This window comes from Flavobacterium glucosi (genome assembly GCF_048286535.1).
Taxonomy (GTDB): domain Bacteria; phylum Bacteroidota; class Bacteroidia; order Flavobacteriales; family Flavobacteriaceae; genus Flavobacterium.
This window is the reverse complement of sequence record NZ_JBLVPK010000001.1, coordinates 54,467-515,839: the sequence shown is the minus strand read 5'-3', so window position 1 is coordinate 515,839 and position 461,373 is coordinate 54,467. Positions and strand designations below refer to the sequence as shown.

Genomic DNA, 461,373 nt, shown 5'->3' with positions numbered 1-461,373 from the left:
TTTAAAGTTAGAAAGAATTGGGTTTTCAATAATTTCACCACCACCAGCAGTAGATTTTTTTGGCTTAGCCATCAAACCACGCATACCGGTTAACTGACGAATTTGTTCTTTGGAACCCCTTGCTCCAGAATCAAGCATCATATACACTGAGTTGAAACCTTGTTGGTCTTCTCTAATGTTTTTCATTGCTAACTCTGTCAATTGAGCATTTGCTGAAGTCCATACATCAATAACTTGGTTGTAACGTTCGTTATTAGTAATAAGACCCATATTATAATTAACAGAAATACCTTGAACTTGTTCTCTGGCGTCTGCAATTAATTTAGGTTTTTGATCTGGAATTCTAATATCACCAAGAGAGAATGACAATCCACCTTTGAAGGCAAATTTGTAACCCATATCTTTCATATTATCTAAGAACGCTGCTGTTGTAGGTACATCAGTAGAGCTCAAAACGTGTCCGATAATATCTCTAAGGTTTTTCTTAGTCAATACATCATTGATATATCCAGCTGCTTCCGGTACTACTTCATTAAATAATACACGACCAGCAGTAGTTTTAATGATTTGGTAAACTAAGTCACCAGCTTCATTAAAATGTTTTGCTCTAATTTTCACAGAAGCATTCAATTCTAATCTACCTTCATTCAAAGCAATATTTACTTCTTCAGCAGAATAAAAAGTGATTCCTTCTCCTAAAATTTTAAGCTCAGGAGTCGATAAACGTTCTTTGGTCATATAGTATAGACCCAAAACCATATCCTGAGAAGGTACCGTGATTGGAGCACCATTTGCAGGATTCAGAATATTGTGAGAACCCAACATTAATAGTTGTGCTTCCAAAATAGCTTCTGGTCCTAATGGCAAGTGAACTGCCATTTGATCCCCATCAAAATCCGCATTAAATGCAGTACACACTAAAGGGTGCAATTGGATTGCTTTTCCTTCAATTAATTTTGGTTGGAATGCTTGGATACCTAATCTGTGCAAAGTAGGAGCACGATTCAGTAATATTGGGTGACCTTTGATTACATTTTCAAGGATATCCCAAACTACAGGCTCTTTCTTATCTATTATTTTCTTAGCTGATTTAACCGTTTTTACAATTCCTCTTTCTATCAATTTACGGATAACGAAAGGTTTGTATAATTCAGCTGCCATATCTTTAGGGATACCACATTCAGATAATTTCAATTCAGGTCCAACAACAATTACCGAACGAGCAGAATAATCCACACGTTTTCCAAGTAAATTTTGACGGAAACGTCCTTGTTTACCTTTAAGGGAATCAGATAATGATTTTAATGGTCTGTTTGACTCTGTTTTTACTGCAGATGCTTTACGAGTATTATCGAAAAGTGAATCTACAGATTCCTGCAACATACGTTTTTCGTTTCTTAAGATAACTTCTGGAGCTTTAATCTCCATTAATCTTTTCAAACGGTTGTTACGTATAATTACACGACGGTATAAGTCATTTAAATCTGAAGTTGCAAAACGACCTCCATCAAGTGGCACAAGCGGACGTAATTCTGGTGGAATAACGGGTACCACTTTCATGATCATCCATTCCGGACGGTTCTCACGGTTCAAGTTAGACTCACGGAAAGATTCAACAACTTGCAATCTTTTTAATGCTTCAGTTTTACGTTGTTTAGACGTTTCATTGTTAGCATTATGTCTCAATTGATAAGACAATTGATCTAAATCAATTCTTGCCAATAAATCCATAATACACTCTGCTCCCATTTTGGCAACAAATTTATTTGGATCAAAATCATCAAGGTACTGATTGTCAGCAGGAAGCGTATCTAAAATATTTAAATATTCTTCTTCTGTCAAAAAGTCTAATCTTTGTACAGATTCCCCTTCTGCATTTTTAGCAATACCTGCTTGGATTACTACGTATCTTTCGTAGTAAATTATCATATCTAATTTCTTAGATGGAAGACCAAGGATATAACCGATTTTGTTTGGAAGAGAACGGAAATACCAGATATGAGCAATTGGCACAACAAGATTGATGTGACCAACTCTGTCTCTACGTACTTTTTTCTCAGTAACTTCTACACCACAACGGTCACAGATAATTCCTTTGTAACGTATTCTTTTATACTTACCACAAGCACATTCAAAATCTTTTACTGGTCCAAAAATACGTTCACAGAAAAGACCATCACGCTCGGGTTTGTGCGTTCTATAGTTGATAGTTTCAGGTTTCAATACTTCACCTCTTGACTCTTTCAAGATCGATTCAGGAGAAGCAAGTCCTATGGAGATTTTATTAAACCTTTTTACAGGGTTTTTATCTTTATTGTTATTATTTCTATTATTCATCATAGTTTTTACTATTGATTTATTTGCAATTAAAAAATTAATTTTATTTTAGTCTTAAAGTCAAATGTCATAAAGTTTTAAAGCCACGGATGACTTTTGACTTTAGACTTTCAAACTTTTGACTTAAACACTACCTCGAATTACTTCTCTAAACTTCAATAAAAATTTTGAAGTGCTATTTATAAAAACCTATAAGCTTTTCATAAAAAATCGGAACGGGTTACGGGTATAAATCCTAAAAACTCTTTTAAAAAAGTGTTCAGTATTCAGAATTTAGTGTTCAGTTTATCACTGGTTACTAAATACTGAACACTGAATACTAAACTTCTATTCTTCTAAACGAATGTCAAGTCCAAGACCTTTCAATTCATGCATTAATACATTGAATGATTCCGGCAATCCTGGTTCTGGCATAGATTCACCTTTAACGATTGCTTCGTAAGTTTTAGCTCTACCGATAACATCATCAGACTTCACAGTCAAGATTTCTCTAAGTGTACTTGATGCTCCATAAGCTTCAAGTGCCCAAACCTCCATCTCTCCAAAACGTTGACCTCCAAATTGAGCTTTACCTCCTAGTGGTTGTTGTGTAATCAGCGAGTATGGACCTATAGAACGTGCGTGCATTTTATCGTCAACCATGTGCCCAAGTTTCAACATGTAGATAACTCCTACTGTTGCCGCTTGATGGAAACGCTCTCCTGTACCACCATCATATAAATGTGTATGTCCAAAACGTGGTATTCCAGCTTCGTCAGTCAATTCATTGATTTGATCAAGAGTTGCTCCATCAAAAATTGGTGTAGCAAATTTTCTACCCAAGTTTTGTCCCGCCCAACCAAGAACCGTTTCATAAATTTGACCAATGTTCATACGTGAAGGTACACCTAATGGGTTCAACACGATATCAACTGGCGTTCCGTCTTCAAGGAAAGGCATATCTTCATGACGAACGATACGAGCAACAATACCCTTGTTACCGTGACGTCCAGCCATTTTATCCCCAACTTTCAGTTTACGTTTTTTGGCAATATATACTTTCGCTAATTTCAAGATTCCTGCTGGCAATTCATCTCCAACAGTGATAGTGAATTTCTCTCTACGTAAAGCCCCTTGTAAATCGTTCAATTTAATTTTATAGTTATGAATTAAATCATTAACCATTTTATTAGTTGCATCATCAGCAACCCATTGACCTTTACTTAAGTGAGCAAAATCTTCAACAGCATAAAGCATTTTTTGCGTGTATTTTTTACCTTTTGGTAAAACTTCTTCACCCAAATCATTCATTACACCTTGAGATGTTTTTCCGTTTACGATCAAGAAAAGTTTTTCCACTAATTTGTCTTTTAATTCAACAAATTTAACTTCAAACTCCATTTCAAGTGCTCCTAGAGCATCTTTATCCTGCGTACGTTTACGTTTATCTTTTACTGCTCTTGCGAACAATTTTTTGTCTAAAACAACACCATGTAAAGAAGGAGACGCTTTTAATGAAGCATCTTTTACATCACCTGCTTTATCCCCGAAGATTGCACGAAGCAATTTCTCTTCCGGAGTAGGATCTGATTCCCCTTTTGGAGTAATTTTTCCGATAAGAATGTCACCAGGCTTAACCTCGGCTCCAATTCTAATCATACCATTTTCATCTAAATCTTTAGTAGCTTCCTCAGAAACGTTCGGTATGTCGTTCGTTAATTCTTCGTTACCTAATTTAGTATCTCTAACTTCTAATGAATAATCATCAACGTGAATAGAGGTAAAAATATCGTCACGAACTACTTTTTCAGAAATTACAATCGCATCCTCGAAGTTGTACCCTTTCCATGGCATAAATGCAACTTTTAGGTTTCTACCTAAAGCTAATTCACCATTTTGAGTCGCATATCCTTCAGATAATACTTGTCCAGGAACCACTCTATCCCCTTTTCTTACGATAGGTTTTAGATTGATACTTGTACCTTGATTGGTTTTTCTAAATTTAATTAGATTGTATGTTTTTTCATCTGGCTCAAAACTTACCATTCTTTCTTCCTCAGAACGGTCGTATTTGATAGTGATGATATTTGCATCTACATATTCAATAACTCCATCTCCTTCAGCGTTAATTAAAACTCTAGAATCAGAAGCAACTTGACGCTCTAAACCAGTTCCAACAATTGGAGCTTCAGGACGAATTAATGGTACGGCCTGACGCATCATGTTAGATCCCATCAAGGCTCTATTCGCATCATCATGTTCTAAGAAAGGAATTAAAGAAGCAGAGATAGAAGCAATTTGATTTGGAGCTACATCAGTGTAATCAACTTTTGTTGGTTCAATTACTGGGAAATCACCTTCTTGACGTGCAATTACGTCTTCGGCAGTAATTTTTCCTGTAGCATCCATTTGAATATTTGCCTGAGCAATCATCATTCCTTCTTCTTCTTCTGCGCTCAAGTACACTGGAGTAGACACTAAATCTACAGTTCCATTAGTTACTTTACGGTACGGTGTTTCGATGAAACCCATTCCGTTTACTTTAGCATAAACACCAAGAGATGAAATCAAACCAATGTTTGGTCCCTCAGGAGTTTCAATTGGACATAAACGTCCGTAATGCGTATAGTGAACGTCACGTACCTCAAAACCTGCTCTTTCTCTCGAAAGTCCACCTGGTCCTAGTGCAGATAATCTTCTCTTGTGCGTAATCTCGGCAAGTGGATTCGTTTGATCCATAAACTGAGACAACTGGTTTGTTCCAAAGAAAGAGTTGATAACAGAGGATAATGTTTTAGCATTAATCAAATCTATTGGTGTAAACACCTCGTTATCTCTAACGTTCATTCTCTCACGAATAGTTCTCGCCATACGCGCTAAACCAACACCGAATTGTTGAGACAATTGTTCTCCAACTGTTCTAACACGACGGTTTGATAAGTGATCAATATCATCAATCTCTGCTTTAGAGTTGATCAATTCGATCAAATATTTCACGATAGTTATGATATCTTCTTTGGTCAAGACTTGCTTTTCCATTGGAGTATCCAACCCTAATTTTTTATTTATTCTGTAACGACCTACTTCACCTAAGTTGTAACGTTGATCAGAGAAAAATAATTTATCAATGATCCCACGAGCCGTTTCTTCATCAGGCGGTTCAGCGTTACGCAGTTGTCTGTAGATGTGCTCAACAGCCTCTTTTTCAGAGTTTGTTGGATCTTTTTGTAGCGTATTGTGAATGATTGCATAATCACCTTGATTCGCATCTTCTTTATGCAACAAAATAGATTTAACGTTAGAATCAATGATTTCTTCCACATTATCTTTGTCGATAATAGTATCTCTGTCAAGGATTATTTCGTTACGTTCGATAGAAACTACTTCACCAGTATCTTCATCTACGAAATCTTCATGCCATGTATTCAATACACGGGCAGCTAATTTTCTACCAATATATTTTTTAAGTCCTGTTTTAGAAACTTTAATTTCTTCAGCAAGATCAAAAATTTCTAGAATATCTTTATCTCTTTCAAAACCAATTGCTCTAAAAAGAGTGGTAACTGGTAATTTTTTCTTTCTGTCGATATAAGCATACATTACGCTGTTAATATCTGTAGAAAATTCTATCCAAGAACCTTTAAAAGGAATAACTCTCGCAGAATATAATTTTGTTCCATTTGCATGGAATGATTGACCAAAGAAAACACCAGGAGATCTATGCAATTGAGAAACAACTACACGCTCAGCACCATTAATAACAAAGGTACCGCTTGGTGTCATATAAGGAATTGTACCAAGATAAACGTCTTGAACAATAGTTTCAAAATCTTCATGTTCTGGATCTGTACAGTATAGTTTTAACCTTGCTTTTAAAGGCACACTATAAGTAAGACCTCTTTCTATACATTCTTGAATTGTATAACGTGGTGGATCTACAAAATAATCAAGAAATTCCAATACAAAGTTATTTCTTGTATCAGTAATTGGGAAGTTTTCCATGAAGGTATTGTAAAGCCCTTCGTCGCCTCTTTCGTCAGATTTAGTTTCTAATTGAAAAAAATCTTTAAACGATTTAACCTGAACATCTAGAAAATCTGGATAATCAGGAATATTTTTTGTTGAGGCAAAATTCAATCTTTCAGTCTGATTTGTTATCATCAATGGACAAAATTTTGATTAAAAAAGTAATTTTTGTGTACAAATATTGATCTATTTATACTTTTCTTTTACAACCATTACATCTTTAAAAACCAATTTAAGATAACTACTTTCTTATTATCTGTTAATTTTTTTTCCTCGTAATGGGTAAAATGAATTTGTTTTTAAAGACTATTCTGTAATTATACAAGGTAGACTTTTGTTATACGAAAAATGGTTTAGGTCTTTGGATGTGCATCCAAGACCTAAACCTAATTCTCAAAACCGAGTTTAACTATTTAAGCTCAACAACAGCTCCAGCTTCTTCTAAAGATTTTTTAAGACCTTCAGCCTCTTCTTTAGTTACACCTTCTTTAACGTTACTTGGAGCGCTATCAACTACATCTTTAGCTTCTTTCAAACCTAAACCTGTAAGTTCTTTAACTAATTTTACAACTGCTAATTTAGAAGAACCAGCTTCTTTTAATACAACTGTAAATTCCGTTTGAACTTCTTCAGCAGCAGCTTCACCACCACCTGAAACTACTACAGCTGCAGCAGCTGGTTCGATTCCGTACTCATCTTTTAATATTGTTGCTAATTCGTTAACTTCTTTTACCGTTAGGTTAACTAATTGTTCTGCGAATTGTTTCAAATCTGCCATTTTTTCTATCGTTTTAAAATGATTTGTAAAATATAATTTATTTATTGTGCGCTAATTAAAATAAAGCCAAGACCCTAGAGTCGGTTTTATTATGCTTCCACTTCTTCTGTAACCTCTTCGCTTTTTGCAAATTGGTTTTGAAGAGCTGAAATGACTCTTTGTGCTGGTGACTGCAATAATCCAATAAGTTCGCCGATAAGCTCTTCTTTAGATTTAATAGTTGCTAATGCATCTAATTGATCGTCTCCAATATAAACTTCAGCATTAATATAAGCTCCCTTTAATACAGGTTTAGCTGATTTTTTTCTGAAATCTTTGATTATTTTACCAGGAGCGTTTGCTATCTCAGAAATGAATATAGCACTATTACCTGTCAAAACTGAAGGCAATTCCCCATAATCATTAGCTGAAGCTTCCATTGCTTTTGCAAGCAAAGTATTTTTAACAACTTCTAATTTTATACCTGCTTTAAAGCAAGCTCTTCTCAAGCTTGAAGTTGCTTCTGCATTCATTCCAGAAATATCAGATACATAAACAATGTTTGTACCAGCTAACTGTGCAGTTAAAACTTCAATCGCGATTGATTTTTCTTCTCTAGTCATACTAAAAATTTTTAACTACCAATTATACTGCTTTAGGGTCCAAAGCAATTGCAGGACTCATAGTGCTAGTTAGGTAAATACTTTTAATGTAAGTCCCTTTAGCCGCAGTTGGTTTAAGTTTGATTAATGTTTGAATAATTTCGTGAGCATTGTCAACAATTTGTTCCATTCCAAAAGAAACTTTACCAATTCCTGCATGCACTATACCAGTTTTATCAACTTTAAAGTCAATTTTACCAGCTTTTACCTCTTGAACAGCTTTTGCAACATCCATAGTTACAGTACCTGTTTTAGGGTTAGGCATTAAACCTCTAGGTCCTAAAATACGACCTAATGGACCTAATTTACCCATAACAGAAGGCATAGTGATAATTACATCAACATCTGTCCAACCGTCTTTAATTTTTTGTAAGTAATCGTCAAGACCTACATAGTCAGCACCAGCTGCCAAAGCTTCCGCCTCTTTATCTGGAGTAACTAATGCTAATACTTTAACATCTTTACCAGTTCCATGAGGTAATGTTACCACACCTCTAACCATTTGATTCGCTTTTCTTGGATCTACACCCAATCGAACTGCGATATCAACAGACTCATCAAATTTTGCAGAAGCAATTACTTTTATCAATGCAGCTGCATCTTTTAAAGAGTATAATTTGTTCTTTTCAATTTTTGAAGCAGCCTCTTTTTGCTTTTTTGTCAATTTTGCCATGTCTTTCTCTTAATTAAAAAGGAGAATCTCCTGATACAGTTATACCCATAGATCTAGCTGTTCCAGCAATCATACTCATAGCAGAATTGATTGTGAATGCATTTAAATCTACCATTTTATCTTCAGCAATTGCTTTGATAACATCCCAAGTAACGCTAGCTACTTTTTTACGATTTGGTTCACCAGATCCTGACTTTAGCTTTGCAGCTTCCAATAACTGGACTGCCGCCGGAGGAGTTTTTACAACAAAATCAAATGATTTGTCTTTATACACAGTAATTTGTACTGGGCATATTTTGCCGGGTTTATCTTGAGTTCTAGCATTAAATTGCTTACAGAATTCCATGATGTTTACCCCAGCAGCTCCTAAAGCAGGTCCAACCGGTGGCGACGGGTTCGCAGCACCTCCCTTAACTTGTAGTTTAACTACCTTACTAATTTCTTTAGCCATTTTTTAAAAAATTTAACACTACAATCATTGGAAGCGATTGTAATGGATATTATAGATGTAACAAAAAATTATACTTTTTCAACTTGCATAAAACTCAATTCCAACGGTGTTTTTCTTCCGAAAATCTTAACCATCACCTCCAGCTTACGTTTTTCTTCATTAATTTTTTCAACCGTACCGTTAAAACCATTGAAAGGTCCATCAACAACCTTAATAGTCTCACCAATATTGAAAGGAATAGAACGAGTATCTGTATTCACAGCCAACTCATCTACTTTACCTAACATTCTGTTAACTTCAGAAATTCTCAATGGGACAGGTTCTCCACCTTTGATTTCACCTAAAAAACCAATAACACTTGTTATAGACTTAATAATATGAGGTATCTCTCCAATAAGATTAGCTTCAATCATAACATAACCAGGAAAATAAACTTTGTCTTTGATTATTTTTTTTCCCTCTTTTACTGTAACTACTTTTTCAGTAGGCACTAAAACTTGCGAAACATAATCTCCCATTCCTAGTCGCGCGATTTCGGTTTCAATATAAGCTTTCACTTTATTTTCTTGCCCACTTACCGCTCTAACGACATACCACTTCTTAATATTATTATCTGCCATAACAAAAAAAATTATGCTTTTATCCAGTTAAAAAATCCAGCCAAAGCTTTTGCGAAAATTTCATCTACTCCCCAAGTTGCCAAAGCGAATAATACTGAAAAAACAGCAACAACAATCGTTAGACGTTGCACCTCAGGCCAAGCTGGCCAAGTTACATTTGACTTTAATTCCTCAAATGCTTCTGATATGTAATTAACAACTTTTGTCATTATGATTTATTTTTTGCACGGGCGGAGGGATTCGAACCCCCATCAACGGTTTTGGAGACCGCTATTCTACCCTTGAACTACGCCCGTAGAATAAAAAATAGCGTCATCGTTAAACGACACTATTTTTTGAATTTATCTTAGTAGACTATCCTACAATTTCAGTTACTTGACCAGCACCTACTGTTCTACCACCTTCACGGATAGCGAAACGTAAACCAACGCTCATTGCGATTGGGCTCAACAAAGCAACATTAATAGTTAAGTTATCTCCTGGCATTACCATCTCTACACCTTCTGGTAAAGTAATAACTCCTGTTACGTCAGTTGTACGTACATAGAACTGTGGACGGTAGTTATTATGAAATGGTGTATGACGACCACCTTCTTCTTTTTTCAAGATATAAACCTCTGCTTTAAAAGTAGCATGTGGTTTAACCGAACCCGGCTTAATGATAACCATTCCTCTTTTGATAGATTCTTTATCAACACCACGCAACAATAAACCTACGTTATCTCCTGCTTCACCTCTATCAAGGATTTTACGGAACATCTCAACTCCTGTAATAGTAGAAGTCAATTTTTCAGCTCCCATTCCAATGATTTCAACAGCATCCCCTGTATTAGCAATACCAGTTTCGATACGACCTGTAGCAACAGTTCCACGACCAGTAATTGTAAATACATCTTCAACCGGCATCAAAAATGGTTTTGCCGTATCACGAATTGGTTCTTCAATCCATGAATCACAAGCAGCCATTAATTCAATGATTTTTGGTACCCAAGCTGGATCATTATTCAATCCTCCAAGAGCAGACCCTTGAATAACTGGACAATTGTCTCCATCATATTCATAGAAAGACAATAAGTCTCTAATTTCCATTTCAACAAGTTCCAATAGTTCCTCATCATCAACCATATCCACTTTATTCATGAATACTACCATTCTAGGAATACCTACTTGGCGACCTAAAAGGATATGCTCACGTGTTTGTGGCATTGGTCCGTCTGTAGCGGCTACAACAAGGATAGCACCGTCCATTTGAGCAGCACCAGTAACCATGTTCTTTACGTAATCCGCGTGACCTGGACAGTCAACGTGTGCGTAATGACGATTAGCAGTTTCGTACTCAACGTGAGATGTATTAATTGTAATACCTCTTTCTTTTTCTTCAGGAGCATTATCAATTTGATCAAATGATTTTGCTTGACAGTAACCTGCATCAGATAACACTTTTGTGATTGCTGCAGTTAATGTAGTTTTTCCGTGATCCACGTGCCCAATTGTACCAATGTTTAAGTGGGGCTTGTTACGGTTAAAGGTTTCTTTTGCCATTTTACTTAATTTTTAATCTAGTTTATATATTTATTTCAATTTCTTACTAACTTGAGCCAACTACGGGAATTGAACCCGTGACCTCTTCCTTACCAAGGAAGCACTCTACCTCTGAGCTAAGTCGGCAAAACCCTTGATTTTAGCCCCGATAGCTCTATCAGGATAGACTTCTAATTTTAGACTCTTCAAATCTAAAATCTGAAATTCACAATCTAAAATTCATCCTAGTGGGGAGAGCAGGATTCGAACCTGCGAAGTTCACACAGCAGATTTACAGTCTGCCCTCGTTGGCCGCTTGAGTATCTCCCCTACTTTTTCTATCGTCAAACCTTTACAGTCTTGAGCCGGCGGAGGGACTCGAACCCACGACCTGCTGATTACAAATCAGCTGCTCTAGCCAACTGAGCTACGCTGGCGAATCAATAAAAAAAGTCCGCTATTTCTAACGGACTGCAAATGTAGAGATTTTATCTCTCAATCAAAACATTTTTTAAAAAAAATTCATATTAAATGTGTGAACTTATTTTTTCTTTCCTTTTTACCAACATTCTCTCTAAGGATTCTGCTGAAAGCTCTACCGCCTCTTCAAAAGTTTTGCATTGCTTTTTTACCAAAAAATCATCTCCAGGAACATTGATCTTTATCTCCGCAATTTTATTTTCTTTATCACTTGTCTTTTCAACCTTCAAAAAAACATCTGCTGATACTACTTTGTCATAATACTTTTCCAATTTGTCCATTCTTTCTTGAACAAAATCCACTAGCTTTTTGTCAACAGCAAAGTTAACCGCATGAACACTTACCATCATAATCATTTTTTTTTAATAGTTAAACATTTCTCAAAACTACTTCCTGCCTCGTGGATGCGCCTCTTTATACACACTTTTTAATTCTGACAAACTACTGTGCGTATATATTTGCGTCGATGCCAGACTAGAATGACCCAATAATTCTTTGACAGAATTTAAATCCGCTCCATTATTTAACAAATGCGTTGCAAAAGTATGTCTCAATATATGGGGGCTCTTTTTTACTTTTTCAGATATACCACTAAAGTAAGAATTTATTAATCGATACACAAAGGAATCATTTAATTTTAACCCTTTTTTTGTTAGAAAAAAATAATCACAATCCTCAATAGACAATAAACACACTCGTTCTTCTAAGTACAAAATGAGCTGCTTTTTTATTATTGGCAAAACAGGAAGGATCCGCTCTTTATTTCGCTTTCCCAACACCTTGATTGTACCGCCGGACAAATCAACATTCGCTGTTTTTAAAAGTATCAATTCCGCCCTTCTCATCCCTGTAGTATAAAACAAATCGACTATAAGTTTATTTCTTATTTCCTCAAAACCCACTGGATTTTGCACATGACTCAATGCATCCTCAAGTTCTTTTTCAGAAAACGGAATTTGTAATATCTTAGGTGTTTTTAACGCTTTGTGCTTCAACAACGGACTTACTTCTATTTGCTTTGTTTTTAATAGAAATTTATAAAATGCTTTTAAGGAAGCAATTTTTCTATTAACCGAGGTGTTTGAAATATCATTATCAACAAGAGACACAATCCAAGTTCTAATTTGACTATAATTGACTTGTTCTATATTCTCTTGATCAAAATGAATCGCATTGAATGATTCGAAAGAAGTAATATCATTGCAATACGCCGTAACGGTATGTGAAGAATATTTTTTCTCCAACTGCAGATAATCCCGAAATGCATCTTTATTAATAGCCATAAAAAAACCGTTAGCATCAAAGTTATAAAACTTTTAATGACTAACGGCATTTTATTCTAATAGATATTGACTAACTCTCTAAGTTATCTCTCATATTTTGGATATAAGCCGCTTTTTGAATTTTGATTCTATTGGTAACTGAAGGCTTAATAAAAGCAGTACGTGCTCTTAATTGACGAACAGTTCCTGTTTTATCAAATTTTCTTTTGTAGCGTTTTAACGCTCTATCGATATTTTCTCCGTCTTTAATTGGTATAATTAACATAATATAGACACCCCCTTTCTTTAAGTGTGCAAAAGTAAACATTATTTTGAATTACGAGTCATGAATTATGGATTATTTTTGGGCGTGCCAGCGGATACCACTTTTACCATTCACAAAACACATCTCAATCCGCCGTCAGGCTGTCCGTTGCAAGTCCTCATTGCATTCCGGGCTTTCCGCTTCCATCCTTCACGCAAAAAAAGAGCCAAGCTGCAATTGAATACATCTTGACTATTTATACTATATTCAATTTTCAAAAACTATCCTTTCAACAAATTTCTGGAAATCACTATTTTTTGAATTTCAGTAGTCCCTTCTCCAATGGTACATAATTTAGAATCTCTGTAGAATTTCTCTACCGGATAATCTTTAATATATCCATAACCACCGTGAATTTGCACTGCTTCATTCGCTACTTTCACACAAACTTCAGAAGAATACATTTTAGCCATAGCGCCCATCGTGGTAACCGGCCTGTGTTGTTGCTTTAAGAAAGCCGCTTTGTGCAACAACAGTTCCGAAGCTTCAATCTCAGTTGCCATATCGGCTAACTTGAATGAAATTCCTTGAAACTCACAAATGGGTTGCCCAAACTGATGCCTTTCTTTTGAATATTTCAACGCTGCTTCATACGCTCCTTTGGCAATTCCTAACGATAATGCTCCAATGGATATTCTTCCTCCATCCAAGATTTTCATCGCTTGAATAAAACCTTGTCCTACTTCCCCTAATCTGTTTGCATCAGGAATACGACAATTATCAAAAATTAATTCAGCAGTTTCACTGGCACGCATGCCTAATTTATTTTCTTTTTTTCCAGAAGTAAAACCCTGCATTCCTTTTTCAAATACAAAAGCAGTCATTCCTTTCGAATCTCCTTTTTCACCCGTACGAACAATTACCACAGCGATATCTCCAGAAATAGCATGGGTAATGAAATTCTTAGCTCCATTTACAATCCAGAAATCTCCCTCTTTTTTTGCAGTGGTATTCATGCCGCCTGCATCTGATCCGGTATTATGCTCCGTCAAACCCCAAGCACCTATATGCTCCGCAGTGGCTAGTTTAGGAATCCATCTTTTCTTTTGTTCTTCGTTTCCAAAAGTCAAAATATGATTGGTACATAAAGAATTATGTGCCGCAACAGACAATCCTATGGATGGATCTACTTTTGATATTTCTTCTACAATAGTAATGTACTCATGGTATCCTAATCCAGAACCTCCAAGTTCTTCTGGCACTAAAACCCCCATAAAACCCATTTCGCCTAATTTTTTAAATAATGGCACAGGAAATGTTTGCGCTTCATCCCACTCCATTATGTTTGGTCGAATTTCTTTTTCAGCAAAATCTCTTATAGATTGCGCAATCATAGCTTGCGTTTCGTTGTAGTCAAAGTTCATTGTAATAGTGTTTTATTTTAAAAGTCCAAATATAAGTCAATTATTTTTGCTTTATCAACAGGAAATCCCTTAATTTTTGTTAAATCCTCAATGTTGTTAATATTTCCTTTCATGCTTCGATAAGTGACAATTTCTTTTGCCAATGCATATCTAAAATAATAAAACTGGGAAAGTTCTTTTAAAGAAGCATTATTAATATCTATTTTCTTAAAATTTGGAAGCACCAAAACTTTAAAATGAGTGTTTAAATTCTCCATAACTTCAGGAGACAATCCCCAAACATCTTTCATTTGCTCCATGGAAACAAACCCTCCTAAGTTTTCTTTTTGTTTTAAAATTCGTAAAGAAATAGCCTCCCCTATTCCATAAATTCTTATTAAATCTTCCTTTGTTGCCTGATTGATATCAATTAAAACAATTTTTTCTTTTTTGGCGAAAGCCTGATTTGGATATTTTTTAAATTCTTTATACTCTTTCTTATTATTTACCCAATCCGGAAATTTAAAATACGGAGCTATCGCATTTAACAATGAATCCGAAATTTTGGTTATGTTTTGAAACTCCTTTGAGGAATTAACGTATTTATTTTCTTTTCTAAAAACCAACAAACGATCGATTTCCTCCACTGACATTCCTAACTTGTATCCTTTATAATCCGTTATAAAATTAGGATTGAAAGGATATATTTTAGGGAAAGCTTTCGAATTATCAGTTTTCATAGAGTCAACTTTGGACTGAAGAGAAAGCCATTTTTGTTTATCAGGATATTCTTTTGCTTCAAAACTAAAGTCAGCAAAAAAATAAATCATTTGTAAAAGAATTATTATTGCGAACAACACAAAAATACCCGTGCGTTGCTCTCGAGTAAAATTGAAAAATGTTCGCACTAGTTTAAAATTCATTTATAATCAAGAATTAGTAGAGTAAATTAAGATTTCTAAATTTATAAATTAAATCAAGACCTATCACTTTCTAATGAAAAATATTCGAAAGAGTTAAAACTTATTTCAAAAACTAAGTAACATACAGTACAACTAGATTCAAAAAAAGTTTTTCTCAGACTAAACCCCAAATAAAGACAGTTAAATTACTTTTTTTATAACTTAAAATTCAATTATTGTTTTTATTTTTTATAAAAAACTATACATTTGGAGCTTAATAACAAACAAAACCATATAACCCATGTCAATTTGGAAAACTAAACCATTATCGGTACTGCTAAATGAAGCATCAGAATCTGAAAAAGGATTAAAAAGGACTTTGTCTTCACGTTCATTAGTAGCACTTGGAGTTGGAGCAATTATTGGAGCAGGATTATTTTCTTTAACAGGAATCGCAGCCGCAGATAATGCAGGACCTGCAGTAACTCTATCTTTCATCTTAGCAGGGGTAGGTTGTGCCTTTGCTGGATTGTGCTACGCTGAATTTGCATCTATGATCCCAGTAGCAGGAAGCGCCTACACATACTCTTATGCCACAATGGGAGAATTTGTTGCGTGGATTATTGGATGGGATTTAGTTCTTGAGTATGCTCTTGGAGCCGCAACAGTAGCAGTGAGCTGGTCTCAATACGTAGATAAATTCCTCGGCAATTATGGACTCCATATTCCCCAAGAGATACTCCATGGACCATGGGATGAGAAACCTGGATTCATTAATTTACCCGCCATATTAATTATTTCTGCCCTCTCTCTACTATTAATTAGAGGTACAAAAGAATCTGCTTTATTAAATAATATTTTGGTTATCCTAAAAGTAACTGTTGTTATTGTATTCATTGGTATAGGATGGGGTTTTATTGATGGAGCGAATCACACTCCATTTATTCCTGTAAATGAAGGTGAAGCTCTTTTGAGTTCAGGAAAAATGACATTTTTAAATTTCTTTAGTAGCGATTACTTTGGTCATTATGGTTGGAGTGGCATTCTAAGGGGTGCAGGAGTTGTGTTTTTTGCATTTATAGGATTTGACGCTGTTTCTACAGCTGCACAAGAGGCAAAAGATCCACAGAAAGGTATGCCAATTGGTATATTAGGGTCGCTGATAATTTGTACCGTTTTATATGTTCTTTTTGCTTTTGTTTTAACTGGTTTAGAAAACTACCTTAACTTTAAAGGTGACGCAAGCCCTGTAACTACAGCATTTGCTAAGACAGGTTACACATTCTTAAACTCAGCATTAACAATTGCGATTATTGCAGGATATACCTCTGTGATGTTAGTGATGTTGATGGGGCAAAGTAGGGTATTCTACAGTATGAGTATTGATGGATTATTACCTAAATTTTTCAGTACATTACATGCAACAAATAGAACACCATACAAAACAAACCTACTTTTCATGGTTTTTGTTAGTATATTTGCAGGATTTGTTCCTGTGTCAGACCTAGGTCACATGGTAAGTATAGGAACATTATTTGCGTTTGCTCTTGTATGTATTGGAGTTGTTGTAATGAGAAAAACTAATCCCGATGCAGTGAGAGGTTTTAGAGTACCATTTGTACCAGTATTTCCTATTCTAGGAGTTATCATCTGTCTAATCTTGATGGCTGGCTTACCGATTGAAAGTTGGGAAAGACTTGCAATTTGGATGATTATTGGAGTTGTTATATATTTTGCCTACGGAAAGAAAAAAAGCAAATTAAACAATCCAGACAAATAAAATTTCATTACAAATAAAAAAGGGATTATAAAGTGCTTCAATACTTTATAATCCCTTTTCTTATTTACATCATTTTACAAATCAAAAACCGAGGTACGTTTAGCACGAATTAAATCCTTCAAACGCATCCAAAAAGCTAACGTGAGATATACCGCAAACCACAATCCAGCGGTAGCAAAAGACAAATAGATAAAAAAAAGTCGCACACTACTGGCGCGCATTCCTAAAGTATCAGCTAAACGAGATGAAACGTGAAAACCGTGTTTCTCGAAAAAAAACTTAAGTTGAATTACTACTGACATCTTTTCATCATATTTGTTGAACTGATTATTCGTTTATTTGAAATAACAAATTTACAACATTAGAGCATGCCTAGTTAAAAAATCAAAAATAACTGAATTAATTTTTTTTCAACAATTCCATCCCTACAGCACATTCTAAGCACTTACTTTTATTACAATACGCATTCTTAAGTTGCAACAAAGACTGTGTTATAAAAGCAGTTTTTGATTGTATTCCAAAAGAAGTGAATTTTTCTATAATGGCATTTTTCTCAGGGGCAACTTCATTTAACAAACTAATTAAATCCTCTGATATTTCTTTTCCTTGACTTTTTGCAAAAGCAAATTGAATGGGAATTATAGTGTTTATAACAATCAAATCAATAAAAGATTTAGAAAGCCCCTTGTTTTTCTTCGGGCTTACTTTATCAAACTGATAATGGGTTTGCCAATACTCCGAAGCCGTAATTTGAAACAATTCATAAGTACTTTTCAATGAATTTAAGCTACTTATTTTCGAAAACAAATTGTGCTGACTGTGGTATAAATTAGCTAATTGCGAAAGTCGTATTGTTGGAAAATTATCAGGACGATGCTTGAAAAACTGGACTGGTTCCATACCAATTTTCTCTATCTGATATTTATGCAACAAGTAGAAATACCTAAATTTTAAATCTTTAAAATAATTATCTTCTTTTTCTGAATCCAATAATCCCGACGCTCCAAAAATCAAAGCTTCAAGGTTCTCCACTTCAAAACTTTCTTTTCTAATTATTGAAAAAGAAACAGACTGCGCCATTTTATAAAATATTTCACCGTTTGTATTTAACCCAAAATTTTTAGCTAACAAACAGAACAAAACTCCTTCCCAATCTTGATTGGTTTGTTCCAATAAATCAAATATAGGTTGAGATTTTCTTTCCAAACGTTCAAAAAACAAACGCTCTTGCCAGTTTTGCAGCACAAACTCATCAATATCTTTTAGCTGTTTTTCGCAAAAAATCCATGATTTTGGAGCCATTAAGGTCTGATAATTTACAACAGTCTCTTTTTCAACGTATTTTTTTAATTCTAAGACTGGAATTTCAGAATTGTCACCTCTAAAAACTGCACCATCGTGTTCCCAAACTACATGCAAAATAACATTTTCATACCCCACATCTTTTTCGTGATGATGCACATACCAATCGGAAGATTTAAGATGAATTTCAACATTTCCAGCCCATTTTTGAGTACCAATAACTATTTGAGCATTAAAAAAATCAGGACCTGCTAATTCAAGATATTGGCCCACATTGACAATTGTGACTTCCTCTTTGCTAACCGTTTTTAAATTCAGAATATCAAACTTCTTGAATTTCCAGAGGTAATGGAGAAAATCTTCTTTCATTTTTTTTAGATAATAGAGTATATACTTGGAGATAACAGACTTCTAAAATAAGAAAAAAACTAAAATGAAAGAAATTTATTTCAACATATATAATTTGGCACAAGCACGAGCATCAGATAATGCTTCATGGTGATTTAAAGCTATGTTCATTTCTCGGCAACAATCACTTAATTTTGTTGGTTTTAATCCTCTGGCTTTGTAGATTTTTACCGTGCATTCCCAACGCGATGCAATATTCAAATCCGCATAATCTAAACCATAAAGCGCCATTGATTTCGCAAGGACATTTCTATCAAAACTCTCATTATGAGCTACGACCACTCTATTTTGTAGTCGTTTTTGAATTTCAGGATACACTTGTGCAAATGATTTTGCATTCACCGTATCTCGTGGATATATCCCATGAACTTGAATTGTAAAGGGAGAATATAAATTATTAGGCGGTTTAATTAAACTAACAAACTCATCTACAATAATTCCGTTTTCTACAGTAACAATACCTACAGAACACGGATGGAATGCAGTTGCGGTTTCAAAATCTATGGCAGTAAAAGTCATATTACAGGTTTGTTTTAAATCTAAAAAGCCACAAATTTAACGAAAAAAAATGCGTCAAATTCATGGCTTTAAAAATTTTAATGTTTTGAATTATAAAATTTTACTTTATAGATCCAATGATATCATATTTGGTAATAATATGATGACTTCCATTTTCCAATTCAATCAAAACGGCTTCATTTTCTTTAGTAAACAATCGAGAAACTTCTTCTATTGAAGTTCCAAATTTTACTATTGGAAATGGTTTTCCCATAACTTCTTTAATCGGTTTATCAGCCACATCTTTATCGGCAACATAACTTTGGAACAAATCGGATTCATCGACGGAACCTACAAAACCTGTGACGTCAATTACCGGAATCTGGGATATCTTATATTTACGCATCCTTTCGATAGCATGCGAAACCAATTCTTCGGTACGAACAACAATCAATGGTTTATCGATATGATCCTTAATAACATCCTCGGCTTTTGTAATTTCTTCGTCCAGAAAACCACGTTCTCGCATCCAGTCATCATTGAACATTTTACCTACATAGCGGCTTCCTGAATCATGAAAAAGAACCACAACAACATCTTCAGGTTTGAAATGTTCTTTGAGTTGTAACAATCCTTTTATCGCTGCACCAGCAGAATTACCAACAAATATTCCTTCTTCAAGTGCAATTTTACGGGTATAAACCGCTGCGTCTTTATCCGTCACTTTTGTAAATCCGTCAATCAAAGAGAAATCAACATTTTTGGGAAGAATATCTTCTCCAATTCCTTCTGTGATGTACGAATAGATTTCATTTTCGTCAAAAATTCCTGTTTCGTGGTATTTTTTAAATACAGAACCATACGTATCAATTCCCCAAATTTTAATGTTTGGATTTTTCTCTTTCAAATATTTAGCCACACCAGAAATAGTTCCGCCAGTCCCTACACCAACTACAAAATGAGTGATTTTACCGCCAGTTTGCTCCCAAATTTCAGGACCCGTTTGTTCGTAATGCGCAATAGCATTTGAAGGATTATCGTATTGATTCACATACCAAGAGTTAGGTGTTTCCTCCGCTAATCGTCTAGAAACTGAATAATACGACCGTGGATCAGTCGGCTCGACATCCGTAGGACAAACTACTACTTTAGCGCCAACTGCACGAAGAATATCCATTTTTTCTTTAGACTGTTTATCTGAAATCACACAAATCAGTTTGTATCCTTTAATGATCGCTACTAATGCCAATCCCATTCCAGTATTTCCTGAAGTTCCTTCTATAATAGTACCTCCTGGTTTTAATCTTCCATCAGCTTCGGCATCTTCAATCATTTTTACTGCCATTCTATCCTTTACAGAATTTCCTGGGTTGAAAGTCTCTACCTTAGCAAGTACCAACGCATCTACTTCCGCAGTTACTCTATTCAGCTTTACTAATGGTGTATTGCCTATTGTACCTAATATATTTTCTGCGTAGCGCATTTTATTTTGAATTTAAGATTGTGATTTGTTGTAAATATTATTACAAAGATAGTATTTTGTTATAAAAATATTCTCGTTTACAAAATTTTGCGTTCGTGATAAAAGCGGCATCCTTTACTTGCTTCCTTTAAGCAAGGAAAGATATAGCGAATAGCACGGCAAACGCCCAAAAAAAGTGCATCAAAAGGCGAGACTATTTGACTTAAATTAATTAAAGAAGTTCCAAATTAATCCGAATCGAATCGTAAAATCACGCGATGGATTGTTAGGTGAAGAATAAAAATTATTACCGGTAAGTGAAGAGTTAAAATGCTCTGCTTTGAAATATATCCGAGTTCTCTGAATTTTTGCGTTTATAAAAAAATCAAAGTTTGGATGATTTCCAATTTGTTTATCGTTTTGCACAAAAAACTCTCCAATAACCGGATTGTAGTCACTTGCATAATATTTCGTAAAATAATTCAGCACAATTCCTGTTTGTAAAAACAAAGCATGTTTGAATAAATAATTGGAGTAATAAAACGTATTTCTTGTTACAATTTCAGGAACATTTAAAATTGCATCTTGCTGATCTACTTTTTGATATAAAATGGTATTGTCTAAGGCAAAATTTCCAAATTTCAATTCTCTACTTGCTTTTACTGACAAATAATTTATAGTCCCATCATATTGTGACGGAGCCACTATTTGTGTGTTTGCTAAGGCTTGCTCAGAACTTGAAACATCGTTAAAATACAAATGATCTTTTAAAACTGAAAATTGTAGTTCTGCATTTACCCATGGCGTACTTGCCTTAGTGCTAAATGAATTTATTTTTTCGTTTTTAAAATCATTTGACCAGTTGTACTCAACGTAACTACTTTGATGCAGATTGTAATTACTGTTTGGCAGTTTATTTATGTTCTGGTATTGAAATGAGAATTGGGTTTGATCATTAAAATCATAATCTAATTTAGCATCAAGATTTGATAAAGACTGTGCCGTTACTGATCTTGAGTATAAAAATTTACCATTCCATTTATTTTTACGATATTCATATTGACCGCCAACACTATTTATTTCCTGGCTAAATGAACTTGGAATCACATTTTGATTGTCAAAAATCAATATCTGATCGTAATAATAATTCGATCTAAAATCATCCGCAAAAAACTGGAATTTGCCCAGAGTAGTGTTCTCATAAACCAGTCCTACTCTATTGTACATTTTGTTATAACGCGTTTGATCATTTATATCACTATTTTTGAAAGACTCCCCAAATCTATATACAATTGTGCCTCCTACTGTTGACGGAACGGTAGCTTGATTGTATTCAAAAAATTTATTTTCATAATTAAACTGGTGGGTTAAATACAAATTATTATCTCCCTTTTCTGAATTTATTCTGAAGTTATGATCTAAGAATATTCTTTTTCCTTTAAGAAAGGACTTTGCATCTGAAAAATAAACTTCAAATCGTTGGCGATTATTATAGTTTGGATCTTCACTTTCGAAATCATTTATTGTGGTTATTCCTCCATTTTCCTCATTCAGAATATCTTGAAAAGTATAATGCGCTTTAGCAAAATAGCGCTTATTTTTGGTGTTAAAATTTGTCGTAAATCTAAAATTACCTGTGCTGGATAACTGATTAATATACTCCCCTTCTGAACGCAATCCTTTGTATGCAATAGAAAAATTAAGATTCTCAGAAGTATTCAAGGTGATAAATGCATCTACAGATTGCCCTTTTCTTACGGTAGTTTTAAAATACAACTCGGTTACCGGAGTAGCTACTGAGCTGTATTTTATTTGATTCGCTTCTAAAAAATTAAAATGTTTTGCTTTAAAACCAAATTCTGGATACGGTGAAAAATCAGTTAAACTATACTGCAATGTATTGTATGTTTGTCCATCATTTGCAAAAGGTAAAAGTCCAAAAATATCTTTTCGCAAATAGTTGTGACTGTATTCTTTTTGAATTGTTAAAGAAGTATCGATGTACGTTGTATCGTTATCGATTGTGATAAACCGATACATGTCAATGGTGGCGATTTTTTCGGTTTTCTTTTTAATAGAATCGGAACTGTTGTATTTACTATCATCTCTCATGTTTCCAATCTTTTTTTCTTGAGAACATAATAAAATTGGTAATGCTAAAAAATAAAACAAAAATAATATTCTCATTTGAAAGGAATCTAATTAGTCGATTTTTAAAAATAATCAAACAAAGATATAGTAAATAAATAAAAAAAAGAGCTAGAGTTACGGCGAGGGCACTGAAAAACTTCACTTATTTTGATTAGAGTCGTTTTTTAAACAATAAAAAAACGCTTATAACATGATTTTAAAGATCCGTTATGAGCGTTTTAATTTTTATAACTGTTTTTAATTATAGGTTATATGAGTCGATTTTTGACTTTTATAGGCCCATTCTGTGTACTGCGCATGTAGCTTTGATTTCCTACATTAATTTGAGTATTCTTTTTAAGTTGACTGCGAAAATTGCTATTGCACCTTGCATTTGCATATTGGTAATGCCATATGATATTGCTCTATCATAACCATGTACATTTTTCAACTCACTATTTTTCGCTTCTATTTTATATCGGTGTTTTGCTTTTTCTTTGTAATAGTCAGTTTATTGAAAGCTGATTTGTTCTTGATGTAAGTCCGATTTTATCGACACCGAATATGTTTTTGTCTTGGCTCCTTTTTTATAACAACCCTCTTTTAAAGAGCAGTTCTTACATTTTTCCACATCAAAATAGTAGGTTTGTATTTGATTGGTTCCAACATTTTTTTTGCCTTGGCGAGCCTTTCGTATAGCCATGTGACCAGCAGGACAAACAAATCTATCGGCATCTTTATTGTAATCAAATTTATCTTCGTCTTTTCTAGCCCCTTGTGCTATTGTAACATTTAGCCTTGCTACCACTTTGATATTTTGCTCACTTGTGAGTTTGAGATTTTTTTTTCCTGTATAGGCTCCATCGCCAATAATTGTATCAACATCGATTCCGTTTTCCTGACTAATTTCTAAAAGTTTAGGCAACTCCGGGCCATCTCCTTTTTCGCCTGATGTGACTACAGCAGCTGTAATGATGCGCTCTTCGGTCATCGCTAAATGAGTCTTATAGCCGAAGAAGGAACTATCAGCGGATTTATACCCCATTTTAGCATCTGTATCTTTTGATAACGTAAAATTTTCCTGAGTGTCTTCTATCGTTTCTTTAAGCAAGTTTAATTTTTCTTTCACCGCAGGTATAGAACTTAAAGATTGTTCTTTTTCTAGCCGTCTCTCCAACTCTTTACAATAGGCCAATTCCTTTTCTAATTCATTGGTGTTGTTCTTCTCTGGCATACGTTCTTTCCATTGGTCATCAAATAAATAAACCGTTTTTCGCAGTAGTTTTGAACGCTCACGCAATACTTCAATTGCCGAAAATGGATTTGATCTCGATAAAGTATGTGTGGCATCAACTATAATAGACTTAGAACGGATAATGCCCTTTTCAACGGCTATAGTCACCGTTTTACTAATCAATAGATTTAATAAGTCGGTGTCCTTCAAACGTAGTTTTCTATATTTTGTTAACGTACTAGAATTGATAACATCTTCTTCTGGTGCCATTTCCAAAAAATACTTAAAGGACATATCAAAACGGGAACGCTCCACTACATCAACATCTGAAACGGTATAAATTGTTTTCAGAAGTAAATACTTGAACATACGCACAGGACTTTCTGCCGTGCGACCATTATCTGTACAGTATTTATTTAGCAACTCATCGTAGATAAATGAAAAATCGATTAAATCATTGATTTTTCTTAGCATATTATCCTTGGGAACGATTAAATTATATAACGAAGAATATGGACTGAATTGAATTTTTTGTTGTTGAACTAACATCTAAAAGGCCTTATGATTACAATTAAAAATACGAAAAAAAGAGTAGAAAAATTTGATTTTCTACTCCTTTTTATTAATAATTAATTCTTAAAAAGACTTTTTCAGTGCCCTCGTTACGGCAAACTCGTTTTTAAAACTTAGGTATAACTTAATTATCTATTTGAATACAAAATTCATCAATATTATTATCAAATGTTAATCTTAATTTTTTATTAAAATAATACTAAAATAAAAGAGTATAGTCTCTTTAACATCCATACTTGACCTCAATTTAATGAGCTAATAATGAATTTAACAACATAAAAAAAGTTGCAAGAAATAAATCTTGCAACTTTTATAAAATATTCTGATCAAATAATCAGTGTTGTCTATTAGGACATTAACTTATGATTAGTAACCTTGGTTTTGCTGAATATCAGCATTACCATTTACCTCAACTTGTGGGATTGGTAAAGCAAATTTAAAACTACTTAATGGCAAGTTAGATGGATTACCCGCTGGAAAACTCCAAGCACTTGATGCGTACTCAGCAGCATCTCTATCTAAACCAGCACCTGCTAGAGTACCAATACGTTTTAAATCAATAAATCTAAAACCTTCAAAAGATAATTCCTTTCTTCTTTCGTCCAAGATACCTTTCCATGCAGCTTGCGGATTAGCAAATACAGGAGCAACTTGAGCCGTAGGGAAACGAGCAGCTAATATTGCTTTCAAATTCGTACCAACACCAACTAAATCACCAGCCGCCGCTCTAGCCTCAGCTTTAATAAAATACATTTCTGATAGTCTAGACACCATGAAATCAGGATTGAAACCATTTGCAGCTGTAACTGCAGATTGACCACCGTGTTTTTGTAAAACAATAATATCACTGTTTCTAACATCCGTTGCAGTAGCATAGTTAGGATCAATCAATGATGGACTAGTACCTGATAAATGAACGGTAGTATTCAACCTATAATCACCTGGAACTGCAGCAAGCTTGTTATATAAAGCTCTACTCACTTCATAAAATGGAGAACCATTTCTTCTATTGGCAACAGATACCCAACCATTATTTAGGTTAGTAGTTTGAACATTTTGCTGCACGGTTCTTCTCAATCTGAAAATAACTTCTGTATTTGCAGGCTCATTGTGCGTATGGAAAACATTGTTATATAAAGCCTGAGTATTAGCCAATGTAATTCCTGACGTATTAATCACGGTATTAGCAAAAATTTCTGCATTAGGATAATCTCCTTTTAGTGCGTAAGCACGAGCTTTAAGCGCTTGAGCTAAAACTTTAGAAGGATAATACGTTTTGTTTGGATAAGCTGCAGCTGTATTAGCATTAAAAATAACTATTGCAGCATCTAAATCAGCATGAATTAAAGCATAGAACTCAGCATTTGTAGTTCTTTGTGGTTTCTCGGTAGTAAGTATAATTCTGTCCGCTAAAACTCCAGCTAACGCAGCATCATCCTTAGGGTTAGGAGAAAAATAAGACAATATCTTAATGTGTCCTAATGCTCTTAAAACTAAAGCTTCCGCTATAGACCTATTAATAAGTTGCTGATCAGCAGGACTAGTAGCAACCACTTTATCAGCAAAAGTAAGAACACGATTAGCTCTTGCTAATCCAAAGTATTGAGATTGCCAAATTAATCGAGCAGACTCATTATCAACATTCATTAAAAAAACATAATCTTCAGTAATTCCCTGACCACCATTATTAAATCCAGGCGCAGCTTCATCAGTAAAAATAGAACTAAAAACATATTCCGCTCTATTGGTCATTAAATTCATTGATGAATTTACTAAATTGACTAAATCACTACTCTTAGTTACAGCCACTTCTTCGGTAAGAGAACCGGGCGTGAAAGGCTCCAATAATTCATCTGAACACGAAACAAAAAGTGTCAATGATACTATTAATATTCCAAATATTTTCTTCATAATTTCTTTTAATTAAAATTTAACATCTACCCCAAAAGTGTACAATCTTGGTGTTGGATACTGATAAACATCTGCAGTTCTGCTACTTTCAACATCAAAACCTTTCCATTTAGAGAAAGTTAATAAGTTTTCTCCTTGTAAGGAGAATGACACAGCAGTCATAAAAGTACCTTTCAAGAATTTTTGAGGAACGTTGTAACCCACTTGCACGTTTCTCATACGAATATAAGAAGCATCTCTAAGAAAACGATCAGAAGTATCACCTAAACCAAGGTTGGCTGCATTTAATCTTGGAACATCAGTATTTGTATTTGTTGGAGTCCAAGCATTTAACAAATCATCCGTAACAGTAAACTGTCCAATATTACCTACAGAATACAAGTTACCTAAATCATTATCAAATCGAGCCACATCATACGCGAAAGTGAATAACGTGGAAGCATAAAATCCTTTGATACTGAAGTCAAAACCAAAACCACCTTGATATTTTGGTAAATTATTCACACCGGCTCTTCTTTTATCAGCTTGAATTGGCTTTTCTGTTGGATTTCCTGCTGCATCCTCAAATAGTAAGTTTCCATTTACTGGATTTACTCCTAAATATTTATATACAAAAGGTTCGTTAATACTTCCACCATTCTCACTAACATAAAGTCCTGCTCCTGCAAATATTCGTCCAGCACCCGGAATATTAGATACAAGATTTGTGTTACGTGCACCGTTAGCTTTAACTGTTAAAGATATTTCTTTTTCGTTATTCCTAATGATATCATAAGCCAAATTCAACTCTAAACCTTTGTTAGTAACAGTTACATCAGCATTTTGAGTTAAGGTTGCTGTACCCGAAGTTGAAGTAACAGGATTATCTAAAAACAATTGAGATGTTTCTCTATTGTAATAATCAAAAGCCCCTCTAAGTCTTCCTTTAAAAAATTCAAAATCTAAACCAGCATTCCATTGCGTAGTTGTTTCCCATTGTAATTCAGGAAATCCAAAAGTAATTCCATAACCTGTTCCACCATTGTAGGTGTTATTAGTAATACTGTATACGTCAGTAAAACGAGGGGGATTAATACCTTGAAAAACATCTCCTCCTACAATTCTTTGATTCCCTACGGTACCATAAGAACCTCTTAATTTCAGTACGTCTATAAAAGAAACATTATCCATAAAAGCTTCCTCGTCTATATTCCATCTACCTCCTACAGAATAAAACGTACCCCATTGTTTATCCTCAATAAATCTTGAAGAACCGTCTCTTCTTACGGAACCAACAATACCATATTTATTCTTGAAGTCATAATCAAACGAACCGAAATAAGATATTAAATCATTTCTAAGGTTACGCGCTGAAATTAGAGGTACATAAAAATCATTCGTACCAGTATCCGCAGCATAACCAGCTCCTGTATTAGGAACGAAAATACCTTCTATTAAACCTCTTTGTCTAATGTTATTAGTATACAAACGAGAGTGATTGTATTCCATGTTGGCATTCAAATTAAAGGTATGATCTCCAAGAGTTTTACCATAATTGATTTGCCATAAATTGTTAAAATACCACTCTCTTCTTGAATTTATGTCCTCAAAACCGGTAAAAGTTTGACCTGCAGCCTGGAACAACAATGCATTGAAAGAGTTTGGATACTCAGATTGAAAAAATCTAGTATCTAATAATTGACCATTTAATCTACTGCGTATCACTAAATCCTTAGTGATATCATAAGAAAAATCTGTAGCAACATCAACACGCACCTCATCCGTTTGGTTTTTGTATTGTTGTAGTTTATCTACTAACATAATAGGAGTAGCCAATAAACCCGGAGTATTATTATAATAATCTAATGCTGATCGAGGTCCAGTATAAATACTTGGAGAAACATAAGGAGCTGATATAAAAGCACCTAAAACATAATTCCTATTGATCGCACCATCACCTAAACTTGTCGCTTCATTGTTTTTACTGAAACCAAATGAAGTATTAACTTGGTATTTAAACCTTTCATTTGAAGATCTACCATTGACATTATTTCTTAATGTAAATCTTTTTAAACCTGTTGTAGCTAAAATACCTTGCTGCTCAAAATAACCCAAAGAGGTATAAGAACTAATATTTTGACTACTGTTTTCAACAGCTATGGTATGTGAAGTTGTGTTTGATTGATTAAAGAAATAATCAACCCAGTCCGTATTGATATTATACGCTGCAATTTGTGCATCTGTTAACGTAGCTCCCATACCAGAACCGAAATTCTTTTCAATCTTCAATAACTGATTAGAGTTAGCATAACTGTATTTTGGTTTTTGCAATTCTCCAACACCATACTGAGAGCTTGCTCTAAATGTAGTTTTTGACTCACCAAACTTAGCTCTTTTAGTTTTAATAACAATAACACCATTTGACCCCCTGTTACCATACTCAGCAATTGCCGCAGCATCTTTAAGTACAGAAGTAGACTCAATGTCATTAGGGTTGATAGAACGAAAGTTGTCACTGTTTGACGGAAAACCATCAATCACATACAAAGGATCTGAGTTACCTGTAATAGTACCTACCCCTCTAATAACAACTGATGATTTTGCTCCTGGCTGACCAGTAGTAGCTGTAATGTTAACCCCAGCTAACTGACCTTGAAGCGTATTAATCGCGTTTGCGTTTGGTCTATTTTCAATAGTTTTACTGGATACTGTAGCATCTGAAACAACAGCTGTCTTTTTAGTTACTGTTCTGTACCCTTGAATTACTACCTCAGCTAAGACCTTAGCATCACTCTGCATTAATACGTTGATGGAATTCGAAGCACCAACTGTTTTTGACGATTGAGTCATCCCCACGAAAGAGAAAACCAAAACATCGCCTGTTTTTGCTTTAATGGCATACTTACCATCAAAGTCAGTTTGTACTCCTGTCTTAATACCTTTAATTAAAACGTTTACACCAGGAATAGGACCTGAAGCATCAGAAACGACACCTGTAATAGTTCTTTCTTGTGCAAATGCAAATTGCATTGACAATGCTAGTAGCAACGAAAAAATCCATTTGAATTTTGATCTCATATTAAATTTTGTTTTGAATTAGTTATTTCACAAACTTCTTAATAATTTCTTAAAGAAACAACTATTTATGAAATTTAACACATTATATTTTTTTACCATTCCTGATAAAAAAAATTGAACATGTCAACATAATTATTACATTATATTTAAATATCATTAGACATTTATGATTAAAGTAATGTTTTTACCAAAAAAAAATTAAATGAAAAACTAATTCTTTTAACAGCAAATTTAGAAAATGGAATCAAGTGAATTTTATTTTGGTCACAATACTTCAAAACCAATTGTATAGATATAAATAATTTTTTATAATTTAACTGTGATTACAATCATTAAATATCTATTTTAATTTCATTAAATTAAACCCAATGAAAAAATCCAAAATAAGATTTTTTACGTATCCCCTTTTATTAGAACATTGAATCTCTGATTATAGTTTTCCAAAGATCAAACTAAATTTTATGCAAAATCCTAAAGTCAAATTAATATTTGTTTCTACCAGCTTACATTATGAATTACATTAATACAATGATGCTTTTATATAGAGAATAATTTAAAATATATTAGAAATTTTAAAATTAACAAACTGTTTTAATGATTAGTAAATGAGTTAGGAATATAAATCAAAACATTCTGAATGTTGACAAAAAACTAAACATCTTGTAATAAGATCAATGAATTTTATTGAAGAATCCAAAAATTAATTATAAGAAGATAAATAATTAAGCACATTGTAAATACTAAAAAAAATAGGCAATCTGGATTTAAATCCTAAAACAATACACTGATTTAATTTATCAGTATAAAATCTTATCTTCTTATTTTTAAAGAAATGAGATTTCCAAAATGAAAATTCAATATATAAAAAAAGCAGTAGTGAGAAAAACTTCTTACTACTGCTAAAATAACAGGTATTATTAAGCTTATAATTATCTTTTTTTGAAAAGTAAATTATCTAAATTAATTATTAATACCCTGGGTTTTGTTGTGCTCTTAAAGTTCGATTAGAATCCAATTCTAATTGTGGTATAGTTCCTAAAAACTTAAAGCCCATCGACACCTAAACAGTGAAGAAAACATAGAACAACAAAAACAGTTTTACCACATAGTAAAACACCTTTCTGCAAATATAAAGCAAAAAAAAGATTCCGACGCTTCGTGGTAAAACGTAAACATACAATAGCATTAAAAGGTGGTCTATTGGCAGTCAAAGAAAATATTTAAAAAAAGTGGCCTAATATCGGGTTTTTCTTATTTTCCAAAAATCAACTCTCTTAGAATTAAATAGTATCTAAAATTCATTAAAAAAATGAGAATCATCTAAAAACAAAAAGGCTATCTCAAATTTAATTTGAGACAGCCTAATTTAACTATTTTTGTTTACTCTTTTTTCAATCCTAAATGTATTTTTGGAATTAAAAAAAAACTACACTTTCTATGGTCTAGTATCCCAAAAAACTTTTACATTCATACCTGCTTTTTGCTTAACATTTTCAGGATTTAAATCAATCTCTGATTGAGGATAAAAAAGTGATCTTGGAAAATATGGTACAACTGCATTTGACGGTAAAGTTAAAACAGGATACCCTGTTCTACGAAAATCTGACCATGGTTCTATAGCAACACCATAATTAGCGATAAATTTTTCGTTTATTATTTGCTGCAGTTTTTGAGCATCAGTTCCTGTTAATACACCATTTGCAGCTAAATAAGTAACAATGTCCCCTGGTGTAACACCTGCACTTTGCATTGAAGCCCGAATACCTTCTTGAAAAAATATTAGAGCGTTACCAGGAGAGCTAAACCTTAGTGCTGCCTCAGCTCTAATAAAATTATATTCAGCATAGGTCAACATTCTAATAGGCGCCGCTCCAGTATACACTGAACCAGTAAGTGATCCTCTTAGATAAGTGTGGAATTTAGAATAGCTACCTGGTCCTGCCGGAGCTCCCGCAACTGCACCAACATATAAACCAGAACCTGCGGGCAATTGAGTAAAATAAAATTGTCTTCTAGGGTCTGTCTTAGAATTCATCATATTCACCAATTTTGCATTAACCACTAAATTACCAAGTCTATTAGTTTCAAATTGGTCAATTGGGTTTCTCGCATTAGCAGCATCAACAAAATTCATCTGAAAGCTATCTGAGTTACTGATCATTAGAAGAGCTCCTGAATTAATCAATGCATCAATTTTACTCTTAGCAAAAGTAGCGTCTTTTTCACTATAGTGTAAAAAGATACGCAACTTTAATGTGTTAGCAAATCTTATCCAGTTGGTTTTAGTAGTTGAAAATGCCCCTGGATATATTGTACTATTAGTACCTGGAGAAATTGCCGAAGTTGGCACATTTACCTCAGCTATACCTTGATCTAATAAAGTAATTAAATCAGCATAAATACTTTCATCCGTATCATACTTAGGCTTAACATTTGCAGCTAACTTTTGAGTATCTGAATAAGGAATACTACCCCAAGTATCTACAGCAATTTGATAAGTATATGCCTTTAAAATTTTGGCAACACCTGAATAATGTGGACTATTAGAAGCTGTTGCTTCAACTATTATATTCTCTGCATCATTTAAGATAGTTGCATAAATAGTAGACCATACATTGTTTAAATCCGAACCAACAATCTGAAACTGTTCGAAGAATTGAGTCTGGGTAGTTGCACCAACAGTTTGTCCTGAATACTGCTGCATTATCAAAGAAGAATATCGATTTAAATCGCTACCAGCTAAAAAACCAACATTAACGGTCAATGAAGTTAACTGCTGATTAATTGGAGCAGCTACTACACTGCTTGGATCCTCATTGACATCACCAAATTCACAGCCAGTCACTACGAAAGCAACTAAGAATAGAACTGATACTATTTTATTTTTTATGTTTTTCATATGTAAAATTATTATTAAAGTACTACTTTAAGATTAAATCCAATTGTTCTTGTATTTGGTAAAGAGTTAAACTCTAAACCTTGTGCGTTACTAACCCCTAAAGCATTTTGTTCTGGGTCAAAATGTGGATAATTAGGTGCGTGCAAGAATAAATTTCTTCCAAATACTCCAACCTCAAATTGTTTAATTCCGGTATTCGCTAATAAACTAGAGCCTAGTTTATATGAAAAGGACATCTCTCTAACTCTAAACCAAGAGGTGTCATATATAAATCCTTCAGCAGCAATATACTTCCCTTGATTACCATAATAAGATTGAGCATTTACCTGTATGGTGTTCGGCTGACCTGCATTTACGCCTGAGGCATAGACACCTTCATAAAGATATGGTGTGTTAGCAGTAACATTATCGGCTGCAAATCTAGGAAATTCAGCTGTCTCTACGGCCACACCATTTCTTTGTACGTCAGCTATATTTCTTGAATATTGATCTCCTCCTTCACGAATGTCTAACAAAACATATAAACTAAAGTTTTTGTACGTAAAAGTATTGGTAATACCCATTGTAAAATCAGGGTTTGGATTTCCAATTTTCTCTACGCTTGTAGTTTGCAATGGCAAACCAGTTGCAGGATTAATTAACATTTGTCCATTAGCGTTACGCTGATATTTAGAACCATAAATTTGACCATATTCATCACCTGCAACTAAGCGAATATTAGGAGTTGTAAAGCCACCTAAAAATATATTAGTTACACCTGGAGCCAATTCATCAACTGTAGATACATACTGAGTATAATTTGCTCCTAAATCCCATGAAAAATTTCGAGTTTTGATTGGTGTTCCAGATATTGCAATTTCAAGCCCTTTAGTAGAAAGCTTTCCTGCATTCTTCAAAACGTTTGTAACTCCTGATCCTGCTGATACTGGTACACTTAAAATTACATTACGAGTATTACGTTCGTAATAGGTAGCATCAATATTTAATCGATTATTAAAAAATGCCATTTCAGTTCCAAAAGCAATCTCTTTAGTAAACTCTGGCGTAAGATCTGCATTACCAGCTGTATTAGAAAGAGAAAAACCAGCATTCCCATTGAAAGGGAAAACAATTTGTGGACCAAAACCATCAGAAGCATTAGCTTGAGCAAAGTAAGTATTCGTTGCATAAGCAGGAGCACCTTTTCCTACTTCACCTGCACTTGCTCTAAACTTTATTAAATTGATTTTATCGCCAAACTTAATTGCAGGAAATGCCTCAGTCAAAACAAAACTTCCTGACACTGCCGAATAGAAAATAGAATTGTTTTCTGGAGCTAATGTAGAGGACCAGTCATTTCTAGCCTTAACATTTACGGACAAGAAATTTTTATACTCTAGAACAACATCTGCAAAAACTCCAAACAATTTTGTATTTACAATAGAGGAAGCAGGAGCATACGTCACAGCATTAGATAAATTGGCAAATCCAGGAATCACTAAATTTAGACCTGTAACTTGAGAAGCAAAGCTATAATTATTATTAAATTCATTTCCAAGTGATCCAGACAAAGTAAAATCATTGAACTTTTTAGAGGCATTCAATGTAAAATATTGGTTCAAATTGTGAACGTTTGTAGCGCTCTCTATTAAACCTCCAATATTAGTTGAACCTTGCACAAAACCAGCACCTCTGTTTCCAATCTCGTCAAAACCAGCACTATTCAAATTATAGAAATCTGTACCGATTTTAAAGTCAGCACTCAACCATGAAGCAAAATCGTATTTAGCATTAAAATTAGCCAATATTCTATTTACTTTATCATTGTAAAGATTGTTTTTAATAGTCCAATAAGGGTTGTCCTCACCACCTGCATACAACTGCTGACCTTGTGCATTTTCAAACGGCAAACCACTTAAATTATAGGATCTTGGCGTAAAATATCCTCTAAACAATGGGTTAGACAAGTTGTTTCCTTGTAAAGTTCTTTGTGAAGTTGTATTGGTGTAGGTAATATTAGCTCCTATGTTCAACTTTTCAGACATTTGAGTGTTTCCTGAAAAAGTTAGATTAGTTCGAGATAAATTGTTATTGTCAATAACATACGTTTCTTTTGTATTTCCAATAGCAAGTCTAAAACTAGACTTTTCAGAACCTCCAGCAAAACTTAAGTTATTTTGAGCGTTATAAGAAGTTTTAAAAAAATCTTTAACATTATTTTTATAAGCTTGCAATACTTCAGGTTGACCATATGAATTTGTAATTGTTTGCCCCATAATCTTAGGCCCCCATGAAGATGCGACCATAAGGCCTGCGGAATTTGATCTATTAGGCACTAAAGCAGAACCAATTTGAGCAGGTGTTAACGTACCGTTTAAACCTTGCGCATATTCATTTTGATAATCCGGTAAACGATTTACATTTCCTATGTTAAAACTTGAGTCAAAAGTAATTGATGATTTCTCTCCTTTTCTACCTTTTTTAGTAGTAATTACAATGACACCAGATGCACCTCTAGATCCATAAAGAACAGTTGAAGCAGCATCTTTTAAAACAACTACGCTTTCAATGTCTTCAGGATTAATATCGACAGCACGATTTGATGGCGATGCACCTCTTTGTAACGAAGCACCTCCACCACTGTTATCGATAGGCACCCCATCCACAACATACAACGGTTGGTTACTTCCGGTAAAAGTTGTAAGCCCTCTTATTATTATACTAGAACCCGTAAAAGCTCCTCCTGATCCGGTTACGCGTACACCAGCAACCTTACCTACAAGTTGATTGGTTACGTTAGTAGCCTTTGCGGCAGTAAGTTCTTTTGCTTGGATTTTTGGTGTAGAATAACCCAGAGATTTTTTATCTCTTTTTATTCCAAATGATGTCACTACAACCTCTTCTAAGGTATTATCATCTTGCTTCATTTTAATACTAAGTATAGAAGAAGCTCCAACATTTGCTGTAATCTCTTTCATACCTACAAAAGAAAATACTAAAACTTCACCTGCACTGGCTTTGATGGAATACTTTCCGTCAAAATCAGTTTGTACACTTCTATTTGTACCCTTAACAATAACATTCGCTCCTGGAATCGGTCCAGTAGCATCTGTAACTACACCAGTAACAGTCTTTTCTTGTGCAAACGCAAATTGCATTGACAATGCCATTAGCAACGAAAAAATCCATTTGAATTTTGATCTCATATTAAATATGTTTTGAATTAGTTATTTCACAAAAATCACAATAATTTCTTAAAATAACAACTATTTTTAAAATTAAATATTTTGTTTTTGTTAAAATTCTATAACTATAAGAATATATAATATCAAAATTTCATTTATGCATACTTTTCTTTACGAATAATTACGTATAAAACTGTATTTTTGCTAAAATCACTTTTAATGCTAAATCTATTTTTTTTAACACCAAATTTAGAAACAGGAACAGATGAAGCAGGTCGTGGATGCCTTGCCGGACCTGTTACTGCCGCTGCTGTAATACTACCTACTGATTTTCAAAACGATACATTAAATGACAGCAAGCAATTATCAGAAAAAGCCAGGGAAAAATTAAGACCTATTATTGAGCAACAAGCCATATCATTTGCGGTAACACACTTAGAACCTTCAATAATTGACCAAATAAATATTCTGAATGCCGCTATAAAAGCAATGCAGGAAAGTATTCTAAAATTGGATCCAAGACCTGTATCAATTATTGTAGACGGAAATAGTCCTTTAATTCCTAAAGGAGGAATTAAAAATCGAGGAGGGAAAATTTTTACTGCTGCTGAACTCGAAATCCTAAATTCGATTCCAAATGCCAGTATTGTAAAAGGAGATTCCAAATACATGAGTATTGCTGCTGCCTCAGTATTGGCAAAAACGTATCGAGATGAATATATGAATCGGATTCATGAAGAATTTCCGATGTACAATTGGAAACAGAATAAAGGCTATCCTACCAAAGAACATAGGGAAGCCATTCGGATTTATGGAGTTACAAAATACCACCGAATGACATTTCGATTGTTACCGGAACAGTTGAAATTGGATATTTAGATTCTTAGACCTATTTGAAGCCCAACAATCTCGTTATCTAATAATCGAACATTCAAACAAATGGGAAAAATGTTTCAGGATTTTTTCTTTTACTTCTTCTTCATTGACTTTTTCTACGCCAAGTTCTATATTTAATGAAGTCACCGCTTTACCGCGAATCCCACACGGAATAATATTGTCGAAATAACCCAAATTAGCATTTACGTTTAAAGCAAATCCGTGCATGGTCACCCAACGGGAAGCGCGCACGCCCATCGCACAAATTTTCCTTGCAAATGGAGTTCCTGCGCCTAACCAAACACCGGTTTCACCTTCGCTTCTCCCACAAGCAATTCCATATTCTTGAAGGGTAAGAATAATGGCTTCTTCCAGAAAACGCAAGTATTTATGAATATCAGTAAAGAAATTTTCTAAGTCTATAATGGGATAACCCACAATTTGTCCAGGTCCATGATACGTAATATCGCCACCACGATTTATTTTATAGAAAGTCGCTCCCTTGGCTTCGAGTTGTTTTTCAGATAAAAGCAAATTACTCAAGTCTCCACTTTTCCCTAAAGTATAAACATGTGGATGTTCCACAAAAAGAAAGTAATTAGGCGTTTCTAAGTCGAGTTCTTCCCTGCGATTTCGAATTTTCAAGTCAACAATTCCTTTGAACAATTCTTCTTGGTATTCCCAAGTTTCTTTGTAATCTTTAGCCCCTAAATCTTGAAGTTGGATGGTTTTATTCATTTATAATTGAGAGGAACACTGTAATCTTACCTCATTCCCTATTTTTAGATTTACAAAGGTACAAAGGTTTGAAATAAAAATGTAAAACACGGCAGTATGAATAATAAAATTTTAAAAGATAACAATAAGTGCAGAAACAATGGATGATACTATTGCTTACTTTAAAAAAGTATTAGAAAATAATCACCCATTTTTATTCCGCACCACTCCCGCTCCAATTGCCACAGATAAATCTCTGTAGATTTAAGTTAAAAACTTCAAATTATTTTATGCTTTATAATTTTCAACTCTAATCATCTCCGGTTTCAATATCACTTTGGTCCAGCCATTGTCACGGGCATCAAAATGCGCATAAGCCTCTGGAGCCTCGTCTAGTGAGAGTTCATGCGAAACTATTAATGATGGTCTTGCTTTACCCGCAGAAATCAATGTAGAAAGTTGGCGGTTATACGATTTCACATTCGCCTGTCCCGTGGCAATTCGCTGCCCTTTCATCCAAAATTGACCAAAGTCAAAATCCATGTGCCCTTCTTTTTGTAGCTCTTCTTTTGATTTTGGATCTTTTGGCACAAAAACCCCGACAACCCCTATAGACCCTGTTGCTTTGACAGCTTGCACCAGTTCGTTCATCGTTATATTAGAATGCTCCGCACCATGTTTATCACAACATTGGTAACCTACACATTCGCAACCTTTATCAGCTCCTTTACCTTTGGTTAGTTCCAGCACCTGTTCCACAGCGGATCCCTTTGAAAAATCGACAGCTATGGCACCCAATTCCTCAGCAAGCTTCAACCGGTCGGGATGATTATCAACCACCATTATTTGGCTAGCGCCTTTAATACTTGCTGAATGTGCTGCCATGAGTCCCACTGGCCCTGCTCCATAAATCACTACTGAATCGCCTGGTTTTACATCAGCCAATTCTGTAGCATGATATCCTGTAGGAAAAATATCAGATAACATCACATAGTCATTTTCTTTTTCAACAGCGTCTTCTGGTAATTTGAGACAATTAAAATCGCCATGAGGAACGCGCAAGTATTCGGCTTGTCCACCACTAAAAGGTCCCATCCCTGCAAAACCATAAGCGGCACCAGCCATTCCCGGATTCATTGTAAGACAAAAACCGGTTAATCCATTTTCACAATTGCGACAGTGACCGCAACCAATGTTGAATGGAAGGCAAACCATATCCCCAATTTTAATTTGAGTTACTGCTTTACCTACTTCCACTACTCTACCCATATTTTCATGTCCAAATATTCTTCCGGATTCCATATCGGTCCGGCCTTGATACATATGCAAGTCCGATCCACAAATATTAGTGGCGGTTATTTTAACCAATACATCTGTGGATTGCTCAATTTTGGCATCCGGCATTTCCGTGACCCTCACATCGCGGGGGCCATAATAAACAAGTGCTTTCATAATGTCTTTATTTAATTGTTTTACTTATTGATTAAGGTATTCATCCTTGTGCTTTCAGTATGTCTTTAAATTTTAAATAAAGGTTTAAAGTTATGGTTGTTTATTTAAATTATTAATTGTCAAATAGTTAATATAATGTTATTGTTTATATTAAGTTACATCATGCTTGAAAATAAGTTGAAATCTTAAAACTGTTTCGTTTTAAAAAAAAATTATTGAAATAAAACTACTCCAAAATCACTTCTAAATTCGTGCTTTCTGGATTTACCAAACAATCTGCAATTAGAAATTGCAATTCCAATGATTTTCTGTCTTTACTGATTTTCGCATTCGAATTTGACACCGTCTTTATTTTTCTGGGAAAATGATACTTTAAGATATAAGGCTGCGTGATTTTAAATTTAGAAACTTGCGTTTTATATCCTTCAATTTTATCCTGCTGTTTTTTTAGCTCAACTGCATCTGTAATTTTTACTATTCTTTTAAAAAGACTTCCGTCAAAAGTGTATTTTACACTGTAATAATGTTCTTCTGCAACCAATGCATAATTATTTTCTATATCATCCGCATATTCTTCGGTTTTGTATAAATCCGCAACTTCCTCTATTGTATTAAAATTTTGACTGATTGTTGTTCGAAATTCTTTCTCGTAAGAACTTTTCTTGATGTGAACGTTAACGGTTGCATATTTTTGAAAAATAGCCTTTTCGGATGCTGGAAGTTTCGAAAATGTTTCCGAATATTTCGTTATAAAATCTTTGAAGACGTAAGTTGTATCCTCGAATTTTTCTTCTTTCGAATAATTTTCACCCGCTAATTGCATGTAACTGTGTTCGTCTCGAAGTGATTCGGTTTCTATTCTTCCCGTTCCGTCTTGGTTTAAATGGATGGTTTCGGTGATTTGACAACTTGTAGCGAGTAGTACTAAAAGTAACAAAGCGTAAATTTTATTTTTCAATTTTTATGATTTTGAATCGTTATTTTCTATCAAATGTAAATTAATAACTACAATCCCTAGCCCAGATTACAGTGGAAATCCTTTTTATTTTTCCTTTAAAAATAAAAAGATTAAAACGGAAAGCTGGAAATAGCTCCAAAAAACGGTTAGCACTTTGCTACTTTGCTACTTATACAGTATCTTTGCGCTCTTAAAAACAGCATAAAATGGCATTATCCGAACAAGAAATATTACGTAGAGAAGCACTTACCGAATTACGCAATTTAGGCATTGAGCCTTATCCAGCAGCCGAATTTATTACAACCGCTTATTCCAGCGAAATCCTAGCCGATTTCGAGAAGTACGAAGGAAAAGAAGTTGTTTTAGCAGGACGTTTGATGGGTAAGCGTATCATGGGAAAAGCGTCATTTGCTGAATTGAAAGATGCTGAAGGACGCATTCAAGTATATGTTTCTAGAGATGATATTTCGACTGATGAGGAGAAAACGATGTACAATGTAGTTTTCAAAAAACTATTGGATATTGGCGATTTTATCGGAGTTCGCGGAACGGTTTTCAAAACACAAGTGGGAGAAATCTCGGTTCATGTTTATGGATTGACGGTTTTGGCAAAAGCCTTGAAACCACTTCCTGTTGTAAAAACGGATGCCGATGGTAAAACACATGATGCTTTTGCTGATCCGGAACAAAGATACCGTCGTCGGTACGTGGATTTGACCGTGAACGATCATGTCAAAGAAACGTTTATCAAAAGAACTAAATTGTTCAATGCGATGCGTTCTTTCTTTAATGACAAAGGGTATCTTGAAGTAGAAACTCCCGTTTTACAACCAATTCCTGGTGGAGCTGCTGCGCGTCCTTTTATCACGCACCACAATTCTCTTGACATGCCTTTATACATGCGTATTGCAAACGAATTGTACTTAAAAAGATTAATTGTTGGTGGTTTTGAAGGAGTGTATGAGTTTTCAAAAAACTTTCGTAACGAAGGAATGGACCGTACGCACAATCCTGAATTTACTGCCATGGAAATATATGTAGCCTACAAAGACTACAACTGGATGATGAAATTTGCCGAAGACCTTTTGGAACATTGTGCAATTGCCGTAAATGGAAGTTCAGAAGTGACTTTTGGAGAACATACTATCAATTTCAAAGCGCCTTATGCTAGAGTTACGATGACGGACTCTATCAAACATTTTACAGGATTTGATATTTCAGGAAAAAGTGAAACAGAGTTATTTGACGCTGCTAGAGGAATGGGAATTGACGTGGATAAAACCATGGGTAAAGGAAAACTGATTGATGAGATTTTTGGCGCTAAATGCGAAGGAAATTATATTCAACCCACTTACATCACCGATTATCCTAAAGAAATGTCACCATTGTGTAAGCAACACCGTGACAATCCGGAATTGACAGAACGTTTTGAATTAATGGTTTGCGGTAAAGAAGTGGCCAATGCCTATTCAGAATTGAATGACCCGATTGACCAAAGAGAACGTTTTGAAGACCAAATGAGATTATCTGAAAAAGGTGATGATGAAGCTACCGGAACTATTGATGAAGATTTCTTGAGAGCGTTAGAATACGGAATGCCTCCAACATCCGGAATGGGAATTGGAATGGACCGTTTGATTATGTATTTGACAAATAATGCTTCTATTCAAGAAGTATTGTTGTTCCCTCAAATGCGACCAGAGAAAAAACAGGTTAAAATTGAATTAGAAGACGATGAGAAATTGATTGTCTCCTTATTGCAAGGAAATGAAAACCAAATGGATTTTGGTCTTTTAAAAATCAAATCGGAATTGAGCGGTAAAAAATGGGACAAAGCCATGAAGAATTTATCTTCTTTAGGCTTGACTGAAGTTGTCGTGAATGGTGACACTAAAGCGTGCCGATTGAAAGAGTAAGCTTATTCAAAAATATATTTATAAAAAAGGAACTTCGTTATGGAGTTCCTTTTTTTATAGAATAAACTAAAAAATTATAGGCGATACTGAATACGATGTAATCACATAAAAAAGCCGGCTCTACAATAGTAGTGTGTGTTTTTTCATATTTGTTGTTTTTAGCCCTGATGGAAACGGAAAGCCCGGAGCGCAAAAAGCTTGTTTTTCTTGTCCTGAAAAAGCGACCAAGGGAAGCTCTTTTCAGGACTTAGAAAAACGGCTTTTTTAGTGAGGACTTATAGTGTACAGCAGGAAATAGCTTCTGAAATTAATATTCGGAAAAGCGTTCGTCCGTTAGGTATTGCATGTCAGTCAATGTTTTTAGAAACGCAATTATTTTTGATTTTTTGGTTGCGGTCATAGGAATTCCAAGCGACCCGTTTTTATTTAAAATTGGGTCTAAAGTAACTGATCCGTGGCGTGACAACTGGAACATTTCTGGTTGAAAATTGCATAACCGTCCTGCTCGTCTTGAGTGAGCGTTCCTCCGGATTCATTGCGGCGATACTTATCAAAACTAGAATTCGAGGACGTGATCATAACCATGAATTGCCCCAAGGCTTTGAGCATGTTTTCGGAATTGATTAGTCCATCGGAAAAAGCAACTTTGAAGAGCTTTTGGTACTCTGAATCACTTTTCATCATCGTGATGGTTTTGGCAAAATCGCCATTCATTTCAATGGGACTCGTAAACGGAATAATAGGTTGCAAATCCAAATGTGACACTAAAATAATTTAATAAATAAACCCCAAAAGTCAAGAAATAAAACTGGAAAAAAGCTGATAAATATCATGCTTTAGCATCCACGAAAGTTATTTTTTGATGTCTTTTACACCAACAACAGCAATTATAAATGTTCCCATACCATTACAACCAAACGATAAACTTTTGTTAAGGATTAAACTTTTCAAACCTATCCTTGTCCTACAACCATTAACTTAAAACAATACAAATGAAAAAATTATTTATCGTTGCATTATTAATTGTCGGAATGACAAGCTTTGCACAAGAAAGAAAAGCAAGATCCGAGAGAGCCAAGATGGAACAAATGACTCCAGAACAAAGAAACCAGTTGCACCTGAAAAAGATGACTTTGGAATTAGATTTGAATGCTTCACAACAAAAAGAGATGAGTAAAATCATTGCGGAACAAAGTGCCAAAAGAGAAGCTAAAATGGCGGAACGAAAAGCAACTAAAGATTCCGGCAAAAAACTTACTGCTGACGAACTTTTTGCTAAAAAAAGCCAAATGTTAGACGAGCAAATTGTGATGAAAGAGAGAATGAAAAAAATTCTTTCAGCAGACCAATACAAAAAATGGAATGACATGAAAGGGAAAAGACATCACGCAATGAAAAAAAGAATGATGCACCATAAAGACAGAAAACCAGTAGAAACGGCTAATAAAAAATAATCCATTCACTTGAAATATTTCACCTTATTTCATAAGAAAGCCCCAAATTTGGGGCTTTTTTGTATTTAAAATGTTTTCGAAACTTTATCTATTGCCCGAATGGTAAAATCTAAATCCTCATACGTTAATGCATCGGTAATAAACCATGTTTCATAAGCCGATGGCGCAATATAAATTCCTTCCTGCAATAATCCGTGAAAGAATTTCTTGAACGTCTCGTTATCGCCGTTTGCAGCGGTTTTAAAATCAACAACCGGAGTAGCATCAAAATGAACCGAAATCATCGACCCAATGCTATTGATTGTAAATGTTACGTTATTTGCTTTCAGCACTTTATCAATTCCTGCCGCCAAATACGCTGTTTTCTCTTCTAATCTTTGAAAAATAGCACGGTCATTATCTAAAGATTGCAACATTGCTAATCCCGCAGCCATTGCCAACGGATTTCCAGACAATGTTCCTGCCTGATAAACGGGCCCTAACGGAGCCAGATAATTCATAATTTCTGCACGGGCGGCAAAAGCACCAACAGGCAATCCTCCCCCGATTACTTTCCCGAAGCAAACAATATCAGCTGTTATATTGAATAATTCCTGAACACCACCTCTGGCGAGTCTGAATCCAGTCATCACCTCATCAAAAATCAATAGAATTCCATTATCGGTACACAATTGGCATAAGCCTTCTAGAAAGCCTTTATTTGGCGGAATACAGCCCATATTCCCTGCAACAGGCTCCACGATTATGGCTGCGACTTCATTTTTATTTGATTCAATTAAGGTGGCTACATTTTCTAAATCATTGTATTTTGCAAGCAAAGTATCCTTGGCTGTTCCTGCAGTAACTCCGGGACTGTTTGGCGAACCAAAAGTAATTGCTCCACTTCCGGCTTGGATTAAAAACGAATCGGAATGACCGTGATAACAACCTGCAAATTTTATTATTTTATCTCTTTTGGTAAAACCGCGAGCCAATCTTACAGCACTCATGCAGGCTTCGGTGCCAGAGTTTACAAATCTGATCTTATCAATATTTGGAACCATAGCAACGGCCAAAGCGGCAATTTGCGTTTCTAGCTCTGTTGGCATCCCAAACGAGGTTCCTAATTTAGCCTTCTCAATCACGGCTTGCACTACCGGCTCGAATGCGTGTCCTAAAATCATTGGTCCCCAAGAATTGATATAGTCAATCAAACGGTTTCCATCTTCATCATACAAATAAGCACCTTTGGCACTTTTGACAAAAATTGGAGTTCCACCCACTGCTTTAAAAGCTCTTACTGGCGAATTTACACCTCCTGGAATTACTTTTTCTGCTTCAGCAAAAAGCTGACTGCTTCTTTTATATAACATTTATGAATTATGAATTATAGTTATTTTTCAATTATTTTACCATCAATCGCTGTCCAATAGAGAGTGTATTGTCAGAAAGATTATTATTATTTTTTAAATCCTCAATCCTTAAATCGAATTTTTTTGAAATGGAATAAAGCGTATCTCCTTTTTGAACTACATAAGAAGCCAGACTATTATGGACTATATTTCTGGATTCTATTGTTAATTCCTCCACCATTTGTTTTTCATTAGACACATAATTGACATCCAGAACCTGACTGTCATACTGATCTAAATGGTAACGCTCAATGTACGAGATTAATTTATCCGGATATTTTGGATCTGTGGCATAACCCGCAGATCTAAGTCCTCTGGCCCAAGCTTTGTAATCATCTTTTGAAAACCCAAAAAGTTTAGCATACCTACTTCTTCCTGTCAAAAACAAGGCGTGATCTTTAAAGGATTCTGAAGGATTATCATATTTTCTAAAACATTCTTGCGAGGAGTCATCATCATGTTTTACTGTTTCACCTGCCCAACCTTCATGGCATTTTATTCCAAAATGATTATTGGCAGTTAAAGCTAAATCGCCTCTTCCTGCACCCGATTCCAGGATTCCCTGAGCTAATATAATACTTGCGGGAATTCCGTAATTCCTCATATTTCCCATTGCAGCATCTTTATATTTAGAAATATATAGGCTAACAATATCATTCGTAACCACAGTTTTTGAAGTTGAAACAATTATTTCCGTTTCGTTCTTTTTCTGTTCTGGTTTTACTGGTTTTGAAGCTATGAATTTTGTTGTCTTGGAGCCTGTAGGATTCGTTTTTTTTGTGGTTCTGACTATTACAGTTTTTGATCGTACAGGCGCTTTTTTTGTAGTTACAATAACTGGCTTTGCGGCATTACACCCTATCAAAGTAATTATGGTAAGAAGCAGTAGCATTTTTTTAAACATTGATGTCGATTGTTGGTAATTGTTTATTTCTTAATTTCATATTCATCCCTTGAATTCCCTGAATTCCTCCCGTATGAATTAGTAAAATTTTTGATTCAGCAGGAAAATAGTTTTTTTGAATTAAATCTATAACGCCAAAAACCATCTTTCCCGTATAAATGGGATCCAAAGGAATTTTATTTTTGATGTAAAACTGGTTGATGAACCCGATTAAGGCTTCATTAACTTTCCCGTAACCTCCAAAATGATACTCCGTAATTAGCTCCCAATTTTGATTTTGAACAAAATTACAAATTTCCTCTTCTAAAAAATCACCTTTTAAAGCTGGAAATCCTAAAACTCTTTGGTGCGGTAAAGCACTGTTAATAATTCCCGAAATCGTACCGCCAGTTCCTATTGAGCAACAAATATAATCAAATTCAGCATCTTCCGGAGTTAGAATTTCTTGACACCCTTTGATAGCTAACGCATTTGTGCCGCCTTCAGGTAGTAGATAAAAATCGCCAAATTGCTCTTTTAAATTCGCTAAAAAAGAAAGTTCACTTTTTAACCGATAGTCCTCCCTTGAAACAAATTCCAGTTGCATTCCGCAATTTTGAGCGAATGATAACGTAGGATTCTCCGAGATTTTACTGCCTAACTCCTCACCACGAATAATTCCGATGGTTTTAAATCCTTTTTCTTTTCCTGCAAAAGCCACTGCCGCGATATGATTTGAAAAAGCGCCTCCAAAAGTAAGCAGCGTTTCATAATGCTCCGTTTTCGCTTGCAGCAAATTGTATTTCAGCTTTCTGAATTTATTTCCCGAAACAAAAGGATGAATCAGGTCTTCCCGTTTGATGGTTACTGAAATGGCGTTTAGAAACGGAGATGTTAACTGTTGATTCAAGCTAAGTGATTTTGGCACAAAGGTAAAATTATATCTAATAAAAATGCAACCCCTTTCAGACTGCATTTTGTTTCATTAATATTGGCTCTTATCTTCTGATGATTATTTTTTGACCAACTTCAATTTTATTTTTAGTTGCTATTTTAACAATATAAATTCCATCACTAAGTCCCGAAGTAGAAAAGGTATATACAGAGTTCGATCCTAAATCTTTTTTATTAAAAATTAATTTTCCGGCAACATCATATAAATTACAAGTAGTAAGATCTAGTGATAATGGATTACTAATGGTTAAGTTCTTAGTAGAATTATTTTGATACACCACAAAACTTTGACGTGCTGCTTCGTCAACTCCTAAAGTAACATTGTTTTTAAAAGTAATTTCAAACTGTGTATTGTTGACTCCTCCCGGCAATGTCAACTCATAGAAATCGTTTTTGATATCGTGGTATAAATCGGTTATCTTATCATGTAAATAAACGGAATTCGTACTTGTAAAATTCAATATTTCTTTTACTGTAATCTTAAAATTAGCTTGATTTGTATTTTTAAAACCAATTGAAATCTTTTTATCCATATCAAAACTCACTGCGTTTATAAGATATTCTTCGTCATTTATGACAAAGTAAACATCTGCCGGACTTTCATCACTAGAAGACATTGCATCCATTGCACGGTCAACCCCGTCAGTAGCTTCTGGAACAAATGCCAAAACAATTTGGCGAACGCCTTGATTATTCAACAAAGTATTAAATCGTATTTGTGGCGTTGGCGCAGTAGTAACCGTTTTATAATCAAACCCGGATACTGATGGAATATCTGACAGGTTAGCTGAAGTAGTTTTTACTTTATTTGAATTTATATTTTTTTCAAATTGAGAAAAATTTAACACATCTTCTTTAACAAAAACCCTGTAACTGTTTTTCATCTCTACGATGCCATTAACTAATCCATCAATCATGAAACCTTGTCCAATAGGAGAAAAACGTCTTTCATAATTTCCTCCTGCACCAGAAGTTGGGCCTTCATTCCCAGAACCATCGTACGAAAAAAAAGTAGCTGGCACATATATACCTGATCCTCTTCTAGAAACAGGAGAAAAAGTTCCATATCCGCCTTTATAGTCAGCTATATAATGGGAATCAGCTGTTTTATCCTGTTCCCAGAAATAAGCAATTCCGGTGCAATTTGTTTGTTCAAACAAAAAAGCAGATAAATCTATGGCAGATGGATAGGGATTCCCAGTCAATGTAAATTGCTCAAATGCAACTGGAATAGAAATAGTTCCATCATTAGGTTTTCCTCTAAAATCATATCGCTGTTTACCGCCTGGATTATTTTGAACTCCATTTATAGTTATTGAATTAGTCCCAGAACTCCCCTTCATCGTAAATCCTTCTCCGGCATTTATATTCGAATTTACTCCCACCTGATTCCAATCTGAATAACTGGAGGAAGCAGTTAACTTAAAAATCCAATAGGGTGCAATTTTAAATGGACTGGCAGTTCCATCGTAATTATTCATTGCCAAAGGAGTCGAATTATTACTATTTGTCAAGTCTAAAATATCTTTTAATTGTGTAATTCCAAAAGCAGAATTTCCAGCAGTTGCATTACTCCCTCCCACAGGGGAACACCAGTAATTAAATTGAAAATTGTTTGTAGTTCCTTCTTGAAAAACGGACAAGCTGCCAAGACCTTTATTAGAACTGGTCGATGTAGAACCTTGTACTAACTGAGCATCTTTCCTTAGATAGAAATTACTGTTGGTGGCATTTAACTCTAATTGCTGTTTTACAAAAACCACTTCGTTATTGGCAAAAACGTAACTATTCGGACTTACATACATCTGGGCATTTACATTGTTGTGCAAAAACAATCCAATAACAACCAACAGTGTTCGTTTAAGTAATTTTGAGTTCATAAGTCCTTAAATTAATTTGTATGAAATAAATTATATTCTTTATTATGACATTACATTTTAAGACAATGCCTCTTTCAAAAAAATGAAATTTTCTTTAGCCTTAAAAAGATCTAAAAACACATTCCTAATCAAGTATTTTAGGAAAAAAAATCTGTTTTGAGCTATTTTTATTTAAAGTTACAAAAAAAATAGAATAGGAATCAGCATAAATACCGATAAAAAGCACAAACAATCGATTACAAACATTTTTTTAATTTTAAATATATAATTTCTTACAATTTAAAAATCAAACAATAGCGTTTATTCATTTAAGTATTTCAAATAAAAAAAATCCTAAAACCCTGTAAGTTAATACTGTGTAATTGCTTTAACTCCACAAACAGGAAGGGATAAATTACAATCAAATTTAAGAAAAAGATTTTCCAAAGACTATTACTCCTTTAGGTCCACATATTTTAAAAAGAGACAAAAAGACCTATTTTTTAAGTACTCTAAATTTGATTCATTCTCATAAGCCTCTCTCTCAAAACTAATGTTTCTGTAGGCCAAATTTGCATTTTTATACTGAATCAATCGAATACAATATTCTAACAAATACCAAATAAAAAAAGGAAATATTAATAATTCTGCCTGCTGGCGCAGATGGATTTTTTCGTGATTAACAAAAACAGCATTTTCCTTATCTATCGGATATTTCACCAACACAAAAGGAAATACAGCCAATCCACGATACCCTTTCGGGATTAAAAATTTAGCAACAATCAGCAACATTCGCTATAAAATTTATAAATTTGTAATGCTAAAATGTTTTTATTTAATGAAAAACGCAATCGTTTGAGTAGTTTTTATTAAATAAAGCAAATCAAATGACTTATACAATCGAATAATCTCAAATATGATTGACCAAAGTAATGAAAATAAATTGATAGAAGGAGAAGATTTCTATTACACACCTGAAGGCTATAAATGTTTCACTGTAAAGTTCCATTTAAAAAGAGGATTTTGTTGCAAAAGCGGTTGTCGTCATTGTCCGTATGGTTTCGATAAAAAAACAGGCACAAATAAAAAGTAAACAGATTCAAAAAAAGCAATAACAAAATTATCCAATGACTTTTCAAGAACAAATACAACTAGGAATTCCATCGGTTTTACCGAAGAGAAAACCATACGAAACAGATATCAATCACGCACCAAAGCGCAAAGAAATCCTTTCGGTTGAAGAAAAAAAACTGGCGTTACGTAATGCGTTACGGTATTTTGAACCGCAACATCACGCTGAATTAATCAAAGAATTTTCACAAGAACTGGAAACCTATGGTCGTATTTATATGTACCGTTTGCGTCCGGATTATAAAATGTATGCGCGACCTATTGCGGAATATCCCGGAAAAAGCGAACAGGCCAAAGCAATTATGCTGATGATTCAAAACAATTTGGATTATGCCGTAGCACAACATCCCCATGAGTTGATTACTTACGGTGGGAATGGAGCCGTTTTTCAAAATTGGGCACAATATCTTTTGACGATGCAATACTTGTCAGAGATGACGGATGAGCAAACATTGACGATGTATTCCGGTCATCCAATGGGATTGTTCCCTTCGCATAAAGAAGCTCCACGAGTTGTTGTTACAAACGGTATGGTAATTCCTAATTATTCTAAACCGGACGATTGGGAAAAAATGAATGCATTAGGCGTTTCACAATACGGACAAATGACCGCAGGAAGTTACATGTACATTGGTCCGCAGGGAATTGTACACGGAACAACTATTACTGTTTTGAATGGTTTTCGTAAAATAAAACGCAGTCCAAAAGGCGGCTTATTTGTCACTTCAGGATTGGGCGGAATGTCAGGCGCACAACCTAAAGCCGGAAATATTGCCGGTTGCATCACTGTTTGTGCCGAAGTCAATTCAAAAATAACGCACATTCGCCACAGTCAAGGATGGATTAATGAAGTGATAGAAAACGTGGATGAACTCGTAAAAAGAGTCGCTTTGGCGCAAGCCAATAATGAAATTGTTTCCATCGGGTATCTTGGAAATGTCGTTACTGTTTGGGAAAAATTTGATCAAGAAAATATTCATATCGATTTAGGATCTGATCAAACTTCCTTACATAATCCATGGGCTGGTGGTTATTATCCTGCTGACGTTTCTTTTGAAGAAGCAAACGAAATGATGGCTACGAATCCTGATTTATTCAAAATAAAAGTACAAGAAACATTACGCCGTCACACAGCTGCAATCAATAAACACACTGCGAGAGGAACCTATTTCTTTGATTATGGAAATGCTTTCTTGCTAGAAGCTTCCCGCGCTGGTGCGGATGTAATGGCCGAAAACCATATTGATTTCAGATATCCGAGTTACGTACAAGATATAATGGGACCCATGTGTTTTGATTTCGGTTTCGGCCCTTTCCGATGGGTTTGTGCTTCGGGGAAACCAGATGATTTAGCCAAAACAGATGTAATTGCCTGTCAGATTTTGGAAGAAATGGCAAAAACAGCACCAGTAGAAATTCAGCAACAAATGCAGGATAATATCCAGTGGATAAAAGGCGCTCAGGAAAACAAACTGGTTGTAGGTTCCCAAGCCAGAATCTTGTATGCTGATGTCGAAGGCCGTGTAAAAATTGCCGAAGCTTTTAATCAGGCTATTGCGAAAGGCGAAATAGGAACTATCGTTTTAGGTCGCGATCATCATGATGTTTCCGGCACCGATTCTCCCTACAGAGAAACGTCTAATATCTATGACGGCTCCCGTTTTACGGCCGATATGGCAATACAAAACGTCATTGGAGATAGCTTTCGAGGCGCCACTTGGGTATCCATTCATAATGGCGGCGGTGTGGGCTGGGGAGAGGTAATTAACGGTGGATTTGGTATGGTTCTTGATGGTTCAAAAGAAGCTTCAAGACGTTTAGCATCAATGCTTTTCTGGGATGTCAACAACGGAATTTCCAGAAGAAGCTGGGCCAGGAATGACGGAGCATTATTTGCTATAAAAAGAGCGATGGAGACGCAACCTTTATTGAAAGTGACCATCCCTAATATAGTAGCCAACAATTTGTTGGATTTTTAAAAATTGAACGTATCTTTAGTAAACAGTGTAGTAATCAAATAATCACATCATGAAAGCAATTAAACTCCTTCCCGTATTTCTACTTTTGGTAATTGCCTCATGCAGTTCCGTAAAAGTATATTCCGATTATGACAACAAAGTAGATTTTAGTCAATATAAAACCTACGCTTTTCATAAAAAAGGAATTGACAAAGTTGAAATCTCAGAATTAGACAAGAAAAGAATCCTTAATGCCATAGACCGTGAATTGAGCAAAAAAGGAATGACCAAAAGCGAAAATCCAGATTTACTTATTAATATACTAACCAAAGAAAGAGAAAAAATAGACGTGAACCAATACAACGCCGGTTGGGGATATGGATGGGGATGGGGATGGAATCCATATTTATGGGGAGGACGCAGCACTTATGTTTCCTCTTCAACCGAAGGAACATTGTATATTGATTTAATTGATGCCAAGAAAAAAGAATTGGTTTGGCAAGGTGAAGGTGTTGGTTATCTGACTGAAAACCGCAACGAAAAAGAAAAACGAATCAATGAATTTGTCGCAAAAATCTTAGAGCAATTTCCGCCTAATGCAAAATAGTTTACCATTACATTTCAACATAAAAGCCTACCTTTGCGAAGGCTTTTTTTATACCCAATTATGACGCAATTTAACGACATTACCACATTCGAGGACATCAAATTATTGGTTGATGTTTTTTATTCTAAAGTTCAAAAAGACGAATTTATCGGACCCATATTCAACGAAAAAATAGGCAACCGCTGGCCCGAACATCTGGAAAAAATGTACCGCTTTTGGCAAACTATTTTACTCGAAGTCCATTCGTATTCCGGAAGTCCATTTCCACCGCACAAACAACTGCCGGTTGCCAAAGAACATTTTGATCGCTGGATGCAAATTTTTACGGAAACTACCGATAGTTTATTTGCAGGTCCATTGGCCGAAGAAGCTAAAATACGTGCTAAAAACATGGCTGAAATGTTCAACTACAAAATTGACTATTTCCGCAATCTCGAAAAAAACCAAACGAACAATTCATAGTTTCTAAAGTGTTTCTTTTTAATCCAAAATCTGTTTCTTTTTGCAAATAGCAATACATTTCTTTATGCGTAAATTATTATTATTTTTAGTATTTCCAGCTTTTTTATTTTCTTGTTCGAATTTAAAACAAACCGCTGAAAACAAACCAGCACCCCGTTTAAACCTGATCCGTTCGATTGAAATTCCTTTTGGTGAAACCTTTCAGAATACAAAAGTGGGCGGATTATCCGGAATCGATTATGATGCAAAAAACGATTTGTATTATTTGATAAGTGATGACAGATCGATGTTTAACGATTCTAGATTTTATACTGCAAAAATTCGTTTGCTCGAAAATAAAGTAGAAGGGATCGATTTCCAAAGCGTCGGCATTTTAAAAAATGAAACCGGAAAAGTGTATGGCAATTGGAACACCACACCAACTACTTCAGCAGATCCCGAAGACATCCGATTCAATCCAAAAACAAATACTTTGGCTTGGAGCAGCGAAGGTGCGCGAGTGATTACTGCAGATAAAGAAGTTTTACAAAATCCTTCCCTAAATTTTATGGATTTGAAAGGTGACTTTCTGGGCAACATCACATTACCTGAAAATTTAAAAATGCAGCAACTGGAAAAAGGTCCGAGAAATAATGGCACTTTAGAAGGGATAACTTTTGACAAAAACTATAAAAATATTTATACCAACATTGAAGAACCTTTATTTGAAGACGGCGACCAAGCCAACACCAGCAAAGGCGGTTTGATTCGGTTGTATCAATTTAATGCCAAAACAAAAAAGAACACTGCTCAATATGGCTACCAACTGGAGCCTATTGCTCGTGAACCCAATCCAAAAGATGCTTTTGGTGTAAATGGCGTTTCGGCGATTCAATATTATGGTAAAAATCAATTGTTGGTTGTGGAACGTTCCTATTCTAACGGAACACAAGCCTGCACCGTAAAAGTATTTTTGTGTGATTTGAAAAAAGCAACTAACGTCAAAAATTACCCTTCAATACAAAACCAAAAATTGGAATTAGCTTCTAAAAAACTAATCCTAAACATGGATGATTTGGGAATTTTTATTGATAATATCGAAGGACTTACTTTTGGACCAAAATTGGCAAATGGTAATCCATCTATCATTTTTGTTTCGGATAATAATTTTTCTGACAAACAAAAAACACAGATTTTGGTGTTTGAGTTGGTGAAGTAGCTATTTACTTAAAGACAACTTTAAAATGCATCTATAAAAAAACCCTAATAGTGATATTACGATTTTTAATATTTTTTTAATTTATCAGGATTTTGTTTTCCGTTAAAAATATCCAAAATTAAGACTTCTTTTTTTGTTCGCTCATATATGATTTTGTAAGACCAAATACTTACATGACGGAATTTTTCTTTATTAATGATGGGGTCAATTGCAAATTCATACCGTTCATCGCGCAACGAATCAACCAATTCAATTATTTTATCCAAAACCATTTCTGCATTTTGTGGACTATCCTCAAAAATATAATTATAAATTTCAGAAAGCGATTTTCTAGCTTCCTGTGACCAAATTACATTCATTTCTTTTGGGATAAAATATGACTTCGAACTTGTTTAGAAGTATACGTTTCTGCTCCATCTGCAACTGATTCACTAATGGATTCAATGCGTTCTATGTACTGGGCTTTAGTCAAAGCTTTGCCTTCAAGAGTATGGGCAACAATAGGATTCCCTTTCAAAACAGCATCTATTTGTTCCAATATTTTTTTGTCTTGAATCTCTATTAGTTTTTTGATAATCTGATTTTTATATGCCTCGATGTTCATAATACTTTCGTTTAATAGAGTAAAGATACGAATTTTACAACGCATTGCTGAACAGAAATTCTTCTTTAATTGGAATCAAATATGCTAAGAAATAACAAACCTAAACAGTTATAAAAACCTTTTAAAATTTGAAGGGTACTATTTTATGAATCCACAACTCCCCAAGCCCAGATTGCAATGGAAAGCTTTTTGCGAAAGCCGTTTTGGTTTTTCTTATTGCTGCAGAGCGACTCCTCTCCCCAACCCTCTCCAAAGGAAAGGGGGAAAAGAGGAATACCACTTTTTATTGCTCCTGCAGGAACACTAGAAAACAAACGGGTTTGCAAAAACTTGCAATGAAAAGCGGGAAATCGCTCCTGAAATTCGTACTTTTGCAGCAGAACTACAACGTTTTAGATATGAACTCAACTATAGAAAGCAATCCGTTATTAGACCGATTGCCAAAGCACTTAAAGCAATTTATTAAACCTCAGGATTATAGCGATTACACGCCCATAAATCAAGCGGTTTGGCGTTATGTGATGCGCAAAAATGTAGATTACTTATCAAAAGTGGCGCATAGTTCCTACTTGGAAGGATTGAAAAAGACAGGAATCGAGATTGACAACATTCCTAGTATGTATGGCATGAACCGTATTTTGACTGAAATAGGTTGGGCTGCTGTTGCCGTGGATGGATTTATTCCGCCCAATGCTTTTATGGAATTTCAGGCGTATAATGTACTGGTAATTGCTTCTGACATTCGCCAACTCGAACATATAGAATACACGCCTGCACCTGATATTATTCACGAAGGTGCTGGTCATGCTCCCATTATTGCCAATCCAGAATACGCAGAATATTTGAGACGTTTTGGAGAAATAGGTTGCAAAGCGATTTCTTCGGATAAGGATTATCAAATGTATGAAGCCATTCGATTGCTTTCGATCGTGAAAGAAGCCGAAGATACTCCCCAAGCCACTATTGATGCTGCTGAAAAAGCGGTGGAAGATTTGCAGAATAATATGGGGGAATTATCTGAAATGGCACAAATCAGAAACCTGCATTGGTGGACTGTCGAGTACGGATTGATTGGCATGGTAGAAAACCCGAAAATATACGGGGCCGGCTTGTTGTCATCAATTGGCGAAAGTGCGCATTGTATGACCAATGAGGTAAAAAAAATCCCTTATGATATATCGGCAGCCAACCAGAGTTTTGACATTACAAAACTGCAACCACAACTTTACGTAACTCCAGATTTTGCTTATTTAAGCTTGGTTTTAGAAGAATTTGCGAATAAAATGGCCCTTAGAACAGGCGGTTTATCGGGAATAGAAAAACTAATTGATTCGAATGCTCTAGGAACTATCGAAATGAGCACTGGTTTACAAATTTCGGGTGTTTTCAGTTCCGTAATTGAACATGAAGGCAAGCCAATTTACATACAAACTACTGGAAAAACGGCATTGGCATACAGAGAAAAAGAATTAGTAGGACATGGAACTTTGACACATCCTGATGGCTTTGGAAGTCCAATAGGAAAACTAGAAGGCATCAATCTGGCTATTGAAGACATGAGTCCAAAAGATTTAAATGCTTACGATATTCTGGAATCTAAAACGGTAAAACTAGAATTTGAAGGCGGCATAACCGTAGAAGGCGAAATCATAACAGGTTCCAGAAACTTGCAGGGAGAAATTATTCTAATTCGTTTTAAAAACTGTACTGTTACGCATAAAGAAACTACTTTGTTTCAACCGGAATGGGGAATTTACGATATGGCTGTTGGTAAAAAAGTGATTTCGGCATTTTCAGGCCCTGCTGATGTGAATAGTTTTGATTTGATTTCGCATGTACCAACAAGCAAAACCATCAAAGCGAAACATACCGCAGAACGGGATGATTTAGAGGTTTTATACCAAACGATTCGAAACATAAGAGAAACTAAGGATACAGAAACTTCTTTGGTACCAATTTTTGAAAAATTACGTACTAATCATCCAAACGATTGGTTATTAGCTGTTGAAATTACAGAACTTTTGAAAGACACAAACGAACCTCAATTACTTCAGGAAATAATAATTTATCTTGATCAATTAAAAGAAAAAAGACCTGGAGTAGCACATTTGATAGCTGGCGGTTTGGACTTGATTTTCGACAAAGAGAAAGCTTAGTTTTCCAATTTAGGTTTGTCAAATCGAGCGCAGTCGAGATTTTTAATAGGCTTAAACAGCTATAAAAATGGTTTCGACTGTGCTCAACCTGACAAAAAAGCTATTACAATTTTATTTTTTGTCCAAAATCTTTCTCGCTTTCGATTACTTTTCCTTCGTATTGCAATTTCCAACCCATGGTATTGGTCAGAATCAATATTTTAGATAATTCACTTATCAAGCGATTTTGAGCATTTGTTTTCAAGGACGATTTTTCTATTTTTTTGGCCAGATTCGCTTTTACCGATTTGTTGATTTTATTGTAATCATCACCCGTAAAAGGATTCAATTTGCTTTGCTCCACATCATAAAACTGAATATCTGGACTTATTTTTATTTCTTCTTTTGGAATACTTACAATGGTGATGGTCTTATTCTTTTCATCGATGTCGTACTTCATTTTGTGCAAATCGTACGCTACAGTCACATCGGCATTGACAACAACCAACGCTTTTTTCTCGAAAGAAAGCATATCCAGCAAGTATTTTTGTTGGTTTTTATAAGTGATGACTTCAGAGAAATGACCTTCAGTAACGACTAATTTTCCGACGTTCAGAATTTGTTGCTGAATAAGGTTTGTGTTGTAAGTGATATCCTCATCATCTTTTTTCTTAAAATCACAGTATTTGAACAATAAAAAGATTCCACCGATAATTGCTATTCCAATAAGTAGTCTTCTAAGCATAATTAAAATTTCATGAATGAATATTGATTCTCCAATTTAGTGATTTTTTCTCTGACTTTGGACTCAAATTTTAAATGACTTTCAGAATTCGGGTTAAAAGGCTTATGCAGAAGACTTTTTTGAATACCCTCCACTTCATCCATAACAGCAAAAGCAGTTTCGGAAAGCGTAGTTTCCTTGAAAAGTTTCCAAATATAATCAATTGCCACTGGATTGGGATGCAACATATCTTCGGTATAAAAACGGTAATCCCGAAGTTCATCCATCATGATTTCGTAGCTAGGAAAATATTCAGTGTTCAGCTTGCATTGTTCAGAATTCAGAATACTGTGAACAGCCGAAATCAAATGTGCTTTACTCAACTGATTTTCAACAAAACCGTCTTTGATGTGACGCACCGGCGAAACCGTAAAGATAATATTGCAATCCGGATTTACCGAATGAATTAATTTGATTGTGTTTGTAATACTTTTTTTTATTTCTTCAACAGAAAGTAATTCTTTCTTGAACTGTTTTTGAGGTACTTTATGGCAATTCGCCACAATTGAATCGCTTTCTATATTTCGATAAACCCATGAGGTTCCATACGTGATGACGAAATGTGTTGATTCGGTTATTTGTTGATTTTTTGATTTGATTATTGCGCTTAATGATGCTAATAATCCCTCTTTACTTGAATTACTCAAATCCGAATGCACGTCAAAACAATGCCAACGTTCATTATGAAAAAAAATATCGTTTTCTGTAAATTGCTTTCCGGAAACAACAAGATCAATTAACTTTTCAATAGAAACCGGATTGAAAATTATCCCAAAAGGGTTTATGGTGTTTTGAAATTTAAAATACTGAAATTTATCTCCCATATTTTCAGCAAAGCAAGAACCTAAAGACACAATCTTTGAATTGTAATCTATTGGATGATTACTTTTAGGAATGGGAATTTGGGTTCTGAAGTTCATGTTTATTTATGGCAAAGCCGCAGAGACGGATCGGTTAAAGGTTATTTACAATTCTTGTAATTCCTGTTTTAATTAGTGGTTCGTTGAAATTAATTAACAAGCCCAATTTCATTTCTGTAATTTTCAGATACGTTAAAAGTTGCTTTGGATGCACATTAGCAATTTGTTCAACTGATTTTATTTCTAAAATAACTTTATTTTCTACGAGTAAGTCAGTTCTGAATCCAATATCTAATTTTACTTCATCCCAGACAACGGGAAGTGGTTTTTGACTTTCAACCGTAAGTCCTCTTTTCGTTAACTCATAAAACAAAATAGCTTCATAAACTGACTCTAATAGTCCTGAACCAAGCCTAGTGTGTATTTTGTAACAAACATCAACAACAATCTTTGAAATATCGTTTTCAGTCATTTTTTATTTCTTGCTAATATATTAAAAATCTCGCAAAGTCGCAGAGACGCAAAGCTATTGTTACTGGATATTTTAAACATTTATCCACAAACACTTTGCGTCTCTGCGACTTTGCGAGACAAAAAAATTTACGAGATAATTACTTTACAAAGTCAATCGCTTTTTCCAATGCTTGTTGAATTCCAGCTACATTCTTTCCTCCTGCTGTAGCAAAAAACGGTTGTCCACCGCCTCCACCTTGGATAAACTTACCCAATTCACGAACTACTTGTCCGGCATTTAGGTTTTTCTCCGCCACTAATTCTTTAGAAATATAGCAAGTCAACATAGGTTTTTCTTCGTCGGCTGTAGCCAAAACAAGAAATAAATTTTTTCCTAAATTTCCTAATTCATAAGCCAAATCTTTGGCTCCTTCCGGATTTAAATCCACTTGTTTAGCTAAGAATTGTATGCCGTTTATTTCCTGTAATTCAGCAATTAAACTCGCTTTCAAATTTTTGACTTTATCTTTCATCAAAGCCTCGATTTGTTTAGCCAATTTTGCATTTTCGTCTTGCATCGAATGAACGGCTTTCAGAATATCCTGAGGATTTTTTAAGGCTGTTTTCACTTCATTCAATGTGCTTTCATACGAAGCAAAATGTGCTTTAACCGCATCACTTGTAATCGCTTCGATACGACGAATTCCCGCAGCAACCGCTCCTTCAGAAACAATTTTGAAATGCCAGATTTCCGCCGTGTTTTTCACGTGGATTCCACCACATAATTCCATGCTTTCGCCAAATTTAATCGCACGAACCTCATCTCCGTATTTTTCTCCAAACAATGCCATTGCTCCTTCTTGAACTGCCTGCGTAAAAGGAATATTTCTTCTTTCGATAAGTGGTAATTGTTCCTGTATTCTTGCGTTTACAAAATCCTCTACTTGTTGTAATTCCGATTCTGTCATTTTAGCAAAGTGCGAAAAGTCAAAACGCAAATAAGTTGGATTAACCAAAGATCCCTTTTGTTCTACGTGTGTTCCCAAAACACTTCTCAACGCCTGGTGCATCAAGTGTGTCGCCGAGTGATTTCTGGAAGACAAACTTCTTAAATCCTGATTTACTTTGGCTGTAAAAACTGCGTTTACATTTTCCGGTAATTTTTTTGCAAAATGCAAAATCAGGTTATTTTCTTTTTTAGTATCGATGATTTCGATAGTTTCATTTGCAGAAACCAACGTTCCTTTATCACCAACTTGCCCTCCACCTTCTGGATAGAAAGGCGTGTTATCTAAAACGATTTGGTATAAAACTCCGTCTTTTTTACTGTCAATTTTACGGATGCGAGTGATTTTTACGTCACTTTCAGATTGATCGTAACCCACGAATGTTTCTACATTTCCAGGAATCAACACCGACCAATCTTCGGTAGAAACTTCTGATGCGGCGCGTGAACGGGCTTTTTGAGCTTGCATGGCTGTGTTAAAACCAGCTTCATCCAGTTCCAATCCTTTTTCTCTAAGAATCAATGCGGTTAAGTCAATTGGGAATCCGAAAGTATCGTATAATTCAAAAGCCTTAACTCCTGAAACTGTTGATCCTTTAGTTTCGGTAACTACATTTTCCAATAATTGTAATCCTTGGTCTAACGTTCTCAAGAAAGAAGCTTCTTCTTCCCGAATCACATTCGTAACCAATTGTTGTTGTGATTTGATTTCCGGAAAAAACTCCCCCATCTGATTGGCCAAAACGGCTACCAATTGATTGATAAACGGTTCTTTGGTATTCAAAAAAGTAAATCCGTAACGAATTGCACGACGCAAAATTCTGCGAATTACATAACCAGCGCCAGTGTTTGATGGCAGTTGTCCGTCAGCTATAGCAAAAGCCACCGCACGAACGTGATCGACCACTACTCGAATAGCGATATTAGTTTTGTTTTGCTCTTCGCTCTCTTCGACTCCGCTCAGAGTGACATCATTTGAAGTGTATTTTAATCCTGTAATTTGCTCTACTTTTTCAATAAGTGGCGTAAAAACATCGGTATCATAGTTGGAAGTTTTTCCTTGCAACGCCATACACAAACGCTCAAATCCCATTCCGGTATCAACGTGTTGCGCGGGAAGTTTCTCTAAAGAACCGTCCGCTTTACGGTTGAATTCCATGAATACGTTATTCCAAATTTCCACTACTTGCGGATGGTCATTATTCACTAAACTTTTTCCGGAAACTAATGCTTTTTCTGCTGCAGAACGTAAGTCAACATGAATTTCGGAACACGGTCCACAAGGGCCTTGATCTCCCATTTCCCAGAAATTGTCTTTCTTGTTTCCAAGAATGATTCGGTTTTCGTCAATCAATTCCTTCCAAATATCCCAAGCTTCCTGATCGAACGGTACGTTTTCTTCCGGGTTTCCTTCAAATACGGAAACGTATAAATTTTCTTTTGGAATTTTATAGACTTCTGTCAAAAGTTCCCAAGCCCAGTTGATGGCTTCTTTTTTGAAATAATCTCCAAAAGACCAGTTTCCCAGCATTTCAAACATGGTGTGGTGGTACGTATCAAAACCGACGTCTTCTAAGTCATTATGTTTTCCTGAAACCCGAAGACATTTTTGTGTATCGGCAATTCTATTGCTTTTTGGCGTAGCGTTCCCAAGGAAATATTCTTTGAACTGCGCCATTCCTGAGTTGTTGAACATCAGGGTTGGATCGTCTTTTAGAACTATGGGAGCCGATGGAACGATTAAGTGTCCTTTTGATGCGAAAAAATCCAGAAATTGTTTACGTACGTCTTGTGATGTCATTTTTATTGTTTGTTCGGTTATTTGTTAATTTGGTTAATCGGCTGTATCGCATAAACGAAAGACCAAATGATCGAATCAACATTTTATGCCCCAGATAACAGTGAAAAGCTTCGAGATATATACCTCTATTTTTTCTTGAGGTGGCAGAGCGCCCGGAGGAAGCTCCTGCTGGCTCATTAGAAAAAAAGATTTATAAACGAGAACTTGCAACGAATAGCTGGAATAGGCACATTATTTTATTTATTATTGAAAAAAGGGTGTAACAAATGAAACATTTATTAAATTTGTTCGTCTAACCTTCTACTGTGTGCAAAAATAGGGTATTTTAAAATATGTCGAAAGTAAAATATTATTACGATTCCGAAAATCTAGCCTATAGAAAAATAAAAACACGAAAAAGAAGAAAATTTGGTGTTATTATTCTGTTCTTATTGGCATCGGGATTGTTTGGTTTTTTAAGTTTTGTTGTTTTATTGAACACTCCTTATTTTGAAACACCAAAAGACCGTTTGCAAGCGCGTGAAATTGAAAATTTGAGATTGAATTATGCGTTGCTGAACAAAAAAATGGATCAGGTAAATGGCGTTATTGAAGCTATTGAAGATCGGGATAATAATTTGTATCGTGTGTATTTTAATAAAGCCGCGATTCCGGATTCTATTCGAAAAGCGGGATTCCCCGGGAAAAATAGATATAAAATATTAGAAGGGTATGACAATTCCCAGTTGGTAATCAATACCACAAAAAGGATTGATGTCCTTAGCAAGGAATTAGCGATTCAGTCGAAATCATTGGATGCGATTTTGAAATTGGCAGAAGCGAAAAGTGATTTTTTGTCAGCCATTCCTGCCATTCAGCCAGTACGAAATGAAAATTTAAAACGACTGGCCTCTGGTTTTGGTTATCGAACGGATCCATTTACAAAAGCGAGAAAAATGCATGAAGGAATGGACTTTACGTCCAAAACTGGAACTCCCATTTATGCTACCGGCGACGGAGTTGTAGCAAAAGCAGACAATACCGCCTCCGGATATGGAAATCATATTGTTATTCGGCATGGATTTGGATACGAAACTTTATACGCACATTTGAGCAAATATAAAGCGAGAGCTGGACAACGCGTAAAACGAGGCGATGTTATAGGATATGTGGGAAGCACTGGAAGATCCGAAGCGCCTCACCTACATTATGAAGTTCATAAGAACAATAAAGTGGTAAACCCACTTAATTTTTATTACGGAAATATTTCGGCAGTGGAATATGTTGTCATCGCACAATTAGCGAATCAAGAGAATCAATCATTAGACTAATACAAAAATAGTGTTCGGTTGGCATTATACAGTAAGAAGATAAAAAATAGTATTCAGTGACTCATTCAACTGGACAAAAAATAAAAATTGATATGCATATTGAATTATCTAAAGACAAAAGATATTACAGCATTGGAGAAGTAGCTAAAGCATTTGACGTGAATGCATCGCTAATTCGTTTTTGGGACAATGAATTTGATATTCTGAAACCAAAAAAGAATGCTAAAGGCAATCGAATGTTTACTCCGGAGGATATCACTAATCTACAACTGATCTATCATTTGGTCAAAGAAAGAGGTTTTACGCTGGAAGGTGCCAAAACCCATTTGAAAGAAGGACAGAAAAAAACGTTGGATAAGTTTGATATCATTCGAAAATTAGAAACGATACGCACACAATTAACAAATATAAAAAACGAATTGTAGTCATCAGGACTACTTATCGATTCAAATTTTTAAACAATAAACTTAAATTAAATAAACATGAAAAGATTTTTGCCTTGGATTATCGGAGCGGTTGTGATTTTTGTAATTTACAGCTGGGTTAAAGGAATTAATAATACTGCAGTGACTTTAAACCAAAATGTAGAACAATCTTGGGGTGATGTTCAAACAGCATATCAAAGAAGAAATGACCTTATTGGGAATTTAGTAAATACGGTAAAAGGTGCCGCTGATTTTGAAAAAAGTACGTTGACAGCAGTTATCGAAGCGCGTTCTAAAGCTACTTCTGTAAAAATTGATCCTGCAAATATTACTCCGGAACAATTAGCGGAATTCAACAAAGCACAAAGTGGCGTGAGCAGTTCATTGTCTCGATTATTAGTAACTGTTGAAGCGTATCCTGAGTTGAAAGCCAATCAAAATTTCTTAAAATTACAAGATGAATTAGCCAGTACTGAAAATCAAATTTTAACGGCTAGAACTCGTTTCAACGAAGCGGTTAAACCTTACAATTCTCATATTAAAACGTTCCCAAACAGCTTATTTGCTGGCTTGTTTGGATTTAGAGACAAAGCATATTTTAACGCTGTTGAAGGTGCAGATAAACCAGTTGAAGTAAAATTCTAAAGTTAGATTATTAGACTTCTTAGGTTTTTAGAAGTCAAAATAAATCCAATTTAAATTAAAAAAATAACCTTTAAAAATTAACGCTTTTTGATTGCAGATTTAAAAGTTCTGAAATCAAAAAGCGTTAATCTTAAATCAAAAATAGTTCAATGTCAAAAGTAGAAGATTTTTTAACCAAAGAAGATGAACAAGAAATTGTTGAAGCTATTCGCATGGCTGAAAAAAACACTTCTGGCGAGATTAGAGTTCATATAGAAAAAACAACTTCCATGGATGCGTATGATCGTGCGATGGAAGTTTTTCATGAACTGAAAATGGATGAAACCGAACTTCAAAATGGTGTTTTGATTTACTTAGCTGTAGAAGATCGACATTTTGTAATTTGTGGCGACAAAGGCATTAATGATGTTGTTCAAGATGATTTTTGGAATTGTACCCGAGATATCATGGTGGCTGAGTTCAAAAAAGGAAATTTCAAGCAAGGTCTTGTTGATGGAATTGCCAGAGCCGGTGAACAATTACAGAAATATTTCCCTTGGCTGGAAGGCGATACAAATGAATTATCAAACGAAATATCTAGAGGATAATGCTATTACAAAAAAAGAGTACCCTAATTTCCCTAAAGCTGTTTGTATGTTTGTTATTCACACAAATTGGTTTTGCACAATTTACCATTCCTGAAAAACCAACTTCACAGACTTCTGTTTACGATTATGCGAATGTTTTAAGCGCGACAGAAAAAACACAGTTGGAAGAAAAGCTGATTAAATATTCTGATTCTACCACCACTCAAATTGTGATAGTAACCGTAGAAAGCCTCAAAGGAGAAGATGTAAGTCAATTAGCAACAAAATGGGCGCAAACTTGGGGCATAGGTCAGGCAAAAGAAGACAACGGTGTCATTATTTTATTGGCTAAAGGCGAAACTAAAATTGCAATAAATCCAGGTTACGGATTAGAAGATCGACTGACAGCCGGTATTGGGGGAGAAATAATCCGAAACATTATTATTCCTGAATTTAAAGCAGGAAGTTATTACAACGGGCTTGATAAGGGAACGGATGCTTTATTTGATGTTTTCAAAGGAAAATACAAAGGAGAACGAGTTAAACAAACCAAAGATAAAGGATTTCCCATCTTACCATTAATTGTTATTGTCATTATTATACTGGTGTTGATATCTCGAAACAAAGGTAGTGGTGGAAATTCTGGTAACAGCGGCAGTGGTGTAGGCTCAAGTCTACTTGATATCATTATTCTAAGCAGCCTTGGACGAAACATTGGCGGAGGTGGTTTCGGCGGAGGTTCCTCTGGTGGCGGATTTGGAGGAGGCGGTTTCGGCGGTGGATTTGGTGGCGGAGGTTTCTCTGGCGGTGGATCAAGTGGAGATTGGTAACATTCAATTTCCATCTTGAGAAAACAAATTACGAAAGTAAAAATATTAAAAACCCTTTTTAATATTTAGAGCGTCTTAAATTTATTCAAAAAACATAAATCAATTATAGTAAATGCTCTCACAAAAAGCCAAATATGCTCTAAAAGCACTCTTATACTTAGCCCAACAAGAGGAAACCCATGTATCTCGAACTATCGAAATTGCCGAGGCAGCCTCTATACCAAAAAAGTTTTTGGAACAGATTCTGTTGGATTTAAAACGTGGCCATTTCGTAGGAAGTAAACAAGGGAAATTTGGCGGTTATTATATTTTAAAATCTAAAAACGACATTACTTTAGCCGATATTCACAGACTTTTTGATGGCGCAATTGCGTTACTTCCTTGTGCCTCATTGAATTTTTACGAACGCTGTTCTGATTGCGTCGATGAATCGGAATGCCTATTACGACACGGATTGATTACTATTAGAGAGGAAACTTTAAAAGCCATGGAAGTCATTACTATTGCATCATTGGTAAAAAAATAAAAAAATATTTTTAAACTCTACTAATCTTATAGAATTAATTATATATTTGCCTAAGATTTAATACATAATTAACAATCCAAAATTAAACGTATGAAAACGTACCTAAGTAAGTTTGCTTTATTGAATAGGCAACCCCGAAGAAATCAACTAAATGCAATTGAAAAAAAGAGTTCTCAAATGATGTACATGTGTTAGTAAAAAAATTTAAATTAAATTCTACTAATTACATATACTTAATAAATGAAAAATTCTATAAAAAACATACTTCCCCTATTATTCGTTTTAACATTCTCAATATCATTTGCACAAAACATTGACGGTTTGGTCACAACAAACCAAAACATTCCTTTAGAAGCCGCAAATGTTGTAATAAAAGGAACAACATCTAACACAATTTCAGATTCTAGCGGGAAATTTATCATAGACACAAAAGGAAAACTCCCTTTAACTCTTTTAGTTCAATATGTAGGATATAAAACTGCAGAAATAGAAATTACTTCTTTTGCAATACCTTCATTGCAAATAACGCTTACTGAAGAAAATACTTTGGTCGAGGTTATCGTTTCTTCAAGGCGCCGAATAGAAAAAGTACAAGATGTGCCAATCGCAATATCAGTAATAACAGGAAAACAGGCAGAACAAACTGGAGCTTTTAACGTTAATCGCATAAAAGAACTTGTTCCCTCAGTTCAATTATATTCGTCAAACCCTAGAAATACAGGTATTAATATTCGAAGCCTAGGTTCTCCTTTTGGACTTACAAATGATGGAATCGATCCTGGTGTTGGTTTCTATGTTGATGGCGTTTATTATGCACGTCCAGCGGCAACCACTTTAGATTTTATCGATATCGAACAAATTGAGATATTGCGTGGACCGCAAGGATCATTATTTGGTAAAAACACAACTTCAGGAGCCTTTAACATCACTACTCGCAAACCAAGTTTCACTTCAGGTGCTAACTTTGAAGTGAGTTACGGAAATTATGCATTCCTACAAGCCAAAGCCTCTGTTACAGGAGCATTAGGCAAAAAAATTGCAGGTCGTATCTCTTTTTCCGGTACGCAACGTAATGGACTAATTGATAATGTTGCAACGGGAAAACCTACAAATACCCTCAATAATCAGGGAATCAGGGGACAATTACTTTATACACCCTCTGAAAGAACCAGTATTGTAGTAGCTGCAGATATTACGACCCAACGTCCAGATGGATATGCTCAGGTAGTTGCTGGTGTTGCACCTACACAAAGAGCGGCTTACCGTCAATTTGATGCTATTATTGCTGATTTGAATTATCAATTACCAAGTTTAAATGGGTTTGACCGTAAAATTGACCACGATACGCCATGGCGTTCCGGACAAGATATGGGAGGTATATCTCTTAATGCAGATACAAAAATTGGAAACGGAACTCTTACGGCAACGACCGCTTGGCGTTTTTGGAATTGGGATCCATCAAACGATAGGGATTTTACAGGATTACAAGTATTAGCAAAATCGCAAAACCCAAGCAGACAAACACAAATAACACAAGAAGTACGATACGCAGGTCATCTTACCTCTAAATTAAGTGGTGTTGCAGGTGTCTTTTTTATTGACCAGACATCACAAACTGATGGTACAGAAGAATCCGGTAATGCACAATGGAGATTTGCACAAAGCACGACTAGTAATTTATGGAAAACACCAAATCTATTTGAAGGTTATGGTATCAAAACCGATGCCCGCATTAGAGCTTCCAGTGCGGCAGTATTTGGCCAATTAGACTGGGCTATAACAGAACGTTTACATGTGTTACCAGGTTTACGCCATAATTTTGACAAAAAAGATGCTGATTACAAACGTACTACATACGGAGGGCTTCAAACGAATGACCCAGCCTTAATTGCCTTGAAAAAATTAGTTTATACGGATCAGTCTTTTTCATCTAATACTGCTAACACTGACTTTTCTGGAAACATAACCGTTTCTTTTAAAGCTACTGACAAGATTAATGCGTATGCAACTTTTGCAAAAAGCTACAAACCCGTTGGAGTAAACGTAGCAGGATTACCTACTCTTGCCGGACAACCAATTCTAGAACTTGCAGTAATTAAACCAGAAGAAGTAAATCATTATGAAATTGGAGTAAAAACATCACCGTTTAAAAACTCAATATTTAATTTAACATTCTTTAATACGGATATCAAAGATTTTCAAACCAATGTACAGGCAGCTGAATTAGGTGTAAACCGTGGCTATCTTGCCAATGCAGATAAAGTACAGGTAAAAGGGGTAGAATTGGATGCAAGTTTTATAATCAGCAAACATTTAACCATCAATGGAGCAGCGACCTATACAGACGGTAAATATGTCAAATTTACAAATGCACCTCTTCCCTTAGAAGAAACAGGAGCAGCAGTATCCTTCAAAGATGTTTCCGGAACTGCTTTACCGGGTGCTTCAAAATGGGCAGGATCTTTAGGAGGTGAACTTTCAAACAATGCTAAATTTTTTGGAAATACAGGAAAAATATTCCTTGGAATTGATTCTTATGCACGTTCTGAATTCTCTTCAAGTCCATCTGCTTCAAAATATTTAGTAGTTCAGGGTTATGCTCTATTTAATGCTCGTTTGGGTTTTCGTGCAACAGATGGTTTGTCTGTACAATTCTGGGGACGTAATCTGCTAAATAAAGATTATTACGAACAACTATTGCCCGCTGGTGGAAATTCAGGACAATATGCTGGTGTATTAGGCGACCAAAGAACGTATGGAGTTACATTGAAATACTCATTATAATAATTTACTCATTAAAAACCATAAAATTAAAAACAGCATTACTAAAACTTAGGTCTTAATAATGCTGTTTTTTTTTATTCAATATTCTATTATTCAGTAGTTTAATACTGAGGAATATTTTTAAAATAAATACACCCCCTAAATTTTATAGAGTTTATGTAAATTTGCCAAAATTGAAATAAAACTCCGTGAAAAATATTAGAATCATTTTCTTTTTATTAGTATCTGTTCTCTGTCAAGCACAAACGGAGAAAAATATAGATCATCAAAGCATTCTTTGGACACGCTACTACAATCAATTGGCATTAAGTGAAAAATGGTCTTTGCATAACGAGTTTGACAATAGAATCTTTTTGAAACCATTGAAAGAAAATTTATATGTCATACGAATTCAAGGCCGTTACAAGATCAATGAACATTTAGAAGCAGGAATTGGCTTTGCACATTTCTCTGTTGCAACACAAGTACCCGAAGTATCCTATACTTTTAATACTCCGGAATACCGAGGACAACAAGATCTTACTTGGAAACTAAACATTAATAAAGTAACACTGCTTCAACGATTTCAAGCAGAAGAACGATTTATTCATAATGCCAATAAAGAATCATTATTATCCGGCACTACATTTTTCTGGAGATTCAGATACAGACTTCAAGCCGATTACGTTTTTTGGAAAAAAGAAAATCAGTATTTAAAAACTATTCTTTCAGATGAAATAATGTTAAATGCAGGGAAATCGATCATTAAAAATACATTTGATCAAAATAGAGTTTATGCTGCATTACAGTATGGCATGAATAAAAATATTGCATTAGAATTGGGTTATCTAAACAGTTTTCAACGCCGGGCTAGCGGAGTAGATTATTTTAATAGAGACATCATCCGATTTAGTATTTTCCATAAACTCAAACTCCAAAAAAAGGTCAAAACAATATAGACTACATTTAAGTGGACGAAAAACAAAAAAAATTTAATCCGCTTAAATAAAAATTTAAACCTTGACTATTAATTATTTAGCTAAATGTATCTGACTTAACTTTAGAAAAAGAAGAAAACTCAATTATTCCATTTCTGTTAAATAACAATTTAAACCAAAAAAAATCCCGATTGCTCGGGATTTCTCTTATTTTTCTCTGATATAAATATCGATTGGTACTCCTGAAAAGTCCCAGTTTTCTCTAATTTTATTTTCCAGATAACGCTTGTAAGGTTCTTTTACATATTGTGGCATATTGGCAAAAAACACAAATTGTGGTGTTGGTGTTGGTAACTGCATGCAATATTTAATTTTTACATATTTTCCTTTTGTCGCTGGCGGTGGGTACGCTTCAATCACTTTCAACATAAATTCGTTGAATTTTGAAGTTGCAATACGTTGTTGTCTGTTCTCGAAAACTTTTACGGTTGCTTCTAATGCTTTTAACAAACGTTGTTTCGTTAATGCCGAAACAAAAAGAATAGGCACATCCGTAAATGGCATTAATTCTTCTCTGATTTTGGCTTCATAATCACGAGTTGACATCGTTTCTTTTTCGACCAAATCCCATTTGTTCACTAAGATTACAACTCCTTTACGGTTTTTCTCCGCCAACCAAAAAATACTTTGATCCTGACCTTCAAATCCACGAGTGGCATCTATAATCAAAATACAAATATCAGCATGCTCAATCGCACGGACCGAACGCATTACCGAGTAAAACTCTAGATCTTCCTTCACTTTCGCTTTACGACGGATTCCCGCAGTGTCCACTAAATTAAATTCGAATCCAAAACGGTCAAATTTTGTATCAATAGCATCACGGGTTGTTCCCGCAATATCAGTAACAATATATCTGTCTTTACCAATCAAGGCATTGATAAAGCTTGATTTTCCTGCATTAGGACGCCCTACAACTGCAAAACGAGGCAATGCAACTTCTTCTTGCGTTGGCTCTGGTTTCACTGGAAATGCATCAATCAATGCATCCAATAAATCCCCCGTTCCACTTCCAGAAATACTGGCAAACGTGTAATATTCTCCTAAACCAAGGTTGTAAAACTCAATGGCATCTTTTTCACGCATCGCATTATCCACCTTATTTACTGCAAGCAAAACCGGTTTCGTCACTTTACGCAACAATCGCGCAACAGCATCATCCATTGGCGTAATCCCTTCCTCAACATCTACCACAAAAATGATAACATCAGCCTCATCTATAGCCAGTTCTACTTGTTTACGGATTTCGCCTTCAAAAACGTCATCCGACCCACGTACGTAACCGCCCGTATCAATCACAGAAAATTCCTTTCCGTTCCATTCGCTTTTTCCGTAGTTTCTATCACGGGTAACACCCGAAACTGAATCTACAATAGCTTCTCTTCTTTGTATCAGCCTATTAAAAAGGGTTGATTTCCCTACATTAGGTCTTCCTACTATCGCAACAATGTTATTCATAATCCTATTTTCAAATATTTTGCAAAGGTATGCTTTTTTTAGTTTGTAGTGGTCCCTTTTAAGTATTCAGCTAAAAAGCACGCTAACTGCGACTTCAATCTAAATTTTTAATGCTTTTTTTAGGAGCTCTTTCCAGCTGTCCACTCTATCTTTTATGTTTTAAAGAAAAACATAAAAGGATGCCGTTCCCATCTGGGCTAGGGCATTTCGAATTCTAATATCATTTATCGTAAAGTTTTTAGAGCGGAGCACTAAAAAATGGACACTTCTCTTATTGGTTATAACCAAAACGCTTCAACATATTCGCGTTGCTTCTCCAGTTTTTATTCACTTTCACCACCAACTCAATATGAATTTGTTTTCCAAAGAATTTTTCTAAATCAACACGAGACTCCATCCCTACTTTTTTCAAAGCAGCACCCTTATGACCTATAATGATTCCTTTTTGGGTTTCACGTTCCACCATAATCAAAGAACGGATTCTGATGATGTTTTCATCTTCAAAAAACTCTTCGGTTACAATTTCTACTGCATAAGGAATTTCTTTACTGTAATTCAATAAGATTTTCTCACGGATCGTTTCATTGACAAAGAAACGTTCCGGTTTATCGGTCAATTGATCTTTCGGGTAATACGCAGGAGATTCTGGTAATAAGGAAATAATTCGTCCAAAAACTTCTGGCACATTAAAATTCTGTAAGGCCGAAATTGGGAAAATTTCTGCATTAGGAACTTTTGCTGTCCAGAAAGCCACTTGTTCTTCCAGTTGCGCCTGATTTGAATTGTCAATTTTATTCAATAACAATAAAACAGGGATTTTGGCATGGATAATTTTATTGAAAAATGCTTCGTCTTTCAACTCTTGCTCTCCAATTTCCACCATATAAATCAGGATATCAGCATCTTCAAAAGCGGACTTAACGAAATTCATCATTGATTCCTGCATTTCGTATGCTGGTTTGATGATTCCTGGCGTATCCGATAAGATCATTTGAAAATCTTCCCCGTTTACAATTCCCAGAATTCTATGACGTGTTGTTTGTGCTTTTGATGTGATTATTGATAATCTTTCTCCAACAAAGGCATTCATTAATGTTGATTTCCCAACATTTGGATTTCCTATGATGTTTACAAAACCTGCTTTGTGTGACATTTCTATTATATTTATTTTGCAAAGGTAGACATATCAAGTCAATAGACGAAATAAAACATTTTTTAAAATTTTCATTGGAAATACAGAAATTCGTCGTACATTTGCACCCGAAACAACGCGGGATAGAGCAGTAGGCAGCTCGTCGGGCTCATAACCCGAAGGTCACAGGTTCGAGTCCTGTTCCCGCTACTAAGGAATTTATTGAAATTACAAACGCACATCGCGGGATAGAGCAGTAGGCAGCTCGTCGGGCTCATAACCCGAAGGTCACTGGTTCGAGTCCAGTTCCCGCTACTGAGAAAAACCCATCAATATTTTGATGGGTTTTTTCATTTTCACTACCTTTCTCAACCCTTACAAATAGTGAGATTAAGCCAAAAACACCATTCCCTTTTTGGTTAGATACTCTCTATTTTTCGCCCTAATGGACAAGCCTTGTGGAAACACTAAATTTTGGATTCTTATTTTGTTCTCGACATCTCCTCTACCTCAGCAATCACTGATATTTTTAGCTTTCTCAACCATTTACTCTTTAAATACCTCTAATTCAGATCCAAATTGCAATACCTATTTGTTATATTTTTCATCACTAAAATTTGGGTTGTCAAAATATCATTTATCTAAATTTCTTTGCTTTACAAGTAAACTTATCATTTCATTTTTTCCTTCCGTATTTATCGTATTATTGGACGCTGATAATGAAGAATAATATTTTTGCCTTTTTCTATATTGAAAGCAAAAATCTCTTTTCGAATACAATTTACCATTTCAATAGTATCATATTTTAACTCCGAAGGAAATTGCTTCTTAAAATAGTTTCCATTTTTTAAGCATATTTTTAATCCATAACTTTTATACTCCCTGAGTTTTATGCCCGCAGCAATAATTAGTAGAGAAGGAGCTATTAGAATCATATCAAATGGCAGATACCATAAAGAAAATAGAATAAACGCTATGGATAATAGAATATAACTGAAGGTGTAAATAGGTGCTATTTTGTCAACTGTGATGTAAACCCTATCTAATTCCGAAATAGAAATTTCTTTTTTATCTTTTGTAGTAATTATAATTAGTCCATTACTACCCATTGTTACTTTAGTAAATCTATTTTTAGAAATCATATTTATTCTTTTTACTTGGTCCTTTAAATACACATGTTTAGCTCTTCAAAAAATGTATTTACTACAAATCATCCGATAATAAGCATCCGTTCAATTTTGTTTCTCCATAAATCACCTCTAATTTACATCAAATGAATTTTTAAAAAAATAAGAATTAGTTTACGTAAACCTTTTCTGTTTTATCGTAATGATTCAGCTTGTGTGGAGTTTTAAAACAACTGTTGTTCCTCCATTAGGCGAAGAGGAAATAGTCACAGCTTCAACGGTGTCAAATTGAAATAATGTGATACGTTCTTTAGCCAATTTAATACCTTTTGAGGTGTTAAGTTTATTTAGGTTTTCAGCAGCCATTCCTTTACCATTATCTTCAATTTCACAAAAAAGGAAGTCCTCGATTTGTTTGAAAGAAACCTTTAGCGTAGGTTTTTTTGAATTGGAATCAAAAGCATGTACAAACACATTTTCTATGAATGGTTGTATGAGCATTGGTGGAATTTCGGTTTCAAAAAAATCTAAATCATCATCAAGTGATAGTTCAAAGTTTACTCTGTTTTTAAAACGCATATTTTCAAGCGTAATATACGATTGCAAATACTGGATTTCATCTGTCAAGTTAATGCGAAGTTTAGAAGAATTATTAAGTGTTTGCCGAATCAGTTTAGAGAATTCACCCATATACATCAACGCATCATCTGTATTGTTATCGATAATAAAATTCTGAATCGAATTCATCGCATTAAAGATAAAATGGGGATTCATCTGGCTTTGGAGAGCTTCCATTTTTGTTTCTGCTAAACGCTTTTGAATATCAGATTTCGATCGTTCTTGTATTTTAATAAAGTGAATTCTTTTTTTATAGATTACAAAACCAATAATGGAAAATAAAAGAACGCTACTTAAAACGAACCACCAAGTTTTCCAAAACGGTGGAGTAATAATTAAATCAATTAATTTCGAATGAAACATGAAACCAGTTCCTGTATTTTTACCCTCTAAAATTAATTTATATCTGCCATTTGGAATCCCTAGCAATTGTATTCTACCGTTGGATTCAAAGTCACTCCAAGTATCCGACAGTCCAATAATTTTATAGCGAAATACATTTTTATCCGCATTAAAAGTATTATTAGATGAAAAGACAATCTCAACATCATTTTGATTATAATCGAGTTTTATTTTATTATTTTCATAAACACCCCAACGAATGAAGGAGTCCGTTTTTGCAAAAGCTGTACCATTGACCTGAATTGAATTTATTCGTATTGGAGTATTTTGAGCTTTTTCATTTTTAAAAAATTCTGCAACATTTAACTGAATCAATCCGTTATTAGTTGCTATTAATAAATTACCGCTTTTGTCCTTTATGCAATCATTAAACTGAACGTCTGTTAACCCTTCGGATTTGTTGATGAGTTTTATAAATTTATTATTTCTTACTACATTGATTCCTTTATTTGTACCAATGAAATAAGTACCGTTTGATTGTTCTACAAATGAAATAGACGTGCCATGTAACTCTTTATACGGTTTATAAACATGTAAAATATCAAGCTTTTTTCCGTTCCATTTTGTGATATAAACTTTTCCACTGTTTGTTCCAATAACCAGCTGACCTTTGTCATTAATAAGTAAATCTTTGATATTATGTTCTTTGAACATGCCATTAGCTTTCAGGGAATAAAACTGACTGTTCTTGTTTATAAACAATCCTTTAGAAGATGAAGCAAACCAAAGCGTATTCCCCTCTTTTACTATTTTTGTTATATCGGTTGGAGTAGAAGATTTCTGAAGTGAAAATGACGAGAAATGAGTCCAATCAAATTTATTTTGATATAAATAGGTGTCCGAATACATCCGACAGAAATAAGCTTGGTCTTTATTATCAAAAATTAGATTCCCACCGTCAAAAAAAGCAAAAAATATAATTTCATATTTCTTATCAAAACAAAACACACCCAAAGTAGTATTTACCCATGTATTACCTTCATTATCTGACACTATATTGAATGAGTTGAAGCCTTCTTTACTTTTAAAGCTTTTAAATTCTGTGGCGGTATATGAATTCCATCCCTTTTCTTTAAAATAAACCGAAAGTTTCTTCAATATAGTAGCTTTATCAAAGATGGTATATCTTAAATCCTTATCAACAAGAATAATATTATCTTTAGCTCCAATCCAAGTAGTATTGTTTATATCATTATACATTCTTTGTATTTGTAGGTCTTTCAAACCAAAACAAGAAGACTCTAAAAATTGAATTTTTCTACTCAAATCCACCCGGTAAATTCCTTTATCATTAGAACCAACCCAAAGCTGTTGGGTTTCTTTATCATAAAACAAACACCATAAGGAAGTAGATGTAATATTTGCTTGACGTGTAATGTCGGTAATTTTATTGTTAGCATACTTAAACAACCCCCCTTTAGGATCTATTACATTACTGGTGGCAAAGTACAGATTGTTCAGCTGGTCTTTGGCATAATCCCAAATAATAGGACAAGCCAAAATTGTTTCTTTTTTGGTAGTCAGATTTTTGGTAAACAAAAAATGGTCTGGTCCTCCACTAAAATAGGTATTCCGGTCAACAAAAGAAGAATAGGATAGTATGGGCTTAAATATCTTTTCTAAACTTGATTTTTTAATATCCCCACTGACTATTAGATTAAATACTTGGCTTCGATTATATTTATCACTGTAAGAAGCCGTGATGAAAATTTCTTTCTTCGTTTCTTCTATCCCAACAATTTGAAACTTATTTGATACGTTTTTTTGTATGAAAGATTTAAAATTTTTTCCATTAAATAAACTGAGTCCATTTTCAGTTGCTAGTATCAAACATTTGTACTTTTTAGAATAATGAATTTTACGAATAGAATTATTCACTAGACCATCTTTTACACTATAATAGGTGAACTTTTCACCATCGTATTTAGCTAATCCGTTGCCATATAACGACAACCAAATGTTTTTGTTTTCATCTTCTACTACAGACCAAACCTTATCATATTTTAATCCATTTGTTTCATTGAACACTTTATAAGTAGAACCATCATAACAACACAATCCAGCATCTGTCCCAATCCATAATAAACCCCTACTATCCTTAAAAAAACATTTTATACCATTGCTTGGTAAACCATCGTTTACAGTAATATTTTTACTAGGAATCGTTTGTGAGACTGCTACTTCAAAAAGAAGAAGAAAAACAACCAGATAATTATTTCTTTTGAAGAATAGCATTGATAAAATCTTCTTTTTTTCTAATTGATACGGGTAGAGTTTGTCCATTACTAAGTTCAACAAGTAGTTCATTGGTTTTATTAAATCGAGTAACATAGTTGAGATTCACTAAATACGATTTATGAATCCTTTGAAAAACAGTAGTAGGTAGAAGTTCTTCAATAAATTTTAAAGTTTTAGATATAACAATTTTTTTACCGTCCAAACAAACAATTTTACAATAATTACTATCCGCTTCACAGTAAAGGATGGCATTAGTTTTTACTAGTTCAAATCCAGTTTCTGTGGGTAAGGCGATTTTATTAAAAGCTGAATTTCCAGAATCCAAATTTTCGATAAGTAACATCAAGTTTTCTTGCTGTGAAGCTTTATGCAACTTACTTTCATATTTCTTTACGGTTTCCAACAAATCAATATAATTAATTGGTTTTAACAAATAATCCAAAGCACTGCATTTTATGGCTTCAATAGCAAATTCAGAATGAGCGGTTGTAAAAATAACTTCAAAATTTATTTTGTTCAATTCTTTAAAAAGCTGAAAACCATTTTTGTTTGGCATTTGAACATCTAGAAAAACTAATTCGGGATTAAATTTTTCAATTGCAAGAATTGCTTCATCAACACTTTCACACAAAGCTAAGACTAGAAATTTATCTGGAAAATATCGCTGTAAAAGTTTTTCTAGAAATTCTCTAGCATTAAACTCATCATCAACTATTATCGTTTTTATCATTTTATAAATGTAGGAAGTTTTTGTTTAATATAAAGAAATCAATTAGTAACCGTTAAGTAAATAGTAGTTATCGATTCCAAAACCACAAATTTTATCAGTTACTAATTAAATCAAGAAGCCTTAAAATACTTTTGTAATATTGGCACATGCAACAATTCTATAGTAATCATCCAAAAACTCGTTAGGCTTTTTTAATAGCGTGTAATTATGGATGAATTTGTTGTCTACATTTTATATTCTGAAAAATTCGAAAAGAATTATACAGGTTTTACTTCTAATTTAATAGAACGATTCAAATCACATAATCTTTTAGGGACAAAAGGGTAAACTTTAAAATTTAAACCTTGGATGGCTATTCATGTTAAGTTTTTCAATTCAAAATCAGCAGCAATGAAAAGAGAAAAATATTTAAAATCCGGAATTGGGAGAGAGTTTATTCAAAATCTTAATCCAAACTTATAATTTGGAAGACTCACACTTACCACTTGAATGGCTTGAAAGCTGCAGAGAAATCTGGAGTTTTTTTTAGTACAACTAAACCAAAACGATTTAAACAAAAAAAAACCTGCGAGCAAGCTCACAGGTTCATACAAACTAAGCGTATTAAAACAACTAAACATATAATATCAAAGAGTGGTGCAAACTCTTTTCTATTTCTAAATTAATCTTCAGAAGCAATCGCTGTATTCTTACCAGTATTCAATTCTAATAAAACCGCTACTCCTTTATCATTTATCATCGTCATGTTCAACGTATCCATAACAGCTAATTCCCTAGATACCAAACCATTAAACATGTTGTAAGAAATATTCATTTCTTTCAATTTATCTAATTTCTCAAGCTCTAAAGGTACCTGACCATTCATTTTATTATCAAACAAACTAAGATTTTCAAGTGATGTCATGTTTACTACCTCAGTACTTAATGCTCCCGAAAGTTTATTACTGTTTAAAAGCAATGTTTTTAGGGTTTTTATATCGTATAATGAAGTCGGGATTTGCCCTGCTATTTCATTATTGAATAACGAAAGTGTTTCTAATTGATTCAAAGCTCCAATTTGCATTGGTAATTCTCCTGAAATTGCATTCATATACAATTCTAAATCTTTCAAATTACTCATTTCGCAAATAGAAGCAGGAATTGTTCCTGATAGTCTATTGAAAGAAAGATTCAATACTTTCATTTCTTTTAACTTTCCAATAGAAGAAGGAATCATGCCTGAAATTTGGTTTTTGTGTAAATCCAATTGTTGTAAACTTACTAAGTTTACAATTTCTTCTGGAATTTCACCTACCAAATTGTTATTGTCTAAAGTTATAGAAATTACTTTATCGTCTTGCAACGTAACACCATGCCAAGTAGAAACTGGTGATCCTAAATCCCATTTTACTTTCCACTGATCGCCATTCGTGGATTGATACAGTTTTACCAACGCATCTTTCTCTAATTGAGATACATCAGCAAACATTGGAAATGAAAACAAAAGGGTTAAAAATAGAGTAGTTATATTTTTCATAACGTAGAATTTATTTCTTTTACACATATAAAACTACATACAACGAAGTTAATCAGCAAACAAAATCGACGAAATACACTATTTTTATTTTTTATTGAGTTATATCTTACAAGAATACTTAATTTTCTTAATTAAATATTAATTTATTAGATTTGATTACTAATCTTTAAACCCAATTATATGGAAATCAATTTTCTAGCACTTTTTGTTGCTGCTTTATCTACACTTATTATAGGATTTGTTTGGTACAATCCAAAAGTTTTTGGAACAATTTGGATGAAAGAATCCGGGATGACGGAAGAAAAAATGAAAGGAGGAAATATGCTCCTGATATTTGGAGTATCATTACTGTACGCTTTTTTCATAAGCTTTATTCTTCAAATGCTAACAATACATCAATTTGGAGCACTAGGAATGGTTGGCGGAGATCCTAGTATCGCAAAACCTTCATACGAAGCTTTTATGGCAGATTACGGAATGGCATTTAGAACTTTCAAGCACGGAGCTTTACATGGTTTTATGACTGGATTATTTTTAGCATTACCAATTGTAGGCACAAATGCAATATACGAAAGACGAAGCTTCAAATATACTCTGGTAACAGGTGGTTTTTGGATCGTATGCTTTATGATTATGGGAGGAATTATTTGTGCTTGGAAATAATTTCTAATAAAAAAAATTCGTCTTGCTATTCTACAAGACGAATTTTTTTTATTGAATTTCCTCAATAGCTTTGGCTAAATCTAAATCCTTATCGGTAACTCCGTTTGCATCGTGTGTTGTCAGCCTAATTGTGACTTTATTATACACATTGAATAATTCCGGATGGTGATTTCTTTTCTCGGCCATCACTCCTACTTGCACTATAAAACCTAATGCTTGAGTAAAATTTGAAAAGACAAACTTTTTCTCAATTCCATCATTGACAAATTGCCATTCTTTAAGTACTTTTAACTCGGATTGAATTGTCTCAGCTGAATAGGTTTTCATAATCTACTTTTTAATTTATATAAAGTTAGTTAATTTTGAGACATTGAGAAATAATTTAACTTTATTAACTAATTTTGAAAAAAAATTTCTCTTCAAGTTGAATACACCTTATTCTTTTAAAATTTACAATACTACAACGCAACTTCCTTCAAACTGGGATGATTTCGCTGATTCAACCATTTTTTTATCTAAAAAATACCTAGAGATTTTAGAAAAATCATCTCCGGAAAATATGGTGTGCCATTTCATTGGATTATTCGAAAATGAAACTTTAGTTGGCATTGCACTATCTCAATTTTTAGATTTAAACCAACTGGAATCTTTTGGAGATCGGGATAAATGTATTAAAACTACTGTTCGGAATTTAGTTTTCAGAAATTTCGGCTCTCACGTTCTTGTAATTGGAAACAATATGTTGACCGGGCAAAATTCTTTTGCATTATCGGAATCTATTGATAAAAAGAAAGCGCTGCAAACCTTAAGATCAGCAACATCAGCATTAGAAAAAATATTTAAATCCAAAGGAAAAAAGATTCATATTACCACTTATAAAGATTTCCACAAAGAAGACATTACGAACTTTGCCATTCCTGAATTTAAGAATGACTATCAATTTTCGACACAACCTAATATGGTTTTTCACATCAATGAAAACTGGAAATCCGAACAAGATTACATCGACTCACTTTCAAAAAAATACAGAGACCAGTATAAAAGGGCCCGAAAAAAGGGAGCCGTTATTGAGAAAAGGAAAATGCATTTGGAGGACATCATAACTCTAGAAGATACCATTTATGACTTGTATCTTTATGTAGCCAAAAATGCACCTTTCAATACTTTTTTTCTGCCTAAAAATCATTTTAGGGTTTTTAAAGAAATCTTTAAAGACAAATTTCTTTTTTATGGCTATTTCATAGATGAAAAATTAATTGGATTTAATACTTTGATAAAAAATGGTTCCGTGATGGACACTTATTTTCTGGGGTATGATGAAAGCATTCAACGTGAAAAAATGCTATATTTAAACATGCTGTATGATATGATAGCGTATTCTATAAATAAAGGTTTCAAGGAAATTGTTTTCGCTAGAACGGCATTGGAAATCAAAAGTTCAGTTGGTGCAAAACCTATAAAAATGTATGGATTCATTGCGCACAGCAATCAAATAGTCAATTCGTACATGCCAAAAATATTTAGATATTTAGAACCCGAAACCAATTGGCAGGAACGAAACCCTTTTAAATAACGTCACTATTCAAATTTGGAATAGCAACTTTCATTTGTTTGGGTAAAATTTTAATATCCAGTTTTGTTTTGGTACCGCAATATTCGCCATCAATTTGAAAACTAACCGGAACATTAGTGGTTACCACAGCTTTATCCGTAGAAATTATCTCAACATCCTCTGAATCTATAGGCATATTCCCAGAAATGATTTTTCCAAGGACTATCAAATCCAAATTTTTCAAAATAACCAATTCAAACTTTCCATCATCCATAACACCGTTTGGGTTGATAGAAATTCCTGTGCCGTATTTTTTAGCATTTGCAATAACGATCATTCTAGCCGTACACTCAATTGTTTCAAAATCGCCTGTAATTGTTGCTGTAAAAGGATCATCTAGATCAATTAAAGTAGTGAATGTTTGTATTGCGTACCCCCATTTTCCTCGAACACTACTACTTTCATAGTTTTTAATCATTTCCGCATTTACACCAATGTCACTTAAATGAATGCTTTTTTTACCATTGATAGCGATCATATCTATTTCCATATAATCATTACAAAAAGCAATTTTTAAGTTTTCTTCGATTGTAGATGGCAAGTTTAGATCTACCGCTAGACCATTGGCAGAACCGGCCGGTAAAATCCCAATAATAACATCTTGGTCTTCCATCGCCTCAGCAACCATTTTTATTGTTCCATCACCACCGGCAACAATAATTCGTTCTGGATTATAGGTTTTATAGAGTGCTTTTATATTCTCGATATCTGAGGCACCGGAGGTATTATAGATCACAAGATTCAAATCCTCTATTCCAGCAAAATTTGTTGCTGCATCGATCAATTCTGATTTGTCAACATCTCCAGAGATAGGATTTACAACCAGCATAATATTATTTTTCAAACTTTTTCTTCTTTTATTGATTAAAAATAATTAAATTAATCGACACTCAAAAGTACTACAATAAATGAAACCAATTTTAAAATTATATCGCGGCTATGCTAATGAACAAGAATTGATTGTGATGGGGCATGTTTTTAAACCAACAACAATTCAGGAATATAATTTTCAAAAAAAGAATTTAAAAAATGCTACTTCGGTAATTAAAATGTTTCAAATAAAAACGCAAGCAAATGCCGATGTCTATTTAGAACACAACAATTCCAAAATCCATACCAAAACATTAATCGATGGTTATTTTAAATTCTGTGTTCCATTAGACCAAAACACTAATTATGGCTGGATTGATTATGAAGTAAGCATCGTTTACAAAAACGAATCCATAAAAACGCAAGACAGCTACATTAGACCTCACAAGGGAAATTTAGGAATCATATCTGATATTGACGACACTTTTTTAGTTTCTCATACGTTAAATCCTTTGAAAAAATTATATGTTTTGTTATTTAAAAACGTAAACAAAAGAAAAATCTATGAAGATGTTGTCACGCATTATCAGGCTTTAAGTATCGCCGGAAGGGAAAACAAAGGGGAGTTTAATGCTTTCTTCTATGTATCCAGCAGCGAATGGAACCTGTATCGCTTTATTACAAAATTTACCGAAATTCATAAGCTTCCAAAAGCAGTTTTATTATTAAAGGATATTAAAACAAGTCTTACTGATTTTTTCTTGACTGGCAGAGGCAATCACAATCATAAGTTTGACAAAATAAAACATATTTTAGAATTCTACCCAAACTTAGAATATGTGCTTCTTGGGGATGATTCGCAACACGATCCGTTCTTATATGAGGCCATTTGTAAAATTTTTCCAGTAACCGTAAAAGCGGTTTACATAAGACAAACTGGAACAAGCAAAAAAAAGAAAGTAACCACGGTTTTGAAAAATTTAGAAACCTTGAACGTTTCTGTTTGTTATTTTCAAAACAGCATTGAAGCCATTGCTCACTCAAAATTGATTGGAATTATTGTATAAAAAAGAGTTCCAAAAATCTGGAACTCTCTTACTTTTATAAATTATCAATTTCTTGTTGAACCGTTTCCCAATCCAACAGCAATTTGTCTAACTCTGCTTTTTTCTTGTTGTATGCTGTGAAAAATTTAGCATCCTCAATGTGCTTGTCATAATTAGAAGCGAGCATTTTGTCATCTTGTTGAATGTCTTTTTCTAATTGTTTGATTTGACTCTCTACTTTGCTTAATTTATTTTGCAAGGCTTTGCCTTTCTTTTGATCTTCGTAAGAAGCTTTGTTGCTTTCTTTAGGCGCTGCTGCTTTTTCGGCATCTTTTTTCTCCACTTCACGCATATTTTCCATATTGCGTTGCTCCAAGAAATAGTTGATATCCCCTAAATATTCTTTTATTTTTTGGTCTTTAAATTCATACACTAAATTTGACATTCCCTGCAAGAAATCCCTATCGTGAGAAACCAGCAATAAAGTTCCACCAAATTTTTGAAGTGCTGCTTTCAAAACATTCTTGGATTTGATGTCCAAGTGATTCGTAGGCTCATCCATCAATAAAACATTAATGGGTTGCAACAATAATTTACACAACGCCAAACGGTTTCTTTCGCCCCCTGAAAGGACTTTCACCTTTTTTTCTACATCATCGCCACGAAATAAGAAAGAACCTAGCATATCGCGTACTTTCATTCGGTTGGTATCTGCAGCCGCATCTTCCATGGTTTGCAACAAAGTAATTTCACCATCCAGATATTCGGCTTGATTTTGTGCAAAATAACCCAATTGCACATTATGGCCTAACTTGATATTTCCTTTATATTCGAATTCATCAACTATAGCTTTAATGAAAGTTGATTTTCCTTGACCGTTTTGTCCAACAAAAGCAATTTTACTTCCGCGCTCTACTAACAAATTAATGTCTTTCAAAATCGTTTTGTCTCCGTAGCTCTTAGTTACATTTTCGGCTTCAATTACGACTCTTCCCGGTTCTTTTGAAACAGGAAAAGTAATGTTCATCACCGAGTTGTCATCTTCATCCACTTCGATACGTTCTACTTTATCTAGCTTTTTAATTAATGACTGCGCCATCGAAGCTTTAGAAGCTTTAGCTCTAAATTTCTCGATTAATTTTTCGGTTTCTTCAATCTTTTTGGCTTGGTTTTTTTGTGTTGCCAATTGCTTTTCACGAATTTCATGACGCAATTCTAAATATTGAGAATACGGTTTATTAAAATCATACGCTTTACCAAGAGAGATTTCGATAGTTCTGTTCGTCACATTATCCAAAAACATTTTATCGTGCGAAACAATCACAACAACACCAGGATAATTACGAAGGAAACTTTCTAACCAAATGATACTTTCTATATCCAAGTGATTCGTAGGCTCATCCAGTAACAAAACATCATTAGCTTGTAATAATAATTTGGCTAATTCAATACGCATTCTCCATCCACCGGAAAAAGTTTCGGTTTGATTATCAAATACGTCTCTTTTAAAACCTAAACCAAGTAGAATTTTCTCTGTATCCCCAACATAGTTATAACCACCCAATAATTCAAAACGGTGCGTATAGTCAGATAAGTCTTCGATAATTTGACTGTATTCATCACTTTCATAATCGGTTCTGGTAACCAACAAGTGATTGATTTCTTCGAGCTTTTTCTCAACAATTTTAATCTCCGTAAAAGCTTCATAGGCTTCCTCAAGAACTGTTCTTCCTTGTTCAAAATCGATGTCCTGACGTAAGAATCCCATTCGAACATCTTTCTCCTGAGAAATAACACCTGAATCTGGTGCAAAATCTCTGGCCAACATTTTAAGCATGGTTGATTTTCCCGCTCCGTTCTTCCCAACTAGACCCACACGGTCTCCGGCACCCAATCGAAAGGTAACTTCTTCAAATAAATAAGTACCACCAAACGAAACGGATAAATTGTGTATATTAAGCATGTATTGTTATTTTATTCCTTTTCGAATTTGTAAATTTGTAACCCGAATTGTCGGGATTAAAAAAGGAAAAATTAAATTTTTTGCAAATGTTAAAAAAAGGATCCAAATTATATAGCATTTTAACAGGAACTTGTCCTAAATGTCAGAATGAGAGTATGTATTTCGATAAAAATCCGTTACACTTCAATAAAATCTTGAAAATGCACGAAAACTGCAGCCATTGTGGTTTAAAATATCAAATTGAACCTTCCTTCTTTTATGGTGCAATGTATGTTAGTTATGGATTGAATGTTGCCGTTGGGATTGCAGCGTTTATTATCGCTTTTGTATTATTTGGCGCCAGCCTTAAAGTAGCATTTATTTCTATAATTGTGTCACTTATTGTGTTATTTCCATTTGTTTTGCGTTGGTCCAGAAACATATACATCAACATGTTTGTTTCGTATGATCCAAAAACGAAACAAAAATAACACTATTGTTGCCCTTTAGGCAGAAATCTGCTAATGTCAATTTCCTTACTTAAAGGCACCTCATTTTCTATATTATCAAATAATACTTTTGCCATTGCCGGTCCAAGCATAACACCTCTGGTTCCCAGACCATTCAGGATGTGAATCGATTCATATTTTTGGTGCGTACCCACTAATGGTCTTCTGTCCTTAACCGTTGGTCGAACGCCAGCAAAATGCTCGACAATTTCAAAATCACAAGTGATAATTTCTTTTATTCTATCTACTAACTCTGTTTTTCCTTCCTCAGTAGGCAAATCTGTTTTATCTTTCCAATTATACGTTGCTCCAACTTTGAATAAATCATTCCCAAGTGGCAAAATAAACACACTCGTATTTACAATTACATCTAGATCTAACTCAGGCGCTTTAATAATAAAAAGCTCCCCTTTTGTTCCGTCCAAAGGCAAATAATTGAAATAGGGATTGGCATGCATCCCAAAACCTTCTGCAAAAATGATATGTTTAGCGTGAATATTTTTATATTGAATACTATCCGATTCAATTTTTAGAGCATCATAATCAAATGCTACTTCTTGAAATAGATTATATTTTTTCAAGTATTCCCTATATTTATTCAAGAGCAAAGCGGTGTCCACATAACCCGTTTGTAAAACTTCGCCATACCCGTAAGGAGAATCGATTCCGATATACTTTTTAGAAATCAATTGTGTCGATAAAAAAGGAGCCAGTGCTATTTTATCCGAAGCAGCAAACCAATTATTCTGCTCTTCAATGGAAAAGAATTTCCTTAAAATAGGGCTTTTGAAATCAACTTTGCAATTTAGTTTTTTTTCTAAAAAAGTATAAAATTCGTTCATCAAGACCAATTGCTCTTGTGCCTGCCACACCTCGCTAAAACGTTTTAAAATAACCGGATTATACAAACCTCCTGCAATTTTGGATGAATTTTGAGAATTATTATCGAATACAAAAATAGATTTGTCATTACGCAAAGCAACCTCTGCAAATGAAATACCTGCTAAACCAGAACCAACAATTAAATAATCAATCATGTGAAATAATACCTTTTAAATAAGTGCAAAGTAAACATATTAAAAACAAAAAACTCTTACCGTTACAGTAAGAGTTTCTATATTGTATTTTAAAATCGGTATTAATAATTCCACATGTCGGATTCGAAATTACGGATTTTTTCTTTTACTCTTTCCGACTCTAATAATTGATTTTGAGCATTATCTTTCATGTATTCTTCAATACTTCTATCTCCGTATACATTTTCTTCTTTGTAAATAACACTATTAAAACGCCTCGAGTTCAATATTTGATCAAATGAAACTGGCATCGCTGAATTTTTATCATTGAAAGCTTTTGCTTCATGTAAAACATCTCTTGCAGCTGGGAAAAATACCCAGAACAATTCGATATAATCTTTTTCATCACTGTTCATGGTATAAACATCTGGTGTCACAGGACAAATTCCCAATAAACGATACTTCAATTCACTCTGACGTTTGTCAAAATACCAGTACCCTTTAATTTTATATTGGGTTACATCTTGAGCTGCTAAATCTTGTCTTAAAATATACTCATCGGATATCTGATTTCCTGCATTAATTTGTTCTCTACCTGCATCAGTAGTGTCAATACGAGTCAAAGAAGTTTGAATATCTTGCATCGATTTTTTGGTATTAAAATAACTATCGGTATACACCTCAGTAATTTTACCATTTTTCAAAGCTTTCGTAAGCACATCATATAGCGATCTTCTGTCGGATCCAATATTTGCAGTATCAATAGGAAAATACAAAGCGAAATTAATTTTTTCACTTAAGTCAATAATTTCCCATGTCGTCTTACCCATCAAAACATCTCTATCATGCACATAGCCATAAGCTAATGGTTTATCATTATCTGAAATGAGTTGTGCTGCAGTTTTGAGCCCTATTTGGTCAGGAGTTTTTGCATTAAGCAAATTAGACTGTCCAAAAGAGGCGAAACTTCCCGTAATAGAGACAATAGCGATTAAAAAATTTCTTACATTCATCATGGTATCATAATAAGATATTGAAGTAGGTCAAATATAAACGTACTTATTATTTATTGTATTTCAAAAATTACTGGAGCAGTTCTTGGCAATAAATAGCTACCTGCACCTACAAGTTTTGTTTTTATTTCAGAGATAGTAACTTGATCACCTCTAACTGCTTTTGAAAGAACAGCATTACACTGTGCATTCAATTTATTTCCTGTAACAACTACAGTAGGTTGACCTGTAACTTTTAAATTAAATCCAATTACGTTTAATCCAACTTCAAAGTCAAAATCAACTAATTTAGCTCCAATTGTAGCAATTTGTAAATTTGATTTAGGTCCTTTTACCACACCCATTTCTCCTCTAATCGTTCCTGTAGGACCAGGAATACCTTTTATTCTAAAGGTTTTCTTATCCGAAACTTTAGAACCGTCAGGAAGTGCACCTGTTACGTTAATAACTACTTCAGATCCTGAACCTGGACTCATATTGTATTTACCACCACCCGCAGAACTTAATCCTGGAGCACTCGCTGAAACTTTATCTGCAGTAACTCCTGCAAAAGAAATTGTCATTGGGTTTACAACACCTCTATACACTACATTCATTTTATCAGCAGAAATTGTAGCCGATTTTGGTCTAGCCACAACAACGTATTTATCTTTAATAGGTAAACTAACTACTTTCCCGTTTTCATCAAAATTAAATGAACCGCCAATAGCATGTTCTCCGATATTACCTGCTCCGAAAGAGAATTTAGCTTGACCTGCCTGCGCTTGTACACTAGATCCATTTACAATAACAGATTTAGCTTTCAAAGATGGATCAAATTTTCCTAAAATAATTTTTCCCGTTACCGCTTCTCCTTGAAAGAAAACAGATTTATCAAGAACTACAATCGGTTGGTAAGCAGTAAGTGATGCTGCTGCAACTAAATCCGACTGAAACATTCCTGTCATCACATCGCTTTCTGTTGTTTTAATATCCGCTTGTAATTGCGATAATTTAGTAATTGTAGCAATTAGTGGATATCCTTTATAATTGTAATCGATCCAATCTAATTTGGCACCAGCTTTTTCAGAATAAACCGGCTTGGTAGCGAATCTGGCTTCGATTTTTTTCATTTCAGAATCAGCAATTGAACTTCCGCCAATGGCTTTTATTTGAGTTGAAAAATTATTAATTTTACCTAAAAACTCTTTACCTTCTTTAGAAACTCTATCTCCAGTAAAGAACATTCTGTCAATCAAATCTCCTTTATCCATTTGCTCGTATGGCAAATTTCCTTCAGCATCTCTTTTAAATTTCGCAGTAACCGTTGTTTTGATATTTTCTATATAGTCGTTAAACTCTTTAGACAAAGCTCTAATTTTTTCAACTTTAACTTTTTTATCTCCAAATTGCCCTGGTTGATCCACTGCTTTTTGAGCTAACTGTAGAAATGAACTTTCATTTCTTGTATCAGTTATAGAGTTCGACTCTACTATTTTATTATTTAAAATCCCAAAAGCTGACAACACCTCTTTGGACATATTTAAAGCTAACATTGCGATAAAAACCAAGTACATTAGGTTAATCATCTTCTGTCTAGGGGTTAGTTTTCCTCCTGCCATATTTTCTACTAATTAGTTTGTTGTTGTTTTCTAGTTTGAAACTAATTACCCTTTATTACCCATTGCAGAAAGCATACCGCCATAAACATTGTTCAATGAAGCAATATTTGCAGTCATAGATTGCATTTGTTCTTTTAATTTTCCAGCATTTTCAGCAATTTCTTTATTTGCTTCAGCATTTCTTGAAGCACTTTCTAATTGTACTTTGTATAAGCTGTTTAAAGATTCCATCTGTGCCGCAGCCATCGATAATTCTTCACTGTATTTTTTAGTTGCAGAAATAGAATCTACAGTTGGAGCAATTCCTTTTGCTGCTGATTCAAAGTTTTTAATACTGTTTCCTAAGCTTGCCATTAATTCTCCGTCAATTTTAGCGTCTTTCAACATTGCGTCTAATTTCTGAGATAACAATCCTTGAGCATCAGCCGGAGCTTCTACTTTTAATTTTCTTTCTCCAGCAGGCTTACCATTAGCAAGTTCTGGATAAACCAATGTCCAATCTAATTCATCATCAACTGGTTCAAAAGCAGAAAGAGCAAAAATTAAAGCTTCTACGACTAAACCTATTGTTAACATTAAATTTCCGGTTATGATTCCAAATTCAATGTGAGTTATTTTAAATAATGCGCCAATAATTACAACCGCAGCTCCCATACCGTATGCGAAATTCATTTGTTTTTTGCTTAGTAGTGCCATAATAGTTTGTTTTTTAATTTAATAGATATAGACTTGGTTTTTTTTATTTTGTTTATTTCTTTGTCCCGTTTCCAGTGGATTGAACTCCCATATAATCTTGAACAGTCCTAAAACCAATGTAACTTCTAGCAGAATCAGCATATTCATGATCACGAGTACTTACTTGAAGGAAATAAGCAACATCTTTCCATGAACCGCCTCGTACTACTTTTCTTTGATTATTATAATCCTGAACATTTGGGTTCATTGAAGAAACGTATTCATAAGCATTTGGGTCGTAAGACGAATCCGTCCATTCAGATACGTTTCCTGCCATATTGTAAAGATTATAACCATTTGGCTCATACGATTTTGCTTCTACAGTATATAACGCTTCATCAGCTGCATAATCACCTCTATTCGGTTTAAAGTTAGCAAGAAAACAACCTCTGTCATTTTTAGTGTAAGGACCACCCCAAGGATAAGTAGCTGATTCTAAACCACCTCTTGCTGAATACTCCCATTCTGCTTCTGTTGGCAATCTGAAAGAGTTTATTAAATCGTGCCCTTTCTTTTTGGATTTTATGTAGGTGTTTTTATTTAAAGTTCTCCAAGCACAAAAAGCTTTGGCCTGAGTCCATTTAACTCCTACAACTGGATAATCTCCATACGCTTTATGCCAAAAATAATCATTGTGCATAGGCTCATTATAAGAATAAGCATAATCCTTAATCCAAACTGTTGTATCAGGATAAACTTTTACTTCTTCTGTTCTGATGAAATTTTTTCTATTTCCTACTTTAGCTTTCGCAGCTGCCTGAATATCCATCCAAGAGTAACGGAATTTTAATTTATTGACATCTATCGTTCGCAATCCATTGTAGGAAGCCTCTATTGGCAAATACATGGAATCCATCACTTCAGCATAATACGCATCCGGATACAACTTAGTATCTTTGATTAATTTCACTTTTTTGTTCAATTTTCTGCCTGCGTAAGGATCGTCAGCTGTACCTACACTATAATAATTATCATACATGTATTTATCATAAGCGGTCATCTTTTCAGGATCTGAATCATTAAAAGCAAAATCAGCGATACTTCCTGTATTCTTCCCTTTGCCTTGAGCGTCTCCTGCACCAGCGGTTTGTCCACTTTCATCTGCAAGAATAGCCAATCGAACTCTCATCGTAGAATCTTTAACCCATTCTACAAATTGTCGGTATTCACTATTGGTAATTTCTGTTTCATCCATATAAAAGGAACGAACAGTAACTGTTTTAGTCGGAGCATCTTCCACATTAGCTAAATCAGCGTCTGATTTACCCATAATAAAAGCACCACCAGGAATTAAAGCCATTCCATAAGGCTTTTCAGGATGCCACTTACCTCCATTAATACCAACTAATTCTCCTTTATCGCTTGATTTACCACAGCCGATTAAAAGGGCCAAAATTGACGTATATGCAATGAACTTCTTCATATAAATTTTGTTATCTATTCATTATTTTTAAGTGTGTAAACCTATTTATTATTTATTAATAAAACAATATTTTTGCTGTGAAATTAATTCGATATCAAAAATAATGTTAAATAAAATACAAAAAAAATATTTTATCGATAAAATACCAAAATAACCGACAAAACACATAGATATCGGTTTTTTCATGCGTTTTTAAAATTTCAAACTTATAAAATCCATTAATTTACAAACAATTTTCAACGATTGAATTGTGAATCTTACGCAATTAATTACACAATATTCTTACGTTGTGCTTTCCACCATCTTTCAGGCAATTCTTGGTTGCAAGCCAATAAATATTCGTCATACGAACATGGTAATAACGTATTTCTTTTTAGTTTATTATTAACATTTGAAATAAAAGGAATTTCTATCCACCAGCGATCCGTTTTATCACTTTTATAAAAAATCAATTCCTCCTCTTCTAGTGGAACTATATATTTTAAATAATTTTCCTTGCTTCCAAAAGGATACTCATTCGAACGATAATGAAACCCTTCTATGAAATACCAAATTATCTGTGCTATGATAACAGATTCTTGTGCCGAACTATTGTGGTTAAATATCCCAAAAGAAGATACTTTATCACTTATTCCTGCATATCGCGACAATGAACAAATCTCTTTTCCATTAAAACCATTCGGTGTAAATGAAATAAAATTCCCAGAATCAGATGATTTAACCGAATTTAAATCAATACTGACCAAATCAGCATCTCTAAAAACAGGCTCTGAAATAGAGATATTATTCGAAACTTCTCCCAGTCTATAGGCGTCGAAAAACAGTTTTTCGATCAAATCTATTTCTTCCTGTGAATTAAAATACGTCTGATACCCAATATTACAATAGTTGAAAAGATTATTCGGTTCGTCTACAATTATTTTTGTCAGATAAGAAGAAGCTGAAACGGCCTCTTCATCCTTACCAAAATCAAATTTATTATCAATCGAAACCAAGTTGACCATTTGCTCCAAATCATCATAAGCTCTATAAAGCGCGTACGTTAAATCTTGGGAACCACCAATAACTACAGGAGTAATTTTTTTCTTGATCAAACTTGCAACAACTTTTTTTAATGCAAAATAAGTATCCTCAGTAGAATTCCCCGCAAGAATATCCCCTAAGTCAGCTATAGAAGCATCCCAGTTTCCGGGAAACAATCCATACAACTCTTTTCGTAGAGGAATCAAATCAACATCCGAAACCGCTTTTTTATCTCCTCGATTTTCTAAAACGCCTATTACAGCAATTTTAATCTTATTTAAATCCGGAAATTGTTTTTCTGTATGCAACACAATTTTACTTCCTAATTGCTGAGAAGTCAATCCGTTTATATAACTAAGGATTTCATTATCTACGGGTTTCAGAAAATCAAATTCCATTTATTTCTTTTTTGCTACTGGTTTCTTTACTACTGCTTTCTTTGCCGGTGCTTTTTTTGCTGCTACTTTTTTTACTGGTGTTTTCTTGGCAATCATTTCCTGAACTTCAGCCAATGTCAATTTTGTGGCATCTACATCTTTACTTAATTCAATTTTGATTTTACCTTTAGTAATAACAGAACGTCCCCAACGGGCTTTTTCAACTAAAATCCCTTCCTCTTCCCAATTATGCAAAACCTTATCAATATTTTTTTGCAATTTATCTTCAATTAAGGCTTCAATATCCGCTTGAGACAAATCATCAAAATTATATTTCTTGCTTACATTTATAAACAAGCCGTCCCATTTGATGAAAGGACCAAAACGACCCGTTCCTTTTTGAACTCCTTCGCCTTTATAAACGGCTATTGGCGCATCGGCAAGTGCTTTTTCATCAATTAATTCTTGAGCTCTTTCAAAATCTACGTCTAGCGGATTTTCGCCTTTTGGCAAAGAAACAAAAGCAGCACCGTGGCGAATATAAGGACCATAACGACCATTACTTACCTCAACTTCCTCTCCTTTATATTCTCCAAGATTTTTTGGCAGCAAAAATAAATTCAACGTTTCCTCTAAAGTAATATTTCCAATATTTTGATCTGTCATTAAACTGGCGAATTTTTTCTCTTCATCATCGGCAGCGCCAATTTGAGCCATTGGTCCAAATTTCCCTAAACGCACCGAAACTGGTTTCCCTGTTTTAGGATCGGTTCCCAGAATTCTTTCACCACTTTCTCTATCTGCATTCGCTTCAACATCTTTTACTATTGGGTGAAATGTATCGTAGAATTCTTGCATCATTTTTGTCCAAACAATATTTCCTTCTGCTATTTCATCAAAATCCTGTTCCACTTTTGCAGTGAAATTATAATCAAGAATATTTCCGAAATTCTTAACCAAGAAATCCGTAACAATCGTTCCAATATCCGTTGGAACTAATTTTCCTTTATCAGAACCCGTATTTTCTTTTAATAACTTCTCTCCAACTTTTCCGGATTGCAAAGTCAATTGCGTATAATTACGTTCCTGACCGTCTAGATTTCCTTTCTCCACATAATTTCTGTTGATAATTGTAGAAATTGTTGGCGCATAAGTAGAAGGACGACCAATCCCTAACTCTTCTAATTTTTTTACTAAAGAAGCTTCGGTATATCTTGCAGCAGCACGAGAATATCTTTCGGTTGCAGTAATATAATTGTTTTGTAATTTTTCGTTGACTTTCATCGCCGGCAACATTCCTTCTTGCTCTTCATCATCGTCATCATGACCTTCAAGATACACTTTCAAGAAACCTTCAAAAAGCAAAACTTCACCGGATGCCGTGAACATTTCACCGTGATTATTCGCTTCAATTTTCACGTTAGTACGTTCTAATTGTGCATCACTCATTTGCGAAGCCAACGTCCTTTTCCAAATCAAATCGTACAAACGCGCTTGATCTCTATCGATGTCTACCGTGTGACGCGACATATCCGTAGGACGAATTGCCTCGTGCGCTTCCTGTGCCCCTTTACTTTTATTGACAAAAGTTCGCGGTTTAGAAAACTCTTTTCCGTAGGATTTGATGATTTCAGCCTGAGCAGCTTCCATCGCATCTTTGGATAAATTCACACTATCCGTTCTCATATAGGTAATCAATCCGGCTTCATATAAACGTTGTGCGAGTTGCATCGTAATTCCAACAGGCAAATACAATTTACGAGCCGCTTCTTGTTGCAAAGTCGAAGTCGTAAACGGACCAGTTGGTGATTTTTTGGTAGGCTTCGTTTCTAAATCTGAAACTTTATAAGTAGAACCGATATTTTTATTCAAAAAATCTTCAGCTTCTTTTTTAGTATTGAAATTTTTAGGTAGTTTGGCTTTGAATGACTTTCCGGCTTCGTTAGTGAATTCTGCTACAATAGAATACGTTGCAACGGCTTTGAAATTCTGAATTTCTCTTTCACGTTCTACAATCAAACGAACAGAAACCGATTGTACACGACCGGCAGAAAGTCCACCTTTTATTTTTCTCCAAAGTACAGGCGACAATTCATAACCAACCAATCGATCCAAAACACGACGTGCTTGTTGTGCGTTGACTAAATTATAATCGATTTCACGTGGATTATCAATTGCTTTTAAAATTGCGGTTTTTGTAATTTCGTGAAAAACAATACGCTTGGTTTTGGTTTTGTCTAATTTTAATTCTTCGGCTAAATGCCAAGAAATAGCTTCTCCCTCTCGATCCTCATCACTTGCTAACCAAACCATTTCAGCTTTTTTGGCAAGTCCTTTTAGTTTAGTTACCAAAGCTTTTTTATCGGCAGAAACTTCATATTTGGGTTTGAAACCATTTTCCACATCTACACCAATTTCTTTGGAAGGTAAGTCCGCAATGTGCCCATAACTGGACTCTACTTGAAAATCGCTTCCTAGAAATTTTTCGATTGTTTTTGCCTTCGCAGGTGATTCCACTATAACTAAATTCTTTGCCATATCCCGATTGTTTATGTCGGCAAAAGTATATGATTTTTTTAAGTTTTGGGTTTTTTAAATTTTAAAAGTCAATTTTCTCGTTGAAATGCGAGTTTACATTGATTGCAAAAAGACTTGCAACAGCAGTAAATTGACACTCCAATTGTAAGTCTTAACAGATCGAAACCGTTCTTCAAGCACATATTTTACAAATTCATTTTTAATATTTCATCTGCCTTAACCTTTCTCAAGAATTTTATTTTGAATTAAAGAAACCTGTAAAAGTTAGCTATTATAATGATCTATAATACTAATGAAGATTCCCAACATTAATTGAGGAATAAAATATTACGGATAGGTTTTGAATGATAATCTTTTATATTTGTAGGAGATGAGGTTCGTTTTCGTTTACGAAGAATTGATTGTCTAGGATCGTGTCGATAAAAAAATGTTTTTTTTTTAAGTCATTGCCATTTTTTAAAATACCAACTTATATTTTTTGTTAATATTTCATACTTATGATTAACTCAACTAATAAAATAAATCTCTTTATTTCCTATTCGCACGATGACGAACCTTATTTTAAAGTTTTCTGTGAAGGCTTAAAAAAAGTAATAAAGAATGCTGAACATTTTGAATGGAGTATTTGGGATGACACAAAAATTCATGTTGGTGATTTTTGGGATGATACTATTCAAAACAACATACAAGAATGCAATGTAGCATTACTTTTAGTCAGCATTGGATTTATGTCATCAAAATACATTAGAGAAAAAGAATTTAATGAATTCACTAAGCGTTATTCAGCGAAAGGCATTTTAATTGTTCCCATAATGTTCAAACCTTGTGATTTTAATCGTTGGGAAGATTTAGCAAAACTTCAATTCTTCAAACCAAAAGGTTCAATTTATGGAAAAGCAGAAATTGAAAACTTCACTTATGCAGATTTAATAAATTTTAGACAAACAGACGGAACTTTAATTCCGAATCCAAACACGGACCGATATATTCTAGATTTAGTAAAAAAAATTGAAGATTCTTTTACTGCTTTTTTAATTCGAACGGAAACTAGAGAAATTATTATCCAACCAATAATTTTAAATTCTAATTTAAATAAACTATCCGATTATCCTAAACCAAGTATCTTATTTACCGGAAGGAAAACAGAAATTGAAGAATTCAAAAAAACATTTACTTCATTTAGAATTTTTGCAATTGAAGGACTTGGAGGAACTGGTAAAACACAATTTACCGCCCAAATAATTGAGAAAACAATTCTTAATAAAGATAAAATCATCTGGCTTGATGGCTCCGCCCAATCAAACTTTGATGTATTCGTTGAAAATGCTGGTTATGGAGATGTTTTAAAAGGTGAAAAGAAAACTGATCTTGCTTTGTACAGTGGCTTGAAAGATTTGATAGAAAAAGATGAAAGGGTTATTTTTTGGGATAATTATAATGATTATGAAGACCCTGCGTTTTCCAAATTTTTAAGTTTTGCAAACCAATACCTTCAGAAAGCAACAATTATTTTAATTACGAAAACAGAACCTTCAATTGAACGGATTACTAATTTACATCTTTTTAGACTTGAAGGTCTAAATAAAGATGCTTTAGAATACGCCAGAAAGCTAAAAACATCAAATGCACAATATAGTTCAATTATCGATTCTGATTTAGAAATTATATGTGAGGGTGTTGATGGCCATCCCTTAGCAATTGAATTTTCTATGTGGCTTATGAGTCGTGGAAAATCCGCAGATGACATTTTGCTTCATATGCCTGAAATTACGGGTTTAAGAAAAGTTGAAGAGTTTAGCAAAAGATTATTTTTAGATATTTTTAATCATCCTAAAACAACGGATGCAGAAAGAGAATGCTTTTTAAAATGCTCAATTTTCAAAGAAAGAATTTCAATACAAGAAATTAACCATTTATACGACAATGAAGAAGTCTTCTATCTGTTAGATGGTTTAATGGAAAAACTACTTATTACTTTCAAAGAAGGCTTCTACGAAATGCATCCATTAGTTCGATCTTTCAGTTATGAAAAACTTGTAGACAAAAAATCTGTTCATAAGAAAGCCGCAGATTATCTTATTTTACAAAGACGTGAAATATTAAATGCATCATTAGAAGAGAAAATATTTTATCATTTATCAGAAGCTGAAGAATGGGAAACTATTGCCAATTTTATTGAAATTTCAGGACGTAAATTTATTCTACAAGGACAGTTAGGATTATTGAATGAATTATTTAATAAGCTTAATCATTTAAATATTTTTCGTCCAATTTTTGAAATCTTATATGGAGATATTGCACAAATTAAAGGTAAATGGTATGAGGCAATAATTCATTTTGAAAAGGCAAGTCATGATGAGGATATTAAAATTAAAGCCGAAGGAATAATAAAACATGGAGAAATACTTTTCCGAAGAGGCGACATTAAGGAAGCATTAAGACATTTTGAAAATGCTCATCTATTTACAAAAACACATTCTTTACTTAAAGAAGAAGCCAGAGCGTTGAATGATATCGGATTAGTAAATTTCGAGTTTGACAAGAGAGATATGGCTCTCACCAATCTTAATATGTCCTTAAAAATTAGAAATGAAATAAACGATATCGAAGGAATTGCTGATTCTTATAATAATTTGGCTAACATATTTCTGCGAAAATTTCAATTTAATAAAGCTTCCGAATTCTATAACAAAAGTAAAATGATAGCAGAAGAAATGGGAAATAAAATTTCTTTAACACTTTACACGATTAATCACGCATGTGTTTTAAGAGAACAAAATATTTTAGACGAAGCATTAATAGAAACTTATTTAGCATTGGAAATGTGCGAAAAAACTGGAGACAAAGCAAACATTGCATTATGCTACAACAATTTAGGGATAATTTTTCAAAAACAAGGAAAATTAGAAGAAGGTATTTCAAAATTTAATCAAGCTCTTAAAGTAAGTGAGGAAATAGGAGACAAAAAGGCAATCGCCTCTACTTTCAATAATATTGGAGCATTTTATTTTACTACCAGAGATTATCCAAATTCATTGTGTTATTTTTTCAAATCGATAGATATAAATAGACTTAATGGCCATTTATCTGATGAAAAAATAGCTCTTAATTGGATAAATTCAATAACTAAAGAAGTAGGCAAAGAAAAATTCAAAATATATGCTGAAGAGAGCTTCAGTAAATTAGGAAATGAAATTCAAAAATACATTCAACTTAAAGAGTTTTCAAAAGAACCTCAAATTAGAGAAACGCCGAAAGTTGGAAACAATCACCGTTGTCCTTGTGGTAGTAACAAAAAATACAAAAAATGTTGTAAGGTAAATTAGGTCCATATCGACATTCTTAAAAAAAATAATTAAGTTCTCCAATACTGCCGATTGGATTTCCTAAAAATTTATAATCCTTCACTGCTGATAAGAATTCTAAAACAATGTTAATTCTTCGTCTGACATCTTGTCATATTTATTTGAATTGCGTTATCTTTGTGCTTTGAAAACATAGGATGGAAAAGATTATTGAAGAAAGTAAACAAGGCGAAAGTCTTGTTCTAGAACATAAACCCGAGAATACCAAAAAATTATTTATAGAAAGTTATGGCTGTGCGATGAATTTTTCGGATAGTGAAATCGTAGCTTCTATTTTATCTGGAAACGGATATAATACCACACAAGTGCTGGAGGAAGCCGATTTGGTTTTGGTAAATACCTGTTCTATTCGGGACAAAGCGGAGCAGACGATTCGCAAACGTTTGGAAAAATACAATGCCGTGAAACGCATTAATCCAAAAATGAAAGTAGGCGTTTTAGGCTGTATGGCCGAGCGTTTGAAAAGTCAATTCCTCGAAGAAGAGAAAATTGTAGACCTCGTTGTGGGTCCTGATGCGTATAAAGATTTACCTAACCTTTTGCAAGAAGTGGAAGAAGGACGCGATGCGATTAACGTGATTTTGTCGAAAGATGAGACTTATGGTGATATTTCACCTGTGCGATTGATGAGCAACGGAATTACGGCTTTGGTTTCTATTACCCGTGGCTGTGATAATATGTGTACGTTTTGCGTAGTTCCTTTTACCCGCGGACGCGAACGCAGCCGTGAACCACAAAGTATCATGAAAGAAATTCAGGATTTGTGGGACAAAGGTTTTAAGGAAATTACACTTTTAGGACAAAACGTGGATAGTTTCCTTTGGTACGGCGGCGGATTGAAAAAAGATTTTGAGAATGCGACCGAAATGCAAAAAGCAACAGCAGTTGATTTTGACCAATTACTAGAAATGGTAGCCGTTGGTTTTCCTAAAATGCGCATTCGATTTTCGACATCAAATCCGCAAGATATGCATGAAAGTGTTTTACATGTAATTGCAAAACATCCTAATATTTGCAAACACATTCACTTGCCGGTTCAATCTGGAAGCAATAGAATTTTGAAAGAAATGAACCGTTTGCACACGCGTGAAGAATACATGACTTTGATTGACAAAATCAGAACTATTATTCCGAATGGCTCCATTTCGCAAGATATGATTGCTGGTTTTCCAACAGAAACCGAACAAGATCATCAAGACACGATGAGCTTGATGGAATATGTGAAGTATAATTTTGGTTATATGTATTCGTATTCCGAACGTCCGGGAACTTTGGCAGGAAGAAAAATGGAAGATGATGTAACCGAAGATATCAAGGCAAAAAGATTGCAGGAAATTGTCGATTTACAACAAAAACACGCTTGGTTCCGCAGTGAAGAATTCATTGGTCAAACCGTAGAGGTTTTGGTAGAAAAAATTTCAAAAAAATCAACGGAAGAATTTTCTGGAAGAAACTCACAAAGTATCACCGTGGTTTTCCCGAAAGAGAATTACAAAGTTGGAGATTTTGTGAATGTGAGAATTACTTCTTGCACCAGCGGAACTTTGAAAGGAGAAGCAGTGGGCTTGAGTGAAATGAATTAAAAAAAGTTTAAAATTTAAGATTTAAAGTTGCCTAAATAACTTTAAATCTCAAACAAAGAAAACTTTAAAAAAAATAAAGTATGGAATCAGTTCAAGCTATAAAACAACGATTTGAGATTATCGGGAATGATCCGAAGCTTAATCGTGCCATAGAAAAAGCCATTCAGGTAGCTCCTACTGACATTACCGTTTTAGTAGCGGGAGAAAGCGGTGTGGGAAAAGAAAATATTCCAAGAATCATTCATTCGCTTTCGCATAGAAAACACGGAAAATACATTGCCGTAAACTGTGGAGCCATTCCAGAAGGAACGATTGACAGTGAACTTTTTGGACATGAAAAAGGGGCTTTTACTGGCGCAACCAATACCCGTGAAGGTTATTTTGAAGTCGCTGACGGAGGAACTATTTTTCTGGATGAAGTAGGTGAATTACCGCTTACCACTCAAGTGCGTTTGTTACGTGTTCTTGAAAATGGTGAGTTTATAAAAGTAGGTTCTTCCCACGTACAGAAAACAGACGTACGTATCGTTGCGGCTACGAATGTCAATTTATTTGATGCTATAGAAAAAGGGAAATTCCGCGAGGATTTATATTATCGGTTAAGTACGGTGGACATAACTTTGCCCCCTTTACGCGATCGAAAAGATGACATTCATTTGTTATTCAGAAAATTCGTTGCCGATTTTGCCCATAAATATAAAATGCCCCCTTTAAAACTGGATGAAAACGCTATCCAATTATTACAGAAATTTCGTTGGAGCGGTAATATTCGACAATTGCGAAATGTAGCCGAACAAATCTCTGTTTTAGAAACGAATCGGGATATATCTGCGGTCACTTTACAATCGTATCTGCCAGTTCTGGGAAACAATTTACCATCTGTTATAAAGGATAAGAAAAGCGAAAGTGATTTTAGTACCGAAAGGGAAATTTTATACAAAGTACTTTTTGACATGAAAAGTGACTTAAACGATTTAAAAAAACTAACGTTAGAATTGATTCAAAATGGCGTGTCCAAAGTACAGGAAACCAATCAGCATTTGATAAAAAAAATATATGGTTCGAAAGAAAATGACAGTGAAATCGATTTTGAAGAAGAACCAAGATCAGCCTTAATCACATCTAAAAACAATGAAGAGTTGTATCAAGAGCATGATGATAATTATCTTTTTGCAGAAACAATCGAAGAAGAAGAAACGTTGCGTTTAGAACAAAAAGAAATCGAAATGATTAAGAAATCATTAGAGAAAAATAAAGGAAAACGAAAAGCAGCAGCAGATGAACTAGGCATTTCTGAAAGGACTTTATATAGAAAAATTAAGCAATTTGACTTGTAGTTTTTACCCAAAAAATACGAAGACACCAATGCTTAAATTCAAAATGAATATCTTTGCCCCAAGCTTTAGCGAACTCGGAAGCAATTTTTTAAAATAGAAAATGAAACATATAAAACTAATTCTTCTTTCAATAATTATAGTGAGCATCAATAGTTGCTCGGTTTACAACTTTACTGGAACGGGTAAAATTGATGCCGAAACATTTCAAGTTGGATTTTTTCAGAATAATGCTGAATTGATTGAGCCTGGTATTGATAGAACATTCACATTAGAACTTCAGGATTTAATCCAGAATCAAACCAATTTAAACTTGGTCAAAACTGGTGCTGATTTGACTTACGAAGGAGAAATTGTGGATTATAGGATAAGTCCAATGACAGCAACTGCAGATCAGCGAGCAGCTCAGAACCGATTAACTATTCGAGTGAATGTTCGGTTTACCAATAAAAATAAAGAAACTGATGATTTTGAAAAACCATTTACTTTTTTCTACGATTATCCTGCGGAACAACAATTGACAGGGGCAACTTTAAATAGCGCTTTAGAGGAAATTTTTGAAAGAATAACACAAGACATCTTTAATGAGTCTCTTGCAAAATGGTAATAAAAAAGTATTTAGTTTGCCGTTTTTAGTATTCAGTTAGCTACACCAAAAACTGCACACTGATTATTAAACACTGATTACTGAACATTGAACACTCAAAAAATGAACGTAACCGATTATACTTATTTGATTAATAAACCTGATGCTATCCATGAGAAGCAAACGGAAGCTTTGGAAAAAGTACTCGTTGAGTTTCCTTATTTTCAAAGTGCCAGAGCGATTCAATTAAAAGGTCTTTACAATCAAAACAGTTTTAAATACAATTCTGCTTTAAAAATTACTGCAGCACATTCAACCGATCGATCTATTTTATTTGATTTCATTACTTCGGATACGTTCACTTCGATTCAAAAAGGTCTTTACGATAAAAAAGCATTAGAAATTCTGGATATAAAAGTAATTGACAGTGAAATTATTGGTGCTGAAGAAAAAACAGACTCCAAAATAAATCCTTTAGAAAGATCCATACTCACATCCATAAAAAAAGCATCAATAATTGAGGTTGAAGATCCTTCAAAAACCACCGAGGAGAAACTGGCAATTGGGGAACCTTTAGATTTCTCTAAAAGCGAACAACATTCCTTTCAAGAATGGCTTCAACTTTCCCGTACTGAGCCTATCGAAAGAGAAAAAGAGAATGCTATTACACTATCAATTCCTGTAATAGATGACGATAAAAGAAAAAAATTAGAATTAATAAATAAATTTATCGAAGCGAGTCCAAAGATTTCTCCGGTAAAACATGGAGTTGCTTCCACCGCTACTTTTGACTTAAATGCAACTGACAATTCTTTCTTGATGACAGAAACTTTAGCCAGGGTCTATTTGGAACAAAAAAAATATCAAAAAGCGATTCAAGCTTATGAAATATTAATTTTGAAATATCCAGAAAAAAGTAGTTTCTTTGCAGACCGCATATCGGATATTAAGATTTTACAACATAATAATAATTAAACAATGAGCACATTTTCAATTTTTTTAGTTTTAATAACTATAGTTTGTTTTCTGTTAATCGTGGTTATCATGGTTCAAAACCCTAAAGGGGGCGGATTATCATCTACAATAGGAGGTTCTCAAATGTTAGGTGGAGTACAAAAAACAACTGATTTTTTAGACAAAAGTACTTGGACATTGGCAACTATATTAATTGCACTTATATTGCTTTCTAGCTTAAGCTTTACGGGAACGTTAAGTGATACTGATTCTAAAATCATTGAAAACACAGGAAGTGCAGCACCTGCTACAAACATGCCAGTTGCTCCTGCTCAAAACACACCTGCTGCAACAAATCCAGCAGAATAAATTATTACACCATATTCTAAATGCCAGCCTGTCAAAGCTGGCATTTTTTATAAGAAATTATGTCAGTTTCAATAGGCTGGCACAATTTCTGAAATCTTCATAACCGTAATAATAATAATAATATAAAAATAAAATCATGGCTTTAAACATTAAACCACTTTCAGACAGAGTTCTTATCGAACCCGTTGCAGCTGAAACAAAAACTGCTTCAGGTATTTTTATTCCAGATACAGCAAAAGAGAAACCACAAAAAGGAACTGTTGTTGCTGTTGGAAACGGAACAAAAGATCACACAATGACTGTGAAAATTGGCGATTCTGTACTTTATGGAAAATACGCTGGTACAGAATTAAAACTGGAAGGAAAAGATTATTTAATCATGCGTGAAGACGATATTTTAGCAATAATATAATCGAATTAACAAATAAACGAATTAATAAATAAATTAAAATGGCAAAAGATATAAAATTTGATATTGAAGCACGTGACGGATTAAAACGTGGTGTTGATGCTTTGGCAAATGCAGTAAAAGTAACTCTTGGGCCAAAAGGTCGTAATGTAATTATTGGAAAAGCTTTTGGCGGACCAACAGTTACAAAAGATGGTGTTACTGTTGCAAAAGAAATTGAATTAAAAGACCCTTTGGAAAATATGGGTGCGCAAATGGTAAAAGAAGTAGCGTCTAAAACTAATGATTTAGCTGGAGACGGAACTACAACTGCAACTGTTTTGGCACAAGCTATCGTAAAAGAAGGATTGAAAAATGTTGCTGCGGGAGCAAATCCAATGGATTTGAAACGTGGTATCGACAAAGCAGTTGAAGCTATTGTAGCTGACTTAGCAAAACAAGCTAAAGTTGTTGGAAGTGATTCTGAAAAAATCAAACAAATTGCTTCCATTTCTGCTAATAATGACGAAGTAATTGGTGAGTTAATCGCTGCTGCTTTCGCAAAAGTTGGAAAAGAAGGTGTGATCACTGTTGAAGAGGCTAAAGGAACAGATACTTACGTTGATGTTGTGGAAGGGATGCAATTTGATAGAGGCTATCTTTCGCCTTATTTTGTTACCAATTCAGAAAAAATGGAAGTAGAATTGGAAAATCCTTACATCCTTTTATATGACAAAAAAGTTTCTTCATTAAAAGAATTATTACCAGTTTTGGAGCCAGTTGCTCAATCTGGAAAACCTTTATTGATTATTGCTGAAGATGTTGATGGTGAAGCATTATCTACATTGGTAGTAAATAAATTACGCGGAGCCTTGAAAATCGCTGCAGTAAAAGCACCTGGTTTTGGCGACAGAAGAAAAGCAATGCTTGAAGATATTGCTATCTTAACTGGAGGGACTGTAATTTCAGAAGAAAGAGGGTACACTCTAGAGAACACAACTATCGAAATGTTAGGAACTGCTAAAAAAGTGACTATCGATAAAGACAATACAACAATTGTAAGTGGTGCTGGCGAAGCTGATATCATCAAAAATCGTGTTAACCAAATCAAAGGTCAAATGGAAGCGACAACTTCTGATTATGACAAAGAAAAACTGCAAGAACGTTTGGCTAAATTAGCTGGTGGAGTTGCTGTACTTTATGTAGGTGCTGCTTCTGAAGTAGAAATGAAAGAGAAAAAAGACAGAGTTGATGATGCCCTTCACGCAACACGTGCTGCTGTTGAAGAAGGAATTGTTGCCGGTGGTGGTGTTGCTTTATTGAGAGCTAAAAATGCACTTAGTGCTATTAAAGCTGATAATGCTGATGAAGCTACAGGTATTCAAATTGTATCTCGTGCAGTAGAATCTCCATTGAGAACTATTGTTGAAAACGCAGGTCTTGAAGGTTCAGTTGTTGTTGCAAAAGTTGCCGAAGGTTCAGGTGATTTTGGTTACAATGCTAAAACTGACGAATACGTTGACATGCTTAAGGCAGGTATTATTGACCCAAAGAAAGTAACGCGTGTGGCATTAGAAAACGCAGCTTCGGTTGCCGGAATGATATTGACTACTGAATGTGCTTTGATTGATATTAAAGAAGATAATGGTGGCGGAAACCCAATGGGTGGAGGTATGCCAGGAATGATGTAATATCAATCCAAGTCTAGTCCTAAAAAAAACCGTCCCGATATAAATCGGGACGGTTTTTTTGTGAATTACTGTAAGGAGGTTTATTTTACTCTTGATTTTTTGGTTTTCTGCTGAACTTATAAATTACAGGTAAAACAGTAATTCCAACTAAAATCAAAACAATTAATTCGATGTGCTTTTTCAAATCGATCTGATAATTTTCAAGTAAAAAACCATATAAATAATGTCCTGCAAAAATTAATGTGAAAGACCAGATAAATGAACTTAGAACATTATAAAACATGAATTTTTGTTTATCCATCGATACAATTCCAGCTACAATAGGAGCAAATGTTCTTAATATTGGCAGGAATCGTGCAAAGATGATTGCTTTTCCCCCGTATTTTTCAAAAAAATCTTTTGACTGAACCAAGTACTTTTTCTTAAACCAAAAACTATCTTCCTTGTTGTACAAATAGTATCCACTTTTTGAACCGAACCAGTATCCTACAACATTTCCTAAAATCCCTGACAAAGCAACCAGTGTTGATAGAAGTACAACATTTATAAAATCATTATCAATGAATAAAATATTCTCGATTAATTCCCGACTGTAAATTCCCGCCAAAAACAACAAACTATCTCCTGGTAAAAAGAACCCAGCAAAGAGACCCGTTTCTGCAAAAACTATAAATAAAACTATATAAATCCCCAGTTTAATCCCATTAACATCAAAATGAATATAAAAAAGTGGGTCAATTAAATTCTTCCAATCAAAATCGTTCATTCTTAGGTTTTTTATGCTAAAATTATTCGTGCGTGAAAGTACGGATAATATATCTTAACCACAATTTATGATACTATTTTAAAGTTTAATTAACTATTTAAATTAACCAAATTAACTTTACAATGCTTACCATCAAGAGTTGTTTTTAACAAACCTGATTTTAGTCCTATATGAAACCGATTTTTCACTATTAACAACCACAACATCACTTTAACAATCTTTAAAATCTAGCATATAAAAAACCAACACTTTCACGTTGGTTTTCTTTAAAATTATTTTCGCTCATATTGACAACAAGTATGCAAACTATCATAACTTTCCTTTAATGCCTTGACTTCATCAGTATCGTGACCTACTTTTGCAATCGCTTTTTGAATGGTAGGCACATCCGTTTTCTGCTCGTTTATAATTAAATATAAAGTACCGCAATCCATGTGCCAATCGGCAGATTTCACCCCCGAAACACTCAATGCCGCTTTTTCAATTCGCTTTTCACACATTTCACAATTCCCGCTCACATTAAATTCAACCTTAGCGTTCTTATTTTTCGCTTCTTGAGCCTGAACTGTAAATCCAACAAATGTCAATAACACTACTACTATTATATTTTTCATCCTTTTAATTTTTTAAGACTATTTAATTTTAAAACGTAAACCTGCATAATACATCTGTCCAAAAACTGGACCATAAACTATTGACGCATCAAAAGTAGGTCCAAAAGGGTTTTCATTGCCCAGGATAACATTATCTTGCTTATAATTTCCAATATTTTCCCCGCCAATATACATTTCAAAAGTAGGAGAAAAAGTTCGTGTAACCTGTATATTCATCACAGAAAATGAAGGCGAAAATTCAGGCAGTCTATCTTCTTCTGGATTTGTTGATGTATTGGGTAATTGTTGTTTTCCAAGCCAGTTGAAAGTGTAATCAAACTTCCATTGTTTTCCCTTGTCTAAAATATGAGTTTCATATCCTAAATTTCCAAAGAAACGATGTTTTGCCTGCAATGGCCTTTGATAAGTTCCTGATAAATAATCCGTTTGGATATCATAGTATTTATAGGCTGTTCTTAAATTAAAATGTTTAGCTAATTCATAATTAAACTCTACTTGCAAACTATTCGCATAGGATTTCCCATTTAAGTTGTAAAACAAAACCTGTTGCGGACTCTGCATCACATCAACAACTGCCTGATTTTGAAAATCGGTTCTGTAGAAATCAAAACCAACGTCAGCACTTTTACCAAAAAGCAAAAAACCCTGCATAAAACTCAGCCCATAATTCCATGCAATTTCAGGATTCAAACCGTATATTTTTCCATTGGTATCTAAAAATTCAAAAGTTCTTGAACTTGCCAAAAGCTGTTGATTTTCGGCAAAAACATTGGCGCTTCGCTTCCCTCTTCCAGCTGAAAATCGCAAAACACCTTTCTCCCAAGGATTGTACCGCACATGCAATCTTGGTGTAGCAAAAGTCCCCAAACGATTATGATTGTCTATTCTACCGCCAAGAACTACGCTAAAGTTATCCGTGTTATCATAGGTATATTCGAAAAAAGCGCCTACCGAATTATCAATTCTGCTGTAATCATTCACATTGACAAACTCACCGTATTTATCATAGGTAAAGTTCAGACCCGTTGAAAATTTATGTTTCGTGTTATTGATAATCGAATTGAAAATCAGGTTCGAATAATAACTTTTTTGTTTAATATTATATTGATTTAATCCAAAATAAGAGTTTTGATTATGGCTGTTGAAAGCATTTTGAAAACCAATACTCTGATACGGCATATCTGGAAAAACATACCCTAATTTAGTGGAAACATCAAAACGTTCCGTATTGATTTCGGAGCCCCAATAATTCGTCGTTCCCTTATCTCTATCTGGGTCAAAATTTAATTCTCCAGTCTGTTTTTTATCATTCATATACCGAAAATTGATAAAACTCACCCACCCTTTTTCAGCATTGGTATATTGCCAACGGTTTAAAACATTGATTTGCTTTGCCAATGGATTGTCCAGAAAACCATCGTCATTCATGTCGTTTTTTGAAACTCTGGTATTTCCGTGAACAAACAAACTACTGCTCCATTTCTCGGAAATTTTCGTATTGAAATGCGTGTTTAATTCAAATCGAGAATCTGTAGAACCATAGACATTAAGAAAAAATGGAATATCGCTGATGGGCTTTATTAGTTCGGTATTGATTTGTCCCGAAATACTTTCGAAACCATTAACTACACTTCCGGCACCTTTAGTAATTTGAATACTTTCGACCCAAGTTCCCGGCGTGAATGACAATCCATAGGCTTGAGAAGCACCACGTACTGAAGGGATATTTTCCTCAGTAATCATCAAATAAGGACTCGTTAATCCTAGCATTTTTATTTGTTTCGTTCCCGTCAAAGCATCCGAAAAATTGACGTCGATTGAAGGATTGGTTTCAAAACTTTCTGCCAGATTACAACAAGCAGCTTTGAGTAATTCTTTGCTTGTCAGCGTTGTAGTATTAGCCGTCAGGCTATATGATTTTTTTAAACTTTTACTGTTGCCTTTTACTTTTATCTCCTGCAAAGTATCTTGCGAATAAGAATTAAAAGCGCAAAAGAAGAACACTAAAAGTATTGAAATTTGTTTTTGCATGATTGATTTTTAATGTTAGAAAAATATAAAATCACAAAGGTGTGATTCAAGTTTTATTAAACATTAAAACTATGCGTAGAGAATATATTGGTGGTATAATTTAAAAAAAGGCGGTGCATTTGCATCGCAATAATAGGAAGTAAACGGGATGTTTTTAAAATTTGAATTGATTACAAAAACAACAGGATTCCATTCCTCTATTGAAAATATAAAATCGGGATGAAAAGAAACTGTTTTTTGAATTAAATCATCTGTTTTCTTTTGAAATTTAACCTCTTTGTCTTTGCAACAATGTGATTTTTTTTCAACAACCCCACAACAATCTTTTTCTAATTTTTGGTCCTCAACAGGCGTTTTAAGAGTAACCGAAGTAATCTCATTACCACAATAACGAACATTAAATGCTAATCCCACATTGGAAACCAATATGAAAAAAGCCAGAAGTAAACTTATATGTTTGTTAAATTTCACAGTACAAAATTAGTGATTTTATCATTTCAAAAAGTCAAAGTCCTGAAGAATTTACAATTCAAATTCTTGTCCCATTAAAGGAATTTTACAATTAAAACCATATTCCTCCTGAATTTTTATCCGAAGTTCATCCATCGGCTGATTTTCTCCATGAACGAGAAAAACTCTCGTTGGTTTATGTTCCAATTCTGACAACCAGTTAAGTAAATCTTTTTGATCGCCATGCGCTGACAAACCTTGAATTTCCAGAATATTTGCTTTTACAGCATAATAGCGACCGTGAATTTTAATTTCTTTTGCGCCTTCCAGTAATTTTCTTCCGCGTGTTCCTTCGGCTTGATATCCTACAATGATAACTGTAGTTTCCGGAAGACCAATATAATGTTCAAGATAGCTCAACACTCTTCCTCCGGTTACCATTCCGCTTGCCGCAATCACCACTTTAGGCTGTTCATCAAAAATCACTTCAATTGTTTCCTGATAATCAGAAACCAATGAAAACATTTTACTCATTTCAGCACATTCTTCCAGCGATAACTTATGCCATTTTTTATTATTCGAAAAAATAGTCAGTGCATTAATTCCCATTGGAGTATCAATAATATAGGGAATATTAGGGATTCTCTCTTCTTTCCTGAGTTGCCACAACAAGTACATGATGGTTTGCGCACGCTCTACGGCAAAACTCGGAATAATAATCGTTCCGCCTTTCTCAACGGTATTGTTAATGTACGTTTCGAGTTCTAATTTGGTATCCGTATGAGGATGCAGTCGATCACCATAAGTACTTTCAAGAAAAACATAATCGGCCTTTTTGGGTTTAGTTGGCGGATACATCAACACATCGTCATCACGACCAATGTCTCCAGAAAAAACTAAGGTTTTATTTTCAAGTGTCACTGCAATACTGCACGCACCCAGAATATGTCCCGCATTCGTATAAACCGCTTCAATCTGGGCATCTAAGGGAACAGGTTCATTGGTTTTAATTACTCTAAAAAACGGAAAAACTTTTTCAGCCTGTTCTACCGTATAAAGTGGTTCGGCATTTTTATGTTTCGAATATTTTCCTTCATTTGCATTTTTAGCTTCTTCCTCCTGAATTTTAGCGCTATCTAAAAGAATGAGTTTAGTAATCTCTTTTGTGGGACTGGTGCAATAAATTTTGCCTTTGAAGCCCTGGTTCACCAATCTTGGCAACCAACCGCAATGGTCTAAATGACCATGAGTCAGCAAAACAAAGTCTATCGTGGAAGGCAAAACAGGCAAAGGCTCCCAATTGAGTTCCCGCAAAGGTTTTATCCCTTGAAATAATCCACAGTCTATCAAAATCTGAATCCCATTGCTATCAATCAATGTTTTAGAACCAGTCACTGTACCTGCTGCTCCAATAAATTTAACTTTCATTTGTTATGAATTTAAATTAAATAATCCAATATTATTCAAAATATAACTGCATAATTCCGTTGCTTCTTTTAATACATTTTTTATCCGGTTTGGACTTAATCCTATTTTCTTCAAGCAATCAGAATGGTTTATAATTTCTTTTACCAAAATCACGTCTAATATCAATAACTTATCTTTTTCGGCTATTGACAACGTGGTTAAGCAAGTTACTGGATAAAGATAATGCGTGTCATTTTTCGTCTTCAGATTATTATCTTCAGGATAATTCCAACTTAACAAACTCAAACCGGAGCATTTTGCAAAATCGACAGCATCTGTTGTAAACCTGTTATTTGTGACGATCCAACAATTTGAAATGACATCTTTTTTTTCAAAAATAGCATGTTGTCTTTCCTTCAAATCATTGAAACGAGACAAAATATACATGGGAACTTTCACATCCGAAGCAGCGTCTCTACCCACATGGTATTTACATTCAACCATGGAAATTTGCTCATTCTTCTTTACTAAAACATCAATTTCATGCAGCACACATTTGCCTTGCAAGGTCATATTTGTTACCGTTTGATACTGTTCCGAAGCAAATAGACGGGCAATGTATTTTTCAAAAAAGAAACCTGCAGGACCTAACAATCGTATCGCTTCTCTTAAATTATAACGCGCTGCATGAGAATTGGCCGTTTTTTTCAATAATGAAAAAGCCATTTTGTAAATTTGCTTCGTAGAAATACCCTCATACATTTGTTTTTTTATAGTATAAAGTATGTTGTCTACCGCAATAACAGTTGCTCCCGATTTTAAAAGTGATTTTTTGAGTTTATCAGAATTAAATTCGACAATATCCCCAGAATGCTTAATGATATTCATACCTTATTAATTTGATAAACAAACACTTAAATCAACATTAAAGATAAATAAAAAAGACTATTTATTTTGTTTTTGATAATAAAATCCTGGTACAAATAGCAAGACAAAAATAGGCTGAATCAAAAATCTGCGAACATAAAACAGAATCCAATTACTGTGCTCCTGTGCGAAGTAGACAATGTAGAAAAAAGCAACAATTAAAATCATAAAGAAAAAATAATACAGGACGAAAGCAAATTTAACCATTGCAACATCCTTGAAAATGACATAAATAATACCCAATGAAATAGCAGTATTTATGGTGTAACGGAACAATAATCCTAAAAACAATTGGGTTGAATTAAAACTTGGCAACGGTAACCTAGTAAAATCTTTTTTGAAAAAATCCAGAAAAGGATCGTAAAACAACTGATTTTCAAAAGCGCGAACAAGTGCTAATAATACAACCAAAAAAAGGAACTGTATAAATCTTAGTTTGTTATTTACTATCTTTTGAAGCATATCTTGAAAATTTACGAACCCAAATTAACCACAAAATAAAAACTACACCATAAATATACAGAGGAAAAAGGACTCCGTGTAAAAATAGTTCTTGTTTTGGAAAATAAAAAATAAGTGCACTTAGAGCCGCAATCCTCAAAATATTCAACACATAAATAAGCAGGCTTCCGCCAAAAATAAAAAGCAGCGTCGCTTGTAGTTTCCCTGAAAAAGCGACTACAAATGAAATAAATAAAATAATTACACTAATTGCATTACAGCCTTCCACAATTCTGGCAACGTATTTCTGATTATAAAACAACTTTATATAAGGATGCGCAGGACTTTCTTCAATTGAAGATCCATCATCAAACAATCGCAACACTTGCTCCGTATTTTTACTCACCATTCTGGTAATCGAATCTATTTTATTTTCTTCAAAACCATTAAGATAGCGCTGATACAAAAAAGTCAGCACTATATAACTCAAAAAAAAGGTCGCTAGAAAAAGCAAAAACGGTTTGTAGAGAATAAAATATTTTTTCAAAATCTATTTTTTAACAAATTTATGTAATTTTTAAAACTGGCTTTAAATACTTTTGCATAAATAAAAAATAAAAACATGACATTTCAAGAATTACAACCAAAAGTAACCGAAATCACTTTAAATACAACGCAGTCAAGAGACGAAAAGCTCTTGTCTATTTGTGAGCTTCTTAGTAACTCCGTTGACTATTATAATTGGGTTGGATTTTATTTTGCTAACCACGAATCCAAAACATTACACTTAGGGCCTTATGTAGGAGCAGAAACAGATCATACGGTAATCCCTTTTGGAAAAGGAATTTGCGGACAAGTGGCCGTTTCTAATGAAAACTTTGTAGTTCCTGACGTTGCAGCGCAAGATAATTATATTGCTTGTAGTTTTACTGTAAAATCAGAGATCGTAGTGCCGCTTTTTGTAAACGGAGAAAACATAGGACAAATTGATATTGACAGCCATGTCATAGATCCATTCACTAAAGAGGATGAAAAGTTCCTCGAGTTTGTGAATGAAGAAATTGCGAAATTGTACTAAGATTTAAAATATTTTACAATTCATAATTAATAATTGATAATTATTTTCTACTTTTGCACCCGTCTTACAATAGCTGTATGACATACATAAAAATCATTAAACAAATATTGGAATGTATTTAACTAAAGAGATTAAAGAAGAAATCTTCGCTAAACACGGAGAAAAAACAAACACTGGAAAATCAGAAGCTCAAATTGCTTTGTTCACTTTCAGAATTAGCCATTTAACAGAGCACTTGAAAAAAAATCGTCATGATTATAACACAGAGCGCTCATTAGTATTGCTAGTAGGGAAAAGAAGATCTTTGTTGGATTACTTGAAGAAAACAGAAATCAACAGATACCGTGAAATTATCAAAGTATTGAATATCAGAAAATAATCAATATAAAAGAGGTGCGAAAGTGCCTCTTTTTGTTTTTATATACAATAATAAAAAAGTTTGGTTTTTCATTGGGTTTTAGGCATTAACTACGCAAAACAACAACTACAACACAACTAAAACCCATTGTTTAATCTAAAGAGAATTAAAATTATGATTCCACAATTATTTGTAGAAAACATCGATTTAGGAGATGGCAGAAGCATCTCAATCGAGACAGGACGTTTAGCCAAACAAGCTGACGGTGCTGTAGTAGTAAGAATAGGCAAAACTGTTATTTTAGGAACAGTAGTATCTTCAAGAAAAGCAACTCCAGGCATCGACTTTTTACCACTTACGGTAGATTATCGTGAAAAATTTGCTGCAGCAGGACGTTTTCCTGGTGGTTTTTTCAAAAGAGAAGCTCGTCCAAGCGATAACGAAGTTTTAACAATGAGATTAGTTGACCGTGTATTGCGTCCACTTTTCCCAGATGATTATCATGCTGAAGTACAAGTAATGATTCAATTAATGTCTCATGATGACGACGTTATGCCTGACGCATTAGCAGGATTAGCCGCTTCGGCAGCATTAGCATTATCTGACATTCCTTTCGAAACTTTAATTTCTGAAGCTCGTGTAGGTCGTATTGACGGTAAATTTATTATCAATCCAAGTCGTGCACAATTAGAGTTATCTGATATCGACATGATGATTGGTGCTTCAACAGATTCTATCGCAATGGTAGAAGGTGAAATGAAAGAAATTTCAGAAGCAGAAATGGTTGAAGCCATTAAATTTGCTCACGAACACATCAAAGTTCAAATTGCAGCCCAAGAAAGATTGGTAGCAGCATTTGGAAAAAAAGAAGTTCGTACCTACGAAACTGAAAAATCTGACGATGCTATTTACACTAGAGTAAAAGCAGCTGCTTATGATAAAATTTATGATATTGCAAAAATCGGATCTTCTAAACAAGAGCGAACTGCTGCATTTGCAGAAGTAAAAGAAGAAGTAAAAGCTTCCTTTACAGAAGAAGAATTGGCAGAAAACGGAGACTTAGTAGGGAAATATTTCTACAAAGTCAACAAAGAAGCCGTTCGTAATGTAACACTAGATTTAGGAACACGTCTTGACGGAAGAAAAACTACTGAGATCAGACCTATCTGGTGTGAAATAGATTATTTACCATCAGTTCACGGTTCGGCATTGTTTACACGCGGAGAAACTCAAGCTTTGGCAACAGCTACTTTGGGAACTTCCAGAGAAGCAAACCAAATTGATTCACCATCTCAACAAGGAGAAGAAAAATTCTATTTGCATTATAATTTCCCCCCATTTTCTACAGGAGAAGCTCGTCCTTTAAGAGGAACTTCCAGAAGAGAAGTTGGTCACGGAAACTTAGCACAACGTGCTTTGAAAAACATGATTCCTTCAGATTGTCCTTATACAATTCGTGTCGTTTCTGAAGTATTAGAATCTAACGGTTCTTCTTCTATGGCAACGGTTTGTGCTGCAACATTATCATTAATGGATGCTGGAATTCAAATGATACGTCCCGTTTCTGGAATTGCAATGGGATTGATTACTGACGGTGATCGTTTTGCTGTTTTATCAGACATTCTTGGTGACGAAGATCACTTGGGAGATATGGACTTTAAAGTAACTGGAACTACTGAAGGTATTACAGCTTGTCAAATGGACATCAAAATTGATGGATTGAAATACGAGATTATGGAAGCTGCTTTGGCTCAAGCCAGAGATGGTCGTTTGCACATTCTTGGAATTCTAACAGATACGTTAGCAACTCCAAAAGCAGATGTTAAAACGTATGCTCCAAAAATTATCACAAGAACAATTCCTGGTAACTTTATTGGTGCGTTGATCGGACCTGGTGGAAAAGTAATTCAAGAATTACAAAAAGCTACAGGAACAACTATCGTAATTAACGAAGTTAACGAACAAGGAGTTATCGAAATTCTTGGAACAGATCCTGCCGGAATTGAAGCAGTATTGGCTAAAATCCAATCCATTACCTTCAAACCGCTAATGGGAGAAGCGTATGAAGTGAAAGTAATCAAAATGCTAGATTTTGGTGCAGTTGTAGAATACCTTGATGCTCCAGGAAACGAAGTTTTACTTCACGTTTCTGAATTAGCTTGGGAAAGAACAGAAAATGTTGCCGATGTAGTAAACATGGGTGATGTATTCATGATTAAGTATCTTGGTTTGGATCCTAAAACTCGTAAAGAGAAAGTATCTAGAAAAGCATTAATGGCAAGACCTCCACGTGAGGAGAAAAAAGAGTAATCAGATCTTAGTTTACTAAAGGTTTATTTATAGAAAATCCCGTTTCATGTATTTGAAACGGGATTTTCGTTTTTATTTAAATTATTTTAGAAACTATTGTAACTTTTTTGATACTACACACGTATAACCATTTGTACACTTAAAAATTGAGGAGACAAAAAAAACATGAGACAACTAAAAATCACCAAGCAGGTAACCAATCGTGAAACTGCTTCATTAGACAAGTATTTACAAGAAATTGGAAAAGTTGACCTTATTACCGCTGACGAAGAGGTAGAATTAGCACAAAAGATTAAAGCCGGTGACCAGAAAGCATTAGAGAAATTGACAAAAGCCAATTTACGTTTCGTGGTTTCGGTAGCAAAACAATATCAAAATCAAGGGTTAACACTTCCCGATTTGATTAACGAAGGAAATTTAGGATTGATAAAAGCAGCACAACGTTTTGATGAAACACGTGGTTTCAAATTCATTTCGTATGCCGTTTGGTGGATTCGTCAATCAATCTTACAAGCATTGGCAGAACAATCCCGTATCGTTCGTTTGCCTTTGAACAAAATTGGTTCTATCAATAAAATCAACAAAATGTATGCCTTATTAGAGCAATCTAACGAGCGTCCACCATCTGCTGAGGAAATTGCAAAAGAACTTGACATGACTGTGAATGACGTAAAAGAGAGCATGAAAAACTCTGGTCGTCACTTATCAATGGATGCGCCTCTTGTAGAAGGAGAAGATTCTAACCTTTATGACGTTTTACGTTCAGGTGAATCACCAAATCCAGACAGAGAATTAATCCACGAATCATTGCGTACTGAAATCGAGCGTTCCTTAGAAACATTGACTCCAAGAGAAGCTGATGTAGTTCGTCTATACTTTGGTCTTGGCGATCAACACCCAATGACATTAGAGGAAATCGGAGAAACTTTCGACCTGACTCGTGAGCGTGTGCGTCAAATCAAGGAAAAAGCAATCCGAAGATTAAAACACACTTCAAGAAGCAAAATACTAAAAACCTATTTAGGATAAAACAGTCAAATGCCATAAAGTCAAAAATCATAACGTTCCACAACAGTATGATTTTTGACTTTCGGCTTTCGACTAATAAGTAACGACGGTCTGATTAACTGTTCGTTTTTTGATTGATGATTGAAACTCCGGCTGATTACCGGAGTTTTGCTTTTTCAGCAAACTCCGGTCAGTTCGAACTACGCCCTTGGGTTTCCGGAGTTTTATTTTTTAATCTGAAATTTTTCACTTTTCACTTTTCACTTTTCACTTTTCACTAATAAGGCGTAACCCTCCGTAAAAACTTCGGGTCGGGCTTTCGGCTTTATCTCTCCGTTACACTTCGAGGATATCGCCTCTATCCCTTACGCACTGTACGAACAACTCGCGAGTTATCCCTTCTCTAAAAAACTTTCTGCAATTGCTCTAAAAAAACTACTTTTACACAAACAATACAAACTGTAAAGACGCACTGCAATGCACTTCTACACAACAACTACACAATGAAGAATACACTTATTGCACCATCAGTGCTAGCTGCCGATTTTGGCAATCTGCAACGCGATATCGAAATGATCAACAACAGTGAAGCCGATTGGTTTCATATTGATATCATGGATGGCGTTTTTGTTCCAAATATTTCTTATGGTATGCCAGTTCTGGAAGCCATCAACCGACATGCAAAAAAAACAATTGACGTACACTTGATGATTGTAGATCCGGATCGTTACATTAAAACTTTTGCCGAGTTAGGCGCTAATATTCTAAGTGTACACTATGAAGCTTGCACGCACCTTCATAGAACGCTACAAGCCATCAAAGCCGAAGGGATGAAGGCTGGAGTTGCCATTAATCCGCATACTAATATTGACTTACTGGAAGATGTAATCAACGACATTGATTTAGTGTGTATCATGAGTGTGAATCCAGGTTTTGGAGGACAATCTTTTATAGAAAACACCTATGCTAAAATTGAAAAGCTAAAAGCTTTAATCACTAAAAAAGGAGCAACTACAATCATTGAAATTGACGGTGGTGTAACCAATAAAAATGCAAAACAATTAGTAGAAGCCGGAGCCGATGTTCTTGTAGCTGGAAGTTTTGTTTTCAAAGCCGAAAATCCAACCCAAACAATACAAGATTTAAAGAAACTAACAAACTTCTAGAAAACAAAAAATGGCGCATAAAGCGCCATTTTTATTTTAAATATTCTTCTTTGAAATTAATCATTCTTGAAATGTGTGCGTATAGTTCCGGATGCTCCATTTTAAAAACATGGGGTGTCTCATAAAAATGCTCCAAGATAACCGATAAAAATTCAAATTGATTTTCATAAGCATACAATCTAAAATAATCTGTTCGAGTTAACTCGTTATTCAAAGCAGGATCGCTGTAATATTTTATGACTTCATTAAATTCATCAAAAAAGATAATGGCACTTGGATCATTACTCCTTAAGCAATGAAAATGCAACACATGAGAAAACTCATGTAAACCTAGATTAATATTGTCATTTGAGGTTAAATGTCCCAACAAAAAATCATCCCACGAAAAAACTACCGCTTTCATTCTGGGATTAAATTCTCCTTTATGATACGCTTGATTCACTGTAGAAAAATAACTGGAAGGATAAATTATTATTTTATTGAATAGCGTAACCAGATAATTTCTCATCCCAAAAGTCAGCATCACATACGTTCCCGCAATCAGCATTTTCATTTGTTCCGTAATGAGGGTTTCTTTTCCTATAAACTCATATTTAGCAATAAACGCATTTACCCGATGTTCAAAATATATTTTCCTTTTAGAAGAAAGTCTTTTATAAAACAAAAACTCGTTGACTAAAATTTGGCGTTGACTTGGTTTTAATTTTTTAGAGAAAGGATACCAATGGATATAAAGTGGTTTATTAAATAGCAAAATATAAGCTGGTTCAACTACTCTAAAAATTAAAAGCAGGAGAAATAATGTTCCAAAAAGTATTGAAATAAAAATTTTCAATGACATATTTTACAACTGTTTTAAAATGAAAAATGCCCCAAAAGATTCAAGTAAACTTGATTTTTTGAAACATTTTCATTGGTTTTTGTGGCCGCGACAGGGTTCGAACCTGCAACCCTCAGAGTCGAAATCTGATATTCTATCCAGTTGAACTACGCAGCCATTTTATTTTAGATTTTTAGATTTATTCTAATTATCTAAAAGTCTAAGTAGTCTAAACTAATAGTTTTTTAACTAGTGTAGAAATTGTTTTTCCTTCGGCAGTTCCACCTAATTGTGCAGCAGCTAATCCCATCACTTTTCCCATTGAAGCAATTCCTGATGCACCCGTTTCTGCAATAATTTTTGCAATCACAGCTTCTACTTCTGCTTCGCTTAATTGTGCCGGTAAGAATTTTTCAATTACTGCAATTTGAGCCAATTCTGGTTCCGCTAAATCCAAACGGTTTTGTTCCGTAAAAATTCGAGCACTTTCTTTACGAGTTTTCACTAATCTTTGAAGCAATTTAACTTCATCGTCTTCCGTTATTTCTTCTTTAGATCCTGTAGCCGTTTGTGCTAATAAGATTTCAGATTTGATAGCTCTTAAAGCTTCTAAGGCAACGGTATCTTTGGCTCTCATGGCGGTTTTTATTTCGTCCATGATTTGTACTGATAAACTCATATTCTTTATAGTTAATTTGGTTAATCGATTATTCGTTTAATCGATTGTTGAAATATTATTTTTGAAAGCGATTCTTTTTAAATGCCCTAGATGGTAGTGTAAAGCCTTTGTAGGAGAAAATGAATTTTTTCATGTCCTTAAAAAGCGACTTTAGAAGCTCTTTTAAGGGAGTAGAAAAAAACATTTTTGACAAAAAGCTTGCAACGACAGCTGGATTAAGGCCCTGCAAATTTAAAGAAATTTACTGTAATTAACAACAAGAGATTGCTTCGTCGTTCTAATAGTTGCACCAACTCCTCGCAATAACAAAAAAATAACCCGAAAATTAATTTAATTTTCGGGCTACCTCATTTTGGTTTGAGTTAGTTAATCTACGTTGTCATGTAAATACGAGTTGTTAGAACGCAATTGTAAATCGTTATTGCTGTCTGTTCCTACAGAAATTCTCGAGTTTGTATTATTGGCTTGATTGTTTGAAATATCTATTCCCAATCTTTTATAAGCTGGCTCTTTTTCATATTCATCAATTTTAGAAACATTGTTATGAAACTTATAATTGAATTCTTTTAATTTTTTTCTTCTTTCATCGGCTCTCATACGCAATGATTCTTCGATTGTCATTTCTGTTGGAGAAATAGCGTCAAAGTCAACAGGTGTATGTACTGACTTGTCCACTTGCTTCATTGTGATGTTTAATTCTGCTGGAATAACAACTTCTGGAGTTTTAGCAACTGGCTTAGCCATGAAATCATGCTCCGGTTCCATATACTCTTCAAGCGAATATTTAATAATTCCGTTATCAGTCAATTCTGTTACGGGAACAAATTGAACTGCTTCATTTACTTTGATATCGCGAGTTTCACTCGTTAATTCAAACATAACTTTGCTTTCTTCAACTTTCGCTACCGGTTCTGCTTTGAAAAGTGGCAAATCAAAGGAGAACGTTGTTTGTTTTTGTCTTTCGATAACTTTTGGCTGTACAGCCTTTACTTCTGCTACTGGAGATGTGATTGTGAAATCAATATCAGTGATAGGAGAAACGATTTCGAAAGTAACATCTAAATTTTTAATAAATTCAGACATAACCATCAATTCCTCTTTATTTATTGTTGGTGCTGTAACCACTGGCTCTGGAGCAACAACTGTATCTTCTAATAAATCGAAAACTACTCTTTCATTTGAATTAGAAGCTGAAGATTCTGTATTTAAATCAAAGGCTGTAACCGTTTTATTACTTAGATTATGAACACTTCTTTGCTCATCTTCTAACGTGTGTATAATTTTTTTAGGCTCTGTATTTACGATTTCATTTTGTTGTTCAATATCAAAACCTGTCGCAATAATGGTTACTGCAATAGCATCTCCAAGTGATTCGTCTTCACCAACCCCCATAATAATATTTGCATTATGACCTGCTTCAACTTGAATATGATCATTGATTTCTCCAATTTCGTCAATTGTAATTTCATTAGTTCCAGAAACGATAAGCAACAATACGTTTTTGGCACCAGTAATTTTATTATCATTTAACAAAGGAGAATCTAAAGCCGCAACAATGGCTTCCTTAGCTCTATTTTCACCAGAAGAAACAGAAGATCCCATAATAGCAGTTCCACTATTAAACAATACTGTTTTGGCATCTCTTAAATCGATATTTTGAGTATAGTGATGTGTGATTACTTCGGCAATACCTCTTGAGGCTGTTGCTAAAACTTCATCCGCTTTTGAAAATCCAGCTTTGAAACCAAGATTTCCATACACTTCTCTTAATTTATTGTTATTGATAACAATTAAAGAGTCGACTTGTTTGCGTAATTTTTCAATACCAATTAACGCTTGTTCCTGACGCACTTTCCCTTCAAACAAGAAAGGTAATGTCACAATCCCTACAGTAAGAATGTCTCTTTCTTTAGCCAATTGTGCGATAACCGGTGCAGCTCCAGTTCCAGTACCACCGCCCATTCCGGCAGTGATGAATACCATTTTAGTATTTCTATCCAACATTTTTTCAATCTCAGAAATACTTTCAATAGCGGATTGCTGTCCTACATCTGGGTTTGCTCCAGCACCCAGTCCTTCTGTTAAATGCACTCCTAACTGAATTTTATTAGGCACCGAACTACTTTGTAAGGCCTGAGAATCCGTATTACATACGATGAAATCTACACCTTTTATTCCTTGTTTAAACATGTGATTTATGGCGTTACTTCCGCCTCCACCTACACCAATAACTTTGATTACATTTGATTGGTTCTTTGGTAAATCAAATGAAATACTTCCAAATTCTGAGTTGCTCATCATTTTATTTGGTTTTTGATATTTATTATTAATTATTGTGTTTTTCTGGGCACTGCCCTATTCTGCATTATCTAAGAAATCCTTAATCTTATCCACATAACGGTCAAAGAAATTTCTTTGTATCCTGTTTACGGTAGAATTATGTTTCTCATTTGAGTTTTGATCCTCTTCGTCTTCCTCTTTCTCAAAAACTTCATTGATCACCGGACTTTGAACAACTGCTTGTCTGTATGCCGGAGGAGCTTTCGGTTGTTCAATGGCATCCATTCTTACCGCGCTCTGTGTTTTATTTTCAATGCTTTTCATTACTAATCCAACTGCTGTTGCATACAAAGGACTTGAAATTTCCTCATCTGAATTCCCGGCTAAATGTTCGTTTGGATATCCTATTCTCGTATCCATTCCTGTAATATATTCCACTAACTGTTTGATGTGTTTCAATTGCGCACCACCACCAGTAAGTACAATTCCTGCAATCAGTTTTTTACGTGGATCTTCGTGTCCGTAAGCTTTCACTTCAGTGAACACCTGATCTACTATTTCCACAACACGAGCATGGATTATTTTAGATAGATTTTTCAAAGAAATCTCTTTTGGCTCTCTACCTCTTAATCCTGGAATAGAAACAATCTCGTTGTCTTTATTTTCTCCTGGCCAAGCTGATCCAAATTTCACTTTCAATAATTCAGCCTGCTTTTCAATGATCGAACATCCTTCTTTGATATCATCTGTAATCACATTTCCTCCAAAAGGAATTACCGCTGTGTGACGAATAATACCATCTTTGAAAATAGCCAAATCTGTTGTTCCGCCACCTATATCGATAAGCGCAACTCCAGCTTCTTTTTCTTCCTGACTCAATACCGCATCAGCTGAGGCCAATGGCTCCAAGGTCAATCCTGACAATTCGATTCCAGAACTTTGAATACATCTGCCTACATTACGGATGGATGAGGCTTGTCCTACTACAACATGAAAACTTGACTCTAATCTTCCGCCATACATCCCTATGGGCTCTTTGATTTCGGATTGTCCGTCAATTTTAAATTCCTGTGGCAAAACATGTATAATTTCTTCGCCAGGTAACATTGCCAATTTATTTACTTGGTCAATCAAAAGCTGAATGTCATTCCCGCCAATTACTTCTTCGGGATTGCTTCTGCTAATGTAATCTGTATGTTGTATACTACGGATGTGTTGTCCCGCAATTCCTACCACTACATCTTTTATTTTATAGCCTGAATTATTTTCGGCTTCTTGAATCGCTTGCTGTATTGATTGTATGGTTTGAGTGATGTTATTTACCACACCTCTAGCCACACCTAAACTTTTAGATTTACCTACACCTAAAATTTCTAGTTTCCCATATTCATTCTTCTTGCCTATCATGGCAACTATTTTAGTTGTCCCAATATCTAGACCTACTGCAATATTCTCTTTTTCCATTATCTATTATTTAGTGCAAACTACTTGTTCCGTAAATCGGAGGTCAATTTTTTTATATTTATACAACGAACTATCTAAAGCCGCTTTTTGAAAAAAAGCTTTATAATTCTTGAATTTACGCTCGACATTTATAATTCTACCAAAATCAATTTGATAATCAAAATTTCTGTTTAGCATTTTTAAGCTTCCATTAGGCATAATTTGAATTCCGATGATATTTTTTTTCAAAAACGCATCGTCATAGATTAAGCGAAATAAATCGGATAAATCTTCGTTATTTTTTTTATTTATTCCCCCTGAAACAAGTGGAACTCTCGCTGTAAAATTAGTTGACAATGGCATTCTATCTCCTTCGTAATCAATATAAAAAGAACCATTATTGTCAAAAACTCTAGCAATAGGAGTTTTTTGTTTCACCACTGCTTTTAACACACCATCAATACTTACAAATACATCTGATTTTTCAATCATTTCTTGTGCATTTAGAGTTGTTTCTAGCTTATTCAAATCTAAATTAACTTTTTGAATGCTGGATGCCTCTCTTTTATTTTCTATTAACAATTTATTAACCGTTTCTTGCCTTACAAAAGGAGCGTTATCTCCTACAAAAACAACAACAGATTTAGTCAATTTTCTATTTGCATTACGATTTGACGTAAATGAAAACAGAAAAATCACCAATACAAACATCAGTAATAATCGAATATTTGTCCAATTAAAGAGTTTCATTTATTGCTTTTTTAATTGATGGTACTAATTCTCCAATATCTCCAGCTCCAATTGTAACAATAATCGATGCGTCACTTGCTAAAATTGACGCAATCAAATCGCCTTTATTTACAATTTTTCTATGACTATTCGTCATTTTATCCATCAGCCACTGTGAGTTTATCCCTTCCATCGGCAATTCACGGGCCGGATAAATATCCAATAAAATAACATCATCAAAAGCCGATAAACTTTTGGCAAAATCATCTGCAAAATCTCTCGTTCTACTAAACAAATGGGGTTGGAAAACTGCCAAAACTTTTTGGTTTGGATACAATTCAGTAACCGCCTGATGCACTGCGTTTATTTCTGTTGGATGATGCGCATAATCATCAATATAAACCTTACTTTCTGTTTTTATTTGGTATGAAAACCTTCTTTTTATTCCCTTAAATGATGCAATGGCCTTTGCAATGGCATCGGTTGGGGTGCCGAATAATTTTGCCATTGCGATAGCCATTAATGCATTCATTAAATTATGTCTTCCCGGCAAACCAAAATGCAAATCCTTGATGACTTCTGTAGGAGTTTGTACATCAAAAACATAGCTGCCATTTCTTATTCTAACGTTAAAAGCATTGTAAACCGCATCTTCGTTTACCCCACAGGTTACGCCTTCTATCGATAGTTCTTTTGTTATAAAAAGATTACTCTTATCTTCTACTTTCGAAGCAAATTCAAGAAAAGATTCTTCTATTGCCTCACTGGTTCCATAAATATCCAAATGATCGGCATCCATAGAAGTTATACAGGCAATATTTGGATGCAAATGCAGGAATGATCGATCAAATTCATCGGCTTCAACAACAGTTACTGTTTTTCCGCTTCCTATTAAATTCGAATTATAGTTTTCTACTATTCCACCAATGAAAGCAGTAACATCAGCACCGCTCTCTTGCAAAATATGTCCCAAAATTCCTGAAGTTGTTGTTTTCCCATGTGTTCCGGCAACTGCAAAACAAAAGGTATCTTTGGTGATTATTCCTAAAACCTCTGCTCTTTTTTTTACTTGAAAGTCTCTCTCCACGAAATAATTCCACTCTGAATGCGTCTTAGGAACAGCCGGTGTAATAATGACCAAGGTATTTTCTATGTAAAAATCTTTCGGAATCGCATCAATACTGTCTTCAAAGTGAATTGGAATTCCACTTTTTATTAATTCATTGGTAAGAGCGGATGGTGTTTTATCATAACCTGAGACATTTTTGCCCAGATTCTTGAAATACCGAGCCAAATTACTCATCCCAATCCCTCCGATTCCGATAAAATAGACGTTATGTATTTGATTTAAGTTCATTTTATTTTGAGTCTTTGGTATATTATCTTTTTTTATTTCTATCTAATTAACTTTACTATTTCATCAACAATTTTCTTTGTTGCTTCTGGCATAGCCAATATTTTTATGTTTTCACTCAGCTGACTTTGTTTTCCCGGATCTTTTAGTAAGAGTTCAAAAACAAGACTGAATTGTGAATCAAGCTCGGATTCTTTCAGCATTAAAGCGCCTTTTTTATCGACTATCGCTTGTGCGTTTTTAGTTTGATGGTCTTCGGCAACATTTGGGGAGGGAATAAAAATTACGGGTTTCCCCACAATGCACAATTCCGAAACGGATGATGCACCCGCGCGCGAAATAACAATATCTGCAGCAGCATACACAAAATCCATCCTTTCAATAAAAGCGACAACCTGAACATTAGCCGAATTGTATTTTTCATAATCTTCTAAATACAACTTTCCGCACTGCCAAATCACCTGAACATTTTGAGAAAGCATATTGGCTAACTCTTTTTCGATTAATTGGTTTACTCTTCTTGCTCCAAGGCTGCCTCCAAGAACCAATACTGTTTTTTTATTTGGATCTAAATTAAAATATTGAATAGCCTCTCCTCGTTTACTTTCGATAGCTATTAAATCCTGTCGCACTGGATTTCCAGTCAAAATCATTTTCTCTTTTGGAAAAAAGCGCTCTAAATTTTCATAAGCAACACAAATTTTATTTGCTTTTTTACTCAATAGTTTATTGGTAATTCCCGGAAAGGAATTTTGCTCTTGAATCACTGTTGGAATTCCTGCAATAGCGGCTACTTGTAATAAAGGTCCACTCGCAAAACCACCTGTTCCAATAACTACATCCGGCTTGAACTGTTTGATTATTGTTTGTGATTTTAATAAGCTTGAAAGCAACTTCACTGGAAAAAGAGCATTATCAAATGTCAGTCTACGCTGCAAACCTGATATCCAAAGTCCTTTAATATTGTAACCTGCCTGAGGTACTTTTTGCATTTCCATTTTGTCTTTGGCACCTACAAAAAGAAATTCGGCATCAGGAAAACGAGCTTTTAATTCATTTGCAATAGCAATTGCAGGATAGATATGTCCTCCCGTTCCGCCACCACTTAATATGAATTTATACTGTTTCATTTTTATTAATTTCTAATTTTCTAAAAAAGACCTATTTGTTCAAGACCGCATGCATAGGATTCTTCGCTTTATCTTCTATCGAATAATTCTCAGCTACAACCTCTTCTTCTAATTCCCTGTCAATTAATTTTTGTAACGCTTCTTCTCTTTTGGCAGTATCTTTCAATTCCTGCGCAATTTCTTCTTCTTTTTTTGTAACGCTAATGATGATTCCAAGTGCAAAACAAGTCATCCAGATGGAACTTCCTCCACTACTGATCAAGGGCAATGTTTGTCCCGTAACTGGCAATAATTCAACTGCAACAGCCATATTAACCATTGCCTGAAATATCATGGGAAAACCCAATCCTACAACTACTAATTTCCCGAACAATGAATTGGCTTTATGTGATGCTATTACAAATCGAAACAACAATAATAAATACAACATCAATACTCCTAAACCTCCTATTAGTCCATATTCTTCGACGATTATGGCAAAAATAAAATCGGAAGAAGATTGAGGTAAAAAGTTCTTTTGAACACTTTTCCCAGGGCCGAGTCCATATATTTTACCCGAAGCGATGGCAATTTTAGCTTTCTCTATTTGATAATCATCTTCATCCGGTTTATCACTGGTAAAATTATCAATACGACTGATCCAAGTATCCACACGGTTAGGAAAAGCATCCGGAAAAGCTTTAGCAATCAAAATAAAAAATGCCAGAAACACAATTCCTGACCCTACTACAATCCCAATATAACGCAACGGATATTTTCCAATAAAAACCAACATCAGCACCATAGAAAAAATTAATGCTGTAGTAGAGAAATTAGCCGGAAGAATAAATATTAATGTAATAAATACCGGCAACCAAAGCTCCCAAATAGAGGATTTAAAAGAAATAGGAACTTCTCTGGTTTTAGACAAATAACGGGCTACAAAAATAAACAACACCATTGCTGCCAATGTTGACGTTTGAAACGTAACCCCTATAAACGGCACTTGAATCCATCGACTGGCATTAGCACCAGCGATAACGGTTCCTTTGATTAATGTGTAGGCCAATAATAGCCAAACAACATACAAAGCTCCTTTAGAAATTGCCTTAAAATAATGGTAAGGCACTTTATGCACCATAAAAATAATGGTAAAACCAATACAAATATGCACGATATGTTTAACTAAATAACCTAATGTATTTCCGTTTCCTTGACCAATATAAGCCAAATTACTACTAGCACTAAAAACAGGCATAAATGAAAACAAGGCCAGTAAGGCCACGAATGACCAAATCCCTTTATCTCCTTTTAAATTGCTGACTAGTTGTTTCATTTTTTTAAAGTTTTTGTGTTTAAAGTTAAAGTTGCTCAACTTTAAACCTTAAACATCTTTATAGATTCTTAACCGCTTGTTTGAATTGTTTACCTCTGTCTTCGTAGCTTTCAAATAAATCGAAACTGGCACAAGCTGGTGATAATAAAACCGTATCTCCTTTTTCTGATAAACGTTGTGCCATTTTCACAGCATCATTCATGTTATCCACTTCAATCATCATATCAACAACATTTCCAAAAACATCAATAATTTTTTTATTGTCTACACCAAGGCAAATAATAGCTTTAACTTTTTCACGAACTAATGACATCAATTCATTGTAATCATTTCCTTTGTCAACACCTCCCACAATCCAGACTGTAGGCGTATTCATGCTATCTAATGCAAAAAAAGTAGCGTTTACATTGGTTGCTTTTGAATCATTTATGTATTGCACATTTTGAATTTTCAATACTTTTTCAAGACGGTGTTCTACTCCCTGAAAATTAGATAAACTCTCCCGTATTGTAGATTTTCTAATCTGCATCAATTTTGCCACAGAGGTTGCTGCCATTGCGTTTTTCATGTTATGTTTTCCTTCTAAGGCAATATATTCTGTGTCCATTGTAAACTCTTCTTGATTGATTGAAATTTCCATTTTGTTGTTTTTTATATAAGCTCCTTCGCTGAACGTTTTAGTCAATGAAAAAGGAATTAATTTAGCTTTTGTTGTATGTGTTTTAAACCATTCTGCAATGGCTTCATCATCGGCATCGTAAATGAGGTAATCTTCCTCGGTTTGATTCATCGTAATTCTAAACTTTGAATCAATGTAATTTTCATATTTGTAATCGTATCGATCTAAGTGATCCGGGCTAATATTTGTAATAATGGCAATATGTGGCTTAAAATTTAAGATTCCGTCCAATTGAAAACTACTCAACTCCAGCACATACGAATCGTATTTATTATCCGCAATTTGCCAAGCAAAACTCTTTCCAATATTTCCTCCCATTCCAACATTTAATCCTGCTGATTTTAGTAAATGATGCGTAAGCATTGTCGTAGTCGTCTTGCCATTACTCCCGGTAATCCCTATTATGGTTGCATCTGTAAAAGGTGCTGCAAACTCAATTTCAGATAATACTGTAATCCCTTTTTCAACAAGCTTTTTTACTATTGGCGATTTATCTGGAATTCCGGGGCTTTTCATCACCACATCGGCATTCATAATCAAATTTTCGGAATGCTTTTCCTCTTCCCAAGCTATTCCATTAATGATAAGAACCTCTTTGTAATTTCCTTTTATCTTTCCGAAATCAGACACAAAAACCTCATATCCTTTTTTCTTGCCCAGAATAGCAGTACCTACACCACTTTCTCCTCCGCCTAAGATTACTAGCCTCATGTTATCTTAATTTTAAAGTAACAATTGATAATATGGCCAGCATTATGGCAACAATCCAGAATCGCGTTACTATCTTACTTTCGTGATAGCCTTTCTTCTGATAATGATGATGCAAAGGCGACATTAGAAATATTCTTCGGCCTTCGCCAAAGCGTTTCTTGGTATACTTGAAATAACTAACTTGTAAAACCACAGATAAATTTTCGACAAGAAAAATTCCGCACAACAAAGGAATCAACATTTCTTTTCGAACTGCAATTGCCAGAACTGCAATAATTCCACCAATAGTCAAACTTCCTGTATCACCCATAAAAACAGATGCCGGATACGAATTGTACCAAAGAAATCCAATCAATGATCCTACAAATGCGGCAATAAAAACCGTCATTTCCCCCGAATTAGGGATATACATAATATTCAAATAATTGGAAAAAATTATATTCCCAGAAACGAACGTAAAGATTCCTAACGCCAGAACCGAAACCGCAGAAGTCCCTGCAGCAAGTCCATCAATACCATCCGTTAAATTGGCACCGTTAGAAACGGCCGTTATAATGAAAATCACCACTGGAATAAAAATTAACCAAGCCCATTTTTCATATCCATCGCCAGTCCATGCAAGCAATTCAGCATAATCAAATTCATTATTTTTAAAGAACGGAATTGTCGTAGCAGTAGATTTTTCTTCGACAGGCGCAGGCAAAATCACCGTTTCTGTTGGCACTTTAAACACATCCGATTTTCCGGTATCCGTACGTACAGTAACCGCAGGACTGAAATAAAGAACAGTTCCTACTATTAACCCCAATCCTACTTGTCCTACAACTTTGAATATTCCTTTTAAACCTTCTTTATCTTTCTTAAAAATTTTAATATAATCATCTATAAAACCAATTATTCCCATCCAAAGTGTGGTTACAATCAACAAAACGATGTAAATGTTATGCAGTTTTGCAAAAAGCACAACCGGAACCAGAGTGGCAAATATGATAATTAACCCTCCCATTGTTGGCGTACCCGCTTTTTCGTTTTGACCTGCTAAACCAAGTTCACGAACGGTTTCGCCCACTTGCTGTCTTTGCAGAAAACGGATTATTCTTTTCCCATAAATGGTAGACAATAGCAAAGAAAGCATCAACGCCAATGCAGATCTAAAAGTGATGTATTGAAAAACACCTGTTCCAGGAACATCTAACATTTTGTCTAAATATTCAAATAAGTAATACAGCATATTTTTCTATTTATGGAGTTGGTCTAATATTTCTTTAACAATTTTCATATCGTCAAAATCATGACGGATACCATTTATTTCCTGATACGTCTCATGCCCTTTTCCGGCAATTAAAATAATATCATTGGGCTGAGCCAGTTGACATGCCGTTTTTATGGCTTGTTTTCTATCGGTTATAGTCAATGTCTTTTTATAATTCTGGGGAGCAACACCTAGCTCCATTTCTGCAATAATTGCTTCCGGGTCTTCGTTTCTTGGATTATCCGAAGTGAAAATTGCTTTATCACTCAAAACAGATGCAATACCAGCCATAATTGGTCGCTTGGTTTTATCTCTGTTTCCTCCACAGCCCACAACCGTAATTAATTGTTCGTTTTTTGTACGAATGTCATTGATTGTTTTTAGCACATTTTCTAATGCATCTGGCGTATGCGCATAATCCACAATCGCTGTAATATTTGAAGCCGACACAATAAATTGAAAACGTCCCGAAACACTTTCTAAATCTGACAGTAACCGAAGAACTTCCAAACTTTCCATTCCTAGTTGAATCGCAGTTCCATAAATAGCCAATAAATTATAAGCATTAAATGTTCCTATCAGCTTCACCCAAACTTCATTTCCGTTGATTTTCAACAACAAACCTGACAATTGATTTTCAAGGATTTGCGCTTTATAATCGGCATACGATTTTAAAGCATAAGTCAATTTTTTAGCCGCAGTGTTCTGCAACATCACAGGCCCATTTTTATCATCAATGTTGGACAATGCAAAGGCTGTTTTAGGTAAATTATCGAAAAACGATTTTTTTACATCTCTATATTCTGCAAATGTTGGATGGTAATCCAAATGATCGTGAGACAAATTGGTAAAAATACCGCCAACAAAATGCAATGCTTCGGTTCTTTTTTGATGAATTCCATGTGAACTCACTTCCATAAAACAGTATTCTACACCGCTTTCGACCATTTCATTCAAATAGTGATTTATCGTAATCGAATCTGGAGTGGTATGAGTTGCTTTGTATTCAATATCGTCAACTAAAATTTTTACTGTAGAAAGTAATCCAACTTTAAATCCTGCTTTTTTAAATAATTGGTACAACAAAGAAGCAATGGTCGTTTTACCGTTTGTTCCTGTTATTCCAACCAATTTCAAGTTTTGAGACGGATCTCCAAAATAATTTGCAGCCATAAATGCGAGGGCTGAATTCGTATCTTTTACCTGAACATACGTAATTCCTTTAACAATATTCTCCGGAAACGTATCGCATATAACCGCTACAGCTCCTAGCTCAATTGCTTTTTCTATAAAATCATGACCATTAGAAATGGAGCCACGAATAGCAATAAAAACATCATTGGACCCGATTTTTCTAGAATCGAAATCCATTTTGTTTATAGCAATTTCCGTCGACCCTTTTACGGCTTCGATAGCTACTTTATACAATATGTCTTTTAAGATTTTCACGATAATTCTAATAAAATTGTTGTGTTTCTAACTATGTTTTGTCCTGCCTGAAGTGATTGTTTTTTTACTTTTCCAACCCCAACCGCTTTTACTTTTATACCTAAATTTTCTAATAAAGCTACAGCATCCATTCCGGACATTCCTTTCACATTTGGAATTAATTGCAACTTCTTTTCTGATTTAACAAAATAAGAATCATAATTACTCTCCTGTTTTGCAATCTTTCTATTTAGGTTTTTAATTTCATTTGTTGAAGGTGCGTCGGTGAAAATCTTTTGCGCAATCCTTTTAAAAACAGGACCTGCCACGTCTGCACCGTAAAAATTATTAAGCGCTGTATTAGGTCTATGCACCACAACTATGCAAGAATACATGGGCTTCTCAGCCGGAAAATACCCTACAAATGAAGAAGCATAATACATTCCAGACCTACCACTTTTTCCATAATTAACTTGAGCTGTACCTGTTTTCCCCGCCATAGAAAAATCTTTCGAATAGAGTTTTGAACCTGTTCCCTTTTTTACAACATTTGCCAGAACTGCTTTTAATTTTAAAATCGTTTCTGGAGAGCAAATCCTTGGATTCAAAACTTCTTTCTCGTACTTTTTGATGGTTCTATTCCATTCTTTAATTTCAGAAACAAATTGAGGCTTTACCATTTCACCATCATTTGCAACCGCATTATAAAAAGCTAAAGTTTGCATTGGCGTAATAGAAACTCCATATCCAAAAGCCATCCACGGAAGTGATATGTTTGACCAATTTTTATCACTTGGCTGTGGAATATATGGCCTTCCTTCCCCTTTTATCGAAAGTCCCAAAGGTTTGTTTAATCCAAAATTATTGAGATGATTTACAAATTTTGAAGGTTCATCTTTATACGCATTATAAACTGCCTGAACCAGAACCGTATTAGACGAAAGTTCAAAACCCCGCGCCAAAGAAATTTTTCCATAGCCTCCTTTGTGGGAATCGTTTACTTTTTTTCCTGAATAAACAACAACTCCACCTTTACTGTCGTAAACAGTGCTGGTATCTGCCTTTTTATCTTCCAGAAGTGCCATTAAATCCGCTAATTTATACGTAGATCCCGGCTCGTGTGATTCAGCAACTGCATAATTTGTGGTTTCATAATAGGTTCCATCATTCGCTCTTCCTAAATTAGAAATTGCTTTTACATGACCCGTTTTCGTTTCCATAACCACCACACAACCATGATCCGCCTCATATAATTCCAACTGTTTCAATAATGCATGATGTGCGATATCTTGAACATAAACATCGATTGTAGATATCACATCATACCCGTCCTGAGGATCTACTTCATTGATATCACGAATGGGTTTCCACTGCCCTTTTGCTATTTTTTGCTTTAAAATCTTACCGTCTTTACCGTTCAAGTATTTTCTAAACGCCCATTCAATTCCTTTTCCATCCACTGATGCACCATGCGAAGTTCGTTCGTAACCAACAGTTCTCTCGGCAATTTTACCTATTGGATGTTCTCTTACGGTTTCCTGTTCAATTATAATTCCACCTTTGTAAGCGCCTAAATTAAACAACGGAAAACCTTTAATTTTAAAATATTGCGTGTAACTCAACTTGCGAGCAATTAAATAATACCTGTTCTTATTTGCTCTTGCTTTTCGTAATTCGTTTTCATAATAATTAGATGTCTTTCCCAAAACTGATGCCAATGAATCTGACAATGACTTCACATTTTTTTCGAATGCTTCTGCTTTTGGAGCAACAGCATCAAATCTAATTTCATAATTAGGAATAGAAGTCGCTAAAAGACTCCCATCGGCGGAATAAATATTTCCTTTATTAGCTGGAATCACAAAATTCTTAACCGTTCTTTCCTTGGCTAATTTTCTATAATAATCCCCTTCGACCCACTGAATATTTGTCAACTTTACAGCAATGGCAATAGCCATCAATAAGATAGCGAATGCAACCAGATAAATTCGGTACGATATGTATTTATCTTCTACTGCCATATTTTTTTGAAAAAGCTTTTTTCTTCTTCTTTTTTAACCTTTATTTTTATTGGAGGTACTGTTGACGGGAAAATTTCTTTTTCTATCATTTTTTCAGAAACAGTCGATTCCATTTTTAATTTCATTAGTTCTGAGCGTCTGTCCACAAATTCAGAACGCAACTCTTTAACTTTATTGGTCAACTCGGCAATCTGAAATACTTTTTGTTCAAATCGTTGTGTATTGGCAATCATGACAATCGCCAAAATAATTACAAAAACAATGAATCGCCAGTTTTTAACCGCATCATCATCGATAAGAAATCTAGCTTTTAATAGACTGTAAACTCCGTTTTTCATAACTAATTATCTCTTTTCAGCTATTCTTAATTTGGCACTTCTTGCTCTATTATTTTCTTTTATCTCCGCGTTATCCGGAACAATTAATTTCCCGATAGTTTTAAATGGGACCGAAAAATTACCAAAAAAGTCACGTTCTGGTTCCCCTTCAAACATTCCATTTTTCATGAATCTTTTCACCAATCTATCTTCCAAAGAATGGTATGAAATCACGCTTAATCTGCCGCCTGGATTTAAAATTTCCAAGGATTGCTCTAAGAATTCTTTCAGAACATCCATTTCCTGATTCACTTCAATTCGGATAGCTTGATAGATTTGAGCCAATATTTTATTTCTAATTCTTTCCGGTAAATATTTCGCCAAAACAGCTTTCAATTCATCTGTTGTTTTGATTGGTTGCTCCTCTCTCGCTTCTATAATTGTTCTTGCCAAAACCGAAGCATTTTTCAATTCACCATAATCCAAAAACACTCTTTTCAAATTCGCTTCATCATATTCATTGACAACACGATACGCATTTAAATCATTTTTTTGACTCATTCTCATATCTAAACCCGCATCAAAGCGAGTAGAGAAACCTCTTTCCGGAACATCAAATTGATGCGACGAAACGCCTAAATCCGCTAAGATTCCGTCAACACTTTTCACTCCGTAAAAACGCATAAATCGTTTTATAAAACGGAAATTTTCATTGATAAGCGTAAATCTTTCGTCAGACAAAGCATTCGCCAAAGCGTCTTCATCTTGATCAAAAGCAAATAATTTACCGTCTGGTCCCAGTCTTTTCAAAATTTCTTTTGAATGGCCTCCGCCACCAAAAGTTACATCTACATAAATGCCGTCTGGCTTAATATTTAAACCATCTACTGATGCCTGAAGCAAAACCGGATTATGATATTCCATTGTTGTCGTCATTTATATTTCCCATTACTTCTTCTGCCAAATCCGCAAAATCAACATCTTCACCGTTTATTGATTTTTCGTACAACTCTTTATCCCAAATCTCAACAATATTCACTGCCGATGAAAACACAACCTCCTTAGCGATACTCGCAAACATCACTAAATCTTTAGGTACTAATAACCGACCTAAAGCATCTATCTCAACCACTTTTACTCCTGCGGTAAACCTGCGGATAAAGTCATTGTTTTTCTTTACAAATCGATTCAGTTTATTAATTTTTTGCATCATTAAATCCCATTCTTTCATAGGATACAACTCCAAACAAGGCTGAAACACGGAACGCTTCAAAACAAAACCGTTTTGAAGTGAAGGAGTCAATTGCTTTTTTAAAGGCGCCGGCAACAGCAACCTTCCTTTGGCATCGACTTTACATTCATATGTTCCAATAATTGTTTCCAAGTAAAAAATATTAAATGATGTTGAGCAAAAATATAAAAAATATTACCACTATTTACCACTATCTACCACTTTGTTGATAAGTTTAACCACTTTGGAACAAAAACCCTTAATTTTTGGACAGTCAGAACGTTAGCGCTCTTTTATTTTATTTGTAAGAAAGGTAATGTTATAAAAAAAAGCAGGCTAAATACAATGAAATTTTAATTTAAAAGTATGTTAAACGAGTTCGAAATAATTAAAATTCGGAGGCGGTATACCCCAAAAAAAAGGGCTATTTTTATAGCAACACATATAATTTTACAATTAAAAATTGTTGGAAAAATTCGTTTTTATTTATTAAATCCTATATTTGTCAAAATTGAAAATCCGCATTCAAAAAAAATGGAAAAACACTATAAAAAAGAAGGTAGATACAGCTATTACGAAGCTGGCGAAGGAACTCCAATTGTCATCTTACATGGACTTATGGGAGGACTTAGCAACTTTGATGCTGTTGCAAGTTACTTTTCTACAAAAGGATATAAAATAATCATTCCAGATTTACCTATATACACTCAAAACATTTTAAAAACGAATGTGAAGAGTTTTGCAAAATATGTCAAAGATTTTATCACATTCAAAGGATTAGACAGAGTAATTTTATTAGGAAATTCATTAGGAGGTCATATTGCTTTGTACCATACTAAAATGTATCCTGAAAAAGTAGCCGGACTTGTAATAACTGGAAGTTCTGGACTTTATGAAAGTGCGATGGGTGATAGTTATCCAAAAAGAGGTGATTATGAATACATCAAGAAAAAAGCTGAAGATGTATTTTATGATCCGAAAGTAGCGACCAAAGAACTTATCGATGAAGTGTACGAATCTGTAAACGACAGAATAAAACTAATCAAAACACTGACGATTGCTAAAAGTGCTATTCGTCATAATATGGCCAAAGATTTACCAAAAATGCATGTTCAAACCTGTATAATTTGGGGAAAAAATGACAAAGTTACACCGCCGGATGTTGCAGAAGAATTCAATAAATTATTACCTAATTCTACTTTATACTGGATTGATAAATGTGGTCATGCTGCCATGATGGAGCATCCTGATGAATTTAATCGTTTGTTAGAAGACTGGTTAACACATACGCATTTATCAGTGCACTAATCCTAGAAGGAGAATCTTATACCTAAAAGAAATGAAAATTAATACTGCAGAATTTGTTATCAGCAACTCCGACGTAACCAAATGTCCAAAAGACTTTTTGCCGGAATATGCTTTTATAGGTCGATCAAATGTAGGGAAATCCTCTTTGATCAACATGCTGACAAATCATAAAAAATTAGCTAAAACGTCCGGTAGACCCGGAAAAACACAATTAATTAATCATTTTTTGATTAACAGCAACTGGTTCTTAGTAGATTTACCCGGTTACGGTTATGCCAAAGTTTCTAAAAAAACGAAATCTATTTTTCAGGAATTTATCACTGATTATTTTGAAACCAGAGAACAATTAGTTTGTGCATTTGTTCTGATTGATATTCGTCATGAAGCACAGACCATAGATATCGAATTCATGTCCTACATGGGCGAAAGTGAGATTCCTTTTTGTATCGTTTTCACCAAAGCAGATAAAATCAGTAAAGTAAAAATCGATTCTCATATTGCTGCATACAAGAAGAAAATGTTTGCTAACAATTGGGCCGAAATGCCACATTATTTTGTTACGTCAGCAACTGAATCTACCGGAAAAGAAGAATTACTTTCCTATATTGACGACGTGAATCAAGAAGTTTTCAAAAACAACAGTCAGTTTTAGAAAATACTCTTCGCCACTTTTTAAAAGCAAAAAAACCCAAAACTTTAAATATATAGTTTTGGGTTTTTTTTTGAAAAAAAACCTTTATTTAGTTAATTCCAGTTTCTCAGCAAAATAATCGCAGAAATCTTTCATAGTATCTGCCATTTTCTCGTCATCAGTAGCACGTTTAAAGGTTTCGGACATAGCAACCAAAGTTTGATGAAAGAAAATTTTCATTTCATCAACCGGCATGTCTTTTGTCCACAAATCAATTCGCATACTTTCTTTTGTCTTGCTGTCCCAGATAGACAACATAATTGCTTTCGCCTCTTCTTGTTCAACTCCACCGTCTTTAGCAGACCACATTAATTTTTCCGGAACACGGTTTTCATCTAATTCAATTAGAAACTTAATTTCTGATGTATTTTTATTCGACATTACTTTTTGGGTTTGTATTTTGATTTCATAAATATTTCTTTTGCATTGGTTTTTAATAAATCTACCAAAGGCACTTCATTATTGTTCATATAAGAACGTACCATTTGCCAGCCTATCCAAGCACCAACCTGCCCTGGTGATTCATTATCAATTTCCAAATAAAATTTAGAAAAGGGTGCCGGATTTATAAACCGGGAAATTAATTTTTGATCATTACTGTAAAGCATTTCTTTTTCAATAAAATAACGCCACATGTAACTTTCATTTTCTTGGCACCATGTTATCTGTTCTGGAGTATATCCCATTTTTTCAGCATCGGTATAATCCGGCAAAAGTAAGTCTTTTAAATACAATTGCTTTCCAGAATAAATCATCTGGCTTAACAAATCTTTATCTAAAACCGGCGGAATTTTACGTGCTGAAAAACTCGAAACTACATCCGGGGCAATTTGTCTTGGCTCAAAGTTTTGTTTTAAATAATTTGGAAACTGATAAAACTTATGATCCTTACCTAAATACAATTCAAGTGAAATAACAACCAAACTATCCGCATAAATAGTCTTATTTTTATAATCCATTTCAGAGATTACAGTGATTATTTTTGGTATTTTTGTCTTAGGAAAATAATATTTGATGTGTTTAAAAAGTGTTTCTAACTCTACTTTCACTGGCTCAAAATCACTATATTTTTTTTGAACTTCTGTATACAATTCTCTCCATAACGGATCTTGCATTTTACTCAACCAAACACTATTATCGTTTCCTGGAGGAAAAAAAAAAGGAAACTGTTTTTTTACTTTTTCTAAATCTTGTGGTGGTGTTTCAAAAAATATTTTATCAAAGCGTTCCACTTTTACTTCTAAAGGAATTGCTGTAACAGCACTTTCTACTTTGTTTTTCTTATCACAAGATAAAATAAAGAGACAAAAGACTACAAGAAACAGATAATTTTTCATATATATTAATTAAATTTGTTTCCAAAGAATCTAAGGAAACCAACGCGCAACAAATTGATTTTGCAAATATACATTCCTGATTTTTAAAACGTAAACTATTATGACTAAAAAAAGCACATTACAAGTTGAAAAAGTAAATACCCACATCGTAAATTGGTTAAAAACATACGCTGAAAATGCAAAAGTAAATGGTTTTGTAATTGGGATTTCCGGAGGAGTCGATTCGGCAGTTACCTCTACATTATGTGCACAAACAGGATTAAAAGTTTTATGTGTTGAAATGCCCATCCATCAAGCACAAAGTCATGTAACTCGTGGACGCGAGCATATTGAACAATTAAAAAAAAGATTTCCTAATGTCTCCAGTATTGAAGCTGATTTGACCTCTCTTTTTGAAACTTTCAAGACAGCCGTACCAGATGTTTCAGATACAGCTAGACTTCACTTATCACTTGCCAATACTCGAGCACGATTAAGAATGACAACGTTGTACTACTTTGCCGGAATTCATTGTTTATTAGTCGCAGGAACCGGAAATAAAGTAGAGGATTTTGGAGTGGGTTTCTATACAAAATATGGTGATGGCGGAGTAGATTTGAGTCCTATTGCTAATTTAATGAAGTCTGAAGTCTTTCTTTTAGGAGGCTATTTGAAAGTACCGGACTCTATTTTAAATGCATCGCCTACCGATGGATTATTTGGCGATGAAAGAACAGATGAAGATCAACTAGGTGCCAGTTATGACGAACTGGAATGGGCAATGACCCAAGATGAAGCTGGACAACCTTCAGATGCTTTTTCAGGAAGAGAAAAGGTTGTTTTTGAAATTTATAAGCGATTAAATAGGATCAATCAACATAAAATGACAGCAATTCCTGTTTGTTTTATCCCAAAAGAATAAAGAAGTCATATTTTATATTGATTTACAATTAATTACAGAAATTATTTATTAATTTTACATCTCCAATTACAAATAATTCTAAAAATTTAAAATCATGATCAAAGTATGTATAGCCGATAATTATCCTGTTGTGCATTTTGGAGTAAAATCTTACTTTAAAGATAATGCAGACATATCAATAGTTGCCAATGTAGGTAATTTTTTGATGGTACGGGATATACTTTTAACTAAAGAGATTGATGTCTTAGTTTTAGATTTGGAGCTGGAAGGTCTTTCCAGTATTTTTGAGGTTAAAGCAGTCTTGAAAAATTTTCCAAAAACTAAAATTATTATCTTCAGTGGTCTTTCAGAACAAATTTACGCTCCTAATGCTATTAAAGCAGGAGTTTCAGGATTCATTCACAAAAAAGAAAAACTAGAAACTTTAGGAATTTCAATTATCAAGGTCCATCAAGGAAAGATAATTATGAATGAAACCGTAAAGAAAAATCTAGCATTAATTGCAAAACAAAGTAAGAGCGAACGCTTATATCGTAAGCTTTCTAATCGTGAAGTAGAAGTTTTACGCTATCTAAGTGACGGGAAGAAAAATCACGAAATAGCTGATATTCTAAAACTAAACGAAAAAACAATTAGTACGTACAAATTACGATTACTTACAAAACTAAATGTTACTAATTTAGTGGACTTGGTAAACAAAGCAAAAACTTTAGAGATCGTTTAATACCGCGACATAACTCTCCCTAATTTTTTTGAAAAAGAATGGATTAGTACATTATAATCCATAACCATAGACAAAGGCTCTGTATTATCTGAATTAGCTTCAGATGATAGAGAGCTTTTTAATTCTTCGATTATTTTACCAACCAAATACCATCTTAAAGTAAGAATCGTTTCGGATACATCTTGACTTATTGTATCGTTTTTAGATTTTGGAAAAATATTTTGACCTTCCCAATTGTGCAAAACAACTCTTTCATCTTCCATCAAAATATCAGTAACTTCTTGTGCAAATTCAACTTGTAAATGCATTAGATATTGCTCTAAACTGAAAGTCTCATTCTGGTGGTAATAGCTAATCAAGTTATTGAATATATCACGAAACAGTGGATTTGCTAGCTCAACTTCATCTTCTTGCAAACTCAAATAGATTCTTTGATATACTTTATATTCTCTTTTTTCAACTACAGTTTCAATTTCACCTTCAGTATTTGTTTTCAAAAATGTATCTTCGAATTCTTCATTCTTGTTACCATACAACAATAGAATCTCAATAATTTTTCTTTCCAAACGATATAAGATGTCTACTTTTTCTGCATCAACAGGATTTTCATTTTTTACAACTTCAAAAGCTTTTTGCTCTTGTTTTTGCTTTTTCCCAACTTCAACAACATCTTTTTGTACTAATTGCGCTAAGGTACTCACAAGCACTTGCTCTGAAATATCCATAATGCGGGAACATTCCTGAATATAAATTTCACGTTGAATTCTATCCGGAATTTTCGAAATACTGACTACCATATCCCGAATCAGATCTGCTTTTTTTATGGGATCATTCTTGGCTTCATTCATCAAAAGCGAGGCTTTGAACTGAATGAAATCTTTAGCGTTATTTTCGAGGTATAAAACTAAGTCATCGTAAGACGTTTTCTTTGCAAAACTATCCGGATCTTCTCCGTCAGGAAAAGTACATACTTTCACATTCATCCCTTCTTCAAGAATCAAATCGATTCCTCTAACAGAAGCGCGCAAACCGGCAGCATCTCCGTCAAAAAGTACCGTTATATTCTTTGTCAATCTATTTACTAAACGAATTTGGTCAGGTGTCAGCGCCGTTCCTGAGGAAGCAACAACATTTTCAATTCCAGATTGATTGAACTGAATTACATCTGTATATCCTTCAACTAAATAACAATTATTTAATTTTGCGATGGATTGTTTGGCCTGAAAAATACCATATAACACTTTGCTCTTGTGGTAAATTTCACTTTCAGGGGAATTCAGGTATTTTGCCGCTTTTTTGTCATTGGTAAGAATACGACCTCCAAAACCCAGCACTCTTCCTGACATGCTTTCTATAGGAAACATTACACGGCCTTTGAACCTGTCAAACGGCCTGTCATCTCTAGGAATTGTCAGTCCTGTACTTTCTAAGAACTCTAATTTATATCCTTTACCTAAAGCTTCTTTCGTAAAAGCATCCCAACTTTCAGGCGAATATCCTAAACTAAATTTCTTAATAGTCTCATTCGTAAATCCTCTTTCTTTAAAATAAGAGTATCCAATTGCTTTGCCTTCTTCAGAGTTCAAAAGTGAATTATGAAAATAGGTTTTTGCAAATTCCGAAACCAAATACATACTTTCCCGAACATCCGTGATGGCTTTCTCTTGGTCTGTTTGCTCTGTTTCTTCAATTTCAATATTGTATTTTTTGGCTAAGTACCGAATGGCTTCCGGGTATGTAAAATGGGAATGTTCCATCAAGAAAGCCACAGAATTACCGCCTTTTCCAGAACTAAAATCTTTCCAAATTCCTTTGGCAGGAGAAACCATGAACGATGGAGAACGTTCTTCAGAAAACGGACTCAGCCCTTTGAAATTACTTCCTGCACGTTTCAAGTTTACGAAATCACCAATAACCTCCTCGACTCGAGCAGTTTCGAAAACAGTATCTATAGTGGCTTTTGAAATCAATTTATTTATTTTAGAAGTCCAAAGTTACAAAGTTTAACTAGACAAATTATTCATTAAAACATAATAATAAAAAACAATAACTCAAACTAGCTATTTTAAAATTACGAATTTAATATGCTCTAAAATTAACTACAAATTATGCTCCATTTTCTTAAATTTTTAATTAATATTTGATCCATTTTTATTTGCAATAAAATAAGCGTTATTTTGCATTTCTGAATGTAATTAAGCATTCAATTTATTGTATAATAAGTAGTTATTGTATGAAAATCAGCTTCATTAATTCTAAATATAAAATCTAATCTATTTTGTTTAACAATAAAAATTTGCATCAAGAATTCAGTACTATCCTATCGTTTATAGCAGAACTGTGTAAAGTCCCTTTTGCTGCTATCACACTGACTAATACTAACACACCCTCTTTTATTGCTAAAATAGGCTTAGATTATTCATTTACTATTCCTGAAGGTTTGCACCATTACAATGAAGAGATAATTAAAAAAAATACAATTTCTATCTTTCAAGATATAAATAAAGATCCAGTTCATAAAACAGCTAAAAATACTCTATTAAATGATTTGTCTTTTTTAGCCGGATTTCCCATATCAATTAATAAGGATTGTATAGGAATGCTCTGCATCATGGATTCAACTCCAAGAGAACTATCCAGGACAGAATTAAAAACATTGGAATTTTCTGTTTCACAAATTGAAGTTATAATTAAATTATGGCAACAAAATTATATCTTAAAAAATAAAATTAATGCCAAAGAAACTCAATTTCAATCCTTTATCGATAATTCTAAGGAGATTTTATTCGAACTTAATTCCGAAGGAATATTAACTTATGTTTCTACAAACTGGACCACTCATTTAGGACATCAACCTCACGAGATAATTGGCAAAAAAAGCTTTCTGCTGATGCATCCTGATGATGTAGAAATGGTTAATACTTTTTTCAATACAATTGATTCAACACAAATATTAAACGAAATCACCTATAGAATTTTACACAAAGATGGACACTATGTATGGCATGCAACTAGTATAATTTTATCTATAAAAGAGGGGGAGAAAATTTATAGAGGAAATTGTAGAGACATATCCGAATATATTGAAGCACTTCAAAAAATTGTAATACAAAAGGAATTTTATGAAAAAATATTAGACAGACTTCCTACAGATGTTGCTGTTTTTGATAGTGACTATAGATACACCTATTTGAATCCAGCAGCCATTAAAAATAATGAATTAAGAAAATTCATTTTAGGGAAAAATGATTTTGAATACGCAAAACATACCGGCAGAGATGATACTTTTGCAAAAATGAGGCGCATCAAGTTTTTACAAGCCTTAGAAGCTAAGAGTTTAATTGAATGGGAGGACACCATCGAACGTCTCGATGGTCAAAAAACCTATCACACTCGAAAATTAACTCCTGTTTTTAAGGACGATGGAGCCTTTGAAATGATGGTAGGATTTGGCGTTGATATTACTGAAAGCAAGAGAATTCAGGAACAGATTCTCAAAAGCAGACAACTTATCAAAAGTATAATTCAGAATGTAGCCGTTGGTATTTTGGTACAAGGTCCCCAATCTGAAATATTAGAAAACAACAAAGCCGCATACGAAATGCTTGGTCTTACAGAAGATCAATTGCTGGGAAGAGCTTCGTATGATGATCATTGGAAAGTGATTCATCTTGATGGCTCCACTTTTACAGCAGATGAATACCCCGTTTCTCAGGCAATAAAAAATTTGAAACCAATAAATAATATCATGATGGGTGTTCATCGCCCGATGAACAATGATTTAGTTTGGTTGTTAGTTGATGCCATACCTGTATTCGGAGATTACGATGAATTACTGTATGTTATTTGCTCCTTCAATGATATTACAGCATTAAAAAATGCGGAGGATGCACTAAAAATAAGTAATGAACGATTTATTTATTCTGGTGAAGCTACCTCAGACGCACTTTGGGATTGGAATATAATTACAGATAAAATTTATGTTGGGGGGAGTTATTGTGATCTTTTTGGACATAAGTTTGACAACAGTATTATAAAAAGACAAGAATACCAAAACTTTATTCATTCAGAAGACAAAGTTTCCTACCTCAAATCGCTGACAGAAGCCTTAATTAGTGACACTAACAAATGGTCATTTGAATACCGTTATCTAAAATTCGATGGCACTTATGCCTATATAAATGACAAAGTTATAATCATTCGAAATGAAGATGGAACTGCCATTCGTATTATTGGCGCCATGCAAGATATTACAAAAGAAAAGAAGCTGAAAGATGAATTACAACAAAGCGAAGAACAATTTAAAGGAGCTTTCCAGCATTCTGCCGTAGGAATGGCTATTCTAGATATTAATGGCTATTGGATCGAGGTGAATGATCGCTTGTGTGAAATGTTAGGATATTCTAAAGAAGAGTTTAAAACATTTACCTGTCAAGAAATCACTTATTTTGAAGATATACCCGAAGATCTAGCAAATAAAGAAAAATTAGTTTTAGGAGAGACTTCTAATTTCAATATAGAAAAAAGGTACATTCATAAAAACAAATCATTAGTTTGGGTGCATTTTTCCGTTTCATTGGTAAGAAATAATATGGGTGAAATTCAGCATTATATTCCCCAAATTATTAATATTACTGAAAGAAAAAAAATCGAAGAGGTAAACAAATTATTATCCGATGAAAACAATAAAAACAAAAATATTCAGCTTAACGAAGCTAAAAGTATGTATCGTTTATTAGCTGATAATACGGTTGATTTAGTTTGTTTACACAATTCAAATACTTCTTTTCAATACATTTCACCCTCCATAAAAAAGCTTTCGGGCTATACCCCTGAAGAATTAATAGGTAAATCGCCTTTAGATTATGTACATCCAGAAAATTTAAAAGAACTGCAGGGAAAATTTTATAATTTCATTGAAAAGAAAAATGACGAATCTGTACAATGTAGATTTTTAACAAAAAAAGGAGATTATAAATGGCTTGAAATAAAAGTTAGCATTATAACTGATAACGGTGTTACAATTGGTTTTCAATCAAGCAGCCGAGATATAACACAACAAAAAGAAGCTGAAGAAATAATCATTAACACTTTAACTCGCGAACGAGAATTAAATGAATTACGCACCAATTTAGTTTCAACTATTTCACATGAATTTAGAACTCCTATGACTACTATAAGAACCAGTGCTGAATTGATTTCTATGTATCTAGAAAATCAGAACTTAGTAAATGGAGATCGATTACAAAAACGCGTTACTATTATTACTGAAGAAATTGACAGAATAGTCGAATTAATGAATGCGGTTCTGACAATTTCAAAAGAAGATTCTGGAAAAACAGATTTTAAGCCCGTAAAATTCGATTTAAAAGAACTGTGTATTGCTATAATTGAAAACAGCCATAGCAATCAAAATAATAACCTAAAAATACAAACTTACTTTGAAAAAGATTCTTTTACGGTTTTTGCAGATAAAAAACTAATGGAACACTCGCTCTTCAACATACTAAATAATGCCATAAAATATTCCGAAGGATTGGGAAACATTATTTTTAACCTCTTTACCGAAGAAAATACGATTGTACTTGAAATTATCGATTTTGGAATAGGAATCCCAGAGAAAGATCAATCAAAACTTTTTAATACTTTTTTTAGAGCAAGTAATACCAGTGGATACCCAGGTACCGGCTTAGGACTATACATTGTTAAAACATTTACCGAAAAAAATTCAGGAACCATTCAATTAGATAGTAAACTAGGGAAAGGGACAAAAGTGACGCTAAAATTCCCTTTACAAAATGTCTAAAACTATGACTAAAATATTAATTATAGATGACGAACTCAAATTAAGAGAAACTATCTCTGAATTACTGACCTTTGTAGGATATGATGTCCATAAAGCAACAAATGGAATTGATGGATTAACGAAAGTAAAAAAAATAAAACCTGACCTTATCTTATGCGACATAACAATGTCTGAACTTGACGGGTACGGTTTTATGGAACATCATCAAAATTCAGAATATTCAATTATTCCGGTATTATTACTTAGTGCAAATGTTGAATTTAAAAATATAAAAAAAGGAATTGCTTTTGAGCCAAAGGTTATATCAAAAAACCTTTTGTCTTTAAAGAATTAAAAGAAATTATAGAATCTAATTTATTAAAAATAAATAAATTGTAAAAATACACGAATTTACCTGTATACTAACTAGAATAAAACCAGTGAATCAGGGTTATTCAATCGTTAACATTCGTTTTTGCTATGTTAGTTTTAAACATAGAAACAAAACGTTTTGCATAAAAAAGATTGCACTCTGAAACTACGATTTCATTAAAACAAAACTTCCCATGATTTATTAAAAGTTTGTACTTGTAACTTTTTATCAGACTAAAGATTAATAATAAAAACGAAACATAAACTACGAACAATAATTGAAATACAATTTTGTCATTTACAGGATCTATTGCTGCTAAATAAAATAAAGTGGAGAATGTTGATATAATAATTTCGGCGGTAAAATCTCTATTTTTAACAATTCTAATATTTGAAATTTGATTCAAAGATAAATTGATTCTTTCCTTATCGTTTTTAAGAATCACTTTCGATTCAAAAGCAATAAAAAAAGAATTCTCTTCTAAGATATTTTCTGCTTTATTTACTGTTACAAAATTTATATTCATGTTTTTTTGGTCATACTTATTAAAAATCCTACTAAAAATAGCTTGCCATAACTAAATTGTAGCTATAATTTAGTTCATCAAATAAATTTTCATGTGAGGTGCTTGATGATAAGTAACTGATATTCTGGGGCGAATGTATGATACTAAATTAGAAAAGAAAAAGAAAAAACTTATAGCTTAAAAAAAAATACTCATAATTTATATTTATAAAAAAAATATTTATTGTAGTCACATTAAATCTAAAAATATTGAAATGTTTAGGGTTCACTTAAGAGTTCTGAATAAAATCTAAAGAATTTCATCAAAAAATTATTGAATTTTAACTAACCATGCCAAACGAGGTTTCAAATCTCAAAAATGAGCGGGTAATTATATTCGTATCAATAGAACTTCAATGAATATCATTGTCAAAAAAAACATAGTCTTAAAAAGTGAAGTACTGTTCAAAAAAGTTCTTCACCATCACTATTTAAATCGTTTATTATAAGCACTAATTAAATCTTAAAAATATATTATTGATTATCCGTATTCACTCATAAATAACAAAAAAGAGTTATTTATGATAAAAAAAGCCAATAAATTTATTCCGTTTTACAGCAAATTTTTGGAGCAAGGAATCTTGCAGACTTCATTTTAAAGAAGGAAGAGATATAATCGGAGTTCAACGTAGATGTGGAAGCAAAGAGCATTTTTGGATAAAAAGCAAATGGAGTTATCAATGTAAAAAATGTAGAAGTAGAATTTCGTTACGAAGTGGTACAATAATGCAAAGTTCTAATTTATCCTTTTTGATTTGGTATAAAACTATCTTCTTATTAACTGCAACTAAAAAAGGTTTTTCGAGTAAAGAAATCCAAAAAAATTGGGTTTAAAACATTACGAGCCAGTTTGGCCTATGGTTCATAAGTTAAGAAAAGCAATGGGCAATAGAGATGCATGTTATACTCTGGAAGGAATGATTAAATTTGACGAAGGATATTTTACAATTGAATCTACTGAAATAGAACAAGAAAAGGGAATTCGTAGACATGGTACCTTTGAAAATCTAACGTTGCAATTATGGCTGAGTCAACTGTTGTAGAAGATATTGAGACAGGTAAAAAATCAAATCAATGCAGGTATTTTAAAGCAAAGGTCTTGACAGATCACACATCAAAACAGATAAATCAAACAATTCAGAAATCTATTTCTAAAAAAAGTATTCTTTTTACAGACAAAAGCACATCATATATTGACTTTGCAGATTATGTGGAGATTCATATTACAGAAAAATCGAATAAAGAAACAACAACAGAAACTTTAAGGTGGTTACATTTTGCAATAAGTTATGCCAAAAGAAATTTTCTAGGCAATTACCATAAAATTAAAGGAAATTATCTCCAATTGTATCTAAATGAGTTTGTTTATAAGCTTAACAGAAGATATTTTGAGGAAAAATTATTCAATAGGCTAGTAATAGCGAGCATTACAGGGTTATGACGAAAGACGGACAATCATTTTTTTATTTACTGATAATTTAAAATAGTCTAATAAATAAAAACACACTCTCCCAAAATACTTTATAAATAAAAATAGGATGGAAGTACAACTTTTACTATACTTTTGTAAATATTTTTATTTCATAAGCTTAACTAAGTATTTTTAACAACTTACCCAATCATAATATTTTCATCATTTTTATCAATCTTAATTAATTTTATATAATCTCTGGGGGTAACATTCAAATACGATTTAAAACTTGTAGAAAAATATGAAAATGAGCTAAATCCGGTTTCTTCAACTAAATATTGTATATTTTTCTCTCCTAAATGAATAAGTTTAACAGCATATTCTAATTTAAACTCTCTAATATATTGACTGATATTTTTATTAGTAAGTTTACGTATTCTTTTATCTAAGGTTGATTTACTTATAAAAAGCTGACAGGACAATTCATCCAAATCAACTTTTCTTTTTAAACAATTTGCAAGAATTTCATTTAATGAAGTCAAAAAATCTTTCTCAGACAATTTTATCGTAACTTTTGAAAATGGATCAGGTGCATATTTTTTTTCTATATTTTTTTTTAGTTCAATTAAATTTTTGACTTTAAAAATTAATTCCTTGATATTAAAAGGCTTCATTATAAAATCATTGACTCCATTTTCTAACTGCTTAAATTTTATATCATCATCAGCATTTGCAGTAATCATAATTATTGGTACGCTTTTAAATTTATTATTTTTTCTTATTTTCAAAAAGAGTTCTTCACCACACATACCCGGCATCATTAAATCACTTATAATTACATCCGGAATATTTCTTTGCAAATGCTTCAATGCTTCAATTCCATTTTTCAGCCAATAAACGTCAAAATCACTCAAAACTAATAATTCCAAAATAGAGCCTCCTAAAGCTACATCATCTTCGACTAAAATAATTTTTAATTTCTGCTTTTCCATTTTACTAAATTACCATTTTCTATTTTAATCAAACGCCTTTTTATTTTAAACTATCCGTAATTAAACCCCTTTTAAGTTTTATTCAAAATACTTTTACAAAGTACTTTGAATTTTAATTATTATTCTAAAAAACGAAAGTATAATAAATTCAAAAACTCTTATATTGAAATTGGGATTTGTATTATCCACCACGTTTTTTTGCAAGAAGTTCATCAGTGAAATTTTCTAAAACGTATCAATCTTAGTATTTACCAATTTTTTATTTACGGAAGAATAAAATTCCAAAATAAAATTAACCTTTACTTATGAACAAAAATAAAATTCTCTTAATAGACGATGAATTAAATTTAAGAGAAACTATTAGCGAACTCCTTAACTATCAGAATTACGACGTCAAAACAGCCTGCAATGGTCAAGAGGCCTTAGAACTATTAGAATATTGGGTCCCTGACTTAATTATATGCGACATAATGATGCCTGTGATGGATGGCAATACATTTCATGAAATAATAAAAGAAATCCATTCTTTGAACTCCATACCTTTTATTTTTTTGACTGCCAAAAAAGAAAATAACCTGAGGAGGAAATGCCTATTGGATGGTGTTGATGATTTTATTTCTAAACCATTTAAAATAAATGAATTAATATCTATTATACAATCAAAAATAGAACGATTTGAAAAAATAAAGAATAATCACAACAATTTATATTTGGGTAAAAAAAAAACTTTTTTGCATGAAATCAACACTCCTCTCAATGGAATTTTAGGATCGATTGAGCTTCTAATAAAAAATGAAGAAAATCTTGACAGAAAAGAAGTTTTATCATTTTATGAATCGATCAAAATATCAGGAGAACGATTAAATAGAACAATGCAAAATATAATTCTTTATCAAAATCTTAAAAATAATTTGATTAAATTTAATGACCATTCAAGTTCTGAAATATTAAATATATTTTTAAATACAAAAGAAAAAATTTTTAAGATTTATGAAGGGCAGGAAAAAAGAATCAGTTTTGAAATTGACAAAGCAATGATTAAATTTAACAAAAAGCATTTAGAATTCATCTTTTTTGAATTAATAGACAATGCATTAAAGTTTTCTTCTGAAAATAAAATCATTGTTGTTTCTGGTAAACAGTTTAATAATGAATATTATGAATTGGTAATTAGAGATTTTGGGATTGGTTTAAGTCAACAAGAATTAAATAAAATTGGTGCTTCTCAACAATTCAATAGAGAAAAAAGAGAACAACAAGGGTTAGGATTAGGACTTTTCTTAAGCAAAATTATTATAAAAAAATCAGAGGGTGTTTTTACTATCATTTCAAAAGAAAATGAAGGGACTACAATAAAAATATTTCTGCCTTTATATAAAACTACAAATATTGACTAAAATTATATTAATAATAATAAAAGCACTTCTTTCAAAGTGCTTCTAAAAGTATAAAACTAACTAAAACAATTTCTAATTCAAATCAAAACGCAATCCTAAAGATATGTTGTTTTGTTTCACTAAATTATCTCTAAACAAAGGATTCAAATCATATTTAAAGTATAAACTGGTAGATTTATAGCCAATATAAGTACTCAAACCATAGATAAAATTACTGGTATTAAAATCTCCTTTGGTTTTTTCCGTAGCCTTCAATTCATTAGCATCATACTTAATAATTTGCTTTGATTTCAAATTGATTCCTGCATAACCACCTATCCCAAAACGAACACTTTGATGCGTTTTAAAAAACGGCTTTTCCTCTTTCATTTTTTTACCTGAAAAATCAAACTCTAAATGAATTGGTGCTACTAAATATACATTTTTAAAACGCGAATCTTTAATATCAATAGGATTTACCGCCAGATTAGTCTGATTTCCATTCATTACAAAACTACGATTATCAGTCGGACTAAGATTATTATACATCACTGACAAGCCATATTTAGCATGAAGCAAATTGTTGTTTTTTGCAATTCTGCTGTTATAAGAAACACCTAATTCATAAAAATGAGAATCTAAAAATCTATAATCAGAATCTTCCCGTTTACTATCCGCGACTAAATTATTCAAACCGGCCGCAAAGATAAATTGTGATGTTGTTCTTCTTTCCCCCTGAATTGAGTCTTTAAAATCATCCTGATGTTTTTTTCCATGAAAAGAAAAACTGTATGTTCGAGTAGAATCCTGTTCTTTAATTTTTCCATCCACTTTTTCCTGAACCAAATTTTTTAATGCCTCTTGCTCTATAGCTGCTCTGGCTTCGATGTTGATTGCTCTGGCTTCGGCCAATAATTTCTTTTTACTCTCCGCTTCTTCTCTTGTAATTGTACCATTGATTAATTGATTATTAATTACCTCAACTTCTATTTTCAGTGCCGCTTTTTCTTCTTTGGTAATAGTTTCAATTTTTAAAGCAATCGTTTTTGCTCGTTTTTCAAATGTTTCTTGTCCAAGCATTTTGCTCGAAAAAAAACACAACAGTGTTATTAAGTAAATGGTAAAATTTCTCATGATGATTTGATTTTAAAGGTGATTGATGATTTTTATTCTAAGTTACGATTGGTCAACGCGACTTTTACCGATTGGTAATTCTTGCTTACTTTATTAATTACTTTTTCACGAAAGGAAAGTTCTAATTCTCCATCAACCTGCGACAGCAAATTACTTGCATTAACACGCACAACCGGTTTTTCATTCAATTGATTTTCCTTTTTCGAAGGATTTTCCGCAACGGCTAACAGTTCGTCAACTGCCGAGTAGCTAGTTTGTAATTTGATTGATTTTTGTTCTGTTTTTTGATTACTGATTGAAACTTCTTTTACTTGATTTTCATTTGAATTATTGTTAACGACACTTAATTTTTCTTTTAAAATTGGAATTTGATTAATTCCCGAATTTGATTTTGAAACAACATCAAGGACTAAACCCTGTTCTTCCTCCGTTTTCTGTTTAATACTATTCGTTGAAACTACAGTAGTTTTAGGAACAACTGAATTTTGAATAACAACCTCATTTTCGTGGTTTTCAATAGTATTTCCGTTTTGCCCAAAATAAACGGTCCCAAACAATAAAAATCCAACAAAACTTGCCGCTATAAACATCCAAGGAAATTTAGCTTTTGGTTTTTGCTTCTCCTGTTTATTATTGCTCTCGTCAGCAGCCGTAAGCATTGCATCCAGTTTGGCCCAAGCCATTTCTGACGGTTTGATTTCCCGAGAATTCAATTGCTCCTTGAACTGTTTTTCTAATTTATTCGGTTCCATAACTGTAATTTTTTAACGCATTAATCTGTCCTTGCAACATTTTTCTCGCATGTGACAACTGCGACTTTGATGTACCTTCATTAATCCCTAGCATACTGGCAATTTCATGATGTTTGAATCCTTCGATAGCATGTAAATTGAAAACCATTTTATAGCCATCCGGTAAACTATCAATCAGAAATTGAATATCGTCTATTGAAAATTGGCTTTCGATGTTATTGAAACTTTCTTCAAAATAGTCTTCATCTTCAATATACTTCACTTTTTTTTGGACTCGAATGAAAGAAATACATTCGTTCACCATAATTCTTCTGATCCAACCTTCAAAACTTCCTTTGTGTTGAAAATTCTTCAGATTCGTAAACACTTTCATAAAAGCAGTAATCATGATATCTTCGGCCAGATGCATGTCTTTTATATATTGGCGGCAAACGCTTAACATTTTTGGAGAAAATTGGGTGTAAATCTGCTGTTGTGCATGCCGACTCTTTTTGACAGCTAGCTGGATTAATTCATTTTCTTCCTGATGTAAGTTGATTACTTTCAAAATATTTATAAAGTGTTTCTATAAGTATAGACGAGTTGGATTGCAAAAAGGTTGCATCCTAAATAGAAAAAAAATTGATTTCATAAGTTAAATCAATAGAATCAATAGTTAAGGAGTGAAATTATTTTAAAAAAAATTATTTTTTTCTTTCAATCACATAATTCACCATCAAAATCAGCGCGTCTTTAAACTCCGAATCCGAATAATTATCTAAAAGCAAAAGTGCTTCTTGCTGGAATTCCACCATTTTTTGTTCTGCATAAAGTAATCCATTATTGTTTTTCACAAAAGCAATAACTTCTTTGACACGTTTTTTATCTTTATTATGGTTTTTAATGGAATTGATAAGCCATGTTTTCTCTTTGGAAGTACACGTATTTAGGACGTGAATAAGAGGCAGAGTCATTTTTTGTTCTTTGATGTCAATTCCGGTTGGTTTACCAATGGCATCTTCGGTGTAATCGAATAAATCATCTTTTATCTGAAAAGCCATCCCGATGAGTTCTCCAAATTTACGCATGTTTTCTACCTGAACTTCGTCTTCAATAACGGATTTTGCACCAAGAGCGCAACAGGCAGCAATAAGTGTAGCTGTCTTTTTTCGAATGATTTCATAGTAAATATCTTCTGTGATGTCAAGTCTTCGGGCTTTTTCGATTTGAAGTAATTCGCCTTCACTCATTTCGCGTACAGCGACAGAAATAATTCGGAGTAAATCGAAATCGCCATTATCAATAGAAAGTAACAATCCTTTGGACAATAAATAATCACCCACAAGTACTGCAATTTTATTTTTCCAAAGTGCATTCAGCGAGAAAAACCCTCTTCTGCGGTTGCTGTCGTCCACAACATCGTCGTGAACTAATGTTGCAGTATGTATCAGTTCAATAACACAAGCGCCACGATAGGTTCGCTCATTTACAATTCCTGCCGAAACCATTTTTGCAGTCAGAAAAACAAACATAGGACGCATTTGCTTGCCTTTTCTGTTGACAATATAATACGTGATTCTATTCAACAAAGCCACTTGCGAAGTCATCGATTCGTAGAACTTTTTTTCAAAAAGTTCCATTTCGTTGAAAATGGGCTGTTTTATTTGTGAAGTAATATTCATTAGAAATCAAAGATACAATTTTAGCCTGCAATCTTACAAATGCTTGCATTCTTTTGAATATTTTTCGAAAAGAAAACGCTTAAGCTTCTTTATTCGCCAATTGTCCACAAGCTGCATCAATATCTTTTCCACGGCTTCTTCGTACTTTTACCACAATGCCACTAGCTTCCAGTGCTTTTATGTACGCATCAATTGATTCTTCAGAAGCTTGTTGAAATTCCCCATCATCGATAGGATTGTATTCGATCAAATTTACTTTGCAAGGAACATATTTACAAAACTTTACCAAGGCATCAATGGAAGCTTTATTGTCGTTGATATCTTTCCAAACGACATATTCGTAGGATATTTTACTTTTGGTTTTCCGGTACCAATATTCTAATGATTCACGTAAATCTGCCAAAGGAAAATTAGCGCTAAACGGCATAATTCTAGAACGAATTTCGTCGATTGCTGAGTGTAGCGAAACTGCTAATTTGAATTTTACATCATCATCCGCTAATTTCTTAATCATTTTAGGAACTCCCGAAGTCGAAACCATAATACGTTTAGGCGACATTCCTAAACCTTCCGGAGAAGTAATCATTTCGATTGCTTTCAACACATTGTTGTAATTCATAAGCGGTTCGCCCATTCCCATAAAAACAATATTCGACAATGGATGATTGTAATACAAACGGCTTTCTTTATCAATGGCAATTACCTGATCATAGATTTCAGCCGGTTCCAGATTTCGCATTCTTTTTAATCGCGCTGTGGCGCAAAAGTTACAATCTAAACTACAACCTACTTGACTCGAAACACACGCAGTAGTTCTTGTATTTGTAGGTATCAAAACCGATTCTACTACCAAACCATCATGCAACCGAACGGCATTTTTCACGGTTCCGTCTTCACTGCGCTGCATCGTATCTACTTTGATGTGATTAATTACGAAATGCGTTTCCAGCATAGTTCGTGTTCCCTTAGAAACATTGGTCATATCCTCAAAACTATGTGCACCTTTACTCCACAACCATTCGTAAACTTGATTTCCACGAAAGGCTTTGTCTCCATTTGCTACGAAAAATTCTCGCAATAGTTCTTTTGATAAGGATCGTATGTCTTTTTTCTCGATTTGCATGGTGCAAAGTTAGTAAGTATTTTGAGGTTTTGGTTATTTGTAATTTTGGTTATTTGTAATTTTGTGAAAAATTTAAAAAAAAGCATTTCATTTCCCAAGATTTAGAGGATTAAAATTAGAAAAAAAACCAAAACAGCAGACCAAATACAATAAAGAAACCTATTATAATTTTTTGTAAATTTGTGTACAAATTAATAAAAATGGGACTTCCAGAATTAAAACATAAAATCCAACTTCAATTAGATTTAGCAGACGAAAGAGTACTTCGTATTGTATCCTCTGTATTTGATAATTATTTGAATGAAATTGTTTCTTACGAAACAAAAGGAAATGCCTTAACACTCTCAGAATATCACAATAAGGTTGAGGAAGGATTAGAAGATATAAAATACAACAGGGTACTTTCTCAAGAAAATCTTATTGAAGAAATGAAAACCTGGAAAAATGATTAATCCTACTTATGCGATTTTCTGGACTATTAGTGCAAAACTTGATTTAAAAGATATTTATCTTTCATTAGAACAAAGAATCTCTCTCCTTGTAGCAACTAAAATAATCGATGAAATTTTCGGAAGTTTAAATTCAATAACTTTTTCTGATCAATTTCAAATTGACGAATACCGAATTGATTGCAGAAGAATAATTACCCGAAACTACAAAATACTCTACCAATTCCATCACAACGCAATTTAGGTTGTTAGAATATTCAACACTTTTCAAGACCCAATAAAAAGTTTAAGATAATGCATTTCATTTCCCAAGAATTAGAAGATTATATCGAGCAACATTCCGAAAAAGAACCGGTTTTACTAGCTGCTCTGAATAAGGAAACCTATCAAAAAATTCTGTTGCCCCGAATGTTAAGCGGGCATTTTCAAGGTCGGGTTTTGAGTATGTTGTCGAAATTGATTCGTCCAGTGAATATTCTGGAAATTGGTACGTATACAGGATATTCAGCGTTGTGTTTGTGCGAAGGCATGCAGGCAACCGGACAATTGCATACGATTGACATCAAAGAAGAATTGGTTGATTTTCAAAGAAAACATTTTGATAAATCACCTTGGGGAAAGCAAATTATTCAGCATTTAGGTGAAGCCGTTGATATCATTCCAACACTTGACTTGAAATTTGATTTGGTTTTTATTGATGCTGATAAAGAAAATTACGGCAACTATTTTGAATTGATGGTTCCAAAAATGAATAAAGGCGGGATTATTTTATCAGATAATGTGCTGTGGAGCGGAAAAGTCCTGGAACCATTACAACCTAATGATTTGAGCACAAAAGCATTACTGGAATACAATAAGGTATTAGCGACTGATCCAAGAGTGGAAACGATTTTGTTGCCAATTCGTGATGGATTGACAGTGAGTAGAGTTCTTTAGTTAAGAATTTCTATTGAAAACAAATGCCCTAGCCCTGATGGAAGCGGCATCCTTTTTCTGGTTATTCTGACCTAAGGAAGAATGACAGAAAAAGATATAGCGTAGAGCGGGAAAAAGCTCCTAAGCAATTCTAAAATTGTTTTTACGGGAAATATTTTTGTTGTGCCATTTTGTATCCTTTGAACATCAAAAAGCCAAAAGTAAAACCGAATAAGTAGCCCGTAAGAATATCTAACGGATAATGCAATCCCAAGTAGATTCTACTGTATGCAAAAATGAGGGGCCACAAGAACAGGAAGCCAAAAAATTTGATTTTGTCTTTAAAATTAAAGAACAAAAATGCAGCAACGGCCATTGAATTTGCAGCGTGGCCAGAGAAAAAGCTAAATGAGTTCCTAACTTCAACGATGCGTATAAAGGAATTAATTTCAGGATTATTACAAGGTCGTAATCGCTGAAATCCGTTCTTAAACAGGTTTGTTGTTTGATCCGTAACTGTAATTAAAACTGCTACAAACAGAATTAAAAATAATGTTTGCCTAGCGCCTAGTTTTTTGTAAATAACATACAAGAGGAGTAAAAAAAAAGGAATCCAGTTGCTTTGTCTGGTAATAAACAACCAAAATCCATCAAAAGGTTCCGATCCTAGTCCATTCAAAAAAACAAACAATTTTGTATCTAAAGACAGCACTTTTTCCAACATTACATCTGACGTTTTATAGGTCCTGTAACATCTTCTATAGCCTCTTTAGTTGTTTCGATTTGAGTAGTTGTTTCGCCCAGTAAATTATCTTTGACTTTATTAATTTCTGAAGTGATATTTCCGGTTATATCAGTAATTTTGGAGGTATCTCCCAATAGATCATCCTTAGCTTTATTGATATGCGATGTAATATTTCCTCTTAAATCAGTTAATGTTTGTGAATCAAATCCATTAGCCTCAGCTCCTTTTTGAATTTCACTTTTTATATCATTCGTAGCATTTTTTAATTGTGCCATTGCTTTACCCATGGTACGGGCAATTTCCGGTACTTTATCTGAACCAAAAAGCATGAGTACTATAAACATGATAAAAACTAACTCGCCTCCTCCTATGCCAAACATATTTCTTATTTTTTATTGCTACAAATATACCTAATTTTGGATCTTTGCCTTTTAATTTTTTCATAAAAAAAAGACTCTTTTCAGAGTCTTTCTTATTTTATGTCTTTGTCTAATCAAATTTAGACTTCACTTCTTCTTTAGGCCAAGCGTTATTGGATATATCAATATCAGCTGTTTCCAATTTTGGATCTATTTGAATCTTTTTGATTGCTTTTTCAGTTGCATATACTTTCTTAGCAGTATCGTTGTTTTTTCTCCAAATTTGAGCTGGGTATTTGAATGTTTCTTTGGTATCATCATCGTAAGTCAATTCAACAATAATTGGCATTAACATTCCTCCTGGCTTATTAAACTCTACTTCGTAGAAATACTTAGGAGATTTTAATTTTGATTTTTCGTCTGCTGAAAAGTTTTGATTTACATACTCAGATAATAAATTTACATCTGCAATAGCTAATGCTTTCTTATCTTTTGATGACAATTCTTCACTAGTTCCAGGAACTAAATAAACGAAAGGTCCTTTTTCTTGACCAAAACGTCCTCTTCTTACGACAACGTCTTTCAAATCTTTAGTTGCAGTCTCAGATACATAATATTGTTTTACTTCTTTTACTCCGATATCTACAAAATCAGTGGAGTAAAACCATCCTCTGAAAAACCAATCTAAATCTACTGCTGATGCATCTTCCATAGTTCTAAAAAAGTCCTCTGGCGTAGGATGCTTGAATTTCCATCTGTTTGCATATACTTTGAAAGCGTGGTCAAACAATTCTCTACCCATAATGGTTTCTCTAAGAATATTTAAACCTGTTGCCGGCTTACCATAAGCATTAGCACCAAATTGAACTATCGTTTCAGAGTTTGACATAATAGGCTCCAAGAATTTTTGATCTCCACTCATGTAAGGAACAATTTTACTTGCCGGTCCACGACTTGAAGGGAAATTTGTCCCCATTTCTTGTTCAGCCATATATTGCATAAAAGTATTCAGACCTTCATCCATCCAAGACCATTGACGCTCGTCAGAATTGACAATCATAGGAAAGAAATTGTGGCCTACTTCATGTATAACGACACCAATCATTCCGTTTTTTATACGCTCACTTGTCACTCCTTTTTCGTCAGGGCGACCATAATTCCAACAAATCATTGGATATTCCATACCTTGATCTTCTGCTGAAACAGAAACTGCTTTTGGATAAGGATAGTCAAATGTGTGTGCTGAATAACTTTTTAAAGTATGGGCAACAGTTCTAGTTGAAGTTTCTCCCCAAAGCGGATTACTTTCTTTAGGATAAACTGAAATTGCCATAACTGTTTTGTTCGTCAATTGTACTGCCATTGCATCAAGAATAAACTTTCTTGACGTAGCAATACCAAAATCCCTTACATTTTTAGCACTAAATTTCCATGTTTTTTTCTTTTCTGAAAAACCTTTTTCACTTGCTTCTGCTTCCGCTTGAGTCACAATTACGACTGGTTTGTCAAATGTTTTTTGAGCCAGTTCGTATCTTTTTACTTGCGATGCAGTAAACACTTCGCTTCTGTTCATCAATTCACCAGTAGCCTCCATAACGTGATCAGCAGGAACGGTGATGTTTACATCAAAATTCCCAAAAGGCAACGTAAATTCTCCTGTTCCCCAAAATTGCATATTCTGCCACCCTTCCACATCATTATAAACGGCCATTCTAGGATAGAACTGTGCAATTACATATAGTTTATTTCCTTCTTTTTCAAATAATTCATAGCCAGAACGACCTCCGTCTTGTCTGTAATTATTAATATTATACCACCAATTGATAGAAAAAGTAAATTTTTCACCCGGTTTCATTGGAGTTGCTAAATTAATACGCATCATGGTTTGATTGATCGAATACGACAAAGGATTCCCTTTTACATCTTTCACAAGCTCTATGTTGAAACCACGCTCTTGCTCTTGTTTTAAGAACTTATTTGCGAAGTTTCCAGCAGGAAAAACCTGTTCCATTTTTTGGCTTTCCGCCAATGGTGTTTGGGAGGTTTTAGCAGCTTGATTTTGGTCTAACTGCACCCATAAATACTCTAAGGTATCTGGAGAATTGTTATAATAAGTAACCGTCTCAGAACCCGTCAATTTAGACTTCTTGTCATCAAGCTCTACATTTATCTTGTAATCAGCCTGTTGCTGATAATAAGCCGGACCCGGAGCTCCAGAAGCCGTACGAAACATGTTAGGTGTAGCTAACAAATCATACATTTGACTAAACTTATTGGTATCGTATTTTCCTGATTGTTTTGGTGCAACAAGTGCCGTTTTTTCTTGGGCAAATAAAATTGCGGGAAGAAGTAATAATAATGTAAATTTTTTCATAGGTGGAAATCTGGTTATCAGTGCGTGAAAATAATAATTTAAAACAAATTTCTCTAAATTTATTCATATTTTAACATTCCCTTGGATGTGGATTCTGTAAATAGTAATGTATTTTTTACTCCAGCCACATTAAAATGCATAATATTCTGTTGCTCTGAATTTCCTTCTATGATAACGGTGTTATAAATTTCGAGAGATTTGATTTTAGGAATTTCCTTAATACTTAAATAGCAAATAAGTACATCTCCTTCCATTTCTTTACTTAAAAGATTCACGGACTTAGGTTGTCCATTTATTTTTATGGTGAATTTTTCGCTTAAATACTTTTTCAACAAAATCAAATCTTCATCTGTTTCTTTTTCGGAACCTAAATTGATTTTTTTAGCATACTTTTTTCCAATGGCGCTATTCAAATCATCAACAAAAATACGAGCGGTGATTTGAAGCATTTTCTTTTGGGGAGCGTAATTTACTTGGTATAATGCTACATAAAATTTATGCACACTAAAAGAAGTCATCGTTAAAAATAATAGTCCAAAAAAAGTGATTATGATTGTTTTTCTCATTTTTCAAAAGTAGTAATTCTTTTAAACTCTTCGTTCTTGGTGATTAAAAAATCAATTAGTAAAAATTCGTCTTCTTGTTTCAAAAGGCTTTTTGATTTTGGATCACCCTCGCAATAATCCAGAAAAAGTCCAACTTCCTCGTTTTTCAACTTCAAAGTATTGGTAAAGAAATAAGCATCCATTCCCTTCGAAACTACATCCGAAAAATCTACATTTGGATTCAAACCTACTTTTTCTTCCGAATCCTTTTTAAACAATTTCGAAACCATTTTGAATACTCTAACAAAATCCATTCCGTTTTCTATGGTTCCGTCTGACGGCATTGTTCTATTGATGGGAGATGATTTTTCATCATCTACAAATTGCAAATCTACAATACGCTGCGTATCGCCAACGATAGGTTTAATTTCAGCTTTACGCTTTACGATAACTTCATTAAGCAGGGTAGTTTGTGTTTCTAAATTAATCACAAATAACGATTTTGCAAAGTCTTTTTCCTCTATTACTATTTTTTTTGACTTGAATAAATTACTCGAAACAAGCAACGTATCTTTGGCTTTCGCCAAAACATCAAAAAAACCCTGATCACTTATAAAAGTTCTCGTTTTTGAATTTAAATTAAAAACATATCCATGATCTACTATAATAGATTCATTAATGAATTGACCGTGCAAGGACTTTCTACTTTCATTTTGACCAAAAGAAAATTGGCAAAATAAAATTAAACAAATGATTTTTATTCTTGTTTTCATCTTGATTTTTTAAGTATTATTTTTTTTCTAAATCCTTTATTCTGAGCATTCTTCAACTCGGTTACAAATTTACCGATGTAAAGACCAACATGCCATTGGCTTTTGCCAAAATAAAAAATTTCCATCACTATTTATGACAGCAGTTTTTTTGTTTACTAAATTTAAGACATTTATTCCACTTATTTAAGCCAAATCGACTCTGATTTTCCATGAAGCAGCTTTTAACAGAAGTTGCCCAAAAGAAATTTGGCACCTTAAAATAAAACGATCAACAGTATTCTATTTATTTTCGCCCGCAATAATTTCATTGTAATTTTCGGCAAGCTTAACAATCAAAAACATAACCATTGTTTTGTTTTTGGATCGTAAAGCATTAGCAAAACCAGGATCATCAATACAGTAATATTGAAATCCTTTAATATAATCTGTTGGAATTTTTAAGCTTTCGATATAATATTTATCTTCAAAAAGAAATTCTATTTTTGCCAATAATTGTTCTTTCTTCTCAATTACAATCTCTTTTTTCAGCATGGCTTTCCGACCTGAAATTGCATTCAGTAATCCATCGATACCCCCGCCAGAAGTTGCCGTGTATAATTTTCTCTCGGCGGCTGTATATTTTTTTTGACCGTAAGGTATAATCCCTGAACTTTCTGCCGTGATGGAAGATTCACTCACTATAACTTCTTTCAAAATAATACTTTTGGGAAGCATCGTTACCGTAATAACTTCCTGCAGCATATCCTGTTTGTCAATTTTCATTCGGAGACCTTCTAAATTAACCGCAGTAAATACCAAAACATCGCCTTCTTTTACAGCAATAGTAAAGTAACCATTCCCATTCGAAAAAGCAGTTTTTTCCGTTGTTACATTCTCAATGGTAATGCGATCAACCGCAACAGAATCGGCGATAATTTTTCCTCGAAGCTCCTTTACGTTGTCCGTTTGAGCAAAAAGAACTTGCACGAACAAAAAAACAATAAACTGTAGCGTAATTTTAATTTTCACCGGCGATAATTTCTTTATATTTAGTAGCTAATTCTCCCATTAAGAAAGTCGTCATCGTTACATTTTTAGATTTCAGAACAGTCACAAATCTTTCGTTTTCAACAATATAGTATTCAAATCCTTTGACATATTTAGCCGGTATTTTTAATGTATTTACAAAATAGTCCACGGTAAACATATTCTCTAGCTGCCTCAAATAAGACTCTTTCTTTTCGACTTCAACTTCTTTTTTAAGCATTTTTGTCCTTCCTGAAAACCAATTTAATAATGGATCCGCTGAGATTGATCCACCCATCATAGTCCCCGCATTAGCAGTGGCATTAAGATTACTAGCTGTATATAACTTTCGTTCTGCCGGAGTATATATTTTTTGTCCTTTTGGAACTATCCCCATTGAAACCGCATTAATACCGTTTCTTACAATTACTTCCCGCAATTGGTTTACTACGGGCATCATTTTCACAGCAAGCATTTCTTGTTCAAAATCCTTCAGGGTTAGGCTAACTCTAATCTCTTTGAACTGCCCTTCAGTAAATAGTAATGTATCTCCTACTCTAGCTAATATCGAAAAATTTCCTTCGTTATCCGTTACTAATGCTTGCTCACTTTTTAAGTTTATCACATAAATTCCTTCCAGAACTGAAACATCCGAAGTCACTTTTCCTTTCAATTTTATTCGAGACGTTTCTTGTGCTGCAACATTCGTTGCTACAAAAGCTAAGTATAAGTACACAATTCTAATCATCCCTTTTTAAATCCGACATTCACACCTTGTAAAAGTATCTTAATGCGTTCCAAATTAATTACTAATGGGTTGGTAAAAAAATGTTAATTAAAAATGTGAAATAAAAAAGACTGATTTAATACCTTTAGCACAAATTATGTACCAAAAAATGAAAAATATACTAATCGCAAGCACTTCTACTCTTGCAAACCAGAATTATCTGGACTATTTATTACCTGAATTGCAATTGCATTTTCAACACTGCAATACCATTCTGTTTATTCCTTATGCAAGACCCGGAGGTATTTCTCATGAAGAATATACTGCAATGATATGCTTGGCTTTCGCCAAAATAAATAAAAAAGTAACCGGAATCCATGAGTTTGAAGATGCCATTCAAGCGTTAAAAAATGCCGAAGGAATTTTTACCGGAGGTGGAAACACTTTTGTTTTGGTATCCCAATTATACAAAAATAATTGTATGGAAATTCTCTCTGAAGTCGTAAAAAATGGAACTCCGTATTTAGGAACAAGTGCAGGAAGTAACATTTGTGGATTGACGATGCAAACGACAAATGACATGCCAATTGTTTATCCTCCAAGTTTTAAGACGCTGGGATTAGTTCCTTTTAATTTAAACCCACATTATTTAGATCCTGACACCAATTCAAAACACATGGGAGAAACTCGTGAAACCAGAATAAAAGAGTTTCATGCTTATAATTCTGTACCCGTTTTAGGATTAAGAGAAGGAAGTTGGCTGGATGTAAAAGGAGATAAAATCATCTTGAAAGGCGATTTGACTGCACGCCTGTTTAGACAAAATCAAGCACCAGAAGAATTGGAAAGTAGCACTGATTTAAGTTTTTTAAAGTAATGCTAAAATAAATTACAAAAAAAGCCGAAACAATTAAGTTTCGGCTTTGAAGAGCGAAAGACGAGGCTCGAACTCGCGACAACCAGCTTGGAAGGCTGGAGCTCTACCAACTGAGCTACTTTCGCATTAAAACAGTAAAATAAAAAACCTCAAACCTAAATTTGAGGTTTAGAGCGAAAGACGAGGCTCGAACTCGCGACAACCAGCTTGGAAGGCTGGAGCTCTACCAACTGAGCTACTTTCGCATTTACAACGGTGCAAATATACTTAATAAGTTTGCTTCAATGCAAGTTTTTTTCTTAAAAAATCACAAACTTACCCGCACGATCTTTTTTAATAAAGCATATAAAAATCATAAAGAATTTAATATGAAATTATTATACCTTTATTACACTAAAAAAAACAATCTAAAATATCAAAAAAATTATCGTTTTTTGAAGCATTTTCAGTAAGACATCCCGCACTTGGGGCAGAAAAACAGTTTTAAATCCAGAGAATGTAATTTTAAAAGAGCCTGAAAAAAGGGTTTTGAAAAAAAATAATTCAAAATTCGGAGATATTTTGCGCAAAAAGAAGCATTAGATACCCTGAAAAAATGGAATATCAAGTCAAAGGATTGCCTTTTAAAATAAAAGGAGTTGAGGAATACATTATCATGTCTAAATAAATGAATGATGAAGACGTTGGTTCTAATATTGTTAATCTGTGTAACTATTAGTTGCAAAAAGGAAGAACTAAAAAGTGAGGTAATCTTGAAAAATGATATTTCAAATCCTCCTGTTTTACCCAAAGATAAATCCATTAGAATTGACGCTGCATTACTAACTTCTTTTAACAATAAAACACTTTCGGCTTTTTATAAAGCGACTAATTACAGAACGATTTGGCAATCTAAGGAAAATAGAAAAATAATTTTGGAAGTACTCCTCAATTCCGAAGAAGAAGGATTAAATCCAGAAGACTACAACGTAAAAACATTGAGTAATTTTGAAAAAAAATCAGCGACACTGAACGAGTCTGATATAGCCAAATATGATATTTTACTGACCTCGAGTTTTCAAAAATACATTTCACATTTAACAAATGGAAAACTGAATCCCAAAAAACTATATAAAAATTGGGATTTAAAAGAAAACTATATTGACATAAATGAAACGTTGACTGATTTACTGAACACCGATTCCCTAGTAGACAAAATAGAACAATTGAAACCCAACCATATTGTTTACAAAAGATTAAAAAAAGCATTAAAATTGATTAATTCGTTTCCTAAAGATAACTTTAAAGCATTAAAAGTTGAGCAACTAATTGCTCCACACGACACAAATCCTTCCTTAATTGACATTAAAAAAAGATTAATTTATTGGAAAGAGCTCCAATTTCAGGATAGCTTAACATCCATTTACGATGAAGAAACAATACTTTCCATAAAAAAGTTTCAAAATCGTCATGGTTTAGCCATGGATGGAATAATTGGACCAGGAACAATTGCTTCACTCAATTTTTCCAAAAAACAACGAATGCAGCAAATTATAGTAAATCTTGAGCGCTGGAAATGGTATCCTAAAGAAATGGGAAAAGAATATGTAATTATTAACATTCCTGACTACAGATTGTCATTAATTAAAAATAAAGATACACTGAGAACACACAGAGTAATAGTAGGAAGAGCCAAAAGAAAATCACCGATTTTATCGTCTAAATTAACTCAGGTTGTCTTTAATCCAACTTGGACTGTGCCTCCTACCATTTTGCGGGAAGATGTGATTCCTGCCATTTTAAAAAATCGAAGGTATTTAGCCGAATCTAATATTAAGGTATTTGATCGCAATGGAAGAATTATAAGTCCTTACGAATGGCAATTATCGCAAGCCAAAAGTTATCGTTACGTACAAAGTCCGGGAACTTTTAATTCGTTGGGAATGGTTAAGATTATTTTCCCAAACCGCTTCTCTGTTTATTTACACGACACCAATCACAGGGATTATTTCGACAAAATAGATCGTTCGTTGAGTTCCGGTTGTGTCAGAGTAGACAATCCATTAGAATTAACCGAATATTTGTTGGACGATACCATCAATTGGAATCTGGAAAAGATTACAACAATCTTGCAAAATGAAAAAACAAAATTTGTAAAAATTAAAAAAGAAGTTTCCTTTCACCTATTATACTGGACTGCTTGGAGCGAAAATAACAAACTGATTTTTAGAGATGATATTTACAATTTAGATGCTGATTTACACCCTAAATTAAGAAATTGATTCTGCTCCAAATTTTGAAATTCTTGACGGATGGTAAATAAAGAAACATGATTTATTTTTTATTGCACTAATAATTTCTTTAGACAATTCTACCGGCACAGCAGGACAACCTTGGCTTCTGCCTAATCTGTGATTGTTTTTTATAAATGAATTAGAAACATAATCAGCCGCATGCATCACCACGCCTCTTGCTCTTGCATTGTCATTAACTCCTTTTTCTAAACCATCTAATTTAAGTGACATTCCATGTTTACCATTATAAATTTCACCAGTAGCATAAAAACCCAAACTGCTTTTATACGATTCTGCTGAATTTGAAAAATTAGAAGCAAATTCATTTCCCGTATTTCTTCCATGTGCAACAAGAGAATGAAACAACACATCTCCGGTAATTAAATCAATCACCCAAAGTCTTTTGGTATTCGAAGACAAACTAAAATCGATTAACGTTAAAACGTCTTTTTTAATCAATCCTTTTTCTTTCAGCGCATAATATCCTTTTAAAGCTTCTGTAAAGCTCTCTAATTTAGGTAAAGCAAATTTATCAGAATGCAAATTATTGTATGCTATTTCAATTTTAGCATCAACAGTAGATTCTACCGTTTTGGCGTATAGTATTGGTTTAATATCATTGTGTTCAGGAAAGCTTGTTTTGCTCGAAGAGAAGGAAAACAGTACAAAAAAAATGGTAGGAAATAGATTATAAATCATTGATTATCTTTAAGTTATAAATTAATTCTGGATTGCAAACGTACGTCAAAAAATAAGAATCAAAACATTTTTAACAAAACTTTAGTCCATTTATAACGTACAACAGGATGAAATATTGAGTGAAAAATAACAAATAACACAATTACCATGTTAATTTTGTTATTTTTGTTTATAATCAATCCCAATTTATGTCTAAATTATACTCTACTGTCCTATTTTTTTTAATATTCTTCGGTTTCAATGTGTTCAGCCAAAAAAAAGCCCTTCAAGCAAAATCCATTACTGAAAATTTAATAATTGACGGAAAAATAAATGAGAAAGTATGGGAAACAGCTTCAGTAGCTTCGGACTTTGTAATGTTTGAACCAGATAATGGAAAACCAATAAGCAGCAATAAAAAAACAGAGGTAAAAGTATTGTATGACAACAATGCGATTTATATATCGGCAATGCTTTACGACAATGAACCCGAAAAAATTCAACGAGAAATCACCAATAGAGATGTTTTTGGAGTGTCAGATCATTTTTCTGTTTATATAAATGGTTTTAATGATGGGCAACAAGATTTTAGGTTTTTTGTAAGTGCCGCAGGAGTTCAAATGGATTGTTTAGCAACAGAAGATTATGAAGATTTTACTTGGGATGCCATTTGGGACAGCGAAGTAACAATCACAGAATTTGGCTGGGTCGTGGAAATGAAAATTCCTTATGCTGCTTTACGATTTTCGAAAGCGGACAAACAAACTTGGGGGCTAAACTTCATGCGCGAAATCAAGCGCGATGTACAAAAATATACGTGGAACAGGATTGACACTAAAATTGGAGCCGTAATTCCACAAGCGGGAATACTTCAAGGAATTGAAAGTATACAAACTCCTACCCGACTTTTCTTGATTCCATATTCATCAGCTTACTATCAACAAAGTAATATTGGTTCTGACACGACTTTAAAAGCGGGGTTGGATATCAAATATGGCATTAACGACTCGTTTACATTAGATGCGATTTTGGTACCTGATTTTGGGCAGACAAAATTTGACAATGCGATTTTAAATTTAGAACCTTTCGAACAACGACTAGAAGAAAATAGACCGTTTTTTACCGAAGGAACTGATTTATTTAATAAAGGAGGTTTGTTTTATTCTCGAAGAATTGGCGGTGCTCCAAGCACTGAACCGGTAACTGCCTCAAATGAAGAAATAACTAATTATCCAAGTACGGTAGATTTATTGAATGCCGTGAAAATATCTGGCCGCACTGAAAAAGGGTTGGGTATCGGATTTCTCAATGCCGTTACTGAAAAAACTAAAGCTACTATTTTTAATAATGACACCGGGGAAATCAGAAAAGAAGTGATCGAACCATTGACTAATTATAACATGCTCGTTTTGGATCAACGTTTTAACCAAAACTCATCCGTTTCCTTTGTCAATGCAAACACTACGAGAAATGGGGATTTCAGAGACGCAAATGTATCGGCATTATTGTTTGATTTGAACACCAAACAGAACACCTATAATTTATACGGGGATTTTAAATACAGCACTATCAATACCGCTGAAGATTACGATGGTTATAAAGCCGAATTAAATTTTAGAAAAACCAGTGGGAAATATCGATATCTACTTTCTGGGAAATATGTTTCAAAAAACTATGATGTAAATGATTTGGGAATTAATTTTTATACCAATTATCATAATGCTTATGCAAATGGGAGTTACAGAATTGTAAATCCAACTAAAATTTTTAATACTTTCAGACTGAATCAATATATTAATTTTGAAATTGAAAACACCTCCAAAAAATTACAGACAAGTGCATTTGGAACAGAAATAAAAGCAACAACATTACACAACGATTACTTAGAGTTTGTAGTTGAATTTTCACCATTAAAAACTTTCGACTTTTATGAACCTCGTGAGTACGAAAGATATGTCTTTATTCCTGAAAAAGTTTTTACTGCTATAAATTTCGCTTCTAATGAAAACAATGCTTTTTCCATAACTATCCAACCGTCGTTCACAAAATACAATGAGACTGGCCGAGGCAATTACGGTCTTTATCTAGGTCCAAAATACCGATTCAACGATAAGCTATCTCTTTCATTTACAATGGATTATATTAACCAAAGCAACTATCGAGGCTGGGTTGACTCTGATGAAACTGGAATCATTTTTGCCGAACGTAATCGCGAAATTCTTCAAAATGACCTAACGGGTAAATATTCGTTAAACAACAAAATGACAATTAACGTAACAGCGCGTTATTACTGGTCATACTCTAAAAATCATGAATTTTTCACCTTGCAAAACAGCGGTTATTTAGCTCCAAACAGCATATACGCAGAAAATAAAGACAGGAATTTTAATTCTTGGAACTTCGATTTATCCTATTCTTGGTGGTTTGCCCCCGGAAGTGAAATCGCCATTTTGTACCGTAACTATGGAATTGAAAGAGCCAGTGTAGTCGAAAAAGATTTATCTAAAAATCTAAAAAGTATTTTCAACAGCGACCTTACTAATGTTCTTTCCGTAAGCATTCGTTATTTTATTGATTACAATGCAGTGAAAAATAAATTTTAATTTTCAAATCAAACTGTAACATTCAAATGAAAAGGGAGTCTATTAATCCAAACCATTTTATGGATTGGAAATTTGTTTATTTCAAGCTATTTTGGTTTTTTTAGTTATACATCAATCAACCAATCAATCGTTTTATGAAAAATCAGTTATTATTTTGTTTTCTATTACTAAGTTTTTTTGGCTTCAGCCAAAAAAAAGTTTTACAAACAAAATTCATTTCAGAAAAAATAGAAATCGACGGGAAATTAGACGAAAACACATGGCAAACAGCTGCAATAGCCAGTGATTTCATTATGTTTGACCCAGACAATGGCAAAGCAATTCCAGAAAATAAGAGAACTGAAGTAAAAGTTTTATACGACAATGACGCCATATATATTGGAGCCTTTATGTATGATGAAAATCCTGCTAAAATTTTAAGAGAAATTACCCAACGAGATAATTTTGGTACTTCGGACCTTTTTGGTGTTTTTGTAAATGGTTTTAATGATGGGCAACAAGATTTTCAATTTTTTGTCAATGCTGCAGACGGACAAGCCGATTGCATTACCACCGATACCAATGGCGAGGATTATTCCTGGGACGCCGTTTGGAAAAGTAAAGCCGTAATCACGGATAAAGGCTGGATTGTAGAAATAAGAATTCCATACGCAGCGCTGCGTTTTTCTGGTGAGAATAAACAAACTTGGGGTCTTAATTTTTTCAGGGAAATTAGACGAGATCGTCATAAATATACTTGGAATTTCATTGATTCAAAACTAGGAACTTTCACCCAACAAACGGGAATTTTGGAAGGAATTGAAAACATAAAACCACCCACTCGACTCTTCCTTTTACCTTATTCTTCTTTTTATGTAAATGCGAATGCACAACAAAAAACATACGGAACACTAAAAGGCGGATTGGATTTGAAGTATGGAATAAACGATGCTTTTACGCTGGATATGATTCTTATTCCTGATTTTGGACAAACAAAATACGATGACCAAATTCTGAATTTAGGGCCATTCGAACAACAATTTAACGAGAATAGACCTTTTTTCACAGAAGGAACGGATTTATTCAGCAAAGGGAATTTAGTTTATTCAAGACGAATTGGAGGAAATCCAATCAATTATCCTACCGCTGCTGCAGATGAAGAGATTATTGATAATCCGGCAAGTGTGAATCTTATAAATGCTTTAAAAATATCCGGTAGAACCAAAAATGGGTTGGGAGTTGGAATCTTAAATGCCGTTACCGAAAAAACTTCCGCAACTATTCGAAATAACGACACCCAAGAAGTCCGAAAAGAAGTAGTAGAACCACTTGCAAATTACAATGTTTTAGTGCTGGATCAACGCTTTCGCAAAAATTCCTCAGTTGCGTTTGTAAACACGAATGTGACTCGAAACGGAAGTTTTAGAGATGGAAACGTTACGGCATTAGTTTGGGATTTGAATACTAAGAAAAATACCTACAACCTTTCGGGAGATTTTAAATACAGTTATATTAATGCCGTTGAAGATAAAAAAGGGATTAATTCCCAACTAAATTTCGCGGAAACCAGCGGAAAATACCGTTATGGTTTTGGTGGCAACATGGTCACCAAAGAGTTCAACAGCAATGATTTGGGAATCAATTTTGAAACTAATTATTACAGTTTATATGGCAATACAAGTTATAGAATCCTTAATCCTACAAAGGTCTTTAACAGCTTTAATGCCTACCTTAGTCTTTATTCACAATTTCAAAAAGAAACGGGTAAAATTCAATCCAGTACTATCAATTTTGAGATAAATTCTAAAAACAAAAAAAATCACTTTTTCGGAATTGGTATTGATGCTAATGCATTAGAAACATATGATTATTACGAACCCAGAACGGCTGACAGATATGTAATAAAACCAACTAAAATTGGAGGTTATCTATATGTTTCAACCAATTACAATAATAGTTTTGCTATTGATCTAAATCCTTCTTATGCTTTTTTTGATGAAGCAGGAAGAAATTCCTATGGCTTTTCTGTGGGTCCAAGATATCGTTTTAATGACAAATTATCCCTGAATTACAACTTCAATTTTTTCAGACAAAACAATAATAAAGGATATATTGACAGCATTAATGATGACATGAACTTGGCTACACCTAACACGGTACTTTTTGCCAATAGAAATGTAATTACGTATTCCAATACGCTTTCTGGGAAATATTCTTTGAACAGTCAAATGACGTTTAATGTTTCATTGCGTCAATACTGGTCCTTCGCCGAAAATAAAAATATTTTATCACTAGAACAAAACGGAAGACTCGCTGATTTTGCAGGATATACAGTTAATAAAAATTCGAGCTTTTACTCTTGGAATGCTGACGTATCCTATTCTTGGTGGTTTGCGCCCGGAAGTCAAGTTTCTATTTTATATCGAAATAATGCTGGTGCCTTTGAAAGAGTCATCAATAAAGAGTTTAAAGACAATGTTACCAATTTACTCAATAACGATGCATTGAGTCATGTTTTCTCAATAAGCGTGCGTTATTTTATAGATTACAATCAGGTTAAGAATAAAATCTAAATGCATTAATTTTAAAAAAGACAACTTTCCACAACAAAATAATCATTATTTGTTATTGTTAACCCCCGAATGTATAATAGTGATTTTCATTCATTCGAACATTTTTAGAAATACTTTATCTTTGTTTAAAATATAGTATAATGAACAAAAAAGTAATTCTTATGATTTTGGACGGTTGGGGAAAATCTCCTGACCCTAAAGTATCAGCAATTGATAATGCCAATGTGCCATTTATTAACAGTTTATATAGAAATTTCCCAAGTGCTCAACTTCGAACTGACGGTTTAAATGTTGGACTTCCTGAAGGACAAATGGGAAACAGCGAAGTAGGACACATGAATCTTGGTGCCGGTAGAATTGTCTATCAGGATTTAGCCAAAATTAATCTTGCCGTTGCACATGATACTTTAGCAAAAGAGCACGTTTTAGTTGATGCCTTTACTTATGCCAGAATAAATAATAAAAAAGTGCACTTTTTAGGATTAGTTTCTGATGGTGGTGTACACTCTCATACTTCTCATTTACGTGGGTTGATTGACGCGACACAACAACACGGATTACAAAAAGTTTTCGTTCACGCCTTTACTGACGGTCGTGATGTGGATCCAAAATCCGGTAAACATTACATTCAGGATTTGCAGGATTATATTGCTAATACTACGGTAAAACTAGCTTCGGTTGTGGGACGTTATTATGCAATGGATCGCGACAGACGCTGGGAAAGAGTAAAACTCGCCTACGATTTATTAGTTAATGGAATTGGAACACATTCAACCAATGCAGTAGCTTCTATAGAAGAAAGTTATGAAGTCAATGTAACCGATGAATTTATTCATCCAACTGTTATTGTTGATGAATATGACAAACCACTAGCTACTATTGAAGAAGATGATGTGGTTATTTTCTTCAATTTCAGAACGGACAGAGGTAGAGAATTAACGGAAGTATTGACTCAAATGGATTGTCATGAGCAAAACATGCACAAACTCAATTTGTATTATGTAACCCTCACTAATTATGACGAAACCTACCAAAACGTAAAAGTCGTTTACAACAAAGATAATATTACGGAAACTCTTGGGGAAGTTTTAGAAAAAGCACATAAAAAGCAAATTCGCATTGCCGAAACCGAGAAATATCCACATGTAACTTTCTTCTTTTCCGGTGGTAGAGAACAGCCATTTATTGGCGAAAGCCGCATCTTGAAAAACTCTCCAAAAGTTGCCACTTATGATTTGCAACCGGAAATGAGTGCCTTTGAATTGACAGATGCTTTGATTCCTGAACTGGAGAAAGAAGAAGTAGATTTTGTTTGTCTTAATTTTGCCAACGGCGACATGGTAGGACATACCGGAATTATGAGTGCTGCAATAAAAGCATGTGAAGCGGTTGACAAGTGCGTGGAAAGAGTAATTACTACAGCATTAGCTCATAATTACACGACCATCGTAATTGCGGATCACGGAAACTGTGAAACTATGATGAATCCTGACGGAAGTCCAAATACAGCACATACTACAAATCCAGTTCCAATTATTTTAGTAGACAAAGACTTGAGAGTGATTCATGACGGAGTTCTTGGTGATATTGCTCCAACTATATTAGCATTAATGGGAGTCGAAAAACCAGCGGTAATGACTTGTCATTCTTTGCTGTAAGTAAAATAAACAGTACTATTTAAATTAAAAGCTATTCCATGTGAGTAGCTTTTTTTTATAAATAAAAGTTAAAATCTCATTATTGATAGTAATACTATTATCTTTGCATAAAAGATGATCAATGATGAATACGATACTCCCCAATTTAAAAATACAAGTCAACGAAAAGATCTATGTCAAGGATCCGGAAACGTCCCCTTTGGGTAAGAAAATTGTGGAACAAAGTATTCTTTTGATCGACGAAATTGGATTTGACAATTTTACCTTCAAAAAATTAGGAGAAAAAATAGGTTCCAATGAAAGCTCCATTTATCGCTACTTTGAAAATAAACATAAATTATTGGTTTATCTATCCTCGTGGTACTGGAGTTGGATGGAGTACAAACTAATTTTTGCAACGACTAATATTACAGACCCAAAGGAAAAACTTATCAAAGCAATAACCATCGTGACTGAAAAAGTTATTGATGACACTAATACTGAACACATTAATGAAGCTGTTTTGAATAAAATTATTATTGCTGAATTTACAAAAACCTTACATACAAAAGATGTCGATCAAGAAAACAAAGAAGGTTTTTTCCTGATTTACAAAAGGGTAATTAATCGAATTGTAGGCATTGTAAACGAAGTCAATCCGGAATATCCTTTTGCCAAATCACTAGTTTCTTCCATAGTTGAGGGAAATTTACACCAAAACTTTCTAACGGAACATTTAAAAACGATAACAGATTGTAATGAGTCAGTAAGTACAACTCGATTTTATCTAAATCTTACAGAAAATCTCCTCCGATAATTCCTTAAAAAAAACAGATCTTATGACTCCTTTAAAACGCTTTTACAACTTACTTGAATTAGATAAAAATGATGTTTATCAAATATTTTTCTATGCCATTTTTGCCGGATTAATCAGTTTGTCATTACCACTTGGAATTCAAGCGATTATAACCTTTATTCAATCCGGAAGAGTGAGCGCTTCTTGGATCGTTTTAATTATTTTAGTCGTTTTTGGTGTCGCATTAGTTGGGATTTTATCTTTAATGCAACTCCGCATCACCGAAAATTTACAACAAAAAATATTTGTTCGTTCCTCTTTTGACTTTGCGGCTCGCTTGCCAAAAATAAAAACGGATGAATTATACAATACTTATCCTCCGGAATTGGCGAATCGTTTTTTTGATACTATGACGATCCAAAAAGGAACTTCAAAGCTATTAACTGATTTTTCAGCAGCTCTTTTACAAATAGTTTTTGGAGTAATTTTACTGTCCTTGTATCACCCTTACTTTATTATATTTGGTTTTTTACTATTTTTTCTTTTGTACTTTATATTCCGATTTTCTTTTAAATCCGGACTGGAAACCAGCTTAAAGGAATCTAAATTTAAATATAAAGTAGCGAGCTGGTTACAAGAAATGGCCCGAAATAATTTTAGTTTCAAAAATGAACTAAACTATAATTATGGTTTACAAAAAAACAACAATCTAGTTAGTGATTATTTGAATTATCGGGAAAAACATTTTAAAATTATCCAAAGACAATTCAGCCAATTAATTCTTTTTAAAATCATAATAACCGCTAGTTTATTATCGATAGGAGGATTTTTAGTGTTATCACAGCAAATGAATATTGGGCAATTTGTGGCTGCCGAAATTATTATTTTATTGGTTATTAATTCCGTAGAAAAAATAATAATCGGACTGGAAACGTTCTATGATGTGTTAACTTCCATTGAAAAAATTGGACAAGTAACCGACTTACAATTAGAAGAAGAAACCAGTTTCAAAAGCGATACTTGTTATACTAATATTTCATTGGAAACCGAAAATCTTACTTTTAAATTCCCGGATTCTGATAAAGAAGTGTTGAATGCTATTTCACTAAAAATTGAACAGGGAGAAAGAATAGCAATTGAAGGAGAAAATGGTTCCGGAAAAACAACATTTATAAGGATTTTATCCGGTTTATTACAACCTACATCTGGTGCTTTTTACATCAATGATGACACGTTTAGAAAAATAAACCTCAGACAATACCGTTCTCAAATTGGGAGTATCATTCAAAGTGAAACGCCATTTCAAGGAACGCTATTAGAAAACATCACTTTTAATGACAAATCGATAAGTACCGAAGATCTAAAATGGGCAATTGATGGCGTACAACTTTCGGCGTTTATAAAATCATTGCCAAAAGGTCTTGAGACACGCATTTTCCCGGAAGGGAAACAATTATCATCTTCCAATGCACAAAAGATGCTATTGGCTAGAAGTATTCTTCATAAGCCAAAAATACTTTTTTATGAGGATCCAACGGACATGATGGATGAAAAAATAGCTAATGAAGTAATTGACTTCATTACTTCCGAAAAAAACAAATGGACGATTATTGTTTCTTCGAAAAATCCGTATTGGAAAACGAAATGCAATCGCAGCATCACCATGCAAAATGGAGCCATTCAACTTGATTTAAAAAATAATTAGCCATGCTAAACATATCTAACAACGATACAAAATTGCCCCCACTGGATCGATACGAGACAGTGAAAAACTTGACCAATAGACCGCATTATAAAATTTTAAACAGAATTATAGCAGGTGTTTCAATAGTGGGTATCGTGGCGCTTTTTCTGCCTTGGACACAAAACATTTCAGGAATCGGAAGCGTAACAACATTGAAACCAAGCCAAAGACCACAATCCATTCAGAGTGTGATTTCTGGTCGAATTGAAAAATGGTACGTTCAGGAAGGGGATTTTGTCAATAAAGGCGATACCATCCTATTTATCTCCGAAATAAAAGAGGAATATTTCGATCCTAATTTATTGGAAAATACTGAAAATCAAATAAATGCCAAAAGGCAGTCTTTAGAATCGTATGGTTCAAAAGTAACCACGCTATCGAGCCAAATTCAAGCTATCGAAAGAGAAAAGGTTTTAAAACTGGAACAAGCACAAAATAAAATTAAGCAATCTCTTTTAAAAATAAAGAGTGACAGTATGGATTTAGTAGCTGTAAAAACCCAGCTAAAAATAGCCAATACACAATACGATCGTTCTGTTCAGCTGAATAAGGAAGGTCTAAAACCACTTACTGATATAGAGGAAAAAAGACTGAAATTACAAGAAGTGGACGCTAAAATCATCACGCAAGAAAACAAATACTTAACCAGCAAAAACGAGTTAATCAACGCTAAAGTTGAAATCAACAGAATTAGCGCGGAGTATGCAGAGAGAGTTTCAAAAGCTAATAGTGATAAATTTACAGCACTCAGCAGTCAATATGACACCGATGCACAGGTGAACAAACTCGAAAATCAATATACCAATTACAGCATTCGCAATGGCATGTATTACATCAAAGCTTCACAAAATGGCCATATCAATAGGGCGCTGCAATCTGGTATTGGGGAAACCATAAAAGAAGGAACGCCAATTGCGACCCTAATGCCGTCAGATTATGATATTGCGGTAGAAACTTTTGTAAACCCAATTGACTTGCCGTTGTTAAGTAAAGGCGAAAAAGTTCGGGTTTGGTTTGATGGCTGGCCTACAATTGTATTTTCAGGATGGCCCGATATGTCTTATGGAACTTTTGGTGGTGAAATTGTTGCTATTGAAAACTTCATCAGTATAAACGGGAAATACAGAGTATTAATCGTACCTGATAAAAAAGAAGATAAATGGCCTAAACAATTGAGTATAGGAGCCGGAGCACAAACTATTGCTTTGTTAAATACTGTTCCGGTCTGGTTTGAATTGTGGCGAACTTTAAACGGATTCCCTCCAAATTATTACAACCCAACGACCAAAACCACAAAAGAAAAATAAATAATGAAACAACTATTTTTAGCGTTTTTATTCTTTGGGTTTTCTGTAAATGCTCAAGAAATCACATCAAAAGAACTTACCTACACTGAGTTTCTGGGCTATGTGAAAAAATACCATCCGCTGGTTAAAAATGCCAACTTAGAAATCAATAAAGCACAAGCAAATTTGATGATGGCTCGCGGTGGATTTGACCCAAAAATTGAGGTCGATTTCAGCAAAAAACAATTCAAAGACAGGGAATATTATTCCATTCTAAACAGCAGTTTCAAAATTCCAACTTGGTATGGAATCGAGATTAAAGCGGGCTTTGATAATAGTGAAGGTGTATATTTGAATCCCCAAAACACACTTCCTAATCAAGGGTTAACTTCGCTGGGCGTAACCGTTCCGCTTGGACAAGGTTTGTTTATCAATCAAAGGATGGCGGATGTTCGAAAAGCAAAAATGCAGATGCAGTTGAGTCAGGCAGAAAGAAAACTGCAGGCTATTGCCGTTTTATATGATGCTTCTTTGGCTTATTTTAATTGGAAGAAAAACTTCAACGAAGTGCAATTGTATGAAGAGTACAAGAATAATGCACAAATTAGATTTAACGGAATTCAGTCTTTGATTAAACAAGGAGACAAGCCCGCAATCGACAGTGTCGAAGCCGGCATTATTGTAAAAAACCGCATTTTAAATTTAGAAGATTCTAAACTTAAATTGGCTAAAGCCAAATTAGAACTGGCTAATTTTCTTTGGTTGGAAAACAATATTCCATTTGAAATATCCGATGAATTAATTCCCGAAACGCAATTAGAATTCACAATTCAGGAAAGTTTAAAAACCAATGATTTATTGAATACGGATTTCTCCATCACCAATCACCCAAAAATCAACGCTTTACAAAGCAAGATTGATATGCTAAATGTGGAAAAAAAATTAAAAGCCAATATGCTTTTGCCAAAAATTGATGTGGGTTATTCTTATATTTCAGAACCCAGTTACATTGATAATTATCAGTTTGAGGATTATAAAATTGGGTTGAATTTTTATTTCCCTTTGTTCCTTCGAAAAGAACGCGGAAGTTTGAAATTAGCGAAGTATAAAGTACAAGAATCTGAATTTATATTGGATTTAGAAAAAGTGCAATTGACCAATAAAATCAATGCCCAAAAAATGGAAATTGAATCACTGTTAAGACAAAAGGTGTTAATAAAAGGTTTGGTAGAAGACAATGTAATCATGTTAAACTCAGAGGAAAGATTATTTTCTTTTGGCGAAAGCTCTCTATTTTTAATCAATACCAGAGAGAATAATTTAGTCCTTGCGCAGCTTTCGAAGATCGCTTTGGAGAATCGTTTTTACATTTCAAATTCAGAACTTTTTAAAATAATGGCTAATCCGGATTAAATAATTTATAAAATTGTATTTTTGCAAACTGAAAATTCGAAATTATGATTATTATAAAATCACGTGAAGAAATAGAATTGATGCGCGAAAGTGCACTGATCGTATCAAAAACATTAGGAATGATTGCCTCTGAAATTAAAGAAGGAGTCACTACTTTATATCTGGATAAATTAGCCGAAACATTCATTCGTGATCATGGCGCTGAACCAAGTTTTCTTGGATTATACGGTTTTCCAAATTCACTTTGCATGAGTCCAAACGCTCAAGTAGTTCATGGAATTCCAAATAATACGCCTTTGAAAAGTGGTGATGTAATCTCTGTAGATTGTGGCGCATATAAAAATGGATACCATGGCGATCATGCCTATTCTTTTGAAATAGGTGAAGTCTCCCCTGAAACTAAAAAATTATTGCAGGTAACCAAAGAATCCTTGTACGCCGGAATCCGCGAATTCAAATTAGGAAATCGTGTAGAAGACGTAGGAAATGCAATTCAAAAATATACGGAAGCGCATGGTTATGGCGTGGTGCGTGAATTAGTAGGTCATGGTGTAGGACAAAAAATGCATGAAGATCCTGAAATGCCTAATTATGGCAAAAAAGGAAGAGGAAAACTTTTTGTCGAAGGAATGGTTGTCGCTATTGAACCGATGATTAATATGGGTACCCGAAACATCAAACAGTTAAAAGATGGCTGGACAATCCTTACTGCCGATGGAAAACCAAGTGCGCATTTTGAGCATGACGTTGCGATTATTGATGGGAAACCGGAGATTTTATCAACTTTTGGTTATATCTACAAAGCGTTAGGAATTGTGAGTACTGAAGAAGACGAATTTAGAAGAGAGCCTTTAGTTTTATAAACACAGATTTCTCAGATTTTCACAAATTAGAACAGTAATTAAATCATTTTAATACTACATTTAAATTATAGTATTAAAACTTAATGATTAAAGCCTAACTCTTTTTACAAATCAAGAAATGGAAGAATTTTATCTAAAGGAAGAACCATTTAAAATAATTGGAACCTGCATGGAAGTGCATAAAATTCTAGGTAAAGGCCACAGCGTAATAATTTATGGTGATGCCTTAGAATATAAATTTCGTATAAATAATATTCCTTTCGAAAGAGAAAAAAAATTCAACATTACATACAAAGACATCGTTCTTCCCCATCATTATTTTTCAGATTTTTGTGATTTTTGAAAAGGTTATTTTAGAAATAAAAGCAATTCAAGAACTATCAAATAGTGAAATAAAACAAACGCTCAATTATCTTGCTGCTTCAAAAAACAAAATTGGATTATTAGTCAATTTTGGAGAAGACAGTTTAAAGTACAAACGAATCATATTATAAATTAATCTGTGAAAATCTGTGAAATCTGTGTTTAAACTTATACTCAATACTATTCCGCGTCCTATACTTATTCGTTTAAGTTATGTGGCACGACCAATTATCGCTTTTTCTTTAAGAGGAACTAATTTCACCGACCCAATCGATGGAAAAAGCTTCAAAGCGATGTTGCCTTACGGATACGAAACACAACGAAATAATGTGCTTTCGCCAAGTACACTTTCCCTGGAAAGACATCGTTTATTATGGTTGTATTTAAATAACGAAACTGACTTTTTTACTTCGGCAGTAAAAAAGAAAGTATTGCATTTTGCGCCAGAGCAAGCGTTTTATAAATTGTTTCGAAATCAGAAAAATCTGGACTATACCACAACCGATTTATTTTCACCGCTAGCGGATGTGAAAGCAGACATTTGTAATTTGCCTTTTGAAGACAATCAATATGATGTTATTCTGTGCAATCATGTTTTAGAACACATTCCGGATGACACTAAAGCCATGCAGGAATTGTATCGGGTTTTGAAACCGGGCGGAATGGCAATTTTACAAATTCCACAGGATTTATCCAGAGCAACAACTTTTGCAGATGACTCCATTACAGATCAAAAAGAACGTGCTAAAATCTTTGGTCAATACGATCACGTTCGTATTTACGGTCGTGATTATTTTGATAAATTACGAAGCATTGGTTTTAAAGTAATTGAAGAAGATTACACAAATAAAATTACACCTGAATTAGTAGAAAAATATTGTTTAGCCAAAGGGGAAATTATTCCGGTTTGTTTTAAATAATTTACACTATAAAAAAACCTGCTAAAGTTAATTTTAGCAGGTTTTTAGATTATAAATGAGTTGGTTTTATTTTTTCTCTGGTATCAATATTCCAATTACTTTATCTCTTGTAAGATATTTTTTTGCAATATCTTGAATGTCCTTAGCCACACTGCAGTTACAGTTTCTTCAAATTTCAAGACTTCTTCAGCGCTATTTCCATTGCTGTACGATCTAGTGAAATTAGACCACCAATATCTGTTTTCCTTACTGTCTTTTCTGAAATCAGCTAATTCACATGATTCCAAATACTAAATTGGTGATTTTTTTCATAGGGTTAGATATATTTGAAATAAAATAATAAGATAAATCTTAACTTTTAAAAATACTATATTTTAATCAACAGAAATTACATACAAAAATATTTACTCTTAGAATTACATTATTGGATAAAAACAGGGAGTATTCCTTATATTTACAAAATCTTTAAGCGCTGCAAAATGACAAAACCCTTTTTAAAAATAGCCCTCTTTTTTCTTTTTGTATTTACAGCTAGTTCTTCCTCTGCACAAGCAGAAAAAGAAGTAGCTGCGCCTTACAATATCAAAACGATTTCTTTTTTACAAAGTGATCGAAATGTACTTCCAATTTTTAAATTTGGAGAAGGATTTCACTTGCAGTTTGATGACCTTTTTGGCAATGAAGCCAATTATTATTATGAAATAATCCACTGCGATTACAACTGGGTTCCTTCTGGAATTCCAAAAAATGAATATTTACAAGGTTTTGACAACCAAAGAATTCAGGATTATACTAATTCCTTCAATACATTACAAATCTATTCGCACTACAAATTATCAATTCCCAATCAGTTTACACAGCAGTTGCGAATCAGCGGCAATTATATCATTAAAGTTTTAGACGAAAATAAAGAAGTGGTCTTTTCCAGAAAATTCATTTTATGTGAAGATCTTGTTACGGTTCCAATGCAGATAAAACGAGCACGAACCGTGAGCAACATAGAACTGAAACACAATTTAGAATTCACTGTAAAATCAAGCGTAATTACATTTCAAAATCCTAAGAAAAACGTTAAAGTTGTTTTGCTGCAAAACGGACAATTTAACACTGCCATAAAAAATGTGGTCCCACAATTCACTATTGGAAATGACTTGATTTACAAATATGACCCAGAAACACAATTTTGGGCAGGAAATGAGTTTTTGTTTTTTGAAAATAAAGACATCAGATCAGCAGGTAACAATATTGCTCGTGTAGATTCTAATACGCCAATTTACGGTTCTTATTTGTACACGAATGCTGCACGAACAAATTTTCCTTATTCGTTTACTCAAGATGTTAATGGCGATTTTGTTGTAAATAACATAAATGCTACTAATCCAGAAATCGAAGCCGATTATGTTTGGGTTTATTTCAGCCTTTCTGCCCCTACTTTTAGATTGAAAAAGAATATTTATGTTGGCGGAATGTTCAATAATTACAACCTGACTCCAGAATACAAAATGGAGTACAATTCCCAAAAAGAAGTTTACGAGAAAGCAATTTTAGTCAAACAGGGATTTACAAACTATCAATACATTGTTGCTGATGACAAAGGAATTATTGATTATGAAAATGCAGTTGACGGGAATTTTTATCAAACCGAAAATGATTACACCGTACTCGTTTATTACAGAGAAAATACAGATCGATACGATAGAGTTGTTGGGAAAGGAATAGCAAATTCCTTGAATATTACTAACTAAAAAAACTTTTCAAAATTTGGCAAAACGAGTTCAATTTTTTGTAAATTTGTCAATAATAAACACCTATTCATCCATTTAATCATGGTTTCTCAAATAACAAGAGGCATAAAGATTTCGGTTTTGACTAGTTTTGAAGGAACCTACTTCAAAAACTACAAGATTCACTTTGCATTTAGTTATGTGATCACAATTGAAAATCACAGTAAAGATTCTGTTCAGTTGATTTCCCGTCATTGGGAAATTTTTGATTCCTTAAATGAAATCGAAATTGTTGATGGCGAAGGTGTAATTGGAAAAAAACCCGTTTTAAAACCTGGTGAATTACATACCTACAGTTCTGGCTGTTTACTTTCTTCGCCTTATGGTGCCATGAAAGGGTATTTCAACATGATCAACTTCACCTCTACAAAGAACTTCAAAGTTATCGTACCTACTTTTAGGTTGTGTGCGCCTTTTGCTTTGAATTAGAATTTATCGCTATTTTTTTGGTAGCTCCTCCAGCTATTTATTTCAAGTTTTCGTCGCCTCATTTATTTTTTTCTAAGTAAAATAAGGAGCTTCTAAAGTCGCTCTTATTTCACAAGAAAAAATATAATGAGACTACAAAAAGCTTTCCATTTCTATCTGGGCTAAAACACTACAATCTATATTATCACTTTTAGTTTACAGCAAAAAATGTCTTTTTTCAAACAATCCTTCGTACTTTTGTGCAATATTTAAAAACACACTACAAGGATTTCTAATTTTATAACTTTATAAATATGTTAAAAGGATTTTTTCATGTACCAAAAGCGGTGAACGAACCAGTAAAAGGATATGCGCCAAATTCACCAGAAAAAGCAGCTGTTCAAGCCGCTTACACAAAAATGTGGAGCTCTAAAATCGATGTACCTTTATACATTGGAAACGAAGAAATTAGAACTGGCAACACTAAAAATATGACCGCTCCTCACGATCACAAACATATCGTAGGAACGTATCATCTTGCTGAGAAAGCACATGTTGAAAAAGCAATTGCAAATGCATTAGAATCAAGAACTGCATGGGCAAATATGGCTTGGGAACAAAGAGCCGCTATTTTCCTAAAAGCAGCTGAATTGATTGCAGGACCTTACAGAGCAAGAATAAATGCCGCAACAATGATTGCGCAGTCTAAAAATATCCATCAAGCCGAAATTGATGCTTCTTGTGAATTTATCGATTTTTTACGTTTCAACGTAGAATTTATGACTCAAATTTACGGCGATCAGCCTAATTCAAATTCGGATATGTGGAACCGATTAGAATACAGACCACTGGAAGGTTTTGTATATGCTATCACTCCTTTTAACTTCACTGCCATTGCGGGAAATCTTCCTGCAAGTGCTGCCATGATGGGGAATGTAGTGATTTGGAAACCAAGCGACAGCCAAGTTTTCTCTGCACAAATTATTATTGAAGTATTTAAAGAAGCGGGTGTTCCTGATGGCGTTATCAACGTTGTTTTTGGAGACGCTTTGATGATTACCGATACTGTTTTGGCAAGTCGTGATTTTGCCGGAATCCATTTTACAGGTTCAACACATGTATTCAAAGATATTTGGGCAAAAATTGGAACGAATATTCACCATTACAAAACGTACCCGAGAATTGTAGGAGAAACCGGAGGAAAAGATTTTATTATCGCGCATCCAAGTGCAAATCCGAAGCAAGTTGCAACAGGAATTGTTCGTGGTGCTTTTGAGTTTCAAGGTCAAAAATGTTCTGCAGCTTCTAGATCGTATGTTCCAAGAAGTTTGTGGCCAGCGGTAAAAGAACAACTAATCACTGATACAAAATCCATGAAAATGGGTTCGCCAGAAGATTTTGGTAACTTTATCACTGCGGTAATTCACGAAGGATCTTTTGATAAATTGGCCAGTTTTATTGACCAAGCTAAAAAAGATACAGATGCCGAAATTATCGTTGGAGGAAATTACGACAAATCAGTTGGTTATTTTATTGAACCAACGATTATTGTTACGACAAATCCACGTTATTCAACAATGGAAACCGAATTATTCGGACCTGTAATGACGATTTTCGTTTACGAAGACGACAAATGGGAAGAAACATTGGAATTAGTTGATACCACTTCCGAATATGCCTTAACGGGTGCAGTTTTCAGTCAAGATCGTTATGCTATTGAACAAGCGACTACCAAATTGCAAAATGCTGCGGGTAACTTCTATATCAATGACAAACCAACCGGAGCCGTTGTAGGAATGCAACCTTTTGGTGGTGCAAGAGCATCCGGAACCAATGACAAAGCAGGTTCAGCATTGAACTTATTGCGTTGGGCTTCCCCAAGAACGATCAAAGAAACTTTTGTTACTCCAGAGAACTACAGGTATCCATTTTTAGGATAATTTATTTCGAGGAACCATACAATCTCATTTTAGATATTTAAAAACCCAATAATTCAAATTATTGGGTTTTGTTTTTAGAATTCTTTCCAAGTTTGCCATGAATGCCAAGTTTACAGCGTATCAAAATTAATTTCCCGTTCTAATTCTTTCTTCCTGATTACCTGTTTCTCTCTGAATTCCTCTAATTTTTTTATTCCCAAACCTATATGAAAGAGAAAGTTGAAAAGATTGTCTGTCAAAATAGTATCTACTTTCTTGATAAATAGTATTAACCGTAGAGTTCAAATATTGGATTTCGTTTCTGAATATATCATCCCCTTTTAAGGAAATTTTCAAATCTCTATTCAGTAAAAGATACTGAACAGCAAGAGAAAAAGAACTCATCGATTTATTATTATAAATACCATCAATTCCAGAGAAACTATACCAATAACTTAAATTAAAAAGTAGCGTTTTATTTGAATTTAAAATAAAATCATTATTAGTCGACACCCTTGAATTAAAACCCTTTTGTTCTTTCACTGTAGTAGCTATACTTGACTTAGAAACAGCATAATTAACATCAATTGAATTATTACTTGTCCACCATTTAAATTTATCAAACACATAATTTTGCGCTATTCCAAAGCGTTGTGTGTTGACATAATTCACAATTGTGGACCGAATAATATTTGTATTAAGATCTGGTATCGCAATAGGACTAAATAAATTCTTTTCATTACTAAAGTAGAATTTACTTTCTAATTTTTTATAAGTAAAAGTGAACTCAATATTGTCAATAAACGCAGGTTGTAAGAAAGGATTACCTTCCATAGTTTGAAAAATATTAGTGTACCAAATATTAGGATTTAAATCACTAAATCTAGGTCTGTCAATTCTTTTACTGTAACCAAAGGTAAATGTAGAATTATCGTTAGGCACATAGGAAAAATATGCTGTTGGGAAAAATTTCACATAATTATCTTTGACTAATAAATTTACACTTTGTGTGAAGGATTTGGTTTGAGTAGATTCCATTCTTAATCCTAATTGTGATTCCCAATAATCACTAAATTTTTTATTCACCGAAATATAAACCGCTTGGACGTTTTCAGTATATTCAAATTCATTCTGTACTAAAGGCATATCTGAAACTGGAGCATCTACAAGGCCACTATTGAAAGCTAAAATATCATTATTCGTTTTTGAATTTGATACTTTACCCCCAAAATTAAATGTTGCCCATATTAAAGGATAATCAACGTCTAATTTACCTGATACATTTGTGATATCTTGATTATTACTATTTATTCCTCCAAAATACTCACTTGAATATGGGTTTTCAATAATAGAAATACCCTTGTATTTTCTAGTATCTATATTATTAAAATTAAAATAATCAAAATTTAAAACGACTCTTTTCCCAATCGTGTCTATTTTGAATTCATTATAAAGATTTGCTGATTTAATGTTTGGTGAACGCACAGTTTTTCCATTAGATTTTAAACTTCGAATAATATCACCTCTAGTATAATCATGAACAGTCGTAGTCGGACTGTCTGTTCCTGTAGGTTTGTTTATGTTAATTAAAATTTGACTCCCAACAGTCCATCTTGATGAAACTTGATAATCAATACCAAATTTTACATTTACTCTACTATAATCAACTTTAATTGGTGAATTAGAGCGCCATAAGCCATCTGAAAAATAAGAATAATCATCACGATTAATATACTGGGTTCCATTCTTATAATTTCCTAAAGCAGAAACACTTAGCCTGTCCTTATTATAATTAAAATTCGCCATTAATGAACCATCTCTATATTTCCTTTGAAGATAGGTAGCACCAATTAAGGCATTCCATGAATCTTTCTTAGCCTTTTTTAGTATTATGTTTACTAACCCACTATTGCCTGCGGCTTCATATTTCGCGGGAGGATTTGTAATTACTTCAACACTTTTGATAGCATCAGACGGAATTGATTTTAGATAGTTGGCTAAATCTTCCCCTGAAAGCATTACTATTTTTTCATCAATCATAACGGCAAAAGTACTTTTGCCAATCATAGAAATAATATCATTTTGAACCCGTATTCCTGGAGTCGCTTTAAGTGCTTCAAATGCATCACCTCCAGCGGTATTTATCGAATTTTCAACATTAAAAACCAATCTATCAACTTTTCGCTCTATCAGTTTCTTTCTCCCTCCAACTATAACAGATTCTAATTGGACTATATCATCAACTGTTAGATTACCTATATCCAAATCTGAATTCAATTCAATACTTCTTGATATGACAATTTTTTTTGCCTGTCGAACTTGTAATTTATACTTGCCAAATTCTGATTGCAATAAAAAATTTCCTTTTTCATCTGTAAGCTCACTTTTAATAGCTGTAGAATCTAAAGCTATTAATATAATTTCAGCAAAAGGAACGGCATTGTCCCCTTTTGTGACAACTCTTCCAGTAATTTTTCCATTATTTTTAACCTGAGCAGATAATGTTGCACTTAACAGTATAAACAACATCAAAAAATATCTTAGTTTCATATTTACTTTTTTGAGCTAAAATAGTACAGTCACATTGCCATTAATTTAGCTCGCAATCAAAAACACTCTTTTAGCATTCGAATAACATCAAATAAGCCAATGTTGCATTCGTGGGCTAAAAGCTTATTTTCAGAAGCGAGATACGATTATTCATCGCAACTAATCAAGCCTACTTTTAAATTTCACTATCTTGCTCTCAATTAAAATACAGTATGATTTTTTTAAAAAACGTTGATCTAAAAAGAGTCCTAATGCATAGTATGTATTGGTTCTCCTTCTTATTATTATACATCTCAAGCAAACCTGAAAATACCAGTTATTATGATTTTACTTTTATTTATACTTGGAAAACTTTAGCTCAAGCTACGGCTGGTTATGGATTAATTTATTGGATTATCCCTGAAACACTTAATAAAAAGAAACATTTACTTTTTTTGCTTTTTACTACAAGCTGGATCTATCTGGTTTATGCCATTTTAATGACTTTCAAATATTATTATCTAGAGCCAAAATTTCCTAATTTCTTTAACGATTGGCTTGGACATAAAATGTCTATACCGGAAAGACTAATCTCTTTTAAATTGATATTCAGAGAATTATCTTTTATTACATACCCCATTATTATCTTAGGATTTATAAGCTTTAACCGCAAGCAACAACGACTTTTAAAACTTGAAGAAGAAAAAAAATCAATGGAATTGAAAGTTTTAAAAAATCAACTGAATCCTCATTTTCTTTTCAATACCTTAAATAATTTATACACTTTAACGCTTAAAAAAGATGATAAAGCACCCGAAGTAATTGCTAAATTATCTGAAATTTTAGATTTCGTACTCTATCGTTGCAACGAAGATTTTGTTGCAATTGAAAAAGAAATCACCCTAATTGAAAATTATATTGCATTAGAAAAATTGCGCTACAACGAAAACCGATTAGATATTTCCTTCACCAAAGACATTCAGGAAAGTAACAAAATCTCGCCTTTGATAATATTGACTTTTATAGAAAACGCCTTTAAACATGGCGTAATTAATGAAACTGAAAAAGCAACAATCAAGTTAAATTTAGAAAGCAAAAAAGAATTAATCATCTTTATGATTGAAAATACAAAACCTCAAAATGACTTTACAGCAATTTCAGATAAATCAAAAATTGGATTAGAAAATGTTCGAAAACAATTGGATCTATTATATCCTAAAAAGCATCAATTAGAAATTGTTGAAAATCAAAAAAGGTTCTTAGTAAAGCTAACGCTGACTGTTCAAAATTTAATATGAAATACAAATGCATTATCGTTGACGACGAGCCTTTGGCGAGAGAGTTGATTACTTCTCATTTAGCACATTTCGAAAGTTTCGAACTAATTAATTCTTTCGAAAACGCTCTAAAAGCATATACTTTTTTGGAAAGTAATGACGTTGATTTGATTTTTTTAGATATCGAAATGCCTTTATTAAAAGGAAATGATTTTTTAAAGAAGCTAAAAAATCCTCCAACAGTAGTTTTCACAACCGCCTATAGAGAATATGCTTTAGAAGGCTATGAACTTAATGTCGTTGATTACCTTTTAAAGCCCATTACTTTTGACCGTTTTTTTGTTTCAATAGAAAAATTTAAGCAATTACAAACTCCCAAAAAACAAGAAGAAAAAGTTACCGAAAAACATATTTTTGTTTCAAGTGGAATTAAAAACATCAAAATTGTTTTTGATGAAATTTTATACATCGAAAGTCTAAAAGATTACATAACCATTCATCTTGAAAATAAAATATCTTACCATCTTAAATTCAATATTTCTTCTTTTGAAAAACTATTAAATCAAGATTTTGTTCGCATTCATCGCTCCTTTATTATTAACGTTAAAAAATTAAGAGCGTATACAAAAAATGAAATAGAGATTGATTCCATTGAAATTCCTATTGGTAATAGTTACAAAGAAAATTGGCAGAATTATTTAAGGCTTCAAAAATAATACCCACAAGATTCAAAATAAGTTGATTCTTGTGGGTAATATTTTTATTGTCATTGTGAGGAACAAAGCAATCTCATAACCAGAGTAACAAATGCGATTGCTTCGTTCCTCGCAATGACTACATTTGAAATTTCAACGGCACATGCACTACTTTCTTAGTTTCAAAAAATTCATCTTCAAAGAAATCCGCAAGATTGTATTCCGTGGCTTTTGGAAAATCTTTTAATTCTTCGGTTAAATCGCCTCCTTTTAAATAGAGAATTCCGTTTTTCAATTCGTGTTTGTTGTTCTTTTTGATTTTGGTTTTCACCCAAGAAACAAAATCTGGCATATTCGTAACGGCGCGACTCACGATAAAGTCAAAATCTCCTTTTACATTTTCAGCACGCATTTGCTCGGCTTTCACGTTTTTTAGTTCCAAACCTTCGGCAACAGCCTGAACCACTTTTATTTTCTTGGCAATAATATCAATCAAATAAAAACGCGTTTCCGGAAAAAGAATCGCCAATGGAATTCCAGGAAATCCTCCTCCAGTGCCTACATCCAGAACATACGTTCCTGGTTCAAATTTTATAATTTTGGCTATTCCCAACGAATGTAAAATATGTTTGGTATACAAAGCATCAATATCTTTTCTCGAAATAACATTGATTTTTTCATTCCAATCATGGTATAAAAAATCCAGTTTTTCGAACTGTCCTTTCTGAATATCGGTTAAATTAGGAAAATACTTAAGAATCTCGTCCATCTATTAATTTTTTAACAAAAGTAATACTTTAGAGTTAAAATATTTATCTCAATTTTGTATATCCAAAAATTTATAATAATTACCTTTGAACTTTATTAAAAATATATGAATAATAATGCTCCAACATTTGCTAAGCAAGATAGCCTAAAGTTTTTTAGAACACTTAACTCACGGGTTAACAATTACTTCAAAGAAAACAACATCCAAAAGACAGGCAATTGGAAACTATATTTGAAAACTATAATTCTGTTTTCTGTTTTTCTTGCGCCGTATTTTTTAATTCTGACACTTGGGATGCCGTTTTGGGCTCATCTTCTATTAACAATAGTAATGGGAATTGGAATGGCCGGTGTAGGAATGAATGTGATGCACGATGGAAATCACGGGTCGTATTCTAACAAAACATGGGTCAACAAATTCATGGGTGGAACTATTTATGTTTTGGCAGGAAATGTATACAACTGGCAAGTGCAACATAATGTACTACACCATACCTATACGAACATTCCGGGTCACGACGAGGATTTAGATGCCGGACGAGTAATTCGCTTTACAAAAGATGCCAAATGGTATAACTTTCACCGTTTTCAGCAATATTATTCGGTATTCCTATACGGATTATTAACCTTCAACTGGGCTATCACAACTGACTTCAAACAGATGAGAAGTTACTTGAAAAGAAAATTATCATACGGCGAAGCAAAAAGCCCAAAAACACTCTGGACTACTTTAATCATCACGAAAGTAATTTACGTTTCTATCTGGATCGTGTTACCAATCGTTATTGGAATCACTTGGTGGAAAGTATTAATTGGTTTCTTCGTGATGCATTACACAGCAGGTTTAATTCTAAGTGTTGTGTTCCAATTAGCACACGTTGTTGAAGAAACAACTAATCCATCTCCAAATGAATTAGGGGAAATGGATAATACTTGGGCTATTCACCAATTATTTACCACTACGAATTTTGCACCAAAAAACAAAATCGTAAACTGGTACACCGGCGGATTGAATCACCAAATTGAACACCACATTTTTCCAAATATCAGTCACGTACATTATGGTAAAATTGCAAAAATCGTAAAAGAAACGGCACAAGAATGCAACTTGCCGTATTACGAATACAAAACAATGCGAAGTGCCGTTATTGCACATTTCAAGCATTTGAAAGAGTTAGGAATGAAACCAGAACTTACCTAATCAAATAAAAACACAACGTGTTGTAGAGAAGCACTGCAATGCATCTCTACCAAAACGTTCATCTCTACCTAATTAATAAACTAACTACAACCTATTACAATGAATCCATTATCCGATAGAATTAACAATTTATCTACGTCTCAAACATTAGCAATGGCAGCTCTGGCCAGAGAATTAAAATCACAAGGAAAAGACATCATCAGTTTAAGTTTAGGCGAACCTGATTTTAATACGCCAGACTTCATAAAAGAAGCAGCTAAAAAAGGGATTGACGAAAATTATAGCACTTATTCTCCAGTAGAAGGATATGCGGAATTAAAAGAAGCGATCTGTAGAAAATTCAAAAGAGACAATAATTTAGAGTACAAACCCTCTCAAATTGTAGTTTCAACAGGAGCAAAACAATCGTTATACAACATTGCACAAGTAATGCTAAACGATGGTGACGAAGTAATTTTACCGGCTCCTTACTGGGTTTCGTATTTCGAAATCGTAAAATTATCTGGTGGAATTCCTGTAGAAGTTCCAACTTCTGTAGATACTGATTTCAAAATCACACCAGAACAATTAGAAGCAGCTATCACCCCAAAAACAAAAATGATGTGGTTCAGTTCTCCTTGTAACCCAAGTGGATCGGTCTACAACAGAGAAGAATTAACCGCTTTAGCTAAAGTATTGGAGAAATATCCAAACATATATGTTGTTGCTGACGAGATTTACGAGCACATCAATTTCTCAGGAACTTTTTGTAGCATCGCTTCCATCCCGGGAATGTTAGAAAGAACAATTACCGTAAATGGTGTTGCCAAAGCTTTCGCAATGACAGGTTGGAGAATTGGATACATTGGCGCACCAGAATTCATCGCCAAAGCATGTACAAAAATTCAAGGCCAAGTAACAAGTGGTGCTAACAGTATTGCACAACGTGCTACCATTACTGCAGTAGATGCTGATCCAAGCGTTTTAAAACACATGGTTGATGCTTTCCATAGCCGTAGAGATTTAGTGGTTGGATTATTAAAAGACATTCCAGGCGTGAAAATAAACGTTCCAGAAGGTGCTTTTTATGTATTTCCAGACGTTTCGTCTTTCTTCGGAAAAACATTAAGAGGAACGTTTATAAAGGATGCTAATGATTTCTCTATGTATCTTTTGGGCGAAGCTAATGTAGCAACCGTAACCGGTGATGCTTTTGGAAACCCAGATTGCATCCGTTTTTCTTACGCAACCAGCGAAGAATTATTGAGAGAAGCATTACGCAGAATCAAGGAAGCGGTAACATTAACTGAAGTTCCTGCATAATATAAAAATTTGTTTAAAATTTAAAATAGTTTAAGGTTTAAAGTTTCATCGCTTTATACTTTAAACTATTTTTTTTTGGGCATGCCCCGCTGAAAAAGCGGGTCGGGCTATCCGTTGCAATCTTTTTATTACCTTCGCTATCGCTACGGGAATAAAAAGGATTTCCACTGCTATCCCTCATGCATAAAATCCGTATCACACATTTTTTCACACTAAAAAACAGTGTGTTTATTTTTAAAATATTATCTTGCTACTTTTCAATTCTAACTAAATAAATGAAGTGCTAAAAGAAAAGGAAAATAAAGTAGAAGTGATTAGCTTAAATAATAGACAAAAGCTACAAAATTGTTAGTGATAATGTTCCAAACAGAAAATAACCAAGACTGGAAGTACTGATGGAAATTGCCGAGATTCTCAACATTGATTTGATAATATCAAAACAAAGATAATATTTAAGAAAATTCCTAACTAAAATAAGAAATATGATTGATACTAATGATATGGAGGAATTTGATACTGAGGAAGAAAAAAGTCTATCAGAAGAATTAACTGATATAAATGAACCTTTTGACCCCAAAGACATTGACATTCAAGCTATCCAAACAACAATGGATACAATTATCAAAAGATTAGAACATGATGAAATAGATTTAAACCCGGATTTTCAAAGATCTGCAAATTTATGGAAGCCTCAATATATGAGTAGATTAATCGAATCATTATTGATAAGATTTCCACTACCAGCATTTTATTTTGATGGAACAAATGATGACAAATGGCAAGTTGTAGATGGGCTTCAGCGTCTTTCTACAATAAAAAAATTTGCTGTTGACAAAACTTTAAAATTACAAAAGCTTGAATTCCTTCATCAATTTGAAGGATTATCTTATAACGACTTACCTAGGAACTTACAAAGAAGAATTGATGAGGCTCAAATAACAATGTATTTGATTAAACCAGGGACACCAATCAATGTTAAGTTCAGTTTGTTTTACAGAATTAACACTGGAGGCTTACAGTTAAAACCACAAGAAATTCGTCATGCTCTTAGTCAAGGTATTAATGATGGTCAAGCATCTAAATTTCTAAAAAGAATTACAGAGACTTCATTATTCAAAGAAGTAGGAAGAGTTTCAGGAAAAAGAATGTTAGACAAAGAGTTAGTTTTAAGACATGTAGCACTGAAGAAAACTAATTATTTAGAGTACAAACCACCTATGATTAGCTTTCTAAATAATGCAATGGAAAAACTAGGTAATGAAACTGAAGAGTCTTTAAATATCTTAGAAGATGACATTTTAAGAGCATTTAAATTATCAAAAACCATATTCGGTGATGATGCTTTCCGAAAGTCATTAGTTGAAACAGGAAAACTTAAAGTTATTAACAGAGCCTTATTTGAAGCCGTATCTGTTTTGTTTTCTAAATTAACTGATAAACAAATTAATAATTTATTATCAAATAAAGATCAATTCTTATTTGAATTTAAAGGATTATTTAAAGACATTGATTTTTATGCTTCTATAACATACTCGACTGCTGAATCTACAAGTGTAACAACAAGATTCAATATGATTTCTAAAATCATTAATAAATACTCCAAATGATCACCAATATCTATATTAAGAACTTTAAAATTTTGAATGAAGTTGATATTACATTAAGTAATTTGAATCTAATTTCAGGAAAAAATAGTGTTGGTAAATCTTCCTTAATGCAGGTTTTACTTTTATTAAGACAATCATTTGAAAAAAACACCCTTCTTAATTCCGGCTTATTATTGCAAGGAGATTATGTTAAAATTGGAAAAGGAAAAGACGCTCTTACAAGAGATACTTTAGATGAATTTATTCAATTTGCGATTACATGGGAAGATGAATCATTTCTAAACTTAAAATTTAAATATTCGGCAAATTCAGATTTACAGATTACAAAATCTATTAAACCAAGTTCTTTTAAAGAAAGTGACTTAAATGGCAAAGCATTATTTAATTCGAAATTTACCTATTTATCAGCTGATAGAATTGGTCCACAAACAACATACCCAGTTTCTGATTATCATATAAACACATTAAAGAGTTTAGGGATAAGAGGAGAATTTACTGCTCATTTTTTGGCAGAAAATGAAAACTCTCCAATTGAGCATGATATTTTGCTACATAAAAAAGGAACAACAAATGGCTTACTAAATCAAGTAAGCGCTTGGATGTCTGAAATTTCTAGTGGAATTAAAATTGGAACTAAGGTCATTGAAGAAATAAACAACGTAAGCTTAACTTATGAATTTTTAACAGAAGATGGATACACGGATAAATTCACACCTCAAAACGTTGGTTTTGGATTAACATATGTCTTACCTGTTGTAACTGCTTTGCTATCTGCTAAGAAAGGTGATATTATACTAATAGAAAACCCAGAAGCACACTTACACCCAGCAGGACAATCGGCAATGGGTAAATTAATATCTCTTGTAGCACAATCAGGAGTACAGTTATTTATTGAAACTCATAGTGATCACCTTTTAAATGGCGTTAGAGTTTTGGTTTCTAAAAAAGAAATATCAAAAGAAAACATATCTCTATTATATTTTTCAAAAGATGAAGAACTAAAAAAACATCATGTTCAAATAACAACCCCCTACTTAGATGAAAAAGGGAGAATTGATGAATGGCCTAAAGGTTTTTTTGATGAATGGGACAATCAATTGGATGAACTTTTAGAAGATTAGTTATGGAATATTTTATTCTAAATGAGCATTCTTTACCAATCACTGATACTGATAAAATAGACTCTTGTTTAATTCAATTCTTTGAAATATATAAATTAGCCACAAAAAAAAATTTCAAACAAATAAGAGTTTCTAATAATATTGATTCCTCTTGGTATGAGCTTTCTATTAGTGAGCACAAATCTTTAAGAGAATGGGTAAAAGAACAAACTTCAGATTATTCAAGTAGATTGAAATCTTTGATAAGTTCTACACAATGTCCAATATATTCAACATCTCAATTTAAAGAACAATTCAGATCCGATCTTTCCGAATTTAAATATAAAGGACTTAGTGTACCAAATTTAGGAGCAACATTTTTACTTCAACAATTATCATTTAGTTTTGACTCTTCTGAGATTTGGAACTATTCAATTTTAACGGTAAAGCACCTTGAATTGACAGAACAAGAATTGATAATTGATACAGAAGTTGATGTCAAAAATGTAACTAATCAAATTCAATGGAATGAGCATTATAAAATTATAGAGTCGTTGCAAATCGAAATAATTAGCAAAAGCAAAGAAATAATAAGAACGCTCAATATTCATTTTCCAAACATTAAGTTTACCAATTCAGCTGTAAAGCAACTCAATAATAATCAATTTACACCTACTTTCTTTAATGAGATTTGGAGCGCTTTAAAAGACCTAAATGATGCAATAGTAAATTTAACTACTGATTTAAATTGCGAAACTGTTAAGACAAAATCATCTCTTAATATTTCAGATGAAAGTGACACAGTCAAACAAAATCCTAAACTAAACCGACATCGATTATTTATGTATAATGATCAGCAACATTTTTTCGGATATCATATTAAAAACTTTAGAAATAATGAAAGAATACATTTTATTGTTTCTGAAAATAAAATAATAGTGGGCTACATTGGCAAGCACTTGCCTTTGTAGAAATTCATTATGGCTAACAGCATTTTAACTCCAATAAAAATGAAAATACTACTTCTCGGCTCAGGCGAATTAGGAAAAGAATTTGCAATCGCAGCACAACGCATCGGACAAATTGTAATCGCGGTTGACAGTTACGAAAATGCACCCGCCATGCAAGTTGCCCATGATTTTGAAGTCATCAATATGCTCGACGGAGAAGCCCTAGACCGAATCGTCGCCAAACATAAACCTGATTTTATCGTTCCTGAAATCGAAGCCATCAGAACCGAGCGTTTTTATGACTACGAAAAGCAAGGCATCACGGTAGTCCCTTCTGCAAAAGCGGCAAATTTCACGATGAACAGAAAAGCTATCCGAGATTTGGCATCCAAAGAATTAGGTTTAAAAACTGCCAACTACCGCTACGCAACCACTGCCGAGGAATTGCAAAAAGGTGTTGAAGCCGTTGGAATGCCCTGCGTGGTAAAACCCTTAATGTCTTCGTCAGGAAAAGGTCAATCCACCATAAAAACCGAAGCTGATATCGAAAAAGCATGGAAGTATGCCGTGGAAGGTTCCCGTGGCGATGTGGTAGAAGTAATTGTGGAAGCTTTTGTCAAATTCAATTCAGAGATTACTTTATTGACTGTTGTCCAAAATAATAATCCGACACTTTTTTGCGCGCCAATTGGTCACAGGCAAGAGCGTGGCGATTATCAGGAAAGCTGGCAACCCGCCAGAATTTCCGATAAGGATTTATACGAAGCCCAAGACATGTCCGAAAAAGTAACCGAAGCGTTGGGTGGCGCAGGACTTTTTGGAGTCGAATTTTTCTTGGCTAATGACGGCGTTTATTTCTCGGAATTATCACCTCGTCCACATGATACCGGAATGGTAACTCTAGCCGGAACCCAAAACTTCAACGAATTCGAATTGCATTTAAGAGCCATTTTGAGTTTGCCAATTTTCGAAATTACTTTAGAAAAAGCGGGTGCGAGTGCCGTTATTTTAGCTTCGGAACACTCAACAAATCCAACGTATTCCGGCATCGATAAAATTGCTGCTTTACCAAAAACTGATTTCAGGATTTTTGGTAAACCAACGTCAAGACCGTATAGAAGAATGGGCGTGGCTTTAGTCAACGACAGTTTAGAAACTCCAATTGAAGAAGTGGTAGAAAAAGCAAAAAAAGCAGCAAGTTTGGTTACCGTGCATTCGTAATATAATATCGATAGTATTGTCAAGTCGAGCGCAGTCGAGACTCAACGGTTAGTCTCGACTGCGCTCGACTTGACAACCCCTTAAAGGAAACGACATTGATCCCCATTACTTTTTAAAAATGCGAAAGTTCGTCGGAGTCATTCGGGTATTTTTTTTGAATAATCGTGTAAAATACGAATAATCATCAAACCCTAATTCCGCTGCAATTTCATTAACGGTAAACTTTTTATCCATCAGCATGCGTTTCGCCTCGAGTATGATTCTATCTGTAATTACTTCGGTGGTGGTTTTTTGCAACATTTCATTGCAAATCCTGTTCAAGTGTTTTAAAGTAATAGCAAGTTGCGAAGCATAGAAAGAAGGTGCTTTTTCTTTTTTAAAATTATTTTCTAAAACCAATTCAAACGTTTTGATTTTCACATTATACGAATGCGCTTCGTGTAGATGTGTTTCACTATATTTTCTGGCAATTTCAATGTGAATGAGGTCTAACAGATTCATGATTTTATCTTGTTTCAACAGCTGATTTGTCTGAGTTTCTAAAATTAAACTCTCAAAATAAGGGAGAATCCCTTTCGACTCGGCTACATCAAAAACCATTTCAGGCTTATTATCCACCGAAGAATAAAAAGGATAATCACCAATGGTTTTTTGTCCAAAATAAAGATTATACATTTCCTGCGAATAGAAAATCACAAAACCTTCCACATCATCGGATAAATTCCAATTGTGCATTTGTCCGGGTTGCAAGAAAAACATACTTCCCGACTGAATCGTAAATACATCAAAATCGATTTCATGAGTTCCAGATCCTTTGGTAAAAAAAACCAGAACGTACGAACTATGGCGGTGCGGTTCCTCAACAAAACTATGGTCGATTAAATGGTTTTTGAAAGTATTAATATACAAATCACTATTGACTGAATTACAGTTAAACCTCTGGATGTTATAAATAGGATATTTTTTCATCTCGCTCTAAATGTCTTTATTGTGCTATAATAAGCGAATATAGAAAACATCTATGACATGAATAAGAAATACCTTTGATAAAAATGATAACGATGTCAAATTCTATTGTACACATCCTGAATAATGATTGCCCTCATTGTCTTAAAGGCAAAGTTTTCAATGAAAAAAGTATATTTTTTAATTTTGGATTTCCCAAAATGAACGAATATTGTTCTCATTGCAATTATAAATTCGAAAAAGAACCTGGTTACTTTTTTGGAGCCATGTATGTCAATTATGGTTTAACGGTAGCCCAAGGAATTGCGACCTATGTTATTGCCCAATTCTTCTTTACCGAAACTTTCGATTTAAGAATTATTCCAATTATTGCGGTGGTGATTATCGCCATGGCTTCTATTAATATTCGCCTTTCCCGATTATTGTGGATTTATATGTTTAAAAATTATTCGTTGTAAAAAACCTGTATCTTAGCTAAAGTAAAATTTAATCCTTTATGAAAAAGATACTATACTTAGCTATTTTGTTCTCGGCAACACTTGCTAGCGCTCAGGATAAAAAAGAAGAACCAAAACCTCAAATTGTTGAAGCTTCATGCGGACAGTGCCAGTTTGGAATGGAAGGTCACGGTTGTGAATTAGCCGTTCGCATTGATGGAAAATCCTATTTTGTTGACGGAAGTTCTATCGACTCGCATGGAGATGCGCATGCCAGTGATGGCTTTTGTGCTGCTATTAGAAATGCGGAAGTCGTTGGTAAAGTGGTTGACAATAAATTCAAAGTCACCTCATTCAAATTACTGCCAAAAAAATAAAATAAAGGGCTTAAAGAAAATTCTTTAAGCCCTTTATTAATTATTTCGATTTCATACTCGTTTTCAAATTGATATTCTCAAAACTCGAAATATCAATTACTTCTTCTAAATCTATATCGAAAGAGATTGTTACGCTGTCACCCACCATTGTCACCGGCAATTGATTGGATATTTGTGAAGAACCCACAAAAATATTAGGATAATCTTTCACCTTAAAATAATAAAAGCTGTTTCCGTTTTTCACATCATTCTGGATTCGGGTTACCACAGATTTCAGCGATTTTTTATTGGAAACACTGTTCGGATTTATTTTATTATCCGCCATATTATAGACGTTTTTAAACGAAGTCAAGGTTTCTCGCATCGTATTACCCACGCCCACTATGGTATAATCTGAGATAGCGACCATCGCAAACATTTTAACCAATCCACCGTCATCTTTAAGCGTCATTACATAGGTGGGAATGTTATTGATATTATACGGAATAGGCAACGAAGCCTTATAGCCTTTTTCCTGAACTTTTCCCTGTGCTGAGCTTTGAGCAGCAAATTCTGTTGCGCCACCTTGCTTATAAAAGGTTGTTTCTTTGGTTCTGGTATCGACCAATACAAAACCAACAGCCGATTCTTCTTTCCCCACCGAAGTCAATCCCGTATACCAATAGGATTTATTGTCTTTCCCGTATACCAATGTCAATCCTTCAGTGATTTTAAGTTTATCCTGATTAGAAAAATTCCAATACCCGTGAACATATTCTCCCCAATCGTTCAGCTGATCTTCTATGAAATCCAAAGGCTGAATTCGATCTACCCATTTTGGTGTTTCAGCAATTGAATATTCCTTTATTGCCCCAGATTGCGCATCAACCACAATTACACCTGTTGCTTCTTTTCCGGAGAAACCAATTTTTTTCACATATTTAGTGACAATCCAAAACGGATTTCCAGCATCATCAATTTCAAAACTAAAATCAGCCAGACCAACAGTAGCATTTCCATTGCAATAAACATGTCTGTGAATGTCACTTTGAAAATAAGCACCCTGCTGGTACTTAATTTTAATTTCCTTCCCTGATACACTCTGAACCAGTTTCACATCACGTTCATTGGTTGCAGAAACCATCACATATCCCGCAGTTCCCTCTTGGTTGTTAAACCATTTTAAAAAACCTGAATGCAGTAATGGTGCAACCCAGTACAAGTTGTTATTTACTTTTTGGATACAAAATTCCCCTAATTCTACTTGGCTTCCCAAAGCTGGTTGTGAACCTAAAATTTTCTCTCCCAAAAGATGGGCCAGTTCCTCATCAACCACACGGATTTTATCAATAGAAATGGGAGCAATATGATTGGTTATTTTTTGACCGTTTTTAACCTCGCCTATTAATTTTTGATACGAATCACTTCTGAACATTTTCAAGCTTGTTACAAAAGGAAGCGCAATACAATACACTAAAAGTATTCCTGCCAGAATATACAAAACCGTATTGGGTCTGGAAACAATCTTGACTTGCTTGGTTTGCTGAGAAACTGTCAATCCTAGAGAAAACACTGTTCCAAGAATAACCAATAACAACAATATGATCGCAAAACCCGTAAATCCATAATTAATTACTGGCAGGTTGATGTAAAAAAGCAAAAAACCAAAAAGGAGTAAGAAAACAATGGAGACTATTTTTTTCATAAAGCTGTTATTTTTTATACTTCATTAGTAACCAAAAAAGAAAAAATGTTACAAAACAAAATCGCAATAAATTAATAATGAACCTGAAAAATTGTCCCCTCATTTAGATATAAAAACACACAATAGAACTTGCAACTATCTATAAGATTTTGTTAATATTAGTTTAGCAAAGGTATTTTGAAAAAAAAACAAAAGTTTAATCATTAGATTTGTAGAAATCGTAATGCTAATGAAGTTATTAATCGTTGAAGATGAACCTAATCTTTCGTCAATTATCCGTAAAGGGTTTTCAGAAAAAAATCACGAAGTAAGTATTGCACTTGATGGCACAACAGCACTAGATTTACTCTCAAATCATAATTTTGATGTCGTAATACTGGATGTGATGTTACCTGACATTAATGGTATTGAGATTTGCAGACGTTTGAGAGCCGCTAAAAACTTTGTTCCCATTTTGTTATTAACGGCTTTAGGAAGCACTGAAAATATAATCAATGGATTGAATTCCGGAGCCGATGATTATTTATTAAAACCCTTTAAATTCCTGGAACTTGACGCAAGAGTCAATGCACTTTCCAGAAGAGCCGGTCAAGTACAGAAGCCAAATGAAATCATCACTATTGCTGATCTTCAAATTAATTCTAAAACAAAATCGGTAACCCGAAATGGCGACACCATTGTATTAACAGCCAAAGAATTTAAACTTTTATATTATCTGGCCATCAACTGTGAAACTATTTTATCCCGTGAACAACTTTTAGACAATGTTTGGGACATTAATTTTGACATGAATACAAATGTAATTGATGTCTACATTAACTATTTGAGAAAAAAAATTGACAAACCGTATGACACTAAATTAATTCACACCATGAAAGGCTTGGGTTATATACTGAAACCATAAAAAATGCAGATTAAGAAAAAAATTACCTTTACCTATATTGCGCTTTCAACCCTCAGTACACTTTTATTGAGTTTAGTGGTTTTCTTTCTGTTTAAACAAAACAACCAATATCATTTTTTAAAAAGATTACAAGATCGAGCCAAAATTGCCGCATCGATTCATTATCAAAATGATCCTGTAAAAACCCGCTATTTCAAAGAGTTTAAAGCAAATGGACTTGAAGAACTGATTGATGAACAAGATTTTGTTCTTAAAGTCAGTGGAAAAAACACATTTGAATACAACACCAATCTTAGTTTACCGGCTGATTTCTATACAAAAGTGATGGCCAATGGTTCTAATTGGATTGAAAACAGTAACCGCTATTTTTATGCTCAGACTTTTACGGAATCCAATCAAAAATATATTGTAATCATAACTGCAATAGACCGAAGAGGAAATGTCAGCAGTATTTATATTATTCAAATTCTATTTTTTGGAGGATTGGCTTTTATACTATTGGCTTATTTTCTTGGTAGATTTCTAGCAAGAAGAGTTATAAATCCAGTGGCCAGAATTACATACGAAGTAAAAAGAATAAGCGCATCAAACCTGCACAATAGACTTCCCGAAAGCAAAAGCACCGATGAAATTGGTGATTTGATAAAGACATTTAACAATATGCTGGACCGACTGGAAACCTCATTTGAAATCCAAGCTAATTTTATCAATAATGCTTCACATGAACTAAAAACGCCGGTAACAACTATAATAGCCGAAGCCGAGATCATGCTCTTAAAAGAAAGAAGCGTTCCGGAATATATTTCTTCTTTAGAAAACATTCACAGTCAGGCCTCACGACTGGGAGATCTTACGGAAAGTCTTTTGAAACTGACACAAACCGGTTATGACGGAAAAAAACAATTATTAGATGTTGTAAGAATTGATGAGCTTCTAATGGATGTAAAATCGGATATTGATAAAATCTATCCTAATAACAGAGTAAGAATAAAAATTAATAAAATCCCAAAAGATCCGAATTTATTAGAAATTCCGTGTAACAAATCCTTATTAGAACTTTCATTGAATAACATTATCGCCAATGGCGTGAAATATTCTGACAACGAGACTGTCTTTGTTACTCTATCGGCAAACGATTCAACCATTAAAATTTCAATTACCGATATTGGCATTGGCATTCCGGCAGAAGATATTCCGCATCTTTACGAGCCGTTTTTTCGAGGCAAAAAAGCATCAAAATACAATGGTTATGGATTAGGGCTACCGCTTGCCATGAAAATAATCCGGATGCATAATGGAGAACTTCAAATACTATCTGAGCCGGACAAAGGCACTATTGTAAATATTACTTTCAATACAGCCAATATTAGAAATTCTAATGTGAATTCTTAGGATATTCTAATTTTAATTTAAGGTTCTTGTAACCTTGGTGCTGTTATTTTGTATGTATAAAGAAATCAAATCTAGTACATATGAAAAATATACTAATCCCTACGACATTACAAAGTGACACAATCAATGCGATAAAAATTGCCATAAAATCATCTAACGGCAAGCCATCCCAGCTTATATTAATGCTACTTGCAGATATTCCTGATACGTTTTCTTCTGCCAGTTTATTACGAAACATCAATGAAAATTTAAGTGCTATGCAAGAAAATGTCTTGCTAATGTGCCGACAAATTATTTTGGAATCTAAAAATTGTACCTTAAAAATTCACCATCAATACGGTATTGCTTCTCCCGTTTTTAAAAATCTAATGGAGCATTTTGACATTGGATTAACAATTATCATTCCTTCTTTTAAATCTTCAAAAAAAAGAATCAATTCCTTTTGTGTCCAAATTATTTCTAATAGCAAATGCCCAATTCTTCACACAAACGCAAACTTTGGAGAAGAAATATTCAGCCAGGCGTTGTATATAAAAAATTCAGATTCAAGGCTCCATGCAGAAGATTTACAAGCTTATGTAAATACCCTTTTTTCTTTGAAAATTGTAAGCGAGACCAAAACAACCGAAAGCGAACTTTTTTTAACCGATACGATATCAAAAAACAACATAAACATTTTGATTGAAACTCGAAAACCTAAGAAATTAAAATTACTACGGAAAGAAAAAACAGCACTTAACGAAATGTTAGGCTTACCTGTACTTTCGTTATATGAGGAGATTTCTTAAAAAAAATCAAATAATTTTTCAAACTTTTAATATAAAGTATATGTTACTAAAAAAGAAAATTCCCATGAAATATGTGCTGGGTAAAATAAAAATAGAATTGACATTAGTCATTTTGTTTTGCTTTGCATTTCAAATTTTTCATTATTGCTTCGAAACTATAGCGATCAACATTCCTATAGCAATTCCTACTATAATTGGCACTATTATTTCATTATTATTGGCCTTTAAATCCAACCAAGCGTATGACCGTTGGTGGGAAGCAAGAATAATATGGGGCGCAATTGTAAATGATTCCAGAACGTTATTGCGCCAAATTATTGTTTTTTATAATGATTCTGATTTTTCAATAGAAGCAAACGATTTCAAAGAAAAGTTTGCAATAAGACAAGCCGCATGGTGCTACAGTCTTGGACAAGCACTTCGAGAAAAAGATCCTATTAAACCAATAAGAGATTTACTAAACGAAGAGGACTTACGCTTTGTAAAGAAACACAAACATGTGCCAAATGCCATTTTAATGTTACACGCCAAAGATTTAAAAAAAGCCCTTAATGCGGATAAAATTAATGTTTACCAACAAGTAGAAATCGACAATACATTAACGCGACTGTGTGATTCAATGGGTAAATGTGAACGTATAAAAAACACCATTTTTCCAACAACCTATAGCATGTACATTAGATTTGCGCTGTGTTTGTTTATAATCCTATTGCCTTTTGGATTAATTAATATTATTGGCTGGCTTCAAATTCCATTGGTGACAACCATTGCAGCTGCTTTTTTCTTAATCGAAAAAATGGCTATTCACTTACAGGATCCATTTGAAAACAGACCTACAGATACTCCTGTAAGTGCCATTTCAAATGCAATTGAAAAAAACCTCATGCAAATGGTGAACGAATATCGAGATGAATTTGATGGAGAAATACCTGTTTATGAAGCAAAAGCACATCATGTACAACCTTTAAACAATACTTATTTCGTTCTTTAGTTTTTGATTTTGGCGAAAATCCACTCATTAATTTGAGTGGATTTTTTTTTGGATTGAATGTACAATTCTGTAAAGAGAATGCTTTTTTTCATTAGCAAAAGGAGTTGCATCGATAGTTTTAAATACAGCAAAAAACAGTATTTTTGCATTCCGATTGAAATTCATTTTTCAATTTTTATATTTTTCAATCTTTAAATTAGACACATGAAAGCATACGTATTTCCAGGTCAAGGCGCACAATTCACAGGAATGGGTAAAGACTTATATGAAAATTCTGCTCTTGCAAAAGAATTATTCGAAAAAGCCAACGCAATTTTAGGCTTCCGCATCACAGACATCATGTTTGAAGGAACGGCCGAGGAATTAAAAGAAACCAAAGTGACACAACCGGCAGTTTTCTTACATTCAGTGATTTTAGCAAAAACTTTAGGGGAGGATTTCAAACCAGAAATGGTAGCGGGACATTCATTGGGTGAATTTTCGGCATTAGTGGCAAACGGTGCTTTGTCTTTTGAAGACGGATTGAAACTGGTTTCACAACGCGCTTTGGCAATGCAAAAAGCCTGCGAAATAAAACCATCTACTATGGCAGCCGTTTTAGGATTGGCTGACACTATTGTGGAAGAGGTTTGTGCTTCGATTGACGGAATTGTAGTCGCTGCAAATTATAACTGCCCTGGGCAATTAGTAATTTCAGGAGAAACATCAGCAGTAGAAAAAGCGTGCGAAGCGATGAAAGCAGCGGGTGCAAAACGCGCATTATTATTACCTGTTGGTGGTGCTTTTCACTCTCCAATGATGGAACCGGCTCGTGAAGAACTAGCCGCCGCTATTGAAGCAACTACTTTTGCTACTCCTATTTGTCCGGTATACCAAAATGTAACAGCTAGCGCAGTTTCTGATGCTGACGAAATCAAAAAAAACCTAATCATTCAATTGACTGCTCCTGTAAAATGGACGCAATCGGTACAACAAATGATTGCTGACGGAGCGACTTTATTTACTGAAGTAGGTCCCGGAAAAGTATTGGCTGGATTAATTGGAAAAATTGATAAAGAAGCAGTCACTGCAAATGCATAATTAGTATTCAATTCTGCTTTAAAATAGTATCCTCACAAACAAGAGTTTGTGAGGATTTTTTTTATCTTTATAAAACGAGTTAAAATCAATTTTAATTTTTTAAAATAAAAAAAATGAAAAAAGCACTTTTAGGATTAGCATGTATTGCCACCTTAATGACTTCTTGCAAAAAAGAAACAAAAGACGAAGTAAAAGAGGCTACAGAAGCCGTTGGTAATGAAATGGAAGAAGCTATAGATACAGCGGCTGTAAAAGTTAATGCCGCAGCTGATTCTACCAAGGTCAAAGCAGGACAAGTTCTTGAAAAAGGTGCTGAAAAAATGAATCAAGCCGCAGAAAAACTGAAAGAAGCGGCAAAAAAATAATTAAAAAAAGGGCTATCGTTTGACAGCCCTTTTTGTTAACTTCTAATCTTTTGTTCCCATTTCCAAGCACTAGCCATCGCTTCTTCAAGCGTCGATTGTGCTTTCCATCCCAGGACTGTATTGGCTTTATCCGTATTGGCGTAAGCCGAAGTTATATCTCCCTCTCTGCGACCTACAATTTTGTAAGGCAGTTTTTTACCGCTCACTTTTTCGAAAGTATTGATCACTTCTAAAACGGAGCTTCCGGTTCCGGTTCCCAAATTAAAAGTTTCTACTTTGGCGGTATTTTTTTTATTCAATAATCGTTGTAAAGCAATCACATGGGCTTTTGCCAAATCTACTACATGAATATAATCGCGTACTGCTGTTCCGTCTGGAGTTGGGTAATCATCTCCGTAAACCGCTAATTCTTTGCGCAATCCAAAACCAGTTTGCGTAATAAACGGCACTAAATTCTGAGGAACTCCAATGGGCAATTCTCCAATTTCAGTAGAAGCATGCGCTCCTATTGGATTAAAATAACGCAATAAAATTGCATTGACATTGGTTACTTTGGCAGTATCAATAATGATTTCTTCTCCAATTTTTTTGGTATTCCCATAAGGGGAAATTGGCTGTTGTACTGGCGCATTTTCGGTAATTGGCATTGTTTCAGCTTGACCATACACCGTACAAGACGAACTGAAAATGAAATTTGCTTCTGGTTTTTGCTGTAATTCCTGCAAAATATAAACTAACGCATTGATGTTATTTTCATAATACAGTAACGGATTTTCTACGCTTTCGCCCACCGCTTTTGAAGCAGCAAAATGAATCACACCTGAAATATCATAATGTCTTTTGAAAAAGTCCTGAACCTTATCCTTTTCGCGTAAATCTAACTTTTCGAAAGCGGGAACTTTTCCGGTAATATTTTGAATTCCATCCAACACATTTAAAGATGTATTCGATAAATTATCTACAATTACTACTTCAAAACCCTCATTTTGTAATTCGACAACGGTGTGCGAACCAATAAACCCCAAACCTCCTGTAACTAATATTTTCATGATTACTTTTTGTACAGACGCAATTTATAGCATCTCTTAATATTTATACCACATAAAAAAGACGCAATAAATTGCGTCTCTATATTATTTCAAAAACTCTAAAACGCTATCCGTAATAAATTTAATTTGTTCGTCATCTAATTCTGTATGCATCGGTAACGAAATTACTTCTTTAACCAATTGATTAGTAACGGGAAAATCTTCCTCTTTATATCTGGAATCCAAATATGCTTTTTGAGAATGCAACGGAATTGGATAATAAATAGCACAAGGAATGCCTTTGTCCAGCAAGTGCTGCATTAAACCGTTTCTATCTGCATCAACAATTCGCAATGTATATTGATGAAAAACATGGCAGTCACAAATAGCACAAATACTTGGTGCAATTATATTCTTATGTCCTTCAAAAGCAGTTGAATATTTTCTGGCTGCATCTTGTCTGGCTTTACTGTACGCGTCTAACAAAGGTAATTTAGCGTTCAAAACTGCGGCTTGAATACTGTCTAAACGTGAATTCACACCTACAACATCATGGTGATAACGTTCGTACATTCCGTGGTTTACAATGCCGCGAAGTTTGTGGGCCAATGCATCATCATTTGTAAAAATGGCTCCACCGTCTCCGTAACATCCCAGATTTTTAGAAGGAAAAAATGAAGTCGCTCCTACATGTCCAATCGTTCCTGCTTTCTTTTTAGTCCCGTCCGAAAATTTACAATTCGCTCCAATCGCTTGCGCATTATCCTCAATAACGTATAAATTATATTCATTGGCGATAGCCATAATAGCTTCCATATTGGCAGCACGGCCAAACAAATGTACGGGTACAATTGCTTTTGTTTTTGGCGTAATGGCGCGTTTAATTCCTTCAATAGAAATATTCATATTAAACATATCCACATCGACTAAAACTGGTGTCAATTGCAGTAAAGCAATTACTTCCACTGTCGCTGCAAAAGTAAAATCGGCAGTGATTACCTCATCTCCTGGTTTTAAATCCAATCCCATCATTGCAATTTGCAATGCATCTGTTCCATTAGCACAAGGAATTACGTGTTTTACGTCAAGATATTCTTCTAAAGATTTTTGAAACTGATGAACTTGAGGTCCATTAATATAAGTATTTGTGTCCAGAACCTCCTGAATAGAGGCATTTACAGTGACTGCAATTTTATCATATTGACTTTTTAAGTCAACCATTTGGATTTTTTTCATTGAAATTTTTGTTAAAGTTCGCCCTTCGACTGAGCTCAGGGTGACGTTATTTTAAGGTTTCAAGAAACAGCAAACACTTTCTTAAAACGAAGAACAAAAATAGTTATTTATGAGTTGAAACCAATGCGACCCACATTAAAAAACGATATTATTCCTATGAAATAAAAACTGAATTCCTGACAACCAAAATTTATATATTGCTGCTGAAACAAAAAAACCTAAAGAAAACGTATTTTAGCTCAAAATTTCAACAATGCTTTTTCTCTACAATCTAATTGTTCAAATAGCTGGTTTTTTATTAAAAATCGCAGCTCTTTTCAGTCCAAAAATGAAACTTTTTGTGGAAGGCCGCAAACTGGTTTTTCCTGTTTTGGAACAAAAAATAAAACCTACCGATAAAACGATCTGGTTTCATGCTGCCTCCTTAGGCGAGTATGAGCAAGGTTTACCCGTAATTGAAAAAATAAAAGAGCAATTCCCTTCACACAAAATTGTACTTACTTTTTTTTCGCCTTCGGGTTATGAAGTTCGTAAAAACAATATCGTTGCTGATGTTACGGTTTATTTGCCTTTGGATACTAAGAAAAATGTCCAGCAGTTTCTGAAACTCGTTCATCCAGATTTGGTGTTTTTCATTAAATATGAATACTGGCCCAATTATTTAGCTGAGCTAAAAAAATCAAATACTAAAACCTATTTAATTTCTGGAATTCTTAGAAAAAATCAACTGTTTTTCAAATGGTACGGCGGCTTTTACAGAGAAGCATTAAATACATTTACTTACTTTTTTGTACAAAATGAAACTTCAAAAAAATTACTGCAACAAGTGGGTAAAACGAATGTTTCCGTTTCTGGGGACACCCGATTTGACCGAGTTGCCGCAATTTTAGAAAAAGACAATTCCTTGGGTTTTATTGCTCAGTTTAAAAACAACACTTTAACCATTGTTGTGGGAAGTTCGTGGCCGAAAGATGAAAATTTATTAGTAGATTTTATTAATTCGAATACATTAAATGTCAAATTTATAATTGCTCCCCATAATATTAAAGAAGAACAAGTTCAGCAATTAAAAAACAGCATCACCAAAAAAACCGTTTTATTCTCTGAAAAAGAAGGACAAAATCTCGCTGATTTTGATGTTTTTATCATTGACACAATTGGGATTTTGACAAAAATCTACAGTTATGCGGATATTGCGTATGTAGGCGGTGGTTTTGGGAATTCTGGAGTTCATAATTTACTGGAGCCGGCAACTTTTGGCGTCCCAATACTCATTGGCCCCAACTATTCACATTTTGCAGAAGCAACAGCACTGGTCAATATGGAAGCGTGTATTTCTATCAACAATAATAAAGAGCTAGACGAAGCATTTAAAAACCTCATCCAGAATAATGACATCCGGCACGAAAAAGGACACATGTGCAGCACTTTTGTACAAATGAATAAAGGAGCTACAGCCATTATTCTAAATCACCTCTTGAATGATTCAATTTAAACCGTTAGCAATTTCTGATATCGAAACGATTGTAACCCTGATGCAAGAGTTTTATGCGATTGATAATTATCCTATTAACATTGACGTTTCCAAAGCTTTATTTCAAGAATTTATTTCCAATGAAAATCTGGGTCAATCTTGGCTCATTGTATCCGATACTGAAATTGTAGGCTACATTATCCTGACCTTTGTTTTTAGTTTTGAATACCAAGGAAAAATTGCTTTTTTAGACGAATTGTATTTGACCAAAGAAACGAGAGGCAAAGGAATTGGCAGTAAAGCTCTTGAATTCATTCTAAACGAAAGTCCCAAACTATCGTTAGAACTGGTTTATCTGGAAGTGGAACAGCACAATGAAAAAGCACAAAAATTGTACCTTGCGCACGATTTTGAGGTGCACAACAGAAAATTGATGAAGTACAAAATTAAATAAAATTACACCCTAAATTTAATACCATGAAATTTTTAAAATTATTCTTAGTACTATTTGTCATTCAGACGCAAGCGCAGCAGGGCGGCATGTGGATTCCTTCGCTTTTGAAGGGAATGAATGAAACAGAAATGAAAAATTTAGGCATGAAAATGTCTGTCAAAGAGATTTACGATGTCAATCAATCGAGCATGAAAGATGCCGTTCCGCACTTTAATGGCGGCTGTACCTCTGAAGTTATTTCTCCAAAAGGATTAATTTTAACGAATCATCATTGTGGATTTTCACAAATTCAATCGCATTCTACAGTAGAACATGATTACTTGACTGATGGATTTTGGGCTTACAAAATGGAAGACGAGTTGCCTAATAAAAACTTAACCGTCTCTTTTATTGTAAAAATCGAAGATGTGACCCCATTAGTTTTAGAAGGAACTGCTGCTCTAACCAGTGAATCAGAAAAACAAAACAAAATTCAAGCAAATATTACGGCACTTACTAATTCTTTACCAAAAGAAAATTGGCAGGAAAATAAAATCCGTACGTTTTACGAAGGCAATCAATACATGCTTTTTGTAACAGAAACTTTTTCCGATGTACGTTTGGTAGGTGCTCCGCCTTCCTCAATAGGGAAATTTGGTTCTGATACTGACAATTGGGTTTGGCCGCGTCATACGGGAGATTTTTCATTGTTTAGAATTTATGCGGACAAAAACAATCATCCGGCTGCGTATTCGAAAGACAATGTTCCTTACACGCCTAAACACTTCTTGCCAATATCACTTGATGGTGTAGCCGAAGATGATTTTACATTGGTTTTTGGTTATCCAGGAAAAACGAATGAATATTTACCCTCTGTTGCGATTGAGCAAATTGTAAACGAATTAAATCCTGCAAAAATCGAAATCAGAGACAAAGCATTGAAAGTGGCTGATGGTTTCATGAGAAAAGACAATGCCATTAAAATTCAATATGCCTCTAAATATGCCCGAATTGCCAATTCTTGGAAAAAATGGATTGGAGAAACTCAAGGCTTAAAAAAATCAAATGCTGTAGCTATAAAAAGAGAATCTGAAAAAGCCTTTCAGCAGAAAATATCAAAAGCAGGCAAAGAAAAAGAATACGGAACACTATTAGTCGATTTCGAAAAAAACTACGCAGAAATAGCGCCATACGCTTCTGCAAGAGATTATTTTACAGAAGTTGTACAACTTAACACCGAATTATTAAGTGTTGGTTACAAATTGTATCAGCTGGAGCAAGTTTACAAAACAAAAGGAGAACAATCTTTCACTGACCGAAAAAACAATTTGCTAACTGGTCAGGAAGCTTTCTACAAAGATTTTAATGCAACTGTTGATGAAAAAGTTTTTGAACAATTGATTGAATTGTATGCTGCCAAATCTCCAAAACAATTTTTACCACAAAGTTTGATGAATGTAAACGCTAAAAATTTAGCTTCGGAAATTTACAGCAAATCCAGACTAAAAAATTACGTTGGTCTAAAAGCATTATTAAGTGGCGATACACAAACCGTTTTAACGAATTTAAACAATGACCCAGGCTTCCTGCTGGTAAAAGAATTAGCTGATAAATATTCAAAAGAAGTCGCGCCAAAATACGACGAAATCAATTTGAAAGTTACAGCGCTACAACGCACGTACATGAAAGCGCAATTGGAATTAAACAAAGACAGCAGAATTTTCCCAGATGCCAATAGTACATTGCGAGTTACTTATGGAAGAGTAAAAGGATACGAGCCTAAAGACGCTACGCTTTACACACCAATAACCTATTTAGATGGGGTAATGGAGAAATACATTCCCGGAGATTATGAATTTGATGTTCCAGCCAAATTGATAGACTTATATAAAACCAAAGATTACGGACCCTATGGAGAAAACGGAAAAATGCCTGTTAACTTTATTGGTACAAATCACACTACTGGAGGCAACTCAGGAAGCCCTGCTATAGACGCTAATGGAAACTTAATAGGACTTAATTTTGACAGGGTTTGGGAAGGAACCATGAGCGATATCTATTACGATCCAAGTATTTGCAGAAATATTATGGTTGATATACGCTACGTACTCTTTATTATGGATAAATATGCCGGTGCAAAAAACTTGATAAGTGAACTAAAACTGGTTCACCCAAAGAAAAGCAAACCTCTGAAAAAGAAAAACTTAAAGTAAAACCAAGGACTCAACAACGATATAAAGCATTAATTAATTATTTGACTGAATTGGCATAATAATTGTTATTTGTTTCGGCGTTGACAAAAAATATTATTTTTTAAAAAAAAAATAAAAAAATATTTTACATATTAAAAAATTTATATCTTTGCCACGAATTAATAATTAACCTTTTATATTAAATTAAGATGAAAAAAGTATTTTTAAGTTTAGCTGCTGTTGCTGTTTTGACTGTTGTATCATGTAAAAAAGCTGACGCTCCTGCTGAGGACGCTTCTGCTGTAATTGATTCTGCTGCTGCTGTTGTTGATTCTGCTGCTATGGTAGTTGATTCTGCTGCTGTTGTTGTTGATTCTGCTGCTGCTGTTGCTACTGAAGCTGCTGCTACTGCTACTGAAGCTGCAAAAAAATAATTAGAACTCAAATTCTAAAAATTTTAAAGCCATCCGCTATGCGAGATGGCTTTTTTAATTTGTAACATTTCCAATTCTTTAATTAAGAGATGTATCAATAAAAAAGAGAGTCGTGAAATTTAAATTTCACGACTCTCTTTTTTATTTACAAATTAATTCAAAACCCTTTAATCAGAAAAAATAAAATCATTTCCAGAAAAATCCAACACCTCTGAATTTGATCCATACCGTACAATTTCATCGATTCCTTTTTGCAAACGCAACGAAGTGGTATATTTTCTACTTGTTGCAAAATGATTTCCTTCCAGCATTAATTTAAAATAGAATTTTCCACCGGAAGACTTAAATTTTAAAAAGTCAGCGGTTTCAATTGTAGCTTTAAACTTTTCAATATCGTCTTCACACTCAAACTTGAGCTCATAACTTAAACTCGTAAAAACAACTTTCCCCTTTCTGGAAGTAAAAACAAATTTATATTCGTCGTTAAATCTTTTACTAATTACAAAAGCGCCCATGAAATTTTAGATTTTAGATTGCAGATTTTAAATTCAATACTGTTTCAAATTCTTGTAAACAAAAAAAAGCCTCTTCAATTGAAGAGGCTTTAGTACTCAGAGCGGGACTTGAACCCGCACGAACATTGCTGTTCACTGGATTTTAAGTCCAGCGTGTCTACCAATTTCACCATCCGAGCATTATGTGGTGTTGGAGCGAAAAACGGGGCTCGAACCCGCGACCTCGACCTTGGCAAGGTCGCGCTCTACCAACTGAGCTATTTTCGCATTTTCAATTCTTATAAAGAACCGCAATACTAGTTCTGTATTGCGGATGCAAATTTAGCACATTTATTGAATTATACAAGCCTTTTTTATAAAAAAATCACAGATAAAAGATAACTTTCTGATAACGTAAACTTTAAACCAAAATAAATTATTTTCGGGTCAACATTCTTTTAATTTCATTCAATTTCATCAACGCTTCCATAGGCGTAATGGTATTTATATCTAAACTTATGATCTCTTCTTTGATTTCCTCCAACAAAGGATCGTCCAGATTAAAGAAGCTCATTTGCATTTCGTCTTTTGCGGCTTTAATTCCGTTCAACGCATCGCTCGAATGATTCTTTTCTAATTTCTTTAAAAGCTTCTGTGCTTTCAAAATTACGATTTGAGGCATTCCGGCCATTTTTGCCACATGTATTCCAAAACTATGCGCACTTCCTCCTTTGACTAATTTTCGAATAAAAAGCACGGTATCTTTCAATTCTTTGACAGCCACATTATAATTCTGAATTCTCGGCAGCGATTCACTCATTTCGTTCAACTCGTGATAATGCGTTGCAAACAATGTTTTAGGCTTTGAAGGATGTTCGTGTAAGAACTCTGCAATTGCCCAAGCAATAGAAATTCCGTCATAAGTACTCGTTCCCCTTCCAATTTCATCCAACAGCACCAAACTTCTATCGGAAATATTGTTCAAGATGGAAGCCGTTTCATTCATTTCGACCATAAAAGTAGATTCTCCCATCGAAATATTGTCACTTGCTCCTACTCTAGTGAATATTTTATCTACAATCCCCATTCTTACGCTGTCTGCAGGGACAAAACTTCCCATTTGACACAAGAGTACGATTAAAGCCGTTTGACGCAAAATAGCCGATTTTCCAGACATATTCGGACCAGTAATCATAATCAATTGCTGCGTTTCTCTATCCAAAAAAACATCATTAGCAATATAAGGCATTCCAACAGGCAGTTGTTTTTCGATAACAGGATGTCTTCCGTTTTTGATTTCCAGTTCGAAAGTTTCATCGAGTTCAGGACAAACATATTTATTTTCGATAGCCAATTGCGTGAACGAACACAAACAATCCAATTGTGCCACTAGATTCGCATTCATTTGAACCGGTTTGATATACGTGGCAATCCAACTGACCAATTGTTCAAATAGCTCTGCTTCTATTTTATGAATTTTTTCTTCAGCACCAAGGATTTTGGTTTCGTATTCTTTTAATTCCTCTGTAATATAACGCTCTGCATTGACCAAAGTTTGTTTCCGAATCCATTCCGCGGGAACTTTATCTTTATGCAAATTTCTAACTTCGATATAATACCCAAAAACATTATTAAAGGAAATTTTCAACGAGGAAATTCCCGTCAATTGCGACTCTCGTTTTTCTATTCCTTCCAAGAATTCTTTCCCGGAAGTTGATATCGCCCGTAAATCATCTAATTCAGCATTGATGCCTTTAGCAATAGCATTTCCTTTGGCAACAGCCACAGGAGCATCTTGATTCAATACGGTTTTGATTTTTTCGCGCAACAATTCACAACTGTGCAAACTATCACCGATTACTTTTACTGCCTCTTGCGGACTCTCTAAAGCCAAGTTTTTTATTGGAATAATAGCGTCCAGTGATTCTTTCAAATAAACTACTTCGCGAGGCGATACTTTTCCGGCAGCAATTTTCGAAATCAATCGCTCTAAATCTGAGATTTGTTTGATTTGATTTTGAATATTTTTCAAAACCTCTTGGTTTTCTTTCAAATAAGAAACCACTTGATGACGGCTTTGAATCTTAACACTATCTTTCAAAGGAAGCGCCAACCATCTTTTTAATAAGCGGCCTCCCATTGGCGAAAGCGTTTTATCTATCACATCGAGAAGCGTCACCGCATTCGGATTATAACTATGGTACAATTCTAGATTGCGAATGGTAAATCTATCCATCCAGACATACGCATCTTCGGCGATACGCTGAATAGCCGTTATGTGCTGTACTCTGTTATGCTGCGTTTCGGACAAATAATACAAAATGGCTCCCGAAGCGATAACTCCTTCTTTCAATTCTTCGATTCCAAATCCTTTCAAAGAAACAGTTTGAAAATGCTTGGTTAAGGTTTCGAATGCGTAATCTTCTTTATAAATCCAGTCTTCTAAGTAAAAACTATGGTAGTCATCCCCGAAAATTTCTCGAAACTCATTTTTATTGTTTTTGGGAATTAAAACTTCACTGGGATTGAAATTCTGCAACAATTTATCAATATATTCTGCATTACCTTGCGCTGTGAGGAACTCTCCCGTAGAAACATCCAAAAATGAAATCCCTATTGACTTATTGGCAAAGAAAATAGAAGCTAAAAAGTTATTGGTTTTAGATTGCAAAACCTCATCATTCATAGAAACACCGGGAGTCACAAGCTCTGTAACACCTCGTTTCACTATGGTTTTGGTCATTTTAGGATCTTCTAGCTGGTCGCAAATAGCAACCCGAAGTCCCGCTTTAACAAGCTTTGGCAAATATGTATTTATAGAATGGTGCGGAAAGCCTGCCAATGCAGTCTCCGTCTCTGAACCTGCCCCTCTTTTGGTCAATGTTATTCCGAGAATTTTCGAAGCACGGACAGCATCTTCTCCAAACGTCTCATAAAAATCTCCAACTCGAAACAATAAACAAGCATCCGGATATTTCCTTTTGATTTCATTGTACTGCTTCATTAACGGAGTTTCCTTAACTACTTTATCTTTAGATGCCAATTGTATTTGTGTTTAAAATGAAAAAAATATCAGCGAATTTATAGATTTTAAAACGAATAAATAAGGAGTTCAAAAAATTAAACTATTTTAAGAAAGATTTAAGTCTTAATTTCTATTTTTTATTTAAATTTGTAAATACATTTAAATTGAAAGAGATATGAAAAAAATAATTACCCTAGCTATGCTAGTTGTTTTAGGAGTTGCTACTTCTACTGCACAAGAAACCTCAAAAAAATTGAAAGCAACTACTGCTAAAATTGCTGCTGCAAAAGTGAATGGAGCAGGAATGGTTTTCGTAAGTGAAACTATCGACTACGGTACTGTTGCCTATAACTCTGACGGTAAACGCGAATTTGTTTTTACAAATAACGGTAACAAACCTTTAATCATTACTAATGCCCAAGGATCTTGTGGTTGCACAGTTCCTACTTATCCTAAAGAACCAATTGCTCCGGGAGCAAAAGGAGTTATTGGAGTAAAATATGACACTTCAAGAGGTGGTCAGGCTTTTACTAAAACAGTAACATTGACAACTAATGCTGTTGTTCCTACCAAAACACTTACAATAAAAGGAAATGTTTTAGCCGCTGAATCTTCAAAAAGCTAAATTTTAACCAAATACACAAAAAAGCTTCCATTAACTTCGGAAGCTTTTTTTTTGAATAATTTATAAAATATGAGAAAGCTAGAAAACAGCGAACTGGATCGAAAATCTATTGAAGCATTTAAACAATCTGAAAAAACACCGCTGATTTTAGTACTGGATGATATCCGTAGTTTGCATAATATTGGCTCCGTATTTAGAACTGCCGATGCGTTTCTACTTGAAAAAATATATTTATGTGGTATTACTGCCACTCCTCCTAACAAAGAAATTCACAAAACTGCACTTGGCGCAACTGAAACAGTAACTTGGGAACATCTGGAAAATGTTCTTGAAGTTATCGAAAAATTAAAAGTAGAAAACGTAATAACACTTGCCATAGAACAGGTGGAAAGTGCCGTTTTTCTTCAAAATTTTGAAGTTAAAAAGGGAGAGAAATACGCTTTAGTTTTTGGGAACGAAGTACATGGCGTTTCTCAAGAAGCAGTTGCACTGTGCGATGGCTGTATTGAAATCCCACAATTAGGCACCAAACATTCTTTGAATATATCCGTTAGCGCAGGGATTGTAGTTTGGGATTTATTTCAAAAAATGAATTGGCCTACATAAATTAATGTTTTTTCAAACAAGAAAAACAATACTTTTATCGAATGGGAATTTATAACTTTTTGAAACTATCTATAGCTTTTTTACTGTTTGTTCCAATGGTAAAATGTTTCGCGACATCCTTTTATTCGACAAAGAAAAGCACTGCTGAAATTTCAAAATATTCGATAAATCCATCATCTCATATTTTTATTACAAATACATTGTCAATTACAGATAATGCTCCACGAATTATAGCAACAGGGAATCAAAGCTACTGCCCCGGAACTACATTGAAAATTGTAACCGATGTAAGCATAACTAACGCTGACATTACAGATACAGGCACCGAAGCTATTTACATTCAGATTTCTTCGGGTTATGTAAACGGGCAGGACTTAATCCAATTAGCCAATCCTACATTACACCCAACAATTATTTCTAGTTGGGATGCTCCCTCAGGAAAATTAAAATTATCCAGCCCAACCGGAGCAGATGTTTTATACAGCGACTTTGTAAAAGCGATAAAAGAAGTTGAATTTAGCAATTCATCCGCTTCTCCGTCAGGGATTCGAAATTTCTCAATCACAATAGGTCAAGCAAATTATTTACCCCGAAATGGGCATTATTATCAATATGTTCCAAACCTCGGAATTAATTGGACAGCAGCTAAAGCAGCAGCTGAAATAAGCACTTATTATGGATTACAAGGCTACTTAGCTACAATCACCGCAGCTGATGAAGCAAAAATATCTGGAGAACAAGCTGCAGGTGCCGGATGGATTGGCGGTAGTGATGCCGAAACAGAAGGTGTTTGGAAATGGGTAACTGGTCCAGAAAACGGCATTGTTTTTTGGAATGGAGGCATAAATGGTTCTAGCCCGAATTTTGCCTTTTGGAATTCAAACGAACCAAACAATAGTAATGGCATAGAACACTATACGCACGTAACTGCACCAGGCATTGGAACACCGGGATCATGGAATGATTTACAATTAAATGGCGATCCAACCGGAAATTACCAACCCAAAGGATATATTGTAGAATATGGGGGAATGGTCACAAATGATATTGAAAATCTTCAAATTGCAACCAGCACCACCATAACAATATTACAGATTACAGGAACTACTCCTGCTTCAAGATGTGATTCAGGCACAGTTACACTTCAAGCAACTGCTTCTAACGGAACCGTAAACTGGTATGATGCCAACAGTGGAGGAACTCTATTAGCAACAGGCAACACTTATACAACACCATTTTTAACAGCCACAACAACTTATTATGTGGATGCCGGATGCGCAACGTCGAGAACAGCAGTTACAGCCACTATACATACATTCCCTACTATTACAGGTACCAATTCTCCTGTTTCCAGATGTGGAACAGGAACCATAACACTAGAAGCAACAGCTTCAACTGGCAATATAAACTGGTATTCAACTCTAACCGGAAGCACTATCATAGGAACTGGAACAAGCCTGACTATAGCCAATGTTACTCAAAATACAACCTATTACGCAGAAGCCATCAATAACGGATGCAGTAATGGGAACAGAGTTTCGGTTGAAGTTACTATTTACAACCCACCAGTTGTTACGGATCAGGAATTAACATTATGCAAATCCAGCACTCTTACCCTTAATTCACAAATTCCCAATATGAGGTATCTGTGGTCAACAGGTGAAACGACTGCAACAATTACCGTTGCTACTGCTGGTGTTTACACCGTTGATGTAACAAGTCCCACGCCTGAAAATTGTAGCAGCAGGAAAAAAATTACTGTTATTGAACATCGTATTCCCGAAATAGACCGCATTGATGTAAACGGAACTACGGTCGTGATTTATTTATTAAAATCAGAGGACTATTTTGAATATTCTGTTGACGGAATCAACTATCAAAGTTCGAACGTGTTTTTCAATGTACCCAGCGGTTTGCAAAACGCGTATGTAAGAGAAATAAATTCGTGCGGGGCAGACAGTGAAACATTTGTAATTTTGATTGCTCCAAAATTCTTTACTCCAAACAACGATTCACAGAATGATTTATGGGAAATAAAAGGATTAATTAATTATCCTGGAGCCGAAGTAACCATTTTTGATCGGTATGGAAAACTGATTACCAAACTAAACGCAACCAACCAATCATGGGATGGAACATTTAATAAAAATCTGATGCCTGCTTCTGATTATTGGTATGTCTTGAAAATTGACAATATAAGACCCGTAATAAAAGGGCATTTTTCTCTAAAAAGATAACGAACACTAACCTGAAAATTTAAAACAGCAGCCTAATTATTGATTAATCTTCTTTTGTATCTCCTCCAAAATATAGAGATAATCTTCTTGATTTTTTACAAAATCCTTATCCGAAACATCAATAATGAGAACATTCAAATCGGTTTGTGATTTAATATAATCCAGATAACCGCTATTGATTTTATCTAAATATTCAGCCGGGATTTTTTGTTCGTAGCTTCTGCCACGCTTTTTAATATTTTGCAACAGCCTCTCTGAATTTTGATACAAATAAATGTACAAATCCGGTTTTGGCATTTCTCTGTAAATGATATCAAAGAGATTGCGATACAAACGATACTCATCTTCGGCTAGTGTTATTTTGGCAAAAATCAAAGATTTAAAAATATGATAATCAGCAACCAGAAAGTCTTTAAACAAATCAAACTGCGCTAAATCATCTGATAATTGTTGGTATCTATCAGCCAGAAACGACATTTCCAGCGGAAACGCATATCGATTTTGATCTTTATAAAATTTGGGTAAAAAAGGATTATCAGCAAAACGTTCCAATACTGTTTTTGCATTAAAATCCTCAGAAATTTTCGTGGCTAAAGTTGTTTTTCCCGCTCCGATATTCCCTTCAAAAGCAACATAATTAAATTGTTCTAATGAAATATTCTGTAAAGGATTTACCAAATCCTGAACCACTGTACAAACACTTTCGTCAGGTGATAATGCCACTAACTCCGAAATATTTTTTTGAAGAATGGGATGTTTCCAATCTAAATTCAAATCCTGAATGGGCAACAAAACAAAATTCCTATTTTGCAGCAAAGGATGTGGAATCTGCAGTTTTTCGGTAGTGATAATTTCTGAATCGAAAGCAATCAAGTCAATATCAATCGTACGAGATTGGTATTCTTGAGTTTTGTTTCGCAAACGACCCAATCGTTTTTCAATTTTTAAAACCTGAGTCAGAATTTTATGTGCAGAGGAAAAAGTGTGTAAAATTAATGCACAATTATAAAAAGCATCACTTTCAAAACCCCAGGCTGGTGTTTCATATAATCTGGAAACTTTGATTACGGTACCAATTTCTTGATGTATCAACTCCAAGCAACGCTCGATGTTTTCCAAACGATTGCCTTGATTACTGCCTATAGATAAAATGACCTGATGTTGTGATTTCATAATTAGGTGCAAATTAACTAAAAGAATTTTAGAATTAGCAATATATTTGTATCCTGTGTTGATAATTAAACTTGCAAATTCTAACCAATTGTTTGTAACATTTCTACGTTTTTTGCGACATATTAAAAAATATAATTATGAGATTTTTAGGAAATGTATTGGCGACCATTATAGGTGTTTTTGTTTTTTTTATGTTGTTCTTTTTTGGAATCATCCTTATCGGAGCCATTTTTGGTGGTGAATCTGAAGGCGTTACGGTGAAAAACAATTCTGTTATTGAATTGAATTTAGAAGACATACGAAACGATTATGCCGGAAAATATAAAGATCCTTGGGTAACGATTTTTTCAGAAAACAAAAAAGTAGGTTTGTCAGACATTATCAACGCCATTGAAGAAGCAAAAACGGATGCCGACATTAAAGGTATTTCTATACTAAACAACGATTCCTCACTGGGAATGGCACAAAGTAAAGCTTTGAGAGATGCTTTGGAAAGCTTTAAAAAATCAGGAAAATTTGTCATGGCTTATGCCAATTCGTATTCTCAGAAAGAATATTATCTAAATTCTGTTGCCAGTCCAATTTACATAAATCCAGTTGGAGATATGGATTTTAAAGGTCTTTCTGCTGAAATTATGTTCTTTAAAGATTTTCAGGAAAAATCAGGGTTGAAAATGGAAGTCATCCGTCACGGAAAATACAAAAGTGCTGTTGAGCCGTTTTTAGAAAATAAAATGAGTGATGCCAACAGAGAACAAACTACTGCATTATTAAATTCAGTTTGGAATTCTATTACTGCTGACATTTCTAAAAGCCGAAATATTCCTGTAACGAAATTGAACGAAATTGCCAATGGACTTCTTGCTCGAACTCCAGAAATGGCTAAATCACAAAAATTAATTGACATTATTGCCTATGAAGATGTGTATCACAACGCCATCCGAAAAGCACTTAAAGTAGCCAGTGATGAAGAATACAATAAAGTTTCTGTTGTAGATTATGCTCAAAAAGTTGCTACCACATCCCAAACTTTTGACAGTAAAGACGAAATCGCCATAATTTATGCCCAAGGTGAAATTCTGAGTGGTGAAGGCGATGTAAATGTTATTGGCGAAGGATCTATGCGCCGCTCGTTACAAGAGGCCCGAAAAAACAAAAATGTCAAAGCTATTGTACTTCGTATTGACAGTCCTGGCGGAAGCGCTTTGACCTCCGATTTGATCTGGAGAGAGATTGAACTGACTAAAAAAGTAAAACCCATAGTGGTTTCTATGGGAAATTATGCTGCTTCAGGCGGGTATTATATTGCTTGTAATGCCAACACCATTTTTGCTGAAGAGAACACAATCACTGGTTCTATTGGTGTTTTTGGGATATTACCAAACTTCACTCCATTAGCCACTAAAATTGGAATCCATACCGAACAAGTTAAAACGCATCAAAACTCAGCAAACTATAGTCCTTTTGTTCCAATTGATGAAAATTTCAAAGCAGTTACATTAGAAGGAGTGGAACACATTTACAAAACTTTTGTTACACACGTAGCACAAGGTCGAAAAATGACATTTGCACAAGTAGATGCCATTGCACAAGGAAGAGTTTGGACCGGTTCAGAAGCATTAAAAATTGGACTTGTAGATAAAATTGGAGGTTTAGATGATGCGATTGCAAAAGCAGCTTCTTTGGCAAAAATAAAAAGTTACAACACTCAAAATTATCCAGAATATGAAAAGAATTTTGATGATCTGTTAGCTAATCTTCCTTTTGCAAAATCGAAAGCTGATTTCATAAAAGAAGAAATTGGGGAAGAAAATTATCGTATTATGCAGGAAATAAAAAAACTGCAAGCACGAAAAGGAATTCAAGCCATCATGCCGTTTGAAATTAATATCAATTAATTTTTAAAAATACCTGATGAAAATCCGTTTAAATAATCATTTGAACGGATTTTTTTTTACTTTAAAGTTAATTTATTGTTTATAAAAAACACCAAAAAAATTACTCTATCCTAAAAATACTATTTTTACGGAAGAATAGAAGGCATTATTTTTGCTTCGTTTATAGAATTTAAAGAAATTAAATTATGATAAAGAAAATTTTAAAAATTATTGGAATTCTGATTATCCTACTGGTCGTGACTTTATTTGCCGCACCTTATCTTTTTAAGGACCAAATAAATGCGAAAATTTCTGAAGCTATCAATGCCAAAGTAGATGCCAGAGTCTCTTTTGCAGAAGCGGACTTAAGCTTGTTCAAAAATTTCCCAAATGCGAATGTTACGTTGGAAAAGTTAGTCATTATAAACAAAGCTCCTTTTGAAGGTGACACATTGATTTCACTAGACGAAATAAATTTAAAAATGTCAATCAAGGAACTTTTTAAAGGTAAAAACGAAGCGATAGCTATTGATGGGATCACTTCGAAAAACGGATTAATCAATATCATTTTTAATAAAGACGGAATCGGGAATTACGACATAGCTTTGAAGGAGGAAAAAACCAAAGACGATGGAAAAAGCAGCCCGTTATCCTTAAAAATTCAAGAGTATAAAATTGAGAATTTCAAGTTCCGCTATTTTGACGAAAGTTCAAAAATAAAAATGACAATTGACAGTTTAAACCACGAAGGAACCGGAGATTTTGCAACTCAAAAATTAGATTTGGTGACCAAGTCAACAGCAAAAGTATCGCTGGATCTGGACAAAGTCAATTACATGAAAAATGTTGCCTTGACTCTGGACGCAGTTTTGGGAATCGATTTAGAAAAGCGCCAATACACCTTCAAAGAAAATAAAGCGTTAATTAATCAGTTACCGCTGGAATTTGATGGATTTATTCAAATGGTGGAAGTGGGTCAACAATATGATTTGAAATTTAAAACACCAACTTCATCCTTTAAAAATTTCTTGGAAATTATCCCTGCCGCATATGCATCGAGTTTGGATAACGTGAAAACAACCGGAGATTTTACTGTAGCGGGTTTTGCAAAAGGCTTATATTCTGACACAACAGTGCCAAAATTCAATATTGAAATTGCCTCGAACAATGCGTCGTTTAAATATCCTAATTTACCAAAAACAGTTCAAAATATCGTTATTGACACTAAAATCATCAACGAAACAGGTATTCTGAATGACACTTATGTCAATCTGAATAAGCTCTCTTTCAAAATTGACCAAGATGCTTTTAATGCCAAAGCCTACATTCGAAACATAACACAAAATGCGATCGTTGATGCCGCTTTAAAAGGAACTATCAATTTAGCCAACCTTTCCAAAGCGTATCCTATAAAACTAGACAAGCCATTGTCAGGGATTTTAAAGGCCGATGTGACTACAAAATTCGACATGGAATCGGTGGAAAAAAGTCAATACCAAAATATCAACAATGCAGGAACCATGAGTTTGTCCGGTTTCAACTATGTGGATGAAAACGGTAAAACAATGAACATCAGCAATGCTTTGGTTCAATTTAATCCCAGTCAGGTCAATTTGAAAGAACTGAACGCAACTACAGGAAAAAGCGATATTAGTGTAACGGGCGTTTTAGAGAATTTTTACGGTTTTATATTTAGAAACCAAGAATTGAAAGGAAATTTCAACATGAATTCTAAACAATTAGCCGTCGATGATTTTATGACAACCGGTGAAACCACTAAAACGACAACTAAAAAAGCAGACGCAATGAAGATTCCTGCTTTCTTAAATTGTACGCTTACCGCAAAAGCGACTACGGTTTTATACGATAATTTGACTCTGAAAGATGTTTCGGGAAAACTAATCGTCAAAGACGAAAAAGTCACTTTAGAGAATGTAAAAACCTCGATTTTTGGCGGAACAATTGGCGTGAATGGAGCTGTTTCCACAAAAGGAAAAACGCCAGTCTTCAATATGGATTTAAAATTAAATCAAGTCGATATTGCACAGTCCTTTTCCCAACTGGATATGTTGAAAAAAATAGCTCCAATTGCCGGGATTATCAACGGAAAATTAAATTCAACCATCAAATTGAACGGGAATCTTGATGCAACAGCACTGACTCCTGACTTGAAAACGCTTACTGGAGATTTATTAGGACAATTGCTTTCTACGACAGTAAACGCAACTAATTCGACTTTACTGACGGCTTTAGGTGCTAATTTGAAATTTATTGATGTGAGTAAAATCAATTTGAATGATTTGAAAGCAGCGGTTACCTTCAAAGATGGGAAAGTAAATGTAAAACCATTTGATATCAAGTACAAAGACATCAAAGCAACTATTGGAGGGACACATGGTTTTGACCAAAGCATGAATTACAATTTAAAATTTGATGTTCCCGCTAAATATCTGGGTTCAGAAGCGAATGCTTTAATTGCAAAGTTATCTGCTGCCGACGCGGCAAAATTAGAAAGCTTTCCGATAAATGCAGTATTAGTGGGTAATTTTACAAATCCAAAAATCACAACCGACATTAATACTGCGGTAACAAAATTGACTACTCAATTAGTAAACCAGCAAAAAGACAGACTAGTAAAACAAGGAACGTCGGCTTTGACGGATTATATCAATAAAAACAAGAAACCAAGTGATACCGCAAAAGCGGCTACTCCGGCAACTAAAGAAGAGGTAAAAGCTAAGGCTACAGAATTACTAAATGGATTGTTTAATAAAAAGAAAAAAGTAGAAGAGCCTAAAGTGCAACAAGAATAATTTGAATAAAAATACCGGCTTCACAAAAAAGAAAATAACTTGTATTTATGATTAAACCATTAAGAAATTAAGAAAAATTAAGCCCTACAGCTTAACGAAACTTAATTTCTTAATGGTTAAAAAAACTCCAAAAAAGGCATTAGAAAAACGGTAGATTTTCTAAATTCTAAAAAGCAGGAATCTCTATTTGATGAGATTCCTGCTTTTTTGTATATTTTATACATTAATCCGTACCACATATCCTTCTGAACCGCGGACGTTAAAAACTGTTCCGTCTTCAAAAAGTAAATATTGCCCTTTTATTCCGGTAAGTTTCCCCTGAAAGTGAGGGGTTTTATCTAAGCTTAAACTGTTTACTTTACTTGGATACTGCAATACAGGATAATGCATCTCATACAAATCATTTTTTTGCGAATAGAAATGTTCCTGAACTTCTGTAGGAATAAGATTCTCTACTTTCAATCGTTCTGCAACCAAGTCAATTTGCTCGACATTGTTGGTCAACATTTTTCTCCAATTGGTTTTATCGGCATAATGATTTTTCAATGCCACCTCAGTAATTCCGGCCAAATATCGGTTAGGCACTTCCACAATAGAAATGGCCTGTGTCGCACCTTGATCAATCCATCGTGTTGGCATTTGGGTCTTTCTGGTTACTCCTACTTTTACTTCGCTCGACAAAGCCAAATACACGATGTGTGGTTGTAATTGCACTTTCTCTTCATACGCTAAATCTCTATCTTGAATTCCAAGATGAGCGGTACTCAACTCCGGTTTCATAATCCAATCTCCAACAGCCGCACTAGAATAGAAGCAATCATAACAAAATCCCTGACGGAATATTTTTTTCTTCTTCCCACAATTCAAACATTGATACCCAACAAAATTAATCGCTATACTTTTATTCAGTAACTGATTCACGTTTAAAAAGCTATTCTCAAAAACCAAATAATATTGAATTGGGTTTCCAAATTCGGTTTGCATTTTTACAAGTATACCTTCGTATGTCATTATGATTTTAGATTGTTGATTAACGATTTCTGATCTTAGATTTAACAGCTCGTTTTTAGGATTTCAATTATTAGAATCCCTTTTCTGAGTTTAAATCTTTACCAAAATATAGAATTGTTTTTTATAAAAAAACACTATTTTTGATACTTTGACAAAGTTAGTATTTGTCAATTGATATTCAAATCTTAAATTTTAGTCTTTTTCACATGGAAAAAATCTGAAATTAGAAATCGTTAATCAACAATCTAAAATCTATATGCCTCTAACCATAATCAATTCGTTTGCCTCTTGGGTTCTAAAACAAAGAATCCATCAGATCGAACTTTTCTTGAAATATCCAAACGAAGTTCAGGAAGAATTGCTCATGAATTTAATTCAATCATCAAAAAACACTGTTTTAGGCAAACAATATGAGTATGCTTCAATTAATTCCTATGCTACTTTTGCCGATAGAATTCCGATCTCTACTTACGAAGAATTACAACCATTGATTGAAAGAACCCGTAAATGTGAGCAGAATGTTTTTTGGGAAACACCCATAAAATGGTTTGCAAAATCAAGCGGAACCACAAATGCCAAAAGCAAATTCATACCGGTAAGCAACGAAGCCCTGGAAGGATGTCATTATAAAGGAACCAAGGATTTATTGTGTTTGTATTTAAATAACAACGAAGATTCCGAACTGTTTCTTGGAAAAAGTTTACGTCTTGGCGGAAGTTCCCAAATCTATGAAGACAACAATACGTTCTTTGGGGATTTATCCGCAATATTAATCGAAAATATGCCCATTTGGGCGGAGTTCAGTAGTACGCCAAGCAACAAAATTTCTCTTATGAGCGAATGGGAAACTAAAATTGCTGCGATTATAAACGAAACGAAAAACGAAAATGTAACCAGTTTTGCTGGAGTTCCTTCCTGGATGTTGGTTTTAATGAACAAAATGCTGGAAGAAACTGGAAAGGGAAATTTATTCGAACTTTGGCCTAATTTAGAAGTGTACTTTCATGGCGGCGTAAATTTTGAACCGTACCGTGACCAATACAAAAAAATACTCCCTAAAAAAGAGTTCAAATATTACGAAATATACAACGCTTCCGAGGGCTTTTTTGCCATTCAGGATTTAAATTATTCCAGTGATTTATTATTGATGTTGGATTACGGAATTTTCTATGAATTTATTCCAATGGATACTTTTGGGACATCGGAACAAAAAGTAATTCGATTAGCAGATGTGGAATTATTCAAAAATTATGCTTTGGTGATTACCACCAATTCTGGTTTGTGGCGCTATTTGATTGGCGATACCGTTCGTTTCACCTCATTAAATCCATACCGAATTCGGGTTACCGGAAGAACCAAGCATCACATTAATGTTTTTGGAGAAGAACTGATGGTCGAAAATACGGATCAGGCTATTGCCAAAGCGTGTAAAATGACCCAAATGGAAGTAGTCGATTACACGGTTGCCCCTATATTTATGGAAGGTAAAGAAAAAGGCGCTCATGAATGGATGATTGAATTTAAAAACCCTCCAACTGATGTATCGCAATTTCAGAAAGCATTAGATGAAGCCATACAATCTTTGAACTCCGATTATGAAGCGAAGCGCTACAACAACATGACATTAAATCCGTTAATAATAAATATAGCTCGAAAAAATTTGTTTTACGATTGGTTAAAAGATAGGGACAAATTGGGCGGGCAACACAAAATCCCAAGGCTTTCTAACCAAAGGGATTATCTGGAACAACTGAAAAGCATGCAGTTTCAAACCGTATAAAAATTAAAAAAGATGAAAAACACCTTCTACATCTTGATTACACTTTTTTTATTGAGTTCCTGCGGACCGCATAGAATGAGTTGTGGCGCCAGAGGAATTTGTATCTCTCCCGAAAAGCAAACACAAGAAAAACCTGAAAAAATGGTTACCATTAAAGCATAAAGAGGCTGTCCAAAAATCACTTTTTTAAACAGCCCCTTTTTATGATTATTACACTCTTTTTACTCCTCCTCCATCATATCAATATGTCTGTCGTGGTAGCCTAAAAGGTATAAAACACCATCGAGGCCTAAACTTGAAATAGAACTTTCTGCTTTTTCTTTTACCGTAGGTTTGGCATGAAAAGCAATACCTAAACCTGCTAAATTCAACATTGGCAAATCATTGGCACCATCACCGACCGCAATAGTTTGATTGATGTGAATGCCTTCCTTATCAGCAATGGCTTGAAGGTATTCTGCTTTCTTTTTACCATCGACAATTTCGCCGAGATAATTTCCCGTCAGTTTTCCGTCTTTGATTTCCAATTCATTGGCATGAACATAATCAATGCCTAATTCCTTTTGAAGGTATTTCCCAAAAAAAGTAAATCCTCCGGATAAAATAGCAGTTTTATAACCGTAATATTTCAAAGCCTTCATCAAGCGATGCGCTCCTTTCGTTATAGGCAGATTTTCAGCAACATTTTGCAGCACATCCTCACTCAAACCTTCTAACAAAGCCATGCGTTGCTTGAAGCTTTCGCTAAAATCAATTTCACCATTCATTGCAGCTTCCGTGATGGCTCGAACTTGCTCACCAACACCGGCTAAATCAGCCAATTCATCAATCACTTCGGTTTGAATCAAGGTGGAATCCATATCAAAACACACCAAGCGTCTGTTTCTTCGATACATATTGTCTTCTTGAAAAGAAATATCCACATCCAAAGTTCTGGAGATTTCCATAAAACTGGCCGTCATAAATGTTTTATCGACAATCGTTCCCGTTACCGATAATTGGATACAAGAACGAGGAAACTCTTCCTTATCAATAATAGAAACCCTACCGGTTAATCTTTTGATAGCGTCAATATTTAAATTTTGGTTGGATAGAATCCTAGTCACAGCAGCCAATTGTACCGCCGTTAATGTCTCACCCAAAACATTAATGGTATAGCGTTGTTTGCGTTGTCCTTTTACCCATATTTCGTAATCCGCAATCGAAATCGGAATAAATTTAACTTTAACACCTAATTCATACGCCTTAAACAACAAATCTTTCAAAACTGGCCCCGAAGAAGAGCCTGCTTTTATTTCAAATAAAATACCTAAAGAGAGCGTGTCATGAATATCTGCCTGCCCAATATCTAAAATGATGGCATCATAATTCGCTAAGATGGATGTCAAACCAGCAGTAACACCAGGTTTGTCCTGACCAGAAACTTTTAATAAAATAACCTCTACATCTGCTATTTGCATTTTATATATATTTGATTTAGAATGGACAAAAATCGGCAATCTGGCGTTGATAAAAAAAAATATTGTTCCTTTTTTCAAACAATAACAAATAGTGTAAATTACCCGTAAAAAAACCTGTTCAAATGAATGAACAGGTTTATATTTATGAGAAAAATGCAATCCACTAGCAACCGAGAGTTTGTGTTAATGCTTATTATTTTTCATTTTCATCAAAATTTACCATCCAGTTGATTCCAAATTTATCTATAAACATTCCGAAATAAGCACCCCAAAAGGTTTGATTCATTGGCATGGTAACCGTTCCTCCTGCCGAAAGTCCGTTAAACAATTTATCAGCCTCTTCTTTACTAGTAGCATTGATTGAAAGTGAAATGTTTTGTCCAAAAGCAACTTCGCCACCTGCCGAATTACTGTCGCTTCCCATCAGGATTGTCCCGTCACCGATAGGCAAAGTAACATGCATAATTTTATTGCCTTCCGCTTCAGAAAGTACAGGATTGCCTTCTGCCGGTGGCATGTCTTTAAATTTTCCAATATAAGGGAATTCCCCGCCAAATACTGATTTATAAAATAGAAATACTTCTTCGCAGTTTCCATTAAAAACTAAGTACGGATTAATTGCTGCCATGATTGTAATTTTTAAATTAATATATTATTTTCTTCTGAAATTTTCTTTACCAAATCTAGCGCTTTTGGCCATGTCGTTTTAAAATAATCGATATACTTTTCGACTGCATCCATTTTAGCTTCTAAAACAGTAATTCCTTTGTCTTCGGTCAAACGGTACATTTCCATAGCGCCAGTCCATTCTTGAGCCGCATCATCAACAGGTATTTCCTGAAATTTTTTGATTTCGCTCAAATGTTTAAAAGCCATGTATTCATTATCAATTTTCTTGTAAATAATGCTGTTCATTCCATCTCCGTTTGGAGATAAAAAACGAATTTTGCTACCTTCTTTCCAATCGCTTTCTGCATAAGACCCTTCACAAAAAACGGAGGTCCATTGTTTGTATGTTTCTTCATTCCATAAAACGTCCCAAACTTTTTCTTTTGGAGCATTAATCTCGATTTTAAATTCCAGTGTTGTCATTTTGTTTGTTTTTTAGATTAACTTAAATCCTACTGTTTTCGTACTTTACTAAAATCCATGTATAACATATTCCAACGATGTCCGTCCAGGTCTGCAAAACCACAACCGTACATCCAACCTTGAATTTCGGCAGGTTTAGAAAAAACTACACCGCCTGCTTCTTCTACTTTCTTAGCAAATTCATCCACTTCTTCTCTACTTTCGGCATCAATTGAAATTAATACTTCGGAACTTGATTGTGTATCTGTGATTTTATTTTGCACAAAACCTTCAAATATCGCTTCCTCAAAAAGCATCACTGCAAAATGAGTAGATCCAACTGACAGACATGTTGATTGCGGAGTAGCGTATTCTTCATTAAAAGAAAAACCTATTTTAGCGAAAAATGCTTTTGATTTCGCCACCTCTTTTACCGGCAAATTAAGCCATATTTGCTTTGTCATTTTGTTTGTTTTTAAAGGGTTGAAATTTCAACATATTTTTTAAAATTATCTAAAATTGCCTGCCAGCCATTTTTCTGCATTTCTTCAGAATTTTCTGTTTCGGGGTCAAATTTTTCTATAAGCACCACGCCGTTTTTTTGACTTTCAAAAATAATTTTCACTTTTCTCCCATCTACCACTTCGTATTCTATTAAAGAAGGATTCACCACATTCGTATAAATTCCTTCGAAATCAAAACCCATTGTACCGTCTTTTGAAGCCATGGTATATTTAAATTTCCCTCCCACTTTCAAGTCATTTTCTGCAAAAGGAGTATGCCAATCATCAGAGGCATTATTCCACTTCATGACATGTTCCGGTGCAGTCCATAATTCCCAGACTTTTTCAATTGAAGCGTTTATTGTATCTTGTACTGTTATCATTTCACGATTCTTTTTTAAATTTCGGACTATAAATTTACAAAATATTTAAAGTCGTTTCTCTTTTATAATCAAGAATATAGCTTTAAAAAAAGTATAAAAAAAACCTGCTCAAATGAATGAGCAGGTTTACTATTTTTAGAAAAGATTAAAATTAATCTTTATCAGAACTCAAATTATGATGCAATTTCTAAACGTTTCAATAAATTTTTATTCAACGTTTTTTTTGCATAATCTACGTCGATTTCTAATGTTTTATCATCAGAACTTGGCAATTCATACATCGCATCGGTTAAGATGGCTTCACATAAAGAACGCAATCCACGTGCGCCTAATTTGTATTCTAATGCTTTATCCACAATAAAATCCAAGGCTTCGTCTGTGATGGTAAAAGTTACCTCATCCATCAAAAACAATTTTTCGTATTGTTTGATTAACGCATTTTTAGGTTGTGTCAAAATCGCACGCAAGGTTTCTCTGTCCAAAGGATCCATGTGTGTCAATACGGGCAAACGACCAATAATCTCCGGAATCAATCCAAAATCTTTGATGTCCTTTGGAATAATATATTGCAACAAATTGTCTTTGTCAATATTATCCACATTTTTTGAGGTAGAATAACCCACAGCCTGACGGTTCAATCGTTTCGAAATAATTCTTTCGATACCATCAAAAGCACCACCGGCAATAAACAAAATGTTTTGTGTATTGACCTCAACAAATTTTTGGTCCGGGTGCTTGCGTCCTCCTTTTGGTGGCACATTTACAACCGTTCCTTCCAATAATTTCAATAATGCTTGTTGTACCCCTTCACCAGAAACGTCACGTGTAATAGATGGATTGTCACTTTTACGGGCAATTTTATCTATTTCGTCAATGAATACAATTCCGCGTTCGGCTTTGGCTACATCATAATCAGCAGCTTGTAAAAGACGCGTCAAAATACTTTCGACATCTTCCCCAACATAACCTGCTTCTGTTAAAACTGTCGCATCTACAATAGCTAAAGGTACATCTAACATTTTTGCAATGGTTTTAGCCACTAATGTTTTTCCTGTTCCTGTTTGTCCCACCATGATGATGTTACTTTTTTCAATCTCGACCTCATCGTCTAATTGCTGTTGCATCAAACGTTTGTAGTGATTGTAAACCGCAACCGACATTACTTTTTTAGTTTGATCTTGTCCAATTACATATTGATCCAAGAACGCTCTAATTTCTTTTGGTTTTTTCAAAATCAAATCTCCAACCAGTTTTGAACTTCCGCCGGATTTTAATTCTTCTAAAACAATTCCGTGTGCTTGTTCGATACATTTATCACAAATATGTGCATTGATACCAGCAATCAACAATTGGGTTTCTGGCTTCTTTCTTCCACAAAACGAACACTCTAATACTACTTTTGCCATTCTTTTTTTGTTTAAAGTTTAAAAAGTTTAAAGTTTAAAGTTCCCGTAGCAACCTTAAACTTTAAACCTTAAACTTGTAACTATTTTTATCCTCTTATTAAAACCTCATCAATCATTCCGTATGCTTTTGCTTCTTCGGCAATCATCCAATAATCACGCTCACTATCTGTATGAACCTTATCGAAAGTTTGTCCAGAGTGGTGCGAGATAATTTTGTATAACTCATCTTTCAGTTTCAACATTTCACGTAAGTTGATTTCCATATCTGTAGCCACTCCTTGCGCTCCACCTGATGGTTGGTGAATCATTACTCTTGAATGTGGCAATGCCGAACGTTTTCCTGCAGCTCCTGCACATAAAAGTACTGCTCCCATAGAAGCTGCCATTCCGGTACAAATTGTTGCTACATCTGGTTTGATGTATTGCATGGTGTCATAAATTCCCAATCCTGCGTAAACGCTACCTCCTGGAGAGTTCAAATAAATTTGAATGTCCTTAGAAGCATCGGCACTCTCCAGGAACAACAACTGTGCCTGAACGATGTTTGCGATTTGGTCATCTATTCCTGTTCCAAGGAATATAATTCTGTCCATCATCAATCTGGAAAAAACGTCTAATTGTGAAATATTCAACTGACGTTCTTCGATGATATAGGGAGTCATGTTTTTAGGAGTCATTGCGCCTACGATTTTATCGTAATACATCGAGTTTACACCGTGGTCTTTTGTAGCAAATTTTTTAAATTCTTTACCGTAGTTCATATTTTTTTGTTCTAAGTTTTACGTAATATCTTGTGATTCGATTTATTGCAAAGGTCATACCTAATTCTAAATGATGTCAATATGTCTTATTTTTAGCCCAGATGGGAGTAAAAAGCTTTTTGAATTCCGTTTTTTAGTTTTTTTATTCTTGCAAAGCGACTGAAAGAAGCTCTTGCAGGAATAAAAAAAACGGAAACGGAAGAAAAAACTTGTACCGTACAGCTGGATTGGCTCCCGCAACTAATTGAAACAAAAGAGCGTCAAAAAATATTTTTTTTCTGACGCTCAAATATAACTATTTTTTATTGTTTCGTATCTGTAATCAAATCATAAAATTTTAATAATCTCTGGCCCTCTTAGGGCTTTTGACTTCCGACTTTACGAGCTACAGACTCCTATTTATTCTCCGTAAGAAGCAGCAATAAATTCGTCATAAGTTACTTCTTTAGTAGTCGGATTTGCTTTCTCTTTGAACAATTCCAATAATTTCTCCGCAACAACTTGGTCCGAAAGTCTTTTTACTTCGTCTTGGTTAGACAAAACTCTAGCCACAATTCCTTGAACTTCTTCGTCAGTAGGATTTGCTTGCCCGAATTGCGCCATTTGTTGACGGATATTTTTTGTAGTGAATGTTTTCAAATCTTCGAAAGTGATTTTGATATCAGATTGAGCCATTGCTCTACCTTCGATCAATTGAAAACGCAATCCTTTTTCAGAACGTGCATATTCTACTTCAGCTTCTTCAGGAGACAATTTTTTCTCTCCTACCGTTTGCAACCATTTTTTAAGGAATTCAGAAGGTAAATCAAATTTTGTACTTTCGATTAAAAACTCCGTAACATCCCCTAATAATTTTTGGTCCGCTTGTTGTGCAAATTGAGTTTCAGCATCTTCTTTGATTTTAGCTTTCAATTCTTCAAGTGAAGAAACAGTTCCAGCTCCAAACAATTTGTCGAACAATTCTTGGTTCAATTCAGCCAATTCAGCTGTATTGATCGCTTCGATTGTGAAGTTTACATCAACCTCTAAACCGTGAACGTCATCATGATTTACTTTCATCACGTCCATCAATTGGTGGTCGTCTTCAAATAAACCTTTAGTGTTTACAGTCACTACATCTCCTACTTTTTTACCAATGAATAAATCAAAAGTCGCTTTGTCTTTGAAAAGATCCGCAGCAATAGTGGTAGCGTTATTAATTCCTTTTTCTTCGTTTGTGAAAGTTCCTGTTACATCAGAATCTGCAGCAACAACCTCTTGAGGTATTGCAGTTCCAAATTGTTTTTGGATGCGTTCTACTTGACCGTCGATCAATTTATCATCCGCAGAAACTACATATTTTACAATGTCATTTTTAGCTTCTAAATCCAATTCGAAGTTTGGCACTAAACCAATTTCGTACTCGAAAACCAATTCTTCAGTATCCCAAGAAAAATCTTCGTTTACTTTAGCAAGTGGCGTTCCAAGAAGGTTTAATCTTTCTGATTGTACGAAACGCTCTAAAGCTAAATCCACAACTTTCTGAACTTCTTCTTGTTTAATCCCTTTACCGTATTGTTTTTCAACAAGATCTTTAGGCACCGCTCCTTTTCTAAATCCCTTAACAGTTGCCAAAGGCATTTTTTCGTTTATTCTTTTTGCTACTTGTCCTTTGTAATCCATGTGAACAACTGTCATTACAATTGTCTCAGTTACAGCGTCTGTTGCTACTCTTTTAATATCCATCTTCTTCTTTAATTTACATAATAAAATTGGATTGCAAAATTATAAAATTTTTCCAACCCAAACAAGCATTTTACCATTTTGAATTTTAACCAGTTATTTGACAAAATCACAGGTCCGAAAAGGAAAATAATTTGGGCGTGTCCCTCCGTCTCGTCCCAAAAGACGAGACGGAGGGACAGGCTGTACGTTACAAACGAAGTTCACTGAACTCCGCTAAAAATTAAAAACATTGTGAAGTAATCTTTTATTGCGCTTCGCTTCATAAAAGGATTTTCACTGCCATCCTTCACGCGGGCTGTGGAATGCGACAATATAAAATTGCTTTGAAATTTTGACGAATTAGTGATAATTATATTGGAATTTTTTCGTTATAACAACAAAAATATTGTATGTTTACAGTAAATAAGTTGTGTTATGGGAAAAGTCACACATAGAACAAAGCCGTTCGATACTAAAAGAAGTGTCCAAAAAGCATCTGGTAACGCTGTAAATATTAGAAAATCTTTATTCAGTTTTGATGGCAAGGAATATAAATGGAACAATAAGCTTGAGCGTGTTAGTGTCATCAGAGCTGGCATTCCATATGATTCAATTGAATTAATTAGCAAAAGACTTAATAATCCAATAAAGTCAGTTCTGGCAATAGTTGGGATTCCACAAACTACATATAATAAGAAAAAAAGCGAACATTTACTTTTGGACAGTAGAAATAGTGAATTAGTGATTCTAATTAACGAGTTAATTGACTATGGCTTGGAAGTTTTCAATAACGAGGAAGAAAAATTTCAACGCTGGTTAAAGAAACCTAACTTGTCCATTGGGGGAAGCTCACCCGAAAATATGCTTGACACAATAACCGGTATTAACGAGGTTAAATTTAGTTTGAATCGCTTAGAATTCGGAAATTTAGCGTAATGATAGTATTTAGAATTGAACGTGAAAAATATTTAAACACTACGTTAAATGGAGTAGGTGCTTCAATTTCAGAAGGTTATCGATGGAATAGTCTTAATACTCGCATTGTTTATACTGCTGAAACTAGAGCTCTAGCAACATTGGAAGTTTCTGTTCATTTAGATTTAAGCGAGGATTTACCAGATGATCGTTTTTATGTCGAAATTGAAGTACCCGATGGAATTACTATACAGGAAGTAAAGCTGGAAGATTTACCAAATGATTGGAATTCAAAACCACCATCTTTAACTACTCAAACCATCGGTGATGATTTCGTAAATTACAATGAAGCTGCCATTTTAAAAGTCCCTAGTAGTATCGTACCAAAAGAATTTAATTATTTAATAAACCCTGTTCATCCAGATTCATCAAAAATTAAGGTCGTAAGCACTTCAAAAATGATGTTTGATCAGCGATTAAAAAGTATTAAAGAATAAATTATCGCTAACAGCAGGCCCAGCTCCGCAAAGTGTTCATTTAAAGAATAAAGTTGTTGTAGACCCTGCGCAAACGTCTCTGACTTTACGCCCACAATGATGAGCCAATAATACAAAAATAACAGCCAAAACCGATACTAAAAAAAGCCTCGAAAAATAATTTTCGAGGCTTTTTAAGATTGTCTTTATAAATTGTAGCCCGTAGCGGAATCGAACCGCTCTTACATGGATGAAAACCATGCGTCCTAACCGATAGACGAACGGGCCTTTTTTTTCTATTTCGGGTACAAAAATAGCACTATTTTTGAGATACTCAAAGCCAAACCCAAAAACCTTCCAATAAAAACAGCCTGTACTGAACTTGTAAATTGTAATCATTTCAGTAATAACGCCTACCAATAATACAATTGTTTTTAACAAGCTGATTTTTCAAAGAACAAATCTAAAATCTAATGCTAAAGGCGCCACATGTGAACACAAAGAATAAAAAACACCCAGCTCCGCAAAGATTCAAAGAATAAATTCATCGTCTTCTCTGACTTTTCTCTCCATAAAAATGCCTCCAAATAGCGTTTGCTTTTTTGGAGGCATTCCATTTTAACCAATAAAAATAGGTTTTTTTTAAAGCGATTAGTTGAACTGTGCAGCTACATATTCAATTAAACTTTCATCATCCATTTTATTAGAAGTACTTTCGTTAGTCTCGACATTTTTATACTGTGGAGTCTCATTCAAATATTTAATAAATTGTTCTTGTGCAGTACCAGTTCCCGTCACATGCAATTCATCTACATTTTGCATATGAGCAGTAATGTTTTTGAATAGTTTATGAAGTAAATCTCTTTCAGCATTGTTTGCTGCGTTTTCGCTTGAATTACGACCTTGTCCGTCAACTTTTTCGTGACCTAATATTACGAACTCTCCTGAATCTACATTTTCTCTTCCTACAATAGTTGCATGATGTGAATCCATCCAAACACCAAATTGTTTTTTGTTTTTTTCTGACATTTTATATGTTTTTTATATTAATACTTGTTTCTCATTCTAGAATATTTAAACTCCTTTTACAGTTGTTCCTACTGCCCAAACAAAGAAACCAACAAGTAGTTATTCCTGTAAATAATTTTGAGTGATGGTTTGAATAATTTGTTCCTAAGAAGCAAAAATAACACTATACATTTGCAAAAATGTAATACAATTTTTGGTAATGATTCTATAATTCACACATTTCCAACAAACAAGCTGTGCAATCTTCTCTTTGCGCCCACAATAATGAGCTACTAATAATTTTAAGTCTATCTTATGAAGAAAAAATGGAACTTAAATAGAAATCAAAACGGCAATAGCATCACCAACAGTAACAAAACCAGTTCCAGAACCTATCAAGTTTTGTCCAAACAACACATTATTCCTCACTGTCCTGTATTTTGATAAAGTCAGCAAAGGATCTTTTCCTGAGGTCTCACCTTTTTCTTGGTCTACCGTTGTCATTACGCATCTTCCGCAAGGTTTCACGCCAAAAAAAGTCAGTTCACCAATTGTAAATTCTTTCCAAGAATCTTCTTCATAAGCGTCACCGCCAGTAAAAACAAAATTAGGTCGAAACCGATTCATCGGCAGTACTTCCTTCATACGCGAATTCAAATCATCCAATGATGATTGACCAATCAACAAAAAAGGATAGCCATCCGAAAAAGAATTAATATCGGCTTCCGTCACTGCGTATTTAGTCTCTACTTTTCGATGACTTTCCTCGGGCATGTAAACCAAACGAGCCGAAAATCCCAATATTCGGGAAAACCAATCTGAAATAACCGAACCGACTTCATACGCCTGAATGGAATCCTCCCAAACCATCACCTCAATCTTAGTTTCGGTTTCCGAAAAAGATTGCTGCAGCGGAAGTTGTATCGTATCTAATTGTACCCGATGTGTAATCTTCAAAAAATTTCCTGTAATTTCAGGCTGAAAAAGAGCTAATTCCGGATGTTCCCTTTGCGACAGAAACATTCCGTTCTCATCAACTAACAGCCAACGGCGGTCGTGCTCCAAGCCCCGATCAGTCACTTGAGCTTCTTGCAATTTAATTCCACCTAATGATTTTACAGGATAAATCCAGATTTCTGAAAGTTGTAACATACTACTATATTTTTCTCAAAATTACAAAAAACAAAGTATTCCGTTTTTAATAATTCAAACTCAATCCAAAACCCATTCCCATATCACTGTCGTAATGCGTGGTAATTCCGAAATTTCTCTTGACAATATACCGCAAACCCGCCATGTATTCCTTGTCGGTATTCCACATTAAATTCATGCGCAATCTTTTGGAAACCGGAATATCCATGCGTTCAAATTGCAACCTGAAATTCCCGTCGGTATAGACTTCAGCTTGTGCTTTGATGAGCATTGGCAACGTATATTCGACTCCGGCACTGAATACAGCGCGATTGTCTTTGGTATTGGTTTGACCAAAAAGATTTTCTTCCATTGCTCCCATTTCCATTTTGCGATACCGCCAGTCAAAACCAATGAACGGCATTAACCATTGCATTTTCCCAATGTATCGTCCAATGTGTGTTTCAGTTTCATAACCGTGATGATCGGTATAACCTAAACGCCATTCAGTACCAATACTCCAACGTGTGTTTTGAATCATCAGCATTCCATCGTTTCCATTGGTGGCAAAATCATTTTCGGCCATCACATGAAAAGCCCTGTCATCGGCGAATAATTTGCGTTGCGCTAATTTTGGATTTGGAATCAAAGGATTGGGCTCTTGATTTTCATAACTAAAAACACGACCCATTCCCGCCATCATGTGATAGAGAATGTGACAATGAAAAAACCAATCGCCTTTGACATTCGCATTAAACTCAATGGTATCGGTTTCCATGGGCATAATGTCAATGATATTTTTCATGGGAGCAAACTCTTCCTGACCATTCAAGACTCTAAAATCATGTCCGTGTAGATGCATCGGGTGGCGCATCATGGAGCCATTGAAAAGTACAATTCGAACATTCTCTCCTTTTTTAATTAGAATTTTATCGGCTTCCGAAACTACTTTATTGTCCAGACTCCACACGTAGCGATTCATGTTACCAGACAATTCAAACCGCAATTCTTTTACCGGTGCGTCTTTTGGCAAGGTTGTTTTAGTGGGTGATTTCAGCATGGCATAATTCAACGTAGTAATGTCAGATAGCGCATTACTATTATAATCCTCCTCCGTCATTTTCATTCCATCCATTTTCGGAGCGGTTTCCCCCATTTTCATTTTTCCCATATCATGAGACGAATGATCCATTTCAACTTCTTTCTGTGTTCCTTCTTTAGAATCTATTGGCCCGGTGATTTCAGGATACATCACTACATTCATGTCCATTTGATTCAGCGACATTTTCATGCCCATATCATCTAAATCCCCATTCATTTTCATCATGCCGTTCATCATTTTCATTCCTTCAAAATACTTTAACTTAGGCAAAGGCGATATCAATTGCTTTATTCCATCTCCTAAATACAACGAAGCGGATTTTGTCCGATCCTCCGAAGTGACTAAAAATTCAAAAGCAGTCTTATCGGCAGGAATAGTCACGACAACATCATAGGTTTCAGATACCGCAACAATCAAACGATCCACCTCAACTGGTTCCACATCGTTTCCATCACTGGCCACAACAGTAATTTTTCCACCGGCATACGTCAGCCAAAAATAGGTAGAGGCGCCGCCATTGGCAATCCGCAACCTCACTTTATCTCCCGCCTTGAATTGCGAAAGCTGGCTTTCATTTTTCCCGTTAATAAGGAATTTATTGTAATACACATCACTTACATCCATCGCATTCATTCGTTTCCATTCGTTGGCAACCTTGGTCTTAAAATGTCCCGCTTTTATGGCTTCGGCATAGCTTTGCGTAGTTCCTTTTTGAATCGCAAACCAGTCCGTGGCATTGTGCAACATCCGATGGACATTTTTCGGATTTAAGTCCGTCCATTCACTCAAAATGATTGGGACCGTTGGTAAATCATCAATTCCTGTTCTAAAAGTTGGATCTTCATTTCTTTTATTCATCACAAAAGAACCGTACATCCCTATTTGCTCCTGTAAACCAGTATGACTGTGGTACCAATGCGTTCCATGTTGAATAATCGGGAATGTGTATTTGTGTACTGTATGGGGTTTAATTGGCATTTGGGTCAAATTGGGCACACCATCCTCTTTATTAGGTAAAAACAATCCGTGCCAGTGTAACGAAGTGTCTTCATCCAACTCATTATGCACATAAATTTCGGCAATATCGCCTTCGGTGAATGTGAGTGTTGGCATCGGAATTTGTCCGTTTACGGCAATTGCTCTTTTAGGCGTATCGCCAAAAGTGACAATGGTATCGCGAACATATAAATCATACCGAACCGTTCTAGGCGGTGCATTTTTCGCTGTTCTTTTAACGGGCTCGGCTTTCACTGTGATGCTGTCTATAGGAGTAGCCACATGATTTTGATGCGCATCCGCACTTGCCGCTTTGGTTTGATTCACGCTGGTTCGCAACGGGATTTGCTTTTTAACAATTGCTTTTGGCACTTGTTTTTTGGCAACTGCTTTTTTTACTGGTTTTGCTTTCTCTTTAATTAAATCCATCCCGCATTTGGGACATTTTCCGGGTTTATTCGCATGAATTTCTGGGTGCATCACACAAGTGTACGTTACAGGCTGCGTTTGAAAAATGGATGCTTTTCTGGAAATGGTAATTCCATTTTTATTTTCTGCTTTTGCAAAAGGAGAAATAATCATCAGGAATACAAGTAGTAGTATAGTACTTTTCATGTTTTTTAATTTTCTAAGAAACGCTTTAATATTTTTTGTTTAAAGTTTTAAACCACGCAATCGCAACGCATTCACAATTACGGAAACCGAACTGAAACTCATGGCCAAAGCCGCAATCATTGGTGAAAGTAAAATCCCAAAAAAAGGATACAGAACACCTGCGGCAATTGGAATTCCAAGTACATTATAGAAAAAGGCAAAAAATAAATTTTGTCTGATATTTTTCATCACCGCATGACTCAAGTTTTTGGCTTTGACGATTCCTTGTAAATCACCTTTCACCAACGTTATTTTCGCACTTTCTATCGCCACATCCGTTCCGGTTCCCATCGCAATGCCGACATCAGCTTGCGCCAAAGCTGGAGCATCGTTGATTCCATCGCCCGCCATGGCTACAATTTTCCCTTCGGATTGCAGTCGTTTAATTTCCTTAAGCTTGTCTTCTGGCAAACAACCCGCTTTAAATGACGTTAAATTCAGTTCTGCTGCCACAGCCTTTGCGGTATTTTCATTATCTCCGGTAAGCATAATGACCTCAACCCCTTGACGAATTAATTCTTTTATAGCTTCAACACTTGTTGCTTTTATAGCGTCACTGATGGACACAAATCCCACAGCAATTCCGTCAACTGAAATATAAGAAACTGTTTTCCCTAGTTTTTGTTCAGCAATAATTTTATTTTCTAATTCTGCAGAAACCGTAGCACTCACCTGTTCCATTAATTTTTTATTTCCGAGCGCTACTTTTTTATGGGTCACTGTACCAACAACTCCTTTTCCTGAAATGGCTTCAAAATCGTTTACTTCGATTAATGCAACTTCTTTCGCTTTCGCAAAATTGACTACGGCTTGCGCCAAAGGATGTTCGCTATACTGATTTAAGGAAGCGATACTTTGCAATAGTTCATTTTCGGCATTATTCAGGGAAAATACTTTTTCAACAGAAGGTTTTCCTTCGGTGATTGTTCCTGTTTTATCAGTAATGAGAACATTTACTTTATTCATATTTTCGAGCGCTTCGGCATTTTTTATCAGAACTCCGGATTGCGCCCCTTTCCCAACACCAACCATTACTGACATAGGTGTGGCCAATCCCAAAGCGCACGGACAGGCAATGATCAATACCGCAATAGCATTGATAAATCCATACACCAGTTCGGGTACCGGTCCAAATCGTGCCCAAACAAAAAAGGTGATTACCGATACAAAAACAACAATTGGCACAAAATATTTAGCGATTTTATCCGCTAATTTTTGGATGGGTGCTTTAGACCTACTGGCAGTATTAACCATTTGTACAATTTGTGAAAGCAAGGTTTCCGAACCCACTTTTTCGGCAATCATCACAAAGGATTTGTTCCCGTTGATTGTTCCGGAACTAATACTATCACCTATTTTTTTATCCACAGGGATGGGTTCCCCTGTAATCATCGATTCATCAATGGTACTTTCTCCATCGGTAATTTTTCCATCGACCGGGATTTTATCTCCCGGTTTAACACGCAATAGATTCCCTTTTTTAATGTCGTGAATTGAAATTACTGTATCAGTTCCATCAACAATTAAAGTGGCTTCGGTGGGTGCTAATTTCAACAATTCTTTTATGGCTCCACTTGTTTGACTGTGTGCTCTGGCCTCGAGTAATTGTCCCAACAAAACCAATGTTAGTATGACAGTTGTCGCTTCAAAATACAGCGAAACCGTTCCATTATGCGTTTTAAATTCATTTGGAAAAATATCAGGAAAAAACATTCCGACTAAACTAAATAAAAACGCCACTCCTGTACCAATTCCGATAAGGGTAAACATATTGAGATTCCAAGTACTGATGGATTTCCAAGCGCGCTCAAAAAACATCCAACACGCATAAAAAACGACTGGAAGCGATACAATTAGTTGTACCCAATTCCATTTTGAAGCATCCATAATTTTCAGTAATGGATTATTCGGAATCATATCTGACATGGCAATAATGAAAATAGGAACCGTAAAAACCACTGCTATTTTCATTTTACGCACCAAGTCATTGTACACCTTATTTTCTTCAGAATCGGTAGGTTGCATTGGCACTAAATCCATTCCACAAATAGGGCAAGAACCGGGGCCTTCTTTGATTACTTCGGGATGCATGGGACACGTGTACATTGTTTTTGCAACACTCAATTCTGGAACTTTTTCTAGATTCATTCCGCAAACTGGGCAACTTCCCGGTTTATCATAGACTTTTTCGCCCTCACAATGCATCGGGCAATAATATTTGCCTTGTGCATTACTGGGTAAAGTAACTATCGATTTCTCTTGCGGTTTATCCGAACTGCAACAGGATTTTTCCATTGGCTTTTCAATTGTTTCATGAGAATCAACCCCTTTATTCATTGCTATTGTATATTTTCCTGCAGCTGTCAATGCCTCCTGCAATTGAGCAGTGGGAATGTGTTCATCCATTGTTATCGTTGCCATTGGTGGATCCAAAGTAACTGTTGCTTGAATTCCATCGATAGCATTCAATGTTTTTTCGACTTTGGAACGACAACCGTCGCAAGACATTCCGATAATTGAATACGTATGTTTCATTTGACTGTGTATAAAATCAACCTTACACTTTTTTGGAGTGTACGATTGATTCGATTAAATACGTTGTAGCGTTATTTTTTTGCTTCAGTTACAGGAACAGGCTCTGTTAATTTCATTCCGCATTTTGAACATTTATCATTTAGATTACCTTGAACTTCAGGATGCATCGAACAGGCATAGGTTTTAGCATTATTTTTCAATTCTATTGAATCATTGCTCATCTTAGTACCATCAGAACTCTTCATTGTTGAAGTATCGTCCATCATAATAGAATCATTTGTTGAATTTTCTTTGTTCTTTTGGTTACAAGAAACCATTACTACAGCCGCCATTAGGGCTAAAAAAAATAATTTTTTCATTGTTTTAATTTATTAATTGCAGATTAATTTCTGCATTATAAAATTACAAAAAACAGTCTCCAAACCCTTGTAGTTTTGTCTATATAAATTATATAATTTACTAATTATCAATTAAAAAAAAGGTTTTTTTGGACCTCTATGTATCCTTGCAGAAACAACGATTTCAATTTAATTGAAGAATGACCGGTTTTATAGTCATCACTTTGATGTTATACAATTCTATTTCTTTTGACTTAGAGTTTAAAAGTTATGCTTCTCTTACTATTCATTGTTTGAACTGCCAATCGTTTTATCAATCCAATCCACTACTTCATTTTTTTGCTTAGATGATAGTTTTGCATTTTTATGAAATAACGTATACGAAACCAAAGGCATTTCGTTGGATTTTATTTGTTTTACAATTGCATCTAATTTGTTTTCCTGCTTTCGCTTGGAGTATGTGCCAAACTCATTAAAATTCAAATTTTCTTTCCCTTCCTTGATATGTTTTTCCATTAAAAAACGTACTGGCTGAACATAAGAATAAAAAGGATAATCGGTATTATTACTATGACAATCATAACAAGATGTTCTTAATATTGTTGCCACATTATTAGGCACATCATACGCTTTTGTAAAATCGACAGTCATGTCTTGCTCGGGATTCACATTTCGAACCGGTTGATACAGTTGCATCAATAAAAAAATAATTAATGCTACAAAAAATATTTTCTTGATGCTTTTTTCCATCTTACAACGCTTTTCTCATTGAACCACAAGTTAGCATCTCCGAACCATAATACGGGTTTTTTATGTCCCTGATTTCACTTATCCAAATAGCTCCTTTACCCTCATTTGCCATAGGACAAAAATCCTGATACAATTTTTGATCGGTGCCAAAAGTTTTTATTAAATCATTTACATCTTTACTCAACATTACGAAATGCTCTCTTTGGTGGTCAATTTTACCAACGTTATCACCAATATGTTTTGCATGCTCTTTTGCATCATCAGCAATATTAAGATATTCAGCCTTTAATTTTGGATCTATACTACTGGCATTTATACTATTCAAAGTAGCATATAATTCTTTTCCATCGGTGGCTGCTCCTTTCGAATCATCTTTCGCTAATGCATTTTTAATTTGTAAATAATCTTTTACTATTTCATTAATTGTAAATGAAGATTGTGTCACTGTTGAAGTTTTTGTATCTGCATTGGATTCCTTTTTAGCGGATACAGTGCTTTGCAAATCTGAATCTTGTGCCGCTTTCTGGGTGAGTTCCATTCCACATTTAGAACATTCAGCTCCTTTTACACCTGTAATCTCAGGATGCATTGAACACGCATACATTTCCGATGTAGTTTGGCTAGTCCCTGATTTAACATCTTTAATTTCTTTATTTTTCTGGTCACAAGAAACTAAAACTAATGCCAGTGTTACGATTGATACTATTATATTTTTCATTTAATAAATTTATTAACTATTTAATTATTGTGTGTTTTATTGTGAAACATTAAAAAAGGTATATTCCAGTTTTAAATAAAATCCATTAGGATCCGATCGAAGCATCGAACTATACAGTTCCTTTTTATAGGCCACATCCACTCTTGCCTGACTGTTAATTATAAACTGTATGGAGGGTACTACATCAAGAAAGGACCGTCCATTGTCCGATAATGTTTGCCCCACAAACTCCACCATTGCATTCACGTTCGTTTGTTTGAAACTGGTATATTTCTTTGGATACATCAACCTTCCAAATGAAAGCGAATAGTTTATAGCATTACTGCTCTGAAACAAGGGAAAATTGTAATCCGGTTTATTGTCTAATGCTTTCTCAAAGCTGATTGTAGAACTAATCGCTGTTTTTTTGATTAATTGAGTAAAAATCAAACCCGTTTCATAACCCGAATTATTCCCCATTGTTTCAATTTCTTCTTGGCGAATAATCGAATTATTCCGGCTGTACCTTCCAAAAACTGCCATTCGAAAATGACTCTGGATATCATCAACAGAAAAAAAGCGGTACTTAGCATACAAACTGCCACCTTCGGCAGTAAATTGATTACTACTGTTGCTTAAATATGCAGCTGCATGGACCATTAAATTTCTATTTACTCCCCACATTATTTCTGGCGATACTTGGTAACCATAGCCGGACCGGAAATTCTCTTTCATAAATGACTGTCCTAATCGTATTCCTACAGAACCTGTTGGCATATTACTTGCCGGTTCAGTAACAACAAATAACTCTTGTGCCTGTACTTGAAAAGCAAACAGGAACAGGAAAATAAAACGCAAATAATTCATATTAGATTGTTTTCAAATGGAAGTCGTTTTCATTTCCTGCAGCATAACTGGCATATTTTGAAAATGATTTCTCTAATTTTTTATACTCTTTTTGGGTTACATACCCTTTGTCTAAGACTTGCACTCTAGTTGTTTCACTCCCTATTTTTGATTTAGAATCAACAAAAATAAACGTTGCATTTTCTTTTTTAACGACAAGGTTATCTTCAATTTTTAAATTGTCAAAGACCATTGTCAAGACCATCGAACCTATAAAGAAACCTGCCTTTTCCACACTGTTTTTTAATACTTTTGGGCTTAAGGAATTGTTTTTCTTTAAAACAACGGTGAATGTATTGGTATTTAAATCAGTAGCAACGCTCTCGACTTCGGGCATGGCTTTCAATTGTTTGTTTATTGCATTAGAACACATTGAACAGGTCAATCCAGTGGCAATTATTTCGGCTTTTGCGATTTGAGAATAGGATTTTAGGCCGGTAATCAAAACGAAACAAGCTATCAGGATGAATTTTAAATTTATATTTTTCATGTTCTTTATTTTTTTATTTGTGCTATTATTTCTTCCTCTGTCGGATTGATCGCTACTAATTTACCCGATGCATCAAACAAATACGAATTAGGCAATTCTTCTACTCCAAAAAGTACTGCTGATGCAGCATCAAAACCTTTGGCATCAATCAATTGCTCATACATCAATTTATCTTTTTGAATAGCGTTTCTCCATTTTGTTGTATCGGTATCAAGTGAAATGCCAACAATTTCAAAATTTTCATTTTTATGTGAATTATAAAAAGGAACTAACTTTTTATTAGCCAATCTACAGGGTGCACACCAAGATGCCCAAAAATCAATCAAGACCGTTTTCCCTTTCATAGAAGTCAAACTTATTGTGGTCTCCTTATTATTAAGCTGTAAATCTGGCATATTAGCCCCAATTTTTAGTTGAGCAGTCGCAGTTGAAACACTAACTATTAAACTGAATAGCAAAATTGTATTTTTCATTGAAATAATTATTGAATGGTCTCCACCGTTTTTCCACAAGTCATCATTTGAGAACCGTAATAAGGATTCTTAACTGCATTCTCTTTACTCAACCAGTTGGCCCCTTTCCCTCCATTAGCCATGGGACAAAATTGAAGATACACAGGCATTTCATATTTAGCCACTTTTAGCAATTCATACATCGATTTTGAAAAAGGAATAAAAAACTCTCTTTGGAGTTTGATATCTTCTGTCACAGAAATATTTCTGGTATTGGCCATTACACTTTTCATTTCTTTCATCCAAACCATATGAACATCCATTGCAAGTTCCTCCATTTTCACTTCATTTAAGGCAGTCAAAACATCTTTCGCTACTGTTGAAGCAGCTTTACCATCTGTTTTTACCAATGCATCTTTCAATACAAAATAGGCATCAAAAACAACTTTTAATTTAGTATCTACTTGATCTTTTACCACTGCAACAGTAGTAGTACTCGCGTGGTTTGCATGCATTTGTGTAGCTGTACTTTCTCTTTTAATTTCTGGTGTAGCGGCTACTTTAGCTTCTCTTTCATATTGACAACATCCATGTAAAGTATCATAAACAGCATCCGGAGCAAGAAATTTTTCACTGTCGTAGCCTGCTAAAGCAATGCGTTTCAAGATTTCGTCCTGACTTGTTTTTGTGGGATCGTACGTAAGTATTGCCATTTTAGTGTCTTTATTCCAGGCTACTTTGGCACGGTTTTTAAAATTTCCAGCAGTTTCGATCGTTGTTTTACACATGTCACAGTTTCCGTATATTTTTACCGTTTCTGTAGTAGCATTTTTAATCTGCGCGCTTGCGCCTGTAACTGATAGCAATAGTACTATTGCCATCAATATTCTTTTTATTGAGTTCATTGTATCGTAATTTGGAAGTGAGTCAGTCACAAAAAACATTAAAAAAATAGCACTTTATACTATGTTTTAAATGAATGTGACTTAAAAATTAATGATTGTAAAGCATATAATGCTTTGAAGCAGACAGTTTTTTGGCTGTCACAGAAGGAATTTAGCTTATTTTAGGTGGAAGCCAAATAAAACGGAAATCGGAAGAAATAAAGATTTCTGAGTAATAATAATTTTGCTTTTCAGTAGAAAAACTAAAGAGTTCGGTATTCAATTCGGTATAAAACAACGCAGTCATACCTAAATAAACGGTTGAACTGCTGCAAGTAACACTTTTACAAGCGCCATTACAACCTTCATGAGACTTGTCTTTTGAAGACTGTTCTTTTTTACAACATTCTTTTTTATCCTTTTTTGAAGAGGATTCTTTTTTGCAACAGGCCTTCTCTGTTTTTGTTCCACATGCAAAAGCTACGCTCGGTGTCATAAAGAAACCAAGCATAACTAATAGCACTATGTAAAACTTTTTCGACATTGTTTATCTTATATAGAAGTACAAAGGTATTAAATTAACAAATAGTGTAATTTAATTCACTCACAAATACATGTTAAAAACAATTCCTTATTTTCCTTCGCCTAATATTCCATTCATTATAGACTGTAATACTGACAAGATAATACTAAAAAATAAGGCAGTCCAAAACGTATCTACGCTAAATCCGCCTACAATTTTTGTACACAACAAAATCATCAGTGCATTGATTACTAATAAAAACAATCCTAAAGTAATAATTGTAACCGGCAATGTAAGTATTACCAATATTGGTTTGATAAAAATATTAAGCAACCCTAGAACAATTGCAACGATTAATGCTGTTGTAAATCCTGCAACGCGAACACCCGGCATAAAATTCGCAATTAGCAATACTAAGCCCGAAGTGATAAGAATTTTGATCAGTAAATTCATGGATTTTTATTTTAAAATTTTAATAAATGTAGTGAAAATTTAAAATTATCACCTTCATTTCAAAAAAGAACTTGCTTTTTGGTAAAACTCAGTTGGGTTTTCGGCATGAAGCCAATGCCCTACATTCGGAATCGTTTCGATGCTTGAATCAGGAAAATGTTGTTTTATATTCTCGAAATCACTGTCCAGAATATAATTTGATTTTCCTCCACGAATAAACAATGTCGATTTCTCGAAAATGGAATTCTCCGGTAAAGGAATTCCTATTTCAACCATTTTATGATTAAATACTGCCAAATTAAATCGGAACGCGAGTTGCCCCGGCTCTAACCAAAATAAATTTTTCATTAAGAATTGTCTGGTTCCAAAATCAGGAATATACTTTTCCATAATTTCTTCGACATTACCTCGGCTTGGTTTTTTTGAAAAATCAACGGCGTTCAATCCCGCCAAAATATCCTGATGGTGTTGCGGATAAAATTTTGGTCCAATATCAGCCACAATTAATTTTCCCACTAATTCAGGATGTGTCATTGCTAAAAGCATCGCTACTTTACCGCCCATAGAATGACCAATGATGTTGATGTTTTCTAAATTATGAGCTTGACAATACTCGTAAACATCCTGCACCATAATTTCATAACTGAAATTTTCTGAATGTAAACTGCGTCCGTGGTTGCGTAAATCGAGAATATGAACTTGAAAATCAGTTGCGAACTGCGTTCCGAGTGTTTTCCAATTATCTGACATTCCCAGAAATCCGTGGAGAATTAAAAGTGGTTGCCCTGAGCCTTCTATTTTTGAGAAAAGCATACGATTTTAGATTTTAACGTTTTAATTTAAATTACAAACCATTAAGAAATTAAGGTCATTAAGCTTTTGACTTAATCCTTCTTAATTTCACAATGGTTTAAAAAAACTATTTTAATTTTTGCAAATACATGTTCACCACATTATCCAAACCCAAATAAATAGCTTCGGAAATTAACGCGTGACCAATAGAAACTTCGAGTAGTCCCGGAATGTTTTGTTTAAAAAACTGAATGTTGTCCAAACTCAAATCGTGACCTGCGTTGATTCCTAATCCAAGTTCGTTTGCCAAAATGGCTGATTGTGTGTACGGTAAAATTCCGTTTTGATTTCCTAAACTGTATTGATGTGCAAATGCTTCGGTGTACAACTCGATTCTTTCAGTTCCAATTTTTTTAGCGCCTTCAATCATTTCGAGAACTGGATCTACAAAAATAGACGTTCGGATTCCGTTGCGTTGAAATTCCTGAACGATTTCGGTTAAATAAGAAGCATGTTTTATGGTGTCCCAACCTGCATTAGAGGTTATGGCATCGATTGCATCTGGCACCAAAGTCACTTGAGTCGGTTTTATTTCCAGAACAAGATCGATAAAGGTTTTTTCTGGATTTCCTTCAATATTATATTCGGTGTAAACGATTGCCTTTAAATCTCGGGCATCTTGATAGCGGATGTGACGCTCATCCGGGCGGGGATGGATGGTAATTCCTTCGGCACCAAACTTCTGAATATCGGTGGCTACTTTTAATAAATCGGGAACATTTCCTCCGCGAGCATTTCGCAAAGTAGCTATTTTATTGATGTTTACACTTAACTTTGTCATTGGAACACTTTTTGATTTTGATACTAGTATTTACTTGGAACAAAAATACAAAGTAAAAGGTAGGAGATTTTGCTTATTTTTGATTATTTTGCATGAAATATTGCCGACTGATTTATGACAGAAATTACAGAATATATTACCAATGACTTTAAAGCGATTGACAGCCTCGATTCTGTTGCTGCTGTTCAAGACTTTTTTAGCGAATTACACTTTTCACATTTTCCAATTGTTGAAGAGGGAGTTTACATTGGCAGCATTGCCTCCGAAGACATAGAAACCTTTGACAGTCATAAAAAAGTGGCTGATTATCGATTTACTCTTGAGGGCTTTTTTACCAGAACAAATACGATGTGGCTGGATGTTTTGGAAGTTTTTGCAAAAAATCACACTAATTTAGTTCCTGTTTTGGACGAAAACAACACCTATGTTGGGTATTATGAAATTGAGGACATCATGAAATTTTTTCATGAAACACCCTTTTTAAAAGAGCCAGGCGGAATCATTGTTGTTAAAAAAGGAGTTTTGGATTATTCTATGAGTCAAATCACTCAAATTATAGAAAGCAATAACGGAAAACTTTTAGGGTTGTTTATTTCTGAAGCAGATATTGATAGTGTTGAAGTTACTTTGAAAATAACTTTAGGCGCGATGAATGAGATCATCCAAACTTTTAGAAGATACAATTATGAAATCATTTCAGAGCATCAAGAAGACAATTATATCAATAATTTAAAAGAGCGTTCTGACTATTTAGACAAATACCTTAATATATAGTTTTCGTTTAACCGATTATTTTTTTAATCGATTAAATGCTAAAATAAACATATCAACATTAAACGATTAAACAAAAGATGAAAGTAGCTATCTACGGTCAATATTATCAAAACAGTACAGAACCCATCATAAATGACATCTTTGTTTTTTTTAACAAAAACAATGTAGAGATGATTATTGAATCTCATTTTTTGTTGATGCTTAATGAGCGGAAGATTGTAGAAAAAAAATACAAAACGTTCACATCTCATACGGAACTCGACTCCAGTTTTGACATGCTGATCAGCATCGGTGGAGACGGAACTATCCTTAGAGCCGCAACATTAGTCAGAGATTCTGGCATACCAATTCTAGGAATAAATGCGGGAAGATTAGGTTTCTTAGCTTCTGTACAAAAAGAGAATATTGCATCTTTTATGCAATTTGTCATCGATAAAAAATATACGATTTCTAAAAGAGCTTTACTGAGCTTAACATGTACTCCACCGAACGAATCTATTGACGCAATTAATTTTGCCATGAATGAAATTACGGTCAGTCGAAAAGATACCACTTCGATGATCACAATTGACACGTACTTGAACGACGAATATTTGAATTCCTATTGGGCTGACGGCCTTATCATCTCGACACCCACAGGATCTACAGGATATTCCCTGAGCTGCGGCGGTCCTATTTTGACACCTGACGTAAAAAGTCTCGTTATTACTCCTATTGCTCCGCACAATCTTACCGCAAGACCACTTGTGGTTCCAGATGAAACTGAAATTCGTTTAAAAGTTTCGGGAAGAGAAGAATACTATTTAATCTCCTTAGATTCCAGAGTTACTTCCGTAAAAAACGAATCGATTCTGACTTTAAAGAAAACTCCTTTTCAAATTAATATGGTCGAAATTCCCGGAGAAACATTTTTGAAAACACTTCGCAACAAACTACTTTGGGGAGAAGACAAAAGAAATTAAATCATTTTGATCAAGCGCTATACGATTCTATCAATTTTCCCCGTTTTAGTAAAACTAATACTTAATTAGTGTGCGTTTAGTAGTTAATTATTAAAAAAACACACATTTAACTGAATGGGTATTGAATCGAATTGATAATTATTATATTTGCACGCAATTTTTGATTAAATGAACAAAATTTTTTATTTATTTTTTTGCTTTTTTCCTTTAATGGTCACCAATGCTCAGATACATGAGGTTGGTGTTTTTATAGGCGGAAGTAATTTTATAGGAGATGTTGGCCCTACTACTTATGTTTCGCCAAATGAACCCGCCTTTGGATTGCTATATAAATGGAATAAAAGCGCCAGACATGCGTATCGAATTTCGTACACGCAATCAAGAATCGTTTCAAATGATTTAGATTCAAAAGAAGCTGGCAGAAACCAAAGAGGCTATCGTTTTGAAAATAGCATAAAAGAAGTATCTTTAGGCCTTGAATTCAACTTTTTTGATTTTAATCTTCATGAATCCAGTACTAAAATCACTCCTTATGTGCATTCTGGCATAAGTTATTTTAGACATGATGAATTGTATGTATCGAACGGAGAAACTTACACAGTTGAAAACACAAGTTCATTTGCAATACCAATGACTGTAGGAATAAAATCAAACATTAGCCCTAGTTTGATATTGGCTGCAGAAGTTGGCGCAAGATATACTTTGACAGATAACATCGACGGGAGTAATTCAGAAAACAAAAATTTGGAATCGCTCCGATTTGGAAATATAAATAATAATGATTGGTATGTTTTTTCAGGAGTTACTTTAACTTATACCTTTGGGAATAAACCCTGTTATTGTGCAGAATAAAAAAATGAATTTACTAGAGACGATCAACAAGAACAACTTGCCAAAACATGTAGCCATCATAATGGATGGCAATGGCCGTTGGGCAAAACAACAGGGATTTTTAAGAGCTTTAGGCCACGAAAGCGGAACAAAATCAGTCAAAGTAATAATCGAAGCCAGTGCTAAACTCGGCATCGAATTTCTTACTTTATATGCTTTTTCGACTGAAAATTGGAACCGACCAAAATTAGAAGTTGAAACTTTAATGAAAGTGCTAATCAATTCCTTGAAAAAAGAACTTGTAACACTCCAAAAAAACAACATCAAACTCAATGCTATTGGTAATTTAGAAAAATTACCTAAATCAGCACAAAAAGAACTACTTGATGTTATTGATAAAACGAAAGACAACACACAAATGACATTGACACTGGCGCTAAGCTATGGTTCAAGGGAAGAAATTGTTACAGCTGTAAAAAACATTTGCAGTAAAGTTAAAAATAATATAATTTCAATAGACACTATTGACGATTCCATTATTAATGAGCATCTTTACACGCAAAATTTACCGGACGTAGATTTATTAATACGAACAAGTGGAGAACATAGGATAAGTAACTTTTTGTTGTGGCAGATTGCCTATTCAGAATTATATTTTACTGATGTATTGTGGCCAGACTTTAAAGAACAAGATTTATATGAGGCTATCATTAGTTATCAAAAAAGAGAACGTAGATTTGGAAAAACAAGTGAACAAATTAAATAATTTTTTAGTGTTAAATAAAAGCATAAAAATAGTCTTTACCGTTTTGATTTTTGGAAGTTTTACACAAGTTAAAGCTCAAGAAAGAGTTCCTTTTGATCAAGGAAAAAAATACATTTTAGCCGATGTAGCCGTGGTTGGAGACATCAGTTTCAACTCTCAAACCGTAGTAACTTTCTCTGGTTTACAAAAAGGACAAGAAATAACAATTCCTGGTGAAGAAATTAGTGCTGCTATAAAAAAACTTGGAAAGCTGGGTCTCTTTGATGAAATTTCATTTTATATAAATAAAGTGCAAAATGACAGTATTTATCTTGATTTGAATATTGTAGAGTTGCCCAAATTAAACCAAGTAAAATTTGTAGGCGTTAAGAAAACGAAGACCGAAGCTTTAATAAAAGACAACAGTCTGAATAAAGGCAAAGTAGTTAATGAAAACTTGATTACCACTGCAAAAAACTACATAGAAAATAAATATAAAAAAGACGGTTATTACAATACAAAAGTAAATATAAACACTGTTAAAGATACATCTACAATCAATTCAGTAAACATGCTTGTCAATATTGACAAGGGCGATAAAGTAAAAATTCAAAAAATTGATTTTGTAGGAAACACAAAAATGTCTGACAAAGCATTACGTAAAGCGATGAAAGACACAAAACAAAAGAATTTTATTCGAGTCTTGAAAGCATCTAAATTTATAAAAGAGAAATACAAAACTGATTTAGAAAAAGTAATTTCGGCTTATAAAGAAAAAGGATACAGAGACGCCAGAATACTTTCGGATTCCGTTACTTTTGACAAAGAAAAGAATGCTTTATCTATTAAAATAAATGTAGAGGAAGGAAATAAATATTACTTTGGAGACATTAAATTTTTAGGAAATACAGTATACACTGATCAAGGATTAAGCCGCATATTAGGGGTTAAAAAAGGGGAAACTTATAATGGTGTTTTGCTGCAAAAAAGAATTGCGGATGCGTCTAAACCTGATGGTGAAGATATTGACAACTTGTATAAAAACAGTGGTTATTTGTTTTCCAATATAAATGCAGTTGAGGTAAGAACGGCCAATGACACTATTGATTTTGAAATACGAATCACTGAAGGACCAATTGCTTATTTTAACAAAATTACGGTGGTTGGAAATGACAAAACTAATGACCGCGTAATTTATCGTGAATTAAGAACAAAGCCAGGAGAGAAATATAGCAAAGAAGAATTGGTAAGAACCATTCGTGAAATTGGACAACTAGGATTTTTTGATCCAGAAGCGATTGATCCGAAGTTCAAAAATGTGGATTCTGGAGCAGGAACTGTAGATATTGAATACAATCTTGTAGAAAAAGGTTCCAGCCAAATTGAACTTCAAGGTGGTTATGGAGGTGGTGGCTTCATTGGTACTCTTGGGCTGTCTTTCAACAACTTTTCTGCACGAAATATTCTTAATAAAGATGCTTATAAACCATTACCAATGGGAGATGGTCAAAAAGTCTCTTTGCGTTTGCAAGCCAGTACATTTTTTCAAACCTATAGTGTTTCCTTTTCAGAACCTTGGTTTGGCGGAAAAAAACCGGTACAGTTTAGTACTTCTTTATCGTACAGCAAACAATTTTTAAATAATTTCATTACACAGAGAGCCGATAAAACCAAAAGTTTTAACATCATGACGTTGTCTGTTGGTCTAGCAAAAAGGCTGACTGTTCCAGATGATTTCTTTGTATTGTCACAATCGTTAAGTTACCAACATTATGATTTAAATAATTACAATACCGGATTATTTACCTTTGGAGATGGAACATCCAGAAACATGGCTTACACCATAGGGTTAACACGAAGCAATAAGGGTGTAAATCCAATATTCCCAATGTACGGATCGGAGTTTAGTATTTCAGCTAAATTAACCCCTCCTTATTCCTTACTAAACGGGGTTAATTATTCAACCTTAGGAGATAAAGAAGAATACAAATTAAAAAACACTGTTGACCGCTTAAATGTTCCAGATGCAAATGGGAACATTGTGCAGATAGGAGATTATATTGATACCAATGGGAACAAAGTAACGGACTTCAATCTTGCTGCAACAAATGTCAGTAAAGTAGATCAAGAGCGTTTTAAATGGTTGGAATATTATAAAATAAAGTTTAAAGCAGACTGGTATACAAAAATTTATGGTAAATTAGTACTAAGAACTTTAACTGAATTTGGGTTCCTTGGAGCATACAATCAAGAAAGAGGAGTTGTGCCTTTTGAGCGTTTCTATCTTGGTGGTGACGGACTGGCAAATTATTCTATGGATGGTAGAGAAACAGTACAGCTGAGAGGATATCCTAACAACTCATTAACACCCGTAAATGCGGCAGGGGAACAAATTGGAGCTACTGTTTTTAATAAATTCTCAATGGAATTACGTTATCCGATAACGTTAAAATCATCGGCATCAATTTACGCATTGGCTTTTATGGAAGCAGGATCATCATTCCGTGATTTCAAAAGCTATAATCCTTTTGCCTTAAATCGCTCTGCTGGAGTTGGATTACGTGTATTTATGCCCGCATTTGGTTTGTTGGGAATTGATTTTGGTCACGGTTTTGACACATTGCCAGGACAATCAAAAGCGAATGGATGGGAAACCCATTTTATCATTGGGCAACAATTCTAAAAAAAATTGATTTTAAATTTTCTAATACAGAAACGTTATGAGAAAACAATTTTTATATCTATTTTTAGCGTTAGTCGTTGTACATACAATTGACGCACAAACCAGAGGAACCAAGCTAGGCTACATTGATATGGAATACATATTACAAAATGTACCTGATTATACGGAAGCAAAGACTCAATTAGAGCAAAAAGCTGAAAAATGGAAACTGGAAATCGATACTAAGAAAATTGAAATCAATAAATTGAAGGAAGCCTTAAAAGCCGAAAGGGCTTTATTGACAAAAGAGTTAATTGACGAGAGAGAAACAGAAATTAATTTTCTTGAAAACGAAAACTTGCAATACCAACAAAAAAGATTTGGTGCCAATGGGGATTTGATGATACAAAAATCTGTTTTGGTAAAACCAATACAAGATCAAGTTTTTACTGCAGTTCAAGATATTGCAGAACGATTAAAATATGATTTTATCTTTGACAAAACTTCCGACTTGACTATGCTATTTGCTGCAAAAAGATTTGATATGAGCGATCAAATTTTACGCACATTAAACAGGTCCGAAAAAAGAGAACAGTTGACTAAAAAACAACTAAAAGAAGAACAAGCAAAAGAAATCAAAGAAGATGCACTAGATGAAAATCCAGCATTGGTAGACAGACAAAAACTCTTGGATGATAAAAAAGCTACCAGAGATAAAATACTTGCTGATAGAAAATTACTTCAAGAGCAAAAGAAAAAAGAATTTGATGATAAAAGACAACAAATTATAGCCGAAAGAGAGGCTAAAAAAAATGGCACGGTTTCTGCAAATATTAAAACAGTCAGCACCGAGAAAGTTACAAGTAACGACCCGGCCAAAGATAGTACTAAGCTAGCGGTTGAAGACGCTAAACAAAAACAAGCAGTTGCAAGAGCGAAAACAGTAGAAGATCGTAAGAAAATTTTAGAGGACCGTAAGAAAGCATTAGACGAGAAAAGAAAAAAAATACTGGAAGACAGAGAAGTTATTAGGAAAGCTAAAGAAGAAAAATTAAAAGAAAATACAAACAAAAATTAATTATTAAATATTTTAAAAACGATGAAACAAATTAAAACTCTATTTATTGCTGCACTTTTTATTTTAGGAGCACACCAAACAATTAATGCACAAGCAAAAACTGCTCATGTTGATGTAAGTGAAATTATGACAAAAATGCCTGCAGTGTTAGATGCTCAAAAACAATTGGATAAATTGAGTACTACTTATGATGCTGACTACAAAAAAATGGTTGAAGAATACCAAGGAAAATTGAAAAAATACGAAGCTGAAGCTGCAACAGTTACTGAAGCTATAAATGGTGAGCGTTCTAAAGAAGTTCAAGATATGCAAAAAAGAATTGTTGACTTTAGAGATAATGCTCAAAAAGAATTGCAACAAAAAGAATCTGATATTATGAAACCACTAATGGAAAAAGTAAGAGCTTCTATTCAAAAAGTAGGAAAAGCTAAAGGATTCCAATATGTTCTTGATGGTTCTAGCCTTTTACTTGCAGATGGTCCAAACTTGACTATGGATGTAAAAAAAGATTTAGGTTTCTAAAAAAAATAGATAATCGTACAAAACTGCTCATCCTTCTCTTAGGTTTGAGCAGTTTTTTGTTTAAAATAAACTCTAGGAAATTCAAATTCGAGCATGTAACTTTGTTTTTATGAACAACAACAATCAACCAATAGGAATTTTTGACTCCGGAATTGGCGGAACTTCCATTTGGAAAGCTATCCATCAATTACTGCCCAATGAAAAAACCATATATCTGGCAGATAGTAAAAATGCCCCTTATGGACAAAAATCTAAAGAAGAGATTGTTGCATTGAGCATGAAAAATACTGACTTCCTTCTGGAGATGAACTGCAAATTAATTGTGATAGCTTGCAATACAGCCACCACTAATGCAATCCAAGAATTAAGAGCAAAATATGACATTCCGTTTATAGGTATTGAACCCGCAATTAAACCCGCTGTAACACATTCAAAAACACAAATAATAGGAATCCTAGCAACACTAGGAACTTTGAATAGTGAGCTTTTTAACAAGACTACAGAAAAGTACCAAGACACAAAGATAATTGAGCAAGTAGGACACGGATTAGTGCAACTAATTGAGAACGGAGATATCAATTCACCAGAGATGACTAAACTGCTTCACTCCTACCTGACTCCAATGATTGAAGCCAACATTGATTATTTAGTATTAGGTTGCAGCCACTATCCTTATCTGATTCCGCAAATCAAAAAAATTATTCCAGAACACATTCAAATTATAGATTCTGGTGAGGCTGTTGCTAAACAAACACAGAATATATTGCGAGACAAAGTAGGTTTTTCATCGGCAGAAAAGAGTGAACCTATTTTTTACACGAATAGAAATCCGAAAGTTTTGTCTGAAATTTTAGAAAATAAATATAGGGTTGACGAAATAGAATTTTAAACTAAACTTACTCACTCTTCTTCCTTAAACCAACTCGAATACATCACGTAATTATTCGAAATGCGTTCGATTTCTCCAGCAAAATCAGATTGATCAATATCTTTCACTTTTTTAGCAGGAACTCCAGCCCAGATTGACCCTGATGCTACAACTGTGTTTTGAGTGATAACGGCACCGGCAGCCACAATAGAATTACTTTCGATCACGCAATTATCCATAACAATGGCTCCCATTCCTATCAGCACATTATCGTGAACTGTACAACCATGTACAATAGCATTATGACCGATGGAAACGTTATTTCCTATAATTGTTGGGTGTTTTTTGTAGGTACAATGAATTACTGCTCCATCTTGAATGTTTACTTTATTGCCAATTTTGATGTGATTTACATCCCCTCTAATTACGGCATTGAACCAAACACTACAATTTTCGCCAAACGAAACATCGCCAACAATGGTCGCATTTTCGGAAACATAACAATCTTCAGGAATTGAAGGAGACTTACCGTTTACAGATTTAATTAGCATGGGAAAGGATAAATATTAATTAATTGCAGGACAGTTACAATCGTATTTCACAGGTTTACAGAATAAATCGATTCCTAAAGTAATTTGATGATAACCTCCATTATCGAATTTAACAGCTCCCGTTAGTTGAGAATATGTATAAGCAAACATAAATTTGTCAAAGTTTACACCTACTATTGGAGTAATATATTGCAACTTTTGTTTGGAAACCGAATTTCCATCGATATATTCTGCACCATCAAAACTTCTTCTATAGGACAATCCGCCCCAAAGCTTTCCAAAATCTAACGTTTTATAGGCTTTTAAATTAATGTCAATCGATTTTTCTTTGGTTTGATCCACCATTTGAAATAAAATAGAAGGTTCCCATAATATTCTGTCTCTGTTACCAAAGATATAACCGGCGCTCAATAAGTACTTTCTTAAATTATCACTTTCATACTCCGTGTAAATATCTCTTCTGGTCTCTATGGCATTTTTTACTGTAGCATGAGCATAAAAATCTAAGTAGTTGTAGGATGCTCCTATATCCACATTAAAATAAGAGTCTTTTTGTACGACAGTTCCATCAATAATAGGATCAAAATCACCAGACTGAAGAAATTCCGTTTCGTCTAATTGACTTTGAATTAGTCCGGCACTTATTCCAAAAGACAATTGGTTTAAATCTATTTCATTTCTCGAAAACATTAAATGGTAGGCATAACTAAATTTGACACCTTTTTGGGAATGATATCCGTTTTTATCATTGAAAACTATAATTCCAGCACCCGCTTTTTCCCCTACTCTTCCATTAAAACTTAATGTTTGAAGCTCTGGAGCATCTTCCTGATCAAACCATTGTTTACGACCTGTCAACCTAATTTTGGCACAATTTGATGCACCCGCCATGGAAGGATGAATTAAGTAATAATTGTCTGAAAGATAATCGGAATAAACAGGAATTCCTTCCTGTGAAAAGGAATAAAAAGATGTAAAAAAAAGAACCGATAAAAATTTAATTTTATTATACATTTAATTACTTTTTAATAAGAATGAATAATTCTAAATCAATAAAAGTTTTGTAGGAACAAAGGCAAACAGCTTATATAAAATTAAACTAAAGTTAATTTATTCATTAAAAATTCAAATATAGTTATTCGTAGAAAATAACTTTAGTAAATTTGTAAAAATTTAAAAGTCATGAACAAAGTTAGCATAAAAGAAACACAAAACCCAACTATATTAAAGTTTGAATTTCAGGATTTTATAACCCAAAATGAAAGTTTTGAATTCAAAAACATTGATGAGGCCAAAACATCGCCATTAGCGCAACAATTATTTTACTTACCCTTTGTAAAAACAATTTACATCTCTGGAAATTTTATAGCAGTCGAGAAATATAATATTGTTGAATGGGATGATGTCAAAGATGCCGTAGCAGAGCAAATGGAAACATTTGTAAACAATGGCGGAACGATCATTACTATTGACGAAAACAAAACCAAAAAACAGCCCGTGACCGTTTATGGAGAAACCACTCCAAATCCAGCTGCATTGAAATTTGTAGTGAGCAAAATGTTGACTAAAAACGCTATCGAATTCAAAAATATTGATCAAACTGGTGCCTCTCCATTAGCAAAAGAACTTTTTAAATTTCCTTATGTGAAAGAGATTTTCATTGATGAAAACTACATCTCAGTAACTAAATATGAAATTAATGAATGGCAGGAAATAACATTAGAATTAAGAAGCTTCATTAAGCAATATATAGAAAATGGAGGAATAGTCCTAGATGAAAATTTCATTCAAGCAGTTACCGCTAAAGAGGATACAAAAGCAAAAGAGTTTGATAATCTGGATGTGACTTCACAACAAATTATCAACATATTAGAGGAGTATGTAAAACCCGCAGTACAAGCTGATGGTGGAAATATTGCATTCGATTCGTATAATGAAGCTGACAAAACCGTAAAAGTAATCCTTCAAGGAGCTTGCAGCGGTTGCCCTTCATCAACATTTACGTTAAAAAGTGGTATCGAAAACATGTTGAAAAGCATGTTGAACGACGAGGAAATTAAAGTGGAAGCCGTGAACGCATAAACAAAAAAAAATACTTATTTAATTGACAATACTATAGTTACACTAAAATAATTGCCGTTTTAAATTAAAATTTTAAATAAAATAGGTACATTTAATCTTTAACTTAACAAATAGAAATTATGTCAGTATTAAAAGTAATTGAAGTGCTTTCCAGTTCAGATATAAGTTGGGAAGATGCAGCTCGAAAAGGAGTTGCAAAGGCGGCTAAAACCATAAACCACATACGTTCTGTGTACATTAAAGACCACAGTGCAGCCATAAGTGGAGGTGAAATCACAGAATACAGAGTAAATCTAAAATTAACTTTCGAACTCGAATAGATTAATTTGACCGATTCATTTAAGCGTTCGTCATGGCGAACGCTTTTTTTTATTTTTAGAGGTTATTACAGTTATTCGTTGCACTACTTTCCGGCGTCAGTTATCCGTCTGCATTCTTAAACTGGTTGGTCTTGGCTGGAACCAAAAAACATCAAGTCTTCCTTTTTTATTTGTACGTCAAATTCACAAACGTTGTTTTACGTTTGTCAAAACAGGACGTAGTGGATGTCAAATACTGATTTTCAGCAAATTATTAATGGTTTAATAAAGTAAACCTAGAAAAAAATGTTTAATATTGTAGGACTAATCAAATAAAAATACCATGGGACTATCTTCATTTTTTAAAAATTTATTTGGCTCAGCCAAAGAAACTGCCAGCGAATTAGCTGACAAAGCCGAAACTACTTTTGAGCAAGCAAAAGAAACTGCTGCACCATACCTAGAAAAAGCAGAAATATTTGCAGAAGAAACATTTGAAAAAGCAAAAGAAACAGCAACTCCTTACCTTGAAAAAGCCGAAACTTTTGTAGAAGAAACATTTGAAAAAGTAAAAGAAACTGCAGCTCCAATTATAGATAAAGTAGGAGGTTTTGCTGGTCATGCAAAAGAAACTGTCACTGAATATTCTGAGAAAACAATAGAATCTGTAAAAGAAAAAACGGCTACAGCAACAGAAAAAGTCGAAGAAATAGCCAGTGAAACAAAAACTATAGCTACTGACGCTGTCGAAACTGTTTCTGAAAAAACAAGGTCTTTAGCAAATGAAGGTGATGCCGACACTACTGAAACCGCTAAAAAAACTATAAATAAAATAGAAGAAGACGCAGATTAATTTATAAAAAAATAATTTATTTGTATTTTTGCACTTCAAACTTAACCTTCTCTTTTGAGAAGGTTTTTTATTAGACAAAAAATGAACTTAAATCCAAATCAGTTAACGGATTATGCCAATACATTTATAGCCGTATTGATTGATTATTCGCCAAAAATTATTTCTGCCTTTCTCATTTTATTTGTTGGCCTTTATGTCATTCGGCTTATCAATAGATTCATTAGAAGACTAATGATAAAAAGAGATTTAGATCCTACCTTGACAAAGTTCCTTGCCGATATCCTACTTTGGGTTTTCAGAGTACTGCTTTTTGTGACTTTCATTTCAAAACTAGGAATAGAAACTTCGTCATTTGTTGCTATTCTGGGCGCCATGGGACTTGCTGTAGGTTTATCACTTCAAGGTTCGTTATCAAATTTTGCAGGTGGTATGCTGATTATTCTCTTCAAACCTTTCAAGGTACATGATACCATTGAAGCACAAGGAGTAATTGGAACCGTAAGTGAAATACAAATATTTGTAACTAAATTAATTACAGCAAATAATCAAACTATTTTTGTGCCCAATGGAGCTTTATCAAATGGAAACATTACCAATTATTCTTTACAAAAAATTAGAAGAGCCGATTTGACTATCGCAATTTCCTATGATACGGATATTAAAAAAGTGAAAGAAATAATTACTGCCATTTTAAAAAACAATCCAAAAGTACTTCAAACTCCTGCTGCCGAAGTTTCTGTAAAAAACTTAACAGACAATGCTATTCAGCTTGCGGTGAGGCCATGGGCAAATAATGAAGATTATGCTATCGTCTTCTCTGAAACTTTAGAAAGCTGCAAACTTGCATTTGATACTGCCGGGATAGTCATACAGCCATACATAAGAGAATCATCCCAAGATAATTCTTAATCTAAATATATTACTTCTTTGAAGTCGTAATCATAAAGTCTTTCAAATAATATGGTTCAAAATAAGCGACATCCACAGTGTCGTTTATTTTGAATTTTTCAAAACTTATCGCACTCATTTCTTTGGCAGAAGGATATACAATTTCGTCAAGGAAAACATAATTTTCTTTGGTCAAAACTGCCTGGCATTTTTCAGCACAATCACCAACAAAATAAAGCGTTTCCTCCAAATCCTCAAAGGAATTCTCCGTAATTATTTCGGCAAGAACTTCTCTTTTTCGCTCATAATTTGGGGTAAAAACAGCGCTATACACTTCCATTCTTCGAGCGTCAATCATAGGAATAATTAATCCGCTGGAAATGGTCACTTGTGATGCCAAAGCTTGTAGCGTATCAACAGCAATTAATGGAATATCCAGTGCGTAACACAGTCCTTTGGCTGCCGAAACGCCTATTCGCAATCCGGTATAGGAACCCGGACCTTGACTCACTGCGATGGCAGATAAATCATTGAGCGTAATTCCCGCCTCTTTTATAATTTCCTCAATAAAAACATGAAGTCGTTCTGCATGAGAATATCCTTCTTCGGCAATTTCTTTGCATACAATTGTTTTTCCGCCTTTTGCAAGAGCAACAGAACAGTTTTTTGTAGCGGTTTCGATGTTGAGAATGTAAGACAAAGCGTTTAAAGTTTAAGGTTTAAAGTTCCTCTCGAAATCTTTAAATTTGTTTTATTTTTCAATTACAAAATTCGCATTATTTTTTTTATTTCCAATTACAAATAAAATTGGAAACAATAAAGTGATAACAATTGGAATACTAATTTTTGTGTTCAGATAAAAATAACTATAAAAGAAAAACAAGATAATAAAAACCGAAAATCCTATTGTAACTCCTTTTAATAATTCCAAAGAAACATTTGGCTTAATATAAAAGCGTTCCAATGTATCTGTTTTTACAACTATTTCATTTTCTACTAAATAATCATCACACTGTATTGCAATAATATGTTTTCCAGCTTCAAGAGATAGCATTTTTTTTGAATTTAATAATGTTAGAACTCCTTGGCTAGTACCATCTACTTCAATAGTATATTTTCTCTTTTTATAAAAAATATCTTTTCTAATTTCAATCAATATATTATTTACCATCCTTTTTGGATTTTATTACTTCTTAACATCCTTATCCGTTTTTAGCGTTACCTTATCTCCAGAATTTAAGTCCTTAGAAACGGTACTGTAAGGTCCGGTTATAACAACATCTCCTTTTTTAAGACCTGTTAAAACCTCAATATTTGTATCGTCTTGAATTCCTGTTTTGATAATTCTAATTTTAGCTTTATCACCTACTTTTACAAATACACATTCAAATTTCTTATCACTTTTTGGAGCAGCTCCTTTTTGCTCCTCATTAGGATCTTCCACTTTAATTTCTTTTACAGCCGTCGTATCTGATTTTACCACAACGGAACTAATTGGGACAGACAATACATTCGTTTTTGTTTGTGTAATGATATCAACTGTTGCAGTCATACCCGGTCTAAAGGGAGAATAGGTATCCAGTTTTCCCTCTAATAAATCTTGATACGATTCTTTAAGAATTCTTACCTTGACTTTAAAATTAGTTACCTGATCTGCAGTCAAAGCTGAACTTGCTGAATTAGAAATACTGGTTACTGTTCCTTTAAATTGTTTTTTTAGATAAGCATCAACTTCAACATTAGCATCATCACCTACTTTTATTTTTACAATATCATTTTCATTGACATCCACTTCCACTTCCATATTATTTAAGTTCGCTACTCTCAGAATCTCTGTTCCAGTCATTTGTTGCGTTCCTAAAACGCGCTCTCCCAATTCTACGTTTAACATAGAAATTGTTCCATCCGCCGGTGCATAGATTGTAGTACGACCTAAATTATCTTTGGCTTCGTTTACAGTAGCCGAAGCACTTTGAACATTAAAATAAGCCGTTTGCTTAGCCGCTTTAGCCACTTCATAAGAGGCAACTGCTTTATCCCAATCTGACTTTGAAATAATTCCTTTTTCGAATAATGTTTTATTTCTGTCGTAACTTAATTTAGATTCTCTGAACGAAGCATCAGCCTGACTCAAATTTGCTCTGGTTCCTGATAAATTTGAAACCGAACGATTGTATCCGGAAGTGTACAAATCTGGGTTTATTTTAACCAATAAATCTCCTTTCTTTACAACTTGTCCTTCTTTTACGTTTAAAGAAATAATTTCCCCTGATACTTCAGATGAAATTTTAACCTCAATTTCTGGTTGAATTTTCCCGGTAGCCGAAACCGTTTCAACAATAGTTACAGGAACAACTTGGGCGATTTCAACTTCTGTTCCTTTGTCCTTATTTCCGATAACCCCAGATTTTGAAAGCGCTATTAATGCCGCAATAAGTACTATTGCTCCACCTATTAGGATATAAATTGTTTTCTTTGACATGATAAATTAGTTTTTGATAAGTGGAATTCCAAAATAGAATTCTAATATTTTAATTTTAAAAATATAATCGTATTTCGTTCTAAGAACATCGGATTGTGCATTAGTAAGTAAGGTTTGTGATTGATTAAAATCAAAAGAATTCATCAAACCAACTGCGTATTTTTCTTTGGCATAATCATACGCTCCTTGTCTCGATTCAAGTGCTACAACCGAAGATTCATAAGCATTCAGCGCCCCTTTAGCATCAGCAAATGCAGTAAAAACATTTCTTTGTAAATCTAAATCCTGTTGCTCCACAGCAATTTTTGATCTTTCTAAACTTACTTTAGAACGCTCTACATTATTTCTTGCAGAAAATCCATTGAAGATAGGAATCGATAGCTGAGCACCAAAAGATTGCCCTTTATTATCACTAAATTGATTAAAAAATGGTGTCGGGCTTCTTGTACCAATTAAATTTCCCATACTGTCAAATGCAGGTACATCTGCATACGAAACTCTACTGTTAAAACTGTAAAACCCTTGTAAGGTAGGTTGAAAAGCTCCTTTAGCAATTTCTACATTTTTTTGTGCAATCTCTAAATTAGTTCTGGCAATTTTCAATTCAGTTCTGCCCTCTTTGGCTTTATCATAAATGGCCACTGGAGATTGTGCCATAATATTATTTTCATCTTTAACATCGGTATCATCAACAACATCAAAGTTTTCAAAGTCTTTTAGCTGTAATAATTGAGCCAAACTTAATTTTGAAATCAATAAAGCATTGTCAGCAGTAATAACATTTTGGTTATTTGACGCTACTGTAGCTTTTATGTCCAATAAATCACCACGAGGAATAGATCCCGCTTTAACTAATTCTTCTGAACGTGCATATTGTTTTTCATTAATTCCCAATTGTTCTTTTTGCACTTTTAAGTTTTCTTTATTAAAAAGTACCTGCAAAAAAGCGTTTGCAACATTCAATGCTACATCTTCCTGCATTTTCAACAACTGATATTTTGCAGCCACTATTGAAAGATTGGCTCTACGTAATGTATTTTGATTTTGCAAACCTTTGTAAATATCCACTCCCACATTTGCTCCAGCAGAGGTAAACTGTGTCGTTTGATTACGCAAAAGTCCGGTTGTAATATCCTGATTCAGACCAATATTCCAGGAATGAGAGGCACTGGCATTCAGCGAAGGAAGGAAATTGCCAATCGCTCCTTTTTTATCAATGGCCGCAGTTTTAGTCTCTAACTCGGATTGTTTGATAGAGATGTTATTTTGTACGGCATATTTTACGCATTCTTCCAGAGTCCATTTTTTGGATTGTGCCTGAGCGGACAAACCAAACAGCACGATAAAAAAGAAACTGATACAACTATTTTTTTTCATATATTTTGAATGAAAGTGTAGCAAAGGTACTACACATATTTAACATTTTTTTAAAAACTAAAATTCTTTTTTGAGGGTGTTTTTAAGGCTTTATTTCTTCACTTTTTAGACCTTGATTCCACACTTTAATTTTATCCGAAGCTTTAATACCGCTTTTTATTTCGACATAAATGCCATCACTGACACCCAAGACTAAATCTTTTCTGGTGAATTTTTGTACCCCGGTTTCAACCTCTACGTATGGTTTTTGTGTTTTTTTATCAAATTGAATCAAGGATTCTTTTATCGCTAAAACCTTATCCACTTTTTCTAAAATAATGGAAGCATTTGCACTTAACCCCGCTCTGATAAAAGTATCGTCTCTATTGCTTAAAGAGGCTTTTATTTCGAATTGAATCGCGCCATTTTCTGTTTTACCTTTTGGGGCAATATATTGCAGAACGGCATCAAATTTTTTGTTTTCAATAGCACCAACAGTAATTTCGATTGCTAATTTTTCTTTTATTTTACCTACTTCTGATTCGTCAATTTTTCCAACGAATATCATACGTCCAACATCGGCAACACTTGCTATTGTTGTCCCTTCATTAAAATTATTACTTTCAATTACTTGGTTCCCTACTTTTACAGGAACATCCAGCACCATTCCATTTACTGTAGAACGAATCAAAGTATTGGCATAGCTTCCCAGTCCTGAAGTTGTTCCTGTTTTCACAATGTCATATCCTTGTCTAGATGCGCTATAATTCTGTTTCGCTTGTTTATATGCTAATTGTGCCGCATCAAAATCATTGGCAGAAATAACACCTTTATCAAACAACGTTTTTTGTCTTAAAAAAACTTTCTCCTGATTGTCTAAAGCGATTTTGGATGTTTGAACCTGGTTTTGAGAATTACTCAAGTTAGAAACATTGGCAACAACTTTAATTTTTGCAATTAAATCACCCGCTTTTATATTTTCACCGGCCTTAATATAAACCGCTTCAATAATACCTGAAATATTAGGTTTGATAAGTACTTCTTCATCTGGAACAATATTACCAGTTGCAATGGTATTTTTCACAATCGTTTTTATTTCTGCCTTATCTGTTTCAAAAACAATTGGAGATTCCTGATTTTTGGCATACAAATAATACAAAGCACCAAAGAACACTAATGCGATTGTAATTAAAATAGTTACGGTTAATCCTTTTTTCATTTTGCTTATTGTTTAATCGATTATATAATTTTTGATTGCTATTTTATTCTGTTCTTAATGCGTCTACTGGCTTTACATTTATAGCTGTTTGAGCCGGAATCAATCCTGCTAATAAACCCGAACCAATGAGTATGAACAAAGCAATAAAAACGACGGTCAAATCCACACTTGGGTTGGCAAACATCATTCCTTCACTTGGCATAGATGCTAAAACCATATTGATGATTGCTAATAATCCTGTGGCCAATGCAATTCCAAACATTCCTGCTATAATAGTCAGAAAAATAGCTTCTGATAATATTTGGGAACGAATCGCACCCGGTGTTGCGCCTAAAGCTCTTCGAATTCCTATTTCTTTGGTACGCTCTTTAACAACAATCAACATGATATTAGAAATACCAATTACTCCCGAAAGCAATACTAGTGTACCTACAAAATAAGCAATGAATTTTAGAATAAGAAACAAGCCTTGTATTTTACTGAACTCCTGAAACAAATCAAAATTACCAATTGCCCTGTCATCTTGAGGATGTATTGAATGTCTGGATTTCATAAAGTCTAGAATTTTAGGCTTTAACTCAGTAATTGAAGCATCATCATTAGCTGTAAGCGCCATCCATCCTACTGTATCTCCATAATTAAAGGCTTGCTGAAAAGTAGTAAATGGCATAAAAATATTTTTTTGAGCAGATTCAGCATCACCATTATTTCTAGATTTTGAATTATAAACACCCACGACCATAAAATTCACACCATTAATCTTGATATAGGTTCCAATAACCTCTTCTGCTTTTTCATACATTTCGTTTATTACACCTTGGCCGATAACCGCAACTTTACGCTTTAATACAATATCTTGCGGATTCACAAAACGCCCTTCTATAATGTCCATTGATTCTTGCTTAATCAATTCCGGGTAATCTCCATAAATAGTATAAGCTGCCGTTTTTGTTCCTCTGACAACATTATTTGCTCCTTCATAACCACCCAATTCATTTCTGGGCGAAACGTATAATAAATCAGGAAAATTCTCTTTCAAAGCATTAATATCGGCATTTTTAAAATTGAATTGTCTCGTTGTAGGCAATCCTTTGAACGGTTTTGAAGTAGTTTGTGACCACATAAACATGGTGTTGGTTGCAATTCCGTCAAACCCTTTTTTAACGCCATTTTCCAATCCGTTTCCTGCGGCGAGTAATATTACCAAAATAAATATTCCCCAAAAAACCCCAAACGCAGTAAGAATCGTCCTGAAGGTATTCGCGGTTAAAGCCTCTAAAATCTCGTTCCATTTATCTCTGTCAAACATAATTATTCGTCTCTAAGTGCTACAATAGGTTTTATTTTGGCGGCTCTGTATGCCGGAAAAAACCCAGCTAAAGCACCTGCTACAACTAACAACATCAAGGTGGTTAAAGCAATGCTAAAATCAACTTCGGGATTTAAAAAATAATCACTTGATACTTGCGGTCCTACTAATTCCAGCAATAATAAACTTGATAAAAGCCCGACAAATCCTGCTATTGTTGTAATAAAAATGGATTCATGCAAAATCATCCCGATAATAGAAACAGGAGATGCTCCAAGTGCTTTTCTAATACCAATTTCTTTGGTTCTTTCTTTTACAATAATCAACATGATATTACTAACTCCGACGACTCCTGCTATTATGGTACAAATTCCAACCCACCAAAAAAACAATCGGATGTACAGATTTAAATCATAAAACTGTTTTGCATTCTTTATGGAATTATTAATTCCTATAGCGCTTTCATCATCCGGCGCAATTGTATTTTTACTTCTTAACAATTGTCCTAACTCTTCCGTGAATTTTGTTGATTGCGCTAAAGCTTCCTCATAAGTATCTTTTTTAGGAAGCGTAAAATCAAGATTACTAATTTTATCCCCTACACCAAAAGCTTGTTGTGTAGTCGTTAATGGCAAATAAACCCTCGATTCTTCTCTTTCTCCAGCGGGATCAGTAAAAACACCAACCACTTTAAAGGTGATATTATTAATGACAATCTGTTCGCCAATAGGATTTTTTTCTTTAAACAAATCAAGCTTTACTTTTTGTCCAATAACGGTTACTTTTTCGCTGTTTTTTAAATCATTTTCATTAATAAATCTTCCTTGAACAATGGTTGCATTTTCAACATTTACATAATCGGGATAAACACCTATAAATCTGTAATTTCCAGTTTCTTTACCATAGACCATAACTCCGTTCCAAAAAATATAATTTGCAGATTTTATATTTAATTGATCTCCGAATTTCTGAACTGAAACAGCATAGTCACTATTTCTGAATTGTATTTGCCTCCCCGGATTTAATCCTTTAAACCCTTTTGTTGTCATACCTGACCACACAGAAATTAATCCATCAGCGTCACGTTCAAACTGTTTTTCAATCCCATTTTGAAGTCCTTTGCCCACGCCTAAAAGAATCACTAATATAAAAATTCCAGACGCCACAGAAATTCCCGTGAGAAAAGTTCTCAGTTTGTTCTTAGCAATTGCCTCAAAAATTTCCTGCCAGCGTTCTATATTAAACATAAGCAGATGCTCTTACTTGTTCTACTAATTTATCATCGATGATTAAGCCATCTTTTAAAACTACGTTTCTTTTGCACATGGCAGCAATATCAGGCTCATGAGTTACAATCAAAATGGTTTTCCCCTCGTCATTAATCCCTTGTATTAGCTCCATAACTTCATAAGAGGTCTTAGTATCCAAAGCTCCTGTAGGCTCATCGGCCAATAATACTTTGGGATTTGAAGCCAATGCTCTTGCAATGGCAACACGTTGTTTTTGTCCACCGGAAAGTTCATTTGGCAAGTGATGGGAATGCGAAGACAAACCAACTTTCTCCAAAAAACTCATTGCAATTTCATTGCGTTCTTTCCTTTTTACACCTTGATAATACAATGGCATCGCCACATTATCCAAAGCACTTTTATAATTAATTAAATTGAAAGATTGAAAAACAAAACCTAAAAACTTATTGCGATATCTTGAAGCAATAGTTTCGTTGAGATTTTTAATAGGCACACTATCCAAAATATAATTGCCAGAATCAGCTTCATCAAGTATTCCAAGAATATTAAGCAACGTCGATTTTCCTGAACCGGAAGACCCCATAATAGCCACCAATTCCCCTTCTTTAATGTTGAAATTAATTCCTTTTAAGACATGTAATTCGGAATTTCCCATTTTATAGGACTTATGCAAATCTTTAATTTCAATCATAATTATGTTAATTTTAAAACATATTAATTCTTCTCTAAAAGAAATTACAACAAGAAAACGTTAATGTCTTTATGAGTAATTTAATCATAAGACTTAATTATTGTATAAATGTTACACATTAATCCTAAAAAAGAATTGTTTTGTTAATTTTGTCTCCTCAAACTCAAATAAAATGCATAAATACTTTTCAGTTCTACTTATAATTCTGTCTATCGCACTGATAACAAGTTGTTCAACAACTACTAAAATAGCTACGCTAAAACCAGAACCAGATGATGCCTCTCCTTTAGTGTACGAAAACACCCCTTCTTTTATCAATTTACCAATCAGCGTAAAATTGAAGGATATCGAAAACCAAACAAATTCACTCTTAAATGGCTTGATCTATGAAGACAACAATATTGAAGATGATGATATTGAAATGAAGATTTGGAAATTAGCTCCAATTACAATCAAAAATGACAACGGTGCCAATGGTCAAAAAATCAAAACGATCTTGCCTTTAAAAGCTATTGTAAAGTACAGAATTGGAACTAAGAAAATGGGAGTTGAATTATACAACACTAAAGAATTTAATCTTGATGGTGTGGTAACTTTAGTGAGTGAGGCAGGTTTGACCAATTGGAAAATGAATACTAAAACGGAACTAAAATCATTGGACTGGAATGAAAGTCCGACGATGACTGTTTTTGGAAAAAACATCCCTGTAAATTATCTTATCAATCCGGGAATAAAGCTTTTCAAATCAAAAATCGAAAAAAAAATTGATGATGCTATTGCAAAATCAATGGATTTCAAACCAAATGTTTTGGCCGCTCTAGAGAAAATTTGTGTCCCTTTTCAAATGAGCGACACGTATGATAGTTGGCTCCGTATTGTTCCTATTGAAATTTATTCTACCAATGCAAAACTCAAAAATGACACTTTTGTATTGGAAATGGGAATGAAATGCAACATGGAAACATTAATAGGAAAGCAACCCGAATCTAAATTTAATGCCAGCAAAATTGTTTTAAAACCCGTATCTAAAATACCTCAAGAAATCACCGCAAACATTGTTGCTGTTTCTACCTATGTGGAAGCGTCAAAACTAATGACCAAGAATTTTGCCGGACAAGAATTTGGTTCAGGTTCTAAGAAAGTAAAAGTTCAGAATGTTGCCATTTGGCACAAAAACGGAAAAATGATAATTGCTTTAGATGTATTGGGATCTCTAAATGGAATCATCTATTTATCCGGTTTTCCTCAATATAACGACAAAACTAAAGAAGTATATTTTGATCAATTGGATTATGCTTTGGACACAAAAAATAAATTAATGCGAACTGCTAATTGGTTAGCGCAAGGAATAATTTTAAGAAAAATAGAGCAAAATTGCCGCTACTCCATAAGACCAAATCTTGAAGAAGGTCAAAAAAGCATGATGACTTATTTAAAAAACTATTCTCCCATGCAAGGTGTTTTTGTAAATGGAAAAATGGAGGAGATTCAATTTCAAAAAATTCAATTGACAAATCAAGCCATTATTGCCTTTATAAAAGTACAAGGAACCGTGAATGTATCTGTCGATGGATTGAAATAGAGTGGTCAATGCTCAGTTTTTAGTAATCAGCAAACAGTATTCTTTAAACTCAAACACACTGTTTTCAGAATGACTTTTGATATTGCTATTGAAATTAATATTTTAGAATTTCTTCTTTTTCATTCGATAAATAGCATACCCAATTCCTGCAACAAGCAAATAGGGAATTACCATCAAATAGACTATACCGTCATTTACCGCAGCAGCTTTCGTTGTATTTCCTTCACTGGTCAAGGCAGCACGACACATCGCACATTGTGCAGTTACCGATAGCGAAAAGAGATTAAAAACAAGAATTAACAATAAAGAAAAAAGGTACGATTTACCATTTCTTTTCATTTTTTCTGGAGTTTTAACCACTTTACTTTTATTACTTAAATCGTTAGTATACATAATACGGTGAAATCATTAAATAAACAACTACTCCAGTTATAGCAACATACAACCAGATTGGAAACGTAATTTTGGAGATTTTTTTATGGGTATCAAAATTTTCCGCTAATGCTCTAACATACGTTATTAAAACCATCGGAATAATGGCAATTGATAAAACAATATGGGTAATTAATATAAAGAAATAAACGTATCTAATTGTTCCTTCCCCACCAAATTTTGTCGAATCAGAAGTCATGTGATATGCCACATACATCACAAGAAAAGCAACAGATAAGGCAATTGCACCTGTCATCAACCTTTCATGAAGTTTTCTTTTTCCGTTTTTAATGGCTAGAACTGCTGCAATTAAAATAATCGCTGTAATTCCGTTGGTAGTAGCATAGATTGGTGGCAAAAATGAAAGTGGTTCTACATTGTATCCAAAATCTTTTAGCTTAACTCCAAAAAGAATGGCAACTACAACTGGGATTAAAATTGAAACTGCTACAATTAACTTATTGTATTTCTGTTCTAACGAATTATTTTCCATTATTATTCTTCTAATAAAATATTAATATCTTGTTGAATGTTTCTTACTCCTTTTTTATCCAAACCATCATAATATAAAATTGGATTACCATAATCATCTTTTCTACAACGGATGTTTCCATTTTTATCAATCAAAGCAAACAATCCCGAATGCTCGAAACCACCAACAACTTTTTTATTTTCACCCGCATAAAGATTAAATCCTTTATTGGCTAAATTAAAAATATAGGCTTTATCACCCGTTAAAAAATTCCAATTAGAGGATTTTACTCCGAGAAGATTAGCATGTTCTTTTAGTTTTTTTGGAGTGTCATGTTCTGGATCAATCGTAATTGAGACAATCCCAAAATTAGGATTCCCAAAAAAATTCTTTTCTAAAACCAACATACTTTCATTCATTTTTGGACAAATCGTAGGACAGGTCGAAAAGAAAAATTCCAAGACATATACTTTCCCTTTGTAGGTTTCATTAGTAATTTTCTTATTGTCTTGATTTATTAATTCAAATTTAGGCGCAGGTCCTATTTTAATTAACTGCCCTTCTTCTAAAATTGCTGGATTAACACTATCCAGTCTATCCCCCTGAACAACTTTATCGTTTTTAATTCTTTCTACTATTTTTGGAACTGCATAAATCCCAAAAATCAAAATAATAAAAGAGATTCCTATGTATGATTTATTTTTGAACATAAAACATTAAATTTTTCTGGTGGCGTTATTGTTCTTTTTAAGAGCTGCACGATATTCATAAAGAATTACTTTAAAATCATCAAGCATTTCGTTACTCAACTCCGCTGGATGAAATGTATTGTACCCCTCTTTAGTGTTTTTTACTAGTTTTCGACCGCGAAGATTTCGTTTTTTATCAATAATGTAGACTTTTGGCGTACCAAAATTCTCATCTAGTTTCTCCACCAATTTTAATTGAGCGTAATACGTATTAATTTCTTCTGTCGATGCGAATACAAAGCGCCACTGTGCAACATCTGTAAAAGCACCCAAAGCATCCACCACTTTTTTAGCCTCTTTTTCAGTTCCAGTTGGACAAATCATCACAAACTGAACATCTTTAAACTCATGATACCTTTGATAAATTTTTTGATTTAAATTGAAAAGATTCCCTCTGTTTTTTAAAATCTCAATACCCATAAAACCGAGAATCGTTACTTTGCCATTCAAACTAACTTTTTGACCGTCTAAAGATTGCCAATTACCTAAATCAGCAGTATTAGGAGTTACTGTTGGCAATTTAGTAAACCCGTTGACACCTGAAGCAAAAAAAAGATAGGCAACTATAGGCAAAATAAAAAGAACGAAAAGGACACTATTTTTTTTCATTGTAAGATACTTATTAAAGTACAAAAATAAAAAAAGGTACGCAATGCGTACCCTTTTTTTGAATTAATATCTTGTTAAAAATTCCATTTAATGGTAGAATTTTTAAAAACCTCATAAATATAATCCCCTTCTGTCAAAAGAATGAAGAGTAAATATAATATCAGAAAAATTACTGGAAAAACAACTGCGCTTCTTAAAGAACTTTTTTCACCTTCCATGTGCATAAATGCAAATACAATGTAATAGGCTTTAAAAATAGTAAGAGCATAGAATATCCAATTAAGTAAGTTCATACTTAAAAAATCATTCATGAAAAGAAAATCCGGTTTCAATATACCCAAATAAACTTCTACTACTGTAACGGCAGATAATATTCCGAAAACTTTCCAGATTCTGCCTATATTAGATACGTGTTCGTGTGACATGATAATTGCTTTTTGAAAATTAAACTAGATAGAAAACTGTAAATACAAATACCCAAACTAAATCGACAAAGTGCCAATAAAGACCCACTTTTTCTACCATTTCATAACTTTTTCTTTTTTCGTAAGTTCCAATTAACACATTGAAAAATATGATAATATTTATGATTACTCCAGAAAAAACGTGAAATCCGTGAAATCCTGTGATAAAGAAAAAGAAGTCAGCAAATAATTTACTTCCGTATTCATTTCTTTTCAAGTTTGCGCCTTCAACAACATAATGTGCTTGACTCAATCTTGATTCAGACTCTTCTCTTGAAAGAATTGTTTTTTTCTTCTCTTTTGTAATTACCTCAGTTCTGATTAAAAGTTCAGGATGCGCTTTGAAACCTGCTTGAACTTCAGCAACTGAATAAGAAGGCAAACTTGGCTCATCCATGAACCATTTCCCTTTACTTCTTGTCAATTGCTCTCTTTCTTCAGGCAAAATAGCCGCAAATTCAGCTAAAGCAACACGGTTACCATCTTTATCCACAAACTGAAGTAAACTTCCTCCTTTTGTTTCAATAGCACCATATTCTCCTTTGATGAAATTTTTCCATTCCCATGCTTGAGATCCTACGAAAATCAAACCACCGATAATGGTTAAGAACATGTAAAGAACTACTTTGTTTTTTTTCATTTGATGACCTGCATCAACGGCCAAAACCATTGTTACTGATGAAAAAATCAAAATAAAAGTCATTAATGCCACATAGTACATCGGAGCAGATACTCCATGCATAAATGGGAAGTGAGTAAACACTTCATCGGCCAATGGCCATGTTTCAATAAATTTAAATCGTGAAAAACCATACGCTGCCAGAAATCCAGAGAACGTTAAAGCATCTGATACGATAAAAAACCACATCATTAATTTGCCATAACTTGCTCCCATTGGCTCATTGCCGCCTCCCCAAGTTTTTTCTCCACTATTTGCAGTAGTAACTGTCGCTTCCATAAAAGTTATTCGTTAAAAAGTTCCCAAATTTACGTTTTTTTCTTATTTAAAGAAATATAAAAACAAAAACAAATAAACCCACAATAAGTCAAGAAAGTGCCAGTACATTGCACCTAGTTCAATTCCAAGGGTTTGAGATGAATTGTATTTTTGTTTAAAATGATTATAAATTATAATTAGTAGTGAAATCACGCCACCAGCAAGGTGAATCAAGTGCACAACCGTAACAACGTATAAAAAAGTAGTGGTTATTGAGCTTCCACTTCCGGTGAAATAATATCCGTTTTCCACTATTTGCCCAAATCCTACAAACTGTAAAATTACAAACAATATTCCAAGAACTAATGTCGTCAAAAGAAAAATTGTCGTTTTACTTTGATGGTTTTTTTGAATTGCTTTCTTAGCCAAATGAAAAGTAACACTGCAACCTATTATTGCAATAGTACTGTAATAAAACGCTATTGGTAATTGAAAATCCTTCAACCAGTCTGCTCTGGATTTACTCACCACAAAAGCACTCGTAAGCCCTGCAAACATCATGGTCATACTTACCATAGCAAACAACAAAATCAATTTGTAGGATCTTTCCGTTCTGGATTTTTGCTCCTCAGTTGTCATTATCATCTCCATAATTATCTTAAAAATTTATCAAATATATAAACCAATTGTAACAATGTAATGTAAGAAACACTAACTAACATTAATGTTCTAGCCGCTTTTGCAGTTCTTAATTTGTATAATCGAACAGCATAAAAAAGCATCCATAACCCCAGTAAAAATACAACAATTGCAGCAATTGGTGTTATGTACAAACGTCCAGTATACCCTAAAACTGGTAAAAGTGACGCTAAAATTAACCAAACCGTATACAAGATAATCTGCAAGGCGGTACCTTTGTCTTTTTTACCTGTTGGCAACATAAAGAAACCTGCTTTTTCATAATCTTCATACAAAAACCATCCGATAGCCCAAAAATGTGGGAATTGCCAAAAAAACTGAATTAAAAATAAAGTTCCTGCTTCTATTCCAAATTCTCCTGTTGCAGCAACCCAGCCCAACATAAAAGGAATTGCTCCCGGAAAAGCTCCAACAAAAACAGACAATGAAGTCATCGTCTTCAAAGGAGTATAAACGCTTGTATATAAAAATATTGAAACGGCGCCAAACATAGCGGTTTTTGGATTGATTGTGTAAAGCAATGCAATTCCAACAATCGTTAAAAGACTCGCAATAATCAGAGCCGTAGCCTGAGACATTCTGCCGGCTGGAACGGGACGATTTTTTGTCCTATCCATCAAAGCATCCAGATCTTTTTCGATAACTTGATTAAAAGCATTTGATGCGCCTACCATACAATAGCCACCAACTGCCAATTTCAGCAAAACCATCCAATCTAATGAATGTAAATCATAAATCCCCAACATAAATCCTGCAACAGACGAAAAGACAACACTAATAGCTAAACGTGCCTTAGTGATCTCTCTGAAATCAATATAAATGGATTTTAATGAAAATGTATTTAGTGTTGCGTTCAATACCAGAGTTTGTTTGTTTTTAAAAACTTTTGCAAAAGTAGTGTATCAAAAGGGATTTGACAAAAAACAATTCACAAAAGATTAATAATCAAAATACCAATTAAAAATATCAGCTCTTAATCCTAAAGTAAACCAATTCGTGCTTTCTGTGAAAGTGGCTGCAGTGTTTTTAGCCGGATCAAAACTTCTATAAATATAACTTCCAAAAAGCTTTAAATTCGTCGAGGGATTCACTAAATACCCCCCCTGAAAATCAGCAATAAAAACAGCCGTTTTATTTCCTTGACCTACTTTTACACCACTATCGAAAGGCCTTTTTTCATCGTAATCTTTATAGATATTTCCTCCGTAATTGAAGCCGTCTTCGGTGGTGTCAAAATCCAGTCCTCGTGTTCCCACAGTAACTTTTGCATCAGCAAAAAACCTTCCTTTATGGTAACGGGCAATAGCAATAAATTCCTTGAAATTTGCGCCCCATTGATGTCCGATACTTTGGTTGTTGTGTGCATAATTTGTGATTGGCATGCTATGAGAATACACATACGGACGCACCTGATTGTACTCTAATTGAAGTAGTAAATTATCAACTTTGAAAGCATTGTAATACTTAACACCTAACTGATATCCGTACTTATTTTTCCAACTATTATCTCCTTCTTTGATGTCTCCAAGAGAAAACTCGTCCAGAATAAACTGTCCGTAAAAATTGATTTGATTGCTCCATTTGTATTTAAAAGTCAGCCCCAAAACAGCATTTCCACTTCTTGCAGAAGAAGCGAATTCAACCGAACGATAAAATATAATTGGATTCACAAAATTGACATCAAATCCTCTGTCATTCGTATTGGTCCAAATCACCGATTCGAATAAACCAAGATTCAGTTTATTCGAAATGTTCCAACTCAAATAATGATTTGCCATAAATTTTGTCGCATAGGTTCTTTCTAATGTGACCTCAGGACGAACATCTTTGAGCCACATGTATGTATTGGTATATTTAATTTTCCAAAAATTAGTATTCAATTTAAAATAAGGATATGGACTGGCCCCGTCACTTTCTAATAAAGAACGGTATCCATCTCCAATAAAATTTCGACCATAACCCAATTGCAAATCAAGATATTTACTAGGTGTAAAGGTCAAATTGGCTTCAGCCAAAGGAAAATCATACGCATCCGTTTTAAATTCTTTTGCAATTCCTATCCCGGGAATAATAGCAGGATTTCCTCCCGCAGGCTTGATAGATTCAGCATAACGGTTGAAGTAATCTGCAAAACGCCCTTGACTTTCAAAAACAGTTGTGGTGAAATTCAGCATTTTGCCCAAACCTCCTCTGAAATTGATTCCGCGTGTGTTTACGTAGGTATAAGACGCCTCACTTTTTGAAGCTTTACCAACCTGCAAATCAAGTATAGGATTTAATGTAAACCAATATCCTTCACCTTGGATTTCAACGGCACTTTCATTCCATAATTTTCTTGCCCACCAACCGGAAGCTTTCTTTTTTATCTTTTCATTAACGGCTTTCAAATCATAATATTTTGAAACCTCGGCATACGTATATGGCTTTGAAGCGGTATGATTATTACTTCCCACTTGATTTAAAGAGCCATCAAACTGTGCATAGTAACTATGCGAAAAAGGAACATTCAAATGACTTTCAAACTCCGGATTACTGAATTTTTTATATACAATACTGTCCAACTCTGTAAGCTTCGGTTTATTATTTGAAACCATTTCGGCTTTCGCCAAAGCTTCTGCTTCGAGTTCCATTCTACTTTTTAAAGGTATGGCAATAGTAATGGTAAACTTAGAATAAGTAGGTTTTCCGTTATACGTTGACGGTTCTATTTTTGGAAATGTACCAAAAACTCTTTTTGTTTCTTTTATCAACGCCTCATCAACAGCATCAACATAAATCACTTTAAAAACACCATTACTGTCCACTTCAAAAAGGACTTTTACATTCCCTTGAAAATTATTTTGTTTTAAATTATCCGGAACTTGAAAATTTTGAAAAACAAAATCCTGAACTTGATTGTAAAAACAATTTTCCAATTCTTTCGATTGTAAATTTAAACAATCCGGAAAAACAGGAAATCGCTCCGCCGAATTGCCAGATTGTATTGAAGCAGTATTTATATCTTGGGAATATGCAAAAAAAGAATACGAAAATAAAAATAAAGCCAACAACCCCTTTTTCATGTTTATATCTTTTATAAATTTAATACTCATTAGATGAATTTTGTCCGTTAGCAATACTTTTTGCACCTGATGTACCTATCCTTTTTACTCCTAATTGAATCATCTTAACTGCCTCTTCATAAGTCCTCACACCGCCGGCAGCTTTTACCGGAAGAGGCGAAGCGTTTTCAAGCATTATCATTATTGAGGGAATAGTAGCGCCGTTTGGCAAATTATTTTCTGTTTTATAAAATCCAGTCGAAGACTTCACAAAAACCGATGCAAAAAGCTCTTGTTTAAAATTAGAAACGATTGTGTTTTTTATCAAACTTGACAACTGGATAATTTCCTTATCACTTAAAGCCGCCACTTCAATAATCCACTTTACAACCTTATTATTATCTAAACCTAATTGGGTACATTTCAGAATTTCCTCTTTTACCAGGGCTAATTCTCCTCTTTTAAAAGCTTCATAATTGCATACAAAATCTAAATCATCAGCACCATCATGTATCGCCTGAAGAGCTTCACTAAGCTTACTTTCTAATGCCGATTTACCTTCCGGAAAATCAATTACAGTTCCTATTGACACGACCGAATTTGCCTCAACAATCATTTTTTTTGCCAATGAAACCATATTCGGACGAATCATAATAAGCTTAAAATGCTCCTCGATGGCTTCTTGGATAAATCCTTTGACTATCAAAGTATTTTCTTTTTCGCTGAGTCCCGCTTGTTCTGCCGTTTTCAAATAGGTAGAATCTAAATATTGCTTAATATTCATGGGCTTTGATTTCTTAATTAGAGTAGATTATGACACACAAAAATACATTTTATATGAACATAAGTTTACTATAAAATTTCACTATTTTGTATTTTTAACGCTAGAACTGAAGTTTTTACATGCTTTTTAAAAAAAGACAAACCAAACTAAATAAACATTCCTGTTCCTGAATGCTATAAAATAAAAAAGTCCCACCAAAGTGGGACTCTATTTAAATTGAATTTTATTTAAATTTTGTTTTTAAATCAAATAAAATAATACCTGCTACTCCTAGAGTCGCACCAGATAAATTGGCTAAAACATCAAATACATCTGCATGTCTGGTAGCGGTTAATAATTCTTGCGCTATTTCTATGCCTATTCCAAAAAAAACAGAAAACAGAAAAGAAATTATTGTAGGTTTTAAACTGTTTACCGCATTTGTATATTTTTGAAAAAACAAAAAACAAAGTACCGTTAAAACAAAATGAAAAAAGACATGCACTAATTTATCCAAGTTTGAAACATTCCCTAGCGGAACATTATTTAGTTGAACTAAACAAAAGAAAGCAATAACACCCGCCCATAATAAAGCGGCCAAAAAAAATAGTTGTTTAGGCACCAATGAGTTCTTTGTATGATTCGCTAGATAATAAATCATCTACTTCTGCCATATTTGCAATTTTTATTTTGACCATCCATCCAGCTCCATAAGGATCAGAATTAACACTTTCAGGAGTACTTTCAAGAGCATCATTAAATGCAATAATTTCACCTGTTAATGGCAGGAATAAATCAGAAACGGTTTTAACTGCTTCTACTGTACCAAAAACCTCATCTTTGTCTAAAGTCTGGTCTAAAGTTTCAACTTCAACATAAACGATATCTCCTAATTCTTTTTGTGCAAAATCAGTGATTCCTACAGTTGCAGTATCGCCATCAATACTAATCCATTCGTGATCTTTAGTGTACTTTAAATTTACTGGTATGTTCATATAAATTGTAATTGATAATTATTTATTGCTAATTTAAATTTTATGCCACAAATGTAATAATCTTCTATTCAAAATTGTTCCCTTTTAGAAAAATTAATTCCCAAAATTATAACGAAGTGTGATTCCGGAACGAACATTTGTCAACGGAAAAGAAGTAGATATTACTGCTTTAGAAAAAGAGTGGTCATAATAGAAAATAGCCGTTAGATTTTTACTAAAAGCATAATCTGCTTTGACTGTCAAGGACCATATATTTTGTCCTCCAGCCAATTGATTGTTGTCGTAATCTAAATATCTAACAATCGTTTGATTATTTCTATAAGTTACATCTGCTTTCAAATTGATGTCACTTTTTATTATTCCTGTTGGATTATCTGCCAGTCTGGAAGAGAAAATCACATCTTTGAAACGATACCCCATTCCTACAACATATTCTATACCTTTAACTTCTGTCAACAAATTATTATCAAAACTCATGGACAACGCTCTGTCTTTTTTGATTTCGGCTAATACTTTTAAGGAGCTTTTTAGTTCAAAATCCATTCGTAACAACGGATTAAATTGTTCCACCAAGTTTATATTTGACATTATGGTTTGATTGAAAAAATTACCACTTACATCCTTTCCTTCCGGGTCTTTGTCGTATTCAAAATTTGACCTAAACGCATTTATCGTATAAGAAGCCCTGTAATTATGTTGCAAAGAGAAACGTTTGAAATTCTTTTTAAAGAGACCATAACGCATCAAACCATTGTATTTTATCGACCAGTTTGGAATTGGGAAACTTCTAAAAATCCCAAGAGAAACATCCGATGCATTTCCGCCTGAGTAAGCCGCTAAAAATGCCGGCAACAATACTGCCTGATTGTTTTTTCCATACCCTATCGGAAATCCATCTGAATCCAAATTACCAGGGTTATTAATATCAATTCCTCGTTGCGTTGCTAATCGATTGGCTACCGTAAGCCTGTTCATTCTAAAATCATCAAATGCAAGCGATGAATTTTCATCACTAGTGGAAAACGAAGTTCTTATCAATACTGTAGAAATTGAAAAAATACCTGTATTGTATGGAGATCTAGGGTTGTACATCCCATCCGTAACATCATACTGTTCTGAAAAATTTTCAGAATAGGCACGATCTAATGTCAAATCAACCTTTAAATCTGGTAACAAATCAACATTTGCCGTAGCTTTAAATAATTTATTGGTTACTTGAGAAAAATTTTGGTTAAAATCAGGATAGTTCGTTAACCAACCATTTTTGGCAGCTTCATATCGCACATCATCTTGGCTTCCGAAAATAAATGCTAACGACGGTCTTGATGAGCCAAGAAAGCCTACGCCTGGAGTATATCCCGGTAAAACAGTACCGCTGTTGTAGGTGTAATTCATCTGAATGTTTTTAACACTCGTCAAAATACCTATAAAACTATCTACAAATTCATTGTTTTTTGGCACTTGATTAGCATTTGTATTTACTATTTTTTCACCAGGTTTTGGAGCAGTTGTTTTAGGTTTTGGAACCGTTTTATTAGTATTTTTTGTCAGTCCTAAATATTTATACAACATATCCATGTTGAAAGTCGCATTCAAATTATTTGAACTTGCATTTTGAATCGTGTTCCCTAAATTATAACTGTTTCCTTCAATTTCTATTTGAGACAACGCATTAGAAGTACGCTGCCAAGTATAGTCCCCTGTATAAGAATAATTAGCTTTGACAAAACTAAATAATGGGATTTTATTGATTGGAATTTCATAATTCACAACCAATTGCTGCATGTGTTGATTGGGATCTCCAATATCCCAATAACTGTCCCAGATTGTAAAAGTATCTATCGGCTCATTATCTTCATTCAAATAATTTTTCACAATATTACTGGATGAAGCTGTATAATTTAATTTCAAAGATTTAGTCAAATTATAATTAAATCCATATTGATAATTGAAAGCAAAATTTCTTCGATATAAAGGATCCAGTCCAATTCCTTCCACATCTACCTGTCTAAATTGCTGACGGTTGTACTGTCTGATGATATTGGTATTAAACGAAATATTTGAAGGCAAATAATTAAAATTGAAATCACTTAACAATTTCCAATAATTACTCTTTTTCATGAATTTTGTCTTCTTGAAAGGCTCTACTGATTTTGGTTTAAAAGTATAAGCATAATCCACCGATGAATTTACCTGTTGGTCTACATAATCTTCAATTTCAAAATCATGTCTTTCCACTTCATTAAAAGATTGAGAAAAAGTAAAGTTCTCCGGATCATATACATGCTGTTTTTGTTCTGGACTACGGTCTTTTCTAACCCCAATGAAATTTATACTTTTCCGTTTTGTGTAATCTATAGCTCTTTTTTCGATATTGTCTTTTTCGTTTTGATCAGCCGTGTTATCCAGCAATTGTTTTAGCCTAATATCTTGATTAAAAGGATCGTATTCCGGAGTTATCGTTTCTTCACCAATCGCATAATTGAAAGGCAGATTAATTTGCCATTTTGGAGGCAACAATTTACCCAGATTCACATTGGTCACAATACTATATTGCTCAGTATCCTCACGGTTTCTTTCATTTGGCCCTTGTTCTAAAGTTCCAAAACCAATAGTACTCTTTTTACCTGAAGCAGAAACTGTAGCAAAATCAGCTAAATTTGTATCAACATTCAATACCGCTGCCATCCCGCCTTGATTATCCATATCCGCTAAGCGTAGTTCATTAAACCAAACTTCTCCTTTGATATCATTCCGGGATTCGTTGTTTTTTAGACCAACCATAAGCGTTCGCACTAATCCAAAATTAGGATTCCCTTTTATACCCAATCGCAATCTATCACTTCCGTCACCCTCAGTATTTGCTGGATCATTATCCGGATAATAAATACCATCCAGGGGCAATGCACTCGGATTAATACTCATTGCGAGAATCTTTAATTTTGTCAATAAAGCCAAGGATAAATCAATCTCATTTTCGTCAGGCCAAACTTCCTCTGCACTTAAAGGAGAACAATCTGTATTTGATGCAGAAGATGGACTCGTTACTTTTAAAGGTATCTCAATTTGATAAAAATTTTGAGTAAAGTCATTACCAAAACGGATGAATCCAACCATTTGATTGTCCTGAAGTACAACTTCATTTGGTAACGATTCTGCGTGTAAAAACATTTTCAGTTTCTTGAATTGACGCATATCAATACTTACATTTTTAAAAACTGCTCTGGAATCTTCCGGCTCTAATCCATTTCCAGATACTCGTAATGCTAACGACTGCTCATTTTGATTAATAACTGTATTGTTGTTGTATAATTGTTCCCTTAGTACTCCCGGAGGAACAATATAATTTATGGGACATCTCTCATTATTCTCCTGAACATTAACCGCTAAAACATCTAGATTAGTATCATCATCCGCAACATTAGTATCATTAAAATCAAGCGTATTGGTATATCTTCTCCATTCTCCTCGTACCAAATCCAACGCACCAAAACGAACGGTTACTTCTTCACTAAAACCTGTCATAAACATTCTCATGAAGCGTATGGATCTAAAATCAGAAATATTTCCTACAGTGTTTTCAGGTTGTGAAACTGGTATTTTAAACTGCAACCATCTCGCTTCAGTAGTCGAGCCATCCGCCAAAGTCACTTGGGTATTTCTTATATCAGTAATATAGTTTTGACCCACATTCATGTTTGGCTGAACATCAATACTGTATTCGTAATACGCATTGATTGTGTTCATAGTATTATCCCTGTTGATATCCTCTACATCAGGAACGGTTGTAGATCCTCTGTTAGGATCATTAATATCAACCGCAGAGTTTCCATCAGTACCGTTGTACATTTTATATCGGTCCAAAATTCCTCCGGAAGCATTCAAATAAAACGTATAATCATCCGCCGCCGGATCTAACTCTGAAGCAAAATTTGTATACACAGCTCCTTCATTGCCATTAACCAAACCATCCAAACCAATATCTTGATTTGTCCTGTTTGCTACATTAGTGTCAAAAGCATATATTAATGATTGTGAAGCCGGAACATCTCCCCATAATGGCCGTGGATTTACCACTATCTGATCCGGCCCAAGTCCGTTTTCATATTGTTTTCTTCCATCTTTCAAAACATCTTCCGATATTTCACCCAAATTGAAATAAATTTTTCCTGTATTGGATTGTGGTGCCTGACCGTTTCCTACATAAGGATCTAATACCCAAAACTGAATATATTCGACATTTCCTTGTTCAAAATTAGTCGAATTTAAGGATCGCATAATTCCTCCAAAATTATCTCTTGGATTTACTGCCGAATTCAAACTGTTATTATATGGACCTCTGTCAGAAGGATAATAACTTAAATCCAGTGTATTTATAACTTGTGACTGTCCTTGTGCAATATCTGTCAAAGGATACAATTCCTCACTAAAAACTCTTCTGGTATTGTTGAATGACAAATCTTCATTTGAAATTCCTGCTGGCTTTTGAGTATAAAAAATAGGATCAATTGAATACCATGCTAATTTGGCTCTTTTAAATCCATAACTCAAATCATTGGCATTCGCATTAAAATCATACGTACTCGTGGTATTTCTTTCCGGTGTTGACGCCAGGCTCCATGCATACGGAGAACGCATATCTATAGTAGACTGTGAACCTTCAAAATCATCTACATAAATGGTAGACTCGCCCTGAAATTGATCTGCTTTTGGAGTATCTGGTTTCAAAAAAGCAATTTCTCCTCTTACAGAAAGATTAGATGGCACATCAGTATCTACATTTGGCAATTTATTTACTAATCGGGTCAAGAAAGGAACTTCAGTAGAAAAATTAGTGTTGAATCCAAAAATAGTATTGTTAACTGATTCCTGACCAAAGCTTGATTTTTGAGTAAACGGCCTTTCGGTCATCTTAAGGAAAGTTCCTCCAATTAAGAAATTATCCGAAATTCTATGTTCTACATTTACGCCCATAAACCTTCTGGTTTGCAAACCAAAAACGGAATTATTTTCCAATGACACTTCGATAGGTGTATTAGAAGCTTGAAGCGACGGATCTAAGATTTGAACTCTTCCCAATTGATAATTTACACTATAATCAATTCCTTCAACTAAAACTCTACCTGCAGCTGTAACCACAACAGAACCTTGGGGCACATTTAAAGCACCAATCGGAATTCCATCGCCACCAGATGATTTATATTTTCCTCTTAATAAAAATTTATTTTTATCGCTGTCCTGCAAAGCGCCAGATTGTGTATTTCGGTACATACTGCGAAACACATATTTCTTTTGGTTTTCATTATAAGAACTGGTATTGTTATAATTTTCACCGGATCCTGTATTCGATAATTTAGAGAATAACAGTTCTCCAAATGGTTCTTTGGTAGTAAAAATAATTCTTCCGTATTGAGCATCCATCGTTAAGCCAGGCAAAAAATCAAAAAAACCATCACCTCCAGCTTGAGGATCATTGTTATAATTTAATTTATCCAAGTTAAATACTTTTAACAAAGGAGTTTCGGCAACTTCATTTTGAGGCAATGGATTCGTTGGAAAAGGACTTCCCGGAACTTCAGTAATATAATTTAAAGAAGATGGATCGGTGTACAGAATGTTAAATCTAAAATCTTCTTGTTTTACTTGATAAGCACCCGGAATCTGATAGATATTTTTCATCATCAGGTTCCAAACTGGATTTTTAACATTGGTCAAATTACTTTTCAGCATTTTCAAAATCAAACTTTGAGAAATAATGGCTTGATTTGAAGGACTGTCTCCTGTGACTACTGTTGCATCTACTCCATCGTTACCAAATTCACCTACTTGGTACACTTGATCACCAATTGTATATTGATAAGCAACTGCCAAAACCTCATCATTGGCCAATCTTTGTTGTAATGAGATATATCCTAATTGGGTGTTATACGTATATTCATTTGGATTTAACTTTCGCGCATTTTCTAATTTAGAGTAATCTTGTCCTTCGCTTACCGTGACATTAAAACCTGAGTTTGCCGTTACAATTTCACGAATATTTGGATTCAATAAACCACCACCGACTTGTATTAATTCAGGATTGTATGCATTGTTTTTATTATCTGTTGGAGTATCTGGTCCTGTAGTAAAAAACGGAGGACTGGAAGGAATAGGATCTAAAACAACCACTTCATTATCCGCTAAACCATTTAATTGTGCTTCCCCTAAATCCTGAAGTGCAATAATATTTCTGAGGTTATTATTGGTAACTACTACCCTATTTTGTTTGTTGGTTACCCAAATTTCCAGCCGGGTAATTTGAACTCTGCTGTCTATAAAAGGGTAATTTACTAATGATTTATCGTACCTGTTTCTAAAATATTGAGATAAGAAAAAATGCCTGTCATTATCATAATCTAATGCAAACATGTCAAAATTTTCAATTGTCCCTCCACCTTGAGCGATTAAACTTTTCGTTTGTGATTTTTGTTCCGAAAAAACTCCGGTAATAGTGGTTTTTCCAAATTGCAATTGTGTTTTTACACCAAATAAACTTTGCGCACCTCGAATCAAAGAACTGTTCAAAGGCATACTCACATTTCCTACTTCGATTTTTTGGATGATATCGTCTTCTGAAGGCGCATATTCTAACTTCATTAAATTTTGAAAAGCAAAAGTTGATTGTGTATCGTAATTAGCATTTACGTTAAGTCGCGTTCCTACTTTACCCATCAAACTCATACTTATCCTTTGATCAAAATCGAAAGAAAGATTGGACCTGTTTCTGGGCGAAAAAGAGGGATTATCTTGTTTTGTATACCGCATTCCTAAATCCATTTCTATAGATCCGGTCGGTTTTACATCGATGGTATTACTTCCAAAAATAGATTCAAAAAGCCCTGATTTCACATAATACCTTGGCAATAAATCTTTTTTAGCGGCTTCGCTACCTTCTTTTTTACCATCAATAGCATCCACCTTTTTTTTAAAATAATCACGCATTGATTCTTTCAAAACCAATTTTTCATATTCTTTTGGCGTCAATATAATAGGATAATTGATAGAGAATCCATCAACAGAATTAGTGTAAATATACCTGTCTGTTATAGGGTCATAAGTGTAAGCTGAAAGAATACTCTTTGGGTTTTTTAGCTGGACTTTTCCAATAGAAAACCCAGTTTTAACGGTATCCTGAGCTGCCTGATTTACTTGGGCTTGCGATGCAAAACCACAGAATAATACAAGCAAAAAAGTACAAATTTTATGCATACAACTCGTGTTACTTGAATCCTCTATAGGTTTTTTAAAGCTTTCTTGATGATTGACTCCACAGAAGCCTCTGGGTCTTCTTTGACAATCTTTTCTACCACTCTTTCTGAAGATTTTCGTAAAAACCCCAAAACTTCCAAAGCTGATAACGCCTCATCTCGATTTGTATTGCTTTGCGACATAGAAACTTCATCTAAATCATACAATTTTAATACCTTCTCTTTTAAATCCAGTATTACTCTTTGCGCTGTTTTACTCCCTATCCCTTTTATAGATTGAATGGTTACCACATCACCAGATGCTATTGCATTAGTAATTTGTTTTGGGTCCAAAGAAGAAAGCATTGTTCGTGCTATACTCGCTCCTATTCCGGAGACGGATAATAACATTTTGAAAATCTCTCTTTCTGACTTTTCCACAAAACCAAAAAGTGTATGCGCATCCTCTTTTATTTGAAGATGCGTATATACTTTTATAAAATCCGTATTTGGAAGCAAAGAATAAGTATGTAAAGAAATATTTACGTGATAACCAACTCCCCCACAATCAATAATTATTTGCGTGGGTGATTTCTCTACTAATTTTCCTTGTAAATGTGCTATCATTAATTCTTAAATATATCACCAAATATAATAAAATTAGCACATAATTTTATTATATTCATCAATTTAACTTCGCGTATAATTTATCGCTTATTAAACTAAATTAAATTTGCTTTTTTCTTTCCTTTCTCCTGTGCATCAATCACTGCAATCGCTGCCATGTTAACCATTTCCTCAACACTTGCGCCTAATTGAAATATGTGAACTGGTTTTCCCATTCCTAACATAATAGGTCCTATTGAGTCTATTTTATTCAATTCTTTCAATAATTTATAGGTAATATTAGCCGATTCCAAATTGGGGAAAATCAACGTATTTACTTTCTTTCCAGCTAACTTAGAAAAAGGAAATTTTGCTTTTAACATTTCAGGATTCAAGGCAAAATCTGCTTGAAGTTCACCGTCAATAATCATATCTGGATGATTTTTATGCAAATAAGCTACTGCTTCTCTAACCTTTACAGCACTTTCACTTGTAGATGATCCAAAATTAGAAAATGATATCATTGCAATGACTGGCTCTACACCAAACATTTTGGCAGTTTTCGCAGTCATAATAGCAATTTTGGCTAAATCATCTGCAGATGGATTAATGTTTATTGCGGTATCGGATAAAAACATTGGCCCACGAGCTGTCATCATCATATTTGTAGTAGCCACAATTGAGGCTCCATGCGCTTTCTCAACAAGCTGCAACATTGGCTTCACAACAGACGGGTAACTTCTGGAATGACCAGTAACCAATGCATCTGCTTCACCTTCATTGACCATCATTGCTGCAAAATAGTTTCTTTCACGCATTAATTTCTGTGCGTCCAAAAAGGAAATACCACGTCTTTGTCTGGAAGACCAATACGTGTTAGCAAACTTATTTCTTCGATCTTCTTCTTCTTTAATTTTAGGATCTATAATTTGAACATCGGCATCAAAACCTATTTCTTCTTTTAATTCTAAAATAATTTCTTTATTCCCTAATAAAATTGGAAAACCAATACCTTCTTCCCATACAATTTGCGCTGCTTTAAGAACATCTAAATGATCTGCTTCAGCAAAAACAATTTTTTTAGGATCCATTTTAGCTCTGTTTGTAATCAAACGAACCATTTTATTATCATTCCCTAGACGGTCTAATAATTCTTCCTCGTATTTTTTCCAATCAGTAATAGGATTCAACGCCACACCAGAGTCCATCGCAGCTTTTGCAACAGCAGGCGCAACAATGGTTATTAATCGTGGATCAAATGGTTTTGGGATAATATATTCTCTACCAAAATTTAATTTTGTAGCTCCATAAGCAATATTTACTTGTTCAGGAACTGACTCTTTAGTCAATAAAGCAAGTGCTTTAACGGCTGCCATCTTCATGGCTTCATTTATCTTGGTTGCCCGAACATCTAATGCGCCTCTAAAAATATAAGGGAATCCAAGAACGTTATTCACCTGATTGGGAAAATCTGAACGTCCTGTTGCCATAATCACATCTTTACGGGTTGCAATCGCCAGATTATAATCTATTTCCGGATCTGGATTTGCCATCGCAAAAACAATAGGATTATCAGCCATTCCAAGTAACATTTGTGGAGACATAATATCTCCTGTCGATAAGCCTAAGAAAACATCTGCATCAACCAAGGCTTCTTGCAAACTCATTGCAGGGATGTCTTTGGCATATTTTTGTTGTAATTCGGATAGCTTTGGGTTGTCTTTAGTCAATAATCCTTTACTATTGAACATAAAAATATTTTCGGTTTTAACCCCTAATAAAACATACAAATCAGAACAAGCCAAAGCAGCAGAACCTGCTCCTGAAACGACCATTTTCACATCTTCTGCTTTTTTATCTGCTAATTCTAATGCATTCAGCAATGCTGCAGATGATATGATGGCAGTACCGTGCTGATCATCGTGCATTACCGGAATATTCAACTCTTCGACTAATCGTCTTTCAATTTCAAAAGACTCTGGTGCTTTAATATCTTCTAGATTAATACCTCCAAAAGTGGGCGCTATATTTTTAACCGTTTGAATGAATTCTTCAATATCTTTTGTTCCAATTTCGATGTCAAACACATCAATATCAGCAAAAATTTTAAACAACAATCCTTTCCCTTCCATTACTGGTTTTGAGGCTTCCGGACCAATGTCACCCAATCCTAAAACTGCAGTTCCATTTGTGATTACCGCTACTAAATTTCCTTTTGCAGTATATTTATAAACGTTGTTTATGTCTTTGGCTATTTCTAAACACGGCTCAGCTACACCGGGAGAATATGCCAAAGATAAATCTCTTTGTGTTGCATATTTCTTAGTGGGAACTACTTGAATTTTACCAGGAGTTGGCTTTGCGTGGTATAATAATGCTTCTCTTCTTTTGCTATTTTTGTCCATTTTTTTAGATTTTATTCTAGCTTACAAAGATATAAGACTTGTTTTAAAAAGGAAGCTTTTATACTATTCTTTTATAAAAATAGGCAGGCATTCCCAAATACAAACAAAAACAGCTGCAAAAAATTTGTAGCTGTTTTTTATTCTTAATATATTCCTATTTTATTGTGTTATGTAAGAGTTTAAATGTTCAATTGTGTCTTTTTGCAAATCGATTATTGCTTTTACTACATCACTGATGGAGATAATTCCAATTACTATACTATCCTCTAAAACCGGTAAATGCCGTACTCGTTTTGTGCTCATTAATTCCATGCAGTACTCTAAATTATCCGATGGACTTACCGTAACCACATCTGTCTCCATGATTTCATGGACAAAGGCTTTCTTTGAAGATTTTGCTTTCAAAACAATTTTTCGAGCATAATCTCTTTCAGATAAAACCCCTTTGAGGACAGTATCTTCTATAATAAGAATTGCCCCGATGTTTTTTTCACTCATCACTGTCAATGCTTCGTATACAGTGTTAGTGGAAAGTATGGAATAAACTTCCTTCCCTTTGGTGCTTAAAATTTGGTTAACTGTCATAATTGATTCATTTAGTGAATTATAAAGTTAAAAAAAATATGCATTCAAACAACAAAAAACATTTTTTTAACCTCTAAAATATATCATCCGGACAAATCAGTTCTCCTAATTTATCTTTTAATTCTTCGTTCAAAATTTGCAATCCATATTGATAGGATGCATTCATCCAGCCAAATCCCTCCTTGGCGATGTAATCAAATTCAGTTCCTACATTACCATATTCAGCAAAAACCTTGTGCGAACTGATTTCCAAATCATATTTTTCCGGAATCGTTCCATTAAAATCCACTGCGTTTTTAGTAATTAGCCACAACCACCGGTACACCATTTCTTGTGCTTTATCCAAATAATTATAGTTAATTAACCCTTCCCATAATAATATTTGATGCGGTGCCCAACCGAAAGGATAATCCCATTGTCGTTGCGGAGCCTCTTTTGCAGCAGTAGCAATACTTGCCTTAGTACTTCCCGTAATTCCTCCTGTTTTTACAAATTGTGGCAAGGCTACTTCAACTAATTTTTTAGCCTGATTTTCATCACACAACCCAGCCCACAAAGGGAAAAATGTTGTCGCCGCTTCAAATGGAAATTGCTCTTGATTCACAAAATCATAATCAAAATACATGCTTGCTTTTTCGTTCCAGCACAATTCATTCATTTTATCTTTACGGAAAAGCGCTTTTTGCTCCCATTCTTCTGAAGTATGAGCTACATCACCAACTTGGAAAGTGTTCCCGAAATAGGTTGCTATTAGGTAAGCGACATCTTTTTCGTATTTATAAAGAAAACTATTTATATCTACCGAGTTTAAATTGGCACACGTATTTATAAGCCTATCGGTTGTATCATGGCCACTTTCTCTCAAGCTACGGTCATGAACGAAATACATATCAAGATCAGCATCAACAAGAGTTCGGTTTAAATATTGTTTTTCAAACTCTCGAATTGGCAAATTGTATTTTTTAGCATACGGCTCTAAAATATCATCAAAATGACCAGGTTCCACTTCAAATGGCATTCCTACCCCGTCCGCTTTATATCGATTTAAACCTGTTGGTGTCAATCGTTTTCCCTGAACCATCCAAACGGAATTGTATTCCAAGATTACTGTTTCTAAATGACTTCTCAACCATTCTAAACTGGGCACTTTCTTTTTTACAATTGCGATTAACAATGAAGAATACAATGGAGGCTGCGTTCTTGTTAAGTAATAACTTCTATTCGCATTTAGAATCTTACCGTAATGTATGATTTGATATTTAAAGTTTTCGGCAATAGACATTGCTTTTCCCAATTGATTGTCAATAATTAAACCAACACCAATAAAATAGCTATCCCATCCGTACATTTCGTTGAATCTTCCGCCGGGAACCACAAAAGGTACTCCTTGTAAACTGTATATTTTTTGCTCTAAAGCTAAAGCCAGAATACCTGGTTTAGTATTTAAAGTTTCCACATATTCCATCGAAAAATTTTCGGGCAAAATCCCTACTTTAAAATTCTGAAGTTCTTTTTCTAATTCCTGAAAATAGGCAACACCTTGCTTGTCTTTTGCCGAAACATAAAGCGTAGGAACCTCATTGTTCGTTTTCTCGTCCTTAAGAATTTGCTCTAACCCTTTTCTATCTATAGTTCTGGTCAATTCATTCCAATAGTCTTCTCTAATTTTCCTCGAAATTCGGTGTACTGGATTCTCTTGAATGCGACTCAAATCAACTTCTCCCAATGCAGAATTCGTATTCTTGAGCTGCGCTAATTCCTGCAATAAATTGGACAAATGATACGTCCCTACAATAACTTCTTCTTGTTTGGTAATTTCGTCAACCAAAACAAATTTTTTAGGGCCATTGTCGTCTTTCGTTATTTTTTTATCCTGATCTGTATCCTCTTGAAGCAATAGTTCCTGGAATACTTTGTCTATGTTGAGTACGAATTTCATTGTTTAGTAGTAAGTTTTTTTAAAATAAAGAAAGAAACGAGTAAGAGCGCCATTGGAATTAAAGTATAATAAAATGCATTTTCCGGGCCTTCGTTTTTAAATAAATAACCAATAACTCTAGAACCCAAAGTGCCGCCAAGCGCAGAGAAAACGACAATTAAACCAGTCATGGAACTGTGGAGTTTTTTAGGCAAAGCACTTAATACCACAGAATTTAAAAGTGGATAAATAGGTGCAATAAAAAGTCCTACTAATGGAAATGCAAATCCTATCAAGGGAATATCACCAAGGGAATTGATCTCTTTGACATCTAATCCAACAGCTTTAGGAAGTACGAAAATTACAATAAGCATTGCTGCTACAATACAGCAACTAAGTACCCAAATCCAATTGACTTTTTTAGTAATAACACCAGCCACTAGTCTTCCCACAGCTAATGAAATGGCCAAAATACTCGCCATCATAATACTAATATTCTCCGGAAGATGCAATACTTTGCTATTGAAAGTAGGCAACCAAGACATGATTCCCTGCTCAATCATTACAAACAAGAACGCACTGATTACAAAAACAATGGTTAACAGTTTCGCGAATAATTTGAACATTTCTTTGAAATCATCGGCTAAATTAACACCCGGAATTTCAGTTTGATTTTCGAATTTGGTAAAAAATAAAAAACCAAAAGATAGTAATGAAATCCCCGCCAATAACCAATAAACATTCAGCCAAGCATCTGGATTCACATCCGAATTAAAAGCAGGAAACAAGAAATATGCCAATGCAATCCCTATCATAAAAACGCCTTCAATACTGCTCATCAAACTATTGTGTTCCTGTTGATTCTCGGTTATGGTTCCAATAAGCGAATACACCGATACTTTTATCAACGCAAACGAAACGCCAACGGTAGCAAAAAGTAATTTTGCTGTTCCAAAAGAATTTCCAAAATACATACTAACGCACGCTACTGAAACCAAAGCCAAACCAATAAGCATGGCGCGCTTGTAGCCTATTCTGGGTAAAAATGAAGCGATTAAAAAAGAAACTATGGCGATAGGCAAATCTTTGAAAGCTTCCAGAACGCTGGCTTGTAATTCATCTACACCATAATTTTTTTGAGCCTTTAATATCACAATTCCTACGCTGTTCAGCAGAATTGCAAATACAAAGTAATTGAGATACATGGCTAATTTTATAGTGCTTTTTTTCATGTTTTATTTCTTAATTAATTATATAATTATTGTTTTCAATCCCTTCAAATATGACAATCTTAATTTTGACACGATATGAAATTTAAAAACTCATCGTGCTTGTCTGTCCATTTTCAGTATGGTCAATGGTAAACCCATTGGTTTGAAGATTTGCTTTTAGGTGCGCAACTGTAGTACCATTTACCCATTTGATATCTATAATATCATCTACAGTATCATTGATTTCTACTTGACCTGAAAATGCATTTGAAGTATTTCTTAACCGAATTAGGTCTAGCTGTTTACTAACAACTCCTGTTTTCAATCCCTGCTCAATATCCGATATTGTCAATGTGGTGCGATTAATTTCTTTATGACCTGCACTACCTCCATTATCTGCTGCTTGATAATTATTTTTACCGGCAAAAATATCCAAATACCAAACCTGCGGTATACCAGGCATAAACATTTGAATGACTCTTGCAAGAAGTAGCTTTTGTTCGTCTTCCCCTAATGCACTAAAAAAGGTTGCATTTATTTGATAATAAGAAATTTTATTCCCGGAAGGATCGTAAAGATTCTTTACCCGACCGCCACGTTCCATGATTTTATTCATGATACTTTCAATCTCGGTATCTTCTAACAAACCTTTATTATAAACCCCATTTACTTCCTTGCCTTTCAAGTCCAAAACAGGTATGCCATCATGGCAACCAAGCATGTTTACTGTTTTATATCCTTTGGCAATAATTTCCTTAGCCCAACTCAATAATGCTTTACTCGTTTTATTTTCGATAGTATGTATCGTTAAACCCGGCAAGAAAAAGTCATAGATATAATATCCTTCATTGGCTACCTCATCATGTAAATGCAAACCATATTCTGCGTGAATTTCTGGCAATAGCATCAAATTATTTTGTTGTGCTATTTTCTTGATACGCGCTAAATATTCCCAAGTCCCCTGTTTATTAAAAAAATTAGATTCCCCTACTTGTTTGTGCAAATAGGCAAAAGCGTCTAATCGAAGGATATTACAACCATAACCGTTTAATTTCTTTAGTGTTTCCTCATAAAAATCCCATACTAAAGGGGATTCACCATTGACATCCATTTGTCCTAAATAGGAACGTTTTTGTTCAACAATTTGTAAAATTTCAGATTTCGAAGGAGTACAATCTTCAAAATCAATGGTCGTGAAATCTTGATTATAATTAATTGCTGTATTAATTATGGAAACAATAAATAGACTTTGCACTTCTGTTAGTCTTTTTACAGTTTGTAAATCTGCTACAGCAATCGGATTGTAAGTTATTTGCTGATAAAAAGTATTCCAATAAGGCTGTTCCGTACCATCCGGAAAACGTACTTTCAATACGGGCAAACCCGACTTTCTCATGAACAATTTATTGAGAAACTCTGGTTTTGGAATTATAATTCCATCTTCATTCATTACCCCGTTTCCCTCCCAGAATTCGTTCCAATTGATAAAAAAATCTTTAAATTTTGATTCATTACCGTATTGTAGTATGTCTTTAAACTGAGGGGAAGCTACAGAAAGATGATTTAATACGATATCAAATTTCAGTTTTATCTGGAGCTCATTCAAGACCTTTAAATCTTTTGGGTCTACTAAATCTTTATTTATATCATAATCAATAATAGAAAAACCTCTGTCTAAATCACTATTAAAAAAGGTAGGTAAAACGTATAGTAAAGAAAACACATCTTTAAACTCTTCCATTTTAAGCATGGCTATAGTATCACTAAATTTTTCTCCAATACTATCTGGATAAATATTGAGCATAACCCCATTACTGATCTTTTTATTATTTTCTTGCATCGTATTTTATAAAAGTTTAGAAAGGATATTGATGTTATCCGGCAATCGTCCTACATTTTGCAATTTCAAAGCCGCTAATTTTAAAGCGATGTCCAAACATTCATGAATTGATTTTTCCTTAATGTAAGCGAATAAAAATCCGGACCAAAAAGCATCTCCTGCTCCCGTAGAGTCCATAACTTTGTCAATTTTTATTGCTGGCATTTCTATAATATCTTTTCCTTTTTGAGATAATTTCACCCCTTTGCTTCCTAATGTTAAGCAAACGGTATCTACTCCCTGATCGTGAAAAAACTCAAAGATCTCTTCATGTGGAAGCTCTTTTTCAAAAAGACGCAACATGTCATCCTCGCTAATTTTTATCAATGGATTGAACTTACAGTACGCATTGATCACTTTAAAAGCCTTCTTTCTACTTTTCCATAGCTTTCTTGCATAGTTGACATCAATACTTAGCTTACATCCTAAATCGTAAGCTTCTTGTGCTTTCTTTAAGATCGTCTTTTGTGCAGGATTTTTACTTAATGCGAAACAAGTGGTATGGAAAATCTTCGTATTGGATAGTATTTCCGTTGAAATTTGTTCCTCATCAATACAACAATCTGCGGAACGATACGGAATGAAATCTGGCGTTCCCTGAGACCTTGAAACAAAAATAACACTCGTTGATTTATTATCCAGAACTTTAAGGTGGTTTGTATTCACACCAACACTCGCTAACCGTTCCGAAATATAGGAACCAAAACCATCGTTCCCTACCGTTGCAACCATTATAGTATTCAATCCTAATCGTGTTGAATTCATAGCAACGTTAGTCGGTGAGCCTCCTAAATACCTATGATAATCTCTAGTCTCATTAATAAGCACCTCTTCTTGATGACCAATAAAATCTACAAGTACTTCACCAACACAAAGGATATCTATTTTATCGCTAATATTATTTATTGTATTATCCACTTTATTTCGTTTTTTTTATTTTTATTAATAATGTACACAGCGCAGCAATGACTAACAATACTCCAGCAAAACTAATCGCTTGACGCGGGTCATTATCTAAAAAATTCTTTAAAATATATCCAAAAGATAGGTTTTGGATAATCATTGGAATAACAATCATCATATTAATAATCCCCATATAAACCCCGTAACGCTCTTTTGGAATAACAGCAACAACCATCAAATAGGGAATCCCCATCATACTTGCCCAAGCAATTCCGTAACCAATAATCACCGCAAAAAATACATATTGATTTTGTACCATTGGAAAAAAAAGTAAAGAAATTGCTCCTAATAATAGGCAAACAAAATGAATCGTTTTTGCACCGTATTTTTTAGCTAATACAGCCAAATAAAAAGCTATTGAAAACGTAACTATAAATCCAAAAGCGCCAATTAATCCATTCCATTCGACCGCCTTTTCATAGCCAACTGGATTCTTGGGTGTAACATTCCATACTGATAATGCAATACTTTTTGAATTATTTTGCCAATAACACATCATCGCATACCACTGAAACAAATAAACCAAAAATAGTTGCCACATCACCATGGGCATTTCTAGAACGGCTTTATAAATATCTATAAAAGGAGAGAAAAATTTTAATGGTTCTGATTTTAAAATGGCTATTTCTTCTGCTGTTGGCGGGATTTCTTTTGTTCTATTCATACTCCACCAAATGGACGTTATGGAGAGTATCGCTCCGAGAAAAAAGGACGCATAAATCCAAGTTGGTAAAGCTCCTGTATAACCCACAAAAACAAGTGGAAATAGAAATAGTGAAATATAGGATAGAAACTGACCGAAGCCAGTAAAAAAGCTTTGAGCCTGAAAACCTGTGGGCTGTTGTTCTTCGTCTAATGTATCAGCAATAAATGCGCGATAAGGTTCCATTGCGGTGTTATTACCAACATCTAGAATCCAAAGCAAACCGGCAGCCATCCATAAAGAACTGCTAAATGGGAACAAGAATAAAGCGATACTACAAACTATGGCGCCGATAAAAAAGTAAGGTTTACGCCTTCCCCATCTTGGATGCCAAGTTTTATCGCTCATCGCACCAATGATAGGTTGAATCAATAAACCGGTTAAAGGTCCCGCAAGATTTAGTATGGGAATTTGATCCGGACTTGCATGTAAAAAATCATAAATAGGATTTACGGCACTTTGTTGCAAGCCAAAGCTGTATTGTATACCAAAAAAACCAACATTCATATTGATTATCTGCCAAAAGCTCAATTTTACTTTTAAATTCATTCTAGGTGGTCAATTTGTTAATTTTTTCTAAAATTAATTTTAAAATTGCCAATTAAATACAGAATGAAAACAAAAACGTTTTCGGAAGACCCGAAAACGTTTTCGATAATTTAAATCACCTAAAAAATTTGCTCTTATTTTGAAGTAAATGGAATAATTATTTTAGTCTCCCATTGTAGCTCCTCGCCTCCATTAAAGGGATTCGACAAAAAATGTTCCAAAACTTTATTTTCCAATTTAAGATTATGCTCTTTTGCGTAATCCATTAAGGCAAACCAAGCTCTGTCTGAGGTTCTGAAATTCCCATAATAAGTAGCTTTTAATCCTTTGACAGCAGGTAAAGTTTTGAATTTCACAGCATTATTTACAACACTCTTTGTGGGCTTGTCAACTGGAAAACAATAATTAAAATCGATTGTTTCTTTATCAAGATCCCAATTTATAATTTCTAAGTAAGGTCGTCCTATTATTTTTATTTCATTTTCAAATAGAAAACCAGTAATGATCGCATCGTTTGCAATCATAGTTTGGCCTTTTTCCTGTAAAACACTTTTCAAATTAATATACGCTACAAATGTTTCCTCTGAAACCCCTTCACCTTCAATTTTCACTTTAAAATTTTTCAAATGGTCGCTCAATCCTTTCTTAAAATCAGTTATTTTTTTTATTTGCTCTTGTTTGAACTTAGTATTAAAAAATGGCACCGTTATTTTATTATACAGACTATGCTTCAAATCCTTAATCCCAACATTCACTTTTGTCACCGAATCATTTATAGAAACAATGTCCCAAGTGTATTCCATTTGAACATCTTTTTTTGTCATTTCTTGTTTGACAAAGTCAAAGTTCCTTTTCTCTATAATCACATACCTTTCAGATTCCTTTAAAACCTGTGCAGTAGTCCATTCCTGAATCCCTTGAAAAACAGTTCCTGTAGCTGCATTTACTTTAAACGAAATACAATAATCTGTTTCCTTAACGAAAAGATACCAAATTAGAAATAATGAAAGCAAAACACTAAATCCTATTATAATTTTTTTTCTGACTCTCATTATTATTTATTCATCTTTAATTTATTATTGATATAATCTCCAATATTATTGCCCTGTACTATGCCATTTTCAATAGCCGCTCTATAATGAATTCCGCCGTATAGCCTACTAATTGAGGCTTCCGCAGCAGCTTGTTTAAAGGATGTAAAAGGTCTTTTAGGCAACCCGAAAGAAACTTCGGAATCATCGATATAACTAAAATTATCCCCAAAAATAGAGGTTAGAATTATTGCTGAACACGAAGAAACAACAGAATGTCCGCTTACATATTCCGGAAAAGGTGGTGTTTGTAATTGTGGCCTCCAGTTTTCATCTATATTTTGATTAATATATGTTTCAGGACGCACAACATTACTTCTGTACTTTTCATCCCAACAACTGATGAAACTTTCAAAAATTCCAAGAGATGTTTTAGTATATGCAAAAACTGTAGTCTCAAAATCTGATTTTGATTTTTTTAAAGCTATTTTAGTAATGTTAATCCAGTGTGCATCTGGTGTATTTTTCTTCTTTGCAAACATCATGTGCCCCTGTATCACTGTAGCATACGGATTACAATCCCAAAACGAAGCAATCGCTGATTCTTCAGGAATTGGTTTGGTTTGATTTTTCTCCACTTCAATTAATTTTTCAGAAATCAAATTTCCTAAATCATACGTCTCTTTGGCATCTTTATAAAAAGCAGAATTTTTATCCGTAGAAAATGGATAAGGTGCAATGGGTTTAAATTGAGATGCCGAATCCATAACTAAAGTTCTTATTTCGCCCCAATGCGGTTCCACACCATCCATATAAGATGGCGGAGTTGGCTGCCATCTTCCAGCTTGATCTGCATGAACTGAAAATTTAGAAAAAGTCCGAGTTTGCTTATAATTGTCTTTCCCCATCCACATTTTGATTCTGTCCACCACTTTTAAGGCGTATTCTTTAGACACATCAAATTCTTTTTGATTTTCGGAACCCCATTTTTCATACAAACTATCTCTGTATTTTTCCAGAGCTTCCTCAGAAAAAATCAACTGTTTACTCACTTCAATATGGGCAATAAGTGCGGCTAAATTTTTATTCACTCCACTTTTCGGATCCAGTTTAGGTATAGAATCTAATCCTTTTAACTGTCCTTGTAAGCTTTCATATTTAGTGTTGTTTTGTGCCATAATCTCATAAGCGGCAACATTAGGATAAACATAAATTCTACTCGCAACTGGAGGCGAAAAGATGTCATGTACCATAATTCCTGTTACCGTATCAACTGCCGCACAGAAATCATCTGATGTCACTTTAATTGGAGTCTCTTTTTTACATGAAGTTAAAAAAAGCATCACAAATCCTAAAAGATAAATCTTAGCGTTCATGGTATTGGGTTTAATTATTTTATTTGTCATTAAATTATTTTTTAGCTGCAGGCATTTCATACAATTCTGCCTTTTTATTATTGATAGTAATCAGCATATATTTCTTTCCATTGAAATTGACAATATCCAAATGTCTAACTGCCTTTTGAGTCAAATCAATTCCTATTTGATTGCCTAAAAATATAGTTTTATCATTTTTGATCAATGCGCCTGAAAACCCATCAAATCTACTATGATACGGAGAAACCCCAAAATAATTTCCTGCCGCAAAAACTTCTTCTTTCGCATCTGAATCAAAATTAGATTTCAGAAAACTGGTAATTGGCGCGACTTGCATTTTATTCGAAAAAGGGACAAAAGTAAACTTTCCTTTATCATTCCTTAAATAACCAGATTTCAAATTATGAACTTCAAACAATTTTCCTTTTTCCAGCATTTTTGGATCAAAAACTTCTTCAAGTGTTTTCCCTGCGAAAGATTTATAACTATTGAATTTCTTTTTTAGCATTCCGCTGAATTGTTCTGCTAATTCGTCGAGCCCCATTGTGGTAAAATATTGTCCTTTCTTTTCTATTGCAACAATGGTTTCAAAAGAGCCGTTGGTATCAAAATCATCATAATACATTTTCATTGGAAAATCCTGTGAAGCTTTAAATTTAGAATTCATTCCCCAGTTTCCTAGCAAATAATCTTCATCACCATCATGATCAATATCAAAAGAAAGTACTGATTGCCATAGTCCATTGCTTTTTTCTGGAAAAACCGTTGCGGTTACATCCGTAAATTTTCCGTTTTTATTAGCAATAAAAGTAGGTTTCATCCATTCCCCCACTACAATTAAATCTATCTTTCCATCTTTATTAAAATCTGCAAAAACAGCATCCGTAACCATTCCGATTTTCTCAAAAGTCTTATTTTGAACAATAGTGAATATTCCTTTATTGTTGTTCAATAAATAGCAATCCGGCATGCTTCCAAATCTATTATTGATAGAATTATTACCCACAAAAATATCTAAATCTCCGTCATTATCATAATCAAAAGTCTTCACAACCGATGCATTTTGAGCCAGCTTAGGCAAAACCGCATCTATATATTGATTATTTTTGTTTACATACAAACGGTCTTGCAAATTAGAGGCGTTTTCACCGCCTCCGGAAGCGACATACAAATCATTTGTTTTATCATTATTGAAATCGCCTATGACAACGGAAGCATCTTCAAAAACAGAATCTTTTTCGATTGCAGCAAATCCTTTTTTGACAAATCCATTTGGATTCTGAATATAAATTGATGCTTTTTTATCTTTCGAAGCTCCAAAGAAAATATCGTCCTTTCCATCTCCATTCAAATCTCCAACCGCCGTTGCTGCACCACGATCAGTGCGTTGGTAAGGAATTAATTTTTGGGACAAAATATCAATAAAATCATTTTCCTGATGCATAAAGTCAATACCCAAACCAGTCTCTACTTTTTTGAAAATTGGCAGAACTGTCGGATGTAATTTTTTATAATCAAAAATCTTTCTATTCTGATTGGCTTTTATGGTAAGCGTTTGACATGTTTTAACATTCTTTACGGTCTGATAGGTTTTATCCGGCCAAATCACCACTAACGAATCTACCTTAGTTGCTTTTCCATAACCAAAATGAATAATAGGTTCAGATGAAGACTGAAATCCTCTGGTGGTTTGCAGTTCCTTAAATTGCTTTTTCCCTTTGGAATAAGAAATTACTTTAGCTCCAATCCCAAAAGTGTTTTTTCCGGTAAACCGCAATTTCAATTTTAAATAGTTTGATTTGGCATCCGTTTTATTGATATAAAGAGATGCAATTGCATTGGTATTATTGGTAATTACATCTAAATCTCCGTCATTATCAATATCAGCATAACCGCTACCATTTGAAATTATAGAATCATTTTCTATCCAATCACTCGACCGGTTTTTAAACTGTAAATCAGCTGCTCCCTGAAAAACATAATTGGTCACATTTCCCTTTGGCATTCGCTTCAACGCTTCTTTATCCAATAACTTGGTCGTACTTATTTTACTTTTTATTTGATCATTTGAATAATATTTCACGTAATCTAAATCGTTAGGACGCTTTGGAATTCCGTTAGCAACAAAAATATCCTGCTCTCCATCTTGATCATAATCACCAAATAAAGTACTCCAACTCCAATCAGTCGCAGCAACGCCGCTCAATAGCGCCGTTTCTGTAAAATGCACTCCTGCTTGATTTAACTGCAACGTATTTCTGGAATACTGATAATGATAGCCTAGTTTTTCGGTTCTCATTTTTAACATTTGAGTATTGTCATCACCTAATGATGATTTCAACACTTTTTCGTCTTCTGGTAGCATGTCTAAACTTAGAATATCTGGAAAACCATCATGATTAACATCAGCAACATCAACTCCCATAGAGAATCGGCTGGTGTGACCAAAATACTGTTTCAAACTTTCCGTAAAAGTTCCATCACCATTATTTAGATAGTAATAATCATCTTCGTGAAAATCATTGCCTACATAAATATCCGGATACCCATCTAAATTAAAATCAGAAACTGCCAATCCTAAACCATAGCCATTGGCACCGCCAAAAATTCCTGCCTGCTCACTTACGTCAACAAATTTTCCGTTATCATTGCGAAATAACTTATCCCCACACTCATAACTTCTTTTATTTCTAATAGCAGCATTTCCAAAAGATAATTCAGAGTGAACAGCATGATTTAATAAGTACATGTCTAAATCTCCATCTAGATCAAAATCAAAAAACGCGGCTGAAGAGCTGTAATTATCAAGATCTAATCCGTATTCAGCAGCACTTTCAGTAAATGTATTGTCCTTATTATTGATAAATAATTCATTTTGACCCTCAAAACCATTAATTCCAACAACTGCACAAACATAAATATCAAGATAACCATCTCCATTTACATCGGCCATAACTGTCCCAGCATTCCAGTCACTTTGACTTTCTACACCTGCTTTTACTGAAATATCCTCAAACTTATTTTTTCCTTTATTTAAGTACAATTTATTTTTTCCTTGGTTGGAAGTAAAATAAATATCTACCAAACCATCATTATTGATATCGCCGAGGGAAACACCTCCACCATTATAATAATAGAGGTAATCTAAAATGGATATGTTTTTGGACTCTAATAATTGGTTATTGAATGTAATATTGCTTTCCGTTGAAGACAATTTCTCAAAGAGTTGTCCTTCTTTTTTGGAACAACTCATAAACAGCAATGAAGTAAATCCTATTTTGAAAAAATTATTCATGTCGTCTAAATATTTTAGGGGCATTATCATTTACAACAGCTATAATTGAAACCGTTTTATTCTTATCCTGTATTATTCTCACCTGTTTCACTTCTCCTTTTATAAAGAAACCGGATTGACTGTAAGGCACCCATGAGAAAGTCCCATTTTTATTTCCTAAAAGCACACTGCCATAATTAGCATCCAGTCGAGAGAATTGTGGCTTGAATTCGTATTGATTTCCACCCAAGATTAAATCTAAAATTCCATCATTATTCACATCCATAGTACTAATGGTGTTTACACAAGAAAACTGGACTTCTTTTGGAAGCGCTTTTATCTCAAACTTACCATTTCCTTTATTGATCGCAATTACACTTTCTTGAAAATTTACTGTCTTCTGAATCGAATTATCGACTACTTCTTTAGCAAATAATTCCTGAAATGTTTTCTTGGAATAATCTGCATAGCTTAAATTTTTCTTCTTAATCGAAGGAATCTGTTTGGCCAATTCCTGTTTTAGATTTATTGGTAAATCTCTGCCTTCAATTGATCTGGTTGCTATTTGCTCAATGGTTCCGTTATTATCAAAATCATTGGTAAACAATTTCATCGGATTTGTATTGGTCGCTTTGTAATTTGTATTTGTTCCTTTATTACCCAGAATCAAATCTTTTTTACCGTCATTGTTCAAATCTACACAGCTAACTGCATTCCAAAAACCATGAAAATTCGTCAGATTCGATTTGAATTCTACCAATCTTCGTCCATTGTTTTTGAAAATCATTGGCGCTGTCCAATCCCCGACTAAAATTAAATCTTTTCTGGAATCGTTGTCAATATCTTCCCAAATTGCATCGGTTATCATTCCAACCGAATTAATTTTGAACGCTTTTTTATCCGTTACATTTGTAAAATTTCCTTTTGCGTCATTTTCCAATAACAAATGCTTAGGATCAATTCCATAAACACCAGGAACGCTTCTACTTCCTATAAATACATCAATATCACCATCATTATCAAAATCATTTGGCGCAATTACCGAGACGTTATTATTGGTTGTTGGTATGTTTGTTTTGCTTTTCACAAAAACTCCTTTTCCGTTATTCAAATACAGACGGTTTTTATAATTCGCCTGATCTGATTTTTCATTTCCACCTGAACCCACCAATAAATCGATATCTCCATCATTATCCGCATCAAAAAAACTGGCTGCAGTATCTTCAAAAGTAGCATCTGTATCTAAGTCTTTTTGATCCGTAATTAAAAAATTACCATTCTCTTTATTTAAATATATTTTACCGGCTTGCCCTTTGGCTCCGCCAATATATACATCTTCATTTCCATCACCGTTAATATCAGCCACTGCAAGTGCAGGTCCTTCTTGCGAAAGCATTTTAGAAATTAATCCTTCATGATCAAAATCGATGTAATCATTTTCTTTGTGGGCTAAAAACGGCGCTTTCCTTTCGGCAAATAGAGGCTTAAGTACCTTATTTTTGGGAACATAATCCAATTTAGCCGCTGCAATATTTAAATTCACGGTGGTATTATTCACCACTTTTTTAATCATTTGAAACTTTCCATTGGGCCAAATTACTTGTAATGAATCAATTTTTTTAGTTCCAATACCAAAAGTCATCACATAATCTATCGAAGACTGAAATCCTCTGGAAGGAATTAATTCTTGTCTGAGAATTTCTTTGCCTGAGAACAACTCCACCACGCTACCTACCGCAAATTTATTTTGCCCTTCGCCTTTTAGTTTTACTTTTATGAAATGATTATTTTTGTTCTTTTCAGAATTATTTCGATAAACAAATGCTTCCATATTGACATTATTGACAATCAAATCTAGATCCCCATCATTATCTAAATCTCCATAAGCAGCACCATTAGAAAAACTTGGAGTATCTAATCCCCATTTCATAGCTTCATTACTAAAGGTCAGGTTTTTATTATTCTTGAAGGCATAATTTGGTATTGGAGTGCTTGGCATTTTACTGATAATGGTTTGAATTTCTTCTTTTTTACCGGTAACCACCATTTTCTGCATAAACTCATTGGCAAAAAAATCAACAAAATCTTGATTGGTTAAATCGTTATAAATTCCGTTACAAACATAAATATCTTTGTAGCCATCATTATCCATATCAAATAATAAAGCACCCCAACTCCAATCTGTTTTTGCAACGCCGGCATGATTTGCTACTTCAAGGAATTGATTGTCACCATTGTTTATTTGCAATGTATTTTGCATGTATTGATAGTAGAAATCTAGATTTACTTTCCTTGTAAATAAATCATAGTTTTCAAAATTTGTAGTCGTTTTTAAGCGTTCGTCCGGCTCCGGTAACATATCAGTTACAAAAATATCGGCTTTCCCGTCATTGTTTACATCGGCCATATCAGCACCCATTGAAGACTGGCTGATGTGTGATGTCCATCCCTGAATTTGTTCGGTAAAGGTTCCGTTTTTATTATTTATGTATAAATAATCTCTTTCATAAAAATCATTGGAAATATAAATATCCGGATACAAATCTCCGTTTACATCACCTACTGTAACTCCTAAACCAAAGCCTATCAAGCTACCATAAATACCAGACGCTTCACTTACGTCAACAAATTTTCCGTTGTCATTGCGCATTAATTTGTCTCCTCCGCCTTTTAATATTTCGGCCACATCCCAATCTTTATCCCTTAAGTCTCTTTTATTGGAATAATTTAGACTACTTACTGGAATAAAACTATTGTTTAAAATATAAACATCTAAATCACCATCTTTATCATAATCAAAAAAAGCAGCGTGCGTAGTAATACCAGTGTCTGCCAGATTATATTCATCTGCTTTTTCGGTAAAAGTATTATTGCCATTATTAATAAAAAGTTCATTTTTTTGTTGATCACCCAAACTATTTCCTGCATTACATACATAAATATCGAGTAAACCATCGGCATTTAAATCTACCATTACAACACCCGTTGACCAGGTTTTGGTTCCTTCAACACCGGCTTTTTTAGAAATATCTTCAAATTTAAAGTTTCCTTTATTTAAGTAGAGTTTGTTGGTTCCGAGATTTGAAGTAAAATACACATCCGAAAGACCATCGTTGTTAATGTCACCAATAGCAACACCACCGCCATTGTAAAAGTTTCTGTATTTAAATATGTTCATGTCTGCGCCATTTTTCACTTCATTAAGGAAATTAATTCCGGTTTCTGAAGCATCTAATTTGGAGAATAAGGTGTCTTTATTTTCTGAGTTTTCTTTGGAACAATTGGAAAAAAAGAGAATAATAAGTGGTAATAAGACAAAACGATTTGACATATTATATTGTAGAATTTAGTTAGGTAATTTTAGCTGATTAGAATTGCCTAATTTATATAATATTGATAATAAAAAAGAATAAAATTGATATAAAATAAAGAGGGTAATAAATACCCTCTTTAAAACTAACTCAAAAAATAATTAATAGTAAAAAAATCTTTAATAACCAGGGTTTTGAACTACATTAGGATTAAACAATGCATCCGCTGGAATTGGGTATAATGCGTATTTACCATCTGAAGTAGTTGGTTTTAACTCTCTTGGAGCTAAAAATTTCTCAAAACGGATCATGTCATTTCTTCTCCAGCCTTCATACCATAATTCTTTACCTCTTTCTAAGTACACAGCATCTAAAGTTGCTGCACTTAAACTTGGCGTCAATTTAGCTCTAACCTTTATTTGATCGATTATTGATTTAGCTGTTGCTGCTCCACCTGTACCACCTCTTAAGGCCGCTTCAGCTTTCATCAGCAAGGCATCAGAATAACGCATTAAAACATAATCATTAGCAGGATTCCCTAAATTAGCATTGTCTGGCTCATATTTCTGAGTTCGTATACCCGCAGTTTCTAAAGTAGCTCCACTTGTGATCATGGTAACCGCAGCAGTATAAAACAATGGTCTACCAGTTCTGTCTTTCAAAGGTGTCACTCCTCCCGGAGCGAACATTTGTCCAGCTTGAAACCCAATAGGATTACCAAAATTAGCGATGATCGATGATGAAGTATGTTGTCTGCGATCATCCGCAGCATCAAATCTATTGTAATATTCTGCTACCGTAGCAAAACCATTCCAACCATCTGGAGTTTGATTGTAGTGCATACTCATTCTCCATCTGGACTGAATACCTCCACCTGTACCAAGTACATTTTTAGAAGAAAATAAAATTTCCCCGGATGTGTTGTTTGTTGGTGCAAAATTACTCCAGTATTCTGATACTAATGAACTATTTATCGCATTAACATGAGTGATAACTTTATTCATATCAGCAGCATCAAAAGTATAAGGACCTGAGGCGTTATCCGCATTAAAAACTGCTTTATTCAAATACAATTTAGCTAATAAAAAATTACATGCATCTTTATTTGCTATACTTGCGTCATTGGCAACACGTGGTTGCAAATCTGCCAAAACAGCTTCTAACTCCGTAATAACAAATGCAGTAGCTTCCTTTCGAGACCAGAATTTTGGACTTTCAGTAATAAGGGACCCTACTTCTCTATAAGGCGCTTGCCCAAATAAATCAATTACGTTGTAATAATAGAAGGCTCTTAAAAAACGAGCTTGCGTTTTTTGTTGAGCAGTTGCAGTGTTATTGATCACCAAATTACAATTATAAACATTTGTCAACAAGGCATTCCATGCATTTCTAATTTCCACATTGTCTGATCCCCAAGTATGAACGTGAAATTGTCTCCATTTAGCATTATCATCCCAGTCGCCTCCTCTGGTTGGACCTACCAATCCATCACCAGACATTTCGTTCATGGTAAACATTTTGTCTTGGTCCTGAAAACCTCTTAATCCTTCATAAGCAGATTGCAGAAAGTTTCCTGTATTTACATTACCACCAGCGCCATCAGCAGTGACATAGCCATCTAATACTTCTTCTTCTAAATTTGTACAACTCACACCAAATGCAATTGTACCTATAAAAAAGATGCTTTTTATAATATTTATTCTTTTCATTTTTTGTTAATTAAAATGTTACATTAAGTCCAATAGCAATACTTTTTTCTCTTGGATAGGATAAATAATCCATACCTGCAGAAGGTACTCCATTTAAAGCTTTATCAGTATCTACTTCCGGGTCAAATCCAGAATATCCAGTGATAACGAACAAGTTTTGTCCACTTACAAAGAAACGCGCTGATTTAATTTTTAATTTTTCTAAAACATCGCCTTTAAAAGTATACCCTACTGTTAAATTCCCCATTCTTAAGAAATCACCACTTTCTAAGTATTTTGTTGATGGTGAGTTTGGGTCAGACTGAACCTGAGGCGAAGCTGCTGCCTCTGGAGTTACGTTTCTTCCTCCAATTAATGCTCCTTTAAAGAAATAAGCATTAGCCGTGTTATTATATAAATAATGACCAAAAGCACCATAAAACGAAGCTCCTACATCAAATCTTTTGTAAGAAAAATTAGTAGAAAAACCTAAATTTATTTTTGGTAACGGTTGTTTGTCTAATAATTTTTTGTCAGCATTACCTAAACCGGTATCAGATCCATCAGCTGCAGCATAGATAGAATTACCCGTTGCATCATACCCACGGAAATCGTATAAGAAATAAGTGTATAATGGGTAACCATCTTTAATAATTTCAGCATTAGCACCTGACAAACCTTGACCATTTATTCCGCCTGCTAATAACGATACTGAACCAAAATTTTTGATCTCATTGTCTAAGAAAGCAACATTTCCTGAAATATCCCAAGCCATGTCCTCAGTATCAATAACTTTATAACTCAAAGCAGCTTCAAAACCTTTGTTAATTAAATTCCCCGGTAAGTTAACGCTTCTGTTTGATCCTGGTCCTGGTTGCGCTGTAGCTTGCGGTACAGGAGCAATTAAATCCTTAGTATCTCTATTGAAATAATCCAATGAACCTGTTAAGCGATTTTTCAAGAAGGTAAAATCAGTACCTATACCATAGGACGTGGTTGTTTCCCAACGCAATAAATTATTGGCTCCGGATATGGTATTTGGCGAACCACCATTTCCGTAATTTGCTTTAGAAACCGCTGAATTCACAGCAAATTCTTGATTTCCAGTGATACCATAATTTCCTCTAATTTTAAAGTCGTTTACCGCCCCGTCTTTACTGCTTATCAATTTGTAAGCTGCACCTACAGAAGGAAAGTAACCCCATTTATTATCAGCACCTAATTTAGTTGATCCGTCAGCACGAACTGTACCAGTAAGAATCAAATCTTTATAAACAACGAATTCAGCTCTGGCAAAATACGATTGTAATTCCGTTTTATTTCTAAAAGACGAAGCTCTAAATTCCGCTTGAATACCGCCTTGAATATTGTCTATCAAATTTGTTTGTTCTGGAACATATCCATGACCTCTTGCACTACTTCCATCTACATCATAAGAATAATAGGAATAGCCCACTAAACCATTTACGGATAAATTGTCGCTAAAATCATTAGTATACGTAAATGTATGCTCTAATGTTTTGTTGAATTTAGTTAAATCAGCAATTTCAGCAAACCCTCTTTTTGTAATACCGCCATTAGCAGCATCACTTTTCACAAGATCTTGGCTATTAATTTCGATTGTAGGAGCTATTTGTCTTTTTCTTATTGAAGTTGACGTTTCGATACCAAATAAAACTTGGTATTTCAAATGATCCGTAATTTTCAGTGTAGCGTTAATGTTTCCTAATATCTTATTCGTGTTGGTATAATCTTTATAGGAATCTAACAATTCTACTGGATTCAAATAATCATTACCAACAAAAGTATAATCGCCATTAGCTTGATAAATAGGTAAAGTTGGATTCCAGTAAAGTGCCGTACCAATTAAATTCCCTATGTAACCCGCATTATTACTTAACAAAGTTGTTTCGTCTTTAATTGCAGCATACAGCAATCTTGATTCAACTTTCAAGGCTTTATTGAAAAATTCATTTGTGTTTGCAAAAGACGCCGTGTATTTATCAATACCCGTATTTTTTACAATTCCATCTGTTACATTGGCTCCAAATGAAAGTCTGGTATTTGAATTATCCGTTGAACTACTGAATGCAATATCATGATTATTAGAGAAACCACCACGCAAAATAGCATCTTCCCAATTGTAAGACCTTGATCCTCTATCCACTCCACCTGCAGCAACAAACTCATCACCGTTAAGCAACTTAAAATCGCCTGACATTTTACTAAAACTAACAGATGTATTGTACGTTAGCTGAGGAATTTTTGATTTTCCCTTTTTAGTTGTGATAACAATAACACCATTCGCACCACGAGAACCATAAATAGCCGTAGAAGAGGCATCCTTTAGAATACTCATACTCTCGATATCATTTTGATTCACAAAATTTAATGGGTTTTTAGCCGAAGAAGCCCCTAAATCAGCAATTTCAGAACCTCCGGAAGAAACATTTCCTCCGTCAAGCGGAACTCCATCAATAACGATTAATGGTCCATTCCCGGATCGTATAGATGAATTACCTCTAATTCTTATAGAAACTCCTGCACCAGGCTCTCCACTAGATTGTGTTACCTGAACTCCTGAGACTTTACCTCTTAATAATTCCGCAGGTGACGTTGCTGCAACATTATCGAAATCTTCTGAAGTAATCATGTCTACCGCTCCAGTTGCGTCTTTCTTTCTAACTGTTCCGTAACCAATGACGATTACTTCTTTCAGTTCTGCTGAATCCTCTTGTAATACAACACTAACGGTGCTTTTCCCTGCTACATTTAGCTCTTGACTTTTAAGACCAATGTAACTAAAAACTAAAACTGCGTTTGAGCCAACATTTTTGATAGTAAATTTCCCATCAAAATCCGTTTGTGCTCCATTTGTTGTTCCTTTAACTAAGATAGAAGCCCCTGGAAGCGGACCGCTAGCATCAGATACAGTTCCAGACACATCTTGCGAATATGTCAAACTTGTACATAGCATCGTTAGAAACACCATCAAGCCTTTAATTAGACTATTTTTCATACGTAATAAATAAGTTGGTTAATAATTTGTTTTAATGGTTTGTTTTAAATATTAAGTTCAAACATAATTATAATTTTATGATAATATTAAGATTTTACTAAACTATAACGTTTTCGTTACGCCGAAAACGTTTTCGATTTTAAAATTAATACCTTAAAAAATTAGTGTTATAATTATAATAAACACAAAAAAATGGCACTAAAAAAACTATTATTGTATTATTTTCGCTTTTATAGCGAAAAATCATTGCGTTTTTATCAAAAATAATGATTATTAAGAAAGAACATTGCGAATTATTTAAAGTAAAATCATTTTTTGCTGTAAATTAATAATTTTAACTTGACAAAACAAACATACCTCTAAACATTTGGCCAAAAAAACTACATCTGCTTAATTTACCATTTCGTAACGCTAAAAAAACTGTCATGCATCAAAAAACACATTAACTTTAAGATCTAGATACACTAACATTATGTTTTAAACAGAAAAATCCTTAATATTTTAAATGTAAAAATAATCTTAAATAAAAAAATTGAACCACATAGAAACATAAAAAAAGAGTCAAATAGTACAATTCTTGGATTCACACAGCATGATTTTCTTTAAAAAAGTGAGACGACTTCCAACATTTTAGTTCTTTATTTCTATATGTTAAAAACGCAATTACACCCAACGGGTTTATTTAACAAACTCATCCAGTGTTTGAGAATCTTCTTTGATGACAATCCAAAAAAATAGAAATAAAAAAGCCACAAATACAACAATTAAATCCATTATAAACAGATTGAATTATGCATTCGTGGCAAAAAAATCTTTAACTTAATTATTTAATAACAATTGTTTTATTGTCAACTCCAATTCCAATAATCTTTAACGATTTCCATTGTTTGGGTAACAATCCTTTATTGTATTTCAACCCCATATCCGTTTGCTCCACTCCGCCAAAACCATAAATAACCGCCTGAAGCATCGCTCCCGCGCCTGTTGCAAAATACGGATTGTTACTATTGGCTGATTCTGAAAACACACCAAAAGGCGGACGACTATTTGGCAAATAGGACTTCACAAAATAACTATAGGCTTTTTCTCTATCCCCTAATCGTGCATACAAAACAGATAAAACTCCAGAGGCCATCGCAGGACCATCTTTTTTATCTATTTTCTCGGAGTAGTATTCCAAATCTTTTTCAATTTGAACTTTGTCTGTGATTATATGTAAAGGATACGCTAACAAATTCACATCCGCTTGTTTTATCATTTGGCCCTGATACCCTTTATAATTTTGAGTAATCCCATTCACTCTGTGAATAACTAATTTCTCCGATACTGCTGCCCATTTTGGATTGATCGGTTCGTTCAAAATTGTTGCCGCTTTGATCGTATTTTTCAAAGACTCAATAGCTGATGCATTTGTAAAAGCATTATCATCTACGTGTTGCGCATATTCATCGGCACCAACAACATTCAGAATGGAGTAACTTCCATCTTGGTTTTTAACTACACGACTTACCCAAAAATCTGCTGTTTCTTTCAGAACCGCCCATTCTTTTCTCAACCAGGATTTATCTTGTGTATAACTGTAGTAATTCCAAAATGCAATCGAAATATCTGCTGTGATGTGTTGCTCAAAAATTCCGGTCAAAGCCCAAGTCGGTGTAGCCTCTTCCCCTGTATCATCAGATTCCCAAGGATACATCGCTCCTTTATACCCATAAATAAAAGCTTTTTGTTTTGCTTTTTGCAAACGGTCTGAACGATAATCTAAACACGATTTCGCCATATCTGGCTGTAACGCCAAAAGTGTTGGATACATCCAAAGCTCCGTGTCCCAAAAAATGTGTCCGTTATATCCTTGTGAGGATAATCCCATTGGTGCAATACTTTGTCTGGTTTCCGGACGGATATACGAATACAAATTGAACAAGGCAAAACGTACGCGTTGTTGCGCATCAAGATCTCCTTCAATTTGAATATCACCGGTATTCCATAATTCGGCCCAAGCTTGTTTATGACGATTCAATAATTTATCAATTCCTTCCTGTAAAGCATATATGGGCTGTCTTTCGGATTCGTTCAAAGGATCAGTAACATCTTTTGAAGTGCAAATTCCTCCTGCAACAGCAAAACGGTATTTTTTACCCTTCATTAATTTTTTAGTAAAACCAACTTCATTTCCGGTTTGCTTCAAAGTTTCTCCTTGCCCGTCAAAAAGAAATGTTGTTGAAGCAGCAACCGTATATTTCCCAGTTAACGTTTTAGCGACTGTCCCAAAAACCGGCATTAAATACTGATTGTCTTTCAAAACCCGAAACTGACTTTTCGCTTCTTTCAATTCATCAGGAACTACCATATAATTAGCAGCGGTAATTTCGATATCCTTTATAGGAGTAATTTCGACAATCGCCATCGCTGAAAAAGGAACCGCTCTATTAGCCAAAATCGTATAATTGATATTTGCTAAATTTTTAAATGAAAATGAAGTGGTACTTGTTCCTTCTTTCATAGCAACTACTTGACTCCAGTTATCAATATTATCTGATTTGATTTCTTGATTGTTTATATTCAAATGCAGATTCAAAAACTCAATCCCTCTAACAATTCTACTAATTCCATTTTCAGGACTACCATCATAAACTCCGTTCAGAATAATTTCTTTCGTTTTTAAAGGCGTGTCATCTGTAACAATTCCTATTTGTCCATTTGCCATGGCTACACCAAAATAATTTTCTCTGGAATTTGCCCGTAAATGCCATTCGTCTGATTTAGTTTGTCCAAAAACAATTGAACTTGTTAAAAGCAGGAAAACTAGACTCTTAAATGTTGAAATCATATTTATATTTTTTAATAATATTTTCAAACTTATATAATTTATTTATTAAAAAATTGAATAGTTCCATATAGTACATGGAATACAAATCGAAAACGTTTTCGACATATCGAAAACGTTTTTAATGATACTATTTTGAATAATTAAAAAATAGAATTCTATTTTTATGAAGACAATATAATAATAAATTCTTTTTTTAATGAAGTTCGCAAATAACATTCTATCGATTTTCTTCTTATTTGGCAGCACATTATTCATGTTTTCTTGTAAAAAAGAAGAAACCAATACAGTCATTGCCATTAATTCTTCTGAAAAAATAAAAATTGATTCTACAGAGACATACAAAGAACCGTTTAGACCACAATTTCATTTTTCTCCAGAAAAAAAATGGATGAATGACCCTAACGGTATGGTTTTCTATAAAGGAATTTATCATTTGTTTTACCAATATTACCCTGATGATATTGTTTGGGGACCGATGCATTGGGGACATGCCACAAGCACCGATTTAATTCATTGGACACACAAAAAAATTGCTTTATTTCCTGATAAATTAGGAATGATATTTTCAGGAAGTGCGGTTGTAGATCAAAATAATACTTCCGGTTTAGGAACTACAGAAAATCCGCCGATGGTTGCGATTTTTACGTATCACGATATGGCAGGCGAAAAAGCGGGCAGATCAGATTATCAAACTCAAGGATTGGCTTACAGCTTAGATGCAGGGGAGACTTGGTTGAAATATGAAAAAAATCCTATTGTTAAAAATTCCGGTTTAAAAGATTTCAGAGATCCTAAAGTTTTTTGGAACAGTGAAACTAATCTTTGGAATATGGTATTAGTAGCCGGAGATCATGCTCAATTTTACACCTCTGAAAATTTAATTAATTGGAAATTCGAAAGTGAATTTGGCAAAAAAATAGGTGCTCATGGCGGTGTTTGGGAATGCCCTGATATTTTCAAATTAAAAGTTGCCGGTTCCAAAGAAGAAAAATGGGTTTTACTGATCAGTATCAATCCTGGCGCACCAAATGGCGGTTCCGGAACACAGTATTTCGTAGGTGATTTTGATGGAAAAAGTTTTAAAACTACCCAAAAAGACATTAAATGGATTGACAACGGCACCGATAATTATGCAGGAGTTACATATAACAATACACCTGACAACAAGAGACTATTTTTAGGCTGGATGAGCAATTGGCTGTATGCCAGAAATACACCCACAAAAAACTGGAGAAGCGCCATGACATTGCCTCGAGAACTTTCTCTTGTAAAAATAAACAATAGTTATGTTCTAAAAAATAGTCCTGTTGAACCATTCAAAAAACAATTGGTTTCAGAATTCTCAAAGGATTTGTTGCGTATTAAACCACAGCAAAAAATCAATTTTACTTATGATAATTTCAACCAATCTGAAATAAAGTTTAAAGCCGCTTCAAAAAATTTAAAACTGATTTTTTCTAACGAAGTAAATGATTCATTGGTTGTAAATTATGATGCTGCACAAAAAACCTTTTCGATAGACAGACGCCATTCCGGAATAGTAAATTTCGAACAAAACTTTGGAAAAGAAATCCATAAAACTGCAACACCAAATGTCATTTCGGAAACTATTGATTACCAAATTATTTTAGATTGGTCCTCTATAGAAATTTTCCTAAATGAAGGAGTATATAGCTTTACGGAACAAATTTTCCCGAACAAGCCCTATACAAAACTAAGCATCCAATCTAATGAGAAACAAGAAATAAAAAACCTTACTGTCCATAGAATTAAAGGAATCTGGTAACAATACATACATTTATAAAACCAAAACTAATAACCATAAATTATAAAAAATGAATAACGTTCGAAACTGGTCCCTTACTGTAGCTGTTGCGGGATTTTTATTTGGCTTTGATACCGTTGTAATATCTGGTGCCAATTTACCCATCAAAGAATTATGGCACACCACTCCATTATTTCATGGAATTTTTATCATGTCAATGGCTTTATGGGGAACCGTATTGGGTTCTTTGTTAGGAGGGATTCCATGTGACAAATTGGGTCGAAAGAAAACATTGTTCTGGATTGGAATCCTATTTTTAGTATCGGCTTTAGGTTCAGCATTTGCACAAGATCCTTATACGTTTTCATTTTTCCGTTTCATTGGCGGTATTGGTGTTGGAGCTTCATCCGTGGCAGCTCCTATTTACATTTCAGAAATTTCCACTCCACAAAACAGAGGGAAGTTAGGAACATTATTTCAGTTTAATATTGTATTCGGGATCTTGATTGCCTTCTTTTCCAATTATTTATTCGAAGGTGTTGGTGGAGAAAATGACTGGCGTTGGATGATTGGTATTGTTGCGCTTCCTGCATTTATTTACAGTCTAATCGTTTTACAAATTCCGGATAGTCCGCGCTGGTTAATATTGAAAAAAAGAGATGACGCAGCCGGGATGAAAGTCCTTGAAATGATTTACAGTAAACAAGAGGCTTTAGAAAATTTTCATGAAATCAAAAAAGATTTAATGGAGACTTCTGTAAAGGAATCTATCTTTTCAAAAAAATACAAACTCCCTATCATTTTAGCTTTTTTACTGGCTTTTTTCAACCAACTATCAGGAATTAATTTTATTCTATACTATGCCCCGGAAATATTGGAAATGGCAGGATTAGGTTCAAAAGAATCCTTGCTGAACTCTATCCTAATTGGAGTAACAAATTTAATTTTTACCATTGCCGGAATGCGATTAATAGATGTTTTAGGACGAAAACAGCTCATGATCATAGGCTCATTAGGTTACATTATAAGTTTAGGCATGGTTGCTCTTGCCTTTTACAATAATCTGGGTCCTATCCTTTTGATGACATCAATCATGTTGTTTATAGCTTCTCATGCTATTGGACAGGGTGCCGTAATTTGGGTATTCATTTCAGAAATATTTCCAAATAATGTTAGAGCTAACGGACAATCTTTTGGGACAGGAATTCACTGGATTTTTGCTGCATTAATTACTTTGGCCGGACCGGTTGTCATTGACTTGTTCAAAGTAAATCCTTGGCCAATCTTTGCATTTTTTGCCTTTATGATGGTGCTACAATTGGTTTTTGTATTGTTTATGATGCCAGAAACCAAAGGTTTATCGTTAGAAGAATTGGAACACAAAATGGTTAACAATGAATAATTTAAAAGAAAAACTCAGCATCGTTTGTTTTGGAGAAGTATTATTTGATGTTTTTCCAACACATAGAAAAATTGGTGGCGCACCATTGAATGTAGCACTAAGACTAGCATCACTCGGGGTAAATACTCATATAATCAGTCGAGCTGGCACCGATGCAATAGGTCGTGAATTGATAGATTATGTTCGAATGAATGGTGTAAATACTACTTCGATTCAAGTTGACAAAATTTTTAATACTGGAGAAGTAATAGTACAATTAAACGAAAAAGGTTCTGCTTCATACACCATAAATTACCCGGTTGCCTGGGATAAAATTGTTTGTATTCCGGAAGACGAAATCAGGGTCAAAAAAGCGGATGCACTTGTTTTTGGGAGTCTTGTATGCCGAGATTCTGTTTCGCAAGGCTCACTTTTAGAAATAATAAACTATGCCAAATACGCAGTTTTCGATGTTAATTTACGTACTCCTTTTTATACCAAGGAAATACTGATTAATTTAATGATGCAGTCTGATTTTATAAAATTCAATGATGACGAGTTGTATGAAATTAGTGCTTTCATGAATTCTCCCTACCATTCATTAGAACAAAACATACTTTTTATTGCTGAACAAACTAACACAAAACACATTTGTGTAACCAAAGGAAGTCATGGCGCAGTTTTGTATTATAATGGAAAAATGTACTACAATAGTGGCTATAAAATTGATGTTGTTGATACTGTGGGTTCCGGAGATTCCTTTTTAGCAGGATTGCTAAGTGAGTTGCTGATTGATAACAATCCTCAACAAGCAATTGATTTCGCTTGTGCCTTAGGAGCAATTGTAGCAAAGAACGAAGGCGCAAATCCAAAAATATCCAGTAAAGAAATCTATGCATTTATGAATCCAATATAAAACCAATAAATCATATAGTGCTGGCATAAAATACTCACAAAAAATACAGTAAAAAAATATTAATACAAACAACCATGAAACTTATTCTCTCTTTATGTTTATTTTCTGCTCTTACGTTATTCTCTATTGAAAGTATATCAGCTCAAAACAAATTTGTAAAAACAAGTCAAAAAAATGATGCCAAATGGTGGAAAGAAGCCGTTGTGTACCAAGTATATCCTCGAAGCTTCAAAGACAGTGACGGCGATGGAGTTGGGGATCTAAAAGGAATCATTTCAAAATTAGATTACATAAAAAGCCTAGGAATCGATGCGGTTTGGCTGAATCCGATTTATACTTCTCCAAATGATGATAACGGATATGACATTAGTAATTACAGAGAAATCATGACCGATTTTGGGACTATGCAGGACTTTGATCTTTTGCTAAAAGGAATGCATGAACGCGGAATCAAACTCATCATGGATCTAGTCGTAAATCACAGTAGCGATGAGCACGAATGGTTCAAACAATCCAGAAGTTCAAGAGACAATAAATACCGCGATTACTACCATTGGTGGCCGGCCGAAAAAGGCAAACCTCCTTACCGATGGAGTTTTTTTGATGTGAATAGCGATGCCTGGAAATATGACGCCCAAACTGATGCTTATTATTTGCATTATTTTTCTCAAAAGCAGCCCGATTTAAATTGGGAAAACCCAAAACTAAGACAAGAAATATATGAAATGATGCGTTTTTGGCTTGACAAAGGGATTGATGGTTTTAGAATGGATGCTTTTCAGTTTGCTTCAAAAGATACTACATGGCCCGAATTACCAAAAGGATATGAGAAAAACATCATAAAATACTACGGAGTTGGCCCACATTTACATGATTATTTACAGGAAATGAATCGGGAAGTTTTTAGCAAATATGATATTATGACCGTTGCCGAAGGTGCCGGAAGTACTCCCGAAGATGCAATGCTGTTTGTGGATCCAGACCGAAAAGAATTAGACATGGCCTATCATTTTGAAAGTGTCGACATTGGTAAGCACATCAATAATTTTGGTCTTGTTAAATACAAAGATATTTTTTCAAGGTATGACGAAACTTTTAAAGATAAAGGATGGCTGTCGATTTTTCTGGCCAATCACGACCAACCCAGAATGGTAAGTAAATTTGGAAATGATACTCCTAAATTCAGAGAAATCTCTTCAAAGATGCTCTCTACATTTATAATGACCATGCGTGGAACGCCTTATTACTATTCCGGTGACGAATTAGGAATGACTAACATTCGCTTTGATTCCATAGAAGATTATCACGATGTGGATACGCGCAATAAATACATTGGATTAAAAAATAAAGGGGGTGATTTGAAAGCGTTTTTGGAAGGACAAAAACAAACTTCAAGAGAAAACGGAAGAACACCTTTTCAATGGGATTCAACGAAAAATGCCGGATTTACAACTGGAAAACCTTGGTTGAAAGTAAATCCAAATTACAATTTAATAAATGCTGAAGCACAGGAAAAAGACCCAAATTCGGCCTTAAACTATTTTAGAACATTAGTACAATTACGCAAAAAAGAACCTGTTCTTGTCTATGGAAACTATACGTTGTTGGACAGAGAAAACCCGAATATATTTGCATACATTAGAGAGTTAGAAGGCAAAAAAATATTAATTTTATTGAATTTTTCAGATAAAAAATCTTCCTTCAACATTGGGATTCCCATCACTAAATCTAAAATTATTTTAGACAATTATACGAATACCAAAAATCTAAAAAAGAATATTTTACGTCCATACGAAGCGGTAATAATTGAACTCAAATAAAAATTAAATACTTCAAAAAAGGAGATCCTAAACAAACTGTTTTTTGAAAATTGATTTACAATAAATAAATTGTAAATTCGTTTTCAGGAAGCAGTTTTTTTGGCTTTGACAAATAGAGTATAAACTATGAACAACCCCACTCTCAAAGAAATTGCCGCTCAATTGGGGATTTCTATAACAACAGTTTCAAAGTCATTAAAAGGATACTCAGACGTAAGTGAAAAAACAAAAAAAGCGGTAATTGAACTTGCTCAAAAACTGAATTATACTCCAAACAGTTTTGCAGTCAACCTTAGAACAAAAGAATCTAAAACTATCGGACTGATAATCCCTACGCTTGTTCACGATTTTTTTTCAAATGTGATTAGAGGAATTCTTGAAGAGGCTGAGAAGAGGGATTACTTGGTTATTATTTTACAATCCAATGAAAAATTAGTGTTTGAAAAAAAACAAATTGATCTGTTATTAAATAAAAGAGTAGATGGTATTTTAATGTCCTTGTCTAATGAAACTGGGGATTTTGAACATTTAAAATCGATTATTGCACACAATACTCCGCTGGTACTTTTTGATAAAATTGCCAAGCTTGTAAATTGCTCAAAAGTAACTATTAATGATAAAAAAGCAGCTTACGATGCTGTTAGCTATCTTATAAAAAGAGGATACAAAAAAATAGCTCATTTCAGAGGGTCTTATTTACCTCAAAATGCTATTGATCGGTTTTTAGGATACAAAAAAGCACTTGAAGACAACGGTATTCCTTATAATTCCTCTCTTGTTTTTGTATGTGATAATAACACTGATTTTGATGATGGTTATGAAAATGCTAAAAAAGTAATTGATGAACATCCAGAAATCGATGCTATTTTTGCCGTTACCGATTTAGTGGCTATTGGAATTATTAAATACTTTAATGAAACAGGAATTTCCATTCCACAACAAATTGCCGTTTTAGGCTTCAGTAATTGGTTTATGTCAAGCGTTATATCACCAAAACTTTCAACAATGGACCAACCTGCTTTTGAAATTGGAAGAAGATCAGCATCGATTTTATTTGATGAAATAAATCTGAAAAAGAAGAACTTACCCGTAATTTTTCAGTCCATTGAATTAGAAACCCGCTTAATTGAAAGAGAATCAACATAAAAAATTAAATCCTTAAAGGAACCACAAACCCTTGTTTATTAAATTTAACGAATCAATATTAATTTGTTTATTTTGATAAAAAACCTAAAAACAAGATAAAAATTAATATCTTGGTAAAGAATATTTTAAGTTGGAGTCGTTTTTTATAGACATAAACTAAACACATGAAGACTTGAAAGGAAGTCATTTCTAAAATATTTTCCTAAAATTAAATACGTAGAAATTCGATTCATGAAAGATATTACTCTTAAAGAAATTGCAACAAAACTGGGAATTTCAATAACTACTGTTTCAAAAGCACTGAAAAACTATCCGGATGTTAGTGAAAAAACTAAGAAAGCGGTAATTGAACTTGCTCAAAAACTACATTATACCCCTAATAGTTTTGCCGTAAATTTAAGAACAAAAGAGTCAAAAACCATTGGTTTAATTATCCCTGAAGTAGTACATCACTTTTTTTCGAATGTGGTAAATGCCATTATTAACGAGGCTGAAAAAAATGGATATCTCGTTATCATTTTACAGTCTAATGAAACATTAGCTTTAGAAAAAAAACAAGTAGAACTCCTTATAAACAAGAGAGTAGACGGCATTATAATGTCGCTATCCAATGAATCCAACAACGACGATCACATTAAAGAAGTAATAAATAGAAAGATTCCTTTTGTGATGTTTGACAAGATTGCCAAGCTTTCTAAATGCTCAAAAGTAGTAATTGACGACCAAAAAGCAGCCTTTAATGCAGTCCAACACTTAATTGATAATGGCTGCAAGAAGATTGCACATATTCGAGGCCCATTGAATCCTCAAAACGCAATAGACCGATACATAGGTTACAAAAAAGCATTAGAAAAAAATAATATTCCTTTTGACACTAAATTAGTCTATACGTGTGAAAACGTAACTTTTGAAGAAGGCAGAGATTTTGCAAAGCAAATTATTAATGAGCATCCTGACACAGATGGTATTTTTGCAATTACAGATTTGGTTGCAGTAGGTACACTAGCCTATTTCAATGAAAATAAAATCAATGTACCAGAACAAGTAGCCGTAATTGGGTTTAGTAATTGGTTTATGTCGCAAGTGCTGACACCGAAATTAAGTACTGTGAATCAGCCAAGTCATCAAATGGGAATTGAATCTTTTAACTTATTGCTGGAAGAAATGAATTGTCATAAAGAAGGAATTCCTTTTACTCCAAGAACTATAGAATTAGAAACTAATGTTATCGTTAGAGAATCTTCTATAAAATTCAACCAAATTGAATTCTAAGATACTGTTATTCTATAAAATCAATATTTCTTTTTATTCCTTGAAACTTAGCTCTTTTAAGTGGTGAATTTTTAAATACTGCTTTAAATGTTTCTTCGGTAATTTCTATCCAATCCTTTTTTGACATGGAAAGTAATTCTGGATTTGGGTTAAATAGAGGTTCGCTATGTGCTTTTGAAAACTTATTCCAAGGACAAACATCCTGACACACATCACATCCAAAAGCCCAATCAGCAAACTTTCCTTTCATTTCTTGAGGAATATTCTCTTTTAATTCAATCGTGAAATAAGAGATGCATTTGCTGCCATCAACTACATAAGGCGCAACTATGGCCTCCGTAGGACAAGCGTCAATGCAAGCGGTACAAGTACCACAATGATCCGTTGTAGAATTGTCATAATCTAAATCTAAATCGATTATGAGTTCAGCAATAAAATAAAAAGAACCTACCTTTTGCGTCAGTAAATTACTGTTTTTGCCAATCCAACCTAAACCACTTTTGGAGGCCCAAGCTTTATCGAGTACTGGTGCCGAGTCTACAAATGCACGACCAGAAACTTCTCCTATTGTTGATTGAATGGAGAATAAAAATTCTTTGAGTTTTTCTTTAATTACAAAATGATAATCCTGCCCATACGCATATTTTGAAATTTTATAAGAATCTGAATTTTGAAGTTGCTCAGGATAATAATTGAGTAACAGCGAAACAACACTTTTGGCATCATCAACCAGTAACGTTGGATTTAGACGCTTGTCAAAATGGTTTTCCATATAGGACATTTGGCCGTTTTTATTGGTCTTTAACCAGTTTTCTAAACGTGGCGCCTCTTGTTCTAAAAAGCCAGCTTTGGATATTCCACAAGATAAAAAGCCGAGACGCTGCGCTTCAGATTTGATAAACTGTGTGTATGTAGCCTTGTGGTCTATGATTAAAAAAATAGAAGTTAATAAATGGAATTCCCTAGCCCTGATAGTAGCGGCATCCCACGCTTTTTCTGCACGGATATAGCGGATAGCAGGAAATAGCTCCTAAAAAATTAGAATAAACCTCCTTGAATGTTTGTATTTAATTTCCCTAAATGCTTGTAGGCTTTATCAGTCACTTCCCTACCGCGTGGGGTTCTCATGATAAATCCTTCTTGAATCAAAAACGGCTCATAGACTTCCTCAATTGTTTCGCTGCTTTCGGATACGGCTGTTGCCAAAGTTGTTAAACCAACCGGTCCACCTTTGAATTTATCGATAATGGTGGTTAAAATTTTATTATCCATTTCGTCCAGACCATGCGCGTCAACATTAAGCGCTTTTAAAGCGTAGCGGGCAATTTCTATGTCAATTGTACCGTTCCCTTTTATCTGGGCAAAATCACGTACACGACGTAACAATGCGTTAGCGATACGAGGTGTTCCGCGGCTTCTTCCAGCAATTTCTATGGCTGCTTCCATTGAGATTGGCATTTTAAATATGGTAGCACTTCTTTCCACGATTGTGGTGAGCAGCTCTGTGGTATAATACTGTAAACGGGACGATATTCCAAAACGTGCTCTCATAGGAGCGGTCAATAAACCGGAACGGGTTGTGGCTCCTATCAATGTGAAGGGGTTTAGATTGATTTGGACTGTTCTTGCATTTGGTCCAGATTCAATCATAATATCAATTTTAAAATCCTCCATAGCAGAATACAAATATTCTTCCACTATTGGACTTAAGCGATGAATTTCATCAATAAACAAAACGTCCCTTTCTTCAAGATTAGTCAATAAACCTGCTAAATCCCCGGGCTTGTCTAAAACTGGCCCAGAAGTAATTTTGATACCAACTTGAAGTTCATTAGCCAGAATATTCGCTAAAGTAGTTTTTCCTAAACCGGGAGGACCATGAAATAGCGTATGATCAAGTGCTTCATTTCGTTGGTTTGCAGCTTGCACAAAAACTTTTAGGTTTTCTAATATTTGGTCTTGTCCTGCAAAATCATCAAAAGAAAGCGGTCTTAATTTTTTTTCAAGATCAAGTTCCTCCGAATTGTAACTGTTTGATGTTGGGTCTAAATTTTCATTCATGTAACAAAGATAGCAAAGCAATTCTGAATTATAAATTTTAAATTTTAAATGCCATAAAAATTAAAAAAGGGATCTGAACAAATGTATCACAAGAGAAACAAAAAAATAAACGCCACAAAAAAAGCCTCTACTTTCGCAGAGGCTTTACTTTATATTTTAATGGTGTAAAACTTCTTCCCCTTCTTTCATTGGGACGTTTTGAGGTACAAAATCCACATCGTGTGCTGGATTACTGTAGTCATAAGGCCAACGATGTACGTGAGGAATTTCACCTGGCCAGTTACCGTGTATGTGTTCAACAGGTGCTGTCCATTCTAATGTATTCGATTTCCATGGATTCATCACCGATTTTTTACCGTAGAAAATACTACTAAAAAAGTTGTATAAAAAAACCAATTGAAAAACTCCTCCCACTAATGCAAATGTTGTAATTAAAACGTTTACATTTTGTAAATCATCGAATAATGGAAAGTTTGTGTTTGTATAGTAACGTCTTGGTAAACCAGCTAATCCTATAAAGTGCATTGGGAAGAAAACTCCATAAGCACAGATTGCAGTTACCCAAAAGTGTACATATCCAAGGTTCTTGTTTAACATTCTTCCGAACATTCTTGGGAACCAGTGGTAAATACCAGCAAACATACCGTAAAGAGCAGAAATACCCATTACTAAGTGAAAGTGAGCGACTACGAAGTAAGTATCATGTACATTAATATCAAGAGTACTGTCTCCAAGAATAATTCCTGTTAAACCCCCTGTAATAAAGGTAGAAACTAAGCCAATTGAAAACAACATCGCCGGATTCAATTGCAAGTTACCTTTCCAAAGTGTTGTGATGTAATTAAACGCTTTAACAGCTGAAGGAATAGCAATCAATAATGTAGTAAAGGTAAATACAGAACCTAGAAACGGGTTCATACCCGATATAAACATGTGGTGACCCCAAACAATTGTTGATAAGAAAGCAATTGCCAAAATTGACATAATCATCGCTCTGTAACCAAAAATTGGTTTACGAGAATTTGTTGCAATAACTTCCGAAGTAATACCCAAAGCAGGTAATAAAACGATATAAACTTCAGGGTGTCCTAAGAACCAAAATAAGTGTTCAAACAAAACTGGTGAACCACCTTGATAATGTAATACTTCTCCAGCAATATAAATATCTGACAAGAAGAATGACGTTCCGAAACTTCTATCAAAAATCAACAATAAGGCTGCAGACAAAAGAACAGGGAAAGAAACAATACCAATAATTGCTGTTACAAAGAAAGCCCAAATTGTAAGAGGCAATCTAGTCATAGTCATTCCTTTTGTTCTTAAATTAATTACTGTTACAACGTAATTCAAGGAACCCATCAAAGAAGATGCAATAAAAATAGCCATTGAAACTAACCATAATGTCATCCCTAAACCTGAACCAGGAATAGCTTGTGGCAATGCACTCAACGGTGGATAAATAGTCCATCCAGCAGATGCAGGTCCAGCTTCAACAAAAAGAGAACTAACCATGATTATACTAGACAGGAAGAACAACCAATATGATACCATATTCATGAAACCTGATGCCATATCGCGTGCACCAATCTGAAGCGGTATTAATAAGTTACTAAAAGTACCACTTAAAGCAGCCGTTAACACAAAGAAAACCATTATGGTTCCGTGTATGGTAACCAATGCCAAATAAATATCATTTGTCATTACTCCGTTTGGAGCAAATTTATCACCAAGTAAAATATTGAAAATTTTAAATGATTCTTCTGGCCATGCTAATTGCATTCTAAATAGCATAGACATTCCTACTCCAATAATTCCCATAATGATACCCGTAATTAGGTATTGTTTGGCAATCATTTTATGATCAATACTAAAAATATATTTAGTAATAAAAGTGTCTTTATGGTGATGTTCGTGTTCGTGATCTATTGCGTGATCGTGACCTTCTGCTGACATATATGTTTACTTTAAAATTTTCTTATTAATTATTTCATCGCTACGGCAACTGCTGCAGTATCTTTTGCTTTTGTAGAATCTGCACCAGGTGCTCCGTCTGTAGCAGCAGGTTCAGCCATAGCAGCTTTTACTTCACTTACAATTGTAGCTTTATCTGTCAACCATGCTTTATAGTCTTCCGGTGTATCTACAATTATTTTCATTTGCATGTTATAATGAGATGCTCCACAAATTTTATTACAAAGCAATAAATAATCAAACGTATAAGGATCTAGAGCAGTTTCGCCTTTAGCTACTAATGCTATACTTTTCTTAGATCTTAAAGCATTAATATTAGCTACTTTTTCTACCATAAATGGTAATTCTCTATATTCTACTGTGGTATAAATAGGTTCAAAAGCAAATTGTGTAACCATACCAGGAACACAGTTCATTTGTGCTCTAAAGTGAGGCATATACGCTGAGTGCAAAACATCTTGAGAACGCATTTTGAAAAGAATTTTTTTACCTTTAGGAATATGCAATTCCGTTACTACAATATCATCTTGTGCATATGGATCAGCTAAATCAACACCTACAGCATTTGCACCTTCAATGAATCTTACATTTGCCTTACCTAATACGTTATCATTACCTGAGTATCTAGCCTTCCAGTTGAACTGTTGTGCATACAATTCAATAACTATTGTATCCTCATCTTCATCAACAAACATAATATTGGTCCAAGCGAAAAGACCGTAAAGAATCAATCCTGCCAAAACAACAGCCGGAATAACACTCCAAATAGCTTCTAACTTATTATTATCTGCAAAATAAAGCGCTTTTTGATCTTTTTTCCCTCTGTATTTGAAAGCAAAATAATGCAACAATACTTGCGTTATAGCCTGAACTATAAAAATAAGAACCCATGTAATATTCATTAAATTATCTACTTCACCACCATGTGCAGAGGCTGGTGTATGAAGAACAAGAGGTCCCCATTTAAACAATCCGTAAATTGAAAAAATATAAATGAAAGCCAAAAATCCAAACATCAAATAACCTTGAACGTTATTGTCGTTATCTGTAGCTACTTCTGTTCTATCTGAATTGGATCCAACTTGTGTCAGGTCGAATATTTTAGTCAATTGCCATAAAGCAACAGCTAATAAAATTAAAACTATAATTACCAACAAACTTGTCATCTGTTTTTTTCTTTAAATATTAATAATGAAAATGTTTACTTTCCTCTATGAAAGGATTTCTTTTTGCTAACAAAGGAGCTTTAGTTAACGCTGTGAAAACAACGTAAATAAACAATCCTAAGAAGAAAAGAACGGATGCTATTTCTGGTATACCGATAAACCATCTATCTCCTACAGTTCCCGGCATAATCATATTAAAGAAATCAATATAATGACCTGCCAGTATTACAATTCCTGCCATAACCAGTACCCAAGTAATTCTCTTGAAATCTGTATTAATTAATATTAATAACGGGAATAAAAAATTCATCACTACGGCACCAAAAAATGGAAGATTATATAATTCAATTCTGGTGATAAAATACGTTACCTCTTCAGGGATATTAGCATACCAAATCAACATGTATTGCGAGAACCATAAATAAGTCCAAAAAATACTAAAACCAAACATGAATTTAGCTAAATCATGAATGTGACTCGTATTGACATGTTCCAGAACACCTTTTGATTTCAAATATAAAGTAACCAAAGCAATAGTTGTAATGGCGCTTACAAAGAAACTTGCAAAAACATACCATCCAAACAATGTACTAAACCAGTGAGGATCAATAGACATAATCCAATCCCAAGACATAATAGACTCTGACACGATGAAGAAAACTAAAAACATAGCTGATATGTTGAAGTTTTTCTTGTAAAACGAGTTATCATTTGCTTCATCTTGAGCCAAACAGTTTTTTCTTGAAAAATATTGATATACACTCCAACCTGTCAAAAATATAGCTGCTCTAATAATCCAAAAAGGAAAATTTAAATATCCAGTTTTATTAGCAATTAATTTATCATTTGCTACAACTTCAGGATCTAACCATATAAAAATATGATTGAAATGCAAACCACATAATATTAGAATCACAAAAAAGATAACAGAACCAACCGGTAAATACGATGTTATACCTTGCATAACTCTGAATAATACCGGAGACCATCCAGCTTGAGCTACTTGTTGAATTGCATAAAACACTAATACTCCAAGAGAAACAAGCATAAAGAAAATACAAGCAACGTATAAAGCAGACCAAGGTTTGTTTTGTAGTTGGTGTAAAACATGATTCAAATGCTCCGTATGTTCCGCTTCTTCACTAACATCATGACCTTCTTTTTTAACAGCTGCTTCAGCGTGAACTGCTTCAGCATGTTGTGCTTCAGCAACCTCAGTAGTGTCATCCGTTAAAGCCACTGCTTCATGAGATTCTTCTGTTTTTTTCTCTTCGGAAACTTCGCTGTGGGCAGCACCAGCTTCATGCGAAGATTCAGCAGCAGTTTTCGCTTCATGTTTAGCTTCACCATGACCACCATGACTTTCGGCCGCAAGAAGTTTTTCAACTTCTTGAATATCTTTAGGTGCAGTTAAAAAACCATATCCAATTCCTAAAAGACCTACAGCCATTAAGATGAAGGAAAAAGTTTTTAATTTACTTGAAAATGTATACATATCTATTACGATCAGTTTGTTCAACAATTATAATTCGCTTTTTAGTTTTAGAACATAGTCAGTAACTAACCAACGTTCATGGGCACTCAATTGGTTAGCATGTGAACCCATTGAATTTAAACCATAAGTTATAACATGAAAAATACTTCCTTCAGTGATAACTCTATCTTTATAACTAGGAACGCCCAGAAATTTTTCTCTTTCTACAAGCTTTCCTTTACCGTTTCCAGAAGCTCCATGGCAACTAATACAATAGATTTCAAAAAGGGCTGCGCCTTTTTCAGGATCTCTGCTTAGAGAATCTAAAGGAGATTTAAGATTTGCTTTTGCTAACTCATACCCTGCGGTAGAATTTTCATATTCAAAAGGCTCAAATCCTCTGTTAATGGTTCCTTCAGCTGGAAGTTGACCTTCTTTACCATTTTTAAATGCATTCGATTCAGAATAGGTTTCATACCCAACTGACTCATACATATTTGGAAAATACTGATAGTTTGGTGCCGCATTATTATGGCAAGATGAAACTAAAATAGTTATGCCAAATAAAAGTGTTATTTTATATACGCTTTTCATATCTATAATTAATGCTTTTCTATTACTTTAACTTCTACAGCTCCGGTGCTTTGGAAAAAAGAAACTAATTCTTCTTCATTATCATTTACAGCAACTTCCATTAAAAAATGGTCATCTGTAGTTCTTACATCTGGATTTTCTGCTTCTTTAAAAGGCCATAATTTACTTCTCATATAAAAAGTAATAACCATTAAGTGAGCTGCAAAAAACACCGTAAGTTCAAACATAATTGGAACGAAAGCGGGCATGTTTTCAATATAACTGAAACTTGGCTTTCCACCAATATCTTGCGGCCAATCTTGAATCATAATATAATTCATCATAGCTGTTGCTACCGAGATTCCAACGCAACCATAAAGAAAAGCACAAATAGCTAATCTTGTAGGTGCAATTCCCATAGCTTTATCCAAACCGTGAACCGGGAATGGAGTAAAAACTTCTTCAATATGATGATGAGCTGCTCTGGTTTTTTTTACCGCATCCATCAATATATCATCGTCATTATAAATGGCGTATATTACTTTATTACTCATGATGTGAATCTTTATTTGCTTCTCTTTCTCTTTTGTAATTATCTCCAGTTCCTTTCAAAATTGTTTTTACCTCTGCTTGCGCAATTACAGGAAATGTTCTTGAATATAATAAGAACAATACAAAGAAGAAACCGATTGTTCCGATGAAAATTCCAATATCAACAAATGTAGGTGAAAACATTGTCCAAGAAGATGGTAAATAATCTCTATGTAATGATGTTACGATAATTACAAATCTCTCAAACCACATTCCAATATTTACAACTATCGAAATTATAAACGAGAACATGATACTTGTTCTTAATTTTTTGAACCACATGAATTGTGGAGAAAAAACATTACATGTCATCATCGACCAATATGCCCACCAGTAAGGCCCGGTAGCTCTGTTTAAGAACGCATATTGTTCGTATTCTACACCAGAATACCATGCGACAAATAATTCAGTTATATAGGCAACCCCCACAATAGAACCAGTGATCATAATAACAATATTCATCAACTCAATATGTTGAACTGTTATGTAAGCCTCTAGGTTAGATACTTTTCTCATAATGATAAGCAACGTGTTAACCATTGCAAATCCAGAGAAAACTGCTCCAGCAACAAAGTATGGAGGAAAAATTGTGGTGTGCCATCCTGGAATAACAGAGGTAGCAAAATCCATTGATACAATAGTATGTACCGAAAGTACAAGTGGAGTCGCTAAACCTGCAAGCACCAAAGATACTTCTTCAAAACGCTGCCAGTCTTTTGCTCTACCGCTCCATCCAAAACTTAATATAGAATACACTCTTTTATTAAAAGGAGTAATAGCTCTATCGCGTAACATGGCAAAATCAGGCAATAAACCAGTCCACCAGAATACTAATGAAACAGAAAGATACGTTGAAATTGCAAATACATCCCAAAGCAACGGCGAGTTAAAGTTAACCCAAAGAGAACCAAATTGATTCGGAATTGGCAAAACCCAATACGCTAACCAAGGACGTCCCATGTGAATGATTGGAAATAAACCAGCTTGAATAACCGAGAAAATTGTCATTGCTTCTGCAGAACGGTTAATTGCCATTCTCCAACGCTGACGGAAAAGCAATAATACCGCCGAAATAAGTGTTCCAGCGTGACCAATACCAACCCACCAAACAAAGTTCGTGATATCCCAAGCCCATCCTACAGTTTTATTTAAACCCCATGTTCCAATACCTGTAGATACGGTGTAAATTATACAGCACAATCCCCAAAGGAAGGCTATTAATGCGATTGAAAATACAATCCACCAATGTTTGTTTGCTTTACCTTCAACAGGTGCAGCTACATCTACAGTTACATCATGATAAGATTTATCACCTATAACTAAGGGTTTTCTAATGGTTGCTTCGTAGTGAGACGACATAATCCTTTATATTGATTCTTAATTAATTATTTTTTGTACTAGGTATTTCTAACTTTAACGTGATAAATCACATTTGGTTTTGTTCCAACATGCTCCAATAAATGATACATTCTTTCGTCAGTAGCTAATTTAGTTATTTCAGCTTCTTTATCATTTACATCGCCAAATTTCATTGCTCCAGTAGAACAAGCATTTGAACATGCCGTTTGGAATTCTCCATCAACGATTGCTCTTCCTTCTCTTTTTGCTTTCAAAATTGTCGCTTGTGTCATTTGAATACACATGGAACATTTTTCCATAACTCCACGAGAACGAACATTCACATCAGGATTCAATACCATACGCCCTAAATCGTCATTCATATGATAATCGAATTCACTGTTTTTGTTGTACAAGAACCAGTTAAAACGACGCACTTTATACGGACAGTTGTTAGCGCAATAACGCGTTCCAACACATCTGTTATAAGCCATGTGGTTTTGACCTTGACGAGAGTGAGAAGTTGCAGCAACTGGACAAACCGTTTCACAAGGTGCATGATTACAATGTTGACACATTACAGGTTGAAAAGATACTTGTGGGTTATCACCCGCTTTTTCCATTTCATTAAATGTAGACAATGAACTAGATAAACCTGCGATATTTTCTTTTCTTTCGTTATCCCCTTCAAAAGTACTTTCAGAGGAATAATATCTATCAATACGCAACCAGTGCATATCACGACTTCTTCTAACTTCTGATTTTCCAACAACAGGAACGTTGTTTTCAGCATGACAAGCAATTACACAAGCACCACAACCGGTACATGCGTTCAAGTCAATCGAAAGATTAAAATGATGACCCGTAGAACGATCAAATGAATCCCATAAATCTACTTTAGTTGCTTCAACTTCTTTATGATCCAATGAAACCATTGGTTGTTCATTCCAAACGTGAGCATCTTTTGTATTGAAAATCTCTAAAGAAGTTTCTTTAATGATATCACCTCTTCCCATCAATGTTTTCTGACCTTGAACACAAGCAAACTCATGTTCGCCTCCAGCTTTCGCCAATGTTACTGACTGTACATTATCAAAACCTTTATATAAAGAGTAGGCATTTAAACCCACCATCATTTCTTCTTTCAAAGCCGCTTTACGACCGTAACCTAATGCTAAACCAATTGTACCAACAGCTTGACCTGGTTGAACGATTACCGGAACATTTTCTAATTTAACTCCATCAGCAGTAGTAATAGTAGCATAACTTCCGTTTAAACCACCATTTGCAACGATCTCATTAGAAAGCTCATATTTCTTAGCATCAGCATTCGAAACAGTAACATAATTATCCCAAGATACTCTTGTAATTGGATCCGGAAACTCTTGCAACCAAGGGTTATTGGCTTGTTGCCCATCTCCCATACCTGTTTTAGTATATAAAACAAGCTCTAATCCTTGAGAAGCTTTTGATTTTGCCAAAGCATTTGCAGCAGCACTATAATCAGCAGAACCAGCAGATACAGTTGCAATAACTCCAACATAAACACCATCATGCAATACTTTATTCCAAGAAGAACCAGTTATTATAGTTGACGCATTAGCTTTAATATAATCGTAGAAAGTACCCGTAAGTCCATTTAAGGACAACAAGACATCTTGAAATTGTTTTGTACTGAAAAGAGGGCGAATTGCCGGCTGAGTAATTCCGTAAGTTCCTTTTGTGATACTTACATCATTCCATGATTCTAAATAATGAGGAACAGCAGCTGCAATAGTACTTACTAAAGCAGTTTCATCTTCTTTTAAAGAAAACGCCACTGAAGTTTTTACTTTTTTAAGTCCTTCAACAAAAGAAGCACTATCTGCCAAAGTATATACTGGATTAACACCACTCATTATCAAAGTATGAACACTTCCCGCTTTCATATCATTGATTAACTGAGTAACTTTTGCATCAGATCCTTTTCTTATTTGTCTTACTCCAGAAGTACTGAAAGCTTCACTCGCCAACACTTGGTTGATAGCCAAAACTAACAATTGAGCATTTTTATCTTGAATACCTGATACTAAAACTCCTTTTGAACCAGCAGCTTTCAATTGTTGAGCCGCTTTTGTAACTTCTGCTTTAAATTTATCTTCTAAACTTACAGCAACAGCAGAACCCGTTACAATATTATATATATGAACTAATGCTTGTTTTTGATTAGCCGTAGACATAGGCAAACGTTTATCAGCAGCAGCACCAGACAAAGTCATGTTTGCTTCTAATTGGAAATGACGAGACATCTTTCCTGCTTTAGGAATTCTACCTTTAGCATACCCTGAATCAAATCCTCCACCTTGCCAATCTCCAAGGAAATCAGCTCCAACAGAAACTATAAGCGACGCTTTAGAAAAATCATAATCAACCAAAGCTCTTTCTGCGTAAACCGTTTCGAAAGCGTCTAATGCTTCAGATTCAGATACAGCATCATAAACAACATGTTTAGCATTTGGATTTTTACCTATAAACTCAGCAATCAACTTTTCAGTTGACGGACTAGCCAATGTGTTTGTTAAAAGCACCACTTGACCGCCTTTTGCAGTAGCATCAACTATACTTGATTTAATTTTAGAATCAACAGCAGACCAAGATGAATTTTTACCTTCAATTTTTGGCTCTTTCAAACGCATACTGTCATATAAAGACAGAATAGACGCATGAACTCTTGCATTAGCACTAAACTTAGCTCCGGCAATAGTATTATTATCTATTTTAATAGGACGCCCTTCACGAGTTTTTATCAAAAGATTAGCAAAATCAAATCCATCAAAAACAGAAGTTGCATAATAATCCGCCACTCCAGGAATGATTTGCTCCGGCTGTAGCACATAAGGGATCGACTTGTTCACAGGACCTTCACAAGCTGCAAGCGTTGCTGCTGCAGTACTGAAACCAACGTACTTTAAAAAATCACGGCGTGATGTTGACGAAGATGACAAAGAGTCACTATTTCCTAAAAATTCATCAGTAGGAATTTCTTCAACAAATTCGTTATTTCTAAGCGCCTCAACAATAGAACTATTTTTGTCTAGTTCTTCAACACTTTTCCAGTATTTTTTGTTTGATGACATATATAAATATTAAAATCTTAATAATTTGATTAATAGTGGCATTTACCACATTCTAAACCTCCCATTTGCGCTGCAGTCAATTTGTCCACACCGTATTTCTTAGAAAGTTCATCATGAATTTTAGTATAATATTCATTCCCTTCCATTTTAACATCTGTTTTTCTGTGGCAATCTATACACCAACCCATTGTCAATGGAGCAAATTGTTTTTGAATTTCATACTCCTGAACCGGGCCGTGACATGTTTGACATTCAATTCCAGCAACAGTTACGTGTTGTGAGTGATTGAAGTAAACAAAATCAGGTAAATTGTGAATACGAACCCATTTTACAGGTTGAGTTTTACCAGTATAACTTTGAGTTGTTTTATCCCAACCAACCGCAGTATACAATTTTTGGATTTGCTCATCGTAAAATGCTTTGCTATATTCTGGAGTAGCAGTAGTTTCAGCAACTTCAGCAATATTTTTATGACAGTTCATACAAACATTCAATGAAGGAATTCCAGCATTCTTACTAACTCTTGCTGCAGAGTGACAATACTTACAATTGATTTCATTGTCACCAGCATGTATTCTATGAGAATAATGGATTGGCTGTATTGGTTCGTAATTTTGATCTACACCAATTTGCATTAAAAAGCCATAAACAAAATAAGCACTTGCCAAAAGCAGAAACACTGCAGTAACTAATACCAAAAATTGATTTCTAACAAACGCCTTCCATATAGGAGTCGTTGGAGGTTTAGGAAGTATTTCAATACCGTTCGCTTTGGCAACTTTAGTCAAAACGTTATTCACCAAAAACAACATGACTACCAAAACAATCATAACAAGCGCCAGGGCACCTAATATAATATTATTTGAAATTCCACTATCAGCAGGAGCAGTTCCAGGAACCGCAGCACTTCCTGCAGCTGCCGCAGGAGCCTCCGCTTTTGGCTCTGAAGTATAGGCAATGATATTATCAATATCACCATCTGACAATTGAGGGAAAGCAGACATGACTGCCTTATTATTCTCCTCAAATACTTTAACCGCCTGAGCGTCTCCAGATTTAATTAATTCTGAACTGTTACGCACCCATTTATGAAGCCATGAAGCATCATATTTAGCAGCAATACCCCTAAGAGCAGGGCCTGTAGCTTTCGCATCAAGTTTGTGACATGCCGCACAGTTTGCATTAAAAAGCTCTTTACCCTTTACTGGGTCCGCACTTTGTGTAGTAGCGGAAGCATCCGGAGCAGCATCTGTAGCTGCAGGAGTAGCTTCTTGAGCAAATGAAGTAAAGGAAAAAGATAGCATTAAAGCCATGCTAAAAAATAATTTCCTTGAGATCGAATTATGGTTACCCACCTTTTTCATATAGTATAATGATTATCTACTAAAAATTGGCACAGTTTTTTCTAATTGAATTATGAAAACTGATCCTTTATTTTAAAACTTGCACAAAAATACGACTTAAGAACTATTCTCAAAACCTTAAAATAGTCTTAATTTCAATTTATATCAATTCTAAATAACATTTGCCGTTTGGTATCATTCATTAAATATTACTTTTGCACAAAAACAATCACATTATGAGAATTTTAGCCCTTCGAAAAGCATTTTTCATCTCTCTTATCTTATTTATTTTCTATAGTAACGCAAACGCTCAAGACGGAAATATCCGAGTATATCAAGACTCAAAATTTGAACAATTATTGAATGAAAAGAGAAAAACAAATGTTTCATACGCTGTAAATGACTCTTATAATATTCAAATTTTCAGTGGAGACAGCGAAAAAGCAAAAAAAACATTGAATGATTTCAAGCAAGAATTTAGAGACATCGATGGAACAATTATTTTTTTTACACCAAATTATAAAGTTTTGGTTGGGAATTTCAGAACACGAATTGAAGCAGAACGAAATCTTATCGAAATTAAAAAAAACTATAGTAATGTACATCTAATAAAGCCTAATAAATAAGTCAGAAATTGTAATCACTCTGGAAAAACACTTAAATTATCTCAAAAAAAAAGCAACTCTAATTGAGTTGCTTTTTTTTGAATATCTGTTAACTCAAAAGCCAAAAATTTTGCGCAGTACTCCCTATTAACATTTAGGAGATCGGTTTTTTTTTCACAGCCTGACAAAGTGGAGTACTTTGCTCTATAGGTAATCACAATTCAAAATGTTGCGTTTAGGAACAATGTTTTATAGAAGCGTTTCAACTATTCCTGAATACTCGATTTAAACGAGTAACTATTTACTCCTAATCAACCCAACAAATCGTTTGCAACGCACTTTAAATAGACTATTAGAAAAGCCACATATTTACAATACAAAAAAAGAGAATTACCTTCTTCATATTACCTACGAATGATCTCTTTCCTGCAAAACGATTTTGACATTTACCGGATTGTTTTTACTATAATTTACTCGAAGTTTTATCTTTATTTTTAGGCTTCCAACATAATCAGATAAAAGCCATCTTCAAAGGATTGAAGTTCTTAGTTCTTTGCTGTTTTTGATTAGTAGCTTAATTTCTGCAACAACTATTCGCGTCTACTCTCCGAATTTTCTTTGACAGGTTCATTTATTTTTTTTAAAATAACCTTTTAGAAATTTCTAAAACTATTTTATGATTCACTATCAACCGTCGTGACTAAATGAATAGGAGTAGCCATAAAACTTAATCTTTTTCTTTGATGCTATAATTTACAGGACACCTCTAAGGTATTACAATAAAAAGGCCTCATAAATAAACCTAGCCAATGTACAGTTGTATTTATCAGATAATGATTTTAAGAAAATAATTATAAAAACAAACACTCACTCGCTTAAACCAACTGCTTATTAGCTATCTGCTTGACAAACGCCAAGTTTGTCTTTTAATTTGTGTACCAAAGAACAACTACAAACGATCGTCAGTGGCAATCCTTGCGTGAGAGATAGAAGCTAGCTACCCTGTAGCGCGGATAGCCCGACACCAGCTAGGAAAAAGGGCAATGACCGGTATGTTGCTAGCCCTTTTTGCTAGCTGGTGGCACGCCCATATAAAACTAAAAAATCCCGACAGAATCGGGATTTTAATTTTAATATATTGAAATTTTATTTCAATTTCTTTTTAACAGCTACTTCATGGTACGATTCAATAACATCTCTTTCTTCGATGTCGTTATATCCTTTTACTTGAATACCACAATCGTATCCTTTAGCGACTTCTTTGACATCATCTTTGAAACGTTTCAGTGCCAAAAGCTCTCCAGTGAAGACAACTACACCTTCTCTAATAATTCTCATTTTAGCGCTTCGGACAATTTTACCGTCCATAACCATACAACCTGCGATTGAACCTACTTTAGAGATTTTGAATATCTCTCTAATCTCAGCTGTACCTAGAATTTCTTCTTTCATTTCAGGAGCTAACATTCCTTCCATTGCATCTTTCAAGTCGTCGATGGCGGCATAAATAATAGAGTAGTAACGGATATCGATTTCCTCTTTGTCTGCTAATTGTCTTGCATTTCCAGCAGGACGCACATTAAATCCAATGATAATTGCATCTGAAGCAGAAGCCAACATTACGTCAGTTTCTGTAATTGCTCCAACACCTTTATGGATAATATTAATTTGAATTTCTTCAGTAGATAATTTAGAGAACGAATCAGACAATGCTTCAACAGAACCATCCACATCTCCTTTAAGGATAATGTTCAATTCTTTAAATTGACCCAATGCAATTCTACGTCCAATTTCATCTAATGTAATATGTCTTTGTGTACGAACTGATTGCTCACGCATCAATTGAGAACGTTTTGAAGCAATTTGTTTCGCTTCTTTTTCGTCTTCAAAAATATTGAACTTATCACCCGCAGTTGCTGCTCCATCAAGACCAAGAACTGAAACCGGAGTCGAAGGACCCGCAACAGTTACTATATTCCCTCTTTCGTCATGCATGGCTTTAATTTTACCATGATGCTTACCAGCTAACATATAATCTCCAATTTTCAATGTTCCGTTTTGAACTAATATCGTAGAAACATATCCTTTTCCTTTGTCAAGGAAAGCCTCAACAACAGTTCCAGAAGCCGCTTTATTTGGATTTGCTTTCAAATCTAAAAGTTCTGCTTCTAACAATACTTTTTCTAATAATTCTTTCACACCTGTTCCTACTTTCGCAGAAATATCATGTGATTGAATTTTCCCTCCCCAATCTTCAACAAGTAAATTCATACCTGCTAATCTTTCTTTTACTTTTTCAGGATTAGCATTTGGCTTATCAATTTTATTGATAGCAAATATGATAGGAACTCCAGCTGCTTGAGCATGGCTGATTGCTTCTTTAGTTTGCGGCATGATGTCATCATCAGCAGCAATCACAATAATAGCAATATCGGTAACTTGAGCACCACGCGCACGCATTGCTGTAAAGGCTTCGTGACCCGGTGTATCTAAGAATGCAATTTTTTGTCCGTTATCCAAAGTTACTCCGTAGGCACCAATGTGTTGTGTAATTCCTCCAGACTCCCCTGCGATTACGTTTTCTTTACGAATGTAATCTAGTAACGATGTCTTACCGTGATCGACGTGACCCATTACCGTTACAATTGGCGCTCTGAAAACTAAATCTTCTTCTCTGTCTTCAACAACCTGAATTGCTTCTTCGATGTCTACCGTGATAAATTCAACTTCATAACCAAATTCATCAGCAACGATAGTCAACGTTTCTGCATCAAGACGTTGGTTCATGGTCACCATGATTCCAAGTGACATACACGTTCCAATCACTTTAGTAATTGGCACATCCATCATGATAGCAATTTCACCTACAGTAACAAACTCAGTAACCTTAATAGTTTTACTTCCTTCGTCAATGGCTCTTTGCTCATCATCCGATTTCTGACGGTGCGTATCTCTTTTATCTCTTCTATATTTAGCCGCTTTAGATTTACCACCTTTACCTTGTAGTTTTTCTAAAGTCTCTCTAATTTGATTTTTAACTTCTTCTTCAGTAGGCTCTACTTTTGCAACAATGGCAGGTCTGTTTCCTTTTACAAAACCAGGTCTTGCACTTCTGTTAGCATTGAATCCACCGCCACCTACATTAGGTGTAATCTTGTTAGGATTTGGCGCACCTGGAACTCCCGGTGTTGCAGGCGGTCTAGGAGCACCTGGTTTAGGAGCAATCCTTTTACGCTTGTTTTTATTTGCATTGGCTGCAGCCGAACCTGGAGCACCCGGTTTATTCGGAGTGATTTTTGGCTCTTCTTTTTTCTTTTTCGGTTTGTTGAATTGCGATAAATCAATTATCTGACCCGTTAAAGTAGTCCCCGATAGTTTTTGATATTGCGTTGTGATGGTTTCATCAACAGGTGCTTCATCAACTTTAACTGCTTCGGTTTTTACAACTTCTTTTGGTTCAGCAGGAACTTCTTTTGCAGTCTCTGTTTTAACCTCTTTTATTCCAACAACAGGTTTCACCTCTTTTTTGTCTGCAACAGGTTTCTCAGTTGACGGTTTTTCAGGCGAAACTTCTTTTGGGATAGCTTTTGCTTCAGATGCATGAGCTACCGGAGCCTCTGCTTTTTCAACAGCTTTTACAGGCACAACGATTGACGGTTTTTTTGGATTAAGATCAATCTTACCCACTTGAACCGGTCCAGCTATAACTGCTCTCGCTTTTATAACCTCTTGTTGTTTTAGTCGCTCTTCCTCAATTTTACGTTTGTCTTCGATTTCTTTCTCTCGCTCTAAACGCAAAGCTTCTTTTTCTTTTCTTTTCTCTTCCCCGACTTCTTTAGAAGCCTCTTTATTCCCTTTGTCACCTGCAAACTGACCGCACAAGACATTGTATACATCATCAGAAATTTTTGCGTTTGGATTTGCTTCAATAGCAATCCCCTTATCTTTTAGATAATCCACAGCTCTTTCTAAAGAAATATTCAATTCCCTTAAAACTTTGTTTATTCTAATAATTCTCTCTTCAGACATAAAACCTTTTTATTATTACCTTTTTTGTTATTCCTCACTTTACTCCAAACTCGATACCTATCGAGCTAGAATTTATTGTAAAGTGGCGTGTTTATCGTTGAAGACAGATTGACTAACTGTCAAATTCTTCTTTCAATATTCTCATTACATCTAGAATCGTTTCCTCTTCTAGGTCTGTTCTTCTTACTAAATCTTCTACATCTTGTTTTAAGATACTTTTTGCTGTATCCAAACCAATTTTTGCAAATTCTTCAATAACCCAGTCTTCAATTTCATCTGAAAACTCAGTTAACTCAACATCATCCTCATCAGCTGTAGCACCTGCAACATCACCTTCACGAATAACATCTAACTCATAACCAGTCAATAAACCCGCTAATTTAATATTGTGTCCTCCACGACCAATTGCTTTTGAAACTTCTTCAAGTTTCAAGAAAACTTCTGCTCTTTTTGTTTCTTCATTAATTTTAATAGAAGATACTTTTGCAGGACTTAATGCTCTTGTGATAAATAACTGTATGTTACTTGTGTAGTTAATAACATCGATATTTTCGTTTCCTAATTCACGAACAATTCCATGAATACGAGAACCTTTCATACCTACACATGCTCCTACTGGATCAATTCTGTCGTCATAAGAATCTACGGCTACTTTTGCTTTTTCACCTGGTATTCTTACTACTTTTTTAACCATGATCAAACCATCAAATACTTCCGGGATTTCTTGTTCAAATAATTTTTCTAAAAACTTCTCAGAAGTCCTAGACATAATAATTTGAGGTTTATTTCCTTTTAATTCAACGCTTTCTATTATCCCTCTAACATTATCTCCCTTGCGGAAAAAGTCAGAAGGTATTTGTTTTTCTTTTGGCAAAATAATCTCATTCCCTTCATCATCGACCAAAATTACGACTCTTGGACGCACATGGTGCACTTCAGCAGTATAGATATCACCAATTAAATCTTTAAATTGTTTGTAAAGATTTGTGTTATCATGTTCATGAATTTTAGAAATTAAATTCTGACGTAAAGCTAAAATTGCTCTTCTTCCTAAATCAATTAATTTCACTTCTTCGGAAACCTCTTCACCAATTTCAAAATCAGGTTCAATTTTTCTCGCTTCAGTTAAAGTAATTTCAAGATGATCAAAATCTAAGTCTTCATCCGCAACGATTACTCTTCTCTGCCATATCTCCATATCCCCTTTATCTGGATTTATAATGATATCAAAATTATCATCTGAACCGTATTTTTTCTTCAATGCATTTCTGAATACATCTTCTAAAATTGCCATAAGCGTTACACGATCAATAAGTTTATCATCTTTAAACTCTGAGAATGAATCGATTAATGCTAAATTTTCCATGCGAATTCTTTAATTAAAATGTTACTGTAACAATTGCTTCTTTTATATCTGCGTAAGGCAATTTAAGTTCTTTTTGAACTGTTTCTTTCCCTTTCCCTATCTTTTTAGGTTCTCTAGCTTTCCAAGACAAAATTACAAAATCATCATTAGCATCCACTAATTCTGCTTCAATAATTTCAACTGAGGTCTTCACAATCAATGTTCGACCTATATTTTTCTTGTATTGCCTTATTAGTCTCAATGGAGATCCAACTCCTACCGAAGCTACCTCTAAGGAGTAATCTTGTTCCTCTCTGTCCAGATTACTATCTATGAATTTACTCACATCTATACAATCTTGAAGCGCCACTCCTGTATCGCCATCCAAAGTCACAATAACCTTGAAAGCATCAGTAATGATAAGGTCTATCAAAAAAATTGATGGCTTTTCTAACAAGCCTTCCGTCAACAACGTGTTTACTTTTTCTTTAAATGTCATATTTTTATAAAAAGAGGGGACATTTAGTCCCCTCATTATCTAGATTTTAATAAATAACGGTGCAAATATAGTGTTTTTTTTTATAAACTGAAATAATCGATTGCTGTAAAATAATTTCTTATCTTTATAGAAGCATTAAAATAACAGTTTTCATCATAATTTAACACTTTTATAGTTATGAAACGAATTTTAGTCCCTACTGATTTTTCTGAATATGCCGAAAACGCTTTAAAAGTAGCAGCCTTGATTGCAAAAAAAAATAAGTGCGAAATTTTTTTGTTGCATTTATTAGAATTACCCAACCAAATGAATGATGCAGTAATCGGCGGTAGCAGCATACCCGAAGTGATGTTGTTTATAAAAAAAGCAAACGAAACACTTCAAAAAATCAAAGAAAAACCTTATCTAAATGGAATTTCAATAAATGCATCGGTACAATTCGAAAGAGCTTTTAGTGGTATTTTATCTTTTAATAAAAAAAATGAAATTGATTTAATCGTGATGGGCTCACACGGAACTTCAGGCATCGAAGAAGTACTCATTGGATCCAATACCGAAAAAGTAGTACGACTCTCTGAAATCCCGGTACTGGTCATAAAAAAGAACATTCGTGACTTTAAATTCAACAACTTTGTGTTTGCATCTGATTTCTCGAAAGAAACTAAAAAACCTTTCAAAAAAATGATAGAATTTGCCAAAATATTTAATGCAAATTTATACTTAGTCATGATTTGCACACCCAATAGTTTTAAAACCACCAAAAAGTCCGAGGAAATAATGAAAAATTTTACCGCCTCTTTTGAGATCGAAAACTACTCTACACACATTTACAATGACGTTAATATAGAAAGTGGAATTATTAATTTCACCAACAGTATTGACGCCGATTTGATAGGCCTTTGCACACACGGAAGAACTGGATTTGCCCATTTTTTCAATGGAAGCATCAGTGAAGATTTAGTAAACCACACTGTCAAACCAGTTATAACTTTCAAGATTTGATTAATCCAAAAGAAAATTAAATCTCCCCAAACCTCACCTCCCCGTTTATTACAGGCATTTCAACAAACTAATCGCCAAAACAATTGTTGAATTTATTGCATAAAAAAACCTCTCAATAAATGAGAGGTTTTACGTTGGTCTACAAGGACTCGAACCTTGAAAGACTGCACCAAAAACAGTTGTGTTACCATTACACCATAGACCAGCATTGCTGCTAAGCGAGTGCAAATTTAAAATAAAATTTAGTTTGTACAAATTTATTTTGCATTTTTATGAAAAAAAATTTAGTAATAATTAAAAACAACTTCAAAAAAATACTAAAAACCTTTACAATCAATGTGTTATTGAAATGTAATACTTTTCCAGAAAATATTGTTAATGCTACCATGTTTAAACAAAAAAACATTTTCTTTGTAACTCAAATTTAAATTAAATTTTAGTACATGGATAAAGCAGCATTCAATTTCAATAAATGGAATACAATAATTGGTTGGTTTACATTTGGAATAGCATTATTGACATACACTTTAACTGTTGAACCCACCATGAGTTTTTGGGATTGTGGTGAATATATTGCCACAGCAGCAAAACTTGAAGTAGGCCATCCTCCCGGAGCGCCTTTATACCAAATGATTGGTGCTTTTTTCGCCATGTTTGCTTCAGATAATACAAAAATTGCCTTAATGGTAAACATGATGTCTGTGTTTTCTAGTGCATTTACCATTTTATTCTTATTCTGGTCATCCTCAATAATTTTGAAAAAATTGATTTCAAAATTCTCTGAGACCAATAAAAACAATGACATCGTTATTCTTGGAAGTTCATTTGTAGGTGCTTTAGCCTATACTTTTTCTGATAGTTTTTGGTTTAATGCTGTAGAAGCCGAAGTGTACGCCATGGCATCGTTATTTATTGCCTTGTTATTTTGGCTGGGATTACGTTGGGAACAAGATATGGACAAGCCTAGAGGAAACAAATGGCTTTTAATCATTTCTCTTGTTGTTGGACTTTCATTTGGAGTTCATTTTATGGCATTATTAACAATTCCAGCAATAGGTTTTCTTTATTTTTTTAAAAACTATAAAGTAGTTACCCTCAAAAATTTCATCCTTGCAAATGTTGTTGTTATCGCTATACTATTATTTATTTTCAAATTACTTCTTCCTATGACTATGGGATTCTTTGGTAAAACCGAAGTTTTCATGGTCAACAGTTTAGGATTGCCTTTTGACTCGGGAACTATTTTTGTTGCTTTAGTCGTAATCGCTTTCTTTTACTTTGGATTAAAATACACCAACCAAAAAGGTTTTGTATTTTACAATACTATAATCCTTTGTATATTATTTATTTTAATTGGTTTCTCGACATGGATGATGCTACCCATCAGAGCAAACGCAAATACCGTAATCAACGAAAACAAACCCTCTGATGCAGCTGAAGTCCTAGCGTACTACAATAGAGAACAATATGGTGTAAATCCTTTGTTTTACGGCCCGCAATACACAGAAGCTTTTGCTGGTTTGGACAAAAATAATCCTTATTTAGACAAAGCTCCCAATTATGAAAGAGATTATAAAACGGGAAAATATATTATTACGAATAACTTTAAAAATGCAGAGCAAAATACGGATAACAATCAAAAAACTATTTTGCCAAGAATGTGGAGCGGTGATCACATCGAAAACTACATGAATTTCACCAATCCACCTCAATTCCGATTAAATCCTAATTATCCCTACGAGGATGATTTAGCTAAATACGGCATCGATCCAAGTCAATTGAGTGAGGAAGATTACAATAAGGCAATTGCTCAATTAAAAAACGAAACCGAAAAAATAGTTACAGAATTCAGACAAGCTTATGCTCAAAAACAAATTGACAACGAAGGCTATATTACGTTCCTGAAAAGCTATGGTGATTATTTAATTGTAGAAAAACCTACAACTACTGACAATTTAGGATTCATGGTTGAGTACCAATTTGGCTATATGTATTGGAGGTACTTAATGTGGAATTTTGTTGGAAGACAAAATGATGTTCAAGGAAAATACGACTATTTAGATGGCAACTGGCTTAGTGGCATAACATTTATAGATGAATTGCACTTAGGAAGCCAAGACAATCTACCTTCGGATGTATTGAACAATAAAGGTCGAAATGTGTATTTCTTTCTACCTTTTATACTCGGTTTAATCGGCTTAATGTATCACGCCAATAAAGACTTAAAAAGTTTCTATGTATTACTCACCTTATTCCTATTTACCGGAATAGCATTGAAAATCTACTTAAACGAAAGACCTTTCGAGCCTAGAGAAAGAGATTATGCCTTAGTAGGTTCCTTTTATGTATTTGCCATTTGGATAGGCTTTGGTGTTTATGCATTGTACGAAAGTGCCACAAAATATTTAGCACCCAAACTGGCAGGACCTATTATCATCGCCGCAAGTTTATTGGCAGCTCCAGTTCTTATGGCTTCTCAAAACTGGGATGATCATGACCGTTCCGGAAAATATACTGCTGTTGCTATGGCAAAAGCATATCTGGAATCCTGTGATCCAGACGCCATTTTATTCACAATAGGCGATAATGACACCTTCCCGCTTTGGTACGCACAAGAAATCGAAAAAGTGAGAACAGATGTAAAAATTGTAAATACGAGCCTTTTCATGACGGATTGGTATATCGATCAGATGAAAACCAAAACGTATGAATCCGATCCTTTGCCTATCTCATTTACACACGACCAATATGTAGGAGATAAACTGGATTATGTAGCCCACATTCCAAAAATTGAAAGCCGCTGGGATATAAAAGATTTCATCAATTTTATCAAAAATCCAAAATCAACTGTAGAGATGCAAAATGGACAAACCATTCATTTTTATCCTACAAACAAAATTCGAATTCCTGTTGACAAAAATGTAATTATAAAAAACAAAGTAGTAAATCCCAAATACAATGATTCTATTGTGCCCTACATTGACTTGGACATAAAAGGAAATGCATTGTACAAAAACAGATTAATGATGCTTGACATTGTTGCTAATAACAATTGGAAAAGACCAATCTATTTTAGTGGAGGGGCATTTGACCCTGAAGACTATTTATGGATGAAAGAATACCTTCAATTAGAGGGAATGGTGTACAAACTGGTTCCAATAAGAACAGCTCTTTCAAAAGATTCAAGTCCTCTTGATATGGGACAAATAGATTCTGATAAAATGTACGCTAAGGTTATGAAATGGGATTGGGGAAATAGTGAAAGTCCAAAAATTTACCACGACCCTGAAACGCGTAGAAACAGCATAACTTACAGAACCAACCTTTCCAGATTAATGAATCAGTTAATTATTGAAGGACAAAAGGACAAAGCAAAAAACATTATTGATCTGGCAATGACAAAAATGCCATTGGAATATTTTGACTATTATTCTTTACTAGAACCTTTCGCTGGCGGATATTACAAAATCGATGAAAAACTAAAAGCACAACAATTGCTAAGCAAATTGATCTTAAAATACAGAGAAAACCTTAATTATTATGGCAATCTAAAATCTTCTGAGCAAACTAGTATTGCCATTCCTATCATCACTGATATTGAGCGATACAGAAGTCTTTTGAGCGTAATGAAAGAAAATGGCGATGTAGATTTCTATGATAAAAATAGAATTGTATTCAACACTTACATTAAAATGTTTGACCGCTTTGGGCGCGAAAAAGAATAATTTAAAATAAAAAATCCTGATGGTATAAAAGGTAGCGATATTGAAAAGTATCGCTATTTTTTTTTTAATTTTAAAAATCAACAAATGAAATTGTACTGGATAAAGACAAATCGGTTTATAAAAAAGATTTTTTCAAATTATACTTGGGATGTTTCCAATACAATAAATAGTAATACAGTCTACCTCACCTTTGATGATGGGCCTATTCCAGAAATCACAGATTGGGTTTTGAATGAATTAAAAAAGCACCATGCAAAAGCTACTTTTTTTTGCATAGGAGATAATATTGATAAAAACCCCGAAATATTCAAAAAGGTAATTAGCGAAGGTCATTCTATAGGAAATCACACTTTTAATCATTTGAACGGTTGGAAAACATCAACCGAAGCTTACATAGAAAACACTAAACGATGCGAAGCAACTATTCAAAAAAACAATCCCTCTAATCTAAGATCTAAAATATTTCGTCCGCCATACGGCAAAATAAAAGCAACTCAATCCAGAAAAATCAGAAAGCTGGGATATAAAATAATTATGTGGGATGTGCTAAGTGCTGACTTTGATCAAACTATATCGCAGGAACAATGCTTAGAAAATGTAATATCAAATCTAAGACCAGGAAGTATTATTGTTTTCCACGACAGTATAAAAGCCTTTAAAAACTTAGAATACGTATTGCCTAAAACATTAGCTTATTTAAAAGAAAATAGTTTTAATTGTGAAGTGCTGTAATGAAATGGGTTACAATTGCTCTTGAACAATACTAATAATAGTGTTCGCATCTAATTCCCCGGATTGTCTCCATATCATTTGACCTTGTTTATAAATCATCAACGTAGGCAAGCCTTTAATGCGTAAAGCATCGGCTAATTCTTGATTTTTATCCACATCAATCTTTATGACTTTTGCTTTATCACCAAGAGCGGCTGCTACATCTCTAATTACAGGATGCATTGAAACTGAAGGCTCATTCCATTCTGTGTAAAAGTCTATCAACACAGGTACTTGAGCGTTTATAAGTTCTCCAAATTTTGACATAAAAGCAAAAATTTAATTTTTTAAATTCACTAAAAAGAGATATTTATTTTACAAATGTAGCATTTTAAACGAATTATGCCACATTAACACCTTTTTTTAGTTCGATGACTGTTATTTCCGGCATGATTCCTACTCGACCCGGATAGGCATGAAAACCAAAACCTCTGTTTACATAAACGTATCGTCCTACATTTTCATATAATCCAGCCCATTGTTTGTAAACATATTGTGCTAAACTCCACTTAAAATAACCTGGAATTTCTATTCCAAACTGCATTCCGTGTGTGTGGCCCGAAAGCGTAAGGTGATAATGTTTTTCATCATGTTGCACTACATGCTCCCAATGCGAAGGATCATGACTCATTAAAATCTTGAAATCTTCTTTCCTTAAATCTCCAGAAGCTTTATTCAAATCTCCGGCCTGCTTGAAGTTATGGCCCCAGTTTTCGACACCGACTAATGCTATTTTAGCATTTCCTTTTTTAATAAAAGTATGTTCGTTTAGCATTAAATTAAAACCTATTTTCCCGTACAAACTTTTTATAGCTTTAAAATTATCTTCTTTTGCTGCCTCAGATGGCCAGGTTACATACTCTCCATAATCGTGATTCCCTAAAACCGAATATTTCCCATATTCATGCTTTTTAATCCTGTTAAAAGTTTCTATCCACGGATGCATTTCTTTGGCATCCGTATTCACAATATCTCCTGTAAACAAAATCATGTCTGAATTTTGCTCGTTGACTAAATCTATTGCATAATTAATTTTCTCCGGATTATCAAAACTTCCACTGTGAACATCTGATATTTGAGTAATCGTAAAACCATCAAAAGCATCGGGCAAATCCGGGAAAAATATACGCTGTTTGATGACTTTATAATTGTATTTACCTATAGTCACCCCATATATTAAAGATAAAAAAGGGACCGCTGCTAATCCTAATCCTATTTGACTGACAAACTTTCTTCGTGAATTCAGAAAATCTGTGTTTTTATCATAATTAACAAAATAGTTAACCGTTCCGGCACCTAATCTAAAGATGTCTTCTCCCATTAATATCAATGTCAAAATTAATTTTGGAACATAAACAATAAGCAACAAACCCATGATAACCATCATTTGTTTGGTCTGACCTACACTTCGGTCAAATTGCATCAGTGAATAAACAATAAAGACTAAAACCACTATGCTTATACCCTGAATTGAAAACAATATTGGCTTTGATTTTATTAAAGTTTTTAATACTTGAAAAGTATAAAGCTCAATAAGAAGAAGGATTAAGGATAAGAATACGATACGAAAGATCATTTTAAAAAAATTTTATACAAAATAACAAAACAATTAACCAAAATGGTTTTTTATTAAATAAAATTTAACGGTTGATTGAACTTAAAAAAATACCCGCATTATTTAGTTTAAAAATAATGCGGTTTTTTAGGACTAGACATGCTTTTACTATTTCAAAACTAAGGTCATGTTTGGGGTTATTATAAAATCCGTAACCATTGTTGAACTATAACGTTGCGCATATACTTCGACATAATCATTTGTAGTTAATTCTACCAAAGCATTTAGTGGCAACACAACAATATCACTGGCAACGGTACCGCGTCCATAAATTTTATATTGAGTAACAACCGTTCCGTTTTTAGCAATATAAATAATATAAGTCCCAGGATTTGAAACCTGAAAAGAAATAGAGCCTGTCACTTGAAAAAATCTTTTCTTTTTTCCTAAGTAGACTAATTTATTACTGGTTGCACCGGTAGAGAATCTAAATAAATTTGTTGAAGCGGATACTCCTAGAACTTTAGTAATATTACTGGGGTTATTTATATTGAAATTAGTAACGGCGCCCGATCCAACGGCATAGTCTATCGAAAACTCTCCTACAGCTGTAGCATCAGTTTCATTGGGTATACCTGCACAACGAACATTCCAATTATTATTAAAATTATATCCTGTATAAGTTCCAGCTGAATATCCATTTACATATTTTCCAGTAGTTACCGTTCCTGTAAAAACAACAGTCTCCATTACGGCATCACCAGTTATTGTTGGATTAGAAGACACATCAAAGCCAATACTTGTTCCAGCAACCTCACTGAAACCTCCTTGTTTTTGTACTAGTCCAAATGTTCCTTCCAATTTTTCATAAGTACCCGCATTGTTACTAAACCACGCTGCATTACTTATCAATAATTTACTAATAGAATCATAAACAATACCCGTAGTATTGCCTACATATTGAACTATACTTACAAAAACCAATCCAAAACCAGTTATAGAACCTACACTAGAAGAACCTGCAATCACTGCATCTCTAATAATTAAATTTTGGGTTACTGCTCCAGCTAAGTTAAAAACTTTTCCTCCTCCGGTAACCTGAATGGTAACATTTCTAATACTCCCTCCTGTTGCACCCTCAAACAAATTTTCAGATGTTCTAACTAATTTATCCTCATTAGCATCTTGACCTGAAATGTAGGCATTGTTTAAATCAATTGGCAAATCAAAAATTACGGTTCCATTAATTTCATACAAAGTTCCCGTGTCTAAAAGATACTTTGTAGTACCTCCCGCAGCCTTCTCCGTAGCTAAAACTGTCGCTAAAACATCTGTAGATTTTATACGTTTAAACTTTAATCGACCAGTTGTACTGCTATTAATTACAATCCATGATACTAAAGTTGAATTGTAATGATAAAAAGATTTCAAATCCGTATCATAAACTATTAAACCGTCGGCTGGAGACGCAATAGCCGTTCTTTGTGCAGTTGTCATTCTGGGTGTTAACATCCCTTGCGACGTTGATGAAACATCCAATACTGAACTTGCATGGGGTGTAATGGTTCCAATACCCACTTGGGCAGACACATTTGCAGTTATTATTATGAAAAATAACATACAGGCTTGAAATACCTTTTTTGAAAAATAATTTTTTCCCATAATATTACGAATTAAAGATTACCATAAAGAACTTCATTGAACTCAAAATCTCCTGTGTAAATTTATGAAAAGCAACGTTTAAGTACGTAAATAATCGTTTAAATGCATTATTTTAGTAAAATAATGTCTCAATTCCTACAGACTATATTTCGGAAAAAACTTTTGTTTAAAGATTAATAATTATTTTCTTTCAAATAAATATTTAATGTTTTTCGACCGAGGCAAATGGATCACAAAAATAAGTCTACGAGAAATTTTATCAATTTTAAAAAAAAAACACCGGTATCAATCACAAGATATTTTTCAATCCTTCACTCCTTTATCTCCCAAGTTTTGTACTTTTGAAAACTTTACAAAATCACACTTATGTCACGACAAAAACGCCTTTTCCTTCTCGATGCCTATGCCTTGATTTTTCGAGGTTATTATGCTTTTATAAAAAATCCAAGAATCAACTCGAAAGGGATGGACACATCAGCTATTATGGGATTTATGAATTCCTTAATGGATGTTATTAAAAGAGAGAAACCAGACCATTTAGCCGTTGCCTTTGACAATGGCGGAAGCCAATTGAGAAATGATATATTTCCTGAGTACAAAGCCAATCGCGATGCCACTCCCGAAGCTATTAAAATTGCAATTCCGTACATTCAAGATTTACTGAAAGCCATGCATATACCTATCATTGAAGTAAAAGGATATGAGGCTGATGATTTAATTGGAACAATTGCTAAACAAGCCGAAAAACAAAACTATAAAGTCTTTATGGTTACTCCTGACAAGGATTTTGCACAACTCGTTTCTGAAAATATATTTATGTACAAACCTGCCCGAATGGGTAATGGAATAGAGATTTGGGGGATCCCAGAGGTCTTAGCAAAATTTGAAATCGAGCGACCAGAGCAAGTAATTGACTTTCTTGGAATGATGGGCGATGCAGCCGATAATATTCCTGGACTGCCTGGAGTAGGCGAAGTAACAGCCAAGAAACTTTTGAAAGAATTTGGAACCATGGAAAATCTTTTAGCGAATACAGACAAGCTAAAAGGAAAAATGAAAGAAAACATTGAAGCCAATAAAGAAAAAGGATTGTTATCCAAAACTTTGGCGACTATTTTACTGGACTGTCCTGTTATTTTTGACGAAACCGATTATGAATTATCAACTCCAGATGTCGAAAAAACGGATGCGCTTTTCAATGAATTAGAATTTAGACGAATGGCAGAGCAGTTTGACGCCATATTTAAAAAAGGCGGAACTGCAACTACTAACAATAATTCTATTGACGAAACCAAACTGTACAAAAAACCACAACCAAAAAACGAAGAACAATTCGACCTTTTTGGAAGCGCAATACAAGATAACCCATCAGAAGAAACGCGTCATCAATACTACAATTCATTAGAAAACACCCAACATTCCTATCAGATAATTCAGGGGAATTTAGGACTACGATTACTGTTGCAAAATTTACAAAACCAAACTTCCGTTTGTTTTGATACCGAAACAACTGGTTTGGATGCTTTGCATGCAGAATTAGTTGGCATCTCATTCTCCTATGAGAAAGGAAAAGGATTTTATGTTCCGTTTCCGGAAAATCAAGAAGAAGCACAAACTTTAATTGAAAAATTTATTCCTTTTTTCGAAAATGAAAGCATCGAGAAAATTGGTCAGAATTTAAAATACGATTTAAAGATACTTTCTAATTACAAGGTAACCGTAAAAGGAAAATTATTCGACACCATGATTGCACATTATTTGATCAATCCGGATATGCGTCATAATATGGATATTTTAGCAGAAACCTATTTGAAATATTCCCCGAAATCGATCGAAATCTTAATAGGAAAAAAAGGAAAAAACCAGAAATCAATGCGCGATGTTGATTTGGAAGAAATCAAAGAATATGCTGTTGAAGATGCGGATGTAACCTTGCAACTTAAGGACATATTCACCTTAGAATTAGACAAAACTGGCACCAAGAAACTTTTTGAAGAAATTGAAATTCCATTAGTAAAAGTTCTGGCTGATATGGAAAAAGAAGGAATCCGTGTAGATGTAGATTTCCTGAAATCACTTTCAAAAACATTAGACGATGACATTAAAATTTTAGAAGCAAACATTTTTGAAACTGCTGGCGAGAAATTTAATCTGGCTTCACCAAAACAATTAGGCGATGTTTTATTCGATAAATTGAAAATTGGAGGCGTAAAACAAAAGAAAACCAAAACCGGTCAGTACGCAACAGGAGAGGAAATTCTGAGTTATTTAGCCACCGAAAACCCAATTGTAAAAGACATTCTGGACTGGCGACAATTAGTAAAATTGCAAAATACTTATGTGGAAGCATTACCCAACCAAGTAGACAAAATCACGCAACGCATCCACACCGATTATATGCAAGCGGTGGCGGCAACAGGCCGTTTGAGTTCAAATAATCCGAACTTGCAAAACATCCCGATTCGTACCGAACGCGGCAGACAAATCAGAAAAGCATTCGTTGCTCGAGATGAAAATCACACTTTAGTTTCTGCGGATTACTCCCAAATAGAATTGCGTGTAATTGCGGCATTAAGTGGTGAAGAAAACATGATTAAGGCATTCCAGAATCACGAAGACATACATAAATCTACTGCTTCAAAAGTATTTAATGTTCCACTCGAAGAAGTAACTCGCGAACAACGAAGTCATGCCAAAACAGTAAATTTCGGAATTATATATGGTGTTTCGGCTTTTGGATTGAGCAATCAAACTAACTTATCGCGCAAAGAAAGCGCTGATTTAATTGAGGCGTATTATCAAACCTATCCAAGATTAAAGTCCTATATTCAAGAACAAATAGATTTTGCGAGAGACAATGGCTATGTGCAAACCATCTTGGGGCGCCGTCGCTATTTGAAAGATATTAATTCGCAAAACGCCATTGTTCGTGGTGGTGCAGAACGAAATGCGGTAAATGCACCAATTCAAGGAAGTGCTGCCGATATCATCAAAATTGCAATGATTAATATTCATAAAAAACTAACATCCGAAAATTGGAAAAGCAAAATGCTGCTTCAGGTTCATGATGAGCTTGTTTTTGATGTTCATAATTCGGAACTCGAAAAAATTAAACCGATGATAAAACACGAAATGGAACACGCTTTCACGCTTGATGTACCTTTAGATGTTGATTTAGGAGCAGGAAAAGACTGGCTGGAAGCGCATTAAAATATCTTTTATTATAGTATAAAAAAATCTCTAATCATTAAAACAATTAGAGATTTTTTTAGTCTTATATTAAATGAGTTGCTACAATTTCCTTGTTGATTCTCTTTCTTTCAATTTTGTTTTGATTATGACCGTTTCATAAGGCAGATTTTCTTCTTTGGATTCTAACCTGTTAATAAGCAATTTAGCGGCCACTTCACCTATTTCGATTCCGTGCTGACTCACCGTTGTCAAACTTGGAGACAATCTTCTGGAAGCAAGAATTCCATCGGCAAAGCCAATGATAGAAATTTCTTCCGGTACCTTATATCCTTTTTTAAGGGCAATTCGCAAAGCTGCTACTGAATCATTTTCTTCAAGGGCAAAGATTCCATCAATTTTATTTTCAAAAACTTTTTCTATTTTATCCTTTAGATCATCTTCTGAATCCGTTCTTAAAATTATATCATTGTTTACAGCAATATTATTGTTTTCCAATGCTTTCAAATATCCTTCTGTTCTTAATTTACCGACACTTAAATTATCAACAGACGACAACAGGGCAATATGCTTACATCCTAAATCAATTAAGTGTTGTGTTGAATTTAAAGCGGAATCAAAATCATCCACAATAACTTTATCACAATCAACGCCTTCAGCAATTCGATCAAACATAACAATAGGAGTTCCATCATTAATGATTGCAGAAAAATGTTCATAATCCTGATTTTTTTGTGCTTCTTCAGAAACCGAAACTATAAATCCATCGATAGTTCCATTGCTTAGCATTTCCAGTGTGTGGGCTTCTTTTTCTGATGATTCGTTAGAGATACACATAATAACGTTGTACCCTTTTTCATCCGCTATTTTTTCTATACCACTAAATACTTTGGCAAAAAAAGAATTTAAAATATTTGGAATAATTACACCAATGGTTTTTGTCTTTCTATTTTTAAGGTTCAAACCAATAACATTGGGTTTATAATTTTTAAGCTTGGCATATTCTTTAATTTTAATTTTTGTTGATTCACTAATTTCAGGACTATCATTAAGTGCTTTTGAAACTGTTGAGACAGAAACATTAAGTTCTTTTGCAATTTGTTTTAATGTTGCTTTAGCTTTCATAAATTTAAAATATTAATGGGGAAGAGGAGACTATGTGATAATTATATAAATTATTTCAACAATTTTATAATAATATCTATTAAAATTAAACCAACTTTACGATATAATTAACTGTAAATCAGCACACAAGGCTTTATTTTTATTATTATATTTGTAAAAATAATCCATCAATCGCAAATATACATATTAAATTATTAATCAGAAAGAATACAACTACTAACCTTTTAAAGGTTTAAATTATGAAAAATATAGTGTCGATTCAAGGAGTTAAATCCAAAAAAAATACACCTTACCTAACCAAAAATTAAGGAATTATTTTTTTTTATATAATTAATAAAAAAAAACTTAAAAATCTAAAACCGAGCCCCTAAAAATTTCGTTAATACTTAAATAGACATATATTAATAACCTTTAAAGAAGTTAAATTATGAAAAATGTAGTTTCGATTCAAGAAGTAAAACCGTCTTTCACAAACAGAAGGAGCTTCCTGAAAATTAGTGGGCTCACACTTGTGGGTACAAGCCTGTTATTAGCAGGCTGTAATAATGACGATGACGGGAACGATCCAATAAATCAGTTTCCCGGAGTACGAAATGGAGTTTTTGATTTGGGTGGTGGAGATTTTGGTGTCTTATCCTATGCTTACGCATTGGAACAATTAGAAGCCGATTTTTATACTAAAGTAGTAAATGCTACTGGATTCACAACTAATTTTACACCACAAGATCAAGCTGTCCTAACAGATTTGTATCGTCATGAAGTCATTCACAGAGAATTTTTCAAGACTGCCTTAACAGGTGCTTTACCAGATGCTAAGACGCAATTACTACCCAGCTTAGCTTTTGATTATGGAAGCTTGAATTTCAGCAACCGCACTCAAGTCCTAGCTACAGCCAAAGCACTGGAAGACACAGGAGTAGCTGCTTATAATGGCGCTGGAAAACTATTAAAGAGTCCCGACTACCTCTTATTAGCAGGGAAAATAGTTTCTGTTGAAGCAAGACATGCATCGGCTATCAGAAGTTTAATCAATCCAAATTCAAAAGATTTTGCCGGCGATGATGTTGTAAATGTCACTACGGGATTAGATGTTGCAAGTAATCCATCGCAAGTAATTCCAATAGCTGGCGGATTTATCACCACAAAATTTACTGCTCAGTATTTACCTTAAACTTTTAAATTTAGAAATTATGAACATATTAAAATTTATAGAGTCTCTTGCAGATGAAAGTGTAATGCAAGCTAAAGGCTCCAGAAGAGAAAGTTTAGGCCAATTCAGTAAATTAGGTAAAAATTTAGCATTAGCAGCGATTCCATTCGGATTAGCATCTGTATCAACTTCAGCCTATGCTGCGGATATTTCGCCTACTCCGAGTACGCCAATTGGGGCTTTACAGCTGGCCTTGACATTAGAATATCTTGAAAAAGAATTTTACCAGATGGCTTTGGATTTAAATGTAATACCTTCATCTGAAAATTTAGGTCGCGATAGGAAAGTTTTTGAACAGATTTCCAAGCACGAAACTAGTCATGTAACTTTTCTAATCGCAGGGCTAGGAGGTACAGCAAGTGCAAATTTTGTGCCTAAACCCACTTTTGACTTTACTGTTGGCGGTGCTTTTAGCCCCTTTACAGATTACCCAACATTTCTGGCCTTGGCACAAGCCTTCGAAGACACAGGGGTAAGAGCATACAAAGGGCAGGCTGGAAATCTAATTTCAACTCCCGATTTATTAACCGCTGCACTACAGATTCACTCTGTTGAAGCCCGACATGCCTCAGAAGTAAGAAGACTTAGAGGATTAAAAGGCTGGATTACAGGAAACCAGAGAGGTGCCGGCATGCCAGCAGCCACACAAGCTATATATGACGGCGAAGAGGTTACACTGCAAGCTGGATATAATACAGCTTCACTCTTTGGAGCAGATGCAGGTTCAGAATCTTATGACGAGCCACTAACTACAGCTCAAGCGGTAGCAATAGCAAATATATTTATCGTATAAAGTTAATTGCACAAATCATTAAAACCATTTGAACTTAGAATTCAAATGGTTTTTTTTATGTATTCCTCTATTTATAACCATATTATTATAATTGATCTCATTATTTCCTTAAAATAATAATCTGTGGATTCATCGTTAAAATTATCTTTTACAGGTGTTTGTATTTAAAATAATTAATTGTACTTTTGCAACCCCTTTATTGGGGATGGAATGTTTAATTAAAAATATATTATGGACGCATTAAGCTACAAGACACAATCAGCAAGCAAAGCCACCGTTACAAAAGAGTGGATTGTTGTAGATGCTGATGGTCACAACTTAGGTCGTCTTGCTTCAAAAGTCGCTATGATTTTGAGAGGTAAGTACAAGCCAAGTTACACACCACACGTGGACTGCGGGGATAACGTAATCGTTATCAACTCAGAAAGAATCAACCTTACAGGAAACAAGATGAAAGAGAAAACTTACATCCGTCACACTGGCTACCCTGGGGGACAAAGAACTTTAACTGCTGAAGTATTGCAAGCTAAGAATCCTGCATTACTAGTTGAAAAAGCAATAAAAGGGATGTTACCTAAAAATAAATTAGGTGCAGAACTTTTTAGAAATTTAAATGTTGTTGTAGGATCAGAGCACAAACAAGGCGCTCAAAAACCTAAAACAGTTAACCTTAACGACCTTAAGTAATGGGAGTAATTCACAAAATCGGTAGAAGAAAAACCGCTGTTGCACGTGTTTATGTTTCGGAAGGAACAGGAGTAATCGTTGTAAACAAAAAACCATTCGAAACTTATTTCCCAACAGCAACTTTACAGTACAAAGTATTACAACCTATGTCTATGACAGAAAATGTAAGCAACTTTGACGTAAAAGTTAACGTTTACGGTGGTGGTTCAACTGGTCAAGCAGAAGCTGTAAGAATGGCATTGGCACGCGTTATGTGTGAAGTAAATGCTGAAAACAGAGCTATCTTGAAACCAGAAGGTTTATTGACAAGAGATCCAAGAATGGTTGAACGTAAGAAATTCGGTCAGAAGAAAGCTCGTAAGAGATTCCAATTCTCTAAACGTTAATATTACCTGTCTTGTTCAAATAGGACAAGACATCGTTCACTTATTATTGAATTTAAAAAAACAGTTGTTGTTGCTCTCCTACTGAGGTAGGAAATAGTTTAGCATCTAAATGTATAAAGCCGGGAAATCGCCATTTATTCATTGCTAATCAACAGAACGTAAACTAGAACAAAATGGCAAACAAAGTAGAAGTAAAAGAATTACTAGAAGCAGGTGTTCACTTCGGACACATGACTAGAAAATGGGATCCAAACATGGCTCCTTACATTTATATGGAGCGTAATGGTATTCACATTATCAATCTATATAAAACTGCAGCAAAAATTGAAGAAGCTAATGAAGCTTTGAAAAAAATCGCTGCATCAGGTAGAAAAATATTATTCGTTGCTACCAAAAAACAAGCAAAAGACATCGTTGCTGAAAAAGCAAAAGCTGCAAACATGCCTTACATCACTGAAAGATGGCCTGGTGGAATGCTAACTAACTTCGTAACTATCCGTAAAGCTGTTAAAAAAATGGCTACTATTGATAAAATGAAGAAAGATGGTACCTTCATGACCCTTTCTAAAAAAGAGCGTTTACAAGTTGATCGTCTTCGTGCTAAATTAGAGAAAAACTTAGGTTCAATCGCTGACATGTCTAGACTACCAGCTGCATTGTTCGTAGTTGATATCAAAGCGGAACACATTGCAATAAAAGAAGCTCAAAAATTAAACATTCCAGTTTTCGCAATGGTGGATACCAATTCTGACCCAAGAGAGGTTGAATTTGTTATCCCATCTAACGATGATGCTTCTAAATCAATTGATAAAATTTTATCTTTAGTTACGGCTGCAATTGTTGAAGGACTTTCTGATAGAGGTTCTGACAAAGAAGGCGAAGCTACTGCTGAAGTTGTTGCTCCTGCTACCACTGAAGTTGTTGCTCCTGCTGCTGAAGCTGTAGAAGTAGCTCCTGCTGTAGAAGCTGCTGCTCCAACTGCAACTGAAGAATAAATAAACATTTAATTCCAAGTTTTAAATTCCTCTCCATAAAAAATTAGAAACCTAAAGTTGATAATTTAATAAAATTGGAAATTGGATTTAACACTTGGAATTTTTTACTTTTAACCTTAAAAAATAATACAATATGGCAACAATTACTGCTGCAGACGTAAATAAATTAAGAACAATCACTGGTGCAGGAATGATGGACTGCAAAAAAGCCTTGGTTGAAGCGGACGGAGATTTTGATTTAGCTATCGAAAACTTACGTAAAAAAGGACAAAAAGTAGCTGCTAACCGTTCAGACAGAGAATCTACTGAAGGTGCTGCAATTGCTGTTGTAAATGCTGACAAAACTGCCGGAGTAGTTATCACATTGAACTGTGAGACTGACTTCGTAGGAATGAATGAAAACTTTGTGAAAATGGCTACTGAAATGGCTAATTTAGCATTGAACTTCAATACTAAAGAAGATTTTTTAGCAGCTGATTTCAACGGAATCACTGTTGCTGATAAATTAATCGAGCAAACTGGAGTTATCGGTGAAAAACTAGAAATTAGAACTTTCGAAAAATTAGAAGGTGCTTTCATCGGATCTTACATTCACTCAGGAAACAAAATCGCTACTTTAGTTTCTCTTTCTGCAAATGTTGAAGGTGCTGAAGAAGTTTCAAGAAACGTATCTATGCAAGCAGCAGCTATGGCTCCTATTGCATTAAACGAAGAAGGTGTTAATGCCGAAACTATCGCTAAAGAAATCGAAATTGCTAAAGACATCCTACGTCAAGAAGGAAAAGCGGAAGCAATGTTAGACAATATCGCTAAAGGTAAATTAGCACGTTTCTTTAAAGACAACACTTTAGTAAACCAAGATTACATCAAAGACAATAAAATGAGCGTTGCTGCTTATGTTAAATCTTTAGATAAAGATCTTATCGTTACAGGTTTCAAAAGAGCTGCTTTAGGATAATCTTTCTAAAATCGTTTCAGGTTTCTAAATTTATTTTAAATTCTGATTACAAATATAAAATCCCATTTTGTTGTAAAAACAAGATGGGATTTTTTTATTATCTAAAAATAAATTAAAACACTAAATTTGAATACTAATTATTTTTTATGTTCAAAACCAAAAAAGAGCTTGTATTCGTTATCCTAGCCGGAATCTTTATCACTAATGCTGTTGTCGCCGAATTGATAGGTGGAAAATTGATACAAATAGGCCCTTTCGTTATGAGTATTGGTATTTTACCCTGGCCCGTCGTTTTCCTCACCTCCGATTTAATCAATGAATACTTTGGTGAAAAAGGCGTTAAAAAACTATCCTATATTACGGCTTGTTTAATTGCTTACGCCTTTATCATTTTACTTTTAGCCCTATTTGTTCCCGCTGCAAAAGGAATTAGTCCTGTAAACGACGATCAATTTTATGCTGTTTTTGGTCAAAGCATGTGGATTATTGCCGGTAGTATTATCGCTTTTTTAGTTTCTCAATTGATTGATGTAAGCGTTTTTTGGTTTTTCAAAAACAGAACAGGAGAACGGAAAATATGGCTCAGAACAACCGGATCCACAGTTGTTTCCCAATTATTTGATTCCTTTATTGTTTTAGGAATTGCTTTTTGACTACCCGGGAAAATCAACTTTGATACCTTTTTAAGTTCGGCACTGATTGGCTATACATTCAAACTAGGAATCGCTATTTTACTGACTCCATTAATATATTTAGGTCACTATTTAATTAAAAAATATTTATCCGAAGAAACAGAATAATTATGGAAGACAAATCAAGATGTAAATGGAGTGTTGGAACTACTATTTACGAAAAATACCATGATGAAGAATGGGGAATTCCGGTTTATGATGATCAAAAATTATTTGAGTTTTTAATCCTCGAAACCTTTCAAGCGGGATTAAGTTGGATAACCATCTTAAAAAAAAGAGAAAACTTTCGATTAGCTTTTGATGATTTTGACTATAAAAAAGTAGCCCTTTATACAGAAGCTAAAATTCAGGAATTGTTGCAAAACGCTGGAATCATTCGCAATCAATTAAAAATCAGATCGGCAGTTTCAAATGCGGTTGCCTTTATGAAAGTACAAGAAGAATTTGGTAGTTTCAGTAAATACATTTGGGAATTCACCGGTGGAAAACCAATAAATAACAATCGACAGTCGCTAAAAGAAGTTCCTGCAACCACACCACTTTCAGATGAAATCAGCAAAGATTTGAAAAAACGTGGGTTTAAATTCGTAGGTTCTACAGTGGTTTATGCGCACATGCAAGCCACTGGAATGGTTGATGATCACGTAGCTGATTGCTGGAAAAAACAGTGCCTTTTTAAAAACTAATAACAAAACGAGTTCGAAAAGTTTTATTTTTTTTTCGAAATTTAAGAATCTCGTATTAAATAATATCCTATTTTTGCTCCACACTTTAGGGGTGTCTACAACATTGTAGGCTGAGAATTACCCTCTGAACCTGATCTAGTTCATACTAGCGTAGGGAAAAGTAAGATGACTTCTGCGCACATTTATGTGTCATTGTAGCCATTCCTAAAGTAGAGAAGCACTGCACTGCATCTCTATAATTTTCTAAAAATTAAAAGGAATGGAGCTCAAAATCAACAATCAAACGAAACAATTTGCAACTGACAGTCTAACTGTTCAAGCACTTCTTGACTTGGAAATTCCCATCAAACAAAATGGAATCGCCGTAGCCATTAACAACACCGTTATTCCAAAATCGAACTGGAATTCCCATCCTATACAAGAAACCGACGACATTCTCATCATCTCTGCCACGCAAGGAGGATAGTTTGGCTGCTTGGGCGGGCTATCCATTTCAAGTCCGCAGTTGCAATCCTATAAAACATAGTCTTAGTCAAAGCTTCCTTACGGTCGCTTCACTAATCCTTGTTTTGTTTGGCTTTCAACTTTACGGGCTTCCCATTACTATCCCTAACAGAAGACGAACACTCCTAAATCATAAAATTCAAACAAATGAATAACGAAGAAAAAATCTCAAGAACTCCTTTCCCAAACTCTACAAAAATTTACGTAGACGGAATCCTTCATCCCATAAAAGTAGCGATGCGAGAAATTGCATTGGCTGATACTAAAATGTCAAACGGCAGAATAGAAAAAAATCCCCCAGTTACCGTTTACGATACTTCCGGTCCCTTCACCGACCCAAATATCGAAATCGACATTAGAAAAGGTTTGCCCCGCATTCGGGAACAATGGATTCTGGACCGTAATGATGTTGAAGAATTGACTGAAATTTCTTCTGAATATGGAAAAAAACGTCTGAACGACGAAAAATTGAACGAATTGCGTTTTGAATATTTGCATAAACCCATGCGTTCCAAAAAAGGAGCCAACGTTTCCCAGTTGTATTATGCAAAACAGGGAATCATCACTCCCGAAATGGAATACATTGCCATTCGTGAAAACCAACCCTTGGAGTTGATAAACGAACAAACCAAAGCCATGCAATGCCAGCATGATGGAAACAGTTTTGGAGCCAACACGCCAAAATCCAAGATAACACCCGAATTTGTACGTAGTGAAGTAGCCAGAGGTCGAGCAATTATTCCAAATAACATCAACCACCCTGAAAGCGAGCCTATGATTGTAGGGCGTAACTTCTTGGTAAAAATTAATGCTAATATTGGGAACAGTGCCGTAACCTCAACTATCGAAGAAGAAGTAGAAAAAGCAGTTTGGGCTTGCCGTTGGGGAGCTGACACGATTATGGATTTATCAACAGGAAAAAATATTCACGAAACCAGAGAATGGATTATCCGAAATTCTCCAGTGCCAATTGGAACGGTGCCTATTTACCAAGCTTTAGAAAAAGTAAATGGTGTTGCCGAAGATTTAACTTGGGAAGTATTCCGTGATACGTTAATAGAACAAGCGGAACAAGGAGTTTCTTATTTCACTATTCACGCCGGCGTTTTATTGCGTTACATCCATTTAACTGCAGAACGTGTTACCGGAATTGTTTCCCGTGGTGGTTCTATCATGGCAAAATGGTGTTTGTTTCATCACAAAGAAAACTTCCTTTACACCCATTTCGAAGAAATTTGCGAAATCATGAAACAGTATGACGTAGCCTTTTCATTAGGAGATGGTTTACGCCCAGGTTCTATTGCCGATGCGAATGATGCCGCTCAATTTGCCGAATTAGAGACTCTTGGTGAACTGACAAAAGTAGCCTGGAAACACGATGTTCAGGTATTTATTGAAGGTCCTGGTCACGTACCGATGCACATGATTAAAGAGAACATGGACAAACAATTAGAACATTGTGATGAAGCTCCTTTTTATACTTTAGGACCATTAACTACTGATATTGCTCCGGGTTATGACCACATCACTTCTGCCATTGGTGCGGCAATGATAGGATGGTACGGTTGTGCGATGTTATGCTACGTGACACCAAAAGAACACCTCGGTTTACCCAACAAAAAAGACGTAAAAGACGGTGTTATCACTTATAAGATTTCGGCTCATGCCGCTGATTTGGCCAAAGGGCATCCGGGATCACAATACCGTGACAATGCCTTGAGCAAAGCGCGCTTTGAATTCCGTTGGGAAGACCAATTCAATTTGTCATTAGATCCAGATACAGCTCGTGAATTTCATGATGAAACATTACCGGCAGATGGTGCAAAAGTGGCTCATTTTTGTTCGATGTGTGGACCAAAATTCTGTTCTATGAAGATTTCGCAGGAAATTCGTGATGTTGCTGAAGCCGAAAAAGGGATGCAAGAGAAATCACAAGAATTTATCGAACAAGGAAAAGAAATTTATATATAAGAGGCAAGAGGAAAGAGAAAAGATTATGATCGTAATTACAAATCCAATTCCTATAACTAATGAAATCGACACCATTCATTCGCTTTTTGAAAATGGACTGGAGTTGCTTCATATTCGAAAACCAGAATTTACAGAACTCGAAATGAAAAATTTTATTACTGGAATTGGACGAGAATTTAGCAACCAAATTTCATTACACAGTCATCACCAACTGGCTTTAGGATCTGGAATACATCGGATTCATTTTACAGAAAAAATGAGAGCCGAAACATCCAAAGAAAGCTTAAAAAACTGGAAGAAAAATGGATTTACTCTCTCAACTTCGATTCATCAAATAATTGATTTTGAAGAACTATCTAATGTTTTTGATTACGCTTTTTTCGGGCCTGTTTTCGAAAGCATTTCTAAACCAAATTACATTTCGGATATTGATTTTAAAAAAGAATTAAAACAAAGAAATAACAATAAAACAGCACTGATTGCACTTGGAGGAATTACTTCCGATAGAATCAAAACTGCATTAGAATATGGCTTTGATGATGTGGCGCTTTTAGGTACCATTTGGAACAGTAACAATCCAATAGAAAATTTTAAACTATGCAAGAAAACAGACCTTTCGTATTAACAATTGCAGGCTTTGATCCTTCCGGAGGCGCAGGAGTTTTGGCGGATGCGAAAACATTCGAGCAACATTGCGTGTATGGTTTTGCTGTCAATACCGGCAACACCATTCAAACCGAAAATGAGTTCTTCGAAATACAATGGACTGACATAGATTTTGTTTTGAAATCATTGGACAAATTGCTTCAAAATTATACTATAAAAGCAGTAAAAATTGGAATTATTCCTTCGTTGGATTATTTAAAAGAAATTGTTTCACTTGTAAAAAAGCTTTCGCCAAAAACAAAAATAGTTTGGGATACGGTTTTGAAATCCACGACTAAATTCAATTTTACTACCATCGAAAACAAAGCTGTTTTGATTGAAATATTAGAAAAAATCGATTTAATAACACCGAATTATAATGAGATTTTGCAACTGTCTTCGGAAGAAATTAATGCTGACATCATAGCTACAATTCTTTCGAAATATTGTGCTGTTTTGCTAAAAGGAGGTCATAACCCGGACAAAATAGGTGTTGATTATTTATATCTGGAAAATGAAATTTTAAAGCTTGCGCCAAATAACACTTTGGTTTTCGAAAAACATGGCTCCGGTTGTGTATTATCATCAGCGATTACGGCAAATTTAGCTTTGGGACAACACCTAAAAACAGCTTGCACTAACGCCAAAAAATATATAGAGACGTACTTAGAATCAAACCAAACAAAATTAGGATACCATCATGTATAATAAGCTCCAATACATTTCGCAAGGAAATACAGTCGAAGAACAATTGCATAACATTCGTAAAGCACTGGACAATGGTTGCGATTGGATCCAAGTGCGTTTCAAAAATCAAAACGCCCGTGAAGTTTTCACTTTGGCGGAAGCCGTAAAAATAGTATGCAAAGAATATTTAGCCACTTTTATTATCAATGACAACGTCTTTTTAGCACAACAATTGGATACTGATGGAGTCCATCTGGGTTTAAGTGATATGAAAGTGGAAGAAGCCCGAGTACTTTTAGGAAAAACAAAAATCATTGGAGGAACTGCAAATACTTTTGAAGATGTGCTCCAAAGAACAGCCGAAGACTGTGATTATATCGGTTTAGGTCCATTTCAATTTACTGCAACCAAAAAGAATTTAAGCCCAATTTTAGGATTGGAAGGGTATCAATTGATTAGCGACAAAATGAAAATAAAAAAAATCCAAATTCCCATTTACGCCATTGGAGGCATCACACTGGAAAACGTCGAAAGCCTAATGGAAACCGGAATTTATGGCATCGCCATTTCTGGTTTGATTACACAAAGCGAAAATCCATCCCAACTTATCACTCAACTTAACGACAAATTATATGGTACCCTTTAAAATAGGAGACAAAACCTTTCAATCCCGCTTGTTTTTAGGTACAGGAAAATTCGGTTCCAATCAACAGATGGAAGAAGCCATTTTAGCATCTGGAAGCGAATTAGTTACCGTAGCACTGAAGCGTATCGATTTAGAAACGGAAACCGATACCATTTTATCACATCTTAGACATCCGCTGATTAATTTGCTACCCAATACTTCCGGCGCAAGAAATGCCAAAGAAGCCATTTTTGCGGCACAGTTAGCTCGAGAGGCATTAGAAACCAATTGGCTTAAACTGGAGATCCATCCCGATCCTAAATATTTGATGCCCGATGCAATCGAAACCTTAAAAGCTACGGAAGCTTTAGCCAAATTAGGGTTTATCATTTTGCCTTACATCCATGCCGATCCCGTTTTATGTAAACGACTGGAAGACGCCGGAACTTCGGCGGTGATGCCATTGGGTTCCCCAATTGGCAGTAACAAAGGATTAAAAACCATCGATTTTTTAGAAATAATAATTGAACAAAGTAGAGTTCCCGTGATTATAGATGCCGGAATCGGCGCACCATCCGATGCTGCAAAAGCAATGGAACTTGGGGCTGACGCTGTTTTGGTAAATACTGCGATTGCCGTGGCAGGAAATCCAATACTGATGGCAGAGGCTTTTAGAGAAGCCGTTATTGCGGGCAGAAAAGCCTACGAAGCGCAATTAGCACAAAAGGTTAATCGCGCCATAGCTTCCAGTCCTTTGACAGCGTTTTTGTATTAGTAATATTTTTTGGTCTATTTACAAGAAACCATTAAAAAATGGCACGCAGATTTTCCAGATTTACGCAGATGGAAAATAAAGGATCTGCTAAAATCCCCAAAATCTGCGTGCAACAAAAATTTATAAGCTAGTCGAAAGTTTAAACGTCGTAAAGTCAAAAGAAGTACTATTGTAAACAGTAATTTAAAATCAATCTATTACGTCATTTTGTCTGATTTTAAAATACGAAATTATACAGTAGCTGTTATTTAATTGTATGAAAATAACTATATTTAGTTTTTAATTAGTACTAATTTTTAAATTTTAAAAAAATGACAGAAAACGACATATCATTCAAAATAAGAGGAGCCATTTTCAAAGTGTACAACACTCTCGGTCCAGGTTTATTTGAATCTGTTTATGAAAGTGCTTTGTATTATGAATTGACTAAAATAAATTTAAAAGTTGAAAGACAACTTGAAATCACTATTCCTTACGATGAAATCATATTAGATGTTGCTTTTAAAGTTGATTTATTAGTAGAAGATAAAGTAATTATTGAATTAAAATCTGTCGAGGATTTAGCACCTATTCATTATAAACAAATTACAAACTATTTAAAACTTACTGATAAAAAACTAGGCCTACTTGTCAATTTTAATACGGTCAATATTTTAGATGAAATTAAACGAATTGCAAATAAATTATAATTGAGAATAAATGATTAGCACGCACAATTCACATATTTATAGAGATAAAAATTAAAAAAAACAGTTAAAAAATCTGCGAAAATCTGTAGAATCGGCGTGCCAAAAAACAGCATATTATTTTTACAAAAAAACTATGAAAACATTTAATTCGGTTTTTAACAATTACGATTGGGATACTATTAAATCCAAAATATACAGCACAACTGCGCTAGATGTCGAAAATACTTTGTCCAAAAACAAACGCAGTTTGGATGATTTTCTGACATTGATTTCACCTGCCGCCCTACCTTATTTAGAGCAAATGGCGCAACAGGCACAGGAATTAACCAAAAAAAGATTTGGCAAAACGATTCAGATGTATGCTCCTATGTATTTAAGTAACGAATGCCAAAACATTTGCACGTATTGTGGCTTTAGTTTAGACAACAAAATCAAACGAAAAACACTTACCGAAAATGAAATTACATTAGAAATTGAGGTCTTAAAAAAAGCGGGATTTGATCATGTTTTGCTGGTTACTGGCGAAGCCAATCACACTGTAAATATTCATTATTTTCTAAAGGCAATTGCACAAATAAAAAATGATTTTTCAACCATTTCAGCAGAAGTGCAACCCTTGTCAACAGAAGAATATGAACAATTACATGACGCCGGAGTCTATTCGATTTTAGTATACCAGGAAACCTATCATCGTGATGTTTATAAACAGTACCATACCAAAGGGAAGAAATCCAATTTTGATTTTCGTTTAGAAACACCAGATCGAGTGGGAACTGCGGGAATTCATAAAATTGGATTGGGTGTTTTATTAGGATTGGAAGATTGGCGTACGGACAGTTTTTTTAATGCCTTGCATTTAGATTATTTACAAAAAACCTATTGGCAAACTAAATATGCGGTTTCTTTCCCTAGATTGCGACCGGCGGAAGGAGTCATTGAGCCAAACTTTATCATGGATGATGCCGATTTGACACAGCTCATTTGTGCCTATCGCTTGTGGAATGAAGACTTAGAAATCTCCCTATCAACCCGGGAGAGCGAAAAATTCCGTGATAATATTATTCCTATTGGCATAACCAGTATGAGTGCCGGTTCTAAAACTAATCCTGGTGGATATGTGGTTGATCCACAATCATTAGAGCAATTTGAGATTAGTGATGAGCGTTCCGCTGCCGAAATTGCAAAAATTATTTCCAGCAAAGGATACGAGCCTGTTTGGAAGGATTGGGACAGAAATTTTAGTCTAAAGTCGAATGTCCAAAGTAAAGAGTAAAGAGTCTAAAAGTTTAGAAAGCAATATGGGTCAGCACTTTATATTTATTACTAATAGCAACCGACTTTAAAAAGTTCTCCACTGCGCTCGAACTGACATGTTTTTAACTTTTGACTTATATACTTTATCGCATTTGACTTTTGACTTTATAACTTTCCAACTTTAAGACTAAAAAAATGAGTATCATTCAAGATTTTTTACGATACAACCGCCAGATGATGTTGCCGGAAATAGGTTATTCAGGACAAAAAAAACTCAAAAAAGCTACAGTTTTAGTGATTGGCGCAGGTGGATTGGGTTGTCCTATTTTACAGTATATAGCAACCGCCGGAGTAGGAACTATTGGAATAGTTGATTTTGACAAAATCGAATTGCACAACTTACACCGTCAAATTTTATATACGGAGCAACAAGTTGGCAAATCAAAAGCACTTACGGCAAAATCGGTTTTGGAAACTTTAAATCCATTGATTCATGTTATTGCTTTTGAAGAAAAACTAACCATTGAAAACGCCGCAAAAATCATCATGGGTTTTGATGTAATTGTTGACGGTTGCGATAATTTTGAGACCCGTTATCTGGTAAATGATACCTGCGTAACATTAGGAAAATCATTGATTTACGGTAGTATTTTAAAATTTGAGGGGCAAATGGCTGTTTTTAACCATAATGGAAATAAAAATCTTCGGGATTTATTCCCCGAACCACCAAATCCAAAAGACATTCCCAATTGTAATTTAAATGGCGTATTGGGTACGCTCCCGGGAATTATTGGCACCATGATGGCGCATGAAACCTTGAAACTGATTATGGATTTACCCACTTTAGAAAACGAATTGGTATTATTTAACAGCTTGGATTGGAGTTTCAACAAACTTAAATTCTAAATTATTTACTTTTCAAAATCTCCATAAACTCTTCTCTGTAAATTTCCCTGCAACCCAAACTTTCAAGATGCGGATTATAAACTTGACAATCCAACAGTTGGTAATCTTCTTTTTTTAATTGGTTCACCAATGCAATAAAAGCTACTTTGGAAGCATTAGAAACTTTTGAAAACATACTTTCACCACAAAAAACATGACCCAAATCGATTCCATACAAACCACCAACCAAAACCTTATCCTGCCAAACCTCAACTGATTTAGCGATTCCTAATTCATGGAGTTTACAGTACGCCTCGATCATATCATTGGTAATCCAAGTTCCGTTTTGACCGTCGCGTTCAATGTTTTGACAATTTGAAATTACGTCCCTGAAATTCTGATTAAAAGTAACCTCAAAACTCTTTCTATTTAGAATGTTACGCATACTCTTGGAGACAATCAGTTCCTCCAGAAACAAAACCATTCTGGGAGTTGGCGACCACCATGTAATAGGTTCTCCATCTTCAAACCACGGAAAAATGCCGCTTTTATAAGCAAGTTGCAATCGTTGCGGTGACAAATCTCCTCCAAGAGCAAGAATACCTGTAGAGTTAGTCTGAGAAACGGGTGGAAAGAATAATGCTGTAGTTAAATAATACATTCTTTATCAAAAAATAAAACCCGACAGTGTTTTAAATACCTGTCGGGTTTGTTTTACTATATCAATAGAAATTCAAAAGATTAAAAAGGCAAATCGTCTGCTTCTTCTTCGTTTAAGTTAGTTGCCGGAGCAAAAGCTTCAGCAGCTGGCATAGGAGGCATTTGTGCAGCAGAAGGAGCTTCAGCTTGCAATTTCCCTATTCTCCATCCTTGGATAGTATTAAAATAAACCGTTTCCCCTTGAGGATTTGTCCATTCTCTACCTCTTAAATTAATATCAATTTTCACAGGCTCTCCTACTTGAAATCCGTTCAATAAGTCACATTTATCCTGAACAAACTGAACTAGAATATGTTGTGGATATTGCTCATCAGTAGTAACAACTACATCTCTTTTTTTGAAACCTCCAGATCCAACTTCTTTAGTTTGATCGATCATTTTAATTTTTCCTGTAACTTCCATCTTCTATGTTTTAATTGTTTTGCTCTATTTTTTTCTTTCCGCTAAAAGTACTTTCCATGCTGAAAATACGTCATTACTATTTAAATATTTTTTTGCTTCCAGATGTACTTTTAACGCATCATCGGAACTTAAAACTCCTTTTACCGCGAAATTTTGTTTTACAAATATACTAACTTCTTCCATTGTAGGCAAGACTTCAATATTCCCTAAAATCCCTAAATCGTTTCCATCAAAAATAGGACTTTCTTTTATAAAATCTGGAATCGCATCCACACCAATTCCTAATGTGGATAATGGTTTTGGCACTTCGAAAAGACCTTGATTCGATCTGGAATACCAGTTGCCACCTAATCTGGAAACTAAGTCTATTTTATGTTGATCAATCGCTCCGTTTTCGTCTAAAACAGATTCGTCAATATGAATGCGCACTACTTCACAAAGCACTAAATTACCAGCTCCCCCTTCAGTTCCCAACGGAATAATCTGAGTGACTTTACACTCAAATTGAACGGGCGACTCTTTTACTCTAAAAGGTTTCACCACCTCCGAGGCTATTGGCGTCAAGCCCGATTTTATAAACTCATCTACTCCATCAGCATATTCTGTACTTGCCAGAGAAGTTTGTTGAACCATATCATAGTTTACCACATTAATCACCACTTCACGAGTCGCTTCGGCATTAATTAAGGTGTGTTTTATGGAATTATCGCGAACGCGTCTTGCAGGCGAAAATATCAAAATCGGAGGATTCGCACTGAACACATTAAAGAAACTAAAAGGTGATAGATTAGGATTCCCATTCGCATCCATCGTACTGGCAAAAGCAATAGGTCTTGGCCCAACGGAACTTTGCAAATACGCTTGCAATTTTGCTGTTTCTATACTTTTAGGATCAATAGTAATCATACGTGTTTAATTTATTGCTGAAAGATACAAAAGTAGACAAATGAATTAAGTTTAAGAAGCAGTAACCTCAAATTAGAATAAAATAAAAGCTTGATTTTCTCAAAAAAAATTCTTTCTCCAAAACTAAAATACAAAAGCATTTATTTCGTTATATTTATACCTCTAAATTATATTTATGCAGTTTTCTGAAAGAAGAAATACAACTCGTTGGGTTATTATTTTTGCATCCTTTTTAATCATTTCATTAATTCTCTGGAACACGTATACTTTTTTTCAAATCTTCAAAAATGAAGAACGATTAAAAATGAACCTTTGGGCAAAAGCTCAAAAAACGCTTATCAATGCCGGCGAAAATACGGATGTGGAACTTCCTTTGCAAATTTTCAGTAACAACACCTCTATTCCTATTATTCTTACAGAGAATGACAGTATCATAAACACCGTAAATATTGACGATGCTATTGTAAAGAACACTCCTAAAGCCAAAGATTTTTTATCCAACTTAAAAGGTGAAAATGACCCTATCGTCATTGAATATGTCCCCGGAAAATTTCAAAATCTATATTATGGTAATTCTGCATTACTGAATAAACTGAAATACTATCCCGTTGCTTTAGTGCTTATCATTGTGCTTTTTGGAGCCCTCGTTTACAATTTTTACAGAAGTACCAAAATGGCTACACAGAACAAGCTTTGGGCTGGGATGGCAAAAGAAACGGCGCACCAGATAGGAACGCCGCTTTCTTCATTGATTGGCTGGGTCGAGCTCTTGAAATCCGAAAATGTGGATGAAAGCACCACTTTTGAAATTGAAAAAGACATTGAGCGTTTACAAACCATAACCGATCGTTTTTCGAAAATAGGATCGGAACCCAAATTAGAAAACAAAGACATCGTTGCAGAAACCTTTCAATCCTACGACTATTTACAATCCCGATTTTCGAAACAAATAGAGTTTTCGTTCAAGGCATCAAAAGCTCCTATCTTTGTTTCTTTGAATCCAACTTTACACAGCTGGACCATTGAAAATCTTGTAAAAAATGCCATCGATGCCATGAAAGGAAAGGGGAAATTAGCATTGGAAATTGATCAAGAAGGGGATTCTGTAAAAATAAACGTTACCGATACAGGAAACGGAATTCATAAAAATCAATTCAAATCCATCTTTGAACCCGGCTTTACCACTAAAAAACGCGGTTGGGGTTTAGGTCTGTCATTGACTAAAAGAATAGTGGAAGAATACCATAAAGGAACCATAAAAGTGCTGAATTCCGAGATTGGAAAAGGAACTACGATGCAAGTCAGTTTTAAAAAAAGCAACTTAGTTTAACGGAACACCAAACCAGGTAACCTTCGAAAACATCGTTTTTCTCACTATTTTAGAGGCACTCAAATAATTTTTTACAAACAAGGAATGTTCTTCGGCTTGCGCCAAAGCTGCTACAATTGATTTTTTAATCGATGTCACATTAGCTGTATTTTGATTACCAACAGAACCTACACTGTAAATATCGTTCTGAGATTTCACCAGTTGTTCTCTTGGCGTTTCAATCATGCTGCTAATTTCATCATCTGACAAAGTAGGTTTGAACTTATTGTTTCTGTAGTGAATAAAGTCATTCAACAGGACAACTGCCTGATTCATTTCATTCACAATAGCATTCAATTTTTCAATATTTGTATTTTGTCGCAAAAAGGTCAACTGTTGCTTTTTTCCTTCGTAACGCTCCAGAATCATGGCGTTTTTCAATCCATTTTTCTCAATTCTTTCTCCCGAAGCAAATAACTGATCGGCTTCAGACAAAGCATTATATTTTGTGATTTCTTTCTCAAAATCAAAGTGCTTCTTGGCTTTATTGATTTGAATTTTCCCTTCATAAAACTCATTATTGGTAATAGGCTCATTCGAAAATTGCCACAAATAATCAAATGGAATGTGGGAAGCAATTATTTTAGTAGGTTCTGCCTTAAAATAATAATTATTTATTTTTTTAAAAAACCTCCCATTATTGACATAACCAGAACCCCAAGTTGGATCAAATACATACCACTTTTTGTCAATTTTCGCAGCAATCCAAGCATGAGCTAAGTCACTAACTTTTCCGTTTTGCTTTGTATAACCTTCAACTATGTAGGATTGAATTCCTGTTTTTTGAGCGAGTTCATTAAAAACGACGGCATAATGAATACAAACCCCTTTTTTAGTTCTTAACGTCTTTGCGATTTTTTCCTGTACTGTTTCATTGAAATTTACGACAAACATATTGGCAACATCATAACTAATATTTGATGTAGTCCAATAAAAAACAGCCCTGATTTTATCCGTTTCTGTTTCAAAATTAGCGTTGATATATTTGGCAATTGTATTGGTTGAAGTTGTTGAATTGGGCGGAATAACAGCCATTTTAGCATCAACCAAGGAATACCCGGTATTCACCTGTGCAAAACTCAGAAGTGAGAAAAAGAAAAAAAGCAGCAAACCAATGTTTTTCATAGTATATAATGTAGTCTCCAAAAATTAAAAGGGGATAGGTTTTCACCTATCCCCTTTCTAAACTAAAATCATACCAATTTATTTTATTTACTAAAATATTACAAATTGGCTTTAATGCTTTCTGCCAAAACTTCAAATTCGTCTTTAGACAAGGATACTTTATTTTGAAAACGCATTTCATCCATTTCATTCAAGGGAATCAAATGAACGTGCGCATGGGGAACTTCAAGTCCTACAACTGCCATTCCAATTCTCTTGCAGGGAACAGTTTTTTCAAGGGCAACTGCTATTTTTTTAGAAAACTGCATCAGTCCGATATACAAATCATCTTCCATCTCAAAAATCTTATTTATTTCTTGTTTTGGAATACAAAGTGTATGTCCTTTTGCATTTGGATTTACATCCAAAAAAGCCAAGAAATTTTTATCTTCTGCGATTTTGTAACACGGAATTTCTCCGTTTATAATTTTTGTAAATATACTTGACATTGTTGAATTGGTTAATTGTTGAATCGGTTAAACCTTTAACTATTTAATCCCGAGATATTTCTAAAATCTCAAATTTCAACACTCCGTTTGGAACAGTGATTTCAGCTACTTCCCCTACTGATTTTCCCAATAAACCTTTCCCAATAGGTGAGGTTACAGAGATTTTTCCCGTTTTTAAATCGGCTTCACTTTCAGCTACCAACGTGTATTTCATTTCCATTCCATTGGTTTGGTTTTTGATTTTCACATTGGACAAAACCAATACTTTTGAAACATCAAGATGGGTTTCGTCTATTAATCTGGCGTTAGAGTGTACTTCTTCCAGCTTAGCAATACGCATTTCCAGCATTCCTTGTGCTTCTTTAGCAGCATCGTATTCGGCATTCTCAGAAAGGTCGCCTTTATCTCTTGCTTCAGCTATATCCGCAGATGCTTTTGGACGCATTACGCTTTTTAAATAATCTAATTCTTCTCTTAATTTCTTCAACCCTTCTGCGGTGTAATACGATACTGTACTCATAACTTCATCATTTATATAAATAGAAAAAATCCCATCAGGACGGGATTTCTTTCCACAAAGATACTATTATTATTTTTTCGTCTATAAATATATGTTAATCATATATAATTCAAAGTTAAATAAATTAAATTTGTTTCACTAATACTTTGACACTATTTTAAAATGAAAAAATACCTGCTGCTTTTCGTTATAATTCCTTTGTTTTTTTCGTGTAGTGATTCCGGTTTTGATAATACCAATCCATTTGTCCCAAATTATACTTTTACGGTAGATATTAATATGAATTTGCCAGCGTATTCGAATCTCAAATATGTAAGCAATGCGGTTTATTATCCCGGAGAAGGCGCACGTGGCATTATTGTTTTTAATACCGGCAGTGGTTACAATGCTTTTGATGCCGCTTGCCCCAATCAGGCTATAAGTTCCTGCTCTACCATGACTATAAATGGCATAAATGCCGTTTGTGGATGTGACAGTAAAGAATATAGTTTATTTACCGGACAGGGAACTTTACAATATCCTATGAAGCAATATCGCGTTCAAGTAAACGGAACGTCGCTTCGAGTTTATAATTAATGAAAAAGTCCGAAAAGTTTAAAAACTTTTCGGACTTTTTCATTATGACTAAAGAATACTCTAAAACTTCAGTGTCAAACCGGCAAGGAAATTAATTCCCGCTTGTGGATAATAATACGGATATACATCATACATGTATCCGTTAGAAACATATTTTTTGTCTAAAAAGTTATTCACTAAACCGGTCAACACAATTTCTTTGAAGATGGTTTTAGGTTTAAAAGTGTAGGCAATATTCAAATCATTCACAAAATAATCCGCTAACTTTGCAGCCGGTAATTCAATATTGTTCATGTATTGTTCCCCAACAAATTTTTGCAACCATGAAATATGAAGATTTTCCACTGGGGTATAAACCAAAATATTTCCTGCAATAATGGAGGGTGAATAGGCGATTTCAGTAGTGCCGTAATCCTGACCTTCAACTGCTAAATCAATATTTTTATTGGCACTTAACGTAAAATTAGGACGAATAATCAATTGATTTGTTAATGCTATTGTTGCATCAACTTCCAGCCCTAAACGGTAACTTTTTTCGCTATTGGAACGTATTGGAGCGCCTACATCATCTAAACTTCCGGTCAAAATCAATTGATCTTTATAGGCCATATAATACACATTCGAATTGAATTGCACTTTCTCTGCAACATATCTCCAACCCAATTCAAAGTCATTCAATTTTTCTGGCTTTACGTTTCCGCCTTCATAATCGGTTCTATTTGGTTCTCTATTTGCTCTTGCATAGGAAAAATACAAAGCATTATTAGCATTGATGTCATACGTAAATCCTGTCTTTGGATTAAAAAAATTAAACGAATCATCTACTACAGTGGCCTGAACGCCGTTGGCTTTGTAATTAACCGTACGGTATTGTAAATCCCCAAATAAACTTAGCTGTTCCGTGATTTGGTAATTGGCTTTCGCAAAAACAGTTCCGTCCGTTTTAACGGCATAATCATCATAATAGCGATCTCCTAATTCGCTCTGCGATGCAAATCGTGCCCAAATAACTTTGCCGAAGTGACTTCCTTCATACTTATTCCATCCGCCACCAAAAATCACATCCAATTTGTCTTTCTTGTAATTTGCAGAAAATGTAGTTCCGTAGAAATCATTATCCAACCATTTTTGACGAATCAAATCAGATGTTGTCACGGCACTAACTGGTTGTAATCCATAATCAGCTAAATCAGCATCTTCTTTATAGTTTTCATAGAATCCTTTCCCCTTGGTGTAATGCAACGCAAAATTTGTACTCCAGTTTTCTGATATTTTTTCGTTCCAATGCAATTGAGAGTGATCTTGCTGGTAATTATCGGTTTCATTGTCATAAAAACGAGCATTTCCTTGCTCATCCGTAAAAGCTCCTGCTGAATTAAACGTGCGATCATTGTTTAGTGTCTCGCCATCAATTCCGTTCCAAGACTGGTACGTTTTTTCGGTACCTCCAAAAACCAATGCTTTTATCAAAGTCGTTTTCCCTACATAAGTACCTTGAAGAAAATAGGATTTCAAATCAGATGCACCGCGGTCCACATAACCATCTGAATTTAAAGCAGACAAGCGCCCTGCGATTTCGAAATGATCGTTCAACAAACCAGTACTGAATTTTACGGTATGTTTTCTGGTATTGAAACTTCCATACGAGTTGGAGATTTCTCCTGTGCTTTCTTTGGCAAAATTATCCGTAAGCATATTTAAACTGGCACCAAAAGCGCCTGCTCCATTAGTAGAAGTTCCCACGCCGCGTTGCAATTGCAAACTCTCCAGCGAGGAGGCAAAATCTGGCATGTTTACCCAATACGTTCCATGACTTTCAGAATCGTTATACGGAATTCCATTGATGGTTACATTTACACGTGTGGCATCGCTACCACGAACCCGAATTCCGGTATACCCTACTCCATTTCCGGCATCAGAAGTGGTGACAACTGAAGGCAGATAATTCATCAGAATAGGAATATCCTGTCCTAGGTTTCGGAATTTTATTTCCTTTTTGTCCAAATTGCTAAAACTGACTGGTGTTTTTGTAGTGACGCGCACCGCTGAAACCAAGACCTCATCGAGTTGGTTTAGCTTGGTAGAGTCTTTGACTTGTGAGAAAGAGATAAAAGAAGCAAGAAAAAAGACAAAAGACATATAATATGTCAGATTCTGGGACTTTGAGACTTTGAGACTTTGAGACTTTGTAACTGTAATAAAAGTATTCATCCGTAAAAATATTACGAATAAAAGGGGGAATTATTCTTTTGTTAAATTAAAAAATGATTGTTTCCTATGACAAATAAAGTAGTGTGCATGCTATTTACTTGTCATTTTTTCCCTTGACAACATTACTTGTCCAGGTTCTTTGGGTATAATCTCAGCTCGTTATTTAGAGCACCCCTTTGAGACAGCGCAAAACTAATTATAAATTGTGAATTATAAATTATGAATTGAAATAAATTTTAAAAATCAGGTTTTCTGCGTGTCTTTTTAATTTCAGAAATGTTCTTTTTGTTCTTTATTCGCTTTTTAATAACCGACTTAGGAATTTTAGTTGGTCTACGTTCTTTAGGAATAAGCAATGCATTTTTTATAAGTTCCAAAAATCGTTTGGTTACAATTTCTTTGTTTCTAAACTGACTTCGATCTTCGTCACAATTCAAGATTAAAACTGAATCCGTTGTTACTCTGGAAGACAATTTGGTTTCAACCAAAAGTATTTCTTCTTCGGTTAAAGCTTGAGAATTTTTCAAATCAAAAGTCAATACCACTTTTGAAGAAACTTTATTTACGTTCTGACCGCCGGCTCCGCTACTGCGGACGGCTTTAAAAGTTAATTCTGATATGATTTTTTCTCTTTCCAATTTTATAGAGGCTGGTGTGCCGATTTTAATAAATCATTTACGCTTTTTACCGGATTGAATGTAATTAAAGGCACTTGAACAAATAGGGTAATCCAATTTGTCATAGCACCATTCCATAAACCCGGTAATTCATACGATTTGATAGTTTTTCCTAATGTGTTTTTCTCTACAATAAATCCGCTGTTATGATCCACGAATTTCGTTAAGTCAAACTTCTCTTTTTTATAATTTTTAAGCCCACAAACTAAATCTACGGGATTAAAATGAGTAGCGTTATCTAGGATTTTCTTTTGCCCTTCATTTGACAAATCTACTTGAGAGCTTTCTACAATTTGCAAGGAGACTCCGCCTTTTTCATCTTTTACCCAGAACGGTCCGCCACCAGGTTCTCCCTCATTTTTTACCATTCCACAAACTCTGATGGGTTTGTTTAAAAGAGCTTTAAGGGCCATAATTTTATCCTCAAAACTACGTTCGTAAAAATCGTCTGGAGTTCTAACATTTAATTTTTCTTCCAAAAAGAGTGAAATTTCATCAACATATTCTTGTTCAATTTCTTTAGCATCTAGTGCGTACAAATGCTTAAATACTTGTTGTTGTACTTCTATTAGAATTCCTGCTAATGCTTTTTTATAAAAAGCAATTTTTTGAATATTATTTTGAATTACGTTGTCAATGTTTTTTATAAAAATAATATCGGTGTCCTGATTATTTAAATTATTAATCAAAGCACCATGACCTCCCGGTCTAAAAAATAATCGTCCCTTTTCATCCCTAAAAGGTTTATTTTCAAAATCTACCGAAAGGGTATCTGTATTTTTGTTTTGATAGGAATAACTAACGCTTATAGTCGTGCCTGATTGGTTTTCAATTGGTTTTTTTATAGCATCAATTATACTTTCAAATTGATTTTGATGGATTTCTGAAACCGTAAAATGCAAATGGGCATTCGTATTTGAACTCGAATAATAAGCACATTCATACAAATGTTCTTCCAAAGCCGTCGCAATATGAGTCTTGTATTTATGAAAAGGAAGTACTCCCTTAGGTTTGCTTGAAAAAGCAAAGAAATCCTTAGCTAAAAGCAACTTTATAAAATAATAGTTTTTATAATCCCTACTAAGCGAATCAAAGTCTGGAAACTCTTCTCTTAATTTCTTATCAATTGCCTTGAAAAATGGAAATTTTTCTAAACCCACTATAAAAATAGATAACTCAGTATCTTTTTTCCTGTTTATATAGGCGTTGATACTTTCATTTTCAATATCAAATTCATTCAAAAAAGTAATTAAAAACTTAAACATTCTACTTGCCGCTCCAGATGCAGGAACGAATTTTTCTAATTTTAAATTTGTTTTGTTTTTATCAAAAAATGCTGCTTTTTCTTGAAAATCTTTTTCAGATAATTTTAAAATACCATTCAATAAAGTTGCCGGTCCCACCAGATTACTCTTTGTTATTCCGTTTCTAAAAAAACTCAATTGTTGTTTGATGTTTTTCAATGGAACTCCATGTTCATAAATTTGCACAAAATCAGTTGGAGAAAAACCCATTTTCTTAGCTTCTGTCAAATCATCAATTATTGAAACCGCTTTATTTAACCGTAAATTCTTGTCTCCCGAAAGTGTTATAAATGGCTTTTTATTATCGATCAAGGATTGTTTAAAAACCGAAAATACAGATTCTCTTTTTTCAGGGGTATCTCTTAAATCATCTTTTTCCCAAGGAACGTCAATATCAGTCAGAAAAAACAAATCGTATTCATGTTCAAGAGCCGCTTGATTCAATAACGGGTCACAACAGCCATAATACACCTCTGAAAAAACCTTAGTCACCATTAAATTAGTATCACAAAAGAGGTATTTATTAGCGATTAAAAGACGTTTATTTTCTAATTGGGTTTGGCCATACGCAATTGGCATCATGTCATCAACAGTACAAATAAGTTGTTTTTTATCCCATTTTTCTTGAAGATATTCTCGTGCGAACTCAGGAACCCATTCTGTTTTATAATATTCAGCTAGTTGTTTTGCTAATGTGGTTTTCCCCGTGCTTTCTGGGCCAAATAGAGCTATTTTAATTATTTTTGTAGCTCCGTTTGAGAGCTGTCTGAGATTTTCTTCCATTCTAAATAGCCAAAAACGGCAACTATTGTAAATACTACGTATTGAAAACTTGTAAAAGTAAATCCTTTTGAAAAATATAGTGGAATTGAAATTACATCTCCAATAATCCAAAATATCCAATTTTCTACTTTCCTTTTGGCCATGAGCCACATTCCTACAAAGAAAATTCCTGTGATAAATGTATCTACATAAGCGTACCAAGTGGTGAATTTTCCGAAATAGTGATATACCGAAACCACAAAAGCAACCGTAAATATAAAAAGAATTATCGCAATTCGTTTTTCAGAACTCGAAATTTTTGAAATTGTGAACTCAACCGTATCCTCTTTTTTTCTGGTCCAATGGTACCATCCATAAATACTCATTATAAAATAATAACCATTAATCATCATATCGCCCCATAAAGTCCATTTCCAAAGCAAATAAACAAATATTAAGGTACTTACAATCCCTGTTGGAAATACTAAAATGTTATCTTTTTTAGCGAACCAAACACTTAATAAACCAAAAATGACTGCTACAATTTCTAAAACTATATCTAATGTTGGGTAATCTCTATATTGAGAAAAAAAGTGTTCTATCATTGCAAAAATTAAATTATTGATTAAAAAAATTCATGTCGTTTTCAAAGGCTGTTCCTATTACCACCAAATCGGCTCCTGCATTGTACGCCTTTTGAATTCCTTGCAAATCTTCAATTCCGCCTCCAACAACTAATGGAATTTCAATATTTTGAGAAACTTTTTTAATCATTTCAAAAGGAACAGCTTGTTTTGCACCGCTTCCCGCTTCAAGATAAATCAATTTATTGCCTAACATTTCTCCTGCTTGTGCGGTTTGAATTACATAATCAATATCATTCCGATTCAGCGGTTTGGTTTTACTAACGCGTCCTACTGCAGTTTCATTTCCACTTTCGATTAAAATATAACCAGTTGAGATTATCTCTAAATCTGTTTGTTTCAAAATCGGAACCGCATTTACCTGATGTTCTATTAAATAATCGGGATTCCTTCCTGAGATTAGCGACAGAAACAAAATCGCATCTGCTTTATCTGAAATCTGAGATGGGTTTCCGGGAAAAAGAACGATTGGTAAATTGCAGTTTTGTTTAATTTTTACAATTAATTCATCAATAATAGCAGTTGTAACCAGGCTTCCGCCAATGAAAATATGAGATGCCGGCGATTGGTTAATTTTTGAAATTAAAAGATCTAGGTTTTCTAAAACCAATTTGTCGGGATCAAGAAGAATAGCGAGTAATTTTTGGTTATTCGTTTTGGATTTTATTATTTGACTGTATAGGTTCTTCATACGTTTTACCGCTAATTCGTTAATTTGCAGTTGGTTTTAATTTTCAAAAGCATAAACCAATGTGAAATTTTCCATTTCTTCAAAATGAATATTGAAATCTATAATCAAATTATTAAAATGAAGTTCAGCTTTATTTTGCTTAACATTTAACTCAAATGAATAAAGATTTATATGGTCTTTGAAACTGATTCCTTTTTCGTTTCTAATTTTGAAAATGGCTTCTTTGGCACCCCAAATTACCGTTAGTTTTCGAATGTAATCGTGACTGTCCATATCCAAGAATTGAAATTCGGAGTCACAAAATTTATCTGCGATTCGAGTGATTTTATCTCTTTGCAATTCGATGTCGATTCCTACGGTTTCCTCGCTAATGATTATAGCCGAAAAATTATGGGAATGCGTTATGGAAATGTGTTTCTCCCCATGAAGATGCGGCTTGCCGAATTCATCATAATACAAATCTAAATCGGTGTGACCCGTTTCCTGTAATAATTTGCGAACACTCAGGAAGGCGCGTTGGTGCATTTCGGATTTCATTCCGTCGAGTCGTATGCGATTACTATCGTTTAAGACCACTTGTTCTAATAATTCCGTATAGGATTCCGTTACTTTCCAAACGAGGATTTGAGTAGTGGAATTGACATGTATCGTTTTGTAAAGTGGCATCGTATTGTGTTCTTGGTTTTTTAGCCCTGGTAGCAGCGACATCCTTTTTTCACGCTTTTTTGCGTGGAAAAAGATATAGCGAATAACAGGAAATAGCTCCAGAAACTAAAATAAGTTCAGTTTAAAGAAATTATTTAGTTAATGTTCAAAAGATTAGCGAATTAAACAATTCATAAATCTTTTAGAAAACAGTAAAATTCTAAAGTTATTCCGTAAATTTGCAAAAAAATTTTACAATTACAAATATACTATAAATGAGTACTACAACTATGCCTTTTGTGGCTTTCAAAGTTAAAGACATTTCTCTAGCGGCTTGGGGAAGAAAAGAAATTGAACTAGCAGAAGCTGAAATGCCAGGTTTAATGGCGCTTCGTGCGGAATACAAAAACGAACAACCACTTGCTGGTGCTCGTATCGCAGGATGTTTGCACATGACAATCCAAACTGCGGTTTTGATTGAAACTTTAATCGCTCTTGGTGCCGAAGTTACTTGGAGTTCTTGTAACATTTTTTCTACTCAAGATCAAGCTGCTGCAGCTATTGCTGCTGCAGGAATTCAAGTTTATGCTTGGAAAGGTTTGAACGAAGTTGATTTTGACTGGTGTATTGAGCAAACATTATTCTTTGGTGAAGACAGAAAACCATTGAACATGATTCTTGATGACGGTGGAGATTTGACAAATATGGTTATTGACCGTTTCCCGGAATTAGTTGCTGGAATTAAAGGATTATCTGAAGAGACTACAACAGGAGTTCACAGATTGTACGAAAGAGTAAAAGCTGGAACGTTGCCAATGCCTGCAATTAACGTAAATGACTCGGTTACTAAATCGAAATTTGATAATAAATACGGTTGTAAAGAATCTGCAGTTGATGCGGTTCGTCGTGCAACTGACTTAATGCTTGCTGCAAAAAGAGTAATCGTTTGTGGTTACGGTGATGTAGGTAAAGGAACTGCAGCTTCTTTTAGAGGTGCTGGTTCTATTGTTACAGTTACTGAAATTGACCCAATATGTGCACTTCAAGCTGCAATGGACGGTTTTGAAGTAAAGAAATTAGATACCGTTATTGCTACTGCTGATATCATCATTACGACTACTGGAAATAAAGATATCGTTTTGGGTTCTCATTTCGAAAAAATGAAAGACAAAACTATCGTTTGTAACATTGGGCATTTTGACAACGAAATTGATATGGCTTGGTTGAACACAAACCACGGTGCATCAAAAATTGAAATCAAACCACAAGTAGACAAATATACTATTGCTGGAAATGACATCATCATTTTGGCTGAAGGTCGTTTGGTAAACCTAGGTTGCGCTACAGGTCACCCAAGTTTTGTAATGAGCAACTCCTTTACGAACCAAACTTTGGCTCAAATTGAATTGTGGAAAAACAGCGCGGCATATAACAATGACGTGTATATGTTACCAAAACATTTAGATGAGAAAGTAGCAATGCTACACTTAGCCAAACTAGGTGTTGAATTAGAAACATTACGTGTTGATCAAGCGGATTATATTGGTGTTCCAGTTGAAGGTCCATTCAAACCAGAATATTACAGATACTAGTCTGAAATTAGATTTTTAGATTTTTAGAACCCTTACAGCAATGTGAGGGTTTTTTTGGTTTTTGGTTGGTTCCGTTGTTCACAGATTTAATTTGCTAGTTATTACCTAAACAGACCAAGGTTTAATTGACAGCACAATAAAAGCAACAGCCATTATTAATAAATTAACAACGGAATCATTATGTTCTAAGTTTATGGTATATTTGAGTAAATTATTTCTTTTTCAGGAAATTAAACCTACTGAAAAGACCTATTAATAAAACCGAAGAAAAGAACAACCTAAACTATAAAACCATGAATACTTATTCTATTATTGCCCAACTTGTAATCGCGTTGTCCGTAAGTTATGTTTGGATTTTTAGGCTTGACAACATCGTTGCCGAATTTAAGCAATACGGCATATCGGATTTGACAAGAAATGCCGTTGGAGCCACAAAAATAGCCTTATCAACTTTGTTAATAACAGGAATTTGGTATCCTGAATTAGTCTTTATACCGGCACTTTTAATGGCTTTTTTAATGGCAAGCGCACAATTTTTTCATTTTAAAGCAAAAAATCCCTGGTCTAAACATTTTCCATCTTTATTCCTTTTGGCGTTATCCCTTTTTGTAGCGCTATTCGCTTCCAAATAATTAAAATATGAATTTTTTAAATGCACTAATTTTCTTTTCAGCATCCTCCTTTCTCATCTACGGAATCGCTTATTTTGTCTCTGCAAACATGAAAAATGAATTCAAACGCTTTGGTCTCGAAAAGTTTGGAATATTAACCGCTGTTTTAGAATTGACAGGCGCTTTAGGCTTATTTATAGGTATCCAGAACCACACTATTTTAGTTTTTGCCTCAGGAGGTTTAGCTTTGTTGATGCTGCTTGGTGTAGGTGTAAGAATAAAGATGAAAGACTCTTTGTTAGTTTCCTTACCAGCCTTTTTCTACTTTCTGTTGAACGTCTATATTTTATACAAAACCTTAGAATAAATCTAATCAGAAGTTTAATTTTATTGCAAACAGCTGGAAGTTTTTATAAAAAGTAACAACTCTACTTAAATGAATATACAAAACCATTCAGACACCTAGCTCTTCGAAGTCTCCCGACTTCGTAAGCAAAATACAATATCAATTACATCAAAGCTAAAATAAAACCCTTCAACCTATCGTCTCCACTTTCTTCGGAGAGCCCTGAGACTTAGGGATGGGGGTGAAGAAAACAAAAAACCCGTTTCGATAAAAATCGAAACGGGTTTTTAAATAATTGAGAAAATCAATTATGCTTCAACTTCAAATGGAAGGATAGAAACATACGATTTGTTATCTCTTTTCTTTTGGAAGAAAACAACTCCATCTACTCTTGCGTGTAGTGTGTGATCTTTACTAATGTAAACGTTTGCACCTGGATTATGTTTTGAACCTCTTTGTCTTACGATGATGTTCCCAGCAATAGCAGCTTGACCACCAAATATCTTAACGCCTAGACGTTTTGATTCTGATTCTCTACCATTCTTAGAACTACCGACACCTTTCTTGTGAGCCATGACGTATTAGTTTTATTTTGTTATTATTCTTTTGTGTCTTCTTTTTTAGCTTTAGCTACCTTTTTCTTTGGAGCTTCAACTTCTTCTGTAGTTGCTTCAACTGCTGCTTTTTTAGGAGCTGCTTTCTTTGCATCAACACCAGTAATACCTTCAATTACAATTTGAGTAAGATATTGTCTGTGACCGTTTCTCTTTTTGTATCCTTTTCTTCTTTTCTTTTTGAAAACGATAACTTTATCTCCTTTTAAGTGTTGTAACACTTTAGCTTCTACTGAAGCACCTTCTATAGCTGGGGCGCCTAAAGTGATAGTTCCGTTATCATCTAATAAAAGAACTTTGTCAAAAGAAACTTTTGAACCTTCTTCATTAGTCAAACGGTGAACATAAACCTTTAAGTCTTTGCTTACTTTGAACTGTTGCCCTGCTATCTCTACGATTGCATACATACTGAATTGTTTTAATAATTTTTAAGGTTGCAAATATACAATTAAATATTTAACCTGCAATTAGTAAAACAAAAATAATTACCGAGCCTAACACCTTGATTTATCATACTTTTGAAGTTATTTAATAAATACTCTAAATCAACAGTTGTTAAAGTTTCATTCTATAGTGTTTTTGATGTAACAATACCTGCATTTTCGTTACTTACTAGTAAATAAAATTATTAATCCAATATGAAAAAATCAATAATGGCCTTAAGTACAGCGCTCATGCTTGGTGGAATAGCTTCGGCTCAAAAAGTAGTTTTCGAAGAATATAATTTAGACAATGGCATGCATGTCATTTTACATAACGATCCTTCTGCCCCCGTAGTTGTCACTTCTGTGATGTATCACGTGGGTTCCAAAGACGAAAAACCGGACCGAACTGGTTTTGCCCATTTCTTTGAACATTTATTATTTGAGGGAACCGAAAATATTAAACGTGGGGAATGGATGAAAATTGTAAGTGCAAACGGAGGAACAAACAATGCTAACACTTCGGATGACAGAACCTATTATTACGAAGTATTTCCTTCTAATAATTTAGAATTAGCCCTTTGGATGGAATCCGAAAGATTAATGCATCCTGTAATCAATCAAATTGGTGTTGATACCCAAAATGAAGTTGTAAAAGAGGAGAAAAGAACCAGTTTTGACAATCGCCCTTATGGAAATATTCTTACCGTTGTAAAAGAAAATATGTTCAAAAATCATCCGTATCGATGGACTACCATTGGTTCCATGAAAGATTTAGATGCTGCAACCTTAGAAGAATTCCAAGCATTTAATAAAAAATTCTACATTCCAAACAATGCTGTTTTAGTGGTTGCCGGTGATTTCGAAAAAAATCAAGCCAAAGAATGGATTCAGAAATATTTTGGGTCTATAAAAAAAGGAACAGCTATCACAAAACAAACTTTTGTTGAAGAGCCAATCACTCAAACTTTAAAGGCAACGTATCAGGATGCCAACATCCAGATTCCAATGTTAGTTGCTTCGTACAGAACACCCTCAATGAAAACAAGAGATGCCAGAGTTTTGGATTTCATTTCTTCTTATTTAAGTGATGGTAAAAGTTCTAAATTGTACAAAAAAATAGTTGATGAGAAAAAAATGGCTTTACAAATAGGTGCTGTTGGTTTTAGTCAGGAAGATTACGGAATGTATATTTTGTATGGCTTGCCAATGGGAACTAACACAGCCGCCGATATCCTAAAAGAAATTGATGAAGAAATTGTAAAAATTCAAACCGAATTGATTTCGGAGAAAGACTTTCAAAAATTACAAAATAAGTTTGACAATAATTTTGTGAATGCCAATTCAAATGTAGAAGGAATTGCCGAAAATTTAGCAACCTATTATATGCTTTACGGCGATATCAATTTAATCAACACCGAGATAGAACTTTTACACTCTATTACTCGTGAGGAAATTAGAGACGTAGCAAAAAAATATTTGAATCCAAACCAAAGATTGCTTTTGGATTATATTCCTTCCACAGAACAGGCTAAAAACTAAGACATTCTAAATCATGAAAAAAACAATTATATTAGTATTCATTTTGTTGGTAACAGGAATTATGCAGGCACAAGATCGCACACAACCAAAACCTGGAGTTTCACCAGTAGTAAACATCAAAAAACCACAAACTTTTGTTATGCCTAATGGCCTGAAGGTCATGATTGTTGAAAATCACAAGCTGCCAAAAGTTAGCTTCAGTCTTTCGCTGGACAACGCTCCTTATGTTGAAGGCAATAAAAAAGGAGTTGATGACTTAACGAGCAGCATGATCGGAAACGGGAGTAAAAAATTAGCAAAAGATGCTTTCAACGAAGAGATTGATTTTCTGGGGGCTGATCTTAATTTTAATTCTCAAGGCGCTTACGCAAGTACTCTTTCTAAATATTCTAAACGAATTCTAGAATTAATGGCCGAAGGAGCCTTGTATCCCAATTTCACTCAAGAAGAATTCGAGAAAGAGAAAGCAAAATTACTGGAGGGACTTAAATCTCAAGAAAAGAGCGTTCCTGCAATTGCAAACAGAGTTGTTGACGCACTTGCTTTTGGAAAAAACCACCCTTCCGGAGAATACATGACTGAAGAAACGATTAAAAATGTAACACTTGCAGACATTCAAGCTAATTACGCCAATTATTTTGTTCCTGAAAACGCATATTTAGTGATTATTGGAGACATCAAATACAAAGAAGCAAAGCCAATAGTAGAGAAACTTTTTGGATCATGGCAAAAAAGAAGCACGCCAAAATTGACCTACGCAGCACCAGAAAATGTACCGTTTACTCAAATCAATTTTGTTGACGTTCCTAATGCAGTACAATCGGAGATTTCATTAGTAAATACTTTGAATTTAAAAATGAGTGATCCTGATTTCTTCCCTGCCGTAATCGCCACTTCAATACTTGGAGGTGATTTCAATAGTTACCTTAATATGAATTTAAGAGAAAAACACGCTTGGACTTACGGCGCTAGTTCCGTAATAGGAAGCGGAAAATATGTAACCAAATTAAGATCGACCTCGGCAGTAAGAAACGTAGTTACAGATAGTGCCGTAGTTGAATTTATCAAGGAAATCAAAAAAATACGTACGGAGAAAGTAAGCGAAGAATTATTGAGCAACACTAAAGCCGGTTACATAGGACGATTTGTTATGCAGGTAGAAAAACCACAATCAATTGCCCGATATGCTTTAAATATAGAGACCGAAGATCTTCCAAAAGATTTTTATGAAAACTACATTAAAACCATCAATGCGGTAACTGCTGATGATGTTCTTCGTGCAGCCAACAAATATTTCCTTTTAGACAACAAACGAATCATTATTGCCGGCAAAGGATCGGAAGTGATTCCAGCTTTGGAAAAACTAAAAATCCCAATGTTTTATTTTGACAAATATGGTAATTCATTGGAAAAACCAGTTTTCAAGAAAGACCCTCCTGCTGGCGTAACTGCCAAAAGCGTTATTGATAACTACATCAAAGCTATTGGCGGAGAAAAAGCGGCTTCCGCTGTAAAAACGATTGCAATGAACGGAACAACGACTATTCCGCAAGCGCCTTCTCCATTAAGTTTCACTACAAAAATTGACGTTAAAGGTAAATTAATGGTTGAATTAGCGATGGGAACCATGAGCTTGATGAAACAGGTGGTAAATGAAAAAGGAGCTTACGTAATGCAACAAGGGCAACGCCAAAACATCGAAGGAACGACCCTTACCGACATGAAAGCAAGCGCAACAACTTTTGAAGAATTATTACTTTCTAAAAAAGAAGGATTGGTATTAAGCGGTATAGAAACAATCAGCGGAAAAGAGGCGTATGCCGTAAAAAACGGAAAAACAACATTTTATTATGATGTAACTTCCGGATTAAAATTGGCAGAATCTAAAGTCGTAGAACAAGGCGGTCAAAGCATCACTCAAACTACAAATTATGGAGATTACAAAGAAGTAAAAGGAGTTAAGATTCCTTTTAATATTATCCAAAATATAGGATTTGAATTGGACATTAAAATATCTGATGTAAAAATTAACGAAGGTGTTTCAGATGCTGATTTTCAATAATCAAAACTTGAATTAGTGAACAAAGGCTGTCTAAAAAGACGGCCTTTGTTGTTTTATAACGCTTTCGAATCTATTTTTTAGCCGATAAATACACTCCGATTAAAATAATAAAGGCACCAAAAAACTGAACAGGAGTCAGCGTTTCATTGTCTAATAATCCCCAGAAAAAAGCAACAACAGGAATCAAATACGTTACCGAGGTAGCAAAAACAGGCGAAGACATTTGGATGAGTTTAAAGAACAGAATATTCGCAATTCCAGTTCCCACAACTCCAAGAACCACAATAAACAAAACCGATTCCTGCACTTTCACATCGTGTACCACTTCGAAGAAACCGGAGAAAGACAAAATAAAGAATGCTGGAAAAAACAACACCATAAAATTACCGGTAGTGATACTCAACGGACTCAAATCATGCAAATATTTCTTAATAAGATTCACATTAACCGCATAACATATAGACGCTATTAAAACCAAAATAGCATAATAATAATTCTGTTCCGGATGATGAATAGCACCATTCAAAATCAACAAAGCGCTTCCTATTAAACCAATTAGAATTCCAAAAATCTGATTCCTTTTGAATTGCAATCCAAAAACTAAAGCCCCTAAAATTAATGTATTTAAAGGAGTTAGAGAATTTAAAATAGAACTCACGGAACTGTCAATTTCGGTTTGGGCAATCGCAAAAAGATAAGCAGGCATAAATGTCCCGAAAAGAGAGGTTAAGGCAATGTACTTCCATTTATGCGCCGGAATTTTAGATAAACTTTTAAATCCTATCAGCACTAAAAAAACAGCGGCAAAAATGATTCGCAACGATCCTAATTGTAAAGCTGTCAAACCAATTAACCCTTTTTTTATTAATATAAAGGAACTTCCCCAAACCAAGGCAAGAACCATCAAGTACACCCATTTTAACTGCTTCGATTCCATAAAAATAATTTTGCCCCAAAATTGTAATTATTTTATGAATTACGCCTCCTTTTTTTAATTAATTTTGCAACACAGAAACCCGCTTTTAATCTTTAAAATTTACATCATAATGAATTTCAAAAAATCAATCGTAACACTAGTGCTTACAAGTGTTTTATTTGTAGGCTGTAAAGAAAAATCAACAGATACAGTTTCAAAAAAAACTGCAACAACAGAAGCTCCAAAAGTTAAAAAAGAAATTGCAGCTGCCAATCTTCAAACTGCGAGTTTCTCTGTGGAAGGAATGACATGTGCTATAGGTTGTGCCAAAACGATTCAAGAAGATTTAACCGGACTGGATGGCGTTCAGAAAGCAACGGTAGATTTTGACACAAAATTAGCCACTGTAACTTTTGACAAAACGGTTCAAACTCCAGAAAAATTGACTACCGTTGTCGAAGCTGCAGCAGATGGTAAAACATATAAAGTTTCAAATATGAAGTCGTAATCCAGACTTTCAAATTATATAAAAAAAGCATTCGTTACTGGCGAATGCTTTTTTTTATATATTAAATATTATTTCCATTTCAGGGTTTCCATCAGACGCTGCATGTCATTTTTGACATAACTGGCAGCTGGCATGATAGAATCATAATTGGGTTTTGCATAAAAATAAACAGAGCCTGTCACAAAATGTTTGGTGCTGTCTGTAGCATAAAACTGTGAATTCGTTGCCGCATTTCCTTCTACCTGATAAAACATACCATACACTTTTTTATCGGGATTCAAATATGGTTGCTCTAATATATCATCGGCTTTTATCACGTGTTCATAAGTCAATTTTTGCGCATCACGCAGCAGTTCATTAATGTTTTTCGCGACTGGTTTATAGGTAAGATAAATAGTCGCTTTCATTTTAGGATACGTAATGGTAAAACCACAATTCGTACCTTTTTTAATAATGGCATCTGAATTCATTTCAAAAGTAAATGGACATTCATTTTCAAAATTCACATATTTGGCTTCCGGATAATCCAATCGCAAATAGCTTGCTGGTTTTGGCAAGACATCATCTTTACAACTAAAACTCAACAAAGACATTATTACTATTGCCGAAAAAGTGATTATTTTTTTTAACATTTTTACTTATTCAATTGTTACTTTTATTTGCTTCACCCTTTTTTGATCCACTGCTTCTACTGTAAACAGACAGTTTTCGAATGAAATTTTTTGATTTTTCTTGGGAAAATTTCCCAAAATTTCAAGAATAAAGCCAGCCAGTGTTTCTGCTTCTCCTTTTTTGATTTCGAATAATTCTTCATTGACATCAATTATTCTGTAGAAATCCTTGAGGTTTATTTTTCCTTCAAAAAGGTAATTTCTATCGTCAATTTGAGAAAAATTAATATTCTCGTCATCAAATTCATCACTGATATCCCCTACAATTTCTTCGATCACATCTTCCAAAGACACCAACCCAGAAGTTCCTCCATATTCATCGACCACAATCGCAAGATGGCTTTTCATACTCTGAAAATCTTTCAGTAAATTGTCTAATTTTTTATTTTCGGGAACAAAGAAAGGCTCTCGCAACAGTAATTTCCAATCAAATTCATTAGTGTTAATATGCGGCAGCAAATCTTTGACAAATAAAACGCCTTCTATCTGGTCTATATTGTTTCGATAAACTGGAATTCTGGAATATCCTTTTTCTATGATTTTGGGACAAATAGCGGAAAAAGATTCGTCTATTTCTAAAGCAAAAATATCAATTCGAGGACTCATCACTTGTCTCGTATCGGTATTTCCAAAGCTTACAATACCTTCTAAAATTTTTTGTTCTTCGGTAGAAGTTTCATCCGAAGCGGTTAATTCTAAGGCTTGAGACAATTGATCGACGGAGAAATTTGTTTTTTGTTTCCCTAATTTATTGTGCAAATAAATCGTAGCAGCGCGCATGGGCAAACTTATTGGCGAAAGCAATTTATCCAAAAAAGCGATTGGATACACAATCAGCTTGGTGAATTTTATATTGTTTCTGCTGGCATATACTTTTGGCAAGACCTGACCGAATAATAAAATCAAAAAAGTAGCGGTCAGCACTTCCAAAATAAATTTTAATAATGGCGCTGTTACTGCCGAGAAAATAGTTTCACCAACAAACGAAAACAATAGTACTATGGAAATATTGATGAAATTATTGGCAACAAGAAGTGTCGCCACGAGTTTTTTGGGTTTTTCTAAAAGCGCAGCAATACGTTTCCCTTTAGAGTTATTATCTTGTGAAATTTCGTCCATGTCCTTTTGTGACAACGAAAACAAAGCTACTTCGGCACCTGAGATTAAAGCGGAACAAAACAGTAAAATAACTATTCCTGTGAAGCCAAATACAACATTAGCATCTATAGCGTAAGCAAAAAACAAACTGGGCTCTGGGTCCAAACTAGTTAAGATTAATTAAACAATCAAAATGGCAAGTCATTAATAGGCAAGACATTATTTTCCGAGTCAAAATTAGTGTTTTTCGCAACATCAACTGCAGGAATTTGTTTGTTGTTTTCACTGTCTTTTTTTGTGGTAAGAAAAGTGAATTCGGTTACCTGAATTTCGGTAGTGTGTTTTGTACTACCATCCTCTGATTGCCATTGACGGGACTTAATACGTCCTTCCACATATATTTTATCTCCTTTAGAAAGGTATTTTTCACAAAGTTCAGCCGCTTTATTGCGTACCACTAAATTATGCCACTCTGTAGAAGTGATTTTTTCATTGGTGGTTTTGTTGATATACACTTCGTTTGTGGCCAACTGAAATCTTCCGATACAATTGCCCCCGTCGAAATAATGCATTTTGATATCATCGCCAAGAAAACCGATAAGCATAACTTTATTTAATGTTCCGTTCATTTTAGAATATGGTATTTTATCAAAGATACATATTTTTAGAAACTCTATAAATCCTTTTCAATAAAATTATGAATCACAATTGGGAAAGGAAAAGTTTTCAAAGCTTCCCCATCAATTCCGTTTTCAATTGTTCCTTTTACTTTTACTTTCCAAAACTTAATATACAAATGTTGGTGTGACAATTTATGAATGATACTTTTTTCGTTGTATTCTAACATGCTTATAATTTCATATTGGTTATTAAAACCGGTGTGAACCTTAGCAGCAACACAATCAAAATCTTCTTCTTTTTCTGTTTCGATCAAAGGGAATTCATAGAGATTGTGCCAAATCCCTTTGTCTGTTCGTTTCTGGATAATTGTATTTCCCGCTTCATCTTCCACAACCAAATAATTAAAGTATCGGTTCCTAACTTTTAGTTTTTTGGATTTTACAGGCAACTGATCGACTTTATTTTTTTGCAAAGCGGCGCAACTTTCGTTGAAAACACAAATACCACAATTCGGACTTTTAGGAACACATTGCAAAGCGCCAAACTCCATAATGGCTTGATTGAAAGTTGCCGGGTTGTCATTTGGCATCAGTTCGAAAGCCAAAGCTGCGAATTCTTTTTTGGCGGAAGCCTGAGCAATATCCGTATCCACATCAAAATAACGGGATAAAACCCGAAACACATTTCCATCAACAACGGGAACAGCTTCATTGTAGGAGAAAGATGCAATGGCCGCTGCGGTATATTCCCCTACTCCTTTTAATTTCAATAAGTCATTATAATTCCCCGGGAAGATTCCCGATAAATCGAAGGCGATATGCTGTGCTGTTTTGTGTAAATTTCTAGCTCTGGAATAATATCCTAATCCCTGCCAAAGTTTCAAAACTTGCTCTTCATTGGCTTTCGCCAAATCAAAAACAGTAGGAAAAGCGGTCGTAAAAGATAAAAAATAAGGCATTCCTTGTGCCACACGCGTCTGTTGCAACATAATTTCAGAGAGCCAAATAGGGTACGGATTAGTGGTATTTCTCCAAGGCAAATCACGCTTATTTTGTAAATACCATTGTATTAGCACGTTAGAAAAAATCATGTTTTAATTATTTGTTAGCAAAAGTAAAAGTTTATGTGATTAAAATTTAATGAATTAGCTTGAATAATTGTTTTTTAAATTCCTATATTTGCAAACTCAAAAAAATAGTACAACATTATAAATAGGAAAGAAAATGACGAAAGCAGATATCGTAGCAAAAATTTCAGAAAAATTAGGTCTTGAAAAAGGAGATGTACAGGCAACTGTAGAGACCTTTATGAATGAAGTAAAAAATTCATTAGAAACTGGAGACAATGTTTATTTAAGAGGTTTTGGAAGTTTTATAGTGAAGACTAGAGCGGAGAAAACAGGAAGAAATATTTCTAAGAATACAACAATAAAAATTCCTGCACACAACATTCCTGCATTCAAACCTGCAAAAGTTTTTGTAGAAGGAGTGAAAACAAATAACGAAGCAAAATAATAATATTAATTAATCATAAAATCTACAAGATATGCCAAGTGGTAAAAAAAGAAAGAGACATAAGGTAGCAACGCACAAACGCAAGAAAAGAGCGAGAGCTAACCGTCACAAAAAGAAAAAGTAGTTTTAAACTACTTTTTTCTTTTTAAACGTTCATTGAAATTGAAAGTTAGTAATCAGTATTCAGTTTTTAGTATTCAGTCAACTGCGAACTTAAAACTGCAAACTGCCAGCTAATTTTCCCCGGGTTCAATACCTGTTAAAATATTGTTTAATCCATTTGTTCGCCTAGGCGAATAGATAAAAAATTTACCGTGTGAATAAAGAATTAATCATTAGATCTAGTTCTGAAGCCGTAGATTTTGCCTTATTAAAAGATGGAAAACTAATTGAATTACACAAAGAAGAAGAAAAAAGCAACTTCCAGGTTGGTGATATTTTTATTGCCAAAATCAGGAAACCAGTTGCCGGACTTAACGCTGCTTTTGTAAATGTAGGCTTCGAAAAAGATGCTTTTTTACATTATCATGATTTAGGACCTAATTTAGCTTCCCAACTGAAATTCATAAAACTTGTAAGCGCAGGTAAATTAAAAGATTTCTCCCTAAAAACCTTTCAGTTTGAAAAAGAAATAGATAAAGATGGCACCATAACTGATGTTTTGAGCGCCAATCAATCTGTTTTAGTACAAGTTGTCAAAGAACCTATATCTACCAAAGGACCACGAATTAGCGCTGAGCTTTCTCTTGCCGGAAGATTTATAGTTTTGGTTCCATTCTCTGATCGTGTTTCTATTTCTCAAAAAATAGAAGACAAAAAAGAAAAGGAACGCTTGAAACGATTAGTACAATCCATCAAACCAAAAGGATTTGGTGTTATTGTTCGCACAGTAGCCGAAGGCAAAAATACAGCCGAATTAGAAAAAGATTTGCAGAACCTGCTTAGCAGATGGACTGCAATGTGTAAAAAATTACCAACTGCTCATCATCCGTCAAAAGTATTAGGAGAACTCAACAGAGCCTCTTCGATATTAAGAGATGTATTTAATGATACCTTCAGCGGTATTCAAATTGATGATGAAGAGTTGTACAACCAAACAAAGGATTACTTGCAAGAAATTGCACCTTCGAAACAATCAATTGTTAAATTTTATCAATCAAAAGACACACCTATTTTTGAGAAATACAACATAGAGAGACAAATCAAAACTTCTTTTGGAAAAACAGTATCCATGAGTAAAGGGGCATATCTTATTATCGAACATACTGAAGCTTTGCACGTCATCGATGTAAACAGCGGAAATCGTTCTAATAAAGCCACCAACCAGGAAGATACCGCCATGGAAGTGAATATGATTGCAGCTGCCGAAATCGCAAGACAATTACGTCTTCGTGATATGGGCGGAATCATCGTAGTCGATTTTATCGATATGTCAAATCCTGAAAATCGTAAAGTCCTATTTGATTTCTTGAAAGAAGAAATGAGCGATGATAAAGCGAAACACAAGATCTTACCTCCTAGTAAATTTGGGTTAGTTCAAATTACGAGACAAAGAGTACGACCAGAAGTAAATATTAAAACTAGAGAAGAAGATCCAAACAATGAAAATGCGGAGATTGAAGCTCCTATACTAATCATTGATAAAATAGCTTCTGATTTAGAAAGAATTTTAAAAACCCACAAAGACGTTGTGCTTAATGTACATCCGTTTGTGGCTGCATACCTCAGTAAAGGTTTTCCATCATTACGTTCAAAATGGTTTCTTGAACATAAAAAGTGGGTGAAAATCATACCTCGTGACGCTTACACGTATTTAGAATATCATTTCTACGATAAAAAAGAAAATATTATTATAGAATAGATTCTAAAATAAATTCACAATAAAAACCGCCTTTCGTGAGATTGGCGGTTTTTTTATGCGTTATTGGGAGAGAATTGAAGTAATATCTTCCATTGAGAGACACAAAGCAATCAAGAGCTATTCCCAAACTCGTCCTCAACAATAATGTAATAAAAAACCGTAGTGACTCCATCTAAACCAAAACCAAAAGAGCGAAGTTATACTTAAATGTAATACATTTGTAGTAACTCAATGCCTTAATATTATGGAAATTCAAAACAAAAAAATTACTTTTAGAAGTGTTAAAGAAACCTCAAGTCTTATTATTGCAGGTAGAAAAGCGGCCCAAAAAGCTATTCGTGAAAATAGAATTTTGGGACTATCTTTTACTTTTACCAAAGGGAATAAAGTATATAGAGAAGAAGGCAACGGAAAAGTTGTATTCGTAAAACCAATCGCTGCAAGAAAATCTTTAAACATCAAAATAGGAACTATTCTTTATGCCAAGTCAAAATAGAGTTCGCATTTATGCTGGACCAAATGGTTCTGGCAAAAGTTCACTTTATGATGCAATTAGCAAAGAATATATTTCTGGAATATTTGTTAATGCTGATTTGATTGAAAAGCAACTAAATACAATAGGTTTTATTGATTTAACCGAATTTAATCTAAAAATCAACCCTACTCAATTAGATTCTTTTGAAAAATTACCTTCGAGTATTTCACTCATTAGAAAAGCGATAAGCGAAGAGTACATAATAGATGTAGTTGTAAAAGACAACTTTATTCTTAATAAACCAAAATCTACTAATAGTTATGAAGCTGCATTTGTAGCATCATTTATAAGACATTCATTACTCCGAGAAAAAAGAAATTTTACCTACGAAACCGTAATGAGCGATCGTTATAAGTTAGATGAAATTATTCAGGCTAATACCTTAGGTTACAAAACATATCTATATTTCATATGTACCGATGATTTTGAAAAAAATATTGAACGAGTAAAAAACAGAGTTTTAAAAGATGGTCATGATGTTGATGAGGAAAAAATAAAAAAACGTTATTTCAAAACTCTTGATAACTTGGCCGATGCTATTAAACTTGTTCATAGAGCCTATGTTTTTGATAATTCGGGAGATAAATATGAATTATTAGCAGAAATTTATCAAGGAACTGCATTTAAATTTCATACTGAATCAATTCCACAATGGTTTGAAAAGTATATCTACAATAAGTTTGAATTTTAAAAAACCGCCTTTCGTAAGATTGGCGGTTTTTTTATGTCTTTTTTTGAGCTAAATTGGCTTTATTTAAATATTTAAACGGCTTGCAACTTCAAGACGCTTCTTTTTCTTTGAAGAAATATAAAAGCGATCAGAACTCCCACAAGCGACATCCCAACTCCAACTAAATTGGGAGAGGCATAACTAAACCCTAACACCAATGGCAATCCACCAAGGAAAGCTCCCAAAGCGTTCCCTACGTTAAATGCAGCTTGGATTGCCGCCGAAGCGATCATTTCTGCCCCAACAGCCGTCTGAATCATCAGAACTTGAATTGGTGCCACCACCGCGAAAGAAATACAACCCGTAGAAAATACTAATGCCAAAGTCATATACTGGTTTGACGAAAAGAAATACACGAGTAATAAATCCAAGGTCATTATAAAAAGCAACATTATAATCGTTTTTGTCGGAGAAAATCTATCCGCTAATTTTCCTCCAATAAAATTTCCAAAAACCATTCCCAAACCAGCCAAGATTAAAATATAAGGTACGTCTTCGGCAGAAAAATTAGAAACATCTGTGAGGAGCGGAGCAATGTAACTAATCCAGCAGAATAGTCCCCCAAAACCAAAAGCAGTAATTGAAATGATCAACCAAGCCTCGGTTTTCTTGAAAAACTGCAACTGGCTTTTAATGGTTTCTTTGGGACCTGCTTTTAAATTTGGCATCCAAAAATAAAGAGAAGCAAAAGTTAGAAACCCTACAATTGCAATAATGATAAACGTATAGCGCCACGTATAATGATGTCCAATATAGGTTCCTATTGGTACTCCTGCAAGGTTCGCAATTGTTAATCCTGAAAACATAATAGATATGGCCTGCGCTTCTTTTCCTTTGTCTGCCAGACTGCTGGCAACAACAGCTCCAACTCCAAAAAAGGCTCCGTGAGGCAATCCAGAAAGCAATCTTGTAGCGAATAAAAACCCATAATTTGGGGCAATAATCGAAAGCGCATTGAAAAAGGCAAGCATAGCGGCCAAAATCAAAAGTGTTTTTTTGGGAGGATAATTTCTCGCAATAATAACCAATAAGGGTGCGCCAATTACGACTCCTAAAGCATACGCAGAAATTAAATGCCCGGCGACCGGTATTGAAATCTTTAAATCTGATGCGATGTCCGGCAATAAACCCATCATCACAAATTCAGTTATTCCTATAGTTAAACCGCCCAAGGAGAGCGCGATGAGACTTTTCTTCATTTTGTTTTATAAAAAATTAATATATGTGTTTTAAAAATGCTTTTTAAGATATTTTTGAAATGGAGTTTTCACTCTAGGATTCCCTCATATAAGATAAAAAGGCAACAGTACTGCCTATTCTTATAATTTGGGATTTTAAAATTGATTGTTTTTTCATAGGGCAAATGTATTTATAACAAACTCAAACAAGTTGTACATTTACAATATAAAATTGTAACTTTACGCTATGCCAAAATTAAATCAATTTGAAACGTTAGTCATTGACGAATTTGAAGAAGACAAATTTCACCTACCAACCCACAGTCATACGTATTATGAAATCATCTATATCGTAAAAGGGAATGGGGTCCATCACCTGAACAACAATCTACTATCCTATAAAACGGGAGATTTATTTGTGATTTCACCGGACGATGAGCACTATTTTGATATAAAAAAAAGTACGCGCTTTGTCTTTATAAAATTCACGGATAATTATTTCAATTCCAATAAAAAGCTGTTTTGTGATGAATTTCTGTTGAATACCCCAGAAAATTTTATGCGGGACAAATCACTAAAAGAAAACGTTTTAAGACTGGATGAACCTTGCAAAACCATTTTAAAAAACACTATAGAAAACATTTCTGCTTACAACAGCAAAACGAATGCTTCCACATCACCAATTGTTTTTTACCAAGTCTTGTCAATTTTCGGATTAATAAAGGAAACAATGCGTTGCATGAATATGCAAATTACAGGAACTGGTATTGATAACGACCAAATTATATCTTACATTCATCAAAACATCTACAATCCGAAACTGGTTCGAATAAAATCAATTTCGAAACATTTTAATATTTCCCATACCTACTTCGGTACTTATTTCAAACGAAGTTTTTCGATAACCTACAGAGATTACATTAATAATCTAAGAACTAAATTAATCGAAAAAAGGTTTTTCAACAACCAAATGCCTATCAAACAAATTGCTTATGAATTTGGTTTTACAGACGAAAGCCATTTGTCAAATTATTTTAAAAAACAAAAAAACATAAATCCTAGCGAATTTAAGAAACTGTAATTTTTCTAAATTAAGATTACTTTTTTATTTTCTTCTCTCTACAAAAAATCGCTTCATTAACTCCGAAGCTTCATTTGCCATAATTCCTGAAACAACAGTAGTTTTAGGATGCAATTGCGTTCCCATTTTTACAAAACCTCGGTTTTCATCCGTGGCACCAAAAACAATTTTCGAAATCTGACTCCAATACAAAGCGCCGGCGCACATCTGGCAAGGTTCCAGTGTGACATAAAGCGTGCAACCAATTAAATATTTTCCGCCAAGAAAATTAGCTGCAGCAGTAATAGCTTGCATTTCGGCATGAGCCGTTACATCAACTAGCATTTCAGTAAGATTATGACCTCTTGCTATCACTTTATTATCAATGACAATAATAGCACCAACAGGAATCTCGCCTTTTTCAAAAGCCATTTCAGCTTCCTGCAAAGCCTTTTTCATAAAATATTCGTCGGTGAATGGATTTATCATAGTAATAGACTGCAAATTCGCAAAATTAAAATTCTTTATGGGACAACTTTTTTTATCGAATGCAAAAATACAATTTCAAATCGTACCTTTGCTTTATGTCAGATAATTTACTTATAACCATAAACAATCCAACCGATTTACGCCAACTCGACGAAGCCCAACTTCCTCAAGTTGCTCAAGAGTTACGTGATTTCATTATCGATATTGTGGCTGTAAAAGAAGGACATCTCGGCGCAAGCCTTGGGGTGGTTGAATTGACCATTGCCCTGCATTATGTTTTTGACACACCAAATGATTTATTAATTTGGGACGTAGGACATCAAGCCTACGGACATAAAATACTGACCGGCAGAAGGGAAAATTTTCATACTAACAGACAATTGGGCGGTATTTCCGGTTTCCCAAAAAGAAGTGAGAGTATTTATGATGCTTTTGGCGTAGGCCACTCCTCTACTTCTATTTCGGCAGCTTTGGGAATGGCAATTGCCTCTAATTTGAAAGGCGATTACAACAAACACCATATTGCAGTAATTGGAGATGCTTCCATCGCATCAGGAATGGCTTTTGAAGGATTAAATCACGCCGGAGTTACGGATGCTAATTTACTGGTCATTCTAAATGATAACGCCATCGGGATTGATCCAAGTGTGGGCGCTTTAAAACAATACCTCACTGCCGTAAAAGAAGGGAAAAATCCGAGGCAAAATAACATGATTAAATCCTTGAATTTTGATTATTCGGGTCCCATAGACGGTCATGATATTTTTGCCGTAATTAAAGAACTGAAACGTTTGCAAAAAATCAAAGGACCTAAATTCCTTCATATCATTACCACCAAAGGAAAAGGATTACAACAAGCCGAAGAGAATCAGGTGAAATATCATGCTCCCGGTAAATTTGACGCTGTAACAGGAGAAATTCACATCAAATCAGAAGAGAATTTACCGCCAAAATATCAGGATGTTTTTGGCTTGACCGTATTGGATTTAGCCAGAAAAAATGAAAAAATCATAGGAATTACGCCTGCAATGCCATCCGGAAGTTCCTTAAAATTTATGATGGATGCCTTTCCAAAACGGGCATTTGATGTAGGGATTGCTGAGCAACATGCAGTGACCTTAGCAGCTGGAATGGCAACTCAAGGAATGGTAGTTTTTTGTAACATCTATTCTACATTTTTACAAAGAGGTTATGATCAGGTAATTCACGATGTAGCATTGCAGAATCTTCCGGTGATTTTTTGTTTGGATAGAGCTGGTTTAGTGGGAGAAGACGGCGCTACGCATCACGGTGTTTTCGATTTGGCTTATTTACGTTGCATTCCCAACATGATTGTTTATGCTCCGTTGAACGAACTAGAATTACAAAATATTTTATACACCGCACAATTGGGATTAAACCATCCAATAGCAATACGGTATCCAAGAGGTCGCGGTATTATTGCAGATTGGCAAACGCAACATTATGGAAAGTATCAAAAAACAATAATTGGAAAAAGTATTTGCATTAAAGATGGTTCGAAAGTAGCCGTTTTATCCAATGGAACTATTGGCAATAACGTCACTTTGGCTATAGCCAAAATAAAGCATCCAGAAACTATTGCGCATTATGACTTTTCATTTGTTAAACCATTAGACAAAGAGGCATTACATGGCATTTTTACTAAATATCCGACTGTAATTACTATAGAAGACGGTGTGGTAAAAGGCGGTTTTGGGAGTGCTATTCTTGAGTTTGCCTCAGTGAACAATTATACTTCAAAAATAATAAATCTGGGCATTCCGGATGAGTTTATTGAACACGGAACTATGGCTGAATTACAACAATATTGCAAAATTGACGTTAAAAGTCTTGAAATACTTTTTTCAAGGTATTAAAAGAATTATTTTGCAACCTTAAAATATAACTAGCCCAAAATGAATTTATTAACCTACACCTTTCTTTTACTTATATTCACAATCTCTTTCAATGGTTTTTCTCAAGAAGTAAGAATCACACCGTTATCTGATACACTTAGACCAATAACAGCGCTAACTATAGCAAAGAAACCGTTGACTGTAGCAATAAAAATACAAACCTTAACATATTATCTTCCATTATCTCATTGGAGTAAAAAAAACAGTTTAGGCTTTGACATATCTGAAGTGGCCTTTGTTAACTGGAGTGCAGGAGGAACAAGTTCGATTTCAGGGCTATTTAAAGGACAATTTCATAGAGTTTATAACAGGCGTAATTACAATTGGTCAAGTGAATTAATCGTTAAATACGGCTTGAATAAACAAGACGGAATCGACATACGAAAAACAGAAGATGCAATACAATTAAATTCTACATTTGGATACAGAAAAGACACTCTTTCCAACTGGTATCATTCGGCTAAATTTAACTTTAACACGCAATTCACGAATGGTTACGCCTATCCAAATACTGAAAAAGCAATTTCAAAGCCCTTTGCACCAGCTTATATTTTTATGGGAGTAGGAGCTGAAAATATAGATAAAGAAAAGAAAAGAATATTTTATATCTCGCCATTTACATTTAAAACAACCTTAGTTTTAGATCAAAGATTAGCAGATCAAGGTGCTTTTGGTGTTGTCAAGGCTACCTATGACCTGGAAGGAAATCTACTCACCGAAGGAGAAAGATCAAAGATGGAACTTGGTTTTTTAATAACTAATAAATACAAAAAAGAAATCTTCAAAAATATCAATCTAGAAAATCGCATAAGCTTATATTCTGATTATGTAAATCGTTTTGGGAATATAGACGTAGATTGTGATTTTATGGTAGAACTTGTGGTAAATCAATATGTAAAAGCGAATATTGGAGCACATGTAATATATGATGACGACATCAAATCAAAAAGAGAAATTGCAGGAATACAAGTAACCGAAGGTCCAAAGACACAAATAAGACAAGCTATTGGAGTTGGAATCGAATATATTTTCTAAAATTAATTCTTCTTTCTACCATTAATAGTTTCAAACAATTCTAGTGCATTTCCGTCAGTCAAAAGTGACACATAATGGCAAATATGGAGTAATCTACCATATAGATTCTCTTTTTCCAAATGATGCTTCTCCGGCAACATTTTCAAAATCAAGGAATCATAGTTAGAAGCTTCTCCGTTGAATTTATTATTGAAAGCGGTTATGAATTTATCCAATAAAGTTTGTATAATTTGATAGCCAACGATTTCTTTCTCGATGACTTCGCGGCTTTGGTAAATGTTTTTAACGCTGATTTTAATGATATCATCCATTTGTGCTTTGTACTTGCTTTTATCCATTATCGCATACGGGAATTTACCTTCCAGAATTAACGCTTCATTTTCGATAAAAACTTTGACTGCATCATTAATTAAACTACCGATTGCCAAAGCGCGCAAATAACTGATTCGGTCTTCTTTGGTTTCTAAAGTTTTGTATTTAGACGTATCAATACTGTCTTTCACCAATTTTATCAAATATTCTAATGCAAAATCTTCGGAAACTAGTCCTAAATTGATTCCGTCTTCAAAATCAATAATGGTATAACAAATATCATCAGCCGCTTCGACCAAATAGGCCAAAGGATGTCTTTCGAAACCTATATTATCTCCCGATTTATTTGGAATCAAACCCATATCAGAAGCCACATCTTGAAAAAAGGCTTTGTCGGTTTGAAAGAAACCGTATTTTTTATCGGCAATAGCTGCGGTTGGTTTTTTCGGCAGACTTTCTTTTGGATATTTCATAAAAGCGCCAAGAGTTGCATACGAAATTCTAAGTCCGCCTTCAATTCCGGGACGACTAGCAGTAAGAACCGAAAAGCCATTAGCATTCCCTTCAAAATCAATTAAATCCTGCCACTCTTTGGCTGTAAGTTGATCTTTATATTTTTGTCCGTTTCCGATAGAAAAATACTCTCCAATTGCTTTTTCACCAGAATGTCCAAAAGGCGGATTCCCAATATCATGCGCCAAGGATGCTGCAGCTACGATAGCTCCAAAATCATTCATGTGATAGCCGTGAATTTCTTTTAAATGCGGATATTTCTCTATGATTTTCTTACCTACCAATCGTCCTAAAGATCGACCAACAACCGAAACTTCTAAACTATGCGTCAATCTGGTATGCACAAAATCAGTTTTTGACAACGGAATAACCTGTGTTTTATCCTGCAAACTTCTAAAAGCAGAAGAGAAAATTATACGGTCATAATCAACTTCAAAACCCAAACGGGTATCATCCTGTTCTACACGTAATCTTTTGCCTTTGTCGCCTTGTCTTCTTAATGATAAAAGTTGTTCCCAGTTCATGATTTGTTTTTAGGATTTGGTTTCAAAGATACAGAAAGACAAATCAAAAATGTAGATAATCAAATGGATAATGCAGTACTATGCTTGATTTCTCCCATCACAAAAACACTTTGAGTATTCCCGATATTCTCAATAGTTGATAATTTATTCATTACAAAATCCTGATAGCTTGACATATCTTCGACCAATATTTTCAACATAAAGTCATAATCACCTGCAATGTTATAGCATTCGATAATTTCCGGAAGGGCAACAATATCTTTTACAAAATTACTACCCACGTTTCTGGCGTGTTCTTTAAGCCGAACATTACAAAAAACAGTCATCCCAAGATTCAATTTTTTCTTATTCAACAAGGCTACATATTTCATAATATAGCCGTCCCGTTCCAGTCTTTTTATACGTTCATAAACAGGTGTCACCGTCAGAAATAATTTACTGGCAAGCTCTTTAGTATTGATGTTCGAGTTTTCCTGCAAATGCTTTAAGATTTGCAAATCAATGTTATCTATATTTTCCATAGTATTTTTTACTGTTAAAAATCATTTTCAAAGTTTCATTCAGAACTAAAACCTACCATACATCTATATAATACTTTTATTCACTGAAACAATAGGCTAATTTAAGTTTAAATATCCAATACAATAACTTTGCATAGTAAAAAACACTGTATATAATGAAAACAAACAATCTAGGTTATCCAAGAATTGGTAGCAACAGAGAATTAAAAAAAGCCTGCGAATCGTATTGGGCAGGAAAAATTTCAGTAGACGAACTTTTAACTGTAGGCGCCACTATCCGCAAGGAAAATTGGCAATTACAAGCAGAAACCGGAATCGATTTAATCCCTTCCAATGACTTTTCCTTTTACGATCAAGTACTGGATTTATCGCTTACATTAGGTGTTATTCCAAAACGTTATCAAGAATTAGCCAAAACAAACTCCACTATTGATTTGTATTTTGCTATGGCCAGAGGTTCGCAAAAAGACGGACAAGATGTGGTTGCCATGGAAATGACAAAATGGTTTGATACCAATTATCATTATATTGTCCCAGAATTCACAAAAGATCAAGAATTCAAATTATTCTCCGAAAAAATAATCGACGAGTTCAAAGAAGCCAATGCTTTAGGAATCGTAACAAAACCCGTGTTAATAGGACCTGTTACTTATTTACTTCTTGGAAAAGAAAAGGATGAAGGCTTTCATAGAATAGACCTTGTTGATAAATTGCTTCCGGTATATTTTGAAATTCTTCAAAAACTGGAAAATGAAAATATGGAATGGATCCAATTTGACGAACCATTTTTGGCTTTGGATCTAACTGATAAAGAAAGAAATGCCATAACTTATGTTTATAATGAAATCAACAAGCGCTTCCCTAAAATAAAGTTAATTCTGGCGAACTATTTTGATTGTTTCGGAGAGAATCTTGAAACTGTCCTTGCCTTGCCCGTTCATACTTTGCATTTGGATTTGGTTCGTTGCCATTCCCAATTGGATGATATTCTGGAATCAGGGCAATTATCAGATAATGTGAATCTTTCGCTTGGGGTTGTCGATGGAAGAAATATTTGGAAAAATGATTTCAAAAAATCGTTAGCACTTATTCAGAAAGCAACTGACGCACTTGGTGAAAACAGAATCCTAATTGCGCCATCGTGCTCCCTGATTCACTCGCCCTGTGATTTAGATTTAGAAACTAATGATACTACGCTGACTCCCGAAATCAAACAATGGCTGGCTTTCGCCAAACAAAAAATTGAAGAAGTCGTGCTGCTCCAAAATTTCGCTTCAGGTGAGATAACTCTTGTTGATTCTGTTCTATTCCAAGAAAACACAACCGCCAACGAAAACAGAAAAACATCAAAGTTAATCCATAATCATGCGGTGAAAAATCGGGTTGCCAGCATTACAACTGGTGATGATCAAAGAGAAAATCCATTTTCAGTCCGTAGAAAAAAGCAAATAGACGTATTGAATCTTCCGTTATTCCCAACTACTACTATTGGTTCTTTTCCACAAACTACCGAAGTCCGAAGCTGGAGAGCGAAGTTCAAAAAAGGCGAATTAAACCAACAGCAATATGATGATTTACTCCAAAAAGAAACCGAAGAAACGATTCGTTTTCAAGAAGAAACAGGCATTGATGTATTGGTTCACGGAGAATTTGAACGCAATGACATGGTGGAATATTTTGGAGAGCAATTAGACGGATTTACGTTTACCAAAAACGGCTGGGTACAAAGTTACGGTAGCCGCTGCGTGAAGCCTCCAGTTATTTATGGTGATGTATCGCGTCCCAACCCAATGACTGTAAAATGGTCGGCCTTTGCACAATCGCTTACGCCAAAATGGGTAAAAGGAATGTTAACCGGTCCCGTGACTATTTTGCAATGGTCTTTTGTCCGCAACGATCAGCCACGCTCGGAAACTTGTATCCAAATTGCATTGGCGATTAGAGATGAAGTAATCGACTTAGAAAAGGCAGGAATTAAGATTATTCAAATTGATGAACCCGCCATTCGAGAAGGATTGCCTTTACGCAAAGAAGAATGGGCAACCTATTTGGATTGGGCAGTAAAAGCGTTTAGAATTTCGGCAAGTGGTGTAAAAGATGATACCCAAATCCATACCCACATGTGCTACAGTGAGTTTAACGACATTATTCAAAATATTGCCGATATGGATGCCGATGTTATCACCATAGAATGTTCGCGTTCGCAAATGGAATTGCTGGATGCTTTTGCCGATTTCAATTATCCTAACGAAATAGGACCTGGCGTGTATGACATTCACTCGCCTCGTGTGCCTTCTAGTTCCGAAATGGTAAAATTATTAGAAAAAGCGTCGGCAGTGATTCCTGTAGACCAACTTTGGGTAAATCCGGACTGTGGCTTAAAAACCCGTCATTGGGACGAAACTAAAAAGGCTTTAATCGAAATGGTCGCCGCAGCTCAAGAAATGAGAATTGCTGTCGCAAACATTGCAATCGATTAACAACCTGAATTCAGGTAAGCACTAAATTAAAACCCTAGTAAATCCTCGATTTATTAGGGTTTATTTTAAAAAAAAATCGGGTTTTATTTAAACAAATTATCCAAAAGCGAAAACATCAGTCGATTATTTTCTTTAATAAATGTAGTATTACTTACGATCTCATCATAGGTTTGAACATACGTGTCTTTTACTAATTCTGATTGCTCATGAAAAACCATTTTTTTCATAGCGGCATCCGTTACTTCCAAATGGAATTGAAGTCCCACTACTTGATCATTATATAAAAAAGCTTGATTCGCACAGGCTTCTGATTCCATTAAGCGAATGGCATTTTCAGGAATCGAAAACGTTTCTCCGTGCCAGTGAAAAACAGAAAATGATTTTGGATAAGCCTTCAGTATCGCAACATTTGAATCTAAAATTGAAACAGGAAACCAGCCAATTTCTTTTTGTTCATTATCCGTAATTTTTCCTCCTAACACATTTGAAATTAATTGTGCTCCCAGACAGATTCCGATTATTTTTTTTCGCTGGTCAATTGCGGACTTGACGAATGCTTTTTCGTCTTTTAGCCAAGGGAATGTGGCTTCGTCATGAATACTCATGGGTCCGCCCAAGATAATCAAGGCGTCTATCGTATCAAGATCCGGAAATTTAGGATTGTGGTATAATGTGGTATACGAAAGGGAATGCCCGTGCTCTTGAACCCAATTCTCTATACAACCCAGACCTTCAAAAGGAACGTGCTGTAAGCAATGGATATTTAATTTTTTACTCATACTGTCTTGTCCAGATTCTCTACAAAACTAATGAATCATTACTTTCAGAACTAGTATTATACTCCTATTTCATCCACTGAAACAAACATTTTCATTTTCTCGACAAACTCGTGCTTTTTCACCACATACGTTGCGGATAAAGTATCATGCAAACCTCTTTCTGTTTTACCCAGAAATGAAAAAGGGTCCATAGGATTAAGGCGGGATACCGTTCGTATCATAAAGTTTTTGGTATTGGGTTTGGAACCATCAACTCGTACTACAATAGTTTTGGTAAAATACTTAGCGAAGGTTCTGGAGAAGTACATTTCCGTAAATGCATAGTAAAAAAACAGGATTACAAGCCCAAAAAAGACCTTTTCAATTAAACTCAATGATGTAACCCAATTTGAGGCCTCATAACTATGGGCCAAGTCTCCAATTATAGTTATGGTCGTACCAATAGTAATTCCGATAATATAAACAATCAATACATCAATAAGGAAATTCAGGAAACGCTGGCTTTTAGAAGCTAATAAATCATCTGTTACAGTAAATTTTTTATTTTCCATTTTAATTAATATAAAAAATTATTACTTATAATCATCTCAAATATAGTGAATTATTTACAAATGTTACTATTAAATCTTGGTGTTTTAGCCCTGATTACTTCACTCAACTTTCATTTTATTTGGAGTTAAGTAAACTTTGTTTGAAGTGAAAATACTTTTTGTTTTTTCTTTAAAAATAAAAAAATTGAAACGAAAGCTGGAAATAGCTTCAAAAAAAAAGCAGTTATCATTACAATAACTGCTTTTAAACTTAAATACTTTTTTTAATTCGAATCTTAAAACAACTTCCGTCTGTTTTACAAATTCTTCTTCCATCTCTCGTTGTGATACATTTTCTAAAAATGTACTCAAAACTATCATCCTGTTTTGGACTCATAATTGAAAATTTAAAAATTTAACAATAAAGAAGTCCTTTTTTTACCAAAAAATTTTATATTTGAAGTCTCAAAACAAATACACTTTTGGCTATAGAATAGAACTTCAATTCTATTATCTATAATTGATTAAAAAAAGGCTTCAACTTCAATTGAAGCCTTTTTTATTTTATTTAAGACCCACACATTTCACAATCTTCTGGCCCTGCGTTTTTAGAAAGTTCAATCATGGCTCTGTATTCTTCGGCGGACATTTCTACCGCTTCCCTTACCACAGCGATGGGTTGTTCTTTAATTTCGATTGGCTCCGCTTTCTTGTCGTTATTCAATGTAAATTTAATCGCATCCACTGCCGCTTTTGTTCTCAAATAATACATTCCCGTTTTCAATCCAGATTGCCAAGCATAGAAATGCATCGATGTCAATTTAGAATAATTGGCATTTTGCATAAACAAGTTCAACGATTGTGATTGGTCCACAAAATAACCACGTTGACGGGACATATCGATAATATCTTTCATTGACATTTCCCAAACGGTTTTGTACAATTCTTTCAAGTCTTGCGGAATGTTTAAGTCTTGAACAGAACCGTTATTTCGCATCAATTCTTGTTTCAATGTTTCGTTCCACAAACCACGCTCCACTAAATCGTGCAACAAGTGTTTGTTTACCACAATAAATTCTCCTGAAAGGACTCTTCTGGTGTAAATGTTAGAAGTATAGGGTTCGAATGCTTCGTTGTTCCCCAAAATTTGTGAAGTAGATGCCGTTGGCATTGGTGCCACTAACAACGAGTTTCTCACTCCGTGTTCCATCACTTCTTTTCTTAACGAAGCCCAGTCCCAACGACCAGATAATTCCTCATCTTTCATTCCCCACAAATTATATTGAAATTCTCCTTGAGATATTGGCGAGCCTTTAAATGTCGAATAAGGACCTTCTTCTTTGGCCATTTCCATTGAAGCGGTTACCGCAGCAAAGTATAATGTTTCAAAAATTTCCTGATTCAGTTTTTTAGCCTCATCGCTCGTAAACGGCATACGCAACATAATAAAAGCATCGGCTAATCCTTGTACTCCAAGACCAATTGGCCTGTGGCGTTTATTCGAATTTTCTCCTTCAATTACCGGATAATAATTTCTGTCGATTACTTTATTTAAGTTTCTAGTTACTCGTTTTGTAACGGTATACATTAATTCATGGTCAAACTTTCCATTAGAAACGAACATCGGCAAGGAAAGAGAGGCTAGATTACAGACTGCAATTTCATCTTTGGATGTAAATTCCATAATCTCGGTACACAAATTCGAAGAACGAATCGTACCCAGATTTTTCTGGTTTGATTTTCTATTAACTGCATCTTTATACAACATGTAAGGCGTTCCGGTTTCGATTTGCGATTCTAGAATTTTCTCCCAAAGTTCATGCGCTTTAATGGTTTTTCTACCTTTTCCACGTTTCTCGTAATCAATATACATGGCTTCAAATTCTTCTCCATACACATCATATAATCCCGGACATTCATTAGGACACATCAACGTCCAATAACTGTCTTCTTGAACTCGTTTCATAAATAAATCAGACGTCCACATGGCGAAGAACAAATCTCTGGCGCGCATTTCTTCTTTTCCGGTATTCTTTTTTAAGTCTAGGAATTCGAAAATATCCGCATGCCAAGTTTCGATATAAATAGCAAAACTTCCCTTGCGTTTTCCACCTCCTTGATCTACATAACGTGCTGTATCATTAAAAACACGCAACATCGGAACAATTCCATTTGACGTTCCATTAGTCCCACGAATATAAGAACCCGTCGCTCTCACATTGTGAATAGAAAGCCCAACACCGCCTGCTGACTGCGAGATTTTAGCCGTTTGTTTCAACGTATCGTAAATCCCGTCAATACTGTCGTCTTGCATCGCAAGAAGGAAACAAGAAGACATTTGAGGTTTTGGAGTACCTGCATTGAATAATGTAGGCGTTGCATGGGTAAAGAATTTTTTCGACATTAAGTCGTATGTCTCAATCACCGATTCTAAATCATCTAAATGGATCCCAACCGAAACACGCATCAACATGTGTTGCGGGCGCTCCACTATTTTGCCGTTTATTTTAAGCAAATATGATCTTTCCAAGGTTTTAAACCCAAAATAATCATAATTGAAATCTCTATTATATATCACATGTGAATCCAAAAATTCAGCATTTTTCATAATCACCTGGTGCACTTCTTCAGATAACAAAGGTGCATCTTGTCCATTTCTCGGGTTTACATAATGAAACATATCGTTCATTGTTTCCGAAAATGATTTTTTAGTATTGGAATGTAAATTCGAAATTGCAATTCTTGCTGCCAACTGTGCATAATCAGGATGCGCAATAGTCATTGAAGCCGCAGTTTCGGCTGCTAAATTATCTAATTCTGACGTAGATACTCCATCATAAAGCCCTTCAATTACTCGCATTGCGACTTTCACGGCATCAACCAAATCATTCAAACCATAACATAGTTTTTTAATTCTATCTGTGATTTTGTCGAACATTACCGGCTCTTTGTGGCCGTCTCTTTTTACTACGTACATACTTTTGTTTGTTTTTTAAAACAGAAAATCCCTTCGCTGTTTTTCGTTATTTGTAATTTATGCTGAACTTGTTTCAGCATCTTTTTATGGAGCTATTTCCAGCTATCCATTGCAATCTTTCTAGTCCTGAAATTGTTTCAGGATACTGAAACAAGTTCAGGACTAGAAAGGACTTCCATTACTATCTCTGCTATTGCAAGAGTAGCACAAAAAATATTTAATGGATCGATAAGAATTCAAATTTTAAAAATCAGCGTCAAAAGATATTTTTTGAGCATCACCATCCGTGTTCATTACACCTGCTTTTTGATATTCGGCTACTTTCTTTTCAAAGAAGTTTGTTTTCCCTTGAAGAGAAATCATATCCATAAAATCAAATGGGTTTGTAGTATTATATTCTCTCTCGCAACCTAATTCCACTAACAATCTGTCAGCAACAAATTCTAAATATTGTGTCATTAATACGGCATTCATTCCTATCAAACTCACCGGAAGTGACTCGGTGATAAATTCCCTTTCAATATTTAAAGCATCTACAATAATGCTTCTGATTCTTTCTTTTGGCACTTTATTCACCAAGTGGTGGTTGTGTAAATGCACGGCAAAATCACAGTGAACTCCTTCATCACGGGAAATCAATTCGTTAGAAAAAGTCAATCCTGGCATTAATCCACGTTTTTTTAACCAATAAATAGAACAAAATGCTCCCGAAAAGAAAATTCCTTCCACCGCTGCAAAAGCAATTAAACGCTCCGCAAATGAATCAGATTCAATCCATTTCAAAGCCCAGTCCGCTTTTTTCTTAATTGCAGGAAAAACTTCTAAAGCATTAAATAATTCATCTTTCTCTGCTTCATCTTTTACATACGTATCAATCAATAACGAATAGGTCTCGCTGTGAATGTTTTCCATCATGATTTGAAAACCGTAAAAGAATTTCGCTTCCGCATATTGTACTTCGTTCACAAAATTTTCAGCCAGATTCTCATTTACAATTCCATCTGAAGCAGCAAAAAATGCCAAAATGTGTTTAACAAAATAACGCTCATCTTCCGATAATTTGTTATTCCAGTCATTTAAATCTTGTGACAAATCAATTTCTTCAGCAGTCCAGAAACTGGCTTCCATACTTTTATAAAATTCCCAAATATCATGGTGTTTGATTGGAAAAATCACGAAACGATTTTTATTTTCTTGTAAAATTGGTTCAACTTGCGCCATTATAATTGTTTGTTTTTTTTGAGATTTTAACGAAATTTTATGCATTTAGTGGATTACAAAGATTGTAAAATATTGCCGAAATTAAAAGCCAAACTTATCCACAAAAGCAATTAGTTTTTAACAAAGGAAAAAAATGAAAGGTTTTTTTTATGAATTTTAAATACCTATAAACCAGCGTCTTAAAACTTAAAAAAAGAGGTGAAGTACCGTAGAATATAGGGTTTTAAAAACAGCAAACAAGAAAATTTGGATTTATTTTAGATTTATTTCTTGAGTTCTTGCGCCACTTTTTCAAGCTCGGCATACCAGTCCTCTCCAAACTTTCTAACCAAAGCTTCTTTGACAAATTTATACACCGGCACTTCAAGCTCTTGACCTAAAGAGCAGGCCGGATCGCAAATATCCCATTTGTCATAATTAACAGCAGCAAACTCCGTGAAATCTTTCACACGGATAGGATACAAATGACACGAAACAGGTTTTTTCCAGTCAATTACGCCTTGATTGTATGCTTGCTCGATGCCACATAAAGCCGTTTTACCGTCAAACATTACGTAAGCACAATCTTTATTGTCAATCAGCGGCGTTTCAAGATCACCATCAGTCCCTATCGTCCAAGTTCCTTGCGCTTCGATAGCAGCAATTCCTTGTTTGCGTAAAAATGGTTTTACTTTAGGATAAATTTCTTCTAATATCTTAGTTTCCTCAACGCTCAATGGAGCTCCCGCATCGCCATCAACACAACAAGCCCCCTTACAGGCTGACAAATTACAAACAAAATCTTTTTTGAGTATGTCTTCTGAGACGATGGTTTTTCCTAATTGAAACATTATTTTGGGATACTGAGATTATAAAGTGCAAAGATAGCTAAAGTAAATTGTAATTTTTTAGATAAAACTAACTTTAACTTTTTTAAAAACCATCAAAATAATTGACATTAAAATCCAACTAAAAAACTAATATTGAACAACATACAACAATAAATAACAAAAACGCAATTGAAAATCAGTCTGTAAAAAAATGAATCAGAATTGTTGTAATAAAATTTAATTTTAATTAAAAATCTACCGAAAAGTTTAACTTTGTAAACAAAAAAATTATGTTTGAAATCGATTTTAGAGAAATAATTACGGTTGGAATGGTGCTTTTTGCCGTAATTGATATCGTGGGAACCATTCCTATTATTGTTGATTTAAGATCAAAGCATGGACACATAGAATCCGAAAAAGCTTCAATAGTAGCCGGTATAATCATGATTGTTTTCCTTTTTGTGGGAGAAGAATTATTGAATTTAATAGGAATTGATGTCAACTCTTTTGCCGTTGCGGGTTCGTTTGTATTGTTCTTCCTGGCATTAGAAATGATTTTAGGCATTCGTATTTATCGCGATGAAGAAGCGAGTTCCGCGTCTATTGTCCCTTTGGCATTTCCTCTGATAGCCGGCGCTGGAACAATGACTACTTTACTCTCTTTACGTTCCCAATTTTTTACCATAAACATTATTATTGCCATAATTTTGAACATCATTCTGGTCTACATCGTTTTGAAATCATCTTCTAAAATCGAAAAAATACTAGGAGAAAATGGGCTTGGTGTCATCCGGAAGACTTTTGGAGTAGTACTTCTTGCCATTGCTGTTAAATTATTCGCCGCGAATGTTAAAGGTTTGTTTGTCTAAAATTAATTTTCATAAATTTACCCTCTAAGATAATTTTAAAAGACAATCTGATTTTTAAACTGACATGCGTTTCTAAAATAAAAAATCTGTTTCTTTTATATCAAAAACAAAAACCTATTATGAAAATTTTCACTAACATCTTGGTATTTTTAGCAGTAGCGCTGATCATATTTAATGTTACTTTGTTGGATTTTAGAAATCCATTTCAGGGAGATAGCGTAGTTGCTTTTATTGGAATAGCCGCTTCTTTTTGCGCCGTTTTGATTCTTCTGATTTTTAAAATGGCAAAAAAGATTGAAGAGAAATCAAATGATCAACTATAATAATGTTTGATGTTCTCCTTGTTGGCGGTGGCGTTTCTGGTATTTCATGCGCACTCGTTTTGGGTTCTGCAAAAAACAAATCCTTTGTCATTGACAAGAGAATTGGTATTTTCACCCATCAAAAAACATCATCTCTTCAAGAAGCACTGTTTAATAATGCTTACGGAATCCCTCCAGGGAAATTAGGCTCTGAATTATTGGACGAAAGCACCGAACATCTTTTGAAAGCTTATCCTCACATCATTCAAATTCAAGAGGAAAAAGTATTGAAAATTGAAGGACAATTTCCGGAATTTACAGTCATAACAAACCGAAACTATTACCAAACAAAAACAATCGTTATAGGCATTGGATCTGCAAATACTTTTGCAATTGATGGATTGATGCATTATCTAGAACCCCATCAAAAATCCCTTCCCGAAAAACAACGAATCCAACTAAAGAACAGCGACCACAAAGTGGCTGAAGGAATTTATGCCATAGGAACTTTAGCGGGCTGGAGAAGCCAACTAGCCATTGCTGCCGGAAGTGGCGCTGCCGTTGCAACAGACATTCTCACGGTATGGAATGACGGCGTGCAGACTCATGCACACGACAGTATCAGGTAAATAGAATTTTATTCTGGAAAATCTCTAGGAAAATAGTGGTAGGTTTACATTTTCAATACACTATTTTATGTTATCATTATTATTGGGCTTGACCAGGCTAATCGTTTTTATAGTATTAGTTTCCTTTTTCTCGATTCTTTTCTATTTGACAAGTTTCTTTTGCAGCGAAGAAATGAATTCCAAAAGAGCACTTCATTTGCGCGATTTTTTAATACGGGTATCCAATTATATTTTAGGCATTCGCACCATTATTTATGGAGAAAATCCCACGATACAAGGACTGATTGTAGCCAATCACCGTTCTTATTTTGACCCAATTGTTATTGTAAATCAAATACATGCTTTTCCTGTAGGAAAGAAAGAAGTTGCTTCATGGCCTATGATTGGCTACATCTGTAAAATATCAGGTGTTTTATTTGTAGATAGAAAATGCCAAAAAAGCAGACAAAAAACTGCCGAAAATATTCGTGAAGTTCTGGCCAAAGGATATTCTATCATTAATTTTCCAGAAGGCACAACAGCTGTTTTGCCAACGACGGTAGATTTCAATTACGGCTCGTTTGTAATGGCTACTAAGATTAAAGCAGCCGTTATTCCTGTTGCCATTGATTACAAAGAAAAAACAGATGCTTTTGTGGGAGATGATACTTTCATTCCGCATTTTTTAAAGTGTTTTGGAAAACGGACTACCGAAATTAAAATGACTTTTTTTTCTCCTATTTATTCTGAAGATGCAACCTATTTATTAAACGCCTCTAAGAAAATGATAGACGATGAACTCATTCGGTATAAGAAAGATTGGGACAATGAAAATTAGTTATTTTTAAAGCAAGTATTTTTCTTCACAATTACTTCTTAGAAATTGCCTTAAGCATCGCATCTTCTTTCAATACAATCTCATAATAATAGCTTTCCCCATACAATTGTCGGGCAAACTCAGCGGCCAAGTATCTTTTTACCAATGACTTGCTTTTTCCAAAATTCAAATCCAATCCGTTTCCAAAAATAAATTTTTGAAACAAATTGAAATACAAATCCGTTTGATTCATTTTCATTTTGAATTGTTCGAAATTAAGTCCTTTAAAAGCGCTTCTGTTTTTGTCTAATTGTTCGAAAACAAAATTACCCACGATTCCGGATTGCAATAAATAAGCGGTACTTTCATTTCCGTGCTCTACTTCTAGCGGTACAAAAACGTCAGGAACAATTCCGCCACCACCGTAAACAATCTTCCCTTTTTTAGTTTTAAATTTTAAGGTATCCGAAACTTTTATACTGTCTTTTTCATACAATTCTCCATTTCCAAAACGAGCTTCTGATTCTTTAAAATACGCTTCATTTCCTTTCGAATAGGGCTTTTGAATCGAGCGCCCCGTTGGCGTATAATATCTGGCAATAGTCAATCGAACGGCCGAACCATCGGCAAAATCCATTTCACGTTGCACCAATCCTTTTCCAAAAGAACGACGCCCCACAATTGTTCCTCTGTCATTATCTTGAATGGCGCCCGCTAGAATCTCACTGGCAGAAGCGCTGTTTTCATTGATTAAAACAAATACATTTCCGTTTTCGAAACTCCCTTTTTTGGTTGCAAATGTCTTATCTATATTCCCATTTTTATTTTTGGTAAAAACAATCAATTGCTTGTCAGTCAATAATTCATCTGCAATAGCAATTGCTTCTTCCATATAACCGCCACCATTATCGCGAACATCAATTACGAGTGATTTTGCGCCTTGCTGTTTCAGTTTAGTTAAACCCGCCATGAACTCTCTGTAAGTAGTTTCGGCAAATCTATTTATTTTTATATAGCCCGTTTTATCACTCAAAAGCAACGCCACATCGACACTTTTTAGAGGAATAACATCCCGTTTTATTTTTACTTTAAGCTTTTTACCTTCGGATTTTCTGTAGATAGTCAATTCAATATCAGAACCTACTGTTCCTTTTAATTTAGAATACAAACTATCACTTGGCAATTTCCGACCAAATAATTTCGTTTTATCGGCATACAAAATCCGGTCACCTGCCTTTATTCCAGCTTTTGCCGAAGGGCCATTCTCTACTGGTTTTATAACCGCAACTGAATCGTTATACATATAAAAATTCACGCCTATTCCCACGAAATTCCCTTTCATGCTTTCTACCACTTCCAGCTGATCACTTGGCGGAATATATACGGAATGCGGGTCGAGTTGCGCCAGAATATTATCTACGGTAAGGTTTACAATAGAATCTGTATTGATATCATCGACATATTCATTATCAATAAAATCAATCAATTTATTGAGTTTGCTCCTAGAATTATTTCTGTCTGAAAAATCAGCTGCGTTAGGAAAATTCAACATTCCGCCCAACACAACACCCAAAGCAAGTGTTGAGAAAATAATAATGGGCAAATATTTTACGTTATTTTTCATACGAAGACAACATTTTATTCTTCTAATACTGGGATATGTTCTACTTCTACTCCTGCTTTTATAAGGAACTGGATTCCGGAATCATCGCGATAGCCGTTCTGATACACGACTCTTTTTATTCCGGATTGATGAATCAATTTGCTGCACTCTTTACAAGGTGAAAGCGTAATATATAAAGTCGCTCCTTCGCAAGATTGTGTGGATCGTGCCACTTTAAGAATCGCATTTGCTTCAGCATGTAAAACATCCCAACGCGTCAATCCTTCTTCATCTTCACAACAATTTTCAAAACCGGATGGCGTTCCATTGTATCCATCCGAGATTATCATTCTATCCCGCACAATAATCGCACCAACTTGTTTGCGTTTACAATAGGACAGAAGCCCCCATTCTTTGGCAATTCTAAGATACGCTTTATCGTATTTATTTAATTTTTTTTCGTTCATTTTATCTAATCCAGATTTCACTTTCAACAATCAATGGTATCACTACCCCTATAATAAATGCCGACATGACTAAGGTCCAATCGCGTTTCGAGAATCTGAAAACGGTTTGAACAATATACGACAAAATCAAAACCACAAAAACCACCACAATCTGGGCGGCTTCTATTCCTAATGCAAATTCTGACAACGGCAATACTTTAGAGGCTGCATCGCCACCAAGAATCGATTTGAAATAATTTGAAAAACCCAATCCATGAATTATTCCAAAGAAAAGTGTGATGAAAAACACCAAATTTATACTTTCTTTCTTGCTTGATTTCCCCGCCGTAAAAAGATTAAATAACGCCGTTATCAGTATCGTTATTGGAATTAATAATTCGACAACATTCACTTTAATCGCAATTATACCAAAAATAGAAAGCAATAAAGCCATCGTATGTCCAATGGTAAAAAGCGTTACTAAAAGTACAATGCGCTTCCAATCCTTAAAAGAAAAAGGAATTGCCAAGGCTATTAAAAATAAAACATGATCATAAGCATGAATGTCTAAAACGTGTTTTAATCCTATTTGAAAGTAAATCCAAAATTCTGACATGGGTAATTTATTAGGTTGATAAAGGGGTTGTAAACTTACGATTAATTTTGAAAATGAGTGATTTGATTGTTTAAATAAATGCAATTCAAAAGAGATCAAATTCAAAGAAAAAATATAAAAAATTAAAATCATTAATTTAAAAATAGATTTATCTTTGTAAGATAAAAAACCAATAATTATGTCATTTTCAGATTTATTTGATAGCGAATTCAAACAAAGAAATAAAGGTCATTTTTCAGCTATTGTTCGTGTAGCACTTGCTGACGATACGTTTGCTCCGGAAGAGAAACTATTTTTAGACAAACTGGCTGTTCGGTTAGAAATTTCTCAAGCGGAATATGAAGAAATTTTAGAAAACCCATTAAAATATCCTATAAATCCTCCATATTTACATGAGCAAAGACTGGAGCGTTTGTTTGATTTAGCGAGAATGGTTCATGTTGATCATCAGTTAGGTGATAAACAAGAATTATTATTAAGAAAAATTGGAGTAGCACTAGGCTTTAATGCTGAAAATGTAGATTATATTATACATAAAGCACTTAAATTAGTAGATAGAAAAGTAGATTTAGATACTTTCCTTTTCGAAATGCAAAACATGAACAAGTAATTGTAAAGTATCAAAAAAGCTCTCAGAAATCTGGGAGCTTTTTTATTAAACTTAAATTTTAGTATTTGCTTAATTTAGCTTTATGCATAAATTCTTCCGCTTTTTCTACCATGTTGTAGCTTCCGCAAAAGAACGGCACCCTTTCATGTAATTCTGTCGGTTCAATTTCCATGATTCTGTTAAATCCGTCAGAAGCCTTTCCTCCTGCTTGTTCAGCAATAAAAGCTAGCGGATTGCATTCGTACAACAATCGTAATTTCCCTTTTGGTGCTTTAGAACTCGTAGGATATAAATAAATTCCGCCTTTAATCATATTTCTATGAATATCCGAAACCAGACTACCTATGTATCTTGAAGTATAAGGCCTGTCTCCTTCTTCTAACTGGCAATATTTTATATAATCTTTTACTCCTTGTGGAAAATGAACATAATTTCCTTCGTTGATGGAATAAATATGACCATCGGTTGGGAATTGCATTTTTGGATGCGATAAATAAAAAGTTCCAATGGCCGGATTCAATGTAAATCCGTTTACTCCATGCCCTGTAGTATAAACCAACATCGTCGACGTTCCATAAATAACATATCCTGCCGCAACCTGATTGATTCCCGGCTGTAAAAAATCTTCAATCGTAACCGGAGTTCCTATTGGAGTAACTCTCCTATAAACCGAAAATATCGTTCCTACGGAAACATTTACATCAATATTTGATGAACCGTCAAGCGGATCCATTAAAACCACATACTTATTATTGTGACTATTATCGCTTCCTTCTACAGTGATGAAATCATCATTTTCTTCTGAAGCAATACCACAAACAATTTCGCGGTTGATCAACGTTTGAATGAAAACTTCATTCGCATAAACATCGAGTTTTTGCTGATCTTCCCCTTGTATGTTTTGTTCTCCGGCAGCGCCTACAATATCAACTAATCCTGCTTTGTTTACTTTATAATTGACTACTTTGGCAGCCAATCGGATGGAGTTAATGATTCGGGATAATTCGCCTGACGAATATTGAAAAGCATTTTGATTTTCAATGATAAATTCTCCTAGTGTTTTGTTGCGTTCTTCCATTACGAAATCGATGTAGTTAATTTGAAGTCACAAATATCGTTTTTTTTGTGAAAATGATTTGAATAAAATTTACTTAGTTTATCAGTATTGTATATTTGCTGAATAAAACACAAAATTAATACGTAAAAATGCAGTTTTATTGCATTTTTGAATCATTAAAATAAAAATTTATGAAATGAGCAGTATGGGAGCTTGATAAAAACGGCGATACAGTACTGCGAATTTCCTATTCAAACAAAAAAATAAAACCACATATGAATATTAGAAGAGGTAATGCCAATGATATGAAAGCTGTTCTGGGACTTATCCAGGAATTAGCCCTATTTGAAAAAGAACCTGATGCAGTCCTTGTTACTGTGGATGATTTAATTCGAGATGGTTTTGGCGCTACTCCCCTATTTTATGTTTTTGTAGCTGAAGTGGAAGAGGAGATTGTAGGTATTGCATTGTATTATTACCGCTTTTCGACTTGGAAAGGAAAAACAATCCATTTAGAAGATTTAGTGGTAAAAGACAAAATGCGAGGAACCGGGTTGGGATATGCTTTATATTCAGAAATCATAAAACAGGGTAAAAAAGATAATGTTCGAAGAGTGGAATGGAATGTATTAGACTGGAATACTCCAGCAATTGAATTCTATGAAAAATCTGGTGCAAAAGTGTTAAAAGATTGGTATGTTGTGCAAATGGATGAAATAGGAATCAACCATTTTGTAGAGAATAAATTAAAATAAAGTATAAAGAACAATTTTTGTTTAAAAATATGAGAGTATTCAAATTTGGAGGAGCTTCTGTAAAAGATGCCGCAGGAATTAAAAACGTATTTGACGTTTTACAAAAAGTGGGTTACGAAGATGTATTGTTAGTGGTTTCTGCAATGGGAAAAACGACCAATGCATTAGAAATTGTCATAAAAAATTATTTCGACAAATCAGCGGAATTAAATTCATCTGTACAGGAAGTAAAAAAATACCACAATCAAATTTTAATGGATTTGTTTGAGGATGACAAAAACGAAGTTTTTGCCGCTGTGAATACTCAATTCGCTGATTTAGAATATTTCTTGACACATAATAAATCTCCTAATTATAATTTTGTTTACGACCAGATTGTAAGCTTTGGCGAATTAATTTCGACAACTATTCTCAGTCATTTCATGAATTTCATGAATATAAAAACACAATGGCTGGATGTGCGTAATTTCATAAAAACGGACGCAAATTATAGAGATGCGGAAGTAGATTGGGAATTGACACAGAAAAATATTGCCAAAAACGTAAAACGAAAAATCTTAAACATCACACAAGGCTTCTTAGGTTCTGATGAGAATAATTTCACCACCACTTTAGGTCGTGAAGGTTCTGATTATACTGCGGCGATTTTTGCCTATTGCTTAAATGCTGAAAGCGTAACCATCTGGAAAGATGTTCCAGGAGTAATGAATGCCGACCCGAGATATTTTGAAAACGCAAGTTTATTAAATCAGATTTCGTATCGCGAAGCCATTGAGTTAGCTTTTTACGGAGCAACGGTTATTCACCCAAAAACATTGCAACCTTTACAAAAAAAGGAAATTCCTTTGTATGTAAAATCATTTATAAATCCATTACTAAAAGGGACAAGTGTTTCTAAAGGTGTCGATTTAGAACCGTATTTACCTTGTTTTATTGTCAAAAGAAACCAGCTTTTGATTTCGCTTTCCTCAATAGATTTCTCTTTCATCATGGAAGAAAACATCAGCGAAATTTTTTCGTTGTTTCACCAATTCAAAATAAAAGTAAACTTAATCCAGAATTCTGCCATTAGTTTCTCTGTATGTGTAGAAGATAAATTTGACAATTTTAAAGCGCTGAATGCCATTTTATCTAAAAAATTTAAAGTTGAATTTGACGAAAATGTAACCTTATACACTATCCGACATTTCAATGACAAAGCAGCTCAAACTGTTGAAGAAAATAAAGTAGTTTTATTGAAACAAGTCAGTCGTGAAACCATGCAAGTGATCACTAAAGAAGTTTAAAAACTGTTTCAACAGTATTAAAAAAGGGAATCGAAATTAAATTTTGATTCCCTTTTTTTGTTGTTCCAAAGCATACAATTAAGAACTCTAAACCAGAATATGACGATTTATCTATTCTCCGATTTTCTGATAGGCACATTTTCTAATTATCGAATTATAAATACTACTTTTGGGACTTTCGAGTTATAGTATTTATGTTGAAAAAATTACTTTTTTGGATTGTAATAGGCTGTTTTTCTGGGCTCCATGCTCAGGAAATTAATCCGCTGTACAAAACCAAAAAAATTCTTCCTTCCCGCGACACGATTTATATTGAACAAGAAAGTATTAATTCGAATTTTTTCAAACTGCTTGATGCCAATGGCAAACCCATCGACAGCACTTTATTTAAAATAAATTTCAAAAAAGGGACTTTAATTTTAAAAGAAAACAGTGCTTTTAACTCCGATTCACTTACTGTACACTATCTCAGATTTCCTGAAATACTAACCAAAGAATACCGCATTTACGACCCCAGCAGAGTTGTCAGTAATAAAGCAGGAGATGGGAATTTATACAAAATTGAAGAGAAAAACCTAAAGAAAAACGTGCCTTTAGATGGTTTGAATACTTCGGGAAGCATTACCCGTGGCATTACGATCGGAAACAATCAAAATGCGGTTTTGAATTCTAATTTAGACTTACAAATCACAGGAAAAATTTCCGAAAAAGTAAGCTTAAGGGCTTCCATTCAAGACAGTAATATTCCGTTACAGGATGGCGGCTATTCTCAAAAACTGGATCAGTTTGATAATGTTTTCATGGAGTTATTCAGCGATGAATGGAACATTCGGGCAGGAGATATTTTTCTGGAAAACAAGAAAACCCAATTCTTGAATTTCAATAAAAAAGTACAGGGACTTTCGACTAATTTTAACTTTGGAACCGAAGAAAACAAAACGAATGTATTTGCATCAGCGGCATTAGTTCGAGGACAATATGCCAAAAGTAATTTTGTGGGACAAGAAGGCAATCAAGGCCCTTACAAATTAAAGGGACAAAACGGAGAATTGTATGTTCTGGTAGTTTCGGGCTCTGAACGGGTTTATGTAAATGGTATTTTACTGAAACGAGGCGAAAACAATGATTATACGATAGATTACAATGCCGGAGAAATTGTATTTACGCCCCTTTTCACCATCACTTCCGAAATGCGAATCGCCATAGAATATCAATATTCCGATAGGAATTACACCCGTTTTGTAACGTACGCCGGTGCCACGCATGAAAATGAAAAATGGAGTTTTGGAGGCTATTTATATTCGGAAAACGACTTGAAAAATCAGCCGCTACAACAAAATTTATCACAGGAACAAGCCCAGACATTAGTCAATTCCGGAGATAATCCTGATTTAATGACAGCGCCTTCCGCCTATGCTGATTCCTACTCTGAGAATAAAGTGTTGTATCGGAAAACGATAGTTAATGCCGTTGAAATTTTCGAATACTCAAATGACGGGCAACAGGAATTATTCAATGTTCGGTTCACTTTGGTAGGAACCAATAATGGGAATTATATCGTGACAAATTTAGCTACCATTACCCGAGTTTATGAATATGTAGAGCCTATAAAGGGCATTCCTCAAGGAAATTACGAACCCATAATTCAGCTCATTGCGCCAACAAAAATTCAAGTAGCCACCTTTTTGGGAAAATACAAACCCAGCGAAAAAACGGCTGTCGATTTTGAAATTGGCCTTAGCAACAATGACCAAAATTTATTTTCATCCCTTGATGATGCCAATAATCAAGGCTTGGCTGGAAAAATAAATACCAGGCAACGGCTTTTTTCCAAAAAATGGCAGGTTGATGCTTTTGCTAATTATCAATTTATTCAGAAAGATTTCAGATCCGTGGAACGACTGTACAATATAGAATTTGACAGGGATTGGAACCTAGGAACTGCAGCCATTGGAAATCAAAGTCTATTGGTTTCCGGTTTACAATTGGACTTAAATCCAGAACCAAAATCTACTACCAAAGGATTGCTGTTGTATCAGTTTGAAAAACTGGATTTCTCGGAAAATTTTTCAGGCAGCAGGCATATTTTAAATGGTTTGTTTCGAATAAAAAAATGGACTTTTCAAAACCAAGGCAGTTTCCTAAAAAGCGATGGCAGTGTTTTATCGTCGAAATTTTCAAGAAACCAATCCCAAATGCGTTTTCATTTTGATAAAAATTGGATTAGTTCCAGCTTGCGTTTAGAAGACAATCAAGAAAAAAACAAAGCAACAAATCAGTTTTCGGCTCTAAGCCAAAAATTTACGGAGTATGGTTTTTTTACCGGTCGTGGCGACAGTACAAAAGTTTTTGTAGAATTAGGGTATTTAAGAAGAACCAATGACAGCCTACAAAGCGGCTTGATTCAGCGGGTAAATTCCTCCCAGACTTTCATGTTAAAATCTAAATTGATACAAACCAACAGAAGTGATTTGTCCCTTTATGCCAATTACAGAATCTTGGATTTTGTGGATGCGACAAGAAAAAGAGAACCTACATTAAATTCAAGAATAGTGTACACGGATCGTTTTTTTAATCAATTGATTCAAAGCACAACGGTTTATGAAACGAATTCCGGAACCATTCCGCAACAGGAATTTACGTATCTGGAAGTTTCCGCAGGTCAGGGCGTTTATACGTGGAATGATTATAACGGTAATGGAATTCAGGAATTACAGGAGTTTGAAGTCGCTCCATTTATAGATCAAGCAAAATTCATCAGGGTATTTTTGCCCAATCGGATTTATATAAAAACACATCAAAATAAGTTCTCCCAATCCGTGACATTAAACCCAAATCAGTGGCAAAACGAAAAAGGATTAAGAAAATTACTTTCCTATTTCTATAATCAAACCGCCTTTATAATTGACCGAAAAACGAGAAGTGACGGAGCTAATTTTGAATTAAACCCGTTTAGCGGTTCTAATGAGAATGTGCTTGGATTAAATTCCAGCTTGAGGAACAGCTTGTTTTATAATCGCGGAAAGCAAAACCATTCGATTACCTATTCTTACCTTCAGAATAAAACAAAAAACCTATTGTCGATAGGTTCGCAGGAAGCTACTAACAGTTCGCATCAATTGCAATATGGACATTTGTACCAAAGAAGTTGGCTTTTTGGTTTTTTTGCCAAAACAATCCAGACAACCATTCAATCAGAGAATTTCCCGGAAAAAAATTATAACATAAATGGATATCAATTGGCACCAAAAATCAGCTATTTATTCTCTAAGAACACTAGCTGGGATATCTTTTATGAATTGCAAAGCAAAGAGAATCAAATTGGCATTTTCGAAACATTATTACAAAACCGCTTTGGAAGTGCCTTTTCCTACGCCAGTGATAAAAAAATAACATTGAATGGCGAAGTTTCTTTTTACCAAAATAAATTTGAAGGAAATGAATTTTCTTCGGTTGGATTTCAAATGCTCGAAGGATTGCAAACGGGTCAAAACTTAACTTGGAGATTGCTTTTGCAAAAAAACATCACACAATTTTTAGATATTAATTTTAATTATCAAGGACGAAGAAGTGAATCAAGCCAAACCATTCATACCGGAAATGTTCAATTGAGGGCATATTTTTAATCTTGAAATTTGAAACAATTTTATAGACTGACTTTACAAATATGATTATTTTTTATTATTTTTTATAATCGAAAAAATGAAACATGCATAAATCCAAAATGAATCATGCAGTTTCGTGGCAAATATAAAATATTTAATCAGTATTTAAACAATACTTAAAAAGCCCCTAAATGGGGCTTTTCTCTTTACTTGCGGAGCTGTATTGCTCTAGCATCAACAAATCAGGTTTAAACACATCCTTAACGTCTGCATTAGGTTCAAAGGTGCTAAACTCTTTTCGCTGTGGCCTCTTGATAACAATACCGTTATTGATATCCGTGAGCGCTTGCTCTAACAGTTTTAATCCCATCGCTTGCAGTTCATGTTCCCAAAGCAGTTTTGCCGCCTTTTTTGGCTCCATACCGTACATCTTTGGATCAATAAAGCAAATGTCCTGATACGCAATATCGCCACGGTCAATGCCTGCGTTAAGCCAAAACACCGTACCTCCTGTTATGGCGTCACGCATTCGTACCGCCCACTCAATGGAAGACCGGCCACGATGCCGAGGTAACAAACTTGGGTGGTAACCTATCCAACCAAACTTAGTCTTAAATCGGGTCTTTACGCCAATATAATCAAAAGAGTGCGCAGTTATACCTAAATCAACATTATCGGGCAGCGTGTCCTCTCTGAGCGTGCCGCCGGCAACAATAGGAACGTTAAACGTGTGCGCCATTTTAGTCATATACTTATCATCAAGCGGAGTACAAACGCCTACAATCTCAACAAACGGTAGCTCATTGCATAACCTGAATACTTCTTGGCCAAAATACTTCTGACCACTTATAAAAACTCTTATTTTTTTCATTTTCCTAAATATTTAAAACTTTGTACCGCCCTGAAGTGGCCACCGTAGCCACACCCGGTTATGGTGCCTTTTTTGCCTGTTTTCGTTATACTGGCGTTACTCCTTGACTTATTCGCACCATAAAGAATGGCATTGGTTTGTTTCCAAACATCGGCATTTCGCAGGTAACCGCACAATTGCGGGTGCGAAGTATGAAAGAACGTGTGATACTTTCGTTGACATCGGCCGTTACCTTCAAGGTGGTATTGCATCACCTCATTTAAAAATGCGGTTCCTACGCCGGCTCCTTGCCACTCCGGCATAACAACTAAGCGTGTGGCACGGTATGCATTAGCGGTAAACATTGGACAAACGGCAAGGTGAGCCACAAGTTCACCGTCAACAACTCCCACAAAATACTCCGCTGCAGGTGGGTGTGCGAGATCTAAATAATAATGCTCTTTAAACAGTTTCCAGTAAGTTCCGTTGACCTTCCAAACTTCAAGCTTGATGTCTGGGCGTTTCCCGATTTCAATTTTTTTTTTAATACTTTGGTATTTACATCATATACCCAGTCCGGTTGCAACCATTCAATAATATCATAGTGGCACGATAACAAAACCACTTTTTTACCCTTATTTCTCCGCCAGTTCTTGGCAAAGGCCAAAGCCCCAATCTTGGCAATTTGTCTATCCACTACGCTTGTGAATTCATCAACAACGGCCTCGTTTGGTGCCTCGGTAACAAGCCGTGCCAGTCCCGCTCTAAACTGTTGACCGTTCGATAAAGCGTTAAATGGTCGTAACCAACTGGGAACGTCGCCAAGACCCACGGCGGCCAATGCTCCTGTGGCCGTATTAAAATCACCGTCCGGGAGTATGCAATCTACAATAGGCTTCGAGCAATCCCAACTCGCATATAAGTTGTGCATTTTGTTCTCACCAAAAAACTGTTTGCCTATCGAGGTCTTACCGGAACCGGAAGCTCCTACAATTAGCCCAATGCCCCAATCCAAATCATCAATATCAATGTTGGCCTCTGTCTTGAAGCTAGAGCCGTCCTCTGCATTAAAAAGGGATTTCACTCTTTGCGCACGGTAACTTTCAAAGTTTTTCGTACTGTTTTCAATTACTATCTTCACGTGGTTACTACTTTTAGTTTCATTCCTTTTTTTTGGAGCTCCTCAAAGACTTTCTTTTGTTCCTCCTCGTTTTCACAAATCACAATCACGCCGTACTGCTGTTTGTATAAAAATTCTTTTGCCATATTTATAAATTTAAGTTACTTTTGTATCTCTGAGGGATTATATTAAAAATAGCAAAGCCACACCATAGAAGACTTATGTCCTCCAACGGTGTGGCTTTGTTGCTATATTTAAAATCCCTCAGAAAGTTTTTAAATGTTGGAGGACTATTTTTTACTTCCCATCCTCCTGAGAACTACACTAAACTATCAATGCTTTTTAAACAATGATGTGGATCTATTTTGTCCAGGATAAAAGCAACTTCTTTTCCTGTATTCGTCAGCGTACCATCCCGCTGATTTTTACCAAGCACGCTCGAAATAGTTTCTTTACGTTTGCCAAATTGATAACCTCCTTTCTTTATTAAAATCAGGTTAAACAAATCTTTGCAAACCACGTTACCGGATGCGTCTATACTTGTGGCGATGCTCAAAAATTGTTGGTCTAATCGCTTAAACGAAAAACTCCAACGCCTTTTATAAAGGTTAATAAAAAACGTTATCAGCAAGCCCAAAGGGAATAATAGCATCGCTAGAACTAACGACACTATTGCTAATGCCGTACCCATTATACTATCGTGAATTGATTACCAACCGCTTCACCATTCATAATAAGATTATTCATTAAGAAACCTATTGCAAGTGGTGCCGTGATATTAATCTCTGGACTTTCAAGAGTGCCGCCCTCAAAATACTGCATTACCTTTTCATACGTTGGATAGCCGTAATCTACCATAACGTAATCAGCAGGCATAATACCGTTATGAGCCATTAAGTAGGCAAACAAAGGCACGGTTATTCTTTCCTGTGAATCTTCTATTTGAGAATCATAATCAGGATTAGGAATTGAGAAGGTTGTCGTTCTATTGGAGCTTACTTCGTCATTTTCCATACCTTGAAATCCCATTGCCACAGTATCTAAAACAACCTTTTGATCATTTTTTAAATAGGACATTTCAAAACTTATTGAAATGTATTTTTCATTCCTTTTGTGTGTCAAGCAAACGTCCTCAATCGTTACGTTTGCAAATGTGCCTTGATTGAGTAATGGCGATACGTAATTTATTGCTCTTAGTTTCATAATTTTATATTAATAATTTGTATGCTGCGTTAATATTATTCCGTTTCCTATTTGGTCGCTTAATGCGGTTGCGTTCGTTGATATCCCCGATATTTTTAATGTTCTTGTAGCCCCGCCGCTATCTGTTACCAAAGCTTGCGGGTTTACCATTTCAAACGAAGAATTTTTAAGCGTTATTACTCCGTTTCCATTTCCTCCAAAAAACTTTAAAGGTGAGTTTAAAGACTTTATAGAGCTGTTTTCTACCGTTACGTCTCCACCATAACACCTAAAAAAACCCGCTCCAATGTCTCCCGAAAAATTAATCACTTTTAATGGATTAAAACCATTTTCATTACCATACATACTCATTTCTGTAGCGCTTTTAACAACTCCTGTTAATATCAATTTAGCACCGTAGTAATTTCCTAATTCTATGCCGTTTGGCGTTGAAATTATACTGTTTTGAAAATCCAATGTTAAATCAGAATTAGAAGCATCAACTGTACTTCTATTGGTTGTCGAAATATTCCCTATTTTATAATTCCCTCCTTTAAATGAGTAGCTACCTGGTCCAGAAATAGTGTCTATGTGGATAAACGAACCTTTGCCACCGTAAGCAGTAACCAAAGATGCTCCATTAGCTAAACAAACGAATTCTCCAACATGAATTGGTGTAAATCTGTCTGCTGACCACAAAAATCCTGCGCCTATTAGTGTAGCAGAAGAGTATGCTTTTAAAACATTAAATCTATGTCTTTGAGCCATGTAAAATAGGTTATTAGTGTTCCAATAAACTTCTCTAACTTTTACATACACAGCAAGCCTTCCATTGCTCTCATGTAAATAACATCCAGCCCCACCGTTTCTCTCATTCACCAGCCTTCCATCTAGTAAATCAAAATCAATTTCACTTACAAAATTGTTGTTTTCTGGAACAATACTAAGATTACTGTTACCCGAAAAATCTAGTATAACTGATGGGACACCTCTAAACAGAACAGAACCATATGGTAGCATACCATTAATGGGATACGAGCTACCTTCGTTTTGGAAGAAAAATATGTCACCACTTTTAAAAGTACCAAGTCCTACCACATAATCTACAGAGGCAAAAGGATGGTTTGAATCTTGATAAACACCAGTTGCATTATTTCCGGTTAAATTATTTATAAAATAAGTTTTATAAACTAATGCCCCGGAAACTGGTAAATTCCCCTCAACCGTCCATGTATCTGTTGCAATTTTTGTTAAAATTCTAGTTTCCCCTTTTACCATTGATAATGATAAATTAGTTGTAAACGTTATTCCAGCACCGCCAATAGTGACAACACCATCGCCTTGTGCTGTAAGTTCCCTTCTTGCTCCAACAGGTATTGGAGTTACCGAATTAGTAGGAACAGTAAGCGCTACAGGATTAACACTTGTGAAAACCGTTCTTTTAGCTGAATTTGTGTAGTCTAAAGTATAGACAATAGCGGCCGTAGTTTCAATATTAAGCAACAGCTTTTGAAACCTAGCAACACACCAATCATATACCGCTTTAACTGTTGGGTATAGCGTGTTAGAACTTTCATTTGTTCCCTCTAAAATGATTGTTGCTTTGTTTGAAATGGTTTCTTTTGCATCAATCAAAACCTTCAAAGTTTTACCCATTTCAGCAGTAAGCGCTTTCGTGGTTCCACCCGTATTCAGGTCATTCACCAAGATAGTACTTAGTGAAGTTTGCACGATTTTTATAGCATCAACGAGTTCCTGAACGTTGTCCAGGTTAACATCATTTGAGTTAAGCAGCGTATTTATTTCCGTGATTTGTATTTGCAATAGTTTCCCTTGCTCAGCGGTCAAAAGAGAACCAACACCACCAGTAACTAGATCGTTTACCACATTCAAATAATCAATAGCAAGTTTAGTAAACTCATTCAATGGTGCATAACCAAGCGCAGCACCTCGTTTACTTTTATCTTCTTTTGCTCCAAACAAATCAGCATGAGCGGTTGCATTAGTTAGGTGATGGGCTAGTACTTCCGCATCCGCTTTCTCAGCCAAAATATTTTCAATATCATCAATTGCGGTAATGGGTATCTTTTCATCCTTATGAAAATAAGAATCAAACAATGACCAGAATTGAGCCTGTGTCGGTTTTAAATTGGTTCTAAACCAATTTTTAAGTGTGTTTTTATCTGCCATTATAGAGGAATTAACATATATTCAAAACTTAAATTTTGCACCTGTCCGGCAACTTCTCTCAGCGTTAATTTAAAAGAAGTGTTGCCTTTTTCACGAACCATCCACATCACATCATTGTCTGCATCAAAGTTGCTACCAACGGAAACCATACATCCAACCACCATATAATTGTTAGTTCCTACATCTGCGAACGTCACCGTTTTAAGAGAATCAGTTGTTGGATTATCTCCTACGGAAAAAGTTCCTTTGCGTAAATAACTTATTGTTGCCGGCTTATTTTTAATAAAGTCATCTTTGGTGTCATCATTTTGAGCCATGTCAGGCTGTACGTTTTTCTCCGCATACATATCAATAGTAAGAAGCTTGGCGTACATCAAAGCCACAAAGTCTGAAAGGTTGTCAAGAACCGTTTTATCACCTTTTGCCAAAAAAGCTTCAGCAACATCCTTCGTGGCAAACCCTCGTTTAAAATCAACCCAGTTTATAGCTCCAACTCCGGTACCAAAAGTGGCATAGCGTGTTTTGATCGCCGGATAATAATTCAGATTCTCAAAAAGTATATTTTCAGTATCTTCTTTAACAATCACTTTGGACTGAGCTAAACCGCCTCGAAACTCTAAAACTTCGCCGTTGATAAAAACAACACCGTTGGCCACATTAGTTCCTGCCACTTCGCACCCGGAGATAATGGTCAAATCTCCCACGATATTTCCCAAAGCATTAAATATGCTAAAAGCTGTTTGAAGCTTTGCCAAAATGTTAGTAGAGAGTGGAAACCCACCAACCTGATTAAAATTTATTGTATTCATATTGCCAATAGTTTATAGCTTTTGCCCGCCAACTTATAGAAGTTGATTGTTGCTGTTATTTCATTTATTTTATCATTCAATAGTTGTCCTGGTACATTGACAAGAAAGTCAACAATAGAATTACTATAATTAAAATCTTGCGCCAGATACATTACACCCAAATACACATCCAAATTCTCTGCAGGCGTATAGATATAGTCTTGAGTTGTATCAAGCGTGCCATCAATAGTAATTCGTCTTAGTTCCGGGTCGTATTTATCATTCAAAGCCTTTCTCAAATAACACCGTTGGCTATTATAAGAGAGCTTTGTCAGGTTTTCGTCTCTCATGCGTGACCACTTATAATGCAAACTTGCAATAGGAGTTATCAATGCCCGGACATAGCCAAACAGTACCGGCTTTCGTAAAAAAGTAGGCAGCAGCAAAAGAACGAGTTTGTCAAAATCTACCTTATACCACATAGCTCACGTTGTCAAAGTTTGGAATTGTAAAATAGCCACTCACGGGAACGGTTTTTACATTTATAGGCTCAGCGTCCAGATAAGCATTAGTATTAATATCAATCGCCTGTGATTCTGCATTTACAAGATGTGGTATTACTACACCTTCCGCTTTTTGAAGCTTATCAATAAAATGAGCAAGAACCAACTCACCGTTAAAAGGCAGTTCCTTCATGTATTCATTGATCGCATCCTGTACTGGATAATTCCCGTTTAAAATGCTCATTCCTGTGGAGTCCAAAACCAAAGGATCTCTAAATATTTGCAAATTCAATAGTAGAATATCCGGTAAGTGATTGACAACTATATATTTCACGCCACAGTCGGCAATTTCAAGAATGTAAGCGTCAAACGAGGCTTTTTGTTCCGGTGTAATCGGTGCCAAAACTCCCGCAGCTTCAGTAGCAATCTTAATCAAGATTTGTCCCGCACTTGGCGTTACAGCGGCATACTTTATAATTTTAGAGTTCAAAACCTGATCGTACGTATAACCCGTGTTGTTATAGTTATCAGTGTCCGTTATCAAAGCAAATCCATACTGAAACGCTTTCGCCTTTGTTCGGTACCACGATGGGCGGTGTGGCATTTTCGCCTCAATGATGTCGTCCACTTCCTTTTTATGGGTGTCGAAAAGGTTTTCTAATACCCAAATGGAGAAGGCGACTATAAACACAATCAAGCGATAAATAGAGACTTTACTTTGCGAGTTTAATCCCGCCAAGTTTTCGTCTGCCGTAATGCTGTCAAGCATTTCATTTTGTATAACTCCTATTGATCGTGCCATTATCGTACTATAAATGTTGTTCCTATTGTCATTGATCCTATGCCTAATTCGGGTATCATTGAATCTCCTTCGCCAATATTAAAGCCCGTGGCTATCATTTGCTTTTTACCCTTAAAATATCTCGCTACATCCGTATTGATAAAATCCGAATTGGGAGAAATCAATTGTTGTCCTGGTTCCAACTCATCCGTTATGGAAAGGCCATTTTTTAAAGTCCAGTCAAAGGCAACCATTACGCTTCCGCTTTCCTGAATGGCTACGTCAAAAAGGGATTGATTCTCTATTGCGTAAATCATGGGTGCTCTTTTTTGTATTTTGTAAATTCCTTCACTTTGTCATCGTACATTTTTTTATACAATGCTGTCTGTTTTTTATGATATTCAATTTCCTGCAGTAAAGTCTTTTCTTTAGCATCAAACAGATCCGAAATGTTTTTCGACATCTCTTCAACGTGCTTGTATTTCTCTTCATAGCGAATGCCTAAATCATCTAGAGCCTCCTTGTATAAATCAACTACTTTTGAGCCGTTTTCGATATCGGTGGTTTCAGCAAGTTTTTGCGCCTGTAGAGCTTCAAATCTCAGTTTTTCGACTTCCTGTTTGTATTTACTTTTTGCAAAAATAAAAGTGAAATAACCCGTACCACCTACCATTGTAACTAAGGCACTAACGACTAATATCCATTGATCCATAACTATATATTCTTTACGGTAATTAAACCCTTAATTTCATTGTAATATTTGTTATCACGCTTGAGGTGTATTCTAACACGTTCCTCAAACTCTTGCTTATTTTCTGCGCTGTTTACTAATTGAACTAAGTTTGGTGCTAACACTGGGTCGCTTTTCAAGTCCCCTGAGTTTAGTCTTAAAATAATTCCAACCTCTTGGAGGATACTTTCACCAATAACAAAGTCGCCATCAATAATGTTAAAGTCATCATTCTCATTGAGTAGTATGTCGGTTTCATAATTCATTATCCGTGTTTTATTTTTTCATTCTGAATGTTCGAAAGGTCTGCGACTTCTAAACTTATAAATGAGCTTGCAATACCTTTCAAAGCGGCTCCGCCATCATTTGGTACCGGAGTCCAACTTTCGAAAGCGTTTTGTATCGCTTCAAGTAGTGCCGTATTTTTATCTACTTGCTCTTTTAGCTCAATTGCGTTTACAATACCGCCAAAATCAGTTCCGTTAATCGTTAGATAACCATTGTTTAAAACCAGTTTAAATCCCGTTTTATCACTAATTTCAATCTCTTCAATTTCCTCACATTCTATCAAAAAAGCTGCCGCAGCATTATTATTTACAATACCTATTAGGCATTTACTTTTTAGGCTTGGTTTTCTATTCATTGAGCCTAAACCTAAAAGCACATCAAAAAAATCTAGGTCATCCACAACACCTGTAGCCGTCATGGTTTTTTTATCCCAGTCAACCTCCTTAACGGTACACCAGTGTGTCTGCACATCAACTTGCGATTTTGCTTTTTCGTTTAAGAGTTTCCCAAATTCAATTATGTTAGAGTCTCGTTTCAAAATGTCTTTTCATCTAGTTTTATAACCTGACGAATACCGTCCCGGTTAAATGTTTTTGTAACTCCTTGTATAAAATAAACGCCGTTCCGGTCTTCATATAAAGTACTCGTTAGCTTGGCTTTTTGGCCGTGTTTTACCGATGGAATCCCAAAGGCTGTAAACGAGCCGTCAAAGCGGTCTTGTTTGTATTTTTCATAATCGAGCTTCACCAGAACCTCGAGTTCTTGCTTTGTTTTATTGTAATGGGTCAGTTGTCTTGGTTGCCCAGTTTTATCGCCAAATTCAACTTCTATTTTTGTACCGTTTGAGGAAGTGGAAACTCCCTTTATTAATATAAAAACATCATCTTTTCGAACGTAGTTCAGGGCAGAGCTAACACAGTTTCGCTCTAAATGAAAATTTACTTTCTCCGCTTCGCTATCATCGGCGTAATACTTACCACATACTAGAACTTGCTGTCCGTTAATGTTTTTAAAATAAGTATTCAATTTCCAAGGGTCTTGCTGTAACTTATCCAGTACTGCGGCAACCGTAGTTTTAGGAAAACGAACACTTCCAATTTGAACACCCTCCAAAGCATCAATCTTATATCCGGGTGCAATTTGTTTAAGCAAATCTCCGAGGCCAATATTTGGGCTGCTAAAGTTTACCGGGAGTTGTTTCAGTTTCCACATTTCGTCTTGCAGTTTTATTCTGATTGGAATATCGGCTGCAACTTCAGTAATGTATCCTCGAAACTCCTCAACGTTTTTGCCGTTATAGCCAAATGCTATTGTTACAAAATCACCTCTTCTAAAGACGTCCCTAACTTTATTTTTATCAAAGAACCTTACTTTTCTAGGGATAACTATTTCAGCGGTCGAGGTCAATAGTGTCCAAGAGCTATCAACAATTATCTCCGTTATTTGTGTTAAAACTATTTCCCTGCGACGCTCATTTTTGGCGAATATTATTTGGCAATTCATTGCTAAAGTCATAGTCTAAAAATTTTCGTTTACATCAGGCAAAATCAGTTCAACTGCATCATCACTGGTTAATGTCATAGAAAAAGGAATAATACCAGGAGAACCCTGTATGCTTTCCTCTTTATAATCATCCATTACAACAGCGTGAATATTTTTTATTGTAAATAGCTTTCCGCTTACACTTATGGCACTGGCTAATTCTTCCCATTCTTTAATTGCAATCAGTTGGTCTCTTGCGCTACTTTGTGGAGTATCTACTGCCAAGCCTTTCACATCGATAACCCAATCATCAAAACCAAAAATTTCTTTTACCGTTCCGTTATTACCCAACAAATTTGTTTTAGTAATGTTTTTAGATCGGCGAAATGAAAAAAGAGTAGCCGGAGGTAAAACAAAATCATTGTATTCAATATCCTCTAAAATTCCAGTAGAGTTGTATATTTTATAAGTACCTGATTTAAATTTTAGGAGTCCTATTATTGGAGTTCCCATCCAACTGGTAGCCTCTTTTGTATAATAGTCCTCAATCAATCCAATGCCCTTATAATCGAAAGTATTCAACGCTTTTTTACCAAGTGGCTCTGTTATAAAAATGGGGGAGTTAATACCAAAAGCGGCACTAAATAATTTCGATAAGTTATATCTTGCATCCATTATCCCATACTTATTACATTGTCACGAAGACGGTCATTAATCAATCCCACTACTTTATCCGCTACTTTTCTTATGTCGAGTTCACCGCTTACGCCAAAGTGATTGGTAATATTCAACGTCATTGTAATTGATTTCCCAACGGCATTGTCCCCAGAGCCGGTTGTGGTTCCTTCGCCTTTGGCCTTTCCTTTCCCTTTTGTTGGATCATTCAGCGCCGCTAGATTTAATCCTTTAGTATCAACAACAGCAACGGCGGGTTTCTTACCAAGTTTTACTGCACTTTCATTCTCTTTTGCCGCTGCAGCTTTTTTATCCGCCGTGTATTGATCACTTGCTTTTTGTCCTTTAGCCAATGCCTTAGGAGTTCCGTTAATCAATCCTTTGGCAGCATTTTTGGCGGCGTCAACACCAACTAAATCAGAGGCGGCCTGTTTTCCGGTTTGCCAAGCTTCTGACCACTCACCCTTAAAGAAATGCATCAAAGCTTTTCCTACTCCAGATAGGCCGGACAATAAGCCCTTAAATCGGTCAACAACATAAGTCTTAATTGTATTTCCAAATAACTTGAGCATTTCCCAACCTTTGAAAAGAACGTTTCTAAAACCCTCGAACTTATTCCAACATAAAGCAACAACTCCCACAAGCGCTGCAACTCCTACTATTACCAGTCCAATTGGGTTGGCAGTCATTGCGGCGTTCCAAGCCCATTGTGCTGCGGAGGCTACGCCGGTTGCTCCAGATAGAATCAATGTTTTAGCAGTCGTGAGCATTGTTGCATTTTCGGCAAGGCCTAGCATAGTTTTTACACCGCCCATTGCTAACTTATAACCATCATGTGCATTTTTCATATTAGCCATTACACTAATAGAATTTGCTCCTGCAGCAACATAAGGCTCCATTGCTGTAGTGTATTCTCCAATAGCAATTTTTGCATCATTCCAAACGGCATTCATTCTGCTTTTCTTTTCGGCAGACGTATTCATGATAACTTGCGCTTGCTCTTCAGCGGCGTTAGTTCCTTCAATCTTCTTTTGGAGTACGTCCTGTGCGTCAACACTGTTTAGCATAATGCTTGCAGCTGCAGCATTTTCGGTACCAAACATTTGAGCCATAATAGTGGCGTCACCTTGTGCCTTTTTTAGCTCACGAAGTCTAGTAGTTAAAGGGAGCGATGTATCTGATACGATATTCATGTTCACACCCAGAGCGTGCAGTTTTCCTACCGCTTCTTTTGGTAAAACATCTTCACCCGCCATTTTTCCTAAAACATTTCGCAAAGCAATACCCGCCTCGGCGCCTTCTTTTCCTCCTGCGGCCAAACTTTGTAAAACAGCGTTTGTTTCCACAAAAGAAACATTGGATTGTTTCGCCTGAACTCCGGCAACTTTCAAAGCTCCGGCAATTGATGGAACCTCTGCAGCACCTTCTTTGGCTCCCGCAGCCATGACGTTCATCATGCGTGCCATTTCTTCTTGTGCTGCAATCGGGTCTGATAAGTCAACACCGTATTGCAACATGGCAGTAGTAAGAGCATCGACAGAACCAACTGCATCGTTATTCATTGTTTTAGAAAGTGTGCGAACATTACGCTCCATTTTTTCTAAAGCTTCCGGGGACTTTGCAATATCAGGGCCAAGTCTGGAAAGGATGGTTTTATAAGTATTCAAACTATCCGTTGCCTCACCACCAAAAGCAAGTGCGCTTTCTCTGGCTTTCGCTCCTAGCTTATCTAATCCATCACCGGTAACTCCGGTAATGGCTTCAACTTCCGCTAGTCCGCTTTCAAAAGTCATCGAGGTTTTATTGAAATCCTCAAAACCTCGCTTAACTTGCTGTGCCGATTGGTCAATGGCCATCATGTCAATAGCACTAAATTTATTTAGCCTATTGCCAAGTTTATTAAAACGTTCTTCAGTAGTGTCAATGATCTTTTGAACACCAGAAATACCACTCGTGAGACTGTCCTTAAATCGTAACTCCCAAGTGGTATTTGCTGTTGTCATTTATTTTATTGAAACTCTTTAGCCCATTTTGTCTAAAGATGATTTTATTATTCTGTCTAAAATTTGGGTCTTTTGATTCGTAACATAGAGATACTCGTTGTATAAAGACGCCCACTTTTTATCGCTCAACTTCTCTATTTTGATGTTTGGATAGTGGTACCTTAAAATGGCGTTTATCTTGAGTAACCATTGTTCGTCCTCCTCTTTATCTTCGGGGTCAATCCCTGACCCTTCTAAAAATTTTTTATTTCAGAGGTTATGCCTTTGCCAATTAATTGAATACGGGCTAAGAGTTCTGAGAACATAACACCGTCTTGCTCGATTACTTCCATGTCACCTGCAAGTACACAACCCATTGTAAGCTTGTGTTGGGCTTTTAGGTCGTTTTTTTGCATTGCCTCGGCGGAGGCCTGAACTATTGCACGAGTTGGGCGTTTTACTAAATAGCAGTACTGGGTACCTTCATCATCTTTAATAATAACTTCCTTTAGGTTTCTTTTGCCACCTACTTTTGCTTCGTGTTCTGAAATGTCAGAGTCGGTATAAGGTTTTATGATTTTTGATTCCATACTTAGATTACGTTCCACTCAATGTGAGAGATTAATAATTCATACTTTGTGGTGATGGTCATGTCGTTTTGCTTTACTTCAACACCATCGCCCATAAATTCACAATTGCGAATTCTGTCTTTTAAGATGATTCCGTTTTCAGTTTCGTACTGAACAACCATATCAAATGGGGCAATATCACGAATAGACTTTCCCGGAGGAAGCGAAAGCTTCATGGCATCAATCTCCTCCTTTAAAATGCTAATGGAAGCTTTTGGCTCATAGTTACCACGTCCACGGCCAATGGGGAACTTACCCGCACCATAAACGTTCTCTTTCTTTTCCTTATCGTCATAGGCTAGTTCCACTATGCCCTCAAGGTCACGCCCAAGGATGTTTGCAGTTACTGCATTCCATCCTTGCATCGTTCCGAATTTATTTACTATTGTACTCATCTTAATTAATTGAATTCGTTAAACCCAAAGCCACCTCAAACTCGTGAACAATACCGTCAGCAACTACCAAAGCTTTCACTTTTACGGCTTGCGTACTGTTTACCACTTGCGCAGGATCTATATAGACCTCAAACCCGCTTATCTCATCATTAGCGACCAATTGCTCAAGAGCTTTGTTACCAATTCCTGTCCAACGGCTTACCGTAGTAGACTTAATAAATCCGGTTGAAGGATCTTTCTTTACAACACCTTTTACTTCTGGCAATAATGCCGCTCTCAACGCCCTTGCCGCTTTGTTCCAAACCCTGTTGTTTTCAATGAAACAATAGTCTGAAGCTTGTGTGACACACGTTTTTGAGTTGGTAAAGAATACACCAGGATAACCTTCATAAGAAGCGGCAAAAATGTACCCGTAGTCCTGTAAGGTTTGGATTTCTGCTTTGGTCAATGTTTTAATGGCTACACCATCCGTTAACTTTGGAGCTAACCATAAGCCTAAATTTTTGTCGGTCAGTGGGTAATCCGCTGTGCCTCTTTTTGCAAGTGGCTTATTTTGGATATTTACCGACCCAACATTCTCATTAACTTTTCTAGCGGCAATCATTCCTAAAAATGCGCCTGCTGCGGCAAAGCTTGAGTTACCGGAACCAACAACCAAAACTGAAATTTGTGGCGAAGTCAATTCAGTTAAATCCAAACCGTCAGTAAAGGAGAAACCATTCCAACCGATAACACCAAAGTCAATTAGCCTATTTTCTGAGGCCAATACATCAATGACGTTTGTTTGGTAATCTGCAATAACAACCGTTTGAAGTAAAACTCCAAAGTCATCCACAACGGAAAAGCCTTTGATTTCTGGATTCTCTTTTAGAAAAGTAACCATGTTAGCAGCCGATTTGTCGTTAAACAAATAAAGGGTTCCCTCCGGAGCCAGTCTGAAAAATTCAGAAATATGCTCATAAAATGGAGTTACTCCGTTGGCACTAGCACTAGCGGTTAAACCTAAGCCCTCCGCTTGTGAAAGCGATGTCAGTGTTAATCCTTTTCCTGAATTGGCAATAACCAAATCAAGAGGGGCGTCACCGGTTGTCTTAATAATTAAGGCAAGGTGGCTGTCTGTACTTGGGCTTTTGCGTCCCAGACCTCCCTGTAATTTTTCTATTTTTACACCTGCTAACTCTGCCATTATACTGTAGGATTAGTTGTTTCTCTCGTTTCTGGGTTCTTACCGTCTTTACCTAAAGTAGCATCCACTTTTTTAACTTCTTGCGCAGGAGCTACTGGTGCTTTTGCTTTTGCAGCGGCGGGAGCTTTTGTGGCGTTAGTAGCTTTCGCTTTTGCAGTTACAACAGTTGCGTCAACAACTTTGATTTTTTTTACATCGGCCTTTACGATATCGGCTCTTTCAAAAGGATAAACCTTTAATTTGCCCTTATCTAAATTGGCATAATGTTCGGTGAAGAAAACGTTTCCATCTTCTCTTGCGAATGTTGAATCCTGATTAGGATGTTGCTCAAACACTTCAAGTGCTTTTGCCTGTAATTCTTCTTTAGAGTATGTTTTCATACGATTTTGATTTTTTAAAAAAATAGATGCAAACACCTATTATAATTAGTATTAAAGCTATTGCACCAATCCAAATTAAAGGCTTGATCCATTCTGGAATATATCTTTCGGGTACCTTTATTGTTGTAGTGTTGTCGGTATCCTTTTGGCGATATATTTCTAAAAGTTCATTTTGAAGCCTTATTGTTAGTTCTAATTCTCCCACATCGCAGTCGGCAGTAATGATGTTCCCAACCTTACTTAAACTGGCAGTTAAATTTTTAGAGCGTTTTACAATTGGCTTGGCGGTTAAATCTTTAAAGTCTGCCTGAACACTCACGTCGTTCTTGGGTACTTTAATAATGGTATCAACCGGAATAATGGTTTTTTTTATGTAGGTACTGTCTTTAATTACTGTAGTACTGATGGCCGTCTTTTTAGGAGCGCAGCTAGTCATTACAACCAAAATAAACAGAAAGCACATTTTTACTATTTTCATGTTCTGAAATATAATTCGGCTTCTAATTGTCGCCTTGAGATTAAACCGTTATTAACTTTCCCACCGGCCTTATTCCATTTTGCAAACTCTGTGGCAATTGTTTTGTCGTTTGGATTGGCGTTTACTTTTTTTAGTAATGTACTGTCTCCCAAACCCTCTGCAATAGTGTCCACATCGATGTCGCTTCCTACGTTATAAGCAAAGCTTACCAGTGCATTGAATTGATTTTGTGTGACTCGTTTTTTAAGAAGTGAATAGACTTCGTTCTCAAAATTTGCTACAACTATGTTGAATATTTCAATCCCATAAGCTCTAGTTATAGGCTTATCTTTCATAGTCACTCTTTTACCACCCGGATAAAAAGTATTACCAAAACCAATCGTGGCAACTCCGGCGCTATCCAAATAAGGAATAGCAGAAAAGCCCTCACGCTGTTGTAAAAACAACGCTCCAACATTATTGATTTTTTTCATGAGCTTGTAATTGAAGTAATCCCCTTAGGGTGCAGTCGAGTCGCATTGACTTCGACTGCCATTTTAAAAATAAATCAGACTGACTATCCTATGATAGCGGCTACACCTTCGTCACGGATGGCAATACCAATAAAGTAAAGCTCAAAACCGATGGTGTTACGTCTGTTTTCTGGATCTAATTCTTTAGGTCTTGAGTAACGAGTTACTGTACCAGTTGCTTTGAAACACGTTTTTTCGTGCATGATAACTGACGCCATTTGCACCCCGTCTACTGCACCAAAGGCTACTTTAGTTCCTGTAGTAAATGTTGGGTTGTATGTACTTTCGTAAGTTTTAAACCCGTAGTATGATTTAGAAAGAACACCTTCAACAGCGTTGTGGTACTGTGTTTGGAAAGTTCTGTCCTCGTTCAACAAATCGGCTACGTGGTCTGGACATAATACCAGGATACGTCCCTCTTTTGGTACTAACAGTTTATCCAGTTTCTTTTTCATTAAGGCCACATCTTTTGAGGTCAATGTTGGTCTAGTTCCGTCAACGGCTCCTGTACAAACTAGTACTGGTGTTGTTGCGCTGTTAGAAGATGGTGCAATAGAGTGCAAAGCGTGTTGTGCTGTTTTATCCTCTAATTCCTCACGGTGTTGTTCTTGAACGTCAGATACTTTCTCATAAGGCAATGCGTATAATTCGGCAGCCGTTACGGTTGTATTTGTAGTTTCGTATTTGTTCAAAGAAAGTACTACGTGAGTATCATCTCTACCGGCAGATACAATTGGGTACACTGTATTGTTAATTAATACTGAAGGTGCTGCACCTCTTTTCGGGATTTTTATTACATCATTATCAACCCATGATTGCTTACTTTTCAATAATGATAACCATGAATTATCGTGACGGAATTTTTTAATCATTTCCTTTTCTGCGGTTTGGTTCAATACGGGCAAGGCTACCGGTGTAACACCCGCCATTTGAACTCCATGTTCGTTCATTCCCATTGCATTTGCAATGAATGAAGCCGTTACGCATAACGCTAATACAAATAAGACTTTAAACAGTCCTTTAAATTGATTTTTCATTTTCTGTGTTTGATTTTTGTTTTTACTTTTTTTACTTGATCGAGTTGATCGCTTGACTTATTGGTTTATCCGAAGTAAGCCGCTTCTAATGTTTTGAACTTCTCTGGGTCTTTAGTCATTAATTCCATTAACGCTTCCGGGTCTTTGGATTGATAGTCCTCCATTGTCCATTTTTCACGTCCTGCGGCAGTAACTCCCTCTTCCAATTCTGCGGATAGTTTTGTAACACCTTGCATGGCCTCGATAATGGTTTTTGTTCCCTCAAAATCGGCAGTTGCTAATTTTGTGTAGTGCGGTGCCAAATCGGCGGTAAACTTTTTGTCTACAACTCCCTTGTCAACTAATGTTTTCACATTGGCTTCAAGAGTCGATTTTGCGGTGGCTTCTAGGCCTTCCGTTTTACCGGCTTTTACTTCTAAAGCGGTCAATGCCGCTTCAATTTGAGCATCTGTAGCATCAGCCGAAAGCCTTAGTCTACTAATCAGTACGGTTCTTTCCATTTGTATTTTGTTTTCATTATTAATTTTCGGGATAATTGGTGCTGCAACTGCCTCTAGTATTTTGATACTTTCTGCTGTTACTTCTTCCTTGTTGTCGAGAACGATGTCTAAAAGACCTTCCATTTTTGCTTCGTTGGCGGTCATCCAGTAGTCACCTTTGGCAAAATATTCGTCAATGGCTTCAACCGTCTTATTCATTTTAGTTGAATAAGCACTTTTGTACTCCTCAGTAGTATTTTCAAGAAGTTTCAAATCGGCTTTAATCGTCACAATATCACCATAGGTTCCTAGTCTAGGTCTGTGGATCATTATTTGAGAGTTTGGATAAGCGGAACTTGGGAACTGTGTCATGAAATACGTTGCAGCAGATGCGGCAACGGCTCCAATTTTCAAGCGCACATTAGATAGGCGTTTCAAATCGTTACACATTTCTGTCGCTTCAAAGCAGTTACCACCTGCACTATTAATATAAACTTCAACATCGGTCACGCCTGTTTTTAAATAGTCGTCCACAATGGTTCTAATAGTGGCAGAGGAACTTTGCGACCATTCACCTATACGGTCAATAATCTTTATAGTTCCGGTTGTGCCTGCCGCGGATGCTTCAATAAATGTTCTAGGTTTTGACATGTAATTCTCGTTTTTATTCCCTTTTGAGATGACAAAGATTAGCCTTTGGCAGAGGGTAAAAAAAAAGACCTTTTTATTTAGTAACTCTCGAATACTGAATTAGTTAAATAGTATTACCAAATAAGAAGATGAATTAAATTTTCATTCCTTATTAAGACAACTTTGTACCATAGAAATAACAGTATGGCAAAGGAAAAAGAGAAGCGAATTGCTTTCGATTACTACACAAATCAGGGTTTAACGGCAAAAGCCATTTCGGAAATAGTGAATGTTTCCGAGAAAACTATTGGTGACTGGGTTGAAAAAGGCAAGTGGAAAGGAGTGCGTGATTCCAATATGAACAGCTCCCAGAACCGAGCGGCTAAAATTAAGGAGCTAATCAGCGAATTAACGGAGCAACAACTAGAAATCAGTATCGAGGTTAAAGATGCGAAAGCAGTGGGCGACAAAGAGCGTGTTATTGCCTTACGTCAACAATCTGCGTCTATATCTCAGGAAGTGGCCATTCAAACAAAAGCTTTAGAGCGAATGGATTCTGAAAATCGAATTTCACTAGGATTATATCTCGAAGTAATGGCGGATATATTCAAGAACCTCGAACACTACGACAAAGACGTGTATTTAAGAACGCTGGACTTTCAAGAAAATCATTTATCAACAATATCAATCAAACTCGGATAATGGCATTACTAAAACTCATTCTAAGCCTTATGATTAATAAGGCTCCCATAAATCAATACTATTTAAACATTGGCTCGCACTTGCTTAAAAAAGGAGCGGGGTTTCATGTGGGACAAATTGTAAAAGAAAAACACCTGTACGACGGAATTTACCGAGTGAGTGTAATTACTGGATTGTTTTACAATTTTCAGGACAATAAGGTAACGCATACTGCAGATAAAAAAATAATGAAAGTCGATGAAAAGAAACGATAAGGCCACTCTCGACCGCTACAAAAAGAAGCTCGAACTTTCCCGCTCGTTTTCAAATGTTAACCCATTTGAAACCGATAAGGAAAAGCGTGAGGCTATTGAAGTGGCGAAAAAGAGTTACCGGGCAATGGTGCAAAGATATTTCCCGCATTATGCCACATCTGAAACACCCGATTTTCATATTGATTTTGCAAAGAAAGTCCAGAAAAATAAAACCTTTAAAGGCTTTTCTCAGTGGGGGCGTGCTTTATCAAAATCAGTTGTAAACGACATCTTAATACCGTTTTTTCTTTGGATAAACGGTGAGCCGGTTTACTTGGTTCTGGTAGGTAATAATGCCGACAGAGGGAAACAATTATTGGAGGATATTCGTGCGGAGTTTGAGAGTAACCCACAAATCATAAACGATTTTGGGGAGCAATACAACCAAGGTTCTTGGGAGGACGGCTTCTTTATTACGAAAAGCGGTTTTATTGGACAGTCGCTAGGTATGGGGCAATCCGTTAGGGGTTTGCGTGTAAAGAGCAAAAGACCAACACACATTGTCTGCGATGATATCGAAACTAAAGATTTAAATCAAAACCCAGTGCGCCAGTTAAAAATGGCACGTTGGATTGAGCGTGATTTGATTCCAACAATGGACGGTGACATTCGAAGGTTTATCCAGGCGAACAATAGATTTGCTCCAAAGATGGTGCAAACCATTTTACAGGAGTTACACCCGGACTGGGTTGTTCACGAAATAAATGCGTATGATCCGGTAACTTTTGAGCCCACTTGGAGCTCGAAATACTCAAGCACTTATTTCCAACAAATTGAAAAAGAAATTGGAGCATTAGCCGCAAGAGCCGAGTACAATAATCAACCCCATATCGAGGGAACAATATTTAAGGCGGAGGACATACAATATGCGCCTTTGCCAAAGCTCAATACTTTCAAAATCATTTTTGGTTATTGGGATGTCGCCTACTCCGGGACACAAACCTCCGATTATAATGCTATTGTCGTGGAAGGGTTAAAAGACCGTGATTTTTGGGAAATCGACTGCTTTGTTCAACAATGCAAAATGAGTGCCGCATTAGCCTATATGTGTCAGTTCCAGCTATCATTACCGGATACTGTTGTGGTGCATTGGGTGTTTGAAAGTCAGTTTTGGAATGATGCCGTAGAAAGCGCCATTCGTGATGCCGAAAAACTGTTTAACTGCCGTTTAAATATCATTAAAAGGGACAGGCCTAGAGCGAATAAATACGATAGGATGTTACAATTGCAACCGTATTATCAAAATGGGCGTTTCTATTACAGTGATAAATTAAAGCACAAAAAAGACCATCAAATTGCCATGCAGCAACTTTTTGGAATTGAGCCCGGCTACAACTCAAAAGATGATTATCCCGATGCTAAAAAAGGAGTTACTGACGAACTGGAAAAGTATGTAAGCTTTGGAGGTTCTGAAAATAGCAATTATAGAACGGGAAAAATGAACCATAAAAACGATAGAATATGATTTATATCGATAAGCCTTATTTAATCTCCTTTGCCCAGGAGAGACTCATTGACGAAAGCGCACAAAATGACGATGAAATTATTGACCAAATTGAGTTAACTCAAATTGCCGTAATCAAAAGTTATTTAGGCACACGCTATGATACGGCCACCGTATTTGATGAAACCGACCCGGTACATAATGAAGTATTGAGGGAAGTTTTAGCAAAATTAGTTTTGTACAAACTGGTTAGAAGAAACGCAGCTCGTAAAGTTCCATCTGATTATAAAGAGCAATATGATGAGGCCATGAAAACACTTAAAGAGGTGTCAATTGGTATTATTCCGTTGTCCGGGGTTCCTGCGGCGGTTGACAGTACTGGAGCAATAATAAGTAATTCAATATCGGGTAATTTATCCAATCCAAACTTTTATATCTAATGGAAAATCCCTTCAAAAAAGCCTATACAGCATTCGAAAATAAAGTATTACGTAATACAAACCCACAAAAACTTAAAGCGGTTTCCGCTGCTATGAGTCCAGACAAAAGCTATTCCGGGCAGTTAGAAATGGAGTCTATCACGATGCAGTCTAAAAACCTTGCGGAATGGAAAACGGCCATACAATTAGCAACCGATCCCGAAAATCCAGACCGCTCTAGTTTGAGGACTTTATATGAAAATCTAATGTTAGACAATCACCTTGCATCTGTAATAGATTCAAGGATTTTGTATTGTCAGCGTTCCACTTTTAAAATTGTAAGTGCGACCGGAGAGGAAAACGAGGAGTTATCAGCTCTTTTTGAGCGCACTTGGTTTGAGGAGTTGGTGCGGCTTATTCTTATGGCTCGGTTTCAGGGTACCACGTTGATAGAACTTTTTGAGCTTGATATTTTAGGAGAGCTTAACGATGTAACTGAAATTCCGCTTGGTTATTTCAACCCCTTAAAGGGCATTATTATAAAAGCACCGGGAGATTCAAAAGGGTGGGATTATAAAGAGGGCATTATGGCTAATTACTATCTTCAGATAGGAAAGGACAAAGATTTAGGAATGTTGGCACAAGTGGCTCCTATTGTCTTGGCTAAAAAAATGGGTATTGGTGCATGGTTGGATTTTATAGAAAAATATGGCGTGCCACCTTTATTTATAACTACAGACCGTGAGGACGATGGAAGGTTAAACCAATTATTTGAAGCGGCTCAAAATTTCAAGTCCAATCACTTTATGGTAGGACGTGGGAATGAAAAATTTGAGGTTCCGTCTATTACTTCCAACAATCCATCAGGGGCGTTCAATCCTTTAGTGGAACGTGCGAACTCTGAAATATCAAAACGCTTTTTAGGTGGTACCGGATTGACTGACGAAAAAGGGTTTGTTGGTTCCGTAGAAATTCAATTCAAGTTGGCCAAAGATAGATTTGAGAGTGACAAATTGATGATTAAAAACTACATGAATAAAATGGTGATTCCACGACTTATAAAGTTGTCGCCTGTTTATTCCGGATTAAACGGTCAAACTTTCATTTGGGACAATGCAGAAATAAGAACCTCCAAAGAAACTGCGGAGCTTGTTAATATTTTAGGCAATCAATTTGATATTGACCCAGAATGGGTTGAGCAACAAACTGGCGTACCTATTCTTGGACAAAAAGCCACTCCCGGTTCTGCCGATCCTTTGGCGGCTGCCGAGGCTAAAAAAAAAAGTTTAACGAAAAAGTAACGGCGTTATTCAAGTCCATTGAAGCATCCTACCATTCGGAGGATTGCGGTTGTGAAACTTGCAAATCAGCTCCTTTAATTTTAGAGGCTTTGGACTTTTCCGGCTACGATGCTATTATTGATAAAATTGCTCAGGACTTGCACGATGGAAAAATGAAACCATCTGATTTGAATCAGGAGTTAATTACTAAAACCTATGCAGACCTTTCCGAAGGTGTCGGGAAAGGATTTGGTGAAACGTGGTTGAAAAACAAAAGTGATGGTTCCAGTACGCTTGTTACTGAAATGAAAAAGAACCTTTACACTTTTGCCAGTGCCAAAAACTATGCGCAGCTTGAAACTCTTAATAAAATGCTGTACTATCAAGATGGCGGTTTACGTCCATTTAATGAATACAGCCAATTAGCAAAAGGAGTCAATAGACAGTACAATAAGAACTGGTTGCAAGCCGAATATCAAACGGCAAGAACCGCAGGCCAAATGGCTAAAAAGTGGCAGCGCATCCAAGCCGACAAAGATTTGTTTCCTAACTTAAAATATAGAACTGTTGGTGATGATTTAGTACGTGACGAACACGCAGTACTAAACGGAATCATCAGACCCGTTGATGATCCTTTCTGGGGTACACATTACCCGCCTAACGGCTGGCGTTGTCGTTGTGACGTGGTGCAAACTGCGGAGGACGTTACTGCTAAAAAAGTGGCTATTGAGCCCAATCCCGACTTTGCGGGAAATGTGGGAAAAGACGAAGAAATTTTCACTAAAAATAATAAGTTTTTCAAGTTGCTAAAAACAGATGCCAACGCTTTGAAAAATGCAGAATTGGCAAAACTAAACGCACCGTATCAGCTAGCCTATAAAAGCAAAAGCAATAAAAATGTAAGCGCCAGTATTTATTATGATAAAACGGATTTTACCGCCAATTTAGAAAGTGCAAAAATCATAAGTGATGAGCTGAATGTAAACATTGGAATCAGGCCACATATTAATATTGAAAAGTATAAAAACCCAGAGTTTACCATCAAAGGCAAAGTGGGTGATTTGGCGGTAAGAGATACTGATAATTTGAAAAGCTATATCAATAATACTTTTGCGAGCAAACTTGGAAAAAAAGGGCAACTAAGAGACTTAGACGAATGTTTTTTAGTTTTTAACTTTAAAAATACGGCTTTCAATACCACTCAAATTTCAGATACTTCCAGACAATTATGGGCTAAATTAAGCAGTTATAAAACGGTCAAAGAGGTTTATTTGATTAACGGCGAGAAAGTTATTAAGGTAGAGCAAGAATCACTTAAAAAAGGATATGAGGATTTTAAAACAAAAATAGAAACTCTTAAAAGCAACAAAAGCAAGGCGTAAACCTTGCTTGAGTCGGATCGAGATTGGATTTCTCCGCTCTTGCTCTTATATATTTTTATGTGTAGTATCTTTTCTGATAGTACAAATGTACAAAAACTTTTTAATCATTGATTAAAAGGTAATTAAATTTCAATTTATGGCTAACCGAAAAATAAACGAAGTGCCCGATTTTTTAAAGGTCGCAAAGAAAATGAAGCTTGATGTTAGGCGGTATGCTAAAACGTTCTGTTTGCAGTGGTTTGACGATAGCTTTCAAAATCGGGGTTTTACAGATGCTTCTTTTGTGGCTTGGGAAAAGCGGAAAGAACCAGACCGAAGACCGGGAGGAGCAATATTGGAGGATACTACCTATTTGCGTAAAAGTTTAGAGGTAATGAATGAGGGCAGCGATAGTGTCCAGTTTGGTACAGAGGTTCCTTATGCCGGGCTTCACAACAATGGCGGTAGAATGCGAGTGGTGCAATATGTACGGGCGCATACCCGTACTAGAAAAGGTGTTCGGGAGCAGGTGAAATCCCACAGCCGAAAAATTGATACTATATTCCCAAAACGCCAATTTATAGGCCACTCAGAGAAAATGATGAGTAGCATGGACGTGTGGCTTTCAACAGAGATTGAAAAACGATTTAAAGAATTATAAATATGAAAAACTGGAAAAACCTTTATTTAGAGTTGGCTAATAAAATTAAAGCCGAAATTCCAACGATAGAGTGGATTGATTTGTGGCACAGTCAGGCGTACCATTTAGATGAGGAGCATGCATTTCCTACACCTGCAGTATTTTTGGCGTTCCGCAGTAACAAAATGACGAACACGGCCGAAAAGGTGCAACAAATCACAATGCAGGTTGATATATTTTTATTTTATGAGACTTTCAGTGATACGTATCATGATGGTATTAACCAAACTGAGGCGTTGGCGTTCTTAGATAATATGGAGAAAATAAACACCTTGTTTCACTGCAGCTCTGGGGTAGAATATAGTAACATGAGCCGTAAATCTTTCAGTCCGGTTGATACCGGAGGAGCAAGTAATTTATACCTTATGACGTATGAATGTCTTTTGGTTGATTATAGTGCGGCAATTGATTATGAGGAGGGAACCTTTGCAGATGTGGAAGTGAAAAAATTTATTATTGATTAAACATTTGCAATTGCGAGGTGGCGTAGGCTACTCGATTAAAAACAATGTTCTCAATGGTTTTAGGAGCTTTATAGTATTTTGCTCCAAGTTTGCCCAGTATCCAGTCGTTAGTATATTTTTGAACGCCAAATTCCTTCATACTAGAAAACTTGCTAAAGTCACTCTTGATGTCGTGGTATAATTTGTCTGTCAAGTTGCGTACTGCCATACCACAAAAATAACAAACTTTATGTAATAAAAAAACCCACTTTTTTAGAGTGGGTTTTTAGTTTTAGGAGTCATTTCGTATTGACCATTCATTTCCGTTTTTCTGAATAAAGAATTCTATTTTTTTATCGTGATCTCTTAACTCATCGTATTTCTTATTGGCCGTTTTTTCTAAATCGGCAGTTGGTGAAAACCATGATTGCCATACAGGGAATAGATCTGAATATTTACCCTGTAACAATGTAAACTTATACTTTTTTATTCCTGGTGCAACTAAGTCTTTATTTTCACCTTCAAAATAAATTTTATAAGTAACCATTAAGCAGTTGCTATAGTCTTTTGAGCTATTCAGTTGTTCATCTGTAACGCCGTCGGGAGCGTAAACAATTTTTAAAAATTGCTCCTTTTCAAACTCTTTGTATTTATAAAGATGATAATTGCTTTTTGACATTGCTTTCATGTCATTAGCTATTTTCAAGGAGCTGTCAAAATCAGTAGCGTTCAATTGATTAATTACTGCATAGTTCTGTGCCTGAACAAATGACACAATCAATAATGTAATAAGTAGTAATAGTTTTTTCATGGTTAAAAAAGGTTTATGTTACTTACAAACTCCACATTTGCCACCTTGTTTAGCGCAATGCCCACAGTATTTACAGTTTTTGCACGCACTACAACTTTTAGAACCGGTACATTTTTTGCCATAGTAATCATAGGCAAATGCTGATCCGGCCAGCATAAGTCCAAGTGTAGTAAGAATCATAATTTTTTTCATGAGTTTGTTTTTTAAGTTAATTCAAATCTAGTTAATATTTATACAATAAAAACACCACTAGAAATAAAATTAATCCGAAAACTGTAAATGCACGTTTCAAGTTCCGTCTATAATTCCGGTCTATTTCTTTAATTTTCCTGTGGTGATCTTCCCAAATTTCTTGCATTAGTTCAAAGGTATTAAGTTAGTTTTATTGCTGCTTACGGTTTTCCTCATTCTCAAAATTTATTATGTGAATGAATGGTGTAAAAAAACTGGGGTTAATGTGGTAGTCTTTAAAAAAAACTACAACTTCATCACTGTAATGGGGCTGTATTTTAATATCAAAATATTTTGAGTGCGTCAATAGTATTGCCGCATTATGATCTATATAATTAACCATTGGATAACTGCGTAAAATTATTTGTAACCAATTTGGTAGACTAATAATTAACTCATCCGATTGGCAATTCATTGCGTGGAAATCGTATATAGCAGACCTTAAAAAATGATGGATTGCTAGTATTTCTGATTGATTTATTGATTTTAATCTCATCTTTTTAATATTTTAAGTCCGTCCAGTGAATAATTTTTCCTTTGAACCAATAGTTTCCTGTCGCTTTTCCGTTTTTTTCAATGACTTCTAAAAAGTAAATTCTAAAGTCATTGTATTCATCGAAACCATCATTTAATGCTAGTTGTTCTATTTGCAAACCGTTTAATTGAAAATCATCTTCGCCAATATAAGAATCGATTTTTGCAATACTTATTTCAATAAAAGTCCCTCTACGAGTCATAAATATTTCCTGAACGCTCACCACAGGCAGAACCGGAGCAAACCGAAACATATCTTTTTGGCGGCAATTGATAAAGAAATCTATTTTTGTTCCGGGTTTCCAACGCTCTTTTTTGTCCTCCCGGATGGTGTGAATTTTATGTGCTAGTTTATCCTTTGCAACATAATTATAATTTGGTGGGTAATGGGTGCTAGGATCAATTCCCGCTTTCATAATAAGTTCCATTAATCTGAATCCTTTATGAATCTTCTCTACAAAATAAGTAGGCTTTCCGTTTAATTGCGTGCTAAATCCTAGTATCATGATAAATCGATTGCTACATTATACACTGAAATACTGATCACATCATCAACATAAAAAGACATGCTTTGATGCCTTGATTCGTGCCTTTTTAGTTCCGGGACTGCTGCGTTACCTTTATACTTTAGTAAGGCATTTTTGTACAATTGTACGATATAATCGGTTGCCTCACTTTTAGTGCTGAAGAGAATACAGTCAACCGTATTCAACTCATTTAAAATTAGCAGCTGCAACTTGTTTTTTGTGGAGTAGGTTTTAGTAACCTTTGTGAATTGTTTTGCCATTGTGGTGGGTTTAATTATTAATACTTTTTATTTTTTTCTTACTGGTTCATACAATGAATTACCGGTTAAAATAATAGGCAGTACCACCGTTTCTACTCCTATGACACTCCAAACAATATTACCGGTGCTCAGTTTATAAACAACACTATCGTTTTTAACTTCGGACTCATTAATCCAACCGTAAGGCTCGATAACTTCGTCTTTACCGTTGATGTTAATTACTTTACTGTCTGCGCATGATGCTAATAATATGGAGGCTACAAATGCGATTAATTTTAGATTCTTTTTCATTTTATTGATTGTTTTTAATTGTTTAAATTCTTCTATCCGTTTTGCGTTTTGCTAAATCGGCAATCATGGGGTTAAAATTCTTTGTGGGTACTGCTTCCTGGTATTCATCGTTAAATCGTTCCTTATTTAACCATGTTGCCAATAAAGCTTGTGCAATTTTCGATTGTGCTATCCTTTTTTTATATTTTGGTACTTGGATAAAACATTTAATCTTTTCGGCTTCAGTTAACTTGTCAAAGGATTTTTCGGCATCTTTTCGCGACTCCTTATAACCATAAATATTCCACAATGCTTCAAAACTTAAATCGGCTACTGACTTTTCAATTATAAATACCTTAGTGTACTTTTCTTGTTTCATCCAGACGCTTTGAATAATACTTTCGTTGGCAGGAAAATTGGCAGAAAACAACCATTTCATTTGTCCATCATTCAATTGTCCCTCACAGATTTCAAATAGCTTTAAATTGCCGTTTAAATCGTATTTAAACAGGAATATTAATCCTATTTCTTTTCCTTTGGCTCGGTAGGTGGTTAGTTGCTCCATTAAATAATTGTTTCCACTTCGTAATAAATTTGGATTCCTAACTTGGCGGCCGTCCTGTGCTCAATCATTGCGCCTTTGCTATCCGTGTAACATGGCAGCATATAAATAGCATCGCAAAACTCCAAAGCTTCAAGGCATTTGTTCATTGCCACGTTCCAGTCCTCTTTTGGGTTGTTTATGAGTTCAATTGGGTTTATGACATCAAAGCCTTTTGACTCCAGTTCGTCCTGAGCTTCTTTGAATTTGAGTGCGGTTGGTTCTGCGGGTAGTCCGGTTACTTTCCCGGCGATGTAGATTGTTTTGTTCATTGTTGTAGTTTTTGGTGTAAATCAAGGCTCAGTTTTAACAAGTCATTGTGCGCCTTTTCTTGGTTTGGAATTTTTGGTAAAAAAATTTGAATGAATGAATAAAGAGCATACCCCTCGTGAAATTTAAGTTCTAACCCTATTAATTTCTTATTGCTAAACAGGTCAGCGCTTTTTATTATTTTTCGATATCGAGCATGTATTTTGTCTGAAATATCGAAAAGAACCGAGCGGGTTACTTTTT

General features: G+C 34.5%; 412 protein-coding genes, 13 tRNA genes, 3 pseudogenes and 1 riboswitch (2 of these 429 only partly in view). Of the genes and pseudogenes, 167 read left to right on the top strand and 261 right to left on the bottom strand.

Features of this window, described 5'->3' with window-relative positions; all coding sequences use genetic code 11:
* The 18 genes from rpoC to ACNQGD_RS02380 form a co-directional block, all read right to left on the bottom strand.
* Positions 1–2,340, bottom strand: partial view of a DNA-directed RNA polymerase subunit beta' gene (rpoC, locus tag ACNQGD_RS02465; RefSeq protein WP_417992580.1) — the 5' portion only. It extends 1,974 nt beyond the left edge of the window; the window shows 2,340 of its 4,314 coding nt (coding positions 1–2,340); the start codon lies at positions 2,338–2,340; its stop codon lies off the left edge, out of view.
* A gap of 324 nt (positions 2,341–2,664) precedes the next feature.
* On the bottom strand, positions 2,665–6,477 hold the full coding sequence (gene rpoB / locus ACNQGD_RS02460; RefSeq protein ID WP_282710498.1) for a DNA-directed RNA polymerase subunit beta: 3,813 nt from the start codon (positions 6,475–6,477) through the stop codon (positions 2,665–2,667).
* A gap of 274 nt (positions 6,478–6,751) precedes the next feature.
* Positions 6,752–7,120, bottom strand: a complete 369-nt coding sequence (gene rplL / locus ACNQGD_RS02455) for a 50S ribosomal protein L7/L12 (RefSeq protein WP_417992579.1) — start codon at positions 7,118–7,120, stop codon at positions 6,752–6,754.
* Positions 7,121–7,209: 89 nt separating this feature from the next.
* Positions 7,210–7,722, bottom strand: a complete 513-nt coding sequence (rplJ, locus tag ACNQGD_RS02450; protein ID WP_417998171.1) for a 50S ribosomal protein L10 — start codon at positions 7,720–7,722, stop codon at positions 7,210–7,212.
* Positions 7,723–7,744: 22 nt separating this feature from the next.
* Complete coding sequence (gene rplA / locus ACNQGD_RS02445; RefSeq protein WP_416844033.1) at positions 7,745–8,434, bottom strand: 50S ribosomal protein L1; 690 nt, start codon at positions 8,432–8,434, stop codon at positions 7,745–7,747.
* 13 nt (positions 8,435–8,447) lie between these two features.
* Positions 8,448–8,885 carry a 50S ribosomal protein L11 gene (gene rplK, locus ACNQGD_RS02440; RefSeq protein ID WP_417997666.1) on the bottom strand — a complete coding sequence of 146 codons (438 nt, stop codon included), beginning with the start codon at positions 8,883–8,885 and terminating at the stop codon, positions 8,448–8,450.
* 68 nt (positions 8,886–8,953) lie between these two features.
* Positions 8,954–9,505, bottom strand: coding sequence for a transcription termination/antitermination protein NusG (gene nusG, locus ACNQGD_RS02435; protein ID WP_126455879.1), 552 nt, complete (start codon positions 9,503–9,505; stop codon positions 8,954–8,956).
* Positions 9,506–9,516: 11 nt separating this feature from the next.
* Positions 9,517–9,714 carry a preprotein translocase subunit SecE gene (secE, locus tag ACNQGD_RS02430; RefSeq protein ID WP_066082297.1) on the bottom strand — a complete coding sequence of 66 codons (198 nt, stop codon included), beginning with the start codon at positions 9,712–9,714 and terminating at the stop codon, positions 9,517–9,519.
* Between the two features lie 16 nt (positions 9,715–9,730).
* Positions 9,731–9,801: transfer RNA gene (locus ACNQGD_RS02425), tRNA-Trp, on the bottom strand.
* A 58-nt stretch (positions 9,802–9,859) separates the two neighbouring features.
* Positions 9,860–11,047, bottom strand: a complete 1,188-nt coding sequence (gene tuf / locus ACNQGD_RS02420) for an elongation factor Tu (protein WP_131992146.1) — start codon at positions 11,045–11,047, stop codon at positions 9,860–9,862.
* Positions 11,048–11,101: 54 nt separating this feature from the next.
* Positions 11,102–11,173, bottom strand: a tRNA-Thr gene (locus ACNQGD_RS02415).
* A 102-nt stretch (positions 11,174–11,275) separates the two neighbouring features.
* Positions 11,276–11,356, bottom strand: a tRNA-Tyr gene (locus ACNQGD_RS02410).
* A 33-nt stretch (positions 11,357–11,389) separates the two neighbouring features.
* A tRNA-Thr gene (locus ACNQGD_RS02405) sits at positions 11,390–11,463 on the bottom strand.
* Positions 11,464–11,553: 90 nt separating this feature from the next.
* Entirely contained in the window at positions 11,554–11,856 is a 303-nt protein-coding gene (gene hpf, locus ACNQGD_RS02400; protein ID WP_417992576.1) for a ribosome hibernation-promoting factor, HPF/YfiA family, read from the bottom strand.
* 36 nt (positions 11,857–11,892) lie between these two features.
* Positions 11,893–12,789, bottom strand: a complete 897-nt coding sequence (locus ACNQGD_RS02395; RefSeq protein WP_417998170.1) for a tyrosine-type recombinase/integrase — start codon at positions 12,787–12,789, stop codon at positions 11,893–11,895.
* A 70-nt stretch (positions 12,790–12,859) separates the two neighbouring features.
* Complete coding sequence (gene rpsU, locus ACNQGD_RS02390) at positions 12,860–13,054, bottom strand: 30S ribosomal protein S21 (RefSeq protein ID WP_035670421.1); 195 nt, start codon at positions 13,052–13,054, stop codon at positions 12,860–12,862.
* Positions 13,055–13,314: 260 nt separating this feature from the next.
* Entirely contained in the window at positions 13,315–14,457 is a 1,143-nt protein-coding gene (locus ACNQGD_RS02385) for an acyl-CoA dehydrogenase family protein (protein WP_417997664.1), read from the bottom strand.
* Positions 14,458–14,474: 17 nt separating this feature from the next.
* The gene (locus ACNQGD_RS02380; RefSeq protein WP_417998169.1) at positions 14,475–15,266 is read right to left on the bottom strand and encodes a ComEA family DNA-binding protein; all 792 of its coding nucleotides are present in this window, start codon (positions 15,264–15,266) and stop codon (positions 14,475–14,477) included.
* A 373-nt stretch (positions 15,267–15,639) separates the two neighbouring features.
* Here ACNQGD_RS02380 and ACNQGD_RS02375 point away from each other — a divergent pair, with 373 nt between their 5' ends.
* Complete coding sequence (locus tag ACNQGD_RS02375; protein ID WP_417992572.1) at positions 15,640–17,118, top strand: amino acid permease; 1,479 nt, start codon at positions 15,640–15,642, stop codon at positions 17,116–17,118.
* 74 nt (positions 17,119–17,192) lie between these two features.
* Here ACNQGD_RS02375 and ACNQGD_RS02370 read toward each other — a convergent pair whose 3' ends face one another.
* The 10 genes and pseudogenes from ACNQGD_RS02370 to ACNQGD_RS02325 all read right to left on the bottom strand — a co-directional run bounded on the left by ACNQGD_RS02370 (position 17,193) and on the right by ACNQGD_RS02325 (position 35,777).
* On the bottom strand, positions 17,193–17,420 hold the full coding sequence (locus ACNQGD_RS02370) for a PspC domain-containing protein (RefSeq protein WP_417992571.1): 228 nt from the start codon (positions 17,418–17,420) through the stop codon (positions 17,193–17,195).
* 97 nt (positions 17,421–17,517) lie between these two features.
* The gene (locus ACNQGD_RS02365; protein WP_417998168.1) at positions 17,518–18,789 is read right to left on the bottom strand and encodes a DUF2851 family protein; all 1,272 of its coding nucleotides are present in this window, start codon (positions 18,787–18,789) and stop codon (positions 17,518–17,520) included.
* A gap of 75 nt (positions 18,790–18,864) precedes the next feature.
* Entirely contained in the window at positions 18,865–19,347 is a 483-nt protein-coding gene (locus ACNQGD_RS02360; RefSeq protein WP_417997661.1) for a 3'-5' exonuclease, read from the bottom strand.
* Between the two features lie 100 nt (positions 19,348–19,447).
* Positions 19,448–20,809 carry a pyridoxal-phosphate dependent enzyme gene (locus ACNQGD_RS02355; RefSeq protein ID WP_417992568.1) on the bottom strand — a complete coding sequence of 454 codons (1,362 nt, stop codon included), beginning with the start codon at positions 20,807–20,809 and terminating at the stop codon, positions 19,448–19,450.
* Positions 20,810–21,016: 207 nt separating this feature from the next.
* Entirely contained in the window at positions 21,017–22,975 is a 1,959-nt protein-coding gene (locus tag ACNQGD_RS02350; RefSeq protein ID WP_417998167.1) for a putative porin, read from the bottom strand.
* Between the two features lie 277 nt (positions 22,976–23,252).
* A pseudogene (locus ACNQGD_RS02345) lies at positions 23,253–24,701 on the bottom strand (IS1182 family transposase).
* Between the two features lie 390 nt (positions 24,702–25,091).
* On the bottom strand, positions 25,092–26,636 hold the full coding sequence (locus ACNQGD_RS02340; RefSeq protein ID WP_417998166.1) for a RagB/SusD family nutrient uptake outer membrane protein: 1,545 nt from the start codon (positions 26,634–26,636) through the stop codon (positions 25,092–25,094).
* Between the two features lie 12 nt (positions 26,637–26,648).
* Complete coding sequence (locus ACNQGD_RS02335) at positions 26,649–29,693, bottom strand: SusC/RagA family TonB-linked outer membrane protein (RefSeq protein WP_417998165.1); 3,045 nt, start codon at positions 29,691–29,693, stop codon at positions 26,649–26,651.
* A 1,435-nt stretch (positions 29,694–31,128) separates the two neighbouring features.
* Positions 31,129–32,592, bottom strand: coding sequence for a SusD/RagB family nutrient-binding outer membrane lipoprotein (locus ACNQGD_RS02330; protein ID WP_417998164.1), 1,464 nt, complete (start codon positions 32,590–32,592; stop codon positions 31,129–31,131).
* Positions 32,593–32,606: 14 nt separating this feature from the next.
* Positions 32,607–35,777 carry a SusC/RagA family TonB-linked outer membrane protein gene (locus tag ACNQGD_RS02325; RefSeq protein ID WP_417998163.1) on the bottom strand — a complete coding sequence of 1,057 codons (3,171 nt, stop codon included), beginning with the start codon at positions 35,775–35,777 and terminating at the stop codon, positions 32,607–32,609.
* A gap of 198 nt (positions 35,778–35,975) precedes the next feature.
* On the opposite strand from ACNQGD_RS02325, the gene ACNQGD_RS02320 reads away from it, so the two are divergent.
* A complete protein-coding gene (locus ACNQGD_RS02320; RefSeq protein WP_417998162.1) occupies positions 35,976–36,635 on the top strand; it encodes a ribonuclease HII in 660 nt (219 codons plus the stop codon).
* A gap of 33 nt (positions 36,636–36,668) precedes the next feature.
* On the opposite strand, the gene lipB is transcribed toward ACNQGD_RS02320, so the two are convergent.
* The 3 genes from lipB to ACNQGD_RS02305 form a co-directional block, all read right to left on the bottom strand.
* Positions 36,669–37,370, bottom strand: coding sequence for a lipoyl(octanoyl) transferase LipB (gene lipB, locus ACNQGD_RS02315; protein ID WP_417992561.1), 702 nt, complete (start codon positions 37,368–37,370; stop codon positions 36,669–36,671).
* A gap of 267 nt (positions 37,371–37,637) precedes the next feature.
* Positions 37,638–38,768 (bottom strand): glutathione-independent formaldehyde dehydrogenase, encoded by a 1,131-nt coding sequence (locus tag ACNQGD_RS02310; protein WP_417998161.1) that lies wholly within the window; start codon positions 38,766–38,768, stop codon positions 37,638–37,640.
* Positions 38,769–39,027: 259 nt separating this feature from the next.
* The gene (locus tag ACNQGD_RS02305) at positions 39,028–39,759 is read right to left on the bottom strand and encodes a hypothetical protein (RefSeq protein WP_417998160.1); all 732 of its coding nucleotides are present in this window, start codon (positions 39,757–39,759) and stop codon (positions 39,028–39,030) included.
* Positions 39,760–39,965: 206 nt separating this feature from the next.
* On the opposite strand from ACNQGD_RS02305, the gene lysS reads away from it, so the two are divergent.
* Positions 39,966–41,675, top strand: coding sequence for a lysine--tRNA ligase (gene lysS / locus ACNQGD_RS02300; RefSeq protein WP_417998159.1), 1,710 nt, complete (start codon positions 39,966–39,968; stop codon positions 41,673–41,675).
* A 438-nt stretch (positions 41,676–42,113) separates the two neighbouring features.
* On the opposite strand, the gene ACNQGD_RS02295 is transcribed toward lysS, so the two are convergent.
* A complete protein-coding gene (locus tag ACNQGD_RS02295) occupies positions 42,114–42,440 on the bottom strand; it encodes a cytochrome c peroxidase (protein WP_417998158.1) in 327 nt (108 codons plus the stop codon).
* Between the two features lie 227 nt (positions 42,441–42,667).
* Between ACNQGD_RS02295 and ACNQGD_RS02290 the strand changes: the two genes are divergently transcribed.
* Entirely contained in the window at positions 42,668–43,129 is a 462-nt protein-coding gene (locus ACNQGD_RS02290; protein ID WP_417998157.1) for a hypothetical protein, read from the top strand.
* Between the two features lie 65 nt (positions 43,130–43,194).
* Here ACNQGD_RS02290 and hemL read toward each other — a convergent pair whose 3' ends face one another.
* The 5 genes from hemL to ACNQGD_RS02265 form a co-directional block, all read right to left on the bottom strand.
* Positions 43,195–44,481, bottom strand: coding sequence for a glutamate-1-semialdehyde 2,1-aminomutase (hemL, locus tag ACNQGD_RS02285; protein ID WP_417998156.1), 1,287 nt, complete (start codon positions 44,479–44,481; stop codon positions 43,195–43,197).
* 31 nt (positions 44,482–44,512) lie between these two features.
* Positions 44,513–45,412: a glucosaminidase domain-containing protein gene (locus ACNQGD_RS02280; RefSeq protein ID WP_417997646.1), complete on the bottom strand. Its 900-nt coding sequence runs from the start codon at positions 45,410–45,412 to the stop codon at positions 44,513–44,515.
* 4 nt (positions 45,413–45,416) lie between these two features.
* Positions 45,417–46,313, bottom strand: a complete 897-nt coding sequence (locus ACNQGD_RS02275) for a 1-aminocyclopropane-1-carboxylate deaminase/D-cysteine desulfhydrase (RefSeq protein WP_417992553.1) — start codon at positions 46,311–46,313, stop codon at positions 45,417–45,419.
* 88 nt (positions 46,314–46,401) lie between these two features.
* Positions 46,402–48,237 (bottom strand): T9SS type A sorting domain-containing protein, encoded by a 1,836-nt coding sequence (locus ACNQGD_RS02270; protein WP_417998155.1) that lies wholly within the window; start codon positions 48,235–48,237, stop codon positions 46,402–46,404.
* 432 nt (positions 48,238–48,669) lie between these two features.
* On the bottom strand, positions 48,670–49,008 hold the full coding sequence (locus ACNQGD_RS02265; protein ID WP_417998154.1) for a hypothetical protein: 339 nt from the start codon (positions 49,006–49,008) through the stop codon (positions 48,670–48,672).
* A gap of 124 nt (positions 49,009–49,132) precedes the next feature.
* On the opposite strand from ACNQGD_RS02265, the gene ACNQGD_RS02260 reads away from it, so the two are divergent.
* The 5 genes from ACNQGD_RS02260 to ACNQGD_RS02240 all read left to right on the top strand — a co-directional run bounded on the left by ACNQGD_RS02260 (position 49,133) and on the right by ACNQGD_RS02240 (position 53,572).
* Positions 49,133–49,309: a DUF5522 domain-containing protein gene (locus tag ACNQGD_RS02260; RefSeq protein WP_417998153.1), complete on the top strand. Its 177-nt coding sequence runs from the start codon at positions 49,133–49,135 to the stop codon at positions 49,307–49,309.
* A 34-nt stretch (positions 49,310–49,343) separates the two neighbouring features.
* Positions 49,344–51,326, top strand: coding sequence for a urocanate hydratase (locus ACNQGD_RS02255; protein ID WP_417998152.1), 1,983 nt, complete (start codon positions 49,344–49,346; stop codon positions 51,324–51,326).
* A 49-nt stretch (positions 51,327–51,375) separates the two neighbouring features.
* Positions 51,376–51,912, top strand: coding sequence for a DUF4136 domain-containing protein (locus tag ACNQGD_RS02250; RefSeq protein ID WP_417992548.1), 537 nt, complete (start codon positions 51,376–51,378; stop codon positions 51,910–51,912).
* A 60-nt stretch (positions 51,913–51,972) separates the two neighbouring features.
* The gene (locus ACNQGD_RS02245) at positions 51,973–52,374 is read left to right on the top strand and encodes a group III truncated hemoglobin (RefSeq protein ID WP_417997705.1); all 402 of its coding nucleotides are present in this window, start codon (positions 51,973–51,975) and stop codon (positions 52,372–52,374) included.
* Positions 52,375–52,438: 64 nt separating this feature from the next.
* On the top strand, positions 52,439–53,572 hold the full coding sequence (locus ACNQGD_RS02240) for an esterase-like activity of phytase family protein (RefSeq protein WP_417998151.1): 1,134 nt from the start codon (positions 52,439–52,441) through the stop codon (positions 53,570–53,572).
* A gap of 65 nt (positions 53,573–53,637) precedes the next feature.
* Here the strand turns inward: ACNQGD_RS02240 and ACNQGD_RS02235 are convergent, their stop codons facing one another.
* Together ACNQGD_RS02235 and ACNQGD_RS02230 are read right to left on the bottom strand one after the other, a co-directional pair.
* Positions 53,638–53,931 (bottom strand): type II toxin-antitoxin system RelE/ParE family toxin, encoded by a 294-nt coding sequence (locus ACNQGD_RS02235; protein ID WP_417997703.1) that lies wholly within the window; start codon positions 53,929–53,931, stop codon positions 53,638–53,640.
* On the bottom strand, positions 53,928–54,176 hold the full coding sequence (locus tag ACNQGD_RS02230; protein WP_417997702.1) for a hypothetical protein: 249 nt from the start codon (positions 54,174–54,176) through the stop codon (positions 53,928–53,930). Before ACNQGD_RS02230 ends, ACNQGD_RS02235 begins: the two co-directional genes overlap by 4 nt.
* Before the next feature lie 398 nt (positions 54,177–54,574).
* On the opposite strand from ACNQGD_RS02230, the gene ACNQGD_RS02225 reads away from it, so the two are divergent.
* Positions 54,575–56,332, top strand: coding sequence for an aromatic amino acid hydroxylase (locus ACNQGD_RS02225; RefSeq protein WP_417998266.1), 1,758 nt, complete (start codon positions 54,575–54,577; stop codon positions 56,330–56,332).
* A 103-nt stretch (positions 56,333–56,435) separates the two neighbouring features.
* On the opposite strand, the gene ACNQGD_RS02220 is transcribed toward ACNQGD_RS02225, so the two are convergent.
* From ACNQGD_RS02220 to alaS, 4 genes are all read right to left on the bottom strand, one after another.
* Entirely contained in the window at positions 56,436–57,056 is a 621-nt protein-coding gene (locus ACNQGD_RS02220; protein ID WP_417997700.1) for a DUF4230 domain-containing protein, read from the bottom strand.
* A gap of 2 nt (positions 57,057–57,058) precedes the next feature.
* Positions 57,059–58,015: a GSCFA domain-containing protein gene (locus ACNQGD_RS02215; protein ID WP_417998150.1), complete on the bottom strand. Its 957-nt coding sequence runs from the start codon at positions 58,013–58,015 to the stop codon at positions 57,059–57,061.
* A gap of 34 nt (positions 58,016–58,049) precedes the next feature.
* A complete protein-coding gene (locus ACNQGD_RS02210; protein WP_417998149.1) occupies positions 58,050–58,427 on the bottom strand; it encodes a GxxExxY protein in 378 nt (125 codons plus the stop codon).
* Between the two features lie 139 nt (positions 58,428–58,566).
* Positions 58,567–61,215, bottom strand: coding sequence for an alanine--tRNA ligase (gene alaS, locus ACNQGD_RS02205; protein WP_417998148.1), 2,649 nt, complete (start codon positions 61,213–61,215; stop codon positions 58,567–58,569).
* A gap of 332 nt (positions 61,216–61,547) precedes the next feature.
* On the opposite strand from alaS, the gene ACNQGD_RS02200 reads away from it, so the two are divergent.
* The 8 genes from ACNQGD_RS02200 (at position 61,548) to ACNQGD_RS02165 (ending at position 69,239) form a co-directional block, all read left to right on the top strand.
* Positions 61,548–62,525, top strand: a complete 978-nt coding sequence (locus ACNQGD_RS02200) for a M23 family metallopeptidase (RefSeq protein ID WP_417997696.1) — start codon at positions 61,548–61,550, stop codon at positions 62,523–62,525.
* Positions 62,526–62,617: 92 nt separating this feature from the next.
* Complete coding sequence (locus ACNQGD_RS02195; RefSeq protein WP_099714491.1) at positions 62,618–62,950, top strand: MerR family transcriptional regulator; 333 nt, start codon at positions 62,618–62,620, stop codon at positions 62,948–62,950.
* A 57-nt stretch (positions 62,951–63,007) separates the two neighbouring features.
* Positions 63,008–63,595, top strand: coding sequence for a LemA family protein (locus ACNQGD_RS02190; RefSeq protein WP_417997695.1), 588 nt, complete (start codon positions 63,008–63,010; stop codon positions 63,593–63,595).
* A gap of 149 nt (positions 63,596–63,744) precedes the next feature.
* The gene (locus ACNQGD_RS02185) at positions 63,745–64,182 is read left to right on the top strand and encodes a TPM domain-containing protein (protein ID WP_417997694.1); all 438 of its coding nucleotides are present in this window, start codon (positions 63,745–63,747) and stop codon (positions 64,180–64,182) included.
* Entirely contained in the window at positions 64,182–64,991 is an 810-nt protein-coding gene (locus tag ACNQGD_RS02180) for a TPM domain-containing protein (RefSeq protein ID WP_417998147.1), read from the top strand. Before ACNQGD_RS02185 ends, ACNQGD_RS02180 begins: the two co-directional genes overlap by 1 nt.
* A 112-nt stretch (positions 64,992–65,103) precedes the next feature.
* Complete coding sequence (locus ACNQGD_RS02175) at positions 65,104–65,517, top strand: RrF2 family transcriptional regulator (RefSeq protein WP_417992537.1); 414 nt, start codon at positions 65,104–65,106, stop codon at positions 65,515–65,517.
* A 240-nt stretch (positions 65,518–65,757) separates the two neighbouring features.
* A complete protein-coding gene (locus tag ACNQGD_RS02170; RefSeq protein ID WP_417998146.1) occupies positions 65,758–68,301 on the top strand; it encodes a TonB-dependent receptor in 2,544 nt (847 codons plus the stop codon).
* 188 nt (positions 68,302–68,489) lie between these two features.
* Positions 68,490–69,239, top strand: coding sequence for a DUF2490 domain-containing protein (locus ACNQGD_RS02165; RefSeq protein ID WP_417998145.1), 750 nt, complete (start codon positions 68,490–68,492; stop codon positions 69,237–69,239).
* A 186-nt stretch (positions 69,240–69,425) separates the two neighbouring features.
* On the opposite strand, the gene der is transcribed toward ACNQGD_RS02165, so the two are convergent.
* Both der and era read right to left on the bottom strand, forming a co-directional pair.
* Positions 69,426–70,736: a ribosome biogenesis GTPase Der gene (gene der / locus ACNQGD_RS02160; protein ID WP_417992534.1), complete on the bottom strand. Its 1,311-nt coding sequence runs from the start codon at positions 70,734–70,736 to the stop codon at positions 69,426–69,428.
* 271 nt (positions 70,737–71,007) lie between these two features.
* On the bottom strand, positions 71,008–71,889 hold the full coding sequence (era, locus tag ACNQGD_RS02155) for a GTPase Era (RefSeq protein ID WP_417992533.1): 882 nt from the start codon (positions 71,887–71,889) through the stop codon (positions 71,008–71,010).
* 116 nt (positions 71,890–72,005) lie between these two features.
* On the opposite strand from era, the gene ACNQGD_RS02150 reads away from it, so the two are divergent.
* Together ACNQGD_RS02150 and ACNQGD_RS02145 are read left to right on the top strand one after the other, a co-directional pair.
* Positions 72,006–72,078 (top strand) — tRNA-Met (locus tag ACNQGD_RS02150).
* A 32-nt stretch (positions 72,079–72,110) separates the two neighbouring features.
* A tRNA-Met gene (locus ACNQGD_RS02145) sits at positions 72,111–72,183 on the top strand.
* Between the two features lie 380 nt (positions 72,184–72,563).
* Here ACNQGD_RS02145 and ACNQGD_RS02140 read toward each other — a convergent pair.
* The 3 genes from ACNQGD_RS02140 to ACNQGD_RS02130 form a co-directional block, all read right to left on the bottom strand.
* The gene (locus ACNQGD_RS02140; RefSeq protein ID WP_417997689.1) at positions 72,564–73,010 is read right to left on the bottom strand and encodes a hypothetical protein; all 447 of its coding nucleotides are present in this window, start codon (positions 73,008–73,010) and stop codon (positions 72,564–72,566) included.
* A gap of 192 nt (positions 73,011–73,202) precedes the next feature.
* On the bottom strand, positions 73,203–76,298 hold the full coding sequence (locus tag ACNQGD_RS02135) for a sensor histidine kinase (RefSeq protein ID WP_417998144.1): 3,096 nt from the start codon (positions 76,296–76,298) through the stop codon (positions 73,203–73,205).
* Positions 76,228–76,983 (bottom strand): LytR/AlgR family response regulator transcription factor, encoded by a 756-nt coding sequence (locus ACNQGD_RS02130; RefSeq protein WP_417998143.1) that lies wholly within the window; start codon positions 76,981–76,983, stop codon positions 76,228–76,230. Before ACNQGD_RS02130 ends, ACNQGD_RS02135 begins: the two co-directional genes overlap by 71 nt.
* Positions 76,984–77,190: 207 nt before the next feature.
* Here ACNQGD_RS02130 and ACNQGD_RS02125 point away from each other — a divergent pair, with 207 nt between their 5' ends.
* Entirely contained in the window at positions 77,191–77,310 is a 120-nt protein-coding gene (locus ACNQGD_RS02125; RefSeq protein WP_417998142.1) for a GIY-YIG nuclease family protein, read from the top strand.
* Positions 77,311–77,644: 334 nt separating this feature from the next.
* Here ACNQGD_RS02125 and ACNQGD_RS02120 read toward each other — a convergent pair whose 3' ends face one another.
* Positions 77,645–78,499, bottom strand: a complete 855-nt coding sequence (locus ACNQGD_RS02120; RefSeq protein WP_417997685.1) for a leucine-rich repeat domain-containing protein — start codon at positions 78,497–78,499, stop codon at positions 77,645–77,647.
* A 180-nt stretch (positions 78,500–78,679) separates the two neighbouring features.
* On the opposite strand from ACNQGD_RS02120, the gene ACNQGD_RS02115 reads away from it, so the two are divergent.
* On the top strand, positions 78,680–79,162 hold the full coding sequence (locus ACNQGD_RS02115; protein WP_417998141.1) for a DUF1761 domain-containing protein: 483 nt from the start codon (positions 78,680–78,682) through the stop codon (positions 79,160–79,162).
* A gap of 48 nt (positions 79,163–79,210) precedes the next feature.
* Here ACNQGD_RS02115 and ACNQGD_RS02110 read toward each other — a convergent pair whose 3' ends face one another.
* The gene (locus tag ACNQGD_RS02110; RefSeq protein WP_417998140.1) at positions 79,211–79,489 is read right to left on the bottom strand and encodes a 4a-hydroxytetrahydrobiopterin dehydratase; all 279 of its coding nucleotides are present in this window, start codon (positions 79,487–79,489) and stop codon (positions 79,211–79,213) included.
* A gap of 97 nt (positions 79,490–79,586) precedes the next feature.
* On the opposite strand from ACNQGD_RS02110, the gene ACNQGD_RS02105 reads away from it, so the two are divergent.
* The gene (locus ACNQGD_RS02105; RefSeq protein ID WP_417998139.1) at positions 79,587–80,735 is read left to right on the top strand and encodes an 8-amino-7-oxononanoate synthase; all 1,149 of its coding nucleotides are present in this window, start codon (positions 79,587–79,589) and stop codon (positions 80,733–80,735) included.
* Here the strand turns inward: ACNQGD_RS02105 and ACNQGD_RS02100 are convergent.
* A complete protein-coding gene (locus tag ACNQGD_RS02100) occupies positions 80,728–81,618 on the bottom strand; it encodes a diacylglycerol/lipid kinase family protein (RefSeq protein WP_417998138.1) in 891 nt (296 codons plus the stop codon). The genes ACNQGD_RS02105 and ACNQGD_RS02100 overlap by 8 nt on opposite strands.
* A gap of 64 nt (positions 81,619–81,682) precedes the next feature.
* Between ACNQGD_RS02100 and ACNQGD_RS02095 the strand changes: the two genes are divergently transcribed.
* Positions 81,683–82,651 carry an App1 family protein gene (locus ACNQGD_RS02095; RefSeq protein WP_417998137.1) on the top strand — a complete coding sequence of 323 codons (969 nt, stop codon included), beginning with the start codon at positions 81,683–81,685 and terminating at the stop codon, positions 82,649–82,651.
* Between the two features lie 34 nt (positions 82,652–82,685).
* On the opposite strand, the gene ACNQGD_RS02090 is transcribed toward ACNQGD_RS02095, so the two are convergent.
* Positions 82,686–84,593 carry an ABC transporter ATP-binding protein gene (locus ACNQGD_RS02090; protein ID WP_417998136.1) on the bottom strand — a complete coding sequence of 636 codons (1,908 nt, stop codon included), beginning with the start codon at positions 84,591–84,593 and terminating at the stop codon, positions 82,686–82,688.
* A gap of 86 nt (positions 84,594–84,679) precedes the next feature.
* Between ACNQGD_RS02090 and ACNQGD_RS02085 the strand changes: the two genes are divergently transcribed.
* Entirely contained in the window at positions 84,680–85,063 is a 384-nt protein-coding gene (locus tag ACNQGD_RS02085; RefSeq protein ID WP_417998135.1) for a DUF983 domain-containing protein, read from the top strand.
* 2 nt (positions 85,064–85,065) lie between these two features.
* Here the strand turns inward: ACNQGD_RS02085 and ACNQGD_RS02080 are convergent, their stop codons facing one another.
* The 7 genes from ACNQGD_RS02080 to topA form a co-directional block, all read right to left on the bottom strand.
* On the bottom strand, positions 85,066–86,118 hold the full coding sequence (locus tag ACNQGD_RS02080) for an NAD(P)/FAD-dependent oxidoreductase (protein ID WP_417998134.1): 1,053 nt from the start codon (positions 86,116–86,118) through the stop codon (positions 85,066–85,068).
* Between the two features lie 101 nt (positions 86,119–86,219).
* Positions 86,220–87,110 carry a type IX secretion system ring subunit PorN/GldN gene (gene porN, locus ACNQGD_RS02075; RefSeq protein ID WP_417992678.1) on the bottom strand — a complete coding sequence of 297 codons (891 nt, stop codon included), beginning with the start codon at positions 87,108–87,110 and terminating at the stop codon, positions 86,220–86,222.
* A gap of 53 nt (positions 87,111–87,163) precedes the next feature.
* Entirely contained in the window at positions 87,164–88,711 is a 1,548-nt protein-coding gene (gene porM, locus ACNQGD_RS02070) for a type IX secretion system motor protein PorM/GldM (protein WP_417992517.1), read from the bottom strand.
* Positions 88,712–88,756: 45 nt separating this feature from the next.
* Positions 88,757–89,407, bottom strand: coding sequence for a type IX secretion system motor protein PorL/GldL (gene porL, locus ACNQGD_RS02065; RefSeq protein WP_417997677.1), 651 nt, complete (start codon positions 89,405–89,407; stop codon positions 88,757–88,759).
* Between the two features lie 52 nt (positions 89,408–89,459).
* Positions 89,460–90,869: a T9SS ring complex lipoprotein PorK/GldK gene (gene porK / locus ACNQGD_RS02060; protein ID WP_417998133.1), complete on the bottom strand. Its 1,410-nt coding sequence runs from the start codon at positions 90,867–90,869 to the stop codon at positions 89,460–89,462.
* Positions 90,870–91,138: 269 nt separating this feature from the next.
* Positions 91,139–92,290, bottom strand: coding sequence for a formimidoylglutamase (locus tag ACNQGD_RS02055; protein ID WP_417998132.1), 1,152 nt, complete (start codon positions 92,288–92,290; stop codon positions 91,139–91,141).
* Positions 92,291–94,807 (bottom strand): type I DNA topoisomerase, encoded by a 2,517-nt coding sequence (gene topA / locus ACNQGD_RS02050; RefSeq protein ID WP_417992513.1) that lies wholly within the window; start codon positions 94,805–94,807, stop codon positions 92,291–92,293. It abuts the gene before it with no gap.
* Positions 94,808–95,304: 497 nt separating this feature from the next.
* On the opposite strand from topA, the gene ACNQGD_RS02045 reads away from it, so the two are divergent.
* From ACNQGD_RS02045 to groL, 8 genes are all read left to right on the top strand, one after another.
* Entirely contained in the window at positions 95,305–98,133 is a 2,829-nt protein-coding gene (locus tag ACNQGD_RS02045; RefSeq protein ID WP_417998131.1) for a tetratricopeptide repeat protein, read from the top strand.
* A 176-nt stretch (positions 98,134–98,309) separates the two neighbouring features.
* On the top strand, positions 98,310–99,755 hold the full coding sequence (gene miaB, locus ACNQGD_RS02040; RefSeq protein WP_417998130.1) for a tRNA (N6-isopentenyl adenosine(37)-C2)-methylthiotransferase MiaB: 1,446 nt from the start codon (positions 98,310–98,312) through the stop codon (positions 99,753–99,755).
* 80 nt (positions 99,756–99,835) lie between these two features.
* The gene (locus tag ACNQGD_RS02035; protein WP_417992511.1) at positions 99,836–101,092 is read left to right on the top strand and encodes a sigma-54 interaction domain-containing protein; all 1,257 of its coding nucleotides are present in this window, start codon (positions 99,836–99,838) and stop codon (positions 101,090–101,092) included.
* 100 nt (positions 101,093–101,192) lie between these two features.
* Complete coding sequence (locus ACNQGD_RS02030; protein ID WP_417992510.1) at positions 101,193–101,696, top strand: LptE family protein; 504 nt, start codon at positions 101,193–101,195, stop codon at positions 101,694–101,696.
* 102 nt (positions 101,697–101,798) lie between these two features.
* Complete coding sequence (locus tag ACNQGD_RS02025; protein WP_417998129.1) at positions 101,799–102,650, top strand: tetratricopeptide repeat protein; 852 nt, start codon at positions 101,799–101,801, stop codon at positions 102,648–102,650.
* A 3-nt stretch (positions 102,651–102,653) separates the two neighbouring features.
* The gene (gene secG / locus ACNQGD_RS02020) at positions 102,654–102,998 is read left to right on the top strand and encodes a preprotein translocase subunit SecG (protein WP_417992508.1); all 345 of its coding nucleotides are present in this window, start codon (positions 102,654–102,656) and stop codon (positions 102,996–102,998) included.
* 136 nt (positions 102,999–103,134) lie between these two features.
* A complete protein-coding gene (locus ACNQGD_RS02015) occupies positions 103,135–103,410 on the top strand; it encodes a co-chaperone GroES (RefSeq protein WP_035670228.1) in 276 nt (91 codons plus the stop codon).
* A gap of 38 nt (positions 103,411–103,448) precedes the next feature.
* Positions 103,449–105,077: a chaperonin GroEL gene (gene groL / locus ACNQGD_RS02010; protein WP_417998128.1), complete on the top strand. Its 1,629-nt coding sequence runs from the start codon at positions 103,449–103,451 to the stop codon at positions 105,075–105,077.
* 85 nt (positions 105,078–105,162) lie between these two features.
* On the opposite strand, the gene ACNQGD_RS02005 is transcribed toward groL, so the two are convergent.
* The 8 genes from ACNQGD_RS02005 to xrtF form a co-directional block, all read right to left on the bottom strand.
* Positions 105,163–105,843 (bottom strand): DedA family protein, encoded by a 681-nt coding sequence (locus tag ACNQGD_RS02005; RefSeq protein WP_417993879.1) that lies wholly within the window; start codon positions 105,841–105,843, stop codon positions 105,163–105,165.
* Between the two features lie 272 nt (positions 105,844–106,115).
* Positions 106,116–106,457, bottom strand: coding sequence for a heavy-metal-associated domain-containing protein (locus ACNQGD_RS02000; protein WP_417998127.1), 342 nt, complete (start codon positions 106,455–106,457; stop codon positions 106,116–106,118).
* An 18-nt stretch (positions 106,458–106,475) separates the two neighbouring features.
* Positions 106,476–108,488 (bottom strand): TonB-dependent receptor plug domain-containing protein, encoded by a 2,013-nt coding sequence (locus tag ACNQGD_RS01995; RefSeq protein WP_417998126.1) that lies wholly within the window; start codon positions 108,486–108,488, stop codon positions 106,476–106,478.
* Between the two features lie 69 nt (positions 108,489–108,557).
* Positions 108,558–108,959, bottom strand: a complete 402-nt coding sequence (locus tag ACNQGD_RS01990) for an HYC_CC_PP family protein (RefSeq protein ID WP_417996061.1) — start codon at positions 108,957–108,959, stop codon at positions 108,558–108,560.
* Between the two features lie 51 nt (positions 108,960–109,010).
* On the bottom strand, positions 109,011–110,366 hold the full coding sequence (locus tag ACNQGD_RS01985) for an MBL fold metallo-hydrolase (protein WP_417998125.1): 1,356 nt from the start codon (positions 110,364–110,366) through the stop codon (positions 109,011–109,013).
* A gap of 3 nt (positions 110,367–110,369) precedes the next feature.
* On the bottom strand, positions 110,370–111,233 hold the full coding sequence (locus ACNQGD_RS01980; RefSeq protein WP_417996059.1) for an ATP cone domain-containing protein: 864 nt from the start codon (positions 111,231–111,233) through the stop codon (positions 110,370–110,372).
* A 57-nt stretch (positions 111,234–111,290) separates the two neighbouring features.
* The gene (locus ACNQGD_RS01975) at positions 111,291–111,734 is read right to left on the bottom strand and encodes an exosortase F system-associated membrane protein (protein WP_417998124.1); all 444 of its coding nucleotides are present in this window, start codon (positions 111,732–111,734) and stop codon (positions 111,291–111,293) included.
* On the bottom strand, positions 111,712–112,260 hold the full coding sequence (xrtF, locus tag ACNQGD_RS01970; RefSeq protein WP_417998123.1) for an exosortase family protein XrtF: 549 nt from the start codon (positions 112,258–112,260) through the stop codon (positions 111,712–111,714). Before xrtF ends, ACNQGD_RS01975 begins: the two co-directional genes overlap by 23 nt.
* 75 nt (positions 112,261–112,335) lie before the next feature.
* Here xrtF and ACNQGD_RS01965 point away from each other — a divergent pair, with 75 nt between their 5' ends.
* The 5 genes from ACNQGD_RS01965 (at position 112,336) to rpe (ending at position 117,633) form a co-directional block, all read left to right on the top strand.
* On the top strand, positions 112,336–112,791 hold the full coding sequence (locus ACNQGD_RS01965) for a GAF domain-containing protein (RefSeq protein WP_416844939.1): 456 nt from the start codon (positions 112,336–112,338) through the stop codon (positions 112,789–112,791).
* A 112-nt stretch (positions 112,792–112,903) separates the two neighbouring features.
* Positions 112,904–113,170 carry a 30S ribosomal protein S15 gene (gene rpsO / locus ACNQGD_RS01960; RefSeq protein WP_066079886.1) on the top strand — a complete coding sequence of 89 codons (267 nt, stop codon included), beginning with the start codon at positions 112,904–112,906 and terminating at the stop codon, positions 113,168–113,170.
* A gap of 153 nt (positions 113,171–113,323) precedes the next feature.
* Positions 113,324–115,459 carry a polyribonucleotide nucleotidyltransferase gene (locus ACNQGD_RS01955; RefSeq protein ID WP_417993888.1) on the top strand — a complete coding sequence of 712 codons (2,136 nt, stop codon included), beginning with the start codon at positions 113,324–113,326 and terminating at the stop codon, positions 115,457–115,459.
* A 165-nt stretch (positions 115,460–115,624) separates the two neighbouring features.
* Positions 115,625–116,488, top strand: a complete 864-nt coding sequence (locus tag ACNQGD_RS01950; RefSeq protein WP_007137700.1) for a sigma-70 family RNA polymerase sigma factor — start codon at positions 115,625–115,627, stop codon at positions 116,486–116,488.
* A 482-nt stretch (positions 116,489–116,970) separates the two neighbouring features.
* Complete coding sequence (gene rpe, locus ACNQGD_RS01945; RefSeq protein WP_131991917.1) at positions 116,971–117,633, top strand: ribulose-phosphate 3-epimerase; 663 nt, start codon at positions 116,971–116,973, stop codon at positions 117,631–117,633.
* Positions 117,634–117,664: 31 nt separating this feature from the next.
* Here rpe and ACNQGD_RS01940 read toward each other — a convergent pair whose 3' ends face one another.
* The 16 genes from ACNQGD_RS01940 to mraZ all read right to left on the bottom strand — a co-directional run bounded on the left by ACNQGD_RS01940 (position 117,665) and on the right by mraZ (position 135,175).
* Entirely contained in the window at positions 117,665–118,474 is an 810-nt protein-coding gene (locus tag ACNQGD_RS01940) for a zinc-dependent peptidase (protein ID WP_417998122.1), read from the bottom strand.
* Between the two features lie 82 nt (positions 118,475–118,556).
* Positions 118,557–118,630: transfer RNA gene (locus ACNQGD_RS01935), tRNA-Arg, on the bottom strand.
* Between the two features lie 52 nt (positions 118,631–118,682).
* Positions 118,683–119,132 carry a GatB/YqeY domain-containing protein gene (locus ACNQGD_RS01930; protein ID WP_417998121.1) on the bottom strand — a complete coding sequence of 150 codons (450 nt, stop codon included), beginning with the start codon at positions 119,130–119,132 and terminating at the stop codon, positions 118,683–118,685.
* Between the two features lie 366 nt (positions 119,133–119,498).
* Positions 119,499–121,433, bottom strand: coding sequence for a cell division protein FtsZ (gene ftsZ, locus ACNQGD_RS01925; RefSeq protein WP_417998120.1), 1,935 nt, complete (start codon positions 121,431–121,433; stop codon positions 119,499–119,501).
* Positions 121,434–121,487: 54 nt separating this feature from the next.
* Entirely contained in the window at positions 121,488–122,876 is a 1,389-nt protein-coding gene (gene ftsA, locus ACNQGD_RS01920) for a cell division protein FtsA (protein WP_417993902.1), read from the bottom strand.
* Positions 122,877–122,882: 6 nt separating this feature from the next.
* Entirely contained in the window at positions 122,883–123,605 is a 723-nt protein-coding gene (locus ACNQGD_RS01915; protein ID WP_417998119.1) for a cell division protein FtsQ/DivIB, read from the bottom strand.
* Complete coding sequence (murC, locus tag ACNQGD_RS01910) at positions 123,592–124,941, bottom strand: UDP-N-acetylmuramate--L-alanine ligase (protein ID WP_417998118.1); 1,350 nt, start codon at positions 124,939–124,941, stop codon at positions 123,592–123,594. Before murC ends, ACNQGD_RS01915 begins: the two co-directional genes overlap by 14 nt.
* Before the next feature lie 38 nt (positions 124,942–124,979).
* Entirely contained in the window at positions 124,980–126,068 is a 1,089-nt protein-coding gene (gene murG / locus ACNQGD_RS01905) for an undecaprenyldiphospho-muramoylpentapeptide beta-N-acetylglucosaminyltransferase (RefSeq protein ID WP_417998117.1), read from the bottom strand.
* Positions 126,069–126,099: 31 nt separating this feature from the next.
* Positions 126,100–127,383, bottom strand: coding sequence for an FtsW/RodA/SpoVE family cell cycle protein (locus ACNQGD_RS01900; RefSeq protein ID WP_417998116.1), 1,284 nt, complete (start codon positions 127,381–127,383; stop codon positions 126,100–126,102).
* 58 nt (positions 127,384–127,441) lie between these two features.
* A complete protein-coding gene (murD, locus tag ACNQGD_RS01895) occupies positions 127,442–128,773 on the bottom strand; it encodes a UDP-N-acetylmuramoyl-L-alanine--D-glutamate ligase (protein WP_417993907.1) in 1,332 nt (443 codons plus the stop codon).
* A gap of 1 nt (position 128,774) precedes the next feature.
* Positions 128,775–130,004: a phospho-N-acetylmuramoyl-pentapeptide-transferase gene (mraY, locus tag ACNQGD_RS01890; RefSeq protein WP_417998115.1), complete on the bottom strand. Its 1,230-nt coding sequence runs from the start codon at positions 130,002–130,004 to the stop codon at positions 128,775–128,777.
* Between the two features lie 6 nt (positions 130,005–130,010).
* A complete protein-coding gene (locus ACNQGD_RS01885) occupies positions 130,011–131,474 on the bottom strand; it encodes a UDP-N-acetylmuramoyl-L-alanyl-D-glutamate--2,6-diaminopimelate ligase (protein WP_417998114.1) in 1,464 nt (487 codons plus the stop codon).
* Positions 131,471–133,474 (bottom strand): penicillin-binding protein, encoded by a 2,004-nt coding sequence (locus tag ACNQGD_RS01880; protein ID WP_417998113.1) that lies wholly within the window; start codon positions 133,472–133,474, stop codon positions 131,471–131,473. The genes ACNQGD_RS01885 and ACNQGD_RS01880 overlap by 4 nt, the downstream gene beginning before the upstream one ends.
* Positions 133,465–133,812: an FtsL-like putative cell division protein gene (locus ACNQGD_RS01875; RefSeq protein ID WP_417993911.1), complete on the bottom strand. Its 348-nt coding sequence runs from the start codon at positions 133,810–133,812 to the stop codon at positions 133,465–133,467. Before ACNQGD_RS01875 ends, ACNQGD_RS01880 begins: the two co-directional genes overlap by 10 nt.
* 6 nt (positions 133,813–133,818) lie before the next feature.
* The gene (rsmH, locus tag ACNQGD_RS01870) at positions 133,819–134,727 is read right to left on the bottom strand and encodes a 16S rRNA (cytosine(1402)-N(4))-methyltransferase RsmH (protein WP_417998112.1); all 909 of its coding nucleotides are present in this window, start codon (positions 134,725–134,727) and stop codon (positions 133,819–133,821) included.
* Positions 134,702–135,175 carry a division/cell wall cluster transcriptional repressor MraZ gene (gene mraZ / locus ACNQGD_RS01865; protein ID WP_417993913.1) on the bottom strand — a complete coding sequence of 158 codons (474 nt, stop codon included), beginning with the start codon at positions 135,173–135,175 and terminating at the stop codon, positions 134,702–134,704. The genes rsmH and mraZ overlap by 26 nt, the downstream gene beginning before the upstream one ends.
* A 381-nt stretch (positions 135,176–135,556) precedes the next feature.
* Here mraZ and ACNQGD_RS01860 point away from each other — a divergent pair, with 381 nt between their 5' ends.
* The gene (locus tag ACNQGD_RS01860; RefSeq protein ID WP_099714437.1) at positions 135,557–136,330 is read left to right on the top strand and encodes an alpha/beta fold hydrolase; all 774 of its coding nucleotides are present in this window, start codon (positions 135,557–135,559) and stop codon (positions 136,328–136,330) included.
* Between the two features lie 31 nt (positions 136,331–136,361).
* Complete coding sequence (yihA, locus tag ACNQGD_RS01855) at positions 136,362–136,982, top strand: ribosome biogenesis GTP-binding protein YihA/YsxC (protein ID WP_417996044.1); 621 nt, start codon at positions 136,362–136,364, stop codon at positions 136,980–136,982.
* An 84-nt stretch (positions 136,983–137,066) separates the two neighbouring features.
* On the opposite strand, the gene gldC is transcribed toward yihA, so the two are convergent.
* Positions 137,067–137,402, bottom strand: coding sequence for a gliding motility protein GldC (gene gldC / locus ACNQGD_RS01850; protein ID WP_417996043.1), 336 nt, complete (start codon positions 137,400–137,402; stop codon positions 137,067–137,069).
* Complete coding sequence (gldB, locus tag ACNQGD_RS01845) at positions 137,402–138,358, bottom strand: gliding motility lipoprotein GldB (protein WP_417998111.1); 957 nt, start codon at positions 138,356–138,358, stop codon at positions 137,402–137,404. Before gldB ends, gldC begins: the two co-directional genes overlap by 1 nt.
* A gap of 100 nt (positions 138,359–138,458) precedes the next feature.
* Between gldB and nadE the strand changes: the two genes are divergently transcribed.
* Complete coding sequence (gene nadE, locus ACNQGD_RS01840; RefSeq protein WP_417998110.1) at positions 138,459–139,259, top strand: NAD(+) synthase; 801 nt, start codon at positions 138,459–138,461, stop codon at positions 139,257–139,259.
* A gap of 94 nt (positions 139,260–139,353) precedes the next feature.
* Positions 139,354–139,983, top strand: a complete 630-nt coding sequence (locus tag ACNQGD_RS01835) for a LuxR C-terminal-related transcriptional regulator (protein WP_417993917.1) — start codon at positions 139,354–139,356, stop codon at positions 139,981–139,983.
* On the opposite strand, the gene dnaG is transcribed toward ACNQGD_RS01835, so the two are convergent.
* Positions 139,980–141,953: a DNA primase gene (gene dnaG / locus ACNQGD_RS01830; protein ID WP_417998109.1), complete on the bottom strand. Its 1,974-nt coding sequence runs from the start codon at positions 141,951–141,953 to the stop codon at positions 139,980–139,982. The two genes, ACNQGD_RS01835 and dnaG, sit on opposite strands and share 4 nt — an antisense overlap.
* 326 nt (positions 141,954–142,279) lie before the next feature.
* On the opposite strand from dnaG, the gene ACNQGD_RS01825 reads away from it, so the two are divergent.
* Together ACNQGD_RS01825 and ACNQGD_RS01820 are read left to right on the top strand one after the other, a co-directional pair.
* Positions 142,280–145,789: a PAS domain S-box protein gene (locus tag ACNQGD_RS01825; protein ID WP_417998108.1), complete on the top strand. Its 3,510-nt coding sequence runs from the start codon at positions 142,280–142,282 to the stop codon at positions 145,787–145,789.
* Between the two features lie 4 nt (positions 145,790–145,793).
* Positions 145,794–146,123, top strand: coding sequence for a response regulator (locus ACNQGD_RS01820; protein WP_417998107.1), 330 nt, complete (start codon positions 145,794–145,796; stop codon positions 146,121–146,123).
* Between the two features lie 100 nt (positions 146,124–146,223).
* On the opposite strand, the gene ACNQGD_RS01815 is transcribed toward ACNQGD_RS01820, so the two are convergent.
* On the bottom strand, positions 146,224–146,667 hold the full coding sequence (locus tag ACNQGD_RS01815; protein WP_417998106.1) for a hypothetical protein: 444 nt from the start codon (positions 146,665–146,667) through the stop codon (positions 146,224–146,226).
* A gap of 575 nt (positions 146,668–147,242) precedes the next feature.
* Between ACNQGD_RS01815 and ACNQGD_RS01810 the strand changes: the two are divergent.
* A pseudogene (locus tag ACNQGD_RS01810) lies at positions 147,243–148,146 on the top strand (IS1595 family transposase).
* A gap of 170 nt (positions 148,147–148,316) precedes the next feature.
* On the opposite strand, the gene ACNQGD_RS01805 reads toward ACNQGD_RS01810, so the two are convergent.
* Entirely contained in the window at positions 148,317–149,108 is a 792-nt protein-coding gene (locus tag ACNQGD_RS01805) for a response regulator (RefSeq protein WP_417998105.1), read from the bottom strand.
* Positions 149,109–149,413: 305 nt separating this feature from the next.
* Between ACNQGD_RS01805 and ACNQGD_RS01800 the strand changes: the two genes are divergently transcribed.
* Positions 149,414–150,505 (top strand): ATP-binding response regulator, encoded by a 1,092-nt coding sequence (locus tag ACNQGD_RS01800; RefSeq protein ID WP_417998104.1) that lies wholly within the window; start codon positions 149,414–149,416, stop codon positions 150,503–150,505.
* A 72-nt stretch (positions 150,506–150,577) separates the two neighbouring features.
* Here ACNQGD_RS01800 and ACNQGD_RS01795 read toward each other — a convergent pair whose 3' ends face one another.
* The 5 genes from ACNQGD_RS01795 to rlmN all read right to left on the bottom strand — a co-directional run bounded on the left by ACNQGD_RS01795 (position 150,578) and on the right by rlmN (position 155,154).
* Positions 150,578–151,618: a hypothetical protein gene (locus tag ACNQGD_RS01795; RefSeq protein WP_417998103.1), complete on the bottom strand. Its 1,041-nt coding sequence runs from the start codon at positions 151,616–151,618 to the stop codon at positions 150,578–150,580.
* A 32-nt stretch (positions 151,619–151,650) separates the two neighbouring features.
* A complete protein-coding gene (locus tag ACNQGD_RS01790; protein WP_417998102.1) occupies positions 151,651–152,370 on the bottom strand; it encodes a hypothetical protein in 720 nt (239 codons plus the stop codon).
* Positions 152,357–152,917, bottom strand: a complete 561-nt coding sequence (locus ACNQGD_RS01785) for an RNA polymerase sigma factor (RefSeq protein ID WP_417998101.1) — start codon at positions 152,915–152,917, stop codon at positions 152,357–152,359. The genes ACNQGD_RS01790 and ACNQGD_RS01785 overlap by 14 nt, the downstream gene beginning before the upstream one ends.
* 136 nt (positions 152,918–153,053) lie before the next feature.
* Positions 153,054–154,031 carry a polyprenyl synthetase family protein gene (locus ACNQGD_RS01780; protein WP_417993921.1) on the bottom strand — a complete coding sequence of 326 codons (978 nt, stop codon included), beginning with the start codon at positions 154,029–154,031 and terminating at the stop codon, positions 153,054–153,056.
* Positions 154,032–154,110: 79 nt separating this feature from the next.
* Complete coding sequence (gene rlmN, locus ACNQGD_RS01775; RefSeq protein WP_417998100.1) at positions 154,111–155,154, bottom strand: dual-specificity RNA methyltransferase RlmN; 1,044 nt, start codon at positions 155,152–155,154, stop codon at positions 154,111–154,113.
* A 200-nt stretch (positions 155,155–155,354) separates the two neighbouring features.
* Between rlmN and ACNQGD_RS01770 the strand changes: the two genes are divergently transcribed.
* The 3 genes from ACNQGD_RS01770 to ACNQGD_RS01760 are packed head-to-tail and all read left to right on the top strand — an operon-like array spanning position 155,355 to position 156,539.
* Complete coding sequence (locus tag ACNQGD_RS01770; protein ID WP_417998099.1) at positions 155,355–155,606, top strand: hypothetical protein; 252 nt, start codon at positions 155,355–155,357, stop codon at positions 155,604–155,606.
* Positions 155,599–155,847 carry a type II toxin-antitoxin system RelE/ParE family toxin gene (locus ACNQGD_RS01765; protein WP_417998098.1) on the top strand — a complete coding sequence of 83 codons (249 nt, stop codon included), beginning with the start codon at positions 155,599–155,601 and terminating at the stop codon, positions 155,845–155,847. Before ACNQGD_RS01770 ends, ACNQGD_RS01765 begins: the two co-directional genes overlap by 8 nt.
* A 50-nt stretch (positions 155,848–155,897) precedes the next feature.
* The gene (locus ACNQGD_RS01760; protein WP_417998097.1) at positions 155,898–156,539 is read left to right on the top strand and encodes an O-methyltransferase; all 642 of its coding nucleotides are present in this window, start codon (positions 155,898–155,900) and stop codon (positions 156,537–156,539) included.
* A 142-nt stretch (positions 156,540–156,681) separates the two neighbouring features.
* Here the strand turns inward: ACNQGD_RS01760 and ACNQGD_RS01755 are convergent, their stop codons facing one another.
* From ACNQGD_RS01755 to ACNQGD_RS01725, 7 genes are all read right to left on the bottom strand, one after another.
* On the bottom strand, positions 156,682–157,242 hold the full coding sequence (locus ACNQGD_RS01755) for a phosphatase PAP2 family protein (RefSeq protein ID WP_417998096.1): 561 nt from the start codon (positions 157,240–157,242) through the stop codon (positions 156,682–156,684).
* Positions 157,242–157,643 (bottom strand): Sec-independent protein translocase subunit TatA/TatB, encoded by a 402-nt coding sequence (locus ACNQGD_RS01750; RefSeq protein ID WP_417993925.1) that lies wholly within the window; start codon positions 157,641–157,643, stop codon positions 157,242–157,244. Before ACNQGD_RS01750 ends, ACNQGD_RS01755 begins: the two co-directional genes overlap by 1 nt.
* Before the next feature lie 109 nt (positions 157,644–157,752).
* Positions 157,753–159,996: a M1 family metallopeptidase gene (locus tag ACNQGD_RS01745; RefSeq protein ID WP_417998095.1), complete on the bottom strand. Its 2,244-nt coding sequence runs from the start codon at positions 159,994–159,996 to the stop codon at positions 157,753–157,755.
* A 59-nt stretch (positions 159,997–160,055) separates the two neighbouring features.
* On the bottom strand, positions 160,056–160,562 hold the full coding sequence (locus ACNQGD_RS01740) for a DUF6702 family protein (RefSeq protein WP_417998094.1): 507 nt from the start codon (positions 160,560–160,562) through the stop codon (positions 160,056–160,058).
* Positions 160,559–161,314 carry a hypothetical protein gene (locus ACNQGD_RS01735; RefSeq protein ID WP_417998093.1) on the bottom strand — a complete coding sequence of 252 codons (756 nt, stop codon included), beginning with the start codon at positions 161,312–161,314 and terminating at the stop codon, positions 160,559–160,561. Before ACNQGD_RS01735 ends, ACNQGD_RS01740 begins: the two co-directional genes overlap by 4 nt.
* A 279-nt stretch (positions 161,315–161,593) precedes the next feature.
* Positions 161,594–162,322: a hypothetical protein gene (locus ACNQGD_RS01730; protein ID WP_417998092.1), complete on the bottom strand. Its 729-nt coding sequence runs from the start codon at positions 162,320–162,322 to the stop codon at positions 161,594–161,596.
* On the bottom strand, positions 162,312–163,067 hold the full coding sequence (locus ACNQGD_RS01725) for a hypothetical protein (RefSeq protein WP_417998091.1): 756 nt from the start codon (positions 163,065–163,067) through the stop codon (positions 162,312–162,314). The genes ACNQGD_RS01730 and ACNQGD_RS01725 overlap by 11 nt, the downstream gene beginning before the upstream one ends.
* Positions 163,068–163,215: 148 nt before the next feature.
* Here ACNQGD_RS01725 and pepE point away from each other — a divergent pair, with 148 nt between their 5' ends.
* A complete protein-coding gene (pepE, locus tag ACNQGD_RS01720) occupies positions 163,216–163,923 on the top strand; it encodes a dipeptidase PepE (protein WP_417998090.1) in 708 nt (235 codons plus the stop codon).
* A gap of 52 nt (positions 163,924–163,975) precedes the next feature.
* Here the strand turns inward: pepE and ACNQGD_RS01715 are convergent.
* Positions 163,976–164,048: transfer RNA gene (locus tag ACNQGD_RS01715), tRNA-Gly, on the bottom strand.
* Between the two features lie 47 nt (positions 164,049–164,095).
* Positions 164,096–164,168 (bottom strand) — tRNA-Gly (locus ACNQGD_RS01710).
* Positions 164,169–164,594: 426 nt separating this feature from the next.
* On the opposite strand from ACNQGD_RS01710, the gene ACNQGD_RS01705 reads away from it, so the two are divergent.
* Positions 164,595–166,184, top strand: a complete 1,590-nt coding sequence (locus tag ACNQGD_RS01705) for a L,D-transpeptidase family protein (RefSeq protein WP_417998089.1) — start codon at positions 164,595–164,597, stop codon at positions 166,182–166,184.
* Here the strand turns inward: ACNQGD_RS01705 and ACNQGD_RS01700 are convergent.
* Entirely contained in the window at positions 166,173–166,895 is a 723-nt protein-coding gene (locus ACNQGD_RS01700; protein ID WP_417998088.1) for a murein L,D-transpeptidase catalytic domain family protein, read from the bottom strand. The genes ACNQGD_RS01705 and ACNQGD_RS01700 overlap by 12 nt on opposite strands.
* A 188-nt stretch (positions 166,896–167,083) precedes the next feature.
* Between ACNQGD_RS01700 and ACNQGD_RS01695 the strand changes: the two genes are divergently transcribed.
* The 14 genes from ACNQGD_RS01695 (at position 167,084) to pruA (ending at position 185,183) form a co-directional block, all read left to right on the top strand.
* Positions 167,084–169,477, top strand: a complete 2,394-nt coding sequence (locus tag ACNQGD_RS01695) for a DUF5916 domain-containing protein (RefSeq protein WP_417998087.1) — start codon at positions 167,084–167,086, stop codon at positions 169,475–169,477.
* A 134-nt stretch (positions 169,478–169,611) separates the two neighbouring features.
* The gene (locus ACNQGD_RS01690; protein WP_417998086.1) at positions 169,612–172,029 is read left to right on the top strand and encodes a DUF5916 domain-containing protein; all 2,418 of its coding nucleotides are present in this window, start codon (positions 169,612–169,614) and stop codon (positions 172,027–172,029) included.
* Between the two features lie 140 nt (positions 172,030–172,169).
* Positions 172,170–173,687, top strand: coding sequence for a 2,3-bisphosphoglycerate-independent phosphoglycerate mutase (gpmI, locus tag ACNQGD_RS01685; protein WP_417998085.1), 1,518 nt, complete (start codon positions 172,170–172,172; stop codon positions 173,685–173,687).
* A 124-nt stretch (positions 173,688–173,811) separates the two neighbouring features.
* Complete coding sequence (locus tag ACNQGD_RS01680; RefSeq protein ID WP_417993955.1) at positions 173,812–174,483, top strand: TetR/AcrR family transcriptional regulator; 672 nt, start codon at positions 173,812–173,814, stop codon at positions 174,481–174,483.
* Positions 174,484–174,505: 22 nt separating this feature from the next.
* Positions 174,506–176,167, top strand: a complete 1,662-nt coding sequence (locus ACNQGD_RS01675; RefSeq protein WP_417998084.1) for a peptidase domain-containing ABC transporter — start codon at positions 174,506–174,508, stop codon at positions 176,165–176,167.
* 2 nt (positions 176,168–176,169) lie between these two features.
* Positions 176,170–177,513 (top strand): HlyD family secretion protein, encoded by a 1,344-nt coding sequence (locus ACNQGD_RS01670; RefSeq protein ID WP_417998083.1) that lies wholly within the window; start codon positions 176,170–176,172, stop codon positions 177,511–177,513.
* Positions 177,514–177,516: 3 nt separating this feature from the next.
* Complete coding sequence (locus tag ACNQGD_RS01665; RefSeq protein WP_417996010.1) at positions 177,517–178,905, top strand: TolC family protein; 1,389 nt, start codon at positions 177,517–177,519, stop codon at positions 178,903–178,905.
* A 44-nt stretch (positions 178,906–178,949) separates the two neighbouring features.
* Positions 178,950–179,768 (top strand): type I methionyl aminopeptidase, encoded by an 819-nt coding sequence (gene map / locus ACNQGD_RS01660; protein ID WP_417993941.1) that lies wholly within the window; start codon positions 178,950–178,952, stop codon positions 179,766–179,768.
* Between the two features lie 118 nt (positions 179,769–179,886).
* Entirely contained in the window at positions 179,887–180,111 is a 225-nt protein-coding gene (locus tag ACNQGD_RS01655; protein ID WP_417998082.1) for a GxxExxY protein, read from the top strand.
* The gene (locus tag ACNQGD_RS01650) at positions 180,101–180,262 is read left to right on the top strand and encodes a GxxExxY protein (protein WP_417996008.1); all 162 of its coding nucleotides are present in this window, start codon (positions 180,101–180,103) and stop codon (positions 180,260–180,262) included. Before ACNQGD_RS01655 ends, ACNQGD_RS01650 begins: the two co-directional genes overlap by 11 nt.
* 18 nt (positions 180,263–180,280) lie before the next feature.
* Positions 180,281–181,051 (top strand): class I SAM-dependent methyltransferase, encoded by a 771-nt coding sequence (locus ACNQGD_RS01645; RefSeq protein WP_417996007.1) that lies wholly within the window; start codon positions 180,281–180,283, stop codon positions 181,049–181,051.
* A gap of 479 nt (positions 181,052–181,530) precedes the next feature.
* Positions 181,531–182,796, top strand: a complete 1,266-nt coding sequence (locus ACNQGD_RS01640; protein ID WP_417998081.1) for a type IX secretion system plug protein — start codon at positions 181,531–181,533, stop codon at positions 182,794–182,796.
* 81 nt (positions 182,797–182,877) lie between these two features.
* Positions 182,878–183,264, top strand: a complete 387-nt coding sequence (gene apaG, locus ACNQGD_RS01635) for a Co2+/Mg2+ efflux protein ApaG (protein WP_091202696.1) — start codon at positions 182,878–182,880, stop codon at positions 183,262–183,264.
* Positions 183,265–183,557: 293 nt separating this feature from the next.
* The gene (gene pruA, locus ACNQGD_RS01630; protein WP_417998080.1) at positions 183,558–185,183 is read left to right on the top strand and encodes an L-glutamate gamma-semialdehyde dehydrogenase; all 1,626 of its coding nucleotides are present in this window, start codon (positions 183,558–183,560) and stop codon (positions 185,181–185,183) included.
* A gap of 126 nt (positions 185,184–185,309) precedes the next feature.
* Here pruA and ACNQGD_RS01625 read toward each other — a convergent pair whose 3' ends face one another.
* A complete protein-coding gene (locus tag ACNQGD_RS01625) occupies positions 185,310–187,712 on the bottom strand; it encodes a TonB-dependent receptor (protein ID WP_417998079.1) in 2,403 nt (800 codons plus the stop codon).
* A gap of 251 nt (positions 187,713–187,963) precedes the next feature.
* Here ACNQGD_RS01625 and ACNQGD_RS01620 point away from each other — a divergent pair, with 251 nt between their 5' ends.
* The gene (locus ACNQGD_RS01620) at positions 187,964–188,989 is read left to right on the top strand and encodes a sensor histidine kinase (protein WP_417996003.1); all 1,026 of its coding nucleotides are present in this window, start codon (positions 187,964–187,966) and stop codon (positions 188,987–188,989) included.
* The gene (locus ACNQGD_RS01615; protein WP_417998078.1) at positions 188,986–189,684 is read left to right on the top strand and encodes a LytR/AlgR family response regulator transcription factor; all 699 of its coding nucleotides are present in this window, start codon (positions 188,986–188,988) and stop codon (positions 189,682–189,684) included. The genes ACNQGD_RS01620 and ACNQGD_RS01615 overlap by 4 nt, the downstream gene beginning before the upstream one ends.
* A 118-nt stretch (positions 189,685–189,802) precedes the next feature.
* Here ACNQGD_RS01615 and rsmG read toward each other — a convergent pair whose 3' ends face one another.
* Positions 189,803–190,432: a 16S rRNA (guanine(527)-N(7))-methyltransferase RsmG gene (gene rsmG / locus ACNQGD_RS01610; RefSeq protein WP_417993951.1), complete on the bottom strand. Its 630-nt coding sequence runs from the start codon at positions 190,430–190,432 to the stop codon at positions 189,803–189,805.
* Between the two features lie 105 nt (positions 190,433–190,537).
* Here rsmG and ACNQGD_RS01605 point away from each other — a divergent pair, with 105 nt between their 5' ends.
* The 6 genes from ACNQGD_RS01605 (at position 190,538) to purT (ending at position 197,812) form a co-directional block, all read left to right on the top strand.
* A complete protein-coding gene (locus ACNQGD_RS01605; RefSeq protein ID WP_417993952.1) occupies positions 190,538–191,632 on the top strand; it encodes a fatty acid desaturase family protein in 1,095 nt (364 codons plus the stop codon).
* A 99-nt stretch (positions 191,633–191,731) separates the two neighbouring features.
* A complete protein-coding gene (locus tag ACNQGD_RS01600) occupies positions 191,732–192,934 on the top strand; it encodes a pyridoxal phosphate-dependent aminotransferase (protein ID WP_417998077.1) in 1,203 nt (400 codons plus the stop codon).
* 482 nt (positions 192,935–193,416) lie between these two features.
* Positions 193,417–194,541: a DUF262 domain-containing protein gene (locus ACNQGD_RS01595; protein ID WP_417998076.1), complete on the top strand. Its 1,125-nt coding sequence runs from the start codon at positions 193,417–193,419 to the stop codon at positions 194,539–194,541.
* Entirely contained in the window at positions 194,538–195,662 is a 1,125-nt protein-coding gene (locus ACNQGD_RS01590) for an AAA family ATPase (protein WP_417998075.1), read from the top strand. The genes ACNQGD_RS01595 and ACNQGD_RS01590 overlap by 4 nt, the downstream gene beginning before the upstream one ends.
* 2 nt (positions 195,663–195,664) lie before the next feature.
* Positions 195,665–196,612 (top strand): hypothetical protein, encoded by a 948-nt coding sequence (locus ACNQGD_RS01585; RefSeq protein ID WP_417998074.1) that lies wholly within the window; start codon positions 195,665–195,667, stop codon positions 196,610–196,612.
* A gap of 9 nt (positions 196,613–196,621) precedes the next feature.
* Positions 196,622–197,812 (top strand): formate-dependent phosphoribosylglycinamide formyltransferase, encoded by a 1,191-nt coding sequence (gene purT / locus ACNQGD_RS01580; protein ID WP_417998073.1) that lies wholly within the window; start codon positions 196,622–196,624, stop codon positions 197,810–197,812.
* Positions 197,813–197,917: 105 nt separating this feature from the next.
* On the opposite strand, the gene ACNQGD_RS01575 is transcribed toward purT, so the two are convergent.
* Complete coding sequence (locus tag ACNQGD_RS01575; protein WP_417998072.1) at positions 197,918–198,781, bottom strand: AraC family transcriptional regulator; 864 nt, start codon at positions 198,779–198,781, stop codon at positions 197,918–197,920.
* Between the two features lie 92 nt (positions 198,782–198,873).
* Between ACNQGD_RS01575 and ACNQGD_RS01570 the strand changes: the two genes are divergently transcribed.
* Together ACNQGD_RS01570 and ACNQGD_RS01565 are read left to right on the top strand one after the other, a co-directional pair.
* Positions 198,874–199,236, top strand: coding sequence for a DUF983 domain-containing protein (locus tag ACNQGD_RS01570; RefSeq protein WP_417998071.1), 363 nt, complete (start codon positions 198,874–198,876; stop codon positions 199,234–199,236).
* Between the two features lie 38 nt (positions 199,237–199,274).
* Positions 199,275–199,592: a DUF6370 family protein gene (locus ACNQGD_RS01565; protein ID WP_417998070.1), complete on the top strand. Its 318-nt coding sequence runs from the start codon at positions 199,275–199,277 to the stop codon at positions 199,590–199,592.
* A gap of 40 nt (positions 199,593–199,632) precedes the next feature.
* On the opposite strand, the gene ACNQGD_RS01560 is transcribed toward ACNQGD_RS01565, so the two are convergent.
* The gene (locus ACNQGD_RS01560; RefSeq protein ID WP_417998069.1) at positions 199,633–201,276 is read right to left on the bottom strand and encodes a hypothetical protein; all 1,644 of its coding nucleotides are present in this window, start codon (positions 201,274–201,276) and stop codon (positions 199,633–199,635) included.
* 229 nt (positions 201,277–201,505) lie between these two features.
* Between ACNQGD_RS01560 and ACNQGD_RS01555 the strand changes: the two genes are divergently transcribed.
* From ACNQGD_RS01555 to ACNQGD_RS01530, 6 genes are all read left to right on the top strand, one after another.
* A complete protein-coding gene (locus ACNQGD_RS01555) occupies positions 201,506–202,180 on the top strand; it encodes a response regulator transcription factor (protein WP_417995993.1) in 675 nt (224 codons plus the stop codon).
* Positions 202,181–202,183: 3 nt separating this feature from the next.
* Positions 202,184–203,572, top strand: coding sequence for a HAMP domain-containing sensor histidine kinase (locus ACNQGD_RS01550; RefSeq protein WP_417995992.1), 1,389 nt, complete (start codon positions 202,184–202,186; stop codon positions 203,570–203,572).
* An 80-nt stretch (positions 203,573–203,652) separates the two neighbouring features.
* Positions 203,653–204,360, top strand: coding sequence for a hypothetical protein (locus tag ACNQGD_RS01545; RefSeq protein ID WP_417998068.1), 708 nt, complete (start codon positions 203,653–203,655; stop codon positions 204,358–204,360).
* 40 nt (positions 204,361–204,400) lie between these two features.
* The gene (locus ACNQGD_RS01540) at positions 204,401–205,351 is read left to right on the top strand and encodes a bestrophin family protein (RefSeq protein ID WP_417998067.1); all 951 of its coding nucleotides are present in this window, start codon (positions 204,401–204,403) and stop codon (positions 205,349–205,351) included.
* Between the two features lie 204 nt (positions 205,352–205,555).
* Positions 205,556–206,431: an ACP S-malonyltransferase gene (gene fabD, locus ACNQGD_RS01535; protein WP_417995989.1), complete on the top strand. Its 876-nt coding sequence runs from the start codon at positions 205,556–205,558 to the stop codon at positions 206,429–206,431.
* A gap of 113 nt (positions 206,432–206,544) precedes the next feature.
* The gene (locus ACNQGD_RS01530; protein WP_417995282.1) at positions 206,545–206,796 is read left to right on the top strand and encodes a hypothetical protein; all 252 of its coding nucleotides are present in this window, start codon (positions 206,545–206,547) and stop codon (positions 206,794–206,796) included.
* Positions 206,797–206,831: 35 nt separating this feature from the next.
* On the opposite strand, the gene galE is transcribed toward ACNQGD_RS01530, so the two are convergent.
* Both galE and ACNQGD_RS01520 read right to left on the bottom strand, forming a co-directional pair.
* On the bottom strand, positions 206,832–207,845 hold the full coding sequence (galE, locus tag ACNQGD_RS01525; protein ID WP_417995988.1) for a UDP-glucose 4-epimerase GalE: 1,014 nt from the start codon (positions 207,843–207,845) through the stop codon (positions 206,832–206,834).
* 84 nt (positions 207,846–207,929) lie between these two features.
* Complete coding sequence (locus ACNQGD_RS01520) at positions 207,930–209,060, bottom strand: DegT/DnrJ/EryC1/StrS family aminotransferase (protein ID WP_417998066.1); 1,131 nt, start codon at positions 209,058–209,060, stop codon at positions 207,930–207,932.
* 253 nt (positions 209,061–209,313) lie between these two features.
* Between ACNQGD_RS01520 and ACNQGD_RS01515 the strand changes: the two genes are divergently transcribed.
* From ACNQGD_RS01515 to ACNQGD_RS01500, 4 genes are all read left to right on the top strand, one after another.
* Entirely contained in the window at positions 209,314–210,555 is a 1,242-nt protein-coding gene (locus tag ACNQGD_RS01515; protein ID WP_417998065.1) for a 3-deoxy-D-manno-octulosonic acid transferase, read from the top strand.
* Complete coding sequence (locus ACNQGD_RS01510; RefSeq protein ID WP_417998064.1) at positions 210,542–210,988, top strand: GNAT family N-acetyltransferase; 447 nt, start codon at positions 210,542–210,544, stop codon at positions 210,986–210,988. Before ACNQGD_RS01515 ends, ACNQGD_RS01510 begins: the two co-directional genes overlap by 14 nt.
* Positions 210,989–211,011: 23 nt before the next feature.
* Positions 211,012–213,180: a S46 family peptidase gene (locus ACNQGD_RS01505; RefSeq protein WP_417998063.1), complete on the top strand. Its 2,169-nt coding sequence runs from the start codon at positions 211,012–211,014 to the stop codon at positions 213,178–213,180.
* A gap of 188 nt (positions 213,181–213,368) precedes the next feature.
* Positions 213,369–213,593 (top strand): PG1828 family lipoprotein, encoded by a 225-nt coding sequence (locus ACNQGD_RS01500; RefSeq protein ID WP_417995276.1) that lies wholly within the window; start codon positions 213,369–213,371, stop codon positions 213,591–213,593.
* A gap of 167 nt (positions 213,594–213,760) precedes the next feature.
* On the opposite strand, the gene ACNQGD_RS01495 is transcribed toward ACNQGD_RS01500, so the two are convergent.
* The 4 genes from ACNQGD_RS01495 to mutS all read right to left on the bottom strand — a co-directional run bounded on the left by ACNQGD_RS01495 (position 213,761) and on the right by mutS (position 217,130).
* Positions 213,761–214,108 carry a DUF1508 domain-containing protein gene (locus tag ACNQGD_RS01495; protein WP_417995275.1) on the bottom strand — a complete coding sequence of 116 codons (348 nt, stop codon included), beginning with the start codon at positions 214,106–214,108 and terminating at the stop codon, positions 213,761–213,763.
* A gap of 93 nt (positions 214,109–214,201) precedes the next feature.
* Positions 214,202–214,287, bottom strand: a tRNA-Leu gene (locus tag ACNQGD_RS01490).
* A gap of 12 nt (positions 214,288–214,299) precedes the next feature.
* A tRNA-Gly gene (locus tag ACNQGD_RS01485) sits at positions 214,300–214,375 on the bottom strand.
* Between the two features lie 148 nt (positions 214,376–214,523).
* Positions 214,524–217,130 (bottom strand): DNA mismatch repair protein MutS, encoded by a 2,607-nt coding sequence (gene mutS, locus ACNQGD_RS01480; RefSeq protein WP_417995345.1) that lies wholly within the window; start codon positions 217,128–217,130, stop codon positions 214,524–214,526.
* A 157-nt stretch (positions 217,131–217,287) separates the two neighbouring features.
* Between mutS and ACNQGD_RS01475 the strand changes: the two genes are divergently transcribed.
* The 3 genes from ACNQGD_RS01475 (at position 217,288) to ACNQGD_RS01465 (ending at position 220,580) form a co-directional block, all read left to right on the top strand.
* Complete coding sequence (locus tag ACNQGD_RS01475; RefSeq protein WP_417995982.1) at positions 217,288–217,737, top strand: DUF1573 domain-containing protein; 450 nt, start codon at positions 217,288–217,290, stop codon at positions 217,735–217,737.
* 69 nt (positions 217,738–217,806) lie between these two features.
* Positions 217,807–218,343, top strand: a complete 537-nt coding sequence (locus ACNQGD_RS01470; protein WP_417995981.1) for an RNA methyltransferase — start codon at positions 217,807–217,809, stop codon at positions 218,341–218,343.
* Positions 218,344–218,402: 59 nt separating this feature from the next.
* A complete protein-coding gene (locus ACNQGD_RS01465) occupies positions 218,403–220,580 on the top strand; it encodes an Ig-like domain-containing protein (protein ID WP_417998062.1) in 2,178 nt (725 codons plus the stop codon).
* Between the two features lie 36 nt (positions 220,581–220,616).
* Here the strand turns inward: ACNQGD_RS01465 and folK are convergent, their stop codons facing one another.
* A complete protein-coding gene (gene folK / locus ACNQGD_RS01460; protein WP_417995979.1) occupies positions 220,617–221,753 on the bottom strand; it encodes a 2-amino-4-hydroxy-6-hydroxymethyldihydropteridine diphosphokinase in 1,137 nt (378 codons plus the stop codon).
* 137 nt (positions 221,754–221,890) lie between these two features.
* Between folK and sppA the strand changes: the two genes are divergently transcribed.
* Positions 221,891–223,651: a signal peptide peptidase SppA gene (sppA, locus tag ACNQGD_RS01455; protein WP_417998061.1), complete on the top strand. Its 1,761-nt coding sequence runs from the start codon at positions 221,891–221,893 to the stop codon at positions 223,649–223,651.
* Positions 223,652–223,836: 185 nt separating this feature from the next.
* The gene (locus ACNQGD_RS01450) at positions 223,837–226,443 is read left to right on the top strand and encodes an AsmA family protein (protein WP_417998060.1); all 2,607 of its coding nucleotides are present in this window, start codon (positions 223,837–223,839) and stop codon (positions 226,441–226,443) included.
* 216 nt (positions 226,444–226,659) lie between these two features.
* Here the strand turns inward: ACNQGD_RS01450 and ACNQGD_RS01445 are convergent, their stop codons facing one another.
* Positions 226,660–227,454, bottom strand: a complete 795-nt coding sequence (locus ACNQGD_RS01445; protein ID WP_417998059.1) for a DUF2797 domain-containing protein — start codon at positions 227,452–227,454, stop codon at positions 226,660–226,662.
* A 256-nt stretch (positions 227,455–227,710) separates the two neighbouring features.
* Here ACNQGD_RS01445 and ACNQGD_RS01440 point away from each other — a divergent pair, with 256 nt between their 5' ends.
* Both ACNQGD_RS01440 and ACNQGD_RS01435 read left to right on the top strand, forming a co-directional pair.
* Positions 227,711–229,234, top strand: a complete 1,524-nt coding sequence (locus tag ACNQGD_RS01440) for a GH3 auxin-responsive promoter family protein (RefSeq protein ID WP_417998058.1) — start codon at positions 227,711–227,713, stop codon at positions 229,232–229,234.
* A 12-nt stretch (positions 229,235–229,246) separates the two neighbouring features.
* Entirely contained in the window at positions 229,247–229,396 is a 150-nt protein-coding gene (locus tag ACNQGD_RS01435) for a hypothetical protein (protein ID WP_417998057.1), read from the top strand.
* 59 nt (positions 229,397–229,455) lie between these two features.
* On the opposite strand, the gene serB is transcribed toward ACNQGD_RS01435, so the two are convergent.
* From serB to ACNQGD_RS01395, 8 genes are all read right to left on the bottom strand, one after another.
* On the bottom strand, positions 229,456–230,694 hold the full coding sequence (gene serB, locus ACNQGD_RS01430) for a phosphoserine phosphatase SerB (RefSeq protein ID WP_417998056.1): 1,239 nt from the start codon (positions 230,692–230,694) through the stop codon (positions 229,456–229,458).
* A 193-nt stretch (positions 230,695–230,887) separates the two neighbouring features.
* Entirely contained in the window at positions 230,888–231,322 is a 435-nt protein-coding gene (locus ACNQGD_RS01425) for a VOC family protein (RefSeq protein ID WP_417998055.1), read from the bottom strand.
* Positions 231,323–231,333: 11 nt separating this feature from the next.
* A complete protein-coding gene (locus tag ACNQGD_RS01420; protein ID WP_417998054.1) occupies positions 231,334–231,786 on the bottom strand; it encodes an SRPBCC domain-containing protein in 453 nt (150 codons plus the stop codon).
* A gap of 29 nt (positions 231,787–231,815) precedes the next feature.
* Positions 231,816–232,229 carry a VOC family protein gene (locus ACNQGD_RS01415; RefSeq protein WP_417998053.1) on the bottom strand — a complete coding sequence of 138 codons (414 nt, stop codon included), beginning with the start codon at positions 232,227–232,229 and terminating at the stop codon, positions 231,816–231,818.
* Positions 232,230–232,240: 11 nt separating this feature from the next.
* Positions 232,241–232,651: an SRPBCC family protein gene (locus tag ACNQGD_RS01410; RefSeq protein ID WP_417998052.1), complete on the bottom strand. Its 411-nt coding sequence runs from the start codon at positions 232,649–232,651 to the stop codon at positions 232,241–232,243.
* A 173-nt stretch (positions 232,652–232,824) separates the two neighbouring features.
* The gene (gene clpX, locus ACNQGD_RS01405; protein ID WP_417998051.1) at positions 232,825–234,057 is read right to left on the bottom strand and encodes an ATP-dependent Clp protease ATP-binding subunit ClpX; all 1,233 of its coding nucleotides are present in this window, start codon (positions 234,055–234,057) and stop codon (positions 232,825–232,827) included.
* A gap of 86 nt (positions 234,058–234,143) precedes the next feature.
* Positions 234,144–234,818 carry an ATP-dependent Clp endopeptidase proteolytic subunit ClpP gene (clpP, locus tag ACNQGD_RS01400; protein ID WP_073351820.1) on the bottom strand — a complete coding sequence of 225 codons (675 nt, stop codon included), beginning with the start codon at positions 234,816–234,818 and terminating at the stop codon, positions 234,144–234,146.
* Positions 234,819–235,217: 399 nt separating this feature from the next.
* Positions 235,218–236,543 carry a trigger factor gene (locus tag ACNQGD_RS01395; RefSeq protein WP_417998050.1) on the bottom strand — a complete coding sequence of 442 codons (1,326 nt, stop codon included), beginning with the start codon at positions 236,541–236,543 and terminating at the stop codon, positions 235,218–235,220.
* A 414-nt stretch (positions 236,544–236,957) separates the two neighbouring features.
* On the opposite strand from ACNQGD_RS01395, the gene parS reads away from it, so the two are divergent.
* Entirely contained in the window at positions 236,958–237,458 is a 501-nt protein-coding gene (parS, locus tag ACNQGD_RS01390; RefSeq protein WP_417998049.1) for a type II RES/Xre toxin-antitoxin system antitoxin, read from the top strand.
* On the top strand, positions 237,458–237,934 hold the full coding sequence (locus tag ACNQGD_RS01385) for an RES family NAD+ phosphorylase (protein ID WP_417998048.1): 477 nt from the start codon (positions 237,458–237,460) through the stop codon (positions 237,932–237,934). Before parS ends, ACNQGD_RS01385 begins: the two co-directional genes overlap by 1 nt.
* Positions 237,935–238,129: 195 nt before the next feature.
* Here ACNQGD_RS01385 and ACNQGD_RS01380 read toward each other — a convergent pair.
* The 16 genes from ACNQGD_RS01380 to ACNQGD_RS01305 form a co-directional block, all read right to left on the bottom strand.
* Positions 238,130–238,201, bottom strand: a tRNA-Glu gene (locus ACNQGD_RS01380).
* 363 nt (positions 238,202–238,564) lie between these two features.
* Complete coding sequence (locus tag ACNQGD_RS01375) at positions 238,565–238,942, bottom strand: hypothetical protein (protein ID WP_417993425.1); 378 nt, start codon at positions 238,940–238,942, stop codon at positions 238,565–238,567.
* Positions 238,943–239,254: 312 nt separating this feature from the next.
* On the bottom strand, positions 239,255–240,073 hold the full coding sequence (locus ACNQGD_RS01370) for an MOSC domain-containing protein (protein WP_417998047.1): 819 nt from the start codon (positions 240,071–240,073) through the stop codon (positions 239,255–239,257).
* 46 nt (positions 240,074–240,119) lie between these two features.
* On the bottom strand, positions 240,120–242,765 hold the full coding sequence (locus ACNQGD_RS01365) for a multicopper oxidase domain-containing protein (RefSeq protein WP_417998046.1): 2,646 nt from the start codon (positions 242,763–242,765) through the stop codon (positions 240,120–240,122).
* A 39-nt stretch (positions 242,766–242,804) separates the two neighbouring features.
* Positions 242,805–245,339, bottom strand: a complete 2,535-nt coding sequence (locus ACNQGD_RS01360; RefSeq protein ID WP_417998045.1) for a heavy metal translocating P-type ATPase — start codon at positions 245,337–245,339, stop codon at positions 242,805–242,807.
* Positions 245,340–245,410: 71 nt separating this feature from the next.
* Positions 245,411–245,698 (bottom strand): heavy metal-binding domain-containing protein, encoded by a 288-nt coding sequence (locus tag ACNQGD_RS01355; RefSeq protein ID WP_417998044.1) that lies wholly within the window; start codon positions 245,696–245,698, stop codon positions 245,411–245,413.
* 261 nt (positions 245,699–245,959) lie between these two features.
* Positions 245,960–246,427, bottom strand: a complete 468-nt coding sequence (locus ACNQGD_RS01350) for a heme-binding domain-containing protein (RefSeq protein ID WP_417998043.1) — start codon at positions 246,425–246,427, stop codon at positions 245,960–245,962.
* Between the two features lies 1 nt (position 246,428).
* Positions 246,429–247,145 (bottom strand): DUF3347 domain-containing protein, encoded by a 717-nt coding sequence (locus tag ACNQGD_RS01345; protein WP_417998042.1) that lies wholly within the window; start codon positions 247,143–247,145, stop codon positions 246,429–246,431.
* A 36-nt stretch (positions 247,146–247,181) separates the two neighbouring features.
* Positions 247,182–247,991, bottom strand: a complete 810-nt coding sequence (locus ACNQGD_RS01340) for a hypothetical protein (RefSeq protein WP_417998041.1) — start codon at positions 247,989–247,991, stop codon at positions 247,182–247,184.
* 1 nt (position 247,992) lies between these two features.
* Positions 247,993–248,520 (bottom strand): heavy-metal-associated domain-containing protein, encoded by a 528-nt coding sequence (locus ACNQGD_RS01335; protein ID WP_417998040.1) that lies wholly within the window; start codon positions 248,518–248,520, stop codon positions 247,993–247,995.
* 5 nt (positions 248,521–248,525) lie between these two features.
* Positions 248,526–248,993, bottom strand: coding sequence for a TlpA family protein disulfide reductase (locus ACNQGD_RS01330; RefSeq protein ID WP_417998039.1), 468 nt, complete (start codon positions 248,991–248,993; stop codon positions 248,526–248,528).
* Between the two features lie 8 nt (positions 248,994–249,001).
* A complete protein-coding gene (locus ACNQGD_RS01325) occupies positions 249,002–249,877 on the bottom strand; it encodes a DUF3347 domain-containing protein (protein ID WP_417998038.1) in 876 nt (291 codons plus the stop codon).
* 151 nt (positions 249,878–250,028) lie between these two features.
* A complete protein-coding gene (locus ACNQGD_RS01320; RefSeq protein ID WP_417995958.1) occupies positions 250,029–250,400 on the bottom strand; it encodes a hypothetical protein in 372 nt (123 codons plus the stop codon).
* Between the two features lie 87 nt (positions 250,401–250,487).
* Entirely contained in the window at positions 250,488–250,832 is a 345-nt protein-coding gene (locus ACNQGD_RS01315; RefSeq protein ID WP_131990228.1) for a phage holin family protein, read from the bottom strand.
* Between the two features lie 54 nt (positions 250,833–250,886).
* Positions 250,887–251,645 (bottom strand): alpha/beta fold hydrolase, encoded by a 759-nt coding sequence (locus tag ACNQGD_RS01310; RefSeq protein WP_417998037.1) that lies wholly within the window; start codon positions 251,643–251,645, stop codon positions 250,887–250,889.
* A 106-nt stretch (positions 251,646–251,751) separates the two neighbouring features.
* A complete protein-coding gene (locus tag ACNQGD_RS01305) occupies positions 251,752–252,465 on the bottom strand; it encodes a pyridoxine 5'-phosphate synthase (protein ID WP_417998036.1) in 714 nt (237 codons plus the stop codon).
* Between the two features lie 114 nt (positions 252,466–252,579).
* Here ACNQGD_RS01305 and ACNQGD_RS01300 point away from each other — a divergent pair, with 114 nt between their 5' ends.
* From ACNQGD_RS01300 to murI, 8 genes are all read left to right on the top strand, one after another.
* Positions 252,580–253,239: a CBS domain-containing protein gene (locus ACNQGD_RS01300; RefSeq protein ID WP_417998035.1), complete on the top strand. Its 660-nt coding sequence runs from the start codon at positions 252,580–252,582 to the stop codon at positions 253,237–253,239.
* A gap of 77 nt (positions 253,240–253,316) precedes the next feature.
* Positions 253,317–254,201 (top strand): NAD kinase, encoded by an 885-nt coding sequence (locus ACNQGD_RS01295; RefSeq protein WP_417993410.1) that lies wholly within the window; start codon positions 253,317–253,319, stop codon positions 254,199–254,201.
* Between the two features lie 168 nt (positions 254,202–254,369).
* On the top strand, positions 254,370–255,053 hold the full coding sequence (gene porG / locus ACNQGD_RS01290; RefSeq protein WP_417998034.1) for a type IX secretion system protein PorG: 684 nt from the start codon (positions 254,370–254,372) through the stop codon (positions 255,051–255,053).
* Between the two features lie 4 nt (positions 255,054–255,057).
* Positions 255,058–255,798, top strand: a complete 741-nt coding sequence (locus tag ACNQGD_RS01285; protein ID WP_417995953.1) for an isoprenyl transferase — start codon at positions 255,058–255,060, stop codon at positions 255,796–255,798.
* Positions 255,731–258,460, top strand: coding sequence for a BamA/OMP85 family outer membrane protein (locus ACNQGD_RS01280; protein WP_417998033.1), 2,730 nt, complete (start codon positions 255,731–255,733; stop codon positions 258,458–258,460). The genes ACNQGD_RS01285 and ACNQGD_RS01280 overlap by 68 nt, the downstream gene beginning before the upstream one ends.
* 37 nt (positions 258,461–258,497) lie before the next feature.
* The gene (locus ACNQGD_RS01275; protein WP_417993406.1) at positions 258,498–259,517 is read left to right on the top strand and encodes an OmpH/Skp family outer membrane protein; all 1,020 of its coding nucleotides are present in this window, start codon (positions 258,498–258,500) and stop codon (positions 259,515–259,517) included.
* A gap of 21 nt (positions 259,518–259,538) precedes the next feature.
* Positions 259,539–260,039 carry an OmpH/Skp family outer membrane protein gene (locus ACNQGD_RS01270; RefSeq protein WP_417995950.1) on the top strand — a complete coding sequence of 167 codons (501 nt, stop codon included), beginning with the start codon at positions 259,539–259,541 and terminating at the stop codon, positions 260,037–260,039.
* Positions 260,040–260,148: 109 nt separating this feature from the next.
* Complete coding sequence (gene murI, locus ACNQGD_RS01265; protein ID WP_417998032.1) at positions 260,149–260,928, top strand: glutamate racemase; 780 nt, start codon at positions 260,149–260,151, stop codon at positions 260,926–260,928.
* Between the two features lie 11 nt (positions 260,929–260,939).
* On the opposite strand, the gene ACNQGD_RS01260 is transcribed toward murI, so the two are convergent.
* Positions 260,940–261,458 (bottom strand): gamma carbonic anhydrase family protein, encoded by a 519-nt coding sequence (locus tag ACNQGD_RS01260; RefSeq protein WP_417998031.1) that lies wholly within the window; start codon positions 261,456–261,458, stop codon positions 260,940–260,942.
* Positions 261,459–261,473: 15 nt separating this feature from the next.
* Positions 261,474–262,472, bottom strand: coding sequence for a PorP/SprF family type IX secretion system membrane protein (locus tag ACNQGD_RS01255; protein WP_417998030.1), 999 nt, complete (start codon positions 262,470–262,472; stop codon positions 261,474–261,476).
* 168 nt (positions 262,473–262,640) lie between these two features.
* Here ACNQGD_RS01255 and ACNQGD_RS01250 point away from each other — a divergent pair, with 168 nt between their 5' ends.
* The 4 genes from ACNQGD_RS01250 (at position 262,641) to ACNQGD_RS01235 (ending at position 265,601) form a co-directional block, all read left to right on the top strand.
* The gene (locus ACNQGD_RS01250; RefSeq protein ID WP_417998029.1) at positions 262,641–263,540 is read left to right on the top strand and encodes a NifU family protein; all 900 of its coding nucleotides are present in this window, start codon (positions 262,641–262,643) and stop codon (positions 263,538–263,540) included.
* Between the two features lie 119 nt (positions 263,541–263,659).
* A complete protein-coding gene (locus tag ACNQGD_RS01245) occupies positions 263,660–263,860 on the top strand; it encodes a dodecin family protein (RefSeq protein WP_417993400.1) in 201 nt (66 codons plus the stop codon).
* 322 nt (positions 263,861–264,182) lie between these two features.
* Positions 264,183–264,692 carry a YtxH domain-containing protein gene (locus tag ACNQGD_RS01240; RefSeq protein ID WP_417995945.1) on the top strand — a complete coding sequence of 170 codons (510 nt, stop codon included), beginning with the start codon at positions 264,183–264,185 and terminating at the stop codon, positions 264,690–264,692.
* 81 nt (positions 264,693–264,773) lie between these two features.
* Positions 264,774–265,601 (top strand): mechanosensitive ion channel family protein, encoded by an 828-nt coding sequence (locus ACNQGD_RS01235; protein WP_417993398.1) that lies wholly within the window; start codon positions 264,774–264,776, stop codon positions 265,599–265,601.
* 10 nt (positions 265,602–265,611) lie between these two features.
* On the opposite strand, the gene tsaB is transcribed toward ACNQGD_RS01235, so the two are convergent.
* The 8 genes from tsaB to ACNQGD_RS01195 all read right to left on the bottom strand — a co-directional run bounded on the left by tsaB (position 265,612) and on the right by ACNQGD_RS01195 (position 273,887).
* On the bottom strand, positions 265,612–266,280 hold the full coding sequence (gene tsaB / locus ACNQGD_RS01230; protein WP_417998028.1) for a tRNA (adenosine(37)-N6)-threonylcarbamoyltransferase complex dimerization subunit type 1 TsaB: 669 nt from the start codon (positions 266,278–266,280) through the stop codon (positions 265,612–265,614).
* 51 nt (positions 266,281–266,331) lie between these two features.
* On the bottom strand, positions 266,332–266,751 hold the full coding sequence (locus ACNQGD_RS01225) for a hypothetical protein (RefSeq protein WP_417998027.1): 420 nt from the start codon (positions 266,749–266,751) through the stop codon (positions 266,332–266,334).
* A 15-nt stretch (positions 266,752–266,766) separates the two neighbouring features.
* Entirely contained in the window at positions 266,767–268,062 is a 1,296-nt protein-coding gene (locus ACNQGD_RS01220; RefSeq protein ID WP_417998026.1) for an efflux RND transporter periplasmic adaptor subunit, read from the bottom strand.
* A 6-nt stretch (positions 268,063–268,068) separates the two neighbouring features.
* The gene (locus ACNQGD_RS01215) at positions 268,069–269,439 is read right to left on the bottom strand and encodes a TolC family protein (RefSeq protein ID WP_417998025.1); all 1,371 of its coding nucleotides are present in this window, start codon (positions 269,437–269,439) and stop codon (positions 268,069–268,071) included.
* An 82-nt stretch (positions 269,440–269,521) separates the two neighbouring features.
* The gene (locus ACNQGD_RS01210) at positions 269,522–270,637 is read right to left on the bottom strand and encodes an efflux RND transporter periplasmic adaptor subunit (protein WP_417993394.1); all 1,116 of its coding nucleotides are present in this window, start codon (positions 270,635–270,637) and stop codon (positions 269,522–269,524) included.
* A gap of 43 nt (positions 270,638–270,680) precedes the next feature.
* Positions 270,681–271,946 (bottom strand): ABC transporter permease, encoded by a 1,266-nt coding sequence (locus ACNQGD_RS01205; protein WP_417998024.1) that lies wholly within the window; start codon positions 271,944–271,946, stop codon positions 270,681–270,683.
* 2 nt (positions 271,947–271,948) lie between these two features.
* Positions 271,949–273,193 carry an ABC transporter permease gene (locus ACNQGD_RS01200; protein ID WP_417995941.1) on the bottom strand — a complete coding sequence of 415 codons (1,245 nt, stop codon included), beginning with the start codon at positions 273,191–273,193 and terminating at the stop codon, positions 271,949–271,951.
* Positions 273,186–273,887 (bottom strand): ABC transporter ATP-binding protein, encoded by a 702-nt coding sequence (locus ACNQGD_RS01195; RefSeq protein WP_417998023.1) that lies wholly within the window; start codon positions 273,885–273,887, stop codon positions 273,186–273,188. The genes ACNQGD_RS01200 and ACNQGD_RS01195 overlap by 8 nt, the downstream gene beginning before the upstream one ends.
* Before the next feature lie 172 nt (positions 273,888–274,059).
* On the opposite strand from ACNQGD_RS01195, the gene ACNQGD_RS01190 reads away from it, so the two are divergent.
* Positions 274,060–275,469 carry a DUF4403 family protein gene (locus ACNQGD_RS01190; protein ID WP_417998022.1) on the top strand — a complete coding sequence of 470 codons (1,410 nt, stop codon included), beginning with the start codon at positions 274,060–274,062 and terminating at the stop codon, positions 275,467–275,469.
* A gap of 102 nt (positions 275,470–275,571) precedes the next feature.
* On the opposite strand, the gene ACNQGD_RS01185 is transcribed toward ACNQGD_RS01190, so the two are convergent.
* From ACNQGD_RS01185 to ACNQGD_RS01050, 28 genes are all read right to left on the bottom strand, one after another.
* Positions 275,572–275,808, bottom strand: a complete 237-nt coding sequence (locus tag ACNQGD_RS01185) for a hypothetical protein (RefSeq protein WP_417995939.1) — start codon at positions 275,806–275,808, stop codon at positions 275,572–275,574.
* A 43-nt stretch (positions 275,809–275,851) separates the two neighbouring features.
* Positions 275,852–276,394: a DUF420 domain-containing protein gene (locus tag ACNQGD_RS01180; protein ID WP_417993388.1), complete on the bottom strand. Its 543-nt coding sequence runs from the start codon at positions 276,392–276,394 to the stop codon at positions 275,852–275,854.
* Positions 276,395–276,396: 2 nt separating this feature from the next.
* Complete coding sequence (locus tag ACNQGD_RS01175) at positions 276,397–277,083, bottom strand: SCO family protein (protein ID WP_417993387.1); 687 nt, start codon at positions 277,081–277,083, stop codon at positions 276,397–276,399.
* A gap of 6 nt (positions 277,084–277,089) precedes the next feature.
* A complete protein-coding gene (locus ACNQGD_RS01170; protein ID WP_417998021.1) occupies positions 277,090–277,731 on the bottom strand; it encodes a hypothetical protein in 642 nt (213 codons plus the stop codon).
* A gap of 74 nt (positions 277,732–277,805) precedes the next feature.
* Positions 277,806–278,156, bottom strand: coding sequence for a cytochrome C oxidase subunit IV family protein (locus ACNQGD_RS01165; RefSeq protein ID WP_417993385.1), 351 nt, complete (start codon positions 278,154–278,156; stop codon positions 277,806–277,808).
* A gap of 19 nt (positions 278,157–278,175) precedes the next feature.
* On the bottom strand, positions 278,176–279,153 hold the full coding sequence (locus tag ACNQGD_RS01160; protein WP_417993384.1) for a cytochrome c oxidase subunit 3: 978 nt from the start codon (positions 279,151–279,153) through the stop codon (positions 278,176–278,178).
* A 42-nt stretch (positions 279,154–279,195) separates the two neighbouring features.
* Positions 279,196–279,783 (bottom strand): cytochrome c oxidase subunit 3, encoded by a 588-nt coding sequence (locus ACNQGD_RS01155; RefSeq protein ID WP_417993383.1) that lies wholly within the window; start codon positions 279,781–279,783, stop codon positions 279,196–279,198.
* A gap of 2 nt (positions 279,784–279,785) precedes the next feature.
* A complete protein-coding gene (gene cyoE / locus ACNQGD_RS01150; RefSeq protein ID WP_417995935.1) occupies positions 279,786–280,688 on the bottom strand; it encodes a heme o synthase in 903 nt (300 codons plus the stop codon).
* Between the two features lie 81 nt (positions 280,689–280,769).
* The gene (locus tag ACNQGD_RS01145; protein WP_417998020.1) at positions 280,770–282,893 is read right to left on the bottom strand and encodes a capsule assembly Wzi family protein; all 2,124 of its coding nucleotides are present in this window, start codon (positions 282,891–282,893) and stop codon (positions 280,770–280,772) included.
* A 19-nt stretch (positions 282,894–282,912) separates the two neighbouring features.
* Positions 282,913–283,656, bottom strand: a complete 744-nt coding sequence (gene deoC / locus ACNQGD_RS01140) for a deoxyribose-phosphate aldolase (RefSeq protein WP_417993380.1) — start codon at positions 283,654–283,656, stop codon at positions 282,913–282,915.
* A 223-nt stretch (positions 283,657–283,879) separates the two neighbouring features.
* Complete coding sequence (locus ACNQGD_RS01135) at positions 283,880–284,236, bottom strand: VanZ family protein (protein WP_417998019.1); 357 nt, start codon at positions 284,234–284,236, stop codon at positions 283,880–283,882.
* 13 nt (positions 284,237–284,249) lie between these two features.
* Entirely contained in the window at positions 284,250–284,630 is a 381-nt protein-coding gene (gene gcvH / locus ACNQGD_RS01130; RefSeq protein WP_417995931.1) for a glycine cleavage system protein GcvH, read from the bottom strand.
* Between the two features lie 93 nt (positions 284,631–284,723).
* Positions 284,724–291,878, bottom strand: a complete 7,155-nt coding sequence (sov, locus tag ACNQGD_RS01125; protein WP_417998018.1) for a T9SS outer membrane translocon Sov/SprA — start codon at positions 291,876–291,878, stop codon at positions 284,724–284,726.
* A gap of 23 nt (positions 291,879–291,901) precedes the next feature.
* Complete coding sequence (gene ruvA / locus ACNQGD_RS01120; protein ID WP_417993376.1) at positions 291,902–292,483, bottom strand: Holliday junction branch migration protein RuvA; 582 nt, start codon at positions 292,481–292,483, stop codon at positions 291,902–291,904.
* A gap of 95 nt (positions 292,484–292,578) precedes the next feature.
* Positions 292,579–294,867: an NADP-dependent malic enzyme gene (locus ACNQGD_RS01115; protein ID WP_417998017.1), complete on the bottom strand. Its 2,289-nt coding sequence runs from the start codon at positions 294,865–294,867 to the stop codon at positions 292,579–292,581.
* Between the two features lie 159 nt (positions 294,868–295,026).
* Complete coding sequence (locus ACNQGD_RS01110; protein WP_417993374.1) at positions 295,027–295,452, bottom strand: CBS domain-containing protein; 426 nt, start codon at positions 295,450–295,452, stop codon at positions 295,027–295,029.
* A gap of 73 nt (positions 295,453–295,525) precedes the next feature.
* Positions 295,526–297,391: a trehalase family glycosidase gene (locus ACNQGD_RS01105; RefSeq protein ID WP_417998016.1), complete on the bottom strand. Its 1,866-nt coding sequence runs from the start codon at positions 297,389–297,391 to the stop codon at positions 295,526–295,528.
* Complete coding sequence (locus ACNQGD_RS01100) at positions 297,388–298,602, bottom strand: MFS transporter (protein WP_417995927.1); 1,215 nt, start codon at positions 298,600–298,602, stop codon at positions 297,388–297,390. Before ACNQGD_RS01100 ends, ACNQGD_RS01105 begins: the two co-directional genes overlap by 4 nt.
* Positions 298,603–298,684: 82 nt before the next feature.
* Positions 298,685–300,421: an alpha-amylase family protein gene (locus ACNQGD_RS01095; RefSeq protein WP_417998015.1), complete on the bottom strand. Its 1,737-nt coding sequence runs from the start codon at positions 300,419–300,421 to the stop codon at positions 298,685–298,687.
* A 6-nt stretch (positions 300,422–300,427) separates the two neighbouring features.
* Positions 300,428–301,378, bottom strand: a complete 951-nt coding sequence (locus tag ACNQGD_RS01090) for a carbohydrate kinase family protein (RefSeq protein ID WP_417998014.1) — start codon at positions 301,376–301,378, stop codon at positions 300,428–300,430.
* Position 301,379: 1 nt separating this feature from the next.
* On the bottom strand, positions 301,380–302,675 hold the full coding sequence (locus ACNQGD_RS01085; RefSeq protein ID WP_417998013.1) for an MFS transporter: 1,296 nt from the start codon (positions 302,673–302,675) through the stop codon (positions 301,380–301,382).
* A 134-nt stretch (positions 302,676–302,809) separates the two neighbouring features.
* Positions 302,810–303,727 (bottom strand): GyrI-like domain-containing protein, encoded by a 918-nt coding sequence (locus tag ACNQGD_RS01080; protein ID WP_417998012.1) that lies wholly within the window; start codon positions 303,725–303,727, stop codon positions 302,810–302,812.
* Between the two features lie 2 nt (positions 303,728–303,729).
* A complete protein-coding gene (locus ACNQGD_RS01075; RefSeq protein WP_417998265.1) occupies positions 303,730–305,082 on the bottom strand; it encodes a vanadium-dependent haloperoxidase in 1,353 nt (450 codons plus the stop codon).
* A 34-nt stretch (positions 305,083–305,116) separates the two neighbouring features.
* Positions 305,117–308,377, bottom strand: a complete 3,261-nt coding sequence (locus ACNQGD_RS01070; protein ID WP_417998011.1) for a VCBS repeat-containing protein — start codon at positions 308,375–308,377, stop codon at positions 305,117–305,119.
* Positions 308,370–311,687 carry a VCBS repeat-containing protein gene (locus tag ACNQGD_RS01065; RefSeq protein WP_417998010.1) on the bottom strand — a complete coding sequence of 1,106 codons (3,318 nt, stop codon included), beginning with the start codon at positions 311,685–311,687 and terminating at the stop codon, positions 308,370–308,372. Before ACNQGD_RS01065 ends, ACNQGD_RS01070 begins: the two co-directional genes overlap by 8 nt.
* 159 nt (positions 311,688–311,846) lie before the next feature.
* Positions 311,847–313,376: a RagB/SusD family nutrient uptake outer membrane protein gene (locus ACNQGD_RS01060; RefSeq protein WP_417998009.1), complete on the bottom strand. Its 1,530-nt coding sequence runs from the start codon at positions 313,374–313,376 to the stop codon at positions 311,847–311,849.
* Between the two features lie 10 nt (positions 313,377–313,386).
* Positions 313,387–316,374: a SusC/RagA family TonB-linked outer membrane protein gene (locus tag ACNQGD_RS01055; protein ID WP_417998008.1), complete on the bottom strand. Its 2,988-nt coding sequence runs from the start codon at positions 316,372–316,374 to the stop codon at positions 313,387–313,389.
* Between the two features lie 823 nt (positions 316,375–317,197).
* Complete coding sequence (locus ACNQGD_RS01050; RefSeq protein ID WP_417998007.1) at positions 317,198–319,204, bottom strand: glycosyl hydrolase family 95 catalytic domain-containing protein; 2,007 nt, start codon at positions 319,202–319,204, stop codon at positions 317,198–317,200.
* A gap of 196 nt (positions 319,205–319,400) precedes the next feature.
* Between ACNQGD_RS01050 and ACNQGD_RS01045 the strand changes: the two genes are divergently transcribed.
* From ACNQGD_RS01045 to ACNQGD_RS01020, 6 genes are all read left to right on the top strand, one after another.
* On the top strand, positions 319,401–320,990 hold the full coding sequence (locus ACNQGD_RS01045) for a glycoside hydrolase family 32 protein (RefSeq protein WP_417998006.1): 1,590 nt from the start codon (positions 319,401–319,403) through the stop codon (positions 320,988–320,990).
* Between the two features lie 49 nt (positions 320,991–321,039).
* Positions 321,040–322,371 (top strand): sugar porter family MFS transporter, encoded by a 1,332-nt coding sequence (locus tag ACNQGD_RS01040; RefSeq protein ID WP_417995915.1) that lies wholly within the window; start codon positions 321,040–321,042, stop codon positions 322,369–322,371.
* Positions 322,364–323,266, top strand: a complete 903-nt coding sequence (locus ACNQGD_RS01035) for a carbohydrate kinase family protein (protein WP_417998005.1) — start codon at positions 322,364–322,366, stop codon at positions 323,264–323,266. Before ACNQGD_RS01040 ends, ACNQGD_RS01035 begins: the two co-directional genes overlap by 8 nt.
* 74 nt (positions 323,267–323,340) lie before the next feature.
* Positions 323,341–325,086 (top strand): glycoside hydrolase family 13 protein, encoded by a 1,746-nt coding sequence (locus ACNQGD_RS01030; RefSeq protein WP_417998004.1) that lies wholly within the window; start codon positions 323,341–323,343, stop codon positions 325,084–325,086.
* A gap of 126 nt (positions 325,087–325,212) precedes the next feature.
* Positions 325,213–326,232: a LacI family DNA-binding transcriptional regulator gene (locus ACNQGD_RS01025; protein ID WP_417993358.1), complete on the top strand. Its 1,020-nt coding sequence runs from the start codon at positions 325,213–325,215 to the stop codon at positions 326,230–326,232.
* Positions 326,233–326,463: 231 nt separating this feature from the next.
* Positions 326,464–327,504, top strand: a complete 1,041-nt coding sequence (locus ACNQGD_RS01020) for a LacI family DNA-binding transcriptional regulator (protein WP_417995912.1) — start codon at positions 326,464–326,466, stop codon at positions 327,502–327,504.
* Between the two features lie 7 nt (positions 327,505–327,511).
* Here ACNQGD_RS01020 and queG read toward each other — a convergent pair whose 3' ends face one another.
* The 10 genes from queG to ACNQGD_RS00970 form a co-directional block, all read right to left on the bottom strand.
* A complete protein-coding gene (gene queG / locus ACNQGD_RS01015) occupies positions 327,512–328,432 on the bottom strand; it encodes a tRNA epoxyqueuosine(34) reductase QueG (RefSeq protein ID WP_417998264.1) in 921 nt (306 codons plus the stop codon).
* Positions 328,433–328,542: 110 nt separating this feature from the next.
* Entirely contained in the window at positions 328,543–329,565 is a 1,023-nt protein-coding gene (ruvB, locus tag ACNQGD_RS01010) for a Holliday junction branch migration DNA helicase RuvB (RefSeq protein ID WP_099714294.1), read from the bottom strand.
* A 156-nt stretch (positions 329,566–329,721) separates the two neighbouring features.
* Entirely contained in the window at positions 329,722–331,518 is a 1,797-nt protein-coding gene (locus ACNQGD_RS01005; RefSeq protein ID WP_417993356.1) for a cytochrome c oxidase subunit I, read from the bottom strand.
* A 29-nt stretch (positions 331,519–331,547) separates the two neighbouring features.
* On the bottom strand, positions 331,548–332,702 hold the full coding sequence (locus ACNQGD_RS01000) for a cytochrome c oxidase subunit II (RefSeq protein ID WP_417998003.1): 1,155 nt from the start codon (positions 332,700–332,702) through the stop codon (positions 331,548–331,550).
* Between the two features lie 19 nt (positions 332,703–332,721).
* Positions 332,722–334,197 (bottom strand): quinol:cytochrome C oxidoreductase, encoded by a 1,476-nt coding sequence (locus ACNQGD_RS00995; RefSeq protein ID WP_417998002.1) that lies wholly within the window; start codon positions 334,195–334,197, stop codon positions 332,722–332,724.
* Positions 334,198–334,224: 27 nt separating this feature from the next.
* Entirely contained in the window at positions 334,225–334,770 is a 546-nt protein-coding gene (locus ACNQGD_RS00990; RefSeq protein ID WP_417995909.1) for a c-type cytochrome, read from the bottom strand.
* 8 nt (positions 334,771–334,778) lie between these two features.
* On the bottom strand, positions 334,779–335,303 hold the full coding sequence (locus ACNQGD_RS00985) for a DUF3341 domain-containing protein (protein WP_099714289.1): 525 nt from the start codon (positions 335,301–335,303) through the stop codon (positions 334,779–334,781).
* Positions 335,296–336,699: an NrfD/PsrC family molybdoenzyme membrane anchor subunit gene (gene nrfD / locus ACNQGD_RS00980; RefSeq protein WP_131990286.1), complete on the bottom strand. Its 1,404-nt coding sequence runs from the start codon at positions 336,697–336,699 to the stop codon at positions 335,296–335,298. The genes ACNQGD_RS00985 and nrfD overlap by 8 nt, the downstream gene beginning before the upstream one ends.
* Positions 336,700–336,737: 38 nt before the next feature.
* Positions 336,738–339,794, bottom strand: coding sequence for a TAT-variant-translocated molybdopterin oxidoreductase (locus tag ACNQGD_RS00975; protein WP_417998001.1), 3,057 nt, complete (start codon positions 339,792–339,794; stop codon positions 336,738–336,740).
* A 29-nt stretch (positions 339,795–339,823) separates the two neighbouring features.
* Positions 339,824–341,158 (bottom strand): c-type cytochrome, encoded by a 1,335-nt coding sequence (locus ACNQGD_RS00970; RefSeq protein WP_417995906.1) that lies wholly within the window; start codon positions 341,156–341,158, stop codon positions 339,824–339,826.
* Positions 341,159–341,373: 215 nt separating this feature from the next.
* Here ACNQGD_RS00970 and ACNQGD_RS00965 point away from each other — a divergent pair, with 215 nt between their 5' ends.
* Positions 341,374–341,763, top strand: coding sequence for an SPOR domain-containing protein (locus tag ACNQGD_RS00965; RefSeq protein WP_417998000.1), 390 nt, complete (start codon positions 341,374–341,376; stop codon positions 341,761–341,763).
* Between the two features lie 1,125 nt (positions 341,764–342,888).
* Here the strand turns inward: ACNQGD_RS00965 and infB are convergent.
* The 3 genes from infB to rimP form a co-directional block, all read right to left on the bottom strand.
* Positions 342,889–345,771, bottom strand: coding sequence for a translation initiation factor IF-2 (infB, locus tag ACNQGD_RS00960; RefSeq protein WP_417993349.1), 2,883 nt, complete (start codon positions 345,769–345,771; stop codon positions 342,889–342,891).
* A 112-nt stretch (positions 345,772–345,883) separates the two neighbouring features.
* Entirely contained in the window at positions 345,884–347,137 is a 1,254-nt protein-coding gene (gene nusA, locus ACNQGD_RS00955; RefSeq protein ID WP_039108733.1) for a transcription termination factor NusA, read from the bottom strand.
* Between the two features lie 13 nt (positions 347,138–347,150).
* Positions 347,151–347,615, bottom strand: coding sequence for a ribosome assembly cofactor RimP (gene rimP / locus ACNQGD_RS00950; RefSeq protein ID WP_417993347.1), 465 nt, complete (start codon positions 347,613–347,615; stop codon positions 347,151–347,153).
* 177 nt (positions 347,616–347,792) lie between these two features.
* Between rimP and ACNQGD_RS00945 the strand changes: the two genes are divergently transcribed.
* On the top strand, positions 347,793–348,617 hold the full coding sequence (locus tag ACNQGD_RS00945; RefSeq protein ID WP_417997999.1) for a universal stress protein: 825 nt from the start codon (positions 347,793–347,795) through the stop codon (positions 348,615–348,617).
* A 134-nt stretch (positions 348,618–348,751) separates the two neighbouring features.
* On the opposite strand, the gene ACNQGD_RS00940 is transcribed toward ACNQGD_RS00945, so the two are convergent.
* Positions 348,752–348,822 (bottom strand) — tRNA-Gln (locus ACNQGD_RS00940).
* A gap of 238 nt (positions 348,823–349,060) precedes the next feature.
* Between ACNQGD_RS00940 and ACNQGD_RS00935 the strand changes: the two genes are divergently transcribed.
* The gene (locus ACNQGD_RS00935; protein ID WP_417997998.1) at positions 349,061–352,342 is read left to right on the top strand and encodes a glycosyltransferase family 117 protein; all 3,282 of its coding nucleotides are present in this window, start codon (positions 349,061–349,063) and stop codon (positions 352,340–352,342) included.
* Positions 352,343–352,426: 84 nt separating this feature from the next.
* A complete protein-coding gene (locus ACNQGD_RS00930; RefSeq protein WP_417997997.1) occupies positions 352,427–353,074 on the top strand; it encodes a polysaccharide deacetylase family protein in 648 nt (215 codons plus the stop codon).
* A gap of 9 nt (positions 353,075–353,083) precedes the next feature.
* On the opposite strand, the gene ACNQGD_RS00925 is transcribed toward ACNQGD_RS00930, so the two are convergent.
* From ACNQGD_RS00925 to ACNQGD_RS00915, 3 genes are all read right to left on the bottom strand, one after another.
* Positions 353,084–353,380, bottom strand: coding sequence for a thioredoxin family protein (locus tag ACNQGD_RS00925; RefSeq protein ID WP_099714276.1), 297 nt, complete (start codon positions 353,378–353,380; stop codon positions 353,084–353,086).
* A gap of 73 nt (positions 353,381–353,453) precedes the next feature.
* Complete coding sequence (locus tag ACNQGD_RS00920) at positions 353,454–354,689, bottom strand: metallophosphoesterase (RefSeq protein WP_417993343.1); 1,236 nt, start codon at positions 354,687–354,689, stop codon at positions 353,454–353,456.
* 147 nt (positions 354,690–354,836) lie between these two features.
* Complete coding sequence (locus tag ACNQGD_RS00915) at positions 354,837–356,330, bottom strand: hypothetical protein (RefSeq protein WP_417997996.1); 1,494 nt, start codon at positions 356,328–356,330, stop codon at positions 354,837–354,839.
* Positions 356,331–356,696: 366 nt separating this feature from the next.
* On the opposite strand from ACNQGD_RS00915, the gene polA reads away from it, so the two are divergent.
* Complete coding sequence (polA, locus tag ACNQGD_RS00910; RefSeq protein WP_417997995.1) at positions 356,697–359,540, top strand: DNA polymerase I; 2,844 nt, start codon at positions 356,697–356,699, stop codon at positions 359,538–359,540.
* 81 nt (positions 359,541–359,621) lie between these two features.
* Here polA and ACNQGD_RS00905 read toward each other — a convergent pair whose 3' ends face one another.
* Positions 359,622–360,644: a LacI family DNA-binding transcriptional regulator gene (locus ACNQGD_RS00905; protein ID WP_417995900.1), complete on the bottom strand. Its 1,023-nt coding sequence runs from the start codon at positions 360,642–360,644 to the stop codon at positions 359,622–359,624.
* Positions 360,645–361,071: 427 nt separating this feature from the next.
* Here ACNQGD_RS00905 and ACNQGD_RS00900 point away from each other — a divergent pair, with 427 nt between their 5' ends.
* From ACNQGD_RS00900 to ACNQGD_RS00820, 17 genes and pseudogenes are all read left to right on the top strand, one after another.
* On the top strand, positions 361,072–361,815 hold the full coding sequence (locus ACNQGD_RS00900) for a ferritin-like domain-containing protein (protein WP_417995899.1): 744 nt from the start codon (positions 361,072–361,074) through the stop codon (positions 361,813–361,815).
* 19 nt (positions 361,816–361,834) lie between these two features.
* On the top strand, positions 361,835–362,647 hold the full coding sequence (locus ACNQGD_RS00895; RefSeq protein ID WP_417997994.1) for a ferritin-like domain-containing protein: 813 nt from the start codon (positions 361,835–361,837) through the stop codon (positions 362,645–362,647).
* Positions 362,648–362,878: 231 nt separating this feature from the next.
* Positions 362,879–363,334 carry a 50S ribosomal protein L13 gene (gene rplM / locus ACNQGD_RS00890; RefSeq protein WP_416847762.1) on the top strand — a complete coding sequence of 152 codons (456 nt, stop codon included), beginning with the start codon at positions 362,879–362,881 and terminating at the stop codon, positions 363,332–363,334.
* Positions 363,334–363,720 carry a 30S ribosomal protein S9 gene (gene rpsI, locus ACNQGD_RS00885; RefSeq protein WP_073204671.1) on the top strand — a complete coding sequence of 129 codons (387 nt, stop codon included), beginning with the start codon at positions 363,334–363,336 and terminating at the stop codon, positions 363,718–363,720. Before rplM ends, rpsI begins: the two co-directional genes overlap by 1 nt.
* Positions 363,721–363,893: 173 nt before the next feature.
* Positions 363,894–364,715, top strand: coding sequence for a 30S ribosomal protein S2 (gene rpsB / locus ACNQGD_RS00880; RefSeq protein WP_417995897.1), 822 nt, complete (start codon positions 363,894–363,896; stop codon positions 364,713–364,715).
* Between the two features lie 133 nt (positions 364,716–364,848).
* Positions 364,849–365,673, top strand: coding sequence for a translation elongation factor Ts (tsf, locus tag ACNQGD_RS00875; protein WP_417994887.1), 825 nt, complete (start codon positions 364,849–364,851; stop codon positions 365,671–365,673).
* Positions 365,674–365,819: 146 nt separating this feature from the next.
* A pseudogene (locus tag ACNQGD_RS00870) lies at positions 365,820–366,473 on the top strand (queuosine precursor transporter).
* Positions 366,474–366,475: 2 nt separating this feature from the next.
* On the top strand, positions 366,476–367,051 hold the full coding sequence (locus ACNQGD_RS00865; protein ID WP_417997993.1) for a DNA-3-methyladenine glycosylase I: 576 nt from the start codon (positions 366,476–366,478) through the stop codon (positions 367,049–367,051).
* Positions 367,052–367,128: 77 nt separating this feature from the next.
* A riboswitch (TPP riboswitch) is annotated at positions 367,129–367,225 on the top strand.
* Positions 367,226–367,310: 85 nt separating this feature from the next.
* A complete protein-coding gene (thiS, locus tag ACNQGD_RS00860; protein ID WP_039108711.1) occupies positions 367,311–367,517 on the top strand; it encodes a sulfur carrier protein ThiS in 207 nt (68 codons plus the stop codon).
* Between the two features lie 185 nt (positions 367,518–367,702).
* Positions 367,703–369,526: a phosphomethylpyrimidine synthase ThiC gene (gene thiC / locus ACNQGD_RS00855; RefSeq protein ID WP_417997992.1), complete on the top strand. Its 1,824-nt coding sequence runs from the start codon at positions 367,703–367,705 to the stop codon at positions 369,524–369,526.
* A 25-nt stretch (positions 369,527–369,551) separates the two neighbouring features.
* The gene (locus tag ACNQGD_RS00850) at positions 369,552–370,151 is read left to right on the top strand and encodes a thiamine phosphate synthase (protein WP_417997991.1); all 600 of its coding nucleotides are present in this window, start codon (positions 369,552–369,554) and stop codon (positions 370,149–370,151) included.
* Positions 370,124–370,879, top strand: a complete 756-nt coding sequence (locus tag ACNQGD_RS00845) for a hydroxymethylpyrimidine/phosphomethylpyrimidine kinase (RefSeq protein WP_417997990.1) — start codon at positions 370,124–370,126, stop codon at positions 370,877–370,879. The genes ACNQGD_RS00850 and ACNQGD_RS00845 overlap by 28 nt, the downstream gene beginning before the upstream one ends.
* Positions 370,872–371,504 carry a thiamine phosphate synthase gene (locus ACNQGD_RS00840; RefSeq protein ID WP_417997989.1) on the top strand — a complete coding sequence of 211 codons (633 nt, stop codon included), beginning with the start codon at positions 370,872–370,874 and terminating at the stop codon, positions 371,502–371,504. The genes ACNQGD_RS00845 and ACNQGD_RS00840 overlap by 8 nt, the downstream gene beginning before the upstream one ends.
* On the top strand, positions 371,491–372,258 hold the full coding sequence (locus ACNQGD_RS00835; RefSeq protein ID WP_417997988.1) for a thiazole synthase: 768 nt from the start codon (positions 371,491–371,493) through the stop codon (positions 372,256–372,258). The genes ACNQGD_RS00840 and ACNQGD_RS00835 overlap by 14 nt, the downstream gene beginning before the upstream one ends.
* Positions 372,259–372,569: 311 nt before the next feature.
* Positions 372,570–372,947: a GxxExxY protein gene (locus ACNQGD_RS00830; protein ID WP_417994878.1), complete on the top strand. Its 378-nt coding sequence runs from the start codon at positions 372,570–372,572 to the stop codon at positions 372,945–372,947.
* A gap of 133 nt (positions 372,948–373,080) precedes the next feature.
* Entirely contained in the window at positions 373,081–374,220 is a 1,140-nt protein-coding gene (gene thiH / locus ACNQGD_RS00825) for a 2-iminoacetate synthase ThiH (protein WP_417997987.1), read from the top strand.
* Between the two features lie 176 nt (positions 374,221–374,396).
* Positions 374,397–375,107 carry a HesA/MoeB/ThiF family protein gene (locus ACNQGD_RS00820; RefSeq protein WP_417997986.1) on the top strand — a complete coding sequence of 237 codons (711 nt, stop codon included), beginning with the start codon at positions 374,397–374,399 and terminating at the stop codon, positions 375,105–375,107.
* Between the two features lies 1 nt (position 375,108).
* Here ACNQGD_RS00820 and aat read toward each other — a convergent pair whose 3' ends face one another.
* From aat to ACNQGD_RS00805, 3 genes are all read right to left on the bottom strand, one after another.
* Positions 375,109–375,747 carry a leucyl/phenylalanyl-tRNA--protein transferase gene (aat, locus tag ACNQGD_RS00815; protein WP_417997985.1) on the bottom strand — a complete coding sequence of 213 codons (639 nt, stop codon included), beginning with the start codon at positions 375,745–375,747 and terminating at the stop codon, positions 375,109–375,111.
* Positions 375,748–375,827: 80 nt separating this feature from the next.
* Positions 375,828–376,208: a DUF3127 domain-containing protein gene (locus ACNQGD_RS00810; RefSeq protein WP_099714265.1), complete on the bottom strand. Its 381-nt coding sequence runs from the start codon at positions 376,206–376,208 to the stop codon at positions 375,828–375,830.
* 24 nt (positions 376,209–376,232) lie between these two features.
* Entirely contained in the window at positions 376,233–377,114 is an 882-nt protein-coding gene (locus ACNQGD_RS00805) for a flavin reductase family protein (RefSeq protein WP_417997984.1), read from the bottom strand.
* Positions 377,115–377,289: 175 nt separating this feature from the next.
* Between ACNQGD_RS00805 and ACNQGD_RS00800 the strand changes: the two genes are divergently transcribed.
* Complete coding sequence (locus tag ACNQGD_RS00800; protein WP_417997983.1) at positions 377,290–378,444, top strand: sensor histidine kinase; 1,155 nt, start codon at positions 377,290–377,292, stop codon at positions 378,442–378,444.
* Here the strand turns inward: ACNQGD_RS00800 and ACNQGD_RS00795 are convergent.
* The 3 genes from ACNQGD_RS00795 to greA form a co-directional block, all read right to left on the bottom strand.
* A complete protein-coding gene (locus tag ACNQGD_RS00795) occupies positions 378,436–379,608 on the bottom strand; it encodes a transglutaminase domain-containing protein (RefSeq protein ID WP_417997982.1) in 1,173 nt (390 codons plus the stop codon). The genes ACNQGD_RS00800 and ACNQGD_RS00795 overlap by 9 nt on opposite strands.
* A gap of 98 nt (positions 379,609–379,706) precedes the next feature.
* Positions 379,707–380,096, bottom strand: a complete 390-nt coding sequence (locus ACNQGD_RS00790) for an HIT family protein (RefSeq protein ID WP_417994871.1) — start codon at positions 380,094–380,096, stop codon at positions 379,707–379,709.
* A 43-nt stretch (positions 380,097–380,139) separates the two neighbouring features.
* Positions 380,140–380,616: a transcription elongation factor GreA gene (gene greA / locus ACNQGD_RS00785; protein WP_091165910.1), complete on the bottom strand. Its 477-nt coding sequence runs from the start codon at positions 380,614–380,616 to the stop codon at positions 380,140–380,142.
* A 162-nt stretch (positions 380,617–380,778) separates the two neighbouring features.
* Between greA and ACNQGD_RS00780 the strand changes: the two genes are divergently transcribed.
* Positions 380,779–381,192 (top strand): Rieske (2Fe-2S) protein, encoded by a 414-nt coding sequence (locus ACNQGD_RS00780; RefSeq protein ID WP_417995881.1) that lies wholly within the window; start codon positions 380,779–380,781, stop codon positions 381,190–381,192.
* Positions 381,193–381,252: 60 nt separating this feature from the next.
* On the opposite strand, the gene ACNQGD_RS00775 is transcribed toward ACNQGD_RS00780, so the two are convergent.
* The 6 genes from ACNQGD_RS00775 to ACNQGD_RS00750 all read right to left on the bottom strand — a co-directional run bounded on the left by ACNQGD_RS00775 (position 381,253) and on the right by ACNQGD_RS00750 (position 388,147).
* Positions 381,253–383,403 carry a TonB-dependent receptor gene (locus ACNQGD_RS00775; RefSeq protein ID WP_417997981.1) on the bottom strand — a complete coding sequence of 717 codons (2,151 nt, stop codon included), beginning with the start codon at positions 383,401–383,403 and terminating at the stop codon, positions 381,253–381,255.
* Positions 383,404–383,639: 236 nt separating this feature from the next.
* Entirely contained in the window at positions 383,640–384,041 is a 402-nt protein-coding gene (arfB, locus tag ACNQGD_RS00770; RefSeq protein ID WP_417994868.1) for an alternative ribosome rescue aminoacyl-tRNA hydrolase ArfB, read from the bottom strand.
* Positions 384,042–384,043: 2 nt separating this feature from the next.
* Entirely contained in the window at positions 384,044–386,167 is a 2,124-nt protein-coding gene (locus tag ACNQGD_RS00765) for a DUF4301 family protein (protein WP_417997980.1), read from the bottom strand.
* Positions 386,122–386,751: a nicotinamide riboside transporter PnuC gene (gene pnuC, locus ACNQGD_RS00760; RefSeq protein ID WP_417995878.1), complete on the bottom strand. Its 630-nt coding sequence runs from the start codon at positions 386,749–386,751 to the stop codon at positions 386,122–386,124. The genes ACNQGD_RS00765 and pnuC overlap by 46 nt, the downstream gene beginning before the upstream one ends.
* Before the next feature lie 13 nt (positions 386,752–386,764).
* Positions 386,765–387,481: a phosphoglycerol geranylgeranyltransferase gene (locus ACNQGD_RS00755; protein ID WP_417997979.1), complete on the bottom strand. Its 717-nt coding sequence runs from the start codon at positions 387,479–387,481 to the stop codon at positions 386,765–386,767.
* Between the two features lie 36 nt (positions 387,482–387,517).
* Complete coding sequence (locus ACNQGD_RS00750) at positions 387,518–388,147, bottom strand: 4'-phosphopantetheinyl transferase family protein (protein WP_417998263.1); 630 nt, start codon at positions 388,145–388,147, stop codon at positions 387,518–387,520.
* Positions 388,148–388,401: 254 nt separating this feature from the next.
* On the opposite strand from ACNQGD_RS00750, the gene ahcY reads away from it, so the two are divergent.
* The 3 genes from ahcY to ACNQGD_RS00735 all read left to right on the top strand — a co-directional run bounded on the left by ahcY (position 388,402) and on the right by ACNQGD_RS00735 (position 390,696).
* Entirely contained in the window at positions 388,402–389,718 is a 1,317-nt protein-coding gene (gene ahcY / locus ACNQGD_RS00745; protein WP_417995876.1) for an adenosylhomocysteinase, read from the top strand.
* A 293-nt stretch (positions 389,719–390,011) separates the two neighbouring features.
* Positions 390,012–390,350, top strand: coding sequence for a DoxX family protein (locus ACNQGD_RS00740; RefSeq protein WP_417997978.1), 339 nt, complete (start codon positions 390,012–390,014; stop codon positions 390,348–390,350).
* 7 nt (positions 390,351–390,357) lie between these two features.
* Positions 390,358–390,696 carry a DoxX family protein gene (locus ACNQGD_RS00735; protein ID WP_417997977.1) on the top strand — a complete coding sequence of 113 codons (339 nt, stop codon included), beginning with the start codon at positions 390,358–390,360 and terminating at the stop codon, positions 390,694–390,696.
* Between the two features lie 287 nt (positions 390,697–390,983).
* On the opposite strand, the gene rpmA is transcribed toward ACNQGD_RS00735, so the two are convergent.
* Together rpmA and rplU are read right to left on the bottom strand one after the other, a co-directional pair.
* Positions 390,984–391,250 carry a 50S ribosomal protein L27 gene (rpmA, locus tag ACNQGD_RS00730; protein ID WP_086453627.1) on the bottom strand — a complete coding sequence of 89 codons (267 nt, stop codon included), beginning with the start codon at positions 391,248–391,250 and terminating at the stop codon, positions 390,984–390,986.
* Between the two features lie 23 nt (positions 391,251–391,273).
* Positions 391,274–391,696: a 50S ribosomal protein L21 gene (gene rplU / locus ACNQGD_RS00725; RefSeq protein WP_417994227.1), complete on the bottom strand. Its 423-nt coding sequence runs from the start codon at positions 391,694–391,696 to the stop codon at positions 391,274–391,276.
* A 231-nt stretch (positions 391,697–391,927) separates the two neighbouring features.
* Here rplU and ACNQGD_RS00720 point away from each other — a divergent pair, with 231 nt between their 5' ends.
* Positions 391,928–393,253 carry a M16 family metallopeptidase gene (locus tag ACNQGD_RS00720; protein ID WP_417994228.1) on the top strand — a complete coding sequence of 442 codons (1,326 nt, stop codon included), beginning with the start codon at positions 391,928–391,930 and terminating at the stop codon, positions 393,251–393,253.
* A 13-nt stretch (positions 393,254–393,266) separates the two neighbouring features.
* Positions 393,267–395,315 (top strand): M16 family metallopeptidase, encoded by a 2,049-nt coding sequence (locus tag ACNQGD_RS00715; RefSeq protein WP_417997976.1) that lies wholly within the window; start codon positions 393,267–393,269, stop codon positions 395,313–395,315.
* Between the two features lie 70 nt (positions 395,316–395,385).
* Here ACNQGD_RS00715 and ACNQGD_RS00710 read toward each other — a convergent pair whose 3' ends face one another.
* On the bottom strand, positions 395,386–396,252 hold the full coding sequence (locus tag ACNQGD_RS00710) for a DMT family transporter (protein WP_417994230.1): 867 nt from the start codon (positions 396,250–396,252) through the stop codon (positions 395,386–395,388).
* A gap of 109 nt (positions 396,253–396,361) precedes the next feature.
* Between ACNQGD_RS00710 and ACNQGD_RS00705 the strand changes: the two genes are divergently transcribed.
* Positions 396,362–396,739, top strand: coding sequence for a heavy-metal-associated domain-containing protein (locus ACNQGD_RS00705; protein ID WP_417997975.1), 378 nt, complete (start codon positions 396,362–396,364; stop codon positions 396,737–396,739).
* A 68-nt stretch (positions 396,740–396,807) separates the two neighbouring features.
* Here ACNQGD_RS00705 and gldD read toward each other — a convergent pair whose 3' ends face one another.
* From gldD to mutY, 4 genes are read right to left on the bottom strand one after another with little or no spacing between them, the layout of a single operon-like run.
* On the bottom strand, positions 396,808–397,371 hold the full coding sequence (gene gldD / locus ACNQGD_RS00700; protein ID WP_417997974.1) for a gliding motility lipoprotein GldD: 564 nt from the start codon (positions 397,369–397,371) through the stop codon (positions 396,808–396,810).
* 6 nt (positions 397,372–397,377) lie between these two features.
* Complete coding sequence (locus ACNQGD_RS00695) at positions 397,378–398,673, bottom strand: gliding motility-associated protein GldE (protein ID WP_417997973.1); 1,296 nt, start codon at positions 398,671–398,673, stop codon at positions 397,378–397,380.
* A gap of 23 nt (positions 398,674–398,696) precedes the next feature.
* Complete coding sequence (locus tag ACNQGD_RS00690; protein WP_417994234.1) at positions 398,697–399,137, bottom strand: single-stranded DNA-binding protein; 441 nt, start codon at positions 399,135–399,137, stop codon at positions 398,697–398,699.
* A 44-nt stretch (positions 399,138–399,181) separates the two neighbouring features.
* Positions 399,182–400,219, bottom strand: coding sequence for an A/G-specific adenine glycosylase (mutY, locus tag ACNQGD_RS00685; RefSeq protein WP_417997972.1), 1,038 nt, complete (start codon positions 400,217–400,219; stop codon positions 399,182–399,184).
* Positions 400,220–400,352: 133 nt separating this feature from the next.
* On the opposite strand from mutY, the gene ACNQGD_RS00680 reads away from it, so the two are divergent.
* The 4 genes from ACNQGD_RS00680 to ACNQGD_RS00665 all read left to right on the top strand — a co-directional run bounded on the left by ACNQGD_RS00680 (position 400,353) and on the right by ACNQGD_RS00665 (position 403,730).
* Positions 400,353–400,643, top strand: coding sequence for an HU family DNA-binding protein (locus tag ACNQGD_RS00680; protein WP_066080765.1), 291 nt, complete (start codon positions 400,353–400,355; stop codon positions 400,641–400,643).
* 316 nt (positions 400,644–400,959) lie between these two features.
* Positions 400,960–402,504 carry an Rne/Rng family ribonuclease gene (locus tag ACNQGD_RS00675; protein WP_417994236.1) on the top strand — a complete coding sequence of 515 codons (1,545 nt, stop codon included), beginning with the start codon at positions 400,960–400,962 and terminating at the stop codon, positions 402,502–402,504.
* 244 nt (positions 402,505–402,748) lie between these two features.
* The gene (locus ACNQGD_RS00670) at positions 402,749–403,000 is read left to right on the top strand and encodes a hypothetical protein (RefSeq protein WP_417994237.1); all 252 of its coding nucleotides are present in this window, start codon (positions 402,749–402,751) and stop codon (positions 402,998–403,000) included.
* A complete protein-coding gene (locus tag ACNQGD_RS00665) occupies positions 402,984–403,730 on the top strand; it encodes an ATPase (RefSeq protein ID WP_417997971.1) in 747 nt (248 codons plus the stop codon). The genes ACNQGD_RS00670 and ACNQGD_RS00665 overlap by 17 nt, the downstream gene beginning before the upstream one ends.
* 71 nt (positions 403,731–403,801) lie before the next feature.
* Here ACNQGD_RS00665 and ACNQGD_RS00660 read toward each other — a convergent pair whose 3' ends face one another.
* Positions 403,802–404,968, bottom strand: coding sequence for an MFS transporter (locus ACNQGD_RS00660; RefSeq protein ID WP_417995868.1), 1,167 nt, complete (start codon positions 404,966–404,968; stop codon positions 403,802–403,804).
* A 226-nt stretch (positions 404,969–405,194) separates the two neighbouring features.
* On the opposite strand from ACNQGD_RS00660, the gene ACNQGD_RS00655 reads away from it, so the two are divergent.
* Entirely contained in the window at positions 405,195–406,028 is an 834-nt protein-coding gene (locus ACNQGD_RS00655) for an AraC family transcriptional regulator (RefSeq protein ID WP_417997970.1), read from the top strand.
* A gap of 24 nt (positions 406,029–406,052) precedes the next feature.
* Here ACNQGD_RS00655 and ACNQGD_RS00650 read toward each other — a convergent pair whose 3' ends face one another.
* Positions 406,053–406,496, bottom strand: a complete 444-nt coding sequence (locus ACNQGD_RS00650) for a nucleoside deaminase (RefSeq protein ID WP_417995866.1) — start codon at positions 406,494–406,496, stop codon at positions 406,053–406,055.
* Positions 406,497–406,591: 95 nt separating this feature from the next.
* Between ACNQGD_RS00650 and ACNQGD_RS00645 the strand changes: the two genes are divergently transcribed.
* Both ACNQGD_RS00645 and ACNQGD_RS00640 read left to right on the top strand, forming a co-directional pair.
* Positions 406,592–408,373: a 1-deoxy-D-xylulose-5-phosphate synthase gene (locus ACNQGD_RS00645; protein ID WP_417997969.1), complete on the top strand. Its 1,782-nt coding sequence runs from the start codon at positions 406,592–406,594 to the stop codon at positions 408,371–408,373.
* A 39-nt stretch (positions 408,374–408,412) separates the two neighbouring features.
* Complete coding sequence (locus ACNQGD_RS00640; RefSeq protein ID WP_417997968.1) at positions 408,413–409,447, top strand: DUF3078 domain-containing protein; 1,035 nt, start codon at positions 408,413–408,415, stop codon at positions 409,445–409,447.
* Positions 409,448–409,449: 2 nt separating this feature from the next.
* Here the strand turns inward: ACNQGD_RS00640 and ACNQGD_RS00635 are convergent, their stop codons facing one another.
* Both ACNQGD_RS00635 and ACNQGD_RS00630 read right to left on the bottom strand, forming a co-directional pair.
* Positions 409,450–410,796, bottom strand: coding sequence for a deoxyguanosinetriphosphate triphosphohydrolase (locus ACNQGD_RS00635; protein WP_417997967.1), 1,347 nt, complete (start codon positions 410,794–410,796; stop codon positions 409,450–409,452).
* A gap of 59 nt (positions 410,797–410,855) precedes the next feature.
* Positions 410,856–411,317 carry an Lrp/AsnC family transcriptional regulator gene (locus tag ACNQGD_RS00630; protein ID WP_417994245.1) on the bottom strand — a complete coding sequence of 154 codons (462 nt, stop codon included), beginning with the start codon at positions 411,315–411,317 and terminating at the stop codon, positions 410,856–410,858.
* Positions 411,318–411,472: 155 nt separating this feature from the next.
* Between ACNQGD_RS00630 and metE the strand changes: the two genes are divergently transcribed.
* Positions 411,473–413,797 carry a 5-methyltetrahydropteroyltriglutamate--homocysteine S-methyltransferase gene (gene metE / locus ACNQGD_RS00625; RefSeq protein WP_417997966.1) on the top strand — a complete coding sequence of 775 codons (2,325 nt, stop codon included), beginning with the start codon at positions 411,473–411,475 and terminating at the stop codon, positions 413,795–413,797.
* A gap of 83 nt (positions 413,798–413,880) precedes the next feature.
* Here metE and ACNQGD_RS00620 read toward each other — a convergent pair whose 3' ends face one another.
* The 5 genes from ACNQGD_RS00620 to ACNQGD_RS00600 all read right to left on the bottom strand — a co-directional run bounded on the left by ACNQGD_RS00620 (position 413,881) and on the right by ACNQGD_RS00600 (position 420,134).
* On the bottom strand, positions 413,881–414,576 hold the full coding sequence (locus ACNQGD_RS00620) for a type 1 glutamine amidotransferase (protein WP_417997965.1): 696 nt from the start codon (positions 414,574–414,576) through the stop codon (positions 413,881–413,883).
* Positions 414,577–414,632: 56 nt separating this feature from the next.
* On the bottom strand, positions 414,633–415,127 hold the full coding sequence (locus ACNQGD_RS00615; RefSeq protein WP_417997964.1) for an RDD family protein: 495 nt from the start codon (positions 415,125–415,127) through the stop codon (positions 414,633–414,635).
* A 547-nt stretch (positions 415,128–415,674) separates the two neighbouring features.
* Positions 415,675–418,083 carry a ribonucleoside-diphosphate reductase subunit alpha gene (locus ACNQGD_RS00610; protein ID WP_417997963.1) on the bottom strand — a complete coding sequence of 803 codons (2,409 nt, stop codon included), beginning with the start codon at positions 418,081–418,083 and terminating at the stop codon, positions 415,675–415,677.
* A 243-nt stretch (positions 418,084–418,326) separates the two neighbouring features.
* Complete coding sequence (locus ACNQGD_RS00605; protein WP_417997962.1) at positions 418,327–419,304, bottom strand: ribonucleotide-diphosphate reductase subunit beta; 978 nt, start codon at positions 419,302–419,304, stop codon at positions 418,327–418,329.
* 263 nt (positions 419,305–419,567) lie between these two features.
* Positions 419,568–420,134, bottom strand: a complete 567-nt coding sequence (locus ACNQGD_RS00600; RefSeq protein WP_417997961.1) for a DUF3109 family protein — start codon at positions 420,132–420,134, stop codon at positions 419,568–419,570.
* A 269-nt stretch (positions 420,135–420,403) separates the two neighbouring features.
* Between ACNQGD_RS00600 and ACNQGD_RS00595 the strand changes: the two genes are divergently transcribed.
* The 4 genes from ACNQGD_RS00595 to ACNQGD_RS00580 all read left to right on the top strand — a co-directional run bounded on the left by ACNQGD_RS00595 (position 420,404) and on the right by ACNQGD_RS00580 (position 422,730).
* On the top strand, positions 420,404–420,982 hold the full coding sequence (locus ACNQGD_RS00595; protein WP_417995855.1) for a MarC family protein: 579 nt from the start codon (positions 420,404–420,406) through the stop codon (positions 420,980–420,982).
* Between the two features lie 119 nt (positions 420,983–421,101).
* Positions 421,102–421,305 (top strand): hypothetical protein, encoded by a 204-nt coding sequence (locus ACNQGD_RS00590; protein ID WP_417994256.1) that lies wholly within the window; start codon positions 421,102–421,104, stop codon positions 421,303–421,305.
* Between the two features lie 2 nt (positions 421,306–421,307).
* On the top strand, positions 421,308–421,913 hold the full coding sequence (locus ACNQGD_RS00585; RefSeq protein WP_417997960.1) for an FAD-dependent oxidoreductase: 606 nt from the start codon (positions 421,308–421,310) through the stop codon (positions 421,911–421,913).
* A gap of 67 nt (positions 421,914–421,980) precedes the next feature.
* Positions 421,981–422,730 (top strand): lysophospholipid acyltransferase family protein, encoded by a 750-nt coding sequence (locus ACNQGD_RS00580; RefSeq protein WP_417997959.1) that lies wholly within the window; start codon positions 421,981–421,983, stop codon positions 422,728–422,730.
* Positions 422,731–422,761: 31 nt separating this feature from the next.
* Here ACNQGD_RS00580 and ACNQGD_RS00575 read toward each other — a convergent pair whose 3' ends face one another.
* Genes ACNQGD_RS00575 through ACNQGD_RS00565 form a run of 3 tightly spaced genes read right to left on the bottom strand, consistent with a single transcriptional unit; the run spans position 422,762 to position 425,374 of the window.
* Positions 422,762–424,333 carry a S41 family peptidase gene (locus ACNQGD_RS00575; protein WP_417997958.1) on the bottom strand — a complete coding sequence of 524 codons (1,572 nt, stop codon included), beginning with the start codon at positions 424,331–424,333 and terminating at the stop codon, positions 422,762–422,764.
* Positions 424,334–424,347: 14 nt separating this feature from the next.
* On the bottom strand, positions 424,348–424,779 hold the full coding sequence (locus ACNQGD_RS00570; protein WP_114753665.1) for a deoxycytidylate deaminase: 432 nt from the start codon (positions 424,777–424,779) through the stop codon (positions 424,348–424,350).
* A gap of 1 nt (position 424,780) precedes the next feature.
* Positions 424,781–425,374, bottom strand: coding sequence for a HupE/UreJ family protein (locus ACNQGD_RS00565; protein WP_417995851.1), 594 nt, complete (start codon positions 425,372–425,374; stop codon positions 424,781–424,783).
* A gap of 178 nt (positions 425,375–425,552) precedes the next feature.
* Between ACNQGD_RS00565 and ACNQGD_RS00560 the strand changes: the two genes are divergently transcribed.
* A complete protein-coding gene (locus tag ACNQGD_RS00560; RefSeq protein ID WP_417994262.1) occupies positions 425,553–425,984 on the top strand; it encodes a tellurite resistance TerB family protein in 432 nt (143 codons plus the stop codon).
* A gap of 58 nt (positions 425,985–426,042) precedes the next feature.
* Here the strand turns inward: ACNQGD_RS00560 and fbp are convergent, their stop codons facing one another.
* Positions 426,043–427,062 carry a class 1 fructose-bisphosphatase gene (gene fbp, locus ACNQGD_RS00555; protein ID WP_282714307.1) on the bottom strand — a complete coding sequence of 340 codons (1,020 nt, stop codon included), beginning with the start codon at positions 427,060–427,062 and terminating at the stop codon, positions 426,043–426,045.
* Between the two features lie 254 nt (positions 427,063–427,316).
* Here fbp and ACNQGD_RS00550 point away from each other — a divergent pair, with 254 nt between their 5' ends.
* The 3 genes from ACNQGD_RS00550 (at position 427,317) to ACNQGD_RS00540 (ending at position 432,708) form a co-directional block, all read left to right on the top strand.
* Positions 427,317–427,796 (top strand): GNAT family N-acetyltransferase, encoded by a 480-nt coding sequence (locus ACNQGD_RS00550; protein ID WP_417997957.1) that lies wholly within the window; start codon positions 427,317–427,319, stop codon positions 427,794–427,796.
* A gap of 29 nt (positions 427,797–427,825) precedes the next feature.
* Entirely contained in the window at positions 427,826–429,082 is a 1,257-nt protein-coding gene (locus ACNQGD_RS00545) for an aspartate kinase (protein WP_417997956.1), read from the top strand.
* A 194-nt stretch (positions 429,083–429,276) separates the two neighbouring features.
* Positions 429,277–432,708 carry a hypothetical protein gene (locus tag ACNQGD_RS00540; RefSeq protein ID WP_417997955.1) on the top strand — a complete coding sequence of 1,144 codons (3,432 nt, stop codon included), beginning with the start codon at positions 429,277–429,279 and terminating at the stop codon, positions 432,706–432,708.
* A gap of 166 nt (positions 432,709–432,874) precedes the next feature.
* Here the strand turns inward: ACNQGD_RS00540 and ACNQGD_RS00535 are convergent, their stop codons facing one another.
* From ACNQGD_RS00535 to ACNQGD_RS00415, 25 genes are all read right to left on the bottom strand, one after another.
* Positions 432,875–433,558 (bottom strand): formyltransferase family protein, encoded by a 684-nt coding sequence (locus ACNQGD_RS00535; RefSeq protein WP_417997954.1) that lies wholly within the window; start codon positions 433,556–433,558, stop codon positions 432,875–432,877.
* Positions 433,555–433,950, bottom strand: a complete 396-nt coding sequence (locus ACNQGD_RS00530) for a GNAT family N-acetyltransferase (protein WP_417997953.1) — start codon at positions 433,948–433,950, stop codon at positions 433,555–433,557. The genes ACNQGD_RS00535 and ACNQGD_RS00530 overlap by 4 nt, the downstream gene beginning before the upstream one ends.
* Positions 433,951–433,982: 32 nt before the next feature.
* Positions 433,983–434,678 (bottom strand): hypothetical protein, encoded by a 696-nt coding sequence (locus ACNQGD_RS00525; RefSeq protein ID WP_417997952.1) that lies wholly within the window; start codon positions 434,676–434,678, stop codon positions 433,983–433,985.
* The gene (locus ACNQGD_RS00520) at positions 434,675–434,803 is read right to left on the bottom strand and encodes a hypothetical protein (protein ID WP_255416341.1); all 129 of its coding nucleotides are present in this window, start codon (positions 434,801–434,803) and stop codon (positions 434,675–434,677) included. Before ACNQGD_RS00520 ends, ACNQGD_RS00525 begins: the two co-directional genes overlap by 4 nt.
* Before the next feature lie 173 nt (positions 434,804–434,976).
* Positions 434,977–435,348: a hypothetical protein gene (locus ACNQGD_RS00515; protein ID WP_417997951.1), complete on the bottom strand. Its 372-nt coding sequence runs from the start codon at positions 435,346–435,348 to the stop codon at positions 434,977–434,979.
* Positions 435,348–435,860, bottom strand: coding sequence for a hypothetical protein (locus ACNQGD_RS00510; protein WP_417997950.1), 513 nt, complete (start codon positions 435,858–435,860; stop codon positions 435,348–435,350). The genes ACNQGD_RS00515 and ACNQGD_RS00510 overlap by 1 nt, the downstream gene beginning before the upstream one ends.
* Positions 435,861–435,869: 9 nt before the next feature.
* Positions 435,870–438,029 carry a hypothetical protein gene (locus tag ACNQGD_RS00505; RefSeq protein WP_417997949.1) on the bottom strand — a complete coding sequence of 720 codons (2,160 nt, stop codon included), beginning with the start codon at positions 438,027–438,029 and terminating at the stop codon, positions 435,870–435,872.
* A complete protein-coding gene (locus tag ACNQGD_RS00500; protein WP_417997948.1) occupies positions 438,029–438,838 on the bottom strand; it encodes a hypothetical protein in 810 nt (269 codons plus the stop codon). Before ACNQGD_RS00500 ends, ACNQGD_RS00505 begins: the two co-directional genes overlap by 1 nt.
* Positions 438,835–439,116 carry a hypothetical protein gene (locus ACNQGD_RS00495; protein ID WP_417997947.1) on the bottom strand — a complete coding sequence of 94 codons (282 nt, stop codon included), beginning with the start codon at positions 439,114–439,116 and terminating at the stop codon, positions 438,835–438,837. The genes ACNQGD_RS00500 and ACNQGD_RS00495 overlap by 4 nt, the downstream gene beginning before the upstream one ends.
* A 172-nt stretch (positions 439,117–439,288) precedes the next feature.
* Positions 439,289–440,122 carry a nucleotidyltransferase gene (locus ACNQGD_RS00490; RefSeq protein ID WP_417997946.1) on the bottom strand — a complete coding sequence of 278 codons (834 nt, stop codon included), beginning with the start codon at positions 440,120–440,122 and terminating at the stop codon, positions 439,289–439,291.
* Positions 440,122–440,418 carry a hypothetical protein gene (locus tag ACNQGD_RS00485; protein WP_417997945.1) on the bottom strand — a complete coding sequence of 99 codons (297 nt, stop codon included), beginning with the start codon at positions 440,416–440,418 and terminating at the stop codon, positions 440,122–440,124. Before ACNQGD_RS00485 ends, ACNQGD_RS00490 begins: the two co-directional genes overlap by 1 nt.
* On the bottom strand, positions 440,415–440,813 hold the full coding sequence (locus ACNQGD_RS00480; protein WP_417997944.1) for a hypothetical protein: 399 nt from the start codon (positions 440,811–440,813) through the stop codon (positions 440,415–440,417). Before ACNQGD_RS00480 ends, ACNQGD_RS00485 begins: the two co-directional genes overlap by 4 nt.
* A gap of 2 nt (positions 440,814–440,815) precedes the next feature.
* Complete coding sequence (locus tag ACNQGD_RS00475; RefSeq protein WP_417997943.1) at positions 440,816–441,097, bottom strand: hypothetical protein; 282 nt, start codon at positions 441,095–441,097, stop codon at positions 440,816–440,818.
* Positions 441,097–441,657: a hypothetical protein gene (locus ACNQGD_RS00470; protein WP_417997942.1), complete on the bottom strand. Its 561-nt coding sequence runs from the start codon at positions 441,655–441,657 to the stop codon at positions 441,097–441,099. Before ACNQGD_RS00470 ends, ACNQGD_RS00475 begins: the two co-directional genes overlap by 1 nt.
* A complete protein-coding gene (locus tag ACNQGD_RS00465) occupies positions 441,654–442,634 on the bottom strand; it encodes a hypothetical protein (protein WP_417997941.1) in 981 nt (326 codons plus the stop codon). The genes ACNQGD_RS00470 and ACNQGD_RS00465 overlap by 4 nt, the downstream gene beginning before the upstream one ends.
* Positions 442,635–442,637: 3 nt before the next feature.
* A complete protein-coding gene (locus ACNQGD_RS00460; RefSeq protein WP_417997940.1) occupies positions 442,638–443,276 on the bottom strand; it encodes a DUF6046 domain-containing protein in 639 nt (212 codons plus the stop codon).
* On the bottom strand, positions 443,276–445,279 hold the full coding sequence (locus ACNQGD_RS00455) for a phage tail tape measure protein (protein ID WP_417997939.1): 2,004 nt from the start codon (positions 445,277–445,279) through the stop codon (positions 443,276–443,278). Before ACNQGD_RS00455 ends, ACNQGD_RS00460 begins: the two co-directional genes overlap by 1 nt.
* A gap of 233 nt (positions 445,280–445,512) precedes the next feature.
* Complete coding sequence (locus ACNQGD_RS00450; RefSeq protein WP_417997938.1) at positions 445,513–445,848, bottom strand: hypothetical protein; 336 nt, start codon at positions 445,846–445,848, stop codon at positions 445,513–445,515.
* Between the two features lie 2 nt (positions 445,849–445,850).
* Positions 445,851–446,282 (bottom strand): hypothetical protein, encoded by a 432-nt coding sequence (locus tag ACNQGD_RS00445; RefSeq protein ID WP_417997937.1) that lies wholly within the window; start codon positions 446,280–446,282, stop codon positions 445,851–445,853.
* Position 446,283: 1 nt separating this feature from the next.
* Positions 446,284–447,468: a DUF2586 family protein gene (locus tag ACNQGD_RS00440; protein ID WP_417997936.1), complete on the bottom strand. Its 1,185-nt coding sequence runs from the start codon at positions 447,466–447,468 to the stop codon at positions 446,284–446,286.
* Entirely contained in the window at positions 447,468–447,848 is a 381-nt protein-coding gene (locus tag ACNQGD_RS00435; protein ID WP_417997935.1) for a hypothetical protein, read from the bottom strand. Before ACNQGD_RS00435 ends, ACNQGD_RS00440 begins: the two co-directional genes overlap by 1 nt.
* Entirely contained in the window at positions 447,832–448,326 is a 495-nt protein-coding gene (locus tag ACNQGD_RS00430) for a hypothetical protein (protein ID WP_417997934.1), read from the bottom strand. Before ACNQGD_RS00430 ends, ACNQGD_RS00435 begins: the two co-directional genes overlap by 17 nt.
* A complete protein-coding gene (locus ACNQGD_RS00425; RefSeq protein ID WP_417997933.1) occupies positions 448,323–448,799 on the bottom strand; it encodes a lysozyme in 477 nt (158 codons plus the stop codon). Before ACNQGD_RS00425 ends, ACNQGD_RS00430 begins: the two co-directional genes overlap by 4 nt.
* A gap of 83 nt (positions 448,800–448,882) precedes the next feature.
* Complete coding sequence (locus tag ACNQGD_RS00420) at positions 448,883–449,875, bottom strand: hypothetical protein (RefSeq protein ID WP_417997932.1); 993 nt, start codon at positions 449,873–449,875, stop codon at positions 448,883–448,885.
* A 65-nt stretch (positions 449,876–449,940) separates the two neighbouring features.
* Positions 449,941–451,005, bottom strand: coding sequence for an ATP-dependent Clp protease proteolytic subunit (locus tag ACNQGD_RS00415; protein WP_417997931.1), 1,065 nt, complete (start codon positions 451,003–451,005; stop codon positions 449,941–449,943).
* A gap of 183 nt (positions 451,006–451,188) precedes the next feature.
* On the opposite strand from ACNQGD_RS00415, the gene ACNQGD_RS00410 reads away from it, so the two are divergent.
* The 8 genes from ACNQGD_RS00410 (at position 451,189) to ACNQGD_RS00375 (ending at position 457,647) form a co-directional block, all read left to right on the top strand.
* A complete protein-coding gene (locus ACNQGD_RS00410) occupies positions 451,189–451,686 on the top strand; it encodes a hypothetical protein (protein ID WP_417997930.1) in 498 nt (165 codons plus the stop codon).
* Positions 451,686–451,940, top strand: a complete 255-nt coding sequence (locus tag ACNQGD_RS00405; RefSeq protein WP_417997929.1) for a hypothetical protein — start codon at positions 451,686–451,688, stop codon at positions 451,938–451,940. Before ACNQGD_RS00410 ends, ACNQGD_RS00405 begins: the two co-directional genes overlap by 1 nt.
* On the top strand, positions 451,924–453,444 hold the full coding sequence (locus tag ACNQGD_RS00400; RefSeq protein ID WP_417997928.1) for a hypothetical protein: 1,521 nt from the start codon (positions 451,924–451,926) through the stop codon (positions 453,442–453,444). Before ACNQGD_RS00405 ends, ACNQGD_RS00400 begins: the two co-directional genes overlap by 17 nt.
* Positions 453,441–453,863 carry a phage protein Gp36 family protein gene (locus ACNQGD_RS00395; protein ID WP_417997927.1) on the top strand — a complete coding sequence of 141 codons (423 nt, stop codon included), beginning with the start codon at positions 453,441–453,443 and terminating at the stop codon, positions 453,861–453,863. Before ACNQGD_RS00400 ends, ACNQGD_RS00395 begins: the two co-directional genes overlap by 4 nt.
* On the top strand, positions 453,863–455,143 hold the full coding sequence (locus tag ACNQGD_RS00390) for a phage portal protein family protein (protein WP_417997926.1): 1,281 nt from the start codon (positions 453,863–453,865) through the stop codon (positions 455,141–455,143). The genes ACNQGD_RS00395 and ACNQGD_RS00390 overlap by 1 nt, the downstream gene beginning before the upstream one ends.
* 89 nt (positions 455,144–455,232) lie before the next feature.
* A complete protein-coding gene (locus ACNQGD_RS00385; RefSeq protein ID WP_417997925.1) occupies positions 455,233–456,504 on the top strand; it encodes a phage head morphogenesis protein in 1,272 nt (423 codons plus the stop codon).
* 136 nt (positions 456,505–456,640) lie between these two features.
* Positions 456,641–457,144: a phage virion morphogenesis family protein gene (locus ACNQGD_RS00380; protein ID WP_417997924.1), complete on the top strand. Its 504-nt coding sequence runs from the start codon at positions 456,641–456,643 to the stop codon at positions 457,142–457,144.
* Between the two features lie 2 nt (positions 457,145–457,146).
* On the top strand, positions 457,147–457,647 hold the full coding sequence (locus ACNQGD_RS00375; protein ID WP_417997923.1) for a hypothetical protein: 501 nt from the start codon (positions 457,147–457,149) through the stop codon (positions 457,645–457,647).
* Here the strand turns inward: ACNQGD_RS00375 and ACNQGD_RS00370 are convergent.
* The 9 genes from ACNQGD_RS00370 to ACNQGD_RS00330 all read right to left on the bottom strand — a co-directional run.
* Positions 457,637–457,855 carry a hypothetical protein gene (locus ACNQGD_RS00370; RefSeq protein ID WP_417997922.1) on the bottom strand — a complete coding sequence of 73 codons (219 nt, stop codon included), beginning with the start codon at positions 457,853–457,855 and terminating at the stop codon, positions 457,637–457,639. The two genes, ACNQGD_RS00375 and ACNQGD_RS00370, sit on opposite strands and share 11 nt — an antisense overlap.
* A 63-nt stretch (positions 457,856–457,918) precedes the next feature.
* Positions 457,919–458,437, bottom strand: a complete 519-nt coding sequence (locus ACNQGD_RS00365) for a hypothetical protein (RefSeq protein WP_417997921.1) — start codon at positions 458,435–458,437, stop codon at positions 457,919–457,921.
* A gap of 382 nt (positions 458,438–458,819) precedes the next feature.
* Entirely contained in the window at positions 458,820–459,164 is a 345-nt protein-coding gene (locus ACNQGD_RS00360) for a hypothetical protein (RefSeq protein WP_417997920.1), read from the bottom strand.
* A gap of 4 nt (positions 459,165–459,168) precedes the next feature.
* Positions 459,169–459,708, bottom strand: a complete 540-nt coding sequence (locus ACNQGD_RS00355; RefSeq protein WP_417997919.1) for a hypothetical protein — start codon at positions 459,706–459,708, stop codon at positions 459,169–459,171.
* Positions 459,705–459,989, bottom strand: coding sequence for a hypothetical protein (locus tag ACNQGD_RS00350; RefSeq protein ID WP_417997918.1), 285 nt, complete (start codon positions 459,987–459,989; stop codon positions 459,705–459,707). The genes ACNQGD_RS00355 and ACNQGD_RS00350 overlap by 4 nt, the downstream gene beginning before the upstream one ends.
* 27 nt (positions 459,990–460,016) lie before the next feature.
* Positions 460,017–460,280, bottom strand: coding sequence for a hypothetical protein (locus ACNQGD_RS00345; protein WP_417997917.1), 264 nt, complete (start codon positions 460,278–460,280; stop codon positions 460,017–460,019).
* A 22-nt stretch (positions 460,281–460,302) separates the two neighbouring features.
* The gene (locus ACNQGD_RS00340; protein WP_417997916.1) at positions 460,303–460,824 is read right to left on the bottom strand and encodes a hypothetical protein; all 522 of its coding nucleotides are present in this window, start codon (positions 460,822–460,824) and stop codon (positions 460,303–460,305) included.
* Entirely contained in the window at positions 460,824–461,132 is a 309-nt protein-coding gene (locus ACNQGD_RS00335) for a DUF4406 domain-containing protein (RefSeq protein WP_417997915.1), read from the bottom strand. Before ACNQGD_RS00335 ends, ACNQGD_RS00340 begins: the two co-directional genes overlap by 1 nt.
* Positions 461,129–461,373, bottom strand: the 3' portion of a protein-coding gene (locus tag ACNQGD_RS00330; RefSeq protein ID WP_417997914.1) for a hypothetical protein. Its footprint extends 97 nt past the window's final position; only the last 245 of its 342 coding nucleotides appear in the window; its start codon lies off the right edge, out of view; its stop codon occupies positions 461,129–461,131. The genes ACNQGD_RS00335 and ACNQGD_RS00330 overlap by 4 nt, the downstream gene beginning before the upstream one ends.

What these genes read in the sequence shown, in the direction of transcription:
- ACNQGD_RS01550 (WP_417995992.1), top strand. Translation starts at nt 202,184, where the DNA reads ATGCAGATTAAGAAAAAAATTACCTTTACCTATATTGCGCTTTCAACC.
- ACNQGD_RS00580 (WP_417997959.1), top strand. Translation starts at nt 421,981, where the DNA reads ATGTTATCATTATTATTGGGCTTGACCAGGCTAATCGTTTTTATAGTA.
- ACNQGD_RS01875 (WP_417993911.1), bottom strand. Translation starts at nt 133,812, where the DNA reads ATGAAAAACGGAGTTTACAGTCTATTAAAAGCTAGATTTCTTATCGAT.
- ACNQGD_RS01500 (WP_417995276.1), top strand. Translation starts at nt 213,369, where the DNA reads ATGAAAAAAGTATTTTTAAGTTTAGCTGCTGTTGCTGTTTTGACTGTT.
- ACNQGD_RS01760 (WP_417998097.1), top strand. Translation starts at nt 155,898, where the DNA reads ATGCATTTCATTTCCCAAGAATTAGAAGATTATATCGAGCAACATTCC.
- ACNQGD_RS00965 (WP_417998000.1), top strand. Translation starts at nt 341,374, where the DNA reads ATGAGAATTTTAGCCCTTCGAAAAGCATTTTTCATCTCTCTTATCTTA.
- ACNQGD_RS00540 (WP_417997955.1), top strand. Translation starts at nt 429,277, where the DNA reads ATGTTGAAAAAATTACTTTTTTGGATTGTAATAGGCTGTTTTTCTGGG.
- ACNQGD_RS00395 (WP_417997927.1), top strand. Translation starts at nt 453,441, where the DNA reads ATGATTTATATCGATAAGCCTTATTTAATCTCCTTTGCCCAGGAGAGA.
- ACNQGD_RS02375 (WP_417992572.1), top strand. Translation starts at nt 15,640, where the DNA reads ATGTCAATTTGGAAAACTAAACCATTATCGGTACTGCTAAATGAAGCA.
- ACNQGD_RS02175 (WP_417992537.1), top strand. Translation starts at nt 65,104, where the DNA reads ATGCTCTCACAAAAAGCCAAATATGCTCTAAAAGCACTCTTATACTTA.
- ACNQGD_RS00995 (WP_417998002.1), bottom strand. Translation starts at nt 334,197, where the DNA reads ATGTATACATTTTCAAGTAAATTAAAAACTTTTTCCTTCATCTTAATG.
- ACNQGD_RS01540 (WP_417998067.1), top strand. Translation starts at nt 204,401, where the DNA reads ATGTTACTAAAAAAGAAAATTCCCATGAAATATGTGCTGGGTAAAATA.
- ACNQGD_RS02055 (WP_417998132.1), bottom strand. Translation starts at nt 92,290, where the DNA reads ATGGAATTTGATTTTCTGAAACCCGTAGATAATGAAATCCTTAGTTAT.
- ACNQGD_RS00500 (WP_417997948.1), bottom strand. Translation starts at nt 438,838, where the DNA reads ATGAATACAATAAATTTTAATCAGGTTGGTGGGTTTCCACTCTCTACT.
- ACNQGD_RS02120 (WP_417997685.1), bottom strand. Translation starts at nt 78,499, where the DNA reads ATGAAAAATATAACTACTCTATTTTTAACCCTTTTGTTTTCATTTCCA.
- ACNQGD_RS00920 (WP_417993343.1), bottom strand. Translation starts at nt 354,689, where the DNA reads ATGATCTTTCGTATCGTATTCTTATCCTTAATCCTTCTTCTTATTGAG.
- rplL (WP_417992579.1), bottom strand. Translation starts at nt 7,120, where the DNA reads ATGGCAGATTTGAAACAATTCGCAGAACAATTAGTTAACCTAACGGTA.
- ACNQGD_RS01070 (WP_417998011.1), bottom strand. Translation starts at nt 308,377, where the DNA reads ATGAATAATTTTTTCAAAATAGGATTTACTTCATTGCTGTTTATGAGT.
- ACNQGD_RS00490 (WP_417997946.1), bottom strand. Translation starts at nt 440,122, where the DNA reads ATGGCACGATCAATAGGAGTTATACAAAATGAAATGCTTGACAGCATT.
- thiC (WP_417997992.1), top strand. Translation starts at nt 367,703, where the DNA reads ATGAATAACGAAGAAAAAATCTCAAGAACTCCTTTCCCAAACTCTACA.
- ACNQGD_RS01325 (WP_417998038.1), bottom strand. Translation starts at nt 249,877, where the DNA reads ATGAACTCAATAAAAAGAATATTGATGGCAATAGTACTATTGCTATCA.
- ACNQGD_RS00545 (WP_417997956.1), top strand. Translation starts at nt 427,826, where the DNA reads ATGAGAGTATTCAAATTTGGAGGAGCTTCTGTAAAAGATGCCGCAGGA.
- groL (WP_417998128.1), top strand. Translation starts at nt 103,449, where the DNA reads ATGGCAAAAGATATAAAATTTGATATTGAAGCACGTGACGGATTAAAA.
- ACNQGD_RS01410 (WP_417998052.1), bottom strand. Translation starts at nt 232,651, where the DNA reads ATGATAACAGTACAAGATACAATAAACGCTTCAATTGAAAAAGTCTGG.
- ACNQGD_RS01805 (WP_417998105.1), bottom strand. Translation starts at nt 149,108, where the DNA reads ATGGAAAAGCAGAAATTAAAAATTATTTTAGTCGAAGATGATGTAGCT.
- ACNQGD_RS02350 (WP_417998167.1), bottom strand. Translation starts at nt 22,975, where the DNA reads ATGAGAATATTATTTTTGTTTTATTTTTTAGCATTACCAATTTTATTA.
- ACNQGD_RS01665 (WP_417996010.1), top strand. Translation starts at nt 177,517, where the DNA reads ATGAAACAACTATTTTTAGCGTTTTTATTCTTTGGGTTTTCTGTAAAT.
- yihA (WP_417996044.1), top strand. Translation starts at nt 136,362, where the DNA reads ATGAAAATTAATACTGCAGAATTTGTTATCAGCAACTCCGACGTAACC.
- ACNQGD_RS00835 (WP_417997988.1), top strand. Translation starts at nt 371,491, where the DNA reads ATGGTACCCTTTAAAATAGGAGACAAAACCTTTCAATCCCGCTTGTTT.
- ACNQGD_RS01620 (WP_417996003.1), top strand. Translation starts at nt 187,964, where the DNA reads ATGCATAGTATGTATTGGTTCTCCTTCTTATTATTATACATCTCAAGC.
- ACNQGD_RS02025 (WP_417998129.1), top strand. Translation starts at nt 101,799, where the DNA reads ATGAACGTAACCGATTATACTTATTTGATTAATAAACCTGATGCTATC.
- ACNQGD_RS01605 (WP_417993952.1), top strand. Translation starts at nt 190,538, where the DNA reads ATGAATAATAATGCTCCAACATTTGCTAAGCAAGATAGCCTAAAGTTT.
- ACNQGD_RS00445 (WP_417997937.1), bottom strand. Translation starts at nt 446,282, where the DNA reads ATGAGTACAATAGTAAATAAATTCGGAACGATGCAAGGATGGAATGCA.
- ACNQGD_RS01690 (WP_417998086.1), top strand. Translation starts at nt 169,612, where the DNA reads ATGAAAAATCAGTTATTATTTTGTTTTCTATTACTAAGTTTTTTTGGC.
- ACNQGD_RS01345 (WP_417998042.1), bottom strand. Translation starts at nt 247,145, where the DNA reads ATGAAAAATATAATAGTATCAATCGTAACACTGGCATTAGTTTTAGTT.
- ACNQGD_RS01210 (WP_417993394.1), bottom strand. Translation starts at nt 270,637, where the DNA reads ATGAAAAAAGGATTAACCGTAACTATTTTAATTACAATCGCATTAGTG.
- pruA (WP_417998080.1), top strand. Translation starts at nt 183,558, where the DNA reads ATGTTAAAAGGATTTTTTCATGTACCAAAAGCGGTGAACGAACCAGTA.
- porN (WP_417992678.1), bottom strand. Translation starts at nt 87,110, where the DNA reads ATGAATGTAAGAAATTTTTTAATCGCTATTGTCTCTATTACGGGAAGT.
- ACNQGD_RS01065 (WP_417998010.1), bottom strand. Translation starts at nt 311,687, where the DNA reads ATGTCAAATCGTTTTGTCTTATTACCACTTATTATTCTCTTTTTTTCC.
- rpmA (WP_086453627.1), bottom strand. Translation starts at nt 391,250, where the DNA reads ATGGCTCACAAGAAAGGTGTCGGTAGTTCTAAGAATGGTAGAGAATCA.
- ACNQGD_RS01565 (WP_417998070.1), top strand. Translation starts at nt 199,275, where the DNA reads ATGAAAAAGATACTATACTTAGCTATTTTGTTCTCGGCAACACTTGCT.
- rpsI (WP_073204671.1), top strand. Translation starts at nt 363,334, where the DNA reads ATGGGAGTAATTCACAAAATCGGTAGAAGAAAAACCGCTGTTGCACGT.
- ACNQGD_RS02240 (WP_417998151.1), top strand. Translation starts at nt 52,439, where the DNA reads ATGCGTAAATTATTATTATTTTTAGTATTTCCAGCTTTTTTATTTTCT.
- ACNQGD_RS01440 (WP_417998058.1), top strand. Translation starts at nt 227,711, where the DNA reads ATGCCTCTAACCATAATCAATTCGTTTGCCTCTTGGGTTCTAAAACAA.
- rimP (WP_417993347.1), bottom strand. Translation starts at nt 347,615, where the DNA reads ATGACATTTAAAGAAAAAGTAAACACGTTGTTGACGGAAGGCTTGTTA.
- ACNQGD_RS00355 (WP_417997919.1), bottom strand. Translation starts at nt 459,708, where the DNA reads ATGATACTAGGATTTAGCACGCAATTAAACGGAAAGCCTACTTATTTT.
- ACNQGD_RS01365 (WP_417998046.1), bottom strand. Translation starts at nt 242,765, where the DNA reads ATGAAAAGTACTATACTACTACTTGTATTCCTGATGATTATTTCTCCT.
- ACNQGD_RS00665 (WP_417997971.1), top strand. Translation starts at nt 402,984, where the DNA reads ATGCCAAGTCAAAATAGAGTTCGCATTTATGCTGGACCAAATGGTTCT.
- ACNQGD_RS00430 (WP_417997934.1), bottom strand. Translation starts at nt 448,326, where the DNA reads ATGAAAATAGTAAAAATGTGCTTTCTGTTTATTTTGGTTGTAATGACT.
- ACNQGD_RS01770 (WP_417998099.1), top strand. Translation starts at nt 155,355, where the DNA reads ATGGGACTTCCAGAATTAAAACATAAAATCCAACTTCAATTAGATTTA.
- ACNQGD_RS01965 (WP_416844939.1), top strand. Translation starts at nt 112,336, where the DNA reads ATGACATTTCAAGAATTACAACCAAAAGTAACCGAAATCACTTTAAAT.
- ACNQGD_RS01475 (WP_417995982.1), top strand. Translation starts at nt 217,288, where the DNA reads ATGAAAAAAATAATTACCCTAGCTATGCTAGTTGTTTTAGGAGTTGCT.
- ACNQGD_RS02215 (WP_417998150.1), bottom strand. Translation starts at nt 58,015, where the DNA reads ATGAACTTCAGAACCCAAATTCCCATTCCTAAAAGTAATCATCCAATA.
- ACNQGD_RS00670 (WP_417994237.1), top strand. Translation starts at nt 402,749, where the DNA reads ATGGAAATTCAAAACAAAAAAATTACTTTTAGAAGTGTTAAAGAAACC.
- rsmH (WP_417998112.1), bottom strand. Translation starts at nt 134,727, where the DNA reads ATGACGACAACAATGGAATATCATAATCCGGTTTTGCTTCAGGCATCA.
- ACNQGD_RS01800 (WP_417998104.1), top strand. Translation starts at nt 149,414, where the DNA reads ATGAACAAAAATAAAATTCTCTTAATAGACGATGAATTAAATTTAAGA.
- ACNQGD_RS00380 (WP_417997924.1), top strand. Translation starts at nt 456,641, where the DNA reads ATGGCTAACCGAAAAATAAACGAAGTGCCCGATTTTTTAAAGGTCGCA.
- gldD (WP_417997974.1), bottom strand. Translation starts at nt 397,371, where the DNA reads ATGTTAAAAAAAATAATCACTTTTTCGGCAATAGTAATAATGTCTTTG.
- ACNQGD_RS00340 (WP_417997916.1), bottom strand. Translation starts at nt 460,824, where the DNA reads ATGGAGCAACTAACCACCTACCGAGCCAAAGGAAAAGAAATAGGATTA.
- ACNQGD_RS00505 (WP_417997949.1), bottom strand. Translation starts at nt 438,029, where the DNA reads ATGGCAGATAAAAACACACTTAAAAATTGGTTTAGAACCAATTTAAAA.
- ACNQGD_RS02110 (WP_417998140.1), bottom strand. Translation starts at nt 79,489, where the DNA reads ATGAAAACCTATTCAGCTGAGACAATTCAATCCGAGTTAAAAGTACTT.
- ACNQGD_RS00620 (WP_417997965.1), bottom strand. Translation starts at nt 414,576, where the DNA reads ATGAGTAAAAAATTAAATATCCATTGCTTACAGCACGTTCCTTTTGAA.
- ACNQGD_RS00735 (WP_417997977.1), top strand. Translation starts at nt 390,358, where the DNA reads ATGAATTTTTTAAATGCACTAATTTTCTTTTCAGCATCCTCCTTTCTC.
- ACNQGD_RS01270 (WP_417995950.1), top strand. Translation starts at nt 259,539, where the DNA reads ATGAAACAAATTAAAACTCTATTTATTGCTGCACTTTTTATTTTAGGA.
- ACNQGD_RS02195 (WP_099714491.1), top strand. Translation starts at nt 62,618, where the DNA reads ATGCATATTGAATTATCTAAAGACAAAAGATATTACAGCATTGGAGAA.
- tsf (WP_417994887.1), top strand. Translation starts at nt 364,849, where the DNA reads ATGGCAACAATTACTGCTGCAGACGTAAATAAATTAAGAACAATCACT.
- ACNQGD_RS01700 (WP_417998088.1), bottom strand. Translation starts at nt 166,895, where the DNA reads ATGATTTATAATCTATTTCCTACCATTTTTTTTGTACTGTTTTCCTTC.
- ACNQGD_RS00945 (WP_417997999.1), top strand. Translation starts at nt 347,793, where the DNA reads ATGAAACGAATTTTAGTCCCTACTGATTTTTCTGAATATGCCGAAAAC.
- ACNQGD_RS01320 (WP_417995958.1), bottom strand. Translation starts at nt 250,400, where the DNA reads ATGTCGAAAAAGTTTTACATAGTGCTATTAGTTATGCTTGGTTTCTTT.
- ACNQGD_RS00440 (WP_417997936.1), bottom strand. Translation starts at nt 447,468, where the DNA reads ATGGCAGAGTTAGCAGGTGTAAAAATAGAAAAATTACAGGGAGGTCTG.
- ACNQGD_RS00655 (WP_417997970.1), top strand. Translation starts at nt 405,195, where the DNA reads ATGCCAAAATTAAATCAATTTGAAACGTTAGTCATTGACGAATTTGAA.
- ACNQGD_RS02325 (WP_417998163.1), bottom strand. Translation starts at nt 35,777, where the DNA reads ATGAGATCAAAATTCAAATGGATTTTTTCGTTGCTAATGGCATTGTCA.
- ACNQGD_RS01245 (WP_417993400.1), top strand. Translation starts at nt 263,660, where the DNA reads ATGTCAGTATTAAAAGTAATTGAAGTGCTTTCCAGTTCAGATATAAGT.
- ACNQGD_RS00590 (WP_417994256.1), top strand. Translation starts at nt 421,102, where the DNA reads ATGAAAATTTTCACTAACATCTTGGTATTTTTAGCAGTAGCGCTGATC.
- ACNQGD_RS00715 (WP_417997976.1), top strand. Translation starts at nt 393,267, where the DNA reads ATGAAAAAAACAATTATATTAGTATTCATTTTGTTGGTAACAGGAATT.
- gpmI (WP_417998085.1), top strand. Translation starts at nt 172,170, where the DNA reads ATGAACAAAAAAGTAATTCTTATGATTTTGGACGGTTGGGGAAAATCT.
- rplU (WP_417994227.1), bottom strand. Translation starts at nt 391,696, where the DNA reads ATGTATGCAATCGTAGAGATAGCAGGGCAACAGTTCAAAGTAAGCAAA.
- ACNQGD_RS01075 (WP_417998265.1), bottom strand. Translation starts at nt 305,082, where the DNA reads ATGAACGCTAAGATTTATCTTTTAGGATTTGTGATGCTTTTTTTAACT.
- ACNQGD_RS00535 (WP_417997954.1), bottom strand. Translation starts at nt 433,558, where the DNA reads ATGAAAAAAATAAGAGTTTTTATAAGTGGTCAGAAGTATTTTGGCCAA.
- ACNQGD_RS01375 (WP_417993425.1), bottom strand. Translation starts at nt 238,942, where the DNA reads ATGTCAGAAAAAAACAAAAAACAATTTGGTGTTTGGATGGATTCACAT.
- ACNQGD_RS00810 (WP_099714265.1), bottom strand. Translation starts at nt 376,208, where the DNA reads ATGGAAGTTACAGGAAAAATTAAAATGATCGATCAAACTAAAGAAGTT.
- ACNQGD_RS02090 (WP_417998136.1), bottom strand. Translation starts at nt 84,593, where the DNA reads ATGCTTAATATACACAATTTATCCGTTTCGTTTGGTGGTACTTATTTA.
- ACNQGD_RS00595 (WP_417995855.1), top strand. Translation starts at nt 420,404, where the DNA reads ATGTTTGAAATCGATTTTAGAGAAATAATTACGGTTGGAATGGTGCTT.
- nrfD (WP_131990286.1), bottom strand. Translation starts at nt 336,699, where the DNA reads ATGTCGTCTCACTACGAAGCAACCATTAGAAAACCCTTAGTTATAGGT.
- ruvB (WP_099714294.1), bottom strand. Translation starts at nt 329,565, where the DNA reads ATGAATGAAAATTTAGACCCAACATCAAACAGTTACAATTCGGAGGAA.
- ACNQGD_RS00335 (WP_417997915.1), bottom strand. Translation starts at nt 461,132, where the DNA reads ATGAACAAAACAATCTACATCGCCGGGAAAGTAACCGGACTACCCGCA.
- nadE (WP_417998110.1), top strand. Translation starts at nt 138,459, where the DNA reads ATGACTAAAAAAAGCACATTACAAGTTGAAAAAGTAAATACCCACATC.
- ahcY (WP_417995876.1), top strand. Translation starts at nt 388,402, where the DNA reads ATGAGTACTACAACTATGCCTTTTGTGGCTTTCAAAGTTAAAGACATT.
- ACNQGD_RS01260 (WP_417998031.1), bottom strand. Translation starts at nt 261,458, where the DNA reads ATGCTAATTAAATCTGTAAACGGTAAGTCTCCTTCAATTCCTGAAGAT.
- lysS (WP_417998159.1), top strand. Translation starts at nt 39,966, where the DNA reads ATGGCATTATCCGAACAAGAAATATTACGTAGAGAAGCACTTACCGAA.
- ACNQGD_RS00645 (WP_417997969.1), top strand. Translation starts at nt 406,592, where the DNA reads ATGTCAGATAATTTACTTATAACCATAAACAATCCAACCGATTTACGC.
- ACNQGD_RS01570 (WP_417998071.1), top strand. Translation starts at nt 198,874, where the DNA reads ATGTCAAATTCTATTGTACACATCCTGAATAATGATTGCCCTCATTGT.
- ACNQGD_RS00350 (WP_417997918.1), bottom strand. Translation starts at nt 459,989, where the DNA reads ATGGCAAAACAATTCACAAAGGTTACTAAAACCTACTCCACAAAAAAC.
- ACNQGD_RS00970 (WP_417995906.1), bottom strand. Translation starts at nt 341,158, where the DNA reads ATGAAAAAGGTGGGTAACCATAATTCGATCTCAAGGAAATTATTTTTT.
- ACNQGD_RS01975 (WP_417998124.1), bottom strand. Translation starts at nt 111,734, where the DNA reads ATGCTTCAAAAGATAGTAAATAACAAACTAAGATTTATACAGTTCCTT.
- infB (WP_417993349.1), bottom strand. Translation starts at nt 345,771, where the DNA reads ATGTCTGAAGAGAGAATTATTAGAATAAACAAAGTTTTAAGGGAATTG.
- aat (WP_417997985.1), bottom strand. Translation starts at nt 375,747, where the DNA reads ATGTATTATTTAACTACAGCATTATTCTTTCCACCCGTTTCTCAGACT.
- pepE (WP_417998090.1), top strand. Translation starts at nt 163,216, where the DNA reads ATGAAAAATATACTAATCGCAAGCACTTCTACTCTTGCAAACCAGAAT.
- ACNQGD_RS00895 (WP_417997994.1), top strand. Translation starts at nt 361,835, where the DNA reads ATGAACATATTAAAATTTATAGAGTCTCTTGCAGATGAAAGTGTAATG.
- ACNQGD_RS00705 (WP_417997975.1), top strand. Translation starts at nt 396,362, where the DNA reads ATGAATTTCAAAAAATCAATCGTAACACTAGTGCTTACAAGTGTTTTA.
- ACNQGD_RS00660 (WP_417995868.1), bottom strand. Translation starts at nt 404,968, where the DNA reads ATGAAGAAAAGTCTCATCGCGCTCTCCTTGGGCGGTTTAACTATAGGA.
- ftsA (WP_417993902.1), bottom strand. Translation starts at nt 122,876, where the DNA reads ATGGAAAAAGAGAATATTGCAGTAGGTCTAGATATTGGGACAACTAAA.
- ACNQGD_RS00370 (WP_417997922.1), bottom strand. Translation starts at nt 457,855, where the DNA reads ATGGCAGTACGCAACTTGACAGACAAATTATACCACGACATCAAGAGT.
- gldC (WP_417996043.1), bottom strand. Translation starts at nt 137,402, where the DNA reads ATGTCGAATAAAAATACATCAGAAATTAAGTTTCTAATTGAATTAGAT.
- ACNQGD_RS00510 (WP_417997950.1), bottom strand. Translation starts at nt 435,860, where the DNA reads ATGAAACTAAGAGCAATAAATTACGTATCGCCATTACTCAATCAAGGC.
- topA (WP_417992513.1), bottom strand. Translation starts at nt 94,807, where the DNA reads ATGGCAAAGAATTTAGTTATAGTGGAATCACCTGCGAAGGCAAAAACA.
- porM (WP_417992517.1), bottom strand. Translation starts at nt 88,711, where the DNA reads ATGGCAGGAGGAAAACTAACCCCTAGACAGAAGATGATTAACCTAATG.
- ACNQGD_RS01080 (WP_417998012.1), bottom strand. Translation starts at nt 303,727, where the DNA reads ATGAGAGTCAGAAAAAAAATTATAATAGGATTTAGTGTTTTGCTTTCA.
- ACNQGD_RS01740 (WP_417998094.1), bottom strand. Translation starts at nt 160,562, where the DNA reads ATGAGAAAAACAATCATAATCACTTTTTTTGGACTATTATTTTTAACG.
- ACNQGD_RS01340 (WP_417998041.1), bottom strand. Translation starts at nt 247,991, where the DNA reads ATGAATTATTTGCGTTTTATTTTCCTGTTCCTGTTTGCTTTTCAAGTA.
- ACNQGD_RS00865 (WP_417997993.1), top strand. Translation starts at nt 366,476, where the DNA reads ATGGAAGACAAATCAAGATGTAAATGGAGTGTTGGAACTACTATTTAC.
- ACNQGD_RS01560 (WP_417998069.1), bottom strand. Translation starts at nt 201,276, where the DNA reads ATGAAAAAAATAGTCTCCATTGTTTTCTTACTCCTTTTTGGTTTTTTG.
- ACNQGD_RS01415 (WP_417998053.1), bottom strand. Translation starts at nt 232,229, where the DNA reads ATGACAAAGCAAATATGGCTTAATTTGCCGGTAAAAGAGGTGGCGAAA.
- ruvA (WP_417993376.1), bottom strand. Translation starts at nt 292,483, where the DNA reads ATGATAGCACATTTACAAGGAAAATTAGTAGAGAAATCACCCACGCAA.
- ACNQGD_RS01555 (WP_417995993.1), top strand. Translation starts at nt 201,506, where the DNA reads ATGAAGTTATTAATCGTTGAAGATGAACCTAATCTTTCGTCAATTATC.
- ACNQGD_RS00410 (WP_417997930.1), top strand. Translation starts at nt 451,189, where the DNA reads ATGGCAAAGGAAAAAGAGAAGCGAATTGCTTTCGATTACTACACAAAT.
- ACNQGD_RS02030 (WP_417992510.1), top strand. Translation starts at nt 101,193, where the DNA reads ATGAAACATATAAAACTAATTCTTCTTTCAATAATTATAGTGAGCATC.
- ACNQGD_RS01940 (WP_417998122.1), bottom strand. Translation starts at nt 118,474, where the DNA reads ATGTCATTGAAAATTTTTATTTCAATACTTTTTGGAACATTATTTCTC.
- ACNQGD_RS02200 (WP_417997696.1), top strand. Translation starts at nt 61,548, where the DNA reads ATGTCGAAAGTAAAATATTATTACGATTCCGAAAATCTAGCCTATAGA.
- ACNQGD_RS01100 (WP_417995927.1), bottom strand. Translation starts at nt 298,602, where the DNA reads ATGAAAAAAAGCACTATAAAATTAGCCATGTATCTCAATTACTTTGTA.
- ACNQGD_RS01780 (WP_417993921.1), bottom strand. Translation starts at nt 154,031, where the DNA reads ATGAATATTACTTCACAAATAAAACAGCCCATTTTCAACGAAATGGAA.
- ACNQGD_RS01240 (WP_417995945.1), top strand. Translation starts at nt 264,183, where the DNA reads ATGGGACTATCTTCATTTTTTAAAAATTTATTTGGCTCAGCCAAAGAA.
- ACNQGD_RS01205 (WP_417998024.1), bottom strand. Translation starts at nt 271,946, where the DNA reads ATGTTTGACAGAGATAAATGGAACGAGATTTTAGAGGCTTTAACCGCG.
- ACNQGD_RS01040 (WP_417995915.1), top strand. Translation starts at nt 321,040, where the DNA reads ATGAATAACGTTCGAAACTGGTCCCTTACTGTAGCTGTTGCGGGATTT.
- ACNQGD_RS01450 (WP_417998060.1), top strand. Translation starts at nt 223,837, where the DNA reads ATGATAAAGAAAATTTTAAAAATTATTGGAATTCTGATTATCCTACTG.
- ACNQGD_RS01355 (WP_417998044.1), bottom strand. Translation starts at nt 245,698, where the DNA reads ATGAAAAAATTATTTTTTTTAGCCCTAATGGCGGCTGTAGTAATGGTT.
- rpsO (WP_066079886.1), top strand. Translation starts at nt 112,904, where the DNA reads ATGTATTTAACTAAAGAGATTAAAGAAGAAATCTTCGCTAAACACGGA.
- ACNQGD_RS00820 (WP_417997986.1), top strand. Translation starts at nt 374,397, where the DNA reads ATGAGTATCATTCAAGATTTTTTACGATACAACCGCCAGATGATGTTG.
- rsmG (WP_417993951.1), bottom strand. Translation starts at nt 190,432, where the DNA reads ATGGACGAGATTCTTAAGTATTTTCCTAATTTAACCGATATTCAGAAA.
- ftsZ (WP_417998120.1), bottom strand. Translation starts at nt 121,433, where the DNA reads ATGATGAGCAACTCAGAATTTGGAAGTATTTCATTTGATTTACCAAAG.
- tuf (WP_131992146.1), bottom strand. Translation starts at nt 11,047, where the DNA reads ATGGCAAAAGAAACCTTTAACCGTAACAAGCCCCACTTAAACATTGGT.
- folK (WP_417995979.1), bottom strand. Translation starts at nt 221,753, where the DNA reads ATGAAATCACAACATCAGGTCATTTTATCTATAGGCAGTAATCAAGGC.
- secG (WP_417992508.1), top strand. Translation starts at nt 102,654, where the DNA reads ATGAGCACATTTTCAATTTTTTTAGTTTTAATAACTATAGTTTGTTTT.
- ACNQGD_RS02320 (WP_417998162.1), top strand. Translation starts at nt 35,976, where the DNA reads ATGCTAAATCTATTTTTTTTAACACCAAATTTAGAAACAGGAACAGAT.
- ACNQGD_RS01955 (WP_417993888.1), top strand. Translation starts at nt 113,324, where the DNA reads ATGATTCCACAATTATTTGTAGAAAACATCGATTTAGGAGATGGCAGA.
- ACNQGD_RS01335 (WP_417998040.1), bottom strand. Translation starts at nt 248,520, where the DNA reads ATGAAAAATATAAATTTAAAATTCATCCTGATAGCTTGTTTCGTTTTG.
- porK (WP_417998133.1), bottom strand. Translation starts at nt 90,869, where the DNA reads ATGAAGAAGTTCATTGCATATACGTCAATTTTGGCCCTTTTAATCGGC.
- ACNQGD_RS00560 (WP_417994262.1), top strand. Translation starts at nt 425,553, where the DNA reads ATGTCATTTTCAGATTTATTTGATAGCGAATTCAAACAAAGAAATAAA.
- ACNQGD_RS02085 (WP_417998135.1), top strand. Translation starts at nt 84,680, where the DNA reads ATGTTAAAAAAAGGATCCAAATTATATAGCATTTTAACAGGAACTTGT.
- ACNQGD_RS01950 (WP_007137700.1), top strand. Translation starts at nt 115,625, where the DNA reads ATGAGACAACTAAAAATCACCAAGCAGGTAACCAATCGTGAAACTGCT.
- ACNQGD_RS00755 (WP_417997979.1), bottom strand. Translation starts at nt 387,481, where the DNA reads ATGAAGAACCTATACAGTCAAATAATAAAATCCAAAACGAATAACCAA.
- thiH (WP_417997987.1), top strand. Translation starts at nt 373,081, where the DNA reads ATGAAAACATTTAATTCGGTTTTTAACAATTACGATTGGGATACTATT.
- rplJ (WP_417998171.1), bottom strand. Translation starts at nt 7,722, where the DNA reads ATGACTAGAGAAGAAAAATCAATCGCGATTGAAGTTTTAACTGCACAG.
- ACNQGD_RS01445 (WP_417998059.1), bottom strand. Translation starts at nt 227,454, where the DNA reads ATGACATACGAAGGTATACTTGTAAAAATGCAAACCGAATTTGGAAAC.
- ACNQGD_RS00930 (WP_417997997.1), top strand. Translation starts at nt 352,427, where the DNA reads ATGAAATTGTACTGGATAAAGACAAATCGGTTTATAAAAAAGATTTTT.
- ACNQGD_RS01420 (WP_417998054.1), bottom strand. Translation starts at nt 231,786, where the DNA reads ATGACAACACTGGAATTTAAAATCGAGATTAATGCTCCAAAAGAAAAA.
- ACNQGD_RS01225 (WP_417998027.1), bottom strand. Translation starts at nt 266,751, where the DNA reads ATGGTAAATAATATATTGATTGAAATTAGAAAAGATATTTTTTATAAA.
- ACNQGD_RS01215 (WP_417998025.1), bottom strand. Translation starts at nt 269,439, where the DNA reads ATGAAAAAAAATAGTTGTATCAGTTTCTTTTTTATCGTGCTGTTTGGT.
- ACNQGD_RS01695 (WP_417998087.1), top strand. Translation starts at nt 167,084, where the DNA reads ATGTCTAAATTATACTCTACTGTCCTATTTTTTTTAATATTCTTCGGT.
- ACNQGD_RS01705 (WP_417998089.1), top strand. Translation starts at nt 164,595, where the DNA reads ATGATGAAGACGTTGGTTCTAATATTGTTAATCTGTGTAACTATTAGT.
- ACNQGD_RS00830 (WP_417994878.1), top strand. Translation starts at nt 372,570, where the DNA reads ATGACAGAAAACGACATATCATTCAAAATAAGAGGAGCCATTTTCAAA.
- ACNQGD_RS00570 (WP_114753665.1), bottom strand. Translation starts at nt 424,779, where the DNA reads ATGAACGAAAAAAAATTAAATAAATACGATAAAGCGTATCTTAGAATT.
- ACNQGD_RS02185 (WP_417997694.1), top strand. Translation starts at nt 63,745, where the DNA reads ATGTCAAAAGTAGAAGATTTTTTAACCAAAGAAGATGAACAAGAAATT.
- ACNQGD_RS00635 (WP_417997967.1), bottom strand. Translation starts at nt 410,796, where the DNA reads ATGAACTGGGAACAACTTTTATCATTAAGAAGACAAGGCGACAAAGGC.
- ACNQGD_RS01595 (WP_417998076.1), top strand. Translation starts at nt 193,417, where the DNA reads ATGATTGATACTAATGATATGGAGGAATTTGATACTGAGGAAGAAAAA.
- ACNQGD_RS00750 (WP_417998263.1), bottom strand. Translation starts at nt 388,147, where the DNA reads ATGCCACTTTACAAAACGATACATGTCAATTCCACTACTCAAATCCTC.
- ACNQGD_RS02045 (WP_417998131.1), top strand. Translation starts at nt 95,305, where the DNA reads ATGATTAACTCAACTAATAAAATAAATCTCTTTATTTCCTATTCGCAC.
- nusG (WP_126455879.1), bottom strand. Translation starts at nt 9,505, where the DNA reads ATGGCAGATAATAATATTAAGAAGTGGTATGTCGTTAGAGCGGTAAGT.
- ACNQGD_RS00710 (WP_417994230.1), bottom strand. Translation starts at nt 396,252, where the DNA reads ATGGAATCGAAGCAGTTAAAATGGGTGTACTTGATGGTTCTTGCCTTG.
- ACNQGD_RS02385 (WP_417997664.1), bottom strand. Translation starts at nt 14,457, where the DNA reads ATGAACTTTGACTACAACGAAACGCAAGCTATGATTGCGCAATCTATA.
- era (WP_417992533.1), bottom strand. Translation starts at nt 71,889, where the DNA reads ATGTCACACAAAGCAGGTTTTGTAAACATCATAGGAAATCCAAATGTT.
- ACNQGD_RS00720 (WP_417994228.1), top strand. Translation starts at nt 391,928, where the DNA reads ATGAAAAAATCAATAATGGCCTTAAGTACAGCGCTCATGCTTGGTGGA.
- ACNQGD_RS01835 (WP_417993917.1), top strand. Translation starts at nt 139,354, where the DNA reads ATGATCAAAGTATGTATAGCCGATAATTATCCTGTTGTGCATTTTGGA.
- ACNQGD_RS01055 (WP_417998008.1), bottom strand. Translation starts at nt 316,374, where the DNA reads ATGAAAAATAGTCTAATTAAAGGCTTGATGGTGTTTCTAACGATGCTA.
- ACNQGD_RS00740 (WP_417997978.1), top strand. Translation starts at nt 390,012, where the DNA reads ATGAATACTTATTCTATTATTGCCCAACTTGTAATCGCGTTGTCCGTA.
- gldB (WP_417998111.1), bottom strand. Translation starts at nt 138,358, where the DNA reads ATGAAAAATTATCTGTTTCTTGTAGTCTTTTGTCTCTTTATTTTATCT.
- ACNQGD_RS01880 (WP_417998113.1), bottom strand. Translation starts at nt 133,474, where the DNA reads ATGGCAGTAGAAGATAAATACATATCGTACCGAATTTATCTGGTTGCA.
- ACNQGD_RS02395 (WP_417998170.1), bottom strand. Translation starts at nt 12,789, where the DNA reads ATGGCTATTAATAAAGATGCATTTCGGGATTATCTGCAGTTGGAGAAA.
- ACNQGD_RS00415 (WP_417997931.1), bottom strand. Translation starts at nt 451,005, where the DNA reads ATGTCAAAACCTAGAACATTTATTGAAGCATCCGCGGCAGGCACAACC.
- ACNQGD_RS02280 (WP_417997646.1), bottom strand. Translation starts at nt 45,412, where the DNA reads ATGCTACTGCTTCTTACCATAATTACTTTGATAGGGTGTAATGCCGCA.
- ACNQGD_RS01370 (WP_417998047.1), bottom strand. Translation starts at nt 240,073, where the DNA reads ATGTTACAACTTTCAGAAATCTGGATTTATCCTGTAAAATCATTAGGT.
- ACNQGD_RS02235 (WP_417997703.1), bottom strand. Translation starts at nt 53,931, where the DNA reads ATGAATGTAATTTGGTCACAGGAAGCTAGAAAATCGCTTTCTGAAATT.
- ACNQGD_RS01280 (WP_417998033.1), top strand. Translation starts at nt 255,731, where the DNA reads ATGAGGCTATCATTAGTTATCAAAAAAGAGAACGTAGATTTGGAAAAA.
- mraY (WP_417998115.1), bottom strand. Translation starts at nt 130,004, where the DNA reads ATGCTGTATTACTTATTTGAATATTTAGACAAAATGTTAGATGTTCCT.
- ACNQGD_RS02355 (WP_417992568.1), bottom strand. Translation starts at nt 20,809, where the DNA reads ATGCGCTACGCAGAAAATATATTAGGTACAATAGGCAATACACCATTA.
- ACNQGD_RS02265 (WP_417998154.1), bottom strand. Translation starts at nt 49,008, where the DNA reads ATGTTGCTGATTGTTGCTAAATTTTTAATCCCGAAAGGGTATCGTGGA.
- secE (WP_066082297.1), bottom strand. Translation starts at nt 9,714, where the DNA reads ATGACAAAAGTTGTTAATTACATATCAGAAGCATTTGAGGAATTAAAG.
- ACNQGD_RS00575 (WP_417997958.1), bottom strand. Translation starts at nt 424,333, where the DNA reads ATGAAAAATAACGTAAAATATTTGCCCATTATTATTTTCTCAACACTT.
- ACNQGD_RS00455 (WP_417997939.1), bottom strand. Translation starts at nt 445,279, where the DNA reads ATGACAACAGCAAATACCACTTGGGAGTTACGATTTAAGGACAGTCTC.
- ACNQGD_RS00630 (WP_417994245.1), bottom strand. Translation starts at nt 411,317, where the DNA reads ATGGAAAATATAGATAACATTGATTTGCAAATCTTAAAGCATTTGCAG.
- ACNQGD_RS01750 (WP_417993925.1), bottom strand. Translation starts at nt 157,643, where the DNA reads ATGTTTGGCATAGGAGGAGGCGAGTTAGTTTTTATCATGTTTATAGTA.
- ACNQGD_RS00805 (WP_417997984.1), bottom strand. Translation starts at nt 377,114, where the DNA reads ATGATTACTATTGATCCTAAAAGTATAGAAACAGCAAAATTGCAAGCG.
- ACNQGD_RS00840 (WP_417997989.1), top strand. Translation starts at nt 370,872, where the DNA reads ATGTATAATAAGCTCCAATACATTTCGCAAGGAAATACAGTCGAAGAA.
- clpX (WP_417998051.1), bottom strand. Translation starts at nt 234,057, where the DNA reads ATGGCAAAAGTAGTATTAGAGTGTTCGTTTTGTGGAAGAAAGAAGCCA.
- ACNQGD_RS01255 (WP_417998030.1), bottom strand. Translation starts at nt 262,472, where the DNA reads ATGTATAATAAAATTAAATTTTTATCGGTTCTTTTTTTTACATCTTTT.
- ACNQGD_RS01350 (WP_417998043.1), bottom strand. Translation starts at nt 246,427, where the DNA reads ATGGAAAAAAGCATCAAGAAAATATTTTTTGTAGCATTAATTATTTTT.
- ACNQGD_RS00435 (WP_417997935.1), bottom strand. Translation starts at nt 447,848, where the DNA reads ATGAAAACATACTCTAAAGAAGAATTACAGGCAAAAGCACTTGAAGTG.
- ACNQGD_RS00990 (WP_417995909.1), bottom strand. Translation starts at nt 334,770, where the DNA reads ATGAAAAGCGTATATAAAATAACACTTTTATTTGGCATAACTATTTTA.
- ACNQGD_RS01815 (WP_417998106.1), bottom strand. Translation starts at nt 146,667, where the DNA reads ATGAATATAAATTTTGTAACAGTAAATAAAGCAGAAAATATCTTAGAA.
- ACNQGD_RS01745 (WP_417998095.1), bottom strand. Translation starts at nt 159,996, where the DNA reads ATGAAAAAATTTACATTATTATTACTTCTTCCCGCAATTTTATTTGCC.
- ACNQGD_RS01820 (WP_417998107.1), top strand. Translation starts at nt 145,794, where the DNA reads ATGACTAAAATATTAATTATAGATGACGAACTCAAATTAAGAGAAACT.
- clpP (WP_073351820.1), bottom strand. Translation starts at nt 234,818, where the DNA reads ATGAACTACGGTAAAGAATTTAAAAAATTTGCTACAAAAGACCACGGT.
- ACNQGD_RS00360 (WP_417997920.1), bottom strand. Translation starts at nt 459,164, where the DNA reads ATGAGATTAAAATCAATAAATCAATCAGAAATACTAGCAATCCATCAT.
- ACNQGD_RS01200 (WP_417995941.1), bottom strand. Translation starts at nt 273,193, where the DNA reads ATGTTTAATATAGAACGCTGGCAGGAAATTTTTGAGGCAATTGCTAAG.
- apaG (WP_091202696.1), top strand. Translation starts at nt 182,878, where the DNA reads ATGGTTTCTCAAATAACAAGAGGCATAAAGATTTCGGTTTTGACTAGT.
- rpoB (WP_282710498.1), bottom strand. Translation starts at nt 6,477, where the DNA reads ATGATAACAAATCAGACTGAAAGATTGAATTTTGCCTCAACAAAAAAT.
- ACNQGD_RS01510 (WP_417998064.1), top strand. Translation starts at nt 210,542, where the DNA reads ATGATTCAATTTAAACCGTTAGCAATTTCTGATATCGAAACGATTGTA.
- ACNQGD_RS01980 (WP_417996059.1), bottom strand. Translation starts at nt 111,233, where the DNA reads ATGAATATCATTAAGCATTCTGGGGATATTGTCGAATTTAATTCTGAT.
- thiS (WP_039108711.1), top strand. Translation starts at nt 367,311, where the DNA reads ATGGAGCTCAAAATCAACAATCAAACGAAACAATTTGCAACTGACAGT.
- ACNQGD_RS02005 (WP_417993879.1), bottom strand. Translation starts at nt 105,843, where the DNA reads ATGAACGATTTTGATTGGAAGAATTTAATTGACCCACTTTTTTATATT.
- ACNQGD_RS00390 (WP_417997926.1), top strand. Translation starts at nt 453,863, where the DNA reads ATGGAAAATCCCTTCAAAAAAGCCTATACAGCATTCGAAAATAAAGTA.
- ACNQGD_RS01575 (WP_417998072.1), bottom strand. Translation starts at nt 198,781, where the DNA reads ATGAAAAAATATCCTATTTATAACATCCAGAGGTTTAACTGTAATTCA.
- ACNQGD_RS01625 (WP_417998079.1), bottom strand. Translation starts at nt 187,712, where the DNA reads ATGAAACTAAGATATTTTTTGATGTTGTTTATACTGTTAAGTGCAACA.
- ACNQGD_RS02330 (WP_417998164.1), bottom strand. Translation starts at nt 32,592, where the DNA reads ATGAAAAACATAAAAAATAAAATAGTATCAGTTCTATTCTTAGTTGCT.
- ACNQGD_RS00925 (WP_099714276.1), bottom strand. Translation starts at nt 353,380, where the DNA reads ATGTCAAAATTTGGAGAACTTATAAACGCTCAAGTACCTGTGTTGATA.
- ACNQGD_RS00795 (WP_417997982.1), bottom strand. Translation starts at nt 379,608, where the DNA reads ATGAAAAACATTGGTTTGCTGCTTTTTTTCTTTTTCTCACTTCTGAGT.
- ACNQGD_RS01360 (WP_417998045.1), bottom strand. Translation starts at nt 245,339, where the DNA reads ATGAAACATACGTATTCAATTATCGGAATGTCTTGCGACGGTTGTCGT.
- porL (WP_417997677.1), bottom strand. Translation starts at nt 89,407, where the DNA reads ATGGCACTACTAAGCAAAAAACAAATGAATTTCGCATACGGTATGGGA.
- ACNQGD_RS00975 (WP_417998001.1), bottom strand. Translation starts at nt 339,794, where the DNA reads ATGTCATCAAACAAAAAATACTGGAAAAGTGTTGAAGAACTAGACAAA.
- ACNQGD_RS00585 (WP_417997960.1), top strand. Translation starts at nt 421,308, where the DNA reads ATGTTTGATGTTCTCCTTGTTGGCGGTGGCGTTTCTGGTATTTCATGC.
- ACNQGD_RS02035 (WP_417992511.1), top strand. Translation starts at nt 99,836, where the DNA reads ATGGAATCAGTTCAAGCTATAAAACAACGATTTGAGATTATCGGGAAT.
- ACNQGD_RS00425 (WP_417997933.1), bottom strand. Translation starts at nt 448,799, where the DNA reads ATGAAAAAAATCAATAATGTTGGAGCGTTGTTTTTACAACAGCGTGAG.
- hemL (WP_417998156.1), bottom strand. Translation starts at nt 44,481, where the DNA reads ATGTTATATAAAAGAAGCAGTCAGCTTTTTGCTGAAGCAGAAAAAGTA.
- ACNQGD_RS00615 (WP_417997964.1), bottom strand. Translation starts at nt 415,127, where the DNA reads ATGGAAAATAAAAAATTTACTGTAACAGATGATTTATTAGCTTCTAAA.
- ACNQGD_RS00365 (WP_417997921.1), bottom strand. Translation starts at nt 458,437, where the DNA reads ATGAAAAAACTATTACTACTTATTACATTATTGATTGTGTCATTTGTT.
- ACNQGD_RS01470 (WP_417995981.1), top strand. Translation starts at nt 217,807, where the DNA reads ATGAGAAAGCTAGAAAACAGCGAACTGGATCGAAAATCTATTGAAGCA.
- ACNQGD_RS01515 (WP_417998065.1), top strand. Translation starts at nt 209,314, where the DNA reads ATGCTTTTTCTCTACAATCTAATTGTTCAAATAGCTGGTTTTTTATTA.
- sppA (WP_417998061.1), top strand. Translation starts at nt 221,891, where the DNA reads ATGAGATTTTTAGGAAATGTATTGGCGACCATTATAGGTGTTTTTGTT.
- ACNQGD_RS00400 (WP_417997928.1), top strand. Translation starts at nt 451,924, where the DNA reads ATGAAAAGAAACGATAAGGCCACTCTCGACCGCTACAAAAAGAAGCTC.
- ACNQGD_RS02245 (WP_417997705.1), top strand. Translation starts at nt 51,973, where the DNA reads ATGACGCAATTTAACGACATTACCACATTCGAGGACATCAAATTATTG.
- ACNQGD_RS02130 (WP_417998143.1), bottom strand. Translation starts at nt 76,983, where the DNA reads ATGATAAAAACGATAATAGTTGATGATGAGTTTAATGCTAGAGAATTT.
- ACNQGD_RS02335 (WP_417998165.1), bottom strand. Translation starts at nt 29,693, where the DNA reads ATGAGATCAAAATTCAAATGGATTTTTTCGTTGCTACTAGCATTGTCA.
- ACNQGD_RS01530 (WP_417995282.1), top strand. Translation starts at nt 206,545, where the DNA reads ATGAAAAAAGCACTTTTAGGATTAGCATGTATTGCCACCTTAATGACT.
- ACNQGD_RS01050 (WP_417998007.1), bottom strand. Translation starts at nt 319,204, where the DNA reads ATGATTTCAACATTTAAGAGTCTAGTTTTCCTGCTTTTAACAAGTTCA.
- ACNQGD_RS00845 (WP_417997990.1), top strand. Translation starts at nt 370,124, where the DNA reads ATGCAAGAAAACAGACCTTTCGTATTAACAATTGCAGGCTTTGATCCT.
- ACNQGD_RS00790 (WP_417994871.1), bottom strand. Translation starts at nt 380,096, where the DNA reads ATGTCAAGTATATTTACAAAAATTATAAACGGAGAAATTCCGTGTTAC.
- metE (WP_417997966.1), top strand. Translation starts at nt 411,473, where the DNA reads ATGAAAACAAACAATCTAGGTTATCCAAGAATTGGTAGCAACAGAGAA.
- murG (WP_417998117.1), bottom strand. Translation starts at nt 126,068, where the DNA reads ATGAAACAGTATAAATTCATATTAAGTGGTGGCGGAACGGGAGGACAT.
- ACNQGD_RS02250 (WP_417992548.1), top strand. Translation starts at nt 51,376, where the DNA reads ATGAAAGCAATTAAACTCCTTCCCGTATTTCTACTTTTGGTAATTGCC.
- ACNQGD_RS02080 (WP_417998134.1), bottom strand. Translation starts at nt 86,118, where the DNA reads ATGATTGATTATTTAATTGTTGGTTCTGGTTTAGCAGGTATTTCATTT.
- ACNQGD_RS01505 (WP_417998063.1), top strand. Translation starts at nt 211,012, where the DNA reads ATGAAATTTTTAAAATTATTCTTAGTACTATTTGTCATTCAGACGCAA.
- ACNQGD_RS01250 (WP_417998029.1), top strand. Translation starts at nt 262,641, where the DNA reads ATGAACAAAGTTAGCATAAAAGAAACACAAAACCCAACTATATTAAAG.
- fabD (WP_417995989.1), top strand. Translation starts at nt 205,556, where the DNA reads ATGAAAGCATACGTATTTCCAGGTCAAGGCGCACAATTCACAGGAATG.
- rlmN (WP_417998100.1), bottom strand. Translation starts at nt 155,154, where the DNA reads ATGCAAATCGAGAAAAAAGACATACGATCCTTATCAAAAGAACTATTG.
- ACNQGD_RS00850 (WP_417997991.1), top strand. Translation starts at nt 369,552, where the DNA reads ATGATCGTAATTACAAATCCAATTCCTATAACTAATGAAATCGACACC.
- rpsB (WP_417995897.1), top strand. Translation starts at nt 363,894, where the DNA reads ATGGCAAACAAAGTAGAAGTAAAAGAATTACTAGAAGCAGGTGTTCAC.
- ACNQGD_RS01425 (WP_417998055.1), bottom strand. Translation starts at nt 231,322, where the DNA reads ATGGCAGCAATTAATCCGTACTTAGTTTTTAATGGAAACTGCGAAGAA.
- ACNQGD_RS00915 (WP_417997996.1), bottom strand. Translation starts at nt 356,330, where the DNA reads ATGGGAAAAAATTATTTTTCAAAAAAGGTATTTCAAGCCTGTATGTTA.
- ACNQGD_RS01640 (WP_417998081.1), top strand. Translation starts at nt 181,531, where the DNA reads ATGACAAAACCCTTTTTAAAAATAGCCCTCTTTTTTCTTTTTGTATTT.
- galE (WP_417995988.1), bottom strand. Translation starts at nt 207,845, where the DNA reads ATGAAAATATTAGTTACAGGAGGTTTGGGGTTTATTGGTTCGCACACC.
- ACNQGD_RS01670 (WP_417998083.1), top strand. Translation starts at nt 176,170, where the DNA reads ATGCTAAACATATCTAACAACGATACAAAATTGCCCCCACTGGATCGA.
- ACNQGD_RS01755 (WP_417998096.1), bottom strand. Translation starts at nt 157,242, where the DNA reads ATGTTGGAAAAAGTGCTGTCTTTAGATACAAAATTGTTTGTTTTTTTG.
- ACNQGD_RS00460 (WP_417997940.1), bottom strand. Translation starts at nt 443,276, where the DNA reads ATGGATGCAAGATATAACTTATCGAAATTATTTAGTGCCGCTTTTGGT.
- ACNQGD_RS00565 (WP_417995851.1), bottom strand. Translation starts at nt 425,374, where the DNA reads ATGTCAGAATTTTGGATTTACTTTCAAATAGGATTAAAACACGTTTTA.
- map (WP_417993941.1), top strand. Translation starts at nt 178,950, where the DNA reads ATGATTATTATAAAATCACGTGAAGAAATAGAATTGATGCGCGAAAGT.
- ACNQGD_RS01160 (WP_417993384.1), bottom strand. Translation starts at nt 279,153, where the DNA reads ATGGAAGCGACAGTTACTACTGCAAATAGTGGAGAAAAAACTTGGGGA.
- ACNQGD_RS01860 (WP_099714437.1), top strand. Translation starts at nt 135,557, where the DNA reads ATGGAAAAACACTATAAAAAAGAAGGTAGATACAGCTATTACGAAGCT.
- ACNQGD_RS01615 (WP_417998078.1), top strand. Translation starts at nt 188,986, where the DNA reads ATGAAATACAAATGCATTATCGTTGACGACGAGCCTTTGGCGAGAGAG.
- murI (WP_417998032.1), top strand. Translation starts at nt 260,149, where the DNA reads ATGAACAACAACAATCAACCAATAGGAATTTTTGACTCCGGAATTGGC.
- ACNQGD_RS01235 (WP_417993398.1), top strand. Translation starts at nt 264,774, where the DNA reads ATGAACTTAAATCCAAATCAGTTAACGGATTATGCCAATACATTTATA.
- ACNQGD_RS01655 (WP_417998082.1), top strand. Translation starts at nt 179,887, where the DNA reads ATGGAAGAATTTTATCTAAAGGAAGAACCATTTAAAATAATTGGAACC.
- ACNQGD_RS01180 (WP_417993388.1), bottom strand. Translation starts at nt 276,394, where the DNA reads ATGGAAAATAATTCGTTAGAACAGAAATACAATAAGTTAATTGTAGCA.
- ACNQGD_RS00765 (WP_417997980.1), bottom strand. Translation starts at nt 386,167, where the DNA reads ATGGAAGAAAATCTCAGACAGCTCTCAAACGGAGCTACAAAAATAATT.
- ACNQGD_RS01330 (WP_417998039.1), bottom strand. Translation starts at nt 248,993, where the DNA reads ATGAAAAATACAATTTTGCTATTCAGTTTAATAGTTAGTGTTTCAACT.
- ACNQGD_RS01675 (WP_417998084.1), top strand. Translation starts at nt 174,506, where the DNA reads ATGACTCCTTTAAAACGCTTTTACAACTTACTTGAATTAGATAAAAAT.
- ACNQGD_RS01545 (WP_417998068.1), top strand. Translation starts at nt 203,653, where the DNA reads ATGAAAAATATACTAATCCCTACGACATTACAAAGTGACACAATCAAT.
- ACNQGD_RS01045 (WP_417998006.1), top strand. Translation starts at nt 319,401, where the DNA reads ATGAAGTTCGCAAATAACATTCTATCGATTTTCTTCTTATTTGGCAGC.
- pnuC (WP_417995878.1), bottom strand. Translation starts at nt 386,751, where the DNA reads ATGATAGAACACTTTTTTTCTCAATATAGAGATTACCCAACATTAGAT.
- ACNQGD_RS02115 (WP_417998141.1), top strand. Translation starts at nt 78,680, where the DNA reads ATGGAAATCAATTTTCTAGCACTTTTTGTTGCTGCTTTATCTACACTT.
- ACNQGD_RS00465 (WP_417997941.1), bottom strand. Translation starts at nt 442,634, where the DNA reads ATGACTTTAGCAATGAATTGCCAAATAATATTCGCCAAAAATGAGCGT.
- ACNQGD_RS02365 (WP_417998168.1), bottom strand. Translation starts at nt 18,789, where the DNA reads ATGAAAGAAGATTTTCTCCATTACCTCTGGAAATTCAAGAAGTTTGAT.
- ACNQGD_RS02125 (WP_417998142.1), top strand. Translation starts at nt 77,191, where the DNA reads ATGGATGAATTTGTTGTCTACATTTTATATTCTGAAAAATTCGAAAAG.
- rplM (WP_416847762.1), top strand. Translation starts at nt 362,879, where the DNA reads ATGGACGCATTAAGCTACAAGACACAATCAGCAAGCAAAGCCACCGTT.
- alaS (WP_417998148.1), bottom strand. Translation starts at nt 61,215, where the DNA reads ATGACATCACAAGACGTACGTAAACAATTTCTGGATTTTTTCGCATCA.
- ACNQGD_RS00985 (WP_099714289.1), bottom strand. Translation starts at nt 335,303, where the DNA reads ATGAGTAATAAAGTAATATACGCCATTTATAATGACGATGATATATTG.
- rpe (WP_131991917.1), top strand. Translation starts at nt 116,971, where the DNA reads ATGAAGAATACACTTATTGCACCATCAGTGCTAGCTGCCGATTTTGGC.
- ACNQGD_RS01035 (WP_417998005.1), top strand. Translation starts at nt 322,364, where the DNA reads ATGAATAATTTAAAAGAAAAACTCAGCATCGTTTGTTTTGGAGAAGTA.
- ACNQGD_RS01220 (WP_417998026.1), bottom strand. Translation starts at nt 268,062, where the DNA reads ATGTCAAAGAAAACAATTTATATCCTAATAGGTGGAGCAATAGTACTT.
- ACNQGD_RS01025 (WP_417993358.1), top strand. Translation starts at nt 325,213, where the DNA reads ATGAACAACCCCACTCTCAAAGAAATTGCCGCTCAATTGGGGATTTCT.
- ACNQGD_RS01185 (WP_417995939.1), bottom strand. Translation starts at nt 275,808, where the DNA reads ATGAAAAGAAATGGTAAATCGTACCTTTTTTCTTTATTGTTAATTCTT.
- ACNQGD_RS01600 (WP_417998077.1), top strand. Translation starts at nt 191,732, where the DNA reads ATGAATCCATTATCCGATAGAATTAACAATTTATCTACGTCTCAAACA.
- ACNQGD_RS02140 (WP_417997689.1), bottom strand. Translation starts at nt 73,010, where the DNA reads ATGATTTCTAAAAATAGATTTACTAAAGTAACAATGGGTAGTAATGGA.
- ACNQGD_RS01305 (WP_417998036.1), bottom strand. Translation starts at nt 252,465, where the DNA reads ATGACAAAGTTAAGTGTAAACATCAATAAAATAGCTACTTTGCGAAAT.
- ACNQGD_RS02180 (WP_417998147.1), top strand. Translation starts at nt 64,182, where the DNA reads ATGCTATTACAAAAAAAGAGTACCCTAATTTCCCTAAAGCTGTTTGTA.
- ACNQGD_RS01385 (WP_417998048.1), top strand. Translation starts at nt 237,458, where the DNA reads ATGATAGTATTTAGAATTGAACGTGAAAAATATTTAAACACTACGTTA.
- ACNQGD_RS02380 (WP_417998169.1), bottom strand. Translation starts at nt 15,266, where the DNA reads ATGATTTATTTTTTTGCTGACTTTAGTTTTGAAGCAAAAGAATATCCT.
- ACNQGD_RS01175 (WP_417993387.1), bottom strand. Translation starts at nt 277,083, where the DNA reads ATGTTCAAAAATAAATCATACATAGGAATCTCTTTTATTATTTTGATT.
- ACNQGD_RS01145 (WP_417998020.1), bottom strand. Translation starts at nt 282,893, where the DNA reads ATGAAAAAGGGGTTGTTGGCTTTATTTTTATTTTCGTATTCTTTTTTT.
- fbp (WP_282714307.1), bottom strand. Translation starts at nt 427,062, where the DNA reads ATGGAAGAACGCAACAAAACACTAGGAGAATTTATCATTGAAAATCAA.
- ACNQGD_RS01435 (WP_417998057.1), top strand. Translation starts at nt 229,247, where the DNA reads ATGAAAAACACCTTCTACATCTTGATTACACTTTTTTTATTGAGTTCC.
- ACNQGD_RS01995 (WP_417998126.1), bottom strand. Translation starts at nt 108,488, where the DNA reads ATGCAAAAACAAATTTCAATACTTTTAGTGTTCTTCTTTTGCGCTTTT.
- ACNQGD_RS01310 (WP_417998037.1), bottom strand. Translation starts at nt 251,645, where the DNA reads ATGCTTTTCTCAAAAATAGAAGGCTCAGGGCAACCACTTTTAATTCTC.
- ACNQGD_RS02170 (WP_417998146.1), top strand. Translation starts at nt 65,758, where the DNA reads ATGAAAAATTCTATAAAAAACATACTTCCCCTATTATTCGTTTTAACA.
- ACNQGD_RS02255 (WP_417998152.1), top strand. Translation starts at nt 49,344, where the DNA reads ATGACTTTTCAAGAACAAATACAACTAGGAATTCCATCGGTTTTACCG.
- murC (WP_417998118.1), bottom strand. Translation starts at nt 124,941, where the DNA reads ATGAACTTAAATCAAATACATAACGTCTATTTTATCGGAATCGGAGGG.
- ACNQGD_RS02290 (WP_417998157.1), top strand. Translation starts at nt 42,668, where the DNA reads ATGAAAAAATTATTTATCGTTGCATTATTAATTGTCGGAATGACAAGC.
- ACNQGD_RS01680 (WP_417993955.1), top strand. Translation starts at nt 173,812, where the DNA reads ATGAATACGATACTCCCCAATTTAAAAATACAAGTCAACGAAAAGATC.
- ACNQGD_RS02270 (WP_417998155.1), bottom strand. Translation starts at nt 48,237, where the DNA reads ATGAACTCAAAATTACTTAAACGAACACTGTTGGTTGTTATTGGATTG.
- ACNQGD_RS02210 (WP_417998149.1), bottom strand. Translation starts at nt 58,427, where the DNA reads ATGACTGAAAACGATATTTCAAAGATTGTTGTTGATGTTTGTTACAAA.
- ACNQGD_RS01520 (WP_417998066.1), bottom strand. Translation starts at nt 209,060, where the DNA reads ATGAAAAAAATCCAAATGGTTGACTTAAAAAGTCAATATGATAAAATT.
- ACNQGD_RS00600 (WP_417997961.1), bottom strand. Translation starts at nt 420,134, where the DNA reads ATGTTTCAATTAGGAAAAACCATCGTCTCAGAAGACATACTCAAAAAA.
- ACNQGD_RS01735 (WP_417998093.1), bottom strand. Translation starts at nt 161,314, where the DNA reads ATGAAAACAAGAATAAAAATCATTTGTTTAATTTTATTTTGCCAATTT.
- parS (WP_417998049.1), top strand. Translation starts at nt 236,958, where the DNA reads ATGGGAAAAGTCACACATAGAACAAAGCCGTTCGATACTAAAAGAAGT.
- ACNQGD_RS01275 (WP_417993406.1), top strand. Translation starts at nt 258,498, where the DNA reads ATGAGAAAACAATTTTTATATCTATTTTTAGCGTTAGTCGTTGTACAT.
- ACNQGD_RS01030 (WP_417998004.1), top strand. Translation starts at nt 323,341, where the DNA reads ATGAAACTTATTCTCTCTTTATGTTTATTTTCTGCTCTTACGTTATTC.
- ACNQGD_RS00520 (WP_255416341.1), bottom strand. Translation starts at nt 434,803, where the DNA reads ATGGCAAAAGAATTTTTATACAAACAGCAGTACGGCGTGATTGTGATT.
- ACNQGD_RS01495 (WP_417995275.1), bottom strand. Translation starts at nt 214,108, where the DNA reads ATGGGCGCTTTTGTAATTAGTAAAAGATTTAACGACGAATATAAATTT.
- ACNQGD_RS00405 (WP_417997929.1), top strand. Translation starts at nt 451,686, where the DNA reads ATGGCATTACTAAAACTCATTCTAAGCCTTATGATTAATAAGGCTCCC.
- ACNQGD_RS01105 (WP_417998016.1), bottom strand. Translation starts at nt 297,391, where the DNA reads ATGAAATTCGTACTCAACATAGACAAAGTATTCCAGGAACTATTGCTT.
- nusA (WP_039108733.1), bottom strand. Translation starts at nt 347,137, where the DNA reads ATGGAAAATTTAGCATTAATCGATTCATTCTCAGAGTTTAAAGATGAT.
- ACNQGD_RS02360 (WP_417997661.1), bottom strand. Translation starts at nt 19,347, where the DNA reads ATGACTTTTACTGCCATAGATTTTGAAACCGCAACTGCATTCCATCCG.
- ACNQGD_RS00640 (WP_417997968.1), top strand. Translation starts at nt 408,413, where the DNA reads ATGAATTTATTAACCTACACCTTTCTTTTACTTATATTCACAATCTCT.
- ACNQGD_RS00485 (WP_417997945.1), bottom strand. Translation starts at nt 440,418, where the DNA reads ATGATTTACGCAATAGAGAATCAATCCCTTTTTGACGTAGCCATTCAG.
- ACNQGD_RS01060 (WP_417998009.1), bottom strand. Translation starts at nt 313,376, where the DNA reads ATGAAAAGAATAAATATTATAAAAAGCATCTTTTTTATAGGTACAATT.
- ACNQGD_RS00375 (WP_417997923.1), top strand. Translation starts at nt 457,147, where the DNA reads ATGAAAAACTGGAAAAACCTTTATTTAGAGTTGGCTAATAAAATTAAA.
- ACNQGD_RS01315 (WP_131990228.1), bottom strand. Translation starts at nt 250,832, where the DNA reads ATGAATTTACTGATCAAAATTCTTATCACTTCGGGCTTAGTATTGCTA.
- ACNQGD_RS00650 (WP_417995866.1), bottom strand. Translation starts at nt 406,496, where the DNA reads ATGATAAATCCATTCACCGACGAATATTTTATGAAAAAGGCTTTGCAG.
- ACNQGD_RS00480 (WP_417997944.1), bottom strand. Translation starts at nt 440,813, where the DNA reads ATGGATCAATGGATATTAGTCGTTAGTGCCTTAGTTACAATGGTAGGT.
- ACNQGD_RS02370 (WP_417992571.1), bottom strand. Translation starts at nt 17,420, where the DNA reads ATGTCAGTAGTAATTCAACTTAAGTTTTTTTTCGAGAAACACGGTTTT.
- ACNQGD_RS01190 (WP_417998022.1), top strand. Translation starts at nt 274,060, where the DNA reads ATGCATAAATACTTTTCAGTTCTACTTATAATTCTGTCTATCGCACTG.
- ACNQGD_RS02260 (WP_417998153.1), top strand. Translation starts at nt 49,133, where the DNA reads ATGATTGACCAAAGTAATGAAAATAAATTGATAGAAGGAGAAGATTTC.
- miaB (WP_417998130.1), top strand. Translation starts at nt 98,310, where the DNA reads ATGGAAAAGATTATTGAAGAAAGTAAACAAGGCGAAAGTCTTGTTCTA.
- ACNQGD_RS01585 (WP_417998074.1), top strand. Translation starts at nt 195,665, where the DNA reads ATGGAATATTTTATTCTAAATGAGCATTCTTTACCAATCACTGATACT.
- rplK (WP_417997666.1), bottom strand. Translation starts at nt 8,885, where the DNA reads ATGGCTAAAGAAATTAGTAAGGTAGTTAAACTACAAGTTAAGGGAGGT.
- ACNQGD_RS00420 (WP_417997932.1), bottom strand. Translation starts at nt 449,875, where the DNA reads ATGAAAAATCAATTTAAAGGACTGTTTAAAGTCTTATTTGTATTAGCG.
- hpf (WP_417992576.1), bottom strand. Translation starts at nt 11,856, where the DNA reads ATGATGGTAAGTGTTCATGCGGTTAACTTTGCTGTTGACAAAAAGCTA.
- ACNQGD_RS01795 (WP_417998103.1), bottom strand. Translation starts at nt 151,618, where the DNA reads ATGAGAAATTTTACCATTTACTTAATAACACTGTTGTGTTTTTTTTCG.
- rpsU (WP_035670421.1), bottom strand. Translation starts at nt 13,054, where the DNA reads ATGTTAATTATACCAATTAAAGACGGAGAAAATATCGATAGAGCGTTA.
- greA (WP_091165910.1), bottom strand. Translation starts at nt 380,616, where the DNA reads ATGAGTACAGTATCGTATTACACCGCAGAAGGGTTGAAGAAATTAAGA.
- ACNQGD_RS01165 (WP_417993385.1), bottom strand. Translation starts at nt 278,156, where the DNA reads ATGTCACACGAACACGTATCTAATATAGGCAGAATCTGGAAAGTTTTC.
- ACNQGD_RS00775 (WP_417997981.1), bottom strand. Translation starts at nt 383,403, where the DNA reads ATGAATACTTTTATTACAGTTACAAAGTCTCAAAGTCTCAAAGTCTCA.
- ACNQGD_RS02000 (WP_417998127.1), bottom strand. Translation starts at nt 106,457, where the DNA reads ATGAAAAATATAATAGTAGTAGTGTTATTGACATTTGTTGGATTTACA.
- porG (WP_417998034.1), top strand. Translation starts at nt 254,370, where the DNA reads ATGAACAAAATTTTTTATTTATTTTTTTGCTTTTTTCCTTTAATGGTC.
- ACNQGD_RS00345 (WP_417997917.1), bottom strand. Translation starts at nt 460,280, where the DNA reads ATGAAAAAGAATCTAAAATTAATCGCATTTGTAGCCTCCATATTATTA.
- ACNQGD_RS00680 (WP_066080765.1), top strand. Translation starts at nt 400,353, where the DNA reads ATGACGAAAGCAGATATCGTAGCAAAAATTTCAGAAAAATTAGGTCTT.
- ACNQGD_RS01900 (WP_417998116.1), bottom strand. Translation starts at nt 127,383, where the DNA reads ATGAAACAACTAGTCAGCAATTTAAAAGGAGATAAAGGGATTTGGTCA.
- murD (WP_417993907.1), bottom strand. Translation starts at nt 128,773, where the DNA reads ATGAGGCTAGTAATCTTAGGCGGAGGAGAAAGTGGTGTAGGTACTGCT.
- ACNQGD_RS00515 (WP_417997951.1), bottom strand. Translation starts at nt 435,348, where the DNA reads ATGGGTACGGCATTAGCAATAGTGTCGTTAGTTCTAGCGATGCTATTA.
- ACNQGD_RS01295 (WP_417993410.1), top strand. Translation starts at nt 253,317, where the DNA reads ATGAAAGTAGCTATCTACGGTCAATATTATCAAAACAGTACAGAACCC.
- purT (WP_417998073.1), top strand. Translation starts at nt 196,622, where the DNA reads ATGGCTAACAGCATTTTAACTCCAATAAAAATGAAAATACTACTTCTC.
- ACNQGD_RS01930 (WP_417998121.1), bottom strand. Translation starts at nt 119,132, where the DNA reads ATGAGTTTATCAGTACAAATCATGGACGAAATAAAAACCGCCATGAGA.
- rplA (WP_416844033.1), bottom strand. Translation starts at nt 8,434, where the DNA reads ATGGCAAAATTGACAAAAAAGCAAAAAGAGGCTGCTTCAAAAATTGAA.
- ACNQGD_RS01395 (WP_417998050.1), bottom strand. Translation starts at nt 236,543, where the DNA reads ATGGATATTAAAAGAGTAGCAACAGACGCTGTAACTGAGACAATTGTA.
- mutY (WP_417997972.1), bottom strand. Translation starts at nt 400,219, where the DNA reads ATGATTTTTTCTAACGTGCTAATACAATGGTATTTACAAAATAAGCGT.
- ACNQGD_RS01115 (WP_417998017.1), bottom strand. Translation starts at nt 294,867, where the DNA reads ATGGACAAAAATAGCAAAAGAAGAGAAGCATTATTATACCACGCAAAG.
- gcvH (WP_417995931.1), bottom strand. Translation starts at nt 284,630, where the DNA reads ATGAACATACCAGTAAATTTAAAGTACACTAAAGATCACGAATGGATT.
- lipB (WP_417992561.1), bottom strand. Translation starts at nt 37,370, where the DNA reads ATGAATAAAACCATCCAACTTCAAGATTTAGGGGCTAAAGATTACAAA.
- ACNQGD_RS02015 (WP_035670228.1), top strand. Translation starts at nt 103,135, where the DNA reads ATGGCTTTAAACATTAAACCACTTTCAGACAGAGTTCTTATCGAACCC.
- ACNQGD_RS01300 (WP_417998035.1), top strand. Translation starts at nt 252,580, where the DNA reads ATGACAGAAATTACAGAATATATTACCAATGACTTTAAAGCGATTGAC.
- ACNQGD_RS00800 (WP_417997983.1), top strand. Translation starts at nt 377,290, where the DNA reads ATGCAGTTTTCTGAAAGAAGAAATACAACTCGTTGGGTTATTATTTTT.
- sov (WP_417998018.1), bottom strand. Translation starts at nt 291,878, where the DNA reads ATGCATAAAATTTGTACTTTTTTGCTTGTATTATTCTGTGGTTTTGCA.
- der (WP_417992534.1), bottom strand. Translation starts at nt 70,736, where the DNA reads ATGAATAACATTGTTGCGATAGTAGGAAGACCTAATGTAGGGAAATCA.
- ACNQGD_RS00475 (WP_417997943.1), bottom strand. Translation starts at nt 441,097, where the DNA reads ATGAATTATGAAACCGACATACTACTCAATGAGAATGATGACTTTAAC.
- ACNQGD_RS02190 (WP_417997695.1), top strand. Translation starts at nt 63,008, where the DNA reads ATGAAAAGATTTTTGCCTTGGATTATCGGAGCGGTTGTGATTTTTGTA.
- ACNQGD_RS00900 (WP_417995899.1), top strand. Translation starts at nt 361,072, where the DNA reads ATGAAAAATGTAGTTTCGATTCAAGAAGTAAAACCGTCTTTCACAAAC.
- ACNQGD_RS01725 (WP_417998091.1), bottom strand. Translation starts at nt 163,067, where the DNA reads ATGATTAGAATTGTGTACTTATACTTAGCTTTTGTAGCAACGAATGTT.
- ACNQGD_RS00450 (WP_417997938.1), bottom strand. Translation starts at nt 445,848, where the DNA reads ATGGAATCAAAAATCATAAAACCTTATACCGACTCTGACATTTCAGAA.
- ACNQGD_RS00905 (WP_417995900.1), bottom strand. Translation starts at nt 360,644, where the DNA reads ATGAAAGCTAAAGCAACATTAAAACAAATTGCAAAAGAACTTAATGTT.
- ACNQGD_RS02225 (WP_417998266.1), top strand. Translation starts at nt 54,575, where the DNA reads ATGAACTCAACTATAGAAAGCAATCCGTTATTAGACCGATTGCCAAAG.
- ACNQGD_RS00550 (WP_417997957.1), top strand. Translation starts at nt 427,317, where the DNA reads ATGAATATTAGAAGAGGTAATGCCAATGATATGAAAGCTGTTCTGGGA.
- ACNQGD_RS01985 (WP_417998125.1), bottom strand. Translation starts at nt 110,366, where the DNA reads ATGAAAGTTAAATTTATTGGAGCAGCAGGTACAGTGACTGGTTCTAAA.
- ACNQGD_RS01085 (WP_417998013.1), bottom strand. Translation starts at nt 302,675, where the DNA reads ATGAATTTAAAAGTAAAATTGAGCTTTTGGCAGATAATCAATATGAAT.
- ACNQGD_RS01095 (WP_417998015.1), bottom strand. Translation starts at nt 300,421, where the DNA reads ATGCAAGAAAATAATAAAAAGATCAGTAATGGGGTTATGCTCAATATT.
- ACNQGD_RS01005 (WP_417993356.1), bottom strand. Translation starts at nt 331,518, where the DNA reads ATGTCAGCAGAAGGTCACGATCACGCAATAGATCACGAACACGAACAT.
- ACNQGD_RS00780 (WP_417995881.1), top strand. Translation starts at nt 380,779, where the DNA reads ATGAAAAAATACCTGCTGCTTTTCGTTATAATTCCTTTGTTTTTTTCG.
- ACNQGD_RS01195 (WP_417998023.1), bottom strand. Translation starts at nt 273,887, where the DNA reads ATGATTGAAATTAAAGATTTGCATAAGTCCTATAAAATGGGAAATTCC.
- ACNQGD_RS01765 (WP_417998098.1), top strand. Translation starts at nt 155,599, where the DNA reads ATGATTAATCCTACTTATGCGATTTTCTGGACTATTAGTGCAAAACTT.
- ACNQGD_RS00935 (WP_417997998.1), top strand. Translation starts at nt 349,061, where the DNA reads ATGGATAAAGCAGCATTCAATTTCAATAAATGGAATACAATAATTGGT.
- serB (WP_417998056.1), bottom strand. Translation starts at nt 230,694, where the DNA reads ATGCAAATAGCAGATGTAGAGGTTATTTTATTAAAAGTTTCTGGTCAG.
- ACNQGD_RS01110 (WP_417993374.1), bottom strand. Translation starts at nt 295,452, where the DNA reads ATGACAGTTAACCAAATTTTAAGCACCAAAGGGAAGGAAGTTTATTCC.
- ACNQGD_RS02135 (WP_417998144.1), bottom strand. Translation starts at nt 76,298, where the DNA reads ATGGACAAACTCTACCCGTATCAATTAGAAAAAAAGAAGATTTTATCA.
- ACNQGD_RS01915 (WP_417998119.1), bottom strand. Translation starts at nt 123,605, where the DNA reads ATGAAACTCTTTAATTGGACAAATATTCGATTATTACTGATGTTTGTA.
- ACNQGD_RS00610 (WP_417997963.1), bottom strand. Translation starts at nt 418,083, where the DNA reads ATGTACGTAGTAAAAAGAGACGGCCACAAAGAGCCGGTAATGTTCGAC.
- ACNQGD_RS01590 (WP_417998075.1), top strand. Translation starts at nt 194,538, where the DNA reads ATGATCACCAATATCTATATTAAGAACTTTAAAATTTTGAATGAAGTT.
- ACNQGD_RS00690 (WP_417994234.1), bottom strand. Translation starts at nt 399,137, where the DNA reads ATGAACGGAACATTAAATAAAGTTATGCTTATCGGTTTTCTTGGCGAT.
- ACNQGD_RS02230 (WP_417997702.1), bottom strand. Translation starts at nt 54,176, where the DNA reads ATGAACATCGAGGCATATAAAAATCAGATTATCAAAAAACTAATAGAG.
- ACNQGD_RS02220 (WP_417997700.1), bottom strand. Translation starts at nt 57,056, where the DNA reads ATGCTTAGAAGACTACTTATTGGAATAGCAATTATCGGTGGAATCTTT.
- ACNQGD_RS00605 (WP_417997962.1), bottom strand. Translation starts at nt 419,304, where the DNA reads ATGGCGCAAGTTGAACCAATTTTACAAGAAAATAAAAATCGTTTCGTG.
- ACNQGD_RS01020 (WP_417995912.1), top strand. Translation starts at nt 326,464, where the DNA reads ATGAAAGATATTACTCTTAAAGAAATTGCAACAAAACTGGGAATTTCA.
- ACNQGD_RS02340 (WP_417998166.1), bottom strand. Translation starts at nt 26,636, where the DNA reads ATGAAGAAAATATTTGGAATATTAATAGTATCATTGACACTTTTTGTT.
- ACNQGD_RS01790 (WP_417998102.1), bottom strand. Translation starts at nt 152,370, where the DNA reads ATGGAACCGAATAAATTAGAAAAACAGTTCAAGGAGCAATTGAATTCT.
- deoC (WP_417993380.1), bottom strand. Translation starts at nt 283,656, where the DNA reads ATGAATATTAAGCAATATTTAGATTCTACCTATTTGAAAACGGCAGAA.
- polA (WP_417997995.1), top strand. Translation starts at nt 356,697, where the DNA reads ATGTCACGACAAAAACGCCTTTTCCTTCTCGATGCCTATGCCTTGATT.
- ACNQGD_RS01000 (WP_417998003.1), bottom strand. Translation starts at nt 332,702, where the DNA reads ATGACAAGTTTGTTGGTAATTATAGTTTTAATTTTATTAGCTGTTGCT.
- ACNQGD_RS01285 (WP_417995953.1), top strand. Translation starts at nt 255,058, where the DNA reads ATGAATTTACTAGAGACGATCAACAAGAACAACTTGCCAAAACATGTA.
- ACNQGD_RS01170 (WP_417998021.1), bottom strand. Translation starts at nt 277,731, where the DNA reads ATGAAAAAAAATAGTGTCCTTTTCGTTCTTTTTATTTTGCCTATAGTT.
- ACNQGD_RS01155 (WP_417993383.1), bottom strand. Translation starts at nt 279,783, where the DNA reads ATGGAGATGATAATGACAACTGAGGAGCAAAAATCCAGAACGGAAAGA.
- ACNQGD_RS02095 (WP_417998137.1), top strand. Translation starts at nt 81,683, where the DNA reads ATGAAACCAATTTTAAAATTATATCGCGGCTATGCTAATGAACAAGAA.